Genomic DNA, 461,373 nt, shown 5'->3' with positions numbered 1-461,373 from the left:
TGTGGTGTATGGTACTGCTCCATCATTCTGGGGAGTAAATCTTGGTGTACGGTTTTCGGGAATGAGCGGCACACGTTACTCGATGATAGTAAATGGAAATGTGAACGGCGACTTTGTGGCTACCAACGACCTGGCTTATGTTTTTGATCCGAACAGTGCCAGCACGTCGACAACACTCAAACAGGGCATTCAGGCATTGCTCGACAACCCGAGCGTAGAAGGTAGCTTCAAGGATTACATACGCAACAGCATTGGCAAAGTGGCCAAAAGAAACGGAGGAGTAAACGGTTTCTACGGTACAATAGATCTTCGTTTATCTAAGAAAATCAAAACATTTAAATCGCAAAGTCTTGAAATTTCAGCCGATATATTTAACTTTGCCAACCTGCTAAACAAAAGCTGGGGTGTAAATCACGCACTTGGCACACAGGCTATTTATGTGGTAAAAGGGTTCGATGCTACGAAAAAAGAATTTGTTTATGCTGTAAATCCAAGCGCAGGCGTTTCTCCATTAAGCGGTAATCCCTATCAAATACAAATCGGATTGCGTTATGCGTTCTAAATGATTGAGAATTATAAAATAAATTATCGTATGAAAAAGATTATATCCATTACAGCCGTTTTGCTCCTGGTTTCCTTTGCTATGGTGGCTAAAACGCAAATCATTGCCCACAGGGGATACTGGAAAAAAGCCGGATCGGCACAAAACTCCGTTTCGTCATTGAAAAATGCTCAGGAGAATGCATTTTACGGTTCCGAGTTGGATGTTCATATAACTGTCGACAATGTGGTGGTAGTTTGCCATGATGACTCTATACAGCATCACGATATCAACACCTCTACCTACGCCGAACTGAAAGATCTGAAACTTGGCAACGGAGAAGTTATGCCTACACTGGAAGCCTATTTGAAGCAGGAAAGAAAGAATACGCAAACCAAACTTATCATCGAAATCAAATACAAAAAAGATGCTGAGCTGGAGAAAAAAACCGCTAAATCGGTTGTGGATTTGGTGAAGAAATTCGGAATGGAGAAAGATGTGGAATACATATCGTTCAGTATGAATATCTGCAAAGAGTTGCTACTGCTTACCCATAATTCACCTGTAGCCTATCTGGCATACAAAGACTTGGTATTTTCGCCAAAAGAGCTCAAAGAAATAGGCGTTTCCGGCTTAGATTATCACTATGCATTGCTTTTTCAAAAGCCCGAATGGATTGCCGAAGCCAAAGCATTGGGACTTACTACCAATGCCTGGACAGTGAACAACGCGGCAGATATGCAAAAGCTGATAGATCTTGATATCGACTTTATTACCACCGATGAACCTGTAAAAGCTACCGAAGTGGCGAACAAATAATCATTCAGGTATTGCAACCGGCAAACATAGCGGGGCGGATAATGTATCCGCCCCGCTGCTTTATCTGAAACAAGCTCCGATTATTTATCTTACAGTTATCACTTTCCACATTTTTAGTTTTATATTTGCATAATAAAATAAAACCGCTAAATCAGAGCAGAAAACAATGAAAACAGCCCTGTTATTAATAGATATACAAAACGATTATTTTGAAGGTGGAACCATGACCTTAGTAAATGCTGACCACGCAAGTGAAAATGCAAAGTTACTACTGAAAAATTTCAGAAACAAAAATTTGCACATCATTCATATTCAACACATCGCCACTAAACCCGGAGCTACTTTCTTTTTGCCTGAAACTGTTGGAGCCGAAATACACAAAAATATACAGCCTGAGAGTAACGAAAAAGTAATTATAAAACATTTCCCCAATAGTTTCCGGGAAACGGAGTTGTTGAGCTACCTGAATGCTAACGAAATTTCCGACTTGGTGATAGCAGGTATGATGACGCATATGTGTATCGATGCTACAACACGTGCTGCTAAAGACCTGGGCTATACTTGCACGCTGGTTGGCGATGCCTGTGCCACCCGAAACCTGGAGATACACGGTGAAAAAGTGCAGGCAGCCGATGTGCATAATGCTTTTCTGGCAGCTTTAAACACTACGTATGCAAGTATAGTGACCACTCACGACTATCTGACACAAAATCAAATTTAAATCTAATCTATATGGCAAAAATCAAATCCTTTTTTCTACTGCTGACGTTGCTGCTCCTGACTAACAGCACACAGGCAAAAACAGTGAAATTCAACAATCCTAACATCAGTTACGAAGGCAGAATTCTGTATCGTCCCGATGCAGCCGTACTGTCTTGGTCAGGTACCTCGGTTACTATCAAATTTAAAGGTACCAAAATATCTGCCGAGATACAGGACCTGGACACAGCCAACTACTACAATGTGATAGTCGATAACAAAGTAAGTTTCAAGTTGCACACCGAAACCGCTAAGAAGAAATACCTTCTTGCTTCCGGATTATCGAACGGAAATCATACCGTTCAGTTGTTCAAGCGTACCGAATGGGACAAAGGGAAAACACTATTCTTTGGTTTTGAAACTCCCGATGGCACGAAGTTGCTTCCTCCGGCTGCTCCTAAGAAAAGAAAAATTGAATTCTTCGGTAATTCCATCACCTGTGGTTATGCCATTGAAGACTACACCGGAAAAGATTCGGGCACAGGATATTACGAAAATAATTACCTGACTTATGCTGCACTTACGGCCAGACATTTCAATGCGCAATATCATTGCACTTCCAAAAGCGGAATAGGCATCATGGTTAGCTGGTTTCCACTTATCATGCCTGAAATGTACAACCGCACCGATGCTACCGACTCAACTTCGACCTGGGATTTCTCCCGATATACTCCCGATGTGGTGGTGATTAATCTGTTTCAGAATGATTCATGGATTGTAAAGCAGCACAATAATCCTGAATTTAAAAGAAGATTCGGAACAACCGAGCCCGGAGAAGATTATATAGTAGCCGCTTACAAAAATTTTGTGGCTACCATACGCAGCAAATACCCCAAAGCCTCCATCATTTGTGCATTGGGCAGCATGGATGCTACCCGCGAAGGTTCTCCCTGGCCGGGATATGTTCAAAAAGCTACCGCACAATTAAACGACCCGAAACTATACACTTGTTTTTTCAAATTTAAAAACGCGAACGGACATCCCAACGTAGCCGAACAAAAAACGATGGCCGATACACTGATTAGCTTTATCGATAAAAATATTAAGTGGTAAGTGTACCAGACCATTTGCCTTTTATAAATAAGCCCTTTAACCGAAAACGATTAAAGGGCTTATTCTTTTTCTTGCTGCTTACAGATTAACCGGGACAATCAGTTTAAAACTAAAGTTTCGGCCCATATTATAAACCCCTACCCTACCGGTAGTATAGTTTTCAGCCTCGTACTTCAGTCGGCTCAGGTGACTCTGATAAGCCACATCGGCCAGATTTGTACCGCTTATGTAAATAGTACACAACGTACGTTTATTCCAAACAATGTCGGTACCAATGCCGGCATTCAGCAGGGTATAAGCATCGGTAGGAGTTTCCGTTCCGTAAGCCGAATAAACATGGTTCTGTTTAAAATCATGTTCCATACCAAACGACACATAGGTGTTTTTCAACGATTTGAATGTATGGTTCAGGTCAACACGGATGTCCGAAGTCCATCTGGGAGCAGGTGTAAACGGCAGATAACGTGTAGAATCGGTTTGATTCTTCAACTCCGAATACACATACGAGAAACTATTTTCGAAATGCAACCAATCCAACGGATGTGGATGAATATCCAGATAAGCCTCGCCACCAAACAGCAATGCATTGCCCGAATCAAACTTATAAGTAGAGAAACCGCTTTGAATAGAGTCTCCACCATTCACACTATTGATTTTGTGCGAATAAATGTAGTTCCGGATGTTGTTGGCAAACAGATTGACCTTAGCCGTTACATGCTCGGTGTTGTAACCCAACTCGTAATCCAGCTGAAGGCTGTGCTCCGATTTTAAACCTGAATTTCCAATTTCATAACGTACCGTTCCATCGTGTACTCCGTTGGCAGCAAGCTCACCAATGCTTGGTGCGCGGAAACCCTGAGAGATATTCAATTTGGTAATCCAGTTGTCGCTCAGCTGTAAAGTAGCTCCTAAACTTCCGCTTACACCATTAAAGTCTTTCGAAAAAGCGAAGAAGCGCTGCGTAGCTGTAGGATCGGAAGCTGTTGTTTTAGCATCGTTGGCATCCAGATAAAGAGACTTTCCGGTTTCAGACCGATTGTCGAAACGTAGTCCGCCGCTGATATCCAACTTACCTATTGTTTTTTTAGCCACTGCAAATGCTCCTACGTCAAACAAGCCATACTCCGGCACCAGGAACTCGGTTCCTTTGTTCAACGAGCGTTGGCCCATACCACTTACCCCAAACGAGAAACTGTAGCCATTCAGGTCGGCCGACTGGTAATGCACATCATAGTTCAGGGTGTGAAGCTGGAAGTACAAGCCATAATTATTGGGAGTAAGCACATCGGCAAATTCCTGTCTGCGATTTTGTTGGTATCCCAAAGTAGCTTTCAGACTTCCGTCGCCCAGCAAGATATTGTTATTCCACACGGCTTTGTAATGATAAACCTGCTGAAAAGGCATCTGATGACTATAGGTAGTAAGATCATTATGTGTTGCTATCGCACTACCTACCGTACCGTCAGGCAGTACAATATCTTTCACGAATTTGCCCGAAAGACTATCCCTGTTACCTTCCACAATGCCCGGAGTAAGATGATACATGCTAAGCGTCAGGTGAGAATATCCCCACCAGTTACTTATCCCCACTAAAGCCGAAGCTGCATTTTCTTTAAAACCGGAATCGTACACATAACCGTCGTACTTGTTCTGATAAGCATGTGCCTCTTTACCGCTGTAGCGCAAATCCCATACAAAGGTCTTTTTATGTCCTGCGTAGTCCAGCGAGTAAGCCATCAGCCCGTTGTTAGTCTGATAATTTGCACTGGCATTAAGCTGCACTTTACCCTGAGGTAATATGGGTGCAGAGAAAAAGCTGACCACCCCTGCCATAGCATCGGAGCCATAGAGTAAACTGGCCGGTCCCTTCAATATCTCAGCCCGGTTCACCTGATTTTCATCAATCTCAATTCCGTGCTCGTCGCCCCATTGCTGACCTTCCTGACGCACTCCGTCATTCACCACTACTACCCGGTTATAACCCAAACCACGAATCACCGGCTTGGAAATACCACCTCCGGTTGTAATTTGCGACACACCCGGCTGCGAACTCAGCGCATCGATAAGATTGGTGGATGGATGTTGTTGCAAATCTGCCAATGAGACAATGCTCACTGGCGTTGGCGTTTTAGTTAGTTGCGATGTAATTGCTTGTCCCGTAACAGTCACTTCACTTATTTCCGTAATCGACTCCTGCATTACAAAATCCTTTCGGGTAGTTGATGCCAAATCTATATTCTCCAGTATCATTTTGTAGCCCAGCGAACTGATCTGAATTAAAACGGTTCGTCCGGGTAGATTATTTATTTGGTAGTTTCCGTTATTATCGGTTACAGCTCCGGTTTTCAGTTCCTGGAAGTAAATGTTGGCTCCTATTATCGGTTCGCCGTTCTTATCGGTTATTTTTCCTTGTAGGCTTGTTTGTCCCATAGCAGTCACTTCAGCGTAACTGCCTAAGGCCACAACAAGCGAGATGAAAAGTAAATATATTTTTTTCATTTTTGTTGTATATAATAAAGTAGATGAATAATGAGTGTTTCGTTAGCATCAGGCATATGCAACAATCGTAAGCTCTGAAATCAACAGTAGAACCGATGATACCATACAGCGATTATCAAATCGACAGCACGAAATAATGCAACGAAGCAGCGCAATAAGAAGGTAATTCCTATCGCTAAAAAAGAAATGCTATGTATTAAAGTGTGGGAGGTCCCCGTAGGAGGAAATGATGTGAGCTTTGCTGAATAATCCGCTCGATGGTTCGGGGAGTAATTTCAACCGCAAAAGTAACATCAGCTTTAGGCACGTAAACCTGAGCCTGAGGTATAAAAAAGCAAAATTCAAAATTACAGATTGCACAATCATGCTGTGGTGCGCTTACGGCTCCTGATTCGGTATGCACTTCCAGTGTCTCTGCCCGATCGTGGCTCACCAGCAATATGTGCAGCGGCTTTACCAGCAAAGAACCCAGCAGTACTGCTGAGAACAGCAGCGCCACAAGTGCATTGATTTTATGTCGAAAGGGGGTAAACATAATTCTGTAATTGAAGTGCAAAACTACAAAGAATAAAGCGAAAGTAGTTTTACAAAACTGTGAAATTAAACGATAAATGTATAACAGGCATCAAACAACCGATAACAAGGATTTGTTCTCGATCATCGGTTATAATACAGTTTTTACATTAGCGGAGAAAAAACAAAGGGCAGTATATTAAGGTGCAACCATGTGGAAAACAATCAGCATCAGCATGAAAAGCATCATGTAAACATTAATGCTCACAAATGATTTTCTGAAGTTTAGCTCAGCCACATTTCCAAATGAAAGACGGGTAAAAATGGCAATGAATGATAAATTCAGCGCGAAAATAATCAGGAAAAACGGTAAGGAGATATTGACAAGAAACAAAGGTACAATGATCGATGAAAATGAAGTAGCTACCACCCAGGCAAAAATAATCATCTTTAAATTACCTGAGTTCACGGCTTGATTAATCGTTTTAAATCCGGCCTCTTCGTATTCCTTTCCGTATTTTATCATCAATAGCCAAAAATGAGGTATTTGCCAGATAAACAAAAAAAAAGCAATAAAAATAATGGTAGGTTGAAGTACATAACCGCCTGCCGCTGCCCAACCCATAAAGGCTGGAATGGCTCCAACCAACGAACCGGGCACAACAGCGAAAGATGATACCCGCTTAAGATAAGTATAGATAAGATTATACCATACGAGATTCAGTAAGCCCAAGCCGGCTGTTATCGCACCAAAGTTATAGTACAAAACAAACAGACCAGCTAAACAGAACGCAACCGAAACTACCACTGCATTAGCCAGCGATATTTTGCCCGTAGGTATGGGACGATTCATCGTCCTTGGCATTTTGGCATCGTACTTACTTTCCTGACATTCATTCAGCGCACTCGACCCTCCGGCAAGCAAGAAAACTCCCAGTACCAACGTTATTATTTGAAGATCGAAGTGACCTGTGTAAACAACATAACCTGTAATAGCAGTAAAAGTAACCGCTATTGAAACCTTGTATTTAATCAGCGCCAGTATTATCTGTAAGTAATTTTTCATCATTTCAACGTTTTCAGATATTCATTTACAAGTTGAATATCTTTATCACTAATAACTCCCTTATACGCTTTCATTACACCTTGAGGAAAACCTGTAACAACATCTTTATTTGGTTCTACAATCGATGTTTTAATATACACACTGTCGGCAGTAACTTTGTGAGATGCACCATTCGTTGTTACTTCAACTGTTGAACCATAGAGCCCTTTAAACGTAGGACCTACAGATTTTGTTCCATCGATTGAATGGCAGGCGATACAACCATTCTTTTCCAATACTGTATGTCCCAGATTTGTATCCGCTTTCTTAACCGGCAGCGCAGCTAACCATTTATTATAATCGGCTTCACTTACAACTCGTATTATAGAATGCATATACGAGTGATTCACTCCACAATAAACAGTACAGTAAATATCAAAGTCACCCTGCTCACCTGCTGTGAACCACGAGTAATTCTTTTTCTGAGGCACCATGTCTTCTTTAATCCTGAATCCCGGAACAGAGAAACCATGCAAAACGTCTTTAGAACCTAAATTCACTTTTACCGACTTGTTTATTGGAACTACTAACGTGTCTGATGATTTATTGCCCGGATATATAAATTCATATTTCCACATAGAACCGATTGCAGTTACCTGTATTGCATCTTTTGGAGCCTGACGCATAGGTATAAAACCTTCCCAGCCAATATAAAACATATAAAGAACCAAAAGCATAGGAATAGTAATCCAGGTAATTTCCAACAATGAATTATCCTTTATTTGAACAGCCGGTTTGCCTTTCTTTTTATTATATTTCACAACGAAATAAATCATTGTAGCTGTGAGCGTAACAAGGAAAAAGACTGATATCCCTGTAATAATAAGGAATGCTGAATCTACTCCGTGAACAAAATTTGATGCGTTACTGAACATATGTTTTAATTTTTCAATTTACCTATTCTGAATATCTAATCAACTAATTTTTAATTAACCGATTATCTGTACGCATAATCGATAAATGTTATGAGTACAATTACTGCAAAAAGCACGAAGACCATACCTACCAAAATTCGCAGTAACAAACTTTCGTATTTCAAATGCATAAAGTTAGATAGCACTAAAAAGCCTTTTAATCCGGCAATCAATAATGCAACAGTAACTGTAAATGGTCCCAAGTGAAAAGCTGTTACACTTATAGTCAGAAAAGTAAGAAACATAAGTACTAACAAAACCTTTGCTAATACTCTATACTCGGTTGTATGTGTGGTATTATTCGCCATAATAATTTAAACTCTGGTATTAATAATTTCTGGTTCTTATATCTTGATTCTAAAACTTTTATCTCTACTATTATGTAATCAAATACATTAGCGGGAAAAGGAAAATCCAGATTAAATCAACAAGGTGCCAGTAAAGTGCTCCATTTTCAAGCAAAACATAATCCTTACTGTTGATATTTTTGCTTTTTACTTTGAAATAACAGACTACTAAAAGAGTCATTCCTATGATAATATGCAAAGCATGAAGCCCGGTCATAAAAAAGTAGAGACTGAAATAAAGTAAATGCCCCCTATCCAAAAATGGCATCAAAGTAGAACCCGGATATAAACCATGTTCGATTTTATGACCCCATTCAAAATATTTATTGACCAAAAATGCCAGTGCACAAAACAATGTTATTCCTATAAACACAAGAGCACGCTTTGGATCATTCTTTTGAGTGGCTGTCAGTGCCATGGCAATCGTCATACTACTAAAAAGCAGCACTATGGTATTGATTGCACCGATTGTAACACTTAATTCCAAACTGCTTTGGTGAAAAGCTGTTGGATATTCGGCTCTAAAAATGGAATAAACCAGAAATAAACCTCCAAACAATAATAGTTCAGTAAAAATAAAGAGCCACATTCCCAGTTTGGAAGCCTCGTCGTCTCTATGCTCTTCGATATGTATTGCCTTTTCGCTCATATGTTTTTCAATTGACCCCTAGCCCCTAAAGAGGAACTAGGTTAGTTTTATCTCCTATAAGATATTTAAAAGAGATTAATTATAAAATATTTATTTCAAATAAAGCACCCAAATCCCAAATCAAAAAAGAATTATGAAGACGAACTTCCATAATTCCCCTTCAGGGGTTAGGAGTCTTATTTGTAATCGTATGGATTTTTCTTGATTTCCGGTTCCTCATCAAAGTTCTCCAGCGATGGAGGCGACGGAATCTGCCACTCCAGTGTACTACCCTTCCATGGATTTGCGGGTGCAGGAGCACCTTTGCGCACTCCCTGTACCAATGTGTAAACCATCAATATCAGTCCTGATACCAGAATAAAACCACCTATTGATGACACAATCTGCATTGGTTGAAACTGTGGAGGATAATCAAAATATCTTCTTGGCATACCCTGAATTCCGATAATAAACTGCGGGAAGTACAATAAATTGAAACCTACAAAATTGATTCCCCAGGCTATATACGCCATTTTGAAATTATACATCCTTCCATACATTTTGGGTAACCAGTAATGAATGGCTGCGAAAAATGCAAAACCCATTCCTCCGAAAATTATATAATGGAAATGCGCCACCACAAAAGATGTATCATGTACTTGAACATTAGTAGCTACGGAGCCCAACAAAAGACCTGTGGTTCCACCAATGATAAAAAGGAAAATAAACGATATAGCATATAAAAACGGGGGTTTCACATCAATCGATCCTTTGTACATGGTCGATATCCAGTTAAACACTTTGATAGCACTTGGAACCGCAACAATAAATGTCAGCAAAGAAAAGAACCAGCGTGCCTGTTCGCTCATACCGGAAGTGTACATGTGATGACCCCACACAAGGAATCCAACTCCGGCAATGGCTAAACTTGAAATAGCTACGGCTTTATAACCATAAATTTGTCGTTGACAGAAAGTCGGAATGATTTCTGTAATTACTCCCATAGCCGGAAGTATCATTACATAAACCGCAGGGTGAGAATAAATCCAGAATAAGTGCTGGAATAACAGTGGATCACCGCCCAGGTTCGGATCAAAGAAACCTATCCCAAATAAACGTTCTGCAATCAACATTAAAAGTGTAATACCAATAATAGGCGTAGCCAGCAACTGTATCCAGGCTGTGGCATACAGTGCCCAAGGAAACAATGGCATATTAAAGAACTTCATACCCGGCGCCCGCATCTGATGAATGGTCACAATAAAATTTAAACCGGTCAGAATAGACGAGAAACCCAGCACAAAAGCGGCTGCAGTAGCCATTATTACATTGGTTCCCGTAGTCGAGCTATAAGGAGCATAAAAAGTCCATCCAGTATCAGGAGGTCCATCTTTCAACAATTGTGAAGCAACCGCCATAATACTTCCGGCTATAAAAATCCACCATGAGAAGCGATTCAGTTTAGGAAAAGCTACATCCTTTGCACCAATCATAATGGGCAAAAAGAAGTTTCCAAATACTGCTGACAGTCCCGGAATTACGACCATAAATATCATCAGAATTCCGTGAAGCGTAAAAACACCATTGTATGTCTGCGGTTTCATCACTGTCTCCCCCGGAGCTAACATCTCTAATTTCATCATCAACCCGAGAAATGCACCAATAAAAAAGAAAGCCATTATTGCATACATGTATAAAAGCCCGATTCGCTTGTGATCAGTGGCAAAAATCCATGCAAAAATTCCTTTATATTTACCTTTATGGTCGAGATAACTTACATATTCAGTTGTTACTGTTTCATTAGTCATATATATCTAATTTTTATTTTTCTTTTTTGGTCTGAGTAAAAACACAACAACAAACACCAACAAGAAGAATACAATAATGATTCCGGCTATTTTGGTTACATCGAGCGCAAATCGTTGACTTGTCTGATCATAACTATAACACAGCAATAGTATTTTTTGTATAGTGGGTCGTGCCTGCTCTTTGTTGGCCTCAATTATAGCCATTTTAAAATCAATCGGCATAAACGTAATGCCGTATAAGTAGCGGGTAATGTGACCCGTAGGACTTACAGCTATAATAGCCGATGGGTGTACAAAATCTAACCCTACTGCTTTGGTTTTGAAACCTGTAGCATCCGTAATTTTAAAAATCGAGGCACTGTCAGTCGTCAAAAAAATCCAACCATCGCCCTTACCGCTCGAATATTTGTCGACAAATCTTTTCTTCTTCTCTTTAGCCTTTTCGGGGGTATCTCTATAATTAAAACTAATGGTTATTACCTGATAGTCTTTACCTAAAGTCAGATCCGTTTTCCGAATCACATCGCCCACACCTTCCAATAGCGGACTGCAAAGCCCCGGGCAGTCAAAGTATACGAAAGACAAAATGGTTGGTTTAGTTATTAATTGTCGGAGCGTAACCGTTTGAAATTTATCATTGACGAATTTTAAATCGAGCGGAATTTGCTTACCCAAATGTTCAATAACTCCCACCTCGGGAGATTGATCAATCTGAGCAAATATGTGTCCCGTTGTTAACGAGAAAAGGGCAAAAGCCAGAACTAGTATTTTCCTCATTGTTTTATTCTTTAATACTATCATCTGATTTAAACACATCCGCAAAAACACCTATCATAATAGCACTTCCCATTAAAGCCACATCTTTTAAAAGTTCAATTAAAGAAATTTGCCAGTCAGGTTTAAACAAACCCGGAATATGAATTGTAACTATAAAAAGAAACAGAAATCCTGCTAATCCGAAAGAAACTATTCTCAGATTTTTGTTGAGTATTATCAAAATACAACCCAGTATAAGCAATGCTCCGGTTAACAAAACACTGAAAGCACCGCCCGGAATAAATGAAGACATCATTCCGATAAAAACATCAGTCATTAAAAAATGGTTTAAACCCATAACCCCGAAAGGCAAGGCGAATAATAATCGCCCGATAAATGCAAGCTTTTTCATGATATTTTAATTTTTAGTTTCACCTATTTTCTTTAGTTTCCTCAAATTAGTCAAAAGATAAAGCAGCACTAGACCAAACACAAGAATTCCTGAGCTATACAACACGATTATCCACACAGGTGCTTTCACCAACACATTCCAGATAGCTCTCTTCTGGGTTAAACCCGGTTTGTCTGTCGGAACTCCGATATTAAATTTTTTCTGATATTCTATTTCACCATAATTATCATCATTTACTTTCACTACTAGTTCTACATTCCCTTGTTTGTCACCGGGTAAATCTTTAGGGAAGGCAAATTCGGCAACACCGTCAACACTCGTTCTTTGCGTTTTATCAATCTGCAAGCGACCAAAATAACGGGTGGCAAACAGCACGATTTCAGCGTCTTTGATTGATACAATTCCTGTTTTTTCATTTGCCTTTACATCAACGTGTATTTTGTTGGTTTTGGCATCGTACTTCATATCGATTTTTACCAGTTTGCTCTTATTCGGATCAAACTTAGAAAGAACCTGAACATAGTTTTTATTGGAACTTCTTATAAACGAAATGACTCTCCATCTTTCATCTTCCGACAAAACATTCTTAAACGAAGGCATTATCATTCTTCCTGTTGTAAGAATATAAAACAACTCACCATCAGTCAACTCCTGAGTCTTAGCTGAAGATAAATCAGGTGGCACTGGATTTAATGATTTCAAACTATTTCCTTTACCTAGATTTCCATGACACGATAAACAGTTCTTGTTGTAAAGAGCTTCTCCGGTCTGCGCAGAAGCAGCATCGAATTTGATGTAACTGTTTCGGGCTTTTTTATCTGCCGGCACATTCCAGTTATTCTCGGCTATGATGTTGGCACAAAGCAAAAAATTGATTACTAAAACTATAGCAACTTTTAAATTGATATTTATTCTAAACATAATTCGTTTTTATTTGTGTTCTTCGAGTTGTTCAATAGTTTCGTGAACAGGAATTATTGGAATTACTTTCGACAAAACAGTAATTATAATCAGGACTAATATAAAAGGCGCAATAGTAACCAAAACCTCAATTAAAGTAGGTGTATAGACTTTAAAGTCAAGCGGAACATTTTGAATTGGCAGGTATGGGTGCTCCTGAGTAGGAACAACGATTATATATCGTTTAAACCAGGCTCCTAAGAGAACCAGCACCGAAATAACCATCAGAGGCAACGGTTTCCTCATTTTTTTGAATAACATTAATATAATCGGTATTACCAATCCGCCAATTTGTACAAGCCAGAACATAACAGCATGATGACCTGTAAATAGTGCCTGAATATGCATAGCATCAAATTTCTTCATCTTGTATCCCGGTACCATGTATTCATTCAAATTAAAATACAGATAAATTAATGAAACCAACACCAGGAGTTTGCCCATTTTGTCAAAATGTTTCTCAGTAATATAATCATGTAATTTATAATTATTGCTATAAAAGTACATGGCTATAATCACGGCTGCACTACCGGCAACAAAGGCTCCGGTAACAAAATAAGGTCCGAATATGGTTGAGTCCCAACCAACTCTGGATGTGCTTGCAAACAACCACGAAGTAACGGTATGAATAGCAAGAGCTACCGGAATGATAAATATGGCTATGACGCGGGTAGACTGCTTAATTATCTTCTGTTGCTCGGGAGATCCGCTCCAGTTGAGCGAAAGTAACTTATAAAGGTTACGGGCAAAAGGTGGAAGATTGTCTAATTTATCATAACATATTTTCAAATCAGGAATCAACGGAATGTACAGAAACAAAGTACTAATCAATACGTAAATTGTAACCACCGTAACGTCCCACAAAATTGGAGACTGAATACGACCGTGAATAAAAACGTTTAACAATCTTTCTGGTCGTCCCATATCCATTACAATAACCAGTCCGGCCACTGCTGCAAAAGCTAAAGCAATAATCTCAGCGATACGTGCTAAAGGAGCAGCCCATTTCTGACCGGAAAGACCTAGAACAGCACTCATTAGCATACCAACTAAACTCGTGGCTACAAAAAACACGAAATTCGAGATATACATTCCCCATGACACATAATCACGCAATCCGGTTACAACTAATCCATCCTTCAGCTGCAAAACGTATGCACCAAGACACACCACCAACGAAATGCCCAAAAAACCAAACCAGATCATAAAGCTCTTGTTTAGCCTTATTGACCGCAGTAAATCGGTTGTAATCTTATCTATCTTTAATTGATCTGACATAAGTATTTAGTTACAAGTATAGAATAATTTGAGTTTTAGTTCACTTATTGCAAAATCAGCTATTTTCCAAATGCTCGGCAGCCTCCAGTTTATCTTTTTCCTGGAAAGGATATTCTTTTCCTTTGGCCGGCAAGTAATAGACGCGGGGATGAGTTCCCAGTTCAGGCATCAAAGTGTATCCACCGTTATCTTCCAGCAATTTTTTGAATCGGACGGTTTCCTTTGTTGTACCGTTAGTAACTGTGTCTTCATTTTCGTCACCAAAATAATATACACCGTTCGGACAAGCCGAAACACAATAAGGAAGCTTTCCTTCACGTAAACGGTCGGCACTAAACAGACATTTGCTGACAGTACCTTTACGCTGTGGCACATTCAATTCTACATTGTAGGGCTGACCCTCATCTTCTAATGATTTTATTGGTTCAGCCCAGTTGAAAATACGGGCACTATACGGACAAGCAGCTATACAAAAGCGACAGCCTATGCATCTTTCGTTGTCAATAAGCACAATTCCATCTTGTCTTTTAAATGTGGCATCAACAGGACATACCGCAACACAAGGTGGGTTGTCGCAATGCTGACAAGGTTTGGGCATATAATAAGCAGGAGTTTCTTTGGTTTCCTGCATTTTCAATACGTTTATGTGATGCTGATCCGGGTTAAGGTGATGTGCGTTATTGCAGGCAGCCATACATTTTCTTGCATTCCGGCATTTCGACAAATCGATAACCATAACGAAACGGCGTCCGGCCAGCCCATCTCTTCCCTGTTTTTGAAGATAAGTAAGATTCTGAAGTTGTGATTTTACGACCTTGGTAGTATCGCTTTTTTCAATCTCCAGAAGTTCGTTCTCAGCGGTGAGAACTCTCATTCTATCACTTGCTTTTTTCTTTTTATCGTAATTAACACCGGCAAATATTGCAGAACCACCAAGCAATGTACCGACTCCAACAATTCCTAAATCCTGTAAGAATTCCCTTCTTGATTTCTTTCTGGGCTTTTCTTCTTTTTCACTCATAGATATTCGATATTAGATATTCATAAATATTGACCAGTTTGTTAATACACAAACTTTAAAGGACAAAGTCAAAATGAAAGAATTTATTTTTAAAGCATTATTAAATAACACAAAAAAGTCTTTATAAATTTTGTTATTCGCAGCAAATATATAATAAAGATTTTATTATGCAAACATTAATAAGAATTATTCTGGTATAAATTTAAAATAGATACAAATTTGAATTACATGTCGCAAAAAAAGACACAACCGTAAACTATTTTTCAGGCAGAACAATATTCTGAGTCAATATTTAAAGACTGTATAGTGTGACAGTCCGTGATAAATATTTTAAAGTATGAACATCAAAACATATAATTTTGTTTGATAAAAAAGAAAAAATAAATAGTAAGAAATGAGTGCCTATGCCCGTTTACAAACAATAATGCTGAATTATAATAAATTAGCCAGGACACATTACAAAACAGACCAAAACACTTTGTATTATGAATAAATCATAATTCAAAACAGACGCAATACAACTCAATTCATTTATTTACAGTACATAAATCCACGACAACAGTTTAATCTACGTATAGAAGAAAGTGACGTATTTCTTGCAATATCAATAAAAATAACTAATTTCGCACCCTGAAATAATTTAAAGTGCTCTACTTTTATGGCCAAAAATAAAAAGCCACTTCCCATCTTTGAAAAAATAACGATCACAGACATTGCCGCCGAAGGCAAAGCAATAGCCAAAGTAAATGATGTTGTGATTTTTGTACCTTTTGTTGTCCCCGGTGATGTTGTTAATCTACAGGTCACTCGCAAAAAAAGCCATTTTATGGAAGCACGCGCTATCCATTTTCATACTTTATCCGACAAACGTACCAACGCTGTTTGCGAGCATTATGGAATATGTGGCGGCTGCAAATGGCAGATATTACCTTATCAGGAACAAATAAACTATAAGCAAAAACAAGTTGTAGATAATCTTACCCGAATTGGGAAAATTGATTTACCTCCAGTGTCACCTATTTTAGGCTCTGCAAAAACAGAATTTTATCGTAACAAACTGGAATTCACTTTCTCGAACAAACGCTGGCGTACCAACGAAGAAATTGCGGAAGGCAAAATTTTCGACACCATGAATGCTGTTGGATTTCATATTCCCGGACAGTTTGATAAAGTACTGGACATCAATAAATGCTGGTTGCAAACCGAAGATTCAAACGAAATCAGAAATGAAGTTCGCCGATACGCCCTTGAGCACGAGCTCACTTTCTTTGACCTGCGTAGTCAGGAAGGATTTTTGCGCACATTGATGGTTCGTACTACATCCACTGGTGAGCTAATGATTATCATGGTGTTTTTCCACGAAGACAAGGAAGCCCAGAATGCACTTCTGCAACACATTGCAGACAAATTTCCACAGATAACTTCTTTGCTCTATATTATAAATTCCAAAGCCAACGATACAATTACTGATCAGGAAATACATATATTCAAAGGGAATGAATGTATTTACGAAGAAATGGAAGGATTGAAGTTTAAAATCGGTCCAAAATCATTTTACCAAACAAACTCAGATCAGGCTTATGAATTATACAAAATAACTCGTAATTTTGCTCAGCTTACCGGAAATGAGTTGGTCTATGATCTTTACACTGGTACCGGAACCATTGCAAATTTCATTTCTCATCAGGCAAAACAAGTCATTGGCATTGAATACGTTCCTGAAGCTATAGAAGATGCCTTTGTAAATTCTGAAATAAATAAGATAAGCAATACGCTTTTTTATGCTGGCGACATGAAAGACATTTTAAATGCAGCTTTCATTGAAGAACACGGTAAACCGGATGTTATCATTACCGATCCGCCTCGGGCAGGGATGCATGAAGATGTAATTAATGCCATCCTTTTTGCAGCTCCTGAACGAATAGTTTATGTTAGCTGCAATCCTGCAACTCAGGCACGAGATTTGTCTTTACTGGATTGTCAGTACAAAGTAACAGCTATTCAACCTGTTGATATGTTTCCACATACGCACCATGTTGAAAATGTTGTATTATTAGAGCGCAAATAATACATTTACAGCTCACGGATTTACAGATTATTATAAATCAGATTTTTATTTATTTAAATTAAAATCATTTCGATATGCAAAAGCAAGTTTTCCAAACAAATTCATCAACTCGTTGGAAGAGTTTTATTTGGTTTGTACGCATCTTAGTTGTTTTCTTAATTGTAATTGTTGCCTCGGTGGGCATTTCGTTACTGCATAAGCGGAATTACGATTTAAAGGTATTGACTTATAATGCCAAAAAGCTCCCTGATCTAAATGAAGACAGATCAAAAGCTTATGTATCAAAGTCAGAACAAATTGCTTTTGCAAAACACTTAGACCGGTACAGAAAAAGACATAAGAGAATTTCCAAAAATAAATTACATGTAATACACACACCGGAAGCTGCAAAGTTTTTGCCTGTTCGTGCAGGATTTTATGTAAACTGGGATACGAACTCAAGTATCTCGTTGCACAAAAACATCAATCAGCTAAACATGGTTTTACCTGAATGGATTTTTCAGAAAGACTCTAAAGGAAATCTCGATGTCAGAATAAATAATGAAACTCTGGATTTTATTCAAAACCATAAGGTTGCAGTTGTACCAATGTTGAGTAACTTCTTCAACAAACGTTGGAATGGAGACAGCACTTATATTATGCTGAAAAATCCCCAGACTCGCAAAGTCTTAATTTCTCGTATTAAAAATTTATTAGACAAAAATGATTTTCAGGGAATTAATATTGACTTAGAAAGTCTGCCCAAAGGTGCTCACCCCTATCTTCTTCAGTTTTCAAAAGAACTTTCCACTACTCTTCATGCACAAGGCTATATTACAACTATTGATATCAATCCTACCGATGAAGGTGTTACTTACAAGGATATAGCGCAGTACTACGACTTTATCTTTTTAATGGCATATAACGAACATTCGCCCGATGATCCTCCCGGCAGTATATCTTCGTTAAATTTTGTTGAAAAATCGATTGACGCAGCAATGAGAGAAGTAGCTTCTGAAAAGGTTATTTTATGCGTGGCATCGTATGGTTTCGATTGGCAAAAAGGAGAACCCGGAGCCAGAATTACTTATCAGGGTTTGATTTCATTGGCTAAAGAACATAACGAACCTGTGTATTTTAACTTTGGTCAATCAGATCTGACACTCTATTATTCTGACGATAATGGTGCACAACATGAAGCACATTGTAATGATGCAGCTGGAACTTTCAATATTATACGAACAGCTCAGGATTATAATGCAGCAGGAGTTGCATTGTGGTTTTTGGGATCTGAAGATGAACGTATCTGGAACTTCTATTCACAAAATCTGGATGAAAATTATTTAAAATACAATCCGTTTAACTACAAAAAATCTGAACATATCAATTCGATTCTCGCTGTAAACTATGAAGGTAAAGGTGAAATTCTTGAAATGCTAAACGAACCGGATCATGGACACACAAAATTCGAATTCAATGATGCTGACCAACTGATTACTAATGAAAAATACCTATCGCTTCCGAGTTCGTATTTCATAAAACGATATGGCGCAAAATATCCTAAAAAAATTGCCCTGACCTTTGATGACGGACCGAACCCTGATTACACTCCGAAAATTTTAGATATACTAAAAGAAAAAAAATGCCCTGCTACTTTCTTTGTAATCGGGGCTAATATTCAAAACAATATTCCACTTTTACGAAGAGAATATAAAGAAGGGCATGAGATAGGGAATCATACATACACTCACCCCGACTTGGACCTCACTTCTGACAATCGGGAAAGAATAGAACTCCGCTCAACCAGGTTACTAATAGAAAGTATCCTCGGGCATTCTACACTTTTATTCCGCGCTCCTTCTTTAAATGATGCTGAGCCTACCAACCTAACTCAAATCAGAGGATTATCTACAGCTCATGATGAGGGCTTTATAAGTGTAACCTCATTCATTGATACCAACGACTGGGAAGAAGATGTGTCAGAAGATTCCATTATGGCAAGAGCCATAAGACGTATACATGATGGAAATATTATATTGATGCACGATGCTGGGGGTATCAGATCTGAAACTGTGGCAGCTTTACCGCATTTGATTGATTACTACAGAAAACATGGATATGAATTTGTAACAGTATCAGCGTTGATGGGCAAAACGCGCGACCAAGTAATGCCTGAGGTCAAAAGCCAATTTAAGTTTGCTGATAAACTGGATATGATTTTCTTTACTCTCACCTTTATCTGGGAACATTTTCTGGATGGTTTCTTCATCGTTGCTATAATTCTGATAGTATCAAGACTGCTATTAATAGGCTTATTGGCTATTATTCAGCGACAGAAAGAGAAGAAAAAAAAGTTTAAGTTTAAGGATTTCTCTCCGAAAGTCAGTATCATAGTACCTGCTTTCAACGAGGAAGTAAATGCGACAAGAACAGTCAATTACCTATTAAAATCAAATTATTCTGATTTTGAGGTAATATTTGTGGACGATGGTTCGAAAGACGATACATACAAAATTGTAAAAACGGCTTTTGAAAACAATCCTAAAGTAAGAGTACTGACCAAAACCAATGGCGGAAAAGCAGCTGCCTTGAACTTTGGAATCGAGCATGCTTCAGGTGAAGTACTGGTGTGCATAGATGCCGATACGATTTTGCCTGCTGATGCTATCGGTAAAATGATTCCGTTCTTTGAAGATCCTCAGGTGGGATCAGTGGCGGGTAATGTTAGGGTAGGAAATACCGTGAATATGCTTACTAACTGGCAATCGATAGAATACACAACAAGTCAGAATTTTGACCGCAGAGCTTACGATACGGTGAATGCTATATTAGTAGTTCCGGGGGCCATAGGAGCATTCAGAAAAACCGCTATGGAAAAAATTGAAGGGTTTACCACCGACACATTGGCAGAAGACTGCGATTTAACGTTGCGTATGTTACGTGCAGGATATAAAATCAGAAGCTGCAACGAAGCTTTGGCTCTGACCGAAGCGCCTGAAACCCTCAATATGTTTATGAAACAACGTTCGAGATGGACATTCGGGATGATGCAGAGTTTCTGGAAACACCGCGATTTATTATTTAGCTTCAGAAAAGCTAACATCGGATTAATGGCGCTTCCAAATCTGTTGATATTCAACTTCCTGATTCCGATATTATCTCCATTGGTGGATATTCTGTTTATCGCAGGATTGTTTACCCACGATGCAGAACAATATATATTCTTTTACCTGCTTTATTATCTTATCGATTGTATGATTTCGGCATTGGCTTACCATTACGATCATCAAAAGTTTACGATAAAAAAAGCGTTGTATTTATTTGTTCAACGATTTGTATATCGGCAGTTGCTGTTCATAGTACTTTTCAAGGCTTACAAAAAAGCCATAAAAGGCGAGTTAGTCAGTTGGGGTGTGCTGAAAAGAACGGGTAACGTATCTGAATAATTATAAAATCCTATTCACTATTAACGATGTTGATTGCGAATAGGATTTTTTCTTAACACACAGACCAACTATTGGAAACCAGCGAGATATAATTTCAAAAAACTAAAATTGCTTTAAAATCTTGCCAGTTGCGATATTTTTCCGTTATTTTACGTGATTTTCGAATAAGAATTTAATTTTTAATAAAATATGTCTGTATCAATCCTTGAAGTAAAATCAAAGAAAGAGTTAAAACAATTTATATGGTTCGGTATTAATTTATACAAAGATTGTGAGTTTGCAGCTCCGCCTCTAATGATGGATGATTTGTATAACTTGACGAAAGGGAAAAACCCTGCTTTAGATTTTTGCGATACAGCTTACTTTTTAGCATACAAGAATAATGAAATCGTGGGTAGAATTGCCGCGATAATAAATCCGGTAGGAAACAAAACATGGAATCAGAAACACGCGCGTTTCGGTTGGGTTGACTTTATTGATGATTTGGAAGTTTCGACAGCTCTTTTTGATGCTGCAGCAGCTTGGGCTAAGACCAAGGGTATGACTTCAATCCACGGTCCGCTTGGATTCACTGACTTTGATAAAGAGGGTACACTTATTGAGGGTTATGACAGACCCGGAACATTGGCGACCATATACAATTATCCATATTATCCTGTCCACATTGAGAAATACGGATTTGTGAAGGATATGGATTGGAATGAGTATCTTATAACAGTTCCGGATGTTTTTCCGGAGAAATATTTCAGAATAGCCGAAATCGTAAAGCAAAAATACAAATTAACGCCAAAGTATTTTAAAAGCAGAAAAGAAGTAGTCGCAAATTATGCAACAAAAATCTTCGATTTATTGAATCTGTGTTATAAAGATTTGTATGGCTTTACGAAGTTGAACGAAAAACAAATCGCATTTTACATTAAACTATATTTTAGCTTTTTCAGATTAGATACCATTTCGATCGTAGTGGATGAGAATGATGATGTAGTTGCGCTTGGAATTGCAATGCCAAGCTTCACCAAGGCCTTACAAAAAGCAAAAGGAAAACTTCTGCCATTCGGTTGGTATTACATGCTAAGTGCCTTAAATAAAAATGACATTGTTGATTTATATTTAATGGCTGTTCACCCCGATTATCAGAATAAAGGTGTAAACTCTATTATGTTTGCCGATATCATGCCGGCAAGTGCAAAAAATGGTTACAAGTTTGCCGAATCAAACCCCGAACTGGAGACCAATACAAAAATGTCTTCGCAATGGGGAAGTTTTGAGAACATAAACCACAAGAAACGAAGAGTTTACATTAAAAATATTTGATATAGCATAATGGTTGAGCAGTAATTTACACTACTGCTCAAACTTTTTCAACATATTCAAACCATATTTGTTTCAATTAAGATATGGTATAACTTTTCATTCAAATAGTAGGAATGACACGTAAATTTGATTTTTTAGTTATTGGCAGTGGTATCGCCGGAATAAGTTTCGCCCTTAAAGCTGCGCAGTATGGCAAAGTAGCATTGCTCTGTAAAACCACACTCAGCGAATCGAATACTTCATTTGCTCAGGGAGGTATTGCTTCGGTAACGTATGAGCCTGATACCTTTGCCAAACATATTGAAGACACACTTATCTCGGGTGACGGACATTGCAACTTAGCGGCTGTAGAAAAAGTAATTTACGAAGCTCCCGGTCAGATTGAAGAATTATTAAAGTGGGGAATCGATTTTGATAAAGATGAACAAGGCCTCTTTGACTTACATCGCGAAGGCGGGCATTCAGAACACAGAATACTTCATCACAAAGATAATACAGGTTACGAAATTCAGGAAAGTCTTATCCGACAAGTAAAAGCTCATCCGGAAATTGAAGTTTATGAGCATTACTTCGCTATTGAAATTCTCACCCAGCACCACTTAGGACAAATAGTTACGCATCACACACCCGACATTGAATGCTACGGTGCTTATGTACTAAATCAACAATCGAATAATATCCATACTTTTCTGTCCAAAGTTACTCTGCTTGCCACAGGCGGAATTGGGAGCGTTTATTCCACAACCACAAATCCTGAAATTGCCACCGGCGATGGCATAGCTATGGTTCATCGTGCACGTGGAATTATAAAAGACATGGAGTTCGTTCAGTTTCACCCAACTGCGCTATATCATCCGGGCGAAAGACCTACTTACCTTATAACTGAGGCCATAAGAGGTTACGGAGCTGTTTTGCGCACACAGGATGGTAAAGAGTTTATGCAAAAATACGATGAGCGTGGTTCGCTAGCTCCGCGTGACATTGTGGCCAGAGCAATAGATAACGAAATGAAAATTCGGGGGCATAATTTTGTATACCTGGATGTGACTCATAAGAATCCGGAAGAGACTAAAATGCATTTTCCAAATATCTACAAAAAGTGTTTGGAACTAGGCATCGATATTACCAAAGATTTTATACCTGTATCACCAACCCAACATTATTTGTGTGGTGGCATAGTTGTTGATTTAAATGGTTGTTCCTCTATAAACAGATTGTATGCCGCAGGCGAATGCTCCTGCACCGGACTGCATGGTGCAAACCGCCTGGCGTCAAATTCATTAATTGAAGCCATTGTTTATGCGGATGCTGCCGTAAAAGACGCGATTGCTAAAATCGACAACATAACCTGGAATGAGTCAATACCCGACTGGAATGATGAAGGCACTTCGCTACCCGAAGAAATGGTATTGATTACACAAAGCTTCCGGGAAGTAGAACAGATTATGAGCACGTATGTTGGCATTGTACGCTCAAATCTGCGCTTAAAACGAGCATTAAACAGACTAGAGATTTTATATCGAGAGACCGAACATTTATTTGATAAATCTGTGGTTTCAAGAGAAATATGCGAACTTAGAAATGTTATCAGTGTAGCCTATCTTATTATCAAGCAAGCTTTATTACGTAAAGAAAGCCGCGGTTTACATTATACGGTAGATTATCCTGAAAGAATGCGTCACGAACTTTAAATTTAAGTTTGAATTAATTCAACATGCTGATTAAAAGAATCATTTCCGCTTCATTGTTGATGATGTTTTTAGCAAATGCTTTTGCTCAAAACGCATCAAAAGGCGACGTGCATTCTAATAATCAAAATATGATAATAAGGATTGATGGAGCTCAAAACGTATGGGTGAAAGGTGAAGTGGATCCGGCAACTGGAAATAACGTACCTGCTACGGGAAACGAAAATGTAAGTTTTACAGGTACTTCAGATGGAATTTATATCACAATAATAAGCGGATCCAATAAAATTAAACTGCTTGCACTTACAGGACAATTGCTGTTAGAAGGCGAGTTAACCCAGGGGCGTTTTTTTATTCCTACGCGTAAAGGGATTTATTTTCTGAAAATCAACACGAAAAATTATAAAGTAATCTGTAAATAGTTTTTCGGGAAGTATAGCTGTAGAAATACAAACAACTAAATATTTATTTATATGATTAAGCATATTGTTTTTTTCGGATTAGCCGAAAATGCCGAAGGAAAGTCGAAAGCGGAGAATGCAAAGATTATCAAATCGGAACTGGAAAACCTCATTAATTTTATTCCTGAAATAAAAAAGATTGAAGTTGGAATAAACGACCCTAACGCTCCAAAAACAAATTATGATATAGCTTTGTATTCGGAATTTGATAGCCTGGAAACCCTGGACATCTATCAGGAACATCCGGAGCACAAGCGCGTTGCAGCCTATATCGGTAAAGTAAAAACAACCAGAGCTGCTGTAGATTACAACGTCTGATTTTTAGAGCAAAGATTGCTCTATAAAAATTATCAGATCAACAAAACCGATTAGATATTTAAAAATATTTAATCGGTTTTGTTGGCTATATTAAATAAAATATTTATTTTTACCGCGAATTAACAATGAATTATTAATCCTTTAAATCAAAAAATCATGTCTGTTAACAAAGTAATTTTGGTAGGGAATGTAGGAAAAGATCCTGAAGTTCGCTACCTGGAGAAAAATCTGGCTGTTGCAAATTTCACCTTAGCAACTACAGAAAGAGGCTACACAACTCAAAGTGGAATACAAGTGCCTGAACGCACAGAATGGCACAACATTGTTGCCTGGAGAGGGTTGGCCGAACTGTCTGAAAAGTACATCCGAAAAGGAAGCCAATTGTACATTGAAGGAAAAATACAAACCCGTTCGTGGGAAAAAGACGGTATTAAACGCTATACAACGGAGATTTTTGCTGATACTATCCAACTGTTAGGCAAGAAGCCTGAGAGTACTGAACCATTAAGTACTGTTGCAGCCCCTCCGGCTGATGCTATACAAGCACCTCCTCATGCCGAGGATGATCTTCCTTTTTAATATCAATTCATAAATATATATAAAAACACCTGCGACCATTCTGTTGATACAGAACATATAGCAGGTGTTTTTGTTTTCTCTAAACGAGCCTATCGAATAATTATCGATGCTTTTTTCAAATCTTTTGCATCGGAACTAGTTCCATAATACACTTCATACTCTCCGGGAGTAACCATCATTTTTCTTTGAGTCCAGTCATAAAACTCAAAAGCAGATGAAGTCAGATCAATCGAAATCTGGCTTGTTTTTCCGGGCTCAATATTTACTTTCTTGAATCCACGTAAAGTCTTCGCTGGACCGTCAACATCTTTTACTTTACGCACATAAACTTGTAATACTTCTGTTCCTGCCACTTTACCGGCGTTAGTAACCGGTACTGTGATTTTGAGTGTCTCATTGGCTTTTATAGAACTCTTATTAAGTTTAGCTGTTCCTAAAACAAATTTAGTATAACTAAGTCCGTATCCGAATGAAAACAAAGGCTTTTCTGTCATGTAGCGATACGTGCGCCCTTTCATGGAGTAATCTTCAAAATCAGGTAACTGTGCCACATTTTTATAAAACGTAACCGGAAGTCGACCTGAAGGATTATAGTTGCCCAACAGAACATTCGCTACTGCTGTACCACCGGCTTGTCCTGGATACCAAGCTTGTAAAATTGCTTCACACGACTGTGTTTCAGGAACAAGCCCCATAGCCGAACCAGAGAAGTTGACAAACACAACCTTTTTTCCTGCATCTTTCAAAGCCTGCAATAATCGGCGTTGAATAGCAGGTAGTTCGATATCGGTACGGTCGCCACCTTTGAATCCCGGAACGGTAACTCTCATCTCCTCACCTTCGAGCGAAGGTGCAATACCACCGGCAAACACAACAACATCAGCATCTTTAACCTTAGCAATACTTGCGCTTAAATCTAACGGCACAAGAGTTCCAAAATCAAAATTCAGATTCGCATCGGTATTGCCCTGCGAAAAAGCAATCTCTATTTCGTAAGATTTACCGGCTTCTGCTTTTAGCTGATACACATTGGTTGGAGTGTTAGCAGAAACATTACGATTTACAATCTCTCCGTTGATAGTCAAGCTGGTTCTTCCGCTTACCTGAAACTGGAATGTTACATCGCCAGACTTTGTTGGGCGAAATACGGTCTTATATTTTGCCGAAAAATCCCGGATATTTACACCAGCAGCAAAAGCAGTTGCTCCTGTAGTTGTCAATCGGAATGCATTTTTAAGCACATCAGTTGCTACAGGCTCACCCTCTGAGTTTCGATTGTTCCAGTACTGAGCCACAAATCCTTTCTTACCATCTATGCTGCACTCCTGAAAAAGACTGCTTACAGCTACATCCATTGTACGGTCGCAGCCCGGTTCATAAATAAGCTGAGCTCCCGGAAATGACTTACGCATTGCTTCGAGCAATGTAACTGTGTGTGCCGGGAAACCGTTATAATTTCCCCACTGCATTACAGAATCATTGGCATTCGGGCCCATTACTGCAATTTTCAGTTTCTTGCTGAGTGGTAATATATTGTTGTTATTCTGAAGCAACACAATGCTCTCTTCCGCCATTCGAAGAGCCAGGTTTTGATGTTTCTCACTATTCACTACAGAATAAGATATTGGCCATACCTGGTCGCTATTCATTTCACCCAACTCGAAACGAGCTTTTAATAGTCTTTTGAGTGAAACATCAATCCGTTTTTCTTCGATTAAACCGGCTTTCACAGCTTCCGGCAAATTTCGAAAATCGCTTCCACACTCTAAGTCCGTACCATTCAATACTGCATTGGCAGCTGCATGAGTGGCATCCGGTTGAGTGGCATGTGCGTTTGGTTTATAAAAATCAGAAATTGCCCAACAGTCAGACACTACCAAACCATCAAACTTCCAGTCGTTACGAAGAATTTGAGTCAATAACCGATTGCTACCACAGCAAGGCTCATCTTCGAACCGGTTGTAGGCACACATCACTTCCTTTACATCCGCTTTCTGAACTAATGCTTTAAAAGCAGGAAGATAAGTTTCCCACAAGTCGCGCGGATTAATATTTTCGGCATTGAACGAGTGTCGGTTCCACTCGGGACCGGAGTGAACAGCAAAATGTTTAGCACAAGCATGCAACTTATCATATTCGGCGTTATCGGGACCTTGCAGGCCTTTCACCACGGCCACTCCCATAAGACTGGTCAGATACGGATCTTCTCCATAAGTTTCCTGTCCGCGTCCCCAGCGTGGATCACGAAAAATATTCACGTTTGGTGTCCAGTATGTCAAACCCTGATAACGTTTCAAACCTCCCTGCTCACTAAATTTATTCGATTTGGCTCTCGCCTCGTCAGAAACAGCGGTAAATGCATCAAACAATAATCCGTTATTGAACGATGCGGCCATACCGATAGCCTGAGGAAACACCGTAGCCACCCCTGAGCGTCCAACCCCGTGCAAAGCCTCATTCCACCACTCATAGGCTTTTATGCCCAAACGAGGGATAGCAGGTGAATTATTCTGCATAAGGGCAGCTTTTTCTGCAAGCGTTAATCGGGCTAGTAAATCTGTAGCACGAACTTCAGCACTTAATTTTGGATTTTGATAAGGTAATTGTTGAGCCACAAGGCTCACAGTAAATAAAAAAGCTATAAATGTCAGTAATCCTTTTTTCATGTTTTTAGTTGATTTCTTTTATAATTGTTCCTTTTGTGATTCCATTCTCATTAAAAGTATCAATTGTAAAGAAATACTTTTGAAGTGCATTCAGATTTCTTATTGTCAATGATTCAACACCCAATACCTGATAGTTTTGGTATAATTTATCCTTCTGAGTTCCATAACGGATATTGTATCCTATTGCACGAGGCGATTTTGTCCACTTAAGATTCACCACACACTTATCTGTATTCGATCGACTTAATATCAAATCCTTTACCTGAGCAGGTGCTTCTCCCCCACCGTTACCAAAAACCCGCAATCCTGCCAAAGCAAAAGTGCCGTCGGCCATGTGATAGTTGGTCAGTCGCACATAACGCGCCTTCACGGGCATTTTCAATTCAATATAATCGTGGGGAACATCCGTTGTATTTTTGGTTTTATCCGCCAGCGGCTTCCATGTTGTGCCATCTGTAGAATATTCGAGCAGGTACTGATAATAAATGCCCGGTTTGCGACCCATGGTTTTGGTATTATTTTCTGCAAAATTGATCTGCACGGCATTGATCGTACTTAATTTTTGCAAGTCCATGGCAATCCACTCACCTTTATTACCTGTTTTGGCACTCCAGTAAGTTCTGATCTCCTCATCGGCAGCATACCGTGCCGGATGTCCCTGCAACTCGGAGGAAGCAGCAACCGGTTTGTTGTACGAAAGCAACATCCATTTCGGGAACAACTCTTCGGGACTACTGATCTTCTTATTGGGCACTTTATACGGGAAATCTCCAAACCCGGTATAAACGTACATAACACCATCGTTGTCGAAAAACGTCGGAAACAAGCCCAGACGGCGTTCGAACATGTGTTTCTGAGAAATAGTCATTGTAGACACATGCCAGTAATTTCCATATTTATCCTGAAAGGTACTGCTATGACCTGCACTTGCAATAAAACCTTCGGGCTTAGCTGACACAGGATTATGCGCAGCTAACTTGAATGGGCCAAGTGGTTTATCTGATTCATACAGTCCATCACAATAACTCTTGAACTGTGTTCCCGGAACTGAATATTGCAAATAGTACTTCCCGTCGTGTTTGGTCATCCACGAACCTTCCACCCACGGGCTCTCGTCCTTTTCATTGTAATCGCCAAAACGCTCCCATCCATGTTCCTTTTTATTACTATTGAACAAAGCAATTGGCTGACCGATGGGATTCAATGTTTTGGTATCAAGTTCAACGGCATAAATCGGATCCTTATCCGAACAGCCATAATAGAAATACAGGCGTCCGTCATCATCAACAAACAAATCGGGATCGGTCATTCCGATAGGGAAATGCGCATTGGCCACCGCCCATTTTCCTGATTTTGGATTAGCTGTTTTGTAAATTGTAATCGGAGCATTTCCGGACGCCATAAAATACAAAGTATCCTTCATCACCACCACGGTCGGAGCATAATCTTCCAGTGGAAGATCTTTGGTGGTAATTAAATCCCAATTGATTAAATCGGTAGAGTGAAAGTATCCTCCTGATTTTGATGCAAACAAATAATACTCATTTTTAAATGTAACCATGGTAGGATCTGCAGCCTCGCGTCGGGATGGAGCATCCAGACAAAACCGATAGCTCAAATTCAACGGATTTGCAATTGTCTTCTGCTTCACCTTCTCTTGCGAAAAAGAACTGAAAACACTTGCCATGCATGTGAATGCTATGAATGTAGTTCTTAGTTTAAACATTGTGCTTTTTTGATATTATTTGAATAATAGTTGAGCAAAATTATAGATATTATTTCTCCAAACAGGCCAGGTATGTCCGCCGGGATATTCGCTGTAGGTATATTTGATTTTCATGGCATCCAGTTTTCCACGCATCGTCTGGCAATTTTGCCATGCAATATCTTCTTTTCCTCCCTGAGAAATCCAGAGCTTTTTCAGGTTTGCATTCACTTTATCCACGTTGTTTTGCAAATATTCATATTGTCTGTTTGCCACATCGTTAAACATATTTTGAATCCAACCTGAGCTGAAAACGCCCAAATATGCAAACATGTCGGTATTAAACAATCCCATGTAAAGTGTTTGAAGACCGCCCATCGATAAGCCGGCAAGAGCACGCGATTGAGCATCGGTTTTTACTCTGTAATTTTTCTCAACAAAAGGAATAATACTTTGCTTCATCTCTTTTTCAAACAGTTTCAGACCTTCTTCGCCGAAATTACCTGCCGGAAGATTTCCATCGGGCATTATCACTATCATCGGAACAGCTTTCTTTTCAGCAATCAAGTTGTCTATAATCAAATCTGTTTTTCCCTGAGTTGCCCAACCACGCTGATCTTCGCCACCACCGTGCATAATGTAAAGCACCGGATATTTTTCGCTTGTATTTTGGTCGTATCCCGGAGGGGTATACATGTAAAAACTCCTCCACGAGTTAGTTACCTTTGAATAATAGTTTTTAATTCTTATATCGCCGTGAGGAACATTTCTAAACTCATAATAACTATCTCCTTTGAATGGAACCTCAATGCCACTGGCCATACGGCTCATCCCGTAGAAAGATTCACTGGACGGATCGGCAACCGAAACTCCATCAACAATTAAAGAATAGTAATGAAAACCTTCGCTCAACGAATCGGTAGTCACTTCCCAAACACCGTCTCCGGTTTTTACCATATCATACTTTTTGCCCAAATCGAGCTGCATTTTTGCTACTTCAGGAGCTTTGATACGAAATATCGCACGACCATCGGGCAGCATTTGAGGGTACTTAGCTGATCTTGCATTGCTTTCGGCAGGTCGTCCCACATTACTGATAGCTTTGAATGCTGACTTGTCGACAGGTTTGAATAACAACTGAGAGAACATATACAGACTGTTTTTCCACACTTTAAAATCGTGATAGCCATGATCAACATAGTAAATATGAGGAACATCATTGGCAACAAGATAATCATGCGTTCTTTTACTGTTAGTAATCAAACCATCTTTATCGCCACATGATATCCAGAGTAATTGTAATTTTTGCTTTGCCAGTTCAGGATTAGGAAGCAGCTCTTTGGGCATTTTGGTATTTGGTGCCGAAGAAAAGCCTCCAACCCAGGCAAATTTGTCGAGGTTTCCAAGGCCGAAATTCAACGATTGACCGCCACCCATAGACAAGCCTGCAACAGCTCTGTGTTCACTGTCTTTAATGACAGGATATTTTTTTTCGATGAACGGGATTAAATCTTTCAGCAAATCTTGCTCAAAAGTGGCAAATGCCGCAGCTTTACCATAAACATCGCCCACAGCACGGTCATCTTTCATTGCCCGTCCATTGGGCAACACAACTATCATAGGCTCCACTTTTTTATCTGCATACAGATTATCCAGAATAACCTGAGGCTGACCCTGGTTAAACCATTCCTTTTCGTCGCCACCAATTCCGTGCAACAGATAAAGAACCGGGTATTTTTTGTCTTTAGAGTATCCGGGAGGAGTGTAAATAAGCGCCTTGCGAACAGTTCCTACTGTTTTGGATTTGTAACTAATGGTATCAATTTTTCCATGCGCTATGCCTTCACGCACAATATCGAAACCAAGAGGTGCCGGTGCTACATTGTTTTGAGATTTAGCCATATTGCCGCACATAAGCAATACAACCATCAATGTGATTAGTTGTTTCATGATTTTATTTAGTTATTGATTATAATATTTCCAGCTCAGGACATTCAAAAGAAATCACTGTATAGACTCCTAAAAATATACTAGGTTCAAAGATAATCATAAAATTAATCTGTTGACTTTTAATAATAGACATTTTTTCGTTGTAACAGTATTTATACGATAAACTTACCTATGTTGATTGAATTTTAGAAATTGAAAGAATTATAGTTTAAAATTCGATTAACGTAGCGCAGATAAATTATCTTTGTTGTTCAGTTATATTTTATAACAGAAAAAACATGGATAATATGATGGACACTGCATCTTCAAAACTAAAAAAAGAAGCCGGGGCGTTTCTGCAATCAAGGTCAATCTTAGCCGGCGTTGATACACCGGAGTCTGAGAGTTTGCGACTTATACGGGAATTGCTGGCAAATCAGACTTTGTTGGAAAACGAGAACAAAAAGCTTCGGGTTTCGAAAGAATCAGTCATACAAGAATATGAAGTCTATCAAGATATTATCAACAATCAACCCGTTGGAATCTATCGTATTCAAGTGTTTCCCGTGAAAGACTGGGGCTACAATGCCTGGCACAGTTCCGACAACCCGCCCTATTTGATGAAACTGGCAAATGATCGGTTCTGCGAAATACTGGGAGTGACACGACAAGAGTTTGAAAACAATCCGTACCTTGTTGCCGACTTGATATACGCCGATGATAAAGCTGACTTTATCAAAAAGAATGAAGACGCAAATAGAACCAAGACTCCCTTCAATTGGCAAGGACGAATAGTGGTTCATCAGGAGATGAAGTGGGTACGCATGGAGTCACACCCGCGGGTACTTGCCAGTGGCCATGTTATCTGGACCGGCTTACTCCACGATATTACCGAACGGAAAAGAACAGAAGAAGCTTTGATTGCAACTCGATTAAAGCTCGACGATATTGTAGAGGCAGTGCATGTAGGAATTGTAGATATACATGTAGAGACAGGCGAATTGACTTACAATCAGGTATATCCCAAAATGGTTGGCTATACTCATGAAGAGTTGGGCAAAGTTTTAAAAGAATCTCCTATCCCCGGTTGGAGAGGCATAGTACACCCCGATGATGTAGATATTACCTTCGATGCATATACCCGATATGCAGAAAGCAACTTGCCTTATTACGAATACGAATGCCGGGTCAGGCATAAAGATGGTCACTGGGTGTGGATGCACCAACGAGCCAGTATTACCGAGAGATCTCCCGATGGCCGCCCGTTGATTATGTCGGGGATTCACACCGATATTTCGCACCGCAAACGCCTGGAACAGGAACTGAATGAACTGAATGAAGACCTTGAGAAGCGGATTGCCGAACGTACCCGGGAGCTGGAGGAACTCTATTCATCACTTCAACTTACCGAAGAAAAGTTTCGAACCATAGCCGACTTTACCTATGATTGGGAATATTGGAAAAGCCCGGAAAATGAAATTATCTACATGTCGCCATCGGTTGAAAAAATGACGGGCTATACAGTTCAGGAGTTTGTAGATAATCCCATACTATTAGATAATATTGTTTACGAAAACGATAGTGCCGTATGGCTAAACCATAAAAAGGACAGGCACAATCAAACATCAAATGATAATAGTTCGGAGATCAACTTCAGAATTAAACGTAAAGACGGGCAGATACGTTGGATTGGACATATATGCCGGGATATAATAGTAAACGGTAAATCTCTCGGGCTACGAGTATCGAACAGGGATATTACCGAAAAGGTGGAGGCGGAGAATAAATTGTTGCAGATAGCTATAGAAGTTGAGGAGCGGGAGCGGAATCGCTTTTCCAGCGAACTGCACGACGGACTGGGGCCACTACTCTCTATCATCAAATTATACTTCCAATGGCTATCGGAGACAAATGACGTTGAAAAAATGAAGATGATTACCCTGAAAGGAAATGAAAGTATTGAAAGCGCCATACAGTCTACCCGTGAACTGGCACATGGTCTAAGCTCGCAATTATTGATGAAGACTGGCTTTGTAAATGCCCTGCTGCATTTTACAGAGCGAATTAATGAGACACAAAAAATTAAAATCAATTTTACCTACAATAGTACCGATCGGTTTAGCTGGATTACAGAGGTGGCATTGTACCGAATTACTACCGAGCTGATTAAAAATACGCTGACCTATGCTCAGGCAACCGATATTGATATTCAATTTTATTTTGATAAAGCTAAAAATATTATTACTTTTGTGTATACCGATAATGGCATTGGGTTTGACTGGCTGGAGAAAGCCCAAAATGGAGCTGGATTAGGGCTAATGAATATTCAAAACCGGGTACAGCAGATGAGAGGTGAACTCAATATCGATTCAAGTTCGGGAGGTGGTATGAAAACCTATCTAAAACTGCCGTTAGTTGAGTATTCTGACGTGAATTTATTTAAAGAATAAGAGATACGTTGTAACTGTGCTGTAGTAGTTACGATAAACGTTAACCGTTGAAATATGGAGAAAATTATACTCGTCGATGATCATGCTTTGTTTCGGGAAGGAATGAAACTTCTCATTGAAACAGAAGGTATAGGTACAGTGGTGGCCGAAGCCGAAAATGGAAAAGAGTTTGTAGAATTACTTGACACACATACCCCCGATTTAGTCATTCTGGACATAGAGATGCCGGTTATGGGTGGGCTGGAAGCACTCAGTAGAGCAAAAAAAATTCAACCCGATATAAAAGTTCTGGTGCTCACCATGCTCAGCGAAAAAGCCAACTACTCCGATATGGTAAGCGCAGGAGCTATGGGATTTGTACTCAAGACTGCCGGTAAAAAAGATTTGGAGAAAGCCATGAAAACACTCATTGGAGGTGAATGCTATTTCTCTAACGAACTGCTGCGTCAGATCATTGTCAATATCACAACGCAGCAAAAAATTGCCCCCAAATCATTAGTCAAAATAGATCATGGAATTACGGATAATGAGATGGAAGTGCTCCGCTATCTTTGTCAGGGACTCACGGTTTCACAAATTGCTGAAAAGATTTTCAGGTCTGTAAAAGCAGTGGAAGCACGTCGGTCTTTATTACTCAAAAAAACAAATACTCCCGATACAATTAATCTTATACTGTATGCCATCAAATGTGGCTGGGTAGAGATTTGAATGCTGCCAGGTATTTATCAAACTTACTATTTAAATCGCTCTGTAATCGCCCCAATATTCTTGTTAAAGAATATTGGGGCGTTGCTGTTATACCCTATTTACCAGCCTTCGCACCCGCCAATTAGGGTTTACACTAATTTTATGAGGTTTTTTGCTTCGTTAACTGTAATTATTTTGACATATCTTTGCTATACATTTTAAATAGACATTTGTAGACAAAAAAGAAACCTAAAAATACTGTCGATAACTCCTCTCCCGCAAGCGTACGGTAAAGGAACAAAACAAGAAGCTAAACAAACTATTGTACTGTCCAATGACAGCATTCTCCCATTCGGTTGAATGATTAAACCAATTGGTTGGATCACTCTTCCATTCGGTTAGACAACCAAAGCGAATGGTTCTATCATTCCTCCATTCGGAGGAATAACAGAAGCGAATGGTTTTATTACACTTCCGTTCATTTGAATGACGAAAGAGAATGGTTCTGTTATGCATCCATTCGGTTGGGCGATGGAAGAGAATGGTTCCATCACGCATCCATTCGGTTGAATGACAAAAGAGAATGGCATTTTCATCTGCTACCCGTATGGGAGCAAGTGTTTAATCATCTTACTCACATATAATACCGCTACTTATTTAAATAAGAATCAAATACATAGAATATTTAGCTCCCTAATATCTGAATTATTTATTGTTTAATTTTAAATTTTGTAAATTATGAGTAAAGAGACGTATGGTATGCCGACAGGTCTATCTGCCTGCTATGATTTTCAGAAAAATGCAATTAATTTGTGTGCTAACCATGCTTCCGCGTGGGGTATCCCTCAAGACAAGATCAATACCATTATGGTACTTAGCACCGATTATGAATCAAAGTACAGTGTTGCTAACAACCGAAGCACGCAAAGCCCTGCAGCAACTGCTGCCCGCGAAGCTTCGTGGACTCCGCTAAAAGAAGCGTTGATTGACTTGTTCAACCATCACCTGCTGAATAACGATGCTATTACTCTTGAGGACAAAGAAGCATTAAACATTCACCTCACAGGAGGTGGTGGAAGTAGTGTAGCACCTGCGCCTACCACCACTCCTATTGTTTCGCTCACTGCCGAGGAAATTTCGGTTCTGCACGTAGTTTATGCCGATTCGGCTTCGCCCGCCTCGCATTCTAAGCCTGCCAGTGTAGCTTTTTGTGAAGTGGTATGCAAAATAAGTGAACTGCCGGTATCACCATCCGATTGTACCGAGCGCTATAACATATCGCGGTCGCACGAGAGTATCGTATTTACGCCCGATCAACGAGGCAAAACACTGTATGGATTTGCCCGTTGGGTAAACCGAAATGGAAAACAAGGACCATGGAGCGGTCTGTTTTCAGCAATTATACCTTGATTTATCAATTGTTTTCAGAAATGGCGGCAAAGTAGCGTTTGCTTTGCCGCTATAATTTTCTCAACCCTTATCAGCATCAATAATTCATCGTACATTAAATTATACATCTTATTCAGTAGCCTTTATGACTATTCCAAAAGAAATCCCAACAAAACCTACCACAGCCGGATCGGCTATAAAACTAGTACAAGATAATATAACTGACTGCTTTTACATTGAAGGCATAGAAGATATAGCCTTATTAATAGTCAGTGACCTACACTGCAAGGTGCTTATAAATAAAATGATAACCAATCGGGAGCTTGTATCAACAAGTTCATTATACAAAGGCACCTACATAGCAAAGTTGATTACTGATACCGGTATGGTAGAAAAGAAATTGGTAAAAGCATGACGGCAGAACTCAGAGTTGACAGTTAATTACCACGAATATAAAATACAAAAAACAATTACATATGAGAAAAACTTTTACCCTTTTATTTATCTTCTTAATAACCCTCCAAGTAGCCGTTAAAGCTCAGGATCGAATTTATTGGGGTATTACTAGCCAGAACATTAGTTCTGCTAAGTTAGATGGCACTGATGTCAAACGATCAGTAACACTTTCTGGTCAAATTTTCGATATGGAAACCGATTTCTATAAAGGCATATTGTATTATGGTGACGGATCAATTGTAAAAAAAACAAATACAGACGGCACCAACCTGCAAAAACTATATGAAGGTTCAAAGACTATCGGAGGGCTGGCTCTTGATTTAATAAATAATAAATTGTACTTCTCCGAATATGGAAGTGGTAATGTTATTATAAGGCGTTGTAATTTGGATGGAACAGGTATGGAGGTTATTGTAACCTCACCTAATTCAAATTTTTACACCTACAATCTGACTATCTCTACAACGCTACAAAAACTCTATTGGACTGAGTCCAAGTCATCTACTGCTAATAGTATTATTCTGCGTTGCAACCTCGATGGAACGAATGTTGAAACACTTATGACCACAACTAGTTTTATTCCCGGGTTAACCATTGACGAAAAAAGTCAAAGACTATATCTGGCTTATTGGAGTGAAAGCAAGGTAATGACTACTGACATGACTTGTTCTACAACGCCTACATTGGTTTTTGCTAATTCCAACAAGACGTTTCAGATGGCTGTAAGTAATGTGGATGAGAAACTCTATTTTGCCGAAATGGGCACAAAAAAAATCCGTAAATGCAATTTGGATGGTAGTTCGCCACAAGATATTGTTAGTGGTCTTTCAGGGCAACCAATGGCTTTATCCATACCAACCGTTCCTCCGGCACCTACCATCAATGCCAACGAAACATATACTTTTGAACTAAACGATTTCATTTTCTCCAGTGTAGATAAGAATTTATTGGCAAAGATCAAAATAACTACATTAACCAGCAAAGGAACCCTGTATTTGGATGCTAATAACAATAATATTGTTGATGCAGGCGAGGCAGTTGTCTTGAATCAGGAAATCGCGAAGGCCGATCTTGTAGCAGGCACATTGAAATTCAATCCGGCAGCAAATGAATATGGCTCACCGTATACCACTTTTACTTTCATATGGTTTAATGGTACCAGTTATACCACATTAGATCTCTTGCAGTATATTTATGTGCTGAGTATAGCACCTACAGTAACTACACAGGCTGTAAGTGATATAGGATCAACTACGGCCACCGGTAATGGAAATATCACTGATTTGGGAGTGCCGTTCCCCACATCCTATGGAGTTTGTTGGAATACAACAGGTACACCCACCACATCCGATAGTAAAGTGGATAAAGGGTCTATTTCTACAACCGGGGCATTTACTGCAGCTATAACCGGTTTAACGGCCAATACTACTTACAAAGTAAGAGCTTATGCTACGAATGAAGTCGGGACAAGTTATGGAACGGAAGTGAGTTTTACTACAGCAGCATCACCAACCGTTACCGCCATTTCACCCTCATCAGGCTCAACAGTAGGAGGAACAACGGTTACTATTACCGGAACCAACTTAATAGGTGTTACAGCTGTTAAGTTTGGCAGTACAAATGCCACCAGCTTTTCAGTTAATTCGACCACTCAGATAACAGCAGTTTCACCATCAGGCACTGCAGGAGCTGTAGATATTACGGTTACAACCCAGAGTGGTACGAGTACAATTAGTATTAACGATAAATTTACCTACTTTGGTGCACCTACGTTTACCAGTACACCAGTCACAACGGTTAATTACAACCAAGACTACAATTATAATGCAAATACAACAATTGAAGGAGGTATCGAAGCTACTATAACTGCTCCAACACTACCTGCTTGGTTATCAATAAATGGACAACAAGGCAATGGTACACCAAAATTAATTGGGAATATTCCGGCAGGAGTTCTAATCACCGGAGCGGCGGAAGACAACAACGGAAACATCTACGCAATAACATATTACGATGACGATAACACCACTTTAAATACAATATACAAAATTACCCCTGATGGCACAACCACAGTATGGAAATCCGGTTTAATTTCAGGTGCGGTTTACGAATTGCATATTGCGAATGGATATATTTATATTCCTCGATACATGTCAACCGTTAATTCTATAACCCGAGTTCCTTTGAATAATCCTGATGCTGTTGAAGAGAACTTCGCCTCATTAACACATGGTGCACTTGCTTTGACAGATCATGGCGGTTGGATATATGCCTCTGATTATAGTTCAAGAGAAATCGTCCGAGTAAATGAAACAACAAAAGCCAGCGAGATTATTTTAACCTCTGCAAATGGAATTCCATCAAGTGGAGTTTTTGGATTAGATTTTGACCAAAATGAAAATTTATTCATTGCCACCTATCAAAATAGAAGCATATTAAAATACAACACATCCACATCTACGCTAAGTACAGTACTCTCAGGTTTGCCAACTGATCCAACATCGATAAAAGTAGATAAGCAAGGAAATTACTATGTAGCATTAGAAAGCGGCGGTCTGAGAAAATACAAACCCGATTTTTCTTCTTATGAATCTGTATCACTAAATGCAAATGATGATGTCTGGGGGCTCTCTATGAGCAAAACAGGTGCAATTACATATTCACAATTAGGTTCTAATAATATATACAGTATAAAAAATGGCCTTATTTTACAAGGCACACCTGCCAAATCGGATGTAGGATCACACAATGTGGTTCTCCGTGCAACCAATGATGCCGGATACACCGATCAAACATTCACCATTAATGTTGTAGATAATGTGGCTCCGGTTGTAACAGCTTACAGCCCCGTTACAAATTCAACAGATATATCGTTGCAGCCAACGCTTAGCTTAACTTTCGACGAAGAAGTGAGTTTAGGCTCTACGGGAATTTTAAGTATTTACAATGGTGCATCACTGGTAAAATCGTACGATTTATCCATGACTGCCGATAGAGCATTATTTACATTATCAGCTGATAAAAAAACGGTTAGCGTAACACTTACCGAGAATCTTCCTGTCAATACTTTATTAAATGTTGGATTGAGTGCCGGATTTGTAAAGGACAAATACGACAACAATTTTGCCGGATTTACTGCTGCTTCAAACACATGGCAGTTTACAACTATTAATAAGGTCGCGCAAACAATCACTTATCCGGCAATAGATACAAAAACTTACGGCGATGCCGACTTTATACTGGGTAATGCAACTACTGATAAAGGATTGACCATAACTTTTACGGCCGCGGATCCAACCGTGGTTAGTATTACCGGCAATCAAGCAACTATTCTCAAAGCCGGTAACACAAAAATTACTGCTACACAAACGGGTGATAATGTTACTTTTGCAGCAACACAAGTAGAACAGATTTTATCGGTAAAGAGGGCATTATTGACGGTTAAAGCTGACAATAAATCAAAGGTTTATGATGGTCAAGTAGCTGACAATTTCACAGTAGCATATACTGGTTTTGTGAAGGACGAAACTGCCACAGCACTTATTGGCACCTTATCATTCACAGGAACTGCTGTAACAGCTATAACAGCAGGATTAGATTATATAATAACTCCGAGTGGTTACTCTTCAGATAATTATACGATCACATATGAAAATGGCAAGTTAGATATTTCTAAACGACCGATTACAATTACAGCCGACGCGAAATCGAAAACATACGGTGACGCTGATCCAGCATTGACTGCGCAAATCAGCTCGGGAACAATCGTAACGGGTGATGTGGCAAGTGGGTCATTGGTACGGACAACAGGAGAAACAGCAGCGGACTACGCGATTGATTTGGGAACTTACACCTACGGCTCTAATTATACAGAAACCTTTGTTCCTGCCAACCTAACGATTGGCAAACGAGCTATTACCCTAACCGCCGTAGCCGATACCAAAACCTACGATGGTACAACTGTTTCTACAGCTATTCCTACAGTAGGAACTTTGGCTACAGGCGATGCGATAAATGTAGCTCCTACGCAAACATTCGATAATGCTGCGGTTGGAACAACACATGTGCTGACAGCTTCGGGACTTACCATTAAAAATGGTAACACGGACGTAACGAGTAATTATGATATCAGCTATGTGCCTGCCAACGGTAATATCACGGCAAAAGCACTGACAATGTCGGATCCTACAGTAACGCTTAGCAAAGTGTACGATGGAAACACGGTTGCAGCAGTAACTGCAGGTACCTTATCGGGTGTGGTGACAACTGACGAAGGAAATGTGACTGTTACAGCTGTGGGGAATTATGATAATGCCACTATTGGAACCAATAAAATGATAACGGTGGTGTACACCTTAGGCGGCAGTGCAGCCGGTAATTATAGTGCACCTGCAAATTACCTGGGCACGGGAGCTGAGATTCTTTCCGGCAACATTACATTAGAGCCGCTATCGAATCCAACTCCTAACCCTGATCCCAACAGCACAGGATTAATTTTATCCTATAACGTTGTGGCTGGAGGACCAACCCAATATCAGATCACTTTCGAGGCATCTGCATTGGCAGTGGGTATTCAGAATGTAAGTTACACGGCTTTAGTTACAACGGGTACAGATGGAAGCATATCTATTACAGTACCGAAAGGAACAAAACCAGGAAAGTACAAAGGAACATTGCACATGCGAAATGATTTCGGTGTAGAAAGTCCTGCTTATGACTTTGTATTGACTGTCAATATCCCGACAGAATATATCGCTGTAAAATACAACCGGGTGCTGGTTTTGGATAACAGCACCAGAATATTCAGTGCTTACCAATGGTTCAAAGACGGTGTAGCTATCGAAGGCGCCACTAAGCAGTTCTACCGCGATCCGAAAGGATTGGTTGGAACTTATACGGTGCAGGCAACTGACATTAATGGTGAAATACTTTATTCATACCCTAAAGTATTGAATATTCCTTTAGCTCTTAAGGTGACTGCTTATCCTACTATGGTAAGACCAAGTCAAACCTGCACAGTGGAAATTACAGACGAAGCTATGGAGTTGGATATGGCAGGTGCTGAACTATCTGTATATTCCGCAAAAGGCATTCGTGTGTACCATTCTACGAAGGTAGAAAATCTGAATACAATTAAACTTCCGACAATGGATGGAGTGTACTCAGGATGTCTAACTACAGCCGATGGGCAATCATTTTCATTCAAAGTCATAGTGACAAACTAGCGATAAACTTTGCAGTAGCTCTTTTGGCTACCGCAAAGCTTATTCATTACCAAAAACAACATTAATTTGTAAAAGAAAATATAAATGAAAAGACATATTACAATAGTGCTGATTCTTCTTTTTTGCAGTATGCTGCAAGCTCAGGAAAAACAACAGTATCTGCATCTGACAGTAGGTGGCGGGTTGCATAATCTCTCGTACAACCTGCAAAACGGGACGCAAAGTGGCAAATTCGGAAAAACGATAAATGCAGGATACAGTTACTTCTTTACTCAGCACTGGGGGATACAGTCCGGACTCGGGCTGCAGTGGTTCAACGCCCATTCAACAATTAACTTTTTATCGGCAACGCCTCAGGTTGACATCGATGGAGAAAACTTCGAATTCCGCGTTAATTACAACAACTGGCAGGAAAAACAGCAAGCCTTATTTCTGGATATCCCCTTGACGCTTCAGTACCGACATGCATTGAGTAACAAAATAAGTCTTCAGGGATCGGCCGGTGGCAAGATATCTATTCCCATTAGCAGCAGCTATACAACCACCGGCGGTAGCATAACCACCACCGGTTATTACTCCCGATTAAACGCGGAACTAAGCAACTTACCTGAGTTTGGATTTACAACTACTACGGACAGTTATAATAACAAGTTATCATTGCGTCCATCATATATGGCTATAGCCGATCTGGGAGGACTTTATTCCTTGTCGCCCAAAATTGACTTGTACGTGGGAGCTTACATTAACTATGGGCTGAACAATGCATTGAAAAAAGACACGAAAGAAATTTATCAACTTGATGCTGTGTACAATGGAGTATTGGCAAGTACTCAAACGACCAAAGTAACCCCCATGTCTCTAGGTGTCAAAGTCGGAATCTATTTCCGGTTAGCGAAAACCCGCGAGATAAAAATTGCAGTTGAACTTCCGGTAATCACTCAACCAGCAGAACCTGCTCAAAAAACAGATACGGTGATTGTCTCTCAAAAAATAGATACTGTTAGCAAAATAGTCGTAGAACAACCAGTCATCAAAGACCCTACTCCTATTGAAAAAGAAAAGAGAACAGAACAGCCATTAGATACAGTATCTACGATCACGATCAATTTTACTCAGAATTCGGACAAAACAATACATGAAGAAGCCGATAAACTAAAAGAACTGACTGATATGCTGAAAGCAAACCCGAACCAGTGCCTACAGATCACCGGTCATACCTGTAATTGGGGAACGCGTAAAAACAATCTTCGGATTGGATTAAGAAGAGCGAATAGTGTAAAATCTAAACTCATCAAGCAAGGAGCACCTGCAAAGAAAATATTCACAGAAAGCAAAGGTGAAGCAGAACCTCTTGTTCCAAACACTTCAGAAGTAAATCGCAAAAAGAACAGAAGAGTAGAAATCAAAGTGGTGAAGTGTAAATAAAAAAGAGTCAATCGGTAAAATTGGACTATATCCAACTTTACCGATTGACCCTTGATCCCCTGTATTTGGAATTTGCATGACAACTGCACGACAGAAAAAGAAAACACCCTAACAATCATATGATTATTAGGGTGTTTGCGGTACGGACGGGACTCGAACCCGCGACCTCCGCCGTGACAGGGCGGCATTCTAACCAACTGAACTACCGAACCAGGTTTTATTGTCAGGCATTGTTCTCAAATGCGGTGCAAAGATACGGCAATTTTTCATTCTGGCAATAGCTCTGATAAAAATAATTCAATTTAATTTCAAAAAAAATCTTCTAAAAACCTTTTGCAGTCGTATTATAATGAAATTCAGATGGCAATGACAATACTTTATAAATACAATTTGAAGATATAAATATAGGTCTCCGATTAAAATGTTATCTTTGCATTCAGTTTATTGAAAAATTGAAATTGAATGAAACAAAATGGAAATACGGCAGTGTTATTAATGCACTGTCCTGACAAACCGGGTATTTTAGCTGTAGTTACTGAATTTATTAACCAACACAAAGGCAATATTCTATATTTAGACCAATACGTGAACCGCGAAGAAAAGGTTTTTTTCATGCGCGTAGAGTGGGACTTAACCCTATTTCAAATTCCAAAGGATAAAATTGAAGAGTATTTCGAGACTCTTATTGCTGTTCGCTATAGCATGAGCTTCCGTCTTTACTTTGCCGACACAAAACCAAGAATGGCTATTTTCGTTTCTAAAATGTCACATTGCCTCTACGACCTGCTGGCACGCTATGCAGCGGGCGAATGGGAAGTTGAAATTCCGCTTATCATAAGCAATCATCCCGACATGGAAAGTGTGGCTAACCGCTTCGGAATTGAATATCATGTTATTCCTGTTACTAAAGAAAACAAGGCCGAACAAGAAGCCAAACAACTGGAACTACTAAAAAAACACGGTATAACATTCTGCGTACTGGCAAGATATATGCAGGTCCTATCTGCTGATTTTATCGATCACTACCCAAACAGGATTATAAATATCCATCACTCTTTTTTACCTGCTTTTGCCGGTGCAAAGCCCTATCATGCTGCTCATGAGCGTGGCGTAAAAGTAATTGGTGCCACCAGTCACTATGTTACCAGCGACTTAGATGCCGGTCCGATTATAGAACAAGATGTAACTCATATTTCGCACAAAGACACGGTAGAAGAACTAATTAAAAAAGGACGTGATTTAGAAAAAATCGTACTATCCCATGCTGTAGAGAAACACATCGACAGAAAAATTCTGGCGTACAAGAACAGAACAATTGTGTTTCAGTAAATAACAAAACTTTTATTTATTACTTTAGTTTTATACTATCAGATGAACGTAACCAGATTATTTGATCTGCTGGATAATTATATTGAAAATTATCCGGATCAGGATGCAGCTTTGGTGTGCAAACGCGAAGGTGCTTGGAAAAAATTCAGCATCTGTGAATATGTGGAACTAACCAATGACCTAAGTTATGGCATGCTGGCATTAGGCATTCAGCCGGGCGACAAAATAGGGATTGTTAGCAGCAACCGCCCCGAGTGGAACATGCTTGATTTTGCGGCGATGCAAATCGGAGCAGTTTCTATTCCTATTTATCCCACTATCAGCCAGAATGATTACAGCCACATACTTAATCATGCCGAGATGAAAATGATTTTCATCGAAGGGAAAGAGCTTAGAACCAAGCTTAAACCCATCCTTCCTGAAATCAAGACACTAAAAGAAATATTTACGTTCTCTGATGAAAACAGCGAGTATAAATACCTCGACCAGCTTATAACGCTAGGCAAAGAAAATCGCCAGCCAGACAAACTTATACAGCTCAAAGCTTCAATAAAACCCGATGATTTAGCAACTATCATCTATACTTCAGGCACTACCGGAAGTCAAAAAGGTGTAATGCTTTCTCACCAAAACATAGTAAGCCAATTAAAAAGTCTTGAATCGATTCCTGCTAAGTGGAGCAACAAAGCATTGAGCTTCCTCCCACTCTGTCATGCATACGAGCGTATGTTGGTGTATCTTTATCAATACCTCGGCATGTCTGTGTATTATGCCGAGAGCCTTGGTACAATTGCAGAAAACATCAAGGAAATAAATCCAACGATGATGTCGTGCGTACCACGGTTGCTTGAAAAGATATACGATAAACTTTATCTATCAGGAAAAAAGCTGCCTTTTTTCAGCAAAATAATCTATTATTGGGCTTTTAATTTGGCTACCAAATTCCAATTAGAAGAAATGGGGTGGTATTATAATATCAAATATAAACTGGCCGAAAAACTGATTTATTCCAAATGGAGAGCTGCTATAGGTGGCAATTTCGACATAGTTGTATCGGGAGGATCGGCTATTCAACCTCATATTGCTTCATTTTTCTCTGCCATAGGAATGCCTGTTTTCGAGGGTTATGGGTTAAGCGAAACTTCACCCGTAATAGCTGTTAGTCAACGTGGCGAAAATGGTCGTAAATTTGGGACAGTGGGCTTACCGCTCCAGGGAGTTGAAGTCAAATTAGCCGAACGCGATGAAATAATCTGTCGTGGTCACAATGTCATGCTAGGCTATTACAAGGACCCAGCTCTCACCGCTCAGGCAATTGATAACGATGGTTGGTTCCACACCGGCGACACGGGCAAATTCACACCCGAAGGTCAGCTGATAATTACCGGTCGTTTAAAAAGCATTTTCAAAACCTCGTTTGGCAAATATGTAAATCCGCAGGCAATAGAGTCAAGATTCACCGAATCGGCATTTATCGAAAACATGATTGTATTGGGTGAAAACAAAAAATTTGCAGCGGCATTACTATCGCCCGATTTTATCTATTTAAAATCGTGGTGTAATAAACATAAAATCAAATACAGTACCAATGCTGAAATGATAGAGCATCCTGCAATTGTAAAACGTTATCAGGAAGAGATAAAGCACTACAATCAGTTCTTTGGTGATTTCGAACAAATTAAGCGTTACAAACTAGTGCCCGACGAATGGACCACTGCCGATGGTTTTCTTTCGCCCACTTTAAAAATCAAACGAAATGTCATCGAGTCGCATTATGCAGACGCCATTGAAAAGCTTTTCTCATAACCTGTCTTCTACTTGCAGCAGCAGGCGCATGCGGTGCCAACCGATAGAATAACAGCCACTCTTCCACTTGGCAAAGCCAAGAAATACCCGTATCTTTGCAGCGTGAAACGACGATACTTCATATATTTCTCCTACAAAGGCACCGCTTACCATGGCTGGCAAATGCAGCCCAATGGAATTTCAGTTCAGGAAGTACTGACACGAGCTTTGTGCACCATTTTACGCACCAATCTTGAAATTGTAGGTGCAGGCAGAACCGATGCCGGCGTGCACGCCAAACTTATGGTTGCTCACTTTGATTTTGAGACTGCTTTACCTTCTGAATTTGATCTGGTAGCCAAATTAAACAGTTTTCTGCCCGGTGATATTTCTATTTATAAAATTGCTGAAGTTAAGCCTGACGCCCATGCACGTTTCGATGCTATTTCCCGTCGATATGAATACCATATCTTCACCAATAAAAATGTTTTCAAAAATGAACTCGCCGTACGAGAAAGCGACAAGCTCGATTTTGAAGCGATGAATCTGGCAGCTAAAACCCTTACGAAATTTAAAGATTTTACCAGCTTCAGCAAACTTCACACTGACGTAAAAACGAACAATTGCCAAATTCATCATGCCGAATGGACGCAACAGGGCGATGAATGGGTTTTCACTATTGAAGCCGACCGCTTTTTACGAAATATGGTTCGTGCGATTGTTGGCACACTATTCGAAGTGGGGCGACGAAAAATGAATACTGACGAATTCGCAACAGTTATTGCAGCTAAAAACCGTTGTAAAGCAGGCGTTTCTGTTCCTGCTCACGGGCTATACTTGGTCGATATTAAATATCCTGACCATATCTTTATAAATTAACTCGTGCCTTTTGAACTATGAATTATTAATTCCCTTTTATTAGTTTTTTATGTGGTTATTTCTTGCATTTATTTCGGCTATTTTACTGGGCTCATACGAAGTTTTCAAAAAAGTTTCTTTAAAAGAAAACGCTGTTATTCCGGTAATTTTAGTCTCAATACTTTTTTCTTGCGCAGTTCTTACTCCTTTTTTGTTTATATCTGAATTTTTTCCGGATCTACTCAAGGACTCTGTTTTTTTTGTGCCTCGTGTTGACTTTCATGCACATCTGTTATTCGTACTGAAAGCAGCCATCGTACTTACATCCTGGCTATTTGCATATTTCGCATTAAAACACTTGCCACTTTCACTAGCTTCGCCTATTAAAGCCACGCAGCCGGTATGGACTGTGATAGGAGCCACCTTGTTGCTGGGAGAGAAACTCAACGGGTATCAGACTGCCGGAGTTGGCGTCACCCTGATTTCTTTTTTCTTATTCTCGGTTGTAGGAAAAAAGGAGGGTATATCGCTGAAAACAAATAAATGGTTTTGGTTTATCGTAATGGCAACCCTCACTGGAGCGCTCAGCGGATTGTACGACAAATACCTCATGAACAGATACGATGTTATGTCCGTTCAGGTTTACTACACGTACTACCAGGCTATCATTATGGGAATAATAACCCTGTTTCTGTGGGCCCCCACGCGAGAGAAAACAACTCCTTTCAAATTTAAATGGTCAATCGCCTTCATTGCTTTTTTTCTGGTAACAGCTGATTTTATATATTTCTACGCCTTAACTCTGCCACACTCTATGATTTCGGTAGTTTCTACTATAAGACGTTCGGGCGTAATCGTACCTTTTTTATACGGCGCCATTGTTTTACGTGATAAAAATATAAAACTCAAAATAGTAGATCTGATTGGAGTATTAATCGGGATGTTCCTTTTGTATTTAGGATCAAAATAACAGGCAAGATAAACAATTAATTTTCAATCAGATATTTAAATTATTCACAAGCAAGAGCTGTTTCAATTATCCATTAAAATAAAATTACAGGAAAATGTTTGATAATTAGATAGAAATTAGTACTTTTGCAAGCCCAAACAACAAGAAGAAAAATATAATTAAAACATACAGATATGAAAAGCGGAATCCATCCAGAAAATTATCGTCCGGTAGCATTTAAAGATATGTCAAACGGCGACACATTTATTTCACGTTCAACCGTAAACACAAAAGAAACTATCGACATTGATGGTGTAACTTATCCTGTGGTTAAAATGGAAATTTCTAGTTCATCACACCCTTTCTATACAGGTAAATCTAAACTTGTAGATACAGCAGGACGTGTTGATAAGTTTATGACTCGTTACGCAAAACGCGGAGAAAAGAAATAAGCACAATAAACGCATAATAAAAAAGCCCCGAACAAATTTGTTCGGGGCTTTTTATTATCAATTTCGAACCCAGACTCGTCCACTAAGCTTAAACAAAATAGGACTATTATTCATAAAAGGCGATATCAATTTCCGATCAGCCTCACTAAAGAAATCCAGCGTGTTATTTGTTGCCTGAATCATCTGCCCTTGATTTGTAAAAGTCAGCGATACGAAACCGATATCCAGATTATTCTTTATCCACTGTACATCTACCTGATCTTTTGGTAGCGCGCTTTCATTCACCCAGTCAATAGCCTTAGGCATTGTAAACTGAAGAGGTATAGCATTCCAGGCTGTATCGTAAAACTCTACGCTTGAGAGGCAAACCGGCGCACATACAGTACGTATAATACTAATTACTTTCACATTATTTTCTAGCGACAAAAGCTTCATCTCGAATGTTGAAGATGAAGAGTTTCGAACAACAATTCTTTTGCCAAGAGAGTCTAAACTCACCAGATAAGCCTGATTCCCGAATCTATTTACAACGCTGTCGCTCTGCTTTGCTTTGTGGTATCCAACCAGCTCCAAGCGGTTTTGCCTGCTTAAAGTAGGATTAAGAATATCCGGCATATCCACATAACAATCCTCTATAGTTTGAGAAAATGAACTCTGAGCTATCATTAAACAGATAAATATCAATAAACTATTTATTCGGAGAAACTGCTTTTTCATCTTTATTACTTTTTTTATTTCCTACAAAGAAATGCCAATAGTAGCTAAAAAGTTCATTCATGCTATTAAAGTCTTCCTTGTACATAAATCCAACTCCTTGTGTTTGTGTCGCTTTACTTAGCGTATACCGATCGACCGTATGATTATAGGCTTTGAATCGTAATTTTCCGGATTCCGTCAACAGCCATTGTAAATCGACATCACCTATAAATCTATTCGTATTATTGATCAGATTATCATTTCTATATCCCAAATTTCCATTGATTATCAATCTATTGTTCGGCTGATAAAATATCTGAGCCTGAATATCGCTGGTAGCAGCATCGTTCACCTGATAATCAAAACCAAGAGACAGATTATTACTTTTGAAAGTCTGCGAAATCCAGTTATTGAGCTGAGCACTAGCTGTTGATGTCAAAAGCGAAAGTCCCTGATTGGTTCCTAAGTTAGTTGCCAGACTTGCATTGCTTAGATAATCGGTAGTATAAAACTTATTGAAAACCAACAAATAAAGAATTTGACGATTCATCATTTCGTCCGTGTTAATTATATTCCTCACACGCTGTTTCACCCCTTCATCACTCTGAGGCAATTCTATATCAAAGTTTATAGTAGGCTTCATAATATCATCCGAAAGTTTCAGAACACAATTGACAGGAATACTTGTTCGGGTAGTTGTAGTCGACAAAGTTTCATCCAAGTCTTTGAGTGAAGCAGTCAAGGAGTATAGCGCACGAATTTTTCCTTTGGCATTATACGGACTGCCCGTCCATGACAACGTACTTCCCTGATCAATTTTAAACTCTTTACGAATCAGATTTTTAAACACAAATAAATAATCCCCATTATTTATAGAGTAAGTTCCATAAAGTTTCATATCCGAAAACGTATCAAAACTAATTTGCAAATTCCCGCTTCCGGTACCCCTGATTCTGTCTCCTGCTTTTGGATCGATAATCAATTCCATTTCGGCATCAGGAGTAACTTCAATTTGTAAATTTACCTTCACATTCATCTCTCCGGACGAAGCTGAAGATTTACGAACCGTGTTAGTATCTTTTCTGGCATTGATTATATTCTTATTCACGAAATGAATGAAACTGTTGTCCGAAGTTTTGGAAGCCCCACCCATCTGAATATAACATTTCGTATGGGGTTGAGATACCGCTTTCTCCACGTCAATATTAGCCACTTTATCATCACCATAAACATGTACGGTACCGCTGGCATATGCTTTCCCAAAAAAATAGTCATTATCTTCAGCCGTGGTATTCAAAGCCATAATATTTTTTCCAATAATTCTGGCATCATATTTCATGTGTTGAAAAAAGCCGTTGTGCATTATAGTAGCATTCAAACTAGCCTGATTCTTATCCTGATCGTATAATTTTACGTTTCTAAGTTCAATTGAGTTCTTTCTCATATGAACCGAGTCATTCAAGAAATAGGTAGTCTTAAGCATTTTCATTGTTACCTGTCCTTTATCCAAAAATGCATCGCCCTCAAAACACAAACCGTGCTTAAGTGGTCCGAACATCCTGATTTTACCGGTAGCCAGCCCTTTTACATCATGCACCACACTTTCAAAATAAGGCGACAAGAATTCAATACTAAACTTACGTGCATCATACAGTACACTTATCGTATCGGCTTTGGGATTATACAAGCAAGATGCAACTACCACAGTATCTTTCTTATCATTTACAAAAGTTCCCTTTGCCAGAAGATGACTGTTCAATTTATCCCAGTTCGAATTAATCTGCCCATCTCCTACTAAAACCTGATTTAGTTTTAGTGCCTGCACCCCGAGATCTGCCTCAAAAATAGGCTGTTGAAGGACGCTCAGCAGTGTTGCTCGCCCGGTAACCTTACCACTTATTCTGAAGCCTCTCAACTTGAGAAGCCCCATCACGAAGTCCAGATCCAACTGATTCATAGACAAGCTTAAACTGTCATTCTGATTTTTTGAAGCTACACCGTTGATATGAATAAATTGCTTGTTGTTATTATCAAATACAAAATTGTGGACACTTATGGTACTGTCAGCTTTGAAATTAATCTTACAGGGATGAATATTCCAAACCGAATCGGAAATTATCACCTGTGTTGGTAAAACAGCCAGGTCGGCAACAGTTCTTCCATTAATATTGGAGAATCGTGTTATTGATTTAATTTCGCCCGCATTGGTTACTTGTTGGGCATTTTGCCATCCCAATTGTGCTTTAAGCGAATCCTGAACAGCAGATGCTTTTAAGAAAATATTCATCAAACCATCTTTTTCGTGCATCTGAGCTCTCGAAGTAAACTGCAATTCTTTGGATGGATTGTCAACATGCAAGGCTATATTTTCTATTTCGCGCTTGCTGGATGACAGTTTAGGGAAATTAGCGGAAATATCAATCAGATTTGATTTTTCATCAATAAAACCTTTGATTGTTGAGAGTCCTTTTAGCGTATAAGACAAATCCAGCACATCGGATATTTCAGCCGTATTTGCTAACTGAAGGTCAATATCAATGTGATTTTGAAATTTTTGCGCAGGCTCCTTTACACTGGTTGACAACGATGGAAGATATTTACGGACTATTTTATTAATCGACTGTCCTACGGTACTATATTTAAAATTACCGCTAAATGAACCATTCACGTAATCGGAAGTAATTCCAAAGTGCGTAAAATCATTTTCGATACGCGAAACAAACTTAATATTGCTGACATTAAGCACTTTATTTTGATTTTTAAACTGAATACTATCAAATTGGATGAATCCATTGATATTATCCAGAGAATTACCAACAATATTTGTTTTACCATTAAAAGAAAGAATCGCTCCGGGGTACTTATCAGTTATATTCAGCGCATTTACATTCAACTTCTTCATTCTTAAATCGAAATCACAGACCGGCAACTTCTGAGTCAAATCAATTTTCCCCGTAAAGTGCGCATCTATATTCTGATCTTGTAAATCTACAACTCCATCATAGCCCTTCCCATCATACTTTCCATTTAGCTGAATATCGCGGTATGTATAATTATTAATTTTCAACTCTGAAACTTTTGCCTTGATTGTTCCCTGAAACTGTGTATTTTCCTTTTTACTTCCTACAGTATTTATATTAAACGACACATTGCCCAATTGCTTACTGGACAACAATCTACCCAACTGAAAATTTTCTGTTTTAATTGTTCCGTTGTAAGTCAAATCTCTCAGGTCATTAGCCAGTTTCAGTAAAATATCGGTAGAGATATTACCAACATTGGTACTCAAATTTCCATAAAGTACCAGGTTATTCAGGAACCCGGACACATTTCCTTTATAACGGATAAGCCCAAGTTGAGCTGCTTCTTTCGGAAGTAAGAACGGACTCTGAGTCAGCTCAGAAATAAAATCCTGCACGTCTCCCTTTTCACAACGTAATTCCTTGATCTGACCATAAATAAACGCTTCGCTCAGGCTAGGCAGCCCATTTATGTCTAAATCGGCATCCAATAAGAAATTGTTTCCGTAGCGAATTTGCATATTCTGAAATCTCAAGCTCGACAACCTTCCTGTAATCAAACCTTTGAGCGAAGCTTTTCCTTTTACATTCTTGAAATCAGGCACAAACGCGCTCAAATCAGAAAGTGCTACGGTAGATAGACGAATAGGCGCATTCCATTTCACCTTATTATTAAAGTGATGCAAATCAGACGAACTGTTATACTTGAGTTTAATATCTTCTAACCGAATGTTCGAGTTGGGCAATCTAAGCTCTACAGAGGGGATATTGATTGTGCTTGCTGAAACTAAAATACTTGTTTTAAAATTTGTCAGCGTCAAGCCGGATTGTTCGCGGGCACTCAAGCTTCGGATGTGCGCATCCATAGAGTCTTTTTTATAAATATTCAATGCTATATCTGCATTGATATCCTTTATTTTCAATCGGTTTGCATTGAATACCCCCGCATGCATTTTTTTATATTCCTTATAATTGGAATAATTGAACCTGGAGTTTTTTATCTTGAAGCGACTGATTCGATATTCTATCTGTGTAGAATCTTTGCTGGGAGGAGTCTTAAAGGCTTTAATTACAAAGTCGAGATTGGAGTGACCATTCTTGTCAATCACAAGATTACCAAAGAATTGATTCAACTCAATGGAGGTAAAAATAATTTTCCCCTGAAAAAATTTCCAGAATTTAAAATGAGCATCAGCTCTTTCAACAAACAGCAAGGTATCTTTTTGCTGATCCTCAACATATAAATCATGGATAGCGATATCATTAAAAAGCCTGTACTCTATCTTCCCAATGGTGACTTTAGTGTGAAGTTTGCTCGACAGTTCAGATACAATTACTTTAGACACAAGCCTCTGTATCGAACCAGTTTGAACCTGCATCAACAATAGCACGAGAAATAAAATTATTCCATCGATGCCTAAACCTAATATTTTAGCTCTTTTTTTTATACCTTTGAACTTTGTTTCGCAAAAGTAAATAATAATTCGTGAATAACGCAAGGAAACGGTTTCAACAAACCAAATAAAAAAGATTGAATAGCAATTGTTGTGCCAACAGGCAGTAGACAAAAAATGAAAAGCTGTTCATCAATATACCATACAAATAAGAAAATGAATTCAACAATTATATTAGGCATTGAATCATCCTGCGATGACACTTCAGCAGCTGTCATTCGCGATGGAGTAATGCTTTCAAACGTGATTGCAAGCCAGGCAGTTCACACCAGTTTTGGTGGCGTAGTTCCCGAGCTGGCATCCCGGGCTCATCAACTCAACATTATCCCTGTTGTACACGAGGCTCTTAAACGTGCCGGAATTGAAAAATCGGAGTTGAGTGCCATTGCTTTTACCCGTGGACCGGGACTGTTGGGGTCGCTACTGGTCGGAACATCATTTGCCAAAGGATTTGCTCAGGCACTGAACCTTCCGCTTGTCGATGTCAATCACTTGCAAGCCCATGTGCTTGCTCATTATATCAGTGAGGGTAAACCCGATGAACGACGTCCTGAATTTCCGTTTTTATGCTTACTGGTTTCAGGTGGCAACTCCCAAATTGTATTGGTAAAAGCCTACAACGACATGGAAGTAATTGGACAAACCATAGACGACGCAGCCGGCGAAGCATTTGATAAATGTGCAAAAGTCATGGGATTACCCTATCCCGGCGGACCACACATTGACCGTCTGGCAAAAGAGGGAAATCCAAAAGCTTTCACGTTCAACAAACCTCAGATTCCGGGATATAACTACAGTTTCAGCGGGCTAAAAACATCCTTTTTATATCTGCTCAGAGATAAAATAAAAGAGAATCCAAACTTTGTGGAAGAAAACCTGAACGATCTTTGTGCGTCGCTTCAGGCAACTGTGGTAGATATTTTGATGAATAAACTCCGAAAAGCTGCCAGCGAATTAAACATCCGACAAGTGGCTGTAGCTGGAGGAGTATCTGCCAATTCAGCTCTGCGTCAGGCCTTTCTGGACTTTGGAGTAAAACACAACTGGGAAGTGTACATTCCACCATTTGCATTTACGACCGACAATGCAGCCATGATTGCCATTACCGGTTACTTCAAATATCAACACAATGATTTTTGTTCGATAGAAGAAGTGCCTTTTGCACGCGTTTCCGACAAATTCTGATATTGTCATCAAAAAAATTAGTTTCAAAAGCTTATGAAATTACAACCCATCAAACTTCCTGAAAAATTAGAACCCTTTCGAGGTGTTATTTTTTTTGCAGTTATTCTGATGGTGGCTAATTTTTTCTGGAAATACAATATACTGGGCGACGAAGCAGCAAATTTGAATTCATCGGTAACATTCTGGGGTTGGGATATTTCCGCCCCTTTCACCTACGCTGCCCGCAATGTGGCTCATGCATGTGAATTTGCACTAAATACAATCGGTTGGGATGTAAAACTAAAACCCGATAATTCAATCAGTCATCCGAATGGACGCTCGGTACTCATAATATGGGCTTGCACGGGGCTAAAACAAGCGTATATTTTTTTCTGTATAATCGCTTTTTACCGTGGCCCATGGAAGAAAAAACTATGGTATATACCGCTGGGTTTATGCGTTGTCTATCTGTTTAATATATTCAGGATTTCATTCATCATTGCTGCTATTAAGAATCATCCCGACTGGTTTGCTTTTCTACACGAATATGCCTTTAAATATATTTTCTACGGAATAATTTTCCTAATGTGGGTATTCTGGGAAGAAAAAATTGCTCCAAGAAAAGAAAGCGATAAATCCAAGACGGAATCTACCAACAATTAATACACTTTGCTTTTTTCTCCCCTGAGCACCCGTAAGCCACTCATTGCAAGCGCTTCCATTTCATCTTCGCCCGGATAAACAACAACCTTCGCCATAGCTGAAATCATATCTTTAATATAATCCACCACAAATTTACTTCGAGCTATACCGCCTGTAAGAATAACTGCGTCCACATTTCCCGATAAAACAGCCAACATAGAACCTATTTCTTTCCCCACATTATATGCCATAGCTTGCAAAATCAAATCTGCATTTTCATCACCAGCTTTAATCTTTAGCTCTATTTTTTGCACATCGCTCAATCCCAAATGAGCCATTAATCCACCATTTCCGACAAGCATCTTTTTAATTTGAGCTTGCGTATATTTCCCTTCGAAACACATATCTACTAACCTGCCTGCATCTATTGTTCCTGCACGTTCGGGCGAAAACGGACCATATCCGTCCAATCCCTGATTGGTATCGATTACTTTTCCATAAGAATGCGCAGCCACTGAAATTCCACCACCCAAATGCGCAATTACCAGTTTCAGATTTTCATACGACATGCCTGTAGCCGCAGCATATTTTCGGGCAATAGCTTTATGGTTTAAAGCGTGAAACATTGATATGCGAGGTATTTCGGGCAATCCACTTACTCTGGCCACATCCTGCAATTCGTCTACAACGACAGGATCAGCAATAAAAGCCTGACAATTAGGTATATTTTCGGCTATTTCAAAAGCAATAACCCCTCCCAAATTGCTGGCATGCTCCGCAGAATGCGAAGCTTTCAGGTCGGACAACAGTTTATCATTCACCGCATAAACCCCCGACTCCAACGGCCTCACCATACCACCGCGCCCGACAACAGCCGACAAATCGGATAAATCTATACCATCGTTTTTCAAATAATCGAGCATCAATGTTTTGCGAAACTCATATTGATCGAACAGGGTTTTAAACGGTTTTAAGTCCTGAACCGAATGCCGGATTGTATGGAGACATACTAATGTTTCATCTTCGTAAACAGCAAACTTTGTCGATGTTGAGCCTGGATTGACTGATAGAATTTTATACATGCTTGTATTATTATGCAGTTTTTAATTAAGTGACAAAGATAGCTTTTAGGCAGAAAAAACTGCTATAGTAGATTCATTTAATTTTTGTTTTGCCGTTGAATTCGAAACATACTGTACAAATTACTATCATACAAGCAATTATTTTTTGTATTAAATCTTTGTATTATAAAGAATTATTTTGTACTTTTGCAATCGAAATAGGATACGGAGGAGGGGACAACAGTCCCCTCGTTTGTTAGTATAACATGACTATGATTTTAAAAACAACTATAAATCAGATAGTTGAAAACTATCTTGATAACACAGACTATTATCTCGTAGATGTAAAAGTCACTCAGGATAACAGAATTTCTGTAGAAATAGACTCTTTTGATGGTGTTTCGCTTGAGTTTTGTGCTGAGCTAAATCGTCATATTGAATCTCAATTTGACAGGGAAGTAGAGGATTTTGAACTGGAAGTTAGTTCGGCAGGACTCACTGAGCCATTCAAGGTTTTAAAACAATACGAAAAAAACATCGGCAACGAGGTCGAAACATTGACAAAAGGCGGAAAAAAACTTTCGGGTGTTTTGAAAGAAGTACATGAGGATAATTTCGTACTGGAAATCGAAAAAACAGAAAAACCTGAAGGAGCCAAGCGTAAAACTACAATCATTGAGGATGTAACGTTCTCTTATGAAGATATTAAATACACAAAATATATTATTAGATTCAAATAAGCCATGAGCAAAAAAGAAACTATTAGCTTAATTGATACTTTTTCGGAGTTCAAAGAGCTAAAAAGCATCGACAGAAGTACATTAATCAGTGTAATGGAAGAGTCATTCCGTAATGTGATTTCGAAATTGTTTGGTACCGACGAAAATTATGATGTGATTATCAACCCCGACAAGGGCGACTTTGAAATCTATCGTAATCGTACTGTGGTGGCTGATGAAGATTTGACAGATCCTAACCTCCAGATATCTTTGACTGAGGCAAAGAAAATTGATGAGGATTATGAAATAGACGAAGACGTAACGGATACGGTTGACTTTCTTAGCTTCGGACGCCGCGCCATTCTGACTCTTCGTCAGACTTTGTCGTCAAAAATACTTGAACTGCAAAAAGACAACGTTTTCAGCAAGTACAGTGAAAAGGTCGGTCAGATTGTTAGTGCCGAGCTGTATCAAATCTGGAAAAAAGAAATGTTGCTGATAGACGATGAAGGCAACGAACTATATTTGCCAAAAACAGAGCAAATCCCAACGGATTTCTACCGTAAAGGTGATACAGTGCGTGCAGTAGTAGCCATGGTTGAAAACAAGAATAATAACCCTAAAATTATCTTGTCACGTATATCACCGGTGTTTTTGGAGAGACTTTTTGAACTGGAAGTTCCTGAAATTCATGAAGGCCTAATCACAATTAAAAAAATTGCCCGTATTCCCGGCGAGCGTGCTAAAGTGGCCGTTGAATCATACGACGACCGCATTGATCCGGTTGGAGCTTGTGTAGGCGTAAAAGGTTCTCGTATCCACGGCATTGTTCGTGAGTTGCGTAACGAAAATATAGATGTAATAAACTACACCAATAATGTAAATCTATTTATTTCACGTGCATTGAGTCCTGCGAAGATATCTTCAATCAGACTGAATGAAGCAGAGAAAAAAGCTGAAATTTACCTGAAACCCGAAGAAGTTTCGCAAGCTATCGGAAAAGGTGGATTGAATATCAAGCTGGCCGGAATGCTTTCAGGCTATACCCTTGATGTATTCCGCGAAATGGACGAAGATACAGAAAGCGAAGATATTTACCTGGATGAATTCAGCGATGAAATTGATCAATGGGTTATTGACGCACTTAAGGCAATAGGATGCGATACTGCAAAAAGTGTGTTGGCAATATCTCGTCAGGATCTGGTTCGTCGCACCGACCTTGAAGAAGAAACCATCGACGAAGTTCTGGCTATTTTAGCAGCAGAATTTGAAGATGAAGAAGAAGCCTAAGAAAACCATAGTATGTTTAGCGATAGCAAAATATCAGCTAAAATTCAGAACGGATGATATATCCGAAGACTAAAAAAACAGAAAACTGAAAATAGAATATGTCCATAAGATTAAGTAAAGCCTGTAAAGATTTGAACGTTGGAATGACCACTGCCGTTGAATTTTTGGCGAAAAAAGGTCATAAAATCGTCGTCGACCCTAATTTGAAATTATCCGATGACTTACACCTTTTGTTAGCGAAAGAATTTAATAAAGATATGGCTCTGAAAATAGAATCGGAGCGCTTGAGTCAGGAGCGCCAGCTCAAAGAGAAGGCTGCAACTGTTTCCATAGAAGGTTATAACCAACCAAAACCTGCTGAAAAATCTGCAGAAACTATTCATATTTCAATTCCAGAAGAACAGTTACCGCATTTCAAATCCGTTGGACATATAGATTTGAATGCAAAAAGCAAACATCCGGAAACGAAACCTGAAGTACCAACACAAGCACCGGTTGCAGAAAAGTCTATAGTGGTTGAGAAACCCGTAGCAGAAGAAAAAATTATTGAAAAAGCTGAGGTTATCAAACCTGTAGAAGTACAAGAAATCAAGGCTGCCGAAGCTCCGGTTACTGAAAAGAAGGAAGAAATTGTAACACCGCCGGTACAGAAAGCAGAACCTGAAGTTACGGTAGAACCTAAAACAGCTCCGGTAGTAACTTTGGTTGAAGAAAAAGAAGAACCGAAAGTAGCTGAAAAAGAAGAAAAAGTAATTTCCGAACCTAAAATAGAACTTATTAAACCGATTAAAAAGTTCAAATTAAAAGAAGAAACTGAGCCTGCCGAAGTAAACACTCCGGCGAAAGATAACAACGACAATGATGAGGATGAAATATTCTCATTGACTCGCCCCACTATCGATGTTGCTCCTGTGGTTATCGGAACCATTGATTTGGATCTGCTGAATCAAAGCACCCGTCCAAAACCTAAAACAAAAGAACAGAAACGCAAAGAGCGTGAAGACAAAAATAAACTAGACGGCAAAAAACCATTTATCGCAGGCGAGAAGAAAATCCTGCGTACGGCTGCCGAGGTTGCTGCTGATCCTGCATCGGCACATCCGAAGAAAAAACGTGAACGCTTCTCCAACCAGAAAGTTGACATTACCAAGGTACCTCAGGCAAATGGAGCTACACAAGGCTTTGCTCACCCGAAAAAGGTGACTCCGGGAACTACCGGTGGTGGCGGAGGTGCAGCTAAACCGACACCAAATAGAGATCGTTTGAAAAAATCGATTAAAACCGTTGTCAACGAAGAAGATGTACAGAAACAAATAAAAGAAACCTTAGCCCGTCTTTCGGGTGCCAACAAAAAAGGCAAAGGGTCAAAATACCGTCGTGATAAACGTGATATCAACAGTGCACGTCAACAAGAGCAGGCACAACGTGAGCGTGACGAAGAAAGCGTAATTAAACTGACCGAATTCGTAACGGCTAGCGAACTGGCTGTAATGATGGACGTTTCGGTTAATCAGGTTATTGCAACCTGTATGAACATTGGTTTGATGGTTTCTATCAACCAGCGTTTGGATGCTGAGACAATTAATATTGTGGCTGAAGAATTCGGCTTTACAACAGAATATGTAAGTGCCGACGTAATTGAAGCTATTGGAGAGGAAGAAGCAGATAACGAAGAAGATTTGTTGCCACGCGCTCCAATTGTGACTGTAATGGGACACGTTGACCACGGTAAAACATCCTTGCTCGACCACATTCGGAAAACAAATGTGATTGCCGGTGAAGCCGGTGGTATAACTCAGCACATCGGAGCATACAATGTGAAGTTGGAAAACGGTCAACGAATCACTTTCCTTGATACTCCGGGTCACGAAGCATTTACGGCTATGCGTGCCCGTGGTGCGAAAGTAACTGATATCGCTATTATCATAGTAGCTGCCGACGATAACGTCATGCCTCAAACCATTGAAGCGATTAACCACGCAGCAGCAGCCAATGTGCCTATGATTTTTGCAATCAACAAGGTAGATAAACCGGGTGCAAATCCTGAAAAAATAAAGGAAACGCTGGCTCAAATGAATTATTTGGTTGAAGACTGGGGTGGTAAATACCAATCGCAGGATATATCAGCCAAAAAAGGCGATGGAGTGGCCGAGTTGCTTGAAAAAGTATTGCTCGAAGCCGAACTGCTTGAGCTGAAAGCCAACCCGGGCAAGCGTGCTATTGGTTCGGTGATAGAATCGACACTGGACAAAGGACGTGGATATGTTTCAACCATCCTGATTCAGAACGGAACATTGCATCAGGGAGATGTGGTATTGGCAGGAACTAACTTTGGTAGAATAAAGGCTATGTTCAACGAACGTAACCAACGCATAAAAGAAGTACTACCGGGAGAACCGGCTTTGATACTCGGATTAAACGGAGCACCTCAGGCGGGTGATAACTTCAACGTGATGAACTCTGAACACGAGGCGCGCGAGATTGCCAATAAACGTGAGCAACTCCAACGCGAACAAAGCCTGCGTACCAAGAAACACTTTACGCTCGACGAACTGGGTCGCCGTATAGCACTTGGCGATTTCAAGGAATTGAATATCATTGTGAAAGGTGACGTGGATGGTTCGGTAGAAGCTTTATCGGATGCACTGATTAACCTGTCAACAGAAAATATTCAGGTAAATGTAATACACAAAGCGGTGGGTGCCATTTCCGATTCGGATATTTTGCTGGCAGCTGCTTCTAATGCTATCATTTGCGGTTTCCAGGTTCGCCCTACTACTTCGGCTCGTAAAATTGCTGAAAAAGAAGAAATCGATATCCGACTTTATTCTATCATCTACGACGCGATTGAAGAAATCAAATCGGCTATGGAAGGTATGCTTTCGCCCGAAATCAAGGAAGAAATCACCGCCACGGTTGAAATTCGCGAAGTATTTAAAATCACCAAAGTGGGTACAGTGGCCGGATGTTTGGTTCGCGAAGGTAAGATTAAACGTTCTAACAAAATTCGTATCATCCGCGATGGTATCGTAGTCTATACCGGTGAGCTTGACTCGCTCAAACGTTTTAAAGACGACGTGAAAGAAGTAGGTACAAACTACGAATGTGGTTTGAATATCAAAAACTACAACGACATTCAGGTGGGCGATATAGTAGAAAGCTACGAAGAAACGGAAGTGAGAAAAACACTGTAACAGTTAGCAGTGATCAGTTAGCAGTGATCAGTGATCAATTAATAGTAAACACGAATTATATTATAAAAAATGCCGGACTCATTACGAGTTCGGCATTTTTTGTTTTATCAATCGCAATTAAGACCTCGAAGACCTATTAAGATTACTCTTCCAATTTGTCCAACAGCAGTTTCACCCCTTTCTCTACATCCTGCGTTTCTTCAAGTGCTTTGATAAAAGCACTACCAATAATGGCTCCTGAAGAATAGCGGTTCACCATATCGCGGGTTGATTTATTGGAGATTCCAAAGCCAATCAGGCGCGGATTTTTCAGGTTCATCGAGTTGATGCGGTTAAAGTAATCTACCTTCGTGTCGAACGAATTTTGCGTCCCTGTAACGGCTGCCGACGAAACCATATAGATAAATCCGTTGGTATGACTGTCGATTTCACGGATACGTTCTTCCGAAGTTTCGGGCGTAATAAGGAAAATAAATTCCAATCCATAGCGCTCGGCAATGGCTTTGTATTGGTTGATGTAGTCGACCATGGGCAGATCGGGAATGATCATACCGTCCACTCCTACTCTGGCACATTCGGCACAAAACGTCTCAAAACCAAACTGCATAATGGGATTCAGATAGCCCATCATGATTAATGGAATATGAATGTCTGCCCGAACGGATGTGAGTTGGTCGAAAAGCTTGCGGATGCTCATACCGTTTCGTAGAGCTTGCTGACTGCTGTTTTGTATCACAATTCCGTCGGCCAACGGATCGGAAAATGGCACTCCGATTTCCACCAAATCCACACCATTTGCCTGAAGGCATTTTAGTGTTGGCAGGGTGTCCTCCAGCTTTGGAAAACCGGCAGTAAAATATACCGAAAGGATGTTTTCCTTCTTTTGTTCGAATAATTGATTGATTCTGTTCATGATTTCTATTTTGACAACGGACGACAGACACCGGTCTCCAGTCCTATATATTTTATTTACAATTAATATCAGCGAAGCTAATATCGCGAAGCAACTATCATTTTCCTATCTCTTTCAAAAAACTCTTTAGTAAATCAATATCTTTAAGTCCCGGTTCCACCTCAAACTTACTATTCAGGTCAATTCCGGTGAACTTTGGATGATTGATGGCACGTATGGCATCCGCGTCATCGGCAGAAATTCCACCACTCAGCAAAAAAGCCGTTTCACCTTTATAGCTCTCCAACATTCTCCAGTCGAACTTCACACCCGAGCCTCCATACTCTTTGGTTTTCGTATCAAACAAAAAAAAGTCGCAGGTACCTTCGTATCTGTCTGTTGCATCAAAATCAGATACCTCAGCCACCGGGAATGCTTTAAATACAAGCAAACCTGCCATTTTTAAGGTATAACAAATATCTTCAGACTCTGTGCCGTGCAATTGTACTCCGTTGAGCGCGTATTTTTTTATCGCAGTCAGCATATCATCCAACGACGCATTTACAAAAACACCTATTTTCAAAATTCGCCTGGGCAATGCCTTTAATGCCTCCATATCCAACGGTTCAGCATAGCGTGGTGACTTGGGGTAAAAAATGAAACCCATAAAATCGGGCTTCAACTCCGCAATTGCATATATATTTTCAGGGATTTTCATCCCGCAGATTTTGATTTTCATGTTCAATCAATTGTTAGAGACGCAAGGCCTTGCGTCTCTACTGTAAATTTTCAATAAAATTCGCTAGCGCTGCCGCAGGATCTTCTTCCTTCATAAAATTTTCACCCATCAGGAAACCTTTGTAACCTACCTTTCGCAATTCCTTAACGGTCTCCCCCTTAGAGATGCCGCTTTCGCTCACTTTCACTAACTGATCTGGAATCAATGCTGCCAAATTGAACGAAGTCTGAATGTTTTGTTCAAAAGTTTTCAGGTTACGGTTGTTGACACCCAACAAATCCACGTAGTCGTTGGCATGACCGAGTTCTTCGGCATTATGTACTTCAAGCAATACTTCCAACCCGAGTTCATGTGCTTTGCGGGCAAGCTCAAGCGTTTGTTGCACAGTGAGCGCGGCGGCAATCAGCAGCACCACATCAGCCCCCATGGCTTTGGCTTCGTAAAGCTGATATTCGTCAATCACAAAATCCTTACGCAACACCGGACAAGCTATAAACTGACGGGCAGCCATCAAATCCATTGGCGTACCGCCAAAATACTCTTCATCCGTAAGAATAGAAATACCTGAGGCTCCGGCTGCACTATAACCCGAAGTTACATCCACCACGTCCGCATCTTCGTGTATCCAACCGAGTGACGGCGATTTACGTTTAAACTCAGAAATAATTCCCGATTCCGAGTTCAGCAAACTTTGCTTCAACGACAAGCATTTACGGGAAAAAACAGGAGACTTTTCTAAAGCCGAAACAGGTGTTGAGAGATTACGAGCCGCCACTTCAACTTTTTTACTTGCTATTATTTTATCTAAGATATTACTACCCCTAACCCCTAAAGGGGAATTAGAGTTACTATTATCTTGTATGTTTTTGTCATTATTCATTTTGAATATCAAAAGAATCAGTTGTAATGTTTTTTATTCCCCTTTAGGGGTTAGGGGTCTTATTTATATATCTCCACAAATTTTTCAAACGCTTTTTTGGCATATCCACCAGCAAGCGATTCGGTGGCTTCAGCAATGCATTGCTCCATTGGTTTTATCGGATTGCGTGTCTGAATTGCCAGTGCCGAGTTGATAATTACAGCATTGCGTTGGGCTTCGGTAGCGTTGTTATCCAGCACATTGATAAATATCTGTGCGGCATCGTCAACTGTTTCGCCTCCTGAGAGTTCTTCTTGTTTTAAACGTTTGAAACCAAGTTGTTCCGGTGTATAAACAAACTCACCGGCATTGGTCATAATCTTACAGGTATCTGTCAGCGAGATTTCATCGTATCCATCCAAACTATGAACGACAGAATATTGCACTCCCAGATTTTGATAAATATAATTGTAAAGACGCATCATTTTCAAACTATATACGCCCAAACATTGATACTGAGGACGCACCGGACTGATAAGTGGTCCCAGCACATTGAAGAAAGTGCGTACACCCAGATTTTTACGTACAGGCGCTACGTTTTTCATAGCAGGATTACAAAACGGTGCATGTAAATAAGCAAATCCCGATTGGTCGAGCGAGCGTTTTATCACATCGATATCCGTCGTAAATTTGGCGCCATAATACTCGAGTACATTCGATGCCCCACTGACCGAGGTAGCACCATAATTGCCGTGTTTGGCCACTTTATAGCCTGCTCCCGCCACTGCAAAACAGCTGCAAGTGGAGATATTGAACGTATTTTTTCCATCACCGCCTGTACCAACAATATCGAGTGCATCGAATTCCGACAAATCCATCGGAATAGCAAGCTCCAACAAGGCATTACGGAAGCCAATCAATTCATCGAGTTCAATACTGCGCATCAAATATACAGATATAAATGCGGCTATTTGAGCATCATTATACTTTCCGGCAGCTATGTTGGTCATCACTTCTGCTGCTTCCTCGCGAGTCAGCGACTGGTGATTAAATAATTGATTAAGTATTTGTTTCATATATTCAGCAGTAAGAGGTAAGCAGTAAGAGGCAAGCACTTGCTGAGAACCTTATATAATGTTTTTTATTCTATTAAACCAATCAACCAGTCAACTAATCAACCGATTAACTAATTAACTAATTAACTAATTAACCAATTGACTAAGCTTCCAACCAATTCTTCAGCATTTTCTCCCCGTCAGGAGTTAATACCGATTCCGGATGAAACTGAACGCCACGTACATCGTAGATTTTGTGTGCCAATGCCATAATCATACCTTCTTCATCCACAGCTGTAATGGTCAGGCATTCCGGCAAGGTAGATTTCTCAGCAGCCCAGGAATGATAACGCCCCACTTCCAGCTTTTTATCCAACCCGTTGAAAAGAACATCTTCTGCCACTACATCTACCATAGAACTTATCCCGTGGTGAACATCGGTAAGGTTTATCAATGTACCGCCAAAAGCTTCAGCAATGGCCTGCTCTCCCAGGCATACGCCCAAAATGGGTTTAGACGGAGCATACGTCCGTATAACATCCAACAAAATGCCCGATTCGGACGGCACACCGGGACCCGGCGACAGGATAATTTTATCGAAACGTGCAATTTCTTCTAATGCTATCTGGTCGTTGCGATGCACTTCCACATCGGTATATCCCAATTTTTTGACTGCATGCACCAGGTTGTAGGTAAACGAGTCGTAATTATCGAAAACTAATATCTTCATAAATTTGTCTATTGTCTACAGTCAAAGGTCAAAAGTCCTTCAATCATAGTATATTTTTATTCTAAGTATTACAAAGCTAGTAACAATTAATATCGGCGAAGCCTTATATCGTCCAAAGGACAAATATCGCCGAAGGCAAATATTATCTTCCTGAAGCAACATCCACCGCCTTTTTGAGCGCCGCCAGTTTATTATTTACCTCCTGCAATTCACTTTCTTCATCAGACTTGGCAACGATACCGGCACCGGCCTGATAATAAAGCGTATTATTTTTACTTACAAATGATCGTATGGTAATGGCCTGATTCATGCTGCCATCGAAACCGATATAACCAAGACAACCGCCATAAGGACCTCGGTCGTGGGGCTCAATGCTATCAATAAGTTGCATGGCTTTTATTTTCGGAGCTCCCGAAAGCGTTCCGGCCGGAAATGTGTCGGCAAAAAGTTTAATAACTTTAGTGTCAGGTTTTAGCTGTCCGCTAACGCTTGACACCAAATGTAATACGTGCGAATAATACTGCACTTCGCGGAACACCTCAACCTCCACATGATCAGTATTGCGGCTCAAATCATTGCGTGCCAAATCGACCAACATCACATGCTCCGCATTTTCTTTTTTATCGGTGCTGAGTTTCTCTGCAAGTTCGGCATCCTTTTCGTCATTACCCGTGCGGCGGAATGTTCCGGCAATAGGTTTGATGAAAGCTTTCTGCTTTTTGGCATCCACCACCAGGTGAGCTTCGGGCGACGAACCGAAAATTCGGAAATCGCCAAAATTGAAGTAAAACAAATAGGGTGACGGATTCACCGAGCGCAAGGTACGATAAAGCATAAAATCGTCCCCTTTGTATTGCTGATAAAAACGGCGCGAAAGCACAATCTGGAAAACATTTCCTTTGAAGCATTCCTCTTTGCCACGAGCTACCATTTTCTTATAATCCTCATTTGAAATATCACATTTTTCCACACCGACAGCCTCAAAGTCATAGGTTGCTATGTTATTATTTCCAAGAATTTCTTCTATCTCAGCAATTTTTGAGGTTTCACCTTCGAGCAAATTCTCAATAATGGTCAATTCATTATTAAAATGATTCACAGCAATAATGTATTTAAACAATACATAATGCAAGCCCGGCATGCTTCCCGGGACAGTTTCGCGGGCTGTAAGCTTTACATCTTCAAAGTACTGCACCGACTCATAAGACGAGTATCCGAATAAACCATTTATTCCCACAGGATTATCATTTTTTACCAGCTCAACCGATTTCAGAAATGCATCGAAACGCTCAGCCACCGTCAATTTTCCGGTTACCGGTGTTTCAAGCTTAGTTCCGTCGGGATATTCCTCTTTAATCACAAAATGATTGACCGAAATTCCACCAATCGGACAAAAGCCGATATACGAGTAACTGTTTTCAACACCGTGATAATCGGAACTTTCCAACAACACAGAGTTAGTATATAAATCGCGTATCTTGAGGTAAATTCCCACCGGCGTCTGTAAATCGGCCAGCATCTTTTTTGAATGAACGAATAGTTTCATATAATTATGTCTTAAGTCTCCGGTCTCCGGTCTGCAGTCATTAAAGTCCAAAGACAGTTGACTGGCAACAGGCGACCAATGACAATTATTTAAAATGCTTCACATAAGTATCCATATCCTTGTCACCACGACCAGAAACTGTGAGAACCACAATATCATCGGGTTTAAAAGTTGCTTTTTCTTTTTTCAAGAGTGCCAGCGCGTGCGCCGATTCTATAGCCGGAATAATTCCTTCCAGTCGGGTGAGTTCGAAAGCAGCATCCAGTGCTTCGTCGTCATTTATTGCCAACACTTTTGTTCGGCCCGACTTTGCAAAAAACGCATGTGCAGGACCGATTCCCGGATAATCCAATCCTGCTGAAATGGAATAGGGTTCTATAATTTGTCCATCTTCATCCTGAATCAACAATGTTTTGGCTCCATGGATAATACCTGTTGTTCCCAACGAAATGGTTGCAGCCGTTTCGCCGGTATCAACACCTAAACCTCCTGCTTCTGCTGATACAATTTTCACGCGGTCATCATTCAGATAATGATAATAAGTTCCCATAGCGTTGCTACCTCCGCCTACGCAGGCCATCAGGTAATCAGGATAATCACGCCCAATTTGTTCCTGCAGTTGCCATTTAATTTCCTCGCTGATCACTGATTGGAAGAAACCCACCATATCCGGATAAGGGTGCGCACCCACCGTGGAACCTACAATATAAAAAGAATCAGGATTGGAGCACCAATAGCGAAAAGCTTCGTTGGTAGCATCTTTCAGCGTCATATTGCCACTTGTAACCGGTTCGACAGTGGCGCCCAACATGCGCATCTTCTGCACATTCAGAAACTGGCGTTCCACATCGGTTTTACCCATAAATACAATACATTCCAACCCCATCAACGCACAAGCAGTCGCTGTGGCCACACCGTGCTGCCCGGCACCTGTTTCTGCAATAATACGGGTTTTCCCCATCCGTTTGGCAAGCAGAATTTGTCCCAACGCATTGTTTATTTTATGTGCTCCTGTGTGATTCAGGTCTTCACGCTTCAGGTAAACTTTTGTTCCATATTCCGCCGACAGTCTACTGGCAAAATACAATGGCGAGGGGCGTCCCACGTAGTTTTTCAACAATTCGTAATATTCTGCTTTAAATCCGGCATCATCTTTTATAGCATAGAAGGCTTCCTTCAGTCGTTCAAAAGAACCATGCAAAATTTCGGGGATATATGCTCCGCCAAATTCACCGTAGTATCCGTTTTCGTCAATGCCTCCAGCTCCTAAAGGGGAGTTGGAATTAGTTTCGTTTTGCATATCTTTCTCTTTATTCATACTAGTTGTTTTAAATAAACAGTTGTAATTTAGTTCCCCTTCAGGGACTAGGGGTAAAATAAAAAAAAGGCTTATCGTGAGTTCCGACAAGCCTTTTTGTAATATCTTTTTGTTTTGACAATATACACAGGTGTTACCTCTCACGATTAGCTGATTCGTAAGTGCCACCACCAAAATTTATTTACTGTCAAAATTGAGTTCATTTCCTTTTTGTTTGTTTTGAGAGTGCAAAGATTGCAAATTAATTCTATTTACGCAAGAAAAATATCATTTTTTCTTATTCATTATTTTTATTGCCGTCTTATTCTAATCTGAATTGCATTTTCCAATGGTTCCTCGCTAAAGAAAATCATATAGCCACCACCTCCTGCACCACTTATTTTCCAACCCAGTACGCGACTTTTATATGATTCTATCTGCGACAAGATATCTTCTGAAATCATATTTGGAAACATGGTAATCTGAGCATCGAAACTTTGAGTCATGGCTTTCCCTACAGCCACAGCATCTTTTGCCAGCAATGCATCCCAACAGGCTTTAGTTGCATCACTTAGCTCTTGCACATTTTGCGGAGTTATATGCGTATCAGCCAATACATCATAGTCTTTGTGACGCGGATATAGCGGAATCATCCACAAACGCTGCTCAATCCAATCGAGGATATCATCATCCAGAACGCTTTGAATTTTTGATGGCCAAAAATCTCCTTCGTAATAAAGGTTGTTTAAACCTGGTACAGTAATTCCCAACGAATCCTGAGATCCGCTCACATACTTTGTTCCCGGAGGATTTTCGAAGCAGAATAACATCCGTGCTAGCTTTTCTTTATCGCCTTCAGGCACATCCGACTGCCAAAGTTCAATAGCTTTCTTTCGGCTACTGGTTGACATCCCGCTCCGATCATTAAACTCATAATCAGGCTCTATACAGATTGTCAGAACCGAACCTCCAGCATGTTTGCTCACATAAGGCTGATCTAACCAACCTCCGGCTAAATCTATTCTGTAAGGAATGTTGCACTCCTGACGTAAAGCAGTCGTAGAGCGGGGAGGCAAATTACCATGAGGGATACGTTTACTTACCACATACTCAATTCCCAATTCATTACAAAGATTTTCTTTGGCCAATGTATGTCCATCGGCATTTACAAAAAATATATCAGGACGCAAGTGTTTTATTTCTTCCAAAAAATCAAGCAGACCACTACCTCTATTAATCCAGGCATCTTTCACTGTTTTCAGCGATTTTACCATATAAAGCCTCTCGGCATCGGAATTTATGGTTTTTCTCGCTTTCAATTCAAAAATAGTCTTATCGGAGCCTATGCCAACATACAAGTCTCCTAATTGAGCTGCCTCTTCAAAAAAAGCAACGTGACCACTGTGAAGCATATCATAACAACCACTCACAAAAACCTTTTTCGCCATAACTAATATAGGGGTATTAAATTTATGATTTTTAGAATATAAAACTCTATTGACTGAGTAAAACGATTAAAGTTTACGCCGTAAAGTTACGAATAATCATTTCCCCACAAATAGAAAGATTGTGATAATTCTACAAATTTATGATTTAAATATTCACGAATACAATTTACAAAAAACTATTCTTTTTAATTATACCCGACCCGAAGTATGAATCATTAGTAACCGAAAGACCAACTATAGTATATAAAATCAGAGATAATTCAGTAAAACTGAATGATTTTGACATTCAATTCATTATTATTCGTTCTTTATATTTAATTTGCTTCATACGTTTTCTTTATTCAGTTTTTTTTCCGAAATTTGCGGACTTAAAAATACCAAACAATAGCTAGTAATTTTAAGACAAAACAAACGTGAAAGAAACAAAGTACATTTTTGTAACCGGTGGTGTTACTTCCTCATTAGGCAAAGGAATTATTGCAGCTTCGCTCGCTAAACTACTACAAGCCAGAGGCTTCAAGGTAACCAATCAGAAATTAGATCCTTACATCAATGTTGATCCGGGAACGCTTAACCCCTACGAACACGGCGAATGCTATGTAACTGTAGACGGACACGAGGCCGATCTGGATTTAGGTCATTACGAACGTTTTACGAACGTAGAAACACATCGTGCCAACAATATCACTACAGGTCGGATTTATCAGAACGTAATTAACAAAGAACGCCGTGGCGATTATTTGGGAAAAACAGTTCAGATTATCCCTCACATTACCGACGAAATTAAACGAAACATAAAACTGCTTGGCAACAAAGGCGACTTTGATTTTGTCATCACCGAAATAGGTGGAACAGTTGGAGATATTGAATCGCTACCGTATATAGAAAGTGTACGTCAGTTACGTTGGGAATTAGGCAAAAACTGCCTGATCGTTCATCTTACCTATGTACCTTATTTGGCTGCCGCTAAAGAATTAAAGACAAAACCCACACAACACTCTGTAAAGGCTCTGCAGGAACAAGGTGTTCAGGCAGACGTACTGGTTTTGCGTACCGAGCACAATATCTCCATGGACATACGCAAAAAAGTTGCGCTGTTCTGTAACGTAGAACCCAGTGCTGTTATGCAATCTATTGATGTTCCAACTATTTACCGCGTTCCGCTTAACATGCAGGAAGAAAAGTTGGATGAGGTTGTTCTTACCAAAATGGGCTTTGATTTGGATAAAACGCCAAAAGCCGACATGGAAAAATGGACTGCTTTTGTGGAAAAACTGGAAAATGCGAAGGAAGAAGTTCATATTGCCATTGTTGGAAAATACGTACAATTACCTGATTCATACAAGTCTATCATAGAATCATTGATTCATGCCAGCGCATACAACTGTAAAAAATTAAAACTTGAACTAATTCTTTCTGACAAGTTAAACGACGAAAACGTAGAAAAGAAGCTTGGCAAAAAGGATGGGGTCATTGTAGCTCCCGGATTTGGCCAACGCGGCATGGAAGGCAAATTTGCAGCATTGAAATATACACGCGAGCACAATATCCCAACACTGGGTATCTGTATGGGAATGCAAACAATGTCTATTGAGTTTGCCCGCAACATACTGGGTTACGCCGATGCCAATAGCACCGAAATTGATCCGGATACCACGCACAAAGTGGTGGACATAATGGAAGAACAAAAAAACATCCTGGATCTGGGTGGAAGTATGCGTTTAGGAGCTTTCAAATGCAAACTTAAAAAAGGATCGAAAGTACGAGACATTTACAACAAAGAAAACATAAACGAACGGCATCGTCATCGTTACGAATTCAACAATGCTTACAAAGAGGATTTTGAAAAAGCAGGAATGATTTGCAGCGGTTTAAACGAAGAATCGGATTTGGTTGAAATCATCGAATTACAATCACACAAATGGTATGTCGGGGTTCAATTCCACCCTGAGTACAGTAGTACGGTTGTTAATCCACATCCGCTTTTCATAAGCTTTATGAAAGCTGCCATTGAAAAATAAAACAGAAAGAAAATATTATTCATCCCTTTTAATCAATATTTAAATAGGAATTAATTATAATTTATGGATAAAAATACGATTTTTGGATTTGTGCTTATTGCAGTGATTGTCCTTGGATATATGCAAATTACCAAGCCAAGTGAGAAAGAAATTGCAGCTCAAAAACGCTACAACGATTCAATAGCACTGGTTCAACAAAGCAAAGCTCACGTTGCCGTAAAAACGATCAGCGAAACAGTTTCTGATTCGGTTGCCGCAAATGACACGACAAACAATTCAGGTGCTTTTGGCGATTTTAGTGTGGCTTCTAAAGGCGAAGAGAAATTTTACACACTAGAAAATGAGCTGGTAAAAATTACGTTGGGCAGCAAAGGTGGTAGAATTTACTCTGTGCAGCTAAAAAAATACTCAAAACGCGACTCTTTGAATAATGCTCATCCGTTGATTCTGTTCAAAGAAAAAGATAGCAACCTGGGCTTTACCTTTGTGACTAACAACAACAGAGTTATCAATAGTTCTAACCTCTATTTTGAACCGGTTTCGGGCATTACGAAGGATGCAAAAGGAAATCAAACGCTTATTTTACGCCTGAAAACCACAGGTCAGGCTTACATTGATTTTGCCTATACTTTACCGGCAAACGACTACATGCTAGGCTTTGGAATAAAAGCCAAGGACATGAATACGATAATGCCGACCGGAACCAACTCATTGGACATGGCATGGACTTCAAAAATTCCTCAACAAGAAAAAGGACGTAAATTTGAGGATCGCTATTCTTCTATTGAATATAAATATGTGGCCGATGATGTAGAAAAACTGAGTGAGAGCAAGAACGATGAGAAAAAGTTAACTAATAAGGTTAAGTGGATTGCATTTAAAGACCAGTTCTTTAGCAGCATTTTGATTGCTAATGAAGCTTTAAACTCAACGACTTTGAAAAGTACTCTCGAGGGTGAAAATTCAGGCTATCTGAAAACCTATGATGCCAATATGTCGGTAGCTTTTGATCCTACAGGCAAAGTACCTACTACCTTCCGTTGGTATTTTGGCCCAAATCATTACAAAACCCTTACTGCATACGACAAAGACGCCAAAGACGGTCATGAACTTACATTGAATAAACTGATTCCACTTGGTTGGGGTATTTTTGGTTGGGTGAACCGATTTGCCATTATCCCAATGTTCAACTTCTTCAACAAATTCATTAGCAATTTTGGGTTGATTATTTTATTATTGACCCTTGTTATCAAGCTGGTTTTATTCCCGCTGACATACAAATCGTACATGTCTAGCGCCAAAATGCGCGTATTGAAGCCTGAAATTGACGAAATCAATGCCCGTATTCCTGCAGATAAACCTGCAGAGCGTCAGAAAGCAACCATGGAGTTGTATGGCAAAGTAGGAGTCAGCCCTATGAGTGGTTGTATACCTTCATTACTACAAATGCCAATATTGTTTGCGATGTTCAGCTTCTTTCCGGCAGCTATAGAACTTCGTCAGCAAAGCTTTTTGTGGGCTACCGACTTATCTGCTTACGATTCAATCATGACATTGCCATTTACCGTTCCGTTTGGTTTTGGAAATCACGTAAGCTTATTCTGTTTACTGATGACAGCTACAAACATTGTCTACACCAAGCTCAATATGGCTAATCAGTCTACTACCGATCAACCGGGAGGCGCTGTAATGAAATGGATGATGTATCTGATGCCTGTTATGTTCTTATTTATATTTAATAATTACGCATCTGGTTTGAGCTACTACTATTTCATAGCTACATTAATTTCAATTATTCAAACCTACGTTATTCGCGGATTTGTAGATGAAAAGAAAATCCTAGCTCAGCTTCATGCTAAGCGCGCCAGCAACAGCAAGAAACCTGCTAAAAAAGGCGGATTCATGGAGCGATTAGAAAAAATGCAACGGGAACAACAAAAAGCCGTTCAGAAACGCAAGTAATCAACTTCAAATAATTTTTAAAAGCGCAATATGCAAATTTCCATTTTGCTTTTGCGCTTTTTTAAATGAACTTATTATTGGTAAATGCAATATGAAAAAAATTAATGTACTGATACTGCTTCTTGCCGCACTAAACCTGCTAAGTTCGTGCAGCAACAACAATCGTTTTAAGATTGATACTGACAAAAACAGGGTAACTGTAAAGATACATCGTTTTGACAAAGATCTCCTCACCCTTGACACTACAAACTTAAAAGCGGGAGTAAAGAAATTATATTCGAAATACCCTGATTTTTTACCCGAATTTGTTTATAACGTACTTGACACTACTGCTGCAGATACAAATGCTGTTAGTCATGAGTTTTATAAATTTCTGACAGATAAAACATTCACTCAGGTAAACAAAAAAACACTGCAAACCTTCGATGATGTATCGGACATAGAAAAGAAAATTTCGGACGCATTCACCTATATTCATTTTTATTTTCCCGAAGTAAAACTCCCCGAAATATATTTCTACGTATCCGGATTTAACCGGGCAATAATGATGAACGATAAATTTATTGCCGTTGGTACAGATTTATACCTTGGAAGCGATTATCCTGCCTACAAAGATTATACATATGAATACATGCTGTTCAATATGCGTCGGGAATGTGTAGCTACCGATTTAGTATCCGCAACCCTGTTCAGGATGTTTGTTATGGACAGTTCCGAATACCGTTTGCTGGATAACATGCTTTTCAGAGGCAAGGTAATGTATTTGCTCTCTGTTTTTATGCCTGATGAAAAGCCGCAAGATATTATGGGGTATAGTGAAGAACAATGGAAGTGGACTAAAAAATACGAAAAAGAGATATGGGCTACCGTAATAGACCAAAAGCACTTATTTTCTACAGACCTGCAACTTATACGTAAATACATGAACGATGCTCCTTTTACGGCTCCGGTATCGCAAGAATCGCCAGGAAGATTAGGTACATGGCTTGGTTGGCAAATAGTAGAAAGCTATATGAATAAAAATCCTAAAGTAAGTCTTACGGATCTAATGAAAGACAGTAACTATCAGAAAATGCTCGAAGAATCGGGATACAGACCATAAAAAAAGACCTGCTCGTAAAAAACGAGCAGGTCTTTTTTATTTGTAGTGTAATTAATTAACTGGGCTAATTGCTTCTGATGGACAAACATCTGCGCAAGTTCCACAATCAGTGCAAACATCTGCATCAATTACATAAATATCACCTTCTGAAATTGCTTCAACTGGACATTCGCTGATACATGATCCGCAAGCAATACAATCTTCTGAAATAACGTAAGCCATTTTCTTATAAATTTATTTTGTTAGTACTAATTAGTTATGCAAAAGTAGAAATTTTTCTATACCTAAAAAAGTTTTTAATATATTTTTTTGTATCGAATCGGACATTTCGAACAATTCGAATCTCAATATATTCAATTCAGGATTAATATACGCCCTATTTATAAGGGTTCTATGAGTTGTCTGAACCAATCAGGCCATGTCTTTTAACTGTTTATTTTTAAAGCAATTACATGTTATAAGCTAGTATTTCAATAATACCCAAATTTCGATGTTACATTTCTATTAAATTACAATGAATGTATTATTTCTATAAATAGTTTTAGTACATTTGCACTACTTTAAAATTGGAAAAATAATTTTAAAAATTGTATTCAAGAGAAACAAATAATAAACTAAATAACAAGCAATTAAATTTTAATTCACACAAAACTTCTTTGTTATGAACAATTCTTTTTTCAGCAAATTCACGCCCAAAGAGACTAAATTTTTCCCTATTCTGACTGAAATGGCGGATGTAATTTTAGTTGCTTCCGATTTAATTATCGAATGCGTTCAAAACAACAATCATGAATTAGCCATTGAATACTACAAAAAAATTAAAGAACAGGAGAAAAAAGGTGATAAGCTATCTGCAAAGGTATTTGACGAATTAAATTCTACGTTCATTACTCCATTCGACCGCGAAGATATTCATCATTTAGCAGATAAGATTGATGACGTTACTGACTATATAAATAGCTGTGCAAAGAAAATTGTACTTTACAACCCTAAACAAATTCCGGCTAAAGCAGTAGAGATAGCCAAGCTTATCCGAGAAGATGCTATCGCAATACAAAAAGCTGTAAATGAGCTTGATGTTCTTAAAAAGAACTCCAACAAAATCAAAGAATATTGTCTTGAATTAAAGGTAATAGAAAATAAAGCTGATGATGTTTATGAAAACTTCCTGATTGATTTATTTGAAAATCAAAAAGATGCAGTAGAGATCATCAAAATGAAAGAAATTATGAGCGAACTTGAAAAAGCTACTGATGCTGCAGAGCATGTTGGTAAAATTATCAAAACAATTATTGTTAAGTACGCATAATAACTTCAAAAAGACAAAATGACGCTATTAATAACTATTATCGTACTGGCTTTAGTTTTTGATTATATCAATGGATTCCATGATGCTGCGAATTCCATTGCAACTATTGTATCAACAAAAGTACTAACTCCGTTTAGGGCAGTTTTATGGGCAGCATTCTTCAATTTTGTGGCATTCTTCATTGCTAAATATTTTAGCGGTTTTGGTATTGCCAATACAGTATCAAAAGCTGTAATAGAGCAATATATCACATTGCCTGTTATATTTTCAGGTATAGTTGCTGCCATTATCTGGAATCTGGCAACCTGGTGGTTAGGAATTCCTTCATCTTCATCTCACACGCTTATCGGAGGATTTGCCGGTTCAGCTATTATGAGTACCATGATTGCCAATGGATACACTACAAGCGGCTTCGAATCAATTAAATATGAAGTTATTATAAAAATTGCTTCGTTTATTGTTCTCGCACCTCTTATCGGTATGATTATTTCATCATTGATTACCATTCTCATTTTGTACATATTCAGAAGAGTTAATCCTCACAAAGCCAATCAATGGTTTAAAAAGCTACAGTTAGTTTCGTCTGGTTTATTTAGTATCGGTCACGGACTTAATGACTCGCAAAAAGTAATGGGAATAATTGCTGCGGCTCTTTATGCGGCTTATCACAAGAACGGTATTGATATGGGTATTCACGACATAAAAAACATACCGGACTGGGTTGCCTTTTCTTGTTTTGCGGCAATTTCTCTTGGAACAATGTCTGGAGGTTGGAGAATTATAAAAACTATGGGTTCAAGAATCACGAAGGTAACACCGTTGGAAGGTGTAGCTGCAGAAACAGCAGGAGCTTTAACACTTTACCTTACTGAAATTTTGAAGATTCCGGTAAGTACGACCCACACAATTACAGGTTCTATCATTGGAGTTGGAGCCGTAAAACGCCTTTCGGCAGTTCGTTGGGGAGTTACTCGAAGCCTGCTTATAGCATGGTTACTGACTATTCCGGTAAGTGCAACTCTGGCTGCTCTGATATATTTCTTACTCGGAACCATTGTTTAAAAAAAATTACGCAATTATAGTAAAAGAGGGTTGTTTCAGGCATTGAAACAACCCTCTTTATTTGGCTACAATCCGACTAATTTTTAGGAATATACATATTTTGTATTTACTTAAGCCCAAATTCGAGCAATAATGCTTATTTTTGCGCGTTTACTGTTACAATAATGGCAAAAATCCGTATGCAACCCAAGATATATAAGAGTATTACTTTACTTGTTTTTTTAATATTCTGCTTAAGCCAGCCTATTCGTTCGCAACAAAACCTGCCATATGCTGACGATAAGCTTCTTCATTTTGGATTTTCTCTGGGCGTAAATACTATGGATTTTGGGGTAAAGACTTCATCCGACTCCGTGGGAGCTCGCGTTTCTACTTTAAGTCCCGGATTTTCAGTCGGTATTATAAGCAATTTGAGGTTAAGCAGATATTTTAATTTCCGGTTCACTCCTACCTTGCATTTTGGACAACGTCAGTTGAATTATTTTCCCAAGCTAAAAGCAGATTCCGTACTTATAACATCCATTCCTATTAGTTTACCGGTTTACATCAAATATAGCGCAGAAAGAAAAGGAAACTTTCGTCCTTATCTGATAGCTGGAGGTGGAATGTCAATTGATTTAGCCACAAATAAGGAAAATCCGGTATTGTTGAGACCAGTAAACTTATTTGCTGAATTCGGTGTGGGATGCGACATTTATTTTTTGTTTTTTAAACTTGCTCCGGAACTAAAATACTCCATCGGTTTTAATGACATCTTTGTGCCATTGAACGAACGTGAGAGCGGCCAAGTTCCAACCAGCAAACAACGTTTCTCCGACTCATTGAGTAAGCTAACTTCAAAGATGTTCACACTCACTTTTAATTTTGAGTAAGTCATTCCACAAAAAAAGCAATCAAATAAATGATTGCTTTTTTGATTATAAACTTTCGATTTCTTTAATCGTCTTTTCCATGGCTCCCTGCCAGTCGGCAAATAGCTTTTTGAAATAAGCTTTCACCAATTTGGGATTATCTTTACCATCCGGCCGGTTAACCCGTAAAATAAACTCTCTGTTGAGAATCATAATATTTTCCACTAAACTATTAACCTTTTGTTCATCAATCTCTTTAGACATTAGACACCTAAAATAGATATCGGTTATTAATTCGGAAGAAACAAATTTAATTGTAGTTTTTAGTTTTCTACGACTTGCCATACTGTTTATTTTAATTTTTGCTATCACAAATATAAGCTATTATATTAATAAAGTCATCTTTTAGTGTAAATTTGCAGCGAAATAATTTATCTTTTCTACAATTTATTCAAAAAACTCCCGAAACTTGCATGGCATACATTTTTCAAAAAATAAGTTCACGCCTATCCGTCTTTCTGTCAATACTAATTGCCATAATGCTTTTGTCATGCAAAGACGACATGTATTCAACAAACTCCAAGGATATTTTGAGTTTTTCTGCCGATACTGTAAGCTTTGACACTGTATTTACAAGCGTGGGAAGCACCACGGCTAGAATAATGATTTACAACCGCAACAATGCTGCACTAAGAATAAGCTATATAGAAGTTGCCGGAGGTAAGAATTCGGCTTTCAGAATAAACGTGGATGGATCCTTGAATGCAAACAATAAATTTGAGGATGTTGAAATCAGAGCCAAAGACAGCATGTATGTTTTTGTGGCAGTAACTGTTAATCCAACAGATTCTAATTCGCCAGTATTTATTAATGACTCTTTAATTTTTCAGACCAACGGTGTAACTCAAAAAATAAAACTGCAGGCCTACGGACAAAGCATAAAGATATTGCGCAACCTGCATATCGCAAACGACTCAACATTAACCTCAGAAAAACCTTTTCTTGTTTATGGCAATCTGACGGTTGACTCGACTAAAACACTTACATTAAACTCCGGTTGCAAGATTTACTTTCATAACAATGCGAATATGAAAGTGTATGGCAACCTGATAGCACAAGGCACAGCAGAACAACCTATTGCTCTGAGAGGTGACAGACTAGATAATATCAATTTCAATGTTCCGGTCCCGTATAATAACGTTGCCGGACAATGGGGTGGCATTTATTTACTGGGTGGTGGAAAATACGTGCTAAATCACGTAAATATGAATAGCGGGTACGTGGGTATTAATTTCTTGAATAAAAATATGAGTAACCTGCCAAGTCTGGAAATACATAATTGCAAAATACAAAATTTTCTCGCAGATGGGCTGTTTGTTCAAAACGGAGATGTGACAGTCATAAATACTGAAATTTCAAATGCCGGAAGTCATGCTGTGTATTTGAACGGTGGCAAGCATACTTTCATTCACTGCACGATAGCCAACTATTTCAATAGCAGCAGTGTCCAACCTGTATCGCGCGATAAAAATCCCGCTGTACTTATTTCGGGGATTAATGACATGGCACCCATGCAATCTTTCTTCCAAAACTGCATAATTAGTGGCGATGCTGACAATGAATTTACATTGGCTGTACCATCAGTAAGTGACTATACGGGTTTATTTTCAGGCTGTTATATTCTGGCAAAAGATTCATTAAGTTCAAAACAATTCTCGCATATCCGTTGGTCAAAAAAAGACGATGTCATTTTTAAAAGCACAAGATATAACTACATTAAAAACACAAATTTCGATTTCCGTCCGGATTCAATTTCTGTTGCCCGCAAAATAGGAACAAGCATTAATCCGGACATTGTTGCGACATATCGACTGGATGTTGATTTGAACGGTAATATCAGACCTGCACAGACTCCTGATGCAGGTGCTTATCAATGGAAATCTGTCAAATGATTAATCACAACTATTCATATTAAGCTTTAAAATCTCAATAAATAATAATGCTGGCGCTATGAAAAAGAATGTATTGACTGTCTTCTGTTTATTTATAGCACTGATAATTAATGCTCAAACGGCAGAAAAAGAAAAACAGAATTTCAAAATCATGTGTTACAATGTCGAAAACTTTTTCGACTGCGTAGATGACTCAACGACTAACGACAACGAATTCCTGCCTACAGGCATACGAGCCTGGAACTACACAAAATATCAAAAGAAACAAGCCAATATAGCCCGTGTAATCACAGCCATAGGCGGTTGGGAAGCCCCTGCACTGGTAGGAATGTGCGAAGTGGAAAGCCGGAAATGTCTGATAGATTTAACACGCTATTCCGGATTGAAAAATCTGAGATATAAATTCATTCATCACGAATCACCCGACCCAAGAGGCATTGACGTAGCACTTTTGTTCCAGCCCAGTCAGTTCAAGCCATTTCACGATCAGGCAATTAAAATACGTTACCCCGATGCTCCAGCAAACAGAACCCGCGACATTCTTTTCGTATCAGGTGTTATCCCAACTGGTGATACATTACATGTTTTTGTATGTCATTTTCCTTCCAGACTGGGTGGCGAAATGGAATCCGATGACAAAAGACTATTTGTGGCATCCGTCGTCAGAGCCAAAGCAGACAGTATATTTGCAGCCAGCCCAAAACCGAACATTGTCATCATGGGAGACTTTAATGATTTCCCAACGAACTCAAGTCTTTTGGAAGTATTGAAAGCAAAACCGATTGTTGATTCTGTTTCAACTCAGAGCCTGTATAATCTGATGTATAAATTACACACCGAAGGCAAGGGTTCAAACAAACATTCCGGTGATTGGGGAGCACTGGATCAAATGATTGTTTCGGGCAATTTATTGAAATCTTCAAATTCAATTTACACTAAGCAAAGTGATGCCCACTTCTTTGATGCAGACTTTTTATTGGAAAATGATAATACCTTTCTGGGGAAACAACCTTTCAGAACTTATGCAGGAATGAAATATCAAGGTGGATTTTCCGACCATTTACCCATCTATACAGATTTCTGGTACTGAACAAACCCGTTGGCTCAAATAAAATAAAAATCCGCAATCAAATTATATGAATGCGGATTTTTGTTATTGGTATATGAGACTAAACGTGCGTAACAAAAAGAGGCGTATCAGAATGTAGCACCATTTGGTAAGCCAAACTTGGATTGAACAAGCGCGAAAATAAATTTCGGCGACGAGAATTAAATGCCAGCACGTCAATATGATGAGTTTCAATATAATTATTCAACAAATCAGGCGAATCGGTAGCATTAAGTAAGTCATAATTAGCAACCAACTGCGGATAATGCGTTGAAAAGTATGATTTTATTCCGGCCAACATCACTTCGCTCCAAGCCTCTTTTTTATCGGAAGCATGAATAAAGTACATTTCCATTTTATCAGAGGCAAAAAGCGATATCGCACGGTCAATAGCTATCAAATCCTTTTGATCAAAATTAGTCAGGAAAGCTATTCGCTTAATATCATCCAGCGACTGCATAGGCATCAGAACCGGCACAGCAAACACAGGAGAAACGCAGGCTTCCATCACTTCGGCTGTGACACTTCCGATCAGCTCGTTCGACACTTTTTTCCCATGAGTACCCATTACTACCAAAGCAGGTTTATGTTTTTTGCAGTATTCTAGAATCAGATCCTCAGGAACACCTTCTTTCATTTCGAAGCTAAACGGTATATTGGGCAATTCACCTTTCGAGATTCTTGCATGTATAGACTTAGTCATTGTTTCAATCTCGGCATTGGCGGTGCTGACAATTCTGCGCAACAATTCACTGTCGCTTATACTATAGGTGCTTAAATCATGGTTTGACGAAATAGTAAAAGTAGGACTGAAATAAACATATAAAAACACAACTTCGGTAGCCAGTATATCGGCAAAATGAAATCCAAAATCGGCAGCTTTTGCCACCTGGTCGTTGAAGTCAATCGGAACCAGAACCTTTTGAATAGCTAATGGACTTACTACAGGCTCACGCTCCCATGCATTTTCCATCTCTTCTACAATTTTCAAAGCACGCGGCAAATCACTTTCTTTGATACGAACACGTACCCCTACCGACAATTCCGGATTTTCCAGATTCAGGTTATGAATTACGGTTTCAATTCCGTTTTCCTCCAAAACCGTTTTAATCATTTGCGCTCGTTGAAAAGTGCGAATGGCCAGAGTAACTAATCTATCTTCCATAATAATCTAAATTTGACCGTTTTAAAAAAACAAACCAATATCTTACTTGTAAATTATTCTATTTCTAAAGAACGTCGTAAAGATAGCGAATCTTAACTAAGACTTCGTTTCTTTTTAAATAAATTTTAAGCGAAACGGAAAAAATGAGCTATATTTGTATCCAAAATAACTTTTATCCCAAAAATATGAATCCAAAATTAAAAAAAGGGCTTACTATTGGAACACTTATAGCCATTCTGGTGTTCGCAATTTGGATCTACATCAAATTTTATTTTGTATTTGGCGAGGGAGTTAAAGCCGGTGAACTGAATTATTTTGTTCGGAAAGGCTATATTTTCAAAACCTACGAAGGTAAAATGATACAAGCCGGATTCAGGGCACAAACAGCAGGAACGGTTCAATCGTATGAATTCCCATTTTCGGTGGAAGATAAAACAGTGGCCGATTCGCTAATGAGATGCAGCGGTAAAAATGTTGAGCTTCATTATAAAGAGTATTTAGGAACACTACCCTGGAGAGGAGTTAATACTTTTGTGGTAGATAAAATCGTATCTGTAAAAAACAAATAATTGGCTAATTTAGTGGGAACGGACGTTTTATATTCAATTTATGGGGGCATAACCATTCATCCTCTAACTGTTTCTGCCGCAATTTCATTAATTGTCAGCATACTGTTGCTGTGTTTTTCGGCGATTATTTCGGCATCAGAGGTAGCATTTTTTTCGCTGGATCCGAAAACGCTGAACGAGCTGGAAGAAAGTGAGAGTAAAGCCGATCGGAACATTCTCCGTTTGCTGAAAACGCCTCAACGCCTGCTGGCAACCATGCTTATCGGCAATAATTTTCTGAATGTCGCAGTTATCTTCCTGCTTACCTACTTTACCAATACGATTTTAAATTTCGACAGCGCTCCGCTGTTGGGTTTTATTTTCCAGACTATCATCATTACATTCGCCATTCTGCTTTTTGCCGAAATAATACCGAAAGTATACGCCACCCAATTTGCGCAAAAAACAGCTGTTTATACCGTTCCATACCTATCGGCAATTGAAAAATTGTTCGGGGTTTTTGTAAGTTTTCTGGTCAATTCCACTTCGTTCGTAAACAACAGGCTGGCCAAACACAATCATTCAAACATCTCAATGGATGAGCTATCTCACGCATTGGAGCTAACATCAAACAACAAAGATGAAGACACCGAAATTCTGGAAGGAATTATCAAATTCGGGAATATTCAGGTTGTGGACATTATGACTTCGCGTGTGGATATGGTGATAGTGGACATAAAAACCAACTACAAGAAATTACTCGAAATCAAAATAGAGTCCGGTTACTCCCGCATTCCGGTGTATGCAGGCACGCGCGACAACATAAAAGGACTGCTCTACAGCAAAGATTTATTACCACACCTGGACAAACCTGCTAATTTTAGGTGGCAGACGCTCATTCGTCCGGCCTATTACGTCCCCGAAACAAAGAAAATCGATGATTTGTTAAATGAATTTCAGACAAACAAAGTGCACTTAGCCATTGTTGTGGACGAATATGGCGGAACTTCGGGATTGGTTACGCTGGAGGACATACTGGAAGAAATAGTTGGAGATATAAGTGATGAATACGATAACGAAGAAGTATTGTTCACCAAAATTGACAACCATACTTTTATTTTCGAAGCCAAAATACTTCTAAACGACTTTTTCAAGATAGCCGAAATAGAAGAAGATGACTTTGTAAAGGTAACTGAGGAAGTTGAGACGCTGGCCGGGCTAATCCTAGAATTAAAAGGTGACATACCAACCAAGAATGAAAGAATAGACTATGGCAGGTATGTGTTCGAAATAGTGGCGGCCGATAATCGCAGGATAAAAAAGGTAAAACTATACATTAAAGATGATTTCAAAAACTCTGATATGGGGTAACTTGATGATTCCAACACAGAAATAAACAAACAATAAATGAAAATTTTGCGATATTTAAACATCTGTCTGATTACATTAATCGTAGGTATTTTAAGTTCATGTGGTGAGGCTTCTATTCCTCGTCCGTACGGTTACTTCCGGGTAGAACTGCCCAAGCACGCTTACAGAAAACTTGACACGCTTGATCTTCCTTACAAATTTGATTTACCGCTGAACGCAAAAATAGTTGAACGCAAAGTAAATGGAGACAAGTACTGGATTGACATAGTATACCCAAAACTGAATGCCAGCATTTTCTGTAGTTACAAGTCGGTCAACAATAATCTGATAAACCTGCTGGAAGACACCCGCAAAATTGTTTACAAACACAGCGTAAAAGCAGATGGTATTGGCGAAAAAGCTTTCGAGAGCGCAAATAAAAACGTGCATGGTATTCTGTACGACTTACAGGGCAATACTGCGTCAGCTGTTCAGTTTATCCTGACCGACAGTACAAAGCATTTTTTCAGAGCCGCATTGTATTTCAACAATGTTCCTAACAAGGATTCTATCGCCCCAATGTCAAAATACGTACGCGAAGATATTGTTCGAATAATGGAAAGTTTCGAATGGAAAAAGTAATGCAATCGATATAACACAAAACCAAATTGTATATGCCGAAAAGTTATTCTATTTTGACCGAAGATATCCGATTATTGGTTTGGGACCTGACCGAAAGCATTGATGAGCTCAAAAAACAATTGGTATTATTCAACGAACGAGAATTAAAAAACATAGTGTCCGAAAAACGCAAGCGAGAGTTTTTGGGGGTTCGGGTGGCAATGAAAAAATTATTGGGCAAAGAAGTCAGCATTGAACATGACAGCGACGGGAAGCCATACTTATCGGACAATTGCTATCAGATAAGTATTTCGCACAGCAAAAACTGGATAGCAGTGATAGCACATCCCACGTGCTCTATCGGCGTGGATATTGAATGTCCAAGCGATAAAATTCAGAAAATCTACACCCGCTTTTTAAGTCCGGGTGAGCAAAAAGACTTGTCGGGAGGACGGGATATTAGCCAACTGCAATTGGCATGGTCGGTGAAAGAGGCACTGTACAAGATTATCGGAAAAGAAGCTGTGGATTTTGCCAATCAGTTGCGCATTTTCCCTTTCGAGACTAAGCCTTCAGGCAAAATTATGGCGCAACATGTACCGACAAAGAAGCTTTATCAATTACATTTTATTCAAAATTCAGCTTACACACTGGCTTATTGTGTGGATTAAAAAAAATTGCAAATGAAAAACGTATATAAATCGATCTTACTCAACAGAGAGGCAAACCGCAAAATGCTGGCTGTACTGCTGGATCCCGACAAATGTCGCGGAAGTGTACTGGCCGGTACCATAGCAGCACTCAAATCAAATACACCCGATTTGGTTTTTGTGGGAGGAAGTCATACTGTTACGTCAGTCGATTCATTGATTGAATTACTAAAAGAAGAAGTAAACACTAAAATAGTTCTGTTTCCCGGAAATGCATCACAGTTCAGCACCAAAGCCAATGCATTGCTTTACCTTTCCCTCTTATCAGGCAGAAATGCCGAATTTTTAATCGGACAGCACATAACATCGTCGGTAGCCATAAAAAAAACGGGAATAGAAGTTATCCCAACCGGATATTTACTGATTGACGGAGGAAAACCAAGTTCGGTGGAATATATCAGCAACACGCGCACCATACCCCGCGATAAAAATGAAATAGCATTGTCTACGGCTGTTGCAGCCGAGTTGCTGGGAATGCGACTGGTTTATCTGGAAGCCGGAAGTGGTGCCGACACTCCTGTAGCGCCCGAGATGATTCACTGTGTAAGTGCAGGATTATCGCTACCACTGATTGTTGGAGGTGGAATAAAAACTACGGAACAATTGACAGCAGCCTACGATGCCGGAGCAGATATAGTTGTAGTGGGCAATGCTTTCGAGAGCAATCCAAATCTGATAGAAGAATTTGTAAAATGCACCCGAAATTACGAAGCCGGCTCAGAATTGTCGGCTACTGAATAAACCTATTTTGAAGGATTAGTTGATACCCTGTCGAAGAAAGGACTTTTTGACGAACAACTAATCGGAATTCCGTAAATAGAACTACAACCGGGCATCAAATCCAGTTCCTGCGCCACTCTTCCTACAGAAAACATCACGCGCGAATCTACTCTGTGATCGGCTGCAACCGAACAAGCCGACCCAATGGCAATACCAACATCGACGGTGTTGATAGCACACGGAACATCTGCAAATTCATTTTTAGCAGCACAAGTTTCAAATCCACAATACCCGCAATTGAGACTGTGAGTTTTCTGTTTGGTTCCTATTAGTACAATGGCTTCGGAATGTAGAATATTCTCAGCATCGCGCAATATAAACTTCAGACCGGTTTTTTCGCTGTACTTCAGCATTTCTTTGGAGAGCAATTCGATAGTTTCTCCGGTAGCCAGTAGCACTTCAATAATATCAAAACCCTTGCCTTTAGGCGCAGTTCGGGCAGCAGTCATCATTTCGTTAGCCACCAGAAGCAAACGTTCTGTGCGTGTATCTCTTTCGTCAATTAGCATATCACTTTTGTATATCGATTATTTCATAAGTTCAGCTATCTTGTGCTGGAGTACCCCGTGCAACAAGGTGTTTGAAGCCACTATTTCTTTATCAAACAAATAATTCTTTCCTCCCAAAAAATCGGTTACCGTTCCACCCGCTTCCATCAATATCAAAGCTCCGGCTGCCACATCCCACGATTTCAGATCATATTCCCAGAAAGCATCAAACCGCCCACAGGCTACATACGACAAATCTACCGCTGCAGAACCCATTCGGCGCATTCCACGTGCCTCCACTATCGCCCATTTCAATACGGCGATATATTCATCCAGCAAACCAAAATTGGAGTATGGAAAACCGGTAGCCAACAATGCATCATTCATAGCATTGCGGTCCGAAACATGAATCGGTTCACCATTCAAAAAAGCTCCACCGCCTTTCCACGCATAAAAACACTCATCTCGTCCTACTTCATACACAACTCCCAGTACCAGTTCATCGCCATCCAACAGCCCGATACTAACTGCATAAACCGGAACGCCCTGTACAAAATTGGTAGTTCCATCGAGCGGGTCAATCACCCAGTTAAAACGCTCACCCCGTTTCTTTGTCGTACCTTCTTCGGCAATAAAACCCGACTCCGGTAAAACTGCCTGCAAAGCCCTGACAATTCGTTTCTCCGACTCCTTATCTACGTAACTCACCAAATCGTGCAACCCCTTACTTTCAATTTTTGATGCATCAAAATTCACCCGTTCTTCCGATAAATATTTTCCGGTAGAACGGGCTACTTCGCACGTAAAATCGCAAAGTTCCTTATATGTTGGTATCATAAAATATGCTTTTGATTAATGATTGCAAAGTTAGAGTTTTCAATTATCACCACCAAGTAAATATACCGTTTATTATAGTTGTCAATGGAATAATAAGATGTACTTCCGCGGTTGTTGAGATGGCTTATACGATTGTCGAGACGGTTTCGCGGTTGTAAAGATGACTTATACGGTTGTTGAGATGCCTTCGCGGTTGTTGAGATAGCTTATACGACTGTCGAGATGATTTCGCGGTTGTCGAGATGGCTTATACGATTGTAAAGTTGATTTCGCGGTTGTAAAGTTGGCTTATACGATTGTAAAGTTGATTCCGCGGTTGTTGAGTTGGCTCATACGACTGTCGAGATGCTTTCGCGGTTGTCGAGATAGCTTATACGATTGTCGAGACGGTTTCGCGGTTGTTGAGATGGCTTATACGGTTGTAAAGTTGATTCCGCGGTTGTAAAGATGACTTATACGTTTGTCGAGACGACTTCGCGGTTGTTGAGATGACTCAACGCTATCAGCGGCTCTATGCCGCTTGTAGCGTAAATCTTTGAGCCTTTCTGCTTTTCAACCGGCAAGCGTCTAAAGCCGCTGTCCGGCGCGGTATCAGATTATACGTTTGTTGAGTTGAATTTGTGAAAGCAAACAGCAGCTACATGCCGCTTGCAGCATAGATAAGAATGTTTCTTAACCGACAAAAGCCGCTGTCCGATACTAGCGAAATAAGCGATTATTCAATCATAAAAAATCTTCATCAAGCTTATCCCGTAAAATTTTATAAGTCAATCCGTAGATCTGATCTATTTCTAATCGGAAAATATCTAATGCCAATTGTTTATTTACCAAGGTGCCGTTTCTTATACCTATATAATCTGGAAAAGATGAGAATTCCCAATCCTCTATTTTTTCAACCAATTCCGACAATATTGGATTTTGATGCACGTACATAAAACAGTTTAATGCATAGTCATCTTTGGCATCATTCAAAATTTTTGCTTTTGTATTATGTGCAAAAAGATTACCCCGCCTCCCTTGTTGTTTATTTAGAGCTTGTGTATATGAACTCAGCATCGTACCTATTGCCTGAGGTAGCAACTGCATATCTTCTCTTTTCTTTTTATCTGAAAATTTGACTCCCTCAGCTTTTACAGTAAGAATTAAATGGAAGTGATTTGGCATTAAACAATATGCCAAGACATCGGCAAAAGGCAAAAGATGGTCTCGTATTTTCTGAATAAAGAAAATATAGTTTCCCCGATTATAAAACAACGTTTCATTACTTCGGTTGTAAACGTGATATGTACATTCTTCCTGGAAATACATATTTTACTTCTTTAGCATTCAGCAGGCACTAGCAATCAGCAGCTCTATGCTGCTTGTTGCGTTAACAAAGAACCAAAACTTTCAATACACGACAATTGCCACTTTACACACCATCCGACAAGCGGCATATAGCCGCTGCTCGGTATTATAACTGCCATTTGCGACTAGTTTTGAGATGCTTGAAAGCGAACAGCCGTTTCTTTTACGGCTTGTCGCGTTATCAAACAATACGAAATGAATCTATTAATCATCCGGCAAGCGACAAAAGCCGCTGCCCGGAATTTATTTCTTCAAAGCTTCAATTCCTTCTTTCAATGAAGCAATTTTACTTTCAGCATCCGCTTTTTTCTTGCGTTCGGCTTCTACCACTTCCGGTTTGGCGTTTGCCACAAAGCGTTCGTTGCCAAGTTTTTTCATTACCGATTCAATAAATCCTTCGAAGTATTTGATCTCAGCTTCCATTTTGGCGATTTCTTCTTCGGCATTAATCAGGCTACCCATAGGGATAGAAAATTCGGTTGTACCAACAAGAAATGAAATAGAACCGGCTGCTTTGTCGGTCACATTCTCAATTGTTTCCAGATTACCCAATTTAGCCACCACAGCGTTGAACTGAGTGAGACTGTCACTTTCAGAGACGGCCTCACTAGGTATTATCTGCAAGCTCAAGCTTTCTTTATTCGGAATGTTTTTCTGCAAACGCACAGTACGGATTCCAGCAATAATTTCTTTAGCATATTCAAACTCAGCAATCAGTTTTTCGTCAACTTCCGCAGCTTTTGGTTGCAATGCCACCATGATGCTTTCGCCGTCTTTACGGTCTTCAAGCGCTTGCCAAAGTTCCTCGGTGATAAATGGCATAAACGGATGCAATACTTTCAACAACGAATCGAAGAAACCAAGCGTAGCTTCATAGGTGGTACGGTCGATTGGCTTTTGGTAAGCCGGTTTTGCCATTTCCAAATACCATGACGAGAATTCATCCCAGAACAGCTTGTAAACTGCCATCAAAGCTTCCGATAAACGATATTTCGAGAATAAATCTTCAATTTCGAGTAATGTTTTGTTCAATTGCGCTTCGAACCATTTTACCGCCATGCGAGCCGATTCTGGTTGCTCGATATCGGCTACTTCCCAACCTTTTACTAAGCGGAAAGCATTCCAGATTTTATTATTGAAGTTACGGCCTTGTTCGCAAAGGCTGTCGTCATAAGGCAAATCGTTTCCGGCAGGCGAAGTCAGCAACATACCCAGACGTACCGCATCTGCACCATATTGCGCAATCAAATCCAACGGATCGGGCGAGTTACCGAGCGATTTCGACATCTTACGACCCAATTTATCGCGAACGATACCGGTCAGATAAACATTTTTGAACGGCATTTCGCCGCGGTATTCGTATCCGGCAATAATCATACGAGCCACCCAGAAGAACAAAATTTCAGGAGCAGTCACCAAATCATTGGTTGGATAGTAGTATTTTATTTCCTCATTCTCGGGATTGTTAATGCCATCGAAAACTGAGATAGGCCATAACCACGATGAGAACCAGGTATCCAAACAATCTTCGTCCTGACGCAAGTCATCAATGGATAATGGATAGTTGACAATGGCCAATGCCTTTTGGTATGCTTCTTCTTTTGATAAAGCCACAACAAATCCGCCTTGTGGTAAGAAATAAGCAGGTATGCGATGTCCCCACCAAAGCTGACGCGAAATACACCAGTCTTTCACGTTTTCCATCCAGTGACGATAGGTATTTTTGAATTTGGCAGGATACAACTGAATATCGTCGCTCATTACAGCATTTAGAGCTGGTTTTGCCAACTCTTCCATTTTCATAAACCATTGCATCGAAAGCTTTGGTTCAATAACCGCATCGGTACGTTCAGAGAATCCAACTTTGTTGGTGTATGGCTCTACTTTTTCTAGTAAGCCCGCCGCTTCGAGGTCTTTTTCTATTTGTTTGCGAACATCAAAACGATCGAGTCCTGCATATTGCGCACCGTTTTCGTTCAAAGTTCCGTTATCATTGAAAATATCGATAGATGGCAGATTGTATTTTTCGCCCAACATGTAGTCGTTCACGTCGTGCGCCGGAGTTACTTTCAGGCAACCTGTTCCAAATTCAATATCCACATAATCGTCTTCAATTACCGGAATTACACGGTTAATCAACGGAACAATTACCTTTTTACCCTTCAAATGTGCATTTTTAGGGTCGTTCGGGTTGATACACATAGCAGTATCGCCCATGATAGTTTCGGGGCGAGTGGTAGCCACAACAGCATACCCATCTTCGCCTTCAATTTTATAGCGCAGATAAAACAGTTTACCTTGTTGCTCTTTGAAAATTACTTCTTCGTCCGACAGTGCTGTCAACGCTTTTGGATCCCAGTTTACCATGCGTACGCCGCGATAAATAAGGCCTTTTTCGTATAAATCGGCAAACACTTTCAATACACTTTCCGAGCGTGGCTCATCCATGGTGAACGCTGTTCGATCCCAATCGCACGAAGCACCCAATTTTTTCAACTGCTCCAGAATAATTCCACCGTGTTTGTGTGTCCAGTCCCAAGCATGACTCAAGAATTCTTCGCGGGTCAGGTCGGTTTTCTTGATTCCTTCGGCAGCAAGTTTACCTACCACTTTGGCTTCGGTAGCAATAGAAGCGTGGTCCGTTCCCGGAACCCAACAAGCATTTTTGCCCTGCATACGCGCCCGACGAACCAACACATCCTGAATGGTATTGTTGAGCATGTGCCCCATGTGCAACACACCGGTTACATTTGGCGGAGGAATAACAATGGTGTAAGGTTCACGACCATCAGGTTTTGAACTAAAAAAGCCATTGTCCAGCCAATATTGATACCATTTTGATTCGATGTCAGTGGGATTGTATTTACTTGCGAGTTCCATTTTATATTTTTTGATTTACGAATTTACGATTTACGATTGCATTGAAAGTTACAATCTATTCTTTCTCAGAGCTATAAAAACTCTTGGTTCTGAATTTTTCAAGACTGCAAAGATAAAAAAAAATGAGGGTATTAGAAAATAAAAATATTTATCTTTGTGGTCAAATTATTAAGAACAAAAAACATGAAGAAAATTATCAACACAGTAAATGCTCCGGCCGCCATTGGCCCATACAGTCAGGCAGTTGAAGCAAACGGAACTTTGTATATTTCAGGACAATTACCTATAAATCCAGCAGTAGGAAAAATTGAGGCAACTGATATTACTGCACAAACCGAACAGGCTTTTGCCTATATCAATGCAATTCTGACTGAGGCAGGATATACGTTTGCTGATGTAGTGAAGTCGACAGTTTTCCTGTCGGACATTGCCGATTTTGCAGGTATGAACGAAGTGTACAAGAAATACTACCAAACAGAATGCCCCGCTCGTTCGGCATTTGCAGTGAAGGCTTTGCCACTGGGTGCTTTGGTAGAGATTGAAACGATAGCGGTGAAATAAAAATACAACTTTTCCAAAGTTTAAAACTTCGGAAAAGTTGTATTCAATCAAAACCGCATTCCGCGCAACAATTCTCCTATTTCCATGCGTTTTTTGCCCGGCGCCTGAACCGATTTTAATTGAATAAATCCGTCAGTCAAAGCAATCTTAGCAGATTTCTTTCCGTCGGTTACAATAGTACCTACCGCCAAGTCGTGCTTTTCAAATTCTTTTTCCGTTTCATAAACTTTCAGCACAACGGTTTCAGCTTGTCCCGGAAACTGAAGTTCCACCCACGCTGCCGGATAAGGCGACAGTCCACGAACAAAATTATAAACCCGCTCCACACCCCACAATAAATCTATCTGACAAGTTTCTTTGAAAATTTTAGGAGCTGCTTTTAGCTCTACGCCCGAATGAATAAATTGAGCCTGATCAACCGCATCAATTTTGCCTTCGATAAGCATATCCACCGTTTTCTTCACCAGCTTCGCTCCCATTTCCATCAGCTTATCGTGCACAATGCCCGCATTATCGGTTTCGGCAATGGCAATTTTCTCTTGTTGGATAATCTTACCCGTATCAATTTCGTGGGTAAGGAAAAAAGTCGTTGCACCGGTTTCTTTATCACCATTAATGATAGCCCAATTGATGGGTGCAGCACCGCGATATTGCGGAAGCAGCGAAGCATGCAAGTTGAATGTTCCGTATTTTGGCATATCCCAAACCACCTCAGGCAACATGCGGAATGCCACCACAATTTGCAGATCGGCTTGCAAACTGCGTAATTCTTCCAAAAAAGCTTCGTCTCTTAATTTCTCGGGTTGCAGCAATCGCAGGTTTTGCTCCAACGCGTATTGTTTTACCGCCGAATACTGAACTTTGTGTCCACGTCCGGCAGGTTTATCGGGCATGGTAATCACCCCAACAACATCATATTTATTCTCAACCAATATTTTCAGGCTCGCCACCGCAAAATCCGGTGTGCCCATAAAAACTATTCTCATTCTAAAAAATTATTTGTTTCGAGTTAGTTACTTCGTGTTATTTCAATGACAACTAATAACGTCCGAAGGACTAATATCCAATAATATCGCCGAAGGCAACTTTCAATTAATTTCTCTTATCCACTCCCCACATCAACTTATTTTTCAATGTATCGAAAAAAGTATGATTCAATTGCTTAATGACTTTAATTGTATAATCCGCCTTGGTAATCTTTAGTTTAGTGGAAAGATCCAACACCATTGAACGCCCATCCAACGCCACCAGATAACACTGACTACGACTACTGACTTCCAGCTCAAACGTCCATGTATCGGGAACTATCAGCGGCCTAACATTCAAACTATGTGAAGCAATGGGCGACAAAATGAAATTCCCAGCTTCAGGAACTACCAATGGACCGCCCACGCTCATCGAATAGGCCGTCGAACCTGTTGGAGTAGACACCAGCAAACCATCGGCATGGTAAGTGTGAACCTTCTCGCCATTTACACTGGCCGTAATACTCATCATAGACGAGCTGTCCTGCTTTAAAACCGAAACCTCATTCAACGCATACGGATAGTCAAAAGCTGTACCATCCGAGGTTTCAACAGCAAGCAACGTTCTGTCCTGTATGCTGTATTTTTTTGCCAGAACAGCATCCAGCGCCGGCACAATTTCCTCCGTCGACACATCGGCCAAAAAACCCAAACGTCCGGTGTTAATGCCTAAAATGGGGATTTGCTTTCGACCGATTCTGGCAGCAGTATTCAGAAATGTACCATCACCTCCAATACTCAATGCTATATCAGCTTCGAAATTATCATCCAGAATAATTTCAGTACGCGTCATGTCACAAGCGCCATGCTCACTCACAAATTCATACAATTCCTTATTGAGCAAAAGCACAACATCCTTACTTTCAAAATACTCAAACAAAATCTGAACATGCGACAGCAACACACTCCGATAGATATTTCCAAAAAGGGCTATTCTCATAATGTCATGAAATTAATACATTTCAAAAGTCGGTTGAAAATATGTTTAACACCATTTACCCTTCCGCTTCTAAAAGTTTAAAAATAAATGAAAGATAACTGTAAACAGACAAGCTTCCGTTTTTTTAATTATTTTTGTAGCAGAAATAGCTTCTGATATCAAAAGCTATGCAAAGGAACTAAATGAAAATGACACATGCAAGTGTTTTTTAATAATGACATGGTAGATATAAAAATACCACGTAAAGCAATAGACTAAAAAGAACTATGACAAAACTAAGCGTTAATATCAATAAAGTAGCTACCATTCGAAATGCCAGAGGCGGAAATGTTCCTAATGTATGCCAGGTGGCCTTAGACTGTGAGAAATTTGGAGCCGAAGGAATTACAGTTCATCCCCGCCCCGACGAAAGACACATACGATATGCCGATGTATGGGATTTGAAGCCGCTGCTAAAAACCGAATTCAACATAGAAGGCTATCCATCGCCCGACTTTATAAAGCTTGTCAAATCCGTAAAACCACATCAGGTTACATTAGTACCTGATCCGCCAGAAGCCATCACCTCAAGTGCCGGTTGGGATACAATCACCCATCTGGAATTTCTGAAAGAAGTGGTTGCCGATTTTCAAAGCGTAGGAATAAGAGTTTCGATATTTATTGACACTGACCTGAAGAATATTGAGTTCGCGGCTAAAACCGGAACTGACCGTGTAGAGTTATATACCGAACCCTACGCCACTGATTACCCAAAAGATCGGGAGAAAGCTATAGCCCCATTTGTAGCTGCAGCTAAACTTGCCAAAGGACTGGGGCTTGGACTCAACGCAGGACATGATTTAAGTCTTGAAAATCTGGCCTACATGCATAAATTTATCCCCTGGATAGACGAAGTCTCAATTGGGCATGCTCTTATTGCGGATGCTTTATATTTTGGACTTGAAGACACAATAAAGCGTTACAAAAAGCAGTTAGAGTAAAAACAGCTGATAAAACGGTACGAAATTTGCGATTTCAATCCGAAAAAATGGAGCATTTAAACATCTACTAAAAATGACATATACGTTTAGCAAGTCACAGTCTTTTAATCAGACGAATACAAACCATCTGAGAAAGTCAAATATTTACGCTTTAATCGGATCTTCTTTGTCTTGCCTGATAATATTTCTGATATTGTGGTTTGCCGTTTTGCCATCGCTCACCCAAAAACCTGTAGAAGAAGGTCTTATGGTTGCTTTTGGCGATAGCGACGATGGAGGTGGCTCAGGAGAAATGTCGGCAGGAAGTGCCACACCCTTCAAGCCGATGGTGGAACGCACCCAACCTCAACAAGTCAGGCAAGCCACTACTACTTCAAAAGCAGTGGACGAAAAGTTTATGACCCAACAAAACAACTCTGTTGCCATTGCCGAACAAAACGAGAAGAAACGCATTAAAAAAGAACAGGAAGAGCAGGAATTACAACAGCAACAATTAAACAAACGGATAGCCGAGCAAAAAAGAAAAGAACAGGAAGCTATCAACAAGGCCAGTTCGGTAAACGGTTTGTTCGGTAACGGAAATGGAAGCAAAAGCGGTACCGGCTCCGGAAATGGAACAGGAAAAGGCATTGGTAACGGTTCCGGCAACGGAATACAGGGAAATCCGGCCGGTAGAGGAACTTCGGGCGTAGGCTCAAGTTTCAGACTCGGAAACCGCTCTTATGCAGGAAACCCTGCTAAACCTAATTATCCGAAAGACATCGAAGGAAAAATAACTGTCAATATCAGAGTCGATGAAAACGGCGTGGTAACCGGAACTTCCATCGGTTCGCCTACTACTATTTCTGACGCAGAAATGCGCAGAGAAGCCATGTCCGCCGCCAACAAAACAAAATTTACCCAAGGCAAAGGTATTGAGACAGGAACTATCACTTACAACTATAAATTAGAATAAAACACAATGAAAGCTTATATATTCCTCGCTGATGGTTTTGAAGAAATTGAAGCCATTGCCCCTATCGACATATTCAGACGTGCCAAAATAGAAGTTGCGACTGTTTCTATCTCCGAAAACAGAATAGTACAAGGTGCGCATGGAATCCCCGTCATAGCCGATTTTCTGTTTACACAAACAGATTTTTCAGACAATGATATATTGTACCTTCCCGGCGGAATGCCCGGAACAAAAAATCTGGATGCTCACACAGGTCTGAAGAAACTAATTAACAGACAAATTGCTGACAACAAAAATCTCGCTGCTATTTGTGCTGCTCCGTCTATATTAGGCAAAATGGGACTTCTTGAAGGAAAAGAAGCTACATGTTACCCCGGGTTTGAAGATCAACTGCACGGTGCAATATTATCTAAGAATAAAATTGTAAAGTCAGGAAATATACATTCAGCCAAAGGAGCAGGCGTCGCAGTGCAATTTGCGTTGAAACTGGTTGAAGAATTAAAAGGTCGGGAGGAAGCTCAGAAACTGGCCGATTCTATCTGTCTGTAAAAAGAAACGAACCTTCATCATCTTAGTCTTTAAAACAAAAAAAAGGAACACGTTTCCATATTCCTTTTCAACAAGACAATGCTTTAATCTTAGTTTACTGCAGCTGTCAATTCAGCTCCCGCTTTAAATTTAGCAACTTTTTTTGCAGCAATTTTGATTGGTTGCTTTGTAGCTGGGTTGATGCCCGAGCGAGCCGAACGTTCAGATACTGAGAAAGTACCGAAACCAACTAAACTAACTTTATCGCCTGCAACAAGGGCGTCAGATACACTTTTAACTACTGCGTCAAGAGCTTTTTTTGCGTCAGCTTTACTTAGACCTGCTTCAGCAGCGATGGCATTGATTAATTCTGCTTTGTTCATAAGATTTTGATTTTTTTTATTAGAAACTATAAACATAAATTTTTGATTCTGCAAATGTAGTGGTTTGGAAATAATAAACAAGCGTATAATTTAAAAAAAATCACTTTATTTTACATCTTTTCCAAAAATATGTTAGAAAACATATTTTTGGAGTATTTTTCACTACTTTTGTGTAGCAGAATGCAGGTAGTAAGGCAGTTTGGCATGTTTCATCCGACTGCTTTATGAATTAATTTTGAACTTTTATTTAGTTCCTGTTTATTCCAACAGAAAGACTCGAAACATATTCTAAAAAACACTCTCATTATTTCATTAAAAATGAACAATTACAGGTCATCTTTTCTAAGCTCTATACCACCGGTTGTAAAAAATTTAATTGCTATAAATTTAATATTATGGCTTGCAAGTGTACTAACCCCGGGTTTACTAAGCCGTTTTGGAGCAGGCACCGAATTATCAGACATCCTGGGAATGCACTATTGGGCATCCTCAAAATTTAATCCGGCACAATTAATCACCTACATGTTCATGCATGGTGGCTTTGAACACCTCTTCTTTAATATGTTTGCTCTATACATGTTTGGTGGCATTCTTGAACGATTATGGGGTCCTAAACGTTTTCTGTTTTATTATTTAGTCACAGGCGTTGGAGCTGCTATTATTCAACAGGCTTTCTGGTCTATCGAATATCATTCAGTCATTAAAGCTCTGGACGATGCAATATCAGCAAACTCTGGACAAGTTCTACTTAACAGTTCAAGCAGTATAGGTCAATATTTCAGGTTAGAGAATATATCTTCGTTTGATGCTCCGGCCTTAATTGAGATGAAACGGTTGTTTTTAAACATGCCTATCACCGTCGGTGCCTCGGGAGCAGTATTTGGGTTACTTTTGGCATTTGGTTGGTTATTTCCTAATCAGGAACTTTACGTTATGTTTATTCCGATTCCGATAAAAGCAAAATACTTCGTATTCTTTTATGGAATTATTGAATTATTCATGGGTGTTGCACAATTTTCAGGTGATAGCATAGCCCATTTTGCTCATTTGGGTGGAATGCTTTTTGGCGCTATTCTGATAATGTACTGGAAAAAGAAAAGACTTTTTTAAGCTCATCAAGAAAATGGATGCTTTCGAAAAACTCAAGCTTACTTTCCGTCAGGGAAATTCGCTTATAAAACTCATTTACATCAATGTCGGCATATTTATAATTATAAATGTGCTAGACATATTACTCAAACTATTCAAAATTTCTCCAGAAATAAACTTCGCGGATTATTTCAAAGTACCTTCTAATGTAAGTTTGCTCTTAACTCAGTTTTGGTCAGTTTTTTCTTACATGTTTTTACATGAGAGTCTTTCACATATTTTTTTCAATATGTTCTCCCTCTTCTGGTTTGGCAGAATTTTCTTATTGTATTTTTCTGAAAAACAATTAGTAGGACTTTATGTAATTGGGGGTTTGGTTGCTGCCCTGACCTATGTTTCTGCATTCAATTTAATTCCTTATTATGCGCCTCTTGTCAGTCAGAGTCTGTTACTGGGAGCTTCCGGATCTATCATGGCTATCATTGTTGCGACAGCATTCCAATCGCCTAACATGGAATTACAACTTCTTTTTATCGGTAATGTAAAATTGAAATACATTGCCGCCGTGGCCGTTTTAACCAGTTTCTTTGGTTTAACATCGAACAACTCGGGAGGTCAATTAGCACATCTTGGCGGAGCTTTGGCGGGTTATATATTTGTTGTATCTTTGCATCAAGGTACAGATTTGAGCAAAGGAGTCAGTAGAATACTGGATGTATTTTCAAACCTGTTTCGCCCTAAAAAACTGAAAGTTAAGACAAATCCTAACTATCGGAAAGCAAAGATGACTGATGCAGAGTTTAATGCAAATAAAGCCCGAAAAATGGCGGAAATTGACAAAATTCTGGACAAGATTAAAACTTCGGGATACGAAAGTTTATCGACGGAAGAAAAAAAACGTTTATTTGAACAGGGGAACAAAAACTAGTTCATAATTTAGAAGTTATGAATATCGAATTAATTGAAAATCATGTTTGGAAGGATTTTAGTAAAATGGGTAATGATAGCCTCAAATATATTTGCAGCTACTCTTATGCTCGTTATTTTAATTGGTTCGGTACTGAGTCCTGCTAAATTTGTTTTACCCGCTTATTGCACGCTTGCTTTTCCGGCTATTATCGTTGCGAATATCGGATTTGTTGTATTTTGGCTTTTAGCCCGCAAGTGGCTATTTTTGTTATCTCTAAGTCTTTTAATTTTTTCAGCATCCGAAATCAATAATACTTACCCTGTACATCTGGGAAATATCAATCAACAATCTGAAACTACTTCTGGAACATTTAAATTACTGTCATACAACACTAAAATGTGTGGAGATTTAAAGAAACACACTGCAGAAAATCACAACAAGGTCATTCAGTATGCAATAGATTCGAATGCAGATATAATTTGTTTACAAGAGTTCACAGTGAGTGGCAGCAATGAATATCTCACCATGGAAGATATAAATAAAGCTTTTGCGAAATATCCATACAAGCATATTCAATTCAGGCAGAAAAACAGTAAAGAGAATGGAGTAGCCACCTTCTCTAAATTTCCAATTGTCAGCAAACAAAAAATCAATTATCCGTCAGCATACAATAATTCAATTCTTTCGGATATAAATATCAACGGCAAAATTGTTCGGGTTATCAATAATCATCTGGAATCTAACAGATTGACTGAATACGATAAAGCAATGCCCGCTAAACTCAAAAATAACTGGGACACAAATAAGTTAACACGGGTAACGAGGCATTTTACGAATAAACTTGGATCTGCTTTCAAAATAAGGGCAGTTCAGGCAGATACAGTGGCTGGGGTAATTGCCAATTCACCATACAAGGTTATCGTTTGTGGTGATTTCAACGACGTTCCGTCTTCCTATACTTACACCAAAGTTAAAGGCTCTTTGAAAGATGCCTTTGCCGAGACAGGAACAGGACTAGGGTGGACTTTCAACGAAAGATATTATCATTTCCGAATTGATTATGTCTTTTTTGACCCAACTGCATATTCAATAATTGATTATAAAACGGACAAAGTGAACTACTCCGATCATTACCCGGTTTTGTGTCAGATTAAAATCAACAACAATTAAAACATATAACACATCTAAAAAAACAGATCATTATGAATGTACCAGCAAATTTAAAGTATACAAAAGAGCATGAATGGATTCGTTTAGAAGGTACCACTGCTTTTGTAGGAATTACTGATTATGCCCAAAGTGAATTAGGCGAAATTGTTTTTGTCGAAGTTGAAACTGTAGGTGAAACACTTGCAGAGGGAGACGTTTTCGGAACAGTTGAAGCCGTTAAAACCGTTTCGGATTTATACTTGCCAATCGATGGCAAAATTTTGGAATTCAATGAAGGCTTGGAAGACAAACCTGAGTTGGTTAACGAAGATCCGTATGGTGAAGGTTGGATGATAAAAATCGAAGTTTCTGATGCCGCACAGGCTGAATCACTCCTTTCTGCATCTGAATACGAAGCATTAATTGGAGCCTAAATAACCCATTAAACTGTTTTGTTAGTTGCTGTATGGCAACTAACAAAACTGCAAACGTTACAAAGTTTATCCGAAATTATAAAATCACATGAAACCGAAAGTTAGTATAATCATGGGTAGCACTTCAGATTTACCCGTTATGGAAAAAGCTGCTGCACTGCTTAACGAATTTGAGATTCCATTCGAAATAAATGCACTATCAGCTCATAGAACTCCGCGCGAAGTGGAGAAATTTGCTACAAATGCCTGCGAAAATGGAATACAAGTTATAATTGCAGCCGCCGGTATGGCAGCGCACCTTCCGGGTGTTATTGCTTCTATGACAACTGTCCCTGTAATCGGTGTTCCAATTAACGCAAGTCTTGATGGCATGGATGCTTTATTAGCCATAGTACAAATGCCTCCGGGTATTCCTGTTGCAACTGTTGGAATAAACGGAGCTTTGAATGCGGGAATCTTGGCAGTACAAATGTTGGCTGTAGGTGATGCTGAGCTGCAAAAGAAACTGAGCAAGTACAAAGACAATCTGAAACAAAAAATTGTTGAAGCAAACGAGCAACTCTCTCAGGTAAAATACAAATTCAAAACGAATTAATTCGAAAAACGCACCCAAACTGATTTTTAATACATAACCGGAAAATTCACAGCATGAAAAAAACACTTGCCATCATCCTTGTTTTAGCAGGATTATATTCTTGTAAACAACATAATAAATTTCATATCAGTGGAAAAATAGCTGATGCAAAAGGAGAAATGTTGTATTTCGAGCACAGTGGTTTAATGAAAACGACAGTCATTGATTCAACTAAACTAGGCACTAATGGTGAATTTAGTTTTAAGTCAACACGTCCTGCATATCCGGATTTTTATCGCTTAAGACTAAGTAACGATAAAATTATCACATTTGCTGTAGACTCATGTGAGGACATAAGTATCGAAGCAAAATCTGCGAGATTTGCTACCGACTACAAGTTAACCGGTTCCGAGACCTCTTTACAGATACAGAAGCTCCGTCAATCGGTCATGGATATTCAGGAAAAAGCAAACCTGTTGGCTACCATTAGTCCTGAAAAGCAAAATGCTGAAATAGAAAAAATCGAACAGCAAATTGAAGCCCATAAAAAGATAGCAGAAGCTCTAATCCTCAAGAACCCTCGTTCGTTAGCGGCGTATTTTGCTCTTTATCAAAAAGTAAACAACTCGTTCTTGTTTTCTCCTTACATAAAATCCGACAAGGCATATTATGCTGCCGTAGCTACTTCATTCAACTCATTTATGCCGGATTATGACAGGAGTAAAAATATCTACAGCTTGGTTTTGGATGCTATTAAAACAGAAAGGACTCAAAGGGGAAAAGAAGCATGGAAAGAAGTTTTAGCAAAACATTCAACCGGCTACATAGACATTGCATTGCCTGACAAGAATAATGTAGTACGCAAACTTTCTCAGTTAGAGGGCAAAGTTATTTTAATTGACTTCTCTACACATGAGGTTTCCGAAAGTGTCGATTACACTTTTGCTCTTCGTGAATTGTATAATAAATACCACAATCGGGGTTTTGAAATTTACCAAATATCGTTGGATCAAAACAAATCGCTGTGGAAACAATCTGTCGCAAATATACCTTGGGTATGCGTTCGCGATGAGGATGGACCTAATACAAGAGTTATATCTTCGTACAATGTATCAATCGTCCCAACTACATTTTTAATGAATAGAAAAGGGATAATTATCGGAAGGGATTTCAGTTTAGAAGATTTAAAGAGCGAGATAGAGAAGTCACTCTAACCGAATTAACCGTAATCAATTCAAGCCATGAGCTTTATTAAGCAGACAGCGTTATCTATTGGTTTTGATGCTTGTGGAATAGCTAAGGCAGAAAGGCTTGATGAAGATGCCATGTTTCTAAGAAGCTGGCTTGACGAAGGTAAAAACGGTGATATGCATTACCTTGAGCGCAACTTTGAGAAGCGTGTTGATCCTAGAGAACTTGTCCCGGGTTGCAAGTCAATTGTGGTCGTATTGATGAATTATTTTCCTCAGGAAAAACAAAACCCTCAAGCACCTAAAATTGCCAAGTATGCATACTCTGAAACAGATTATCATCTGATAATTAAGTCCAAACTTAAACTGTTTGAACAAAAAATCATTGACTTTTATGGGGTAGATTGCATCTCAACCGGCAATCAGCATATTTTTGTTGATTCGGCACCGGTACTGGAACGCCGTTGGGCTGAACGCGCCGGACTTGGTTGGATAGGCAAACACACTCAACTAATACATCCCGGATTGGGTTCCTATGTCTTTATCGGATTAATAATGCTCAATATAGAGCTTGAGTATGACACACCAATAAAAAATCGCTGCGGCTCCTGTACACGTTGTATGGATACCTGCCCTACACAGGCTTTAAAAAACTCTACAATCGACGCCAACCGATGCATTTCTTACCTTACCATCGAAAGCAAAAATGAAATACCTGAAGTATTTCATGATAAACTTTCATCGTGCTCATACGGATGTGATATATGTGCCGACATTTGTCCCTGGAATAAAAAGTGGGCTAAACCCAACGAACACGTCGAACTTAGCCCAAACAAAAAGATGCTTCAGTGGGATTATGAAACTTGGTTGAATCTCTCTGAAGCCAATTTCAACGAAACATTTCGTAATTCTGCTATGAAACGTGCCGGATTTCAAAAATTAAAACAATCCGTAAAAATTGTCGCAGCCATCGAAAATAAGAAACAGCAATAGTTTTACTTACAGCATTACTTTAGTCACCTGACTTCCAACCTTCACTAACAAAACACCGTGTGCAGAAACAGCAATTTTATTTACTCCGTCCGACGTCAGTTTCTGCAGAATTTTCTGACCCATCGAATTATAAATCTGAAGGACATCATTTTCATTAGCAGTAAAAACTATCTGTCCATCAACTACTGACACATTAAGTGGTTTCAACACTTCATCTAGCTCAGTATTTACCTCGGCCACTCCATTTATTACTCTGCTCACATCCATAGCTCCACTGCTACTTATCAACAAAGTAGCTGTATGATTTCCTACAGCCTTGGGCTGGTAAGTTATAGTCAATATTGTATTTGCAATAGACTTATCAGAGGCTAAAGGAAGTGAATAATGAGAGAGTGTGAACTGATTTGCATCAGCTCCGGTTAGTGCCAGGCTTAAATCCTGATTTAAATTTACGGCACTTACGTTTAGCGTCTGAACATTTGATTTACCTACAACAGCATTCATCGCGATGTTAGACATGTCCATAATCCTCATCACAGGTATCGGAGTTATACTTCCTGAACAAATAACCGATTGAGTTGAGGCATCTATCGAAGACACTGCTATTGCTTCGCTATAGGTATTTAATGCCAAGCCGGCTTTGAGCCTTACATAAACAGTGGTGCTACTTACTGCACCATCTGTCGGCGTTAAAACAATCGGATTTGTTGCTTGAAACTGACTTCCGGAAGATGTCGATATTTCATAATTCGCAGAAGGAGTTACAGAAATATTATGAGTAAATTTAGTACCACTAATTACAAAGCTTTGCTCAGAAGATGGACCTTTATCAAAAATATACGTAAAACTATTCAAGGATTTTGGCGAAACAGACAACAATGAACCTGCCGATAGATTGATAGCCCCTATGTAAATATTCCCATTTGTTTTGGTATTATAAACCCATTTTACATAACGGGTTGTTGGTAGTAGACCTGTAAATGTTTCAGTAATAATAGCACCACTTGTCAGCGCGGTTCCGGTTGTAGAATTATAGGCTTGAACCGTGGTGTAAGTAACTCCGTCGGCAGATTCCTGCAGCAGAAATTCACCAGGAAATCGAGCAGCAGCAGTTGCCTGAATCCACTTAATCTTAAACGATAGGACACCCGGAGTTCCCGAAAAATTTAAAATCACCGAACTGCCGGTACTTCCAAGTCTCATTTTGGGTGATGATGTAGCATCGGCAGCTAGACTAGTAGCTGTTAATCCTGGAATTGTTACTCCAGGATTTCCGCCATCATAACTAAATGGTAAACTTGCTTGTGCATAAGCTAAAGAAGTTCCGAACACAAAGAATGAAAAAATACAGAAACATTTTAGTGAGTAGAGTTTTTTCATATGCTAGCAATAATTTATTGAAATACATGGGGGACAATTCCTATTTCGCTTCACTTTGATATTCTAAAATATCCGACGGTTGACAATCAAGCACCTTGCATATAGATTCGAGCGTACTAAAGCGAATTGCCTTAGCTTTACCCGTCTTTAATATCGACAAATTAGCTGGGGTAATATCCACTTTCTCCGATAACTCATTTAAAGATATCTTTCTACGAGCCATCATTACATCCAAATTTACTATTATCGGCATAATTTCTTGTTAATACTAAATTATTCTACGTTTTTCTCTGATTAAAAAATATACAAACCAAACTCAATCAGATAGTCATATCCTGCTCTTCCTTAATTTCAATACTAATTCTCAATATTTCATTCATTATCAGAATCACAACTCCCATTATTATCGGATAAAATTCAACTACATTAGCATACGAAAAATTATAATTACTCAAGTCTATCATTAATTCCGCCAACAGAATATTTACAATTTTTAATAATGAGTCAAATAGGCCTATAGTCAACAATATAAGTCCTATTCTATTTATTCTTTTTAAGTTACGCCTATCAAAAACCTCAGATTTTTGTAATGATCTCAATATTTTCACAAGCAGAAATGGAACCCAAATACCCAGAGTAAGAACTATCAAGGTAAGAACAGAAATAAAAGACTTGAGAATAAGCCATGTAGTTGTTTTATCAGGTAAAGATTTAGTCATTATTGTAACATTATGCGGACGAATCAACACTCCTTCTTTGGTATTCAGATTAATTTCAGATTCATCAAAGTAAGCATAATCTTTCGGAGTAACATCGATCAAAAGATAATTGTCAATCTGTTCTTTGTGTTCAAATTGGTATTTTGCAGCAGTATAACCGGTTTTTACTCCTTCCCAGAAAGGCAAAACAACACTCTGATAAAGGCTGGCAAAAAAAACAGCCAACAAGACAATACATAAAAATTTAATCCGTTTCATTTCTTCCCGAGTAAAGGTTCAAAAAAAATTATAGACAAAGATATGACATATTTATTTGAATATCAAAATTAATTTGTTGTTTTTCGATAAACAAACTCCAATAAATACAGAATAACTACAGCAAAAAACAATTATGTAAGAATAAATCCCAAAAAAGAACATCCAATGGTAATTGTGTCATACATGTAACAACAATATAATTAGTTGGAAAAAGAAAGTCAGATAAGTTCCATTTTTAGAAAATAGATCACATAACTTATTGAAAAGAAGAAATAAATAATTACTTTTGCAAGCTTTTTCATCAATGTGAGCAAATCTAAGTAAGTTACATTGACAAATAAAGCCCAATCCAACTTATTTACATACTCTTAATAATTTACATCACAAAAGAGAAAATGAAAAATAAATACATTGATCTTATTGAGCAAAGTTTTGAATTTCCAAATGAAGAATTCAATATTGTTGAAAACGAATTGGAATGGTGCGGAGTACCACTAATGGACATTATCAAACAGTATGGAACTCCCTTGCGTATATCGTATCTCCCTAAAATAGCGCAAAATATACAAAAAGCCAGAAGAATGTTCAACGTAGCAATGGCTAAGGTTGACTACAATGGCGACTACAATTATTGCTATTGCACTAAGAGTTCTCACTTCTCATTTGTAATGGAAGAGGTCTTAAAGCATGGTGTACACCTAGAAACATCATCTGCATTCGACATAAATATAATGGAATCATTATACGAACAGGACTTACTTAAAACAGACACTTTTGTGATATGTAATGGATTTAAACGACCTCAATACGTTGAAAACATTCAAAACCTTATGCGTCTTGGATTCACAAATGTCATCCCTATACTTGACAATAAATTTGAATTGGACCTATTCCTAAAAGACTTTGATATCAAATTCAATGTAGGTATTCGAATTGCAGCCGAAGAAGAACCTAAGTTTGACTTCTATACATCACGACTTGGTATTCGTTACAACGATATTATTCCATACTACACTAAGCACATTGCCAACAATCCGCAGGTTGAACTTAAGATGCTTCACTTCTTTATTAACACCGGAGTAAAGGACACTGCATATTATTGGAACGAATTAAACAAAGCCGTAAACCTATATTGTGAGCTTAAAAAGAAATGTCCTCAGTTAGACAGCTTAAATATTGGTGGGGGATTCCCAATTCAAACACATCTGGATATGGTTTACGATTACGAATATATGGCAGAGGAGATTGTAGCTCAGATCAAAACTATTTGTACGCAAAACGGAGTTCCTGAACCTCATATCTTTACTGAGTTTGGATCATACACTGTAGGTGAAAGTGGTGCTATGCTATATTCTATTGTCAACCAGAAAAAACAAAACGACAGGGAGCTATGGAATATGATCGATAGCTCTTTTATGACTACCCTTCCAGACACCTGGGCTATAAACCAGCGATATGTGTTTTTAGCGATAAACAACTGGGATTCGGAGTATGAGCGTGTAAACCTCGGGGGACTAACCTGTGATAGCGAAGATTTCTATAACGCAGAAGTCCATTCTAATGCAGTCTTTCTTCCAAAAATGCACGAGGACAGAGAACAATATATCGGCTTCTTTCATACAGGCGCTTATCAGGAATCTCTGAGCGGATTTGGTGGTATTCAACACTGCCTCATTCCTGCTCCTAAGCTGGTCATTATTGACCAGGATGAAGATGGCGAATACTTTACGAAATTATTTGCTAAAGAACAGAGCTACAAGTCAATGCTAAAAATTCTGGGATACTAATCAATAAAAAAACTCACTCCAAAATAAGGAGTGAGTTTTTTATAACTACTAGTTGTATTGTCATTCGCCCTCTTCAAAATATGTCGTACTCGTACTTAATTTGTTGATAAGTGGGTTAGCATACATCTCAAGCAACTTCTTCATCAAGAAATTCTCATCTTTATCCGCTAGGTCTATTTTGGCAATTTGCAAAGACAAATACTTCTCAAAATTAAGCTTATCGATAGTGGAATATTCACTTGAAAAATGCTTTGTATTTTTCAATAAATCGTAAGCTATTTTATTATTGGCAAAGACAGTATAGTTTGAATGTATCCGTTTGTCAATCAGTTCAGCAACAAGAGATATCTGCTCATTCCTATTATTAGATTCCAAAGCAATCATATTTAGGTCTTTTTCAATATCTCCCGTAATTTCATAAACCACCTTACCTTTGTACCCCATAACACCAGTCTGCATATTGATCAGATCATCCTTTGGGTCTTTTTTATAGCATGATTCATCACGTTTCTGCTGCATTTCTTTTGCTTTCAAAAAGTCGCACGGGTCATATTCATATGAAATACTTATAGGGCAAATATTCAATCTGCTTAAATTTTCTATAAAGCTACCATCTCCATTCATATTGAACATTTTCAATAAACTTTCCTGAGTTCTGTCATTTGCATCCTTCGCTCTACCTTCGCGTTGAGCTATCCATATCGACTGATTCTTATCAATAATTGTATGAGCTATATACGCAGATAGTCTTTGTGAACTTTCTAAAATCTGTCTGGCACTTAGCCCTCTTTTTACTATAAAACTCTTATTAACACGTACCAAATCTTCAATCCACGGATAAATCAATAAATTATCACCGATGGCAATCTCTACAGTATCCATATTCTTTTCGATAAATTTACCACACAAGAATGCAGAATCAAGAATAATATCCCTGTGGTTAGAAATATAAAGATAAGATTTAGTAGTATCTATTTTATTTATACCGTTCAAATCAATCCCTTTAGTCATATTAGCCTCCAAGTACTGCAGAAAAGGATAAACCATTTCCTTTTGAAAAGCATAATTGGATTCATAGATCAATAAGCGTTGCTTAATCAATTCCTTAGGCAAAAGCGGGTAAATCGTACTCAACACTTTCATGAATTGTTTTTCTTCAATTAAGCGTTCCAATACAACATGCACTTCTTCGTTGTTATAACAACGAATCTCTTCAAAATTAAATTCCATAATTTTCTTTGATTATACGAATTGATATTTTCAATTAAGCCCTATCAACTGGCTAAAACAACAAACTCAAATAAATAAATATAACCGGTGCAGCCAAAAGCATGCTATCAAATCTGTCCAGCAATCCGCCGTGCCCGGGTATTAAATCGCCTGAATCTTTCACTCCCACCGTGCGCTTCTGCAAGGATTCTATCAAATCTCCAAAAGTTCCGAAAACAACGATTATTTCAGAGAAAATGAGCCAGTGAACGAGTTGGATTTCCGGAATGAGCAACGAAAACACATATCCTGAAAGCAGCGCAAATAATCCTCCTCCAATGAAGCCTTCCCACGATTTTTTTGGGGAAATTCGCTCAAAAAGCCGATGTTTTCCAATAGTTACGCCGGTGAGATATGCACCTGTATCATTCACCCAAATAGTTACAAAAACGGACAACAGAACAAGCGGCTGCCAATCATTAATAAAAAGAATAAAATTGAGAAGCGAGAACGGCAAAGCGATAAAAATCTGACCAAGAATAAAATAAGCCCAATTATGTATCGGATTAGTTTGCTTTCTGTACAATTCCAATATCAAAACAAAGACAACGTAAATGCCATAAATTGAGAATGAAGAATATCGCCAAATACAGGAAGCATATACAAATGAAGATGCAAATAACAAGATTCCGCCAACGAAGGCTGCAATTAAATTTACACTTACACCCTGTTGCTTATTCGTCAACAGGTGGAACTCACGTACGGCCCAACCACATATCAAAGCAAAAAACACAGCAAAAGAGTATTTACTGATTAAAATAGAACCAACAATCAACGTCACAAATAAAAAGCCGCTCAAAGTTCGTTTTACAAAATTATTCATACGTATTACAAGGAATTAAAAATACTTTCTGTTTTATTGTTAGTTTGTTTTGAGCAGTTTCATAATCTCATCAAGCTTAGGAGAAAGAATAATCTCGGTTCTTCTGTTACTTGCTCTACCTTCCGGCGTAGCATTTGATGCTCTTGGCGAGAATTCTCCTTTTCCTGAGGCAGTCAACCGGGTTGGAGCAATCCGATATTCATTTGTCAGAATTCGAACAATAGAAATAGCTCTGGCAACACTTAGATCCCAGTTATCCTGATATAGCGCAGTTTTGATAGGGATATTATCTGTGTGCCCTTCGACCAATATATCAATTTCGGCATTCTTATTGAGAACATCTGCCAGAACCTTTATTGCATCAATTCCTTTTGATTCGATAGCAGCACTTCCCGATTTAAACAGCAGCTTATCTGACATAGAAACATAAACTTTTCCATTTTTTATTTCTACAGAAAGCTCATCGGATTTAAATCCTAGAAGGGCATCGCGCAAAACGTTGTTCAATCTTTTGGTAATTGAATCCTGCCGAGCCACTACTTTTTTCAGATCATTTAAAGCATTTTCTCTTTCTTGCAGTAGCTTTTCTTTCGCAGCAAGTTCAGCAGATTTTTGCTTCAAAGAATTGCTGAATTGTTGATTTTGAGAAAGATTTTTATCCATTAATTCCCCATTCTGTTTCTCCAGTTTAACAATGCTAGCTTTTAAATTTGAAGTATCTCTCTTCAACCCGAGGATTTCACTTTCACGCGAAGATAAAGTAGTGCAAAGAGAGTCACGCTCTTTTACAACAGCAAGGACTGATTTTGGGAGAAACAATTTCTTAGCTGGTTTCGGATCTCCACACTTATAAATAGGGCTACAAGATATCATGCCCATCGAAATTGCGATTATTGCAATAACTAATCTGAAGTATTTTTTCATAAGAGTACTTTTAATAATAGTTACAAAGATAACAAAACTTTGTTCTTTGTATTGAAAAACGACTATTTCTTTTAGCATACAAAACAACGAATATAAAAATGTAGCATTTAAGTTCTGAGTCAATTACCGTAGTTATTTCCCAGACAAAAATAAACCGCCCTAAAAGAGCGGTTTATTATGATTTCAGCATGGAGAATGAAAATTTATTCAGCTACTTGATCAGCATTTTCTTCAGAAGTTTTCTCGGTCAATTCAGGAGTTTCAGGATTAGTATCTTCTAATGAATCTACATTTCCATTCTGAGCCATCAACTCGTCATTTCTCGAAGTCCAAGGGCGTTTTCCAAATATTTTCTCTAAGTCTTCAGCAAAAATAACCTCTTTTTCTATCAACAGTTCTGCCAGTTTATTATGACCTTCAGCATTATCCAACAATATCTTCTTTGCACGTTCGTATTCTACTGCTACAATATTCTTAGCTTCGGAGTCTATCAATTCTGCCGTCTTTTCGCTATATGGTTTTGTAAAACCATAATCCGAGTTACCCGTTGAATCATAATAGCTCATATTAGCAAGCTTATCACTCATCCCGAAATAAGCCACCATCGAATAGGCGCGCTTAGTTACACGCTCCAAATCATTTATAGCGCCTGTCGACATTTGATGTAAAAACACTTCTTCAGCAGCACGACCACCCAATGTAGAGCACATCTCATCCAGCATGTGTTCGCGGTTTGTCAACTGACGTTCTTCAGGCAAATACCATGCAGCGCCCAAGGCTTCACCACGAGGCACTATAGTTACTTTTACCAACGGATTGGCATGTTCAGTCATCCAACTGATAGTAGCATGGCCAGCCTCGTGATAAGCAATTGATTTCTTCTCTGCATTCGTTGTAATCTTAGTTTTCTTTTCCAGTCCGCCAACGATACGGTCAACTGCATCAAGAAAATCCTGTTTCTCTACAAATGACTTATTCTTACGAGCAGCAATCAAAGCAGCTTCGTTACAAACATTAGCTATATCAGCACCCGAGAATCCCGGAGTTTGACGAGAAAGGAAGTTTACATCTACAGTTTCATTAATTTTTATCGGACGAAGATGAACATTGAAGATTTGTTTACGCTCGTGAACATCCGGCAAATCAACATGAATCTGACGATCAAAACGTCCGGCACGAAGAAGAGCCTTATCAAGAATGTCTGCACGGTTAGTTGCAGCCAGAATAATAACACCGCTGTTTGAACCGAAACCATCCATCTCTGTAAGCAACTGATTCAATGTATTTTCACGTTCATCATTACTTCCCATATTCGGGTTTTTTCCGCGGGCACGTCCCACAGCATCAATTTCGTCAATAAATATAATACATGGAGCTTTTTCTTTAGCCTGACGGAATAAATCACGAACACGAGAAGCTCCCACACCCACAAACATTTCAACAAAATCTGATCCCGACATTGAAAAGAAAGGTACATCCGCCTCACCAGCCACAGCTTTAGCCAATAAAGTTTTACCGGTTCCCGGAGGGCCTACCAGCAAAGCTCCTTTCGGAATTTTTCCGCCAAGCTCTGTATATTTTAATGGATTTTTCAAAAACGAGACTATTTCCTCTATTTCTTGTTTTGCCTCAGCCAGCCCTGCAACGTCTTTGAAAGTTACTTTATTGGTTGTGTCACCTTTGTCAAAAAGCTGAGCTTTCGACTTTCCTACATTAAAGATACCACCAGAGCCACCACCCATTTGACCTGACATACGTCGATTAATGAACATAAAGAAAAACACAAGTAATAATATCGGCAAAATACTATAAAGGAATAAGTTGACATAATCACGGCTATCTTTATAAGTCACATCGACACTTACACCCGATTTTTCTTTAGCAATTCTTACCATAGTGGCAAATTCTTCAGCAGGACCAGTCACCGTAAGCAGGCGATCTTTTGAATAAGTCTCGTAGTCCTTACCGTAAACCAATTTCAGCATCTGAGTATCTTTTCTCTTCAAGGAGTCTTTCAGAGCAGTGGCATTAAATGCAAAAGATTTATAACCAGCACCGAATGTTCTTTTCAGAAAATTTGTATCTACGGCTACTTTAGTATAATCAATTAATTGTGCTTCTACTTCATTTTTCGAACTATACACATCAATCTTTTTTACCATACCCGCTTTTACATATCCTTCGAAAGTGGACATGCTGATGTTTTGTGGAGGAGTATTTCCTTTAATAAAATACGATCCCACAAGCAGTAATATTATTGTTCCATAAATCCACGAAAAGCTGAATTTGGGGAATTTGTTCGTCGGTTTTATTGGCTTTTGATTCGGAGCTTTATTTTCCATTATTTTATTCTGTTTTCTTGTTATTTAGTTATAGATAAAACAAAAAACTTGTACATTGGTTTTGATTAAATTCAATAAAATTTAAACATTAAAGAACATCCTCCAATTTTTTCAAATCAGCATCTGACCATAAATGCTCAATATCATAGAATGCTCTGGTAGGACGTTGAAAAACATGAACTATAATTTGTCCGTAATCCATTGCAATCCACTCACTATTCTCGAATCCATCTATAGCAAAGGGCTTTACATTTATCTGTTCACGCACCCAGTCTTTTATTGAATGAGCTATTGCATTGACTTGAGTATTCGAATCACCTTCACATATTACAAAATAACAGCAGGGTGCTTCCTGCAGTTTTGTGAGATTAACTATTACTATATTTTTTCCTTTGCGTTCTTGTATTCCTTCAACAATCTTATTTACAATTTGTTCGTTTTCAATCATTCTGTTATCAAATTACTATATTTACGAAAATGGTTACAAATATACGGTTAAATGCCCGAAAATGAAAATGTTGTTGAGTTGATTATCTTATAATGTTCATTAAATGTATCAAAAAATCCACATTAAATTATAACTGATACATTTTATCCGATTTGAACATAGATAAAACAAAAAAAATCCGATGCAATTTTTTGCATCGGATTTCTTCATATTTAATTGCTGTCGAACTTACTTCAATATAGAAAGGAAAGTTTCGTCAGTAGCAAATTTAGAAAACTCAATATCTTTAGCAGCTTTCAATGCATAAGAGCTATCAAGTTTCACAGCATTTTTAAGATTGCTATAAACTGCATCACGATCGTTAGTGCGGGCACCAATTACAGCACCTAAGTAAGCTGTAGTTGCATTTGGTTTAGCCACAGCAGACAACGTATTACGAGCAGCACTATAATCAGCATTCAATATCTGTAACAAAGCAGCATTATTTGAAGCTACTGATCCATAATATGTTTTAGCTTTTGCATAGTCACCCTTGATAGTATAGATAGTACCCAAGCCCTGGCTGATGTTACCAGAAGTTCCGGCTGCTTTACCAAATGATTCTTCAGCAGCAGTCAAATCACCTTTAGCTAAAGAAGTAAGAGCAGAGTTATAATTTACATCAGCTGATTTAGAATCAAGTGCTAATGCTTTTGCAAAGTAACGAGAAGCATCTTCAACATTACCTTGTTGATATTTAACTACACCCAAATTATTGAAACCGCGAGCATCTGTAGGATAAACTTCAGTCACTTTTTGATAAATAGCAGCTTTTGCAGCTAAGTCGTTAGTAAGAGTTGCTGCATAAAGCAATTCATCTACAGAAAGTTTTGAAGGATCTTCAGAAGCCAATTTAGTAATTTCAGCATCAGATTTACCTGTTACATCTACAGTCAAATTCAAACGAGAACGACGTAATTTAGGAAGAATTTCTTCTGCAATAGATTTAAATGCAACTGAAAGGTTTTTAATTTCACGTTCGCGTTGTTCAGGATCTGTGTACATTGTCAAAACGCGTAAAATTACCTGTTTGTCCTGAATGTTAGATTTTTCCAACAATGCTTGGAAACCAGCCCAGTCTTCAGCTGTGAATTTAGAGTCAATTTTCACGCTGGCTTTCAACTTCTTCAATTCTTTGTTCAAGAATTCAGCAGTAACAGCTTCACGTTTTTCAGCAAGATTAGTATTCAATTTCATGCCACCATCAGGAGAAGCATAACCAGAGATTTCAAAAGCAGATACTTTTTGGTTTTGAGAATCGGAAACTTCTTTAATTTTTTTAGTCAACGCAACTACATCTGCAGAACTGGTTTCAGTCTTACGAAGTTTTGATTGTTGAATCAAGAACATAATGTCTGCTTCCTGCATTTGTTGAATAACACGTTGGAATTTGTCGGCAATAATCACCGGAGTTAATTCAGATGCTTTTGTAGAAACTAATTGAGAAGTAGCAACAACTCCGTCTGCAACTTTTACACTTGGAATTTGATAGGTTTTCTTCTTTGTAACCACATTAAATTCAAGATACAGTTCAGATTTAGCCATTTCTGGAACATAATTGAAAGAAGCTTTCAAAGTATAAGTTCCACCTAATTTGTAAGAAATAGTTTGATTATTTCCAACAACTTTTTCACCTTGAAAAGTAACCGGTGTTCCTTTAACTTCCTTGCCTTCGAATTTCAAGACTGGAGTTACAGTAACTGTTGCTTTTTTTGTAAAATACTTAACTGGAAAAGTTCCGGTAACTGTAGCATCAACTTTACCACCTTTTACCTCAAGCGGGTTAGGATTACATTTAAACAAGCTAGGATCTAAAGCGGTCATGTCTTTAGTACATGAGCTAAAGAATAACGCAAGCACCATCGAAACCGCGAAAAATAATTGCTTTCTCATAAATTTGAATTTTTGTTGTAAGTTATTTAATTTCTATTTTAGACATTTTGGCTACAAATATACAATCTTTCAGCGGAATTGCATTACTTTGCAGGGTATTTTGACATTTTTTGTTAAGCAGGACACGTATTATTAATAAGAAGCTCCAAAATTATTGAAAATCAAACATTTTTTGAATAACAAAGTATAATTATAATGTTTCAAACTGCAAATAAAGTAAAAAGATTTTCAAATCTTTTCAGATATTTATCAGCTGACAAAATTATTAATTGGGTAAAATTACAAATTTCATATCGTTTGTCATTCTTTGGATGGCAACGATTACGAAACCTGTCACCCAGTTTCATTTCGGTTGAGGCTTCAAACTACTGTAACCTTCACTGTCCGGAATGCCCAGTTGGAATTCAGAAAAAGCAAAAGTCGGATAAAACCACCTTTGATATTGATCTTTACAAAAAACTGGTAGATGAGCTAAAACCTACTCTCCAACACATAATTCTCTATTTTCAGGGAGAACCTTTCCTGCATCGTCAACTTAACGAGTTAATAAACTACGCACATGAAGCACGAATTTATACGAGCACATCAACGAATGCTCAATTTATAAACGAAGAAACAGCTAAAAAAATTGTCCTGTCAGGTTTGGATAAACTTATTATTTCGTTGGATGGGGTTACACAAGAAGCATACCAAAGTTACCGTGTTGGCGGAGATTTACAAAAAACACTTCGTGGAATTGAAGAACTTGTAAAATGGAAAAAGCTTTTGAAGTCGGCAACTCCTTTGTTGGAAATTCAATTTTTGGTATTAAAAACTAATGAACATCAAATTAAAGAGGTAAAAAAACTAGGCAAAAAACTAGGAGTAGACAGAGTAAGGCTCAAAAGTGCACAATTATATGATTTTGAGAATGGTAACACTTTAATGACAAGCAAAAACAAACACTCCCGCTATAAAAAAAACAAGGTTGGAAAATACGAAATAAAAGGCAATCAACCCAATCGCTGCTGGAGGCTCTGGAACGGAGCAGTAGTCAACACAAAAGGGGATATTTTGCCTTGCTGTTTTGATAAAGAATCTGAATATTCATTCGGTAACATCCGCACAGCTGAATCATTTCATAGTTGTTGGCATAATGAAAAAGCTTCCGATTTCAGAGGAAAAATCCTCCAAAACCGAAAGCAATTCGAAATATGCAGAAACTGTACATCGTAACAGACAACTGCATCACGACGAAGTACAGACTTATTTAGCAAACAATTGTTTCCATTCCTCTTCTTTAAAGCCAACTAAAACAGTATTTTCAACAAGCAAGATCGGACGTTTTACCATCATTCCATTACCGGAAAGTATATCAATAAGTTCATCTTCTGATAAAGTCTTCACTTTATCTTTCATATTGAACTCTTTATAAAGCAATCCACTCGTATTAAAGAATTTAGCAACAGGCAATTCACTCTTTGCAATCCAAGATTTCAATTCATCCTTATTAGGGTTTTCTTCTTTGATGGGGCGATAAACATACTCAATTTCGTTTGTTTTCAACCACTTTTCGGCTTTCTGACAAGTCCCACACTTAGGATAACAAAGTACTATAGGTTTCATAATCATTTATTGAAAATGGCTTTAAACAAATCATTCCCGTTCACGTATATCATCAACGCAAGCAATAAAAACATACCTGTGGTTTGAGCATATTCAAGAAATTTATCACTTGGCTTCTTACCCGTAATCATCTCATAAATAAGATACAGAACATATCCCCCATCCAGACCCGGTATAGGCAAGAAGTTCATAAATGCCAGTATGATTGATAAAAATGCAGTCATTTGCCAGAATATCTGCCAATCCCACATTTTTGGGAACAACTTTCCGATAGAACCAAATCCACCTAATTGTTTTGAACCTTCTTTTGTAAACACTAGCTTGAATTGCTTTATATAGCTCTTCAATGTTTCAACACCGAAAGTTATACCAGCAGGTATCGATGCGAGAAAACCGTATTCTGTTCGTTTAGTCTGAATATCAGCAAATTTCTGCTGTACAGAAACTCCGAGTTTACCATCTTCTGTTAATTGAACATTTGAGCTCATTAAGCGACCTTTCCGAACGTAATTGATATCAACATGAGTATTGCGCGACGTTTCCATCTCACTAACTATATCCTGATAAATAGACAATTGCTTTCCATTAATTCCAACAATACTGTCACCTGATTGCAGACCGCCTTTTTGAGCTGGCGAACCTTTTACCACTTCATCAATCACAAAAGGAAATCGAACAGCCACGAAATCAACTTCCTGAGCCTTTAAAACTTTTTGAGAAAAATCAGCAGGTAATTGTAAATCAATCAACTTATCGCCTCTAGAAACTACTATATTCTGCTTTCCATCTACCAGCAATTTTTCTACAACATCGGCACGTTGCTCAACGGGTTCACCATCTACAGTTACAATTTTGTCTCCGTTTTTAAATCCATTGTCAAGCATTATTTGAGAAAACTGTAATCCGTATTTAGCATTCTTAAGTGGTAGATATTCACGTCCCCAAGTAAACAAAACTGCCGAATAAATAACCATTGCCAGCACAAAATTCACTAATACTCCACCTACAATAATGGGTAGACGTTGCCATACAGAACGTGAACGATATTCCCAAGGCTGTGGTTCCGAAGCCATTTGGGTAATGTCCTTGGTTTCGTCCACCATTCCGGCTATTGAGCAGTACCCTCCAAGAGGAAGCCAACCAATACCCCATTCTGTATTATCGGGATATTTACGCCAGTCACCTTCAGGTAATTCAGATTGTGGAATCTGCTCCATCACCGGTTTTCCCTTTGCGTTGAGAACAGGTTCTCCGTAAGCATTTACCTTCGGACGCTCATTAGCCGGAACATTCTTCGCGAAAAACTTGTACGACCATTTGCCATTAATTTTCTTTGCGCGAATCAACGAAAAATTGGGGTTGAAAAACATATAAAACTTTTCAACGCGAACTTTAAACAAACGCGCAAAAGCGAAGTGTCCAAATTCATGTAAAACTACTAAAATCGAGAGACTGAGGATTAGCTGTAAAGCCCTGATTAGAAATGATTCCATAAATTTTTTTATAATTGTTTAGTGCGTCGTTGATTGCAGAATCTTCGACAAATTTCAATTCAATTTTATTAGTATATAATAATTTTTCCTGTATTACTTTTTTACAATTTTTCCATCAAAAAAAGATATTCGTGATGCTTATCAATCGCACTTACCCATTCGTTAGTGGATCGCATATTACTCATCACATTTTTCTTATAATCAATGGCTTTGACATCAATAAGTTTTCCAAACTCAGAAATAATATCCAACAATTGTTGTTTTGTGGCTCTTCCTCCTGAGCTATACGATAACAGTAAATAATGTGTTTTTGTTTCACTTATGAGCTTTCGCAAAGCTTCCATTGCCAAAAAGCCACCCGATTCATTCTTTCTAAACTCTTCAAAAACCGAACCAACCTGATTATCACGCGAATCCTCTCTTCTGGATGCTTTACCAAACAGCTGAGGCTTATCGTGTTGAATTATGGTTGTCCACAAATGATAGTACGCCGCATACCTCACCCGGCTGGGAGGCATTTTTTCGTTATTCGAACCATACGGCGGATCAAAATACACTAAATCATACTCATGATCAGCAACTGTATTAAAAACATCATCCCGAATTACCTTATTTTGTCCACTTAACAAGAATCGGTTAGGCAATTGCATTTTCAAATCGTTATAAGATCGCGCAGACCAATCGGATAAATACGCCACATAATGCCCCATCGTATTGTCCACTTTATCAAGTGCATAAATCAAGCTGGTAAGCAATACGCACTTATCTTCCCACGCCAGATTCATTTTTTCAATTTCCTCTCTTATAGCATCCAGTTTGCGCGTATTCTTTATCTGAAACGGTTTTTTGCTATCGCTTGTTGCTCCACCATAATGCTCGGTAAACCATCCATCGTAACCCTTTATATTATTGAGATAGTCAATACGTTCCTGATAGAAAGCATTTGACTGAGCTGAAACGAGATAACACGTAGCAAACACTTCAGACCAAGCAGAAATATCGTTTGCAGTGGTTGAATACCCTAATTTAGCAAAGGCCTGCGAAACCCGGGTTGATCCACTGAAACCATCCAAAACAGTTTCAACATTATCAAGTTCATCCACCATTTCGAAAATATAGGGCAAAAGTTTAAGCTTAGAACCCGCGTATTTTATACCTTCGGTTTTGGGGATTTCCATATTATACAGACATTACTTAATCAACTCTTTGGTGAGTATTCTCACCAAAGCATCAGTCTTCACATAATCATCGTAAGTTGGTTTAGCAATAAATTCGGCTTTAGCCATTGCATTTTCAATGATATCACTCATCTGTAGAAAACCAATTCTATCTTTTAAAAATTCGGCCACCACAATTTCATTTGCCGCATTAAGAATGCACGGCATATTTCCGCCCTTATCCATAGCATAATAAGCAAATGCCAGATTTCTAAATCTTTCCAAATCCGGTTGCTCAAAAGTAAACTGCGAGCACAAATCAAAATTGAATCGTGGAAAATTCGTTTTCAACCTCTCCGGATAGGTAAATGCATATTGAATCGGCAACTTCATATCCGGCATGCCAAGTTGTGCTTTAATTGAACCATCGGCAAACTGAACCATCGAATGAATAATAGACTGAGGATGAACCACCACCTGAATCTGCTCCGGTGTAACTCCAAATAACCACTTGGCTTCAATGATTTCAAAGCCTTTATTCATCATACTGGCAGAATCTATCGTTATTTTGGCGCCCATATCCCAGTTGGGATGCTTTAAAGCCTGAGCACTGGTTACAGTTTCTAACTCATGAATGGATTTCGTTCTGAATGGACCACCCGAAGCTGTAAGAATTAATTTCTCTACCGGATTATTTCCTTCACCTGCAAGACATTGGAAGATCGCCGAATGTTCGGAATCAACCGGAATAATGGCAGAATTATTCTCCAGAGCCAGTTCACAAATCAATTCACCCGCAACCACAAGCGTTTCCTTATTGGCCAATGCTATTTTCTTACCGGCCTTTATCGCATTAATAGTCGGTTTAAGCCCCGAATAACCAACCATGGCTGTAAGAACTATATCAACCGGCTGCATTTCAGCCACCTGAGCTATAGACTCTATACCTGCAAATACTTTAATGGGCAGATCGGACAATTCTTTTTTAAGCTTCTGATAATGAATTTCATTACCAATAGCCACCATTTCCGGTTGGAATTTTCGCGCCTGCTCAATCAGCAAATCAACATTATTATTGGCTGTAATGGCATAAATTTCGAATAAATCATCATTGTGCGCAAGAACTTCCAATGCCTGAGTCCCAATAGAGCCTGTTGAACCTAATATAGCTATTTGTTTTTTCTGAATTTCTGACATAGTGTACGTATTAAAAGATAATCACCTCTTCGGGATCAACGGGTTTACCAAGCTTCCACAATTCAAAATAAAACTGCTGTCCGGTTTTCTTTCCCGTTGCATCGCCGGTTATGGCAATGCATTCACCCGCTTTTACTTCATCTCCCACTTTTTTCATCAATCTGGTATTGTTTTTATAAATCGACAAGTAATTATTATCGTGCATTACCTGAATAACCCAACCAAAATCGAATGTAAAAGCTGCATATACAACCGTTCCGCCCAACACACTCAATACACTCTCATTAGGCGAAGTAATCAGATAGATTCCATATTGCTTCTCGGACATATTAAACGATGAAGATATAACGCCCCGTGTCGGTCTGAAAAAAACGAAAGAATTCTCTGTCGGTTTAGTATCAATGCTTGCCAGATTGTATTTTTCTTCTTGCTCAAATTTTTCAACAAACTCTTTTTCCTTTTTAGATTTTTGCAACAGGATTTTAGCACGTTCCTTTAGCGCAATGGAATCTAATGATGCAATAGAATCGGGGCTCATTTTACCCGTGATTATCCCCTTTACAATATCCAAATAACCTTCCTGCAATTCGACCTGTTGTACCAACGAATCAGCACGCATTGACTCACGAATAATACTGGATCTGTTACCAGAATCGCCATAACCGGGCAAATAGCGGCTAATGGGGGTGGCAAATATAAGAATGGTAAGAATGATAAACGTCAACACTATAAATGTAGACCCAAACATGAACACGCTGAAACGAGAGAGACGCACATGCCACGATTCTTCAAGCGTATTTTCATTCAGGATAGAAACACGATATTTAAATCGCATTTTCTGAATAAATGGTTTGAGTTTGTTTATTTTCTTTTTCATTAAAAAATCAATTCTGAACAAAAAAAGCTTACAAAAGTAGCGAAATTCAAAACATAAACAAAATATAGCATTAACATTCCTTTAAATCTAATCTGAAATATGAGTTGTTTATACATTATCCACCTATTTTATATTTCTTTATTCCTGATTTTTATTACTTTTGCAACAATAATTAACACGATTAAACATTGATAGAATGACTCGGATAGGCGTACTTTCGGACACGCACGGAATGCTGGATGACAGAATACTGGAACATTTTGCGAACTGTGATGAAGTGTGGCATTGCGGTGATTGGGGATCGTTGGAGGTTGCCAATAAACTTCAAAATTTCAAACCACTGAGAGGCGTTTGGGGAAATATCGACAGTTATGAGATCAGATCAATGTTTCCTCAACACAATCGTTTTATGTGCGAGGATGTAAAGGTCTGGCTAACTCATATTGGCGGATATCCGGGAAAGTATGATGCGCTTGTACGTCCTGCCATTTTCCAACAACCACCCAAACTTTTTGTGTGCGGACATTCTCACATTTTAAAGGTAAAATACGACAAGACACTCGATTTGCTGCACATAAACCCCGGTGCTGCTGGAAAATATGGTTTTCATAAAGTACAAACCCTGATCAGGTTTGAAATAGATGGTGATAAAATACAAAATCTGGAAGTAATAGAACTGAAAGTAAAAGACGTGAAATAAAAAAATCCTCTGCCAGAAATTGACAGAGGATTTTTTATGTATAAGTAATGGAATCTTATTTCACTCCATGCATCATTTTCTTCAAACGCGGAGTAAGTCCCATCAAAACAACAGCAGCTATTCCGGTTAATACCACAAATACCATAAAGAATTCGTACAAATTATGAATTTCAAATCCGGCAAATGTTGGATTGACTGCACTAATATGATTTGCTTCCAAAAGTTTCAGTTGAGAAGCTGTAGGTGTAATTGTTTTATCTAACACAGCCTGAAGATTTATCCCCAACTCTTTTGCTTTCAGAAATTTATCACCCGTAGCCGGTATAATAGACCCTAAAGTTCCTGCTAAAGCATATCCTGCGGCATTCGACAGGAAGAAAACTCCGAAGAGTAATGACGAAAATCTTTTAGGCGATAGTTTTCCTACAAGAGACAAGCCGATTGGCGACAAACAAAGTTCTCCAAAAGTTTGGATTAAGTACAAAAGGATTAACCACTGAATACCTAATAGTCCGCTGTTTCCAAGATTTTTCACATTATTGGCAATAATCAAATAGCTCAAAGCTATTAATCCTAATCCGATAGCCTGTTTTGCAGGAGAGATAGGCTCTTTACCAGCAGCCCTAAGTTTATCCCAAAGAATACTGAACGGAATAGCAAAAGTGAAAACAAATAAACCATTAAAAATCTGAACCATGGAAGGTGGCATATTCCAACCAAAAAAGTTCCTGTCAGTTTGATTATCAGCAATAAAAGTAAGCGAAGATCCGGCTTGCTCAAATGCAGCCCAAAAGAAAATAATAAAGAAGGCCACAATGTATATTACAAATATTCTGTCTCTTTCTATTTTTGTCAACGAGCTGTCGGAAACAATTAATCCTGCCAGCGTAATACCACTTGCGTAAATAACAGGATAAATGATTGTTTTAATGAAGTTGTCGCCACCCAGTAAATATCTAATGGCAAAAAATAATCCGATAAAAGCGAATACAGCTATAACCAAAGATTTTTTAGAAAAATTAGCTTTTTGAGCCTCGCCTTCATCAAAATAAGACGCATCGTTTTTAGATGGCAGACCACCAAGTGGTTTACCCTCGGGAGTAACGATATAACGATTTTTCAGAAAATAGAAAAGAACCGCTCCGATTACCATAGCTGTAGAAGCCGCAAGAAATCCCCATTTGAAGGCATGTATGTCTCTTATTCCTCCTGCATCTTTCACGTCTCCTACCAAAGGACAAATTAACTGACCCAAAAATGCGCCCAGGTTAATTCCCATATAAAAAATGGTAAAAGCTGTATCCAGCTTGCTTTTTTCTTCTTTTGGATACAAACTTCCAACCAAACTGGATATATTAGGTTTGAAAAAACCGTTACCCAAAATAATGGTACCCAGCGCAACCCACATCAGAGTGGTAGCTAAAGATAAGTTAGAGCCAAAAATACTTGCACTCAAAAACAACAGCATCTGACCTGTAGCCATTGTTAGCCCACCAATAATGATACAGTTTCTGTTTCCAAAATAGCGATCAGAAATAAAACCGCCTAACATCGGTGTCAGATAGCATAATCCTAAAAAACCTCCATAGATAATTGAAGCATCCGCTTCTTTCATCATCAATGAGTTAATTAAGAACAGTGTTAATATGGCTCGCATTCCATAGAAATTGAAACGTTCCCACATTTCGGTTCCAAAAAGGAGATAAAGGCCTTTCGGGTGTCCTTGCTTAATTTCGTTTGTTGACATGAACTAATTATTTATATTTTTTTTGTGAGCTACAAAAAAATGAACGCTGAAAAGTCGGCGTTCATCATTTTTGTTACTCAATGTTCGTATTGACGTCGCAAAAGTAATCATTTTGTATGAAAATACAGATTAATGACAACCAAAAATTACATTATTATAAAATATATTTACAGGAATAACATTTCATTCCCTTATCTAATCTTCCTTAGTTGTCTTATTTCGCTTAATTGTCTGATAGATTTCGAAACCAAAAAAGATAACAGCTAAAAGAATCCAACCAGTCCAATTATGAACAGAAAAATCCCATTCGTCTGTTCTATAATACCTTAAAATGATATTTACTGTCTCGGCAAGTATAAATATCACTATAAATTGTAATACACGTTTTAAGTAATTATTCATAACATTCAAATATAAAAGTTAGCGGTGTTTTATTAGTTCTATAGTTACCCTTTCCACTTTTCCTCCCAGCGGTGGATTCAGTTTCGAAAGCTTAATTTCAAGTGTTTTGATCTGTTGGAACCGTTGAAAAACGGCGTCCAGAATTCTTTGTCCAACATGCTCTATCAGTTTCGACGGTGTTTCCATCTGAGCTTTCACCTCATCGTAAACCAACTGATAGTTGAGCGTATGTTCAAGATCATCTGTCAATCCGGGCTGAGTAGTATCCAATTCCATGCTCAAACTGACAATAAAAGTATTGCCCAAACGCTGTTCGAAATCCAGACAGCCGTGAAAGGCATGGAACTCCATGTTCTCCAACGTAATTTTACTCATACATTTTTGGTTTTTTCAGCCATTTCATCATTTGCCGAAATATCACTTAAATAATTTCGCTATCAAACTGTCCGTTACTTAGCAGCGTTCGAATTTTATCTCCCGATTTTATCTGATTGATAGAAGTGACTCGCTTTCCATTCAGCGTGGTGATAGTATATCCGTGTTTCAGCAGAAAAACAGGCGAATGCGTTTCTATGTTTTTGTCTAGCAAAGATAGTTTATTGTTTTGTTTCAGCAATTGCATCCTGACAGATGATTTCAAACGATTTTTCTGACCATCGAGCAAGTGCTTCTTCTTCAACACCCAGCTTCGCAAAGTTTGTTTTATTTGTAATTGAGTCTGGATTATAAATCGTGATTCCGTTTCAATATTATTTCTGACCAGAAATCCGATATCCGACACCACGCTATTTACATAGTCATCAGCAGTATGCATTTTCGAAATCAAGAATTCAGCGACAGCCGTAGGCGTTTTCAGACTGGTATGTGCCACCATATCCAAAATTGACACATCGCGTTGATGGCCGATACCAGCAATAATGGGTAACGGAAACTGGGCACAGTTCAACGCCAGTTCGTACGAATCAAAACAAGCCAAATCGGTAGTGGCACCGCCACCACGGATAATGATTACAGCATCAAACATTTCAAGATTGTCGTAAATTTTTTCAAGCGCAGCTATAATCGTTGCTTCTGCCTGATCGCCTTGCATGACGGCCGGAAACAATTTAATATAAAAAGTAAAATGAGCCGGATTATTCTTCAACTGATCGCAAAAATCGCCATAACCGGCAGCAGTAGCTGACGAAATTATAGCCAACCGCTGAGGTACCTGCGACAAAGGCAATTGCTTATTCATATCCACAATCCCATCACTCTCCAGTTGGCGTATAATCTTCAGTCGTCGAGCCGCCATCTCGCCAATAGTGAATGTAGGATCAATATCCCGCACATTCAGGCTAAACCCATAAACTCCGTGAAATTCAACCGTCACAGCTACCAAAACATTTATACCCGACCTCAGCACCTGCCCTGTACTGCTTTCGAAATAAGGTTTCAGCATACGATACGTTGAGGCCCATATTGTAGTTTTAATTTTTGCAAGCAATGCATCGGATTCACTATCCTTTTCTATCAACTCCAGATAACAATGCCCTCCCGGGTTTTCGCGCAACTCGCTTATTTCAGCCCGTATCCATTGGGGTGTATCAAAATTCAGGCGAATGGTTTGCTGAATCTGAGCAGCTAGTTCAGAAAGGGTTATTGAGGTCATCAAAGTAGTTGTTTTTCAATTATCTGATTAATATTTTCCGTGTTTCGGTTTTGCCATTCCAAGATATGCAAACAGCATATATACCCGTTCTAAATGTAGTTGTATCAATATAAGTGGTAGTAGAGGTTATACCCCGCGCTGCGATAGAACCTCCCATAACATTAAAAACACATACCGAAGCATTGGATATACTTTCATTACCAATATACCGGACACTTAATCTTTTAGATGAAGAATTATATATCAATATAAATTCACTCTTATCGGTTTTCAGAGATTTATCAAAAGTAATCAAATTTTGCTCCGCTTTTTCAAAATCCGGAATTCCATAGCCTTGCTGAGCAGTAGGCGAACTATACAAACCGGCACTTCTAAAGACAGCATTCAGCAGAATATCCATATCCAAATTAGCTTCCAATGATTTGTAGCGTTGCAACAAGCAAGCCATCATTCCGGCCAAGACCGGCGATGCAAAAGAAGTTCCATTGCCATAAATAGGCACACCGGCTGTATTTACAACTGCCGACGAAGTTCCCATAGCACAAACCTCCGGCTTAACCCGACCATCTGAACTGGGTCCGTAAGAAGAAAAAGCACTGGAGATACCTTTGGAAGTAACTGCCCCGACTGTAACAATACCATCGGCATCAGCGGGAGAACCTATATAATGCCAGCTTTGGTTGCCTTCGTTACCGGCACTTGATACAACCAGCATCCCTTTTTTGCTTGCGAGATTGGCCGCACGACTGGCTCGCGAAACTTTTCCATTCATATCTCCATAAGTAAAATTCATTTTTGGATCGTCGAAAGTGGAATACCCAAGCGATGAATTTACCAAATCGACCCCCACGCTATCGGCAAATTCAATTCCCGATGTCCAAAAATCCGTTTCAACTTTATATTCCGTCGGAGCATATTCTGTTCGTATCAACCAATATGAAGCATCGGGTGCAGTTCCAAGAAATTGTCCGGGCACATTAGCAGCCATAGTAGCCAGCACCATAGCCCCGTGCGAATCCTCATTAAAGATATTCGATACTGGATTAATTATGTCTTTAATACCCAGCAACCTATTTTGCAATCGCAAACTATCAAAAAACGGATTTTTATCTACATTAGTAAATCCTGCATCAAGAACGGCAATGTGAATATCCTTTCCCCGATAGCCGGCATTGTGAAGACTATTCCCCTTTAACTGCTCTATTTGAGTTGATGCAATACCATAATCGAAAGCCTGCGCTTCAGATTTAGTCTTTTGTGGAGCCAACGCGGCTCCAACCAGCCGACCCGTATATTCCACAAACCTGACAAAAGGCAACTTTCTTACACTATTCATTAATACTGAATCGGAGACCATGACAGTGACTCCGTTCATCCATTTACTTACGTTATGAATCCGGGCACCAGTCTCAGCAATTTGTTTCAGGTACAACGGACTGACAGGTAAATCGGTAGAATCACACGCTAAACCAAAAGTAGCCCTTCGACTGATAGCCCGCTCGGACAAATATTCTGTTGGCTGTAAAAGCGAATAGGACGAATGGCTTTTATCCGAAAGCTGAACATAGAAATAATAGCTGGTCTGTGCATAAGAGCTGGACAAGCAAACCAACAACGTCAAGACTAAAACAGCTATATATTTCACCGAAAACACTGAATTATTCATGCATTCAATAATTAATTAGTACAAAAATACGACTTTTTATTTTAGTGCCCGTTATTCAACAAATATTTAAAAAATATTAAAAGATTGCTGTGAGAGAATAATTATTACGAAACATTCGTAGATTTGCGAAGTCTTCGTAATAACCAATCTAAGTTTAGCTTATAAAAAATCAAAAACAATCCATTATGCGAAAAATTCCGACTTTAGTTTTATTCGTTTTAATTGTTGCAAGTATAACAGCTCAAAATAGTTTTGAGAAAACCGCGCTCTCTCAGGCTAAAGAAATGGCAAATTATTCCAATAGTCATGATTTCAAGAAGTATGTTGATTACCTTTTACCATTTAATTATGGAAATAACTCAAATAACAAGGAAAAGTTGTCCGAGATGTTTAAACGCAGCAGCGAAAGTGATACAGCCACAATCAGAGTTGTGAAAACGGTAAAATCAATAATAAACAAAGATCAATATCAGATTCTGATATTATGTAGAGAGCGAAATCGTGATCATTACATATTTGGAATATCAAACGATAAAGGCAAAAATTGGCTTTTTACCCAGCCTCAGCAAACTAAGATGAACTTTAATGCTTTGCAAGAAATGATACCTACTATAAGCACATCATTTTCTCCTCTAGTTGATCCTAAATTTGGCAAAAGGATAAATTATATAAAGGGAGAAAAAATTGCTCCATTTAAATTTACGGACATTAACGGTAAAATTTTATCTTCAGACTCACTGAAAGGTAAAGTGATTGTGCTCAATTTCTGGAGTATGTCTTGCGGACCATGTATAAAGGAAATACCTGATTTAAATGAATTGGTAGCAAAGATGAAAAGTAAAGAAGTTGTTTTTATTGCACCTGCTGTTTATACTTCGAAAGATGATATTGTCAAGTATCTTTTACCTAAGCATCCTTTTAGTTATCAGATAGTATGTATTGAAAATGACGATGATTATAATGTCAATTCATTCCCTACTCATGTGATAATTGACCAAAATATGAATATCGTCTATAAATATGATGCTTATAGTAAGGAAAATACAAAGAAAATGGAAGAAATATTAATGGGTTTATTGAAATAAAAATGTAAAAAATAATATATGGAAAAGCTAACTAACCAAGAAGAAGAAATGATGCTGATAATATTTCAGCAAGGCAAAGGTTTTATTAAAGACTTTATCCAGAAAATGGATGAGCCTACGCCGCCTTACACCACCGTTGCCTCTATTGTAAAAAACCTTGAACGCAAAGGTTATTTGAAAAGCACGCGTTACGGAAATACCTACGAGTATAGTCCGGTGATGGAAGAAAGCGAGTACAAATCAAAATTCATGTCGGGGGTAGTGCAAAACTACTTCGAGAATTCGTACAAGGAAATGGTCAGTTTCTTTGTTGAGAAGCAAAAAATATCCGCAGAAGAATTACAAGAAATCATTAAACTCATCGAAAAGAAATGAACGACGCACTCATGTATTTTCTAAAGGTAAACGTTGCGATAGCACTGTTTTACCTGTTTTTCCGATTGGCATTTTACAACGATACTTTTTGGAAAACACGACGATTTTATCTTATTTTCAGCATCCTGTTGTCAGTAGTCTACCCGTTTATTTCATTTACCGGATGGCTTGAGAAGCAAGAACCCATGCAGACGATTGTACTAGACTATGTACAATTACAAGAAGTTGCCTTAACACCGCAACCAACATCAATTCTGACCGTTGAAAATATTTTACTGGCTGTGTATGCATTAGTTTCGGCTGTTTTGTTGGTAAAAATGCTGGTGCAGTTGATTTCTATTCTTCGCTGGAAATGGAAAGGTGACAAACAACTACTTCAAGGGATTGAAATAATATCCGTGAAGGAAAACATCACTCCATTTTCCTTTTTCAACATGATTTTCATAAATCCAACCTTGCACAACGAACATGATACCAAGCAGATACTTACTCACGAACTGACACATGCACGACAAATGCATAGTGTAGACGTTATGGTTAGTGAATTAACAACAATTGTTTGCTGGATAAATCCGGCAGCATGGTTGCTTAAACGTGAGATCCGACATAATCTGGAATTTCTGGCCGATAGTAAAGTCGTTGAATCTGGCTTTGATTCTAAAGATTATCAATATCATTTATTGGAATTATCCTATCAAACTCCCGAGATAAAACTCGGAAATAAATTTAATGTAGCTCCCCTTAAAAAACGTATTACCATGATGAATCAACAAAAAACTAACAAAGCGGGCATATTGAAATACTCGCTTATCGTTCCACTGGCATTGGCTTTAATTCTTTCAAGCAATGCACAATCCATCGTTAATTCCACTAAAAAAGCATTGTCTGCTGCTAAGAGCGTAGTTGTGAATAACAAGAAAGAAACTCAAAAACCAGTTACAGTAATCACTCCAAACGAACAACCGGTTAAACAAGAGCTTACTGCAGCAATTCAGAATACAAACCCAACAACCCAACAGTCCGATGATAAGAAGATTTACACTGTTGTTGAAAGTATGCCTCAGTTTCCCGGTGGAGAAAAAGCTTTATTAAAATATATCAGTCAGCATGTACAATATCCTGCTGATGCTCATAAAAATGGAGTTCAAGGAAGTGTTGTTGTTCGATTTACAGTTAATGAGTCAGGGAAGGTAGAAAATGCTGTAATTGTGAGAGGACTTTACCCCAGCATTGATGCCGAAGGATTAAAAGTAGTGAGTTCTTTACCCGACTTTATTCCGGGTGAACAAAATGGGAAAAAAGTGGCTGTTTATTATTCTCTTCCTCTTCAGTTTGCTATAGATGGTGGTATTCCATCGATAGCCGGTACATTGAATGGTGCTGCTTTTAAAAGCAGTGTAGTAACATCTCAAACTATAAAATATGATGGAGAAGCTCCTTTGTTTGTTGTTGACGGCAAGGAAGTAACCGAATCGGATTTTAAAGCGATTAAGCCTGAAAATATCCAATCGATAAATACGCTAAAAAAAGAAGAAGCTATAAAAGTGTACGGCGATAAAGGTAAAAATAGTGTGGTTTTAATTACAATGAAGAAATAAACCCGGTACATGCCGTGTTGATACCGCTTTAAGTGGTTTGCCGGATTTGAAACAACATTTTGTCCTTATCACAACACCTGAAGTATTTACAATTTAATTCAAAGGATAATGAACGACGCACTCATGTATTTTCTTAAGGTAAACGTTGCGATAGCACTGTTTTACCTGTTTTTCCGATTGGCATTTTATAATGACACCTTCTGGAAAACACGACGGTTTTATCTTATTTTCAGCATCTTGTTATCATTGGTTTATCCTTTCATTTCATTGACCGATTGGCTGGAAAAACAAGAACCAATGCAGGCCATAGTAGTAAGTTACGCGCAACTACAGGAAATGACAATCACTCCGCAACCTGTTTCGAGATTAACCGCGGAAAATGTTTTGTTGTCCATCTATGCGTTGGTATCTGCTGTTCTGCTTGTAAAAATGCTGGTACAGTTGGGCTCCATTCTTAAGTGGAAATGGAAAGGAGAAAAACAAGAACTTCAGGGAGTTGAGATAATATCGGTAAAGGAATCAATCACTCCATTCTCGTTTTTCAATATGATTTTTATAAACCCGGCTTTGCACAACGAGCATGACACCACGCAGATACTGACCCACGAGCTGACTCACGCCCGACAAATGCACAGCATAGATGTGCTTGTGAGCGAACTAATAACAATTGCTTGTTGGGTGAATCCGGCAGCCTGGCTGCTGAAGCGCGAAATTCGCCAGAATCTGGAATTTTTGGCCGATAATTCGGTGTTGGAATCCGGCTTCGACAGCAAAAAGTATCAATATCATTTATTAGAATTATCGTATCAAACACCCGACGTAAAACTCGGAAATAAATTTAATGTATCACCCCTTAAAAAACGTATTATGATGATGAATCAACAAAAAACCAGCAAAGCGGGCATTCTGAAATACTCGCTTATCGTTCCACTGGCATTGGCTTTAATCCTATCGAGCAATGCACAAACTATCGTAAATTCGGCAAAAAAAGCTGTCACCGCAACAAAAAATGCAGTTACAGGCACTAAAAGTATAGTAGCCGATGAAACAAATGTAGTAGCAGACACCAAAAATGAAAGTCAGGGACCATTACTAGCCTTAGTTCAAGATGTAAAGCAAACTGACAACTCTAAAGTTTATACTGTGGTTCAAAAAATGCCCCAATTCCCGGGCGGAGATGTAGCATTAAGTAAATTTGTCAGCAAGAATATAAAATATCCAAAAACATCTTTCTCTAATGGAGTCCATGGAAAAGTTATACTTCGGTTTGTTGTTTCGGAAACCGGTAAGGTTAGAGACGCAGAAGTTGTTCGTTCGCTTGATGCTGACTGTGACAAGGAAGCACTCAGAGTTGTAAGCGCATTGCCTGACTTTACACCCGCTGAACAAAATCATAAAAAGGTAGCAGTGTGGTATACCCTACCTATAACATTTAAAATTGATAACGAAGCAGCGGACAACAGCAGAGTGTACACCGTAGTAGAAAAGATGCCTCAGTTTCCCGGCGGAGATGAAGAATTACTAAAATACATTTCCAACAACCTAAACTATCCTGCCGAAGCAATTAAAACCGGTACCCAAGGGAAAGTTATTGTTCAATTCATTGTAAGTGAAACAGGGAAAGTTAGTAATGCGAAAATAGTGAGGACTGTTCCCGTAAACAATAAGAAGTTGGATGAAGTAGTTGTAGTTGGATATGGTAACTCAGCTAATGTAAAACCACAAACTCCGGAGACTAACATGACTTTGTTAGCTCAAGAAGCAGCCAGAGTAGTAAGCACCTTACCTGATTTTATTCCCGGCGAACAGAACAGCAAGAAAGTTGCCGTGTATTACACCATGCCAATTACATTTAAGTTGAATTAAGTTGAAAAAAATCAGTTTAATATTTGTGATTAAGTAAGTAGTAAAGTCTCTCAGTGCAGTCAAAATCTGTGCTGAGAGACTTTTGTAAAAAATCAATTCTTTTGAATTAAAAACAGCAATACCAGTTTATGAAAAAACTTCTTACAGCCATTTTACTCTGTTCTGTGTTGGTGCTTCAAGCTCAAAGCAATGCTATACAAAACGCCTTGAAAGTTCATGATTACGAACAGGCCATCAAGTTGATTTCGAAAGAAAAGAAATCGCCCGAAATGGATTTACTGAAGGCTAAATGTTTTAAAAACATTGCACGCTACGATGATGCTATTGCTCTGCTCGAAGAGATTGTAAAGAACGAGCATGAGAATAATATTGCTTCCATAAACGAACTGGCCGATTGCTACCAACAAGTGGGTAATTTCCGGAAAGCAAAGTTATATTATTACATGGCATTGCAGCAAACACCTGATAGCCGATATGCACAACTGAACTACCTCAACATTACGTACAAACTAAAAGAACTGAATCAAACCATAAAGTTGGCTCATTCCATTTTCCAAAAAGATACTGTGCCGGTATTGTTGCCGGTGCTTGGCGACTGTTTTACTCAGCTGGGGAAAACCGATTCTGCTATCTACTATTACCGCAAAGCAATGTTTCATAATCCGGCTGATTATAACAGCCTGAGCAAATTATCAAAACTATACATTCAGACAGAAAAATTTGATGATTTGGTAAGCTCAACGGACCGATTTATTCTTTCCGACTCGTCGAATCAGGTTATAAATCAATACAACGGAATAGGACTTTGCATGAGTAAAAAACACGAGAAAGCCATTTATCGTTTAAAAAGTCTCACCCAGCAAGGCGACAGCTCATTTCTGACAAATTACTATTTGGGTGCCTCGTATTACGCTGTGGAGGATTATATCGAGGCATATAATTATTTAAGCAGTGCTTATAAGAGTGATTCGAGCAACATACGCCTGCATTACTACCTGGGTGAATCGGCTATTATGAGCGGGCATCGGCTCAGAGGAATTCAGATATTGACCGAAGGGCTGAACTTGCTTATACCAAAAGACGCTGAACTTTTCAATTATTACTACTGTATTTCGAAAGGATACAGCAGTATGAACAGACCGCTTGACGAAATAAAATACTTAAAACTAAGCTATGATCATAAACCGGACAATAAGCTCATATATAACATTGCGGCCATTTACGATTATCAGATTAAGGATCCTGAAGAAGCCCTGAATTATTACAATCGGTTTATGGCTACCCAGCCGAAGACAAAAACCACTCCGGCTATTACAAACGGAACACTTAATCTTACATACTATGGTGCTGTGGAAAACAGAATAAAAGATCTGAAAGAAATCATCGAGACAAAGAAAAACAAACATTAGTTATAAGAACTGAATTTATGATAAGCAGGACTGAATCCACTTCAATCCTGCTTATCTTATTATGGTTAAACTAAAAATTATTTATACATTTGCCTCCGGTTTTGGAATATGACCTTCCGTGCCACAAACACACAGACTCAAATACATAAAAAAATCAGTATGTTTCAATCACAAAAAACTCACTCTGCATTTATTAAAGTTAGCTTCATTCTATTCTTTACTGTAGCTTTTGCCAGCTACACTAAAGCATATACAGCTCAGAACCTGCAACCTGCAAAAGATTCTGTCTACACCTTTGCCGAAAAAATGCCCGAATTTCCCGGTGGAGAAAAAGGACTTGTCACTTTTCTGAATCAGCATATCGTTTATCCGACCGAAGCGCTCAAAAAAAATGAACATGGCAAAGTACACATTCAATTTGTGGTAAGCAAAACAGGTAAGGTAGAAAATCCGAAAGTGATAAAAGGCGTATCGACCGACCTGGACAATGAAGCGCTGCGGGTTATTTCATCATTACCCGAATGGACTCCGGGAGAACAAAACGGACAAAAAGTAGCTGTTCAACGCATTATTCCCATCAACTTTCAGGCACCGGCGAATGAACCTGTCGGTTGGCAGCCTACTGAGAAATCCTTATTCTTGATTGACGATGTCAAAATGCCTATCGGCTTTAATCCTGTTATACTGAACCCCGAAAAACTGGCATCAGTAAAGCTCCTCAGTCCGGTTCCGGAAGAAGAAAAGTCAAAACTTATATCGAAATACGGAAAAGATGCGGCTGAAGGTGTGGTGTTGATCACCACCAAAAAGTCAGAAATAGAATTTGCGATAGCAGATACAGCAAGCCTGAGAAAAAATCCCAACTGTAAAGAAACAATCACTTTCCCTCTGTTTCCGGGAGGCGAAACCAAACTGCTGAGCTACATTGCCGACAGCATTCAATACCCTTTTGCTGCCAAACAATTAAAAACTCAGGGAAAAGTCTTTGTGCGGATTACGGTAGATAAAACCGGCAAAGTAACCAACCCGATTTTGGCAAGGCGCTCCGACTATTTCCTTGAAAAGGAAGCTCTCCGCGTAGTCAGCACATTGCCCGATTGGACTCCGGGAACGCTCTGTGGAGAAAAGACGGACACTTACGTTCTTGTGCCCGTGGCATTCAAACTCGATGAGCCAAAGCAGAAAAAAGAATGGGTTAAGAATGACAAAACTATCATTCTGCAGGATGGAATCAGACTTCCATCGAGTTTTGATCTTTCGTGGCTAAGTTATACCAACCTTACCATGTATAAAACCTTAGAACCAACTACAAAAGAAGTTATCAAACAACTAAAAAAAGAATATGGCAAGGATGCTGAAAACGGTGTGATATTAATCGGAACACGGATAGAAGAAGAAAAAACAGCTAAATAAGCCATTGCTCACACACAATATTGCGTTGCATATACGAGAGGCACTTCCGCTAAGGGTGAAAGTGCCTCTCGTATGTTATCGGCAATTTCTCCACGCGAAGAAATTGCGGTTCATACATTATTGGCAATTTCGCTCAAAGGAGAAATTGCGAACCAGCTATTAACCGCAATATTATCGTTGAGAAATATTGCGAACAAACAATCATTGGCAATTTCGCAGCACAGCGAAATTGCGTATAAACTATTAACAGCAATAATCAGAAAGAAAAATGGGTAATCAAACCTATTTTCTTTCCTTCGGAAGTTTGGTGAGAGTATGAGTTGAATCTTGTACTCCACTTTTGTATGGAAACTTATTCGTATTTTTGTTATCTCAATAAAAGTGGAGGTCTACAGTGGGAGTGCGACTTCAAGTTGCGCCCCTACTAACCAAAAAAAACTATGCAACAATACCTGGACATACTGAAACAATACTGGGGCTACGATGACTTCAGACCTTTGCAGGGCGATATTATCCGCAGCATTGTGTCCGGTAAAGATACGCTTGGACTTATGCCCACCGGTGGTGGTAAGTCATTGACTTTTCAGGTGCCCACGCTGGCCATGAAAGGTATCTGCGTGGTAGTAACTCCGCTTATTGCCCTTATGAAAGATCAGGTGGAAAATCTGAAGAAACGTGGAATCACGGCCGCCGCCATATATTCCGGCATGTCGCACAACGACATATTGATGACACTCGACAATGCCGTATTTGAGGCTTATAAGTTCCTGTATGTTTCGCCCGAACGGTTGGCTACTCCAATTTTCATGGAAAAAATAAAGCAAGCCACCGTATGCATGATAGCCGTAGATGAATCTCATTGTATCTCGCAGTGGGGATATGATTTTCGTCCCTCCTACCTCCGCATTGCCGACATTAGGGAACTGCTGCCCGATGTCCCGGTGCTGGCGCTAACCGCCACTGCCACCCCTGAAGTGGTGGACGACATTCAGCGTCAGTTGCATTTTCGCGAACCCAATGTGTTCCAAAAAAGCTTCCATCGGTCTAATCTGGCTTATGTGGTGCGCACTACCGAAAACAAAGATGAACATCTGCTAAAGATACTCAACAGCGTGCCCGGCACTTCGGTAGTCTATGTACGCAACAGAAAAAGGACCAAAGAAATTTCCGATTTTCTGAACCTGAATGGAATTTCAGCAGAGAACTTTCATGCCGGACTGAAAAACGAAACGAAAGACGCCAAACAATCCCGTTGGAAATCCGGCGAAACGCGGGTTATCGTTTCTACCAACGCTTTCGGTATGGGAATAGACAAGGCCGAAGTGCGTACCGTGGTGCATATGGATTTACCCGATTCGCTCGAAGCATACTTTCAGGAAGCCGGACGTGCCGGACGCGACGAGAAAAAAGCCTATGCCGTGTTGCTCTACAACAATGGCGATGCCGTAAAAATGCGCAAACGTGTATCGGACAGCTTCCCCGGCAAAGAGATGGTGCTTAAAGTATATGAAGCCTTGGGCAATTACCTTGAAATGGGCGTAGGTTCGGGGTTGGACAGAGTTTTCGCATTCGACATAGGCGATTTCTGTACGAAATTTAAACTGCCGATACTGATTACCTATAATTGCCTGAAAATTCTTCAACAGGCAGGCTATCTGGAACTCACCGACGAACAAGACAGTTCGGCGAGGGTTCTTTTTATCGTGGGAAAAGACGATTTATACAACCAGAAACAAACTCCCGAGCAAGAAAAACTGATACATATTCTGTTGCGCTCCTACACCGGCTTGTTTACCGATATGGCCTCCATCAACGAAGAAACCATTGCCAAACGACTGGAATGGACACGCGAAAAAGTGTATGAGGAACTGGTGGGATTGGCCAAAGAACGTGTCATCCAATTCATCCCCCGCAAAAAAACGCCTTACCTTACCTTCGTAAGAGAACGCGAAGCCACCGAACGTGTGATTCTGGGCAAAGAAGCCTATGATGACCGACGTGAACGATACATCGCGCGGGTAAAAAGTGTGTTGGACTATGCCAAAGAAGAAAATATTTGTCGCAGTCAGGTGCTCCTCTCCTATTTTGGCGAAAAAGAAACAAAACCCTGCGGTAAATGCGACATCTGTCAAAAGAAAAAAGAAACGCTGATTACCGAAGAAGATTTTGAAACTATCCGACAGCATATCGAACAGGCATTATCCGCAGAAGAATTAAGTGTCAATGTGTTGCTAAAGAAAGTCCCGTTCAAAGAGTTGAAAGTGCTACAAGTAATCCGTTTCCTGAAAGACAACGGACAACTGAAAGAAAATGAATTGATGAAATTGAGCCTGGTAAAATAAAACTTACGCTCCTTACGACATTCTTCCTTTGTAATCTTCGTATCCGAATTCGCGCACCAGCTTAAACTCATTTCCCTTTGTCCAGATACCGATAGAAGGATGCGAAACCCCATTAAACATGGTGGTTTTTACCATCGTATAGTGAATCATGTCTTCGAAAATGATTCGGTCGCCAATTTTCAACTCATGGTCGAACGACCAATCGCCATAGAAGTCACCCGACAAGCAACTGTTTCCACCCATTCGATAGGTCGGTTTGCCCGGAATAGCATCCGTCGCTCCAACAATAGCCGGTTTATACGGCATTTCGAGGCAATCGGGCATGTGGCACGCAAAAGACACATCGAGCATAGCTGTCTTGATACCTTTATTTTCGACAATGTCCACCACGCTCGAAACCAACACACCGGTTCGCCAGGCAAAGGCACTTCCGGGCTCCAGGATGAGTTGCAAATGCGGATATTTTGCCTTGAAAGCTTGCAACAACGAGATCAAGTGCTCGACATCGTAACCTTCTTTGGTCATCAGGTGTCCGCCACCCATGTTCAGCCAGTTGATTTGCGGGAAAAATTTGCCAAACTTTTCTTCCACCACTGCCAATGTTCTTTCCATGTCAAACGAAGTTGATTCGCACAAGGTATGAAAGTGCAGTCCCTCTACTCCTTCAGGAAGTTTATCACCCAGCAAATCGGCTACCACACCCAGTCGCGAACCCGGTGCACAGGGATTGTACAAGTCCGTCTCCACATCCGAGAATTCAGGGTTAATGCGCAATCCGCACGATATATTTTCGAACTGAGTTTGCGGGTAAAAACGCTCAAATTGCTGCAAGGAATTGAACGTGATATGACTACTGCAACGCATGATTTCCGGAAACTCTCTGTCAGTATACGCCGGTCCGTAAGTATGCGCCTTGCTGCCCATTTCCTCGTAAGCTAAGCGTGCTTCAGCCAACGAACTGGCCGTGGAATACGGAATATATTCGCGTACGATAGGGAAAGTACTCCACATGGCAAAAGCCTTGAATGCGAGAATTATTTCCACACCGGCTCGTTCTTTTACCGATTTTATTAATGCCAGATTGTTGCGAAAAGTTGCTTCGTCGAGGACGTAGCATGGGGAAGGTATATTTTGGTAATTCATAATTGACAATGCATAATTTATAATGGTTGCAAAGATAATGATTTTAGGCAGGTGAGACGCATGGCAATATTAAACACGTAGAGACGCACGGCCGTGCGTCTCTACGAAAAATATAAATTGGTATTTTACAATTCCAAATCAATGTTATGCAATTCCACCCATGGCAAACCGTGAATGTTCAATTGTTCCATAAACGGATCGGGATTGAATTCTTCTACGTTGTATACGCCCGCCTTGCGCCATTCGCCTTTGAAGAACATCATGGCACCAATCATGGCAGGAACTCCGGTGGTGTAGCTTACGCCCTGCGCGCCGGTTTCTTTGTAAGCCGCTTCGTGGCTGCAATTATTGTACACATAGTAGGTCACTTCCTTGCCATCTTTTATTCCTTTAATGCGGCAACCGATGGATGTCCAACCGGTATAGTTCTCGCCCAAATCACCCGGATTTGGAAGTACGGCTTTCAGAAACTGGATAGGAACAATTTTTTGTCCGTTGTATTCCACTTCGTCGATGCGAGCCATACCGATATTTTGAATAACCCGCAAGTGTGTCAGATATTCCTGTCCGAAAGTCATCCAGAAACGGGCACGCTTGATAGTAGGATAGTTTTTCACCAGCGATTCCAGTTCTTCGTGATAGATAACATAAGATTCTTTTGGTCCTATTTCAGGATAATTCAACGACTTATGAATTTCGTGTGGTTCAGTTTCGATCCACTCTCCGTTTTCCCAATATTTTCCGCGTTGAGAAACCTCGCGAATATTGATTTCCGGGTTAAAGTTGGTGGCAAAAGCTTTATGGTGATCACCGGCATTACAATCTACGATATCCAGATAATGAATTTCGTCGAAATGATGTTTAGCGGCATAAGCAGTATAAATGCTCGTTACTCCCGGGTCGAAACCGCAACCAAGAATAGCAGTAAGACCGGCTTTTTCAAATTTGTCCTTGTACGCCCACTGCCAGCTGTATTCAAAATGCGCTTCGTCTTTCGGCTCATAATTAGCTGTATCCAGATAATTCACTCCGGCTTCCAGACAAGCATCCATAATGGTCAAATCCTGATACGGAAGAGCCACGTTGATAAGCAACTCGGGTTTATAAGCGTTGAGCAAAGTTACAAGTTCCGGAACATTATCAGCATCTACCTGAGCTGTTTTCACTTCTACACCAAAACGTTTCTTCACGTCTTCGGCAATTGCATCGCATTTAGATTTGGTGCGACTGGCCAACATGATTTCAGTAAACACATCCGGATTTTGAGCCACTTTGTTTACCACAACAGTTCCCACGCCTCCGGCGCCGATAATCAATACTTTTCCCATTTTTTGTTGAATGATAAAGTTTAAATTTTGAATAATTATACGTTGAGTGCAAAAATAGTTGATTTTTTGCTATTTAATGACATTAGCTATGAAATTTCAGTGAAGATAAACTGTAGGGTCAAAGCCCTCGAGTCCTTCTTTACGTTCCGTGCAGGTTCCACAGGTTCCGCAGTGAGTTTCAAGACCATTATAACAAGAGTAAGTATCTTCGAACGGCACACCTATTTCTTTTCCTATCAAAGCAATTTCACGCTTTGTGAGATTAGTGTAAGGCGCCAGAATCTCACAATGATTATACGTTCCCAGGCTTATAGCTTTATTCATTGTTTGAATAAATTCCTCCCTACAATCGGGGTAAATGGCATGATCGCCAGCATGATTAGAAATCATCAGTTTATCACAACCAATACTTTCGGCAATACCCGCAGCAATGCTCAGCATAATACCGTTTCGGAATGGCACTACGGTTTTAATCATATTCTGATCTTCGTAATGACCGTTCGGAATATCGCCTCCGGATTGCAATAAATCGGATACAAATCCCATTTTGTTCATATCCAGTTCTATTACATGATGTTCTATGCCAAGTCGTTTACAATTGCGTGCTGCATATTCCATTTCGCGTAAATTATGTTTCGACCCGTAATTAAAGGTCAAAGCACGACGAATGCGGTCGGCATGTTCGTAAAGAGCCACCGAGCTATCCATTCCTCCTGAATATAAAATTACTATATCTTTCATTTCTTTATTTTTTTGGAGCACAAAAGTACTCAAAACGCAGCAATTTTTCGCTAACGCAGTGACTTTTTGTTAGTACGGCTATAAATGATGGTTTTTTTGTATTTTTGTAGCTGAAAAAAAACATGTTTCTCCAGATAATTAATGAATTCACAAAAAACTAAAGTATTGCCTGCTGAATGGGCAGAACAACAATTTGTCCAGCTTACGTGGCCTCATGCCGAAACAGATTGGGCTGACATGCTCGACGAAGTAAATGAATGCTTCGTCAATATTGCCCGCGAGATAATAAAACACGAAAACCTGTTGATTGTTTGCATTGACTCTGATGAAGTGGAATGCCACTTCACAGAAGACGAGCTCGAAAAAATAACTTTCGCCGAAATGCCGACAAACGACACCTGGGCACGCGATCATGGTGGAATAACCGTACTAGAAGATGGAAAACCCGTTATCTACGATTTCACGTTCAATGGCTGGGGTATGAAATTCGCGGCTAATCATGACAATCTGATTACGCGAAAACTATATACTGCAGGAATCTTTGGAGAAGCACGTCATCGTAACTGCTTTGACTTTGTGCTGGAAGGTGGCAGTATAGAATCGGATGGAGAGGGAACTATTTTAACTACAGCCGAATGCTTACTTTCCGATAACAGAAATAATCTATCCGAAGAAGATATAGAAGCCAGACTCAAAGATTATTTCGGACTCAAACAGGTTCTTTGGTTGAATCATGGATATTTAGCCGGAGATGATACAGACAGCCACGTAGACACGCTGGCTCGCCTCTGCGACAAAAGCACCATTGCTTATGTAAAATGTGATGATACAGAGGATGAACACTTTGAGGAATTGAGAAAAATGAAAAAAGAACTTCGCAAATTCAAAACCTCTGACGACAGATATTTCAGGCTTATTCCGCTCCCGATGGCCGATGAAGTTTACGAAGATGGAGAACGACTTCCGGCAACCTATGCCAACTTCCTGATCATAAACGGAGCAGTTTTAGTGCCGACTTACAACTCACCAAAAGATGAAATTGCAAAAGAACAGCTGCAAAAAGCCTTTCCGGACAGAGAAATCGTAGGGATTGATTGCAGAGCATTAATTAAACAACATGGGTCACTGCATTGCGTAACGATGCAATATCCGAGCGGTAAGGAGTAAGTGGTAAGTATTTAGTAGACAAGTTAACCGGTAGACGAGTAAACAGTCAATTATTCTGGCACTAAAAGTAACTATAAATAACGCGCAGCAAATATCACGAACGAAGTGAGCAAATATCACGAAGTAAATATCGAAAAACATGAAAATAGGTCTTATTCAACAATCCAACACAGCCAGCCGTTCAGAGAATATTGCTAAGCTGGAAAAAAATATACGTACCTGCGCATCACAGGGAGCTGAGCTTATCGTTTTGCAGGAATTGCACAATGGATTGTATTTCTGCCAGACGGAAGATCCTGTAGTATTTGAACAGGCAGAAACAATTCCCGGACCTTCAACCGTATCGTTTGGTAAACTGGCAAAAGAACTTGGTGTAGTGATTGTGCTTTCATTATTCGAGAAACGCGCTGCAGGACTGCATCATAATACAGCCGTAGTCATTGAGAAAGATGGAACCATAGCCGGCAAATACCGCAAAATGCATATTCCCGACGATCCGGCTTATTACGAAAAGTTTTATTTTACTCCCGGTGACCTTGGCTTTGAACCTGTTCAAACTTCAGTTGGGAAATTAGGCGTACTCGTTTGTTGGGATCAGTGGTATCCTGAGGCTGCAAGACTTATGGCTTTGGCAGGAGCTGAGGTATTGATTTACCCAACTGCTATTGGTTGGGAAAGCACGGATAACGATGACGAAAAACAACGTCAAACCGACGCATGGATAATTTCACAGCGGGCGCATGCTGTTGCTAACGGACTTCACGTTATTTCTTGCAATCGTACCGGTTACGAACCCGACCCCTCAGGTGTTACTAACGGCATTCAATTCTGGGGAAACAGTTTTGTAGCCGGTCCGCAGGGTGAAATCATTACCCAAGCGGCAAACGATAAAGACGAAAATTTAATTGTAGAAATAGATTTATCGCGTACCGAAACCGTTCGTCGCATGTGGCCGTTTTTCCGAGACAGAAGAATTGATGCTTTTGGCGATTTGACCAAAAGATGGAGAGAAGAATAAAACGGACAATCCAAAATAAACGTCAAAAAATGGCATTTATTTCAATAAAGTAGACCTATCAGTGAACGACTTAAGTTTTTGTAAGCTAAAAAAAGAAGGCCTTAATACAACTGTTCTGGCAATGCTATGTAACACACAGTACTGCCAGAACTAATCAGTAAATTTGCTTATAATCCTTATTTAATCATCGACCTTTAACATTCAGATAACTCTTCAGAGCTTCAACATATTCTTCAAAAGCATTCACACCTTTTTGGGTTATCTTGCAAACCGTCCGCGTTCTTTTCCCCAAAAAGCCTTTGTTTATTTCAATATAGCCCGCCTCACTGAGTTTTTCAATCTGGACACTGATATTTCCGGCTGTTGCACCTGTCTTTTCACGAATATACACAAAGTCGGCTTCTTCCACCGATATAAGTATAGACATAATACCCAGCCGAAGTTCGGAATGAAGCAACGGATTGAGTTCCTTAAACATGTCTTTTCCTCCCTTGATAATTCAGTATGTGTCCAGGAATAACCATCATGATTAAACAAATAAATCCAAAAACAAGGATTTGCTCATATCCTTTCATTAAAAAAGGCACTGCACAACTTAGCATTCCGATAAAACCACTTATAATTACTGGTTTAAATTTAATGGTGAGACCTGTAATAGCAGTTCCAATTCCCAATAACAAAAGCATAACAGAAAGTATGGGGAAACGAACAAAAGACGCACCTATACTGGTTAGAAACGCTGCAATACCAATCACCATCCAAATATTTCCGATTGTGCGTTCAATAAAATTCATAGCATGTCCGGCATGTTTGGTTTTGTCTTTTTTTGAAACAGCCATCCCGATGTAACCAATTACCGGAGTAAGAAACCAAAGATAATTGTAATGATAATCACCGGTGGCTTTGATAAAATAATAAACAGCAAGTGATATAACAAAAGTGGTATAACCCCAAATAAGAAATGATATTCCGTTTCCGTCTTCTAACTTCCGACGAGAGCTTGTGATCATTTGAGAAATTAGTTCTAAACTTGCTTTCTCGGTTAAGTTTTTTTCTTCCATAATGAAATTGTATTTAAATTATTTTTGTTTGACGAATTAAATTCTCTGCAAATATAAATCGGTTTATTTTATAAACCAAACAATATTGTAAATACAATTAAACAATTAAGAATAATTAAATATTTGGGTATTAAAATCAGTAATCCACCTTTACCTAACCTCAGAATCTAGCTTTTCAACACAAATTCATTTTCATACTTATATTTAAAAACAAGAGGATGCCCTTTTGGGATATCCTCTTGTTTTTATAGCAGCATAAATCTTATTCAGCTTTTTCACTCATCTTCATCATACCCATCATTTGGTTGATTGTTTTAGTCATGCCATCGGTAGAGCCATCCAGGAAGATAACATTACCCTTGCCTGTTTCACCAAAGTGTTTGATAGCTTCCGTCCACATACTGAAAAGCAGAAATGAAGCATCCAAATCGGCATCGGTCATTTCCTTTGCAGCCTGTGCCATACCTTTGGCCACTTCTTCGCGGAACAATGCAATACCTTGTCCACGTTGTTGAGCAGCTTCTTTTTCAGCCAGAGCAGAAATTTTAATCGCATTTCCTTCTGCTTCGGCTGCTTTAGTTTTGGTAATTAGCAAAGCTTGTCCTTCGTTTTCGGCAGCAGCTTTCAAGTTGTTCGAAGCTACCACGCGCGACATGGATTTAATAATTTCCTCGTCAAAGGTTATATCGTTCAACTGAATATCAATCATATGATATCCCCATTGCTCCAGCGTATCATCAAGGTGTTTCTTTACTTCCTGAATAATTTCAGTACGAAGACTCAAAATTTCAGCTTGTTTTTTAGTCGCCACAAAACTACGAATGGTACCTTCGATGGTACGAATCAAAGCTTGCATAAAGTTGCGGTCATCCACAAACTTAAAGGCTACATTTTTAATAGTTTCTTCGGACTGATTAAAAACAGCGTACAGCAACATGGCTTTAAAATACACATTCGCCTGATCTTGCGTTACCGCCTGAAATTCAAGCTCCACAGAACGGTTTTGAATAGAAATACGCTTATAAACCATTTCGATAAGCGGAATTTTGAAATTCAAACCCGGAGGCATTATACGACGATATTTACCAAATACCGTGATAACAGCCACGCTACCCTGATTAACAGTAACAAAACCGGCTGCAATGATTACCAGAACTACCGCTCCGATAATAAAATAAGGAATTGATTCCATTTGATTTAAATGTTTAAATAGTTGGTATTATAATTCTTTGAAAAAATTGCTCAAAAATTATTGAAATTCTCACCCGACAAATATACATATTATATTGATACAATTAACGGTTTTATCAAAATTAGATTAACTTTATACAGAATAAAAAACTGAACTTACAAAACAACAAAGCAAAAGCAGCCTTCAGAATCTAAATCTGATAGCTGCTTCTGTTACTTTTTCTATACAACTGATAGCGTTTACCGCTAACACTCCATTTTACAACCTTACATTAAAACCTGTATTAAAGTAAATGCCCGGCATTGGATATCCATAGTTTATTTCATACTTCTGATTCAATAGATTATTTCCTGCAACAAACAATTCAAGAGACTTTGTAGGCTTAGCCGATAGGCGTGCATTCAGCAAATTGTAATTAAGCGTCTTAGTGGTTAACTGGGTCGGAGTGGAGACAATGAATGTATACAACTTTTCAATATATTGCGACGATACGTTCAGCGTCCAAATTTTATAAGTATAATTTACATTGATATTAACTTGCTGGCGTGGTGCTGCCAGTACCGGTTTCTCCAGATTCAGATAACTGTAATTTACATTGAGATATAGATTTTGAGAAAGGAAATATTTTGTAGAAAATTCAAGCCCTTTGTTGGTAAAAGCCCCAAGATTTTTACGAGTCATTACAGGCGGTACGCCCGGAGTAACTTCAATAAGATTCGTCCCTTTAATCAAATAAGCCGTAAAATCGAACTGAAGGCGATTTTCTAAAGCCGATTGCAACCAGCTAACTTCGTAGTTCATCATGCGCTCCGGTTTTAATTCGGGATTTGGAGCATACAGGTACATTTCCATAACAGTAGGACTTCTGAAACCTTTTGAAACGGAAGTCTTAATGGTTGTATGCAAAGACGGATTGTAAGTCAATCCGGCAAAAGGAACAAGTTCAGTTCCGTATTTTGAATTATGTTCCAGACGTAAGCCCGCACTCAGGCTGACATTATCGAGCAAAGCCTGCTGAGCATACGCATAAACCGCCGACTCGTTTACGGTTATCAACGAGTCTTTAACGGCCGTTTGGTTTACCTTTCCACCATATTGCTTAATATCCGTACCAACGGTTATATTGCTACCTGTAAAGAGCCTAAGCGTTTGATAAAACATCAGTCCACTGTTATTGTCGGTAGAATGAAAACCGTTCGACAAATCGTGAGTCCCGAAATTGTGATATAATTTAAACGCCCCTTCCAGCTTATCGTGTTTGTTTTCGAGTGCAACTGACGCTTTGCCACGGGTAATATCGATATTGAACGGAACCGGAGCGGCATAGACAGATCCGTTATCATTTCCATTAAACTTTGCAATGCTGAAATCGGCAGTCAGATCAAAATGTTTGCTTAGTTCATAGCCCACTTTCGTATAACCGTTGGTGATATTAAAGTCGGTATTGGCACGAATTCCATCAGTCTGGTCGTGATTTACCGACGCAAAAACGCTTAGCTGATCTTTTTTATACCCGATTGTTCCATAGTATTTTTGAGTATTAAACGAACCGTAGGCAGCACCCAAATTGATTTTCAATCCTTCTTCCCGCTGCTTTTTGGTGATAATATTAATTGCACCTCCCATGGCATTAGATCCATACAGAATGGAAGCCGGACCGCGAATAACTTCCACCTTTTCCACATCCGAAGCCACATAGGCATCGGCAAGCGGATGCCCAAAAATGCCCTGGTACTGAGGATGACCATCTATCAGCATCAATATCTCCGTGTTGGGAGAGCCACTCACACCACGCATGCTGATAGCACCCGAACCGCCAGTAGAAACTCCAAAACCAAGCACATTGCGCTCGGTGACAAAAATTCCCGGAACGTATGTGTTTAGCGCGGGCAATATATTAATCTGACCGCTATTTTCAATGTCCTTACGGGAAACCTGCGATACAGACAGCGGAACCAGCTTTCGGGATATTTCTATTTTCGAACCGGTAACTACTATATCCTCGAGCCTCACGCTATCTTTGATTGGCGACTGTGAATAAGAAAATTGAAAACAAAGAAGCAACGAAGCAAGCGCAAGGAGAATTTTCTTACCGTTTGGGATACGCATAAACATGTTATTTGTGATTTTATATTAGGAAGATATTTTCCTGCAAAAATACCCAAATATTGTTACCGTACAACATACAAATAAGTGCCAAAAATCAACAAAACGACGCAAATGTAGTTTTATACAGTTTTTACGATTTATTTTTGTCATTTTAATGCAAATCAGTAATAAATTTGTAGATTATTATTACAAAATGATTTGGATTGAGCCGCATTTTTTGTAATTTTGTGTCCTTAATAAAAAAAATCTATCAAAATGAATAAAATTATCAGTAAGGAGTATTTCTCTGCCAACGTTATTAAGTTTGAGGTGGAAGCTCCGTTAATTGCCAAGTCGCGTAAAGCCGGCCACTTTGTTATGGTAAAAGTGGGTTTAAAAGGCGAACGCATTCCATTAACCATAGCAGATGCAGACTTACAAAAAGGGACAATAACCCTGGTTGTGCAACGAATGGGTGTTTCGTCTACTAAACTATGCGCACTGGAAGAAGGCGAATATATTACTGATATGGTAGGTCCGCTGGGTAAAGCTACTCACATTGAAAACTTCGGAACAGTGATTTGTGCTTGTGGTGGTGTAGGTACAGCACCCATGATGCCTATCGTGGCTGCATTGAAAGCAGCCGGCAACAAGGTCATTACCGTGTTGGCAGCCCGTACTAAAGACCTGATTATTTTGGAAGAACAAATGCGCGTTAACTCCGATGAAGTTATCATCATGACCGACGACGGATCATACGGAACCAAAGGATTGGTTACAAACGGTATTGAGTCGGTGATAAATCGCGAAAAAGTAGATTTATGCGTAACTATCGGTCCGGCTATCATGATGAAATTTGTGAGCATGCTGACAAAAAAATACGAAGTGCCGACTCTCGCTTCGCTGAACACCATTATGGTGGACGGAACCGGAATGTGTGGTGCATGCCGCGTAAGTATAGGTGGAAAAACAAAATTCGTTTGTGTAGATGGCCCTGAATTCGATGCACATCAGGTAGACTTCGATGAAATGTTGATGCGTTTGGGTGGATACAGAGATATTGAACGCGAAGAAATGGAAGCTTACAGTAAACATTGATCAGTGCTTGCACGACTAAAAAATCACTTTTACTTTTCTCCAAAAACACCAAGATAAAAACAAACAACTAACAACAATAAACAGTGATACGTCAACAGCCAACAACCAACAGTAATGATCGTTTACTGTTCATTGATAACTGATAACTGTTACTGCTAACTGACTAATCATTATGGAATCAAACGAAGAAAGAGCTCAACAATGGCGTGCCGATTTGCGCAGCGCCATGAAACCTAAAGAGCGCACCGACATACCTCGTGTTCACATGCCTGAACTTGACCCGGAATACCGCAGTCATAACCGCGTTGAGGAGGTAAACTTAGGACTTAGTGCCGAACAGGCCATGCAGGAAGCCAAACGCTGCCTCGACTGTGCAAACCCCAGCTGTATGCAAGGCTGTCCGGTGGGAATTGACATCCCACGTTTTGTGAAAAATATTGAACGCGGCGATTTCCAGGAAGCAGCCCGCGTACTGAAAGAAACCTCTGCCCTACCCGCCGTATGCGGACGTGTTTGCCCTCAGGAAAAACAATGTGAAGGTCAGTGTATCCATTTAAAAATGAAAAAAGAATCGGTTGCTATCGGACATCTTGAACGATTTGCCGCCGACTACGAACGCGAAAGCGGAAATATCTCTGTACCTAAAGTAGCAGAACCAAACAACATCAAAATTGCTGCCGTAGGATCGGGTCCTGCCGGACTGGCTTTTGCCGGCGACATGGCCAAACTGGGTTACGAAGTAGTGGTTTTTGAAGCATTGCACGAAATCGGCGGTGTGTTGAAATACGGTATCCCTGAATTTCGTTTACCTAACGACATCGTAGATGTCGAAATTCAAAACCTGCAAGCCATGGGTGTTCATTTCGTGACTAACTGCGTGGTTGGAAAAACGATTACGATCAAAGACCTGGAAGACGACGGTTTCAAAGGTATTTTTGTAGCCAGTGGTGCCGGACTGCCTCGCTTTATGAATATCAAGGGCGAAAATTTCGTTGGCGTCATGTCGTCGAACGAATACCTTACCCGCGTCAACCTGATGGATGCCGCCAACCCGGATTCGGACACTCCGGTATTTAAAGGTAAGAAAGTAGCCGTTATCGGTGGTGGAAACACAGCCATGGACTCGGTTCGTACAGCCCGCCGCCTGGGAGCTGAGCGTGCCATGATTGTTTACCGTCGGTCTGAAGAAGAAATGCCTGCCCGTCTGGAAGAAGTAAAACATGCCAAAGAAGAAGGAATTGACTTCCTGACACTGCATAACCCGATTGAATATATCGGCAACGAACAAGGTCGCGTAACACACATGCGACTTCAGGTAATGGAACTGGGCGAACCTGACGCTTCGGGCCGTCGGTCTCCTATAGAAATTCCGGGTAAAACCGAGTTGATCGAAGTGGATGAAGTGGTAGTAAGTGTGGGTGTTTCGCCAAATCCACTTATTCCACAGTCGGTAAAAGGACTGGAAGTATCCAAATGGGGAACCGTGGTAGTAAACAATGACACTATGCAATCGGCAGTGCCTATCATTTTCGCCGGAGGCGACATTGTGCGTGGTGGTGCTACCGTTATTCTTGCCATGGGCGATGGTCGTAAGGCTGCCGCAGCTATGGACACATGGATTAAAAACAGTTGACAGTGATCAGTAACCAGTGATCAGTGATCAGTGATCAGTGATCAGTAATCAGTGATCAGTAATAATATAAATGCGCTTTCCGGGATTCGGGAAGCGCATTTTTTATACTCACAAAGAGAATGGTTATGTATTAATCCTATAAGAAATAATTAGACAAAATGTCAGTTTTTACAGCAACCAACCGTTTCCGTATTAAAACCGCACAGAAACGCCATAAAAAACATTAATTTAAGACAATATGACATAATATTTTAGCTGGTATGAATATTGAAATTCACGTTGTGTACAACAACAGTGTTGTATATAATTTAAAATAATAAATTTATGGGTAAAAACCAGCACATTGTCCCCGTTGGAGAAAAATGGGGAATCAAAGGAGAAGGGAACGAACAATACACACGTATTGTTTCTACTCAAAGAGAAGCTATTGAAATTGGACGCGGAATTGCACAAAATCAGCATTCAGAGTTATTAATCCACGGGGAAGATGGTCGAATTAGAGACAAAAGGAGCTTTGGAAATGACCCATGTCCTCCACGCGACAAAAGATAGATAATGAGGAATGCGATTAAAAACTAAAAACAAGACCTCAAATCTGTACTAGTTTGAAAAAACACAAAGCCTCATTTTAAACAAGAGAAGTGAGACTTTGTGTTATCTAGAAATACATCAAAACATTACTAATATCTATCCTATTCAACCTATTTCGCAGTGGGAGTGTCCGAAGCTTTTTTCGCACCTTTTTGCTGAGCCAGGGTATTTTTTAGCCCTTCTATTTTGGAGTTCAAACGATCAACAAAATCAGTATAACCTGCTTCACTGTTTAAAGTTATTGTTGCATTAATTCTATCTACAATGGCATTATAAAGCGGGTCAACCACCATGCGCGCGTCGTGTACGTTTACCTTCGGACGGGCTACCCCTTCCTTTTCACGACTATCGGCATGAGCCGTACATGCTACATTGATTTCCTGTATCTTATTTGTCCAGTCTCTGGCACCTATTATTGAAACCGCATTGGCATACTCGGGTTTCTGAAGTTCGTTACTGAGGTTTGTAAAATCAGTCATTTTTTCAGCTCTTGTTTTGTGCTGAATGTCGGAATACTTATTCAGTAAGCGTTCCAGCAATTTAGCTGCATCAACTACATTCTGGTCGAAATGGTTCAAGCCATTATCAACCAAATTATGAAAAGCTCCGTAATATTTTTCGCGCAGCACGAAAAGCTCATTAATTTTTTCGGTAAACATACTGCCTCGTTCTGCTTCTTCGGCAACGATTTCAACATCCACAGCCTTTTGCAAATCCTGCAAGTAGGGCTGTGCCAACTGTGACACAGACGGATTTTCAAACACTAAGCGAATAAAGTCATTCATTAAAAACAAATGTTGCGAGCTTCTGTATCGAGTAAGCGGCGCAGAGATAATTCTAACCATAGATACACGTGATTTAAATTGTGATTATTATTAATTAAAGAAATCCATAATCAAAGAAAATCTATCTATCAACTTCCAAATTCAACAAACACATATTGAAATTTCGGATACACAAACGGTTCGGCAGGCAATGTATCCCTACAATGACATAATTCTATTAACAATGGCATCAATGTTGCCCTACAGCGACATGATCTCATTAACAATAGCCCCACTGTAGGCCTACAGTGATATGATTCCGTTAACAATGGCCTCAATGTAGCCCTACAGCGGCATAATTTCATTAACGATGGCATCAATGTAGCCCTACAGTGATATGATTTCATTAACAATGGTGCCAATGTAGCCCTACAGCGTAATCTCCACAAACCATCTCCAATCTTTCCCTATCAGCGAATAACATTTTTTTGAAAAAATTCGTAGTTCGCACGCATGCGAACTACGAAAACACAATAAAAAAAACGGGAAATAGTGAACAAGAAAAAACGTTTCGACTTTACACACCAAGTAAATTTGCTTTTAAAACAAGTTACATACACTTCATCCTCAACACAGTGCCGCAAATATACAAACTTAATTTTAACCCACAAATATTTTCAGTACAAATCTCAAGAAAAAATTCAACTTAATTATCAAAAGTCCGAATAAAAGGGCTTAAGTCAAATTATGTATCTTTTTTATAACCAAAAATATAGCTTAATTAAAAGTGATTAAGTATATTTGTGGCGTTAAAGAGAAATAGGGGTTGTTAGATTTATATGAATATCCGGCTTTTCGCCTAAAACATATAAATTACCTGTAATATATCGGTGCGCTGCACCTCAGGATTCAACAATCATTACGTTTCTACAAATAGCTCGGGACGCTGTCCCTTTGAGTTAACCCAATAAGGTGCGGAGCACCAAAATCTTTGTAGAATAAAGTAGAAGAGAAAAAAAAGGTGCAAAGCACCGAAATATAGTTGCCTTAAATCATGCATTGACAACAAAACAGATATTCATTTAATTCAAATACCTCAAATAATAACTAACAAAGAAAAAATCATGGATTTCAAAGACCAAATCAAACAACTTGGTGAAAGAGTAGTGAGACTCAAAGACCAAATTCAAACCGAAGAAGCAACTAAAAATGCTTTTATTATGCCCTTTATCCAAGCTCTTGGATATGATGTATTCAATCCTCTTGAAGTTGTTCCAGAGTTTACGGCTGATCTGGGAATAAAAAAAGGGGAAAAAGTTGACTATGCAATTATGAAAGAAGGTCAACCAATAATATTAATTGAATGTAAATGGTGGGGAGAAAACTTAGATGTTCATAATTCCCAATTATTTAGATACTTTCATACAACAAAATCAAAGTTTGGTCTACTAACCAATGGGATTCAATTCAGATTTTACACCGATCTAATGGAAGCAAATAAAATGGATGAGAAACCATTTTTAGAATTTGATTTCACTAACATGAAAGAGCAAGTCGTTTTTGAGTTGAAAAAGTTCCATAAATCATATTTCGACTTGAATAGTATCGTAAGTTCAGCAAGTGAACTAAAGTACTCTAATGAAATAAAGAGGATATTGACAAACGAAATAAGCGAACCAACGCCAAACTTCGTCAAGTTTTTTGTCAGTCAGGTATATGCCGGAAAAGCTACTGAAAAAGTAATGACACAATTTACCGAAATTGTAAAACGGTCATTAAACCAATTTATTAGCGATATTATAAGTGACAGGCTTAAATCGGCTTTAGAAAAAGAAAATGTCAAAGACGCTGAACAAGTAAAATTAGTTGAAGAACAAGCAAAGGAAGAAGATAATAAAATTATAACCACGGATGAAGAAATGGAAGGATTCTATATCGTCAAATCAATACTTCGGACAAAAATTGATGGTAATAGAATTTTCTTTAGAGACTTCCAAAACTTTTTCAGTGTTTTATTAGATGACACAATCAGACAAACAGTTTGTAGACTTTGGTTTAACGATGAGAAAAAATATATCGGGTTTATCGACGAGAATAAGAAAGATATGAAGTTTGAAATAACCAGACTAGATGACATTTATAATTATTCAGAGCAAATAATTAAAGCTGCTGAAAGACTAATAAAAGGAGATAAATCGAAAAACGAAAAACAGCTAACTAAGGATCTCAACTAATGTAAATCATCAACAATAGACTGCGATTCCCAAAAACAATGCGCCTTCTGAATTATCAGGAGGCGCATTTGTTTTTGGGAAGGCTGCGAAATGTTTTATCTTAGTCGGGGCACGACTCCAACTCGTACCCCGACTAGAATAATTCAACACAAATTCTATAATACCATGTATTTCATTTTCTCTTTTTGCGGAGAGTGTATCGGTCATGCAGAATAGTTTAAGTACTTTTGCAGCATGAAAGCCGACGCCTAACTTTCAAAGGACAGTCCGGCCAAAAAGGTATTGAAGACATTGAATTTGAATAAAGAAGAATGAAAAAGATTTTGATTTTATTATCCGTGGTTTGTTGCTCGTTGAGTGCACTGGCTTTCGGGTTAGAGCCGATAGATGTAGCCGAAAACACGGTAAAAGTGAGCGCGCAAAGCGAAGAGGTATTTTACTACGGATTTGAAGCGGGCGACGATTTGGTTTTCACGTTCAACAAGGTAAGCGGACCGGCGCTGGAAGAATTGCAAATCATCGAACTGCCATCGTCAACCAAATTTATGGACTACAAGGTAAAGAAGATTAAAGCCAAAACACTCCATATTTCGCGGACAGGCATTTATAGGTTCCGGTTGACCAACCCAGCGAATGCCGTAAGCATCTGCAAAATCAAGATTCAGCGCATCCCATCGGTCATGGGCAGGCAAGATTTTAATACGTCAGTATACTGGCGCACAGTGCAAGACACGACCTATGTGCCGAGTGCAGAAAAAACACTGATTAGAAAAGATACTGTAGCTCAAACATTGATGGAGCGCACCACAAAGATTCCGGTTAAAAGTTATATTTACGGCACTTCGGGCAGGGAGCTTATTGATTTCAGTCTGCCCAAAGGCACAGTGTCGTGGAGTTATTATATCGGGGTAGGCACCAAGGGTCAAAAAGCCTTCAGCACTGCCAAAAGCGGTTTTCTGAATTCAGCCGCCGCTGTTGCTTCAACCATTTCGGGCTACGGAAGTATGGCAGCATTGGCATTGTATGGCGTCAACACGTTTACTGCCATTCAGGGCGAAGACAATGTCAAGTTCTGGTTTATCGGCGATGAATCCAATGCAAACACATTCAGACTGGGAAAAGCTTTCAGAGGTTTCAAACAGGGCGATGTATTGAACGATGCCGCTCAGATGAAAAGACCCCTGGATGGCAAAATTTACCTGGGCTTACAAAACGACAACCTGCTGCAACCGATAAACGTCACCGTGTCGGTAACAGCCATCGTGGTAACCGAGCAAAACGCTGTGCGAAACAACAAATTCATGAAAATAACGCCACGCGAAGAAGCGTATTTGAAGAATTGAGCGTAGGGACCGGTTCCTACACCATTATGCACCAAGAGCACGTAAGGCATAGAACACCAGAAAAGCAGGCCACACCAACGCTTTCAGTATACCCACTACTCCTACCCAAAACGTGGTGGCTTTGAGCAAAAAGAAAACCGCAGCCCCAATAAATCCTAAACCATACACTGCGCCATTGGAAGAAGAGACTGCGTGGTAATGATGCTTGCTCTTACATTTGAAATCTTGTTCGTTGTCCATAATTGTGTTTTTAAAATGATTATCACCCCTAATCCCCTAAAGGGGACTTTGGCATGATACAAAATCAAAAGGATTCTATAATCCCGAGCCGCATCAGCCCCCTTCAGGGGGTTGGGGGTTCCTTAAAACGAAAATGCTGCGCCCACCATCACATTGGCTCCCTGTACATCGTAGCCATAGTAATCCTGATAATGCTTATTCAGCAGATTATTTATTTTGGCAAAAGCAGTAAACCAATTCAGATAATTATACGAAACACCGAGGTTCAAATCCACTTTATCCTTCATAGGTATATACACCGTACTATTCAGCATTCTGTCGGTTATCTCGCCTAATTTGGCAAAGCGCGAGCCTTCATAAAACAGGTTGGCCGTTAGGGAAAACTCATTATTTACCCGGTAACTGGCATTTAGTTGTGCTTCGTATTTAGGCATATACGAGGCATATTGCCCACCATACGTCAAATCCCAAACATTGTAAGCCCATTTCAATTCTACATTCGCTTTGCTTTGCAAGTCATAACTAGCACGAAGACCTAATTTTGTATGCGAAGCATTGCTATAAAACACATCAAATCGGTTACTGTAAACCGTTTTATCAGACGGCGACATGGGCGTGAATGAACCGTATAAGACGTATATTTTATTCACATAGAAATACTGATCTATAAGTCGTTTATGATCAACATAAGCATCCAACAAAAGGTTATAAAGTGGTTTCAGTTTTATTCCTGCAAATAAATCGACGTTAATCTCCGTGTCGTGAGGCCGCAAGTCGGAATAAATGTAGGGATTTTCGGTCAGTATTTTATTCAGAGTGTTCACTTCGTACTTACCACCCACTCCTCCATACAGGGAGAGTAGTTTCGGAATGGCTTTCCATTCGGCATTAATATCGAAAGAAGGATAAACATATATTTTTCTATACTGAAACAACAGACTTGACTTAAAACCCAACCGCAATGCATATTCGGGACGATCAATAAGGTAGTAAGGATTCAGTGTCATTACCGAATGCGATTGCAGAGAATCAGGATCCGGGATGTTGGCCTTAGTATACATCATGTTGTACAATTCGAAATCCACACCCAGACGATTTTGTCCACTAGGCAAGCTAAACCCGGCTACCGTATGCGCCAATTTCTCACTAATTCCGTGGGCGGAATTAAGAGATTGGTATTGCACTTCGGCCTGATAGATCAAATCCGTAGACATAGGCAATGACCGAACTCCCACCTTTGCATTGAAACGCCAGAATGTATTGTCTGCCGAATTATTTGACAGCGTATTCGTCGGAAAGAAAGTTAGATCTCCATAATTATCTTTTTCGACATAAGCGGACGGACTGCCGTATTTCGAAATCAGCTTATTCAGGCTCACGAGTGAATCAGCACCATTGAAATAGTCGCCATAGTACTTCAAATACTCACGACCGCCACCAAGACCGGCATAAAGATTAAACGTTGAAAACAGCTTATCAAACGACAAGGCCGTTTTGGTAGCCGTATGCCGACGCTTCGACTCAAAAGTACCCAGATGATTTACCGAAAAGTCCAACCGCAGGTCCGATTGATTAATAACAGGATAAGCAAAATCCAAAAGGGTATTCTTAAAACTGCCGATACCTACACGGGCATAGCCTTGTTTATTTATGTCTTTTTTGTTAGCCAACTCAGCAGCCGAAAGTTTATGTATATTAAAACCGGCATCGAGCGGTAAATTGAAATCACTGAATTTCGCTGTTGCTTTTTCCACAGTCGGCTCCAGCACTTTGGGCACAGAGTTTATTTTTCCGGCATCCTGAATCACGGGACGATATTCACGTTCCACCGATACATTGCGGTTAATAATCGTATCCTGAGCATGTAATGAAACGCCCGAACCCAGCATAAACAAAAGGCCGGCAGCTATATATTTTGAGGTTTTCATAAGAAATGTTGAATCGTTGAATTGATAACTGTTTACTGATGATTGATAACTGTCAATTGATAATCGTGCTCTTTTCGCGTTCGCTTATGGCAGTCAACCGATCGGTAATCATGGTTTGTATTTCATCTGCCGGTTTATAGTTTTTCTGCAAACTCAGCAGGTATTGTTTTGCCTGAAAATCATTATTCTGTTTGATATATACATCGGCCAACAATACAAAACTACGTGCCAGCCAGAACTGATGCGGTGTATTCTTTTTGGCAAAATCCATCACTTCATTTTCTGATTCCGCTAGCTTTCCTTGTCGGTAATACAAGTCTGCCAACAGGTATTTAGCTTCAGCACCATTGGCGGTACGGGTTTCAGCCGCCAGCGATTTCAAATCGGCAGCAGCATCCACATCTTTCTTCAATGCCAGATAAGCCTTTGCCCGATTGTATAGAGCTTCCGATTTCAGTTCTGCCGACGAACGGGAGTCGGACATTATTTCATTTACAATATTCACCGTAGTCTGATAATCGTTGAGGAAATAACTGCATCGCAAAATACCTAAGCGAGCCACATTCTTCTTCTCGGTACTTTGCGCCACAGTTTGCAATTGCTTGAAATAGTCTAATGCTGCACTGTAATCTTTCTGATCGTAAGTGATACCCGCACATCGGATAATCGCTTCTTCCATAAATTCGTTTCCTTCTATTTTCAGCACTGCCTGATACGCTTTCAGGGCATTGGCTTTGTCATCCGCTCTATCATAGCTGTCCGCCAGATAATATTGAGCAATAGTGCAATACTTCCCACCGGGGCAGAATCCGGTCAGATAAGCCTGTAAACCGATAATGGCTTTATCGTAACTGCCATTCATATATTGTTTTTCGGCAGCCAGATATGAAATAGAATCTTCTACAGCTGCATTTACCGATTTTACCACATGCCCTAACGACTTGGTATAATTGAGATAAGACGACACGTCATTGGCTTCGATATAAAGCGTTTGTAAACTCTCAAGAGCAGTATTTGCCTCATCGGTTCCGGGATATTTGGCAATCACATTTTTATACGCAGGAATAGCCCGGTCGTTTTGTTTTTCGTTATAATAAACCATTCCTATCTCAAGCGCTGCTTTACGAGCCATCTCACTTGTTGGCTGAGCCGCCAGCAATCGTTGATAAGTAGCTATAGCCTTTTCATTATTATCCATCATCAGGTAAGCACGCCCCATTTCGTACATGGCATCATCGGTATATTCCGACTTCGGATACTGGGTAATCAAACTTTCGAGCTTAGTTATTTTGCTAGAATAATTTTTCTGCAATCCGGCAACGTATGCCGATTGGAACATAGCATAATCGGCTGTATTCGGACTGGCTGCAACTGCTTTGCTGTAAAATAGTTGTGCTTTGGATAAGTTTCGGGCATAGAAATAACAATCGCCGATTCGGTTCAATGCATCAGAGAGCGTAACGGCACCTGAATTGGTTTCGGCTTCGGTATATTTCAAAAACCAGTTAAGGGCTTCGGGGTAATTTTTCTGTGCAAAATAAGCGTACGCCAGCAAATAATTAGCCGCTACACGATTGGCACTCGACTTCGAATTGCTATTATTGAAGAATGCTTTTAAATCGCGAATAGCCAAATCAGGTTTATCGGTGCGGTAATAACTTTCTGCTCGCCAGTAAAGACATTCAGCCGAATACTTTCCTGTCGTTGAACTCCTCAGCGAAAGAGAGAAATACTCTATAGCTTTACCCAAGCTATTCTGTGTAAAAGCTTCGGTTCCTAATTGATACAACAAATATTGTTTTGTTTCGAGCAGCTTACTGTTAGGCGTTTTTATTTTCAAAATTGACTGATAAGCAGCGTCATAATTCTTGGTGGTCATATAAACGGACGACAGATAATCATAAGCCTCATCGGTATATTTCGAGTTGGGAAATTCAGTCAGAAATTGCTCGAAAGCCGAAATTGATTCTCCAAATGCAGAAGTGCTTTCGTAGGATGTAAGTGCATAATTAAACATCGCTTCTTCACGCACCGTTTTATTGAAACTGGTTCGCAAAGCAGCTTCGTAAGCCAACCGGGCGTTGGTATAATCTTTCAGTTTAATGTACGAATTGCCCAAGTGCAGGTAAGCATTTTCTGTCATTTCGTCTTTATCAGTCGTGACTTTTGATAAGTATCGAACAGCATTAGTATAATCTTTTGTCTGGAAATACGACATTCCAAGCAGATACATATCGTTTCGTAACACTTGTGGGAAAAGCTTTTCGTAATTTTTCAGGTGCTCAATAGCCTTGACATAGTCACGTTTGCGGTAAGCTATTTCACCGGCAATGCGGTATATTTCTGCATTATTCTTGTTATCTGGATTATCTCTTAGTATTCGCTCTGCCCTATCGTTCAATTGATCGTAATCCTTTTGAGCATAATAAATCTGCACAATGTAATATGAAACTATGTTTCTATAAGCCGGATTGTCCTCCAACGCAAGGAAGTCAGGCAAAGCATCTTTGTAGCTACCCAGACAGTATAAAGTATAGGCGTAATAATACTTTGAGGACAAATTGTAACGCGTATCCATTTCTTTCAGGTTCTTGAAAATGGACAAGGCCTGCACATAGTTTGATGTCTGAAGGCATGCGTACCCTTTGGCAAATAAAAATTCGACCGTTTCATTTTCGCCCAAATGATTTTCGTCTACTTTATTAAAATACTCCAAGGCCTGCTTATATTTCTTTTTGTTGGACTCCAACAGCCCAAGCATATTATTCACAGCATCGTAAAATGGCGTGTATGGGTACAGTTCCAAATGGTTTTTCAGCAAAACATCCGCATTTTCTTGACCCAGTTCATAGGCATTTGCAGCCATATAATAATCTGCTTCCACTTTTTGTCCCATTTTGCTGGCATCTACCGATTGCATAAACTCTTCGAAGCAACGATATGAGGCTGCAAACTTTCGCTCAAGAAATAGCTCTTTACCCTGAGTAAACTGATTATCGGAATTTGTAAATATCTGCGTATGTTGCGCCCAACCGCCAACAGAAATCAGATTTATCAGTAAACTTAAAACAATTATTTTCTTCATAAAAATATCATAATTTATTTATCCCCTAATCCTATTAAAAAGGACTTGTTGCTTCCGTCTCTCTTATTTTACATTCTGAACATATTTCGCAACCAGTCAAACTAATCCAATTCCCCTTTAGGGGCTTGGGGGTTTTTATTTATAAACATACCCACTGCCTTTTTTATTGATTCCAAACCAAAAAGTTCGGGGTTAACTTCGTCCATCGGCACAAAAAAACAGTCCGCAACATCGTCCGAAGGTTGTAGATTGGATATATCCTCCAACTTACAGGCAAAAAACATATCCAACGTAGGAATCTGTAATCCGCTGTACTCATATTTATTCGGAAGCGAAAACAGGTACTTCGCTTCAACAACCTGAGCACGAAGTTCCTCTTCAATCTCGCGACACATAGCTTCTTCGGCCGTTTCATTATCATCCACAAAACCTCCCGGCAAATCCCAGGTACCTTTTGCCGGATTTTTCCCACGCACACAAACCAAAAGCTCACCCTGACTGTTTACAATAAAAGCCGCAACAGCAGCAGAAGCATTCATATAAAAAACAAAACCACAGGATTCGCATCGTTTTGACTTTTCATTATTTTGAATAAATCTGACCGAACCACAAGCCGGACAATGTGTGAATAATACAGAAAAATGCATAAGAAAAATTTTGGTTGTGTATTGACACAAAGATACTAATAATTAATTTGAAAGTTGAAAGACCGCCAGGATTAAACCGACAACCTATCGCTGAAATAAAAGACAAATCGGACTTTCAGATATTAAAGTTGACCTTTTGTACAATCAAATATCATTCCTAAAACGTAAAAAAACGAATGTTGGTATATTAAAATTCTGTTTAATGTATTAGTGCTGTTAATAACTTTTCCCTAATTGGTTTATATAATTACATTTAATATACTACTTTTGTACAAAATTGAAAGATATGGGTCGCAAATTATCTTTTTCCGTGGATGATGAATCCAATGACATAGTTAAACGATACGAACAATTTCTGTCAGGTACAGCTACCGGCTATTTCGATGTTGAAGAGCTGGAAAGCATCGTTGAGTATTATCTGCGTCACGGTAGAACCAAAGACTGTGCTAAAGCACTGAAACTGGGACTTCAGTTACATCCCAACAACAACACTTTAAAAACAAAGCGTGCTAAGATTTATTTGGCTACCGGAGATGACAAAAAAGCTTTTCGGTTATTAGACTCATTGACTGAAACGACTGATTACGAGGTCATTCTCCTTAAAATAGAGGTTCTCACCAAACTTGGCCGAATGAAAGAAGCCCGTGAGTTGAGCGACAATCTGGTGGCTAACGAAACGGACGATTTGGATAATGTTTGTCTTGATATAGCTTACATTTATTTAAGCCAAACCGAGTACAGCCTGGCACTCAGCCTGCTCGAAAAAGGCGACCTTTTCAACCCAAACAACGTAGAATTACTCTATGAATTGGCGTTTTGTTACGAGCAAAATGAGAACTTCGAGAATGCCATTGCCGTAAATATCCGAATCATCGACATTGACCCATTCGCAGGCGAAGCATGGTTTAACCTCGGGCAACTTTATTTTGCCACGCAGGACTTCACCAAAGCACTCGATGCTTACGAATATGCTTTGGCCATCGACGAAAAAGACTCACTTACCTGTATTCAAAAAGCGCATGTTCAGTTCCAGTTGGATATGTTTGAAGAAGCGCTTGAAACCTATCAGGAGTATCGCAAAATGTCTTCGTACGGACAATGGCAAACAGACATTTTCATTGCAGAATGCTATGAAAAAATGGAGAAATACGAAGAATCCATTTCGTACTACAAACAATCACTGGAGGCGCACCCCGATAATTACGACGCGCTGACCGGCATTGCCATCTGCTTATTGGAGCAGGAAAAATATGCTGAAAGTATGCCATACATCAACCGGGCACTTGAAATAAACCCCGAAGCCGCCGATGCATGGGTTTATCTGGCCGAAGCCAACATTGGAATAGACGACGTTGACAATGGCCTGTTGGCTTATCTTAAGTCTATTGCTATTGACGACGACCAACCGGACACATTGATGGCTATTGCTAATATCTACCTTGAAAAGACTGAGTTCGAGCTGGCTATTAAGTTTTATCTCGCTGCTAAAGGACTGGATGACAACATGGAATTTATCAATTTATTCATAGCTGTATCCTATTATAAAGTTGGTAACATGCCTAAAGCAATAGCTTATCTGAGAGTGGCTATTTTAGAAAACGACACTGCAGCTGCGTTATTCCTGGAGTTATGCCCCGAAGCCACTAATGCAAATTTATTAGAAGAATAACAAGAACACACCCCATGATTAAAAAATTTCTATTCGCTTTATTATTTATTTTTTCATTCTCCGCATTAAAAGCAGCTCCTACTGAAAGTATTCAATCTGCGACTGACACACTTTCAGTCATTCAACACATTGAAGAATGGTATAAAAACAATACCAACTATTATACCGTAACAGCACTCATGGCTTGCGAAAGTTCGGTTTTACCCGTTCCATCGGAAATGGTTATACCACCTGCCGTTTATATAGCCATGGATCCCGACAGCAACTTAAATATCTGGTTGATAATCTTCTTTGGAACAATAGGAGCTTTAATTGGGGCATCTTTCAACTACCTAATGGCTAAATGGCTAGGGCGCTTAGTGATATACAAATTCGCTGACAGCAAAATAGGTAAATCATTTCTGCTGAGTAGCGAGAAAATAATGAAAGCAGAAACCTATTTCAACGACCACGGCAAAACCTCAACCTTTGTAGGTCGTTTTATCCCCGTCATCCGCCATTTAATTTCAATCCCTGCCGGCTTGGCCAAAATGAATTACCTGAGCTTTGCGCTCTACACAGTATTAGGAGCCGGATTGTGGAACTGCATACTGGCTCTATTGGGCTATTTGGCGCATGGACAGCAAGATTTAATAAACAAATACAGCCATCAGTTATCGTATGTATTTATAGCAGCGGGAGTAATTCTTGCCGGTTGGCTGATTTTGAAAACCGTTAGAAGAAAAAAGAAATAATCAAATGAAACACTTCGGTTTAATTGGTTTTCCTTTAGGACATTCATTTTCAAAGAAGTTTTTCACCGAGAAATTCAAGCAGGAAAACATTGATGCTCAATACGATTTATACGAGCTTACCAACTTGCTTGAATTCGAAAATCTACTGACCGAAACTGAGCTTTACGGCCTGAATGTAACTATTCCATACAAAGAAAAAGTTATTCAATACCTTGACGAGCTGGACGAAACTGCAGCAGAGATTGGTGCCGTTAATGTCATTAAATTCATCAGGGGAGATGGAAATCTGAAATTAAAGGGCTACAATTCGGATGCCATTGGGTTCGAAAACTCACTAGCCCCTTTACTAAAACCATATCATCAAAAAGCCCTCATTTTGGGTACTGGAGGAGCATCCAAAGCGATAGACTACACGCTACGCAAATTAGGTATCATTACCACTTTTGTTTCGCGCACAGCAAAACCAGGCTCATTGACTTACGACCAATTAAACGAAGACATTCTGAATGAAAATCTGGTAATAATCAATGCATCACCGGTTGGGACATTTCCTCATGCTGACGAATGTCCAAATATCCCGTATCAATTCCTGACCGACAAACATCTTCTTTTTGATGCAGTTTATAACCCTACAGAAACATTATTTCTCAAAAAAGGAAAAGAACAAAAAGCGCAGACACTAAACGGAGAAGGAATGCTTACAGGACAGGCAATAGCAGCGTGGAAAATCTGGAATGAATGATTAGGAAATATAATCAACCGACAAAAAATGAAATACCTAAAGCAGTTTGAGGGCATTCCTATTTTCGGACTCAAAAATCATAAGTTTCAACGGGGTGCCGCCATCACCATCCCGGGTATTGGCATTTTCGTAGGAGAAAAACACGCCGAAAACATCGATTTGCTAAGGCATGAGTATGGTCATATTTTACAAAGAAAGCAAAAAGGATTTTTATTCTTTTGGCTCAGAATTGCCCCTGCAAGTTTGAAGAGTGCTATGCAAACCGGCAGAGACAAAAGCAAAGTACACATGCACACCTGGACCGAGTGGAGCGCCAATAAATTATCGTTTGAATACTTTAATCGACCAACAGACTGGAACTTTACAGACTATCCCATAACTCCGCACAATCAAGCATCCTCACAGGCAGTGAAACAACAGAAGTAAACCGAATCTTATTTCTTTCCCGCTACTTCTTTAAACAAACCCTCGCAGGCATCCTCCAGAAGATTAATAACATTTTCAAATCCCTGATCACCCCCGTAATACGGGTCAGGAACGTGCGTAGCCTCCAAAGATTGACAAAAATCCGTCATGCGAAAAATCTTTGCATCTTCGTCTAAGGTCATGGCCTGCTTTTTCAATCCGGCAATATTCTGATCATCCATGCCTACAATCATATCAAACCGATCAAAATCAGCCCGCGAAAACGGACGGGACCGTTGAGTAAGCGAATAACCACGTTTCCCTGCATGATAGCGCATACGACTATCGGGCAATTCGCCCTGATGATATCCTAGCAGCCCGGCAGAATCTACAGAAAATCTGTCGGAAGCATGTTCTCGTTCGAGTATTTTCAGGAATATAGCTTCAGCCATTGGCGAGCGACAGATATTGCCCAAGCAAACAAAAAGAATTGAAACTGGAGTCATAAGGAAATCACAGGTATAAAAAAATCACGAGTTACAAGAATCATATTTGGGGATTTCTAAAACATTCCCAGATATACAACCTGTAACTCGCAAAAATGGAATAATAAATTATATCGATAAGATAGAAAGCACGCCCAACAGCGTTTCATCAACCGGTTTATCGTCTTTAATGGCTTTGGTAAAAGGTACGTGAACAATCTCATCGTTCACAATTCCGATCATGATACTCCGTTGCTCGTCAAGCAGGGCATCGATAGCAGCCACACCCATTCTACTGGCAATAATACGGTCATGTGCAGTTGGTGAACCACCACGTTGAATGTGTCCCAAAATAGTAACACGTACGTCGTACTCCGGATGCTCTTTGTGCATCAGTTCCGCCAGTGCATTTGCACCTCCGGTGATTTCACTTTCGGCTACAATTACAATACTACTATTTTTTGATTTACGGAATCCGTTCTTAATCAGTTCCTCCAATTGATCTTCCTGCGTTTCGCGTTCTGGAATGATTGCTGCTTCAGCTCCCGAAGCCAGCGCACTGTTTAGCGCCAGAAAACCAGCATCACGCCCCATTACCTCAATGAAAAACAAGCGTTCGTGCGAAGTAGCCGTATCACGGATTTTGTCCACAGCTTCAATAATAGTATTTAATGCTGTATCGTAACCAATCGTTGAGTCGGTGCCGTACAAATCATTATCAATTGTTCCGGGAAGTCCCACAATAGGAACATTATATTCCTGGGCAAAAATACGGGCACCGGTAAAAGTTCCATCACCACCAATCACTACCAGAGCATCAATTTCAGCTGCTTTCATATTTTCATAGGCAGTTTTTCTACCCTCAGGAGTGCGAAATTCCGCACAACGGGCACTCTTTAAAATCGTACCTCCCTGTTGAATAATATTACTTACATTTTGCGTTTGAAACTCTGTAATTTCATTAGTTATCAACCCCTTATAACCTCTGTAAATAGCTTTTACACGGATGCCATTAAATATAGCAGCTCTCGTTACCGAGCGAATTGCAGCATTCATTCCGGGAGAATCTCCACCCGATGTCAATACTCCAATACATTTAATTTCGTATTTCATCTTTTTGCCTTAAAAAATATATTTATAAAATTGGTTCTATATTCGTTCCAAACTCAACGACATTTCCTTTAATTTATCGGCTACTTCCTCCATCAACCAACGGGGTGTTGACGTAGCTCCACATATTCCAATCTGTTTTGTCAGATCAAGATCCAGCCCGGTTACTTCATTTGCTTCGGTAACAAGGTAAGTATTAGGATTAATTTTCTTACTGTGCTGATACAAAACCTTTCCGTTTGAGCTCTTTTTTCCGCTTACGAAAATGACTATATCATTTTGACTTGCAAAGGTAGTAATATTTGGAATTCTGTTTGCAACTTGTCGGCAAATTGTATCGAAAAATTCAAAATTGTCATTATTTTGAACTTTTTTTGATAAAGTTATTACTAATTCATTAAAACCTTCGAGAGACTTAGTGGTTTGTGAAAAAAGCTGAATTTTTTTATTAAAGTCTAATTTATCCAAATCTGCTTCACTCTCAATCACAATGGCCTTTTCATCTGTCTGACCAACAAGGCCATTCACTTCGGCATGGCCTTTTTCGCCGTATATCACTATTTGAGTATCGGGCGACGGAGCATTCTGATAAGCTTTCTTAATACGATTTTGAAGTTTCAAAACCACAGGACACGATGCGTCAATTAGCGTCAGATTGTTTTCCTTTGCTATATCATAAGTTTTGGGTGGTTCACCGTGCGCTCTGAGCAACACTTTAGCATCATGCAGTAAGGCAAACTGCTCATGATCTATCGTTATCAGCCCCATCTTGGTGAGTCGTTCTACTTCTTGTCCGTTATGAACTATATCACCCAAACAATATAATGTCTCACCTTTTGCTAATTCTTCTTCAGCTTTTGTTATAGCTTTTACAACTCCGAAACAAAACCCTGATTTTTTATCAATTTCTATATTCAACATATTGTTTTCTTTTAAGTTAGTTACTTTACACCTACACTGGTTTTAATCAAATAAACCGTTCACAAATCACTCAACGATGTAATTCAGCAAGTTCAATTTGAAAAACCAAGCAGTAGTTCAGTCTAACGTTTTTTCGGCAAACAAAGTTCGTAAAATTTCCGTTTGCTCGGAGCGGCTCAGCGCCGAGTTATCAATAACGATTGCATCATCAGCTTTCCTCAGCGGACTTTCTGCTCTGGTCTGGTCTCTTTCATCGCGTTCTTTTACATTAGCCAGCACTTCCTCAAAATCCACTTTTTCTCCTTTTGCAGCCATTTCATCAAGCCTGCGTTGAGCACGTATTTCGGGCGAGGCTGTCAGAAAAATCTTCAACTCGGCCTGAGGAAAAACAACTGTACCAATATCCCGTCCATCCATTACGATTCCTTTCTCAACACCCATTAACTGCTGCTGACGAACCAGTTCCCTCCGCACAAAACCCAAGGTGCTCACCCGGCTGGCTCCGTTAGCCACTTCAAGAGTTCTTATCTCATTTTCTACATTTTGCCCGTTCAGGTATGTATCCGCTTTACCTTCGGCATTCGGTTTAAACTCAATCCGAATAGAATGTATGTGTTTTTCGAGCTCTTCGGCATTAATTTCAGAATCTGTCATCCAGCCATTTTGAATACAATACAGCGAAACCGCTCTGTACATTGCTCCCGTATCGACGTAAATATAACCCGCTTCGCGCGCTAACTCTTTAGCCATAGTACTTTTACCACAAGAAGAAAAGCCATCAATGGCTACAACAATTTTTTTCATAATCTAAATTCATTCAACGATGTACTAATGGAAAACTGGTATGAGTAATTTCCAACCTGGAACGGAGTCATGCCGAATCCCACATGAAATTTATATAGCTTTACACCGCCCCCAAACGAGAAACCTGACATGCTCTTGAAGCCTGTCATGTTTAATTCTTGCTGACGACGATGATTATATCCGACGGATAAATAGAAGTTCTTACTTGGAACAAACTCAGCAGCAAAAATAGCATGCCGAAAAGCCATATCCACAAAACCGGCTTGCTTTGTACTCACTTCAGCAGGAGCCTGAAGGTCAGTGCCCGGCTGATTTGTAGACTGATAGTTTAAATTCCAGTGTTGTAAATTATGCAATGTCATCGAAAAACGAAGCGGAGCATGTGCCAGTTTCTTGGACATACCCAATTCGATATTAAACGGCAACGGTTCCAAATGCTGCCCATCAGTGTCCGAGTAATATCCTTTTAATTGCGTACCGATATTTCTCAGCACAAAACCAGCCGAAAAAAGATTGGCCGAATCATTATAGCTCACACCCGCATCCATAGCCAAACCATAGCTTGTATAAGTTTCGTAAGCAGAATAAATTGGTTTCAAAGTGGCACCTACTATAATCTGATGCGTTATAGGCCTGGCATACATTATGTTTAATGCAAAATCTTTCGCCGTAAAAGTTTGTCCGGTAAGCACATTCAAATCAGTTGCTTCCTGAAATGTACCATAGTCAACATATTGTATACCAACAGCAAAATAATGTTTTCCGCCAAAATTTTTACCATAAACAGCCGATCCGAATTTTATATCAGCCAGATAATTAGCCATATTCAGACTGATTACATTGTTCGTTTCAACTGACAACAAAGCCGGATTTTGAAAAGAAAAATTTATATCATTATCACGCAACGACACATTACTACTTCCCAAAGCCGCCAAACGAGATGAAACCGGCAAATCCAAAAACCGATAAACCCCGTATCCCGCTTGTGAAAACGCAGCAAATGCGAACATTACAAACAACGAAAATATGAAGATTCTTTTCAACATGAATCATAATTTACTGTAATACAGAGCAAAATAAAGCACAACCAATATTGTTTCTGTATTTTCAAAAAAACACCCAAAGATACTCTATTTTTGCATATCGGAAGTCTGAACTCAGAATTTATGCCGACTCAATCGTAAAATTTGCGCCGACATCTCTATTTCAGTTCCGTAGAATTTATCGTTTTACGCATTCGCAGAACTATTATTTATTTTTTGGATGCCATAAAATGCAGTTTTGAAAAATAAATAGTACATTTGCTTGTTTAAAAAACAAGAGCAACAGCAAGATTAACAACCTGATTATCTTTTGGTTTTCACAGGAATTTTAAGACCAATCGAATAGAATAATCCGGAAGGCATCATAGTACAACATGAAAGTCATTGTATGCTGCTATTCAAAACCTGAACCCATACAAATTGTTCAAAACAAAGCCGTTTGTAGAGTAATAAAACTAAATAAATGAAGACAGAGATATACGAAGAAAAAGCCGTTCTGGTAGGCGTAATTACTCAATTGCAAAGCGAGGAAAAGGCAAAAGAATACTTAAACGAATTGGCTTTTCTGGCCGAGACAGCCGGAGCTTCGCCCGAAAAACTTTATTTCCAGCGACTTGACTACCCGAATCCTAAAACATACGTTGGACCCGGAAAATTAATTGAGATTAAAGCATTTGTCGACGAAAACGAAATAGGAGTAGTCATTTTTGATGATGAACTATCGCCTAAGCAACTTCGGAACATTGAAGCTGAACTAAAAGTGCTGATTCTGGACCGAACAAGTTTGATTCTGGATATTTTTGCTAAACGCGCTCAAACAGCCAGTGCTAAAACTCAGGTAGAACTGGCCCAATTGCAATACACATTGCCACGTTTAACGCGTTTGTGGACTCACCTCGAACGCCAACAAGGGGGTATCGGTATGCGTGGACCCGGTGAGACTCAGATTGAAACCGACCGCCGTATTATTCTGACCAAGATTTCGTTGCTAAAGCAAAATCTGAAAGATATTGACAAGCAAATGAGTACACAGCGTAAAAACCGCGGTAAAATGGTGAGAGTGGCGCTGGTTGGATACACCAACGTAGGCAAATCAACACTAATGAACCTGATTAGCAAATCAGAAATCTTTGCCGAAAACAAACTCTTCGCAACGCTGGACACTACCGTAAGAAAGGTCATTATCGACAATCTGCCTTTCTTGCTGTCCGACACTGTCGGTTTTATCCGCAAGTTACCGCATCATCTGGTTCAGTCGTTTAAATCTACCCTGGATGAAGTGCGTGAAGCTGATTTATTGCTTCATGTGGTGGACGTTTCGCACCCTAACTTTGAAGAGCAGTTGGAAGTGGTAAATCAGACGCTGAAGGAAATTGACCCGTTGGAGAAACCCATGATTTTGATTTTTAACAAGATCGATGCATTTACCTATACACCAAAAGATGAGGATGATCTGGCTCCGATAAAAAGAGAAAATCTGAGCCTCGAAGAACTAAAGAAAACCTGGATGGGGAAAATGCACGACAACTGTATCTTTATCTCAGCCCGCGAAAAGCAAAACATTGATAGCTTAAAGGCATTAATGTATGAAAAAATCAAAGCTATACATGTAGAACGTTATCCATACAACGACTTTCTGTTTCAAGACTATACAGAAATCGAACCGGAAAACGAATAACCAAAACCAATTTTCAGCAACTTATTGATTCATGACAAAATATCGTCCGCTTTTAGATAAAGAAATAGCTACTCTAACCGTTTATGGCTGCTCGGCCGAAAACTGGAAAGAGGTGCAAGTGACAGAAGAATTCTCGCCTTCGTATTTTTACAATGTCCATTTCTCCGGTACAGTTTTTTTAGGGAACTATACTGAGGTTTTTGAATTGGCTGGAGGCATAAAAAAACATGCCGGAATATACAACTGCCATCTGCATAACTGCACGATAGGTAACAATGTCTTCATTGACAAGATTAATAATTATATCGCCAATTACGAAATTGGTGATGGTACCTACATTGAAAACGTAAATTTAATTCTTACTGAAGGCGAATCTTCTTTTGGGAACGGAATAAAAATACCGGTTATGATTGAAGCCGGCGGACGCGAAATTCCAGTTTTCGATCAACTATCAGCTCCACTTGCTTATATGATGGCCTTTTATCGCCATGATAAAGAAGCCGTCAACAACTTAGAGCATCAAATTTCAGATTACGCCAACTCACAAAAATCCGACAAAGGTCGCATCGGGAAGAATGTCCGTATTATGAACAGTGATGTTATACGAAATGTGCGCATCGACGATTTTGCTACTATTGAAGGCACTTTGCGACTGGAAAACGGAACAATAAGCAGCAACAAACAAGCACCTGTTTATATAGGACAAGGCGTTCAGTGTAAAAATTTTATTATCTGTTCCGGAACAAATATAACTGAATCGGCTCTTATTTCGAATTGTTTTGTAGGACAGGCCTGCATAATCGACAAACAATTTTCGGCGATCGATTCTGTATTTTTTGCCAATTGTCAGGGATTGCATGGTGAAGCAGTTTCAATATTTGCCGGTCCGTACACCGTTACACATCACAAATCGACTTTGATGCTCACTGCTTTATATTCGTTTATGAATGCCGGCAGCGGCACCAATTTCAGCAACCACATGTACAAACTCGGCCCTGTTCATCAGGGAATTACAGAACGAGGAGTAAAAACTTCGAGTGGTTCTTACATCATGTGGCCAGCAAAAATCGGAGCTTTTACCGTAGTATTGGGGCGTCATAAAGGCAATCCTGATATCTCAGAATTACCATTTTCATATTTATTGGAAAACGAAGGAGAAAGCAATCTTCTGCCTGCGATAAACCTGCACAGCGCCGGAACAAAGCGCGATGTACAAAAATGGCAAAAACGAGATATCCGCACCGACGAAATAAAACTTGATCCGATAAATTTTGATTTTCTTTCTCCTTACACCTTGTCAAAAGCACTGAAAGGAATTAACATTCTGAACGGATTATTAGAAAACATGGAAGCCGGAGCCTCTTTCGTCTGGTATCAAAACTGCAAAATCAAACGTTCATCCATCAAAAAAGGTATAGAACTGTACGAAATGGCTATCAATCAGTTTATAGGTGATAAGATAATTGAAAAGCTCAGTCAGTTGGAAATCTTTTCGAAAGATAATCTACACAAACTATTGTCAACGAAAACTGATACAGGAATCGGTGAGTGGTCGGATATGGCGGGATTGATAGCACCTAAGTCGGAAATAAACCGACTGCTCAAAGACATTTCCGATAAAAAGCTTTCGCTCGATGAAATCCAAAACAGAATAAATGAATTGCATGCAAACTATGCCGCGTATTCATTTGTTTGGGTAAAAAGTATACTGGAAAAACAGGTTGGAAAACCAATCCATGAAAAAGAAGTAATTATTTCCAGCATTGAAAATTGGAAAAAAGCAGTACAAACCTTTGAAGATATGATACTTCGCGACGCAAAAAAGGAGTTCAACAGTATCTCTAAAACAGGATTTGGGCTTGATGGAGACGACTCTGACAAACAACTCGATTTTGAAAATGTTCGGGGAAATTTTGAAGAGAATGCCTTTGTTATAGAAACCACTAATAGATTAAAAACAGATATAGAATTGGCGAATAAAATACTTGCCAAATTAAACAATTAACATTACACAATCATGAATAATTTCAATTTTTATAGTCCTACACATTTCGTTTTCGGAAAGAACAGAGAATCAGAAACCGGTAAATACGTAAAACGATTCGGAGGCAGCAAGGTTTTAATCCATTTTGGAGGAGGTTCTGTAATTAAAAGCGGTTTGCTTGATCGGGTAAAAGAATCATTAACAAAAGAAAATATCAGTTTTACCGAATTAGGAGGTGTTGTTCCGAATCCTCGTAGTGGATTAGTTTACGAAGGTGTTGAAATCTGTAAACGCGAAAAAATCGACTTTATACTGGCAGTTGGAGGTGGAAGTGCTATTGACTCGGCAAAAGCCATTGCCATCGGTGCTTTGTACGACGGTGATTTCTGGGACTTCTACACCGGAAAACGTGTTGAAAACGCATTACCGGTCGCTACTATTCTTACAATATCCGCTGCCGGAAGCGAAGGATCCACCGGCTCAGTGATTACACACGAAGACGGCATGCTGAAACGAGCCGCAAACAGTGATGCACTGCGCCCGGTATTTTCGGTATTGAATCCCGAATTAACCTGCTCGCTACCACCATTCCAAACCGCTTGCGGAGCTACCGACATGATGGCACACGTATTGGAAAGATACTTTACTAACACAAAGGATGTTGAAATAACGGATAGACTTTGCGAAGCCGTGTTGCTAACCGTAATAAAAGAAACCCCAAAAGCACTGGCTAATCCGAATGATTACGAAGCCAGAGCCAATATTATGTGGGCAGGTACGGTAGCTCACAACGATATTTGTGGTGTGGGACGTGAACAGGACTGGTCAACTCATCAAATTGAGCACGAACTTTCAGGCCTGTACGATGTGGCGCACGGAGCAGGACTGGCTGTAATGTTTCCTGCCTGGATGAAATATGTAATGAAGCACGATGTAATGCGTTTCGCTCAGTTTGCCGTGCGGGTTTGGGGTTGCCAAATGGATTTCCAAAACCCGGAAAACACCGCAAAAGAAGGAATCCTGAAGTTTGAACAGTTCTTAACTTCTATCGGAATGCCTATCAGATTCTCAGAACTCGGCGCTAAAGCAGAGGACATTCCTACGTTGGCAAAAACAATGGGACTGGGCACAGGCACATTAGGCAGTTTCGTAAAACTAACTACCGAAGATGTAACTAAAATTTACGAGCTTGCCGTGTAAAACAGCATTGTACTACCAGCTTTCGAAGAAAATATCATTAAATCATTTATGGAGTTAAAGAAATTACACATTACACCAAACACAATAGACCTTAAAATAAAACTTCCTGCATCCAAAAGCATAAGTAATCGTGCGCTCATTTTAAATGCGTTATCCTACAGTCCGTATGACATTCAGAATCTTTCGGACTGTGATGATACACGTGTTACTATCAAAGCACTGGATTCGAACGACCGGAGTTTTGACATTGGTGCTGCCGGAACTGCCATGCGATTTCTGACCGCTTTTCTGGCAAAAACAGTTGGAGAATGGGTTATTACAGGCAGTGAACGTATGAAGCAACGCCCTATAAAGTTATTGGTAGATGCGCTCAACAGCCTTGGTGCTCGTATTGAATACATTGAAAATGAAGGATATCCTCCGCTACGAATTTTAGGAAGTGCTTTGACTGGTGGTGAAATACGGCTGAATGGTGGCGTTAGCAGTCAGTACATTTCTGCTCTAATGATGATTGCACCCTACATGCAAAACGGATTGAAAATTATACTGGAGGGAAATGTCATTTCTGTTCCTTACATCCGCATGACAATGCAAATGATGAAAGAATTTGGTGTTGATGTTTTATTTGAAAACAATACTATTGACGTAAAACCGCAGGTTTATAGCCCAATTCAGTATAAAGTTGAATCCGATTGGTCTGCAGCATCTTATTGGTTTGAAGTACTATCCATAGCCGGCAAAGGCAGAATTATGTTGGAAGGACTTTATCAGAACAGCTATCAGGGCGACAGCAAAGTAGCAGAACTCTTCGAACAGTTAGGCGTAAAAGCAGAATATAAACCCGAAGGCGTATTGCTGACTCCAAACGGAAATTATGTATCAAAATTTGAATACGATTTTGTAGATCAACCTGATTTGGCACAAACTTTCGCTGTAACTTGCTGTCTGAAAGGCATCGCATTTCATTTCAAAGGCGTACAGAGCCTCAAGATTAAAGAAACCAATCGCATAGCAGCACTGATTAATGAGCTGGCGAAACTTGGATTCATACTTTTTGAACCCGCCGAAGGAGAATTGGCCTGGAGCGGAGAACGGTGTAAACAGGAAGAAGATATCAGAATTGCCACTTACGAAGATCATCGCATGGCCATGGCTTTTGCCCCGGCAGCTTTGGTAATGCCTGTTTCTATTGAAGAACCGCAGGTGGTAAGCAAATCTTACCCAAGCTTTTGGAACGACATTGAAAAACTACTGGCTTAGCCTTTATGTTTAAACTGGAACATATAACCAAGCAGTTTTCAGACCAGTATGTTCTGCAGGATTTTTCGTTTGAAATCCTGCAGGGCGAAAAAATAATTGTATCAGGTCGCTCAGGCATTGGCAAAACCACCTTGTTTCGTTTGTTATTAGGATTTGAACAACCTGACAACGGCAACTTATTCTTCGAAGATCAACTATTGACTGAGACCAACATTTGGGATCTTCGTCGCCGCGTGGCTTATGTGAGTCAGGACTTAAACATCGGACGAGGTAATTTGCAAGCATTTTTCAACGAGACATTATCGCTTAAAGCCAATATCAATCACAAAACCGATTCGTTAAGCAGACTAACTGAACTGATGGCTTATTTTGAACTCCCGGACTCCTTGTTACTGAAAAATATTGAAGAATTATCCGGCGGAGAAAAACAACGGGTAGCCATCATCAATGCTTTACTCCTGAAAAGAGATATTTTTCTTCTGGATGAAATTACCTCGGCACTGGACAAATCTTTAAAAATAAAGGTTTTGGATTACTTCCTGCTTAATCCTGATTTTACAGTGCTTTTGATATCGCACGACAATTATGTGCCAGAGAATGCCCAAACAAGAATTTTAAAACTAGACTGATTATGCATGGAGCTCAGAATCTTTCGGAATTTTCGATGCTGATGTGCGGTCTTTTACTGCTCATTCCGCTATTGGGCATTTGGTACTTAAAACTGGGCATGGTAAAGAGCATGCTCATTTCCACCATCCGAATGATAGTACAATTGGTTCTTGTAGGTTTTTTTCTGGAATTTGTATTTCAGCTAAATAACTGGCTGTTGAACTCAGTGTGGTTTCTAACCATGATAACTGTAGCCGTATTATCCGTAATCAAAAACTCAAATTTACGGTTAAAGCATTTTCTCTTTCCTGTGTTATTCTCATTTATACTTGCCAATTTCTTTGTTGTCCTCTATTTCAACTATTTCATTGTCAACCTGAATTTTATTCTGGACGCCAAATACATGATTGCTATAGGCGGTATGATTTTGGGTAATTCTTTACGCGCCAATATAGTTGGGCTGGGTGATTTTTACAAGTCCATCTGTAAAGATGAGCAACTGTATTTCTACAAGCTATCATTAGGCGCAACCCGTTTTGAAGCATTGCGCAGCTTTGCAAAGAAAAGCTTTACAGCAGCTATGAGTCCTACAATTGCTTCTATGGCCACAATGGGAATCGTATCGCTACCGGGAATGATGACCGGTCAGATACTCGGTGGTTCAGTTCCATTAATTGCTATTAAGTACCAGATTGCCATCATGATAGCAATTCTTGCATCAACCATTATAAGTATTTCGCTGAGTATTATTTTTACCGTCGGAAAGTCGTTTAATAAGTATGGTGTATTATTGAAGTCCGTTATTGCCGACAAATAACTATTTAGTCAGACTATCCAGCACTTTATACACAATGGGACACGTGTAAGCATTTTTAACGGATAGGTTAAAAATCTGATAAAAACGTTTACGATCTGTGTGCGGATATTCTCGGCAAGCTTTAGGTCGGGACTCATATATTGAACAATAATTATCAGCTCCCAAAAAAGGACATGGCATTGACTGAAAGACCATATCACCATCCTCATCTATTCGTAGATATTTAGCAATAACATCAGTCGTTTTTAGTCGCAAAACCTTAGCCATACGCTCCAAATCCTTGTCGATTATGCGGGGACCCAGTGATCGACAGCAGTTTGCACAAGCCAGACAATCAGTCTGTTCTGAAATTTTATCATGCAGTGCATGCACCTGCACATCCATGCCCTCAAGCTTCTTCTTATTTTTTACTAAAAATCGCTTCCAATCGGGTTCAGATTTAGCCGCCAACGCAGGCAATAATTTGTAATCAATTTGTTTATTCACGGGTAAAATTATTGTGTTTTTTTAGCTTACAAATGTATTGATTTAAACATTAGGACACAAAAGAAAAACTTGTTTCAACAAAAAAAAATCGTATCTTTGCAGCCGTTTTTATTTACAAACACATAAATTTATGAGTCAACTAAGTGATGTGTTGGGACAGTATGATGCACCCCAGCAAGCAAAAGCGATGGGTGTATATCCTTATTTTCGTCCCATCGAATCCGATCAGGATACAGTGGTAACAATTGATGGCAAACCGGTTCTTATGTTTGGATCAAACAGTTACCTTGGATTAACAAATCATCCTCGTCTCAAAGAAGGAGCTATCAAAGCCGTTGAAAAATACGGAACAGGTTGTGCCGGATCTCGTTTTTTAAACGGAACATTGGACATTCATATTGAACTAGAAGAACGTTTAGCTAAATTAGTTCACAAAGAAGCCGCTTTGATTTATGCTACCGGTTTTACAGTCAATTCAGGCGTAGTACCATGCATTACAGGACGTGAAGATTATCTGATTTTTGATGAGTTTGATCATGCTTCTATTATCGAAGGAAAACGCTTATCATTTTCTAAACAACTAAAATATCGTCACAACGATATGGATGCTTTAGAAAAACTACTACAAAAATGCGAACCGGACAAACTTAAACTTATTGTAGTTGACGGAGTTTTCAGCATGGAAGGCGATGTAGCGAAACTACCTGAAATTGTTGAACTTTCCAAAAAATACAATGCATCGATCTATGTTGATGAAGCGCACTCATTGGGTGTTTTCGGAAAAACCGGTGCCGGCATCTGCGAACACTTCGGAGCTTCGAAAGATGTTGATTTAATCATGGGTACATTCAGTAAATCGTTGGGAACCATTGGTGGATTCGTTGCATCTGACAACAACATTATCAATTATTTGAAACATAATTCGCGCACATTGATCTTTAGTGCATCTATTACTCCAGCCTCAACCGGTTGTGTATTGGCAGCTTTAGATGTTATGGCGGAAGAAACATGGCGTAAAGATGCATTATGGGCAAACACAGCTCGTGCAAAAGAAGGATTTTTGAAAGCAGGGTTCGAAATCGGACCTACCGAAACTCCTATTATTCCTCTTTATGTGCGTGATAACACTAACACATTTAAACTGACACGTATGTTGATGGACGATGGAGTTTTTGTTAACCCCGTAGTTTCGCCTGCAGTGCGTTCAGAAGATTCGTTAATTCGATATTCTCTGATGGCAACTCACACATTCGATCAAATTGACGAATCCATTGAGAAAATATCAAGAGATGCCCGCACATTGGGGATTATTGAATAATTATAGATCGAATTCGCAGAAAAGAATTTGAGCACAAAACAACAGATAAAGGTAACTTTATTTTGAAAAACACAAGAATAGAACGAGTCTGTGAATCAGACTAGTTCTATTCTTCGTTTAAACAACAAAAGATATTACGGCTCTACAAAGGGCTAAAACAGGTAAGTTTAGTTAATTTTTTTTGTATAACTTTATATTGAGCCAAAACTCAAAGACACCTGCTAAGGGAATCGCGAGGGCTTAACTTTAATTATGATCACCGTATCAAATCTAGCCATTCAATTTGGCAAACGAGTTTTATTTTCCGACGTAAATTTAAAGTTTACTGCCGGAAACTGTTATGGAATTATTGGCGCTAACGGCGCCGGAAAATCAACGCTTATCAGAATGCTGAGCGGCGACCTCGACCCTACCCGAGGCAATATTCAATTTGGCGCAGGCGAACGTTTATCCGTATTAAAACAGAACCACTTTGAGTTCGACGAATTTACCGTGCTCGAAACGGTTATGATGGGACATACCGAATTGTGGAAAGTAAAAGAAGAAAAAGATGCAATCTACCTGAAAGAAGACTTTTCAGACGCCGATGGCATCAGAGCTTCGGAACTGGAAGACAAGTTCTCGGAAATGAACGGTTGGAACGCCGAGAGTGAAGCAGCATCGTTACTTAGCGGACTCGGTATAAAAGAAGATTTGCACTACCAGCTAATGAAAGAACTCAGCGGTATGGAAAAAGTGCGCGTGCTTTTAGCCAGAGCGCTTTTTGGAAAGCCTGACAACTTGCTTCTCGATGAGCCAACCAATGACCTGGACGTAGACACCGTGATGTGGCTGGAAAACTATTTGGCCAACTATGAAAACACTGTATTGGTAGTTTCGCACGACCGTCACTTCCTCGATGCCGTAAGTACGCACACCGTTGATATTGATTTTGGAAAAGTACAGCTTTTCTCCGGAAACTATTCGTTCTGGTACGAATCAAGCCAGCTGGCTCTGCGTCAGCAACAAAACCAGAACAAGAAAGCTGACGAAAAACGTAAAGAACTTGAAGAATTTATTCGCCGTTTTAGTGCCAACGTGGCTAAATCTAAACAGGCGACCAGCCGTAAGAAAATGCTTGAAAAACTGAACGTGGAAGAAATTCAACCTTCAACCCGCAAGTATCCCGGTATCATTTTCACTCCGGACCGCGACCCGGGCAACATGGTACTGGAAATTGCCGGACTAAGCAAAACAGCCGAAGATGGCACAGTGCTTTTCAAAGACGTAAATTTCAACGTAGAGAAAAACGATAAAATCATTTTCTTATCGCGCGACCCGCGTGCCATGACGGCTTTCTTTGAAATTATCAACGATCACGACAAAGACCATCAAGGAACTTACAACTGGGGAATAACCATTACGCATGCATATTTACCACTTGACAATTCAGAGTTCTTCAATACGGATTTAAATCTGGTGGAATGGCTCGGCCAATTCTCAACTGACACTACCGAATCATTTATTCGGGGTTATCTGGGCAAGATGCTGTTTGCCGGAGAAGAAATCTTTAAAAAAGCCAGTGTACTTTCGGGAGGAGAAAAAATGCGTTGTATGATTTCGCGCATGATGCTTCGCAATGCCAATGTGATGATTCTGGATTCGCCGGCCAACCACCTCGATTTGGAATCCATTCAGGCATTTAATAACACCCTGGTCAACTTCAAAGGAAATGTACTTATGGCTTCGCATGACCGTGAATTTATCCAAACCGTTTGTAATCGTATCATTGAGCTTACTCCTAATGGTATTATTGACAAACAAATGGATTATGATGATTATGTGACTTCGGAAGACATTAAGGCTATACGTGAACGCATGTATAAATAAAACCAGATGCACGATATATGAAAAGCTGTCAGCCAAAGCGCGACAGCTTTTTTTGTTTTTAGCTGTTGAATAAGTCATCTCGACAATCGTATAAGTCATCTTTACAACCGCGAAACCATCTCGACAATCGTATAAGTCATCTCGACAACCGCGAAACCATCTCGACAAACGTATAAGCCATCTCAACAACCGCGAAACCATCTCGACAATCGTATAAGCCATCTCGACAACCGCGAAACCATCTCGACAAACGTATAAGTCATCTCAACAACCGCGAAACCATCTCGACAAATGTATAAGCCATCTTTACAACCGCGAAACCATCTCGACAAACGTATAAGTCATCTCGACAACCGCGAAACCATCTCGACAAACGTATAAGCCATCTCAACAACCGCGAAAGCATCTCGACAACCGTATAAGTCATCTCGACAACCGCGAAACCATCTAAAAGGATTGACAATTTGACTACCCAACTCGCTCATATTGAAAAACAGCGCTTTAAAATACAAAATTATTTCTTACATTTGTGCTGCATTAATATACAAGATTTTGCAGCCTCCTACCTTATATCTTTTCGCACGTTTCTTTTATCAATAACATATACAATTATTATTTTCATGAAAAAACTATTTATTGTACTGCTCACGCTCTGCACATTTGTTGGGGTTAAAGCCGACGAAGGCATGTGGATGCTACCTTTAATCCAAAAACTGAACATTCAAAAAATGAATGGCATGGGTTTAACGCTTACAGCTGAAGATATTTACAGCGATCAGCAGGTAAGCCTGAAAGATGCAGTTGTGGTTTTCGGAAATGGTTGCACAGGTGTAATGGTTTCTAATCAGGGACTTGTATTTACCAATCACCACTGCGGCTTTGACGCCATTCAACAACACAGCTCTGTAGATCATAATTATCTGAAAGATGGATTTACTGCCGAAAAACTAACCGACGAAATTCCTACTCCGGGTCTTTCTGTGAAGTTCTTAGTAAAAATTCAGGATGTCACTGAGCGAATAATATCTCAACTTCCCGACACTTTGCTTGGGCATAAACGCACGGAAAAACAGGATTCGTTGATAAGAGTGATAGAAAAAGAAACAGAAAAAGGAACCAATTATTCTGCTCGTGTAAAACCGTTTTATTCCGGCAACGAATACTACCTGTTTGTTTATGAGGAATTCACCGATGTCCGGTTTGCCTACGCCCCTCCTACTTCGATAGGTAAATTTGGCGGCGACACCGACAACTGGATGTGGCCTCGTCACACAGGCGACTTTTCTGTATTTCGTGTTTACTGCTCGCCCGATGGTAAGCCCGCTAAATACTCTAAAGACAATGTACCATATTCTCCTAAGCGATTTGCGTCTATTTCAAACCAAGGCTATCAACCGGGAGATTACGCTATGATCATGGGAAACCCGGGAACAACAAGCCGCTACCTGTCATCCTGGGGAATCAACAACAGAATGAATTCTACTAATCAGGCACGTATTGATGTACGCGGAGCAAAGCAAGATGTATGGCATTCGTTTATGCGCGTAGATGAAGCCATTAATATTGCTTATGCCAGTAAGTTTGCCCGCAGCTCCAATTACTGGAAAAACAGTATCGGTATGAATAAAGCCGTTACCAAATTAGGCATTATCAACGAGAAAAAAGCAGAGGAAAAAGCTTTTGCCGCGTGGGTTAAACAATCGCCCGAACGAGAAGCCAAGTATAAGAATGTACTGAGAACTCTTGAAGATGGATATACAAAAAACTATCCTTACAACAGAGCGCTGAACTACCTCAATGAATCACTCTTGAACGGTGTAGAAATGCCACGTATTGCAACTCAGGTAGAGAGAATAATAAGCAAAAATCTTGGTGAAAAAGAGCTACAAACCCAAATTGAAGCAATTTACAAAGATTATTATCCTACAGTAGATCAGGCTACATTAGTGGCCATGTTGAATGTTTATAAAAAATCGGTTGATGCTGATGCATTACCTGAATTTTACAACACAATTCAAAAGAAATACAAGGGTGATTATACAAAATTTGCCGAATATTTGTTCGGCAAATCTGATTTTACTTCGTTAGATAAAATCACTAAAGCCATTAAAAATAAAAAGGTTGACTTTTCAAAAGATCCTGCCATCATTTTCTCGCAGGAAGTTAGAAAAACGTTGGAGTCTATCCGAAGCCAGGAGTTCAACAAGAACTCAGAACGAATTAAGGATGCAGAACGCTTATACGAGAGCGGCATTAAAGCCATGTCGGCTGAAACAGGTAAACCTATGTATCCTGATGCCAACTCAACCATGCGTCTGACATTTGGTAAAGTAGGCGGTTACAATCCTGCTGACGCTGTAACTTATAAATACTACACTACCACCAAAGGAATCTTGGAAAAAGAAGTTCCCGGAGACGAAGAGTTTGATGTATCGCCAAAATTAAAAACAGCCATTCTTGAGAAAAACTATGGAGCTTATATCGACAAGAAAACCGGCGAAATGCACGTGGCATTCCTCAGCAACAATGACATCACCGGCGGCAATTCTGGAAGTCCGATTTTCAATGCCAAAGGAGAATTACTCGGTTTGGCTTTTGATGGAAACTGGGAAGCCATGAGCGGCGATATAGTGTTCGAACCAGACCTGCAAAGAACAATCAACGTGGATGTTCGCTATATTCTTTTTGTTATGGACAAAATTGGTGGAGCACAACGTTTGATTAATGAATTAAGCATAAAGTAACAACCCATTTTCAGAATATGGAAAGGCACTCGCAAATAATGTGAGTGCCTTTTTTCTTGAATATTATTGCAAAACCGACTCAATAATATTGCAAATCAGTTAATAATTCGATTTTTTCAAAATCGTGTTGTAAAACATGTTTTTACCTATCGATAATTACCTAACAAGTGTTTTCTTTACACTTGTTTGTAAAAGAATGTTACTTTTCAAACGAAATAAATATACACATTTGGATATTAGTGATTTGCAACTTGATGTTTTTCCTTATTTAATACTGAATGAATTCTACATTTTATCAAAATAAAGACACATTTCTTGTAGCTGTCGACTGTATAATTATGGGCTTTCGGGACAATGAACTACAAATTCTTATTGCCCGCCGTCGAATGGAGCCGCTAAAAGGAGGATGGTCGCTGATGGGAGGGTTCGTAAACGCGACTGAGAGTATAAATGAAGCAGCCAAAAGGGTGGTTGAAGAATACACCGGCATTGATAATATCTTCATGGAACAAGTAGGAGCCTATGGCGAGCTCAACCGTGATTTGGCCGACCGCGTTATCTCCATTGCTTATTTTGCTTTAGTTGATATGGATTTGTTTGATTCGTCGCTTATCGAAAAGCACAATACCCGCTGGGTCAGAATTACTCAATTGCCGGAACTTATTTTCGACCATAAAAAAATGGTAGATAATACAATCAATATCCTTCAGCGAAAAGCAGCCATTAAGCCAATTGGCTTCAACCTGCTGGGCGATCAATTTACCTTGCCAACGTTGCAGAGTTTGTACGAATCGATTTATCAGGAACGCATCGACAAACGTAATTTCAGAAAGAAATTATTAACAATGGATATTTTGGAAAAAATGGAAGAGAAAGATAAAAGCTCATCCAAAAGAGGAGCTTTCTATTATCGATTCAACAAAGAGAAATACGATCAGCTAATAGAGCAGGGATTGCATTTCTCGTTGTAACAAAGCTATAAGAATTGTCTGTTTAATTCACATATATTACTTTATAAATTATTCAAAAACTTATGTTAGAGCAATTAAAAGAAGAAGTTTTCAAAGCAAATCTTGACTTGGTAAAACATGGATTGGTAATATTTACCTGGGGAAATGTAAGCGGTATCGACCGTGAAACAGGGTTAGTAGTTATTAAACCTTCAGGCGTATCATACGATACTATGACTGCCGACGATATGGTAGTGGTAGACTTATTCGGCAAAGTGGTGGAAGGAAAACTAAAACCATCTTCGGACACTCCTACCCACGTGGCTCTTTACAGAGCTTTTCCCAATATCGGCGGAGTTGTTCACACACATTCAACGTATGCTACTTCGTGGGCTCAGGCAGGTAAAGATATTCCAAACATTGGAACTACTCACTCAGACTATTTTAGCGCTGCGATACCATGTACCCGTGGACTTACGCAACAAGAAGTAGAGGGTGAATATGAAGCCGAAACCGGCAAAGTGATTATTACCCGTTTCTATGGATTGAATCCTGATTATATTCCTGGAGTCATTGTAAAAAATCATGGACCGTTCTCTTGGGGCAAAGACGCACACGATGCTGTACATAATGCCGCAGTGATGGAGCAAGTTGCCAAAATGGCTTACATCTCTTTCAATATCAATCCGGAGCTGACAATGGATAAGCATCTGGTAAAAAAACACTTTTACCGCAAACACGGACCCGGAGCGTATTACGGACAATAATGTTTTACCTATAAAAATCTGAAAAACAAAACACATATTACTCGCAAATGAAAAAAATATTCTTAGTCGCATCTTTATTGTCAGCAATGACAATCTCTGCTCAAACAGGAGCTTCTAAAATTACGATCCATGCCGATCAGGGCAAAACGCAAATTAGTAAAGAAATTTACGGCCAGTTCTCAGAACATTTGGGTAGCTGTATTTATGGAGGTATTTGGGTTGGCGAAAATTCGCCCATTCCGAATATCAAAGGTTATAGAACCGATGTTTTTAATGCAATTAAGGAGCTTAAAGTACCTGTATTGCGTTGGCCGGGCGGTTGTTTTGCCGATGAATACCACTGGATGGATGGAGTTGGTCCTCGTGAAAAACGTCCAACCATATCGAACAACAACTGGGGTGGTGTAATCGAAGACAATAGTTTCGGAACGAATGAGTTTTTCAATCTGTGCGAAATGCTTGATTGCGAACCTTATTTGAGTGGTAACGTTGGTAGTGGAACCGTTGAGGAATTGGCTAAATGGGTTGAGTATATTACCTCTGCAGGAAATAGTCCAATGGCTAATTTACGTCGTCAAAACGGACGTGAAAAACCATGGAAACTGAAATACTTAGGTGTTGGTAACGAAAGCTGGGGTTGTGGAGGAAATATGACTGCACAATTCTATTCGGACGTTTACAAAAGATATTCTACTTATTGTCGTGAATATGACGGTAATAAACTGTTCAAAATTGCCAGTGGTGCCAGCGATGTAGATTATAACTGGACAGAAACACTGATGAAGAATATCGGCAATAAAATGGAAGGCATTTCATTGCATTATTACACTTGTAAAGGCTGGGAAGGAAGCAAAGGCTCTGCTACTAAATTTGACAAGAACGATTATTTGTGGACCATAAGCAAGACTCTTGAGATTGATGATATGATTAAAAAACATATTGCTATCATGGATAAATATGATCCGAAAAACAAAGTTGCGTTAATGGTAGATGAATGGGGAACATGGTGGGATCAAGAGCCCGGAAATCATACAGCCCTTTATCAACAAAATACGTTGCGTGATGCTTTTGTAGCAGCATTAAATTTGAATATTTTCAACAAATATGCAGAGCGTGTAAAAATGACAAACATTGCGCAAGTAGTGAATGTATTGCAAGCAATGATTCTTACCGAAGGACCAAAAATGGTGCTTACACCGACGTATCATGTTTTCAACATGTACAAAGTTCATATGGGCGCTACATACTTACCACTTGAGGTTACAAGTGATTCGTTGACATATAACAAAACAAAATTCCCGATTGTAAATGCATCAGCATCCAAAGATTCAAAAGGGTTGATTCATATAACGCTGACAAATGTTGATTTGGACAAAGATCAAAAAGTGACAATAGATCTTCCTAATGTAAAAATCACAAAGGTTGAAGGTAAGATTTTGACGGCTAAAACGATTGATTCGCACAATACATTTGAAAATCCGAACGTAGTGGTTCCGGCAGTTTTCAAAGACGCTAAAATAACAAAAACAGGTTTGACGGTGAATGTACCGGCAAAATCAATAATATCGCTTGAATTATAAATAAAAACTAAATAACAAATAATAAAATTAGACTATCATGGCATTCGAAAATTTAGAAGTATGGTTCGTAACAGGAGCTCAGCTGCTGTACGGTGGTGATGCAGTTGTAAAAGTAGACGCACACTCAAACGAAATGGTTGCAGGATTAAACGCCTCAGGCAATCTACCTGTAAAAGTAGTATATAAAGGAACAGCTAATTCTTCTTCTGAAATATCAGAAATTATGCGTGCTGCCAACGGTGATACAAAATGTATCGGTTTGATAACATGGATGCATACTTTCTCTCCTGCTAAAATGTGGATTCATGGCTTGATGGATTACAAAAAACCATTATTGCACCTTCACACTCAATTTAATGAAGTAATTCCATGGTCGGAAATTGACATGGACTTCATGAACCTTAATCAATCGGCTCACGGTGACCGTGAATTTGGTCATATCACAAGTCGTCTTCGCAAACCTCGTAAAATCGTTGTAGGTTACTGGAAAGATAAGTCTACTCACGATAAAATTGCAACTTGGATGCGCGTTGCTGCAGCTCATAACGATGCTCAGGACTTGTTGATTATCCGTTTTGGTGATAACATGAACAATGTAGCCGTAACCGATGGAGATAAAGTGGAAGCTGAAATCCGTTTGGGTTACCACGTTGATAACGCTCCGATTGCTAAGCTTGTGCCTTACGTAGAAGCTGTAACCGAAGCTGAAATTGACGCATTGGTTGCTGAATACGAAAAACAGTATGACTTTGCTGATGACTGCAAAAAAGGGACTGATAAATACGATGTTGTTCGTAAAGCAGCTGCTCAGGAAATCGGTTTACGTCGTTTCTTGCAAGACAAAGGTGCTAAAGGTTTCACCACCAGCTTTAATGAGTTGGAAGGCATGAGCCAGTTGATGGGCTTTGCATCACAACGTCTGATGGCAGAAGGTTACGGATTCGGTGCAGAAGGCGACTGGAAAACAGCTGCTCTTTGCCGTACCATGTGGGTTATGGCTCAGGGTCTACCAGGCGGATCTTCATTCCTCGAAGATTATGTATTGAACTTTGATGGAGCTAACAGCTCTATTCTTCAGGCTCACATGTTGGAAATCAGCCCGGAAATCACCGCTAACAAGCCACGTGTTGAAGTACATTTCTTAGGTATTGGCGATGCTGGTGTTTGTGCTCGTCTCATCTTCCAGGCTCACGAAGGCGAAGGAGTTGCAGCTACAATCATTGACATGGGTAACCGTTTCCGTATGATTGTGAACGAAGTGAAAGTTATCAAACCGCAACCACTTCCAAAATTACCTGTAGCTTGTGCATTGTGGATTCCACAACCTAACCTTGAAGTTGGTGCCGGTGCATGGATTACTGCAGGAGGAACACACCACTCAAGCTTCTCGTTTGCTGTTACCACCGAAATGTTGGAAGACTATGCAGAAATTCTGGATGTTGAATTATTGGTTATCGATAAGGACACTACCATCCGCACTTTCAAACAAGACATTCGCAATAACGAAGTTTATTACATGTTGAATAAAGCACTTAGATAAATAATCAGGAGTAAGGAGTAAGAGGTAAGCCGCAAGTACTTACCTCTTACCTCTTGCCTCTTACTTACTTAAAAAAATATGAAATACGTTATAGGTTTAGATTATGGAAGCGATTCTTGTCGCGCAGTAGTAGTAAACGCTGCCACAGGTGAGGAAATGGCTTCAGCAGTAAAATATTATCCACGTTGGATGGAAGGAAAATATTGTGTTCCAACAGCAAATCAATATCGTCAGCACCCGCTTGATTATATTGAAGGATTGGAATATACCGTAAAAACTGCCTTATCAAAATGCCCTGCCGGAACTGCCGAAAAAGTAGTTGGTATTGCATTTGACACCACCGGAAGTACTCCAGTATTTACCGACAAAAACGGTACACCACTTTCATTACTACCTGAATTTGCAGAAAATCCAAATGCAATGTTCGTATTGTGGAAAGATCATACCGCCATTAAAGAAGCCCAGGAAATTAATGACTTAGCTTCAAAATGGGATATTGACTATACTTCTTACGAAGGAGGTATCTATTCATCCGAATGGTTTTGGGCAAAAGCATTGCACGTACTTCGTGTTGACGAAAAAGTACGTAATGCCGCATATTCTATCGTTGAACACTGCGATTGGTTGCCGGGCTTGATTACCGACAAAACCGATCCATCTGTTATTTGCCGCAGCCGTTGTGCTTCCGGTCACAAAGCTATGTGGTTGGAAAAATGGGGTGGCTTACCTTCAGAACAATTCCTGACTACACTTGATCCATTATTGGCCGGCTATCGTCAACGTCTGTATACTGACACATGTCCAAGCGATAAAAAAGTAGGAAACTTAACAGAAGAATGGGCAGCTCGTTTAGGCTTAACAACCAATGTTGCTGTTGCTGTAGGTGCATTCGATTGCCACATGGGTGCAGTAGGTGCCGAAGTTAAACCGGGTGCTTTGGTACGCGTTATCGGAACTTCTACCTGCGACATTATGGTTTCCAGTTACGAAGAAATGGGTCATAAACTTATTCCGGGTATTTGCGGACAAGTTGATGGATCAGTTATCCCCGGCATGATTGGACTGGAAGCCGGACAATCGGCCTTCGGTGATGTATATGCCTGGTTCAAAAACGTTTTAGCATGGCCAATTGAAAACATACTTTCTAAGAGTACGTTAATTGATGCTGAAACCAAGAAAAAACTTATTGAAGAATCGATAGATCAAATCATTCCTGCACTTTCTGTTGAAGCTGCTAAGGTGCCTGTTTCCGAATCAACTGTTTTGGCTACCGACTGGATGAATGGACGTCGTACTCCTGACGCTAACCAACTGGTAAAAGGAACTATCACCGGATTAAATCTGGGAAGCTCAGCTCCTCTTATTTTCCGTGCTTTGGTTGAAGCAACAGCTTACGGATCAAAAGCTATCGTTGATCGCTTTATCGAAAATGGTGTTGAAATCAAAGAAATCATCGGTATCGGTGGTATCGCATTGAAATCTCCTTTCGTAATGCAAACACTGGCCGATGTACTGAATATGCCTATTAAAGTTGCCAGAGCCGAACAGGCTTGTGCTTTCGGAACATCGATGTTTGCTGCTGTAGTAGCAGGCGTTTATGACAAAGTGGAAGATGCTCAAAAAGCTATGGGTATGGGATTTGCTTCTGAATATTTCCCGAACAAAGAAAATGTAGAACTGTACAAAGAGTTATACAAAAACTACATCAAACTTGGTCAGTTTACTGAAAAAGAACTATTTTCTTAAATCAATAATAATAAAAAATCATGAATTGGAGTTCACATGAATTTATTTGGCTCGACTGGCTGATACTAGCCGTTGGGATTTTGGGCGTAGCCTGGGCAGTATGGCGCTCGGTACAAAAAGACAAGCGTTTGCAACAAGGAGCAAACAGCGAAGATTACCTGTTCGGTAAAGGCGAACCATGGTATATCATTGGTGCGGCTATCTTTGCAGCAAACATTGGTTCAGAACACCTTGTAGGTCTTGCCGGAACCGGTGCAAAATCGGGTGTAGGTATGGCTCACTGGGAAATGCAGGGTTGGATGATTCTTATCCTGGGTTGGTTATTTGTGCCATTCTACCAACACATGAATATGAAGTTGGGAAAAATCATTACCATGCCCGATTTTCTTAAAAACCGTTACACACCCCGCACAGGTTCTTGGTTGTCAATCATTACACTGATTGCATACGTATTGACCAAAGTGAGTGTAACAGCATTTACCGGAGGTATCTTTATGGAAAGTCTGCTTGGCTTACCTTTCTGGTACGGAGCTATCGGTCTGATCGTGCTAACAGGTATATTTACAGTATTTGGAGGTATGAAAGGTGTAATGACACTGTCGGCTATCCAAACGCCTATTCTTATCATTGGTTCATTCCTGGTACTTTTCTTAGGATTATCAGCCTTGGGCGATGGTAATGTTGCTCACGGATGGACTGCTATGATGGATCACGCCAGAGCAATGAGCATCGGAGCAGACGGACATGCTTATGGTACAAACCACATGTTCCACCTCGAAACAGGTGACCCATTGTATGACGATTATCCCGGTTTCTGGGTATTTATCGGAGCTTCCATTATCGGTTTCTGGTATTGGGCTACCGACCAACATATCGTTCAACGTGTATTGGGACAAACAAAAGGTGAAGCTAATGATGTGGTAATGAAACGTGCCCGTAGAGGTACTATCGCTGCAGGTTACTTCAAAATTCTTCCTGTATTTATGTTCCTTATTCCGGGTATGGTTGCCGCAGCATTGGCAGCACGTCCGGGCAGTGGTTTCTCATTAGACAATCCGGATACTGCATTTGGTTCTATGGTTAAGTTTGTATTGCCTGCCGGTGTAAAAGGTATTGTAACCATCGGTTTCGTATCGGCACTGGTTGCTTCGTTGGCGGCATTCTTCAACTCTTGTGCTACACTGTTCACCGAAGACTTTTACAAACCAATGTTTAAGGATAAGAGTGAAGCCAGATATGTTTTTGTAGGTCGTGCTGCAACAGTTGTAGTAGTAGTACTTGGAATTATCTGGATTCCGGTAATGATGAGCCTGGGTAGTCTGTATTCATACCTGCAAGGTATTCAGTCACTGTTGGCTCCAGCCATGGTAGCTGTATTCGTAATGGGTATATTCTCTAAAAAGATTACACCTAAAGCTGGTGAAGCCGGTTTGATTATCGGATTCCTGATTGGTATGGCTCGCTTGTTGACCAACGTATTCACCAATACAGGTAAAGACGTGATGACAGGCACATTCTGGGAATCAACCAGATGGTTCTGGCATACTAACTGGCTGATCTTTGAAATCTGGTTGCTTGTTTTCATCATGGTAATGATGGTGCTTGTTTCTTTCGTTACTGCGAAACCTTCAGCTCAACAGGTTGATGCAATTAGTTTTAAAGGCGATTACAAAGCACTTATAAAAAACAGTTGGAATAAGTGGGATGTTATTGCTTCACTAGGTGTAGTAGCTATTTGTGCTGCATTCTACTGGTATTTCTGGTAATCAGCATTTATTCAACATAAAATAGTTCTTCCAAACACGGTTTTTCCAAGTTAGAAATACTGTTGTTTGGAAGACTTATATATTGAAAACACAACCAATACAATCTATCAAACACGCTATATAGTACTTTGAATTTTAGTAATTTAATTTGCAAAATCATGAAAAATATATTTTTATCATTTATTGTTGTAGCTCTTTTTATAACAAGTTGCTCAAGCAACAAAAAAGCTGCTCAGGTTTTTCCTCAAAGTAATTTCGACACCATCGTTGATGGCAAGAAAGTGAGTGTATACACATTGAAAAACGCCAACGGCGTAACCGCTCAAATCACTAATTACGGTGCTCGTCTTGTAAGTTTATGGGTGCCTGATAACAAAGGCGAATTCAAAGATGTAGTATGGGGATTCGAAACTATTAAAGGATATCTTACTGCAAAAGATTTGTTTGCCGGTCCTATCGTAGGTCGTTACGGAAACAGAATCGGTAAAGGTCAGTTTTCTCTCGACGGAAAAGCTTACCAGCTAACATTAAATGATCATGGCAATCAACTTCATGGTGGAGCAAAAGGATTTTTCACCAAAGTGTGGGATGCTCGTCCGTTTAAAAACGATAAAGGCGAAGATGCTGTAGAAATGACCTACTTATCTCCTGCAGGCGAAGAAGGTTATCCCGGCAACCTGACTATCAAAGTTACCTACACCATTACCGCCAAAAACGAATTAGCCATAAACTATTCGGCTACTACAGATTCGGCTACAGTACTGAACCCAACTTCACATGCATATTTTAATTTGCACGGTACTACCGCACAATCTACCAATTCGCATATCCTTACCATTTATGCCGATAAATATACCCCGACAGATTCGTTGTTGATCCCAACAGGCGAAGTTGCCGACCTGACCAATACTCCGCTTGATTTCAGAAAACCAACCGTTATCGGTGAACGTATCAAAACTGACTTCGTAGCATTGAAATACGGTAAAGGTTATGACCACAACTTTGTGCTGAATAAAAAAGCAGGCGAAGTGACTCTGGCTGCCGAAGTATACGAACCTGCAACAGGTATTGTGATGAAAGTAAGCACAAACCAACCTGCACTTCAGTTCTACAGTGGTAACTTTATGGATGGTGTAGATACCGGAAAACGTGGTGACAAACACAACTACCGTTGTGGAATAGCACTGGAAACTCAAAACTATCCAGATGCTCCAAACCATGCCAATTTCCCAACTTCGGTACTAAAACCGGGTGAAACTTACAAACAAGTGGCTATTTACGCATTTGAGGTAAAGAAATAAATCCGTGAAGCTACAGGCTTAAAAGTCATTATCCGACTTATACGGCAACAAAAAATCCGTCAGACTTACGAATTAGTCTGACGGATTTTTTATACCTGCCTATACCTTGGCTTCCGACACAATGAGCAGATAATCCGCTTCGTCGGCATCCGTGGGTGAAAATGCGATGGAATTAACAAAGAAATCTTCGTTGTCACTCAGGTCAATCGGCCAGCCGGGATATTTATTGCCATCCTGATCGTACACCCATGCAAATACGATATTATAATCGGTAGGATCTTTGCTTTTGGATACGCCTGCCACCACAAATGTACCATCGGTATAAAGTGCCGTAGCCATTACCACCGGACTGCCTACCGTTATATCTTCGGGCACAGCGGCTCTACCCTGCATGATATCTGTCCAGTATTGTTTTCCGTCCTCGGGAAGTAGCAGAGTAGCTGTATATTTATAATTCGATTCATTCATATTATTCTGTCTGATTTAATGCTTTATTAGTAATATTCTGTACGTGTAATAACACGGGTCAGATGACTTCACCTGACCCGTGTACATATTTATTTCTCCGTTATCACGGCTTTATTCCCTTATACGTTACAGCAGCATCGCGTACCGATCCCGAAGCTTCGTAATGTGCGGTTTTGCCTGCGTCCTTCTTATAGATGAAGTACTGACCGGCTTTTACATTGTTGCTACCGACTTTGACCTCTATGTTCAGTCTAACATAGTCTCCTTCTTCAATACCGGTAGCTTTGCTAATGTCATAGTCACCTGTAAACCAAACTGTCACTGATTGACCTCTGTCCGACCTATGCCACGAGAGTTCTCTGGGCTTTCTAAAATCAATTCTCATCCAGAATGCATAACCAATGCCGGTTTTTGCATAACACGAGAACGTTGAAATTTCCTGGTCTACGAACACAGGTTCCGCAAATAGTTCATTTGTCATTATATTAATCTTTAGGGTTACCTACTCATAACGCTTTTCGGTTTTCGCGATGGCATTTTGCACGTTGTTGCCACTAACGTCCGGCTATAGCTTCATTCCATGTTGCGCACCATGTCAGTCCGTACAGCTGTTTTTTGTTTTAAGGTTTAATGTAATTAATCAGCCCGATAAGAGCAATTATTAGTAATTCCAAATTTGAAGCTGACGATTCAATCGAACAACCTCTTTTAAAATACCACCAGGAAAATCACTATATTGTTGAAATTACCAGTATAATCCTACCCAACCTTGAACATAATAAGTCCGAATCCAAATCATATTAAACTCGGCGTTACTAATTGTTATTGATTTATTACTATAACCATTAGAGTTCGCATACTCTTCTCCATTATATCTTCCATCTATAAGAGTTGCTGCAACGCTACCATTATTAGTATTAATCAATTGCATATTATAACCCCAATAATCTCCAATAATTCCAGGCCAACTATAAGCGGTTACTTGCATAGAAACACTACTACCTATTCCATAGTAGCCCAAAGAATGAGCCTCATTTCTCATATTATCATTGGGGTTAGAGAATCCAAAATCCCAACCTATATCTCCAGCATAACTCTTACCTACAAATGCAAAAATGCATAAAAAGACGATTATAAATATTTTTTTCATAACATATAAATTTAAAAATTAGTAAATTATTTAGATTTTCCCGGTGGTTCTATTTCTGTTTAATTACTGCTTTCCCCTTTTCAGTCAGATAGTCATCTATCTTGTCTGTTTTTATTTTATAGCTGAGCTTGAGCTTGCTGATTTGCTGTTCGAGGATTTGATTACTTAATATCTCCGGTAACTTAGCTGCTATCTCGCTCTTCACCTCTTCGTATGGAATAATAATGAGGTCGCTTTTTGATTTGAGATAAATAACCCAATATCCATTATTCATTTGAATCGGCATTGAAACTTGAGTGGGCATAAGCCGGATAATTGCTGATTTGATATTTGCGGATAAAGTTTTATCACTTATTTTTAATGTTGCTGGGGTTGGTTCAGGTATCTTTATGCTTTTTGCCCGATCCTGTATTTCCTGGGGTACGGGTTTTTGCGTATAGCGCACTGCAATAGGAGGCATGCTGTTTCCGGCTGTCTGACTATCTTTAAATTTATAAATTAGCACTTCGCAAGATCCGAATGTCTTGAATTTGTCTATATTTTGGTTATAAAATTTCCGACTTTCGGCTTCTGTGACCACCACTTTAGGTATAACATTAGTTTCCTTGTAGTGCTGCGTATAAATTTTAAACTGTCGGTTTCGTTTGAATGTAAGAAATTCGGGGTCGTTGAGCATGCCTATCTTCAATGCTTCACTGTACAAGTAAATATCTAATATATTGCTTTCCAACATCCCTTTTATGCCCGACAATTGAGTCAGCGAACCAAAAAAGAGCGGTTCATTTTCTACAAATCCTATAAAATCGGCGATGGTGAATGCCTTGGTTTTGCCATCCAATGAATAGTTCATAAGCACCTTGCTCCTATCCACATAATTCCATTTTCTGGCTTTCATATCGCATACAGAAAGCATATAATTTATTGTTTCGTCCGACATGACAGGTTTGGCTTTTTGCAGAACCTCTTTCTTACGTTCGTTGTCATATTTCTGTGCGAGCTTATGTTCCAGTATCTTTTGAAGATTCGGTTTCAGGGTATTATATGGAACTTTAAATGTATTTCGGCTTTCGACCATACGATATATAAAATAGCCTTCGGGCGTTTGCACGGGTCCCCATACATCACCTTTTTTGCACTGAATTAGCTTATCATAATCAAGTCCGGGAAGATTGAAAGGATATCGTTGATAAGTACTGCTGGAATAAACTCCGGATTTAGAACCAATTCTAGATTTTATTGAATTAAAGTCAGACGACGATAGGCCAGCTGAATGCGACGAGCAGTATTTGTCAAGGAGTCCCTTGTCAGGAAAAAGAATAAACTCAATATTATATTCTAACTTTTGTTTTTCGTAAGCCTCACGCAATTGAGTTTCGCTCACAACCAAAGCCTGTTTATATTTCTTATTCCACATATATCCATCCTGAACTGCGGCATAAAACCTGATGGCATAGTCTAATCTTGTCTTTAGCGATGCTATTGTATCGTATTTATTCTCCAGAGCATAGGCATTGATATACCCTTCATCAATTATTTTTTTCTTGAGATCGGCATCGGTAAGTTTATATCTTTCGTTGTTTTCGTTGCGCATGTATTCATAATCGGCAACTGTAACTTTATAGTCACCTATTTGCAGCAAGGTATCATTGCTACCGTATCCGGTGCAACTTTCAATAAGAAGAATAAATCCTAAAAGGGAAATCAGGAAAATGGAATGAAAAAGTGATTTTCCAACAAAACACTGCGGTTCAGATGTATATCTCATATTAATAAATATCAGGTGGTTAGTATCCGTGGATTAGTATCCGGGAATGAATCATATCTTTTAAATTACCCGGACATTTTATTGTCCGGGCATTACAATCAACAATTATAAATTATTCAAAAACATGGATATCATTATTACCACCAGCCAAATATAACAGAGCAATAACCATTAGGCATTGCAACATATACAGCTACATCTCCCAAAGTACCGGAAGATGAATACCCTACTTCTAAATCATGTCCAACATACGAAAAAAGGGTTGTGTTATTTGTCAAATCATAGAGAATCACCTGACCGTTACTATTATCAACCCAATCTAAGTGAGCTGCAATAGAGTAATTACAGGTCTCATTAACAGAAATTTCCTGATAAATTGGGTTAGCATTATCAAAATAAAAATAACCGGAAGCATAGCTGCTTGATATAGCAGCAAATAAAATAAAACTTAATACTAATAATTTTTTCATTTTTCTTGTTTTTTGATTATTATAAAAACTACGTCTGTAAAAGATTTGATCATTTATAATTGTGATTGTATTTTCTTGTTCTTTTGTATAGGAGTTAAGACTCCCTATTGCAGTCGCACAATTGCATCGTATAAAATCCATTCAAAACCTTATTGCTGCACACCACGCGATATAATAGTGCAGAAACAGAGGATTGATTATTCAGCGAATTCATTTCCTTTGTCCACAAAAGAGCTTAGCGACCACAACAACTCCCGAAGAACCACGCCCCCATTAAAGGCTGCTACATAATTTTGTACAGACGATACGTCATCATCAAAATGTCCAAATCGATCTGTCACCGGCGAAATAAAAATGATGGGAGCATCAGTACTTATTTTCACTACTCCGTGAGTTGTTTCTATCGTGTCGGGATCTTTCCCCACCACTGCTTTGAATTCTGTTCGGGCAGCCTCATCTACTTGCGTGTACATGGTATAATCGGTTACATTGATGGAACTAACTACCGATATAACATCGGAAGCTAAGCATACAAATGGATCGGCTGGGGAATGAGGAGGTATCAGGAAATCCGCAGTGACTATCGCATTAAACGTTTCGTCAATTAATGCAAACAGATCAGCATTTACATTTGACGGCATCAATTGATTAATTTGCTGTGGCTGCAGATTACTCGCCGGATTGCCGGGGCAACCATTATAAAGAAAAGAATTTGCGCCTATAAGCACTGAACCATTCATTGATTTATCATAAGGACAATTGGCTGTACTTACACTCACTACCAGGTCCGGATTATCAACCAATGCAGTAGGCAAAACCCGAAACTTTTCTTCCGAACTCGAAGGATTTTTGGTTGGATCCATTAAATCCTCGATGCACCAAACTGATACGTTCAAACAGGTACTTGCATTAAACAACTGAAAGCGTGCTCGCACAGAAGCTCTGTTATCTGCATTAGCATCCTTCAGATTTTTGGGACTATTGAATACCAACGGAAAGGGCAATAAATGAGATACAAGCGGAGCTTTAGCCGTAAGTGCCTGATTGGTCATGGCGTTCAGCAAGGGTTCAGTTTCCCAACTCTTGTTTACAATAACAGTTATGTTTTTTGATTTAGACATAATGATCCTCCTGGTTTGAGAAAGTTTATATTTATCGTAATAATTTCTATACTACTTATGTATTATTTAAAATTCCAGACAATATAGATGATGTAATTCACGCGGGAGCAGAGGAGATAGTTCTAGTCATATTTTATCAAACTTAGATTATCAAAGCCAGATCTTTACTCCCCCGTGATGTGAACAAGTACCCCGCCGACTTTGGCTAAAACTATAAGTTCCATCCCAACACAGGGCTGTGGCACCTGCAGGAACAGACTGATAATGAGTTGGAGACTGAACCCTTTCACCTGCTGAATTGATATAATACTTTGTGCGTTGCTGATGCTTTACAATGCTGTGTTTAGTTTGTGCAGGCTGTGTGTATGATAGGTATTTTGAGCTTACATACCCTTCCTTACCTTCATACGATACGAGTATCCATGCACAGTCACATTCTTTAGCTACATTTACAACTGTACCTCGTGGCAGAACAGCTATGACATTTGATGACGCATTAGCATCTTCGCGTAAATTGAGTCTAACGGTTGTATATCTGACGCTATTTTGTGCAATAGCAGAAAAAACTATCAGAAGGTTGACAAAAAGGAGTAATTTTTTTTTCATATTGGGAATTAATTAAGCTGTTGATTATCTCCAAGTGAGAATTATACCACGAGCTCTCGCCCGTGGTTAATTAGTTTCAATCCCTGAGGGACCAGCATTCTGTCTACCTAAAATTGGTATGACTACATTTGGGGCATGGAGGTAAAATATCTGAATCATCGTCTAGCGTCACTGACTGACCGCAGTTAGTACAATAATAAGTTCCTCTCCCTGGTTTTTGACCTGTGGTTGGCATGTTATTAATGATCAAATTAATAAATATCCTTCAACCTAAGACATGAAGGATTGTCTTTAATGCAAAAATATTCTTTACTCATAAATAGCCCTATCTTGCGCAGGTACCCCCAAAACTTGATGTTCCATTTTGGAATATCAAATCAAATTCTTCGTTCGTGAGCTGAAACATAAAATCATCCGGAAATCTATCCGCGTTTCGTTTCACAGCTTTATTTAAATTGCCGGCGGTAACTTCATACATGGCCGCAAGGTTATTTGTCTAGAATAATTTTTCAAACCCCGTATTTCATAAATTTTATTCTGTATGATTTGTAATTCCATAATAATCTGTTTTCTTTTTCCCTTGCTGCCGCACGAATTACATCGTGCGGCAATACATTCAAAACCTTATTTCTTCACACCCACGCGATACAATCGCGCGGGAGCGGAGGAACTTTTGATCCGGCTCAACAAAACATATCTCAGCTCACAACATCTTTATCTTCTACTATTTTTTTGTCAACTTTCAATAAGAGTTCTGTCAAATTACCATGATCATCAGCTGTCAGCCAGATTTTCTTCGTATTCGTAAATGTCGAAACTTTATCGTTAACAATAATTCTTATAAAATCGATTAACCAACCTGGTTTGTCCCCTTTTTTATCCGCAACAACTATGATGTGAGTCAATTCTCCTACATTATCTTCATCCTTAAAGAATGTATCAATCTGATTTTTTTCAAAATTATCTGAAGAGTTATCAAGTTTAAAGCTTTTTGTTTCTCTTTTTTCTGTTGCTCCTTTTCCTTTTACCTCTCCAAATATCTGTATATAAACATTGTCATCGGTACCAGCATTTTTTACGTTTGCTGTTTTTACTTCAATCTTGTACTGACATTTTGTTCTTGCTAATAATTGCTCATCATTGATTTTTGATTCCATTTGTTGTTGTTTTAAATTTGCATTAATAGTGCGTAATTATTTATTGTTTTGGACTTTGTGTTTTAGCCCTTGATGCCGTTAGATCGCAACGCGTGGCAACCCATTCAAAACCTTATTTCTTCACACCTAGGCGATACAATCGAGCGGGAGCGGAGGAGATTAGTACTCTGTATTTTTCAATATAGAAAGCAAGAACTTTCAATCTAGTAAGACAAAGTTTTAAATTTTCAGCAAAAAACTAACTCAAACATATATACAAGGAAGAACTGAATTTCAATTTTAGTTTTAATTTTGTATTGTATTTATTCTTACTCATGCAGATAAAACAGCTGCTGTTATAGCGGCTAATGCGGCTATAATAGCAGCAATCATGGTAACTATATTCTTTATCTGAGTATTTTTAGTCGTCTCTTCTAAAGCAGCCCTATCAACAACAAAGTTTAAAAGAGTAGTAAGATACTCTGGAGGTAAATTTTCTTGAACTGTATCATCGTTATCTTGGTTTATATCTTCATTAACCCATCTCAAGGCATATCTCAAATGTAATGTATAATAATGTTCTCCAGAAGTATGACTTATGACTTGAGATTTTCGGAAGATAGCCTTGTATTCATTAAGTATTCTCAAAACATTGCTTTTATCAAGTGAAAGCCTTTGAGCCAAGCGAGATGGACGCATACTTTTATACTTAGTCATTGACAAATAAGAAACTAATGCTATTAGTTCGTCTAAATCTTTTGAATATTTCTTGCCCATAAGTAATTATTGAAACCTTTAGTTGTTATGCTATCTTCAGTTTTACTTTTTTCATTGATTCTTAGTTCGTAATTCAGATTAAGAAACTTGTCTTATATTGATAGAAAATAGGACTAGCGGGGACAAGTCCAATATAATTTATCACTTTTATCAACGTTATTACTCCAATTTAAAGGTTGTAAGTTATTTAAATCATCAGACCCGCCATATGCAACTGGAGTTATATGATCTATTTCCCAACCATAATCTGAACTTCTATTTCCATGTTCAGAGTATTTCATAACCTTACCACATTTATCACTCCTCCAAACCTCTGAAGGATAACCAGGAATAATTGCTCCTTTATTCCATACTACCTTTTTAGTTGCTTCTGACCAGCTATTACCATTTCGATCTGTATTATGTCTTCTTACCATATCTCAAAAATTTAATAGTTTATTTCATATTTTTAGCTCGTATGACATGCTCTACAGCAATAATAACATCCGTTGGACTGTTGATAAGTTTTCTTTGCTTCTTTCACTGCATCAGTGCATGAATCAAAATAACCTAGAGCCAATTTATTTTCGGCTGCTGGTAAATAACTACAAGTACTTTTGTGCACTTCATGATCTCCATTGGATTGTTCTTTTGTGTTCACATAATAATAGTCCATAATAATTAGATTTTAAAGTTTATTTGTAATAAGTAAAATATCATCTCTCTTCTCCCCCTACCTCTTATGAGCCGCCCTGCAGCAATAATAGCAACCGTTGGCTTGTGGATAAATATTTTTGGCAAATGCTACAGCGTCGGTACAGGTGCGGAATATGCCCAGGTACTTTCTGTTTTCGAGTGTATGGAAGTAGAGACATTTGGCACTGTGTACCTCGTGGTCGCCGTTGGGTTGTGCATCTATATTTACGTAAAAGTTTTCCATAACAGAATGATTGCCCATTGGCTGCAATCAGAGAACAAAACCTCCGACCTTCGTCAGAGGTTTTGCATTTTTAAGTGATCTTATTTAGTTTTTGTGGTTTTATCGTCTTTCTTGGGAGAATTTCTTTTGCTGTTCACGGCAGCTTTCACGGCTTCGATCAGCTCCAGTTGCATAGGTTTCCAGTTGGCATCTATCTGAGCCATTATATCCACATAATCGAGGTAGCTGCGCAGGGCATCTTCCAGGTTCCGACGGAGCGATGTGGACGACTCCATGGCGCGCAAGGCTGCATTGGCCGTAGTCTGTTCGTTTGTCAGACTTTTAAGCACCTGGTATGCTTCTTTCAGCAATGCGTATACTTCCTGCAGATTCAGACGAGCTATGCGTCCCTGATTTTCGCGTTTATCAAGGTCAGCTATCAGCGCATCGGCATGTATCAGTTCGTCGCCATAGCTCATGTGATACAGGTCGAGCCCGTGAGTATCGAAAACGGCATACAGATCTACCGCATCCTGATGCGCCGCCAATCCGTCGATATCAATAAAAGAAGTAAGTAAATCGCGCATGCGCAGAAAACGGTTGTCGAACACTCCATCGGCTTGACGTACCAGTTTCCCGTGTCCGCTGTAAGTATTCTTATCCAGCACTTCCACATATACGTTTTTTACGGTATTTACCCGCTCCAACAGAGGATTGCCGCTTGCAAACCCGTATGGAGCCGAAATTTCGCTGACGCGTACGCCCAACTGACCGAGCGTATCTACATTCAAAGCAGTAAGATGTCTTTTCATAATTTGTTATATTCAATTTAAAGTTAGTTCTTTCAATCGTTGAGATAAATAGTTACGAGTTACAAGTTACGAGTTACAAGTCTTATTTTCTGAATGTTATTTCAGGATAAAATATCAGTGAATATTTTATTGCTTAGATAACCTATTTAACATGTAAGCTTGCGGGCTCCTCCCCACCTTGCCCACAACTGCGGTTAAGCTTGCGGGGACAGCGCCACTTTGCCTGCAATGGTGGTTAAGCTTGCGGGCTCCTCGCCGCCTTTCCTGCAACTGCGATTGAACTTGCGCGGGCTGCGCCACTTATCCCGCAGCTGCGATTAAGCTTGCGAGCGCTGCGCCACTATTCCTGCAATCGTGGTTAAGCTTGCGTGGGCTGCGCCGCCTTTCGTTCAGTCGGAATCGGACTCCCGCAGTCACCGGCAAAGCTGCTTTATGCCCGGCAGCAATTATTTTTGGTTCTCGGGCTTTCACTAGTTTCTAAGTGACCCTGCTCTATTGTAATTCTCTCGCTTATTTTTTCAAAATATCCGGCAAACGAGGTTTAGCGCTTGCCGGATTTGGAAGAAGATATTGTTCACTATACTACTTCTCTTAAACAACAGAAAAAATGCAAAACATAACTTTTTTTCTATACCCAAACCCATGTTGATGTTCCATCCGCATTTGGTATGAGTACCCATATCTCTTTCATCATTTGTCTACCTTGGAGCAAGTCCGTTTGAAGGTAATTTCCCGTAGCTTCTGTAATCTTTTTCATATATTTTGTATTTAAAGATGAATGAAGCCACAATATTATACCATTTATTTTCAGGTAGTTATAATTTTTTTATCATTTTTTTCTAATTAAGTTCTAATTTTTCGTACTTTTGGAGTTAATAATTCTCAATAAAACGGAGAAGAGACTTTTGAACCTGTATTATCCCTAAAATCGAATATGAAAACCCGTGTAATTATGTATCTGTCCTTGCTTGGAATAGGTCTTATCCTGTCTATGCAGGCCTATCTTGTTTACACCAACTACAAGCAAGCACGCAGCTACCTCACACACGAGTCGGACGCGGTGATTGATGAGGCTTTTCGTACCGAACTCAACCAACGGAACACGTTTTACAAGCACCAATCCGGCGAAGACACACTCAAAACGCCTCCCCCACGCACGAAGCAGAACTCAACGCAATACACCATGAGCGAAGCAAAGGCGTATAAAGACAACCTAACATTACTTACAACATTGATTTTAAACCGATTTGTAAGTAATACAGTACCCATGAACCTACACAAGCTGGACAGCATAACTGGCGCCATACTGAAGGCAAAAAATATCGAGTCGAAATATGTAGTGAGGATAATAGATTGTAAAACGGGGAAGGTAAAAGAACACTCCGCACAACAGCCGGCGCTATCGGTATTTCAGATTCCGTCGCAGATACAGGACATAGATTTGGACAAAAAGATAAGCTTGCAGTTGGTACTGATCAATCCTTTTGCCATCATTTTCAAGCGCATGGGGATTCTGTTGGCCAGCTCGGTACTGGTAGCGCTGTTTTGTTTCTATGGGCTCTGGTTTCTGTTCCGCTCGCAGGCACGCCAAAAAATGCTGATGAAAGTGAAGAACGACTTTTTCGGACACACCGCTCACGAGCTCAAGCGCCCCGTGGCTCAACTGCATTTGGCGCTGGAAGCCCTGTCCAGACCGGGGATTGATGAAAACAAAGCCAAGAAGGAACGCTATCTGGCTATTTCGAAAGAAGCGACCAAAGATATGTCGGAGAAAATTACCATGATCATGACCCTGTCCATGGCCGAAGAAGGAGTTTTCAAGCTGAATTATTCTGACTTCAATCTGGTGGAAGAAGTCCGGAAACTGAAAGAACAATTCTCTGCCATCACCGAGAAAGACATCAGCATAGAAATAGAAAACACGGACGCCGATATACAGATTAAGGCCGATAAAGACCACCTGCGGCAATGCATTGCCAACCTGATTGACAATGCCATTAAATATTCGGGTGTGTCGGTGAATATATTGATTCGTATCAACCGAATGAAAGATTTGCTCAGGCTCTCGGTACAGGATAACGGCATAGGGATCAATCCCGAAAAACTATCGAGCGTGTTTGAAAAATATACCCGGCTCAACACCGCATCCGGATCGCCTTCGGGTTTTGGAATAGGACTCAGCTACGTGAAAACCGTAGTAGAAAAACACGCCGGACACATAGAAGTGCAAAGCGAACCCGGCAAAGGGAGCGAATTTATCCTAAGCCTTCCGGTATAAGCCCTGCGGGGGATTTACTTCGTTGATATTTGCCCTTCGGGCGTTATTAAACTTCGTTGATATTAGCTGCGCGATATTTGCCCTTCGGGCGTTATTTGCTTCTCGATAGTAAATAATAACGTGAGCGTAGCGAACAAATATCACGAGCGAAGCAAGTTAATATCGTGAGCGTAGCGAATTAATATCACGAGCAAAGCGAGTAAATATCACGAGCGTAGCGAGTAAATATCGCGAACAACGTGAGCTAATATCATGAGCGTAGCGAGTAAATATCGTGAGCAAAGCGAACAAATAACAGTAAAAAGAAATGAAGACAAAAGTACTCTTGGTTGAAGATGATGCGAATTTGGCCTTTATGCTGACCGATGGGTTGGAAGCGGAAGGATTTGAAGTACAGCATGTGGATGAAGGCGAGAAAGTGTTGCAAACAATGACACGCTTTTGTCCATGCATCATACTGCTGGATGTAAACCTGAAAGGCGTAATGAATGGATTCGAAACAGGAGCTAAAATACGGCAAACGGCTCAGTTACCCATCATATTTATCACCTCGCGCACTCAGGCAGAAGACCTGCAGACCGGCTTTCAGTTGGGCAACGTAGATTATCTGAAAAAACCCTTCGGTATGCGCGAGTTGGTGCTACGCATTAATGAGCTACTGCAGCGCAACGAACGCAAAACCATTTGTGACGAAGTAAGCCGTATTGGTAACTACCTGTTTTCCGCCAGCGAACAAAGCCTGCAACTGGAGACCGAAAAGATCCACTTACCGAAAAATGAATGCGCTGTACTAAACATGCTGTTCAAAAATCGGGGCAGAGTACTCTCCAAAAAAGAGATTCTGGAAACGGTGTGGAACGAACCCGATTTAAAAAGCAAAGAGCCATCGCTTAATAATATCCTGTTTTCACTTCGCTCCAAACTCAGCAACGACAGCGCTATTTCGATTGAAACAATCCCAAAAGTAGGTTGGAAACTAACCATCAGGTAAGCACTACTCCTGCATCATTTCACTTTCGGCAAGTAAAAGCACAAAAAAAGCACCTACACATTGTATCGTGTAAGTGCTTGATTTACATTTGTGGGCCCAACTGGGCTTGAACCAGTGACCCCCTGATTATGAGTCAGGTGCTACTAACCAACTGAGCTATAGGCCCCACTTTTGCAGATATTTTTGTATCTTTGCAAAGCGAATGCAAAAGTAATAAATTTTGCTATACTGCAAAAATTCTAAGCCACTTTTTTAGTCATAAATGAAACATTTCAACAACATTACCACTCTTATATTCGACCTTGGGGGCGTACTTGTAGACCTGGACATCGATCGATGTATAATGAATCTCAAACAATTAGGCCTGAAAAATTTTGAACAACTCATGGGTAATTTCGGCCAAAAAGGTTTTTTTCTGGAGTTTGAAAAAGGCCGGTTATCCAAAGAAGAATTCCGCGATGAGATAAGAAAACTAAGCACTCAGACCCTTTCCGACGAACAAATAGATGCAGCATGGAGCTCTTTTTTGGGCGAAATTCCCATTGAAAAGCTGAAAATGCTGGCCGAACTGAAAGATAAATTCCGACTTTTACTGCTTAGCAACACCAATCCCATACACGTTGAAGGTACGGTACCTGCCGAATTTGCCAAAATCGGGAAAAAAGTTTCAGATATTTTCGACAAGTGTTATTTGTCTTACGAAATGGGAATGGCCAAGCCCAATGCTGATATCTTTGAAGCATTGCTGTCGGACGCGGGAGTTCAGGCTGAAGAATGCCTTTTTCTGGACGATGGACCGAAAAACATTGAACAAGCCGGTCAACTGGGTATACAAACCTATCTGGTAGACCCGCGTGAAGATTTGAGCTTTCTTTTAAAGCCCGAAACCTGGCGTTGCTCCCTGAACTAAATCCGAACGGTTTACGAATCCCTGTAGAAAAAACAATACCCTGTGACAAAATAGTAAATGTAGTATGGACATCATATATTCTTCAGATAAAATTTCTTTGCCTCCCTGTATAGCCACCGTTGGTTTTTTTGATGGAGTGCATGCCGGGCACCGGTTTCTTATAAATGAGCTGAAGGAGAGAGCCAGTGCCGAGAAGCTGAAAAGTGTGGTAGTCACCTTTGCCACTCATCCGCATAAAGTGCTGAATGATGATTTCACACCGGAATTATTAAGCACCTTAGCCGAAAAACTGCAGCTGCTTGAAAGCACCGGAATTGACTACTGCATTGTGCTGAATTTTACGAAAGAAATGGCTGCCTTGTCGGCTTTTGATTTTCTGAAGCTAGTGTTGTCCGGGCAGTATAATGTTCGTTCGTTGCTTGTGGGACACGATCACAGGTTCGGCCATAACCGACAAGATGGATTTCCGGAATACAAAGCATACGGCGAAAAACTCGGCATGAAAGTTACACAGGCTAAGCGCTTCTCCACCTCCGAGATACAGCATATCAGTTCGTCGCAAATTCGCCTGGCACTGCATCGGGGAGAGATTGGGGCGGCCAATGATATACTGACGTACAACTACAGCTTTACCGGAAAGGTCACTAACGGATTCAAAATCGGACGTAAAATCGGATTCCCAACAGCCAACCTGGTACCGGAAAACAGCGAAAAACTTATACCGCCATTCGGTGTGTACGCAGTTCTTGTGTACTGGCAAAATGAGGTTTACAAAGGCATGATGAATATCGGCACCCGACCTACGTTGAACAACGGATATCACACGAGCCTGGAAGTACATATCATCGATTTCGACGAAGATATTTACAATCAGCTCATCCGTATTGAATTTATTCAGAAAATCAGGGATGAGAAAAAGTTTAACGGCGTGGACGAATTGATAGAACAACTAGGAAAAGATAAGCAATTTGTCATTGATACGAATTTAAATACAAAAAATGAATAAATAATTGAGAATTATTCACTGTTAAATACTTAATTAATTATCTTTGTCACAAAATTAATGTATCACACTAAGTCAATGGCCAAATGAAGAAAATTTTATTAACTCTAACAATGGGGATACTCCTTATGGGATGTGCAAAAAATGACAATCCGTTTTTCGAAACGTATAAAAATAAATACGGTGCTCCGCCTTTTGATAAAATCAAGAACGAGCATTATATGCCTGCTTTCAAAGAAGGCATTAAAAAACATCAGGCAGAAATTGACTCCATCGCCGAAAGCAAAGATGCACCTACTTTCGACAATACAATAGCCGCAATGGACTTCAGCGGTGAGTTGCTTAAAAAAGTATCTTCAGTATTTTTCAACCTTTATTCCAGCAATACGAATAAAGAGATGGACAAAATAGCCAACGAAATTTCGCCAATCCTCTCTGAGCACAACGACAATATATACCTCAACGAGAAATTGTTCGCAAGGGTAAAAACACTATACGATAACCGCAGCAAGCTGGGGCTCACAGCCGAGCAAAACCGTTTGCTGGAAAAATATCATCGCAACTTTATTCGCAGCGGAGCAGCACTGAACCCCGACCAGAAAGCTAAGCTACGCGAAATAAATAAAGAACTGGGATTGGCTGAAATTGCCTTTGGTCAAAACGTGCTGGAAGAAACAAATAGTTACCAAAAGGTGGTAGACAATGAGGATGATTTGGCCGGACTACCCGAAAGCGTACGTCAGGCAGCAGCCGAAGCCGCTAAAGAAGCCAAGAAAGAAGGAAAATGGATTTTCACCACGCAGAAAGCCAGTTTTATCCCGGTGCTTCAATACAGCGAGAACCGCGAGCTACGCAAAGAATTATTGATGGCTTACTCGACCAGAGCCAACCACAACAATGCCAAAGACAACAAAGCCGTTATCAACAAAATAATGAAGCTTCGTACTCAAAAAGCACAGCTTCTGGGATTTGCCAACTCAGCAGAATTCATACTGGACGATACCATGGCTAAAACTCCAAAAACTGTGTATGACTTCCTCGCTACGGTATGGACTCCGGCACTGGCTAAAGCCAAGGAAGAAGCTGCCGAACTTCAGAAACTAATGGATGCCGAAGGAAAGGGAGAAAAGCTGGAAGCGTGGGACTGGTGGTATTACTCGGAAAAACTGAGAAAAGCCAAATATAATCTGGATGAAGAATCTCTTAAACCATACTTCAAGTTAGAAAATGTACGTCAGGGCGTATTCGACTTAGCTTCTAAGCTCTACGGACTTAAGTTCAAAAAACTGAAGAACATGCCTGTTTATCATCCCGATGTTGAAGTTTTCGAGGTGGATAATGCCGATGGTTCGCTCGTTGGCATACTGTATACCGACTATTTTCCACGTGCGGGTAAACGCGCAGGTGCATGGATGAATAACATTACCGAACAATATGTGAAAGACGGCGTGGATCACCGCCCGATTATCTGCAACATAGGTAATTTTACGAAACCTACTGCCGATAAGCCATCATTGCTCAATATGGATGAAGTGGAAACACTTTTCCACGAATTCGGTCATGCACTACATGGATTGCTTACAAAATGTACTTACCCTTCCATGTCAGGAACCAATGTATCTCGTGACTTTGTAGAATTGCCTTCACAGGTAATGGAAAACTGGTGTTGGGAACCTGAAGTGATGAAAACTTACGCCCGTCATTATAAAACCAATGAGATAATGCCCAAAGCATTGATGGATAAAATTCAAAAAGCAGGCACATTCAATCAGGGTTTTGTGAATACAGAGTTACTGGCCGCATCACTTCTGGACATGGATTATCACATGATTAAAGACACCACCAATTTTGATGTTGACGCGTTTGAAAAGGCATCGTTGGCGCGGATGGGTATGATTCCTGAAATTATCGTACGTTATCGCAGTTCGTATTTTAATCACATCTTTGGAGGAGGCTACTCTGCCGGATATTACAGCTACACATGGGCTGCCGTATTGGATGCCGACGCATTTCAGGCATTCAAGGAAACAGGAGATATCTACAACCCAAAAGTGGCAACAGCATTCAGAAAAAAACTTCTGGAAAAAGGAGACTCGGAAGATCCAATGAAACTTTATCGCGATTTCAGAGGTGCAAATCCAAATCCGGATGCATTATTGAAAAAGAGAGGACTGAAATAGCTCCTGTAAACAAATTCTAAAGTCAATTGCGGGTATAACAGAAATAAAACGTACCCGCAATTGACTATTTTAAACAACAAAGAATCAATGAGAGTAACTTTAAAGAGTGTAACTGTACCAAGTATTCCATTGGCCGCTTTATTAGTTATCGCGTGCAGTGGTTTATGGTTCTCGTCTTATTGGGGAGCACGTTTAGCGCTGTTTCCAAATCAGACTACAGAGATTGTCAACCATCTGCAAAAGATTATAGTTCCGAATACGCTTCTGTCAGAGATAATCAGTTTTTTCTTAACTCTACTGAATGCTTTTTTGCTGGCTCAAATCAATAATAAGTTCACTATCATTCGTACCCGAACGTTTTTGCCGATTCTGGTATTCATGACATTAATGGGAACCTGGAATGAGACTCACCTTGCAAACGGCTCGCACATATCGCTAACACTTTTTATTCTTAGCTTATTCTCTTTCTTTAGCATGTCCCGCAACAGAAATTCGTCTGAACAAGCTTTTATGGGTAGTTTCCTCATTAGTATCAGCAGCATTCTTATCAATCCGCTTATCTTCCTTATACCGGTTTGTTGGATTGGGTTCGGTATGTTTCAGAGTTTGTCTTTAAAAACTTTTCTGGCTTCACTGATGGGAGGTTTAACTCCCTGGATTCTTTATCTGGCTCTTAATTTCATCATCAATCCGCACTTCAATGTTTTACAGGCATTAATTCTAAATCCAAACTTCGTCCTTGATATTTCAACATATTCATTGCCCGATTTGGTTTATTTTGCACTGATGTCGATAATTATAATTATGGGCATTGTTGGTTTATATTCAACAGCTCACAGCGACGCTATCGATACACGCAATAAATTAAACTTTCTCGTTTTTCTGCTTATTTCGTTGTGTGTGATATGCTTTATTTTCATTAACCAGTTTGTATCTTTTCTGCCAATTATTGCATTGGTTTACGCCCTGTTATTTTCTCATCCACTCACACTGAAACAGAATAATTTCCACAGCATCCTTTTTATTGTTTTTTGCGTTATAAATCTAGTTTACGCTGTTTCAAAATACATTCTGACCTAAGATGACAGGATTAATGGAACTCGGCTATATAGGCCTCTTTATTGCTTCATTTCTTGCGGCAACTGTTGTACCTTTTAGTTCGGAAGTTATTTTCTCGGCTATGGTTTTTGGAGGGCTTGATGCGTGGACCTGCGTGTGGGTAGCAACGTTGGGCAATTGGTTAGGAGGTATGACCAGTTACCACGTCGGTTTGCTGGGAAAAGTGGAGTGGATTGAAAAATACTTCCACATTAAGAAAGAAAAAATAGAGACATTTACCGTCAGAATACAAAAATATGGCGACTGGATTGCATTTTTCTCCTTTGTACCTTTTATCGGCGATGTAATTGCAGTAGCAACAGGCTTTTTCCGTTGTAAGTGGTGGAAAGTAGCCATTTCAATGCTGATAGGAAAGTTTGCCCGATACCTGGCATGGATGTATTTCAACGGGCTATTTATGTAATTATCGGGGTAAGTAATTCATAAAGTCAATACATATGGAAACTAAATTAAAAATCAGATTACTGCTTACCGGTTTATTTTTCATCCTGAGTTATCCGGTGTGTGGTCAAAACAAGTATAAGGTAATAGATAAAACCGTACGTATCGGCATGCATCAAGCCCATAACCGGAAAATTGATGTTGTCATTGTACACTCCGTATATAATGCTTCTGAGGGCGATAAATACGATATTGATTTAGTTCTCAAACAGTTTTCGCGTTACCATGTAAGTTCGCACTACGTCATTGGCCGTAAAGGTGATATTTATCAACTGGTAAGTGAAAAAGATATTTCATATCATGCAGGAAGAAGTAGCCTACCGGATGGACGAACGGGAGTAAACTCCTGCTCAATAGGCATTGAATTAATTACAACAAACGACAGCATTGATTCACCTACGGAGAAGCAAATTCAAGCTTTGACTGCGTTGGTGAAAGACATAAAAAGCCGTTACAAAATAAAATATGTACTTCGCCACAGCGACATAGCTCCCGGACGCAAAACCGATCCATGGAATATGAACTGGGAGGCGTTTCTGAGAAGATTGGAAGAATAACAAAAAGCGGGTAAATCAGATTTGTTGATTTACCCGCTTTCTTTTCTATTTCGAATACCGATTAGATGGTCATTAAATAGCTTTTGAACGATTCGAAGTCTTTGGACATTGGCAGACTTTTCTTCTCTCCTTTCATAAATTCCTGTAGTTTTTGTGGAATTTCGACTTTCTCTCCGATAATTCCTTCAACTGTTTCGAGGAATTTAGCCGGGTGCGCCGTTTCAAGGAATACTCCGGTTTCATCAGCAGCCAAGCCTACCTGCAATGCACGGTAACCTACGGCTCCATGCGGATCGAGCAAGTAGCCTGTTTGTTGTTTGCAGGCTTTCAGGGTTTCGGCAATTTGCTCATCGTTGTAGCTCACGCCACTTATCTCCGCTGTGATAGCCTCGTGCGAAGCACCGTACAAATCCAGCACACGGGCAAAGTTACTTGGGTCACCCACATCCATAGCATTGGCAATGGTTGAAACCGACGGGCGCGGAGTATAAACTCCGGTTTGAAGATATTGCAAGAAAATATCGTTACGGTTATTGGCCGCTATAAAACGTTTAATCGGCAATCCCATACGTTTACCAAACAATCCGGCCGTGATATTACCAAAATTACCACTTGGTACACACATAACTACATTATCGGCCTTGCCCATCTTTTTCAATTGAGCGTAAGCATAGAAATAATAAAAGGATTGTGGCAGAAAACGCGCCACGTTGATCGAATTAGCCGAAGTTAACTTCAGTTTGGCATTCAGTTCCTCGTCCATGAAAGCAGATTTTACCAACGCCTGACAATCGTCGAAAGTTCCGTCCACTTCCAATGCCGTAATATTCTGACCCAACGTGGTAAACTGACACTCCTGAATAGGGCTCACCAAGCCTTTTGGGTAAAGCACATATACATGAATACCTTCCACGCCCAGAAAGCCGTTAGCCACCGCACTTCCCGTATCGCCGGAAGTAGCAACCAGTACCTTCACATTTTTCTGACCCTGTTTTTGAATGAAATATCCCAACAAGCGCGACATAAACCGTCCACCCACATCTTTGAATGCCAGAGTTGGTCCATGATACAATTCCAGACTGTAAATATTATCGTTTACCGGAACTACCGGAACATCAAAGTTCAGCGTTTCATACACTATCTTCTTCAGCGCTTCGGCTTCCACATCTGCACCGAAAAAGGCATCGGCTACGGTGTAAGCTATTTCCTGAAACGACAAAGTCTCAATACTGTCGAAAAACGATTGAGGCAAACGTTTAATCGAGTCAGGCATAAACAAACCTTTATCTTCTGCTAAACCCTTTACAACGGCATCCTGTAAACTAACGCCACTTATTTTCTTGTTTGTACTGTAATATTTCATTGAGATGACACTATTTAATAAGTTCTTGCATAAACTCTCTACCTTTCAGCAATCCATAGCTTCCATTTTCGGCTGCGAATTCATCGTAAACCATCACATCGTCCGCCTTTTCACCGGGACGGTAAATAATGAACGGAACAGGAGAATTAGTATGCGTTTTATACACACAAGGTGTAGGATGATCGGGCAAAATAGCTATAGTAACCGGTTCGTCCCAGGTGGATACTTCGTCCAAAATCGGTTTCACGACGCGGTTATCCAGATATTCTATCGTTTTAATTTTCAACTCTATATCGCCTTCGTGACCGGCTTCATCGCTGGCTTCGATATGCAAATACACAAAGTCATCAGTACGAAGAGCTTCTATCGCAGCTTGCGCTTTCCCCTCATAATTTGTATTATAGAGCCCTGTAGCTCCTTCTACATGAATCACCTTCAAACCCGCATAAACACCTATACCACGAATCAGATCAACAGCCGAAATTACCGAACCGCTTGTAAGGTTGTAAGTTTCTAGCAGGGTTTTCATTTCTGGTTTGTAGCCCGGAGACCAGGGCCAAATGCTGTTAGCTTTATCCTTGCCTGCCGCTGCACGTTTCAGGTTTACCGGATGGTTTTCCAGCAATTCCTGCGAGCGCAAAATCAGGTTATTCAGCAAATCAGCAGTTTCCTGAGCCTCGGGTGTTTCTGCTTTAATCATTACATCGGCAAAAGGCGTTCCCGGAACATCGTGTGGTGCTGTACAATTTAGTTGTTTAATTCCGCCTTTTATCTTCAACAAATGACGGTACGAAACACCGGGGAAAAAATTGATAATGTCGCTGCCAAGTTCTTTTTGCAAAAAAAGAATCAGTTCGGTGGCTTCTTCATTGCTTATGTGCCCGGCCGAGTGATTCTTTATCTTTTTATCTTCAATGCAAATAATATTGCAACGCATGGCCATTTCGCCATCGTCTATGGACACACCCATACTTGCAGCTTCCAACGATCCGCGCCCTTCGAACACTTTAGCTACATCGTAACCAAGCACACTCATATTGGCTATTTCACTTCCGGGCGCATAACCTTCGGGGATAGTATCCAATAATCCGCTCCGCCCAAGTGCAGCTAGTTTGTCTATATTAGGTTTGTTTGCAGCCTGCAAGCAGGTTTTATTTCCAAGCGAAGCAATGGGTTCGTCCGCCATGCCGTCGCCAAGTATTATTAAGTACTTCATATTATTACCCCTAACCCCTAAAGGGGAATTAGGTTACTTTTTTTATTATTGTTTTTCTGCTAAAGCAAATTTTCAAAAACAGACCAACATATTCCCTTTTAGAGGTTAGAGGTCTATTCCAAAAAATCTTTATAATTAGGCAAGGCATCTTCAAACTTCTTCACCGTTTCGGTCAAAGTGAGATAGCTTTCTCCACCCGCTGCATTTAGGTGCCCGCCACCATTAAACAAATCGGCAGACACTTTGTTGGCCGGGAAAGTTCCTTGCGACCGCAGCGAAATCTTAATCTTGTCAGTATCTTCACGCATAAAAACAGAGAAATCGACTCCTGCTATTGAAAGAGGAATATTAACAAAGCCTTCCGCATCACCATTCACATAATTAAACTTACTCATTTCCTGCTGGCTCAGCGTAATCAAAGCCGCACGATATTCAGGGTAAATTTTCATCTTCTCATACAGACAGAGTCCCATTAAACGCAGTCTATCAGCAGAGTAAGTATTAAACACTTTACGATAGATAGCATCCTTATCTACTCCGATCTTAATTAGTTCAGCAATAATTATATAAATTTCCTGACCATTGGAATTATACGTAAATGCACCCGTATCGGTCATCATCCCTGTATAAATACATTCAGCACAAGCCAGATTAATCATCGAAAAATCACCCAAGCGACAGATTAATCTGAAAATCAATTCACTGGTAGAAGATATTTCCGGATAGGAAATGGTGATATTTGCAAAATTATCAGGATGTAAATGGTGATCGACCAGTATTTTGGGTGCAGAGGCATTAACAATAACATCAGCCATTTTAGCCATACGACTTGCCTGATTGAAATCCAACGCAAAAATCAATTCTGCTTCAGCTATCAGTTTATCCGATTGTTCTTTGTTATTTTCGTAATCAAGCACACATTCCGATCCGGGCATCCACGAGAGGAAGTTGGGGAAAGGTGTAGGCACAATCACAACAGGCTCTTTTTCAATAGTCATCAGATAATGCCACAAAGCGAGTGTTGAACCCATAGCATCGCCATCCGGACCAACATGAGCAACAATCACAATTTTATCAACACTATCAATGGCCTTCTTTGCCTTTGTTATCAGGTCTTCTGCTATAATTTTAGAAATCATTTATCAGGTTTTAAATTGGTTACAAAAGTAGCAAAAAAATACGATTTTGAGAGTTTTTCAATTCTGTCAAAGTTAATCTTTAATATCCAGCACATAAGCACCTTGCTCTCGTACCGAGTAAAATCCGATACGTCGGGCTGAGCAGGCATGTTTAATATCTTCAGTATACCATTTTGAAATGCTTTTATCCACTATAATTTTTCGGGATTGAATGCATTCCAGAATTTGCCCGATCTTGGGTTTGAGGTGATTACCTATAATCAGATAATCGAGTTTGATAGGCTCAATTGTAGTTTTTCTTTTCAGAAAATCTGTTGTTAGGATCAAAATCCTTGAGCCTTCAAAGTATGCAAATCCATCGGCAAACCATTTCTCTTTCTTTATATAACAAGGTTTCTTCAACTTTTGATTTTGCCAGAAAGTTTTTGCAATTCGTTCTACCTCAACAGTATCAGCAGAATACACATAATTTTTGTCACGATTTATGAAGCTTACATGAGTTCCTTTTTGTCCTGCATATACTATCAATCGTTTGGATGTTAGCGTATGATAATTTGTCTCCAAATTGAATACACACGCAACCAACAAAGCAGTCAGACCGACTACCAATGGAGTAAATTTTCTATTGAGATAATAGCCTGAAAAGCAGAAAATAGCCAGAAACAATACAATTGTTTGCCTTACATCCAGTGAAATATGCCATACCGAGTAAGGCAAATTTTCAATCCATACAATAAAATGATTGAGTAACCACAGGGACCACTTCAACAACAACCCCACAAAATCTGACAGATACGCAATGGAAGACACCATAAAAAGAAATATTGCCAAATAAATAACCAAACTGGAAAGGGGAATAGCAATAAAGTTAGTCAATAAAAAATAAGAGGGAAATTGTTGAAAATAATACAGCGTAAATGGTGTAGTTCCAAGCTGAGCTGCTATCGATACTGAAAAAATCTCCCACACCATGCGGGTAATTTTATTCGTAGGCTGGTATAGTTTATCGACAATCGGTTGAAAGAAAATGATGCTCAACACCGCAGCATAACTCAACTGAAAACCAACATCGTACAGGAAGAAAGGGTTATACAGCAGCATGAGGAACATCGACATAAAAATTGTGTTGTAAATCTGCGATTTACGCCCGGTGCAATTTGCTAAGGCCACAAAGGAGAACATGAGTGCAGCTCTGATAACCGCCGCCGATAAGCCGGAGAGAAAAGCATAAATCCACAAAAACAGAATAATAAGAATGGCTTTCAACACTTTTTTTCGCTGCGATTTATCCAGAAAACCAAGCAAAAAAGCAATAATAATGTACACCACACCCACATGCATACCACTCACCGAAAGAATATGCATTGCTCCGGTAGCACTATAACTGGCTCTCAAATCCGGATTTAAATCATCGGTATAGCCAAGCGTCAAAGCAGCAAGCACTGCAAACTCATCTCCCTGAATATTGAATTTTCTATACACATCCAGCAAGTAATTTCTACATTTATCCGCCTCTCTCCTGACAGAGAAATCAGTACTTCTATCGGTCATCTGCCAGGTTCCGGACGGAATATAGCACGTCGCTCCTACCCCCTGGCGCTTCAGATAAGCTGCATAATCAAACCCATCGGGATTTAATGCCTTTTCCGGCTCTGTAAACTCAGCTCCCACCAGCAAACGATCACCGAATAGCAATCTGGAGGCTGCATCATCTTTTTGCAAATAAAGAATAGCCTGACCCTGAGCGGGCTTCCAGTCTTTATCTAAATACTGAAGAACTTCTACCTTGCAAAGATAGGATTTAGCCTTTTCGATGGGCGCCGAGATAAGTTCTACGCGGTAAACACCCTTTTGGTGGAGATGGTCAAAGGCAGTACTCTTCTCACGTATGCCACTTAAGGCATAAGCCATCGACAGCATCAATAAAAAAATTCCGCAGCCGAAAAGCCAACGGAATTGAAATTGTTGTTTGGGAATACGAATAACAAAGGATATCAGAATAAGCAAAGCCGACAAAACGAACATAGCATACAAACTCCATTGAGCTAACTCCACAAACTGGTATAAAATAATACCAAGAATAAAGGGTAGCAACAATCTGAAAAAAGGAGTTCGTTGCAGAAAGTTCATAGGCTAAGTATTCAGCATATTATGTATTGTCTTCAGGGGATCAGGGGCACCAAAAACCGCACTACCGGCAACCAGCACATTTACACCACTTTCGAAAAGTATAGAAGCATTATCTTCATTTACACCACCGTCTACTTCTATCAGACAATGAGCTTTCTTGCGCTCGATAATTTCTTTCAATTCAGCTATTCGGTCATAACTGTTATCCATAAATTTCTGACCTCCATAACCTGCAAAAACGGTCATCAAAAGCACTAAATCTACTTTATCAACAAATGGTTCGAGTACGCTGACAGGTACATCCGGATTGATGGTGATACCAACCTTGATACCTTCCGCTCTGATCAGCTCTATCACCGACAATGGATTTTCGACGGTTTCGTAGTGAAAAGTGAGTATATCAGCACCTGCTTTTGCAAAACGTGAGATATATTTCTCCGGATTCACAATCATTAAATGCACATCAAGAGGTTTGGTACTGTGTTTCTTCACAGCCTCCAACACCGGAAAGCCAAAAGAAATATTAGGAACAAAACTTCCATCCATTATATCTATATGCAACCATTGAGCTTCGCTGCCGTTAATCATTTCGCAAGCAGCTTGCAAATTGCCAAAATCAGCAGCCAAAATGGATGGAGAAATTATTTTAGTCATGAGAGTTGAGTGGTTTTCGTCTAAGAAACAAAGAGGTTTCTTTATTGTGCAAATATACTAAAAAAAAGACTTCCAAAAAATTGGAAGCCTTTTTTTTAATTCAAATACCATTCAACTGACTGATTTTCTGTTATCTGCTGAACTCTGTAAGAAGAAGCGAATTGCAGAATATTTTGTAGTGTTGCAGAGCTTGGCTGCAATTGTTGACGATTTTCAAACTTTTTTTTACCTGAATTTTTATCAGTTTTTTTTGATTGAGTAGAAATTTTTATCATAGGCCTTTTATACATTTTAGTAATATATCTAAAACGCAGCCCGATTCAAAATAGTATATATTTGAATAAATATTTTTTCTTTTTTTCAATCAATCACGCACACAATCATCCGCAACAACGACTACACCGTTGATTTAAAAACAATTAGCTAAATAATTATTTTATTTCAAGATAAACATCATTTTCGGCAGCAATTCTTCGCATATTGAGCAGAGCGTAGCGCATACGACCCAGAGCAGTATTAATACTCACATCGGTCCTTTCAGCTATTTCCTTGAAACTCAGATCTTCGAAAAAACGCATACGAATTACCTTTTGCTGTGAATGTGGCAGCAAGTCGATGAGATGAACAACATCAGCCAACACCTGCTCATTCGACATGGTATCTTCTACACTTTTTTCTATCATCGTAGAATTATTCACAATATCATAATCTACCGCATCGGCAGAAAATGTATTTTCATTCTTTTCGCGACGGAAATGGTCGATAATCAGGTTATGAGCGATACGATTTACCCAAGCCAGAAACTTTCCTGACTCGATATAACGACCCTGTTGAATGGTAGCAATAGCTTTAATAAAAGTGTCTTGAAAAATATCTTCGGTGAGTTCCCGATTGCGAACTATCAAATAAATGTAGGTGTACACTTTTGATTTATACCGCAACAATAAAATTTCAAACGCCTGATTATTACCAATCTCATACAATTTAACCAATTCATCATCGGTTAGTTGATTCAGATTTTTCATTACTTCTTTTTTATAGTTTAAAAGTAATTGTCGGCAATAGGCGTATAATTTTTAGGGGTTAATAGATATGTTTAGACTGCAAATATAGCGATAGTATTCAAAAATACAAATTTTTCCGCAAAAATTTATCAAAAAAAATAGCAATCAAAGGCAATAAACTGGAAATAACGTATATTTTACTCTACCCAAAGCACCAAACCTTTCAGATATTCTCCTTCAGGATGATAGATATTGATTGGATGATCGGCAGGCTGAGATAGCTGGTGTAAAATCCGTACATTGCGTTTACTTTCGGCTGCTGCACTGAACACGGCAAGCCGGAACTGTTCTTTTGAAACCACCTGCGAACACGAAAAAGTAAACAGAATTCCACCCGGTTTAATTTGCTCAAAAGCTTTTGCATTTAGGCGTTTATAACCTTTCAAAGCATTGCGTAGAGCTTCCCTATGCTTCGCAAAAGCCGGCGGATCAAGAATTATTAAGTCGTATTTCTGATCGAGTGTATGAAGGTTATTCAGGTACTTAAAGGCATCTTCGGCAAAGGATGCGTGTCGCGGATCGTTAGGATAGTTAGCTTCAACATTTTTATCCGTCAGATCAATGGCTTTTGCCGAGCTATCGACAGAGTGAACCAATTTAGCATTGCCCCGCAAGGCATACACAGAGAATCCTCCCGTATAGCAAAACATATTCAGAACCGATTTACCCGCCGAATAACGCTCAAGCAACGAGCGATTTTCACGTTGGTCAACAAAGAAACCTGTTTTCTGACCGCGCAGCCAGTCCACATGAAACTTCAATCCGTTTTCAAGGGCTGTCAGTTGAGCTGTTTCGGCTCCTATCAGGTATCCATCCTCCGGTTCAATAGCTGCCTTGAATGGCAAAGTCGTTTCCGATTTATAGTACACATTCTTTACTTCGGGCACATTGGCCACAATGGCTTTTGCCAACACTTCCCGAATCTCGTGCATACCGATAGAATGCGCCTGCATCACAGCAGTTTCATCATATACGTCAACAATCAATCCGGGCAATGAATCGCCCTCTCCATGCACCAGTCGGTAAGTATTATTATTGCCCGGAGCTACTAAACCCAGCGATTTGCGCATAGCATAAGCCCACTGTATTTTTCTGCTCCAAAAATCGTCTGTAACCGGAACATTATCAAATGATACCACCCTCACTGCAATGCTGCCAATCTGATAATGACCGATAGCCAGAAAGTTACGATTACTATCCAGCACTTCTACCAAATCACCTTCTGTCGGCTTTCCCTCGATGCGATGTATAGCCCCGGAAAAAACCCAGGGATGAAAACGTTGTAAACTTTCTTCTTTCTTTGGTTTGAGTTGTATGATAATCATGTGTTTAGTTACGAGTTTTTTGTTACGAGTCACGAGCAGATTCGTTGGTAATTAATTTAAATCGAAGTATCTTCTTGATTGGCAGCCGCTTCTCTGCTGGCCATTTGTTGTTCTCTGAGTTCGCGCTGTTCGAGCGCATGCTGTTGTAATATTTTATCGATCTGTTTTTTTGTCAGTTTTTTCTCGCTCATCAACTGTAAATATATTTGTAGGCTGGCCCAGGCATCGGTAGCAGCATAACGTTGTTGCTGCTCTGTCAATTCAGGATTCTCCCAATTTGTCAGACGCTGCGATTTAGATATTTTTTTTCCGAAGAGAATGGCGTATATTTTCTGCAAGCCTAGCTCCAGTATCCCATAGCTTTGCACTATAGTCTGTATATCAACGCAGTTAGCAGGTTTGAAAGCGTGATGCTTATTCAGTCCATTTAAATCATCTCTAAGCGAAAGTCCGATTTTCTTTATATTTTCATCGGACAGAAATTCGGCCAAAGCAGCCGGAAAGTCTATTTTATTTAATCTGAAGAGGAAGCAATGATCCAATGTCGAAATCTGAACCAACGAAACCTTATGATATGTTCCGCGCGTAAATGATGGTTTTGTCTCCGTATCAATCCCGACAACCTTGCTCTTTCGAAGCTCTGCAATGGCCGGCTGTATTTTCGACAAATCATCGACCAGTGTTATCTTTCCTTCAAAAAGAACAACCGGCATCAGATTTACCTCATCTTTAGTTATTTTGGTTCTAAACATAGACATTTAATTACAATAAATTTGTCAACTCCTCGTCGTCGTCATGTTGAAAATTCAGGAAAGAATTCCGGTCTAGAGCTTGTTTCGCGGTAGAAACATCTTCATCATCCAGTCCAAAACCATCGCTGTAACGAAGTGCATGCAAAGCCCGAAGCGCATTCAACAGTTTCTGCCCCCAATGCTCGCCAAAAGCTTCGATACAAGCCACCAGCGCATCGTTCATAATATCCACATCGGCCAATTGATAACTGGCTGCAAAGTCTTTTAGTTCCTGGTATATGTCCGCCAGATTTTCAGAAATAAAAGCGGCAATAGGCGTATCGCTTATAGCCATATCCGGATGGAAAACCTCAAGGTATGAGTCATCCGCCCCAAGCAATTGCTCAATTTGCTCACGAACAAACAAATAATCCTCTTCGGAAACAAATTTCTCTGTAGGATCATCAAAAACCGGAGCCGGAGCCTCCACCAATGATGCATTGAGGTATAGAAGCGGTAATATTTTAACCGCTTTTTGAATGAAATCCGTTTGTGAGAATTCGGCTGCATGTTCCAGAAACAAACAGGTTTCGGCAGCTACAGTTACAAATTCAATAACGCTTTTGCTGTAAACCACATGATCTGGTAATTGGTCTAAATCCATTGAAATGAAATTATTTAATAAACAGTTGCAAAAGTAAGAAAAAATATCCACTTTCTCTTATAAAATCACCCTGTCTGACCGACAACTTCCAATAATAATCCATAAGAGAGATGAATAATTATTTTCCGAAAAGTCTCCTGAAATCAGAACAAAGCATAGTTAGAAATGTTATCTTTGTAAGCAGAAAAACACAACACAAACTACTCTGTAAACCTTTTAAAAAGAAGCCCTATGGAAGACAAACTTGTAACACTAAAAAATTACGAAACTATGGTTGACGCCATGTTCGATCAGGAGTTACTGAGAGAAAACAATATCGAAAGTTCGATATACAATGAAGATACAGTAGAGCTATTGCCTATGTTTGGCGAAATTAATGATGGACTGAGAATCGTTGTTTTACAAAATGATCTGGAAGAAGCCACCAAAATACTGGAGGATTACAAAAATGCCATTGACGAATGAGTTTATCAGGACTTCAATAATTCAGTGATTTTTCGGTTTAATACCGGATGTACCAAATCAGGTGCAATCTCTGATAACGGAATAAGTACAAAATCCCGGTCGGCAATAAGCGGATGCGGGATTTTTAATGCCGGGCTGTCAATAATCAAATTGTCATAAAACAAAATATCTATATCCATCAAACGGTCGAGATATTCACCCATTGATTTAGTTTCGCGCCCCAAACTACGTTCTATCTGCTGCGTTTTGCTTAGCACATCAAAAGGGCTTAAGCTGGTTTGCACCAACACTACCGCATTCAGAAAATTATTATCCGATGTAAATCCCCACGGTTCGGACACATAAAATGCAGATTGACAAAGCACCTCTCCTACTTCGCCAGACAAAGCCACGATTGCCTCATTGAGGTTGCACTCCTTATTTCCCAGATTTGTACCAAGCCCTAAATATACCAATGCCATAATGTGAAGTTTGAGGCAAAGATAAGTCTTTTTAGTTAGTTGGCTTCGCCGTTATTTGCTTACTGCGTTATATAAGTTCCAATAATGCAGTAAGCAAATTACAATAAATAACGGCAAAGCCGAATAATGCACAGCAACTTTCTGCCAAAAACTGCCCTTTTGTCAGCTAAAAAATTCAATCCGTCCGCTGATATTTCCGTTTTACTGTCAAAATATGATTGTCTGAGTATAAATTTCCGTTGGCATATCATTTGTAAACTTTGAAACCGTACAACAAAAACATATCAGAAACAACTGAAAAAATAAATAATTAAAACATTATGGGAAAAATTATTGGAATTGACTTAGGAACCACAAACTCGTGCGTTTCTGTAATGGAAGGTAACGAACCAATCGTTATTGCCAACAGCGAAGGCAAACGTACTACTCCTTCTGTCGTTGGATTTATTGATGGTGGCGAACGCAAAGTAGGTGATCCTGCTAAACGTCAAGCCATTACCAACCCAACTAAAACTGTATTTTCTATCAAACGTTTCATGGGTGAAACCTATGACCGCTTAACTAAAGAGATTGAACGCGTACCATTTAAGGTAGCTAAAGGAGATAACAACACTGCCCGTGTGGATATTGACGGTCGTCTGTATTCACCACAAGAAATCTCAGCTATCATTCTTCAAAAGATGAAAAAAACAGCTGAAGATTATCTGGGAACCGAAGTAACCGATGCAGTTATCACTGTTCCTGCATACTTCAACGATGCTCAACGTCAGGCAACAAAAGAAGCCGGCGAAATTGCAGGTTTGAATGTTCGTCGTATCGTTAACGAACCAACTGCTGCTGCTTTGGCTTATGGTTTGGATAAAACCAACAAAGACATGAAAATCGTGGTCTTCGACTGCGGTGGTGGTACGCATGACGTATCGGTACTTGAACTTGGCGATGGCGTATTTGAAGTAAAATCGACCGATGGTGATACTCACTTAGGTGGTGATGACTTCGACCACCGTATCATCGACTGGTTGGTACAGGAATTCAAAAACGAAAACAGCGGTATCGATTTGAGCAAAGACCCTATGGCTTTGCAACGTTTGAAAGAAGCAGCAGAAAAAGCAAAAATCGAATTATCGAATACAACTTCTTCTGAAATCAATTTGCCTTATATCATGCCTGTTGATGGTGTGCCACGTCACTTGGTACGCACATTGACCCGTGCTAAATTTGAACAATTGGTTGACGATTTGATTCAACGCACTATTGAGCCATGTAAGACAGCTTTGAAAAATGCAGGATTATCTATAAGCGATATCGACGAAGTGATTCTCGTGGGTGGATCTACACGTATCCCTGCTATTCAGGTAGCAGTTGAGAAATTCTTTGGAAAAGCTCCTTCGAAAGGTGTTAATCCTGACGAAGTAGTAGCCGTGGGAGCTGCTATACAAGGTGGTGTGTTGACAGGTGAAGTTACCGATGTATTGCTACTTGATGTTACTCCGCTTTCATTAGGTATCGAAACTATGGGAGGTGTTATGACTCGTCTGATCGAATCTAACACAACTATCCCGACTAAAAAATCTGAAACGTTTACGACCGCAGCCGACAACCAACCTTCTGTAGAAATTCACATTCTACAAGGAGAACGTCCAATGGCTAATCAAAATAAATCAATCGGTCGTTTCCACCTGGATGGTATTATGCCTGCCCGTCGTGGAGAACCTCAGATTGAAGTTACTTTTGACATTGACGCTAACGGTATATTGCATGTTTCGGCTAAAGATAAAGCTACCGGAAAACAACAAAGTATCCGTATCGAAGCTTCTTCTGGTTTGAGCGACGCAGAAATCAAACGTATGAAAGACGAAGCCGCAGCCAATGCCGAAGCCGATGCTAAGGAAAAAGAAAAAATCGATAAGCTGAACCATGCTGATTCATTGATTTTCCAAACAGAAAAACAATTGAGTGAGTTTGGAGATAAATTGCCTGCCGACAAGAAAGGTCCAATTGAAGCTGCATTAGCAAAACTGAAAGAAGCTCACAAAGCTCAGGATGTAGCTGCTATTGACGAAGCTACAAACGAAGTAAACGCTGCATTCCAGGCTGCAAGTCAGGAAATGTACAATGCTCAAAATGCTCAGGAAGGTCAGGCACAACCTAACGCCGGTGGACAACAAGCTCAAGGTGGAAGTCAACAAGGTGATGTTACGGATGTTGATTTTGAAGAAGTAAAATAAAAGACCCCTAAATTCCCTAAAGGGGACTTAATAGAAACCGCCCAATCTGAGATTTTCAGGTTGGGCGATTTTTTTGATAATAAATTAAGTTGAGGAACTGAGAAACGATACTCTACATGGACAAAGTGCAATGAGATTTAAAATAGCGTGATAAATCAGAAAGTCAATGGATTATTCATCTTATTTCTGATTTTTCTGCTTATATTTGCATTATCATTAACTTTAAAAGAAAATCATGAAGAAATTGTTTTTATTAGCGCTTGCTTCTGCCTTTGTATTTAGTACCGGCAAAGCAGCAAATCCTGTTCTGACCATCGAAGGCGGACAGGTTCAGGGCGTAAACGCCGAGATTAAAGGAGTGACTGTTTTTCGCGGGATTCCGTACGCAGCACCTCCCATCAAAAACCTTCGTTGGAAAGCTCCTCAACCGGTTATTCCATGGCAAGGTATTAAACTTGCTGATAAATTCGGACACCCCGGTTATCAGGCTGTTCACTATCCAGGTGGTTATACCACTGAGTGGGGTTATGGCGATGAATCTCCTTACAGCGAAGACTGTCTTTACTTAAACGTATGGACAAAAGCTCCGGGAGAAGTTAGCAAAAAACTGCCTGTTGCACTGTGGATTCATGGTGGCGGTTACCGCGAAGGTTGGGGTTCCGAACCTGAATTTGACGGACAAGAATGGGGAAACAAAGACGTAGTGCTTGTTTCTATCAACTATCGTCTTGGTGTTTTCGGATTTTTGACTCATCCTGAACTTTCGAAAGAAAGTCCAAACCATGTTTCTGGAAACTATGGTATCCTCGACCAAATTGAATCACTCAAATGGATTAAGAAAAATATCGCACAATTTGGTGGCGATCCTGATAATGTGACCATCTTCGGACAAAGCGCTGGCGCTGGTAGTGTAAAAACACTTTGCGAATCTCCACTTGCCAGAGGTTTGTTCAAAAAAGCTGTTATTATGAGTGGTGGCGGTATTACTGTTGCTCCACCTGCAGGTACTCCAACCGGTGCTCCAGCCGGCGGCATGGGCATGGGCGGATTTGGTGGTCCTGTGACTCTTGAACAATCTGAGCTTCAGACAAAAGAAATTATGGATTGGGCAGGACTTACAACGCTTGAAAAAATGCGTGCTGCTTCTACCGAAACCGTTTATACCGTTGGAAGTTTGTACGGTGCTGCTACCGGAAAACGTACCCGTATGACAGGCTCTCCTATCGTGGATGGTTATGTTTCACTTCAGAGTTTCGACGCAGCCGCTATAGAAAATAAGCTGCCACAAATTCCATACATGATTGGTTACACCCTAAATGACATGGGCAGCATGGCTCCGGGTATTGCCGAATTCTGTCTGAACCGCGAAAAAGTGGGTGGCAAAGCATATGCTTATGAGTTTGCACGTCCGCTTCCTACTGATGGCAGAGGTGACGTACTCAAAGGAGCATTCCACTCTTCCGATTTGTGGTATGTATTCAAATCACTTAAACATGGTTGGAGACCGTGGGCTCAAGGCGATTGGGCGCTTTCGGAAGTTATGTTGACTGCTTGGTCGAACTTTGTCAAATACGGAGATCCAAACGGGAAAGCCCCTGCAAAATGGACTCCATACACCAAAGAAAATCCTAAATTCATGTTATTCAAACTCGATGCGAGCGATAAAGAAAACTCAGCAATGGGCGAACCTATCAAACCATAAATCGAATTAATCCCATAACTACAGAGGCTGTTTCAAAATGATACAGCCTCTTTTTTTGTCTTTTGAGCAACATTCAGCTCATAAAATAAGCCGCTCATTACTCAAAACGCAGGATTCAATCATAAACAGATTGCTGCAAATGAAGTTTATTATATCTTTGTAAGCTAACAACCAACATAATAGTATGGATAACACCAACAACAGAAAAACAGGTTCCGGCAAGCTTAAACAGCAAATACTTTCTTTGTTTAAAACTACAGCTTTTGTCCGAAATTCTAATCTAGAATTGGTAAAAAACAAAAGCACTGAAAGCGACAAAGATAATTTAGCCCTTGAAATCAAAGAACTTAAAAAGCTTCGATTGGTATTTGAACAAACGCCGGGTGCCATATTCATTCTTGACACAAATTTCTGCTTTGAATATGTTAATCCTGGCTACGAAAAATTATCCGGATTTTCGAAAGCCGAATTAATTGGTAAATCTGTTACCGAGATCTTTTCCCAGACTGATTATACCGAGCCGCGCGAGGAAATTGTAAAAAGCATGATAGCCGGCGAGAAATGGGAAGGCGAAATGCAAACCTACAAAAAAGATGGCTCTACCTACTGGGCTACCACCGTATCATCACCTTTTAAAGATGACAACGGAAATCTGGAAGGTTATATCATCATTCAGCAGGATGTTTCCGACAGAAAAAAATAGAGTCTGACCTTCGCGAAAGTGAAGGAAAATACAAAACGCTGGTGGAAAATTCACATGATGGGATCATGATTATTCGCAATTTCAAAGTGCTGTACGCTAACGATACGATTTGCAATATGATGGGTTACTGCCTCACAGAGCATCAAGGCGATATAGTACACCCCGATGACAGATATAAAATAGTTGCTATCAATGAGCTACGAAGAAGCGGTGACACATCCACGATACACGAAACATTGAGACTAATTGCACACAATGGAGAAATAAAAGAATGTGAGGCTACTTCTACCATGATACCGTTCGAAGGTGACTGGGCTGCATTCTATACCATTCACGATGTTACCGAACACAACCGTTTTGAACAGGAGCTAAAAAAAAGCGAGCAAAAATATCGCGAACTAACGGAGATGCTCCCCATTGGAGTATATGAGCTGGATTTGGGAGGACATATAAAATATATCAATCACGCTGGAAAAAAACTGTTTAATTTTGATGCAAGATTAGATACAAATCCGTCGGCTATGTCATTTTTTTCTAACTCCGACAGTATTTTAGTAAGAGAAAATCTCAAGCTTGAAATTGAACGACTAAAGAGCATGGATTTTATTGCCGAGCAGGAACCGGTAGCTATTCCGGTAGAATACACTGCAAAATGCGAAGATGGATCTGAATTTCCGGTACTCATATACCTTAACTATATTTACGGAAATAATAAAGTAATTGGATTCAGGGGAATCATCATTGACATTTCTGAACGTAAAACAATGGAGAATGCCTTGCGTGAAAGTGAGGAGAAGTATAAAACCTTAGTAGAAAATTCGCAGGATGGAATTCTGATTATCCGCGAGAATAAAATACTTTTCGCCAACAACACGATAGGTAAAATGCTGGATTTCTCTGTTAAAGAGCTACACGCTACATCCCCAATTGAAATAATACATCCACAGGATCATTATAAAGCCAAATACATAGGGGACGAACGACGGTTTAAAAACAATGTCACCATCAATGAATCTATCCGGCTGGTAGGAAAATCGGGAAAAGTGAGTGAATGCGAGATTACAGCATCCATCATCGATTTTCAGGGAGATAAAGCCGGTTTTTTCTCCATACAGGATACTACAGAGAATAAACGCATACAAAATGAGCTGTACAGAAGCGAATTAAGATATCACGAATTGGCCGAAATGCTGCCACTAGCCGTTTACGAACTGGATGTGAACGGAATACCTACCTATATGAACCAGACAGGACTGAAACTGATAGGGCTGGAAAAACCCGATTTCGACTGTCGACCCGCTTTCTCTTATTTTAAACCGGCTGATCGAGAAGTAATGATATCAAAACTCTCGGAAGAGTCAAGACGCACCAAAGAACATAATGGGAAGCTGGAACCCATTGTATCTCCGCCTGTAGAATATACTATTTGCCGCCCCGATGGAACAGAGATTCCGGTAATTATCTACGGAACAACCATTATTGAAAACGGAACAGTTACCGGCTCAAGAGGTATTTTCGTTGATATATCCGAACGGAAAGCGTTGGAAATTACCTTGCGCGAAAGCGAAGAGAAATACAAAGCACTAATAGAAAACTCGCAGGATGGAATTATTATCGTTGTTGACAATGATATATTATTTGCAAATAACACCTTTTGCAACATGCTGGGATATACCTTAGAAGAACTTTATACATTAGAAGCGGTAAAACTGATTGCCAACGAAGATGTAGAAAAAGCCAAAAGAGTGAACCAACTTCGGAAGAGCGGCAACAAAGAAACGCTTAATGACCTGTTCAAATTCAGAACGAAAAAAGGGACAGAAATTGACGCTGATGTTTACTCTTCAGTATTGGAGCTCAATGGACAAACAGTAAGTTATATTACAGTACATGATTTGACCCAGACAAGACTCATGCAGAAACAGCTTGAAGAAAGCGAAGAAAAATACCGCACATTGATAGAGAATGCTACAGATGGAATTGTTATTGTACAAGATGGCTTTCTGAAATTTGCCAATCAGACCATGTGCGACATCATGAGATATTCGCTCGACGAACTTAAAGAAAAGCCCTTTCTGAAATATATCGACAACAAAGATCATGAAATACTTGCTGAATTTCACAACCGACGCATGAAAGGCGAACAGTTCAGCAACATTCTCAGAAGCAAATTTATTCGGAAAGATAAAAAAATGATAACCGTCGAGCTTAATGCCCGCACTTCCAACTACAATGGTTCTCCGGCCGGTTTTATAGTGATACGCGATATTACAGAGCGATTGAAAATTGAACACGAGTTACAACACGCCAAAACAGAACTCGAAAAGCTGAACAGCCAGCTGGAAAAACGGGTAAAAGAAAGCTCAAAACGCCTTACGGAAGCCCGCACCCAATTAATTAACCTCCAAAAAGAAAACCTGCAATCGCAATACGACGTACTTAAGCAGCAGGTTAATCCACACTTTCTGTTCAACAGCCTCAACGTGCTGACTTCACTTATCAAACTGGAACCCGATCTGGCCGAAAAATTCTCGGAACAACTATCGAAAGTATATCGCTATGTGCTTGAAAACAAGGACAACGAACTGGTTGATTTACAGACTGAGCTAAACTTCCTTGATGCTTACATTTTCTTGCTGAATATTCGATTTATTGATAAACTCAGAGTAAACATCAATATCTCGGAAGAACGTCGGAACGACCGTATTATTCCGCTTGCCATGCAACTTCTGATTGAAAATGCGATCAAGCACAATACCATGTCAAAAGCAGAACCGCTGATCATAGACATATTTATTGACTTTGACAATAATCTGAACATTATCAACAACTTGCAAGAAAGACCATCGCAACTGGTATCGACAGGTGTTGGGCTAAAAAATATAGAAAACAGATACAAACTACTGAATAATACCATACCCACATTTGCTAAAACCGATAAACACTTTGTGGCAAAAGTCCCGCTGGTTTGTGAATAAATAAGACAGATAACAAAGAGTAAAACACACAAAATGAAGATAGTAATTATTGAAGATGAAGAGTTTGCAGCCCGCAGACTCAAGAATATGATAAATGAATATGATTCAACGATAGAGGTGGTTGCCAAACTGGAGTCGGTAAAAGAGTCAATAGATTGGTTTAAAAACAACGAGCACCCTGACCTTATATTTTTGGACATTCATCTGGAAGATGATTTAAGTTTCGCTATTTTTCAGGAAGTTCCCATAAGTTGTGCTATCGTTTTCACTACTGCAACCGACGAACTCGCCACCCGAGCATTTCAGCTTAAGGGAATTGACTTCATGCTCAAGCCAATTACGCAAGCTGACTTAGTGAATATGATTGAGAAATACAGAAATAAACCCACAAACGAGAAACCTGTCGATGCTCATATTTTCAACGAAATAACTAATGCTACCCATCTATGAGAACAATTATTATTGAAGATGAGGAGTTTGCAGCACGCAGACTCGAAAACCTGCTCTACGCATGTGACAGCAACATACAGGTAGTGGCTAAACTACAATCGGTCAAAGAATCTGTAATATGGCTTACTCAAAATGAACACCCCGATTTGATTTTTCTCGACATCCAACTTGAGGACGACCTGAGTTTTGCCATATTCGAGCAAGTAGAAGTTAAGTCTAAAATTATCTTTACCACTGCTTTTGATGAATATGCTATCAAAGCTTTTAAACTCAACAGCATCGATTATCTGCTAAAACCCATCAATCAGGATGAGTTGTGCAAAGCGGTAGAGAAATATCTCAACTGGAACAAAGAGGGAAATATGATTATTAACCCGATTGATCTTCGCAAAATACTGTCGGACAACAAACCCGCCTTCCGCGAACGGTTTATGGTGACTGTTGGTGACAAGCTAAAATCCATCAGTGTGTCCGATATCGCTTACTTTTTTTCCACATCGGGTATTACGTTTGTGGTAATGCAGTCCAAAAGCCAGTATTCTGTAGATTACAGTCTGGATAACTTGCGCGAAATGCTCAACCCAAAAGAATTTTTCCGCATCAACCGGCAATATTTTGTGGGATTAAAAGCAATAGATAAAGTCGTTCTATACCCCAAAAGCAGATTGAAAGTAGTATTAAACCCTCCGGCAGATACAGATTTGTTTGTCAGTATAGAAAAAGTGCCTGAATTTAAACAATGGATGGACGGAGAATGAACAGACTGCTCAATAAATCGTTTTAATCCCAGGTATTCAAATTACAGCCAAAACATCTTCAATTACCACTGCATTGTGACAAAAAATTGAGATTATTTAAAACTGAATATTAGTCATTCATCCATCAATTTACAATGTTCAACAGAAAAAGCTTGAATTTTTATTCAAGTTAATGTAACTTTGTTGCCTAAATTAAAGAAAGAGTATGAAAATTTAAAATGTGTAAGTATTATGTTTAGAAAAAAGAATCTCCTGAGTTTGTTTATCGTATTGGCATTGAGCAGCTACACTGCTGCAGCCCCAAAAGCGGATGACGTCACCGCCTTTGTAAAAGACAGTCAATCCAAACAACCTATTGAATTTGCATCGGTAGAACTACTTAACGCTAAAGACAGTTTGCTGACAGGATGTATAACAGATTCAAAAGGTTTTTTTCAAATCACTGCACCGAACCGAGCCACCAAGCTACGCATACATTTCGTCGGCTACAAAACTCTTGAAACCCCGATTAATAATTCCGAATTAGGAACACTGTTTTTGGAAGAGGATTCAAAGCTCTTAAATGAAGTCACAGTAAAAGGAAGTGCACGTACCAACAAAGTAGACCGCGACATTTACAATATAACCAAAGAACTGCGCTCGGGAACCGTGAGTTCGCAGGAATTATTGGGGAAACTTAACGGAGTAAATTACAACCGATACGATAAATCAATCAGTGTAAACGGAAGTACCAAAATTCTTATTCTGATAGATGGTATAGAAAAAGATCAGGATATGGCTAAAAATCTTCCCTCAGACCGAATTGAGCGGATTGAGGTAATAAAAGATCCGGTAGGAAAATACGCCACAGACGGTTACACTGCTGTAATTAATATAGTGCTGAAAAAAGACTACTCGGGTATAGACGCCTTTGTGACCAACACCAGCGTTTTTGATATAGTGGGAAGCAACGGAGACGACGTTTTAACGCAGGATGCAGGAAATATGAATATCACCTACACCTATAAGAAACTTAACGTATATACCTCGGGTAGAATATATGGTTCGAACTTTAATGTGCCCACCGAACTTGTGAAACGCTACGGAAACATTACCACCGCAACTGAACCTCTTGACTTAAATAATCCAAACGCAACTTCAAGGTCCAGAAACGGCAAAATAACCTTTGGTGCGGATTATGCACTTTCGAAGAAACACTCACTCTCAGCGGAAATAAGATATTCCGGCGACAAAGACAAAAGTTCGGCAGAATACAATTTAATCAATTCTTTGGGTTCCGTTGTGACAAGCAATAGTTATTCGCTAACAAATTCTGATTCACACACCACCAACTGGCAGGGAGTCCTTACTTACAAAGGCAAATTCGATGACAAAAACTCGATAGATGCCGATTTACGCTATAATTATTCCAGTGGATACAATCAGAATTACTTCCAGCAAGATAAGTTTTCGAGCAACAGCAATATAGACTTGAGCGGAAATTATGCCAGATTGAATGTAAATTACAACCACCAGTTTTCTCCCGAATTGAACATGGATCTTGGTTATGGGAATGTTTACAACCAAAACACCAACAAACTGAATTCAAGTTCGTTTACTCAAAACGAGTACAGAAACCGTGTATCGTTGTACCTGAATTACAAACCCATACAACAGATTAGCCTTAAAGCTGGTGCTATAGTAGAAAACTATACTCAGAAAAACAGCACTAGCGATGTAAACCGAACAGCAATTATGCCTTATGCCAACATCCAATATGCGCCAAGTCAGAAGTTTAATATCGTAGCAAAATATCATGTCGGTGCCGGATACCCCGATATTAATCAATTAAGTCCATTCAGAACTGCTCAGGACTCGCTTATGTGGTCCATTGGTAATCCTGCTTTGCGCACCAACATAAGTCACTCATTATCAATGGATATTAATGTACTAAACTTTATAACACTTACGCCTTACTATAATTTCAATCATTCGAGCTTAGCTTCGTATGTAAGTATCGATCCGACCAACAGTGCCCTTTACTTAACTCAGAATGTAAATGCCGATAAATACGAACAATACGGTGCTTCACTAAACTTTACCATACCGTTTGGGAAAACCATTTTCTGGCAAAACAGACTGGACTGGAACAAAAGTCGCATGGCTTACCTCGATGATAGTTATAACACTAACAACTTCACAGCCAATTCTACACTGGTTTATGTTATGCAAAAAACCGGTTTAGTTACTGGAGTAGTATATCAGAAAATGTTGCGCCACGAGGTTTCGATACAAGGATATGGTTCATCTGGCAACAACCTTTTATTGGCATTTTTACAAAAGTCATTCCTCAAAGAAAAGCTTAATGCCTCATTAATGTATATATTCCCAGTCAATTTTATGTCATATGACCAGTCCTCACTGACTCAGGCAAAGTCATATTATCAGTATTCTAATGTGAATTTGAATCTTATCAAAAATCTTGTATTTTTTGAAATAAGCTATCGATTCAATGCCGGTAGACAGGTAAAGAAGAAACAATCTGACGACAGCGATGAAATCACCAGATCGAAGAAGGGTGGTATAGGATTATAAAACAAAACGATTAGCCCCAAACAAAACCAGCCCAACTTAATTGATATTAAGTTGGGCTGGATCATTTTATAAAGAATTTCTGGTAGTCTTACTGAACGCCACCTCCAAGCGCTTTGTAAAGACTCACACTCTGAGTTAACTGATCAAGCTTATCATTTACCTTACTGAGCTGCGCTGACAACAAGTTTTGTTGTGCCGAAAGCACTTCGGTATAGTTTGCCTCACCGGCTTTGAGCAATTCCTGTGTGTAATCAACCGATTTCACAAGCGACTCTACTTGCTTATCTCTCCACTCGTTTTTACTTACCGACGATTTGTAGCTGAACAAAATATCAGATACTTCTTGTCCGGCTACTAACAGCGTATTCGAAAACGTAAGCAATGCTTCATCCTGTTGGGCTTTTGATATTTTCAAATTGCCCTTCAACTGTCCTTTCGCAAAAATAGGTTGAGTCAGCCCTGCAACAATCTCAGCAGCCAAATTCGCCGGACTGAAAAAATTGGTCACACCACCAGCAGCAAATCCTACCGAAAGTGTATTGATGCTAAACGTAGGATAAAAAGCAGCTTTAGCAGCATCGGTGAGCGCATAAGCCGATTGCAATGAAAGTTCTGCCTGTTTCACATCCGGACGGTTAGCCAGTGTCCGAACAGAGATATTACCATTCATTCTAGACGGAATAATCTGATCGTTGATATAGTTCCTATCCACCGCACCGGGTGCACGACCGATAAGTACGCAAATGGCATTTTCCTGTTGACGAATTTTGCTTTCCAAATCAAAAACCGAAAGCTGAGTACTGTAAAGCAAAGCCTTGCTTTGTTCTACACCGGCAGCTGTTATCTGACCTGCATCTTTCAACGCTTGCAAGGTTTCGGTGCTTTTTTGCAAGAGCACAATGGTTTCTTTCGTAGTCCGCAGTTGTTCATCAAATGCCATTAAACTATAATAGCTCTTAGCAATAGATGAAATCAGCGTTGTCTGAATGAGCTTTTTGTATTCAAGCGTATTCAGGTAAGCAGCATATTTCGATTTGGTCTGACTATTGAGTTTTCCCCATAAATCAGCTTCCCAACTGGCAGTAATCCCCAGCGAATTTATATTAGAAGAATATCCGAATACATCGGTACCTCTTTTCCCCGAACTAAGTCGGGTATAATCAACTCGGCCGGCAGCACCTACCGAAGGCAGAAAAGCTGATTTAGACATATATAAACCAGCTTCGGCTTGCTGAATGCGGGTCAGAGCTACTTTCATATTGTAGCCGTTTTTCAGACCCTCACCAATGAGTGTCTGAAGTTTGGCATCCGGAAAATAACTCTTCCATGGAATAGTAGCCAGAGAAGTAGTGTCCGCGCTATTCTCAACAGCATCACGCACCAGATTCTTCGTATCGGGCTGAGGCACTTTAGCAAGTTCCTTATAGTTCCGACACGAAACGAAACCAACGGCAATTATCATCACCATCAAAATCCGTATACTTATTTTTTTATGTTGTATATACATATCAATATTTTTGTGATTATGTTTATTTTTCGTGATGTTCGTCTATCGTTACAATTTTCGTTTTACTGAAATGCTCGTGCAAATTCTGGAAAATGATAAACAGTGATGGAATAACTAATATTCCGAATACAGTACCGAATAACATACCTCCAATAGCACTGATACCAATCGATTTATTACCTACCGCACCGGCACCTGTAGCAAGTGCCAACGGAAGTAATCCGAAGATAAAGGCCAGCGAAGTCATCAAAATCGGACGTAAACGAGCCGTAGCTCCTTCAACAGCAGCTTTCACAATACTCATTCCCTGATGACGACGTTGCAATGCATATTCCACAATCAAAATAGCATTCTTTGCCAGCAAACCGATAAGCATAATGAGTGAGATTTGTACGTAGATATTATTCACAATACCACTACCGCCCATCAACGACACAAAGACGAACACAAACACACCTGCCAAACCGATAGGCAATGAAAGTAATACCGCCAGTGGAAGAATGTAACTTTCGTACAACGCCGCCAGCAATAGATACACAAAGATGATACACAACCCAAAAATCAAAATAGTTTGATTGCTGCTATTCGCTTCTTCGCGGGTCATTCCACTAAAATCATAACCATATCCTTCCGGCAAATTAATTTCTTTCAAGGCTTTCAACACATCTCCGGAAGTATATCCTTTTACATAATTCGGAATAACAGTAACATCCATTGACGAGAACAGATTGAAACGCGTTAACGCTTGAGGACCGGTTACATCTTTCACGGTGATAAATTCACTGATTGGTGTCATTACTCCGTTCGAAGTTTTCACAGCCAATCCGTTCAAATCATCCAACTTAGAACGATACTGCGGTGCAGCTTGTACCACCACGCGGTATTGCTTACCATACGAGTTGAAATTGGAAACATACATACTTCCCACATAAGCTTGTAAGGCAGACATAACATCATTCAACGTAAGTCCGGCATCCTTAATCTTAGCTATATTAGCTTCAATTTGCTTTTGAGGGAAACGGGGGTCGAAGCTATTCATAATCATCATTACTTCCGGACGTTTGCGCAATTCGTTCAAAAATTCGGTGGTTACACCATAGAATTTATCCACGCTACCGCCGGTTTTGTCCTGCATTTTCAATTCTACACCACTGCTCATACCAAATCCCTGAAGAGTTGGTGTTCCGAAAAACATAAATGTGGCATCTTTGATAGAATCGGTTCGCTGTTTAAGTAATGCAGTCACATCACCCGTCGAAATATCACGGTCATTCCAAGGATCCATCTTTATAAGCACAGAAGCGTATGAACTTCCCATACCACTCGTAAAGCTAAGTCCGGTAAGACTGATTGTATTATGTACGTGTGGAATAGATTCAGCTATTTTCGTCACTCTGGCAGTCACTTGAGCAGTACGCTCGAGCGAAGAACCCGGCGAAAGACTAATCATACCCATCACATTTCCACTATCTTCACTTGGTACAAATCCGTTTGGCACAATTTTCATTGTGATTCCCAAAATAGCCGTAAACACTACAATAATAGTAACCGTAATCCAGCGATGGTTTTTCTTTCCTAAAAACTCAAGTGTCTTTTTGTACCTAGCCGTTAAAGCTGCAAATCCGACATTGAAATAATAATAAAACCGACGAATCAAACTTTTATCATGTAGATCGGGGTTATGTTCAGTCTTTAAAAAGATAGCACAAAGAGCAGGACTGAGCGTTAACGCATTCACGGCCGAAATGAGAATGGCAATAGACAGCGTCAATCCAAATTGCTTGAAGAACACACCACTTGTACCACCAATAAAACTTACGGGGATAAATACGGCAGCCATAACCAGGGTAATAGAAACAATGGCCGGGGCAATTTCACCCATAGCAGCTATTGCAGCTTCTTTTGCATCTGTCATACCAGCGTCCATTTTAGCATGGACAGCCTCCACCACTACAATGGCATCATCCACCACAATACCGATAGCCAGCACCAAAGCAAACAGCGTAAGCAAATTGATGGAGAAGCCAAACAGGAGTAAGAAAAAGAATGTACCAATAATTGCTACCGGCACAGCAATAGCCGGGATAAGCGTAGCTCTGAAATTTTGCAAAAACAAAAATACAACGATAAATACCAGAATAAATGCTTCCAGCAAAGTATGCAGAACCTTCTCGATAGAAGCATTCAAAAACTCGCTTGCATCCATTTGATACTCGTAACTGATACCTTTAGGAAGTTTTTTCCCGGCATCCTCCATCACTTTTTTCACGTCCTTGATAATATCCTGCGCATTAGATCCCGCAGTCTGATTAATCGCCATAACAACTGCTTCAGCACCGTTATTGCGAGTAAAGATGGAATAACTTGCCGAGCCCAACTCCAACGTTGCAACATCCTTCAGACGTAAAACCTGAGAGTTTTTCGAGCGAATGATAATATTGCCAAATTCTTCCGTATTTTTCAACCTTCCGGTATATTTCAGAGCGTATTGAAACGACTGATTGCTGTTAGCTCCCAACTCGCCGGGGGCTGCCTCAATATTCTGATCCTGCAACGCTGCATTCACCTCACTCGGAGTGATATTATACGATTTCATTACGTCCGGTTTCAACCACACACGCATGGTGTAATCTTTTGCACCATACACACTTGCATCGCCCACCCCCATCACACGTTTAATTTGTGGTAGGATGTTGATGTTCACGTAATTCTGCATGAATTTATCATCATAATCCGGATTTTTTGATTTTAGCATAATCATCAAAACCGTACTACTTTGTTGCTTCTGAACCGTCACACCGTTTCTGGTCACTTCCGATGGAAGCAAAGCGGCTGCCTGTGAAACACGGTTTTGCACATTTACTGCAGCCATATCCGGATTAGTCCCTTGTTTGAAAAAGACATTAATGGAAGCAGTACCACCATTGGCGGCTGAAGACGTCATATACGTCATCCCCTCTACCCCATTTATTTGCTCTTCCAGCGGCACAATCACACTTTTCAGTACTGCGTCAGCATTTGCACCACTGTAGTTGGTAGACACCCTAACCGTAGGGGGAGCAATATTAGGGTATTGTTCTATCGGCAATGAGAAAATTCCGATAATCCCCAACACCACGAAAAGAACGGAAATAACCGTTGATAAAACGGGTCTTTCTATAAAAGTTTTTAGCATTTTCTTCTATTTGATTTGAGTAAGTAATAATAAATAATTACTGATATGTTATTCTGAAATAACATTCAGAGAATAAGACTTGCAACCTGCCTACCGCAGGCAGGCTCGTAACTACCTAATCTACTTTTGTTCTTTAATTTTCTGACCGTTCGTCAAAGTAGCAATACCATCAGTAACAATCTTGTCACCTAAAGATAAACCTTCAGTAACAACATAAGCCTGACCATCAGGAGTTGTTTTTACACGAACAACTTTCTGAACCACCGAATCTCCCTGAAATTTGTAAACAAGCACTTTGTCCTGCTGAGCAAAAGTTGCCTTCTGAGGAATAACAATTGCACTTTTATGTTCGGATGGAATTATAACTTTGGCACTGGAACCGCTTCGCAATAATCCATGTTTATTTGGAAACGAAGCTCTAAAGTTTACAGCTCCCGATGTTGCATCCACTACACCCGAAATAGTTTCGATCCGTCCGGTTTCTTCATATTGGGTTCCATCAGACAACATCAACCTGATTGCTGGCATATTTTTAATTTTTTCTGCTTGCGTATTTCCTTTGAATTCTTTTAGGAGTTCCAACAGATCTTTTTCATTTACAGAGAAATAAGCAACAACTTTCGATATGTTAGAAACTGTTGTCAAAACAGTAGCATTAGTCACTAAACTTCCCTGACGATATGACAATGTACCCACAACACCATCTACAGGACTGGTAACAGTTGCCCAATTTAAGGTAGCTTTAGCCTGATCAAGAGTTGCTTTGGCAGAAGCCAGTGTATTTTGGTAAGCTGATAATTTCACATCGCTCATAATTCCTTTTTCAGCCAGTGGACGAATACGCTCAACATCCAGTTTAGCAGTATTGTAGCTGGCTTTAGCATTTTCAACCATCTGAACGGAAGAAGGAGAATTAATTTTAAACAAAGGCTGACCTTTTCTAACCACTGCACCTTCATCTACAAAGATTTTATCGATATATCCTTCCACACGGGCTTTTATGTCGATGTCCTGTTCGCCTTTCAAAACGGCAGGATAAACTGCATGGAGTTCTACATCACTGGCAGAAATAACTGCAACAGGATAAGCTTTCACCTGTGCTGCAGCGTTGGTTTGAGCTTGTTTGTTTTTACATGAAGTAAAAAACAAAAGGAGTAATGCACCCCCAAATAAAAATTTTCTCATTTTCATACATTTAATATTTTAATACACACTTTTCTTATTTATTTTCAACACTTTTATTCTCATTATTCTTTTACACAAGTGAATAATTTATCCGATTCAATCTTCAAATGATCCAGTACTTTGTAAAAAGTCATCATATCATCGATGGATAATCCTCCCTGAAGCTCATCATTCAACTTCATCTCAGTTTTGCGAAAGTCATCAAGAAGCTTCACTCCTTTAGCGGTAATGTGTAATTTATTCTTTCTTCTGTCATTCTGATCTACTACTCTGCAGATAAGGTCTTTCTTCTGCAAAATATCTATCATCCTTAATGTAGAGGACTTATCTTTTCCCATTTTTTCGGCAATATCTCTTAGGATTACTTCATCTTTTTCCTCATTTATCGCAAAAAGTAACCCAAATTGACTCATCGTGAGTTTAATACCTGTTTCTTCGTTCACTCTGATTTCCAACACTCGAAACATTGCCTTCAGCATTCTAACCACGACCATGCCTAAAGGTATATTTGTAGTTTCCATATTCAGTTATTAATATTTTTTGCAAAGGTATATGCAATAATTGACACATGCAACCAACTCCAACGGTTTAACGTTTTAGATTTCTGATTAATTTAATCGTATACATATCTGAATAAACCTTTTAGACGTAAAAAAGTTTTTAAAGAGATTATCATTTTCAAAAACATGCAGTTCAATATAACCGGATAAGGATATTACAACATTGTTCCGTTATTACATTTATTAACCATTTCATCATACTACATTGGTCATTCATCGGGAAAAACTGCCAATTCGACGATTTTTTGTTTATTAATAGTTGATAGTGTATTACTTTTGCGTCAGATTTCAAAAACAACCATTTTGTTAACTGTTGTTTTTTTAAAGTAAAAACCCATCACCAACGTCTTTATTTGAAGAAGACATTGCAAATCAAAAAATTTCTTCAAGGTGTAAAAAGATTTATATGAAAAAAAGATTGTTATTACTAATGCTCTCGGGTATTTTGTTGTTAGGACAGAATCATCTGTCAGCCCAAAAAACTGTAACGCTGGATGAGTGTATCAGGTTGTCGTTAAAGAATAATTTGCAAATGGTGAATGGAGAAATTGACATCAAATCGGTCAATTCCCGTATTAAAGAAGCTAAAAGCGGTCTCTTGCCTTCTGTAGATATTACAGGACAGTATCAATATTACCTGTCGATGCCCAAAATGCTTGTACCGGCAGAATTTTTCGGAGGAAAAGCCGGAGAATATGCCGAGGTTGCTTTCGGCTCTGAGCAAACCAGCAGTGCTTCGCTGCAGGTAACTCAGGTGCTATACAACCAAAAAGTCTTTATCGGGCTTAAAGCAGCCAAAACAGCTAAAAACATGACAGAACTTCAGGTAAGTAAAACCAAAGAAGATCTGATTTACAATGTATCTGCGGTGTATTATAACCTTCAGGTTGTACAGGAAAACCTGAATATGATAGACACCAACATTGTAAGACTTGAAAAACTTTTAAATACAAGTAAAATACTTCAGGCAAACGAAATTATAAGCCGTACCAACCTGAAACGGTTACAAATCAATTACGACAATCTGAAAAACGAACGTAATAACTTGCAGCTTGTTGGAGCTAAAGCATATAATCTACTCAAATATCTGTTAGGTGTTCAGCTATCCGAGCCGATAGTAGTTGCAGCTTTCGAACCGGTGGAAGCATCTGAAGCTATGAGTAAAGGAAATGTTGAAAACCGTACGGATGTAAAACTGGTGCGTGAACAGATTAGTCTGGCCGAACTAGACAAGAAAGCTGCTATTGCCGACTATTACCCAACACTGGCGGGTGTATTCAACTATGGTGTTACAGGTAACTACAACAAAGTATCTCCGTTTAAATCTATCAACGATAACTGGATCAAAAGCAGCTATATTGCTCTGCAACTAAAAATTCCGGTTTTTAGTGGCTTAAGTCGGTACAATCAGGTAAAACAAAAGAATTTTGCGGTACAGAAAGCTCAAAACAATTATGAATTGCTAAGGCAATCGGCGGAAAAAGAAATGTCGGATGCAGTGAATAATCTGATGAGTAGCAATAACTCGTTTGATAATGCAAAACGTAGTTTGGAGTTAGCTCAGGATGTATTTAAGAGTTCGGATACCGAATATCGTAACGGATTGATTTCACTCTCGGACATTCTCCAAATTCAGAATGAACTAACCACCGCCCGTAATAATTACAGCACAGCGCTGATAAACCTACGTTTGGCAGAGATTGAACTAAAAAAAGCGAATGGTTCTCTCAGCAAATCTTACTAATCAGCACATTATTTTCAGAGAAAAAAAGTCAATATAAACTTCTATAAAGGAATATTATTCAGATGAGAAACAAAATTATAGCAGCACTTATCGCCTTAGTTGTGATTAGTGCAATAGGATACCAACTGGCCGGAAATGCAAAAGTAGCCAAAAGTAAAGCTTTCATACCTGATTTAAACAAATCGGTGGTGGTGCAGTCGAAAACTATTGAGAAAGCTGCATTCGACTATTCATTCAGTTATTCAGGAACATTTGCCCCAAACCGTGAAATTCAACTAACTCCACAGGGTGCGGGTGAAGTAAAAGGGGTATTTTTTACGGAGGGTCAACAAGTCGGAGCTGGCAAAGTACTTCTTCAGGTAGATGATGCTTTGCTTCAGTCGCAGTTGATTGCAGCCAAAGCCAGCTATGAGAATTCAAAAACGAACTATGAACGCTTTAAGAATTCATCGTCGAGCGAAGGTGTGACAAAAATGCAACTTGATGCCAGCTATTTACAAATGAAAAGTGCTGAATCGCAATTGCGCCAGCTTGAAATTTCTATCGGAAAATGTAAACTTATTGCGCCTTTTTCCGGCACTATCACACAGCGTAATGTAGAAATTGGTTCTGTTGTAGGCATGTCGCCTGTAGGACGACTAACCGATGTATCATCGCTTAAACTGGAAGTAAACGTACCTGAATCGGATATCGCTTATTTTTCTACCGGACATGAAGTGAGTATTACCACAGAAATGTATCCGGGTGAAGTGTATCACGGAAAGATAGAATACGTATCAACCCGGGGTGATGAGTCACACAATTATGTAGTAAAAATAAGGGTACCAAACCGAGCCAAGAATCCACTCAAAGCCGGTATGTATGGCAATGTATCGTTAGAAAAGAACCTGAGTGTATCTGCACTTTCAATTCCTCGTACGGCTCTGCTTGGTTCTGCAAAGAAACCACAGGTTTATGTAGTGGAAAACGGTCGTGCTATGTTACGTGAGATAGTCATTGGCCGAAGCAACGGTTCACAAATTGAAGTCTTAAACGGAATACGGGAAGGCGAAAAAGTAATTACCGGAGGACAGATTAACCTCGTAGACAGCTGCAAGGTAGAGCTTAGCAAGTAAAGATACTAAGTCCGGCAACTTATATGGCTGAACTAAGAATATTAAACTCTCGTGGAGAATAATAAACTTAGCCCAATACCTTTGTTGCAATCTTAATATCCTGATAACCTAATCAACTTAAACATTAAAGAACAAAACAATGACAGTTACCGAAATAGCCATCAAGCGTCCTTCGCTGATTATCGTAATTTTTACGGCACTTATACTCGGAGGTTTGTTTTCTTACGAACAACTGAGCTATGAGCTTATGCCTCCTTTCTCGATACCAACACTCATTGTGTCTACTCCCTACCCCGGAGCATCGCCTACCGATGTAAACCAAACAGTATCGAAAAAAATAGAAGATGCTGTCACCGGTTTGTCTGAGCTGAGTACAATTTCATCGCAATCTTACGAAGGTATGTCCGTCGTAATTGTAGAATTTGAATCGGGAGCAGATATGGGTAAAAAGCAACAAGAAGCCCAGCGCATTCTGAATAACATAATGTCCAACTTCCCAAAAGAAGTAAAAACACCGGTCGTATCTAAAGTAAGTCAGAGCGATTCTCCCATACTTAGGCTAACAGCGGTATCGAAAATGGGCGATCGGGATTTTTACGATCTGATTGATAAGGAAGTTATACCACAGTTAAAGCAAATTGACGGTATAAGCAATGTGTGGTTGACCGGTGGTATCGAACGCGAAATAAAAGTGAACGTTGACAAAAACAAACTTACTTCGTACGGAATATCGCTGGCTCAGATTACCCAGGTAGTAAACTCGTCCAACCTCGATTTTCCGACAGGTAAAGTAAAAGACAACAGCGACCAAATCACTGTAAGACTTGGCGGAAAATTCAGCTCAGTAGAGCAATTGAGCGAATTAGTGGTCGCAACACATGCAGGAGTTAATATCCGCCTGAAAGATGTGGCCGAAGTAATCGATGGAGTAAAAGAACAGGCAGCAATATGTCGTTTCAACGGACTAGAAGGTATCGGAATTACCATTACAAAACAATCGGATGCAAATGCGGTAAAAATATGCCAGACAGTAAAAGAAAAAATAGCGTTGGTAGCCGAACAGCATAAAAAAGAAGGCGTTATATTCAAAGTTGCGGAAGACAGTTCTGAGTTAACGCTTGAGGCTGTAGATGCTGTATCACACGATCTTGTTTTAGCAATTATCCTTGTGGCTCTGGTTATTTTGCTCTTCCTGCACAGCCTTCGCGACTCGTTAATAGTATTAATCGCAATACCTACATCGCTCATATCTACATTTGTGGCAATGTACTTCTTCGGGTATTCATTAAACCTTATGACGCTGCTGGCAATGTCACTGGTTATCGGGATATTGGTTGACGACTCCATTGTAGTACTTGAGAATATACACCGCCACTTCTCGATGGGTAAAAGCAAACGACAAGCTGCCCTCGATGGACGTAATGAAATTGGATTCTCGGCACTTGCTATCACCATGGTGGATGTTGTGGTATTTTTGCCAATCGCATTGGTGGACTCGATTATTGGTGATATTTTACGTCAATTCTCTGTTACCATTGTAGTATCCACATTGATGAGTCTTTTCGTAAGTTTCACACTTACTCCGTTCCTCTATTCCCGTTTTGGAAAGAAAGTTCAGCTGGTTCGTGAAAACTGGTTACACAGACCGTTATACTGGTTCGACACCTTCATTAACAAGACTATCAGTTTCTACGTAAACAAGCTCCGTTGGGTTCTGAATCACAAATGGATTAGTGGTGGAATCGTATCACTCTTGTTTATTCTCACAGCCTATACTATGAGTCTGGGTATTTTGGGTCAGGAAATGGTGGCCAACGGTGATGGTGGAAAATTTGCCATCAAACTGGAATATGATAAAGGAGTGACTCTTGCTCAAAACAATTTACGAACTCGTGAGATAGAGAATTTTATCATGACTCAACCCAATGTTGAAGATATATTGGTCAATGTAGGCGGAGCCAGCGATAACTTTATAACCGAGCTGGCTCAAATCAGTAGTGAGAACAAATCGGTACTTACCGTAAAACTCGTTGACAGAAAAAAACGAACTGCAAGCTCGGAAGAAGTAATGTTGTCCGTTCGGAAAAAGCTCGAACAAAAATTTCCCGGGGTGAAAATTACAAGCGGTGTGATAGGTATGATGCAAGGCGATGTAGAGCCAATCATGCTGGTTCTGAACAGTGAAGATCACGACGCAATGATGCACACCGCTGAAAAGCTAAAAACAATAATTGATAAACTTCCGGGCGCTTACGATGCTACAATTACGGTAAAAGAAGGAAATCCAGAATTAAATATCAGCATTGACCGTGAGAAAATGGCATCGCTTGGTTTATCGATGGGAGAAGTAGGAGCCGCGCTGCAAAATGCTTTTACCGGAAATACCGATGCTAAATATCGCGACGGATTGAATGAATATGACATCGATATCAGGTTGGATGAATTCGATCGACACGACATGAACGACGTATCAGGATTTACTTTTGTCAACTCAAAAGGAGAAAAAATCACCCTGTCCCAATTTGCGACTATAAAACAAAGTAATGGACCAAGTATGGTGGAAAGAACTAACCGCCGGACATCTGTTACCGTAAAAAGTAATGTGCTTGGAATAACCTCAGGTATTTTGGCTCAGCAAATTGACGAAGAAATTGCAAAAGCTAATTTTCCGAAGTCGGTAACCATAAAATGGAGCGGCGACGTTGAACAGCAAACCAAATCCTTTATTTCGCTGGGATTGGCTTTACTGGCAGCTATTATCTTAGTATATCTGGTAATGGTAGCGCTCTATAACAGTTTCCTTCAGCCGTTTATTGTATTTTTCTCCGTACCGGTGGCATTGATCGGAGCACTCTTAGCGCTCAATCTCACCATGGGTTCTATGAGTATATTTACAATGTTGGGACTAATTATGCTGCTGGGATTGGTGTCTAAAAATGGTATTCTGCTCGTGGATTTTACCAATCACTTGAAAGAAAAAGGAATGCCCACATACGACGCCTTACTTGAAGCCGGTCGTGAGCGTTTACGCCCAATTTTAATGACCACTATTTCTATGGTATTCGGCATGTTACCTATTGCATTAGCCACGGGTGCCGGTGCCGAATGGAAAAAAGGATTGGCCGTGGTACTTATCGGTGGGTTAACTTCATCGCTTATTCTAACAGTGTTTGTAGTGCCAATGGCCTATCTGGTGGTAGAAAAAGTTCAAAACAGGTTTACCCGCAAAAAGAATATAGAGATAGAAGAATAATTTATTGATAATTGAAGAGCCGTTTTCGGGATAAAACTCCGGAAACGGCTCTTTTTGTATAAAGCAATGTGTATTTTAATCAAAGATTAAAAACTATCTTTTCACTACATAATCACTCCACAAACTATCTACCTGATAATCTGCCACAACTAGCGTAGATTGCTGATAAGAAAAATGGCTTGTCAAAGTAGTTATTTCCTGACGGAGCATAGAAACTGCATTATCAATCAAATCCGATCTAAAACCAGCGTCTCCCATTTTAAGAACTAAATCCATCGAAACTATTCGACTCATAACCCGTCCCAGTTCAACCAGTTTACGCTGTGGCATTTGTATATCTATTTCAAAGCTTAGCAACTCTTTAAGGTAATTAGCAGCATTCTCTGTCAATCTATGTCCCTGAAGGTACAAGTACAATCCTGTTTCTTTCGCATTTTTCATCAATTTCACCAATGTTTCGCCTATCTGAGCATACAAAATATCGTTGGAGCCTTCAAATATCTGGAACGGACGGCTATCCACCGTGCCTCGACCGGCAATGTGATTCAGTTTGTATCCTTTTGCTCCGACTAATGTGAGCAAAGTTTGTGAAGAATCCTGCATCATATCTGTGGTAACGGTTTTAATGATATTAGCCTCCAAACCCAGCGGAGTCAAATCGTTTTCGATGCCCGCTACTCCCGAACTATGTTTACAAAAAGCCGAAACTACCGTAAAATTGGCTTGCAGACGGGCTAAATGTTGCTGTACCTGATCATACGAAAACAAACTTTTTCCACCAATCATTCTGGCCTGACAATGAGTTATAGCCTCGTCGAGCATTCTTTTTACGAATCCCATTCCCATTCCGGGGAAATGCAATCTACTTCGGTGCAGTAAATCCAACATGAGCTGAACTCCGGTGGTTTGCGGTATAAGTTTCTGCACTTTGGGTATTTTTACATCCACGTTATTTCGCCCGTAAGGAATCTGATAAAGACCCAGATTTTCAAAATACTCTTCCACCACAATTTTTTGCTCAGGTTGCGTATTGTCACAAACAAAAAAATCAATATCCCGCTGAAGTCCTCCCTGTTCGGTTTGTTTTCTGGCTGAAAGCAACCAATAATCGGCTTGTCCGGTCAATCCTGCCCAATGCTTTGTGCCTTTCAGATGAAAATGATCGGTATCTTCTTTGTACGATGTTTGCATATTTAAGGCATCGCTCCCAAATCCCAATTCGGTAATCATAAGCCCACCCATATTCTGTTTTTGTAGAAAGCGGCCGAAAACTTCGGGTTTAGCGCAGTCCTGGCCATATTTGGCAAAAGGTTGAAGAAAAAGTGCACTATTGATTCCTAAAGTAAGAGACAAAGCCAGCGATTCGTACGAAGCAGTCGACAGAAGTTCAAGACTTTCATGGACTTTACCTCCACGACCGCCGTACTCTGTAGGGATAGCAACCGATAAAGGATTGCAGTCCATTATTTTACTCAATACTTCTGTTGGAATACCACGGGTTATACCCATTTTATCTATATCATTCTCGTCGTGAAAGACCTTTTTCAGAGTATCTTTAAAATGTTGAATGAATAACTCGAATGGCTGAACTGCCTCTCCCTTTTCAACGAGAGAGTCTGATTTACTTGAAGTTGTGATTTGAGATTGTTGCATAATTTGTAATTGAATTTATTTCATTTTTGTAATGTGCAGAGCATGCACTTGCTTAAAACAAGTAAAACCTTCAAATGTTTTGATTTACAATAAATTATCTCCCTATTTTCAGTATATTAGCGTTTTAGCCCAAAACTCAAAGCGTACAGGTCATATAAAATATATGTTTCACTCCTCTTAAAAAATCGACACATCTTCCATCTGCCATTCGAAAAATCGATAATTATACCGGAATATGCCATACTACGTTCCACATTGTCTATCTTTGTATCCAAACAAAATCTCACAATTCACCAATCCTATGCCTGAGCAAAAAAAAGAACACCCCGCCGAAAAGGTCGTACTACATCCCCGAAACAAACACAGAGAAAGATATGATTTTGATAAACTGATTGTTGCCTGTCCTGAACTGGCGAAATACGTTAAGCTCAATCAATACAACGACCAATCCATTGATTTTGCCAACCCCAAAGCCATCAAGTGGCTGAACAAGGCATTGCTCAAGCACTTTTATGGTATCGATTATTGGGATATTCCTACGGGTTATTTGTGTCCTCCCATACCCGGACGGGCAGATTACATCCATCATGCCGCCGATTTGTTGGCTGCCAGCAACGACGGACATATTCCTACCGGATCAAAAATAAAATGTATGGATATTGGTGTGGGCGCCAGTTGCGTATTTCCCATTATTGGGGTTAAAGAGTATGGTTGGACATTCATTGGTTCGGATACAGACGTGAAGGCATTGGACTCTGCCAATAAAATAATAAATTACAATCATTTTCTGCTAAAGAGTGTTGACCTGCGACTTCAGGAAAACCCGAAGGATATTTTCCACGGAATAATGGAGCGCAACGAGCCCGTTGACATAACCATTTGCAATCCGCCTTTTCATGCATCGGCCGAAGAAGCGCAGGAAGGCACGCTAAGAAAACTAAGCAGCCTAAACCACAAGAAAATCACAACACCCGTACTGAACTTTGGAGGCCAGAGTAATGAGTTGTGGTGTGAAGGTGGTGAAGGAAGATTTGTGCGCGATATGATTCGTCAAAGCAAACAATTTGGTTCAAATTGTTTTTGGTTCACAACACAAATCTCCAAACAATCGCACCTGCCCGGAATTTACGAAGCGCTGAAACATGCTGGCGCGTTGGAGGTGAAAACCATTTCAATGACCCAGGGAACGAAAGTAAGCAGAATAGTGGCTTGGACATTTTTGAAAAAAGATCAACAAAACGGTTGGAGAAGCACTAGGTGGAATGCATTTTGATTTAGACTAGAATAAATTATTTATTTCAATTCCTTCAATCCTTTTTTTGTATCAATCATCCCTTTTATAAATTCAATCTCATTGCAAAACTCTTTATAAGTCATCTCTTTGATATAGATAGCACCGTACGAACGTTTTAGCAATGGCAATTTGCTATCGTAAAAGAAATCACGTCCAAAAAGCGTCGTCAATTGGTGATGTTGCTCCACCCAAATGCGTTGTGCTAAGTCGCTGAATGGACCTTCATATTCGTAGCTCGGGAAAGAAGCCGATTTCTGACTTACAAAACAATTGTTGAACATACTGCTGAGCACTGCAAACGAATTCAGTGAAACAGGAACAATCATGCTCACATCGCTGATATGGAATTTCGACCAGATATTCCGATATCCCCAGATTTTCAAATCAGTGACGTGATATTTCTCTACATATTTTTCCAAAGCGTTAGAGATGGCTATCAGCGTTTTGAAATGTGTATCCGGACCACTACCTTCGGGATCCAGAGCCAATGACACAATGTTAGGACGAACCTTTTCGAGCAAATCTAAAATAGGTTTTACATCGCGCTCCGGATCAGGATATTCCACAAAAATATCGCCGGTGTAAAATTGCAATCCAAGGTGTGACACATGATCCAGTCCGATACCAAAATGCTCCCAAACCAGCTCTGCTTCAAACTCACGCGTCCAGCCTTTAATGACTTGCGCAATTTCCGTTTCTTTGGTTCCCGGATCGATGGTTGAAAGATGTTGAATGGTTTCATTGAGCGTAGGCAAAAGCTCTTTCAGGCTTTTTACATGCAACAAACGAACCAAATGGCGAGCCAACCGGCAAGCAATGTAAACACTTTGTTCTTCGCTGTTTTTATTGGCAATCGCATTCAATGTTCCTGTGATATCGTCCCAAAAACCATCCTGCTCAAAAAGGTGTTTGCTATCGATGTATTTTTCAATTCTACCACTTATAATCAAATTCCTCAGCGCTATCAGATTACTATTGATATATTCGTTAGTAACTGATGTGAAGCCACTGGTGCAATACACAAAATGATTATCGTTGTGTTCAGACCGTACCAAATGGTGTAATAAAGGGAAATAAGCCAACTCAATATCATCATGATGAGGAGCTGTGTGTAATATCTTGCTTTGTATAGGCGGATTAAGACCTTTTTTGAGCTTTTCTACAATGCGTTTATGAGTGGCTTGTGCCAGTGAAGCTAACGATTCGCCACTCACTTGCTGCGCCAAAAGCAAATACTGATTGGTGGTTTTAAAATTCTCGGAAGTCATTTCCTGCAACGAAACATTTTCTTCCAAAGCTCCGTCAATAATCAATTTATCGAGTGTTTTCGTATCCTGAACGGGTTGCTCAAGAATCGCGATTCTTTTGCGTTCATGGAGTTTTATAGCGGCTCCTTTCGTCAGAAAAAACCGTGAGTTTTCCAGCTTCTGAAGTGCACTCCCCGGGTATTCCAACGAAGGTTGCGACTCGATAGCCGAGGCTATTAGCTGGGATTTTGACTCGCCGGCAGCAATAATAATGGCCACCACATTAGGATTGTGCGTGATGGTATTCAACCCAATGGTAATAACCGCTTTTTTACGTACCGATTCAATACCGCCAAGGTCGACAGCCGCAGCAGCCTGTGTCTCGTAATTAATATTGGTTAGCCGCGTATGCGAATGATGGCTCGAACCTTTTACATCAAACGCGATGTGTCCATCAGGACCAATGCCACCCAAAAAGAATCCAATCCCACCCATTTTACGAATCTTCTCCTCATAGTTTTCGCAGAATTGGTCAAAGTACTTAATGGTTTTCTTTTGCAATGCCGCTCTTTCGCTAGCCGGATGGTTGATACGCAAACTCAGGTCAATGACTCCTTCGGGGAAAATTTCAGCAATATTCTTACAGCCATCCAGATAGGCCTGATCGGCTTCGGGAATATTGAAAGTATCAATGAAAAGTGCCTTTTTTTCATCAAATCCAAATCCTTCAATATAAAAACGCTTCACAAAGTAATTAAACGAGCGTTCGTGCAACGGATCGAGTGGGAAAAACTCGTCAATCATCACAAAATAAAGCGACTTAAAATCAGGCTTCAATGTTGCATCCAATCCGACTTTATGAAGCAATCCGGCCTTCATCTCTGCATCCCAGTTTTCGAGGTAGTACTTCATCCATTTGATGAAGAATTCCGGTGTTTTTCCAGTAGGAAGTGCCACTACTCCACCCGGATTGAGCGCTACCCATTCCAAAAACCTAAGGGCGGTAATTTGACCCAGATTAATATAATTATCAACCACAACTACCTTGATTTTCTCATCCGTTTTTTTTATATCCGGATTACTGAATTGTTTTTCGAAGTAAGCTTCTACTTTGCTTTCAGTGATATATTTTTTTGTTTCCATTGTAACCATTTTTTCAAATTGAAATTGAAATCAAAAAACTAGTTCAAAGATATGCATAAATTAATAATTCGAACGCTTTAATTACCGTTAAAAGAAAAAGTGAGTAGTAAATTTTAGAAATAAATAGTATCTGACCTATTTTGCATATATTTGTACTAACTAACAACTCTGGCAATGAAAATCTTCAGTACTTCGCAGATCAAGCAGCTCGATCAATACACTATAGAACATGAACCCATTAGCTCTATAGACTTGATGGAGCGCGCTACTGACAAGCTTTTTCATCAATTTATCGGTCGCTACTCTCAGTTGCAACCTGTATGCATTATAGCCGGACAAGGCAATAACGGTGGAGATGCATTGGCGCTCGGTAGAAAATTATTGCATGCAGGATACACCGCATCGGTAGTTTTAATCAACCCGACGACTTTATCGCCCGATTGTGAAACTAACAAGCAACGCCTGCTTGACGAATTCCCTACAGCGCTTAACATACTTCAGCAACAATTCGTAGCTCCAGCGATTTCAGACGACACCGTAATAATTGATGGACTTTTTGGCTCCGGCCTTAGCAGACCGCTCACAGGTATTTTTGCGGAAACTGTTCACTGGATTAATCAAACAGGTTGTGAAGTGGTAGCCATAGACATTCCATCGGGCTTGCAAGGCGAGGAAAATTCGACGGACAATAAACTCCCAATCGTAAAAGCCACCATCACTTACACCTTGCAGTTTCCTAAATTGGCTTTTCTTTTGCCTGAAAATGCAGATTTTGTTGGCAAATGGGAGATTATAGATATTGGGATTCATCCAAAAGCGATAGAGCAAACGACAAGTGATTATTCTTATCTCGTGGAAGAAGACATAAGAAATCAAATTAAAAAACGATCAAAATTTTCGCACAAAGGTTCGTTCGGTCATGCACTGATTATAGCCGGCAATAACGGAATGGCAGGAGCATCGGTACTGACAGCAAAAGCCGCCCTCAGAAGCGGTGCCGGGTTGGTTACCGTTTTCGGACCGGAATGCAACCGAATCATTGTTCAAACAGCTATTCCTGAAGCAATTTTCAAAACAACACTAACAGCAACAGTTAACTACAACGCCATTGCGATAGGCCCGGGAATAGGAACACAAGCTGAAAGTGCCGAAATTTTAAAAGATATTCTTTCGCAAATAAATAAGTCATGCATTCTGGATGCCGATGCTTTAAATATTATCAGTCAGCAAAATGACTTACTGAAGTTGGTGCCTGAGGGCTCTATCATAACTCCACATCCAAAGGAATTTGACAGACTGTTCGGAATCAGCGATTCAACCTGCCAACGGATATCAAAAGCGCAGGAAAACGCAAAGAAATATAAGATATACATAATACTCAAAGGCGCTCATTCATTAATAGCAACACCTTCCGGGCGGTTGATTTTCAACAGTACAGGAAATCCGGGAATGTCAACAGCCGGATCGGGTGATGTTTTGACAGGGATATTAGCCGGATTGCTGGCTCAGGGATATTCGACAGAAGAGACTGCTACGACAAGCGTATTTCTTCATGGTCGAGCGGGTGATATCGCTTTGGAACGCGAATCGGAAGAGTCACTTATCGCAAGCGATATTATCGGCTGTTTAGGAAAAGCGTATAAATCACTAAAAGAGTGATTTATACGAATCATACATTTTCATCATACAACAAATCATACATGCACGGAAGCAAATTTTACTTTTTTTTGTCCTTGTTTTTTCTATACTTCTTACACCCTGTAGCAGGCCAACATTTTACCATAAGCGGCTACATCAGAGATGCAAAGACAGGAGAAGATATAATCGGTGCCAATGTGACGATCAAAGAATTGCCGGGAAATGGCTCATCGACAAACACCTATGGGTATTATTCTATCACCTTGCCTGCCGGTCGTTATCAAATTTCAACTCAATACGTAGGCTATACACCTCAAAACAAAGACATTAACCTTGATAAATCTCAAAAAGTCGACTTCCAACTTACAGAGCAGATCAACGAGTTGAGCGAAGTAGTGGTGTCATCGCAACGGAAAAATGAGAATGTCACAAGGCTTGAGATGGGCACACAAAAACTTGATACTAAAGACTTAAAAACTATTCCCGTTCTGTTTGGAGAAAAGGATGTTTTAAAAACCATTCAATTACTTCCCGGTATAAAATCTGCGGGCGAAGGAAGCAGCGGATTCAATGTTCGGGGAGGTTCAAGCGATCAGAATCTGATATTGCTTGACGAAGCAACCGTATATAACGCTTCTCACCTAATGGGCTTTTTCTCCGTTTTCAACTCCGATGCCATAAAAGACATCGCTGTTTACAAGGGCAATGAACCGGCTCAGTACGGAGGTCGCTTGTCTTCAGTACTGGATATCAAGATGAATGATGGCAACGACAAGAAATTCGGTGTTAGTGGTGGCATTGGATTAATTTCATCCCGATTAACCGTGGAAGGACCCATAGTGAAAGACAAAGGTTCATTTATCATCTCTGCACGGCGAACTTATGCCGATTTATTTCTGGCTCTATCGAAAGACACAACCATAAACAATTCAAGTTTGTATTTCTACGATTTTAATGCCAAAGCCAATTATCGTATTGATGACAAAAACAGAATTTTCCTCTCCGGATATTTCGGAAAAGACGTGTTAGGGTTGAACAACAGGTATGGTCTGAACTGGGGCAACAGCACCGGTACATTCCGATTAAATCACTTATTCTCGGACAGATTATTTTCCAATACATCCTTGATATTCAGCAATTACAATTTTAAAATCAATATCAACAGAGGAGTGCAAATGCACATCATCTCAAGAATTCAGGATTATAGTTTAAAACAGGATTTTCAACTTTTCTCAGGCACCAACAGTACCATAAAATTTGGGCTAAACTCAATTATCCATAACATCATACCCGGCATCATTACTGCCAGCAGCAGTGTAAACATGAAAAGTCTGACAAATAAGCATGCCTGGGAAAACGCGCTCTACTTTACGCATCAATACAAGTTTTCGGATAATTTTAGTGTGGAATACGGATCGCGTTTGAGCTCATTCAGCCTGCTTGGTCCGGGTACATTTTATACCTACGACAAAGATGGAATTGCGACTGATACGGCCACTTACAAAAAAGGTCAGTACATTTCGTCCTACGTTTATATTGAGCCAAGGGTGATGCTGAATTATGTAATCAACCCGCAAAGTTCGATAAAAGCATCGTATGCACGCAATGTCCAGAATCTGCATTTGCTTTCAAACTCCACAGCCGGCGATCCAACAGATCTGTGGATGCCAAGTACAAACAATGTAAAACCCGAAATAGCAGACCAGTTTTCGATTGGATATTATCGCAATTTCAATGATAATCAGTATGAGTTTTTTAGCGAGATTTATTTCAAAAGCCTTAAAAATCAAATTGATTACAAAAACGGAGCCGAACTAAACTTCAATGAAAATGCCGAATCGCAGTTGCTGTACGGAATAGGCAGAGCATACGGTTGGGAATGTTTTCTAAAAAAGAAATACGGAAGGTTCAACGGATGGATTAGTTACACGCTGTCCCGAACAGAACGAAAGTTTGATCAAATCAATAACGGACAATATTACCCTGCCCGACAAGACCGAACGCACGACGTGTCTATCGTCGGTATTTATGAACTAAACAAACACTGGACATTTTCGGCCACCTGGGTTTACAATACCGGCAATGCAGTGACCTTTCCGACTGGGAAATATCAGATCGATGGGAAAACAATGTTTTATTACTCCAACCGCAACGCCAACAGAATGCCCGCTTACCACCGCTTGGATTTAGGTGCTACGTGGGTGGTAAAAAAAACGAAGAACTTTGAATCCAGCTGGACTTTTTCGGTTTACAACGCTTACAGTCGCGATAATGCTTACATGATTACGTTCCGCGATAATGAAGTGGATCCGAGCAAGACCGAAGCAGTTCAAACTACTCTATTTAAAATCATTCCTTCTTTTTCATACAACTTTAAATTTTAAAAAGATGAGAATATTCAAAAAAACTGTTTTGGTAATGTTGGTAATAAGCTCATTATCATCCTGCGAAAAGATTATTGATCTGAATTTAGATAACGCCAACGGTGGAATAGTCATCGTCGGAAATGTGTTTGATCGCGCCGGTGCAACAGAAGTAAAAATTTCAAGAACCGTTGATTTTACGGAGCCAAATGCTTTCCCACCGGTCAGAAGTGCTAAAGTTAAGATTGAGGATAATATCGGACGCTCGGTAACGCTGACTGAAACTAAACCCGGTTCATATACAACCTCTTCAATAAGGGGAGTACCCGGAATTGCTTACACGCTAACGGTAGAAATAGATGGGCAAACCTATACAGCTACTTCTAAAATGCCGAGTCCCGTAACTATCGACGCGATATTCATAAAAAAAAGAGACTTCAGTAATGAAAAAGAGATTTCGCTCAATTTTAAAGACCCCGAGGACACGGATAATTACTATCGGATAATAGAATACATCAACAACACATTAAAGCCCGGCATTAATATCGGAAATGACAAACTGTATCAGGGCGAAATGATAAATTATTCACTTGGTTCTAGTGCGCTCGACGATAATACTCCTTTAAAAACAGGTGATAAAGTCAGAGTCCAACTTCAAAGCATAGATAAAGACGTCTTTGAATACTTCAGAACTTCGCGCGGAAATGACGGTCGATCTGCCTCTCCTGCCAATCCTGTTTCGAACATAAGTAATGGTGCGCTGGGATATTTTAGTGCATGCTCGGTACGCGAAGCAATGATTACCATCCCCTGATTTTTTCAGTCCTACAGCCCGACAGCGTTGATACATTACATGAGTATCAGCGCTGTTTCTATTTAACAACCCGCGTTAAATAATTGAAATATTTTATTTTTTCACCCAAATGTAACTGCTATTTAAAGAAAAAGCTTTTACTTTGCAAGCGATTAATAGAGCTATTAAATAAAATAATTAAATATGGATATTAAACAAGAACAATCAATGGAACAAACTATTCTGGAAGTGGCCGAAAGACTATTTCTTGAAAAAGGGTTTGCGTTGACTTCTACAACCGAAATTGCCAAAGAAGCCGGCTGTAACCAGGCATTGGTTCATTACTATTTCAGAACAAAAGATAACTTGTTCAACACCATTTTTGAGCAAAAATTCCGAATGCTTTTCGAGCATCTATACGCTTCGCAGAGCCTTGAAGACATTCCGTTTTCGGAGAAAGTGAGACATGCAGTTGAGTCGCATTTTGACATGCTGACAAAGAATCCAAAGTTGCCTCTGTTGGTAGCCACTGAATTATCGCGCCTTCCCGAAAACCTGCAAAATCTGCGAAACAAATTACGAACCGTTCCTTTTGAGTTGTATACAAAACTAAACAACGAGCTTCAGAAAGAAATAGCAGCAGGACGTGCCCGCAACATTGAACTTATGGATATCATTATCACAATGGTTACGCTAAATGCTGGACTTTTTATGATGTTGCCCATAGCCAGCTGCATCATGCAACTGGACGATGAACAAGTGAAAGCACTATTGGCACACAGACGGAATGAAAATGTGCAAGTAATTTTAAACTATATTAAACCCTAAGGTTATTTTGATATGAAACAATTGATTTTATACAGCATGGTGCTAATCTGTTTACCTCTGTCGGTTTTCGGGCAACGAATAAATCTGGACGACTGCCAAACCAAAGCCAGAGCAAACTACCCACTGGTAAAACAGTATAGTCTGATAGAGCAAACTGCACAATACAACATCAGCAATGCCAACAAAGGATACCTGCCGCAACTGACACTTTCGGCCAAAGGCACATACCAGTCGCAAGTTACAAAACTGCCTATTACGATCCCGAATATGACGATTCCCGAACTGAGTAAAGACCAGTATCAGGCCGTCGTAGAAGCCAATCAGGTGATATGGGATGGTGGAAATATTTCAGCACAAAAGAAAATAACCAATGCCAATACCGAGGTTGAGAAGAAGAAGCTCGAAGTAGATTTATACACGCTGAATGACCGGGTAAATCAGCTGTACTTTGGCATTTTATTGTTGAATGAACAGCTCCGACAGAATGACATTTTGCAAAACGAGCTACAAACAAACTACAACCGCATAGCCAGCTACAAACAAAATGGAATAGCCAACCAGTCGGATTTGGACGCGCTAAAGGTAGAGCAAATCAATGCCCAACAACGGAAAACGGAACTAGAAAGTACCCGAAAATCATATTTCATCATGTTATCGGCACTGACGGGCACAAGCATTGATGAAAAATCTGAATTATCAAAGCCCGAAATGAATCTTACCTCTCTGACAGAAACCACCAATCATCGACCGGAACTCGGATTGTTCGCTGCTCAGAATAAGCTGTTCGAGAGTCAGAAAGAGCTACTAAATGCAGGAAACCGTCCGAAAGTAAGCGCATTTATTCAGGGAGGTTACGGCAGACCCGGAATGAACATGCTCACCAACGCATTTTCGGAGTTTTACATCGGCGGCATTCGTTTGTCGTGGAATCTGAGTGGTTTTTATACCCAGAAAAACAACGTCAACAAACTAGAAACCAGCAAAAAATCGAATGACATACAAAAAGAGACTTTCCTATTTAATGCAGATTTGAAAACCAAGCAGCAACAAACCGAAATAGAAAAGTTACAATCTACTCTTAGTAGCGACGATGAAATTATCCGGCTTCGTGAGAATATAAAGAAATCCGCTTCTGTAAAAGTAGACAATGGGACACTTACAGTTACCGATCTGATTCGCGAAATAAATGCTGAAGACCAGGCAAAACAACTAAAATCGCTACACGAAATTCAGCTGATAATGAGTGTGTATCAACTTAAAAATAATATCAACAATTAAATACCCGAAGGGAATTTTAAATACTGACAATATGAAAACAAATTCTATTTCAACATTTACGAAAAGTAAAATCTTATTAGGATTATCCATAATTTCATCGTTGCTGATTTCGTGTGGAAAATCAAAAGGCGATGCCGATGCATTTGGAACTTTCGAAGCCACCGAAGTAATAGTTTCGGCCGAAGCGTCAGGTAAAATTTTGTCGTTCAACATAGAAGAAGGTCAAGCGCTGATAGCCAACCAAGTCATAGGAACCATCGACAGCACACAACTTTATCTGCGCAAGCAACAGATTATCAGCAGTAAAAAAGCATTATTGAGTCGTCGCCCGGATATCAAAAAGCAAATTGCCGCTATCGAACAGCAGATTGCCACAGCCAAAACCGAACATAAAAGATTTGAAAATCTGGTAAAGGCAAACGCTGCCAACCAAAAGCAACTGGACGATATTAACGCACAAATAGCCTTGCTCGAAAAGCAACTGGACGCACAAAAAACTACTTTAGTTACCGGAAATCAAGGTATCAACGACGATAGCGAAGGCATTTCGTTGCAAGTATCTCAACTGGATGACCAACTGAAAAAATGCAACATTACAAGTCCTATAGATGGAACCGTATTGGTAAAATATGCCGAAATGGGTGAAGTAGCGGCACCCGGCAAAGCACTTTTCAAAATAGCGGATACCAACAATATGATACTCCGTGCCTATGTTACAGCCGACCAGTTGACTAAATTGAAAATCGGTCAACAAGTGAAGGTCATGACTGATTTTGGAAAAGACGACACCAAAGAATACACCGGCACATTGGCCTGGATTTCAAGCAAATCGGAATTCACACCCAAAACCATTCAAACCCGCGACGAACGCGCCAACCTGGTTTATGCCGTAAAAATAAACGTCAAGAATAATGGTTTGTTGAAAATCGGGATGTACGGAGAAGTATCGTTTTAGTTGAAAGTTGATAATTATTTCTAAGGTTTTTCCTAATATTCAATCTAATGGACAAGCAAAATATTCAGTCTGAACCGGCTATCAGTTGTAAATCTGTCAGCAAAAAATACGATACTATCGAAGCTCTCAAAGGGATAGATTTCACAGTGGAAAGAGGTGAGATTTTTGGTATTATCGGGCCTGATGGAGCCGGGAAAACCACACTTTTCCGAATACTCACAACCCTGATTTTAGCCGATAGCGGAACTGCCTCTGTTGATGGATTTGACGTAGTAAAGGATTACAAAGAAATTCGGAAACGGGTGGGTTATATGCCCGGCAAATTCTCACTCTATCAGGATATGACTGTGGAAGAAAACCTGAACTTTTTTGCAACAGTTTTCAATACCACAATAGAAGAAAACTACGAGCTGGTTAAGGATATTTACCAACAGATTGAACCCTTCAAAAACCGTAGAGCAGGAAAACTTTCCGGTGGAATGAAGCAAAAACTGGCGTTAAGCTGTGCGTTGATTCACAAGCCAAGTGTACTTTTTCTGGATGAACCTACAACGGGAGTTGATCCCGTTTCGCGAAAAGAGTTTTGGGGAATGCTCAAGAACCTGAAAGCGCAAGGCATAACCATTCTGGTTTCCACCCCTTACATGGACGAAGCCAGTCTGTGCGACCGGATAGCACTGATCCAAAACGGGCAATTCCTAAAAATCGACACACCCCGGAATATCGTCAATCAATATGAAAACAAGCTGTGGGCGGTTCAAAGCGACAACATGCACAAGTTATTGAACGATTTAAGAACCAATGACCTTACGAGTAATTGTTTCGCTTTTGGAGACAAACACCATGTTTCAGTGAGCAGCGAACAGTTATCAATAAACAGTTTGAAAGAAACATTGGATAAGCTAGGCCATACAAATATTGAAATCAAAGAAATAGAGCCGACCATTGAAGACTGTTTTATGCAACTATCCCAGAAATAAGAGCTAAGAAAATGGAAAAAATAATTCAACATAATTCCAACAAAGTAATTATAGCCGAAAATCTCACCAAGAAATTTGGTAATTTCAAAGCAGTGGATAATATCTCGTTTGAAGTGGAGCGAGGTGAAATCTTTGGATTTTTGGGAGCCAATGGTGCCGGAAAAACCACTGCTATGCGTATGCTTAGCGGACTTAGTATCCCCACCGGCGGAAAAGGTTTGGTGGCAGGTTACGACATTGGTACACAAACCGAGCTGGTAAAGAAAAATATCGGTTACATGAGCCAGAAATTTTCTCTGTACGATGACCTCAAAGTGTGGGAAAATATCGAACTTTTCGGTGGAATATATGGAATGAAAGACAACGAGATCAAAGAAAAAACTGATAAATTAATGCAGGTTCTGGATTTCGAAAGTGAGCGAGACAAACTGGTAGGCTCTTTACCGCTAGGATTCAAACAGAAGCTAGCTTTTTCGGTTTCCATCTTTCATAATCCGCAGGTAGTGTTTTTGGATGAACCAACCGGAGGTGTGGACCCGATTACGCGCCGTCAGTTTTGGGAGTTGATTTACGATGCCACTTCGCGCGGAATAACCGTTTTCGTCACGACACATTATATGGACGAAGCCGAATATTGCAACCGGGTTTCTATCATGGTGGATGGGAAAATAGAAGCACTGGATTCGCCCAAAAATCTAAAAAAACAGTTTAATGCCACCAGCATGGATGAAGTTTTCCAACAATTGGCACGGAAAGCGAAAAGAGTTGACAGTTGATAGTGGATAGTTAACAGCGAAACAAATATATGGAAGAAAAAACAGTTAAATATAAATCTTATGCTTTTGCACTAAGAATTATCAAAGCTTATAAGTTTTTAAGCTCTGAGCAACGAGAATTTGTCCTCTCCAAACAACTATTGAGAAGTGGAACTGCCGTTGGTGCTTTAATCAGAGAAGCTGAACACGCAGAATCAAAAGCCGATTTTATTCATAAAATGAGTATTGCCTTGAAAGAAGCAAACGAGGCTGAATATTGGTTGATGCTTTTGCATGATAGTGAATTTATCGACAACAAATCTTTCTCTTCCATTACCAGTGATTGTCAGGAATTAATCAAGATGTTAGTAAGCATAATCAAGTCATCCAAAGAAAACAACAAAAAGGATTAACTATCAATTTTCAACTATCAACTAAGTACATGAAGCAGCTATTATCATTTATTCGAAAAGAATTTTACCATATTCTCCGCGACAAAACCACCATTATGATTTTGCTCCTGATGCCTATCATTCAAATCATCTTATTTGGATTTGCACTGACAACAGAGGTAAAAGACACACAGGTGGCGGTTTTAGCTCCTACTAACGACGAAGCCAGTAGCCGTATTATCGACAAGTTGAACGCCAGTGCTTACTTCGATGTGGTAGCGAGAATTCACAACACTGATGAGATTCAACCTGTTTTCAGGGATGCAAAAGCCAAACTGGTGGTTGTTTTCGAAGATCATTTTGGAGATAAACTCCGTCATAACGGCACGGCGCATATTCAGCTTTTGGCCGACGCCACCGACCCTAATGCAGCAACATCATTTACATTTTACGCCAGCAATATCATCAACTCGTACCAACAGGAATTGATGGGCGAAACCAAAAATCCCTATCAAATTACGCCAGAGGTAAAGATGCTTTTCAATCCTCAAATGAAAAGTTCATTTAATTTTGTTCCGGGCGTTTTAGGTATGATTATGCTGTTGATATGTGCCATGATGACCTCCATCGCTATTGTTCGTGAAAAAGAAATGGGGACAATGGAGATTCTGTTGGTATCGCCCATGAAGCCTATCTACATCATCCTGTCCAAAATTACGCCATATTTTGTGCTTTCGTGCGTGAATTTTGCCACCATCATGCTGCTTTCGGTCTTTGTTTTGGGCGTGCCTATTGCGGGGAGTTTTATGAGTTTAGTCGCCGTGTCGCTACTGTATATTTTTGTTTCGTTATCGTTCGGGCTACTGGTTTCAACCATTACCAATTCGCAACAAGCTGCCATGTTGGTATCCGGAATGGGACTAATGATTCCCGTTATGCTGCTTTCGGGTATGATGTTCCCGATAGAAAATATGCCGCTCCCGCTCCAGTGGTTTTCGAATATCGTTCCGGCCAAGTGGTACATCAGAGCTGTAAAAGCCATTATGATTGAAGGTTTAGGTATTACTTCCGTACTCAAAGAAGTAGGAGTGCTTTGCCTCATGGGTATCGTTTTGGTCACCATTAGTCTAAAGAAATTTAAAGTGAGGTTGGAGTAGCAGAAACCCCTAACCCCTAAAGGGGAACTAGGTTAGTTTCGTCTCTTATGTATTTATATTTATAAAATGGTTTAAATCAAACAGTACTAATTCAATCCCCCTTTAGGGGTTAGGGGTCACATTATTATGATAAAATATCTTCTTAGAAAAGAGTTCAAACAAATACTTCGGAATGGGTTTCTTCCGAAGATGATTTTTATATTTCCACTCAATGTGTTGCTCATTTTTCCGTGGGCAGCCAGTTACGAAATAAAAAATCTGAATTTGAGCGTGATTGACAACGATCACAGCACGTATTCACAACAGCTTACGCAGAAAATAATTTCATCCAATTATTTCAAACTTACCGACGTGTCGCCAAATTACAGCCAGGCGCTAAAAAGCATTGAAAAAGGAGAGTCTGATATTATTCTTGAGATTCCGCCTCATTTTGAAAAAGACATAGTGAATCGTCAGGGGGGCAAGGTTATGATTTCGGCCAACGCGGTAAATGGTATGAAAGGCAGTATCGGCATAACGTATCTTTCGAGCATTATAGGTGATTATAACGGACAAGTGATTCAGGAATTAATGCCGACAAACGCAGGGACAAACTCCACTCCCACTATTCAGCTTGATGCACAGTATCGTTTCAATCCGCATCTCAATTACCGGGTATTCATGGTTCCTGCACTGATGGTTATGATTCTGACCTTGCTGTGTGGTTTCTTACCAGCTGTATCCATTGTTACTGAAAAAGAGCGGGGAACCATGGAACAAATTAATGTAAGTCCGGTTTCAAAATCTATGTTCATACTCGCTAAATTGATTCCATTCTGGATTATCGGGTTCATCGTTATCAGTATAGGTTTCCTTGTAGCTTGGGCGGTTTACGGGCTGATTCCGGCGGGTTATTTTGCGTCTATTTATTTATTTGCGGCCATTTACATTCTGGCTATTTCCGGTCTCGGGTTAGTTGTTTCAAACTATGCTGCGACCTTGCAACAAGCCATGTTCATCATCTTTTTCTTCATGATGCTGTTTATCATGCTCAGTGGTCTGTACACACCTATCGACAGTATGCCGGAGTGGGCTAAATGGATAGCTGCCTTTAATCCGCTGAAGCATTTTATGATTGTGATGCGATCAATTTATTTAAAGGGAAGTAACCCGTTACAACTGATGAATCAATTGTTGGCACTGGTAGGGTTTGCCATATTCTTCAACACCTGGGCGGTATTGAGCTATCATAAGAAAAACTAAATTTCAGTTAGCACGAACACCATATGAAAACTATGCTCCTCAATAGAAAGAAACCAAGCACTGCACACATTCAATTGAGCATTGATGCCTGTACTGCCTGTTGGAAATGCGTGGAAGCTTGCCCGAATGAAGTACTGGACAAATCTTTCTTATACATTGCCGACACGTTGATAGACATGCATGCTTTTGTTTACGATGCAAATAAGTGTGCCGGTTGTTTAAGATGCGTACAAGCCTGTAAGTTCGATGCCATTAGCGCCGTCCGGTAGCATTATTGGTTATAAGTTTCAAGCACTTTTTTCACCGAACCATGAAGTAGCAACAAGTTACGTGCCTGCTCGTATGCTATGTGCAGTTCTTCCACAATCATTCTTGCTCCGCGGTCAATAAGCTTGGCATTGCTGAGTTGCATATTCACCATTTTATTGCCTTTCACGCGACCAAGTTTTATCATCGTAACCGTTGAAATCATATTGAGCACAAGCTTTTCTGCCGTGCCGGATTTAAGTCTCGTACTTCCGGTTACAAATTCCGGCCCTACAATCACCTCTATGCGAATATCAGCTTCGTGGGCAATGGGTGAATCGGGATTGCAGGCAATGGATGCCGTCAGTACGCCATTAGTTTTCGCATTTCTCAACGCACCGATTACGTAAGGCGTAGTTCCAGAAGCAGCTATGCCGATTACCGTATCGGTTATATTTATTTGATAGCCTTGCAGTTCTTCCCAGGCTTTAGCCAAGTCATCCTCGGCATTTTCCACCGGATTGCGCAAGGCCTTTTCGCCACCCGCAATCAGTCCTATAACCATATGCGGAGGCATTCCAAAAGTAGGTGGAATCTCCGAAGCATCCAACACCCCCAACCGTCCGCTGGTACCTGCTCCCACATAAAAAATACGTCCGCCACGCTTCATTCGCCCCACGATTTTCTCCACCAATTCCTCTATCTGAGGGATTGCTTTTTGAACTGCCAATGCCACTTTCTGATCCTCTTCATTCATTTCTGAGAGCAGTTGACCAACCCATTTCTTATCGAGATCGGTATGAAGAGAAGGTTGTTCGGTTATTTTTTGAAATGTCATAAGACTTGTGTACTAATTTGCTAATGTTTTTTTGCATTTTTCAACTGTCAATTGTCAACTTTCAACTTTCAATTGTTATGATATTTCACTAACCCTTCCATCGGACTTTGTACAATTTCCGACACCACAATGCCTCGCTCGGATGCAACTATTTCCAGCGTATCGCGGAAATAATGGGCTATTGAGCCGACAAATCCAACTTGTACGTCTTCCAATGGATATTGCATCACATTGCGAATAAAGAAAGCATCAAAACTATCGTATACCAGATTAAAAATAGCGGGTTCTTCAATATGTTCTAAGATAAATGGAGTGAATTTAGCCAAAAAGCGATTGGGGAAAGGCTTTTTGTATATGTTGTCCATGATAACCGCGGGCGTCAGTTCGTATTCGTCCAGTAGTTTCTCGGTAATCCATTCGGGCATTTGATTTTTCAGGCAATCGGCTATAAAGAGTTTCCCAAGTACAGCCCCGCTGCCTTCGTCGCCCAAAATAAAACCAAGCGGCGAAACGTTTTGCCGAATTTCTTTGCCATCATAAAAACAGGAATTAGAACCGGTTCCAAGAATGCAGGCAATGCCTTTTTGACGTTGGAACAATGCCCGCGCAGCACCCAGCAAATCGCTCTGAATTTCGACAATTGCATTTCCCAAAAAACGAACCAGCCCCCGACTAACCAATATCTTTTTTTCAGGAAAAGAGCAACCCGCTCCATAGAAATAAATATGTTCAATAGCCTCACAATCCAGATTTTGAATAAGTTGTGATTCAAGCAAAGCAATGATTTCCATGTCCGTCTGGTAAAACGGATTAATCCCATCGGTAAAAATATCTTGTTGAATTGCACCCTGTTCCACTACACACCAATGCGTTTTTGTAGAACCGCTATCGGCAATCAATATGCTCCCTGAATCCCCGAAAGGCGACTTTGAAGTCTGTTCTTTTTTACTCATTTTATTTAATTATTCTATTCCAAACACAAAGATAATTTATATTTTCTACGCTTAAAAAGAGTATTAGTTTGTACGGCCCCAACATTTGGATGACTTTAATTATATTTATTGTTTGAATTTATGAAGCTCTTCTTTATATGATTTAACGAGATCATCGATTGCTGCTTCTTCGGCTTTTTTTAAGGCTTCTTCTTCCAGTTTAATGGCATTATTCTTTTTGCCAGTTGCAAATAGCAAATGGGCATAAGTATTCATAATTTCAGATGATTTGGGTTGAAGTGTATAGGCTCTTTTTGCCCACTCACAGGCTTTATCAAGTATCGTCTTATCCTTTATTTTACTGCTGTTTTGATAAATTTTCCAAGCTTGCGAACCAATATAATTACTGTCATCACATTGGTCTTCAAGATAGGGAGACGCAATGCTAATTAGATTCTTCCAGTCAGCTTGGTTATCTATGTTTTTATTCCTAACACACTCCCAGTATGCAGCTGCGATAGCAATGAAATTTTTTGCCTTATCAAAAATCACAGGATCGATACTTCTTAAAGAATCAAAACCAGCGATGTCCATTTCGTAAGTATATAAAAACAACCCATATAAAATCCTCCTCTCAACAGCCTCTTTTCCATATTTTTCTGTAAATTTTAATCTATTCTTTAGAAAGAATTGAAACGATTCTGACTTGGGGTCTTTAATGTACAAATTAAATAAATCCCAGCCATCTTGAGAAATTTTCTCTTCATCTGATAATATTTTAAAGCATTCCTCTACCAGCGATTCACTTTTTTTATAGTTGTAATTCTGAACAAAAAATCTTTTTACAGTTCTAATGCTTCTATCTCCATCTTCTATTTTCTTAGCGTTAACCTCAAAATTATTAGCATTATCCAGAGCCGCTTTACCCATTTCGAGGAAAATCGGTGCTTCTAAATATGCTTTGGCTTTTAATTTCAACTTCCCATTGGGATCAAAAAACAAATAGGTAGGAAAAGCCGTAATTCCATATTTTTCAACAATAAATTTATTATCAGGTTTCTCCAAATCAAGTTTCAGATTTATAAAATTTCGATTATAATAATCCCCAACCTGCTTTTGTGAAAACACATCGAACACCATTAATTTGCATGGACCACACCAAGTGGTATAGCAGTCAACAAAAACGTATTTATTTTCATCTTTTGCTTTTGATAAAGCATCAGCTAAAGTCAGTTCGTGATTAAATTTTATGCCTTCATATTGAGCCGACACTGAAAACTTAAACATTATCAGAAGTAAAAAAAGAATTGATTTTTTCATAACACGAATTTTTAAATTGATTAAAATAAAAATGATTATCCATGCTTAATAAAGTAAATCCAAACAATAAGAAAACTGCTCAACGCTATTTAAAGTCTTACAAAGTTCTTTGTTATCGGACTTTAAATTTAGGCAAAGATATAATATAATTTTAAGTTAGTTGTAATTTAATGTAGAGAAAAATGAAAATTTAGTCGTATTTTTGACAACCCAAATAGCATAATAATAAAATCTCCATAAATGAACAATCAACCGACAAATTCCACTAACGCAAAAGCCCCCTTCAGGGGGTTGGGGGTAGTCAATTGCTTCCTTGCCTGCAATAATACTGCGGAAACGCTCAAAACCGTAGAACAGCTTAAACAATCCTCACTCATTCAAACGATTTATCTGCTGGTGAAAAGTGGAAACAACATACAACTCAAAGATTGCCATACGATAGAAATCGACTCATTGCAAAGCTCGGAAACTATACGGAAAATTGCAGCTAAGGCCGACACTGCTTATTCGCTCATTTACACCAAAGACACTACCCTTGAACTGGGTCAGTTTGCCGTTGAACGATTTTACCACATAGCTTCCGACACACAGGCAGGATTGGTTTATTCGGATTATTACGAGATAAAAGACGGCGTTCGCTCCAACCTTCCGGTCATCGACTATCAGGAAGGCAGCTTGCGCGACGATTTTAATTTCGGTTCGGTGCTGTTTTACGATTCCGAGTATTTGGAAAAGGCCGCGGCTGAAACCTCCGTTAACTATCAATTTGCAGGGTTATACAACCTTCGCCTGAAAGTATCGCAACAAGCCGAATTGGTTCATATCAACGAATATCTGTACTCGGAAGTGGAGAACGACACACGCAAGAGTGGCGAAAAACAGTTTGATTACGTAGATCCGAAGAACCGCGCCGTACAACTGGAAATGGAAGTCGCCTGCACCGACCATCTAAGAAAGATTGGCGCTTATCTGGCTCCGCAATTCAAAACAATCTCTTTCGACGAAAGTAATTTTCCGGTAGAAGCTTCGATAATTATTCCTATCCGCAATCGGGTAAAAACCGTGGAAGATGCCATCAAATCGGTATTGATGCAGAAAACGACCTTCGACTTCAACCTGATTATTATTGATAATTTTTCGACGGATGGAACATCAGAATTGATTGAGAAATATGCTAAAACGGACAGTCGCGTTATTCATCTGACTCCGAACCGCAACGACCTGGGCATTGGCGGTTGCTGGAACGAGGGAGTGCATTCCGCTTACTGTGGAAAATTTGCCGTGCAGCTGGACAGCGACGATGTTTATCAGACTGAAAATACCCTGCAAACCGTAGTCGATGCTTTTTACGAACAAAACTGCGCCATGGTGATAGGGTCGTACACAATGACCAACTTTGCTATGGAAACTATCGCACCCGGACTGATTGATCACAAAGAATGGACACCCGAAAACGGACGAAACAATGCTTTACGCATTAATGGACTAGGCGCACCACGCGCTTTTTATACACCCGTGTTGCGCGACATAAAAGTGCCTAACACCAGCTACGGCGAAGATTATGCGCTTGGGCTGCGCATCAGTCGCGAGTACCAGATTGGACGAATTTATGATTCGCTTTACCTCTGCCGACGCTGGGACGAAAACTCCGACGCTTCGCTGGATGTAGTAAAAATGAACGGACACAACTTATACAAGGACAAAATACGGACGGTGGAATTGAAGGCGAGGAAGTCGTAGAAGTAAGGAGCAAGAAGTAAGAGGCAAGCAATTTGTCAAAAGAACTAGTAAATGAAAAATATCAACAACCAAATAAAATCACTTTTCACTGAGCAGGTTTCCAACTGGGAACTTGCTCGTACCAATTTCGAAGGGCTAAAAACCGTGCGCACCAAATCATTCTCGTTTGATGATTTTGAGGTAAAGGTACAGTTTAATCCGGCACGTATTGTGTCGTCCGGCGCTAAGGTGGATGCCAAGACCATTGCCGAACGGAAGTGCTTTTTGTGTGCTGCCAATCGTCCGGCAGAACAAAAGTCGGTTGAGTTTGGTGATTACGAAATTCTGGTCAACCCCTTCCCTATTTTCCCCGAGCATTTCACCGTACCGCGCAGAGAGCATGTGCCGCAACGAATAAAGCCCTACTTTACCGATATGCTTCGGCTGGCGCAGGCATTGGACGACTATCTTGTTTTTTACAACGGTCCGCAATGCGGCGCTTCCGCCCCCGATCACATGCATTTTCAGGCCGGAACGAAAGATTTTCTGCCGTTGGTAAACGACTATAAGCGGCTGAAAGATACGCACACCCAACTGTTGGTCGAGTCGGAAACTTTTCAGCTTTTCAGCTTCAACGACTACCTGCGCACCGTTTATTGCATTGAGTCCACCGATATTGAAAGTGCCGAAGATTCATTCGAAAAGTTATATGCTCATTACTCAACTGATGAAAATGAGGAACCCATGATGAATATCGTTTGTACCTTCGAGACAGACAAATGGTATACTTTCGTGCTTCCCCGCAAAGCTTTCCGCCCCTGGCAATACACTGCCGAAGGTGACCAGCAGTTACTCGTCAGCCCCGCCACCGTGGAGATGTGCGGCATTTTTATTACGCCTGTAGAAAGCCATTTTGAACGGATAGCAAAAGAGGATGTAGAAAGTATATTGGAACAGGTCAGTTTCGAATAATGCCTTACAATAAGATTATTTTCATCGTTACATAGTAGTAATTTACCTCAACAAAATAACTATTTACTTCTTTATAGTAATTAGTTACTACTATAAAGATATAATTCAATTCAAATTAGTGATTAATTACCACTTTAAAGACATTAATTAATTCTACAAAGCAGTAAATAAACTCTATATAGTAAGTAAATACTTCAACGAAGTAATAAATTATCACTATAAAGAAATAATTAATCACTTTGTTGAAGTAAAAAAACACTTTTTTGAATTGCTTTATTTAAAAAATATCATTATCTTCACCGCCTTAAATCAGGTAAATATGAGCAACTCCAGAGATAATAACTACGTAAGTGCTAAAACAATGCCCCACAATGGGAAACTTCTTGCTGATTTTATTCAAAACAACAAGATTAACCGCGCTGAACTTGCACGTCAACTAAACAAAGCGAATACCAGTGTGTATCAATATGCAGAAAGCCCATCCCTGCAAATGCATGTTCTGTGGAAAGTCAGTCTGGCCCTGAATCACAATTTTGTAGCTGAACTGGGAGCTTCATTACCGGTAGACTATGTTACCCCTAAAGAACAGGAACTCCAGGATCAAATCAAAGTTCTACAAGAACAAATTGAAGGATTAAAAAAAGAAATTGAACACCAACAAATAGAAATTGGCGTTTATAAAAACATTGTGGGGAAATAACTATGAGCAACACCGAACCCACCATACACGTTGGCATTCTTACCAGCGCGACTATAGAATTTGTGCTGAACGGAGAGTTTATTACTCCCGGCGGAAAAACCTACACGGGGAAACAAAAAGCCAGCTACAAGAAAGCTAAAATTGCTTTCAGTGGCGAATTGGTTAACGAAATTATACTGGAGCCAGCCAATGAAAACTGCTCATTTGATTTGATTAATGTGGTTATCGGCATCAATTTTCATTGGGAGCGAAAGGAAAATCAACGATTCAAAGGCGCGTTAAAGTTGATTGTCGACAATGAAAAATTGACAGCAATTAATCATATCGGGGTTGAAAATTACCTCACCAGCGTAATCTCCAGCGAAATGAGCGCCACCGCCTCCGACGAACTTTTGAAAGCGCATGCGGTGATTTCGCGCAGCTGGTTGTTGAATCCCATAGTTGAGACGCATGAGGTAAAGACGCACGGCCGTGCGTCTCAACCCCTAATAGATATAGGTCACGAACCACATAACACAAAAAACGATGCTGTCGATGTAAAGACGCACGGCCGTGCGTCTCTACCAAAAAACAAATATATCAAATGGTACGAACGCGACGCACACACCCGTTTCGATGTATGCGCCGACGATCATTGTCAGCGCTATCAGGGCATTACGCGCGCCTCTACTGCTGCCGTCGAAAAGGCTATCGAAGCCACCCGGGGCGAGGTATTGATGTACGAAGGTCAAATTTGCGATGCGCGTTTTTCCAAATCCTGTGGTGGTATTTCCGAAGCTTTTGAAAACTGCTGGGCACCGGTGCGTCATCCGTATCTGACACCTGTGGTTGACAACGGCGATGCGCCGACAGGCTTCAATCTGGATCTGACCGACAACCTGAATGCCGAACACTGGATTCGTAACTCGCCGGCAGCTTACTGCAACACGTCCGACAAGAAAATACTGGCACAGGTTCTCAACAATTATGATCAGGAAACTACCGACTTCTATCGCTGGAAAGTAGAATACTCGCAAGCCGAACTTTCGGAAATGCTTTTCCGTCGTTCGGGTATTGACTTTGGGCAAATAGTCGATTTAATTCCGGTGAAGCGGGGTGAGTCGGGACGCATTATCGAGCTACAAATAGTAGGAACAAAGGAAACCATCGTTGTTGGCAAGGAGCTGGAAATCCGCAAATGGCTCTCCAATTCGCATCTTTACAGTTCGGCTTTTGTGGTGGACACATCGGATGTGGTCGGCGATATACCGCAACGCTTCACCCTCACCGGTGCCGGCTGGGGACACGGTGTGGGTCTCTGCCAGATAGGTGCCGCCGTAATGGGCGAAAACGGCTTTCAGTACGATGATATTTTGTTGCATTATTTCAGAGGAGCGGAGTTGAAGAGGATATACTCTTAATGACCCCTAACCCCTAAAGGGGGAGAGAAAAATGTTACTATCGATTATTTATTATGAATCAACAAGAAAATATAGAAAACAATACACAAGACGAAACTAACTCAGTTCCCCTTCAGGGATAAGGGTTAAATTCTCCTTTAGAAATTATGGATCATAACATGTTTTATGGTGCTTTGCCTATTCATTTTGAATTAGCAAAGCAGCTACGCAATCATCAAACAGAAGCAGAAACATTCCTATGGAATCATTTGAGTTCCATTGAAGGTGTTCGTTTCAAAAGACAGCATCCAATTCTTTATTTTATTGCAGATTTTTATTGTCATAAAGCAAAACTGATTGTTGAAGTAGATGGTGGATATCACACCATTTCTGAACAATATTTATACGACAAGAACAGAGACAATGAACTTACCGAATTAGGTTTAAAAGTAATTCGATTCACAAATGAACAAGTGTTGTTTGAAATTGAAAAAACTTTGAAAGAAATCGAACACGAAGTAAAAAAAAGAATATCCCTACCTTTTAATGGGGAATAAAAATATTAGAACCACTCATTATGAATCAACAAGATAGTATAGAAAACAAAGGTAATTCCAATTCCCCTTCAGGGGCTAGGGGTCGCTCCCCCTGGTCATGGATACCAACGCTTTATTTTGCGGAGGGAATCCCCTATGTTGTAGCCATGACTGTGGCAGTTATCATGTATAAACGACTGGGCATTTCAAATACAGACATAGCCCTTTACACCAGTTGGTTGTACCTACCCTGGGTTATCAAGCCCTTTTGGAGTCCGTTTGTTGACATTATCAAAACCAAACGTTGGTGGATAGTCAGCATGCAATTGCTTATCGGAGCCGGATTGGCGGGAGTGGCTTTTCTTATTCCCATGCCGTTTTTCTTTCAGGCTACGCTAGCGGTATTGTGGCTGATAGCCTTTAGTTCCGCCACTCACGACATTGCCGCCGATGGCTTCTACATGCTGGCATTGGACAGTTCCGAACAATCCTTTTTCGTAGGCATTCGCAGTACGTTCTACCGACTGGCTATGATTACCGGACAAGGGTTATTGATTATTGTGGCCGGAGGCCTAGAAACATTCACCGGATTGGAACCCATGCAGTTTACAGTTCAGTCCTCAAACACCAAACAAAATGAGATAACTCTGTCACCTCAGCATCACGCAATACAGAAGTCAGACAAGATGACCTTCGTTGCTTTTCCTGCAAATTTGACGCTTAACACCAACAACATTACAGCAGATTCGCTATCAAAAATCAAGAATTTTGCTTTAGAACAAAACAGGGCAAACGGCTTTATAGCCCCTGAAAAAACTGCAGCAGAGCAAAAAAACAATCACCCATCGTGGTGGACGCAAAACGTATCAACACCATTGGGACATTTTATCAAAACACATTTTGGAGAAAAAAGAATAGATGCAGCCGGAACTGACGGAAAAGTTGGCAATGCGGGACTGATAGCTGTACAACTGACTCAAAAACCTGAATCAGGCAAAACAGTGGTTCTAAACTCCAGTCTGGCCAAAGGAGATAAAAACATATCAATAATTTCGGGCGAACGTATTGTTTTTACAGAAGCAAACTGGAACAAACCTGCATATATGGTTGTAGGGTTGGACTATAAGCTAAAGGATGAGGTAACTGGTAATTTTAAAGGAATTTCAGGAAACATAAAACTGGCATGGAGCATCACCTTCTTTATCCTCGCCGGATTATTTATTCTTCTTTTCATTTATCATCGGTTTATTCTGCCCCGCCCTACATCCGATCATTCGCTGGTGGCTAATTCACCGAAAGATGTTTTCAGAGAATTCGGTCGCACTTTCGCTACGTTCTTCAAGAAACCGGGCGTTGGTCTGGCTTTGGTATTTATGCTTCTTTACCGCCTTGGCGAGGCCATGCTCGTAAAAATGGCATCGCCTTTCCTGCTCGACGCACGAGAAGTAGGTGGACTAGGACTTACTACCGGACAGGTTGGTCTCGTATACGGAACAGTTGGCGTCATAGCACTAACGCTGGGTGGAATCATAGGAGGATTTGCAGCTTCGCGCAAGGGATTGAAATACTGGATATGGCCTATGGCTTTAAGCATCACCCTACCTCATTTGGCATTTCTTTACCTATCGTGGTTTACTCCGGAAAGTCTAGTCCTGATCAACATATCGGTTGCTCTGGAGCAATTTGGTTACGGATTTGGGTTCACGGCCTATATGTTGTACATGATTTATTTTGCCGACGGCGAACATAAAACAGCCCATTACGCCATTTGCACCGGGTTTATGGCCATGGGCATGATGCTCCCGGGCATGATAGCCGGCTGGCTGCAAGATATGCTTGGCTATAATCATTTCTTTATTTGGGTAATGATATGTGCGATACCGACGCTGGCTATTATTCCATTTTTGAAGATAGATAAAGAGTTTGGGAAGAAGAAAACCCCTAACCCCTAAAGGGGAATTTTGGAGAACGCAAATTTCGCAAATCAACGCGAATTTTTATTTACCTTTGTATCCTAAAATTACAAAATAACTTTTACTTGTTGACTTGTTCTTGTAACTTGTAACTCGTAACTCGTAACTACAAAATGAAAATACTAGTTCTTGGTGCCGGAAAAATGGGCACATTCCTTACCGATGTTTTGTGCATCAATCACGAAGTGGCACTTTTTGATACAGACCCGAAGCGTTTGCGTTTTGTGTTCAACACCCTGCGCATGACCGAATACGAAGAAATCTGGGCGTTTGAGCCGGAGTTGGTTATCAACTGCGTTACGCTGAAATACACCATCGATGCTTTTGAAAAAGTATTACCCTATCTGCCTAAGAACTGTATTATTTCGGATATTGCCTCTGTAAAAACAGGCATTCAGGCTTATTACGAAGGAACCGGAATGCGCTATGTATCCACTCACCCCATGTTCGGTCCTACCTTTGCCACGCTCGATAACCTGAGCACGCAAAGTGCCATCATTATTTCCGAATCCGACCACATGGGAAAGGCTTTTTTCAAAGATTTGTACGGATCGCTGAAGCTCCGGATTTTTGAATACAGCTTTGACGAGCACGATGAGACCATCGCTTACTCGCTATCTATTCCGTTTGCTTCTACGCTGGTTTTTGCATCGGTAATGGTGCCTCAGGAAGCTCCCGGAACTACTTTTAAGCGCCACATGGATATAGCCAAAGGGTTGTTGAGCGAAGATGATTACCTGCTAACCGAAATTCTGTTTAACCCTTACACACACAATCAGGTGGAAAAAATACGTGCCGAATTGAAAACATTATTGGAAATAATTGACGATAAAGATACAGAGCGTATGCAGGATTTCCTGAAAATGGTGAGGAAGAATATTGAATAAGAAAAAAAGAACCCCCAAACCCCTAAAGGGGCTTAAAACTAAGTACCTTAAGGTATAAAGGTTCTCTTGTTACAAAAAATCAACACTATCTTAGCTCCCCTTTAGGGGCTGGGGTTATTTATATAATTAAATTATGGAAACAAAAGAACAAGTATTAGAAGCAATGAAAAAAGCCGGAACTCCTTTAAATGCCGGTAAAATAGTAGAACTTACAGGGCTTGACCGCAAAGAAGTAGATAAAGCCATGAAAGCTTTAAAAACTGAAGGCGCTATCGTTTCTCCAAAAATGTGCTACTGGCAACCTAAGTAATCATCAAAAATTATAAAAGGAAGAGCGTCGTTTTGCAAGATTTGCGAAACGACGCTCTTCCTTTTTTTCTACCTATCTATCGACACAATTGACCTATCTGTCGAAAACAATAGTTTGATAAAACATGGTAATATAATTTTGCCACCGAATCAACACATTACGACAGATGAAAATACAAATTTTCCTTATCAGTTTCATGGTAATGATTTTTACCAACCTGGCAGCGCAAGAAAAACCGGCGAAATGGGACTTGACAAATTGCATTGATTATGCTCTAAAAAACAACATTCAAGTTCAGAAAAGTAAAATCTCACTGGAGCAAAGTGCGGTGTCAACTAAACAAGCTAAAGCTCAACTTTTCCCAAATCTATCCGCGTCGGTGAATCAGAATTTCTCAAACAGTCCGTTTCTGGTAGGTGAAGGAACGGCCAATTCGTACACCGGATCTTACGGAATAAATAGCTCATTGTTATTATTTGATGGAGGAAAAACAGAGAAAAACATTCGTGTGCAAAAATTACTCGAAGAAGTGAGCAAATACAATGTTCTCTATTCGCAAAAAAACATTCAGTTTTCGATTTTGCAATCATATCTGCAAATACTGTATGCTGCTGAGTCCGTAAACATTGATAGTGCAACCGTTGAAGTTTCCAAATATCAATTTGAGCGAGGAAAAAATCTATTAAAAGCTGGAAGTATTTCCAAAGTAGATTTGGCAAAACTGGAATCGCAATTCAGCTCAGACAAATACCTTTTGGTAACAGCAAAAAATGCACTCGAGACTCAGAAATTAAACTTGAAACAATTGCTGGAGTTGACGGTAAAAGATGAACTCAACATTACCATTCCTTCGCTCAATGACATTGACATCTTGAAACCACTACCCAGCTTACAAAGCATTTACGAAAATTCGTTGAGCATAATGCCGCAACTCAAAAGCTCCAAACTTAATATTCAGGTGGCAGAGTTAGAAACCGAAAAAGCTAAAGCCGGTTATCTGCCAAAAGTAAGCTTAAATGCAAGTGTGGGAACAGGCAATAACAATCTGTCGTCGTACAATTTCAGCAAGCAATTACAAGACCGTTTTAACGAGGGTATCGGCCTTACGGTAAGTATTCCCATATTTACAAACCGAAGCACTAAATCAGCCATTGAAACGAGTAAGCTAAACGAAAAAACATCCCAGTTGAACCTGCTAGATGCTGAGAAAAGTCTACTCACTTCTGTAGAATCCTCTTATCAGGATGCAATATCAGCCCAAAGCCAGTATGTTTCTGCCACAGAGAAAGTAAAAGCGTTGCAGACCAGCTACGACTTGATAGAGCAGCAATTTAACCTTGGGTTAAAAAGTACACTGGATTTATTGACAGAAAAAAACAATTTACTGGCAGCCAAACAAAGTCTGATTCAAGCTAAATATTTAAGTATAATGAACGTGCAAATGCTAAATTTATATCAGGATTTACCTTTGGAAATTAAATAAAACACAGAATATGAAAACGAAAAAAATCATCATTATCTCAGTGGCAAGCATAATAGTGCTGGCAATTGGATTAAGCTTTTTCAAAAAAAAGACGCCCAAAGATGCTTACAGAGTAGAAACAACAAAATTGTCGCTTAATAAAATTACGACAACTGTAACTGCCACCGGCACCATCGATCCTATTACCGAAATTGCAGTAGGTACGCAAGTTTCAGGCATTATTTCCAAAATTTATGTAGATTATAACTCTCCTGTAAAAAAAGGACAAATATTGGCCGAACTCGACAAAACCAACTTGCAGGCGGATTATAATTCTCAGCAGTTGAATCTGAATTCCAGCAAAACTCAATACGAATTTCAGCAAACGAATTTCAAACGTTCCAAGGAATTGCACGACAAAAATATGATTAGCGACATTGATTATGAAACAGCCAAATACAATTATGAATTGGCTGAATCGACTTATAAGCTGAATCAGTCTAACTTGCGGAAATCTCAAACAAACCTGAATTATGCCACTATCCATTCACCTATTGATGGCGTTATTTTGTCGCGTGCAGTAGAAGAAGGACAAACTGTAGCAGCATCATTCAGTACTCCAACGCTGTTTACTATTGCCAAAGACTTAACAAAAATGCAGGTAGTGGCAAATGTAGATGAAGCCGACATAGGCAATATCAAAAACGGCCAACGTGTTTCTTTCTTGGTCGATGCATATCCAAATGATCAATTTGAAGGTGAAGTAACACAAGTTCGCTTAAAATCAACTGTTACATCAAATGTTGTAACTTATCAGGTTATTGTAAATGCACCAAACGAAAATCTGAAACTTAAACCGGGGTTAACGGCTAACATTACCATTTACACGGTTGAAAAGAACAATGTTCAGACTTTACCCAATAAGGTATTTAGTTTTAAACCTGATGCAGAAACATTAAAGAAAAATGAATTGACAGTTTCAGAAAATAAGGGATTGGCATTAAAACTAAAAGAGAACGAACGAATGATTTGGGTACAGGATGGCAAAACCGTACGAAACAAAATCGTAGTAATAGGTGATGCTGATGCAACTAATACCGAAATTGTATCAGGTCTGACCGATAGCGAGATGGTGGTTCTAGAACAAAAATCACTTGCCGATGAAATATTAAACGGTTCAGCCGAAAAGAGTCCATTTATGCCAAGCATGAGAGGAAAAAACGGACAAGGCGGAGGTAAAAAATAAATATCATGAGCAAATCCATAATACGATTAGAAAACATCAAGCGTAACTTTCAGGTTGGCGACGAAACTGTACATGCTTTGCGTGGAGTTTCGTTCACCATCTACGAAGGAGAGTTTGTGAGCATCATGGGCACCAGCGGTTCAGGAAAATCGACTATGCTAAACCTGCTTGGATGTTTGGATACACCTACGGCTGGAGAATATTATCTGGACGATGTAGCTGTTAGCAGCATGAATAAAAACGAAAGGTCGACTATGCGTAACCGAAAAATAGGTTTTGTATTCCAATCATATAATCTGTTGGCTAAAACTACTGCCGTGGAAAATGTGGAATTACCGCTGCAATACAACCCTGAATACACAAGCAAAGAACGTCGTGATAAGGCAATAAAGGCTCTTGATGCAGTTGGATTGAGCGACCGCTTACATCACAAATCCAACCAAATGTCAGGAGGACAAATGCAACGTGTAGCCATTGCCCGGGCTTTGGTAAACGACCCTGTATTAATATTAGCCGATGAAGCTACCGGGAATCTGGACACCCGAACAGCATTCGAAATTATGGTATTATTTCAGGAGTTGCACAAAAAAGGACGAACCATCATTTTCGTAACTCACAACCCGGAGCTGGCAGCATTTACAAGTCGTAATATCGTGCTGCGCGATGGAAAAGTGATTAAAGATAGTGCGAACGAACATATTGAATCAGCAAAGAAAATGCTGGATAGTCTGCCAAAACAAGACGATTAGTTTAATTCTCAAACTCTATATAATTTATAAAAACATAAAACGAGAGCAAATCAACCCTCTATAAATTATATAGGATTGAGATGATATCAAAACATCTCTATATAATTTATATGGACATGAAATGAGGTAAAATCAACTCTGTATAATTTATAGAGACCTGCGATGAGATAAAAACAAGCTTCTATAAATTAATCTAACATTCCAGATTAATAATTCCACTATAAATTGAGAGTACAAATAAAATACAAGAAACCATGAATATAGGAAACCTGATAAAAATATCGCTTCGGGCACTCAGCAACAACAAAATGAGAGCCTTCCTTACCATGCTGGGGATTATTATTGGTGTGGCTTCAGTCATAACTATGCTAGCCATTGGTCAAGGTTCAAAGATGAGCATACAGGCTCAAATTTCTGAAATGGGATCGAACATGATAATGATTCAGCCCGGAGCAGGAATGATGGGCGGCGTACGCCAGAGCAGTAGCGATATGCAGTCGCTTAAGTTGGAAGATTACAACTCTCTGCGCGATAAAACCACTTATGTAGCTGCCTGTTCACCTTCGGTTAGCAGCAATGGACAGTTTATTTATGGCGGTAATAATTATCCTGCCTCAATTTCGGGAGTTACACCCGAATATTTGGAAATTAGAAAATTAAGCGTTGATCAGGGTAATGTGTTTTCACGCCAACAAGTGGCAGCAGCAGCTAAGGTTTGCCTTGTGGGAAAAACAATAACCAAAAACCTCTTCCCTAACGGAGAGAATCCTATAGGTAAAGTTATCAGATTTAACAAAATGCCATTCACTATTATTGGAACTATAAAAGAAAAAGGTTATAATTCCATGGGAATGGATCAGGACAACATTGTGCTGGCACCCTATACTACTGTTCAAAAACGGATATTAGCTATAACCTACATTCAAAGTATGTATACTTCAGCACTTTCTGAAAGCGTTACCGATAAAGCTATTGATGAGATTGAAACTATTTTACGGGCAAATCATAAGCTCAAAGCAACTGACGAGGATGACTTTAATGTTCGATCTCAAAAAGAACTTAGTTCTATGCTCACATCAACAACCGATATTTTGACTATTCTGTTAGCCTGTATAGCCGGCATTTCGCTGTTAGTAGGAGGAATCGGAATTATGAATATTATGTACGTTTCGGTTACTGAACGAACTCGTGAAATAGGCCTGCGTATGGCGATTGGTGCTAAAGGAAGAGATATTCTTGCTCAATTCATGATTGAAGCCATCATTATCAGTTTTACCGGTGGAATTATAGGTATATTAATCGGTATGGGTGTATCCTTTCTGGTTAAACTAGCCATTTCATGGCCTATTTCGATACAGCCTTATTCTGTAATTCTGTCCTTTGTGGTTTGTACCATAATTGGGGTTTTCTTTGGATGGTATCCCGCTAAGAAAGCATCTATGATGGATCCGATTGAGGCGTTACGGTATGAATAATGGGAGAATATTAAACTTGAGAATCAGCACTTGTAAGAAGTAACTATTTTCTATCTTTGTAAATCAAAAATTCAGTATGACAAAACAAGCACCAAAGAAAATTATAGTTCAATTCCTCATACATTTCACTGCATGGGGAATGGTTTTCGGTTTGCCATTTCTGATTTTTTGGAAATCTAATGATTCGGATATTCTACAAAAACTATTGTATAATTTCGTTGTCATTTTATCCTTGGTTTCGGTTTTCTATGTTAACTACTTTGTGTTGATTGAGTATTTCCTTTTCCGTCAAAAAGTGGGCAAATATATCTTCTATAATTTTCTATTGATACTCTTTATTGTTACAATAGTGCATTTTTGGAAAGAACCATATCCTGCGATTAGCCCAAGATTTAAAGAACCTCCACCAACTTTATTACCCCGAGAAGTATTGTCAATCATTGTAGATTCATTTAGCATGGTACTTACCATAGGATTAAGTATTGCCGTAAAAATGACAGGGAAGTGGTATAAGACAGAAGCTGAGCGACAGGAAGAAAAGAAAGAACGTACCGAAGCTGAACTGAAAAATCTAAGACAACAACTCAATCCGCATTTTTTGTTCAATACATTGAACAATATCTATGCACTTATTGCCATTAGTCCCGACAAAGCACAAAAGTCGACACTCGAACTCAGCAAGTTGCTCAGGTATGTGCTCTACGAAAATAATGGTAACTTCGTGTCACTGGAGCATGAGCTGAATTTCATTCATAATTATGTTGAATTGATGCGAATTCGTCTCAACTCCGATGTAGACATGAAAATAAATATCGATGTAACGGAAAAGAACAAAACAGTTGCGCCACTCCTATTTATAACGCTTATTGAAAATGCGTTTAAACATGGTATAAGCTCATCGCAACCATCGTTTATAGACATCAATATTCATCAAAGTACAGATAAACAGTTGAGCTGTGTTATAAAAAACAGCTATTTCCCAAAAGATGATTCCGATCAAAGCGGATCAGGTATTGGATTAGAAAATTTACGTCGCAGATTGGAAATTCTTTATCCACACAAACATATTTTACAGACCAAAGAAGAAAATAATATTTTTGTTGCCGAACTTATCATTCCACTTAATCCAACCAATGCATTATGACACTAAGCTGCTTTATTATCGATGATGAACCGTTGGCACTCGGGTTGCTTGAGAATTATGTAAGTAAAACACCTTTCTTGAAACTTACAGGCAAATTTTCTTCAGCTATATCTGCCAGTTCAGCTGTAAGCGATACCCCGCCGGATGTTATCTTTCTCGATATTCAAATGGCCGAACTCAACGGGATGGAATTTGCCCGGCTGGTTCCTGAAAAATCAAAAATCATTTTCACCACCGCATTCCAACAATATGCAATAGAAGGATACAAAGTGAATGCTCTCGACTATCTTTTAAAACCATTCAGTTACTCCGATTTTCTGCTCGCAGCAAACAAAGCACTACAATGGCAGCAAACTTTGGAAAAAGCACTAAATCAGCCTGACTGCATATATGTAAAATCAGATTATAAACTGATTCAAATCCAACTAAGTAAAATTTTATATATAGAGGGATTGAAAGATTATCTCAAGATTTATATAGAGGATCAGGCACTACCCATTGTGTCTCACATTACCATGAAAACAATGGAAGAGATGCTCCCCGGTCAACTGTTTATGAGAGTTCATCGATCCTTTATAGTTCACAAGGAAAAAATAAAAATTGTGGAAAACAACCGAATTATTTTTGGAAAAGTTTACATTCCGGTCTCCGACTCCTATAAAGAATCGTTTCAGAGTTTTCTGGAAAAACGAATGCTGGTGTAAGTATTTACCTAAGAAGTTAATGCACAGAAAGAGGTTTATCTTTTTCGCCCATAAAAAAAGCAATCAATACCACGTCTTCGTTTCCATTGTTTACGCCATTGTGAAGCGTATTGATAACTTCCGAAAATGAAGAATTTACGGGAAACTGCAAGGTTTTCTTATTCTCAACTTCTACAGTTAACGTTCCCTGAAGTACATAGGCGAAAACAGGGAAAAAATGTTTGTGCCAGCCTGTTGATTTACCCGGTGGCAAAGTTACTTTCACAATGGATACTTCGTCCTTGGCAAAAGAGGGGTAAACTATTTTTTGTCCAATAGAGGTGGTATCGGTCTTCAAAATAGTTTCCAGAACAACTCCTTTGTTATATTGCGCTGTGGCAATCAGACCAATGCAACTAAAGACAATGATAAAGCTAATTCTTTTCATAAACAGATGGTTGTATTATTCCAGATCAATATGCTCGGCTACTATCTTCTCATTCAGAAAAACAGAAGCAGAGGAAGAAAATTTCTCGACCGATTCTGTTGAGAAATATCGAATAGAAGCATTTTTTGTGCAGCGGCTTTCCATTTCCGTATGTCGTTGCAGATAATCAGCTAAACTTTTAGCAACAATCTCTCCTTGTGACACCACGCTAATTTCTTTGGGCAACAAAGATTTAATTTTGTCTTCCAATAATGGATAATGTGTGCACCCGAGCATGATTGTGTCAATTTTTGGATCGGCAGCAAGCAAATGCTCGACATTTTTCCGAACAAAATAATCAGCACCTTCAGACTTATGTTCATTGTTTTCGATCAGCGGAACCCACATTGGACAAGCTTCGGAAGTAACTACAATATCATCGTGTAATTTGTGAATTTCCAGTGGATATGAATTAGACTGAACCGTTCCGGAAGTTGCCAGCAGTCCGATATGTTTGCTTCTGGTCATTGCGCCTACAGCCTCCACCGTTGGGCGAATAACTCCCAACACCCTACGATTAGCATCCAACAAAGGTAAGTCACGTTGCTGTATTGAACGCAAAGCCTTTGCCGAAGCTGTATTGCAGGCCAAAACCACCAACTGGCAGCCCATTTCGAACAACTTGGTTACACATTCCAGTGTGAATTTATACACCACATCAAAAGAACGTGTACCGTAAGGAGTTCGGGCATTATCACCCAAATAGATATAATCGTATTCAGGCAGTTCGGTTCGGATTTTCTCCAAAATAGTCAACCCACCATATCCCGAATCAAAAATACCGATCGGTCCCGGAGCTTCAGGTAATTTCTGCTTTTCTTTCATTGCTTTATATCGTATTCTGCTTTTTGGTCGTTAGTTTGTATTGATTTTTTGCACTTAGTTCGGGGTTCTTATCCATCAAAATTTTTCTTCCCTGATTAAGAGGTTGAATCCAACCATCGTCACCAATCCGCATAACGTTAACCATTTCGGGAAAATCAACCCTTGTCAGATTTTGAATAATAGAAATGGCTCTTTTCTTTTCGTCGTATCGCGGCGGTTGATATTTCTTTTGATGGGTGGGAATAATCTGAGCTTTCAAAAATTCACCTTTCCTGTTGGTATAAATATGAAAAAGCGGCGCTATTCCACACTGTCCGGCCACGCTGACTCTGCTATAAGTGCAGAAGTTACCCATACTGTAAGTAATAAATCTTCTTTTGTACAATTCCACCGAACGCGTTACATGCGGCCCGTGACCGAGCAGTACATCAGCACCTGCATCAATCATTTTATGGGCAAATTCATACACATTACCTCTGTCTTCACCAATATAAAATTCTCTTTTTCGGGTCACATTTTGCCCTTCGACACCTTCGACGCCAGCATGGAATGAAACTATTACCACATCCGAAATTGAATCCAGGTAATGTACAAGTTTCACAGCACGTTTCATATCTTTGATATTCACCGTTCCGGCATTAGGCGCAAAAGCACAAAATCCATATCGAACACCACCCCGCGTAAAAGTATCAACCGGACACTCCAGCAGACCTGCAAACCGGATGCCCTGACTGCGCAAACTACGGCGTGTAGATCTTCGCCCAATATAACCAAAGTCATTCAAATGATTATTTGCCAGACTCATCACATTGAAACCGGCATTTTTCAAGCTCTTTGAATACGAAGTCGGCATAGCAAAAAAATAGCATCTACCTTCGGTGTTACATTCTTTTACCTGCGACAAATCATCCGTTAGCGTTCCTTCCAGGTTTCCGAATACAACATCGCCGCTTTTCAAAAACTGACTCAAAGGTTTGAAAAGATACTGACTGTTAAATTTAGGCAAGAAAGTACTATCAGGATACGACGTACCCATCATAATGTCACCTACAGCCACAATCTTCACCGTATCCTTCATCTGAGCTGTTACATTCATCCACACAAAGAAACTGTATGCAATTATCAACCGTTCTCTCATCACCGTCTATTAATCAAATGTTTGACCGGCATTGTTGCTCATTTGAACCATTCGGTCGTATTCAGCAGGCGACAAGTCCAGGAAGTAATAGTTTTGCGGATTCATGACTTGCCCTTTAAAATGAACTTCGTAATGTAAGTGCGGCCCCGTAGATTTTCCGGTACTTCCCACCAGTCCAATTACATCGCCGCGTTTCACTTTTTGTCCTACACGTACTTTTATAGCACTCATGTGACCGTACAAAGTTACATAGCCGTATCCATGATTTACCTGCACGCAGTTTCCATATCCCTGCTCCCAACCGGCACTTTGCACCGTTCCATTTCCCGTCACAAATATGTTGGTGCCTACAGGAGCCGTAAAATCCATTCCTGCATGAAAACGTCTGCTATGGTAAACCGGATCGATACGCCAGCCATATCCTGAAGCCATCCGGGTAAGATTTTTATTCAAAACAGGTTGAATAGCCGGTAAATTTTCCAGCATAGTTTCCTTATTTTTGGCCAAAAGGATTAAATCATCGTACGATTTGGACTGAATATAAAGTTCTTTTCTCAGCTCGTTGAGTTTTTTTGTTGTTGAAACTACTATTTCAGAATTGGTCATATCCAACAATTGTTCATAGTATTCCGTATTGGCCGAAGTACCTCTTCGTACCGAGAGAGGAATTGGGTCTGCCTGAAAAACCACCCTGTACAAATTATCATCACGTTGTTGCAAATCCGACATAACATACTGAACCTCTTCCAACTGACGTTCGAGCACCTTATATTGAGCTTCCATGTGAGCTTTATCCTGACTAAGTTGCTTTTCCTGAGGAGATTTAATGGTAGAAACAAAAATAAAGAAAAATATAAGCCCCAAAAAAACTCCCGAAAGAGCATGAATCATTAACTGTTTAAGCCAATGAGCAATCGTATGTTCAATTTGTTCGTAGCTTAATGTTTCGGGATTAAAATGGAATTTTTTCTTAGCCATAAAAATTATTTTTGTCTCAGGCAACAAATTGGAATACCCAAGCCTAAAATTGGAGAAAAATGAAAGTCAATCAGCCGTTTTACAAAGAAAATCAACAAGTCATCACAATATTTATATCATCATTTGCTGCAAAAATAATAAATTTGAGCTACTTTTGTGGTCTTTATTTGATATTATTAACCTAGAAGACAGAAAGGTCGAAAGTCAAGAGTCAAACGTCGAAAGTAAAAACTGGATAAATCCGAACTTTAGAACTATGATAGAAGACATTAGACCATTGACTTTAGACATTAGACATAAAAAATGACTTCACAAGAAATTCGTCAATCTTTTCTCGATTTTTTTGCATCGAAAGGGCACAAAATTGTTCCGTCGGCACCCATGGTAATCAAAGATGATCCTACCCTGATGTTCACCAACGCCGGAATGAACCAATTCAAAAACATTATTCTGGGTAATGATCCCATCAAATATTCGCGGGTTGCAGACTCGCAAAAATGCCTTCGCGTAAGCGGCAAGCACAACGATTTGGAAGAAGTAGGGCATGATACCTATCACCACACCATGTTCGAAATGTTGGGCAACTGGTCGTTTGGCGATTATTTCAAAAAAGAAGCTATTGAATGGGCCTGGGAGTATCTGACAGAAGTACTTAAATTGGACAAAGACCGCCTTTACGTAACCGTTTTCGAAGGCTACGCCCCCGAAGGATTGGAGCGTGACGACGAAGCCGCTGCCATCTGGGCTCAGTTTTTGCCAGAACATCGTATTATCAACGGAAACAAAAAAGATAATTTTTGGGAAATGGGCGACACAGGCCCTTGTGGCCCTTGCTCCGAAATACATATCGATATCCGCGACAACGATGAGCGCGCTAAAATTGACGGACTGACACTCGTAAACGGAAGTCACCCACAAGTAATTGAGATTTGGAACAACGTGTTCATGCAATACAACCGCAAAGCCGACGGCTCGCTCGAAGGACTTCCTGCCAAGGTAATCGATACCGGCATGGGCTTCGAACGTTTGTGTATGGCTATGCAGGGCGTACAATCGAACTACGACACCGATGTTTTCACGCCTATCATTGCCGAAATTGGCCGCGTGTGTGGTGCCGAATATGGCAAAGACGAAAAAGTGGATATCGCCATGCGCGTTATTGCCGATCATATCCGTACCATCGCGTTTTCTATTACCGACGGCCAATTGCCTTCGAACGCCAAAGCCGGTTATGTAATCCGTCGTATCTTGCGCCGTGCAGTTCGTTACGGTTATACTTTCCTCGGTCAACGTCATGCTTTCATGTACAAACTGATTACCGTGTTGAGCGAAAACATGGGCAAAGCATATCCGGAACTGCTTTCGCAAAAAACGCTGATTGAAAAAGTAATCAAAGAAGAAGAGGAATCGTTCCTGCGCACACTGGAAACCGGTATTAAATTGCTCGACAAGGTAATGGCCGACTCGAAAGCTGCTGCTAAAACTGAAATTGAAGGCAAAGTCGCCTTTACTTTATACGACACATTCGGATTCCCATTGGATTTGACAGAATTGATATTACGTGAAAATAACTTCACAGTAAATATCGACGAGTTCAACTCCGAAATGCAAAAACAAAAAGAACGTGCCCGCAATGCTGCCGCTACCGAAACAGGCGACTGGGTAACCGTTCGCGAAGGTGACAGCGAATTTGTAGGATATGACTTCAACGAAGCTGATACAGAAATTCTGCGTTATCGCAAAGTAAAACAGAAAAATCAGGAGTATTACCAGATCGTTCTCTCAAAAACGCCTTTCTATGCCGAAATGGGTGGTCAGGTTGGTGACTGCGGTACATTGAAATCGGATCATGGCAGTATTGATATTATCGATACCAAAAAAGAAAATAACCTGGCGGTACACATTGCCAATAAGCTGCCGGAAGATGTAACCGAAACATTTACAGCTACCATCGATATTGAGAAACGGAAAGCTACGGAATGCAATCACTCTGCCACACACTTGCTGCACGAGGCATTGCGCGAAGTACTGGGTACACATGTAGAACAAAAAGGTTCGTTTGTAAGCCCCGATGCATTACGTTTCGACTTCTCGCACTTCCAAAAACTAACAAAAGAAGAAATTCGTGCGGTAGAAGCTATTGCCAATCGTAAGATTCGCGAAAACTATCCATTGCAGGAACGTCGCGAAACACCGATAGCTGAAGCACAGGCTATGGGTGCTATGGCACTTTTTGGTGAAAAATACGGTGAAACAGTTCGTGTTATTCAGTTTGGAAGCTCAGTGGAACTCTGTGGAGGAACACACGTAAGTGCCACCGGAAATATCGGATTGGTACGTGTAGTGGCCGAAAGCTCTATCGCAGCCGGTATCCGACGTATCGAAGCTATTACGGGAAAAGCTGTAGAAGAATTGTTAGACAAACAACAGGAAACTATTGGCGAAGCCAAAGAACTACTGAACAATGCGCCTGATGTGATTTCAGCCATTCGCCGGTTGAGCGAAGAAAGTGCCGATCTGAAAAAACAGGTAGAAGCATTTGTTCATGAAAAAATCATGAGCCTGCGCGATAAATTACTGGCTGAAGCAACAATTGTAAAAGGCTTTAAAGTGATTCAATACGAAGGAAGTCTTACTGCCGATCAGACCAAGACGCTGGCATTCCAGATACGAAATGTGCAAGCAGAAAAACTATTTTTTGTAGCCGGATGCGTGGCCGATGGCAAACCATCGCTGACCGTATTACTGAGCGACGACCTTGTTGCCGGCGGACTGAATGCTACCAACATTGCCCGCGAAGCTGCCAAAGAAATTCAGGGCGGCGGCGGCGGACAACCTTTCTTTGCTTCGGCAGGAGGTAAAAATCTGGCAGGCATTCAAAAAGCAATTGCAAAAGCACTGGAAGCACTATAATCTTTAGGACAAAGAAGGATTTTTAATCTCTCTAAATTACATAATTACAGCAGACGAAGCAACTAGATGTTGCTCCGTCTGTTTCATTTAATCTTACACCCGTTAACTCAATAAATGAGAAAAAAACGAAAGAATATCAACTTTAGCTCGAATTAACTTTTTTATTACAAACAGTATCAATATCTTGCTGTCTCAATTCCCGGATTCATATTCCTTAGAATTAATCTCATTTACAAAGCACTAGAAACACATGCCAAAACGCCTAATTTCAATAATTTTCATCATAACATTCTCACTTCTTGCTGTATCTGCCAAAAGGACACATAAAACCCACAAGAAGCATAAGACAATTCACAGAGTTCAGCGAGTGCAACAACCCACCATTACGCTCAACGACATAAACCCGCTGGAAAACGTTTGGGGAATAGACGTTTCGCATTATCAAAGCGACATTGACTGGGAAATGCTCGGAAAACAAAAACCGAACTTCATGTTTATCAAAGCTTCCGAAGGCATTAATAATCAAGACACAAAATACCTGACAAACTATTCGGAAGCCAGAAAACGTAGAATTTTGGTTGGATCATACCACTTCTTTTCTTTCAAAAGTGGAGGAAAGGAGCAGGCAAATAACTTTTTGTCGGTAGCGCAACACAAAGACAGCGATTTATTGCCGGTTTTGGATGTTGAATTCAGAAAAAAAATGCCTAAAAAGGATTTTGTAGTCACCGAACTGACGAATTTCATCAACACTATCTACGAAAAGCTTGGTCATTATCCGATTGTATATTGCAACTACAGGTTCTATAAGCTTTATTTGCAGGAAAATCTAAATGAGAAATGTAAACTGTGGATTGTAAACTATCAAGAAAAACCAACCTGTGACTGGGCATTCTGGCAAACTACAGATCATCTCAAACTCGAAGGTATCCGTGGATATGTTGATCTGAATATGTTTAATGGACCTATAGCAAGTCTGCACGAAATGCTGTACCGCACAACCAATAACAAGCTTAAGTTTTAGCCAATAGCAAAAGAGGAGCTCCATTGAATGAAGCTCCTCTTTATGTTATGAAAACGTTTTAATTAAAACCTGAAACGTGCACTCAAACAAATTCCGTCATAAATTCCGGACACGCTGGGCATAATATAAATTCCAGGACGATAATCCAATGATAATTGCAATGGGATATTGAAATTATACTCAATACCTACCTGACCTAAAACACCGATTCCCACACTACGGTTAGTATCATTAAAATTGTAGGAGCCAAGTCCTCCACCTACACCGGCATACCAGTTAAAACCATCGGACAATTCGGACAAATCCCAAACCCATTGGTACACTCCGCTAAGCCCAAAACCATAATGATTAACTCCTAAATCAACTTCTAACCTGTTTGCATTACTCAGTGGATGTTGATACGAGATTTCACCTCCGTAACCAGAAAAACCACCAAACCGAACCCCAATGGCTTTTCCGCTTACCTGTGCGCTAAGAGCGCCGATCATACTTACTGTCAACACGAATGTGAGAATAAATTTTTTCATACTTTCCAAAATTACTCGTTAACTTTTTGATAATTATTTTTGTTTCAACTCTATTCATATAAACAAAAAGAGAAATCTCTAAAATTGAGGTTTCACTTTTTGAATAACTTTTATTTACAAACGATATCTAAGGCCTAAGCAAATTCCATCTCCAATAAATGCATTCTCGCTACCATAAATACCTGTAAGTTGAAATGCAGGTCTGTAATCTAACGACAAAGTCAAAGGAATTCTGAAATTGTATTCAATACCGATCTGTCCTAAAAGTGCAAGAGGATAATAAGATTTATTCGAATTAGAGTAAACACCCAACTGACCACCTACGCCTGCATACCAATTAAAACCAGGAGATAATGATGACAAATCCCAAACCCATTGATGTACACCTGAAAAAGAGAAATTGGTACCGTAACTATAATCACGAATACCTAACCCTAACTCTAAGCGGGTGGATTTAGTTAAACCTGTTTGGAAAGATAACTCTGTTGGGTAACCCAATCTGAGTCCTAGTGTTTGTCCATTTGTTTGACCAAATGAAGTGCCTACGGTACTCATCACTAATGCTAGCGCAAAAAACATTTTTTTCATACTTATTATTTATTTAATTATTATCAAAACACGACATTAATCATGCCAGTCTCCATTTACTTTTATTAGTTCCACCAATTTATTAACGGCATCATCTTCGGGTATATTGCGTTCAAGGCATTCTTTTTTCTTGTAAAGACTAACTTTTCCACGCCCCGCACCTACGTAACCATAGTCTGCATCAGCCATTTCACCCGGTCCATTTACCACACATCCCATGATTCCGATTTTCAATCCTTTCAGATGCGAAGTTTGAGCTTTGACCCGGGCTATTACGTGTTGTAGCTTAAACATGGTACGTCCGCAACCCGGGCAAGAAATAAACTCGGTTTTGGTAACGCGCACCCGCGAAGCCTGTAAAATACCAAAGGCAACTGAGTTGACAGCTTCAACAGAAATCGCACCGGTATTTTCGAGTAAAATACCATCGCCAAATCCATCAATAAACAACACACCTAAATCGGCTGCTGATTTAATCTGAAGATATTGCAAGGTTTCCTCGGTATAATTTCGGCATAGAACCACAGGAACAGTGCATGCTGCATTTAGCAAAGTATGAAAAAATGCCCGCTGTTCACCTACGCCATTTGTATGCTGGGTTTGAAGCAAAATCACAATATCGCGCTTTTCAGTAATCAGACCTATAACTTTAGGAGTAAGATCTCCAAAAGTAAGTTTGAGGAATTTTATATCGGCAGTGTCTTTTTTTAATTCTTCAATAGTTTCGGGCGAATAAATCGAGTATTGGTCTCCATTGGCACTTACTACTTTACCCTCTGACAAGATATAATCCGGCACAGTAACAAAATCACCTTTAGCCGGAGCTATTACCACCGGCACATTATCACCACCGATATTTCCAACAGCATGAGTTTTTCTTCTGCTGTATTCAAAACGCGAATGCAAAACATGCTCGGTAGCCACTATGGGTTGTTGCTTACCTCTACCTGCCACGTACGAAACCAATAATCGTCCTACAGGAATTTCAGCTTCAGGCTCTTCGCTCAGCGAAACACGAATCGTATCTCCGATACCATCGGCCAGTAAACCGCCAATACCAACCGCCGATTTAATACGACCGTCTTCTCCATCGCCGGCCTCGGTCACACCCAAATGCAACGGGAAATGAAGTCCTTCTTTCTCCATCCTATCAACAAGCAATCGGACAGTGTGCACCATCATGACGGTGTTCGATGTTTTCATTGAAATCACAACATTACTAAAGTTCTCCTCGTTGCATATCTTCAGGAATTCCATACAAGACTCCACCATTCCAAGCGAAGTATCTCCGTATTTGTTCATCATTCTCTCGCTCAACGAACCGTGATTTACTCCTATACGAATGGCTGTATTGTTCGCTTTGCAGATATTCAGAAAAGGAATAAATCTGGCACGTATCTTCTGATATTCAAGCTCAAATTCCTCAGCAGTATAATCTGAAGTATCACCAATCTTGATACTTCCTACATAATTACCCGGATTAATACGAACTTTCTCTACATTAGTTGCAGCCACATCAGCCGCATTGGCATTAAAATGTATATCTGCCACCAAAGGCACTTCGCAACCCTTATCACGGAGAGCTTCGTGAATTTTGCCAATACTCTCCGCTTCACGAACGCCTTGAGTTGTGAAACGAACCATCTCACCACCGGCTTCTACTATTCTCAAACATTGCGCTACCGAATTTTCAACATCGTTGGTGTCGGTATTAGCCATAGATTGTACACGCACAGGCTGATTTCCACCTAACAAAAGTTTTCCTATCTGAATCGTGTCCGACGGACGACGACTATAATTAAATTGATCGATTTTCCACATCATCTATGTTTATAAGGTTCGCCCATAGCGAACAGATTTGTAATTTATAAAGTGAAAAGTTTATGAGTACAAAATTACTCTTTTTGCAGATAGAAACGCATACAGATTCAAAAAGTTGAAAAATTGAGTTGAAAATGTCCGGATGTTCAATTTTCAAACACACTTTTAGCTAAAAAGCAGTACCTTTGCAAGCGATTTAAAAATTCTACGAGAATGAATATTTCTTTCCAACCCAAACTATTCAGCACATTAAGGAATTACTCAAAGGAACAATTCTATGCTGATTTAATGGCCGGCGTCATTGTCGGTATAGTGGCACTGCCACTGGCTATTGCTTTCGGAATAGCATCGGGAGTTACCCCTGAAAAAGGTCTATTTACAGCTATAATTGCCGGATTCATTATCTCTTTCTTTGGCGGCAGTAAAGTGCAAATTGGCGGCCCTACCGGAGCTTTTATCGTTATTGTTTACGGCATTGTTCAGCAGTTTGGTGTCGCCGGATTAGCTATTGCCACTATGATAGCCGGGGTTATGTTGGTGCTCATGGGAATATTCAGATTAGGAACCGTAATAAAATTTATTCCATATCCCGTGGTAGTAGGTTTCACCAGCGGTATTGCTCTTACTATTTTTGCCACACAAATAAAAGATCTTTTTGGCTTGCATATAGACAAAGTGCCGGGAGACTTTATTGGCAAATGGATTACCTACTCGCACCATTTCGACAGTATTAACTTTTGGGCACTGGGAGTAGGAATAATCTCTATCGTCATTATCGCTATCACTCCCAGATTTTCAAAAAAAATACCGGGTTCACTTATCGCCATAGTGCTGATGACTTTGATTGTGTATTTTTTGAAAAACAAATTTGGCATTACAGGGATAGAAACCATTGGCGACCGTTTCACGATAGACCCATCACTTCCAAGACCTGCTGCACCTAAAATAGATTTTGCAGCTATCCAGACTTTACTTCCCACAGCATTTACCATAGCCATGCTTGGAGCCATTGAATCGTTGCTATCCGCCACAGTTGCCGATGGTGTAATTGGCGATAAACATCATTCAAACACCGAGCTGATAGCTCAGGGAATTGCCAATATCGTAAGTCCTATCTTTGGCGGAATTCCGGCTACCGGAGCTATAGCACGAACTATGACAAACATCAACAACGGCGGAAGAACCCCAGTAGCAGGCATTATTCATGCTGTTGTCCTGGCTCTGATACTATTATTTTTGGGTGGACTCACCAAGCATATCCCTATGTCCTGTCTGGCTGGTGTATTAGTGATTGTAGCTTATAATATGAGCGAATGGCGCACTTTCAAAGGATTATTGAAGAACACCAAATCTGAAATACTGGTATTAATCACAACTTTCAGTTTGACCGTGATTTTTGATTTGACTATAGCCATCGAAATCGGTTTGCTCATGGCAGCAGTTTTATTCATTCGCCGTATTTCAGAGACTTCATCCATATCCATTTTTAAAGAAAAAGTGCATGAAGCTGATTTTATAGAAGGCAGTACCGACACCGAAAAACTAACATTGCCCAAAGGTGTGGAAGTTTACGAAATTGAAGGTCCATTCTTTTTTGGAGTAGCCAATAAATTTGAAGAAACAATGAAAACCATTGGCGACCGCCCGAAAGTTCAGATTATCAGAATGCGAAAAGTTCCGTTTATGGACTCAACCGGAGCTCATAATCTGCAAAGTTTAATAAAATCGGCACAAAAAGATAAGATTCATGTTTTGTTATCTGGTGTAAACGAAAATGTGCATGCCGTGTTGATAAAAAACAACATAGAAAAACTGTTAGGCTCTGAAAATATATGCAGTAATATCAATGCTGCATTGATGCGCGCCGATGAAATTGTAAAAAATAATAAAATTTGAACTACCTGAATAATACGCAGCAGAACCAACTTATTAAAAAAGATTGTAAATTATTTTCCTAATTCAAAGCAAAAGCGTATTTTTGTATAGATTTTTTTGAAAAATGACTAACCGTTACGAAGAACTTATACACGCATTTGAAATAAAACTGCGAAAATTGATTTCGGAGTACAAGTCATTGCAAATTCAAAATACCCAACTGAAAGCAGATTTAGACCGAAAACAAACCGATTTAATGATTGCTCATCAGGAAGTTTTAGAACTTCGAAAAAATTACGACCATTTAAAAATGGCAAGAAACTTGGGTGTATCTGAAAATGAGAAGACAGAATCCAAGCAAAAAATAGCCAAAATGGTGCGGGAAATTGATAAATGTTTAGCTCTTTTAGATGAATAGAGCTTATGAAAGACGATATTTTTTTAATAAATGTGCAAGTAGGTGGTTTAAGACTACCTCTACGTATTGCTCGTAAAGACGAGGAATTGTACCGTAAAGCTGAAAAATTACTGGTAAAATACCTTGCTGAATATCAGCAAAAATTCAGCCAAAGACCGACAGAAGAAATTCTCATTTTAGTTGCGTATCAATTAGCTGTTTTGGTATCAAAGCAAGAATTTGCAGATGACATAGTTCCTTTAGCCGAAAAGATTCAAGCTCTTGATAAAGAGTTAGAAGCACTACTATCGAAAGAGTAAACCGTTTTTTTAAACACACTTTACCGCATTACGTTGTTTAGGGATAATTTCAAAATCATTGATATTATTCAGATTCAATGTCAATGCGTTTTTTGTATCCGTAAACTAAATCAACTAATTAATAAAACTAACTACAAATAAATTACTTACATTAAACTTTCAAAATGGAAAACATAATAATCGGATTGATTGCTTTAATTGCCGGAGCCGGCGGGACATTTGTCCTGTTTCGCTTTATCAATAAACGAGCAATTCAGGAAGCAGCAGCAGAGGCTGAACTGCTCAAGAAAAATAAACTTATAGAAGCTAAAGAAAAATTCATAGCGCTAAAAGTAGAACACGAACAGCAAGTTCAGGAGCGAAATGCCAAAATTCAGGCTGTAGAAGTAAGACTTCAACAAAAAGAAATGCAACTGAACCAAAAGCAAGGCGATGTTCAACGGAAAATAAATGAAGTTGAAGCTCAAAAAGAACACTTTGAGTTACAACTTGGAACTATAGAAAACAAGAAAAAAGAGCTGGAACACCTTCAACACCAAGCACAAGCTGAACTTGAAGCTATCTCCGGTTTATCTGCCGATCAAGCCAAAGAACGATTGATTGAGGCATTGAAAGAAGAAGCTAAAACCGAAGCCATGTCGTATGTAAACGACATCATGGAAGAAGCTAAAATGACAGCCAACAAAGAAGCTAAGAAAATCATTGTTCAAAGTATTCAGCGCGTAGCTACCGAAACGGCTATAGAAAACTCGGTTACCGTATTCCACATTGAATCTGATGAAATAAAAGGACGCATTATTGGTCGTGAAGGACGTAACATCCGCGCCTTGGAAGCTGCCACAGGTGTTGAAATCATTGTTGATGATACCCCCGAAGCTATTGTACTTTCTGCCTTTGATCCTGTTCGTCGCGAGATTGCACGATTATCACTTCACCAGTTAGTAACCGATGGACGCATTCACCCTGCCCGTATCGAAGAAGTAGTAAACAAAGTGCGTAAGCAGGTGGAAGAAGAAATAGTGGAGATAGGAAAACGTACTACTATCGATCTGGGAATCCACGGGTTGCACCCTGAATTGATTCGTATGGTTGGTAAAATGAAATACCGCTCATCGTACGGACAGAATTTACTGCAACATGCTCGTGAAACAGCCAATCTTTGTGCCACTATGGCTTCTGAACTAGGCTTAAATCCTAAAAAGGCTAAAAGAGCAGGACTTTTACACGATATTGGTAAAGTGCCGGATGATGAACCGGAATTGCCACACGCAATACTTGGTATGCGCTTGTGTGAAAAATACAAAGAAAAACCGGACATTTGTAACGCAGTAGGTGCGCACCACGACGAAGTGGAAATGGAAACGCTTATTGCACCGATAGTTCAGGTGTGTGATGCTATCTCAGGAGCGCGTCCGGGAGCACGTCGAGAAATCGTAGAAGCCTATATCAAACGTCTGAATGATTTGGAAAATCTGGCATTGTCTTATCCTGGCGTTTTGAAAACCTATGCTATTCAGGCAGGTCGCGAATTGCGCGTGATTGTGGGTGCTGACAAGATTGACGATAAAGAAACCGAATTATTGTCGTTCGACATAGCAAAGAAAATACAAGACGAAATGACTTATCCGGGTCAGGTAAAAATCACGGTGATCCGTGAAACCCGTGCAGTAAGTTACGCAAAATAGTTTCAAGTCGCTCGCTATTAATTTAGAATCCGTAAAACAGTATACAATCTGTTTTGCGGATTTTTATTTAAGCAGGCATTTATCAATATCATTCAAAATATAATGCAAAACACCATACTAAAACTATCCGACGAACTACCACTAACCTGTTCGCGTGCTGGAAATTGCTGCCATGGTAATAAGGTATTGCTCAATCCATGGGAGCTAGCTTGTCTGGCCTACGAAAAGAAAATCAGTGCCAGCGAATTCAGAAACTCTTATACTGAATGGTGTGGCGTACGGTTGTTGTTTAATGGTGCAGTGGGATATAACGGAAAACAGGCTTGTGCCCAGTATGCAGAGGGAACAGGCTGTAGCATTCATATTGCCCGTCCTCTTGCATGTCGTCTTTTCCCGTTGGGACGACAAATTCAAAACGGCGAAACAGTTTATATGCATCAGGGTGGAACGTTTCCTTGTTTGGAAGGATGCAATGAGGTGTTGAATTTACCCTATTGCAGTGTAACTGAATATCTGGTTGGACAACAAACAGAAAGATGGGAAGTGGCTCAGAATACTTATCTGGAGTTAGTGCAACAATTGGCCGATATCGCTTTTGAGTTGCTGTTGGATAGTGGCTTGGCAGCATCAGGCGATAAAAAGACTTTACAACAATGGCGAGTTATGGCGAATGAAACGCCTGAACAATTAGCCGAAAGAATGGGAGAAAAGTGGCTCGATTTATTGACTATCCCCAATTTACAACCCGACATTCTGCGGCCACAACTCTTTTGTGAGCAACATATTATATTGCTTCAGGAAGAGTTGCAAGCCACATTCGGGAATGCTCAAACCATGAAGGAACTTCAGGAAGCTGCGATACAGGTCATGGCACTTGCTTTACTATTGGCTATTGCCGTGGGTGCAGAACCGCGTTCACTGATAAGCCACTGGATAGATATTGCCAAAAGCAATGGAGCACAGGAATAATCAGCTATTTAAAAAATTGGTTATGAGCCTGTATGGGTTTAATGACTGGCTTAGCATTGCTCCAATTAAAGATAATTACACTTTAAATGCGGATAAATCGCTAAAAATGTAGTACTTTTGCACAGAAGTTGTGCATACAACTTATAATCTAAAATTGTATTGTATGAAAACCGGGGCTGTTTGGTTTTGACAGCAGGTAGAACTGATATGTAAGCATGTCGAGCTTTGAGAAAACAGCTCGTAAATCCAGGGTCTCAAAATTATAACTGGCGAAAATAACTACGCTCTTGCTGCTTAATCGAATCATAGTAGATAAGCTTAATTCAGGTACAAGGTACCAGAACGAGACATTTCCCCAAGGCCGTCGCTCCGAGGCTAAAGATATGGAAATGCAGCTAAATCGGGGATAGTCACGCTTAGCCTTGGAGGCGTGATGAAACAAAAAGGATAAGGCGCGGGTTGGTGGCTTCGGTCTTGCCCACGCACGAAAACCTAAGCGAAGATAAACATGTAGAAAGCTTATTATTTCCTTGTTTGGACGAGGGTTCGACTCCCTCCAGCTCCACCAAATAAAAAAAATCATTCATAAAGATGAAACCCTGCAAAGTTTTACTTTGCAGGGTTTTTTCATCATATAATTTCGCAAACCATTCTCCAGACATATAACATAAATGATTATTATAAAGCCAATTACATCCAGCTTGCTAATGTAAGTAAAATGTATATGACTGACATTCCTTATTACTGCGAAAACGTATTCCTAAAATCACATCTCTCAGTTTTCCTATACTTCCCGCACAAAATATGATACTACAGGGATATCAATTACCCTCAAAATCCGCCTATGTGTGAATCTTGCAACTCTTGGCAATAATTATGTAACGCATTCGTTTTTTTAAAACCTCACCTTTGTACACAGAAATTAATCAATATTTAAAGCAAAAATAAAATGAAACAATTAAAATTATTTGCCTTTGGAGTTTTGTTGATGTTTGTTGGCTCAACTCAAGCCCAATTATCTGTCAACTTGCATATTGGCACACCACCGGCATGGGGCCCAGCCGGATATAATGATGTTCGCTATTATTATTTACCTGATGTAGAGGCCTATTATGATGTTCGGTCGTCTATGTTTATCTACATATCGGGCAATAGATGGGTTCATAGATCTCATTTACCGGGTCGCTACCGAAATTACGATTTGTATGGAGGATACAAAGTAGTTATGAACGACTATCGCGGCAACTCACCTTATTCTCATTTCAGGGAACATCGGATGAAATACGCTCGTGGCTACCGTGGAAATCCACAACGGAATATTGGTATACGAAACAATGGTCATGAAAGACATAATGACTTTCAACCAGACAGATACGATGGCAGAAGAAATGAACACAGCCGGATGAAAGAAAATAATCAGGAACGGGGAAACGACAAAGGTCGCGGACATGGGAATGAAAAAAAACAAGAACGTGGTAATGACAAGAGAGATGGTCATGATAACGGAAATCGTAAATAAAAATCATAGAGAACGAACAATTAATACACATAGAAATGAAAACAATAACTCTTATTATCGCATTGGTTCTACTTACTGTAGCAACTAATCTATCAGCTCAACGTCGTACTTCATATTCGGATGAATATGGTCACGCATTAAACATCGGGTTGGGTATTGGCGGTTACTCCGGATATTACGGCTATTATGGGCATACATTACCGGTTTTTGATATCAATTACGAATTTGGAGTTGCTAAGAATTTCACATTAGCTCCATTCATAACCGTCTATTCTTACTCGGACGACAATTACAGAGCATTAGTTACACCGGTTGGTTTGAAGGGTACGCTCTACTTAGATCAGTTGTTACATGCCGGAAGAAACTGGGATTTCTATACAGCAGGATCACTGGGAGTATCCATTGTGAACACAAGCTGGGATGCTAATTATAAGGGTGACAGAGCATATTATCATTCTGTTGATCCTTTGTATCTTGACCTTCATTTAGGAGCAGAATATCATTTCAATAAAAACATTGGTGCATTTCTGGATTTATCAACCGGGATTTCAACCATTGGTATAGCGATACATTAAAACAGGAAACTGTGAACGATAAATAAACCATAATATGAATAAAAATTAAAAACAAAAACAATGAAAAATCTATCAAAAGTAATGTTCTTAACGATGGTATTAGTACTGTCGTCATGCGCCAATGTCTCTAAATTTCCAGTTTCGAGTGTAACACCCGCTGCGAATATAGAAGTAAAAAAACAACATGACCGAAACGGAAATACAATTCTGACAATAGAAGCAAAGAATTTAGCTTCTGCCGAAAGACTAAGTCCACCCAGAAAAATGTATGTTGCCTGGATTGTATTAGAAAACAATGAAACAAGAAACATCGGACAGTTGAAAAACAAAAATGCTAAAGTAGCAGAAATTAAAACATTAACTCCGTTTAAGTTTACAGAAATCTTTATCACAGCCGAAGATCAGGCTGATGTACTGTATCCTGCCGGTGAAGAAATATCACGCATAAAGTTTTAGAATTAAACAATAAAAACAAAACAAAATGAAAAAGAATCTTTTTACAATATTAGCATGCATTTTCATGGCTAATACAATGAATGCTCAGGATACAAATTCGAGCGATCAAATACACATTGGGTTAAAAGCCGGTGGTAATTACTCAAACATATATGACACAAAAGGCGAGAAATACAATGCCGATGGCAAAATAGGCCTTGCAACAGGTGTCTTCCTTAGTATCCCAATCGGTACATACCTGGGTATTCAACCTGAAGTATTGTTTTCGCAAAAAGGATTTACAGCAACAAGTAGTGTGTTGGGCGCTGATGTTAAGTTGACACGTACCACAAACTATATCGATGTTCCGATATTTTTGGCCATTAAACCAAGCGAAATGATAACCATTCTTGTGGGACCACAGTACTCGTACCTGATCAAACAAAATGACAAGCTCACCAATCCGATTACAAACATTGAAGTTAATCAGGATTTTGACACAGATAATGTTCGTAAGAATACCTTGTGTCTGGTAGGCGGATTAGATTTTAATCTCAATAATTTAGTGCTGGGAGCCAGAATTGGGATGGATATGTACAACAACAATGGAGATGGAACTTCAACAACTCCACGTTACAAAAACGTTTGGGCTCAAGCTACCGTTGGTTTCAGATTATAACCAATCTTTATCGATAATACATTTAGTATAATTCGATAACTAATTCTATAACCCTTCTCTAGTCGTCAGACACAGAGAAGGGTTATTTTTTTGCTTCCCAACGAGCTGACTTCAGGTGTGAATTATGTAAGCATTACCAATAATAGTGTAACTTCAGAAAGGTCTGAAAGGCATACATTTGTACTATTCAAACAAGCTATAAATCAATATAAAATTAAAACATTATGAGTACAGGAAAAGTAGTATTAGGCGTAATTGCCGGCGCAGCCACCGGAGCTTTATTAGGAATCTTATTTGCCCCTGCAAAAGGTGCAGTAACACGTAGGTCAATTCTCCGTAAAGGTGAACGCGAAGTGGATGCATTGAAAGACAAATTCAGTGATTTTGTTGACAGCATCACCGAACGATTCGAGAAAGTGAAAGATGATGTTACTGATTTGATTGACGACGTAGAGTCAAAAGTTGAAGAGGTAGAGAAAGAGCAGAAAGCTTCAAAAAAGTGATTCTGAAATCTGTTCAAAGGAGTCTGCTCCAAAAAAATAATTTACACCAGAATTAGCCTGCCTTAGGTTCTTTTGGAGCAGACTTCAATGATATCATCCCTTTTTACAGAGTAATCAAAAAACCGCCTTCTAAAAAGAAAACCATAATTATGGAAGACAACACAAAAATGATAGAATCATTGCTCGGAAAAATTACAGACTACGGTAAAACAAGCTATGAACTGACAAAATTGCGGGTAATAGATAAGACCACTGATGGTCTTTCATCATTTCTACCCAATACGGTAATAGCTGCTATTCTTTGCTCCTTTCTTTTGTTTGCGAATTTAGGGTTAGCTCTCTGGCTCGGAAAAATCTTGGGTGAGCTCTTCTACGGATTCTTTATTGTAGCAGCTTTTTATGCATTGATAGCTTTTGTCATGCATCTTTTTATGCGCAAGTGGCTAAAGAGAATTTTATACGATTACATGATAAAACAAGTATTAAAAAAATAATCCACATGGAAAATATAACCTGTGCAGCCGAACTTAAAATTGCGATTATTGAACTGGAATTCCAGCAAAACATTCAGGGTAAACTGCTGCAAGAAGACTTCTTTATAGCATACGAAAATCTGAAACCCGCAAACTTGATAAAGAATACGTTGAGTGAAATAACCTCATCGCCTTACCTGATTGACAATATGCTGAGTGCATTAACAGGATTACTAAGCGGTTATGTTTCAAAAAAAATTGCAATAGGCACGTCGCACAATCTGTTCCGAAAAATAATGGGTACAGTGCTTCAGTTTGGAGTTACAAACATTGTGGCACAGAATCCGGACGCACTAAAAGCACTGGGTAATTTTGTCATTCAGCATCTATTTAAAAAAAATGAAGATAAAACAGAAAACCTGTGATAACAAGCAAATCCATATTACCATTCTACGCTAAAGCCGGCATTTTCTTTGTCGGCCTTTCTGCCCTGTTGGCCATTTTATACATAGCACAGGGCATTATTGTTCCACTGGTGTTTGCCTTCATCATAGCTATTCTACTGCATCCTGTGGTGAAATTTCTTGTCAGTATCCGGATAAACAGGATCATGGCTATCATTATCACACTCCTGCTAATGGCTCTGATTATAGTAGCATTTATAGCACTTATCTACAAGGAGGCTGTAAGCTTCAGTGATTCATGGCCTTTGCTGGTTAAGAAGTTCACAGCCATTCTGGACGATACTATACAGTACACTTCGCAATATTTCAATATCAGACCGGCACTCATTCATACCTGGATTACAAAAACTCAGCATGAGCTTGTTACAATAAACAGTACTTTAATTGGCCAGACCCTTGTCACTGTAGGCAGTAGTGTAGCCACTATGCTCTTGGTTCCTGTTTACATCTTTGTGATTCTGTATTATCAACCGCTACTGATAGAGTTTGTCCATCGCCTTTTCGACGAAGCACATCAAAATCAGGTGCGTTCCATCACTACCAAAACCAAATCGGTTATTCAGCATTATCTGCTGGGATTGATTATCGAAGCAATTATTGTAGGAATTCTCAATACTGTCGGCCTTCTGCTGCTTGGAATTCAATATGCCATTTTGCTTGGAGTGCTGGGGGCTTTGCTTAATCTTATTCCATACATAGGAGGAATTATTGCCGTTGGATTATTTATGATGGTGGCACTGGTAACCAAAGAATCGTCGTGGTTTGCTCTTTATGTTTTTGGAGTTCACACCTTTATACAGATAATTGACAATGACTATATTGTCCCAAAAATAGTGGCTTCGAAAGTAAAAATAAATGCCTTATTCTCCATAGTGGTGGTACTGGTAGGCAACGCACTTTGGGGAGTTCCCGGAATGTTTCTCTCGTTACCACTTTTGGCTATTGTAAAAGTCATTTTCGATCATATAGAATCCACAAAACCCTGGGGATATCTATTGGGCGATACTATGCCTGCTCTAAAAAAACTCAAAAGCATGCATTGACACACTAAAAAACTCAAACAATTACTCACGGTAAAATAAATAATCATGATAGAAGTAAAAAAAGAAGGGATATTATTATCCCAATCTGAATTAGAATTTGAAAATGAAGGTATTTTAAATCCTGCAGTAATTCGCGATGGAGATAGTGTTCATATATTTTACCGTGCTGTTCAACTCTGGAATCAGTCCACAATTGGTTATTGCCGGTTAGACGGACCACTTAATATAGCCGAAAGATGCGATAAACCCATTATTTTCCCGGAATTTGATTATGAGTCGCAAGGTGTTGAAGATCCACGTATCGTAAAGATTGATGATACGTATTATATGTCCTACACCGGATACGACGGGGTGAATGCGCGTGGTGCGCTGGCTACTTCGAAAGATTTAGTGACTTTTACAAAACAAGGTCTGATAGTTCCTCCCATCTCCTACGCTCATTTTGTATATCTGGTAGAATCGGCCGGAAAGGTAAATGAGAATTATTATCACAACCACAAATTTTACTATCAGGAATCCGATCCGGATGAAAAAATTCTGCTGTGGGATAAAAACGTTGTATTCTTTCCCCGACGGATTAATGGAAATCTTGTATTTCTGCATCGCATCAGACCCGGTATCCAAATAGTATCCGTAAAAGAAATCAAGGATCTGACTCCTGAATTCTGGCAAGATTACTTTCTCAATTTTCAAAGCCATATCGTGATGGATCCTATCCATCAACACGAATCAAACTACATTGGCAGCGGGTGTCCACCCATCGAAACCGAACACGGCTGGGTGCTGATATATCATGGTGTGGAAGAAACAGATAACGGACTGGTGTATTCAGCCTGCGCTGCTTTGCTGGATTTAAATAATCCATCCATGGAGCTGGCCAGACTACCCGAGGTACTATTTAAACCAGAACATGAATGGGAACTGCTGGGTGCAGTGAATAACGTGTGCTTTCCTACGGGAGCTGCTTTGTTTGGAAATACTTTATTCATTTACTATGGGGCAGCCGATTCATATATTGCCTGTGCATCTTTGAAATTGACCGATCTGGTGAATGAATTGCTTGCCAACATGAAGAATACTGAAGAAAGTAGCATTGTCGACAAAAAAGATAAATCGCCAGGCGCACACAAGCTAAAGAAAACAACTAAAAAACCGAAAAAATGAAAAATGAAAATATTCCCGAAAAGATAGACCGACTTATCAGTCAGGAAGCTATATTTAGCAATAACAGCACTACGCTGTCCGCCAATACCATACGAAAAAGTATACACCATTCTCATACAGACAAAACGATTGATAAGGCCGAAATTCTATTCATAACATCATATCCGCCCCGCGAATGCGGAATTGCCACTTACTCGCAAGACCTGATTACGGCGCTCAATAACAAATTCAACAACTCGTTGTCAATTAAAATCTGCGCGCTGGAGAATGGCAAAACCAGTTACAATTATCCTGACGAAGTCAAATACCGGTTGGATACATCGCAGGTGACTTCGTACCTTAATCTGGCCGAAGAAATCAATGAAGATGATCGCATCCAGCTCGTTCTTATTCAGCACGAGTTTGGTTTTTACAAAGATCAGGAACAAGCTTTTCTGCAATTGTTATATGAAATATCCAAGCCAATTGTGGTTGTATTTCACACGGTACTCCCCCAGCCCGATGCACGTTTAAAGCTAGAAGTAAAAAACATTGTAGCCGCCTGTAAATCAATCGTTGTTATGACCAAAACGTCGGCAGCCATCCTGATGGATGATTATGGAATATCTACAAGAAAAATAAATATTATAGCTCACGGTACTCACCTGGTGCCTCACCTGAGCGAGAAGTTTTTAAAGGAGAAATACGATTTAGTCGGGCGCAAAGTGCTGACTACATTCGGGCTGCTTAGTTCCGGAAAAAGTATTGAAACGACTCTGAATGCATTGCCAGCCATAATAAAACAATGTCCGGAAGTTATTTTTCTGATCATAGGGAAAACACATCCTGAAGTGGTAAAAAATGATGGAGAAGTCTACCGGGAAAGCCTGATAGAAAAAGTAAAAACTCTCGGGATAAAAAATCATGTCAAATTTATAAACAAGTACCTGGATTTACCCACGCTGCTTGAATACCTACAGCTTACCGATATTTACCTGTTTACTACCAATGACCCGAATCAGGCTGTCAGTGGTACCTTTGCGTATGCCATGAGTTGTGGCTGCCCCATTATCTCTACTCCTATACCGCACGCCAAAGAATTTTTGGGAAAAGATACAGGTATCATTTTCGATTTCAAAAATTCCGTTCAGCTGGCCAAAGGTGTCAATCTTTTGCTAAACGACTATTCGCTGCGTAAAAACATTATTACCAACACATTGCAAAAAATTGTATCAACCGCCTGGGAAAATTCGGCTGTAGCGCATGCCATGTTATTCCAATATATGTCGGGTAATAGAATCCAACTTCAGTATAATTTGCCCGAAATTAATCTGAACCATTTCCAGGCCATGACAACCGAATTCGGAATGATCCAGTTTTCGAAGATTAATCAACCAAATTTAAAATCGGGCTATACACTCGATGATAATGCCCGCGCATTAGTTGCTACGTGTATGTATTTTAAAACCTCAGGAGATAAAGACAGCATCACTGAAATCCGAAAATACCTGGCTTTCATCAAGTTTTGTCAACAACCGACCGGTAATTTTCTGAACTACGTCGATCAGCAAAAGAAATTCACCGGTCAGAACAATGATGTCAACTTAGACGACTCCAACGGACGAGCTGTTTGGGCTTTAGGCTATGTGGTATCGTTGAAAGACATTCTGCCTACATCTGTTATTGCCAATGCCGTTAGTATTTTTGAGTTGGCTATGGAACATTTGGCAACCATAAAATCTCCGCGAGCCATGTCCTTTGCCATGAAAGGCATTTTCTACTTTCATAAAGGCAAAAAATCTAACGACTACCTCAACATAGTACATGTTTACGCCAACCGACTGCTTGAGATGTATAAGTATGAATCAAATATTATATGGGAATGGTTCGAGGGCTATATGACCTACGCCAACAGTATTTTACCTGAAGCAATGCTGTATGCATGGCTTATGACAGGCGAGAATATTTACAAAGACATAGCCCGGAGTTCTTTCAATTTCTTGCTTTCGCTGATTTTCAATAAAAACGGAATAGAAGTAATTTCGAATAAAGGTTGGCTGCAAAAAGGGCAGGAAGCCGGACAATTCGGAGAACAACCCATTGATGTGGCCTATACCATCATGACCCTGAGTAAATTTTACGATGTATTTATGGACGAAGAATACCACAAAAAAATGGATATCGCTTTTAACTGGTTTCTGGGCGATAACCGTCTGCATCAGATTATCTATAACCCTTGTACTGGCGGGTGTTATGACGGATTGGAAGAAACTCACGTAAACCTGAATCAGGGTGCAGAGTCCACTGTAAGCTATTTGATGGCACGCTTAACCGTAGAGAAATATAAAAATGAAGAGTAAAAACAGAAAGTCAATCGCACTCATCGTTGCACATCCGGACGATGAGACGCTTTGGGCAGGAGGTACAATACTTGAATAACGATGCGTAACACACATTTATGAAAGTAGAACATCAAGCAAATAAAAGCATCTGAAAACTTACTTTAGGTTTTGCATTATATAAAAGTTATGGTTCAGCTATAATTCTTTATATTATCTTTATAATAAAGCTTATATCTTTGTATTATTGAAAATGGACTAAAAACGCTCAATGATATGGACTCAAAGCTAACTATTCTGATAATAGATGACGAAATCCAGATAAGGAGACTTCTCGAAATAAATCTTTCTGCCAACGGTTATCGGGCTGTTGAAGCCGAAACGGGGAAAGACGGCTGTTTGTTAGCGGCTTCTGTAAATCCGGCTCTGATTATTCTGGATTTGGGATTACCCGATATGGATGGATTGGAAGTGTTGAAAAAACTGCGCGATTGGTACACAGGTCCCATCATTATTCTTTCTGCCCGCAATTCCGAAGAGGACATTGTATGGGCATTGGACAACGGGGCTAACGACTATCTGACCAAACCATTTCGTACCCGTGAGTTGCTGGCAAGGATACGTGTGGCTACACATCAAGTTATTCGTCAACAGGATGCAGCCATGGTATTTGATAACCTGACCATTGATCTTAGTAAACACGTGGCCACTAAAAATGGTGAAATCATTAAACTAACTACCACAGAGTTTTCGTTGTTGGCATTGATGGCCAAAAATGAAGGAAGAGTGCTCACTCACGTGTATATTCTCCAGGAAATCTGGGGTTATGGCTATACCGAACAAACCCAATACCTACGGGTTTTTGTTGCACAATTACGTAAAAAAATAGAAGACGATCCCACTAAGCCTAAATTACTGATTACCGAATCGGGCATTGGATACAGGTTTAGTGGAATATAAATAGTCCGTAACCCCACAGAGGAAGTTACGGACTATAACAAACATGAGTTGAGAAGTAAACTCATAGTAGGGAAAGGTTATTTCTTTTCCTTTTTAGGTATTTTCAGCGTGAAAACAGCACCGCCATTTACTCCATTAGCAGCAGATACAGATCCATTGTGTGCTTCCACAAATCCTTTTACGATAGACAAACCAAGTCCGGTGCCTCCGGCCTTGGCATCTTTTCCCCGATAGAATTTATCAAAAACCGATGACAATTCATCTTCAGGAAATCCATGTCCACGATCGGTTACTTTGATAAACAAATTATCATCGGCAAGTTCGATTTTTAGTTCAATAGCGCTTCCTTTAGGAGAATGCTGCGTGGCGTTCAGAACAAGGTTGTGCAGTACTTGTTCTATTAATCCGAAATCCACATAAATCAATGGAAGATCGTCGGGGATATCAATTTTAAACGTAAACGATTCAAGTTCATTCTGAAGCGATTCTGAAACCGAGTTCACTAAATCGTGAGCGTCGCACCAATCGGGGTGCGGCGTAATACGTCCTGATTCCAACCGAGACATATTCAATAAATTTTCCACCAATCGATTCAAGCGAATAGAAGCTGTATTGATTTCGGAATAAAGTTCCTGTTGAATTTGCTCCGGAAGTTGCTGTTCCAGCAAAGTCTCCGACGAGCCCATAATGGCTGCAATCGGGATGCGAAGTTCGTGCGAAATGGAATTAAACAGTGTCTTATACAGCTTTTCCGATTCGCTGATCATATAGGTTTTGCGGGTGGCATTGCGCAACAGCTCCCGTTCGTACTTACCAATAATTTGCGAGAGTGACGATTCCCAAAACTGTTCTTCACCGTGCGTGAATACTTTGGTTTGCTTTACCACGATTACACCCAACGTGCTGTTACTGCCGATCAACGGATAATAAGTAAATTCGTTGGAAGGAAGCGTACTGGTGAGATTTCCGGCTTTCATGGAGTTTTTCTCTACCCAATGAATGATACTCATTTCGCTTTCGGTCAATTGAATGGTAGAATTCTCTTTCGGCATCACCTCCAGTTGATTCACATCATTTTTGACGACAATGCTGCATTCCAGTTTGAAATAACGGTTGATAAAATCGTAAGCAATCTTAATCACCTCGTCGAAGCCCGAAACTGAGTTTAAATCCTTGGTAAGTTGATAAAGGGCATGGGTACGTTCTTCGCGCACACGTATCTTTTTTTCCTGACGACGAACACGCGAAGTTAATGTGCCATTGACCAGTGCCACAATGAAAAACATAACCAACAACAGAATATCAAGCGGCTTTTGAATAAGAAATGTAAATTGAGGCGGAATAAAGAAATAATCCCAGATTAATGCGCTGGCAGTGGCGGCAAACAACACCGGACCGGTGCCATAAAACAAAGCCAGCAATGAAACCATAAACAGCAAAATAACCGACACCACCTGATAGCCTACAATATCTCTGACTAAGTAACTCAACACCGAAGTCAGGGCCACAATCAGCGAAACGGTGAGGTACTGACGACTGCGTGACGTAAAGGTTGGAATGGTTGATTTTATATTGATTTTGTCTTCCACCGGAGTATCGGAGCCGAGAATATACACATCAATATTACCGCTGTATTTTATCAGTCGGTTCACAAAATTACCGAGCTTCAGTAGCGATTTCAGACTACTAAACCGCGATTTCCCAACGATAATATGCGTAATGTTTTCTTTTTGAGCATAGTTTATAATGGCTTTTACCAGGTCGTCATTAGTGACAATGCGCACTTTGAATCCCAGTTCCTTGGCCAGTTCAATGTTGGCATCCAGCTGCTCGTGGTCGCGTGGGGTTAATCGTTGACTAGTTTCTACATAAAGTGCTTCCACATTGGCACCCATGGTGTATGCCAGATTTTTGGCCCATTTCAGTAACCCTTGCGAAGATGGACTGACGCCAATAGCCACCAGAAAATGCAAACCCGATTTCCACGGACCACGAATGCGCTTGTCCTGCATGTAATCGTGCAACTGATTATCGACACGATCGGCAACAATGCGCAACGACATTTCGCGCAGGGCGGTAATATTTCCTTTGCGGAAGAAGTTATTGACGGCTTCTTTCGAGCGTTCGGGGGTATACACTTTTCCATCCGAAAGTCGTTGAAGCAGTTCGTCGGGCGTAATGTCAACAAGTTCAATATCATCCGAAGTTTCAAAAATAAAGTCCGGCAAAGTTTCGCGGATGATAACACCGGTGATTTGTGCCACCGTGTCGGTGCGACTTTCCAAATGCTGCACATTAAGTGTAGTGAAAACATTAATGCCATTTTCCAACAACTCCTGCACATCCTGATAGCGTTTATTGTGGCGGCTCCCGGGTGCATTGGTATGTGCCAATTCATCCACCAACACAATCTGGGGATGACGAGCTATAATAGCGTCTAAATCCATCTCCTCAACGGAAGTGGATTTATACTCAATGGCTTTGCGGGGGATGATCTCAAAACCATGCACCAATGCTTCTGTCTCTTTCCGCTTATGCGTTTCCACATAACCAATGACAATGTCATTTCCTTTCTTTTTCTCAACGTGTGCCGCCTGAAGCATGGTGTAAGTTTTCCCCACACCGGCACACATGCCAAAGAAAATCTTCAGCTTTCCCCGTTTGTTTTTTTCTTCTTCTTTGGCCAATGCTGCCAGAAGCTCGTCGGGATTTGGTCTGTCAATTTCGAAATCGTTCATTTTAATCAAGATTAAGAGTAACCACTAAGTCACAGAGAACACAGAGAAACACTAACGAATCATTTTTTCTGTTTCTTTCAAAGTGCTATGCGTCTTGTAACTCGTAACTATCTACTTGTAACTATTGAAGCTTGTCTAAAGCAATATTCAGTAATAATACATTCACCCTACTTTCACCCAAACAGCCCAATTGTGGTGCTTCGGTCATTTCTGCAACAAGTGCTTTCAGTCTTTGCTTTTGAGTATTGTTAAAATACCTGGCCTTTGCAATACGATTAATTTGCAGCAGAGCAGCCTCCGGCGAAATATGCGGATCAAGACCGCTTGCCGAAGCGAAAAGCATTTCGGACGGAACTTCTACATCTTTATCCAATTGATTGAATGCTATAAATTTATTTTTCCGTTCAACAAACTGATCTTTTAGTTTTTTAGCTGTCAGACCATAGTTACTACCACCCGAAGGTAATGGATTATTTCCAATTGCCGATGGACGAGACGTAAAATAAATTGTGCTGTCGGATTGTTGTCCGATAAGTTCACTTCCGATTATTTTGTTGCCTTTTAAAATCAGGCTACCATTAGCTTGATGTGGAAAAACTACCTGCGCGATTCCCGTAACTAAAAGCGGGTATACAATTCCGGTAAGAATGGTAAATACCAGAAATATTTTTAAAGCGATACCAAATGTTTTCATAGAACCCCTAACCCCTAAAGGGGAATTAAGAGTCTCATTACTTCTATTATCAGAAGTTTCCAATGAATTTTTTATCTGTTTCATATCTGTATTTTTTTAATCAGTTGTAATTAAGTTCCCCTTTAGGGGTTAGGGGTCTTATAAATTTATCAATAAATCAATAATTTTAATCCCGATAAACGGTGCCACCAAACCGCCGAATCCATAAATCAGCAGGTTTTTTGTCAGTGCTCTATTGGCTGATATTGGTTTATACGTTACTCCTTTCAGTGCCAATGGAATGAGTGCGATGATAATAAGTGCATTGAAAATGATAGCACTTAGAATCGCGCTTTCGGGCGAACCAAGTCGCATGATGTTTAGTGCTGACAGAGGTCCTTGTCCGTTGCTTCCGGCATACAGTGCAATAGAAATGGCCGGTATAATGGCGAAGTACTTGGCCACATCATTGGCAATACTGAAGGTGGTCAGCGCACCACGGGTCATAAGCAGCTGTTTACCTACTTCCACCACTTCAATCAGTTTGGTAGGATTACTATCCAAATCCACCATGTTACCGGCTTCGCGGGCAGCTTGTGTTCCTGAGTTCATAGCGATACCAACATCAGCTTGTGCCAAAGCAGGCGCATCGTTGGTTCCATCACCAATCATTCCCACCAAGTGTCCTTTTTCCTGTTCTTCGCGGATACGGCGCAGTTTATCTTCGGGTTTTGCTTCGGCCATAAAATCATCCACACCGGCTTCGGCAGCAATGGCAGCAGCGGTCAGCGAGTTATCGCCGGTAATCATCACGGTGCGGATTCCCATTTGACGAAGTTCAGCAAACCGCTGTTTGATTCCCCCTTTTACAATATCTTTCAGGTGAATTACCCCCAATACTTTATTGTCTTCGGCCACCACCAAGGGTGTTGCTCCCTGACGTGCCAAATCGGATACTATATCAATTACTTTTTGAGAATACACACCATTATTTGCCTCTACAAAAGCCTGAATGGCCTGCGACGATCCTTTGCGAATCTGATGTACTTTTCCTTCGGGTGTTTTCAAATCCACCCCACTCATACGCGACTGTGCCGTAAAAGGAATAAAGGTTGCATGCAAATGGGTAATGTCACGTCCACGGATATTGAATTTTTCCTTAGCCAATACCACAATCGAACGTCCTTCGGGCGTTTCGTCGGAAAGAGACGAGAGTTGAGCTGCATCGGCAAGTTCTTCCACGGTTACATTTTCGGCCGGAACAAAGTTGGTTGCCATACGGTTTCCGAGTGTAATGGTTCCTGTTTTGTCGAGTAAAAGCACATCCACATCACCTGCTGCTTCAATGGCACGACCGCTGGTAGCTATAACGTTTCGTTGAATCAACCGATCCATTCCGCTGATACCGATAGCACTCAACAATCCGCCAATGGTGGTTGGGATAAGACAAACCAGCAGGGCAATCAATACCGGAATAGACAAGTTGTGTGACTGCGGAATTCCCGAAGCATTTAGACTGTATCCGAAAAATGCCGGAAGCGTAACTACTGCCAAAAGGAAGATAATGGATAAGCCCGAAAGCAAAATCGTCAGGGCTATTTCGTTTGGTGTTTTCTGACGTTTGGCACCTTCCACCAAGGCAATCATGCGGTCTATAAAAGTATCGCCTGCATCGGCTGAAATACGAATCAGAATGCGGTCACTCAAAACTTTGGTTCCACCGGTTACGGCTGAGCGGTCGCCACCGCTTTCGCGAATTACCGGTGCCGACTCGCCCGTTATGGCTGACTCATCGACACTGGCAATTCCCTCAATTACTTCTCCATCCGAAGGAATTACATCATTCACTTCGCAAACCACAATGTCACCTTTGCGTAAATCGGGAGCTAACACTTCGGTTTCTTTGTCACCAACCATTTTACGGGCAACGGTTTGCGTGCGGTTTTTACGCAGACTTTCAGCTTGTGCTTTTCCACGTCCTTCGGCTATTGCTTCTGAAAAATTGGCAAAAAGCACCGTAAACCAGAGCCAAATGGCAATTTGTAAATTGAAAGACGAATATCCTCCCTGAAAAATTCCCAGAAAAACAATGATAGTTGTTAGTACTGCTCCGATACCAACTATAAATATAACCGGATTTTTTATCAAAACAGCAGGACTTAATTTTATTACGCTGTCTTTCGCAGCCCTCGCAAGTAGCTTTTTATTGAAGATACTTTTATTTGATTTTGTTGTCATAATGCTAATTATTTTCTGTCCCTGTTAAGGATAGAGGAGTTTAAAAAGTAATTCCGTTATTCATTAATAAATGTTCTACTATCGGACCTAATGATAAGGCCGGGAAATAAGTCAACCCTCCGACAATAATGATTACGCCGATTAGTAAAGAAACAAACAGCCAGTTATCCGTTTGGAAAGTTCCTGTTGACACGGGGGTAATTTTCTTTTTTGCCATATTTCCTGCAATAGCCAGTATCGGGATAATTACTCCAAATCGCCCAATCAGCATTCCTATTCCCAAAAGCAGGTTATAGAAAACTGTATTGGCATTGAGCCCGGCAAAAGCACTACCGTTGTTTCCGGCTGCTGAACTGAAAGCGTACAGAATTTCGGAAAATCCGTGCGGTCCGGCATTGTTCAGGCTGGATAAGCCCAAGGTACTTACCGCCGCCCATGCCGTGAATAGCAAAATAACAAAAGAGGTTGCCAGATTGGCTATGATTGCCATGGTCACTTCAAATGCTTCCACTTTTTTACCAAGGTATTCAGGCGAACGACCTACCATTAATCCTGCAATAAATACCGTGAGAATAATGAACACAACCATACCGTAGATACCAGCTCCCACTCCTCCGAAGACAATTTCGCCAAGCATGATATTAATCATGGCAACCATTCCTGCCAATGGCGATAGACTGTCGTGCATAGCGTTTACAGATCCATTGGAAGCTGCCGATGTGGAGGTTGACCATAGTACGCTGTTAGTTATTCCAAACCGGGTTTCCTTCCCTTCCATCAATGCTGAATGACCGAAAATAGGATTGGCTGAATACTCACCATACAAGGATATCGCTAAACCACCAAGTAATAAAATCATCATTACAATGAAAATTGTCCAACCCTGACGTTTAGAACCAACCATTTTACCATAGGTGAAAGTCAATCCGGCAGGAATCAACAGAATAGCAAGCATTTCAAGCAGATTGCTTAATGGAGTTGGGTTTTCGAATGGGTGAGCACTGTTGGCATTAAAGAAACCACCGCCGTTTGTCCCGAGTTGTTTAATCGCTTCCTGTGAAGCTACCGGACCCATTGGGATTACTTGTTGTGCGCCTTGTAATGTGTGAGCAGTTTGATAGGTTTCAAAGTTTTGGATAACTCCTTGTCCCACCAGAAAAACAGCAAATATTATTGAAAGTGGTAAAAGCACATACAAGGTAGAACGGGTTAAATCCACCCAGAAATTGCCCAGCTTGTCAGTTGTTCTGCGCGAAAGCCCTTTGGTTAGAGCCAGTAAAACGGCTATTCCGGTGGCTGCACTCACAAAGTTTTGAACGGTAAGCGCCAGCATTTGCACTAAATAGCTCAGTGTGGTTTCACCGCCGTAGCCTTGCCAGTTGGTGTTGGTCATAAAACTAACGGCTGTGTTGAAGGCCGAATGCCACGACACATTGGGTAAATTTGCCGGATTTAATGGAAGATAGGCCTGCGTGAGTTGAAGCAGGAATACAAACAGAAATCCGATGAAGTTGAACAGCAACAACCCAAATGTATAAGTCTTCCAGTTTGTTTCTTCGGTAGCATCAACACCGACAAGTTTATATGTCAATCGTTCGAGCCAACCAAGCGGAGCCGACATTAGATGCTTTTCGCCGGTAAAAACTTTGTACATGTAATTTCCAAGCACAGGCGTTAAGCCTATCAGTAGCCCGAGAAAAATGATAATCTGTAAAAAATCGTACGTTGTAAACATATTATTTTGTTATTATGAGAATGATCCGTTGTTAGAATTTCTCCGGTTTAATCAATGAATAAATCAAATAACCAAGTATAACCACGGCTATTATTGCTCCGATAATATAGCCTGTTGTGCTGCTTGTTTCAGTAGCTGTAACCATTAAAAGTTTTGTTTCCATCTCAGTAGTTGTTTAAATGTAAAATTGATGAATAATATCATCGTCATTATCCTTACTTTCTTTAATTGTTATATATGCATCCGATTCGTCGTCGTATAACATTTTGTCGTAAAATTCACCATAGCCGCTAATGCGAGCAAATAACCATCCGGCTGCAAAGGAGAGAATCACCCCTCCGGCTAATTCAAGAAAACTAATTATTGCGTCCATTCTGTTTGTTGATTTAAAACCGCTTAAAATATTGTTGTTTAAGCTCCCTGTTTATCCGATGCAAAAATACAATGGAAGGTATAAGCATAAAATCAAAAATGCAGGGTGAGATATAAGGATTTTATAAAGAAAAAAATACGGCTCATTTACAAATAGTTACGAGTTGCGAGTTACAAGAAAACAGTAAACGAGTAGACAAGTAAACATGTAGACAGAGGATTGGTTACCAAAAACCAGTTGACAAATAAACAAATTTCCAATCAATAAAATTTCAGGATGAATGAATATAGCGACAGCTTAGTATATCCAGGAGGACAGAAGTGTCAGTTTGCAAATGAAAAAGCCTGCTATAGCAGACTTTCATCATAAAACATTGATAATAAAAGACTTGACAATTAGCCGACAGAGCTACATAGTATATTTTCATTTCTTCAAGCCACCTTGAAGGTTCTTCAAGCCACATTTTCAATTCGTCAAGCTACCTTGAAGGTTCTTCAAGCTACATTTTCAATTCGTCAAGCCACCTCGAAGAAACGTCAAGCTACATTTTCAATCCGTCAAGCCACCTTGAAGAAACGTCAAGCTACATTTTCATTTTGTCAAGCTACCTCGAAGAAACGTCAAGCCACTATGTAGGTTTGAAAATGTACTATGTAGATTCAAAAATGTACTATGTAGCGCTGAAAATACACTAGTACATCCTATCCTTGCGTAGTGTAACAGCAGCTATGTACCCGCACGAAACATCTATCCACTACAGTAACAGAGCTATACGTCTTCATAACTTTAAAACATACTAAAATCTAAGATAAATAAGCATTTTTAATTGAAATTTCAAAATAAACATAATTACACTTGCGTAAGTTAATTATAGTTTGTATTTTTGGGAGGGCTAAAAAAATAAAATGTAACCTCTAAAGTGGAAATACGTAGAACTCAGTTCCGCATATCCGGCTATATGGAGATATATGTGGAACTCAGGTATACATATATTTGTGTTGTGTGTTATTAAGACCGACTCCTAGTATTTACAAAACCTACAAAGATGATTAAGTTCGAAAATCATATAATATTTGATGACATAGAATCTTGGCCAAGTGCAATGCTAGACCTAATTAGAGAAAATGAAGATTCACTGAAAGGATTTTTAGAAGAAGAACATCGTATTGGTAAATTGGCCAGAGAAGATGTCGAGCTAAGGTATAACAGACCTGAAAATATTTATCGTGAAAAGTGGGACGAAATAATCAGTGAAATTGAAACTTTACTAAAACAACATTCAATAATCGGAATTCATTGTTCTAAACTTTTAGATTGGGAAATTAAAGACATTGAAAACAATGGATTAAAACCATTAGATAGAGACTTTGCAAATAGGAGAATTGAGAAGGCTGTAAAAGAAGGAGCTCTATCAAAGGTATTAAGTGACAAATTGATTGATAAAAAAGAATTTAGCGAATCAAATAGAAAAGGATACGTTTGGGTTTTTCATTGTTTAGAGACGTTAACTTTTGAGAGTGGGCTTAATAGACTTTTGGGGTTGTGGGGCGGTGAATCATTATATGCCTACATAAAAGACAATCAGGAATTAAAAACTATTGGAACTCCTTGTATAGTATTTACTTCTATAAAAATAAGTGAACTTGACATATACCCAGAATTAAGCAAAAGAATGACTGCGTTCTATTTCGACGATAATTATTTCCCACATGACACAGACTCAATTATTAAGACTGATTTAAATGTCTTAAAAGTTGTCAAACGTGATGAAAAAATATTTGAAGAATTAACAGGAATTGAAAATTGGGACAATGAAAGATACTAAATAACAACACACAACAATGTGTATAGTGCATAAGGGTTTCAGAGGTTTTCGAGCCGTGTCTCCCGCATCAATTTTGGGTGGTGATTTGACAGGTTTGAAGCCCGCAATCCCTTACGACACCATACACTTAACGTTACCAAACATTTAAAAAAAAACTGACTGCATATGATAATTAAACGAATAACTGCAAAAAACTATCGGACACTTGAAAATATTGAGGTTGAATTCAAAGGGTTTTATACCGCCATTAGTGGAAGAAATAATGCTGGTAAATCTAATATTATTAGAGCTATTCGAGGAATTCTTAATCAAGGAATAAGATTCCGATTTACTGGTAATTCAATTATGGGTATTGACGCTTTTGATTGGAAAGATGAGATTACAAGTTGGAAAAAAGAAACAAAAGAAGATGTTATTGTTGATTTGACTCTTGAAATAGATAAAAATAGCGATTCAGCAATTTATAAGTTTCTCACGGACTTAATTTTTAAGGATGCTGCAAATATTGACATTTCGGATAAAGAAAATCTTCAAATTAAGCTTACAAAAACATTTAAAAATGAAACAAAGTTTATTGTACTTTTTGGAAATAATGAAGTAAAAGAAGATTATCAAAAGCAAGAAGTATTGAAACGTTTACGAGGAACTCAATGTTTGATTTTCCATAATTCAACAAGAAATGAGAGTTTTAATCCGTTTGGTGATAGTATCGATAAGGTGACAAATTTTATTGGAACCGCTGAATTAGAAGCAATAAATAAGAAGAAGGAAGAATTGGTGAAAATTGTACAGAAATCACTTAAACATCATCAAGACGAGCTTACCAACCTTTTGGGTAATTTAGAGGAAAAATATGAAGTAAGTTTATCAACTCAAGGCCTGAATTTTGAAAGAGAAACAATCGATATATCTCTAAAAGAAAAAGACGCTGACGTTTCATTGGATGATTGGGGAAGTGGAACTAAAAACAGAACACTTATTTTTCTCAATCTTCTAAATGCTAAACGCGCACAAAACTCTTCGGCTGAATCAGATAGGATAACACCTATCGTAATAATTGAAGAACCTGAATGCTTCTTGCATCCACAAGCTCAAGCTGAATTTGGTCGAATATTACAAGACTTGGCTACAAAGCTTCAAATTCAAGTAATAACAACAACTCATAGTCCTTATTTATTGAGCTTTAAAGAACCTGCAGCAAATATTCTTATTGACAGAGATACAAAACCGAAATGTAAAGATTCAAGTTCTTATGTTGTAAAAACGGATAGTGAATACTGGTATGAACCTTTTGCATTTGCATTGGGAATAAATCAATCTGACTTTGGTCCAATGAAAGATGTGATTTTTAGTGGGAATGCAAAAATACTACTAGTTGAAGGTATTATCGACAAGGAATATATGAATTATCTTCAAGAAAGTATTCATGGTGAAAATGCATTAAGGAATGATATCGAAATATTTGCTTACGATGGAGCAGATAATCTAAAAAACAATATTTTGATGAATTTCATAAAAAGCAAATTCAAAAATGTAGTAGTGACTGTTGATTTAGACAGATTTGAAAGTATAAAGAGCTCAGTAATTGCAATTGGATTTAAGGAAAATCTTGACCTATTCCCAATTGGGAAAAAAGAGGTAGGCAAAGAATCAATCGAAGGACTAATACCTACAATTGTATGTACAAATGTTTATGGGCGAGAGGCTGAAACTGTTCGAAGAGCAACAATGGGTAATGGTAAACCTCAAAAATCTGCTAAAAACGAATTGAAGAAAAAATTGCTTGATGAATTTAAAACATTGGCTATAAGTGATGAATTGCACAAGGACTTTTATGTGTTAACAAAAAAAATCAATAAAGCATTCAAATAAAAACGTTTGGTAACAAAAACTATATGTCAATTGGGGCTTCGGTGCGGACAACAAAGTTCGCAGCCCGCAACAACGGCATCGGGGTTCGACAGGAAAGCAACCCGCAATCCCCAACTGCATATAGTTCCGTCCGTTATGCCCCATTCTAAAAAAAATAAAAACATGTGCATATTTAAGAACAGAAAAACCAAAATGGAGACAATATCAATACTATTAGCAGCTGGCTTTTCAGCCCCTAAAGGTTACCCTGTAGGTAATACGCTTAACGAAAGTCTTACAAAACTAGACACAAGTGAAATTTCATTCTCACCTGATGGAAGATTGACAGTTTCAATAGATGGAAAGAAACCTGATTTTGGATATAAAACAAGCTATGAAGTAGAATTTGAATTTTGTCTTGAACTAATCAAACATTATAATAAGAAAAAGGGAAACTTTGACTATGAGGAATTCTATGATTATTTATTAGAAGAGGCTGTTAATGACAAAGAAGCTGAGAGTTTAGCTACTGGATACATAAAAGACAAAGACTATTCCCAAATCATATTTGCACTAAGAAATATCTATAACCAATTAGTTGCGCATTTTCTTAAGGACGGAATAGGTGCAAACTGGTATGACAATGAACCATATCAAATTGGAAATACATATACAGGTTATACTGGATTTTTGAAATACTTAAAGCACATTGGAGAAACAAAAATAGTAAATATCCATACTTTAAATCATGATTTATTCTTTGAATCGTTAAATAAAACAGATTTTTTATCTGGTGAGCTTTGTGATGGTTTTGAAGAATTAGGTTCTCAATACTATGGAACTTTATCTACAGATAATCGCTCTTATAATTGCCGACTACAACATTATACAGGGAATTATTCAAAAAAATACAGGCTTTTTAAACTTCATGGAAGTCTCGACTATTGTGTCTATTATAGAAACGAAGGAATATCTTTAGTTGCTGAAAACTATATTAAATCAAGATATGGTATTGGCGTTTCAAATATTCTAAAAGAAGTAAAGGATAAGAACGGAATACTTTCTTATGAAAGATGTTTTGTGAATTACCACGCCGATTTTTTGACAGGAACAACTTCAAAAATAAAACGATACGAAGAACCATTATTATACAATAAATTATTTGACATTTTTAAAGCCAATTTGAAAAATGCCGACAAATTAATAATTGTAGGTTATGGTGCAAAAGACTCTGAAGTAAACAAGATGATTGTCGATAATTTTGATTTCAAAAATAAAAAAACATTCATTGTAGACCCTTATGCTGGCGACACAGTTGAAAAATTCGCGAAAGAAATTAACGCCAAAATTATCAAAAAACAATTAGAATCTTTAGCGCTGACAGATTTTGATTGACAGAAAAAGAAAAAAGAATGAAAGCAGAACACACGCTCAGTCGTTATGCCTATTCTGAAAAAAGAAGAGAACAAGACAAGTGTGCTTTAAACTAAAAAAAATTATCAACAATAACAATTTAAAACGATTCTAGAATTATGGAAGGTAAATCAAAGATGAATTTTGATATAATCTCATTGGTTATAGGAGTTCTCACATCAGTTTCAATTTTTATTGCCCAAGGTCCTTATACTGAAACTTGGAAGTATCTAATTCCAATAACACCATTATTTTTTGTTATTCTTGTTATTTCGTTAAAGCAACTCGTATTAAGCATCTATAATTCTAAATCAAAGTTTAATCATATAAAAGATGAGTTAGATTTTATCACTTCAACAAAAACACATGCTTCTCTTTTCGTTAGAATTGAGAATCAAGAAGGAGATTTACATGTAACAAAGAATCAATTAATAGAATTATTTAAAGAGAATATAATTAAATCAACATCTGAAGTAATGTTTTCAGAACATAAATTAGAACAATTACCTTCGACACTTAAAACAACAAACAAATCAACAAATAATGCCATTGTTACACTAAAGAACACACTGTTGACTGAAGAAACAATTAATAATACAGATGTTATTCGGCATGAATGGAAATATGAGATTAATCCTCCATTGACAAAAAAAGGGGATATTGTTGAATACACTTATGAATATGAAATGCCAAATGAAATCAAAGATGCCTTTACAAATCAAGGTGACTTCTTAATTTTGGAACAAGGAAATTTTACTCAAGACATTAGTTTAACAGTCATTGCACCCAAGAAATATAAATTTGTAATTATACGGTCTTATATTGAAGATTATATTGGCAAAAAAACTGACATTTTAGAAAAAGAATGTATACCTAAACTGAGTAAAAATAATAGCATTTTAGAATGGAACACTTCTTATAAAAAGTTCTCAAGATATGTATGTCATTATCAATTATGTTCCAACTAAAAACGTCATAAAAATTCGTGGCTATGAAGTAAAAACGACATTAGATAACAAAAATAAAGAACGAGGGCATAACACACGCTCTTAGGTTTGCACTGAAATTAGAATTTTGAAAGTCGAGGTTGATTTCTATACTTTTGTTGTAAAAAAGCAAGGAATTAACCGGCTGAAAGGGTAAACTAGTAACACACGTGAATATAATTCACCATAGGTATAAGACCCTGTTAAGCGTAGCGTATAATGTTTGGCGTAGGGAAATCGTCTGAACTAGGATTTAGCTAATGAATCATATAAAAACTGAACACTCTGAAATCTGATACATCCTTTTATCTGATACAATCGTGGTTCAGACAGTAACAGTCAGTTTCAACAAAGTACAACACGAGGGTGTCTCAAAAGAAAAAAAGAACGCAAATTACGCAAATAGACGCAAGACAAAGATTACTTATATAGTGATATCTATAAAAAAATAACATTTGCGTAAATTTGTGCCATTTGCGTAATTTGTGTTCAAAAAAAACTCTTATTGGACAGCCTCGTGTTTTTTTACTCTACTACAGTACATATTTATACAAGTTAGTATACAAAAAAGGGCGATGTCCAAAAATTAATTTAATCACACTTTCAAAGTATTGAAAAACAGAGAATTAAAAATACCGGATGTCCAAAATAAATTTACTGAAAATTTGGAAGGAATTATGTAAATAATTATGTTTGCATTAGAAATTAACCGAATGTAAAACCCGTCTGAAAGTTTACGAAGACATAGAGCTAACCCGCTATGCAAGAAAGAATAAAGAACTACCTGAACCGACCGTTCCCGTTGTTTTTATCGTACCGACAAGGGAGAATCTATTTTATTGTACTGATCATCCTCTTTGCAATTTTCCTGAATGTGTTTCAGCCTTTTGGTCTTACCAACTGGCATGCCTTTCACAAGAGTTTGTTCCTGAACGCCTACAGTCTGATTTATATTGGAAGCTACGCCGCAGTGTATATTGTTTATTCCTCGTTGCGCCCGGCTTATTTTCGTCGCGAAAGCTGGACTATCCTCAGAGAACTGCATATCCTGAGCATTTACATTCCCCTGTCAGCTTTCAGCAGTTGGATTCTCACCGATATATATGTAGAAGAAATAGATTTTAGCCTCGGTTCCTTTGTTTCCTTACAGTGTTATAATTGCGTTATAAGTATTGGTACCGTTCTGGGCTTTGGCTATTTTGTTTCCACGAAGCTAAAACCAGACAAACAACTAAGTCCGGCTACAGTTGGGGCTTCGGGAAGTGTGACAAACTACAAAAATACGTCGGAGCTAACCGAACATCTGACACACCTGCCCCCTACTCCACCCGAAACCACCGGATACATTACGATTAAAAGAGAACAGATCGATGTAAGCACCATACTCTTTGCCGAATCACGACGTAACACATTACACGTTTACAGACTTCAGCGTGGAAAAGTAAGGGAGCTAAAAAAGATTATGACGCTGAAAGCCTTTGCAGAACTTGTGAGCGGATATCCGTATATGAAACGTTGCAATATTTCATATATAGTCAATATAAACCAAATAGAAATGTGGAGCGGCACATTGTCCAAAATGATACTCTACCTAAAAGATTGCAATCACCACGTTCCGGTCTCGGATACATACACCCCCTGTTTTAAAGACATAGTAGATGAACGAAGAACAGAGATCAGTAAACAGTGAACAGTGATCAGTTATCAGTGAACAGTAAGTAGTTGATAGTTGATAGTTGATAGTTTATAATTCGTTACTTACTCCTTACCTCTTACTCCTTACCTCTTACTCCTCACTCCTTACCTCTTACCCCTTACCTCTTTCTACTTACTACTTACTCTTTCTCCTTACTCCTTTCTCCTCACTCCTTACCTCTTACCCCTTACCTCTTACCCCTTACCTCTTTCTACTTACTACTTACTCTTTCTCCTTACTCCTTACCTCTCACTCCTTACCCCTTACCTCTTACCCCTCACTCCTTACCTCTCACCTCTTACTCCTCACCTCTTACCCCTCACTCCTCCCTGTTCACTGTTCACTGATAACTGCTCACTGACAACTGTTCCGTCCTTATTTTACCGAAAAGTGTCCCGAAAATCGGGAAAGTGTCCTTAGCTCAGTATGAAGCAGAAAATTCAGATAGTATCTTTGAGCCGTCGATAAGAGACTACATGATTTTCAATTATATAACCAAAAAGAAATGAGTATGGGCGCAACAACAAGAATCCCCCGCAGTATTAATGAATTCGGCACTTATATTGGTTCCACCAATATTTATTTCAGCAGTGGAACTCCGGTAACCAATGGCGAAAGACTTGGAATTACACCTGAAGAAATAACACAATGGAAAGGATTTGAAACAGAATTCTCTCCATTGCTTTTGATGTACAACGATGCAACCAATAGCCGTACACGGGCTATTCGGAACAATCTGATTGAGATTATTGATAAAACAATTGCGTACGATCAGACCAATCATATTTTAGACCGTATTGCAGCATCTCCCAACGCTACAGTGTACGACTGGGGTGCCTTTAATATCAATGGCGGTGTATCACCTAAAACTACCCGCACCAGATCTATTACAGTGATCAAGGAACCGGTTTCAGTAACTTTCCAACAACTGGGTGGAGCCATTATAGCCATAAAATGTTACAGTACTTCCGGCGCACGGGCAGCTATATATGGCGAAGCTGACAGTGTGCAATATCTTTTTAAAACAGGTACCGTTCCTCCCACATCGACCAATGAAGACGGATTAAGATCAGGTCTTTCTACAAAAGGATCGTTTAATCTGGAATTGAATCCTGAATTTAAAGGAAAGTATCTTTATATTTTCTTCCGTTGGTACAGTACCAAGCATCCCGAATTGTCAGGACCCTGGAGTGAATTACAAACTACTATGATTGTGTAGAAGACGAAAGACAAAAGAACCATTCTTGTCTTGGAAAAAGGGAACTAATAACAAAATAATGCAATTATCGGTTAAACGGTAATTGCATTCGTTTGTTTGTGTGCTTAGGGTTTAACCTGAAACATTAAAATTACCTGAGAACAATAAATATGTCGGTGCGCTGCACCTCGGAATTCAACATTCATTACATTTCTACAAATATCTCGGGACGCTGTCCCTTTGAGTTTTGCCAACTATAATGACTACTTACCACTTACTACTTACTACTTACTGATCACTGATCACTGATCACTGTTCACTGTTCACTGATCACTGTTCACTGATCACTGTTCACTGTTCACTGCTCACTGTAACCTGTGAATCATGTAACTTATTTTCAAAGTTGTGTAACTACCTGAGCCTGCCTACCGCTTACCTTTGTTTCCTAAAGCTAAGTACTTTAGCTGCTCCGAAAATCCTTTTCAACAACTGCAATAATCTTTTCTCTCCAAATTTTGTTATTGTTTGTAAGTATGCAATAATATTGAATCATCCGCTGTCTGAAAACAAGATTCGAATAAACAAACATGTATGCTAAGCTTGTCGAAGCATATAACTACATATAAATTCAAAACAAATTACATTTATGGAAGAGTATAAATTATTTGAACCTACGAAGTTAGGTAACCTGGAGTTGAAAAACAAAATAGTGATGGCACCCATGACCCGAAGTCGTGCTATAGGCAATGTCCCCAACGATTTGATGGCGGAGTATTATGCTCAACGGGCAAGTGCCGGATTAATTATTACCGAGGGAACATCTCCTTCGCCCAATGGATTGGGTTATTCGCGCATCCCCGGCTGTTTCAGTAAAGAACAGGTGGAAGGATGGCAGAAAACCACTGAAGCTGTTCACAAAGCCGGTGGAAAGATATTTATCCAGCTTATGCATACCGGAAGAATAAGTCATTCGCTCAACTTACCCGAAGGCGCTCAGATAATAGCACCTTCAGCTGTAAAGCCTGCCGGACAGATTTGGACTGATACGGAACAGATGCAGGACTTCCCTATTCCAAAACAAATGGATGATAATGATTTATTGCTTACACTCACTGAATTTGTTGCTTCATCCAGTCATGCTATCGAAGCAGGTTTTGATGGAGTGGAGCTTCATGCTGCCAATGGATATTTACTTGAACAGTTTTTGTCTCCGGTAAGCAATACCCGAACAGATAAATACGGTGGAAGTATTGAAAACCGCTGTAGGTTTGTGCTCGAAGTAGCTGCTGCCGTAGTAGAAGCTATCGGAAAAGAAAAAACAGGCATTCGTCTTTCGCCTTACGGCGTTGCCAGTGATATGCCGCATTACCCTGAGATAGAAGAAACTTATACTTACCTGGCAGAAGAGCTCAATAAACTGGGACTTGTCTATCTGCATCTGGTGGATCATTCGGCTATGGGAGCGCCCGAAGTACCGTCGGAAATAAAAGGTATTATCCGTACCCGATTCAAAAATACACTGATACTCTCGGGAGGATACGACAAAAAACGGGCTGAAGCTGATATTGAAAGTGGCAGAGCCGATCTGATTGCTATTGGTCGTCCGTTTATCAATAATCCTGATTTGGTGGCAAGACTTAAAAACGATTGTCCTTTATCCCAAACCCTGATAATGGATTTGTTTTATACACCGGGCGAAAAAGGTTATACCGATTATCCTGAATATAAATCGTAAAAATAAAAACGTGACACGACACTATATTCTGTCGTGTTACGTTTAAATATATAAAAGCCAGAAGAGATGATAACTTCCGGAAAAATTCTTGGAGTTCTCCTGGCTTTATCCTGCATTAGCAGTATAGCATATACCGCAGTTATATTAATAAACCTGCCCGGTAATACCCACTCTGCCATTAAAATAGTAATTCACTATATACTGGGCTTAGTCCTGTATAGCACCGGAGTAAGTCTGAGAAGAAAAAGTTATAATGAGTCGGGGCTTTGCCTCCGGTAACCTTATGCTGAAAAACCAACATTTTGATACATGAATAAAGCGCTTCCTGTTTTAAAGAAAATGCTGAAAGTCATCCTCTGGATGGCCGGCGTGCTTGTGCTCCTATTCGTGATTTTGGCACTTATTATACAGATTCCGGCAGTTCAGAATAAAATCGTTCATTCAGCCACCAGTTTTGTAAGCGACAAAACCCACACCCGCGTTGAAATAAAAAATGTAAGTATCTCTTTCCCAAAATCGGTGGTTGTAGAAGGACTCTATCTGGAAGACCTGAAAAAAGACACGCTCATTTATGCAGGAAAGATAAAAGCCAATGTTTCTCTTTACAATCTGCTGTTTAGCAAGATTAATATCAACTCAATAACGATAGAAAATCTGAACCTAAATGCTTACAATACCAATACAGACTCAGTCTTCAATTACAATTTTCTGATAACCGCTTTTGCCGATTCCACCATACGTCAGGAAAATAAACCGGCAACATCTTCCAAGAGCACATTCAACATCGACAAAGTAAACCTGAAAGATATCAGGCTCAGATACGACGATGCATACAGTGGAATGCGCGTATCGGCTTCACTCGGAAAACTCAGACTAAAAGTTGATAAACTGGACATACCCGGTGCTGCATACGGAATAAATGAACTGTTGGTGGAGAAACTACGGGTCAAAGTAGGACTGACGCAATCTAAAAAAACATCCACCCAGAAATCGGAAGGCATCTTACCCCAAATTAAAGCTTCGGGCATACGGATAAACAATTCAAGCTTTACACTGGAAGATGCTGTGAACGGACAATCTGTTTATGCCGATATCCGTCAGTTTGAATTAAAAGCCGGCTCGGTGGACTTACAAAAAGAACTGATATATTCGGATAGAATAAGTTTGTCGGGGAGTAACATTCATTACTTCACTACCGATAAAAATACCGCAACACAAGACGCAACACCCAACACAACAGAACCAGGCACTCCCTCCGACTGGAAAGTAAGCGTGAAACAACTTAATCTGGAGAATAATTCGCTGGCGTACGATATCAGAAATAAACCTTACCTGAAAAATACATTTGATGCTTCGCACCTGCATTATAAGCATGTCAAACTGGTAGCGAAAGACCTATATTACTCCACTACTCAGACCAAGGTAAGAATTGAAAAATTCAGCGCTATGGATCAAAACAATTTCCGTATCAATCATTTCGAGACGGATTTCAGCATGAATCCTCATGCCATAGCAGTCAAAAAGCTTAAAGCCAATACAGCAGGTTCTTCCGTAACAGGCGATGTTAGTCTGAAATTTTCTTCATTGCAAGCATTGAAAACCTCATTCCCAATGTTGATGTTGGATGTCAATCTGAAAAAACTTATTCTCAAAAATTCTGATATACTGTATTTCAGTCCGCAACTTGGTACACAAGCTTTCTTTCAAAACAAGAATACCATAACCACCGCCTCCGGCAGAATACACGGAAGGGTCAACAACCTGAACGGAAAAAATATCGAAATTGAAACCGGTGTGAGTACCCTGCTGGAAACCGATTTTAGCATACGTGGATTGCCCGACGCCCGAAATGCATATTATGCTTTTCCCAATCTGAAACTGACTTCAGGGAGACAAGACATCCTGATGATGGCAGGTAAAGCTATTCCATCCACCCTGAGCCTTCCCGAAGAAATGGTTTTAATACTGAACTTTGAAGGAAAGCTAAAAGCGTTTCAGGCAGGGTTGGGGCTGAGCAGTAGTTTTGGTAATATCAGTATGCTTGCCACATTGGAGACTAATGAAAATTTCAGCGGGAGTGTAGATATCAGTGATTTTGATATGGGGAGTCTATTGAAAAACAAAACCATGTACGGTCCGGTAACAATGACCGCTCACGTGGATGGACACGGACTGAAAGCTGAAACGATGACCGCACAAATCAAAGCCAATGTATCGGAAATTTACCTGAATGAGTATTTGTACCATAATCTGCATGTTGATGGAACAGCTCGCGGGCGTGAATTTGCCGGAAAGGTAAACCTCAACGATAAGAATGCTGTGTTGGATTTTGACGGACTGGTTAACCTGACACCCAATCAGGAAAAATATAAGTTTCATCTGAACGTGCAGGGAGCAGACCTTCAAAAGCTCAATTTCAGCAAAAAAGATATGCGCATAGGACTGGATGCTACGGCCGACTTAACGGGAAATACTATAAATAATCTGAATGGGAAAGCAGGAATAAGCAACCTTATTATGACACAAAACGGAAAGAAATACTCGCTCGATTCTGTTTCAATGACATCGGTCAATACCCCTGAGCAAAGTGAGTTTAATCTGAAAAGTGCTTTGCTTGATTTCAGGTATCAGGGAGCTGTTGCACTAACGGCTCTTCCTGCTCAGTTGACGCGCTTTGTAAATCATTATTTCCCTTTAAGCGACGTCAAAACGGAAAGCAAGGACACGAAACCTTCCGATTTTAAATTTCAAATGCAGCTTTATAATCATCCTATTCTGTCGGAAGTACTTGTACCTGATATGAAAGAGTTCGAACCCGGGTTGATTACCGGTAGTTTTGATAGTAAAAAGAACAGTCTGAACCTCAATGCTTCGATAAAACGAATGCTGTATGGTTCGACGGAGGTAAATAATCTGGTACTGGATGTGAACTCCGATTCTACCGCATTGAATTATCGTCTGTCAGGTACGGGCATTGCCAACTCTCAGATCAACTTTGCCAACCTGCTGTTTGAAGGACAACTGGCCAATAATAGGTTGTCGGCCAATTTATCTTCGATAGATCAGAATAAAATCAAAAAGTTGGCCATTAAATCGCAACTGACCAGAGATAAAGCCAACTACAAACTGTCTATCGATTCCACGGGATTTTATCTGATGAATAATCGCTGGAAGATTGCCCCCGATAATTTCGTGGAATTTGGCAAGCAGGGTTTCAGAGCACATAATCTGTTTATGAACAATGACCGGAGTCAGCTGAATATAGCCTCGGTGCACGATAAGTTTGACGACGATTTGAATATCGGTATCAAAAATTTTAAACTGGAGGATATTTCCGGTATAGTGGAAAAAGACAGTAGCCTGATCAAAGGGAATGTGGACGGAAACGTGCTGCTGAAAAGGGTGAATAAATCTTATGGAATTATTGCCGACGCTAACATCACTGATCTTTTCGTCAGGAATGTTCTTATTGGCAACCTGGCACTCAAAGGCGAAAATCCCAGCACACAACGATTTGACATTAAAGCCAATCTGTCGGGCAAAGACAATAACCTGACTGCTAACGGTTACTTTTTACCGAATGCCGGAAACAATTCGCTCAATATCAAAGCTGACATTCAATCACTTTCGATGAAAACGCTGGAAGCTTTCTCCATGGGACAGATAAAACAGGCATCGGGAACGTTGAGCGGTAATTTCCTGATAGCCGGTAATACTGCTGCGCCGGACATTACCGGACAGTTGACATTCAATAATGCATTTTTAAATCCGTCTTACTTTAATAACCGCTATGAGCTGAAACACGAAACTCTCCGCCTGGAAAAAGATGGAATCTATTTCGATAAATTTACCCTGGCAGATGTCAATCAACACAAAGCGGTGATTGACGGGAACATTAAGATGAAGCGTTTTACCGATTATGTTTTTGGTCTGCAAGTCAATACCAGAGACTTTTTGTTATTCAACACCACGGTTCAGGATAATAAAGAATTTTACGGACGCATGGTTATTGACAGTAAGATAGACTTAAGCGGAACCATGAATTTACCGGTAGTGAATGCCAGCGTAAAAATGAAAAAAGGCTCTAACTTTACCTTTGCCGTTCCCGAAGACAAAGTCACCACCGATAAAGGCGAGGATGTAGTGGAATTCAACACCAAACAAAATCTCAATTCGATATTATACCATACCGATAAAAAAGTCATTAAAAAATCCGGTTTCACGGGATTTGATCTTTCCTCCATTCTGCAAGTAGACAAAGAAGCTACACTACGGTTGTTGATGGATCCTACTTCGTCCGATTCGCTGGTAGTAAGAGGCGATGCTGCTTTGAGCTTTGCTATGGACAAGAGCGGAAAAATGAGTCTGACCGGAGCTTATAATCTGGATAACGGAAGTTATCTGATTTCGATAGAATCGGTTATTAAACGAAAGTTCAATATCATTTCGGGCAGTACCATTGTGTGGAATGGCGATCCGCTGGATGCCGATATCAATATAAATGCCGGTTATACCGTTCGGGCAGCTCCGTATGATTTGGTAGCCGATCAGATGGTGGGGCTAAGTGCTGCTGATCAGGGAGGATACAAACAAATGTATGCGTTTACGGTATTGCTTAAACTGCGTGGTCCGATATTAAAACCTGAAATCAGCTTTGAGATACAACTTCGTCCGGAAGATAAAGGAATTATGAGCGGCGCGGTAAATCAGAAACTGATTATGCTCAATGATGATCCGTCAGCATTAAACAAACAGGTATTTGCGTTGTTGGTACTTGGCAGATTTGTACAGGAAAATCCGCTGCAAACAGAGATAGATCCTACTTCTACGCTGGTGCGTTCTACCATAGGCAATCTGTTATCTGCACAATTAAATCAGTTGAGTTCAAAAATAATACCCGGCATGTCGTTGAATTTTGATGTTCAATCTTACAATGACTATCAATCGGGACAGGCGCAGGGCAGAACGCAAGTAGAGATTGGATTAAAAAAAGAACTTTTCAATCAACGTCTCACGGTTCAGGTTGGCGGCACAGTGGATGTGGAAGGCGAAAAAGCCAAACAGAATTCGACAAGCGAAATTACCAGCGATGTCAACATAGAATATAAACTCACCAAAGATGGGCGTTATCGGTTTAAGGGATTCAGACATAACTTATACGATGGGGCTATTGAGGGACAAATCGTTGAAACGGGTGGTGGTGTGATTTACGTGCGCGATTTCAATAAATGGAAAGAGTTTTTCAGAGCGCCCAAAAAGAGAACTAAAAAGACCCCTAACCCCTAAAGGGAAATAAAAGCAATGAATAAGAACAACATATCAGACAAAAGTAACTCAGTTCCCCTTCGGGGGTTAGGGGTTTTCTCAAATCCTCCTTTAGGAATCAGGGGGTCTTTTTTCATGCTCCTGATTAGTATGTTTCTTTTTTCATGCAGCAGCACACGGCATTTACCCGAAGGAGCCCGACTCTATAAAGGTGCGCAGCTCAAACTTGTATCAACAGAGAAAGTAAACTCTAAAAGCATTAAAACAGCAGCACTGGCTACTATCCGTCCAAAACCTAACAGCAGCTTTTTTGGTATGCATCCGCAATTGTGGCTTTATCAGTCTGTCGGCGAAAATCCCAAAAGTAAATTTAAAAAGTGGTTGAAGAAGAACGGAGAAGCTCCGGTACTCATGACCAACACCAATCCCGGAGTTACTGCCGCTGCCATTGATGCCAAACTGTTTAATATGGGCATTTTCAACAGTCATACGGAATTCAAAATCATTGAAAAAAAGCGTACTGCCAGCATTATTTATACAACACACATTCACGCACCTTATAAAATTAATGAGGTAACTTACAATATTGCGGATGACAGCCTGAGTCGCTTAATTCTGTCGGACAAGAATAATGCACTGATCAATTCCGGACAGGATTATAGCCTGGACAGACTGAAAGCAGAACGCATCCGCATAGACGCGATGTTGAAAAACAGGGGTTACTTTTACTTTAATCCCGATTACCTGTTGTTCAAAGCCGATACTTCGAATATAAATCAAACCATATCGTTTAGAGTGACATTAAAAGACAGTATTCCGGATAATGCCATGAAAGCTTACCGGATACGGAATGTATTTGTTGATCAGAATTACTCCCTGCGCGATGCTGTACGGGATAGTACAAAAGACACGCTGATGATTCGCCATACTATTTTCAGGGGCAAGCCATCGGATATGAATATTCACCCCGAAGTAATTCTGCGATCGGTTTATTTGCGTAAAAACGAAGTCTACTCACGCGAGAATCATAACATTACCCTGAACCGGCTTATGTCGATGGGCAACTTTAAATTTGTGCAGGTGAAGTTTTCCGAGAGTGATACTACGGCTTCGGGTTATTTTGATGCGAATATATTACTCACTCCCATGCCTGTCCATAATTTTCAGGCGGAACTGGATTTGGTAAGTAAGTCTAACAATTATCTCGGTCCGCGTATGAATCTGAGTCTGGCAAACCGCAACGCTTTCAAAGGTGCAGAGTTATTAAAGCTAACCGCAGCCGGATCGTTCGAGGCGCAATTAAGTGGCGAAAACAAAAACGCGTTTTCCTATGCGTTCAATCCGCAGGTGGAACTTACGTTTCCTAAATTTCTGGTTCCATTCAAGATTACACCCTCAAATAGTGTCTATATCCCGAAAACAAATTTCGCACTCTCCTATAATTTTCTGAAAAGGGTAGGCTACTTTAATATGAATACGCTTCAGTTTACGTATGGTTTTAAGTGGAAAAATAGTTTCAGGGTAGAGCATGAATTCAACCCCGTGAATATAAGTTACACATCGGTTACCAATAAGTCTGGTGCCTTTACGGCTTTATTGGATAGCAATAGTTTTCTGAAAAAGAGCTACGAAGAACAGTTTATTGTGGGTGCCAATTATGCATTTACGTACAACGAACAGTCTGTACAGGGAAAGCGGCTACAGTATTATTTCCACTTCTTTGCCGAGACAGCAGGAAATGTGTTTTCGCTGGCCGAATTCATTGCCGGACAGAAACCAACAGCCAATAACCCGTCTAAAATAATAGGTTCGGTATATTCGCAATATGCCAAATTCAGTGTCGATAACCGCGTATACCTCAATTTCAGCAAAAATGAGAAACTCGTTTTTCGTCTCTTTGCCGGAGTGGCCGATGCGTATGGCAATTCATCGGTTTTACCTTACAACAAACAGTTCTTTAGCGGTGGTCCCAACAGCATCCGTGCATTCCGGATTAATTCACTCGGACCCGGAACCTATCTTCAGACGACCAATACCAATGATTTTCTTCAGTTGGGCGGGGATATAAAGTTGGAAATGAATAGCGAGTATCGCTTTGGCATTTATAAGTTTCTGAAAGGAGCTTTGTTTGTTGATGCCGGCAATGTGTGGTTACAGAAGTCTAACTCTTCCGGACAGGGTACTCCGTTTGCTTTCTCCACTTTTATGAATGAACTGGCAGTAGGCGCAGGTTTTGGTTTGCGAGCCGATGTTTCGTTTTTCGTTCTCCGTTTTGATTTAGCCATGCCTTTACGGAAACCCTGGCTGACAGATCACCGTTGGGTAATCAACGAAATAAACGTTGGAAGCGGAGCCTGGAGAAGCAATAACCTGATATTGAATATCGCCATCGGATATCCGTTTTAATGATTATCTGATATCAGAAAACAAAACTGCCGGAATGCACTTAAGCAATGCGCATATTATTGTCTGAATCAAAATTCTTGGCAAGCCGAGTGCACAGAATTATAGATTCTGATTAAAGGCAACATGCCCTCGTTCGTTTCTTTTCAATTCATTTCCGTTTAATGGTATAAAATTCCGAACCATTAATTCCATATCCTAAATCTTTTTGAGGAAAATAAGTCATTCCAAGATATAAAGAATCTATTAGTTCTGATTTATTCCAACTTATTCCACCGTTAGAAGTTTTGTATACAATACTACCTTTGAAAGTTGGAAAATCTCCTCCAGCATATTCACAGATAATATTAAAATTGAATCCTTCAGTTTCATTATAAAAATGGAATGTTCCAAAGGTTGAAAATGGGAAATTTGCTGATTTCCAGTTCAAACCTCCATCAGAAGTTTTGTAAATACTTGTACCTCCAACAATAAATCCAATGTTCTCATTATAAAAGTAAATATCCTGCACATTGTTTGAGACAAGAATGGGTGTATTTATAGTTTGCCAACTATCACCATAATCTTTACTTTTAAATATTTTTTGGTTGTCTCCAGCAATATATAAAATGTTGTCCACACATTCAATTTTACTCGTTGAAGAAAAAATCGCTAAGTCTTTAAATTTCCATGTATTTCCACCATCAGAGGTTGTTGCTAAGTAACAATTTCTGGCATTTGGAATATCAGGTGTCTCAATAATTGCGACACCTTTAGTTTCATTGAAAAATTTTAAAGAAAAAATGTTTGTGTAGTCCTTAAAAAACAGTTTAGTCCATGTTTCTCCTCCATTTGAGGTTTTCAATACTACACTTCCTTTTCCACAATCTTCATCAAGACATCCACTCATTGCTCCTCCTGATGCAAATCCCACATTTTTATTAATGAAAAAGACAGAATACAGATGCAATGTTGTACCCGAATTTTGTTTCGTCCATAATTTTCCTGCATTTATCGTTTTATAAATACTCCCATTAAATCCAACTATAAATCCGATTTCTGAATCAACAAAAAACATGTCTCGCGCAATTATATCTAAACTATAATTTGTCTTTGAAATTTCCCAACCACTTAGAACAGTTTTTAAGTCGCTGTATTCAACAGTATTCTTTTCGCATGCAATAAAGAATATAACGAATAGCAGTATTAAAGTCTTTGTCATATACTTTGTCTTTATATATTAGATGCAATTTGTTGCTGTTTCGTTTCAACGAATGGGCAATAACGACCTTGCTTCCGTTTTAATGATTATCAGATGCCGAATTGGATATAATGTCTGGTCTTAAAATGCGGGAATAATTCTGCTGAAATGTACGTCAGCCAATGAAAGAGTGCGTGAGGCGCTTTTATTTTTTTTCTCTCTTCGAAACAATATCAACAAGAACATATCTAACTGAGTATGGGTCTGCCTTAGTTATTTTTTTTGCGTTTAATACATACTCGTAGCCTTTTGTAAAATCAAAACCCTCAATCTTAGTCAAAGCCATCCAATTGTCAGTACCGTTTTCTCTTACACGTAAAGCATCATAAATCTTTGGCGCTTCACCTCCCGCCACTTTTTCGTATTCGCCCGGATACTTCGGAGTAAACTTAACGGTCTGAGAGGCCACAAAAAGTACGATATTTTGTTCGCTGTCTTGCGTTATAACTTTCTTCTTAGAGAGAAGCTTAATAAACACATATTTGACAGAAGAAACGTCTTGAGGTGGGTTTTGCATCCATATTTTTTTTACTTTTAAAGTATATTCATAACCTCTTTCATAGTTGAAATCGAAACCTTCTGTAATAATATCTGTCAACAAATGCTTTCTATTTTCATCGTTGTCTGAAAATTGAATTGGTTGTGTCACCACATCACTTAGTATACTTGCACCATATCCTGTTTCCGGATATATGGTCATTTCAACGGTTTTCTCACGGTTTACTTCTTCATTGGTACAACTTCCCAAAGACGTACTTAAAATAATAATTCCTACGAATAAATTTAGCTTTCTCATTCCGGTATTGTCTATTTTGGTTTATTCAGAAAGTCAAAACGACTTCTATTTATCAATAGACGATAAATCCGTGCTAAACGTTGCATATTTAGAGTGTAATTATGAGTAAACACCGAGGCTATAAGCAGGTTATTCTGTTTTCTCTACATTTGTCCGTTCTATCTCTTTAAGCGGGTTTTATAGATTCTGATTAAAGGCAAGTATATGTCGGTGCGCTGCACCTCCTTTATTTCTGTTCTTCTTTATTCTACTAAGGTTTCGGTGCGCTGCACCTTATTGGACGAACTCTAAGGGACAGCGTCCCGTGCTATTTGTAGAAACCTAATTATTGTTGAGTCATGAGGTGCAGCGCACCGATATATTTTTTTGTTCTCGGGTAAATATGCCCACATTCGGCATAGAATTCAGATTACGTCGCATTAGAAACAATACTCTGACTTGTAAATCTAATTAAATTCTTTTCAATATGGAAAGCAGAAGCTTTCCTTCTAACACGACAAAGCGAAGACACTTTGCCGAACTACGCTACGTTCAACAAGGAATAGGCCGGTAAAATAATACCTGTTGCTATAATAACTAACAGAAGTTTGTTTTTTTTCTTCAGTTTTATTGTTGTTTTAAATTGGGAATAAAATTACTGTAATAACGCCGGAAGGTTTCATATATTTTTATTCTGTCCTCTTTTCCATTGGTGCTATATTAAGTAAGAAAATACTGTATGGTGGTATCTGATCTTCTAATTAAAATTAATGATTATCTTTGTTTCTCCAAAAATAATTATATTTGAAGGATTCAATCATAAAATGCAAGATAAAGAATCTGTTTATTTTGCTAAAATGCACAACAAATATACATATAACAATTTAATAGACCATGTTAAAGAAACTCCTTTTGTCCGCCGCGTTTATTGGCTCTTTAGTTCAGGCTCAACAAACATATAAATCACCATTAACTTCCGCCATTAAAGAATCTGATTTAAAAAAAGATTTGTATGCAATGGCTGACAACCACTTTCGGGGTCGTGAAGCCGGAACTTTGGATGAATTGAAAGCGGCTGTATGGCTTGCTGACGAAGCTAAAAAGGCAGGCATGCAACCCGCGGGTGATGATGGCACTTTTTTCCAGTTTTTTGATTTAATTCGCCATCGACCATCGGATAGAAGTACCATAAGTATAAACGGAAGAGGATTGGCTTTGTGGTCGGATGTGCTCATTGCACAACCGAACGAAGCAATTGTAGATGCTCCTATCGTATTTATTGATAAAGGCAGAGCGGAAGATTTGGAAAAAGCAGACCTTAAAGGAAAAGCAGTAGCCATTATGGCTTCCAACGAAGGTTTGAATCTCAATATGTCATTACCCGAACGACGTTATCCGGTTTTTGTCCGCAATAAATTTTATGAGAAGCTGACAGCTAAAGGAGCAGTAGCTATTATTTTTATAGCAGATAAATTAGGTGAAGAGTCCTGGCCGGCAGTAGTTCCTCAAATGACAAGAGGTCTTTATGATATTGCAGGAGGAATTAATGAAAAAATATCTCCTAAAGCTCCGGTTATATGGGTTCATGAAAAAGAACTTGATGCATTGAAAAAAGCAGGCAGTAGATTGACAACGAATATTATAACCGAAACATTCTGTTATCCTTCGGTCAATGTGATTGGAAAAATTGCCGGTACTGATCCTGAACTGAAAAAAGAACACGTGCTTATCAGTGGTCATCACGACCATGAAGGTATCCGACAAAAATACGGTGAGGATTCAATTTATAACGGAGCTGACGATAATGCAAGTGTTTGCGTTGCTATGCTTGCTATGGCTCGTGCTTATAAGATACAACCTGCTAAACGCTCCCTGTTGTTCGTTTTTCATGGTTCTGAAGAACGGGGTTTGCTCGGTTCAAAATATCATGCTGCTCATCCTGTTGTTGATAAGTCTTCTATCATTGCTGTTCTCAACGGAGATATGATAGGCCGAAACGATGTAAATGAAGCAACCATATTAGGGGCTAATGATCCGCATAAAAATTCGGATGATTTGGTAAAGATAACGCTGAGAGCTAATGAAGAAGGTCCGAAGTTTAGGTTGAATAAGGACTGGGATAAACCGGAACATGTGGAGTACTTCTATTTTCGAAGTGATCATCTGCCTTACGCAAAAACAGGAATTCCTGCCATCTTTTTTACCAGCATGCTTCACAATCAATATCACACGCCCATGGATAAATCGGAAAACATCAACTACTTAAAATTAAAGAAGATGACCGACTGGATATATCGTACCAGCTGGATTTTGGCGAATGAGAAAAAAAGACCTGCTTTAGTCACAAATTTCAAGTTAGAAAGATAAAAAGACTGCGTCAGAAATTCGTACTTTCCCCACGTTCGGCGTAGTCTCCAGACTACGTCGTATTAGAAACAAGGCTCTGACTTATAAATCCAATTAAATTCTTTTCAATATGGAAAGCAGGAGCTTTCCTTCTAACACGACAAAGCGAAGACACTTTGCCGAAGTACGTTAAGCTCAACAAGACCATAAGCAGCTCATTCTATTTTCTCTACATTTGTCCGTCCTATCTCTTTAGGCAGGTTTTATAGATTCTGATTAAAGGCAATTATATGTCGGTGCGCTGCACCTATTTTATTTCTGTTCTTCTTTATTCTACTAAGGTTTCGGTGCTCCGCACCTTATTGGACGAACTCTAAGGAACAGCGTTCCAAGATATTTGTAGAAACCTAATTATTGTTGAGTCATGAGGTGCAGCGCACCGATATATTTTTTTGTTTTCGGGTAGCAGACTCGTGTTAGTCTGTTGGCTGTATTTATTTTTATTCAAGTCTTGATTCGGGAATGTATCCCCATCGCACAAGTTCCTGTTTGTCATCAATTCTCTTTATTCCTCCATCATAAATCAAACAAAATTGATTTGCAACGTCCAAAACATTCCGATAGTCATGGTCGGTCAATATGATTCCTTTAAATTCAGACGTTTTCAGAATTAGTTTCTTTATTTCTCCAACCAAAATTGGTGAGACTCCATTAAACGGTTCATCGAGTAATATGAATTTACAAGCCGTATTCAACAATAATTTGATTTCAAGGTATCTTAATTCTCCACCGGATAAATGTGCTATTTTACTTGCATCCAGTTTTTGCAATATCGGGTCTTCCATAAAATCTTGTACTTGATTTTTATCCAAATACAATTTTACTGCCTTTTCTATACTCATATGTTTGGGCAGAAATGAATCCTGAGGAAGATAACATATTTCATTTACGGTCTTATAAGGTTGATCATAAACCACTCCATCAATTCTGATAAATTTTCTGTCAGCTTGTAAAGTTCCAAAAAGGATCTTCATTAGTGTCGATTTGCCCGTCCCGTTTCGTCCGAGCATGCCAATAATATCACCTGTTTGACATTTCAGATAAATGTCAGTCAGGACATCGTGCATATAGAATGATTTGACAACGCTGTCAATTTCAAGCAAGTTTGGCATAATGTAAAATGGCTATTAGTAAGTAACCTGTCAGGACATAAGTAGACAAAGTAGTAATAAAAAGACTCAACTTTGAAATTCCCCGATTATAATAGAAATAATATTCATTTTTCCTTGACATCTCTTTGTATAACAGACACAATAACGGACCACCAAACATACAACAGCGAATGTATACGATATAAAATGGTGGAGGCTCAGGCAATGTCATTAATGTAAAGTGTACAATAAAAGCAAGTAATACCGAGCTAGACAGATTTAAAACTAAGGTACTTTTAAAATACTCCCAATGTAGCGTGAGTTTTAGCATGATTCTTCCTTTTTTTCATTTACTACTATTGACCTCTCCTCGCATTACATATTGTTGTCAGAATCAGGATTCTTGGCAAGCCAAGCGGCAAAGCCGAGCGTACAGAATTATAGAATATCCAGAATTAAAGATTCTGATTAAAGATCAGTTTATATTGTAAGCTTATTACGTCAACGTTTATCTGTAACTCTGTTTGTCGTAGCGTAAATAATACTGCTTCCTACCACGACAAGCCGAAGACACTTTGCCGAACTACGTTGCGCCCAACACCCTTGCCTGCTAATGGCAGGAGCAAAACTACCTGAATACATATCACATCAGTCAGCCAATGAACATAACCATATGTTATATGTTAGACGTCATTTATAGATTTGATTCTTTTTAATTTTCAAAACCTTGATATTAAACCAATGCTAAGTCTATATCCGCTCCAATTTGCGAATCTTTTTTTCTCATAAATTACAAATTCATTTTTTATTTTTTGATAATATAATGGAGAGCTTATACTTAGTGCTCCGCCGGCATTTACTTCAATCCCTATGTGCTGGTTAAACATATATGCAGCATAAAGCATTGGCTCAATATATAAGCCTATTGAATTAAATGTGTAGCTATCATTAATAAGTGCATCGTAACCATATAATTGTAAATTATCTTTCATTTTTACAAATGAATAGAGAAAGGAGGTATTTAGGACATACCCTATCTCAAGAGGACGTTTAAATAACTGATAATTTGCAAATGCTTTGCGAGTGTAAGCTCCAATATTAAAAGCTTTACAATTGATATCCGAAGCATAATACCCTGAGTAATCAGATAAAGATGATCTGGAACCGGTTGACATTAATCCTCCTGTTAAACCCAAATAACTATTATTAATTAAGCGTCCAAATCTTATTGAATAATTAAAATAAGAAGGAAATGAAGTAGTTCTCAGTATGGGTATTTCACTTTTGCTAATGATGGTGCTTTGAAGATCCTTAAGATTTGACATTAAGTAACTTCCGAAACCGGATTCAATCGACAATTCATAAGTATTACTATCCTGATTTGAATAAGAGTTTCTATTTGTTTGAGCAAACAATAAAAATGGTAATATCATAATGATACTAAAGATAACTTTTTTCATAATTATTTCAAATAAGGAGTCATATCCGTTTTAGTGCCACCCATAAAAAATTGTTTTCTGTACAATCGCCCATCATATCCATAGTATGGATTTCCACCTAACGTAAATCGAAATATTTCTTTCATAGTTCCCAGATCAATAAAGTGATAATAGCTCGAAGAACTTACTAATAATATATTACTGTAGCTATCAACATTCATTATATTAAAGTCACCCATTCCATTAAGTACAAGTTGCTTCTTTAATTGAAAGTCCGGACATGAACGCACCTCAATCTTATCCTTTGCGGTGACAATCAATTCACTTTTATTGAGTCGATTAGCTAATACAGAATACGCATTTGAACGGGGTGTAGAAAATACAATTGTTGCATGTTGATGATCGCTCACATCATAGATATATAAGTTTTTTTCACCACATATAGCTGCATAATGCCCGTCGGCAGTGAGGCTTGTGATTGTCATAGGAATAGTGATTGTACTAGCATTATCTAAATTTGGCATAAATGTAAATCTTTGCCAAGTTGGATCCGAACCAATATTGTACATTGTGAATTCCCTGTAATTATTAAAACACACGAAACAACCGTTGTCGGTCATTTGAACGTAATATAAGGATACTGTTTCAGGTCTGGACTCCAATGTGATTTGTCGAATATCTGTCAGATTCTCATCAAAAACATGCAGTACATTATTTAAAATCCCTACAAAATGAGTTCCAGCATTATTCCCCACTAATAAATACTCCACCCCAAATCCATCTACTTTTCTATCATAAGGCGGTAGCGAGTAATCACTCCATATTAGTCCAGGATATTTAGGAATTGCTTTAGACAATACAAACTTGTCTTTTACATTTGAATAAGCCCAATTATAATCAGCTTTTACACCCTGTACATATGTTGTCCATATATATGCACGATATGAAGAAGAGGAAGTATAATTAGCTGGATAAGTCGACAAATTGTAGTTAATATCCACTCCAGGTAAAGCCAAATCTTTAAACGAGTTACCAAATCCTGCATATTTGTTCGATAACTTGTAATATCGTTTTATAGGGCTTGGAGTCCAAGTTACCAAACAACTATCAAACCTAATCGGAGTTATAATAAATTCTGGATATGGATAATTGATATTCGTGCCAAACTCTATTTGTTCATTACTATTTACTGACACATTTAATTCATAATTCTGATATCCACCACAATAATCATTGTCGGAATAAAAAAGTGTATCTCCCGAAACCCTTGTAACAGTCAGTTTAGTTGAATACCCTTTATACACGACACCTATCGTTGATGGGGCTTCCTTAGGTTTAATCCAGAAAACCTGAGCTATACTATCGGCGGTAATGTTATTTTGAAAATGATAATCAAAGGTCTTTAAATTTAAATATCTGACTTTCCATGTTCTACTTCCCAAATAGTTTTCAGCTTTCAGTCTATCTGCAATACTTCCAGATCCAGTACAAGCATAAAAATCAATTGTCAAATCAAACCAGTTTTCATTCTTAATATCTGGGTTGATTGTAAAACTTCCCGTAGATTGTTCGAAAGGTTGGTTCACATTCAAGTATTTCAGTACACCGGCATTAAACCTCAAACCGTAGGTATTGACGTTAAAGTTAAAGTTAGTGGGGCCAAATATTACTATTGAATCTTTGGTTGATGACAAGGTAATATCTAATTGATGATAAGTGTTCGGCTTTTTTATATCTACTTCCGACATAAAGCTGGTATCGTAGATGCACGACTGAAGACAACTTATTAACAAGATAGTTAATATCATTCCTTTTTTTGTTCTCATTATTATTTACTTCTTCTCTGATTGCAAAATTTATCTTTATATTTTTATTGTGCTTATATCGTTCTGAAAATACTATAAAAACTATTTTAATCTTACAGATATATTTAGGAATTGTTTACTTGCACCGAACTATCGTAATCATGGGCACTTCTTGATTTTAATTAAAATTCCATGCCAAAGATAAAAACTTTATTTCACATTAACCAGTATTTATTCTATTAATTTGAATAGAGTCAATTTTTGGCTAAAGATAGCCTATCAATGAATTATCTTTTCTGACACAGTTTATTGAATAGACCCGCTGTGCAGAAAACCCTAAAGGGCGGGGACTCCAATAGTATACACTGTTGCTCTAATAGTGTATACTGTTACTCCAACAGTGTACACTGATACTCTATTAGTATATACTTTTACTTTAATAGTATACACTGTTACTCTAGTAGTGCATACTGTTACTCCAATAGTGTATACTATTACTCTAATAGTACGCACTGTTACTCTAATAGTGTATACTGTTACTCCAACAGTGTACACTGATACTCCATTAGTATATACTTTTACTCTAACAGTATACACTGTTACTCTAATAGTACGCACTGTTATTCCAATAGTGCATACTTTTATTTCAATAGTTATTACTGTAGGTAACGCTAAGTGCATGATCGAAATTAGTTTATCTGAGAATGTAACATGAAACTGTGCAGAAAACTGTGCAAGCCAAACAACGGATTGATGACTGTTCACTGATAACTGTTCACTGATAACTGTTCACTGATAACTGTTCACTGATAACTGCTCACTGAAATGTGTGAATTATGTAACTTATTTTCAAAGTTTTGTAATAGATTAGAATTAAACTAACGTACCTTTACCAAAATATCTTTTAAAACAATTTATCTTGAAGTTATATATCAAATATATGGTGAGTACCCGCTGTAAAATGGCGGTGAAAGAGGAACTGAAAAAACTGGGACTGCACTTCATTGTAGTAGAACTGGGCGAAGTGGAGGTGATGGAAAACATTACCGTAGACCAACGCGAAAAACTGAAAACAGGCTTACTGGATGCCGGACTGGAGCTGATGGACGACAAACGGGCTGTTCTCATTGAAAAAATAAAAAATATAATCGTGGAAATGGTGCATTACGCGGATGAGCCTATCAAGGTCAATTTTTCCGACTACCTCAGCGATAAACTAAAACACGATTACACATACCTGGCTAATTTGTTCTCGGAAGTACAGGGAAGTACTATCGAGCATTTTATCATTGATCATAAGATAGAACGCATCAAAGAACTGATCATTTACGACGAACTTAACATTACGGAAATAGCCTGGAAGATGAACTACAGCAGTGTAGCGCACCTTTCCAATCAGTTTAAAAAGGTCACCGGACTTTCACCTTCGCACTTTAAACAACTCAAAGTAAAACGACGAAATCAGATAGAGGATATTTGACAGTGAACAGTGAGCAGTGAGCAGTGAGCAGTTATCAGTGAACAGTTATCGGTTATCGGTTACAGATATAAATAAAATATGCAAAGAACAAACAAACATGAATCTCAATATGCCAGCAGCTTAATAGAAGCAAGCCTGGATCCGCTTATAACCATCGATATTGATGGAAAAATAACGGATATGAACCAGGCAAAAGTTACTATTACGGGGGTTGACCGCGATAAACTTATCGGCAGCAATTTCTTCGATTATTTCACAGAACCGAATAAAGCAAAAGCTGTCTATAAGAGGGTGTTTGCCAAAGGTTCTGTGAAAGACTGCCCACTGACATTCTGCAGTGTCGACAAAAAACTGACCGATGTACTTTTCAATGGCTCTGTTTACACGGATGCGGAAGGAAACGTATTGGGAGCGCTATTGGTGGCAAGAGACGTAGAGGAGCAAAAATGGGCTATAGAGCTGCGTAATGCCAACAAAGAACTGGTGATTGCCAACAAAGAACTGTTATTTCTAAATAACGAAAAGGAAAAGCGTGCGGCAGAATTAATTCTGGCCAACAAAGAACTGGTATTTCAGAACAAAGAAAAAGAAAAACGTGCTGCCGAGTTAATTATAGCCGACAAAGAATTAGCCTATCAGGCAGGCGAGAAAATGAAACGTGCCGCCGAACTGAAAATTGCCGATAAAGAATTGGTATTTCAGACCGGAGAAAAGGAAAAGCGCGCCGCCGAATTAATTATCGCCGACAAAGAACTCGTATTTCAGACCGAAGAAAAAGAAAAACGCGAAACTGCCGCCAAAGAGCTTGAAGCTTTCAGCTATTCGCTGAAACTGGCCTCGCAATACTCACGAAGCCTAATCGAAGCCAGTCGCGACCCGTTGTTTACCATCAACCTGGAAGGAAAAATTACCGATTTAAACAACGCTTCGGTAAAAATTACGGGCATGAGCAGGGAAGAGATAATCGGAACCGATTTTTTCGATTATTTCACTGAACCGGATAAAGCCAAAGAAGTGTATAAAGACGTTTTTGCCAATGGTTTTGTCACTGATTTTCCACTCACTATACGCGATGGAAAACTGACCGATGTTTTATTCAACGGTTCGGTGTATAAAGATGATAGAGGAAATGTACAGGGCGTGGTGGTAGTAGCGCGCGATATCACCGATCAGAAAAAAATAGAAACACAGTTGAACGAAGCCATCGTGTTTGCCGAAATGGCCACCGAAATAGCCGAGATAGCTAAAACCAAAGCCGAGAGCTCTACCCAGATAGCCGAAACGGCTGTGAAAGCCAAACAACAGTTTCTGTCCAACATGAGTCACGAGATTCGTACCCCCATGAATGCCATCGTTGGTTTCACAAAGGTATTGCTGAAATCTGAACTCACAGCTAAGCAAAAGGAATACTTGTCTGCCATAAAAATGAGCGGCGATGCGTTGATTGTACTGATTAACGATATACTCGACCTGGCCAAAGTAGATGCAGGTAAAATGGTATTTGAAAAAATTCCGTTTAAAATGGAACTATCCATTTCGGCTATGCTCCATTTGTTTGAAACTAAAATTCTGGAAAAGAATCTGAAACTGGTGGTTGATTACGATAAAACAATTCCGGACGTATTGGTTGGCGATCCTGTTCGTTTGCACCAGATCATTCTGAACCTGATGAGCAATGCCGTAAAATTCACAGGAAAAGGTAAAATATATGTGAGCGTACGCTTACTGTCCAATAACGATGACAGTGCCAGCGTTCAATTTTCTATCAAAGACACCGGAATTGGTATTTCGGAAGAAAAAATCGGTAAAATTTTTGAAAATTTCCAACAGGCTTCCAGTGGTACCTCCCGTTTGTACGGCGGCACCGGGCTGGGACTTGCCATTGTTAAGCAATTGGTAGAATCGCAGGGCGGATCCATACACGTAACGAGTGAAATCAACGAAGGCTCAACTTTCAGTTTTACGCTGAATTTTCAGAGAACAAGCCAACAAGCTACAGAAGAAATCATTGCTGAAGAACCCGACGATGAAATTAAAGACTTGAAGGTGTTAGTGGTGGAAGATATACCACTCAATCAACTTTTAATGAAAACGCTGTTGGATGATTTTGGTTTTGAACGTGATATTGCCGACAATGGACGAATAGCCATTGAGAAAATGAAAAACAAAAACTACGACATAATTCTGATGGACTTGCAGATGCCCGAAATGAACGGCTTCGAAGCTACGGATTATATCCGAAATACAATGCATTCGGATATTCCAATTATTGCTCTGACGGCCGATGTTACTACGGTAGATCTGGATAAATGCAAGTACGTGGGGATGAACGATTATATAGCTAAACCGGTAGATGAGCGGATACTCTATTCTAAAATAATAGGATTGGTTAAGAAAACCGTGGTAATCGAAACTCTGGAAAAAGAAGTGGAAGAAGTAGTGAGCAATCTGAAAATAATACGATGTATCGATTTGAGGTACCTCAATACCCGAACCAAATCAAATCCCACATTGATGATGGAAATGATTTCGCTGTATCTGGAACAAACACCGCCGCTTATCAGCGCCATGAAAAAAAGTCTGGAAGAAAAAGACTGGAACAGCCTGCATTTAGCAGTGCACAAAATGATTCCATCCTTTTCCATTATGGGTATCAATGCCGATTTTGAGAATATGGCACGAAAAATACAGGATTACGCCATTGCCGAGCAACAAGCCGACGGCATACAAGAGTTGGTGATGAAGCTTGGAGATATTTGCAGTCAGGCCTGTAAAGAATTGGAAGAAGAATATAATATGATAAAAAGTAAAAACTGATGAAAAGCGAAAAAATTAAACTTTTTCTGGTCGATGATGATGCCCTTTTCTTAAGATCGTTGGAGATTGACTTTTTGCAACGAGCCGATTTCAGTATCGAAACCTATGTAACAGGTGAACTTTGTCTGGAAAACCTGTCGCACAATCCGGATATTATTGTGCTCGACTATTTCTTTGACAGCATCGATAAAACCGCCATGAACGGCATCGAGACACTCGATAGAATAAAAGCGATCAATCCGGATATTCCGGTAATCATGCTGTCGCAGCAGGATAAAATAGATGTTGCCATCGAATGTATGCACCATAGTGCTTTCGATTATGTGGTAAAAAGCGAGACTGCCTTTATGCGTTTGCAGAAAATCATTACCAATATTTTTAAATACCAAAAGCTGGAAAAGGAACTGAGCTGGTATATGGACCGAATGTAGGTTAGTTGATAATTGATAGTTGATAATTGATAGTTCTATTGATTTATAAAATAAGCACAAGCACTTTATGATTTGGAGCGTTGTCCACTTAATTGTGTGGCAACGCTTTTTTATATTCCAAAACTACCACCCTACAGAACGAATCTGAGACTCATCTGAGGAGTAATTTTTCCAATCTAAAATGAAATTATACCAATCTAAATTAATATTTTGAGAATCTGAGAAGCAATTTACCCAATCTAAAATGAAATAAAAGCAATCTGAGACAATATTTTTCCATCTGAGGAGCAATATAAGTCATCTAAATTGAAATAAAACGAATCTGAGAAGCAATAGAACCAAACTAAAACAAATTAAAAGTAATCTGAGACAATATTTTATCCATCTGAGAAGCAATTTACCCAATCTAAAATGAAATAATACCAATCTGAGACAATATTTTACCCATCTGAGAAGCAATAGAACCCAACTAAAACAAAATAAAAGCAATCTGAGGAGCAATATATCCAATCTAAAATGAAATTATACCAATCTGAGGAGCAAAAAAAGTCAGCTGCGGAGTAAATATTCTCATCTGAGCAGCGATTAAAACCGTCTAAAGTCCTAGAAAACAACCCTTCTTTCCCTCCTTGTTGCCTTTTAAAAGGAATTTGTTGCCTTCCCAATATTCAAAATCTGTTCACTGATAACTGATCACTGTTCACTGATCACTGTTCACTGTTCACTGATAATGTGTGAATGTTGCAAGTCTTATCCTGAATTGTGTAAGATTCAGCCTGTACGCATCCCCTACCTTTGTCATTAAGTAAAACGAAGTCGTAATACCACATCCGATTTTTGTTGAATGCACCCGTAAAATCCCGAAAGAAATCAATTATAAAAAACAAAAACAATGAAGAAGAAACTTTTTCTAAGCTTATTGCTTACAACTGTTGCCGTTGGTTACAGTGCTGCTCAGGACGTGAATACAACTGTTCCTGCACAAGTGTCGGTAGTCAAAAACTCTACGATGTGCGAATTTACACCCGTATCACACTGGTCGTTCGGAATCAAAGGTGGTACCAACTATTTCCGTGTAGCCCCCGGAGCTCTTACCCGCGGTGATCAATTTCATCTGATTCTCGGCGGAAACCTTGAATACAGTATTAATCCGCTTATCGGACTGGGTGTGGAATACATGTACAATCCGTACGGACACGATTATCAGCTTAATGCAACCCAAACAGGAAATCTGGAAGGTCGTACGCACGATGTGTTGATGTATGCTTCCATTAATCTGATGAACTTATTAGTTCCAAACAGAACTGCTTTCTGGAGTAAAATGAACATCTATGGCGATGCCGGTGTAGGGCTGGGTTTCTATCAGTTCAAACTAACAGATGCCACCGGCAATGTGATTGTTGACTCACGGGATTTAGGCGATGGCGTACCCGAAACACCTATGGCTAAACTGGGTTTAAATCTGGAATACAACATAAGCAGAACCATCGCTTTAGGTGGTGAAGTTCAATATCGTTATTACGACAGAACAAACTTAGGAGGTTATACCATGTCAAAAGGAAATAGTGATGCATTAACGGCTACTATTGGTCTGAAATTTAAATTCGGAGCTACCGGAAGCAAACAACATGCACGCAACATAAGCATGTGTGAATACTATCCTCAACCAGCTCCGGTAATCATCGAAAAGATTGTGAAAGATAATACCATCGAAACAATCAACCGACTAAATGCTCTCGAAGCTAAAAACGACTCGCTCAATGCAAAAATAAAAAAAATGAACGATGATTTAGATTCTATTTCCAACAGTAGAAGCAATGAACCGGGCGTGCTAAAATCATCTTTTCAAAATATTGAATTTGAATTTGGTTCTGATAAGCTTACCACAAATTCGTATGCTACTTTAGATCAAATCGCTTTAACGTTGAAAGACAAATCGGCCAAAGTACGATTGAGCGTAGCCGGTTATACCGACTATATCGGAACCGAAGAATACAATCAAATCTTGTCGGTAAAACGTGCTAATTCGGTTAGAATCTATTTATTGAACAAAGGCGTTCCAGCTTCAAGTGTTACTATCACCGGTTATGGCGAGAAAGATCCTGTAGCAAACAATAATACAGATAAAGGTCGTCAGGCAAATCGTAGGGTAGAATTTCAAATTTCGAAATAGAACATAGCTTTTTATTAATATGTTCCTGGTAATTGAAAAGTTCAACTATTTATTAATCCTTTAAATTCATTTATTATGCCACTATTAACGATATTATTAGTCATTATTATTGTCGGTGTTCTTCTATGGGCAGTCAATACGTACATCCCCATGGATCACAAAATTAAAAACATCTTCAATATCGTAGTTGTAGTTATTACTGTTATATGGCTTCTTAAGGTTTTCGGGCTTTTTAGCTATCTGACCAATGTTCATGTATAAAAATAATTACAAACCGGAACATATTAATATTCAACTCTAAAAAACAAATATTATGTCACAACTAAACATATTTATATCAGTCAGTGCGTTTATCATTATCCTATGGGCTATCAATACACTTATGCCTATAAGCAGCTACGCCCGAAGAATCATAAGTGTAGTAGTTGTGATTGTAGCCATTATATCGTTTTTGAAATATAACGATATAATATTCCGGTAAAGTTGCAAAATGCTATTATAACCAATAACCCTAAACCTGAAGTTAGCGTTATCGTTCGGTTTTCCCGAATGGTAGCGCTTTCTATTATAATGACACTCCCAATAAAAGTACAAACAGCCGCAGGCAATGTGTGAATGTTGTAACTCTTTCGGCAAATTGTGTAAGAGAAACCGCCGCAAAACTGCCCACCTTTGTACAGCGGAAATTCATCCGACAAATAAAACAAACTATCATGAATACTACCGAAATAAAAGGAAACTGGGACGAACAAAAAGGAAAACTTAAACAGAAATTTGCGGCACTCACCGACAACGATGTAATGTTCTCCGAAGGAAAAAAAGAAGAAATGCTCGGGCGCCTGCAAATAAAACTAGGCAAAACGAAAGATGAACTTCACAAAATCATATCGGCACTCTGATACTCCTGCAATAAATGAAAAAAGTCATTCTGCTTGTCGGTCTCTTATTCGCTTCAGGAGAATTTTTCCCCTGTAGCGGACACGCACCCAACCCGGCGGAAATAGGCATTACAGGAGCTGTAAATCTATCAAGTCTTTATACCACCGGCGCATTGAAATCGGATATCATACCCGGTTATTTCGCCGGTTTGTTTGCCAAAATACCGGTGAGTACCATTTTTGCTTTCCGCCCGGAATTACTCCTTAGCAGCAAAGGATCGACCATTACCTACAACAATTTGCAAGCAGATGGTTCTGTCAATTTCAACCTGACCTATGTGGAAATACCCTTGCTCTGTGTAATAAATATCGGTAAACAGTTGAATATACAAGCCGGACCGTATGTTGCTTGCTTAATTGACAGCAAGGTCACCAACAAAGCAAATGTAAACCTGTTCGATTTTGAGCAGAACATGAACAAAGACAATTTCAACCGGATTGATGCCGGAATTTCGGTGGGTACAGGTGTTGACATCAACACAATAACAATGGGTATGCGATACAACCTGGGACTAACCAGAATTGGAAAAACGAGAACTTCGCCAGCAGGCAACTACACAATTCCCAATTCCCTCAACGGAGTCATTAGTTTTTATTTGTCCATCTCCGTTTTGTAACAAACGGGCATACCGATTTAGAAAACACACTTTCAATAAAAAACGACAACAAACACTTAAACATTATTCATTATGAGCAATCTACTTTATACAATAGCATTAATACTCATTATCCTCTGGGCTATCGGCTTCTTTGCATTCAGCTTGGGCGGAATTATTCACATACTACTCGTCATCGCCATCATTTCGATACTTTTCCGATTGATACGGGGAAAATAGAGAAGAGACCGATATTCATTTCCGAATTCTCAATATCAAATTTTTATAGTGCTTCATCAACTACCATAGTAATTGATGAAGCACTCCTGTTTTCAACACATTAAAAAATTCCTCAGTTCCAATGGATTTAATTGGAATCTAAAGCTATACAAATTAATAAAGCTGCATTAGGTAAGTAAAATTCGGTTCGACACCCTTTTAAATATTCTCAACAAAACAATAAACATCAAAAAACGAAAACAAACAGATTGAATACAGCTATATTTCGCAAGAAAAATCAATTCCGTTTTCATACAATTGACTATGTTTGCATACGCAAAACCGAACAAATGAATATTCAACAACAAAGCAGAACGGAATACATTTCACGTATCAATCGGGTGATGGAATACATCGACAACCATTATTACGAACAGGTTAATCTTGACAGGTTAGCACAAATCGCCCATTTCTCTCCTTTTCATTTTCATCGCATATTCTGTGCGCTGACCGGCGAAACACCTGCCGATTTTTGCCTGCGGATTCGGATAGAAAAAGCAGCTCAACAACTGAAAGATGCTCCTCGCAAAAGTATTTCGGATATTGTATTCGACTGCGGATTCAGCAGCATGGCTCTGTTTGCGCGTACGTTCCGAAAGCATTTTGGCATGAGTGCCACCGCTTACCGAAAAATAGAACAACCGATTATAGTAAAAGACGGTATTTATTATAGCAAGAATGGTCAACCGCTCAGCAAGAAAAATCAAATCTATGTGCCTCTAAACAACGAACTTTGCTCCGTAAATTTAAAACAAATGGTTATTATGGAAACAAATGTTATTGTAAAAGAATTGCCTGATATGCAGGCTATTTATTGTAGGCACACTGGTGCATTTAATGAGATTCACCTTGCGTATACCAAACTAATGCAATTTGCCGGGCCACGCGGATTGATAGGCAAAGACTCGCACACGGCAACCGTTTATCACGACGATCCGTCGGTGACAGAAATAGGAAAAGTACGCCAGAGCGCCTGTCTGGTGGTAGATAAAGAGGTGGCTGTAGAAGGAGAAATTGCTAAACTAACTATCAAAGGCGGACGATATGCCGTTGGTCATTTCGAGATTGACGTAACCGAATTTGAAAATGCATGGAACACCATGTGTGTGTGGATGACCGAAAGCGGCTACGAACCCGGCGAAGGAAATCCGTATGAGTATTATTATGCCGACCCTGAAAATCATCCCGAGCATAAATTTGTGCTGGACATTTGTATACCGGTAAAAAGTATGTAACACCCATCCCTAGAGGGGAAAATGATTATAATATCATATTCCCCTCTAGGGATTCTTATTTATTATGTATGAAACACGATTGGAAAAAATCAGAAAAACAGTTTTATGCTCCAAAAGGTGAACCTGAAAAGATAAGCATTCCGGCAATGAATTTTTTCAGTATTCGGGGTGAAGGAAATCCGAACAGCCCTGAATTTGGAGAGTATATCAGCGTTTTATATGCGCTGTCGTATGGCGTAAAAATGTCCCCCAGACAAGGCCTTGCTCCCGATGGATATTTTGAATACAGTATATATCCGCTCGAAGGTGTATGGGATTTGAAAGAGGAAGCCCGCGCAAAATCAATGGAAATACTGGACAAAGATGCACTGGTTTTCAACCTAATGATTCGTCAGCCAGAATTTGTCACACCCGAGTTCGCAGCAGAAGTCATTGAACGCGTTGCTAAAAAGAAACCGCATCCTCTGTTCTCGAACGTAAATTTTGAAACCATTACCGAAGGCAATTGTGTGCAAATGCTTCATACAGGAAGTTTCGACGATGAGCCTGCGAGCTTTGCCCGCATGGAAGCTTATGCCGAAGCCAACGGATTGAACCGAAAAAGTAAAATACATCGGGAAATTTACCTGAAAGATGCCCGAAAGACAGCCCCGGAAAAATTAAAAACAATCCTTCGGTTTACAGTCGTTGACCATTAAATAATTGCTTCTACAATTTATCGAAAACCTCTTTGGCAAATACTTCCAGGCTAGGATCCCTGGCTCCCATAAGCAGTAAAACCGTTTGCGCTTCGAGATGCGGTTTTATGGCTTCTGTCAGGTTGTTTCTGTTTTCTACAAAAAAAGCATTTTTGCCAAGCTTTTTCAGGTCTTCTATCAGGTCATTAGCCGAAATATCTTTCACAGCCGAACCACCTGCATAAAAGATTTCGCTCATCCATATTTCGTCCTGAGGGCGTAAAACGGCAGCAATATCGTGTACAAAATCATCGCGCAAAAAACGGGTAGGTTTATAACCATGCGGCTGAAACCATGCGATTAACTTCGGCGCTACCGGCTGACAGGCCGCAATAGAAGCAGCACATTTAGCCGGATTATGCGCGTAGTCGTCAATTAGCAACACACCATGCTTTTCGCCGATAATCTGGTGGCGGCGATAAATTCCTTCGTATTGTGTCAACGCTTCGGCAGCCGTATCAAAGCTCACTCCCAAGCGGTGTACTACCGCCAGTGCCGCCAACGCGTTCTCCATATTATGCGCTCCCACGGTGTTCATCTTTATTGTAGTGCCATTGATACTAAACTGAATATGCAAGCCATTCTGCACAAAGTCCGTACCCGTGTAACCTGCACCTTCGCTCGCTGCTGTTGCAAAATCATTGGCCGCTGCTACTGAAAGTTTCGCAGCAAGTTTATTGGATCGGTTGGTGATAAAAATCTCTTTCGTATTATCGCGGAAAGTCCCAAAAATCTCCATCAGCTCATCAATCTCCTGATGATCTTTATCAATATTAAGCAGCAAACCTATTTCGGGGTGATATTGCACGATAGAGCCATCACTCTCGTCGGCTTCTATCACCAGCCATTCGCCTTTGCCCACTTTGGCATTTCCTATTTTTCCTTCGCGGATAATGCTGGTCAGCCCGGCACCGCTTATGATACTAGGTTCCAGTCCAGCATATTGCATGATATCAAAAATCATAGCAGAAGTAGTGCTCTTTCCCGAAGTACCTCCTACCGCTATCGTTTTCTTGCTTTCAGCTATCAGTGCCAGCACTTCCGAACGCCGCAGAATGGGAATGTTTAGCTCCTTGGCCTTTTGCACTTCAAAAACGGTATCCTCTATGGCGGTAGACGCTACCACCAAATCGGTTTGGGCGGTAATGCCGCTTCCATCCTGCAAAAAACACAGAATGCCCTCTGCTTCCAGTTTCTCACGGGTTTCGTTATAGGTATCAGGTAAAAAATAGCGATCGCTACCACTTACATTTTTGCCTACACCCCGTAGATATTGAGCAATGGCACTCATACCGGTACCGGCTACACCGATAAAGAATATGTTATTGAATTGATTGATATTCATAAAGCTATGTAAAGATATTGTTTTCTTAATATGACATTCAAAAGTAATTAAAAAATGGGGTTTACACAAAACAATCCCGAACTGCATTTATATTTTTGGTTGTAGTGATAGATTTTGTGAATTAGCGTATAGAATTATTATTCCGCCAGAAACTTCGGTGAAATAATAATTCTCATTATTTTTGTGCTATCAAACAGAAAGTCAATAATGTAAACTCAATCAATATGGAATCAAAATGGCAAAAAATGGCGATATCGGCTCAACGGGCTGAAATTACCGAGTATCATATCTATACGCAACTCGCAGACAGAGCAACAGATAAAAATAATGCCGAAGTGCTCCGAAGAATAGGCAATGAAGAGAAAAAACATTCCGAATACTGGAGATCGAAAACAGGCGTTGACATACAGCCCGATGGTTGGAAAATATTCAAGACTGTGACAATGGCGCGTTTCCTAGGATTGTCGTTCGTACTAAAACTGATGGAAAAAAAAGAGGGAACAGGATCAAAAACATACGACGATCTGGCTGTAGATTTTCCGGAAACCAAACAAATATCGGAAGATGAAAAAAGGCACGAAAAAGAACTACTCAATATGCTCGACGAAGAAGGGCTAAAGTATGTAGGGTCCATAGTGTTGGGATTAAACGATGCATTGGTTGAACTTACAGGAGCACTGGCCGGGTTTACATTGGCACTTAGCGATACCAGAGTCATATCACTCGTAGGTTTGGTAACAGGTATTTCGGCGGCTCTTTCTATGGCTTCGTCAGATTATTTATCATCTAAAGCCGAAGGAGACGAAAAAGCAAAAAAGTCGGCTGTTTACACAGGTGTAGCTTACTTTTTTACCGTAATTCTGTTGATACTTCCGTTTTTGCTTCTAACCAGTCCATTTATTGCATTGATAATCACGCTTGCAACGGCTGTATTAATTATTTTCTGTTTTAATTATTATATCTCAGTGGCCAAAGATTTAAATTTCAAGGCTCGTTTTTTCGAAATGACTTTTATAAGTTTAGGTGTAGCGACTTTCTCTTTTCTTGTTGGATATGGACTCAAATTAATGCTTGGTGTGAATATTTGATGGAGTAACATGTTAGCTTATTGTTAAGCTATTATAAATTTAAAAATGGCACCTATTATTTAGTCCTCCCAATGGATTGTAATGCAGAAGTACATCTCAGAAATAAGAAAGACTCTAGCAGAACAAAAATGAATGGTGCTTAACAACAAAGGTTCTTATTGTATGATAAGAACCTTTGTTATGTAAAAGAACACATTATTTGCCTCATTAAAGACCCAATTTATTTAATATAGATTAATTTCATACAACAAACATTAATTAATGCTACCAAAGTGGTAGCATGCGAAATTATGATATAAATTTGCATCACAAACCTGAAGCAAATGAGAATTAACACAAAAATACGGTATGGTTTACGAACAATGATAGAAATTGCCAGCTCCACTGATGCCAATGGTATGCTCCAAAAAGATATTGCCAAAAACCAAAACATATCATTGAAATATCTTGACCCTATTATTTCATCGCTAAAACTAAAAGGGCTAATAGTCAATAGTAAAGGAAGGGGTAGCGGCTACAGATTAACACGCGAACCCAAAGATATTACAATGCTTGATATCTACACAGCATTCGAACAAATAATAGTTATTGAATGCATAAATAATCTGGGATATTGCGACAGATCCATGCACGATTGTAAAGGGCGCAATTACTGGAACGAATTTAAAAACGAGTTTGCTGAAATGTTGCGAAGCAAAAATCTTGAGCAAATTATAGAAGAAACTCATTATGAATGCAATGGAGTAATTGCTGAAGTTGTAAACTGAATTATTAATTGACTTGTTCTAAACTTGTCAATTATTTTTTCTAGTTAAATGCTACCAATATTATAGCATTAATATGATACGAAAAATGCGAATACATACGGCACACAACAAAAAAATGAAATAAAATTTTTATATCGTAATACTATAAATGCTATAGGATATATAACTTAAAAACAATAATCAACCACATGTTAAAAACAAAACTGACAAAATTTCATATGTTGCTAATGGTTAGCGGCATATTGGCTGGTTTCACTGGTGCAGCGAAAGCTCAAACACTGAAGATAAACCCTCAGAGTTCCACCATGACTATTTCAGGAACCACAAACGTGCATAACTTTCAAAGCAAGGTGACCCAAATGTCGGGTGAACTTGTGATTAGCGGTAAAAAAGTCCAATCGTTGAAGGTGGATATACCTGTAAAATCTATTAAGAGCAACGAAAAGTTGATGGACTCAAAAACCTATGAAGCTTTTAATGCAGAAAAAAATCCAACAATCACATTCCAACTAACCGATGCAGTAATTCAAAAAGCAACTGCTGAAGATATTGATGTGGCTGTAACAGGTAATCTGACAATGGCCGGGGTTACTAAAAAAATAACTTTTAATACTACCGGTAAGGCTCTTAAACCCGGGACTTTCCAATTTACCGGAAGCGTAGGAATCAAAATGACTGATTATAAAATGAAACCGCCAACCGCTATGCTCGGCATTATGAAAGTGGGCGATGCTATAACATTGAAATTTAGCATTGTGATGGTAGGTGATCCAGAAGTAAATGCATTGCTAACAAAATAAACGACAATACATAAGAAATTATCACTTTACAAACAGCTAAAATTAAAGACAATGAAAAGAACAATCCTCACAGTGGCAACAGCTCTATTAGTTAGCAGTACAATGTTTGCGCAATTAAGAGCTACGGATCAGACCGGCATAAACGTATTTGAAACTCCTAAAACTGACACTCAGTTTACAGGCAAAAAAGTGGAATTCGGCGCTTCAATTGCAATGCCTTATATTGCTTTGAAAAACTCAAACGACGTTACAAATCAGGATCCTACAAAAAACACAGAAGCATTATTTAAAAATTCTCCAAATTTTGCTCTTTCAATGGCAAATTTGTACATCAACAGTTATTTGGCGGATGGTATCACCTTGCAAGTAACAATGTACCTTGCATCAAAACACCACAATGAAACATGGGTAAAAGGTGGTTATGTTCAATTCGATAAGATTCCATTCATCAAAATGGATTTGTTGGACAATATTATGAAATTCACTTCAATCAAAGTTGGTCAAATGGACGTCAACTATGGAGATGCTCACTTCCGCCGTTCTGATGGTGGAAATGCAATCTACAATCCATTTATGGAAAACTATATCATGGACGAATTTGCTACAGAAATTGGTGCTGAAGCAGATGTTAACTATAAAGGTTTAATCGGAGTAGCCGGTATAACCAATGGTAATTTGAATCCAAGTCTGGCATATATTGATACTACACAAATTGCCACTAAATATTCTAACGGACATCACAACCCTTCATTCCTTTTGAAATTGGGTTTTGATAAACAAGTAAACAAAAAATTCCGCGCCCGTTTAACCGGTTCGGTTTATACAACAGCAGGTTCTTTATCAAACACATTGTTTGGTGGTGACCGTACAGGTTCAAACTACTCTGCAATTATGTACAATGCAGCTCCGGGAACAGGAACCGCTTTTAACGGACGTTTTAATCCAAGTTTAACCGATAAGCTGACAACATTTATGGGTAACTTGTTCTTGAAATATAATTTATCAGATGAGCTTTCAGTGGAGTCATTCACTACTCTTGAGTCAGCAAAAGGACGCAAACCATCCGAAAAACTAGAACGCAAAGCCAATCAATTTGCTACCGACCTTGTGTTACGTTTTGGTAAAGCCGAAAATTTCTTCGTAGGTGCTCGTTACAACACAGTTTCTGCTGACGTAGCTGCAGCAGCTGGTGCAGCTAATTCTACTACAACTCTTATGGCAGTTCCTGCTTACAACGTAGACATAAACCGCTTAGCAATCAGTGGCGGTTGGTATGTTACTAAAAACATTATGGCGAAAGTTGAATATGCTAACCAAAAATTTAAAAACGTTCCTAACGTAAACTACATTTTGAATGGTTATGAGTTTCACGGGTTGAGCGCTGAAGCTGTAATCTCTTTCTAAAAACCCAGTTTGAATTTTCCTAAGCCAGCCAGGAGTTATCCCGGCTGGCTTAACTCCATTTTAAAAATTAAACGATTATATGAAAAGGCATATCGGTATAATTGGGTTTATCCTTTTTTTAAGTCAACCACTGCTGGCTCAATCCCTCGTGTCAGTGGATTTACAAAAAAGTAGCTCAGTGACGATTACCGGATCAACGAATATTGTCTCGTTCAAGCTTCTTTTTCCGGGAGATATGCTTCCTAAAAAGAATTTTCTCATTACCGCCACACAAAATCAAAACAGAATACTTTTAAGCCAAACTCAAATGTCGATTGCAGTAAAAGACTTTACTTCAAACAATAAAATGGCTTTGAGAGATTTTTTGAAACTTATTAAGCACAAATCTTATCCGTATATTCAGGTTCAACTCAATTATATTGATTTAAACCAAAATGCCGAGAAATCAAAATTAACCAAAGGAAATGCTTATGCAAACATTACCATTACCGGCATTACTAAGCAGTATTGCTTTCCAATTTCGGCTGACAGCGATGGAGAGAATTATTTCCTAAATGGTCGTAAAAACATAAGTATCCGTGACTTCGGACTGGTTCCTCCCGTTGAAATGATGGGCTTAATAAAGGTGAGCGAATGGATTGATCTGGATTTTCATATTGTATGCAAAATAGGTTTAAACAAAGCTAACCAAGCTGAATTATGTACCCCAAATCAATTGAAAGATTTGGCAAATTACACAGCTCGCTAAGAAATCATTAAAACAGAACTAAAAGAGCCTTCCCAATAAGGAAAGCTCTTTTTTGCATCTTGCTTCCAAGCTTTGCGATTGATAAATTAAGACTAATTCGATGAAAACTAAAGCTCAAATCCTGAAAACAAGTTAACAACACAGCGCTCGTCAGTTAAAAACAGATAATATATACAGTAAGTTGCTCTTCAAATAATGCAGTTACCATTAAAAAAATCTATCTTTGTCATCACAAAAAATTACGCATTTTTTTATCTCCAATAACATGAAATCTGCATTAAAATCAATCTTTATTATCGCCTTACTTGCTGTAGTTTGCACTACCAGTGCTCAGACTACATACCGCTTAGAAATAGGGTACAACAATCCGAAGCGTTATTTTACTTCTGGAATAAGTTCTCTACAAGATTTCAAGGGGCAAGGACTGTCTACCTACTTTAAAGGCGTGAAGCTTGGAGGAACTGCTGAGTTTAAACTAAAACATAATTTCAGCCTGTTGACCGGAGTACTTTATAACTACGTATATTCTGATAATCTTCAGGGCTATCCAAGTTCTACTAACGTACGATACATTACCAACGGACACTCTTTAGATATTCCTGCTCGCGCTATATATACGCTTCCGTTATCTAAAACACTGAAAGTATTCGGATTTGCAGGACCTAATATCAACATAGGAATGTTCCAGACGATGAAAGCTACTTCTACAGTAAGCCTCATTCCTTCTGCTAATTATGATTTATACAAAGATGACATATTGAACCGGGTGAATCTTCAAATCGGAGTGGGTGGCGGTATCCAGTGGAAAAAATATCAAATCAAAGCCACTTATGATTTTGGATTGAATAACCTTTACAAAGCAGGTGCTGGCAACTTACACCAAAAAGGCTGGTATATCTCTGTAGCTTATGACTTTTAAATTATAACAATATTGCAGGAAATGACTAAACCCGCTATGAAAGGATTTAGTCATTTTTTTTGAAACAGGCAGGTAACTTATCGGATAATGATTATTTTTGTAACAATTTTGGCAATAAATTGAACTACCGTATGCAACTTTACCAAACATATCTCCAACATCCTATAATTTGTACAGATAGTCGTGTTTGCCCATCAGGTTCACTTTTTTTTGCGCTGAAAGGAGATAATTTTGACGCCAATGCTTTTGCACTTTCTGCTTTAAAAAACGGATGTTCGTATGCAGTGGTAGATGAAGCTGAATATGCCATCGACGAACGTTTTATTTTGGTTGAAAACGTTTTGGAAAGCCTGCAAGAACTTGCTACATATCACCGCAGACAGCTGGGAACAAAAGTTATCGGGATTACCGGTACGAATGGCAAAACCACAACAAAAGAATTAATTGCTGCTGTTCTTAAAGAGAAATACAACATTCTTTTCACTCAGGGCAATCTGAATAATCACATAGGAGTTCCGCTCACATTGCTTCAACTGAAGCCCGAACACGAGATTGCTGTTATTGAAATGGGCGCTAACCACCCTGAGGAAATTAAAGCACTGGCAGAAATTGCAGAACCCGATTACGGTATTATTACCAATGTCGGTATGGCTCATCTGGAAGGATTCGGTTCTTTCGAAGGCGTAAAAAAAACCAAACGTGAGCTTTACGAATACATTTACAAGGCAGGCAAAGCTATATTTATCAACAAAAATAATGAACATCTGCTTAAAATGGCCGTTGATTCAGGATTTGTTGTAAACAACGAAAATGTCATCAGCTACAGTCTGGATAAAAACTCAAGCTCTAGAATAAAAGCAGTAGTTACCGATTGCTCACCTTTTCTTGAAATGAAATGCTTTATCGGCAAAAACGATAGTTTCGACATCAGCACTAAACTCATTGGTGCGTACAATGCTGAAAATGTTTTGGCTGCTGTTACCATAGGAGAATACTTCGGGCTAAATAAAGAAGAGTTGACTGCAGGACTGGAAAAGTACAACCCGCAGAACAACCGTTCACAATTAACTATTACAGAAAACAATAAACTGATCATAGATACATATAATGCCAACCCTACCAGCATGAAAGCTGCAATTTTAAACTTTGCACAAATGAATGTTGAAGGCAAAACGCTCATATTAGGAGACATGCTGGAACTTGGCGAACAAAGTAGTGCAGAACATCAGGGCATTATTGATTTATTGAAACAAAATAAGCTGGCAGACGTTTTGTTGGTAGGAAATAATTTTCGGAGTACAAATAACCCTTATACGTGCTTCGACGAAGTTACTGAATTAATAAACTATATCAAAAATAAACCTATTTGCAACAAATATGTGTTGATAAAAGGTTCGCGGGGCATCAAACTGGAAAAAGTTGTACCATTGCTTTAGACATTACAATCAAAAATTATGGATTCAATTAAAAAGAAAAATTTTACAATTATCACGATTGCGGCGGTAATAGTTGCAATCTTAGGGATTGCCGTAATCTATTTCGTTCGTAAGGCCAATCAGAAAGATGCCGAAATGGCAGAGATTGTTGAACAAATGAACTTTGAAAAACAACAGGTTGAGAAAGAGTACTCTAACCTCAATCAGGAATTTTCAGGCTACACATCAAATATCAAAAACGACTCTCTGGTAAAATTACTGGATAATCAAAAAACAAAAGTTCAACAGTTATTGGATGAATTACGCGTCACCAAGTCTACTAATGCGCGTCGTATTGCTCAGTTGAAACAGGAACTGGCCACAGTGCGCATGGTAATGATTCAATATGTAAATCAGATTGATTCGCTGAACAGCGCGAACAAAATGCTCCGCAATGAAAATGTAGAAGTTCATAAAAAATATCAGGCTGCAACGGAAACTGTTCAACAGTTATCCAAAGATAAAGAATCACTCAATCAGGTTGTAAGCAGAGCTTCTATCATGGAAGTTACCAATTTCAGTATGACACCGCTTAACAGTAAAGGGAAAAAAACCGGTTGGTTCACGCAAACGGCCAATTTGCAATTCAGCTACACTGTATCCAAAAATGTTACGGCTCAGCCGGGTGACAAAACAATATACTTAAGAATTACGCGCCCTGATGGCGACGTTCTGACTAAGAGCCCGAACAATGTCTTTAGTTTTGAAAATAAAGAAATAGCATATTCGGCTACAAAGAATTTTGAATTTACAGGCGATGCAAAGAATGATGTTATATTTTGGAAAATAGGAGAGATACTACCTAAAGGCATGTATAGAGCTGAATTCTTCATAGACGGAAATCGTGTTGGAAGCTTCTCATTTAAGTTCGAGAAATAAAGCAAGCATTCGAATGATTCGCCTTTAATAAGCAATATAAAAATATCACAAATCTACAAAAAATATGAAACGTATTTCTATCGGCTTCTTACTTACTTTTATGCTTCTAGTCATCTTATCGGCTTGTAAAAATGACGAATGGGTCGATTGGAAAATATCAAACGACCAATGGCTAACAAAATTTGTTGAAGCTCACAAGAAAGATTCCAACTTTTACACCACCAGTAGCGGATTGAGTTACCAAATCATCAACAAAGGTTGGGAGGGAAATCGTCACCCCAATATAAGTGATTATGTGGTAGTTCAGTACAAAGGATCGATAATTAATGGATCTGTTTTCGAAAAAGTAGGTGGTGGAGATAGTACTGCAACTATTAGATTGGCTAGCACTGTGCCGGGTTGGCAGGAAGGTTTACCGAAAATACACAACGGAGGTCGTATAAAATTATATATACCTAGTGCACTTGGTTATGGAACAAACTCCAGTAACCCAAGCATTCCGCCCAATTCAGTTTTAATTTTTGACATTACTTTGGTAGATTCATACTAATAAACATTTCTCTTTAGAGAAATAGTTCAATTTAAAATCTTATGAAAAAGCTACTTGTTATCTTTCTGTGTACTCTTTCCGGATTATCTTTTGCAACAGATTATACCGTCCAGAGCATTCCCAATCCTAAAGTTACCGACAAGCACGCCTTTGTAAGTAATCCAGATGGAATATTAAAAAGCGAAACAGTTCAACAGGTTAATGCCTATTTGGACGCACTACAATCCGAAACTGGAGCCGAGGTTACGATTGTAGCTGTAAATTCTATAGGTAGCAATGAAATAAAACCCTTCGCCACAGACCTGTTTAAGGCTTGGGGAGTAGGTCAGACAAAACGCGATAATGGTTTGCTTGTTTTATTTGTTATGGATCAACGAAAAATCACCTTTGAGACTGGCTACGGTCTGGAAGGTATTCTGCCTGATGCTATTTGTCTGCGTATACAAGCCCAATCGATAACTCCCGAATTTAAAAAAGGCAATTATGATGCTGGAATATTGGCCGGCGTAGAACGTATTGGGAGTATCATCCGCAAAGAGCCGATACCCGAAGCACCTAAAGAAGAACCGATAGCATGGAACGAGATATTACCGATAGCAATCGGAGTATATTTAGTCATAGCACTACTGACTTGGATATTAATCGGAAATGCCATTGCTAAAGTAAGAAACAATCCAAAACTCCCCAGCAATATTGCCCGATACAAGGCTATAAAAACGCAAAAATCAGGTATCATTAGTATGATTTCCATCATCGTACCTGTTGTTGGATTTATCGGCATCTTGTTGCTTTCAACGCATCCGATATTGATTCTGTTACTTATCCCCATACCATTAACAACCATTCCGGCAAATATCTACGGACGATTAATGATGATTAAGATTCGCAGAGCGCCAATTCCGTGTAACGTATGTGATGGACAAATGCATATTCTATCTGAAAAGCAAGAAGATGCACACCTTAAACTGGCACAGCAATTTGAAGAGAAACTACATGCTATCGATTACGATGTTTTTGTCTGTGATAAATGTGCCAATGAAGCTATTTTCTCGCTGGATAAACCCAGTGCTTATTCAGAATGCCCTAAATGTGGTACAAAAGCTTTTATTTTGTCCGATAAACGAACAATTGTAGCTCCAACTTATATTAGCAGCGGAACAGAAAGAACCACTTACCGTTGTAAGTTTTGCGGTTACGAAGAAAATGATAATCATAACATTCCAAGGTTAAGCCGTACCGATGGAGCCATAGTAGGAGGTGCCATTGCAGGTGGTCTCTTTAGTGGACGCGGAGGTTTTGGTGGAGGAGACTTCGGAGGTGGTGGCGGAGGAAGTTTTGGCGGAGGTATGTCAGGTGGTGGTGGAGCCACAAGCGGTTGGTAGTATTCGAAATTCAATCTAAAAATCTTATATAATTTCTTTTTTTGTTTCCATTCAAATCAAACAAATAAAAATTTACAACAATGAAAAAAAGTTCAATCATTTTAATAGCAATAGCTGCAGTTTTAATACTCGCTATTTTCAGTGGCATTTCTACTTACAATAAACTAGTTACCGAAAGAGAAAAAGTCAATAGCCAATGGGCAAACGTTGAAAGTCAATACCAACGCCGGTCTGATTTAATTCCAAACCTGGTGGCAACTGTAAAAGGATATGCTACTCACGAAAGTTCTACATTGGAAGGAGTTATAGCCGCTCGAGCTAAAGCAACTCAGGTAACCGTTGATGCCAAAACATTAACCCCGGAGAAATTACAACAATATCAGGCTGCTCAGGGAGAATTAACTTCTGCATTGGGTAAACTAATCATGATAAAAGAAAGCTATCCTGAATTAAAAGCTAATCAGAATTTCCTCGAGCTGCAAGCACAGCTGGAAGGAACTGAAAACCGCATTTCGGTGGAAAGAAGCAGATACAATGAAATTGCTCAAAACTATACAACTATCATCCAACGATTCCCAGCTGTGATATTTGCGAATATGTTTGGCTTTGAAAAGAAACCATACTTCGAAGCAGAAAAAGGAAGCGAGAAAGCTCCTTCAGTAAAGTTCTAAAATCAGCGACTCGATGTCCAAAAATAATTATGAACCGGCTGTAGATCGCTACTTAAATTCAGTAGGCTACGAATATTGCGGGAAAAGCGGACTGAAGTTGCCGCGGATTTCACTCGGGTTGTGGCACAACTTTGGTGACGTGGATGATGCTGCTGAAGCTCAAAAAATGATTCAGTTTGCATTCGATCACGGCATCACTCATTTCGATTTAGCAAATAACTATGGCACTCCTTATGGTAGCGCTGAGAGGAATTTCGGTAGAATTCTGAAAGATCAGTTATCCGCCTACAGGGATGAGATGATTATCAGCACCAAGGCCGGACACGAGATGTGGCCGGGACCGTATGGTGACTGGGGTTCAAGAAAGTATTTGATTGCCAGCCTAAATCAAAGCTTGCAAAGGCTACAACTTGACTACGTGGATATATTCTATTCGCACAGATACGACCCGAATACTCCCTTGGAAGAAACCATGGGAGCCTTGTCCGACGTGGTGAAGCAAGGCAAAGCACTTTACGTGGGTATATCAAAATATCCAACCGATAAAGCTCGTGAAGCTTATAGAATTTTGCGTGAGAACGGTACGCCTTGTCTTATTAATCAGGATAAATACAATATTTTTACCCGACATATTGAAGATAATGTGTTGCCTTTAGCTCAAGAAAATGGTGTTGGTGTTATTGCATTTTCACCCTTATCCCAAGGCATGCTAAGTGATAAATACCTTCAGGGCATTCCGGAGAATTCACGGGCAGCACACAGTTATGGATTCTTACAAAAGCAACAGTTGACACCTGAGGTTATAGAAAAGATAAAACAGCTGAATGAAATTGCTGCTTCGCGCGGGCAATCGCTGGCTCAAATGGCGCTAGCATGGTGTTTCCACAAACCGGAAATAACATCTGTCATTGTAGGTACCAGCTCGGTAAAACAACTGCAAGACAATATAGATTCGCTCAGAAATACTTCATTTACCGACGATGAATTATGGAGAATAGGCGAACTCGGTTGAAAATCATAAAGGGCGAAATATGTTTCGTCCTTTTCACATGAAAAACGCTTCCAGAATGAAATTAATCTCGAAATTCCAACTCTTCTTGTTGTGCGTTACACTTTCCTTCGGAAGTTGTAGTGATCATGTTCAGTCGTCTATACCCGACTTTCCGGTTAGCTTGCAATTAAATTTGACTTCAACTTATCCAACATTCAGAAATTCGTACAACAAGAGCCTTACTTTCATAAAAGGAGTTTCTGTTACTGACAGAGTTGGTTTCGGGGGCATTTTGGTCTATTCCGGATTTGACGGAACGTACTATGCTTTTGACATGGCTTGTCCTTACGAGATAAAATCAACAGTCAGAGTCTATCCCAATGATATTGGTCAAGCTGTATGTGAGAAGTGCGGGTCGGTTTTTGACATAGGTTATGGCATTGGCAATCCGTCGGCAGGTCCAGCCAAAGAAGCACTCAAGAGATATAAAATTTCATTATCCGGCGATATCCTCTATATTCTTCACTGATTTGGTTTATTTTCAAGCACTATTTCCATTGTTTTGACTTTAGCAACAACGATGATACAGCCACAGCTACAATGTAAAAGGGATACACTATTGATAGCAGAAACGCATTGAGCCAAACACGTTTTAGCTGAAAAAAAGCACTCACTGAATATAAAAATTGTGAATCGACCACGTATTTGACAACAAAAATACTTATAAGCAACATCAAATACTTGTAATCAAAGGCCGATAGTACAAACAGCACCAATTCAACCAGACTGATAGAAAAAATCACGCAAGCAGTAAAAATTAGTTGCCAATCGCTATAAGCAGGCGCTTTAGAAGTCCATCTCCTTCGTTGTCTGAATAAATCGCCTAATGTATCAGCTGCCCCGGCAAAGGCAAATGCATGTTCCGATTTCAAAAACTTAATTATTCCCTTCTGCTGTTTTACTTTTTCCAACAGAAAAATATCATCACCCGATTGTTCTTCTTCGTGTAAATCGTCCTTGTGGCGCATCCATACATCTTTTGAAAAAGCAAGATTGGCTCCGTTGCATAAAATCGGCATCCTGGCTCCTGTTGCACCAGCTCCTGATGCTACTAAACTTACAAACTCCAGTTGCTGAATATCAAAGAAAACAGAATCATTGCCTACAAGTCTTACCGGAAGAATCAACAAATCACATTTATGACGGCTTTGAAAAGCAGCTATAGCCTCAAGCCAGCGCTCCGGGTGAACGCAATCAGCATCTGTTGTAACAATGAAATCTCCCTTTGACTCCATGATACCTTCGCGAAGAGCATTCTTTTTCCCAAAACCTCTGGCATCGATTAGTCTGATAGTTGAAAAATCCACCTGAGCTTCTAAAACAGCATCGCGTGTAGCATCTAGCGAGTGATCATTCACCAGTATCAGTTCGAAATGCAGATACGTTTGATTTATCAGGCTGGAAATTAATCTCTTGATATTGTCCTCTTCATTTCTACAAGGCACAATCACAGAAATAAAAATATCCGAGGTTTTATTCTCCAACAAGTCCGGCTTCTCCAACATCCTCCAACCGATGCTAAAAACGATGATTAGAAGAGCGTAAAAAAGAGTAATTAACGCTGAAAAAGCTACAATCCACCATATATAGAGTTCTGGCATAGAATGAATTTCGCGTATTTAAAATAAATAATTAAGTCCGAGATAGAATCCTTTTTCTCCATCCTGTTTGTCGAAGGCTTTACCGAAATCGGCAGATATCACAAAGTTTTCATTCCAACCGATCTTTAATCCCAGCCCGGCAGCCGAGTGAAATTGTCCTGATGCATAATCTTTAAAGTAAGTATTTCTATCTGCAAGAGAAAGATTTGTCAGGTTCATATCAACCGGTTTAAGAATGAGACCTGTATCAAAAAATAGATTAGTACCAAGGTAGAAACTTTGCTTCATAAATTCGAAGTGCAAGAATTTATATCGCAATTCAAAATTACCAAATCCGACATTGTCTCCGATTACACGATTACGCAAGATTCCACGAATAGATGTTTTGCCACCCAGACCCTGATTGGTTGCAGCAGTTAAGTAACTGGTAATAAGCAAAGGCTGAGCATAATATGGAACATGGTTATTACCTAATGACATTTGATAATCAAGCCTGTATGCAAACAATAAATCTTTGGCCAACGTAAAGTACTGTCTGTGAATAATAGCCAGTTTTGTATGCGGAAAAGTTCCATTGACAAACTTAGGAGCCGTTTGAATCACAGCCTCTGTAAATATACCTTTAGTTGGGCAAGCCAACTGGTCACGGGAATCGTATTTTAAACCCGCTTTAAAGTAGTTGATACTTCCACCCAAAGCTTCTTCTGCATTGATCAAACCCCAATTCTTATATTTCTCATACAAAGTCTCTCCTGTTTTATCAATATTCAGCTTCCGGTTATTGATAGTATCCACAGCAAAGTGATAGAAAGAATAACCCGCTATCCAACCGAACTTTGACTCACCAAAATAACCCTGGAAATCGGCTTTGGCCCGAAACATATTTTTCTCATTTTTATAAAACAAGCGATTAGAACTTGTCACCAAGGATGGATTATAAACACTCTGAAATCCATTGAACCCGTAAAAATCAGACATCTGGTCAGTTACGTAACTAATATCAAATGTGGTTCGAACCTTCGGGATTAATTTTTCAGAATCGTACCTTACCCGTGCTATGGTAGTACCTTTGGTATAAGTAGATAATTCAAGATAAAGGGAATGATCATAGTTCGGAAATCGGGCTGCATTTCCGTAGAGGTAAAAATTAATCAATGCACCATACTGAAATCCTAAGTCAGAATCGTACGATATGGCAGGCAAAGCACCAAAAGTTAATCCGCTTTTTTCGTTCGTCTCCGAAAAAACTGACAGCCCTGACATGAAGAAACAAAATATGAGTACAATCTTTCTCATCCTACAAATTTTAGTATTCACGTCAAAGATATAAAAAAACAGATACAAAAATAAGCATGCTTAAATTAAGCATGCTTATTCGTATAGTAAATGAATCAAATAATTAGTTATTGCTACAGTTCTCGCATATACCAAAATAAGAAACTTCGACCGAGTCTATCTTAAACTTGGTTTGAGGTATTTGAAATAAAGACTGATCAAGATTAAAGATATCATGTACCTTACCACAGCTTCGACACAATAAATGAGCATGAGCAGAAATATCCACATCGTAGCGCGCATTTTTTTCATCGATAGCTAAAGCACGTACTGCTCCACGCTCAACAAATAAGTCGAGAGTATTATAAACAGTCGTCTTTGATAAAGTTGGCATTGTAGGACTCAAGGCCGAATATATTTCGTCGATTGTAGGGTGTATGCGGTTTTTCAACAAAAAATCCATCACAGCAGACCGCTGTACAGAAGGCTTTATGGAGAACTGACGTAAATAATTATGAGTTTGCAACATGGCTATTCCTTTTTTGTATATTTTCTTTATTTGTTACGATTACAAAGATAGATGTTTTTTCGCATATTTCTATAATATTTTATGTTGATTATCATTAAAGAAATTATTCCGTATTACTATTTAACCGAATTGGCTCTAAAGGAATATACGAATAGCAACACAATCAATCAACAATACTAAAATAGCCCGCTTTTAAGTAGCTCCTTATGCATACACAACAAAAAAACAATTGCAGATTCATCCCAAGATGATCTGCAATTGACATTCTTAAAGTATAGTTGAACAAAACTACTTTTACCTGCCGATACGATTTCCGCCACCGCCTCCACCAAAGTTACCGCCCCTAAAGCCGCCTCTGGTTCCACCTCCATTCGCCGGGCTAAAGCTATCTGGATTCGAAGGGTCAGCATTATCGTTCATTCCACCCATTCGGGATCGATTACCTGCACCTCTTCTGTTTCCTGCATTATTAAACCGATAGGTAAAAGTTGCCATATAATAGCTTGTCAGAGCTGTATATTGTGTATCTGTCACTGAATTTGTAGTTACACTACGGCTCATATTCAACCGTTGGTGCAAAATATCATTTAGTTGCAAACGAATCAATCCAGCATTATTGCGCAAAAATGATTTGCTCAACTGAGCATTCCAGAGTACTTCATTCTGATTATATCCTGCGCTATATCCACGGTTGGCTGTATAGGTGACATCTGATGATAATGAAACTGACCACGGGAAAGTAAGCTGAGTATTGTAAGAAACATGATATGTTGTGGATTGTCTGGGGCTAAGTCCGGTCATTGTATAATTGGATGAGCTATAGCGAACCTGTCCCCGAAATTGCCCGTAAAACCAGTTATTTTTATAACTTATTGATAAATTAGGCGAAAGAGTAGCTGTGTGAGTCACATTACGCTCGCTCTGCTTATTGAGCAGTGTAAACCCAACCTGATTACTGTAACCAGCTCCTGTTCGCAAATTCAGATTAAATCGCATTTTTTTATCGAGCGGTTGGGTAAATAAAATATCAGCCTGACTACTCCATGTTCCATTCTCATTTACAGGGTGTGTGTATTGTACTCCTGTACCTCTTTCGTAAGTAGTATAATTAATTATCGAATTCTGCTCAAATTTATGAGTCAATGTTGCACTGAAAGAAGATTGAGTTGTTCTCTTATTACTGTTATATTCCAGCGAAATGTTATGATCAAACGAAGGTAACAAATCCGGATTACCACTACGAATATTAAGTGGATTGGTAACGTCTTCCGATGGGTCAAGCTGAGTTATCGACGGTTGATTGGTTCTACCGTTATAACGCATACGTAAAAACTGTCTCAAAGTTTTGTCGTTATTAAAACGATAAGTGAATTCGAATTGTGGAGCATAGTTCACGGTTTTCCGCGGAGTCGGTTTATTATAGATTGAATCTTGTCCCTGACCGAACCAATCTTTTATATACCCTACATTGTCTGTATAACTTGGAGATATAGAAACACCTATATTGTATGAATATTTAGGCTGAACAACTCTCAGATTTGCACGAATATTTTGACTTACCGAATGTACGGACGAACTACGGCTGTAGTTGGCATTTAAATCAACATATTCTTCTGTTATCGGGTCAAAATCATAGGTTTCTCTTTCATTGACAGTATTATTAAACTGTACATTATATAATAAATCGATAAAATAATTCTTTGCAATAGGCTCTACGTAGGTGATTCTCATACCATACGAGTTACGATTTGCAGTATTGGCATTTTGCTGGTTATAAACTGTGCTTTTGTCGGGTGAAAGATAAAATTTATTGGTGGAGTTATTAGTCCCCACGCCATCACTCTCACTCATATTTAATGTACCACTAAAGCTAAGACGCCTTCCTTTGGCAGACAACTTGCGCGATACATCCAATTGTAAGCCCAGGTTAGTTCCCTTAGGATGAAGCGTACTGGAAGATTTACTTTCGTTTACAGCTGTAGAGTCAGCATCGCCGGCCATTGATTTTTGATAAGAATCACTGCTGCTTGATGATTTATTAAATGAAATTGTCGGAGTAAAGATAATCGTTGTCAATGAATCCATCTGATATTCCATTTTCCCACCAATGCTGAAGTTATTACTGATAGAGCGAGAAGTAGAATTACTTCGGCGGTATGACACACTATCGGTAAAAATATTTTCTCTGAAACTATTACTTTTGGTATAAGTATCACCGTAGTTATACGATATATTAGCTCCTATCTTAAGTTTCTTATTAACTTCTTTTGCCATATTGAAGCCGATTAGGGATGAACTGGTAATTCCGTTTCCACCACTGGTACTTCCGCCTCCGCCAGAATTACCACCTCCGCCACCACCGGCTCCTCCACGACCGCTCATCACGTTATTCCCTCTGTCTGTTGAGGCTCTTTCGTTGATATTATTGGTGTTTCCGATTAATGAATATTGTTCGGTATCGGTAAATCGATTCAACATACCACTGGCAACATATCGGGAATCTTCATTGTTCTTGTTGTCAATAATCTGACCTATACCTGCATTAATATTCCCCATCCAGCCCTTCATCATACCTTTTTTAATGGTTAGATTAATAATGGTTTCCGGTTCATCGTCATCAACTCCGGTAAGAATAGCCATATCGGATTTTTTATCTATCACCTGCACTTTATCAACCATATCAGCTGTGAGGTTCTTAGTTGCCATTTTGGGGTCATTTCCGAAGAAATCTTTACCATTCACCCGCACTTTAGTTATCTGTTTACCGGCTGCTGTGGTAATTTTTCCGTCAGCATCCACTTCCATTCCGGGCAATCGTTTTATAAGGTCTTCTACCACAGCTCCATCAGGAGTTTTGAATGCAGCGGCATTATACTCCATTGTATCTTCTTTTATAACCAGTTCCGGCATCTTACCGTTTACGGTAACTTCATCCAGTTTTTTGTTCGCCTCACCGAGCTTGATAGTACCCAGATTGAGTGTAGTTCTTCTAAACTGCTGCTCTTTTATTTCTACACGCTTAGAATTATAGCCGGTAAAAGAAAATATCAAATAATAATTTCCCGTTTTTACATTTTTCAGCTCAATTAGACCATTCTGGTTAGTAGTTCCGCCCTGAATTAATTGATTTGTCTTTGCGTTAAACAGCCTCACAGAGCTAAACTCTATCAACTGATTATCAACAGAATCAGCTACGACAGCTCTAATTGTAACCGAAGCAACTCTGTTTGCGGTAGAACTCTGAGCATTTCCGCTAGTACGCTGCCCAAAGAGGGCAAAAGTAACGCAACTCAAGATAAAAAAGGTGTAAATTTTCTTATTCATTTTCATTAAATTCAAAGTACATATTGTATTGACTATTGAATTAGAAGATAGTTTAAGTTATTGAACCAATCGAGAGTTTGGTTTTTAAACAATACACCTAGCATTTTATGGGCATAAAACAGATTGATAAGCGATTATCAACTTTTGTTTTTTTTTCTGAAAGATACTCATGAGCAAAAAAAAGTCGCAATAAGATCTTATTGCGACTTTTTAATAATAAAAGTATAGTTGTTTTTAATTACAATACGTTGATTTCTTTCAACACATCGTTAGTAGCACGTACTGCAGCAGCGCTCTTTTCGAACAATGCTTTTTCTTCAGCATTCAGTTTGTAATCAACAATTTCTTCAACACCGTTTTTACCAATTAATACTGGTACACCAATGCAAATATCTTTTTGTCCGTATTCTCCTTCAAGGTAAACACAGCAAGGGATAACTTTTTTCTGATCGTGAATGATAGATTCAACCAGGTAAGCAGCAGCAGCTCCCGGAGCATACCATGCAGAAGTTCCAAGAAGACCGGTCAAAGTAGCTCCACCAACCATAGTATCAGCAACAACTTTAGCCAATGTTTCAGCATCAAGAATATCAGCTACCGGACGACCTTTGTAAGAAGCAAAACGAGTCAACGGAATCATAGTAGTATCACCGTGACCACCGATTACCAAACCTTCAACTTCAGTTGGGTTAGCATTCAATGCTTTGCTCAAATAGCATTTGAAACGTGAGCTATCCAATGTACCACCCATACCGATAACTTTGTTTTTAGGAAGACCTAATGATTTAAATGCCAAATAAGTCATTGTATCCATTGGGTTACTAACCACAACAATGATAGCGTTTGGAGAGTATTTCAGGATATTACCTGCTACGCTTTTAACGATACCTGCATTTACACCAATCAACTCTTCGCGAGTCATACCCGGTTTACGTGGAATACCTGAAGTGATAACTACAACATCTGAATTTGCTGTTTGAGCATAATCATTGGTGCAACCAACAATTTTAGAATCGAAGCCTAACAAAGCGGCAGTTTGAAGCATATCCAACGCTTTTCCTTCTGATACGCCTTCTTTCACATCAAGCATTACAACTTCGTCAGCTACTTCATTGAATGCAAGTACATTTGCACATGTGGCACCTACATTACCGGCACCTACTACGGTTACTTTTGACATAATAATTTTATTTTTTAATTGTTCTTTCTTGTTATAAGTATACTGACGCAAAGATACAATTATATATTCAATTAGAGAAAAATTTCTTTAATTTTTTGACAAATAAAAGTACCTATTTTCATTTCAAAATGCTTGGGAACAAATTGCTCAAAATTCTAAGTTTATTTGTATCTTTGTGGTCGAAAAAAAGGGCTATTCTTGAAGCTCTTAGGTTATCTGACAAAGAATTAAAGACAAACGTCAGGAATAATCAGCAGAAACACATGATAATGCACGGTCGTTTATTTCCGACACAAATTATCAGGCCAGTAAGTATCAAACATTCATAAATAATAAGAATATGCAAACAATTGACAAATTTAATTTTGCCGGTAAAAAGGCAATAGTTCGTGTGGACTTTAATGTTCCTTTGAATAAAGAAACCGGTGCCGTTACCGACGATACCCGTATTCGCGGAGCATTGCCTACAATTAAAAAGATTTTAGCTGATGGCGGTTCTGTAATTTTGATGTCTCACATGGGTCGTCCGAAACAAAACCCGGATCCTAAGTTTTCGTTGAAACAAATTATTTCTGCAGTTGAAGATCGCGTAGGACAAAAGATACAATTTGCTGAAGACTGTGCCAATGCTGATGCACAAGCTGCTGCATTGAAAGCCGGCGAAATCTTATTGCTCGAAAACCTTCGTTTTTATGAAGAAGAAGAAGGCAAACCACGTGGCGAATTTGCTACCGACGAAGAAAAGAAAGAAGCTAAAAAAGCATTGAAAGCTAAACAAAAAGAATTTGCTAAGAAATTGGCAGGCTACGCCGATGTTTATGTAAACGATGCATTCGGAACTGCTCACCGTGCTCACGGTTCTACCGCTGTTATTGCCGAATACTTCTCTACTGAAAATAAAATGTTCGGATTCCTTATCAACAGCGAGTTGATTGCTATGGATAAAGTATTGAAAGAAGCTCAGGCTCCTTTTACAGCTATCATGGGTGGTGCTAAGGTATCTGATAAGATTTTGATTATCGAAAACCTGCTTGACCGCGTTCAGAACCTGATTATCGGTGGTGGTATGACTTATACTTTTATCAAAGCTCAGGGTGGCGAAATTGGTAACTCACTTTGCGAAGTGGACAAACTTGATTTGGCTCTTGAAATTTTGAACAAAGCAAAAGCAAAAGGCGTAAATGTATACATCCCTACTGATGCTGTAAACGCTGATAAATTTGCTGCTGATGCTGAAACCTGCATTTCGAAAACAAACGAAACTCCTGCCGGATGGATGGGATTGGATATTGCTGACGAAACCATTGCTACTTTCAGCGAAGTAATTGCAAACTCTAAAACTGTTCTTTGGAATGGTCCAATGGGTGTATTTGAAATGGAAAAATTCGCTAAAGGAACTACTGCTATTGCTCACGCTGTGGCAACTGCAACTTCAAAAGGTGCATTCTCGTTGATCGGTGGTGGTGACTCGGTAGCAGCTATCAACAAGAACAACCTGGCTGATAAAGTAAGCTACGTTTCTACCGGTGGTGGTGCTATGCTTGAATACATGGAAGGTAAAGTTCTTCCGGGTATCGAAGCTATCCGTGGATTTTAATCAGGCTCTACACAGACAGAAATAAAAGACATCGGAGTGTAGCCTTTAAAGTTACACTCCGATTTGTTTTTAAGTCCGGCTTTAAATTTCAACTATGATTTCGGATAATCTCAACAATAAATCAGGCCATCAACAATCGCTGTCATCCGTTTTTCAATGGATGCCTACCTGTGCTTTGATTATTGACAGCAATGGGATGATTCTGGAAGTAAACCAACAAGCCATCAGGTTTTTCAAAGCCGCCACCAAAGAAGATTTCATTTTTGATAAACAAAATATCAGAAACATGTTTATCGACTCGCAGCGCACGATGGATATGATAAAAACCATCAGCCGGAATACCGACCTGATAAGCCGCGAGATATTGCTCCGACGATTCGACAAAACGATAAGCAGTGTAGATATGACTGCAGGCGCTCTACCCGACAACCCGGGGCTGATACTGATTCAGTTCACCGAGTCGCATGCACAGAGCCAGGCCGTGCTGGATCAACTGTCGCAAGCATACAAGCGCGAGGCACAACGCCTGAGACCTTACCTGAACAAACCCGGAAAGAATTTGCTCGACGAAATTATTCTCAACGATATGCTGGAAGAAATTCTCGCCAACAAATTTATACGCCCCGCCAAGCCCGAGGTAGTCAGCGAAGAAAGACTGGATTTACTCACCAACATGTTTCCCGGATTTTCGAACATGGAATTGCTCCTGTGCGGCTACTTATCGCTCAAAATGACTATCGACGATATTTCCAACCTGACGGGCAAAACCCCCAACAGCCTCCGGGTTTCTTTTCACCGCATACTGAAAAAAACCACTTTTGCCAACGGCAAAGAGTTTATACGCAAGCTAGAGTCATTAAAACACGTGCAGAAATAAGCAGTCGGGAACATTACTCCTCCCAGATACTCTGCAAGGTATAACTTCCACCCGGCACCACACAAAAATCGCCCAATGCCATACGCAGGTTTCGTTCCAGCGAGTTGATAAGAGTCACATCCTCTGCATCCAGCTGCAGATTCAGCGCAGCATAATTATCAGCAATACGTGTTGCATTCACCGACTTCGGTATAACCGCAGTTCCACGTCCCATACCCCATGCCAACAATACCTGAGCCGGTGTAGCATGATGTTTTTCGGCCACAGCGAGCACCACTTTTTCGTGCGTAAGTCCTACCTCGCTATGCACCAGCTTGCTGGTACCCAACGGAGAATAAGCCGTCACCACGATCCCTTTTGCCTGACAGTAAGCAAGCAGTTCGGTCTGTTGCAGGTAAGGGTGCAGTTCTATCTGGTTGACTTCGGGCACAATCTCTGCTTTGGCTATCAGCTGGTTTAGCTTAGGGATATTAAAGTTCGACACACCGATATGGCGGCTTAGTCCGTTCTTTTTCACTCCCTCAAGCGCTTTCCAGGTAACGGATAGCGGCATTTCGTCCAGCGACCACACCTCCGAAGCCTGTTTCACATGAACACATCCGGTTTTAAAAGCCACCGGCCAGTGCATCAGGTACAAGTCAAGGTAATCCAGTTGCAGGTCTGCCAGTGTTTTGCGTATAGCCACCTCTACCCGCTCCGGCGCATGGTCGCTGTTCCAGAGCTTGGAAGTAATAAAAAGCTCTTCCCTTTTCACCAACCCGAGCCTGAAAGCCTCCTGCAGTGCCAGTCCTATTTCCTTTTCATTGCCATACATCGACGCACAATCAATATGCCGGTAGCCCGTGCGGATAGCTTCGAGTATAGCATTGTATGCATCATTATTTTTCGACAGCCAGGTACCCAGACCTAGGACAGGCAACCGGTCGCCATTCTGAAACGTAAGATTTGTCATATCACCTTTATTATTTATTAGACATTATATAATGTTACGAACATAAGAGTTTATTGCAAAGACTATTTATTGCCACGAAGTGGCTAAATTTGAATAACCCCCGGTAAGTGAAGCGCAACCGGGGGATGAAAATCAAAACACAACTCCAGCCCCGAAGTGGGCTGAATATCACTATAAAAAATGTCATTGAACCCCTTCAGGGCTCCAACAGTTTCTATGATTCTCATCCGCCGGTTTTACCGGCGGTTATTCACATTGATTCCCTTCAGGAATCTAAAATTAAATAATATGCCTCATTAGTCATAAATCAAAGCATTAGAAGTTCAAAGAATCAAACTTATATAATCTCTAGTGTATTACTAAGTTTGCTAAACGCAAAGATAGAAATGAATGTTCGGAAACACTAAGTTTTAGGTTTTTTTGTAGAGAATTAAAGTGTGTAATGCAAATACACCGACTTGCTCTTTGGCACTTTATAAACCGCTGCCATCGCCGACCAACAGGCAGCTTCAAGGCTTAACGGCAGGCATCTTTCAGGCAGTAATCATCACACAAACAGCAGCCTAACGGATATAACATATTGAAAAGATTATAATTTTATACTTACATCCTATTGGAAATTAAATTAAAACTCTGTATATTTGTCGCACTGTTTTGTTAATCAATAATTTCAGTTCCGACAGACTAAACCATCGGAAGCGAAAAACAGAAAACAGAAACTGACTAGGAAACTTTTATCAATACACTATGGTTTACAATTACCACTTTCAGAAGCATTCGTGTATTCACAGCAGCTTAGAGCGCATAGCTGCACATTTCGCTTTTGCTCAGGGTGCAAGCCGTGTTATTGATTTAATCGGTGTTTGAAAACAACACTAACCAATGACCCGTTGCACTTGACCTGTCAAAACCTATTGGCAAGTCGAGCAAAATAAATAAAAACTTTAATCGAAAAAAAATCATGAATGTAAAGTATGTATTAGCATTGAAGGGGAATCCAGGAAACCCCGATGCACCCAAAAAGTATTATGCCCAAACAAAAAGTGTAGGGGATATAACACTAAAACAAATTAGCCGCGAAATAGCCGAAAACTCTTCGACCGTGAGCGACACCGATGTACTGGCCGTATTGAACGACCTGACAAAAATTCTGAACCGACACTTGAAAAATGGTGAGATTGTACGCTTTGGCGATTTCGGTACATTTCAGATAAACATCAAGAGCGAAGGTGCCGAAAGTGAAGAAAAATTTACAACGGCTATGATAACAGACACCAAGGTAACTTACCGACCGGGCAGCGATGTACGGGAAATGTTGAACAATATCAAGTTCGAAAAACTATAAGATAGTCGAACCGGACAACCCTAAAACCGGGAGCAAAATACGAGAATGCAACGGGTCGTATGGCGCTTTCGGTTTTCTATTTTACAAGAAGTATCACTCGTTACCGACGAGAATAAAAACAGTCTCCTACCATTTTAAAAATGCTTTCCGAGCGTTTTAAAATTACTCTCCGAAGAACCGAGCAACTACTCTCCGATGAGTTTGAAAAAAGATTGGAATGGGAAAAACGCTAAGAACACTACTAAAAAACTAAATCATCTCTACACCTTGCATATATAATAAAAACATCATATACTTATGAAAACATCTGCAAACAACATTTATTTCAATGGAATCAATTCTTTTAAAAAGATTTTCGACTCCAAGGGAGCTATTGCACCAATAGCAGAAAAGTCATGTCGCAACTTCGACATCAAAGCACAAAACGATGTAAACAAAGAACAACGTATTCATTATTTTGCCGTTGGGCATACATTTAAACAACTGGATACCGAGAATCTGTTTGAATACGTCCTCGATGAAAATTTACGAGCAAAAAGACCAACACGTTTTATAAGCCTACAACAGTTTGATAAAGAATTTATAGAAAATATTAAACGTTTAATATCGGACATCCGCAATATCAATAGTCACTATATCCATCGTTTCGACCCTTTAAAGATTGATGCTGTTCCCACCAACATAATCGATTTTCTGAAAGAGAGCTTTGAGCTGGCTGTAATACAAATCTACCTGAAAGAAAAAGGAATAAACTATCTTCAATTTAGTGAGAACCCACATGCCGATCAAAAACTGGTTGCGTTTCTGCACGACAAGTTTTTGCCTCTGGACGAAAAGAAGACTTCAATGCTTCAGAATGAAACCCCTCAATTAAAAGAATACAAGGAATACCGAAAGTATTTTAAAACATTATCGAAACAAGCTGCTATAGACCAACTTCTGTTTGCAGAAAAAGAGACCGACTATATCTGGAATCTATTTGATAGTCATCCGGTACTCACTATAAGTGCTGGTAAATACCTATCTTTTTATTCATGCTTGTTTTTGCTTTCCATGTTTTTATACAAGAGCGAAGCAAACCAGCTTATATCCAAGATAAAAGGGTTTAAAAAGAATACAACCGAAGAGGAGAAAAGTAAGCGGGAGATATTTACTTTTTTCTCCAAAAGATTCAACAGCATGGATATTGATAGCGAAGAAAATCAACTGGTAAAGTTCAGGGATTTGATATTATATCTGAATCATTATCCGGTGGCATGGAATAAAGACCTTGAACTGGATTCGTCGAACCCTGCCATGACCGACAAGCTCAAGAGTAAAATTATTGAACTGGAAATAAATCGTTCATTTCCTTTATACGAAGGAAATGAGCGGTTCGCCACATTTGCCAAATATCAGATTTGGGGTAAGAAGCATCTGGGCAAGTCCATCGAAAAAGAATATATAAATGCAAGCTTTACCGACGAAGAAATAACTGCTTATACGTACGAAACAGACACCTGCCCCGAGTTGAAAGATGCTCATAAAAAATTGGCTGACTTAAAAGCCGCAAAGGGGCTATTCGGGAAGAGAAAGGAGAAAAACGAAAGTGATATTAAAAAAACGGAAACGAGCATTAGGGAATTACAACATGAGCCAAATCCGATAAAAGACAAGTTGATTCAGCGTATTGAAAAGAACCTGCTCACCGTTTCTTATGGACGAAACCAGGATCGGTTTATGGACTTTTCAGCGCGCTTTTTGGCTGAAATCAATTACTTCGGGCAAGATGCCTCGTTTAAAATGTATCATTTTTACGCTACCGATGAGCAAAACAGCGAACTTGAAAAATATGAACTACCCAAAGATAAAAAGAAATACGACAGCCTGAAATTTCATCAAGGGAAGCTTGTCCACTTTATCAGCTATAAAGAACATCTTAAACGTTACGAATCGTGGGATGACGCTTTTGTTATCGAGAATAATGCCATTCAGCTTAAACTTTCGTTTGATGGAGTTGAAAACACAGTTACCATTCAGCGGGCATTATTGATTTATTTGTTGGAAGATGCACTCAGAAACATTCAAAACAATACGGCTGAAAATGCAGGAAAACAACTATTACAAGAATATTACTCGCACAACAAAGCCGACCTCAGCGCATTCAAACAAATTCTGACACAACAAGACAGCATTGAGCCACAACAAAAAACAGAATTTAAAAAGCTTCTACCCAGAAGACTATTAAATAATTATTCACCAGCAATAAATCATTTACAAACCCCACATTCATCACTACCTCTCATACTTGAAAAGGCTTTACTGGCAGAAAAACGATACTGCTCACTGGTAGTGAAAGCAAAAGCTGAAGGCAATTACGATGATTTCATAAAGCGGAACAAAGGCAAACAATTTAAGCTCCAGTTTATACGAAAAGCCTGGAATTTGATGTATTTTAGAAACAGCTATTTGCAGAACGTACAGGCAGCAGGGCACCACAAAAGCTTTCACATTGAGCGCGATGAGTTCAATGATTTCTCGCGATATATGTTTGCCTTCGAAGAGCTAAGTCAATACAAATACTACTTAAACGAGATGTTTGAAAAGAAAGGATTCTTTGAGAATAATGAGTTTAAGATACTGTTCCAAAGCGGAACTTCGTTGGAAAACCTATACGAAAAAACTAAACAAAAGTTTGAAATATGGCTCGCAAGTAATACCGCAAAGACGAATAAGCCTGACAACTATCACCTGAATAACTATGAACAACAGTTCAGCAACCAACTGTTTTTCATCAACCTTTCGCATTTCATCAATTATTTGAAATCAACAGGCAAACTACAAACTGATGCTAACGGGCAAATAATATACGAGGCTTTAAACAACGTTCAATACCTTATTCCGGAGTATTACTATACCGACAAACCAGAGCGCAGCGAATCTAAAAGCGGAAATAAGCTTTACAATAAATTAAAAGCCACCAAACTGGAAGATGCATTGCTTTACGAAATGGCTATGTGCTATCTGAAAGCAGACAAACAGATTGCCGACAAAGCAAAACACCCCATCACCAAACTGCTAACAAGCGATGTGGAGTTTAATATCACCAACAAAGAAGGAATCCAGCTCTATCATTTATTGGTGCCATTTAAAAAAATCGATGCCTTTATCGGCTTAAAAATGCACAAAGAACAACAAGACAAAAAACACCCAACTAGTTTTCTTGCCAATATTGTCAACTACCTGGAATTGGTAAAGAATGACAAAGACATCAGAAAAACCTATGAAGCCTTTAGTACGAATCCTGTGAAGAGGACATTAACCTACGACGATCTGGCGAAGATAGACGGTCACTTGATTTCCAAATCTATCAAGTTCACCAATGTAACATTGGAGTTGGAACGCTATTTTATTTTTAAAGAATCATTAATCGTCAAAAAGGGCAACAATATTGATTTCAAGTATATCAAAGGCTTAAGAAATTATTACAACAATGAAAAGAAAAAGAACGAAGGAATCAGAAATAAGGCATTCCATTTCGGTATCCCCGATTCGAAGAGTTATGACCAACTGATACGTGATGCTGAAGTTATGTTTATAGCCAACGAGGTGAAACCGACTCATGCCACAAAATATACCGATCTGAACAAACAATTACACACCGTATGCGATAAATTGATGGAGACAGTTCACAACGATTATTTTAGCAAAGAAGGTGATGGAAAAAAGAAACGTGAAGCTGCCGGGCAAAAGTATTTTGAAAATATAATCTCTGCTAAGTAAAGACTATTTTGAATCAACCCACTAATACCCTTCATTTAAATGGTAGACATGACTCATAATAACTTCCGTAAATGCAAGAACCTGTTGTAAGTGCCATTCGTTTGAAAGGCAGAAACAACGAAAACTATTTGAACAAAACAAACTTCGCAGTTGTAAGTGCCATTCGTTTGAAAGGTAAAAACAACTTGTTTTAAACTGATGTAAAAGTACAAAATGTTGTAAGTGCCCTTCATTTGAAAGGTAGAAACAACTCAAAATTAGTTCTTTATTTTCAATTAATAGTTGTAAGTGCCCTTCGTTTGAAAGGTAAAACAACTTCATAAGCTGTAATAAAATAAGTAGCATGGTTATAAGTGCCCTTCATTTGAAAGGTAGAAACAACCATTTCAATATGTTTTAATTTTTTCAATGTTGTAAGTGCCCTTCGTTTGAAAGGTAAAAACAACTAGTAGATGATCTTCTTAGGGAAAATCAAAGTTGTAAGTGCCATTCGTTTGAAAGGTAAAAACAACCTATCTCTGTTGCTATTGGTGCGGCTTTTTGTTGTAAGTGCCCTTCATTTGAAAGGTAGAAACAACAGTTGGTCTACTCGTTATATTTTCCATATAGTTGTAAGTGCCATTCGTTTGAAAGGTAGAAACAACTAAAGTTTGAATCTTAGATTCCGCACAAATATGTTTTGGAATGAGCACATATCGCAAAGGAAAGGTCTATCCAAGGTCTCGCGATTTAGAATCGCAAATATAAAAAACGCAGTTAGAAACCGCGAGACCCGACTTGATAGAATGCAAAACGTCTTTGTCCTTCCATACATGTTTCTTAAATGAATAATGGCGAAGAATTATACTGTAATATAAAATCATTATCTTTGCCACAACAAATTAGAATTAAAACAAAATGAACCGTCCGGAGATTGTTAGTCAGTTGCGTGAAATTATACGCAGAGAAGCACCCAATGCCAAAGTTATACTTTATGGCTCGGAAGCTCGTGGCGATGCCCGTCCTGACAGCGATATTGATTTATTGATTCTGCTGGATAAAGAGAAAGTAACATTGGAAGACGAACAAAAAATAACATATCCTATTTATTTGTTGGAACTCAATACAGGAGTGCTGATAAGCCCGATGGTAATAGCCAAAAACAAATGGGAAAACCGACCTTTTAAAACCCCTTTTTATTTAAACATCGTGAATGAAGGAGTGGAGATATGAAAGACAGTTTTGATGAAGAAAGTATAACAGGATTAGTCACATACAGAATACAGAGAGCGAAAGAAACCATGTTCGAGGCAAAATTATTGCTTGATCAGGATTGTTTTAACGCCTCTATTAACCGTTTATACTATGCCTGCTATTATGCTGTAATTGCTCTTTTAGTAAAGAATGGCATTTCGGCTCAAACCCACGGTGGAGCAAAACAAATGCTGGGTTTGCACTTTGTTGTGACAGGTAAATTATCGCCTAAAGTTAGTAGCTTTTATTCAACTCTTTTCGAAAAAAGACATAGCAGTGATTATGACGATTTTGCATTTAGCGACAGAGAGACTGTTGAAAAACTCTATCCTCAGGCTCTTGAGTTTATTGAAACCATAGAGAAATTAATTCAGTCGAAATAAAAACCCACGACCCCCTGCTCCCAAAGCAGGTGTGCTAAAAATAAAAAGACAGGGCATTAACCGATATCGATTAATGCCCTGTTTTTATATAAAAGTAATTTCCTTACGCCAATTTAGCCAATGCTTCTTTGATCCAGCCAAAAGCTTTTACCAGGTTTTCGTCCGAAGTAGCGTATGACATACGAATGCAGTTAGGTGCACCAAAAGCGTCGCCACCTACACAAGCCACATGGCCTTCTTCAAGCAGGTACATAGCCAGGTCGCCCGATTTCTCAATAACACGTCCGTTGTACGATTTGCCAAAGAACGAGCTGCAATCGGGGAAGATATAGAATGCTCCCTGAGGATCGTTGGTTTTCAAGCCCGGAATCTGACGAGCCAAATCCACCACAAGTTTCTTACGACGCTCGAAAGCTACGCGCATGGTTTCCACACAAGTCTGGTCGCCGGTGTAAGCCGCTTCGGCAGCTTTCTGGGTGATAGAGCAAGGTCCTGAAGTGTATTGACCTTGCAGGGTGTTGCAGGCAGCAGCTATCCATTTAGGAGCAGCTATCCAGCCCAAGCGCCATCCGGTCATGGCATAACCTTTCGACACACCGTTGATAATCACCACGCGGTCGCGTACGTTATCGAACTGAGCAATACTTTCGTGGCTGCCCAAGTAGTTGATATGTTCGTAAATTTCGTCCGAAAGGATAATGATATTAGGGTACTTAGCCAATACATCGGCCAGCCCTTTTAATTCTTCTTTGCTGTAAACACTTCCGGTAGGATTGGAAGGCGAGCATAGAATGATTGCTTTAGTTTTAGGAGTGATAGCAGCTTCGAGTTGTGCAGGGGTAATTTTAAAGTCCTGTTCAATACCTGCGTACACTTCCACGGTAGTACCATCGGCAATTTTCACCATCTCCGGGTAACTTACCCAGTAAGGTGCCGGAACGATAACTTCGTCGCCCTTGCTGATGATAGCCATAATCACGTTACATACCGATTGTTTGGCTCCATTAGAACATACAATTTCCTCGGGTTTATACTCTAAGCCGTTTTCAGCTTTTAATTTAGCACAAATGGCATTACGCAAAGCAGGGTATCCGGGTACAGGCGAATAAAACGAAAAGTTATTATCCACAGCCTGTTTGGCTGCCTGTTTTATGTGGTCAGGGGTGTTGAAGTCTGGTTCTCCAACGCTGAGGTTAATCACATCGAATCCCTGAGCTTTCAGCTCATTACTTTTTTGAGACATGGCAAGCGTTTCTGAAGGAGAAAGTGCCGCCAGACGTTCTGATACTGGAAACATAAATTGTATTGTTTTTTATTATTATTTCGGTGCAAAAGTAATCAAAAAAAATCAATTTTGCGGGTTATTATAATCAATTGAAACTAAATTGAGACATACTAAATGTCCTGCGAATCGAATCTGGAAGCCAGAATCTGACGGGCACTCTGATAGCCCAATTCAAAAATCTCGCGTCCTTTATCCACGCTGAAAGTTTCGTAATTTCCCATATCCAGAGGCTCTATCAGCAAATCGCACAGCTCTTTGTCGTGCAATATATTGGCTTTGAACATGAAATGGTACGAACGCAGCGCTATATTGATAATACTGGTCTTATAATCGTCGGCCACCATGGGGCTGGCATTTATCCCTATCACTTTCTCACAGTCGGTGCGAATGGTCGAAACCGGGAAATTTCTCAGCACTCCACCATCAACATAATTTACCCCGTTTATGACCTTAGGATTAAAAAGCACCGGCACACTGCACGAAGCCACAATAGGTGCTATAAGTTTTCCTTCGGTAAAAACGGTGCTTACTCCTTTATCCAGGTTAGTGGCCACAACCCGCAACGGGATGTTCAGCTCCTCGAATGTCTTAGCACGTAATGTTTCGGCGAGGAAATGCTCAAAAATATCGATCTTAAAAAATCCCCCTTTCGGAATACGAAGCTTAGTCATATCCCTCAGTCGCATATCTTCGAACAATACTGCAATTTCGTCCGGTGTGTATCCGTCGGCATACAATGCCCCGACTACAGATCCCGAACTCACTCCGGAAATAATGTCAGGTTTAATACCTTGTTCTTCGAGCGCCTTGAGCACTCCGGCATGGCATAGTCCCTTGATGCCGCCTCCACTAAGCGCAATCCCTATACGATAAGGCTTGCTGTCGAAAAGTCGAGAAAGATTCATAATGTTTAACGAGTTGATTAGTTAATATGCAAAGATATTTAAACAATAAACAAATCGAGCAACGAACCACCTCCGGACTCCGAGTAAATTAAACCGAATACTTGGAGAATTTGTTCATTACACGCTCGTAATATGTTTTGGAAACCGGAATATCAGGCGTGTTCATTGCGTCCAGTTCAAGGTAAATACCATCTTTGGTTTTGCGCAGCACCTTCACTTTATCCAGGTTGACAATATACGAGCGATGACAACGTACAAGCGGTCTGTCTGTGGTCATGTTTTCTTCCATCCACTTGAGCGAATTCCGAATAAGAAAATGAGACAGTTTGGATTTATTTAAATAATGGATGGTAGCATAATTATCGGCCGAATCGACATACAAGAGATTCTCCAAAGCGATAGAAATCTTCAGTTCGCCTTTTTCGTCCAGAAAAGCAATCAGATTCTTTTTATGCACTTCTACAGGTTGCTCTTCTTGCGACAGTTTCTCCAGCATATGATTTTTTTCGCGCCACGAGAAGTACAACCACAAGATGGCGTACGGCAGCAACAAGATAAGACTTGCATGAAAAGCCGAGTCATTGAATATCTCGACAAAATCGCGCCCTGCATTTTCTTCGGGAATAAACTTGGTGAACAAGGCATAGAACATCGACATGGACAATATCTCTGCCAACACCCACAGCCCGTATTGCCAATAATTGATGGCATTTTTCCGGATATAGGCCAACATGATAAGCCTGCTGATAACCACTACCAACATGCCCACCAACACGATTAAACTGGCAAACACAAAAAACTTCAGATCAGAAATCTTATACCAGTCGCGCGAGCCGAAGGGTTTGAAAATATTGATGAACAAGAGAGCAAAAGCCGCAGTAAACAATATCAATCGTATGACATTGTTCTTCTCTGTCAGATAAGCAGGAATCTTGGAGTTCATTGTCTTGTGTGGGGTTCAAAAAATACACGGGCAAAGGTATAGTATTCTACCCAAACAAACAAACCACATTTTCGCACGGTATTATTTTTTCACCCCGCTATTGTTTATTTTGCCCCATATTCATCGCTTTTGTCCCTTGCGAAGTATAAACTCCCCACATAGTTGTCCGTAGACCACATATAGAGTTCCTTTGCATCGACAAAATTATGCAATATATGAACTACTCTCAACGGCAAATCGAACTCAGTGCTCAATTTCAATTGGGAATTGACACCCACCTAAGCGAATCGAATATCGACATCCGCTTCTGTTCATTTACAAGCAATAAATTCGGGTCATTGATTGATCCTGAATTAATCAGTACAGAGGACAAACATATTCGTGAAAATATGTCGTTCTCCTATCCGGTATTTATGCGCAAAGGCTCTGCTCCGGCCAACAAAGCAATATTGCTTTTGCACGGACTGAATGAGCGCAACTGGAGTAAGTACCTTACCTGGGCAGAGTATCTCTGCACGACAACAGGGAAACCGGTGATACTATTCCCCATAGCTTTTCACATGAACCGGTCACCACTGAGCTGGTCGAACCCGCGCGCACTGACAACCCTGATGGAGATGCGACGAAGAAACAACGGAATGGATCGTTCACTTAGCTTTGCTAATGTTGCGCTTAGTGAAAGAATCAGCGAAAACCCTAAACGTTTCTACAGTTCTGGTCGTCAGAGCATCAACGATCTGGCTCAGCTATTCACCGAGATAAAACAAGGCAAACATCCCTTCTTTAGCGAAAACACACAGGTTGACATTTTCTCATACTCGATAGGTTCATTTCTATCGCAAATCACCATCATGACAAATCCTGACGGGTTATTTTCCGATTCAAAACTCTTTATGTTTTGCGGTGGAGGTATTTTCAGTTCTATGTTTGGCGAATCGCGAAGCATTATGGACAAGTCGGCTTTTGCTCGCTTACTTCAGTATTATATGAATGACTTTTCGTCAACAGTCAAACCGGCTTCTTTGTCCGACAGAATCTACGAATCGTTTTTCAGTATGATTTCGCCCGACAAAAACAAAGCTGAAAGAGAAGATTTCTTTAAGCAACTGGGAGACAGAATTGAAGGAATATCGCTCGAAAAGGACAGGGTAATACCTTATCGCGGAGTGGTGGAAGCAATGGGTAACGAAAATGCCAGTTCCAGAATAAGCCTGCTCGATTTCTCTTTTCCTTATTCGCACGAAAACCCGTTTCCGATAGTGAACAGTTCCATTTCCTCCGAGATTAACGCTTCGTTTAATCAGGTATTCGGGCGTGCTGCGCAGTTTCTGGCATAAAGCATCTGGTATCAGAACCAACCATAAAACCTTGATATTCCATTGTTGATATCTTTTTCAACGATTGACACTTCGATATTTTTTTTTGAATTATATTTGCAAACGTAACCATTCCTATCGGAAACACTTGCATTTTAATTTGAAAAATTATGGATTATTTTCTTATCGTTGTTGCAGGACTATTTCTTATCGGCGGATTAATCGGCTGTCTGGTACCCAAAATGCCCGGCACTCCGCTCTGTTATCTGGGAATAATGATACTCAATTTCAGCTCTATTGCCGAATACTCCGTTCACTTTTTTATTCGCTGGGGATTAGTAATAATTGCCGTTCAGGGATTAAATTACTTCATCCCACATTGGGGTAAGAGACAGTTTGGAGGCAGCAGAAGAGGCGTTTGGGGAAGTCTGATTGGGATGCTGGCAGGCATTTATTTCGGTCCCTGGGGCATTGTCACCGGAGCAATTCTCGGCGCTCTGATTGGTGAACTCATTGCAGGCAAGGAAAGCAACCGGGCTATTCACGAAGCCATAAGCTCATTCTCCTTTTTTATTCTTGGCACCATTTCTCAGCTCATTGTAGCAGGTATCTTAATCGATCATTATCTGTTCAATTTATTGACTATAATCTAAATAAAAGAAGCCCTGAAGATGAAACATCTTCAGGGCTTCCTGTTATTGATCGTACTCATCAAACAAGCTCAACAAGCTCTTCCAGCGATGCCAGACTTTGCTCGCCTGTCTTCATATTTTTCAACATCACTTTGTTTTCCTTCATTTCCGTTTCGCCTACGATGGCTACAAACGGAATTCGCTTATTGTCAGCATAGCTCATTTGCTTTTTCATTTTAGCCGGTTCGGGATAAATCTCGGCATTGACTCCTTTGTTTCGCAATGCACTCAACCACGGCAAACAATACATAAGTTCCTTTTCGCCAAAGCTGACAAAAAGAATCCTAGTTTGCTCCTGCGACGTTTCAGGGTATAAGTTCAACTGATTGAGCACATCGTAGATGCGGTCGGCGCCAAACGAGATACCCACACCCGAAACGCCTTCCATACCGAACACGCCCGTCAGGTTATCGTAACGTCCACCACCGGTAATGCTGCCCATCTCTACATCCAACGCTTTTACTTCAAATATTGCTCCGGTGTAGTAGTTCAGTCCGCGTGCCAAAGTCAAGTCCAGCTCAATAGTCGTTTGCACTTTCATGGCTTCGCAAAGTCCGAAAATAGTTTCAAGTTCCGACACACCTTTCAAACCCACTTCCGAATCGGCCAACACTGTTTTCAACTGGTTTAGCTTTTCGGCATTGGTTCCGCTCAGCTTCAAAATAGGTTGCAACTTGGCAATAGCTTCATCAGAAATCCCTTTTGACGCAATTTCCTCGTTTACTTTTTCCAATCCGATTTTATCCATCTTATCGATGGCTACGGTTATATCGGTAATCTTTTCGGCTTCGCCAATAATTTCGGCAATCCCGGAAAGAATTTTGCGGTTGTTTATTTTTATCACCACATTGATTTTCAGGCGACGATACACTTCGTCTACTATCTGGATCAGCTCCAGTTCATTGAGCAACGAATCGCTTCCCACCACATCCACATCGCACTGATAAAACTCACGGTAACGACCTTTCTGCGGACGGTCGGCACGCCATACCGGTTGAATCTGATAACGCTTGAAAGGAAAAGAAATCTCATTCTGATGCTGCACCACAAAACGGGCAAAAGGCACCGTCAAATCATAACGCAAGCCTTTCTCTGAAATTTTATTGGTGAGTTTAATGCTGTTTCTGCCAAGCAATTCATCATCGGCAAGGCCATTCATATAATCACCAGAATTCAAAATCTTGAAAAGTAACTTATCACCTTCTTCGCCATATTTTCCCATCAAAGTAGACAGGTTTTCCATGGCAGGAGTTTCTATTTGCTGAAAACCATACAGACGAAATACATCCTTGATGGTATTAAATATATAATTACGATTTGCCATTTCCTGCGGCGTAAAATCGCGGGTTCCCTTGGGGATAGAAGGTTTCTGCATAATATTTTAATGTGATAATGTGCTTATTTCGTTATTGTTTCAATTGTTTTAATATCATTTCCGTTGCTCCGGTATTGCTCTTTACATATTCTCCGGCTATTTTTCCGGCGCTGCTATCTTTCAACAGCAAATCAAATTGTGCTTCGAGAGTCACATAATTCGAAATAGAAAAAGCACCTCCAATGGCAATCAATTCTCGCGCCTCTCTGAATTTTTGGTAATTTGTACCGAACACAACCGGAATTCCATACACAGCAGCCTCCAAAGTATTGTGAATTCCTACCCCGAAACCGCCACCAATGTAAGCTACATGTCCGTAGCGGTATACAGAAGACAAAATTCCGATAATGTCTATAACCAGACAATTTGTTGCTTTTACGTTATCTGCATTTGCATCAGAATACCGCACAAATTTACCATCAAGTAATTTAGAGATTTCAGTAATATGCGAAGCGTGAACTTCGTGAGGTGCTATTATCAGTTTCACATCGGGATGTAACCGCAGGTATTGCACCAGCAATTCCTCATCCTTTGGCCAGGTACTACCTGCAATTATTACCTTTTCAGCACCTTTTACAAACTCTTCTATCAGCGGAAGTTGCTTTGCCTGCCGGTATAAATCGTAGACGCGGTCGAAACGGGTATCGCCGGCCACCGCAACATTATTGATTCCATGTGCTTGCAATAACTCCTTCGAAAACTTGTCCTGAACAAAGATATGTTGAAATGTCAGCAGTAATTTTTTATACCACTTGCCATAATTTTTAAAGAATACTTGTTCCGGACGAAAAATAGCGGAAATACTAATTACCGGAATATTCTCAGCTTGCAGCGCCAACAAATAATTTGGCCAAAATTCATATTTAACAAAAATGGCTTTCGATGGCTTTACCAGATTCACAAAACGCCATGCATTTCCGGGCACATCCAATGGCAAATACGAAACAATATCAGCTACAGCATAATTTTTCCGAACTTCATAACCCGAAGGAGAAAAAAATGTAAGTAATATCTTCGTTTCCGGCTTATCTCTTTTTAACTGCTCCATAACCGGACGACCCTGCTCAAACTCTCCCAGCGATGCAGCATGAAACCACACGTAGCGTGCATTGGGCTCAATCTGCGTTTTTAATTGTGCAAAAGCCTGCTGCTGTCCTTTTCTAAGCATACGGGCTTTTTTATTAAAGAGCGAAGCCAGAAAAATGAAAGCACCATAAAAATAAATACCTATATTGTAAATCAAGCCCATACAAAATCTGATTTTAAACTCCCCGGAAAATCGGGGTCAGTCATTAAAAAGAAAAGGCATTTCAAAATAATTTGAAACGCCTTTAAGTGGTTTAAAAACCAGAATTACTTTCTGATACCCAACTCTTTGATAATTGCACGGTAACGATTGATATCGTTATCTTTCAAATAATTGAGAAGACGACGACGTTTACCTACCAAAATTACAAGAGCGCGTTCTGTACTATAATCTTTTTTATTTGACTTTAAGTGACCTGTCAAATGGTTAATACGGTATGAAAACAATGCTATCTGACCTTCAGTTGAGCCAGTATCAGTGTTAGACTTTCCGTGCTTAGCGAAGATTTCTTTTTTAATCTCAGAAGTTAAATACATGATAATTTATTCAAAATAAATGTTTTAAAATACAAACTTAGCAATGCACACATCACAAAACTACATGTTTGATTTTGAGCTTGCAAAGATATACTTTTAATTCTGAATGACAAAGTATCAACCCATTTTTCTTGAAAAAACATCTCGTAATGAGCCATCTGCCCATTTCATTGACTTTTTCTCAAAATACAAATAAAAAGCCGACGTTACACCCACCCCAACTATAGATCCGACTAACAGATCCAACACAAAATGCTGGGATAAGTAAACTCTGGAAAAACCGACTAGTACGGCTAAGAAAAAATAAAGCAATTGCAACCATGATTTATGGGTAAAGAAAGCCAGCACAAGGAAAAATGCAAATGCAGCAGCCGTATGACCTGAAGGAAAACTATTGTGAGAATATAAATGAGCGCCTGCTATTTTGTGTAACTCAATTTTAGGATAATGCTCAGCAAAATATTTCACAGGACGTGGCTCGTCCCAAAGACGCTTCAAGACTTGCACTACCAAACCCACAGACAATTGTGTTATCAACAATATTAAAGCTATTCGATACCGATAAAAAAGAAGTACAGCCACGAAGAAAAAAGGAACATTACCGCCAACTTCGGTATAATATTTAAAGAAAATATCACCGGCTTCGGTATTATGAGAAGCCATCCACAAATGTAAGGTGGCCTTATCATTGAAAACCACAAGCGCCGTAACAACCAATACAAATATTATGTAAGGAATATAAAATGCAGAATACTTTTTGAAATGCTTCATAAGTAAGCAATTATCAATTTAATAACAAAAACGACCAGAACGACTGCAAATATAGAACAATTTACAGCAATTATTCTATTTCGGCCTATCCGATTTTGGTTCCTCTCAAAATTTCCCTTTTCCCCGGAGGTCCCGCTAAACGCTCCACGGTAAATCCGGCAGCCTGCATAGCCCTGCGAACAATGCCTTTAGCGCAGTATGTAGTAAGAACCGCACCGGGATTACAGTATTTCAAAAGCATTTCAAACCGTTCCTGAGTCCACATTTCAGGTTGTTTTTCGGGTGAAAAGGCATCGAAAAACACCACATCAAATTTATCTACGGGTATATATTGAGTAAAATCAGTTTCTATTTTTTCTAAACTAAAGAATGGAGTAACTTGTACTTTTTTATTCCAGGTCGAAATATGCATTAATTCAAAACTGCACCTTTTCTCGGGGAAAAGTTCTTCGGGATAATTCAGTAGTAAGGCTTTTTCTGTCTCCACAGGGTATTTTTCAAGCGAAACATATTGAATTTGTTTGCTACTCCTCTCCGCCTCTATCATAGTCAGAAAAGCATTCAACCCTGTACCAAAACCAACTTCCAAAACATTGATTTCGGACTTTTCACATTGCTTTAAACCTGCTTCGATAAAAATATGCCTCGATTCCTGTATTGCACCGTGTGAAGAATGGTAGCATTCATCAATTTCGGGCACATATAAAGTATTTGAACCATCTTCTGTAATTAATAATTCAGAATTCATAATGCATAATTATTACTCTGCAAAAGTAGCAAAAAAACAAAACAGCCGCTATTTCTAACGAAACAACGGCTGATAATTATGAATTATGCACTATTAATTATACATTATCCTAGTAGTTTGTTTTCTCAACTTCGAAATAAGCCTGAGGATGAGCACAAGTTGGACAAGCTTTTGGAGCTTCTTTACCTACATGAACATGTCCACATTCGCGACATTGCCAAACGGTTTCTTCTTCGCGAGAAAAAACAGTGCCAGCTTCAACACGTGCCTGAAGTGTACGATAGCGTTTCTCGTGCTGAGCTTCAACAGCTGCAATTTTACGCCATGTAGCAGCAATATTCGCAAAACCTTCAGCTTCCGCTACATCAGCAAAATGAGGGTATAATTCTGTCCATTCTTCATTTTCGCCATTAGCCGCTTCTTTTAGATTTTCGGCAGTAGTTGAAATAATACCCGCAGGATAAGATGCTGTGATTTCTACAGCACCACCTTCCAGATAACTGAAGAATTTCTTTGCATGTTGTTTTTCCTGATCTGCTGTTTCCAGAAAAATAGCGGCTATTTGTTCAAAGCCTTCTGTTTTTGCAACCTTTGCAAAGTAAGTGTAACGCATACGAGCCTGACTTTCACCGGCAAACGATTTCAATAAATTCTTTTCTGTTTCTGTTCCTTTAATACTTTTCATTGTTGTGGAAATTAAATAATTAATATAATTCTATTCAAACCTATTTTAGCATTTTACGATTTTCGACATCTTGAAGAACTTTCATCTGTTGAATGGCAATTCTATTCAATTTCAACAATCTTTCTTTCTGTGACTGACCTTCATTTATAAAAACTGCATTCAAATTTTCCATATTCGACAAGCAAATTAGTTCGTTAATGGTTGCATAATCGCGAATATTCCCCTTAAAATTTGGATTTGAATCCCTCCATTGTTTTGCAGTCAAACCGAACAAAGCAACATTCAACACATCAGCCTCATTGGCATAAACTATAGAAATCTGTTGTTGGGTTAATTCTATCGGAATTAGGTTTTGTTGTATTGCATCTGTGTGGATGCGATAGTTTATTTTAGCCAGCTCGCGTTTCGCAGACCAACCGAGCTGCAGTTGCTCTTGTTCCTTTAGTCTTTGAAATTCTTTAAGCAGATAAAGTTTAAATTCTGTACTTACCCACGATGAAAACTCAAACGCAATATCTTTATGTGCGAAAGTTCCACCTTTACTGCCACTTCGGCTAATTATACCAATAGCATTTGTTTGTTCAATCCATCTTGATGGACTCATTGTAAATGCATTTGTTCCGGCTTCCATCATAAAGGAGTCGAATTCGACCCCTTTGAACTCAGGATTATTTAATTTTTCCCACAAACCCAAGAACAATAAGGTATTTTTACTTCTCAGCCAATTTTTGACAACGTCTTTAGGTTCAAGCGGATTCTTGATTCGGGCAATATCAGTAATGCAAATATAATCAGCATTATTAACCTGAACAACAGTTACAGTAGTGTCTTTTACGCTTATTTTGACCATTTTATTTATAAAAATATCAGTTCTCAAAATTAATAAATTTCGTTTAACCAGACAACAAAACATACTTTTATTTTGAGAATTGATTCATCCTTTTAAATCTGTATCTTTGTATCCGCAAAAAATATCAATTTATGATCAGTTACCTTCAAGTAGAAAATCTTACAAAATCGTTTGGCGACAATCTGCTTTTCGAAAATATATCCTTCGGCATCGCCGACAATCAACGCGTGGCACTAATTGCCAAAAACGGTACGGGAAAAACAACCCTGCTTAATATCCTGGCCGGAAATGAAGACTATCAGGGAGGAACCATTTCATTCAAACGCGATTTGCGAATAGGTTATCTGGATCAGAATCCTGATTTTCCGAAGGAATTATCGGTAATTGATGCTTGTCTGCGCTCTGACAACGAAGCTGTACGCACCATTGCTGCGTATGAACACTGCATGATGTCCGAAAAACAGGAGGGACTCGATGAAATTTTATCGCAAATGGATTTGCACAAGGCTTGGGACTACGAAACACGGATTAAACAAATTCTAGGAAAATTAAAAATCACCAACTTTGAGCAGATGATTGGCGAACTTTCGGGAGGTCAACTGAAACGGGTTGCGTTAGCAAATGTCCTGATTGCCGAACCTGACTTGCTGATACTTGACGAACCTACCAATCACCTCGATCTGGAAATGGTGGAATGGCTCGAAGATTTTCTGAAACGCTCCAGCATGGCGCTGCTTATGGTTACGCACGACCGCTACTTCCTCGACCGCGTGTGCACGCACATTATGGAAATCGACCATCAGGGCTTGTTCCAATACAGTGGCAATTACTCATATTACCTTGAAAAAAGACAGGAACGAATTGAAAACTGGAATGCGGAGAGCGACAGAACGGTGAACTTATACAAAAAGGAACTGGAATGGATGCGGCGTCAGCCACAAGCGCGCGCTCACAAAGCTAAATCGCGCCAGGAGAGTTTTTACGAAATAGAAGAACGTGCCAAACAACGGCGGAATAACGACAACGTAAAACTGGACGTAAAGGCAAGTTATCTGGGATCAAAAATCTTCGAGGCCAAATACATCACAAAAGCCTATGGTGATTTGAAGATATTGGACAATTTTTATTACAACTTTGCCCGCTACGAAAAAATGGGAATCGTTGGTAAAAACGGAACCGGAAAATCTACATTCCTGAAAATGCTGTTGGGAGAAGTAAAACCTGACAGTGGTAGTTTTGATGTAGGCGAAACAGTGGTGTTTGGCTATTACAGTCAGGACGGACTGGCATTCGACGAACAAATGAAAGTGATTGATGTGGTACAGGACATTGCCGAAGAAGTAAATCTGGGCAATGGAAAGAAAATGTCAGCTTCGCAGTTTCTTCAACATTTCCTTTTCACACCTGAAACGCAATACAACTACGTATACAAACTCAGCGGTGGTGAGCGTAGACGCTTGCATCTTTGCACGGTACTGATGCGTAATCCTAACTTTCTGGTACTCGATGAGCCCACGAATGACCTGGATATTATGACACTGAACGTACTGGAAGAATACCTGCAATCGTTCAAAGGCTGTGTAATCGTGGTTAGTCACGACCGCTACTTTATGGACAAAGTAGTAGACCATTTACTTGTTTTCAAAGGCAATGCCGAGCTGAAAGATTTTCCGGGTAATTATACTGACTACCGCGAGTGGAATGAGTTGATGGAGGAGCAGGAAAAAGAGGAGAAGAAAAAACAAGACTCCAAAGCCAAAAGCCAAAACAACAGTCAGAAGTCGGTAGTTACTAGTCAGAAGTCGGAGGAAAAACGAAAACTAAGCTTCAAAGAGAAACAAGAATTTGAAGCTTTGGAAAAAGAAATACCGCAACTGGAAGCAGAAAAAGCAGAGATTGAAAAACAGCTGGCTTCGGGAACTTTGTCTAGCGACGAGATTATCGAAGCCTCAAAGCGCTTTGGTGAACTGGGAGATATTATTGATGAAAAAACCATGCGCTGGCTTGAACTTAGCGAGATTTAAACACAGCTATTACTTTTAATACTGATCATTAATACCGCCTCGTCTACTTCATAAGCCCTGTTGTACTCAATAAATCAATGAATATATTTTGTCTGTAAAAGATAATCTTATATATTTGCATCATCTTAAAAGTCATCGCACATATAATCCTCTGATTTTCCCTTTATCGGGTAATCTTTTCAGTCCTGACTCATTCAGATCAGGACAATAATCATTTTTAGAATTTTCTCACCATATATACATCTTTGAAATTCCTATTTCAAAAGTTGTATAACATCACATACTATTTATATGAACGATAAAGAATTATTATTACAAGCATTTAAAGCCAATCAGGGCAAAATGGACGAAATAACACTTGGTGAACAGCTTGGGCTTTCAGAAACGGAAACTCAACGAATAATCAGTCAATTGCTTTCCGAACACAAAATAGAGTTTGAACAATTCGGACTCTGCAATTACAAAACAAAATAACAACCAATATAAAAATACTAAGAAATGAACATTCAAGATTGTATTAAATTTACCAACGAAAATCCGATATGCTATCTGGCAACGACTGAAAACGACCAACCACGGGTACGAGCTCTAGGATTCTGGTTTGCAGACGAAACGGGTTTTTATTTTCAGACATCCTCGGTAAAAGAATTTCCAAATCAGTTATTGCTTAACCCCAAAACTGAAGCATGCTTTTATCATCACGAAGGTATGATAGGAACTATGTTACGCATTGCAGGCAGTGTTGAATTTTGCCACGATAGAGAATTAAATGAAAAAGCCGTAAATGATCGTCCTTTTCTAAAAAACTTCGGGATTACAGCAGACAGTCCAAAGTTAGTTATATTCAGGATTGCGCACGGTGAAGCCAGCTTTTGGACAATGGAAAACAATCTCAAACCCAAAGAATATATTGAGTTTTGAGACTTTATGAAACACTTATAACAGACCTGATGCAAAGCTACAGTCACGCGTTTTAGTAAAATCTACCATAAACAGGGTATATAAAATACCCCATCATTGCGATTGTATTGAATATGTAATGCCTGTATCTTTGCATCATAAAATTAAACAAACCCATTAAAAATTACTGTTATGTCAAAAGTAGCAAAAAGTCTTACCGAGCTAATTGGAAACACTCCATTAGTACAACTTTCTAATTACAGTGCAAACAAAGGGCTTCAGGCCACTGTTATTGCCAAACTCGAATCATTCAACCCAGCCGGTTGCGTAAAAGAACGTATCGCATTATCAATGATTGAGGATGCTGAAAAAGCCGGAATTTTGAAAACAGGAACAGAAATTATTGAACCAACCAGCGGAAACACCGGAATTGGGCTGGCTATGGTAGCAGCTATTAAGGGCTATAAACTTACGCTTACCATGCCTGAAACCATGAGCGTGGAACGAAGAAATTTACTAAAAGCTTTTGGAGCTAATTTAGTATTGACTCCCGGAGCCACCGGCATGAAAGGCGCTATCGCCCGTGCATTGGAACTTCACGAAGAAAATCCGAATTCATATATTCCACAGCAATTTGAAAATGCTTCAAATCCTGCTGTACATAAACTCACTACCGGTCCTGAAGTGTGGAACGACACCGATGGCAAAGTAGATATTTTCGTAGCTGGTGTTGGTACCGGTGGAACAGTAAGCGGAGTAGGCGCATATTTGAAAGAAAAAAATCCAAACATAAAAATCGTAGCTGTAGAACCTGCCGATTCTCCTGTACTTTCGGGCGGAGCACCGGGTCCTCACAAAATTCAAGGTATTGGAGCCGGATTTGTTCCCAAAAACTTCGATGCAAGTGTAGTAGATGAAATCATTCAGGTAAGCAACGATAATGCAATCCTAACATCTCGTCAGTTGGCAAAACAAGAAGGATTGCTCGTAGGTATTTCTTCCGGAGCTGCCGCTTATGCCGCAACACAACTGGCACTACGCCCTGAAAACAAAGGAAAAGTTATTGTAGCTTTACTTCCTGACACCGGCGAACGCTACCTTTCTACATTGCTTTATGCATTTGAAGAATATCCTCTTTAATTAAGGAGTAAGAGGCAAGAGGTAAGGTGCAAGTAAATGCCTTACCTTACCTCATTTTTCCTTTAATTTAGAAATAAATAAGAGGAAAAGGCAATTGATTTACTTTTCACTCTTATCGTTAATAAAAATAAAACTCATATATTCATACTGTTTGAAATTAAGACAGCTCATCGAATTTCGATGCCTAACTCTTACTTTCTTACCTCTTACCCTTAAAACTTATGTCAGAATATAAATTTGAAACGCTGCAGGTACATGCAGGACAGGTCGTAGACGGAACTACAAAAGCGCGTGCAGTACCTATTTACCAAACAAGTTCATACGTTTTCGACGATGCTGCCGACGGTGCAGATCTTTTCGCACTACGCAAATTCGGAAATATCTATACCCGCTTACAAAACCCAACTACAGACGTTTTTGAAAAACGAATTGCCGCCCTCGAAGGTGGAGTATCTGCTTTGGCAACTTCTTCGGGTCAATCGGCTCAGTTCATCGCTCTGAACAACATTGTTGAAGCCGGCGATAATTTTGTTTCAACTTCGCACTTGTATGGAGGAACTTACAATCAATTTAAAAATCAATTTAAACGCTTGGGTGTAGATGTTCGCTTTACTCCAAACGATGAACCAAAAGAGTTTGAAAAACTGATTAACGATAAAACCAAAGCACTTTATCTGGAAACTATCGGCAATCCCGATTTGAACATTCCTGATTTCGAAGCTATAGCCGCAGTTGCAGACAAACACGGTATTCCGTTGATTGTTGACAATACATTTGGTGCCGGTGGTGCTATCTTCCGTCCGTTGGAGCATGGAGCTACTATCGTAGTAGAATCAGCCACAAAATGGATTGGCGGTCATGGAACATCACTGGGAGGCGTAATCGTGGATAGTGGTAAGTTCAACTGGGGTAACGGGAAATTTCCAGCATTCACCGAACCTTCTGACAGCTATCACGGATTAGTATTCTGGGATGTATTTGGTTTCGATGGTCCTTTTGGAAATATTGCGTTCAACATTCGGGCACGTGTGGAAGGACTTCGCGACTGGGGAAACACCATTAGTCCGTTCAACTCTTTCTTGCTTTTACAAGGATTGGAAACACTTTCTTTACGAGTAGAACGTCATGTGGAAAACGCATTGGAACTGGCAACATGGTTAGAGAAACATCCGCAGGTAGAATATGTAAACTATCCTGGGTTGAAGAGCAGCCCGTATCATGCTTTAGCGAATAAATATCTGAAACGTGGTTTTGGTGGTGTGCTTTCGTTCAAACTGAAAGGTGATGCTGAAAAAGCGGATAGCCTGATAAACAACCTGAAGCTGATTAGCCATTTGGCCAACGTGGGTGATGCTAAATCCTTGATTATTCACCCTGCTGCTACTACTCACGAACAACTTTCGCCCGAAGATAAAATTTCGGCGGGAGTTTTTCCCGGATTACTCCGCATTTCGGTAGGAATTGAAAATATAGCTGACATTAAAGCAGATCTCGAACAAGCATTTGCTGCAATAAAGTAAAGTTTTGTATTAATTAGTCGTTTGATGAAAAGATGCACTCCGATGATTGGGGTGCATTTTTTTATTTCGTCAGTTGGAGCTAGTTTAAAAATAAATGTCAAATATACAATTGACAAAATATTTTTAGTGGAATAAAATTCAGGCTATTCGTTTGTCAAAAAACATTTACTTTATCAACAAAAAACATAGAAATCTGTTTAATGAATCAATAATGACCCGGGAAACTCTGATTAATAGCCTCCGAACAAAACACTTCATTATAATTTTAAATGTATGCACGGACATCTAAAGCCTACATTATAAAACCATTACATATTTTCTATAATTATCCTGAAATTAGTTTGATTATTAGGCAGAATGAGTTTACCTTTACATTGAAATTTATCTGGGTCATAAATATACTTATTTAAATATGCATTTATTAGTTGTTGGCATTAATTATAAAACTGCAGATGTAAGCGTCCGTGAGAAACTTCACTTTTCAGATGAAGTAAAACCAGAAGCTTATAATCTTCTAAAAACATATAAATCAATCAAAGGAAGCGTGATTTTATCAACCTGTAACAGGGTAGAAATTTACACTGCTGTAAATGATGTTGAAAAAGGATATATCGAAAATCTTGATTTTATAAATCGTTTTCACCAACTTTCTTTGGAGGACATTCAACCTGTCATATATCAAAAAAACTGTCAGGATGCCGTTTTGCATTTATTCAAGGTAACTTCCAGTCTCGACTCGATGGTGCTTGGCGAATACCAGATTCAGGGGCAGGTGCGCGATGCCTACTTTGCAGCGCAGGATCAACATGCGACCAATGGCTTGCTCAACAAAGTTTTCCAGACGGCTATTCAGATAGGCAAAAAAGTCCGTTCCGAAACTAAAATCGGTGATGGGTCTGTTTCGGTGGCTACGCTGGCTGTAGATGTGATCAAACAAATTTTTGAAAACAAAAAAGGGCTGAACATCCTGATGCTGGGCGCCGGTAAAATGTCGAACCTCACTGCCAGCTACCTGCAGGAGCAGTTTGGCGAATGCAGCATTACTTTTGCCAACCGATCAGGGGCAGCTAACATTGCTGAACGACTGAATGCCCGAACCATTGAGTACAAGCAGCGTTTTGAGGCCATCCCCGAGAATGATGTGATTATAGCTTCCACCAGTGCGCCTAACTATATCATGTGTCGTCACGAAATCAGCATGATGGCCGAACAGCTGAAAGGTAAAACGCGTATTTTTATCGATTTATCTATTCCACGAAATATTGATCCTGAAATCAATAAAGAGGATAATTGCTTTGTGTATTCAATTGATGATATCAATAAAATGATCGACTCAAATCTGGATAAACGCAGTCAGGAAATTACTAAAGCAGAACAAATTATTCAGGATATTTCTGAAGATTATTTCGAATGGTATTCCAAGCAGTTTATCATGCCGGTGATGGCTGAGATTAAAAAAGGGTTGGTGGTATTGAAAGAGAGTACGCTTGACCTGTACGAGCCATTTACCAATAAACTGGAAGAAAAAGACCGTGAGGAACTCAGTAATTTGATGGACTCGTATTCCAATCGCATAATTCGGGTAATCATGTCTAATTTGCGCAAGGCCAGTACCCGTGAGGAAATGATTTCCATTACTAAAACATTAAAAGATTCATTCACCATAGATCTTCCGGAACATGAGTAAGAAATTCGTTGTAGCCACACGCCCCAGCCTGTTGGCTTACACGCAAACACAGCAAACCGTAGATTTGCTTCGGGTCAAAAATCCGGATTGTGAATTCGAAATAGTAAAAATATCCACTCACGGTGACACAGTGACCGACAAACCACTGACTGCTTTTGGCGGTACAGGAGTGTTCGTAAAAGAACTGGAAAATGCGCTCTACGAAGGTAAAGCGCATTTTGCCATTCATAGTTTGAAGGATGTTCCGAGCATTCAGCCGGAAGGTTTGGTGCTGGCAGCATTCCCTACAAGGCAGGATCCACGCGATTTGTTGCTCACCCGTGGTGGTGTCAGCGTGGCTGATTTGCCCTCGCCCTGCGTGATTGGAACGGGCAGTCCGCGACGCATGGTTCAGGTAGCTAAACTGAAAGAACAAATCACTTTTGCCGATTTGCGGGGAAATATCGACACCCGACTGAAAAAACTAGAAGACGGTCAGTACGATGCTATTGTGTTGGCGGCAGCCGGCCTGAAACGTTTGGGAAAAGAAATTGCAGAATCGGCTTATATGCCAACCGATGTGTGCTTACCGGCCATTGGACAAGGAGCTATCGCCATCGAATGCCGTGCTGATGATGCAGAAACCATCGCCATGCTAAAATCGATCAACGATGCAGCTACCGAAACGGCCATTGTTGCCGAACGTAGCTATATGAAAACTATCGGTGGCGGCTGTAAATTTCCGCTGGGAGCTTATGCTACCGTCGAAAGCGACGAAGTAAACCTGCACGTAATGCTGGGCAATCATCACACCGGACAGATTATCCGTATGCATGAAACCAGCACAGTAGCTGATGCCGAAAAGCTGGGTCAAAAACTGGGTGAAGCCATCATTGCCGAAGCTGAAAAGCAGGGAATAGAGATTTTGAGGTAAATTAAAGCATGAACACATTAAGCGGAAAAACAATCATCTCTACGCGACCGGAAGTTGAAAATGACAGGATCAAAAGCCTCTTGCAGGCCAAAGGGGCGCGTGTGCTTGATTTTCCGATGATTAGTACGGAATGTGTTCTACTTTCGGATGAAATAAAAACCGTGCTGAGTGATATACAATCCTATAACTGGATAGTATTTACCAGCAAAAACGGGGTTATTTGCTTTTGTGAGCTTTTGCAGCAATTGGGCATTGATCCTCAAAGGCTAGCGGATAAAAAGTTTGCGGTGATTGGTAAAGCTACAGGCGAAGCCATGCAAAGCAGCATTGGTACTCCGGCACTTATTTCGCGTGGACGAACGGCCGAAGATTTATTGCAGGAATTTCAGCAACAGATTACGTCTACAGATAAGGTCTTGTTAGCGCTGGCTGCTCTGGCAGATGATAAATTGGAGCAAGGATTGACACCGCTTTGCGATGTTACCCGCATCGACGTATATCAAACTTATGATGTGGATTATGATACGCATCCCGCACTGGATTGTATCTCGAAGAATGAATACGACCTGATCCTTTTCACCAGTCCGTCTGGCTACCGGAATTTTCACCGGATAACTGAAAAATTAGAAATAAACGAACTCAAAGCTGCCTGCATTGGTACTACTACCGAAGCTGAAATGCGAAGGTTGGGAGCTTCACCGCTACTGGTGTCACCTCAATCGGATGCGGACAGTTTTGCAAATGAAATAGAAAGATATATAGCCTCCCCTGGCCCCTCCACAGGAGGGGAAGCGACGGAGTCAAAAAAATAATCATTAAAAAGTGCCTATCCAATAATTCCGGTATCTTTAAGTCCCTCCCTTGTGGGGAGTGATTTAGGGAGAGGCTTGAATTTAGGGGGCTTCAACTTAATAATATGGCATTCCCAGTAACACGTCTCCGTCGCTTACGCCGCAATCCAATTTTGCGCGGCATGATAGCAGAAACCACACTGAGTGTGGACGATTTAATTATGCCCCTTTTCGTTTGTCCGGGCACAAAAGTAAAAAATCCAATCAACTCCATGCCGGGCAATTATCAGCTTTCGGTGGATTTGTTGGTGGAAGAATGTGCTGTGATTCTCGCAACAGGTGTAAAATCGGTATTGCTTTTTGGCATTCCAGAACACAAAGATGAACACGGACACGTAGCTTGCGAACACAACGGCATTGTGCAACAAGCCATTCACGCTATCAAAGCGCGTTTTGGTAACGAACTGTTGATTGTGGCAGATGTTTGTAACTGCGAATATACCACGCACGGACACTGCGGAACCATTGTGGATGGCGATGTGGACAACGATCTGACGCTTGAAACGTTGGCGGCACAGTCGCTTTCATTGGCACAAGCAGGTGCTGATGTGATTGCACCAAGCGATATGATGGACGGACGCGTAAAGAAAATCCGCGAAATTCTCGACAACAATGGCTTTGCTCAAACACCGATTATGGCTTATTCGGCCAAATATGCATCGGGCTTTTACGGGCCATTTCGCGAAGCTGCTGAATCTACTCCTAAATTCGGCGATCGTCGTAGCTACCAGATGAATCCCGCCAACTCCGACGAAGCTATGCGTGAAATCGCCCTCGACATTGAAGAAGGGGCTGATATGGTGATGGTGAAACCGGCTTTGAGTTATCTGGACATAATTCGTCGCTGCAAAGACACCTTCAATATGCCCATTGTGGCCTATAGCGTGAGTGGCGAGTTTTCGATGATTAAAGCCGCTGCTGCTAATGGTTGGATTGACGAGGAACGCATCATGATGGAAGTAGCACTTTCCATCAAACGTGCCGGAGCCGACATTATCATCACATATTATGCAAAAGAAATTGCTAAGGTATTAAGTACCCCCCGCCCCTAAAGGGGAGCAAATTACTTTCGTCTATTTAAAACCGTGAAATATGGATATTCAAAATATACAAGACAATACAAATTCCAATTCCCCTTTAGGGGCTAGGGGTCATCAAAATAGCAAAACAGCCTTTAAACAGGCTTGCGAAGTAATTCCGGGCGGTGTCAACTCACCTGTTCGTGCATTTAAAAGTGTTGGTGGTCAGCCGGTGTTGATCAAAAAAGCCAGCGGTTCGCGCATCACCGACATCGACGACAACGAGTACATCGATTTTATTGGTTCATGGGGTCCCATGATTCTCGGTCATGCTTATCCACCGATCGTGGAAGCCATTCAGCAAGCTGCTGTTTTGGGCACAAGCTACGGTGCACCCACTTTGCTTGAAACCGAAATGGCCGAACTGATTGTAAGCATGATGCCATCGGTAGAAATGGTACGCATGGTGAACTCGGGCACAGAAGCCACGATGAGCGCTATTCGTTTGGCGCGCGGTGTGACCGGAAGAAGTAAAATTCTGAAATTTGCAGGCTGCTACCACGGGCACGGCGATAGCTTCTTGATTAAAGCCGGATCCGGTGCATTGACCCTGGGATTGCCCGATAGCCCCGGAGTGACCGAAAGCACGGCACGCGATACCCTGACAGCCAACTACAACGATTTGGAATCGGTAGAAAAACTTTTTGCACAGTACGCGAACGAAATAGCCGCTGTAATTGTTGAACCTGTCGCTGCCAACATGGGCGTGGTACTTCCGAAAAATGGTTTTCTGGAAGGCTTGCGTAAACTGACTGAAGACAACGGTGCTTTATTGATTTTTGATGAAGTGATTACTGGCTTCCGACTCGCTCCGGGTGGTGCTCAGGAGTATTTCGGGGTAATGCCCGATATTACGACCATGGGTAAAATCATCGGCGGTGGGCTTCCGGTAGGTGCTTATGGTGGCAAAAAAGAAATTATGTTACAGCTGGCACCTGCAGGACCGATTTATCAGGCGGGAACTTTGTCGGGAAATCCGTTGGCTATGGCTGCCGGCATCGTCATGCTGAAAACGCTGAAAGAAAATTCGGATATTTACAGCAAACTGGCGCGTCATGCCGAAATGCTGGAAAATGGGTTGAAAGAAGGACTGGATAAAGCAGGTATCAAAGGCGTCGTGAATCGCGTAGGATCGCTGCTGACACTGTTTTTTACCGAGAACGATAGTGTGGAATCATTCGAAGACGTGATGACATCCGACAAAGATCGCTATGCAAAATTCTTCCGGTTGTCGCTCGAAGCAGGCATTTACATGGCTCCGTCGCAGTTCGAAGCTGTATTCATCTCGAATGCACACACCGATGAAGATATTTTAGCTACCATTGCAGCCGCACAAGAAGCAATGAAACAATTATAAAACAGACTCAATTATCCATGTCAAACACAATATTTACAGATACACTCAAAGGAATTAAACGCGAACGACCACCCGTGTGGTTTATGCGTCAGGCCGGGCGCGTTTTGCCCTCGTACCTCAAACTCCGTGAACAGTATAGCTTCCGCGAGCTGATGCTGAATCCTGAATTGACCGCTGAAGTTACACTGTTGCCTGTAAACGATCTGGGAGTGGATGCAGCCATTCTTTTCTCGGACATTCTCGTTATTCCCGAAGCCTTGGGAATGGATCTGAAATTCACCGAAAAAGGGCCGATTTTCGACTCTCCATTACAGGATGCAGTGAATCAATACAGCAGTTTACAGCCCGATGTAACCAAGCTGGAGCATATATACAAAGCGTTGGATGTCATCCGTGAGCGCAAGCCTGCCGATGTTGGATTGATTGGATTTTGTGGGGCACCATTTACCACTTTCTGCTACATGGTGGAAGGCAACAGTGCTAATCACACCTTCTCGAAAGCCATTAAACTTTTTTATAACAACCCGGATATTTCTGCTAAAATTCTGGAAATCATTACTGATTTATCCATTCATTACGCAGTGGAGCAAACCAAACACGGCATTGATGTGTTTCAGTTATTCGAAACGCATGCTGGGCTGATTCCATCCGATTTATACATGGAGCGAATTATGCCGCACGTGAGCCGAATCACCAATGCTGTGCGTGCCAATAATGTGCCGGTCATCTTTTTCCCGAAAGGATTAGGCCTTGGATTGGCTCAGGTAAATTTTGATGTGGCCGACTTTGTGGGTATCGATTGGCAATATTCGTTACCAGAAGCGCGCGCCATTGTGGACAAAAAAGTTGGCGTTCAGGGCAACCTGGATCCACGTATACTATCCATCGACGACCGAACCATGCTGAAAAAAGAGTTGGCAAAATTTAAAGCCTTTGGCAAAGATAATTACAACTGGATTTTCAATACAGGTCATGGTTTTTCGCCCGACAACAAAGTAGACAATGTGAAGTTTGTCATTGATTGGGTAAAATCCACCGATTGGGGAAGATGATATCAGTGAACAATTGACAGTTACAGTTATCAGTTCAAATATATATGAACTAGTTGAGAAACTGAAAACAAGAATAAAGTAGATAATGAAAGTAACACCCGAATTTCTCAATAAATACAATAAAACCGGACCTCGCTACACCAGCTATCCGCCGGCAACCAGCTTTTCACAAAGCTTTACATCGGCTGATTATGTTCCGGCTGTGATCCAGTCGAACAGCGAGCAGCCCGAGAGTATTTCCATCTACGTACACATTCCGTTTTGTCCGCAACTGTGCTTTTTCTGCGGTTGTAACACCTCGGCTTTCGAGAGCGCTGCCAAAGTGCGTCGCTACATCGATTGTGTGCTGAAGGAGATTGACACCGTGGCGCAACATATCGACAAGAAGCGTAAAGTGAGTCAGGTTCACTGGGGCGGTGGTACGCCCAACTCCATCAATTTCGATTATATTCAGGAAATTATGGAGAAAATCGCTTCGCATTTTGAGTATACCAAAAATGCCGAAATCGCTATCGAATGTAGTCCCGCTTACCTGACGATGGAAGATATCGACCGTCTGGCAGCTATTGGATTCAATCGTGTGAGCATGGGTATTCAGGATTTTCACCCGGAAGTGTTGAAGGCCATTAACCGCCGTGAACCTAAATTTCCTATTGAACAGGTGATGGAACGTCTGCGTCAGAATAATTTCAAGGGGATCAACCTCGATTTGGTGTACGGACTTCCGCTGCAAACGCTCGAAAGTTTCAAAGAAAATATAGAAAAAGCCATTTCATTGTCGCCAGACCGCATTGTGACATTTTCGTATGCACACGTGCCCTGGGTGAATCAGAATCAGACCAAAATGGACGAAAGCACCATGGCTGGTCCCGATTTGAAACTGCAAATGCTGTTGGCCGGTTTCAAGATGATGACTAATGCCGGTTACGAATCGATTGGAATGGATCACTTTGCCAAACCTACCGACGAACTGGCCATTGCGAAGCATAACAAAAAACTGCACCGCAACTTTCAGGGATATTGTACCCGTGAAACAACCGGTCAGGTGTATGCTTTCGGCACCTCGGGCATATCACAATTGTGGGGTAGTTATGCTCAAAATACCAAAAATCTTAATCAGTACATGGATGAGATTGAATCTACCGGACTTGCCATTGATCGTGGTTACAGCATGACGAAAGAGGAAATTATCATCCGCGAAGTGATTAATCAGGTGATGTGTAACGGATATCTCAATTTCACAGAAATTGCCGAACATTTGAAATCAACACCAGAAGAAATTGCGGCTGTTACCAAATATGATCCAGCTATGCTTCAACCATTTATCGAAGATGGATTGGTAGACATTGTAGATGGAAACATACATGTAAGTGCCGATGGTATGTTTGTGGTGCGCAACATCGCAATGTTGTTCGACCCTAATCTGGCTACCACCACATACAAATTCTCAAAAACCGTTTAAAAACTTTTCCCATTAAGGGATAGAGGTTGAATTATGAAAGGTGTATTATTAATTAATATGGGCTCTCCCTTATCACGCAAAGAGATGAGGGAGTTTCTTTTCAATATGTTTACCGATAAGGCAATTTTGCCTTTTCCGAAACTTCCGCGAACGATGTTGGCGCTGATGATTAGCACGCTTCGTAGTCCGGGTTCCTGGAAAAAATATGAACTTATCGGAGGCTCCAAACTGATGCAATCCATGCAGTTGATCAACGATCAGTTGTCGGCAGAGTTGGGCTCGGATTATGTGGTTACTTCGGCTTATTCCTACAGTCGCCCTTCTATTCGTCAGGGCATTGAAACGCTTCGTGCGAAAGGCATTACGGATATAAAAGTGATCACCATGTACCCGCATTCAGCCTTTTCCACCACCGGAAGCGTGCAAACCGACTTGAAAAGCGTGCAGCAACGTTATCCGGAACTGACTATTCAGGAGCTGGGAACTTATGGCGAAGACGAGCATTTTATTGCTTATTGGGTAGATATTATTCAAAAAGCAATCGATAAAAACGGCTACAAAAAACCGACATTGGTGTTCAGCGCACACTCCATACCGCAATACAATGTGGATGATGGTGACACTTATGTGGAAGAAATCAAAACTTCGGCTCGATTGATTTCCGAAAAACTGGGCGTGGCACATCGGGTGGCTTTTCAGTCGAAAATCGGTCGCATCAAATGGGTCGATCCGGATACAAAAGACTGCCTGAAAGCGATGAAAGCAGAAGGTATTGACGAAATTATGCTTGTTCCCATCAGCTTTACCAACGAGAATCTGGAAACAGCCTACGATCAGGGATGCGAAATTGTTCCGTATGGCAAAAATGAGCTGGGATTTCAGTATATTTGCAGGGTAGAAATACCAGCATCACACCCTGAGCTGATCGCTATACTTAAGAATTTACTCGCGAAAGCATGACACAAACAACACCTCAAACCACCGATGTGGTAATAATTGGCGCCGGATTAACCGGCCTGACTACTGCTTATTACCTGCAAAAGAATCAGAAAGAATTCCTTGTTTTCGAGAAACAAACACGCATTGGTGGCGTAATCCACTCCACCCGTGAAAACGGTTTCTTGTACGAAAATGGTCCGAATACAGGTGTGGTAGGCAATACCGCTGTGGTGGAACTTTTCGAAGAACTGGAGCAAGCCGGAAAATGCAAACCCGAGCTGGCAGGCAAAAACGTGAATAAGCGTTTTATCCTGAAAAATGCCAAATGGGAATGTATGCCACTCGGTCCGAAAGATGCTATCACAACCCCACTCTTTTCGCTTTGGGATAAATTCCGCATTCTGGGTGAGCCCTTTCGTGCTAAAGGAAAGAATCCGAACGAAAGTCTGGCTTCTTTTGTGAAACGGCGTATGGGGCAGAGCTTCCTCGATTATGCCATCGATCCGTTTATTGGTGGCGTGTATGCCGGCGATCCCAATTACTTGACTACGCGTTTTGCTGTGCCAAAAATATACAATCTGGAGCAAAACTATGGTAGCTTGATAGGTGGTTCGATGAAGAAACCCATGAAGGAAAAGAAAACCGAACTGGAAAAACGTGTAAACCGGAAGACTTTTTCGATGGAAGGTGGGTTGGGAAATATGACTACAGCGCTTTACGAATCGGCAGGAAAAGATAAATTCGTGTTGGGAGCCAACAATATTCAGGTGCAACCAACCAATGGAGGCTTTCAGGTAAGCTACGAAAATGGTGCAGGTGAGTCCCTTGTGATTCATGCAAAAAAAGTAATATCCACTACCGGAGCATTTGTTCTTGAAGAGACTATGCCGTTTATAGAAAAGGATTTGCTGAGAAAAATCGATTCATTGATTTACACCAAAGTTATTGAAGTGGCACTGGGCTTTAATCGTTGGGAAGGCATTAAACTGGATGGATTCGGCGGACTAATTCCTTCGAAAGAAAAACGTGATATTCTGGGCGTGTTGTATATGTCTTCGTTGTTCGAAGGCAGAGCGCCTGAGCTAGGCGCTTTACTTTCGGTATTTTTGGGTGGTGTTCGTCGTCAGGATTTGATGTTGCTCAACGATGAAGGCGTTCGACAGATTGTTGAAAAAGAATTTAAAGCGCTGATGGGTGTAAATCGTTTTAATCCCGATTTTATCAAAATCATACGCCATAACCATGCCATTCCGCAATATGGTCCGGATAGTGCTGAACGTTTTGCTGCGGTAGAGGAACTCGAAAAGATGTACCCGGGACTACAAATTGGCGGTAACCTCCGCGGTGGTATCGGTATGGCCGACCGCATCAAACAAGGCAAAGAGCTGGCGCAAACCGCGCTTTAGTCTTACAGCAATTCCAAGGTCTGAGCAAGTCCGGTGCGCGACGAAATCACTTCACCAATTACGATAATAATGGGTGTTGGATAGACAGTTTCGCTGCCAGCAAGTTCCTCAAGTGTGCTCAAAAATTCAGTTTGATCGGGCAAAGACACATTGTGCACCAATGCCACCGGAGTTTTCGGATTGCGGCCTTCTGCAATGGCTTTAGCAGCAATTTTATGAATGGTAGAGCCGGCCATAAAACATACCAGCGTGTCGGTATTGGGCAAATGGACATCGGAAGTATGACCAGTAATGAAAGCCACCGATCTGGCAATGCCCCGCAACGTTAATGGTATTTGAGTGAGTGATGCAACAGCAATACCGGTAGAAATTCCGGGGATGACCGACACCTGCACGCCACCCTTTTTAAGGAACTCCACTTCCTCACCTCCGTGAGCAAAGATCATAGAGTCACCACCTTTCAGACGCACCACTTCATTGCCTTCAAGCGCCGAATTCAGAATCAGTTGATTAATTTCCTCCTGCTCGTGACTGTGGCAATGCTTGCGTTTACCAACGTACACTTTTTGCCCATTGTATTTACCCAAAAAATCCTGATCAATCAAGTCGTCGTGAAAAATCACATCTGCTTTTGACAACGCCTTTTCTCCTGCAATAGTCAGTAAATCAGGATCACCGGGACCAAAACCAACCAGTGTCACCTTACCGTATTTAATCTGATTTTCAAGTGTATTTATATTCGTAATATTGCTTTTTAATTCATTTTCCATAATAATTCATTTTTACTTTCCAGAGTTGCTATGCAGACTCTTAAAAACAATTGCAAAGTAATTCAAATAAACATAGCCGTACAATCGCAGCATCATGGCATTTTTATACCATAAACGAGGTAGTCGGTTACAAGTCTGTTTATCTCAATATCGCTTAAAAAACCGTTTTATTTAAATTGATTTGTTGTACTTTATTTTTCGTCATTCATCAGTCTACAAAGAAACTCATCGACCAACGGATTCAACTCACTACTAATAAGTTGTTCTTTTAATTTCATATCGTTTCCGGCCCGTTCAATAATCGATATCCGACACTGTTTCAACCTTTCTATACCATCGCCCAATTCCGGATGAAGTGTGTCTTCGAAGAACTCTTTTAGTTTCCGGCTTAAATACGGAACTTCGCCTGAAGTGCCAAAAGCCAGCGTCAAAGGTGGACGACTGACCAATGCCGGTACATGAAAGTTGCTTCCTTCGGGATCTGTCACATCATTGACCAATAAATGAGCTACGCTGGCTTCGAGCCTGATAGCAGCGTTTGTCTCCTTATCATTGGTTGCTGCTATTATCAACTGAAAGCCTTTCGTGTCATTCGTTTCGAACTTTCGCCTTACCCAGATCAGATTATTCATTTCAATGAGCAAAAGCAGTTCAGCATTAACTTTAGGAGCAATAATCTGTGGCAAAGCACCCGCATTTAGCAGTCCTTTTACTTTGCGTAAAGCAACGGTTCCGCCACCAACCACAAGGCAGCGGAAGTCTTTCAACTGAAGAAAAACGGGATATGAATTCATTTTTTAGTTACGAGGGATTAGTTACAAGTTACGAGAATAAAGCAGAAAAGTCTTGTAACTATTCTCTTGTAACTCGTAACTAAGAATCTATTTTTCAATACCTACACGGGCTGGAATTCCTTTGTCGAAAGGATGTTTTATACATTTCATCTCGGTCACCAGATCGGCTCGCTCCATCAACCAATCAGGTGCATTACGACCGGTCATCACTATTTCCATCGTGTCCGGTTTAGCGTCAATCAGCTCCAGTACTTCTTCTTTTGTTACAAAGCCCTGCACGATGATGTGGTTGAATTCATCCAAAATTAGCATATCATATTCGGCTGCTTTTACCAACTCACAGATAAGAAAGAAACCTTCACGAATGGTTGCTTTTAGTTCCACCAATTCCGCTTCATTCATATCCCAGGTAAATTTAGGAGACGTGTCAATGCGTTTTACAAAGAAGTTCTCGAGCGTTTGCGCCAGCATCACTTCACCGGTAGCGCGGGTTTTCATAAACTGCACCACGCCTACTTTGAACCCTCTGCCGTGAGCTCTGAACGCCATCCCGAAAGCGGCTGTCGTCTTGCCTTTCCCGTCGCCGGTATATACTTGTAATAATCCGTTTTTCATTGTTTCATCATTTTAAATTGTTTTGATTCTGTCCATTAATAAATCATAATCCGAATACACTTCGGGATAGTTGATAGCCGGACGTTGGATAATAATCACTTCTGCATTCACCTGATTGGCAGCCTCTATTTTCTCTTGCAAACCACCTTCCACACCACTTTCTTTTGTTATCAAAAAGCGAATATCGAATTCTTTGAGGAAAGCCAGATTCAATGCTACAGAACCAACGCCACACATCGCTATGACATTAACGGGTTTTAGTCCGGCTTGTTCACAAAGTGCAACACTATCGGAAGTAGACAACACCCGTGCAAAGAGCCGCTCTGCTCCCAGCGGAATAAACTTAGCTACAAACTTGGACCCCGTGGTGAGCAATATGTTTCCCGGTTTCTCTTCCAGGTATGCAACCGCCTGCTCGTAGCCATCCACATAGGTGGCGTTTTCGAAGCGGGTATTCGCCCGTTCGAAACGCAGATAAGGCACTTCCGTATTTTTTGCCGCCTGCATGGCACCGGCAGATACCTCGGCCGCAAAGGGGTGACTGGCATCTACTACCAGTCTTACTCCGTGAGTCTGAATTAAGTGCTCCATTTCTTCGCGGCTCAGTTTGCCCTGCACCACTTCAATACCCGGAAATTCGGAGAGCTGCCGACCATAATCGGTAGTGACCGAAACCAGTACCCGATGACCCTCTGAAGCTAAGTGTTCGCAAATTTCCTTGGCATTGCTCGTGCCGCCTACTACCCAAATCATGTTTTTCAAATTTTATAGCCGCGTGGTGTAATCATTTTCCCATTGCTATAGTAGGTCTGCGAATTGCCAATGATCAGTGTTGTAGTCATATCGATGGTGTGTTCCAGCATTTCGGACAGCGTGGTATGCGTTACAGCCGCCTCATCGCGCATGGCATTCCGCACAATGGCCACCGGTGTTTGCGGGCTACGATGCCGTAGTACGATATCCACAAATATACGAATTTGCTCTACGCGTTCTTTGCTTTTGGGGTTGTACACACAGATAACAAAATCGCCTTCGGCCGCTTTTTCGGTACGTTTTTCTATTATCTCCCAAGGGGTCATCAGATCACTCAGACTCACTACTGCAAAGTCGTTCATCAGTGGAGCTCCTGCCAGCGAAGCCGAAGACAGGGCAGAAGTAATACCCGGTACAATTTCCACTTCAATGCCGTTTTGGGCTTTGTCTACCATTTCGAGCACCACGCCGGCCATGCCGTACACACCCGAGTCGCCGCTACTGATCAGACACACATTCTTACCACTTTCGGCAATTTCCAACACCATAGCACACCGTTCCACTTCGCGACGCATGCCCGACGAAACGATTTCTTTACCTTCAATCAGTTTTTCGATCAGTGCAATATAGGTTTTGTAGCCTACCACCACATCGCATTCTTTCAATACCTCAATGGCTCTCAGGCTCAGATATTCTTCGAAACCGGGACCAGTTCCTACTACAAAGATTTTTCCCTTCATGTTTTTATGTATACGATAATTATTATTGATCAATTTTAATCACATAGTACACAATAGTTTTTAATTGAATAAATAAGACTAAGACCACATAGTATTATCCCGAATATCGGGATAATCTAGTACTCGGCAATAGTATCGTCAGATACTATTACTATGTCAACTAAGTCTTTTCTTCATTATTTCTATGTGTGCTATTGTGTTTAAATATTATGTGCCGGAAAACTTCTATGTTTCACACGGCCGATTCGAAAATGGCGACCGTTATTCCTTCTTTTGATTTTTTTCTACTGATAAATTCTCCCGCTCTTCCTCCGGCAATAAATGCAGCCGGTTCGCAAACCCCCGATACACCTACCTGTGATTTTACAAAGGCTGAGGATGTAAAATTCTGTTCAATCTTTTCTATTTCTGCAGTTTCTACAAATACTACCGGCACTCCAAAATGAGCCGCAGCTGCAAGAATACCTTGCTCGTCGTGCTTGATGTCGATGGAGGCTAGTTGCCGGATGCTTTGCAGGTGAACAGCGTGTTCATCTAGTTGCTGCCGGATAAAGTCGACGATGTTTTCGCCCGCCACGCCACGCCTGCACCCTATTCCCACAGTGATATTTTGTGGAATAAGTTGTGCAAAAGGCACTTTCTCCACTAAATCCGTACGACTACTAACCACTACCAATCCATCGGCTTCAGCTTCATCACAAGGATAATAACAAGGTAAGTTCAGCAAACTATCATTGCGCCAGCCTACCTTCTGCCCGTTCACCGTCATGGCGGTGAGTATTTTTGCATCGTGCATGGACTGAATGATAAGTTGATGTTTTTGGGCAATCATATCCACCGAAGGCATGCCCTGCACATCCGAAGCCGTAGTGATGACCGCCGTGGCACCGATTGTTACGGCTATCTCACTGGCCACGGCATTGGCGCCACCTAAATGTCCGGAAAGCAAACTTATTGCAAATTGGCCTTTTTCATCGAGCACTACCACGGCCGGATCGACCGTTTTATCCACCAGATGCCGGGCAATACTGCGCACTACAATACCCGTAGCCATAATATACACCAGGGTTTTATGTCGGTCGAAAAGCTGAGCCGTAAACGTGCTTAAGTCGGGTTCAATGGGGGTACATTCCTCATCGTGCCATTTAGCTAATGTGTAAATCACCGAATCCGGGAATTGTACTTTTAGCTTTTTGGCCAATGCCAGACCCTGCTGCGTGATGGCAATTATTCCCCACATGGTGTTTTCCCCTGTCGGTATTCATGTGTAAATCCGGCATCGTAGAGCTTAGAATTGTTGTATTCCGTACCCAAAAAATCACCTACCAGAATCATGGCTGTTTTTCGGATGCCGGCTTCCTTTACTTTCAGGACAATGTCGTTGAGCATTCCGCGCACCACACGTTGATCGGTCCAGGTGGCTTTTTCGACAACAGCTATGGGCGTTGAACCGCTATAATGTTTCGTCAACTTCTCCACTAGTTTCTCCATCATGTGTACCGACAGGAAAATGGCCATCGACGTTTTGTGCGAAGCCAACAGCTCTATCTGCTCCAGTTCGGGCACCGGTGTACGGCCTTCGAAACGGGTACAAATGACGGTTTGCGAAATTTCGGGCACAGTAAATTCCTTACACAATACCGATGCAGCAGCAGTAAACGAGCTTACGCCCGGGATTACTTCGTATCCGATTTGCAACTTGTCCAGTTCTTCTATCTGCTCACGGATAGAACCGTAAATAGAAGGGTCGCCTGTATGCACGCGAGCCACCGACAGTCCCTGCGCGCAGGCATTTTTCATTACCTCAATGATTTCGGGCAAATCCATTTCGGCACTGTTGTAAATTACAGCTTCCTTCCCACAATTAGCCAATACCTGCGGATTGACCAGCGAGCCGGCATAAATAATCACATCAGCCCCGCCAATGGCTTTGTGCCCTTTGAGCGTAATCAGCTCCGGATCGCCGGGACCTGCACCGATAAAATAAACTTTTGATTCCATTATTCTGTTTTTGATACTATTACTGTTGTAAAATAAGGTATATCCCCCTTCAAGTCCTCCTGGTTGTACGAAACCGTTTGGGTTTCTTTTCCGGCATTGGTCACCATCACCATTTTCCGATAGGACTGTCTTTGCAAAGCATCGAACAGTTGCCCGCCATAGGCCGACACCTTCATGCACACAATGGTTTGAACCGATTGCAGTTTTTCCCACACTTCGGGGTTAAACTCCGAAATGACCGCCATGCTCTCGTCACCCTTCACCAACGGTTCATTCAGCAAATTGCTGATGGCCGAAAATGAATAGATGCCCGGGATGGACACAATGTCGATACCCTGATCTTTCATATTGTCAAGCAAATAGATATAAGTGCTGTACAACATCGGATCGCCCAGGGTAAGAAATGCCACGTTCAATCCGGCATCAATCTTTTCGATAATGCGCAGGGCATTGTCGCGACGAATCTTGGCCTTGGCCTCCGCATCCCTGATCATGGGGAAAGTAAGGGTAAGCACTTCCACTCCTGCTTTGAGGTAAGGGCGTGCAATATCGTGCGCCACACTACCGGCTTCCCGTTTACTCTCAGGGACAGCCAGTACATCGATGTTAGCCAGTACCCTGACAGCCTTCAACGTCAGCAGTTCGGGATCACCCGGTCCCACTCCTATGCCATAAAATTTTCCTTTCATATCTATTTTTTATAATCGTGTTGTAGAAATAATAAATATAGGCGATTGTGGTCGGAACATTTCGGCATTACCCAACTTTTCAATGCGGTTAATGCTCACCTGAATTATTTCCGGGGTACTGAATTCCTGCTCGTTGAAGACTTGTCGGCATTCAATCAGGGTATTCAACGTTACCGCATTAATCACTACCCGTGAGCCTGTTTGACAGTTACGCTCTACCCAATCAATTATTTCTTTCAGATTGCCGCCCGAACCGCCAATGAATATCTTATTCACGCCCGACAGGTTCGCTAACGCTTCGGGTGCTTTGCCTTCGATGGCCTTTATATTCGGCGTTTCGAACTTCAGTGCATTTAGCCTTATCAGGTCCAATGCCTTTGCTTTTTGCTCCACGGCATACACCGTGCTTTCGGGGAGCAAGCGCGCCATCTCAATACTTACCGAACCGGTACCGGCTCCCACATCGAGCAGGCAATCGCCCACCGTGAGCTGAAGTTTCGATATAGATAAAATGCGGATTTCCTCTTTGGTCATGGGCACATCGCCGCGGATAAATTCGCTATCGGGAATGCCCGCAGTAAGTTGTTTTGGCTGTTTATTCATTTTTATTATTTTAAAAATTACATGTTGATAAATAATGTAGCATTCAATTTTTTCAAAGACTACACTATCTAACATCCCCTTTAGGGGCTTGGGGCGGAAAATACATTTTAAAACCGCCCCTAATTAGCTACGCTGACCGTTGGTTCCCCTGAAGGGGACTTAAAATTACTTCCGTATCGTATAACATTTCTCTTAAGAGTACTATATTATTTAATCTCCACTACTTATTACGTCTTTATATTCCTAGTCTTTATCACTGGCATTTTCATTGACTATAATTACCGAGCAAAGTCCGAAATCATGCTGTTGTTCTTTCAAGTCATTGGCAGTGCCAAAAAGGATTTGTTCATCGGGATACGATAAGCGATTACCAACATACATCTCACATTCACCCAATCCGGTTTCGGATAAATGCGTGGCAATTTGTTTCCACGAATTCAGGCTATCCGTCAGTAGAAAAGTCTTTCGGTTCGATTTGACTTTCATCACATAATCCACCGTCATACCATGCAAACTACCTATCCATGCATCGTGATAGGTCATGGCAAGCTTAGCAAAAAAGTATTGGTAACTGCTAATGCCCGGAACAACATTCAACTCATTGGCTGCGAAATGGCGCAAGAGCGTTGTGAGTAAACTATGGAAACCAGTATCGCCCGACACTAAAACGGTCATAGCAGTATGCTCTGACGTTTTTAATGTTTCAATGATCTGTTCTATATTATTGCGCAGTACCCACGTTTCTTTATCGCTCACATTGAATATCTCCAAATGACGACTTCCACCTACTACCAACGTGCTTTCAGCCACCAACCGAAATACTTCCGGCACAATGAGCTCCCGATTACCCGGTCCGATGCCGCAGACATTGATCTTTTTAGCGTTATGTTGTTGATATGACATGTTTTTTTAGTTACAAGTTGATAGTTACATGTTACAAGGTATTTATCCGACAATCCCGTCAAAACGGGTTGTTCGTTTTTCATCACTTCAGAGACGAAAGTATTTCACATCCCCTTTAGGGGCTTGGGGTCATTACCTTTCATCCACTCTTCTGCTCCAACCGTTTTTCCAAGCAGCCCTTTGTCTTGCGAGAAGACTATAACTTCAATCGCAGCTTTGTGGCGGATATGTTCCTCGCAGCGGCGCTGAATGACTGTGCTCAGATAATCAAAAAATCCCGGAGCGGTAATATAGTCAATGGCTTCCTCCGAAGTATTGCTTTTCATGATCTGCGAAAATGCCGCAGCATCGCCACAGTACTGCATATAGTGTGCTGCCATTATTTCGTTGCGGCCATCGGCCACACTGCTGTGCGTGTGAAATATTCCGCCGGCTACTTTTACCAATTTGCCAATATGCCCCACCAGTAGTACCCTGGTCATTCCGTTGCGCACCGCTTCGTGCAGCATATACCCAATAAAGTTACTGGTGGTCACGACACAGTCCTGCGCCTGCGGAATATGCGTGGCAATAAATGTTTGTCCGTAGTTGCCCGGTGTAAGCACGATGCCGGTACAGCCTTTTTCTTTGAGCATAGATACTTCCAGTGCCAATGATTCTTTAAATGCCTCGTCGGACATGGGCACCACAATACCCGAAGTACCCAGGATGGAAATGCCTCCCACTATGCCCAGTCGTTCGTTGAATGTTTTCTTTGCTATTTCCACTCCCTCCGGAATGGATAGCTGGATGCTTATTCCCCTTTCGTCCATCACCGACTGCACAGCTTCGGTAATCATGCGCATGGGTGTGGGGTTGATGGCCCAACTGCCCACCTGTACCTGCAAACCTTTTTTGGTGACGCGCCCGATGCCTGTACCTCCTTCGATAATCAAGCGGTTTTCGGTGTTGAACGAGGCCCGTGCATACACTTTGATGCCGTTGGTCACATCGGGATCGTCGCCCGAATCTTTGATCACCGCACAGGACACTACCTCCTCACCGCGTTCAACATCGCAGATACTCAAGGTGAGCATTACACCCGCTGGCGTAGAGAGCTGCACTTCGGTGAGCTCCTGTCCCGACACCAACATGGTAGCCGCAGCCCGGGCAGCCGCAGCGGCACATGAGCCGGTAGTGTAACCGTATCGGTAGGTTTTTCCATTTATGTAACGGGTAGCAGATAACATCTTTTTTATCGTTGGGTATAAAGTAGTGCATTGAGTATGGCTACAGCCACCGTACTTCCGCCCTTACGTCCGTTGGTGACAATGTAAGGCACGCCGGTTTTCTTGATAAACTCTTTCGATTCACTGGCTCCCACAAAACCCACCGGCACACCAATAACCAGTGCCGGACGTACTTTGCCTTCCTGAATCAGTTCGCCCAACCGCACCAGTGCAGTGGGTGCATTGCCGATAACAAAAATCCGGGTGTCGGGATCTTCTACCGCCTTTTCAATGCCCAGAATAGATCGGGTGAGCCCTTTTTCTTTCGACTGAGCAGATACTTCGGCATCGTCCACATACGTATACAACTCGCAATTCAGTTTTTTCAACATCGGTTTACTTACTCCGGCTATGATCATGCGTGTATCGCTGTAAATTTTGCAACCCGCAACGAGGGCAGCCACCGCCGAGGATACGGCACCGGACTGTATTTCGGTAATGCGTGCATAATCAAAATCGGCAGTTGTGTGTACCACCCGCTTCACAATGGGAGCCAACTCCGGCGACAGGTTTAAATGCCCTAACTCTTCGGTAATGATCTCGAAACTCCGGGTTTCAATATCCGCCGGATTCAGTATTATATAGTTTTTTGCATCCATAAGTCAATTATTTGGTGATAAAACAAGGGTTCGGACCAGAAATGGAAGTGCGCATAACCGCCCAGCACATTTTTATATTTCAAGCCACAGGTCCAGTTTTTATTTTTTTCGGGTTTAGTGAGCTGATAACTCATTGTATAATTCGGTTCTTCCGCCGCCGGAATAATGCGTGAACGGTGAAACTCGTGTGCGCGGGTCACAGATTCATTGTAACTCACGTTGCAATATCCAAAGCGTTGCAAGCGTGCAGTCATCTGCACCTTGCAGTTGAATGCTCCCACCATCGGATTAAAATGACCTTCCGCATCTTCAATTCCCTCTGTCAGATACATCAATCCGCCACATTCGGCAAAAATGGGTAATCCCCACACAGCAGCCGTTTTCATTTCCTGCAGCATGCTTTTATTTTCGGATAACTCCCTGGCAAATACTTCGGGATAACCGCCACCTATATAAATTGCATCAATATCAGGCGGTAAACATGCATCGTTCAGCGGACTAAAATAGACCAACTCTGCACCGTTTTCTTCCAGCAGCTCCAGATTATCCTGATAATAGAACTGAAAAGCCTTATCGCGAGCCACAGCTATTCGCAATGAACTCAGGTCCCGTTTCCAGGGTTCTGCTACCTCTAAGTTTGTGCTCGGTAGCCTATCTTGTGCCGCAAGTTTCTCCAAAAGTTCCACATCGATTGTCTCTCTCAAAATAGCAGTTAGCTTTTCAATCTTCTCATCCAATCCCGCTACTTCACCGGCTTGTACCAATCCCAGATGACGACTTTCGAGCGAGATGTCACTGTTCGTCGGCAGATAACCCACGCAAGGCACGCCCGTATGTGTTTCGATATACTTTTTCAGAAAAGCATAACTATCTGCGTTGGGCACATGATTCAGTATCACTCCCGCCACATTCACCTGCGGGTCAAAATGCTTAAAGCCACTGACAATAGCCGCCACGCTTTGGTACATACTTTTGCAACTCACCACCAACAGCACAGGCAGCGCAAGCAACTTACTTAATTCGGCAGCACTTCCGGTGGCTTCGTCGCCCATACCGTCGTACAAACCCATTACCCCCTCCACCACCGCAAAATCTTTCTTTTCGGTATGTTTGGCATAAAGATGTTTTATCACCTCCTGCCTCATTAAAAATGTGTCGAGGTTGTAAGACGGTGTGCCCGTTACCTTCCGGTGAAAAGCCGGATCGATAAAATCGGGACCCGTTTTGAATGGAGCAATCTTGTGCCCCCGTTCGGCCAATAAGCTCATCAAGCCTATGGTGACGGTGGTTTTTCCGCATCCGCTGTTTGTTCCTGCTATTACTATTCCTTTCATGCGCGGGTATTTATGTATTGTATCAGTTCATCCATGGTTTTCGGACTCTTTGCATCGCTGTTCAGGGCTTTAAACACCTGCAATATAAAAGGAAGCTCCAGCTGACTTTGTTTCAAGAGTTCCTCGTTGGCAAATACTTCGTTGGGCGTTCCCTCTCCGACCACACGGCCCTTGTGCAGCACGACCATCCTACCTGCCCACTGATAGGCAAAGTTCATATCGTGGGTGGAAATGATAATGGTCTTGCCGGCTTTATGTAGTTTTTCGAGCAATACAATAATCTCTGCCGCATGAGCCGGATCGAGCCCCGCAGTGGGTTCGTCGAAAATGATAATCCGCGGATTCATTGCCAGTACCGAGGCAATGGCCACCCGCTTTTTCTGTCCGTAGCTCAGCAAATGAGGCGGGCGATCTTTCAAACTCTCAATGTCGAGTGCTGCCAGAGTACTGTCAACAAGCTGACGCACTTCATCGCGCGACAACTCCATATTCAGCGGACCGAAAGCCACTTCTTCGTACACACTGGCCGAGAACAGCTGACTGTCCGGTTCCTGAAATACGATACCCACCTGCTGACGCAATGCCAGAAGTTCACGCTTGCTGTATCCTGTTTTTTTTCCATCAAAAAAGTAGTCGCCCTTTCGCGGTTTCAATATACCATTCAGCAACAGAAACAGGGTGGATTTTCCCGCCCCATTGGCTCCTGCCACCACCAGTTTCTCGCCTTCCGACACCGAAAAACAAATATCGTCAATAGCTGCTGTGCTATCGGGATAATGGTAGCTGATGTTTTTCAGTTCAATCATATTTCAGTTACGAGTTACGAGGGTTTAGTTACAAGTTAATAATTGAGTTCGGAATAAGCCCGGATTCATTTTTCAAATTATATAAGTAATGGAACGAATATATTGTATCATTTTAATTTTCAAAGACGATACTATTCAACATCCCCTTTAGGGGCTTGGGGCGGAAAATACATTTTAAAACCGCCCCTAATTATCTCCCTTCGGTCGCTGACAGTTGGTTCCACTGAAGGGAACTTAAATCATCCCGAACTCAGACTAATGAGATTGCCCTTTGCCCAATCAAAAAAAAGATTCCCAGCAGCGCAGCAAATAGTATTACCGATACCCGTATAAATTTCTTGTTCGTCTCCCATTCAGCGGGCAAGCTGTATATTCTTCCGGTATATCCGCGCGATTCCATGCTGTGAAACAATTGTTCGGCACGTACTCCGGCCAGTATAAATGCACTTCCGCCCAGTTGTGCTGTCGACCGAAGACTTGTTTTCAGGTTGCGATGCCCCATCCGGCTTTTTTGCGCTATATAAATGCGCTGCGCTGTGTCCGACAGGATAAAGATATTGCGGTAAACAAGCACCATCAGGTCCAGTACCACTTCCGGCACGTTGAGTTTGCGCAATACATATATCATATCCGAGATGCTTGTATTCAGTACCAATGCATATAAAACCGCGATGCCCGAAAAGCTTCGGAATAAAATGAACAGACCCTGTTGCAGACCCGCTTCACCGACTCCAAAAGTGATTGCACCTGTGTTCAGACTGAATAGCGGATGCACCGGATTGAGTTCCAACACCACCGATAAACTCCCCAACAGCACAAAACCGGCCGGGATAGCCATCAGACGCAACAAGCGCCACAACGATATGCGAACCGTGAACACCGTAATAGTCAAAAACACCAACAGTTCAATACCCAGAAACAGTACCGAATGACTGCTTAAGCCCAACACAGTATACAGCACAAACCATCCCAGTTTATACCCGGGATGTACCTTACGTATCCGACTTTGTATAGGATAGCAATCGAAATAATGCACCGTCAAGCCTTTTTATTTTGTTGCTTTCCTCTGGAATAGCCAATATAATAACCCAAAACAGAAGCACCAATAGCAGCCTGCAAGGCAAAAAATGTAGAGACAATCTCCGGACTGTCGAACAATTTCACACCTTCAAACCAGGGCTTGTAGTTTTTGTCAATACCCTGCACCATCGAAACGGCTTTGTCATCCGTGCCTGCAAACTCAGCGTGTTGGAACATTACCAAAGGTAGACTCACCAAAGCCACAATCACGATAACCATCCATCCATATTTACGAATTGTCTTCATTTACTCCGGTTGTTTTGATACATGCAGAGCTGTCAGCTCTTCCGCATTGTGCGACTGAATAAAATTAAACACCATCACCGAGATGAATCCTTCCACCACCGAGAGTGGCAGTTGTGTTATTCCAAAAACGCTAATGAACTTGATAAACGAAACCAGGATAGATCCGTTAGCTCCCGGAAATGCCACAGCCAGTTGAAAAGCCGTCACGCAATACGTAAACAGACTTCCCAAAGCAGTAGCCAGAAAAACGGTTACCGATCGGTTTACTTTCAGTTTTGTGAATAGCCTATATATGCCCCACGACAAAAATGGTCCGCAAATTCCCATAGAACATACGTTGGCTCCTAGTGTGGTAATGCCTCCGTGTGCAAGCAGCAAAGCCTGAAACAGCAGTACCACCAGTCCAAGCACCGACATGGTAGCCGGTCCGAAAAGAATAGCTCCCAGTCCGGTGCCCGTCATGTGCGAACAGCTACCGGTTACGGAAGGTAATTTTAGTGCCGACAACAAAAAGGTAAATCCTCCCGCCACGCCCAGCAATATCTTGATCTTACTATTCAGTACTACTTGTTTTTTTATGGAACGGATGCCCCAAATGATAAAAGGAATATCAACAATGTACCAAAGCAGACACCATTGCGGAGGCAAAAAGCCCTCGGCAATGTGCATGGCATACACCGATTGAGGCACGAGAAGCATTATCAGCAACCCTGCAACAGCTATTTTTCGAATCGGTTTGTTCATTTGGACTCTACTTCTTCAATCCGTTTAATCAGAATATCACGCAAAAGCGGCTCGAAGCCAATGGGGCGACCAAACTTAAAGTTCAGATGAGGATAGAGGGCTTTTTGTTCTTCTAAAATTTTGGGAATGTCCAGTTTAATATGATTTCCCATAAATAGGAAATAAGGAATGACTGCAATATCGGTAACTTCACTTTCTGATAACTCTTTCACAACGGTAGGAATATCCGGCTGAGAAAGTTCCATAAACGCACCTTTTACCTCAGTGGAGGTATAACGACTACTTACCAGTTCTACTACCTGATGAAATTCAGCAACGGCATCTTTCGACCGACTACCATGACTCACAATGAGTACAGCTTTTTTAGTTTCCATGTTTTCAATATATATAGGCACTGCTTGTGTCGAAAAACGGACACAAAAAATGCGGAGATAAAAAAATCATTTTTCCCGATGAAGCAGCCACGTAAAATAAAAGGATGAAAACAGAGGAGTATCTTGAACTAGAGTCCTGCATCTTCGCTTTTTTTCCCGAAAGCTACGAATTATATTTGGAGGCAGGTCTTCTGGCTTGTCCTGTCTTAGCGGCCTTCCCATCCCCGTGGGGGACAGTGGCTAGAGTGTTGCTAAAACGTCTTTGTGGACTTACAGCTACGGGAATAGCTCCTGAATTAAACAGGATTCCCTTTTAATCCCATGTTTCGAATGTATCGAAACGGGAACCAACAAATTTTGTATTGCAAAAGTAGAACAATAATTTGATAGAATCAGCAAACATCTATCAACATTTTGGAGCAAAAAAATATCTAATATCTTATTGCTCTAAGAATATGTGGTTTAGAAAATAAATATTAACTCTTGGTTAGATAGAGCGCAAGGCAATCATAATATTATCAGAAAAGACAAGTAAAAAACAAACTTATCATTACTCATCCGAGCTTTTTCAAAATTTCCAATCCTTGCTGCCATTCGCCATAGCCCGACAAACTATTAATATGTCCGGCTTCGCCAATGTTTATGAATTCACTACCCCAGTTTCGGGCATAGTATTCTGCCCTTTCTATTTTCATCCAGGGGTCGTTTGTACTGGCTACCAAAGTTGTACGAAATGGTATTCGCTGCGTCGGAGTTTCTCTCACAAGGCGGTCGTCCACCTTTTCACGAATCACGTCTACATCAGGTGGAGCTACCAACAAAGCCGCTTTCACGCGCCGATTGTAACGTTTTACCCATTCGGCAACAGTAAGGCAACCTAAACTGTGTGCCACCAATACCACCGATTCGGGGTCATAACCGGCTATAGCTTTGTCAATATTATCAGCCCATTCCTCTATGTCTGGGTTATCCCAGTCACGTTGTTGAATTCTGTGAAAGTTTGGTTGAGTACTCTCAATCCATGTTTGCCAGTGGTCGGCTCCTGATCCCTGGTAGCCGGGTATGATGAAATAGTGTGTCATATTCTTAATAAAAACTGAGGGTTTAGATGTCCTCTTTGGACGATACAAAATTCCTACTTTTTTGGAATAAATACAATCGCACGCTTATGGTAAATTTATACCGTATTTGTGGTATATACACTCGCCAATGGATATTATAATTTCCCTGAAAGCAAGTTTAGAAAAATTGAAGAATAAAAAAAAGGGAAGCATCATCACGACGCTTCCCTTCAACCAATTTACACAATCTTTTTCGTTAACTATAAAATCTGTAAATCTTATTTATTTGGACTCATCCATTTATTTGTTTTGTCACAGGTTATGTTCAGTGTTTGGTTGCCTGCCTGCATTCTGAAGTCGCCTTGTTCCAGAATCCATTTACCATCTGCCCCTACAAAAGCCAAATCACTTGCTTTGATGGTCAATGCCACCGTTTGAGTTTCTCCGGGACGAAGTTCAATCTTCTTAAATGCTCTTAGACGACGGTTTTCAGGAGTCAGCGATGCCACCATATCACGACTGAACAGCATAACCACTTCCTTACCGGTAATTTTACCAGTATTGGTCACATCAATGCTAAAGGTCAGTTCATCGCCTGCATTGAAATTCGGCTTTGAACATTTGAACTTATCGTATTTGAATGTGGTATAACTTTGTCCGTAACCGAAAGGCCATTGAACAGAAATAACCGCATCATAATCGTAGGCTCCTTCCATCTTATCCGTTTCCTCACTTACACGATAGTCGTAAGTAGTCAGTTCAGCCTGATGGCGGGGATAAGTATAGGGCATTTTAGCCGAAGGATTCGCATCGCCTGCAAGAATATTGGCAAGAGCATCGGCACCATAGTTACCCGGAAGCAGAATGTTGATTATCGCATTGGCCAAAGGTTCAATGTCGTTGATAATACGCGGACGACCTCCATTCAGGATAAGAACAACCGGCTTTCCGGTAGCAGCAAGTGCTTTTACAAGATTACTCTGATTGGCAGATATCGCCAAATCGGACAAGTTACCCGGTGTTTCGCAATAGGAATTCTCGCCAATACAAGCTATGATCACATCCACATTTTTGGCTGCATTGACTGCCTTCTCTATTTCCGGAGTATTTTCTTCGAAATAACTACCCTCGGACACATACGTCACTCCTTGCTCAAGCACCACATTCTCCTTGCCGAATTTATTGCTTACAGCCTCAAAAATGGTATTGTAGGCTCCGGCAAACCGATCGGCAAGATGTCCCTGCCAGGTATAGCTCCAACCTCCGTTCAAACAACGCATAGAGTTGGAATTAGGGCCGGTAACCAGAATCTTCATTCCCTTTTTCAGGGGAAGCATCGCATCTTTGTTTTTCAGCAGCACTTCCGACTCTTCAGCAGCCTTCACAGCCAATTCAGCCGATTTCTTACTTGCAAATTCAGGATAATCGGATAAAGAAGTATTGGGTTTATCGAAAAGACCCAGGCGATATTTCAGTCGGAGAACACGGCTCGCAGCATCGTCAATACGACTCATCGGTACTTTTCCTTCTACTACAAGTTCTTTGAGCAGCGTACAGAAATTCAGATCGTATGGTTCCATAGCCATGTCAATTCCGGCATTGATAGCAATTTGTATGGCTTCCTTTTTGTTTGCCGCCACATGCTCACGGGTGTACAAATTATTGATGTCGGCCCAGTCAGTTATTAACATACCATCCCAAGCCAGATCTTTTTTCAACCATTGCGTAAGCAACTCGTAGCTGGAGTGTACGGGAATTCCGTTGATGCTTCCACTATTTACCATCACGGTAAGTGCACCAGCCTCTACACATGCCTTAAAAGGCGCAAAGCACTTTTCCCTGAGTTCCGACACCGGAATATAGGCAGGAGTTCTGTCTTTACCGGTACGCGACATGCTGTAGCCCATATAATGCTTTACCGATGTTGCTATTCTGTCAGCCGGAATATGGTTGGGATCGTCTCCCTGAAATCCACGTACGGCATTGCTCCCCATGACGGCATTGACAAGGCAATCTTCACCATAGTTTTCCCAAACGCGGGACCAGCGTGGATCCCGTGCCATATCAACAGTTGGTGAATACGTCCAGGGACAATTGGCAGCACGAGTTTCGTAAGCGGTCACTTTCGCTGCATCGTATGTAAGCTGAGGATTGAACGAGGCCCCCAGATTTATATTCTGTGGAAACAGAGTGCCTTCGAGCGTGTAGGTTGTACCGTGATTTTGGTCAAGCCCATAGATACATGGTATCCCTATTTCCTTCATAGACATATCCTGTATCATACCGATCAGCTCCTGCCATTTCGCACGTGTTTGCGCAACAGGGCCAGGTGCATTCAGTATCGATCCTACCTTGTATTTGGCAATGGCGTTATGAAGTTTCTCCTTATCAAGGACGAACACACCATTTTTCATATCCCCCAATACATCGATAGAAAGCTCGGTCATCTGACCTATTTTTTCATCCAAAGTCATGCTGCTTAGTTTTTTTTCCACAGCAGCTTCTATTTTTGATTTTTTCGGATTAGCAGCAAACACCACCTGTCCGAGACAGGCGATGCTTGCAGTAATTCCCATAATAAATGTTTTGTTTAAGCGCATTATCAGTTTATTATTTTACAGTTACAAGATCAACGAAGTAGCCATGACCGACAATAAGGAATCCACTTTGATCTTTAATCGCATCAAGAACTGCTTGTGTAAGGGTAACATTCAACACACCATCAGCAGAAACATCAACTTTAGCTGTTCCGGGTAAATCATTCCACCATCCGGAAGTAGTGCGTATCTGATGGTATGTTGCCGTAGGTTCAATCGAATAGTGTATAGACATCACAGCACCGGGCTTAATTGATGTAAAAACACTCGAACCAATAAGGTTGAAAGTTTTGTTCGGATTACCATCAGGCAAGTCCCATGATACGTAATGATGTCCGCTCCAAAGCGTTTGTTCTGATGATATTACAATCTTAGTATTGTTTGCAACCACTTTATTTGCAAAGAAAGTCACTTCTTTACCATCGGCCATTTTACCTGTCAAGGTGTATTCTCCGTCATTGAGTGAAGGGCAGGTGAACTCTAACCGACCGGCAGTTTTTACAGCAAAAGTAGATACGGCTGTACCGCCAAAATCAAGCGATGCCACTTTGTCGAGGTTAATACCTGTCATAACGCAGTTAGCATTAGCTGTAGCCCGATCGGCTCCGGTTGTAACCAATGCTGCTGAACTTACAGTAACCACATCGCCTCCATATTCCACATTGTCAGTACCAATAAGTACAACCCGTTGTTTGCCTTCAGGAACCCCGGCAGGAACAGTGTATGAAATATATGCACCTCCGTTATCCGACACAACAGTCATGTTGGTGACAGCGATGTTACCTACTTTAAGGCCTTTTACCTGATCAAGATTTTTTCCATACAGCACAGCCTGGGCACCCGGAGCTATGAATCCCTCAAAACTGACTTTTGTAGTCGCTGGATCAGCGTCCAAAGGATTGACACGTACAATTCCTTCGCGAGAAGTGGTTTTTCCGGCAGTAGTGGTTACTACTACTTTCATATCATATACCCCGGCAAGCAAAGGCATGTCTATTTTTTTACCCGATGCTACTTTGGTTCCATCAAGATACCAATCCACCGATACAAAATCGGAAGGTGTGACGGTTAATTCCATTGTAAAATTGGCATCCCTGTTGATAGTTGCCACTGTAGGCAACTCTCCGCTAACACGATCGGGAAAGGTCGGTGCAAGAATATGCGGTTCGTCGTCTTGACCCGCTACCGAAAACGGCTGTTCGTCGTTGCAAGAGCTGAGCATGACACTCATGGAAAACAACGCTATTAATGTTCGATATATAAGTTTCATATAATATGCTTTAATTGATGACTATTAATTCACATCCCACCAAAGAGGTGTGTTCCAACTATTCTCTCCTCCCATACGGCTCAGAGCTTCTTCGTAACTTTGCTTGTTGTAAGAAGATTCGAGAACCGGATAAGAAAGGCGAACCGGAATATCTGCACCGCCTGTAAGGAACTGTGCAAAATCATATTCCGCAGGAGATTTCAGACGTGGATAGCCTGAACGGCGCACATTGGCCCAACTTTCAGCAGGATTGGTAAAGTGAAGTATCCATGCCTGTGTATTGATCGCAGCTTTTTTCTGCTCGTTGGTATGACCAATGCCATTATTGGTGATATATGTAGTAAACTCAGCATCCGTAATTTTGTCGCAACCGTAGTTGTCAGACAGGAAATTCATTGATGCACGTACACCTTTGGCATAAAGATCATCAACTGCTCCACTTACATTCCATCCTTTCAAAGCAGCTTCAGCCAGCAGGAAGTTGATTTCAGCATAAGTTATAACAACACCCGGGTTATTACTTTTCAGGAAATTGTTGGCCAATTTAGGCTCTGTTTCTCTGGCCACACTTGACTGTACGGAAGGATTAGTCAATGCTATTTGCTTCAGTATATCACTTTCGTAACCGGTAGGCCATGGTTCCCATGAAAATGCTCCCGGATCACGTGGATTCATAGTGACACCTTTCGCCAGTACTTCTTCCGTAAGATCGATACGATTGTTTGTACTTGTAGAACTCATCAATCCGTCATAATAGAAACGTGCGATACGGTAGGTACGTGGGTCGCCAGAATTCTTCATCTGGTTGAAAAATGTAGAACACAGATAGCTTGGGTTGTTGGCCGGGTCATTACCGAAAAGCAGTTTTGACAATGCATTGCCACGATAATCAGTATACGTCTCTTGTCCGAAGCTGAAAGGCACATCCATGTATTTAATCAGTGCATCATCCGAAGCGCTGGCGAGTATTCCTCCGGCATCTGATAGTGCGTCTTCAAATTCCTGTTTCGCTTTTTCAGGTGCTACATCAGAAATACGCATTGCATAGCGAAGACGAAGTGAGTTAGCAAATTTTTTCCACTTGGTAACATCGCCTTTGTATATCACATCGCCCGAAATTTTATCTCCGGACTGATTAAGTGCTGTACCAGCTTCTTTCAACTCTTTGAAAAACCAAGTGTAAATCTCTTCCTGAGTATCATAACGCGGATTGAATTTTCCATCAATATATCCCAAGCCTGCTTCGCTACAAGGAGCATCTCCGTAAACATCTGTAATCAACGAGATCATGTAAACACGGTATATGCGTAATGCAGCATTAATATTTGACAAAGCAGCATTTTCTTTGCTTCGGTATACACCATCTGTCAGGTTTTTAATTGCTTTAGGATAGAAAGATGTCCACATACGGCTCATTTCATTGTTGTCGATAGTGTGGCGACCACCATAATTGGTTGTATTCCAACAACCCATCAATTGTTGTGCGAAAGCATAATGGTAATTTCGGTACATTTCCACCATTCCAAGATCACCGTAGGTCTGCAATTCGGCTGTTGTCAGCTGTGCATTAGGATCGATGCTGTTTGCCTTTGAGGGGTCGGTATTTAAGTTCTCCATATAGCTGTCGCTACAGGAACTGACCGTAACAGCGAATATTGTCAGCAATAACAATATATTTGTTCGTATATTAGTTTTCATTATTTTTCAGATGATTAGAATTTAACATAAAGGTTAAAACCATAGCTTTTACGCGACGGTAACGAACCATATTCAAGTCCCATACCGGTCGTGTTATTGTAGTTAGAATCAGGATCGATATTAGGAATATTTTTCCATACGATGAACGGATTGCGCGCTACAAAAGAGAGTGACATATCCTGAACAACCTTGCCTAACCATTTTTTAGGGAACTGGTAACTCAGGGTGATTTCACGGCATTTCACGTAAGAGTTGTCATAAATGAACATCGCCGGAGCATTGCGGCTCACACTCATCCAATAAGTTTCAGGATTGATTTTGATGTCATTTGGACGATAGGTTCCGTCTCCATTATCGATTACACCCGGAGAAACAAAACCTCCGGTTGGAGTCCACGAAGCTGAACCTTTAGCGATTCCGGCTGCCTGACGTTCTTCTTCCGATTTGTACCATGCCTCACGACCGTCTAATGTAGCCAAGCTTTTTCCAGATTCATAAGCCGCACGTTGAGACATAGAATAAAGATCAGCTCCAACTTTTACATCAAACAATGCTGTCAAACTAATATTTTTATATTTGAATGTTGTATTGAGACCTCCTGTCCAATCCCATGAAGCATTACCCAGTACATGGTTGCTTTTGTCATACATCGGCAGACCGGTGGCAGGGTCGATAAGAATATTTCCATCGGCATTGCGTTTGAAATCGGGACCAATGATTGAACCGAAATTTTCACCTACCTTAGCAGCAACCTGCACATCAAGCCACGATGCTTTTTCAAGTTCAAACATATCCATGTTATCGGTGAGTTTCCTTACTTTGTTATTGTTTTTTGAGAAGTTGAAATTCAAATCCCAAGAAAAATCACCTACCTGCACCGGACGTGTGTTAAGTGCTATCTCAATACCCTGGTTCTGTATTTCACCGGCATTAATCAAACGATAAGGATAGCCTGTTGCCCAGGTTGACGCCATACCCATAATCTGATTTCTCGAAATCTGATTGTAATACGTAAAGTCGAGACCCATGCGTTGTTTAAAGAATTTTGTCTCAAAACCGATTTCAAACGAATTGGTTTTGGTTGGTTTAAGGTCTTTGTTAGGAATAACCTCGTTGTCAATGTATCCAATAGTATAACCCGGATATGTAAACTTAGACTTAGAGTATACAAGCCCTAGTTTGTAAGGGTCTGTATCTGATCCAACCTGTGCCCACGACATTCTCATTTTTCCATAAGGCAATATATCGTTGCGTTTTATCAGTTCGGAAAACACAAAACTACCTGATACCGAAGGATAAACATAAGTATTGTTGTTTACAGGAAGCGTCGATGATTTATCGCCACGAATTGTAGCATCCAGATAAACAAGGTTACGCCATCCTAAATTCACAGCTCCAAAAACGGAGTTAATTTGTTTGCGGTAACTGCTTTCCTGAAGGCTGGTTTCGTTAAAGCTCATTAAAGCTACCACATCGCGTATCTGCATATCCTGTGCAGTGATTATGGTTGTTTGTTTATCAATCTTGTAAAAGTTACCTCCCACAGTACCTGTGAAGTCGAAATCTTTCCAACGATTGTTATAGGTGGCAATCAATTCAAAATTGTACATTTTGTTTTGGAACTTATTGTTCTGAAGATAACCAGCTTCGTATCCGGGTGTAGTCGGTGCTTTGAAATCCTGGAAGTTGAACCAATTAAGTTCGGCACCACCGGTACCTTTTATTTTGAGATGTGATCCGATGTTCCATACGGCAGAACCATGGAGGCGGAACAAGTCTTTCTTCGATTCGTTTGAGTTTTTGTAAACATCCCAATAAGGATTCACATTGTATGGATCCATTCCGTTCCAGTTGGAATATTCACCATTTTTATCCTGATAGGTACTTAGCCAAGCCTGATCGTAAGTGTTTGCAAGAGTCATAAGATTCTTACCAATGTTTGACTTACTGTCACCCAATGCCGGACGGTTTTGTACATTTTCATGCGTGTAGTTGGCCGAGAAGTCAAGATCCACCTTCTTTAATGTAGTGTTTGCTCTAAGATTAAAGATGTTACGACCCATGTTTGTTTTTGGAACTATATCTTTATTCCGCAAGTCTGTAAGTGTGAAACGCAATCCTGTATTTCCCGCATTAGACGATACCGTGACGGTGTTGTTTGCAGTCAGACCGGTTCGGAAGAATCCCGAAGTATTGTCCGGTATTATGAGATACGGATGCTGAGTACCGTCAAAATATCGTAACATATTGCCGCCATCCGCTTTTGGACCCCAGCTTTTGTTCGTATTTGACACGGCATCAATACTGTAACTACCATTGCTTCCCATTCCATAAGTCTGCTGAATGTTATTCCATTTAGACAATTGGTTATCAACAGTAAGCGTTCCGTTATATTCAACCGAATAGCGTTCGTTCCGGGCTTTTTTGGTGGTAATAAGAATTACACCATGACTTGCGCGGCTACCATAGAGCGCTGAAGCGGCGGGACCTTTTAGCACCGACATGCTTTCAATGTCATCAGGGTTGATTGATGAAATACCATCACCGAGGTCGTAGCCACCACTAGTTCCTGCCGAACCAAAATTTGAGTTATCCAACGGTACTCCGTCTATTACATAAAGCGGTTGGTTGTTACCTGTCATTTCTGTTGCACCACGAAGAATTACGCGGGTTGATCCGGAAGCACCACCTGCTGTTTGACTAACCACAAGACCGGCTACCCGACCAGCAAGCGAATTGATCACGTTTGTTTCTTTCGCTTTTTCGAATACTCCGCCTTTCACTTCCTCTAAACCATAGCCTAAAGCTTTGCGGTCGCGTTTAATGCCTAATGCAGTAACTACAACCTCATTCAGAACTCTGTTATCCTGTTCCAATTTCACTGAAATCGATTCAGACAACACTTTTACCTCGGCACTCTTGTACCCTAAGTACTTAATCACTAAGGTTCCACCGGCTTTTACATTCAGTGTAAACCTGCCGTCGACATCCGTAGTGGTGCCATTGGAGGTACCTTTTTCCATAACAGAAGCACCTATTACCGGGCCTCCTTCGTCCTTTACAGTTCCCGCCACTTTTTTTAGCGAGACACCGTTCTGTGTAGTAGCCTGTTGGGCAAACGCTACAACTGGCGTAGCCATTGTTGCGATACCTAAAAGCAATGCTCCACACAACACTGTTCTTGAAATTACTTTTTCTTTCATGTGTATTATGATTATTTAGTCTCAGTTATTTTTATCCAGTCAACATACATGGCTGCTTTTTCACCATCCTTAAGCGCAGTTATTCCCGTCATATCGGTTATACCGGTGTATGCACCACCAACTGCAAGATTTAGTAAAATGAAAAAATTGCCATGAAAATAGGGGTTATCCTTTATATCAAATGTATTAAAGGGAATGCTGTCAATAGACACTGCAATTTTATTCTCGTCCCAAACCATTGTATATAGATGGTAATTGCCGTCCTGCAGATTCGCAGTAGCATTAGACGTAAAATATTTCTGTTCGTGATTTTTGACATCAGGCCCGAAATGAAGAGCCGTATTGACACGTTGCGATGCATTTCCGGATTGCATTCCTTCCGCATCTCCCATTTCCATAATGTCTATTTCACCACAGGCAGGCCATTCTTTGTTATTGTCGCCCATCAACCACAATGCAGGCCAAAGTCCGTTGGCTGTTTTAGGCAGTTTAATACTTGCTTCAAGTTTTCCATATTTGAAACTTTTCTTAGCTTTTGTATTTACTCTGCCCGACATAATTAGGCCATTTTTACGTTCGGCTGTTAGTATCAGTACTGTTTTGTCGCCGTCTTTCCCAACAGTTACATGAGAAGGATCGTAGGATTGCAACTCCTGATTGGTCCATCCGGCAGCATGGGTTTCTTTATTCCAAAATGAGGTATTGAAAGTTTTGAATTCATCCTGAAATACGACGATTTCATTCGATGTTAGCAGGGGTGGAGATACATCGGGTTCATCTCTATTCGACGAACAGGCTGTACACGTTCCCCACGCGAGGGTGATAAGGAGTGTTGTGAATTTGTTCATTTGCTTACCAAAATAGCTTTAAAGTTAAACACAGTTGTAAAGCTTCTGCCAAAGTGAATCCGGCAGACTTGGCGCAAAAATAGTAAGCTCACACTTCTTATCGGGTTTGATTGCCGACATTTAGAGTTTGATTACTGACATATTTAGTAAACAACTGAATATCAAAGGATGTAGAATGGAGGTTTCTTTTAGATTTACGAAAAAACCTGTAGATTCGAAGAGTTTTTTATTGGGTGAACTATCCTTTTTCGATAAATTTGCTGGGCTGTACCCCAAAATGTTTTTTGAAAATGGTACTAAAATATTTAGCGTTTATAAAACCGGTTGCTTCAGCTACGTCTGTTACTGACATTCCTTGACGCAACAAGTCGGCTGCCCGCTCAAGACAAAGGATCCTGATGAATTCCTGCGGTGCTTTTCCTGTTAGCGACTTCAGCCGGCCATATAAGAGAGTTCGGCTCATTGCCATTTCGCGGCAGAGTATGTCAATGCTAAAGTCTGTGTTGCTCATATTACCCACTACAATTTCAGTGATTCTTTCCATAAATTCGCGGTCGCTTGTCGATAATTCCGGCTCTATTCTTTTTTCATCCGCATGGTCTACCTCATTAGCCGTCTTTTCGGAGGTTACCTTTACTACGGCTTGTTTGAGTAAATAACTGCGCAAGCGATTCCGGTTTTCAATGGCTCCCCGTACTTTTAGTTTTAGAATCTCTGTGCTGAACGGTTTGGCAATATAATCGTCAGCACCCTTTTGAAGCCCGGTTACGATGGAATCATGACCGGTTTTGGCGGTCAGAAGTATCACCGGAATGCCGGCTGTCTCAGGATTATTTTTTACCGCTCTGCAAAAATCGTCTCCCTGCGTTCCGGGCATCATCACATCGGAGATAATCAAATCCGGATATTCCTCCGACAAGTAGGACAACGCATCATCCGCCGTAGGCATTAAAATGACATTATACTCCGGTGAAAAGGTTTTTCCAAGATATTGACGCAAATCGTCATTATCTTCCACAATAAGTACAGTTACATCTTTATTGTGATCCGACTCGATGACGTTATCTGATAATGGGTAATTGTCGTCATCAGACAAACTGTTGACGGGAGTTTGTCTTGACGAATTTATTGCTTCGTCGTAAACCCGTTTAAAGCTGACTGTAAAAGTGGTACCTTCTCCTTCTACCGACTTGAATTCTATAGTGCCATGAAGCATTTTCACAATGCGTTTTACCTGTATCAACCCAAATCCGGTACCAATTTCTTGTGTATCCACTGCGTTTTGAGCCCTGAACACTTTAGAAAAAGTATGTTTATGGTCGCTCTGAGGAATTCCTATACCGCTGTCAATTATTTCTGCGGTGACCTTATTTTTGGTTGCACTTAGTACTACACTGATCTGTCCACCGGCATTGGTGTACTTACATGCATTTGATATCAGATTATCAAATATCATCTCAAGCAGATGATTGTCGCCGAGCATATTTGCAGGGAAGTCGGGCAAGGTCAGTGATAATTGTATGTTCTTTTTGTCGCACGCATTCTGGAAACTGCTGATTTCTTCTTGCAATATATCCCTTAAATCAACTGTATTAAGTTTTAATGAATGATTACCTGAATCGATTTTTTCAAATTCCAGCAGCTGCGTAGTGATAGTATTAAGTTTGCGGATGTTTTGTCGGGCTACATCGAGCAAATAAGCAGCATTTGAAGAAAGCTGTTCATCTTTGCGGATATCATCAAGCGGTGCCATGACCAGTGTGACCGGGGTACGAATGTCGTGAGCTGTATTGACAAAGAATCGTATTTTGTCCTCATTGTGTAGTTTTTGGAGCTGATACCATTTATAGCGAAAAATAAAGTAACCCGCCATACCGACAAGCAAAACATAAACAATCCATGCCCACCATGAACTCCACCAGGGATGTGAAACGACAATTTCCACTTTCTTCTCGTTGATTAGTTTGCCGTCGCATTTACGTACGCTGCATATTCGTAGCAGGTATTTGCCGGGAGTTACATTTTTATAGGTGGCAGTACCGGCTACGGATACTTCGCTCCATCCATTGTCATAGCCTTCCAATATGTATCGATAAGCTATGTCTTCCTGATAACGCAGGTTTATGGATTCAAAATTAACGGTAAAAGTATTTTGCTTATAGGCAAGGGTAATGTGCCCGTCTTCCAGTCCCTCATGAATCGAAAGCATTAATTTATCTTTTTTCGATTCACTTATTCCGTCGATTGTAAATCCGGTAATCCGTAAAGGGGCAGAGTAATCTATCAAATTGATCTCGGAGGGCGAAAACCGTACGGCTCCCGATATTCCCCCGAATATAAAATCGCCGGATTTCAACCGGATCGCTGCTGACTTGTTATATTCTTTTTCTACGCCTTTGAGATAGTTTAGTGATAACACGACAGAATCATTGATAACAGCAACTCCGTTACCGGTGCTTACCCACAGGCGTCCCTTCGAATCAACCTGAAGGCTGTATATGTCATTCGAAGGCAATCCATCGGACGTTTTGTAACTGCGTAATATCTTCCTTGTTTTGATGTTATAAAGATTCAGTCCACCTCCTTCTGTGCCTAGCCACACAGTCCCGTTGGTATTGAATAGCATCGGTATGATATAAGCACTTACGTTGTTGCGTATCTGTTCCTGCGAAGAGGCGTAACGCTCCGCCGTGTGTTTGTTCTTGTCAATAATATAAAAGCCGTCCACCGTAGCCGCAGCAATCCGGTAATCGTCAATTACCGTAACCGAAAGCACAAGATTGACAGGATATCGCTGTTTCAGTTTTCCACTTCCATCAAGATTCATTAGTTCCCCGTCCAATGCTCCCACCCAATAATCGCCGGAGCGATCTTTTTTTATGGAGAAGATATAATTGGACGTCAGGCTGCCCGACTGTTTGTTCAGTAGTTTCACCACTTTCCCGTTCTTGTCCAGGATAAGAATTCCCTCGCCATAAGTACCCAGCAACATATTACCGTTTTCGGAAGAACACAAGGTTACACCCACATATTTGTTCAGGGTGTGAATCCATCGTCCCGACTTCAGTAATATGCTAACGCCCCGATCAGTGGCATACCAAATGTCACCATTTACGTTTTCGGCTATGGCGTTTACATTATCATTCGCCAATGAATTAAGGTTGCCCCTCTCATGAGTTATAAGCCGTGAGGGAGAATCTGTAAGTCCAATGAGCGATACTCCACCGGTGTAGCTACCGGCCCACAGGTTGCCTTGCCGGTCTTTAAGCATGGCGTATATTCCGTTACCATGGAGACTAAAGCCATTATTGTCTTCGGAGTTAATAAGCAGTTCTACTTTATTGTTACGAAGATCTACCGTGTAAATTCCACTACCATCTATACCTATCGCCATCGTATTGGCATTTAGTTTTAATATAGACCGTATCGGATTCGTAAAAATATCAATCTCGGAATGGATGTGCGATACCTTTTGCGTGGACATATCCATTAGACGCAGCCCGTCATTGAATGTCCCGATCAGCAGTTTTGCCGTTTCTTTGTCGTAGAATAAAGTCTGAATATTCGTATTTTTAAATGCTGGGTGCATAGATATCTTCCGCCCATTTTTCAACACACCAAGACCTGAGCTTGTACCAATAAACCAGGTATTGCCCACTTCGACCATATCATTCACCACAACACCTGTCATAGCCGGCTTTATGCTTCCGGACTTATCTTTAATATACAATCCCTTTGTAAGTCCGAATAGCTCTTTTCCATCGCTGCTTCTGACATATTTGTTGAGCATTATGCTCTCGTGAACGAAGTCTCCAAGCTTCAGTTCCTGATCGAAGCGGTCATAGATAGGCGAGTATTTATAAATTCGTCCGATATTGTCATAGGCCCAAATATCTCCGTGATTGTCCTGAAACAAACGGATTGTTCTTCCGGCCATATCTCCGAAATAGAAATCACCGGTAAGTGTATAATTCTTTATCGTATGGCCATTGTAACGATCAACACCGGCTTTTGTGCTTATCCATACAGCACCGTAGCGATCTTCAATAATAGTAAATACCCTATGATTGCTCAGCCCATCGGAATGAGTCAGATATCTCACATCGGTTATTGGCAATGAAGAGGCATACCCAATCGGGCTAATTAAAAATACCAGTAAAGCGAGTATATATTGAATATTTCGGGACATTGTTTACGTGTTTATTCTACGATGCGATGGATATTAAACGTGAATTCCGGATAATATTGAAAATAATACGGAGGTAAATGAAAGTGCATGTCTTTATTCTTTAATTCTTTGCTCTAAATTTACTATGTGCCTGACAACAAAATTACCAAAATATTTTGAATTTATGGGCTCTCGGGTTTTATAATATTATTAACTGATGACCCATACCTATCATCAACCTTTCTATGAATGAATTTGAAGATGAATGCAGCAAAGTGATTTCGTGGAAATTTTAAACTCAGCATAATTTCTCTTATTGCAATAGCTCATAAGAATACTAAATCTATTACATAGATGCCGCAATTGCTTTTATGGATAAAACAGTTTATTTGAGGTAGGTAATCAACGACAAGAAGAAAGGTTTTGATATAAAAATAGCACATTCACCAATCAGCGAAGAGTCCAAACCCGAAACTACACTAAAATGGTGATGTGCTATATGCTGAAATCGATGATTTAGATACGGATAGTACCATTATCAATCAGTTCTTTAATCTGATTCCGTATATCCACGGATTTGTAAACATCCCGAGCATTGGATCCTACCGATATGGTGACATGACCGGCTTTATGAATAGCCGGCGACACAAAATCGCATAACAAAGGAGCGTCACAAACGCTCGTCAGGATTCCAAGCTCTTCCGAATCGGCTTTTATACGGGCATTCAGATCATGATCGCCGGTACAAACGTACACCAGAAAGAAACCCTCCAAATCGCTTTTTTTATACTCCTTTTGAATAAAAGTATAAGGCAATTTCAGAATTTCATCGGTAAACTCGGGAGCAATGACCGTCACATTGGTCACAAAGCGAGCCATTATAGTTCCTTTGTGCGTTGCCACTTTTCCACCCCCAATAAGCAGTATTTTCTTATTGGTTACATTGATGGAAATGGGTAGAAATTTTAGGTCTTCGCGTCGACCCCCAGCCCCTAAAGGGGAGTTGACCCCTAACCCCTGAAAGGGAATAGAGTTACTTTCGTCCTGTATATTTTTATTCATATCCTGTTGTAATTTAGTTCCCCTTCAGGGGCTAGGGGTCATTTCTAATCATGAAAATTAGTGCCATGCGTGGTGGCTTTTACGTAACCCTTTCGGATTACAAAATCGCCAAAATGTTCAGCGGCTTCCTTGCTTTGGGCGTAATCTGCCAAAATCGGTGTCAAAGCTTCCACTATTTGTTCTTCGGACAACATTTCCTTGTAAAGCTTGTTGAGTCTTTCGCCCGTAAAGCTAGCTCCAAGGTACAAATTATATCTTCCCGGAGCTTTTCCCACCAAACCTATTTCGGCCAGAAATGGACGACCGCAACCGTTTGAACAACCCGTCATACGAATACTGATGGGTGTTTTCAAAAGTCCGTTCGCTTCCAGAATTTTATCTATCTTATCAACCAGCGTTGGCAAATAGCGCTCTGCTTCCGCAAAGGCCAGTCCGCACAACGGCAAAGCTGCACAGGCTATGGAATTTTGACGAAGCGAAGATAACTTATCTGCGTTGATAACCTTGTATTTTTTCAGAATAGCTTCAATTTTAGGTTTCTTAGTTTCCGAAACCTGAGCAATAACTACATTCTGATTACCGGTAAGAATAAAAGTTCCTTCGTGAATTTTCGCTATTTCGCGTATAGCTGTTTTGGGGTGATAGCCATTCTTATCGACCAGTTTACCACCTTCAACAAACACGCCGTAATGCCACAGTCCGTCCTCACTTTTTGTCCAGCCGTATTTATCACCCAAAGTTTCGAACTTATAGGGTTTAACTGGTTCAAACTTTATTCCTTTAATACGTTCAATTTCGGCACGGAAAAAATCAAGCCCAAGTCGGTCGATGGTATATTTCAAGCGGGCATTTTTCCGTTCTGACCGATTTCCGTGGTCACGCTGAAAAATAAGAACAGCTTCGGCTACGTCCACTATCTTTTCCTTTGGGAAAAATCCGACCACATCGGCTACACGCGGATAAGTGGCGTTATTCCCAAAAGTGAAAGCCATTCCGCCTCCTACCGTGAGATTGTATCCCACGAGTTTTCCTTTTTCAACAATGGCTATAAATCCCAAATCGTTCGACAAAACATCGGTGTCATTCCGTGGTGGAATAGCAATAGCTGTTTTGAACTTACGGGGAAGATAGGTTTTGCCATACAGCGGTTCGAAATCTTTCTCGCCTCCGCCCACCAACTCACCATCCAACCAAATTTCGTGATAAGCACTGGTTTGAGGGGTGAGATGCGCTGAAATACGCTTTGCATCCTCTGCCACTTCGCCATGCACCGCCGACTCAAACGGATTGGCAGAACTCATTACATTGCGGTTTACATCGCCGCAAGCTGCAATCGTATCGAGCAAAGACTGATTAATCTCCTTTATCGTAGTTTTCAAATTGCGTTTTAGCACACCATGAAACTGAAATGCCTGACGGGTAGTCAATTTCAAGGCTTTGTCTGCATATTTGTCGGCAAGACCATCCAGCGCCAACCACTGCTGAGCAGTAGTAACTCCACCCGGAACACGCACACGGATAAGAAAACTGTAAAGCGGCTCCAGTTTCTGGCGCTTACGCTCGTCATCCAAATCCCTGTCTTGCTGCTGATACGTTCCATGGAATTTAATCAGCAACTGGTCATCCGCCTTTATTGATCCTGTCAACGGATCTTTCAGGCTTTCCTGAATAGTTCCGCGCAGGTAATTGCTGTTCTCCTTGAGAGTTTCAAAAGAAGATAGCCCTGTTCCTTGAGGGGGAACTGAGTTACTCTCTTTTTGTATATTTTTATCTTTACTCATTTTATAAAACTTTACTAATCAGTACTAATTTAGTTCCCCTTCAGGGGCTAGGGGTTCTAATACACATCCAGTTGCAATCGTCTTTCTTTTTCCAGGTTGGCAACATATTCCTGCGCATTTTCTTTGGTCATAACACCCTCTTTTTCCACAATTTTCACCAAAGTATCCTGTACGTGTCGCGCCATATTTTTCATATCGCCACAGATGTAGAAATTTGAGCCTTCTTCAAGCCATTGGTAAACTTCTTTGGCATTCTCCAGAAGCCTGTCCTGCACGTATACTTTCTTATCTCCATCGCGCGAAAAGGCAACATCCATTTTGGTCAAAGCGCCTGATTTTAAGAAACCTTGCCATTCTGTTTGGTACAAGAATTCAGTTTCGAAATTCCGGTTGCCGAAGAAAAGCCAGCTTTTACCCGGTTTCTCTGCCAACTCCCGATGCTGAACAAAAGCTCTGTATGGAGCTATTCCCGTACCTGCACCTACCATAATGATAGGGGTTTCATCGTTTTCAGGAAGTCTGAAACCCGGATTACGTTCAATAAAAATGGGTACTTTTTCATCTTCTACCTCCACCTCCGAAAGGTAAGTGGAACAAGTTCCATACTTTTCGCGACCTGCATTTTCATAATTTACCACCCCAACGGTCAAATGTAATTCTCCAGGATATGCCTTAGGACTGGAAGCTATTGAATAATACCGCGGTTGTAGCGGACGTAGTATCTTTATCAGATTCTCAGCCGTAATTTCACTCGGATAATCCTGCAAAAGATCAACGATATCCCGACCATCGAGATATTCTTTAAATTTATCAGTATCTTCGGAAAGCTTTTTTAATTTCTTATTGGGGTATGTTTCCAAATAACGACCCACTACATCGGTCGTTATTTTAGATAGTTCAACATTCCTATGAAGTGCCGTTTCCAGTTTCTTCTCCACTCCGTTGAATATCACAAAATCACCGGCATTAAGTCCCGTAACTGCCAGAACATCGCCAACCAATTCGGCCGAATTAAGCGGATATACTCCAGCAGCATCGCCCGGTTCATAGTCCAGCCCCGGAGCATTTTCGGTGCTTAACTCTATATGCAGCGTTTGTCTTTTAGAACCTTTTCCATGAAGCGATATTTTTTCATACACCGGTGCCATGAATGGATTCTTTTTGGTGTGTGCCTCCGGCTTTTTTTCAGCCACGGATACTTTGACCGGGATATCCAGTCTGAATTGAGGTTTTGCTTTAGCAGTAGCCTTACCATCGCCAAAAGCAGGCAGTGTTGCTTTCAACCAGTTTTCGGCTGCTTCTTCAAAATCCACGTCACAGGCTATACGTGGTACCAATCGTTTAGCTCCGAGTTTTTCCAACTGTTCGTCAAAATCTTTTCCTGTTTTACAAAACTGGAAGTAACTGGAATCACCCAATGCTAGAACCGCAAACGTAGTATTTTCAAGTTTAGGAGCACGCTTGCTGTATATGAATTCGTGTAATTCGCGTGCTGCAAAAGGGGGAACACCTTCACCATGTGTAGAAACTATCACCAACAGATTTTTTTCCGACTGTAAATCCCTGACTTTGTAATCGGCCATGCTTTTGATCGTTGCATTCAAACCTTGTTCGGTTGCCATTTTCAAAGCCTTTTTGGCCAGACCTTCGCCGTTTCCGGTGCGAGATCCGTATAATATGGTCAATGTATTCTGTATATTCGTTTCAGCAACAGGTTCTTGTATTTCAGGAGACTCTGAAGAAACACCGCTTGCTGAAAATCCGGCCAGGTAGCCCGACACCCATGCCAATTGCTCTTTGCTAAGCGAGTTGGTCAGGCGTGTAAAAAGTTCAATCTGATCATCCGATAACGGAGAAGTATTTATATTCATCATTTATTTTTAAAATGTTTAACTGCGGAACCAACAGTCATCTTTTATGCAATCCACATTCTTTTTGTTCCGGATTTTCCCACCACCAACGACCGGCACGTATATCCTCGCCGGGCTCTATGGCTCTTGTACATGGCTGACAACCAATGCTTGGAAAACCTTTATCGTGTAGTTTATTGTAAGGTACTGAATTTTTTTTGATATAATCCCAGACTTCCTGTTCGGTAAAATTAATCAATGGATTCAGTTTAATCAATCCGTTATTTTCGTCCCACTCTAGCAATTGAACATCCTGCCGGGTTACCGATTGCTCACGTCGCAGTCCGCAAATCCAAACATCAAGTCCTTCGAAAGCCCGTTTAAGTGGTTGTAATTTGCGAACATTGCAACATAGTTTCCGCTGATCTATTCCGGCATAGAACAAGTTTACGCCCTCAGCTTTTACCATTTTCTCCACCTCTTTATAATCGGGAAAAAGAACTTCCAGTTTGATATTGTAACGCATATTTGTTTTGTCAATCAAACTATAGGTTTCAGGAAAAAGTCGTCCGGTATCGAGCGTAAAAATTCGGGCATCTTTGTCTATCTTCACTATCAAATCCGTCAACACCTGATCTTCAATACTCAGGCTGGATGAAAGTGCAATTTTCCCTTTGTACTCGCTCAGGAAAAACGACAAAACATCTTCGGGAGATTTTCCCTGAAATTGTTGGTTGAGTTCTTCTATATTCATAATATTAATTTCATTGATATTTGCCTTAGGCGATATTACTTTCAGTGATATTAACTTCGTTTTATTCAAATCATATCGTCCGAAGGACAACTATCTATAAATATTAGCGAAGCTTATATCAACGTATTATATAGTAAACGTTTCATCCTCAAGATCATCTACTATCATTCCTGCGCCAACCGTTTCAAAAGTGTTTTCATCAATCAGCACAAGACTGCCGGTAATGCGGTTTTCGCTGTAAGAATCATATTTCAACGGTTTCAGCGTTTTGATAGAGATATGCGCAATATCATTCATTCTCACAGTCTTATCATCCAGAATATTTTCCAGCGTGTTGATATTTACTTTGTAATGAACTTCCTTAATAATGGCGCGGGTCTCTTCGGTAGCATGACGGATAATGTATTTTCCACCTTCGTTCAGCGGTTTATGGTTAAGCCAGCAAATACGTATTGAGACATTGGCACTAACCGTTGGCTTTGCTTCTGAGTTTTTTACAATAATATCACCCCTGCTGATATCAACATTATCTTCCAGCCGTATAGTAACAGATTGAGGTGTAAACGCTTCATTCAGCGATTTTGTTCCCTCGTCTATCGCCACAATTTTCGACTGTGTCTTCGATGGTAAAACTGTAATTTCATCGCCAACCTTAAAACTTCCACCGGCAATTCTACCGGCATAACCTCTATAATCGTGAAAATCATCGCTGTGCGGACGAATCACGTATTGCACCGGAAAACGTGCAGGTAAGTTAGTTTCGTCTTTACGAACCGGCAACGTCTCGAGCAGATGAAGTAAAGTTTCGCCTTTGTACCAGGGTGTTTTATCCGAAGCATCCACCACATTGTCACCATCACGGGCTGAAATAGGAATGAAAATCACATTTTTCAGTTTTAATATTTGGGCAATATCTTCGTATTCTTTTTTGATGGTATTGAATACTTCTTCGGAGAAATCAACCAAATCCATTTTATTGACAGCCACCACCACATTCGGTATTTGCAACAACGATGCCACATACGAGTGTCGTTTACTTTGCTCGATAATACCATTGCGGGCATCAATCAGAATAATCGCCACATCAGCCGTAGAAGCACCGGTAACCATGTTTCGGGTATATTCGATGTGTCCCGGAGTGTCGGCTATGATAAACTTGCGCTTGGGAGTGGCAAAATAGCGATAAGCCACATCGATGGTAATGCCCTGCTCTCGCTCAGCACGAAGTCCATCGGTAAGCAAAGCCAGATTCACCTCATCGCCTCCACCCAGTCGTTTACTGGCATCTTTTACCGCCTGAAGCTGATCTTCGAAAATGGACTTACTGTCGTAAAGCAATCGCCCGATAAGGGTACTTTTCCCGTCGTCAACACTTCCGGCAGTACTAAACCGCAGCAGTTCCATATCCAGATAGCCAGAAAGCCTCCCCCCAGCCCCCTCCGATAGAGGGGGAGTTTGGGTAGTGCCTGTTTGTATTTTTTTAATTGATTCTGACATGTTTATTTTAATTATATATTATACAATAGTAATTCTTTGAAGTCCCCCAATGGGGGATTTAGGGGGCAATCATCAAAAGTACCCTGCTTTTTTCCTGTCTTCCATAGCAGCTTCAGAGCGCTTGTCATCGGATCGGCCTCCACGCTCGGTAATGCGCGAGCTGGCTATTTCATCTATAATGTCTTCCAGCGAATTGGCAGACGAAAGCGTCAGACCGGTACAGGTAATATCACCAATGGTACGACAACGGACTTTCTTCACCTCCACTACTTCAGTCGGTTTACGCGGAATGGCATCCAACGCGGCATAAATCACTCCATCGCGCTCAAATACTTCACGTTCGTGAGTGTAGTAAAGCGATGGCAACGGAATATTTTCCTGCAATATGTATTGCCAAACATCCATTTCCGTCCAGTTACTGATAGGAAATACGCGAAAATGCTCGCCCAGCTGTTTCTTTCCATTAAAGATATTCCACAATTCCGGACGCTGATTCTTGGGATCCCACTGACCGAATTCATCGCGGTGTGAGAAGAAACGTTCTTTGGCACGGGCTTTTTCTTCATCGCGGCGTGCTCCGCCAAGCGCTGCATCAAATTTATATTTCTCCAGTGTGTCCAGTAAAGTCACTGTCTGAAGTTTATTTCGGCTGGCGGTATATCCTTTTTCTTCCACTACCCTGCCCTGCGCTATCGATTCTTCTACCGAGCCGACTATCAGCTGTGCACCGAGCAATTTTACCAACTCATCGCGATAAGTTATCGTCTCTTCGAAATTGTGACCTGTATCAATGTGTACGAATGGAAAAGGGATAGCAGCCGGATAAAATGCTTTGTAAGCCAGATAAGCCATCACAATGGAATCTTTACCACCGGAGAACAGAAGTGCCGGTTTCTCGAATTGTGCCGCCACTTCGCGCAATATAAAAATTGACTCTGACTCCAGCTCCTTTAGATGCGTAAGTTTATAGTTGCTCATTATTGTAGAATTTTTAATTTAATGGATATGAATAAAAAGTAAGACCTGTTCCATCTTTTTATGTTCGCAAAATTACGCTATACACAAAGCCTCCACCATACCGTTCAAGGGGTATTTTTATACCACATTTAGGGTAGATAATTCGTTAAACAGCAACAGCTTTGTATTTTTATTCTCAATAAACGCATAAAAAGAAAAGTCCCCGCTATTTTCCAGTTCAGAAAATAGCAGGGATAGCTTATGTGTTGATTCTAAAAGGAGTTACTTTTGAATAGTATCGGCTTTCACAACCTGTTGGATAATAACCACCTTATCGGTGTGTATCTCCTGTGTGTGCTCGTCAGAATGTTTATCGGTAGTGCAAGTCGAATTACAATACTCATTCTGGCAGAGCTTATGGCCCCGGTTGAAATGGTCGGCACCCAGACTCAACCAGAGAGCGCCAAATGTGATTGCCGCAATTCCTAAGCTTATCGAAAATCTTGATTTCCTGTGCATCTTATTTTTTTATAAAATTAATTATTTGGTTGTTTTTTTGATTTGCAGCATTTATTATGCGCACGTGCTGAGCAGCATCCATAATGTCCGTGATGAACAGTTGAGTAATACGCGCCACCCATATTGGCTTTGAACTCAGTATATTCTTCTTCGCTCATTTGACGTATTTTGTCTGCCAGATAAAACATTTTCCGGTGCCCCCGATAATGTCCGTGGCAACCCATACCACAATGCAATAAATGAACAATGAAGCAAAAAAGGATAACCCCGATAAGAAGTTTTGGAACAAAAAACGCAATTGCCCCAATAAGGATACCAATCAATACCGTTCTTAAAATTGATCTCGTCATGTTGTTTTAAATTATAAATTTTGTTTGTAAGTTGTCTTTACTTTATATGACGAGCAAATGACTATTTTACTTTAAATACCTTGCCGTTCTGCAATAAAAAAAGTCCATCGTTATCGGATGGACTTTCGTGTCTGTTTTGTTCAGGGATTAGGAGTTTTGCAACAACGCTGCTTCCACTGGTTTTTGAATTGCTCTCTTTCTTCCTCGTTCATATCCATGAGCTTTTCTTTAAATTTTCCAACGAATTGCGCATGACGATGTGCATGATGATCGTGATGATGCCCGCGGAAATGAAACCCTCCGAACAAAATACGGCTTAGCACAAATAATCCCATGGCCTGCCAGTAAGACAGCACAGTGACGCTGCTACAGATCGATGGCACTACAGCGTTCCAAAGCAACATTACAATGCCACTTACAGCAAATAGACCAATTACCATCAAAGGGAATGTAAAGTAAAAACGTTTTCTGCAATAACTTCGTCCGGTTGTTTCCATAATTATTCTGTTTTTATATTTTTTGCTGCTATCATTATGAGTTCAGTTCTTCATAAAGATAATTCAGCTTGTTTCGTAAATGTTTTACTGCATAGCCTTTTCGGCTGATAATGGTTTTCAGGTTTTCACCTTTCTGATCAGCAATTTGCTGCAAGGTCATATCTTCCATCTCATTAAGCAGAAATACTTCTCTCTGATTCGGGGGTAATTCATCCAAGGCTACCTGAAACTCTTTCCAGAAAATCTCTTTAAAAAATGCCAGTTCGGCATTATTACTATCATCCAGCAACAGGATTTCTTTGAAGTTGAACTCTCCTTCGTCGTTTTCATAAACGTATTCTTCCAGTGCCAGATTCGTTTTCTTACGGGATCTATCCGTTATCTTGTTTCGTGCTACCTGATACAACCATGCACTCACATTGTCCAGGTCGTCAATATCAGTCAGATTACTCAGCTGATACCAAACATCCTGCAATATATCTTCTGCATCCTCTGTATTACTTACTCTCCCACGCACAAAGCCAAACAATCTCTGTCGAAACTGTTTTATTATATTGGTGATGGAAATAGCTTTTTGCTCACTCATCGATATATTGGCTGATGTCTCCATAATATGGGAGACGAATGAATGTTGCCTTTACTTTAAATACCCTCGAAAATTTGAGAATAAACTTACAAAAAAAATCTGGCACCGCCATAATTGCGATGCCAGACTTACACTGTAGATAATTATTTGCTAAACTGCTCAACCTATTTTATACTTCAAACTTTGCCAACCTCCGCCATTGTACACGTTGGTAAAGCCATTTGAAGTCAGAATGCCTTTTGCCGAAGCGCTTCTCATTCCCGAAGCACAGCAGGTGATTATAACTTTATTTTTGTCTTTCAGCTTGTTCAAATTTCCTGAAAGCTGATCTACAGGAATATTGATTGATCCTTTAATGTGTCCACCGGCATATTCGCCTTTGCTTCGAACATCCAGTATCACTGCTCCCTGACTTACCAGTTCTGCAAAATCAGCTTTAGGCCCGAAGCCGAGTAATTTTTTTATTGTTGCTAACATTTTTATACTGCTTTAGATTTATAATAGTTTACGTTTAACCACGAACCTCCATCAACGCACTCAATACCTTGCGATGATAAAAAATTGGTTGCCACAGCACTTCTTCCGCCGCTTGCACAACATATTACCAAGGGCGTTTTGAGGCTTTTTATTTCGCCCAATCGTTGTTGAATTTCCTGCAAGGGGATATTGACTGATTCATTTACATTTCCACCCATGAACTCTTCGCGGGTACGCACATCCACTATTGTGCCTGCTTTTTCGTTGATAGCTTTTTCTAATTCCATATTGTAGTTTGTTTTGTTTGATATTTTTAATGATTATCCGTTTTCCTACCTGTAACGAATCTATTCTCTTATAACAAAAAATATATCGGTGCTCTGCACCTCACACCTCAATGACTATTGTGTTTCTACAAATATCTCGGGACGCTGTCCCTTTGAGTGTGATCAAATCAGGTGCAGAGCACCAAAATCTTTGTAGAGAATAATCGAAATAAATAAAAGAGGTGCAGAGCACCGACATATATTTTATTTTAAATTATAAGTAGGTACAAAACGGCTATTTATCTATTTTTAAATAAGATTCATCTCTGTATTACAGGTGTTCCACAGTTGGTAACCACCCGAAAGATTGATAGTATCCGCGTATCCGTTCTGCATCAGGATGCGTTGAGCCAGATAGCCCCGCAAACCTCCCAAGCAATAGATGTAAATCTTTTTATCTTTAGGGATTTCGTCCAGTCTGCTTCTCAGTTCGTCCACCGGAATATTGATAGCGTCCAGTATCTTTCCCGCATTGTATTCGTTCTTGGTTCTTACATCAATCAGCACATCATCCGGCGTAATTTTATCGAACTTGTTCCAATAGAAAACCACAGATCTTTTCAGCAAAATATTTTCAGCCGCAAATGCCGCCATATTTACCGGATCCTTTGCCGAAGAGAATGGAGGGGCATACGCATGTTCAAATTCAGTAAGTTCGTCAATGGTTCCATTGCGTTTTATGACCGACGACAAAATATCCAACCGCTTATCCACACCATCGTAACCCACAATCTGTGCGCTCAGCAATCTGCCATCCCCGGGAGTAAAAGCGATTTGAATGGTCATTTGTTTAGCTCCGGGATAATATCCTGCATGCGAACCACTGGTTATGGTCGAAACCTGATGCTTAATACCGGAAAGCTGCAAGTGCTTGGAAGCCGTTCCGGCAGTTGCTACCGTCATATCAAAAACCTTGACAATGGCTGTATTAATGGAACCGTTATATTTTTTGTGATGTCCGAAAACCAGGTTGTCGGCACAAATCCGTCCTTGTTTGTTGGCAGGTCCCGCAAGGTAAGTCACCATCGATTTATTCGTAATCGGATTCGTAAACTCTATGGCATCGCCTACGGCATAAATGTCCGGATCGGAAGTTTGCATATATTCATTCACGTAGATTCCTCTTGCTTCACCAATTTTCAGACCCGCTTCAGCAGCCAGTTTAGTGTCAGGTTTTACGCCTATGGACAGAATTACCACATCGGCATCCAGTTCCTGACCATTGTTCAACATCACTTTTTGCCCATTTTCGGTTTGTTCGAATCCGCTTACGGCCGTATTCAACTGAAGTTTCACTCCTTTGGAACGAATATGCTGTTGCAGAATGGCAGCAATCGGGAAATCAACCGGTGTAAGCACCTGACCTGCCATTTCAACGATAGTAACATCCATGCCTAGCGAGTGTAGATTCTCCGCCATTTCCAGTCCAATGAATCCGGCACCAATCACAACGGCTTTTTTGACCTGCTCTTGTTGCACGTATGCTTTTATATAATCCGTATCGGCTACATTTCTCAGGGTGAAAATGCCTTTGCCACCAATGCCCGGAAGTGGCGGACGAATGGGCTCGGCACCCGGAGACAATACCAATTTATCGTAAGTTTCTTCGTACACTTCGCCGGTAGTCTGGTTACGTGCCGAGATAGTTTTCGCAGTTCTGTTTATGGAAATTACTTCCGTTTGTGTTCGAACATCTATATTGAATCGCTTATTGAACGAAGCTGCGGTTTGAACAAACAATGCATTCCTGTTGGTAATAACGTTTCCGATATAATAGGGCAATCCACAGTTGGCATACGAAATATATTCTCCTTTTTCAAAGATTACTATCTCAGCCAGTTCGTCGTTTCGTCTAAGTCTTGCAGCTGCACTTGCTCCGCCGGCCACTGCACCAATAATTACATATTTCATGTCTTTATTTGTTTTTATGTTGTTTCACGCTGCAAAGATAAACAATGTATTTTAAATTACAATAGTATCACTAATAAATTATTTTGTTATCACTAAAATATTTTATTATCTTTGCATCATATTTCTCACTCAACAATAGAAATAGTCTGACAACATGATATTTAAAGAAGACATACCGCTGGAATTGGCGAAAGAATTTTTTGAAGATAGCGAAAAAACGCTGAAATTCATTGCCGATGTAAAATGGAAGGAAGGATTTGTGTGCCGCAAGTGCGGTCATACCAACTACTGCGAAGGGAAAACACCTTCGTCTCGTCGCTGTACCCGATGCAAAAAAGAGGAATCGGCAACGGCTAACACCTTGTTTCATAACATAAAATTTCCCATCAACAAGGCATTCTACATTGCCTACAACGTGTGTGTACTCGGAAACGATTTTTCGTCGTACAATTATTCCGACCAACTGGGGCTAAACCAAATGACCTGTTGGAAATTCCGCAAGCGCATTACCGACTGTATCGTAAAACATGGTGCAGATAAGAAAAAAGTTGCCATCAAGACTATTTTATTGTCGGAATATTGATATAGGATTTCGTTCTTCGTACCATTGATTTCCTTTGAAAAATAGAACCCCGGCTGAATTTCTGAGAGATTCGGCCGGGGTTGTTTAATTAGAACTGATAGTCCTAAAAACCTTCATATTAAAAGCAGTATTCAAGCCCAAGTGAAACAGCCATTGAGTTTCCTCGAATTGTTGTAAGTTCGTCGCTTGTCGGATGATATTTTTTTCCCGAAGCGAATGTGTATTGTACGTCACTGTATTTTAATCCGGTATGAATTTTCAGTCGTTTTCCAACCATAGTTTCGAAGAAAAGAATAATATGATATCCAAGCGCATCGTTGTAGGTCCATTCATCCTTGATACCATTCAGCAGTTTCTCCGTATCAGAACTAAGTACAGGGTTGAAGTGATAGTCCAAGCCAGCTCCAATCTTAATATTTTGTTTGTGTTTAAAAATCGGTATTCTCAGATATGGAGTTGTAGATATGATTCCGGTATTAAAGTCAACCGAACCATTTGTTATTTGCGGGGTTAATGAACTGAATAGATCTTGTAACTCAACTGACCAACCGAAGTTATCGCTAAACTCGTGGCTGTAACCGATGCCGATAATGCCATTACCACCAAAATTAAGCTTTGCTTCAGTACCTGTAGTTGTACTTAGCATACCCACGTTGTTGAAACCCCAAACAGGTTCGAGAACAATCCCTATAGCATTTTGATAACCCATGTTAGATGCTTCAGTTTTTCGGGTCACGAATTTCTTGACATATCTCATTTCCTTTACAGCTGTGACACTGTCCACTGCTGCTATGGCTAATGGCTTGTTAGGTAAGCTCAGGTTCCTGTAAACTTTAAAGTAGTAGTTGTTACCTTTCGCGCATTTTACAGTCAGTGTAGCGGGACTTTCATCATTCACCCTAAGCCTGAAACTACCTTCGGGCATATAAAACTCGTCAGTAGAATAATTCTTTAAACTCGTTGTCAGGTTGTCATCTACATAAATTTTATATTCTTCCACTGCTTTGGTGGTAACATCTTCATTTCGATAAACTACTATTTTTGCGTATTTAGTTTGAGCATTCATCCCTGCTAAACTTATCATACCGACACAGATTAAATACAATTTCTTTAAGTGCATAATTTTTTATTAATATGTTTGTTATTTTTGGTCTGAATTGAAAATCGGCGTAGCCAAAGCCTTTTATATCCTAGCCCAATGGTAAAGCCACAACGTGGCGACGCCTTGGTATAATTTATCAAATACAAATTTTGCGCTCCGAAGGGGTAGCATAAAATACAACTCCTCTTGTGCATAATCATAGCCCTTCAGGCGGTTGGAACGGCGGTTGAGATTAAATGGCATAACTATGCATTTATCTAATCATAAATATTTGTTGTCTTTGTAAGATATAAAACTTTTAAATAAAAATTATGCCCTTCTTCTGTAAATAAATAATTATGGACAATGAAATCTTGACCTAGCATTTTTACATTTTTTTGATTGTCATATATTATTTTAAAATCAAACAGTAGCCTTGTTATGTTCAATAATTCTTCACTGCCGGAATCAAAACCTTTGAAGAAAATTGACCCATTGTTTGAAAGAAAATCTAAAAGATTTGTATCTGAATCGTTATAAACTACTTTTTCATTTTTTAGCATTTCTGCCAACTGTTCATATTCTAGTCCAAAATATAAAGCCTTGTTTTGCGAAGGTAATGATTGCAATTTCTCTCTCAATTCAGAATTTTCATTCGTAAGCTTTGCAATTTCTTCAGCTAATAAAGCTGTATTTATATTATTATCTCCACGAATCCAGCCAATAAGTTCTTTGCGATAAATAAAATCCGATAATGTCTTGAAAATTGCCAATTGAATATCTTTTTTATCATTCCAAAATTCGACCATATTGGATGTCACAATTGCTTTGAATTTATCAAGCTCTTTTTGATTTTGTTGTTCAATTGCTTCGACACCCATAATCTTCACTTTACTTTGAAGAGCTTCTGGGGTAATCACAATAGAGAATAGCGGCTTCTTTTGTTCAAGTGCATATTCAAATTCTAAATGTGTATAACTTTTACCGGACTTAGGTTCAATACTTCCATATCTTCCGCCCAAGATCAATAGATAAATATCCGATTCATCAATCCATCTTTTGATTACCGTCATTTGCGATTCGTCTCCGGCTGAGAATAGCTCCATACCTGCCGGTATATGTCCGGCCGATAAAATAGCCTCTACAGCTGCTTGCCTTTCCTCTTTTAAATCGGTGTAAGTTGACGATACAAAGATTTGAAATTTCTTGTCTTTCATGTTTTCTTATTTTTAAACCCCATCCCGCCTCTCTACCAGCCAGCGGGATGGGGTAATAGAGTTTATTTAGTTTCCGAAGCAGTGATGTCGTCTTTCTTCTTCTGAGCAGCAATAATACCCTTGCGTTGCGCAATAGTAGCGTTGTATTGGTCGATGCGGTTGTTGATTTTGGTTACAAAACCGATGTAGTTAGCATCTCCTTCGATGGTGATAAAAGCATTGATACGGTCGAAAATGGCTTTGCAGGCATCATCGGTTTCCAAGCGTGCAGCTCTCATTTTCAGGGCAGGTTTCAAGTCGTCTTCGTTGTTACGATTTTTTACCATTTCCAGGTAGGCGTTCTCTTTTGCTTCAATCTCCATCACCCAGTCGGTCAGACCGAGTGTGTTGATGTCTGCCATGTTCGCTTTTAGGGCGTTGAGATAGCTTTCTTCTGCAGTAGTTTGTTTCTCTTTCGACAGATCCGGCAGGTTTTTAAATCTTTCGTTGATAATGCTGATGTTGTAGGCTGCTTGCGCCATTACAGGGTTGAAATGGTTCAACATACCTTTTACTACTCTGAAAAATCCCCGAACAGGTACATCGCGAGCCTCATCGGCAGCATTAACACGGACAGTGAAAGTGTTTTTCAGAACCAAATCGAGTACTGATTTTTCCACAGCCAGTTTCAATTTAAAATCGGCCGATTGCGTTTCCACATGCAACGTTGCGGCTCCTGCCTCGCTAATGTAATCGTCTACATAGGTTAGAAAACCTGCGTGTTCTTCATTTTGAAGCTCTACGTAATGAATTTTTTTGATAAACATTGAAGTAATAAATTTGAAGTTAATAATATGGTTTAAAAAATATCTTATAGCGATAAAACGATAAGAGTCGATTTAAAATGCTTTCTCAACCCTGAGCAAGAAGCTCATGAGTCCCCGAAGCGTTTGCTCGCATTGAGCAAGAGGCTCAAGACTTGCGGAACTGTTTGCTCAGCCTGAGCAAAAGGCTTCAAGACCGGCCGAACCGTCTGCTCATATTGAGCAAGGCGCTTATGAACTCCCGAGGTAGTTGCTCACGTTGAGCAAGGATGCTACATTGCTGCAAGCCTATTTATCAAGACCGCGAACGCTTTTCGTGGCCGTATCAATCAAAGTGTCAGTGCATATCAGCTTTTTCATACTTAAAATTAACGCGTCAAAGATAAAACTTTTTGATTTAAAGTAAAAGCCTTAGATTAAAAAAATTAATAAAAGTTTTCAACAGGGTTAAAGTTACCTTTCGGTTAAGCAGACAAAAAAAATCCCCTGCTGAAATCTACATTTCAACAGGGAAAGTCTATAAGAGTAAAGAACCGGAAAACTTACTGCACGCCTTTTTTGAAGGCTGCCAGTCCGCTGTCCAGGTATTTGGTGAACGATACCGGATCATAATCGGCACCCTGAGGTTGAACCAACAGGTTTCCTTTGTTATCAAGCAAAACGTAAAACGGTTGCGAATTGGCATTAAAGCGCGAAGCCTGCAAGTCGCTCCATTTATTACCAATGGTATTGATTTTTTTACCGCTGTACTTCGATACGGTTTGTTCGGCCGCAGCCAAATCGGTTTTATCATCCACATAAAGCTGAATCACCACATAGTCGTTGGTCAAGCGCGAAAGCACTTCTTTATCCGGCCAAACAGAAGCTTCCATCTTGCGACAGTTTACACAGGCATGCCCTGTAAAGTCGATAAACATCGGCTTATTTACCTTTTTGGCATAAGCCAATCCTTCATCGTAATCGAAGAAAACATCCAGTCCAAGCGGAGCGTGGAAAATTTCGGAGTATTTATGATTGCCTGAATTGTGAGCAGCTGCCGGAGCACTACCAGCCGACATAACAAAGTCCTGAGTGCTCATAGGAGGCAAGAATGCCGAAATGGATTTAAGCGGTGCACCCCACAGTCCGGGAATCATATACATGGTAAACGACAACGTAATAATGGCCAGTACCAATCGGGGTGTAGACACATGTTTTACATCACTGTCGTTCGGCAATTTGAGTTTTCCCAACAAATAGAATCCCATAAGAGCCGAAATTACAATCCACAACGACAAGAATATCTCGCGATCGAACCAGTTCCAGTGATAAGCCAGATCTACATTCGACAGGAATTTGAAGGCGAAAGCCAGTTCCAAAAATCCTAATACTACCTTCACACTATTCAACCATCCACCGGATTTTGGCATAGCCTTCATCCAAGCCGGGAACATGGCAAACAGTACAAACGGAATAGCCAACGCAATGGCAAAGCCCAACATACCGATAGCCGGTCCGAGTAGTTGACCACTCGTAGCTGCCTGTACTAACAGAGTTCCTACAATAGGGCCGGTGCACGAGAACGAAACCAGAGCCAGCGTTCCGGCCATGAAAAACAATCCTCCCAAGCCATTTTTATCAGACTTGCTATCCATCTTATTGACCCACGACGAAGGCAATACCAGTTCGAAAGCACCCAGAAATGATAGGGCAAAAGCAACCAGCAAAAGGAAGAAGAAGAAATTAAAAATACCGTTGGTTGAAAGGACATTCAAGGCATCGGCACCAAAAATAACGGTAATGAGTAGCCCCAGCACCACATAGATTACCACAATGGACAAACCGTAAATCAGCGCATTGATTACTCCCTTACGTTTGGTCACTTCTTTCTTGGTAAAATAACTAACCGTCATAGGTACCATTGGGAATATACAAGGCATTAGAAATGCAGCAAAACCACCTAGCACACCTAGTATAAAAATTGTCCACAAGGATTGTTGACCGGAAGGGTTTGAAGCAGATGCAAGAGGTTCTGTTTTAACCACAGCTGCAGATGAATCTTTTGCTACAGTTGCCGCAGGAGCGACGGCTGTTTTAGCTGTATCGGCAGCAGTGGGAGCAGCCGGAGCAGCGGCAACCTCTACTTTTGCACCTTTCAGATCAAAAGAAAAGTCGATGTCTTCGGGAGGCAAACACTGACTGTCGTCGCACACCATAAAGGTTAGCGTACCGGTAATTTTGGTAGCAGGCACTTTCAGTTTTACCTTCTGCGTAAAAGTAACTTTCTTCTCGAAAAAAGCCACATCCATTCCGAATACTTTTTCAAAAATTTTATGCGGTTTTGGCGATTCACTCGCCTTACCCACCAACACATAATCGGGCGATGGTTTAAACTTAAACGACGTCGGAACCGGACCTCCTTCGCCAATGAACTGCGAATATAAGTGCCAGTTATTATCAACACTAGCAGACAGAACC

396 protein-coding genes, 2 tRNA genes, 1 other RNA gene, 1 pseudogene and 1 riboswitch (2 of these 401 only partly in view) are annotated in these 461,373 nt (G+C 39.9%); of the genes and pseudogenes, 212 read left to right on the top strand and 188 right to left on the bottom strand.

The features are described 5' to 3' along the window. The 4 genes from PALPR_RS14640 to PALPR_RS14625 all read left to right on the top strand — a co-directional run. A protein-coding gene (locus tag PALPR_RS14640) for a TonB-dependent receptor (RefSeq protein ID WP_013446440.1) crosses the window boundary here: on the top strand, positions 1 to 562 show its 3' end. Its footprint begins 2,615 nt before the window's first position; the window shows 562 of its 3,177 coding nt (coding positions 2,616-3,177); the start codon falls outside the window, past its left edge; the stop codon is at positions 560 to 562. Positions 563 to 592: 30 nt separating this feature from the next. Beyond that, the gene (locus tag PALPR_RS14635) at positions 593 to 1,360 is read left to right on the top strand and encodes a glycerophosphodiester phosphodiesterase (RefSeq protein ID WP_013446439.1); all 768 of its coding nucleotides are present in this window, start codon (positions 593 to 595) and stop codon (positions 1,358 to 1,360) included. A gap of 166 nt (positions 1,361 to 1,526) precedes the next feature. Beyond that, positions 1,527 to 2,081 carry a cysteine hydrolase family protein gene (locus tag PALPR_RS14630; RefSeq protein WP_013446438.1) on the top strand — a complete coding sequence of 185 codons (555 nt, stop codon included), beginning with the start codon at positions 1,527 to 1,529 and terminating at the stop codon, positions 2,079 to 2,081. An 11-nt stretch (positions 2,082 to 2,092) separates the two neighbouring features. After that, on the top strand, positions 2,093 to 3,172 hold the full coding sequence (locus PALPR_RS14625; RefSeq protein WP_013446437.1) for an SGNH/GDSL hydrolase family protein: 1,080 nt from the start codon (positions 2,093 to 2,095) through the stop codon (positions 3,170 to 3,172). Between the two features lie 78 nt (positions 3,173 to 3,250). On the opposite strand, the gene PALPR_RS14620 is transcribed toward PALPR_RS14625, so the two are convergent. The 12 genes from PALPR_RS14620 to PALPR_RS14565 form a co-directional block, all read right to left on the bottom strand. Further along, positions 3,251 to 5,671 carry a TonB-dependent receptor gene (locus PALPR_RS14620; protein ID WP_013446436.1) on the bottom strand — a complete coding sequence of 807 codons (2,421 nt, stop codon included), beginning with the start codon at positions 5,669 to 5,671 and terminating at the stop codon, positions 3,251 to 3,253. Between the two features lie 196 nt (positions 5,672 to 5,867). After that, positions 5,868 to 6,206, bottom strand: coding sequence for a hypothetical protein (locus PALPR_RS14615; RefSeq protein WP_013446435.1), 339 nt, complete (start codon positions 6,204 to 6,206; stop codon positions 5,868 to 5,870). Between the two features lie 177 nt (positions 6,207 to 6,383). Then, positions 6,384 to 7,253 (bottom strand): protoheme IX farnesyltransferase, encoded by an 870-nt coding sequence (locus PALPR_RS14610; protein ID WP_013446434.1) that lies wholly within the window; start codon positions 7,251 to 7,253, stop codon positions 6,384 to 6,386. Further along, positions 7,250 to 8,164, bottom strand: coding sequence for a cytochrome c oxidase subunit II (gene coxB, locus PALPR_RS14605; protein WP_013446433.1), 915 nt, complete (start codon positions 8,162 to 8,164; stop codon positions 7,250 to 7,252). Before coxB ends, PALPR_RS14610 begins: the two co-directional genes overlap by 4 nt. Before the next feature lie 62 nt (positions 8,165 to 8,226). Continuing rightward, entirely contained in the window at positions 8,227 to 8,511 is a 285-nt protein-coding gene (locus tag PALPR_RS14600) for a cytochrome C oxidase subunit IV family protein (protein ID WP_013446432.1), read from the bottom strand. A gap of 70 nt (positions 8,512 to 8,581) precedes the next feature. After that, positions 8,582 to 9,199: a cytochrome c oxidase subunit 3 family protein gene (locus tag PALPR_RS14595; RefSeq protein ID WP_013446431.1), complete on the bottom strand. Its 618-nt coding sequence runs from the start codon at positions 9,197 to 9,199 to the stop codon at positions 8,582 to 8,584. Positions 9,200 to 9,375: 176 nt separating this feature from the next. Further along, on the bottom strand, positions 9,376 to 10,986 hold the full coding sequence (locus PALPR_RS14590) for a cytochrome c oxidase subunit I (RefSeq protein ID WP_013446430.1): 1,611 nt from the start codon (positions 10,984 to 10,986) through the stop codon (positions 9,376 to 9,378). Between the two features lie 6 nt (positions 10,987 to 10,992). Continuing rightward, positions 10,993 to 11,763, bottom strand: coding sequence for an SCO family protein (locus PALPR_RS14585; protein WP_013446429.1), 771 nt, complete (start codon positions 11,761 to 11,763; stop codon positions 10,993 to 10,995). Positions 11,764 to 11,767: 4 nt separating this feature from the next. Beyond that, entirely contained in the window at positions 11,768 to 12,154 is a 387-nt protein-coding gene (locus PALPR_RS14580; RefSeq protein WP_013446428.1) for a DoxX family membrane protein, read from the bottom strand. Between the two features lie 6 nt (positions 12,155 to 12,160). Further along, complete coding sequence (locus PALPR_RS15590) at positions 12,161 to 13,075, bottom strand: c-type cytochrome (RefSeq protein ID WP_013446427.1); 915 nt, start codon at positions 13,073 to 13,075, stop codon at positions 12,161 to 12,163. A 9-nt stretch (positions 13,076 to 13,084) separates the two neighbouring features. Continuing rightward, entirely contained in the window at positions 13,085 to 14,392 is a 1,308-nt protein-coding gene (gene nrfD, locus PALPR_RS14570; RefSeq protein ID WP_013446426.1) for an NrfD/PsrC family molybdoenzyme membrane anchor subunit, read from the bottom strand. A 55-nt stretch (positions 14,393 to 14,447) separates the two neighbouring features. Continuing rightward, positions 14,448 to 15,413, bottom strand: coding sequence for a 4Fe-4S dicluster domain-containing protein (locus tag PALPR_RS14565; protein ID WP_013446425.1), 966 nt, complete (start codon positions 15,411 to 15,413; stop codon positions 14,448 to 14,450). Between the two features lie 658 nt (positions 15,414 to 16,071). On the opposite strand from PALPR_RS14565, the gene rlmD reads away from it, so the two are divergent. The 7 genes from rlmD to PALPR_RS14530 all read left to right on the top strand — a co-directional run bounded on the left by rlmD (position 16,072) and on the right by PALPR_RS14530 (position 25,266). After that, complete coding sequence (gene rlmD / locus PALPR_RS14560; protein ID WP_013446423.1) at positions 16,072 to 17,481, top strand: 23S rRNA (uracil(1939)-C(5))-methyltransferase RlmD; 1,410 nt, start codon at positions 16,072 to 16,074, stop codon at positions 17,479 to 17,481. A gap of 74 nt (positions 17,482 to 17,555) precedes the next feature. Beyond that, the gene (locus PALPR_RS14555) at positions 17,556 to 20,906 is read left to right on the top strand and encodes a trifunctional glycoside hydrolase family 18/polysaccharide deacetylase/glycosyltransferase family 2 protein (RefSeq protein ID WP_013446422.1); all 3,351 of its coding nucleotides are present in this window, start codon (positions 17,556 to 17,558) and stop codon (positions 20,904 to 20,906) included. Between the two features lie 189 nt (positions 20,907 to 21,095). Next, positions 21,096 to 22,220, top strand: coding sequence for a hypothetical protein (locus PALPR_RS14550; RefSeq protein ID WP_013446421.1), 1,125 nt, complete (start codon positions 21,096 to 21,098; stop codon positions 22,218 to 22,220). A gap of 113 nt (positions 22,221 to 22,333) precedes the next feature. Further along, positions 22,334 to 23,911: an L-aspartate oxidase gene (gene nadB / locus PALPR_RS14545; protein ID WP_013446420.1), complete on the top strand. Its 1,578-nt coding sequence runs from the start codon at positions 22,334 to 22,336 to the stop codon at positions 23,909 to 23,911. A gap of 23 nt (positions 23,912 to 23,934) precedes the next feature. After that, positions 23,935 to 24,330, top strand: coding sequence for a hypothetical protein (locus tag PALPR_RS14540; protein ID WP_013446419.1), 396 nt, complete (start codon positions 23,935 to 23,937; stop codon positions 24,328 to 24,330). 51 nt (positions 24,331 to 24,381) lie between these two features. Further along, the gene (locus PALPR_RS14535; RefSeq protein WP_013446418.1) at positions 24,382 to 24,687 is read left to right on the top strand and encodes a Dabb family protein; all 306 of its coding nucleotides are present in this window, start codon (positions 24,382 to 24,384) and stop codon (positions 24,685 to 24,687) included. Positions 24,688 to 24,843: 156 nt separating this feature from the next. Next, a complete protein-coding gene (locus PALPR_RS14530) occupies positions 24,844 to 25,266 on the top strand; it encodes a single-stranded DNA-binding protein (RefSeq protein ID WP_013446417.1) in 423 nt (140 codons plus the stop codon). Positions 25,267 to 25,355: 89 nt separating this feature from the next. Here PALPR_RS14530 and xyl3A read toward each other — a convergent pair whose 3' ends face one another. The 3 genes from xyl3A to PALPR_RS14515 are packed head-to-tail and all read right to left on the bottom strand — an operon-like array spanning position 25,356 to position 31,587. Further along, complete coding sequence (gene xyl3A, locus PALPR_RS14525) at positions 25,356 to 27,932, bottom strand: xylan 1,4-beta-xylosidase (protein WP_013446416.1); 2,577 nt, start codon at positions 27,930 to 27,932, stop codon at positions 25,356 to 25,358. A gap of 4 nt (positions 27,933 to 27,936) precedes the next feature. After that, the gene (locus PALPR_RS14520) at positions 27,937 to 29,658 is read right to left on the bottom strand and encodes a family 43 glycosylhydrolase (RefSeq protein WP_013446415.1); all 1,722 of its coding nucleotides are present in this window, start codon (positions 29,656 to 29,658) and stop codon (positions 27,937 to 27,939) included. Between the two features lie 15 nt (positions 29,659 to 29,673). After that, positions 29,674 to 31,587 carry an alpha/beta hydrolase-fold protein gene (locus PALPR_RS14515; RefSeq protein WP_013446414.1) on the bottom strand — a complete coding sequence of 638 codons (1,914 nt, stop codon included), beginning with the start codon at positions 31,585 to 31,587 and terminating at the stop codon, positions 29,674 to 29,676. 287 nt (positions 31,588 to 31,874) lie between these two features. Here PALPR_RS14515 and PALPR_RS14510 point away from each other — a divergent pair, with 287 nt between their 5' ends. Both PALPR_RS14510 and PALPR_RS14505 read left to right on the top strand, forming a co-directional pair. Beyond that, on the top strand, positions 31,875 to 34,016 hold the full coding sequence (locus PALPR_RS14510; RefSeq protein WP_013446413.1) for a sensor histidine kinase: 2,142 nt from the start codon (positions 31,875 to 31,877) through the stop codon (positions 34,014 to 34,016). Positions 34,017 to 34,070: 54 nt separating this feature from the next. Next, positions 34,071 to 34,724, top strand: a complete 654-nt coding sequence (locus PALPR_RS14505) for a response regulator transcription factor (RefSeq protein WP_013446412.1) — start codon at positions 34,071 to 34,073, stop codon at positions 34,722 to 34,724. A gap of 377 nt (positions 34,725 to 35,101) precedes the next feature. On the opposite strand, the gene PALPR_RS15855 is transcribed toward PALPR_RS14505, so the two are convergent. After that, positions 35,102 to 35,299: a hypothetical protein gene (locus PALPR_RS15855; RefSeq protein WP_148226490.1), complete on the bottom strand. Its 198-nt coding sequence runs from the start codon at positions 35,297 to 35,299 to the stop codon at positions 35,102 to 35,104. Positions 35,300 to 35,441: 142 nt separating this feature from the next. Here PALPR_RS15855 and PALPR_RS14500 point away from each other — a divergent pair, with 142 nt between their 5' ends. From PALPR_RS14500 to PALPR_RS15585, 4 genes are all read left to right on the top strand, one after another. Next, a complete protein-coding gene (locus tag PALPR_RS14500) occupies positions 35,442 to 36,113 on the top strand; it encodes a hypothetical protein (RefSeq protein WP_013446411.1) in 672 nt (223 codons plus the stop codon). 124 nt (positions 36,114 to 36,237) lie between these two features. Then, complete coding sequence (locus PALPR_RS14495) at positions 36,238 to 36,507, top strand: T9SS type A sorting domain-containing protein (protein WP_013446410.1); 270 nt, start codon at positions 36,238 to 36,240, stop codon at positions 36,505 to 36,507. 61 nt (positions 36,508 to 36,568) lie between these two features. Continuing rightward, positions 36,569 to 41,773, top strand: a complete 5,205-nt coding sequence (locus tag PALPR_RS14490; RefSeq protein WP_013446409.1) for an MBG domain-containing protein — start codon at positions 36,569 to 36,571, stop codon at positions 41,771 to 41,773. An 84-nt stretch (positions 41,774 to 41,857) separates the two neighbouring features. Beyond that, on the top strand, positions 41,858 to 43,198 hold the full coding sequence (locus tag PALPR_RS15585; RefSeq protein WP_013446408.1) for an OmpA family protein: 1,341 nt from the start codon (positions 41,858 to 41,860) through the stop codon (positions 43,196 to 43,198). Between the two features lie 138 nt (positions 43,199 to 43,336). Here PALPR_RS15585 and PALPR_RS14480 read toward each other — a convergent pair. Continuing rightward, positions 43,337 to 43,410: transfer RNA gene (locus tag PALPR_RS14480), tRNA-Asp, on the bottom strand. Between the two features lie 250 nt (positions 43,411 to 43,660). On the opposite strand from PALPR_RS14480, the gene purU reads away from it, so the two are divergent. The 5 genes from purU to PALPR_RS14455 all read left to right on the top strand — a co-directional run bounded on the left by purU (position 43,661) and on the right by PALPR_RS14455 (position 48,571). Beyond that, positions 43,661 to 44,527, top strand: a complete 867-nt coding sequence (gene purU / locus PALPR_RS14475; protein WP_013446407.1) for a formyltetrahydrofolate deformylase — start codon at positions 43,661 to 43,663, stop codon at positions 44,525 to 44,527. 42 nt (positions 44,528 to 44,569) lie between these two features. Beyond that, a complete protein-coding gene (locus PALPR_RS14470; RefSeq protein WP_013446406.1) occupies positions 44,570 to 46,333 on the top strand; it encodes an AMP-dependent synthetase/ligase in 1,764 nt (587 codons plus the stop codon). A 102-nt stretch (positions 46,334 to 46,435) separates the two neighbouring features. After that, the gene (truA, locus tag PALPR_RS14465) at positions 46,436 to 47,191 is read left to right on the top strand and encodes a tRNA pseudouridine(38-40) synthase TruA (protein ID WP_013446405.1); all 756 of its coding nucleotides are present in this window, start codon (positions 46,436 to 46,438) and stop codon (positions 47,189 to 47,191) included. Between the two features lie 49 nt (positions 47,192 to 47,240). Then, positions 47,241 to 48,140, top strand: a complete 900-nt coding sequence (locus tag PALPR_RS14460; protein WP_013446404.1) for a DMT family transporter — start codon at positions 47,241 to 47,243, stop codon at positions 48,138 to 48,140. Positions 48,141 to 48,313: 173 nt separating this feature from the next. Continuing rightward, the gene (locus PALPR_RS14455) at positions 48,314 to 48,571 is read left to right on the top strand and encodes a type B 50S ribosomal protein L31 (RefSeq protein ID WP_013446403.1); all 258 of its coding nucleotides are present in this window, start codon (positions 48,314 to 48,316) and stop codon (positions 48,569 to 48,571) included. A 57-nt stretch (positions 48,572 to 48,628) separates the two neighbouring features. Here PALPR_RS14455 and PALPR_RS14450 read toward each other — a convergent pair whose 3' ends face one another. Beyond that, positions 48,629 to 49,288 carry a DUF3256 family protein gene (locus PALPR_RS14450; RefSeq protein ID WP_013446402.1) on the bottom strand — a complete coding sequence of 220 codons (660 nt, stop codon included), beginning with the start codon at positions 49,286 to 49,288 and terminating at the stop codon, positions 48,629 to 48,631. Then, positions 49,260 to 53,786, bottom strand: coding sequence for a DUF748 domain-containing protein (locus tag PALPR_RS14445; RefSeq protein ID WP_148226489.1), 4,527 nt, complete (start codon positions 53,784 to 53,786; stop codon positions 49,260 to 49,262). Before PALPR_RS14445 ends, PALPR_RS14450 begins: the two co-directional genes overlap by 29 nt. A 111-nt stretch (positions 53,787 to 53,897) precedes the next feature. On the opposite strand from PALPR_RS14445, the gene tsaD reads away from it, so the two are divergent. Both tsaD and PALPR_RS14435 read left to right on the top strand, forming a co-directional pair. Further along, positions 53,898 to 54,926 carry a tRNA (adenosine(37)-N6)-threonylcarbamoyltransferase complex transferase subunit TsaD gene (gene tsaD / locus PALPR_RS14440; protein ID WP_013446400.1) on the top strand — a complete coding sequence of 343 codons (1,029 nt, stop codon included), beginning with the start codon at positions 53,898 to 53,900 and terminating at the stop codon, positions 54,924 to 54,926. A gap of 33 nt (positions 54,927 to 54,959) precedes the next feature. After that, complete coding sequence (locus PALPR_RS14435) at positions 54,960 to 55,568, top strand: exosortase/archaeosortase family protein (RefSeq protein WP_013446399.1); 609 nt, start codon at positions 54,960 to 54,962, stop codon at positions 55,566 to 55,568. Here PALPR_RS14435 and buk read toward each other — a convergent pair. Continuing rightward, the gene (gene buk, locus PALPR_RS14430; protein ID WP_013446398.1) at positions 55,565 to 56,629 is read right to left on the bottom strand and encodes a butyrate kinase; all 1,065 of its coding nucleotides are present in this window, start codon (positions 56,627 to 56,629) and stop codon (positions 55,565 to 55,567) included. The genes PALPR_RS14435 and buk overlap by 4 nt on opposite strands. A gap of 251 nt (positions 56,630 to 56,880) precedes the next feature. Here buk and rimP point away from each other — a divergent pair, with 251 nt between their 5' ends. The 3 genes from rimP to infB all read left to right on the top strand — a co-directional run bounded on the left by rimP (position 56,881) and on the right by infB (position 61,811). After that, positions 56,881 to 57,348, top strand: coding sequence for a ribosome assembly cofactor RimP (gene rimP / locus PALPR_RS14425; protein ID WP_013446397.1), 468 nt, complete (start codon positions 56,881 to 56,883; stop codon positions 57,346 to 57,348). Between the two features lie 3 nt (positions 57,349 to 57,351). After that, positions 57,352 to 58,617 (top strand): transcription termination factor NusA, encoded by a 1,266-nt coding sequence (gene nusA / locus PALPR_RS14420; protein ID WP_013446396.1) that lies wholly within the window; start codon positions 57,352 to 57,354, stop codon positions 58,615 to 58,617. 98 nt (positions 58,618 to 58,715) lie between these two features. Continuing rightward, positions 58,716 to 61,811 carry a translation initiation factor IF-2 gene (gene infB / locus PALPR_RS14415; RefSeq protein WP_013446395.1) on the top strand — a complete coding sequence of 1,032 codons (3,096 nt, stop codon included), beginning with the start codon at positions 58,716 to 58,718 and terminating at the stop codon, positions 61,809 to 61,811. A 142-nt stretch (positions 61,812 to 61,953) separates the two neighbouring features. Here the strand turns inward: infB and trpA are convergent, their stop codons facing one another. The 8 genes from trpA to PALPR_RS14375 form a co-directional block, all read right to left on the bottom strand. Next, on the bottom strand, positions 61,954 to 62,724 hold the full coding sequence (gene trpA, locus PALPR_RS14410; protein WP_013446394.1) for a tryptophan synthase subunit alpha: 771 nt from the start codon (positions 62,722 to 62,724) through the stop codon (positions 61,954 to 61,956). A 97-nt stretch (positions 62,725 to 62,821) separates the two neighbouring features. Then, on the bottom strand, positions 62,822 to 63,442 hold the full coding sequence (locus PALPR_RS14405) for a phosphoribosylanthranilate isomerase (protein ID WP_013446393.1): 621 nt from the start codon (positions 63,440 to 63,442) through the stop codon (positions 62,822 to 62,824). 37 nt (positions 63,443 to 63,479) lie between these two features. Next, positions 63,480 to 64,322 (bottom strand): indole-3-glycerol phosphate synthase TrpC, encoded by an 843-nt coding sequence (gene trpC, locus PALPR_RS14400; protein WP_013446392.1) that lies wholly within the window; start codon positions 64,320 to 64,322, stop codon positions 63,480 to 63,482. Positions 64,323 to 64,381: 59 nt separating this feature from the next. Continuing rightward, the gene (gene trpD, locus PALPR_RS14395; protein ID WP_041620449.1) at positions 64,382 to 65,377 is read right to left on the bottom strand and encodes an anthranilate phosphoribosyltransferase; all 996 of its coding nucleotides are present in this window, start codon (positions 65,375 to 65,377) and stop codon (positions 64,382 to 64,384) included. Between the two features lie 142 nt (positions 65,378 to 65,519). Next, positions 65,520 to 66,086 carry an anthranilate synthase component II gene (locus PALPR_RS14390; RefSeq protein ID WP_013446390.1) on the bottom strand — a complete coding sequence of 189 codons (567 nt, stop codon included), beginning with the start codon at positions 66,084 to 66,086 and terminating at the stop codon, positions 65,520 to 65,522. A gap of 142 nt (positions 66,087 to 66,228) precedes the next feature. After that, entirely contained in the window at positions 66,229 to 67,632 is a 1,404-nt protein-coding gene (locus PALPR_RS14385; RefSeq protein WP_013446389.1) for an anthranilate synthase component I family protein, read from the bottom strand. A gap of 85 nt (positions 67,633 to 67,717) precedes the next feature. After that, positions 67,718 to 68,932, bottom strand: coding sequence for a tryptophan synthase subunit beta (gene trpB / locus PALPR_RS14380; protein WP_049777071.1), 1,215 nt, complete (start codon positions 68,930 to 68,932; stop codon positions 67,718 to 67,720). A gap of 308 nt (positions 68,933 to 69,240) precedes the next feature. Then, entirely contained in the window at positions 69,241 to 70,377 is a 1,137-nt protein-coding gene (locus PALPR_RS14375) for an adenylyltransferase/cytidyltransferase family protein (RefSeq protein ID WP_013446387.1), read from the bottom strand. A 413-nt stretch (positions 70,378 to 70,790) separates the two neighbouring features. Between PALPR_RS14375 and PALPR_RS14370 the strand changes: the two genes are divergently transcribed. From PALPR_RS14370 to gldB, 3 genes are all read left to right on the top strand, one after another. Continuing rightward, entirely contained in the window at positions 70,791 to 72,398 is a 1,608-nt protein-coding gene (locus tag PALPR_RS14370) for a CTP synthase (protein ID WP_013446385.1), read from the top strand. Between the two features lie 63 nt (positions 72,399 to 72,461). Further along, the gene (gene yidC / locus PALPR_RS14365; protein WP_013446384.1) at positions 72,462 to 74,360 is read left to right on the top strand and encodes a membrane protein insertase YidC; all 1,899 of its coding nucleotides are present in this window, start codon (positions 72,462 to 72,464) and stop codon (positions 74,358 to 74,360) included. 91 nt (positions 74,361 to 74,451) lie between these two features. Beyond that, on the top strand, positions 74,452 to 75,462 hold the full coding sequence (gene gldB, locus PALPR_RS14360) for a gliding motility lipoprotein GldB (RefSeq protein WP_013446383.1): 1,011 nt from the start codon (positions 74,452 to 74,454) through the stop codon (positions 75,460 to 75,462). A 51-nt stretch (positions 75,463 to 75,513) separates the two neighbouring features. Here the strand turns inward: gldB and PALPR_RS14355 are convergent, their stop codons facing one another. Next, entirely contained in the window at positions 75,514 to 75,684 is a 171-nt protein-coding gene (locus PALPR_RS14355; protein ID WP_013446382.1) for a DUF362 domain-containing protein, read from the bottom strand. A 439-nt stretch (positions 75,685 to 76,123) separates the two neighbouring features. Here PALPR_RS14355 and PALPR_RS14350 point away from each other — a divergent pair, with 439 nt between their 5' ends. From PALPR_RS14350 to porT, 3 genes are all read left to right on the top strand, one after another. After that, entirely contained in the window at positions 76,124 to 76,771 is a 648-nt protein-coding gene (locus PALPR_RS14350) for a DUF47 domain-containing protein (RefSeq protein WP_013446381.1), read from the top strand. Positions 76,772 to 76,789: 18 nt separating this feature from the next. Beyond that, positions 76,790 to 77,833 carry an inorganic phosphate transporter gene (locus PALPR_RS14345; RefSeq protein WP_013446380.1) on the top strand — a complete coding sequence of 348 codons (1,044 nt, stop codon included), beginning with the start codon at positions 76,790 to 76,792 and terminating at the stop codon, positions 77,831 to 77,833. Positions 77,834 to 77,997: 164 nt separating this feature from the next. Beyond that, positions 77,998 to 78,705, top strand: a complete 708-nt coding sequence (gene porT / locus PALPR_RS14340) for a type IX secretion/gliding motility protein PorT/SprT (RefSeq protein WP_049777049.1) — start codon at positions 77,998 to 78,000, stop codon at positions 78,703 to 78,705. A 45-nt stretch (positions 78,706 to 78,750) separates the two neighbouring features. On the opposite strand, the gene PALPR_RS14335 is transcribed toward porT, so the two are convergent. After that, complete coding sequence (locus PALPR_RS14335; protein WP_013446378.1) at positions 78,751 to 79,029, bottom strand: hypothetical protein; 279 nt, start codon at positions 79,027 to 79,029, stop codon at positions 78,751 to 78,753. Between the two features lie 128 nt (positions 79,030 to 79,157). Here PALPR_RS14335 and PALPR_RS15580 point away from each other — a divergent pair, with 128 nt between their 5' ends. Both PALPR_RS15580 and PALPR_RS14325 read left to right on the top strand, forming a co-directional pair. Beyond that, entirely contained in the window at positions 79,158 to 80,636 is a 1,479-nt protein-coding gene (locus PALPR_RS15580; RefSeq protein ID WP_013446377.1) for a hypothetical protein, read from the top strand. A 58-nt stretch (positions 80,637 to 80,694) separates the two neighbouring features. Beyond that, the gene (locus tag PALPR_RS14325) at positions 80,695 to 81,726 is read left to right on the top strand and encodes an endonuclease/exonuclease/phosphatase family protein (protein WP_013446376.1); all 1,032 of its coding nucleotides are present in this window, start codon (positions 80,695 to 80,697) and stop codon (positions 81,724 to 81,726) included. 79 nt (positions 81,727 to 81,805) lie between these two features. On the opposite strand, the gene PALPR_RS14320 is transcribed toward PALPR_RS14325, so the two are convergent. Next, a complete protein-coding gene (locus PALPR_RS14320; RefSeq protein WP_013446375.1) occupies positions 81,806 to 82,909 on the bottom strand; it encodes a universal stress protein in 1,104 nt (367 codons plus the stop codon). A gap of 185 nt (positions 82,910 to 83,094) precedes the next feature. Here PALPR_RS14320 and PALPR_RS14315 point away from each other — a divergent pair, with 185 nt between their 5' ends. Genes PALPR_RS14315 through PALPR_RS14295 form a run of 5 tightly spaced genes read left to right on the top strand, consistent with a single transcriptional unit; the run spans position 83,095 to position 86,879 of the window. Further along, complete coding sequence (locus PALPR_RS14315; protein ID WP_041621009.1) at positions 83,095 to 83,478, top strand: hypothetical protein; 384 nt, start codon at positions 83,095 to 83,097, stop codon at positions 83,476 to 83,478. Beyond that, positions 83,479 to 84,828 carry a gliding motility-associated protein GldE gene (gene gldE / locus PALPR_RS14310; protein ID WP_419185417.1) on the top strand — a complete coding sequence of 450 codons (1,350 nt, stop codon included), beginning with the start codon at positions 83,479 to 83,481 and terminating at the stop codon, positions 84,826 to 84,828. Positions 84,829 to 84,864: 36 nt separating this feature from the next. Beyond that, entirely contained in the window at positions 84,865 to 85,449 is a 585-nt protein-coding gene (gene gldD / locus PALPR_RS14305; RefSeq protein ID WP_013446372.1) for a gliding motility lipoprotein GldD, read from the top strand. Between the two features lie 32 nt (positions 85,450 to 85,481). After that, positions 85,482 to 86,099 carry a 4'-phosphopantetheinyl transferase family protein gene (locus tag PALPR_RS14300; RefSeq protein WP_013446371.1) on the top strand — a complete coding sequence of 206 codons (618 nt, stop codon included), beginning with the start codon at positions 85,482 to 85,484 and terminating at the stop codon, positions 86,097 to 86,099. Positions 86,100 to 86,111: 12 nt separating this feature from the next. Continuing rightward, on the top strand, positions 86,112 to 86,879 hold the full coding sequence (locus tag PALPR_RS14295; protein WP_013446370.1) for a phosphoglycerol geranylgeranyltransferase: 768 nt from the start codon (positions 86,112 to 86,114) through the stop codon (positions 86,877 to 86,879). A 2-nt stretch (positions 86,880 to 86,881) separates the two neighbouring features. Here PALPR_RS14295 and PALPR_RS14290 read toward each other — a convergent pair whose 3' ends face one another. The 4 genes from PALPR_RS14290 to PALPR_RS14275 form a co-directional block, all read right to left on the bottom strand. Continuing rightward, positions 86,882 to 87,427 carry a ferredoxin domain-containing protein gene (locus tag PALPR_RS14290; protein ID WP_013446369.1) on the bottom strand — a complete coding sequence of 182 codons (546 nt, stop codon included), beginning with the start codon at positions 87,425 to 87,427 and terminating at the stop codon, positions 86,882 to 86,884. A gap of 18 nt (positions 87,428 to 87,445) precedes the next feature. Beyond that, a complete protein-coding gene (locus PALPR_RS14285; protein WP_013446368.1) occupies positions 87,446 to 88,243 on the bottom strand; it encodes an inositol monophosphatase family protein in 798 nt (265 codons plus the stop codon). Positions 88,244 to 88,966: 723 nt separating this feature from the next. Continuing rightward, complete coding sequence (locus tag PALPR_RS14280) at positions 88,967 to 89,440, bottom strand: transposase (protein ID WP_148226488.1); 474 nt, start codon at positions 89,438 to 89,440, stop codon at positions 88,967 to 88,969. Positions 89,441 to 89,833: 393 nt separating this feature from the next. Next, positions 89,834 to 92,470 carry a valine--tRNA ligase gene (locus PALPR_RS14275; protein WP_013446366.1) on the bottom strand — a complete coding sequence of 879 codons (2,637 nt, stop codon included), beginning with the start codon at positions 92,468 to 92,470 and terminating at the stop codon, positions 89,834 to 89,836. A gap of 183 nt (positions 92,471 to 92,653) precedes the next feature. Between PALPR_RS14275 and PALPR_RS14270 the strand changes: the two genes are divergently transcribed. Next, entirely contained in the window at positions 92,654 to 93,031 is a 378-nt protein-coding gene (locus PALPR_RS14270) for a RidA family protein (protein ID WP_013446365.1), read from the top strand. A gap of 47 nt (positions 93,032 to 93,078) precedes the next feature. Here PALPR_RS14270 and fmt read toward each other — a convergent pair whose 3' ends face one another. Together fmt and PALPR_RS14260 are read right to left on the bottom strand one after the other, a co-directional pair. After that, positions 93,079 to 94,017: a methionyl-tRNA formyltransferase gene (fmt, locus tag PALPR_RS14265; RefSeq protein WP_013446364.1), complete on the bottom strand. Its 939-nt coding sequence runs from the start codon at positions 94,015 to 94,017 to the stop codon at positions 93,079 to 93,081. 106 nt (positions 94,018 to 94,123) lie between these two features. Next, a complete protein-coding gene (locus PALPR_RS14260) occupies positions 94,124 to 94,996 on the bottom strand; it encodes an NAD kinase (RefSeq protein WP_013446363.1) in 873 nt (290 codons plus the stop codon). Positions 94,997 to 95,262: 266 nt separating this feature from the next. Between PALPR_RS14260 and PALPR_RS14255 the strand changes: the two genes are divergently transcribed. From PALPR_RS14255 to PALPR_RS14245, 3 genes are all read left to right on the top strand, one after another. Next, positions 95,263 to 95,976, top strand: coding sequence for a pyridoxine 5'-phosphate synthase (locus tag PALPR_RS14255; protein WP_013446362.1), 714 nt, complete (start codon positions 95,263 to 95,265; stop codon positions 95,974 to 95,976). A gap of 73 nt (positions 95,977 to 96,049) precedes the next feature. Next, on the top strand, positions 96,050 to 96,931 hold the full coding sequence (locus PALPR_RS14250; protein WP_013446361.1) for an energy transducer TonB family protein: 882 nt from the start codon (positions 96,050 to 96,052) through the stop codon (positions 96,929 to 96,931). A 6-nt stretch (positions 96,932 to 96,937) separates the two neighbouring features. Next, a complete protein-coding gene (locus PALPR_RS14245) occupies positions 96,938 to 97,480 on the top strand; it encodes a DJ-1 family glyoxalase III (protein ID WP_013446360.1) in 543 nt (180 codons plus the stop codon). 89 nt (positions 97,481 to 97,569) lie between these two features. On the opposite strand, the gene PALPR_RS14240 is transcribed toward PALPR_RS14245, so the two are convergent. Beyond that, positions 97,570 to 97,878 (bottom strand): HU family DNA-binding protein, encoded by a 309-nt coding sequence (locus PALPR_RS14240; RefSeq protein WP_473225131.1) that lies wholly within the window; start codon positions 97,876 to 97,878, stop codon positions 97,570 to 97,572. A gap of 282 nt (positions 97,879 to 98,160) precedes the next feature. On the opposite strand from PALPR_RS14240, the gene PALPR_RS14235 reads away from it, so the two are divergent. From PALPR_RS14235 to queG, 7 genes are all read left to right on the top strand, one after another. Beyond that, on the top strand, positions 98,161 to 98,952 hold the full coding sequence (locus tag PALPR_RS14235; RefSeq protein ID WP_013446358.1) for a rhomboid family intramembrane serine protease: 792 nt from the start codon (positions 98,161 to 98,163) through the stop codon (positions 98,950 to 98,952). A 13-nt stretch (positions 98,953 to 98,965) separates the two neighbouring features. Next, on the top strand, positions 98,966 to 99,859 hold the full coding sequence (locus PALPR_RS14230) for a rhomboid family protein (protein WP_013446357.1): 894 nt from the start codon (positions 98,966 to 98,968) through the stop codon (positions 99,857 to 99,859). Positions 99,860 to 99,901: 42 nt separating this feature from the next. After that, positions 99,902 to 101,011: an endonuclease/exonuclease/phosphatase family protein gene (locus PALPR_RS14225; protein WP_013446356.1), complete on the top strand. Its 1,110-nt coding sequence runs from the start codon at positions 99,902 to 99,904 to the stop codon at positions 101,009 to 101,011. A 32-nt stretch (positions 101,012 to 101,043) separates the two neighbouring features. Further along, positions 101,044 to 101,424, top strand: coding sequence for a glycine cleavage system protein GcvH (gene gcvH / locus PALPR_RS14220; protein ID WP_013446355.1), 381 nt, complete (start codon positions 101,044 to 101,046; stop codon positions 101,422 to 101,424). An 88-nt stretch (positions 101,425 to 101,512) separates the two neighbouring features. After that, a complete protein-coding gene (purE, locus tag PALPR_RS14215; protein WP_013446354.1) occupies positions 101,513 to 102,019 on the top strand; it encodes a 5-(carboxyamino)imidazole ribonucleotide mutase in 507 nt (168 codons plus the stop codon). 53 nt (positions 102,020 to 102,072) lie between these two features. After that, on the top strand, positions 102,073 to 103,212 hold the full coding sequence (locus PALPR_RS14210) for a thioredoxin-like domain-containing protein (protein WP_013446353.1): 1,140 nt from the start codon (positions 102,073 to 102,075) through the stop codon (positions 103,210 to 103,212). A 27-nt stretch (positions 103,213 to 103,239) separates the two neighbouring features. After that, positions 103,240 to 104,181, top strand: a complete 942-nt coding sequence (queG, locus tag PALPR_RS14205; protein ID WP_013446352.1) for a tRNA epoxyqueuosine(34) reductase QueG — start codon at positions 103,240 to 103,242, stop codon at positions 104,179 to 104,181. Between the two features lie 6 nt (positions 104,182 to 104,187). Here the strand turns inward: queG and PALPR_RS14200 are convergent, their stop codons facing one another. The 3 genes from PALPR_RS14200 to PALPR_RS14190 all read right to left on the bottom strand — a co-directional run bounded on the left by PALPR_RS14200 (position 104,188) and on the right by PALPR_RS14190 (position 106,538). Further along, positions 104,188 to 105,561 (bottom strand): hypothetical protein, encoded by a 1,374-nt coding sequence (locus PALPR_RS14200; protein ID WP_013446351.1) that lies wholly within the window; start codon positions 105,559 to 105,561, stop codon positions 104,188 to 104,190. 40 nt (positions 105,562 to 105,601) lie between these two features. Next, complete coding sequence (locus PALPR_RS14195) at positions 105,602 to 105,814, bottom strand: helix-turn-helix domain-containing protein (RefSeq protein ID WP_013446350.1); 213 nt, start codon at positions 105,812 to 105,814, stop codon at positions 105,602 to 105,604. A gap of 67 nt (positions 105,815 to 105,881) precedes the next feature. Further along, a complete protein-coding gene (locus PALPR_RS14190) occupies positions 105,882 to 106,538 on the bottom strand; it encodes a DUF2975 domain-containing protein (protein WP_013446349.1) in 657 nt (218 codons plus the stop codon). Between the two features lie 395 nt (positions 106,539 to 106,933). Here PALPR_RS14190 and PALPR_RS14185 point away from each other — a divergent pair, with 395 nt between their 5' ends. Next, positions 106,934 to 108,325, top strand: coding sequence for a type III PLP-dependent enzyme domain-containing protein (locus tag PALPR_RS14185; protein ID WP_013446348.1), 1,392 nt, complete (start codon positions 106,934 to 106,936; stop codon positions 108,323 to 108,325). A 60-nt stretch (positions 108,326 to 108,385) separates the two neighbouring features. Here the strand turns inward: PALPR_RS14185 and PALPR_RS14180 are convergent, their stop codons facing one another. The 6 genes from PALPR_RS14180 to PALPR_RS14155 all read right to left on the bottom strand — a co-directional run bounded on the left by PALPR_RS14180 (position 108,386) and on the right by PALPR_RS14155 (position 116,063). Continuing rightward, a complete protein-coding gene (locus tag PALPR_RS14180) occupies positions 108,386 to 109,555 on the bottom strand; it encodes a 1-acyl-sn-glycerol-3-phosphate acyltransferase (RefSeq protein ID WP_013446347.1) in 1,170 nt (389 codons plus the stop codon). 52 nt (positions 109,556 to 109,607) lie between these two features. Next, positions 109,608 to 110,417 carry a phosphatidate cytidylyltransferase gene (locus PALPR_RS14175; protein ID WP_013446346.1) on the bottom strand — a complete coding sequence of 270 codons (810 nt, stop codon included), beginning with the start codon at positions 110,415 to 110,417 and terminating at the stop codon, positions 109,608 to 109,610. Positions 110,418 to 110,456: 39 nt separating this feature from the next. After that, a complete protein-coding gene (locus PALPR_RS14170; protein WP_013446345.1) occupies positions 110,457 to 111,341 on the bottom strand; it encodes an OmpA family protein in 885 nt (294 codons plus the stop codon). A 203-nt stretch (positions 111,342 to 111,544) separates the two neighbouring features. Then, positions 111,545 to 113,683: an ATP-dependent zinc metalloprotease FtsH gene (gene ftsH / locus PALPR_RS14165; RefSeq protein WP_013446344.1), complete on the bottom strand. Its 2,139-nt coding sequence runs from the start codon at positions 113,681 to 113,683 to the stop codon at positions 111,545 to 111,547. Between the two features lie 88 nt (positions 113,684 to 113,771). Next, the gene (gene rsfS / locus PALPR_RS14160; RefSeq protein WP_013446343.1) at positions 113,772 to 114,131 is read right to left on the bottom strand and encodes a ribosome silencing factor; all 360 of its coding nucleotides are present in this window, start codon (positions 114,129 to 114,131) and stop codon (positions 113,772 to 113,774) included. Positions 114,132 to 114,359: 228 nt separating this feature from the next. Further along, the gene (locus PALPR_RS14155; RefSeq protein ID WP_013446342.1) at positions 114,360 to 116,063 is read right to left on the bottom strand and encodes a tetratricopeptide repeat protein; all 1,704 of its coding nucleotides are present in this window, start codon (positions 116,061 to 116,063) and stop codon (positions 114,360 to 114,362) included. A gap of 195 nt (positions 116,064 to 116,258) precedes the next feature. On the opposite strand from PALPR_RS14155, the gene PALPR_RS14150 reads away from it, so the two are divergent. Further along, a complete protein-coding gene (locus PALPR_RS14150; protein WP_013446341.1) occupies positions 116,259 to 117,278 on the top strand; it encodes a radical SAM/SPASM domain-containing protein in 1,020 nt (339 codons plus the stop codon). A 30-nt stretch (positions 117,279 to 117,308) separates the two neighbouring features. Here PALPR_RS14150 and PALPR_RS14145 read toward each other — a convergent pair whose 3' ends face one another. The 5 genes from PALPR_RS14145 to PALPR_RS14125 all read right to left on the bottom strand — a co-directional run bounded on the left by PALPR_RS14145 (position 117,309) and on the right by PALPR_RS14125 (position 122,392). Continuing rightward, positions 117,309 to 117,668, bottom strand: a complete 360-nt coding sequence (locus PALPR_RS14145) for an arsenate reductase family protein (RefSeq protein ID WP_013446340.1) — start codon at positions 117,666 to 117,668, stop codon at positions 117,309 to 117,311. Between the two features lie 2 nt (positions 117,669 to 117,670). Further along, the gene (rseP, locus tag PALPR_RS14140) at positions 117,671 to 119,161 is read right to left on the bottom strand and encodes an RIP metalloprotease RseP (protein ID WP_013446339.1); all 1,491 of its coding nucleotides are present in this window, start codon (positions 119,159 to 119,161) and stop codon (positions 117,671 to 117,673) included. A gap of 101 nt (positions 119,162 to 119,262) precedes the next feature. Then, a complete protein-coding gene (locus PALPR_RS14135; RefSeq protein ID WP_013446338.1) occupies positions 119,263 to 120,339 on the bottom strand; it encodes a DNA adenine methylase in 1,077 nt (358 codons plus the stop codon). A 12-nt stretch (positions 120,340 to 120,351) separates the two neighbouring features. Then, entirely contained in the window at positions 120,352 to 121,515 is a 1,164-nt protein-coding gene (locus PALPR_RS14130; protein WP_013446337.1) for a 1-deoxy-D-xylulose-5-phosphate reductoisomerase, read from the bottom strand. A gap of 10 nt (positions 121,516 to 121,525) precedes the next feature. Continuing rightward, positions 121,526 to 122,392, bottom strand: coding sequence for a murein hydrolase activator EnvC family protein (locus PALPR_RS14125; RefSeq protein WP_013446336.1), 867 nt, complete (start codon positions 122,390 to 122,392; stop codon positions 121,526 to 121,528). A gap of 196 nt (positions 122,393 to 122,588) precedes the next feature. On the opposite strand from PALPR_RS14125, the gene PALPR_RS14120 reads away from it, so the two are divergent. After that, the gene (locus tag PALPR_RS14120; protein WP_013446334.1) at positions 122,589 to 123,092 is read left to right on the top strand and encodes a metallophosphoesterase family protein; all 504 of its coding nucleotides are present in this window, start codon (positions 122,589 to 122,591) and stop codon (positions 123,090 to 123,092) included. Positions 123,093 to 123,147: 55 nt separating this feature from the next. Here the strand turns inward: PALPR_RS14120 and PALPR_RS14115 are convergent, their stop codons facing one another. The 4 genes from PALPR_RS14115 to PALPR_RS14095 form a co-directional block, all read right to left on the bottom strand. After that, a complete protein-coding gene (locus tag PALPR_RS14115) occupies positions 123,148 to 124,839 on the bottom strand; it encodes a peptide MFS transporter (protein ID WP_013446333.1) in 1,692 nt (563 codons plus the stop codon). Between the two features lie 420 nt (positions 124,840 to 125,259). Continuing rightward, positions 125,260 to 125,616, bottom strand: coding sequence for a dihydroneopterin aldolase (gene folB / locus PALPR_RS14105; protein ID WP_013446331.1), 357 nt, complete (start codon positions 125,614 to 125,616; stop codon positions 125,260 to 125,262). Positions 125,617 to 125,662: 46 nt separating this feature from the next. Further along, positions 125,663 to 126,892 (bottom strand): exodeoxyribonuclease VII large subunit, encoded by a 1,230-nt coding sequence (xseA, locus tag PALPR_RS14100; protein WP_013446330.1) that lies wholly within the window; start codon positions 126,890 to 126,892, stop codon positions 125,663 to 125,665. Between the two features lie 19 nt (positions 126,893 to 126,911). Then, a complete protein-coding gene (locus PALPR_RS14095; protein WP_013446329.1) occupies positions 126,912 to 128,558 on the bottom strand; it encodes a S8 family serine peptidase in 1,647 nt (548 codons plus the stop codon). A gap of 185 nt (positions 128,559 to 128,743) precedes the next feature. On the opposite strand from PALPR_RS14095, the gene PALPR_RS14090 reads away from it, so the two are divergent. From PALPR_RS14090 to PALPR_RS14055, 8 genes are all read left to right on the top strand, one after another. Next, on the top strand, positions 128,744 to 129,643 hold the full coding sequence (locus PALPR_RS14090; protein ID WP_013446328.1) for a TlpA family protein disulfide reductase: 900 nt from the start codon (positions 128,744 to 128,746) through the stop codon (positions 129,641 to 129,643). An 18-nt stretch (positions 129,644 to 129,661) separates the two neighbouring features. Then, positions 129,662 to 130,018 (top strand): BlaI/MecI/CopY family transcriptional regulator, encoded by a 357-nt coding sequence (locus tag PALPR_RS14085; protein ID WP_013446327.1) that lies wholly within the window; start codon positions 129,662 to 129,664, stop codon positions 130,016 to 130,018. After that, on the top strand, positions 130,015 to 131,616 hold the full coding sequence (locus PALPR_RS14080; protein WP_013446326.1) for a M56 family metallopeptidase: 1,602 nt from the start codon (positions 130,015 to 130,017) through the stop codon (positions 131,614 to 131,616). Before PALPR_RS14085 ends, PALPR_RS14080 begins: the two co-directional genes overlap by 4 nt. Positions 131,617 to 131,724: 108 nt before the next feature. Further along, the gene (locus PALPR_RS14075) at positions 131,725 to 133,482 is read left to right on the top strand and encodes a M56 family metallopeptidase (RefSeq protein ID WP_013446325.1); all 1,758 of its coding nucleotides are present in this window, start codon (positions 131,725 to 131,727) and stop codon (positions 133,480 to 133,482) included. 128 nt (positions 133,483 to 133,610) lie between these two features. Further along, complete coding sequence (locus PALPR_RS14070) at positions 133,611 to 134,891, top strand: tetratricopeptide repeat protein (protein ID WP_013446324.1); 1,281 nt, start codon at positions 133,611 to 133,613, stop codon at positions 134,889 to 134,891. A 159-nt stretch (positions 134,892 to 135,050) separates the two neighbouring features. Further along, positions 135,051 to 136,304, top strand: a complete 1,254-nt coding sequence (locus tag PALPR_RS15575) for an energy transducer TonB (RefSeq protein ID WP_013446323.1) — start codon at positions 135,051 to 135,053, stop codon at positions 136,302 to 136,304. Positions 136,305 to 136,376: 72 nt separating this feature from the next. Beyond that, positions 136,377 to 136,580 carry a hypothetical protein gene (locus PALPR_RS14060; RefSeq protein ID WP_041620445.1) on the top strand — a complete coding sequence of 68 codons (204 nt, stop codon included), beginning with the start codon at positions 136,377 to 136,379 and terminating at the stop codon, positions 136,578 to 136,580. A 164-nt stretch (positions 136,581 to 136,744) separates the two neighbouring features. Next, positions 136,745 to 138,646: a RecQ family ATP-dependent DNA helicase gene (locus PALPR_RS14055; RefSeq protein ID WP_013446322.1), complete on the top strand. Its 1,902-nt coding sequence runs from the start codon at positions 136,745 to 136,747 to the stop codon at positions 138,644 to 138,646. A 12-nt stretch (positions 138,647 to 138,658) separates the two neighbouring features. Here PALPR_RS14055 and nspC read toward each other — a convergent pair whose 3' ends face one another. The 3 genes from nspC to queC all read right to left on the bottom strand — a co-directional run bounded on the left by nspC (position 138,659) and on the right by queC (position 141,858). Next, the gene (gene nspC, locus PALPR_RS14050) at positions 138,659 to 139,789 is read right to left on the bottom strand and encodes a carboxynorspermidine decarboxylase (protein ID WP_013446321.1); all 1,131 of its coding nucleotides are present in this window, start codon (positions 139,787 to 139,789) and stop codon (positions 138,659 to 138,661) included. Positions 139,790 to 139,914: 125 nt separating this feature from the next. Next, entirely contained in the window at positions 139,915 to 141,117 is a 1,203-nt protein-coding gene (locus PALPR_RS14045) for a saccharopine dehydrogenase family protein (protein WP_013446320.1), read from the bottom strand. Positions 141,118 to 141,213: 96 nt separating this feature from the next. Then, positions 141,214 to 141,858: a 7-cyano-7-deazaguanine synthase QueC gene (gene queC / locus PALPR_RS14040; protein WP_013446319.1), complete on the bottom strand. Its 645-nt coding sequence runs from the start codon at positions 141,856 to 141,858 to the stop codon at positions 141,214 to 141,216. Between the two features lie 141 nt (positions 141,859 to 141,999). Here queC and PALPR_RS14035 point away from each other — a divergent pair, with 141 nt between their 5' ends. Continuing rightward, a complete protein-coding gene (locus tag PALPR_RS14035) occupies positions 142,000 to 143,025 on the top strand; it encodes an agmatine deiminase family protein (protein WP_013446318.1) in 1,026 nt (341 codons plus the stop codon). A gap of 139 nt (positions 143,026 to 143,164) precedes the next feature. After that, entirely contained in the window at positions 143,165 to 144,043 is an 879-nt protein-coding gene (locus PALPR_RS14030) for a carbon-nitrogen hydrolase (RefSeq protein ID WP_013446317.1), read from the top strand. Positions 144,044 to 144,227: 184 nt separating this feature from the next. Here the strand turns inward: PALPR_RS14030 and PALPR_RS14025 are convergent, their stop codons facing one another. The 4 genes from PALPR_RS14025 to PALPR_RS14010 all read right to left on the bottom strand — a co-directional run bounded on the left by PALPR_RS14025 (position 144,228) and on the right by PALPR_RS14010 (position 148,405). Continuing rightward, positions 144,228 to 144,521, bottom strand: a complete 294-nt coding sequence (locus tag PALPR_RS14025) for a winged helix-turn-helix domain-containing protein (protein ID WP_013446316.1) — start codon at positions 144,519 to 144,521, stop codon at positions 144,228 to 144,230. Beyond that, positions 144,514 to 145,104, bottom strand: a complete 591-nt coding sequence (locus PALPR_RS14020; protein WP_013446315.1) for a hypothetical protein — start codon at positions 145,102 to 145,104, stop codon at positions 144,514 to 144,516. The genes PALPR_RS14025 and PALPR_RS14020 overlap by 8 nt, the downstream gene beginning before the upstream one ends. A gap of 262 nt (positions 145,105 to 145,366) precedes the next feature. Beyond that, on the bottom strand, positions 145,367 to 146,296 hold the full coding sequence (locus PALPR_RS14015; RefSeq protein WP_013446314.1) for an SPFH domain-containing protein: 930 nt from the start codon (positions 146,294 to 146,296) through the stop codon (positions 145,367 to 145,369). A 258-nt stretch (positions 146,297 to 146,554) separates the two neighbouring features. Continuing rightward, positions 146,555 to 148,405, bottom strand: a complete 1,851-nt coding sequence (locus PALPR_RS14010; RefSeq protein WP_041620444.1) for a TonB-dependent receptor plug domain-containing protein — start codon at positions 148,403 to 148,405, stop codon at positions 146,555 to 146,557. 255 nt (positions 148,406 to 148,660) lie between these two features. Between PALPR_RS14010 and PALPR_RS14005 the strand changes: the two genes are divergently transcribed. From PALPR_RS14005 to PALPR_RS13995, 3 genes are all read left to right on the top strand, one after another. After that, entirely contained in the window at positions 148,661 to 149,482 is an 822-nt protein-coding gene (locus PALPR_RS14005) for a sulfide/dihydroorotate dehydrogenase-like FAD/NAD-binding protein (protein WP_013446312.1), read from the top strand. A 172-nt stretch (positions 149,483 to 149,654) separates the two neighbouring features. Continuing rightward, positions 149,655 to 151,115, top strand: a complete 1,461-nt coding sequence (gene gltA / locus PALPR_RS14000) for an NADPH-dependent glutamate synthase (RefSeq protein ID WP_013446311.1) — start codon at positions 149,655 to 149,657, stop codon at positions 151,113 to 151,115. Between the two features lie 324 nt (positions 151,116 to 151,439). Beyond that, positions 151,440 to 151,667: a DUF2188 domain-containing protein gene (locus tag PALPR_RS13995; RefSeq protein ID WP_013446310.1), complete on the top strand. Its 228-nt coding sequence runs from the start codon at positions 151,440 to 151,442 to the stop codon at positions 151,665 to 151,667. Positions 151,668 to 151,816: 149 nt separating this feature from the next. On the opposite strand, the gene PALPR_RS13990 is transcribed toward PALPR_RS13995, so the two are convergent. Continuing rightward, a complete protein-coding gene (locus tag PALPR_RS13990) occupies positions 151,817 to 152,551 on the bottom strand; it encodes a DUF6261 family protein (protein ID WP_013446309.1) in 735 nt (244 codons plus the stop codon). A 1,043-nt stretch (positions 152,552 to 153,594) separates the two neighbouring features. Between PALPR_RS13990 and PALPR_RS13985 the strand changes: the two genes are divergently transcribed. Together PALPR_RS13985 and PALPR_RS13975 are read left to right on the top strand one after the other, a co-directional pair. Then, a complete protein-coding gene (locus tag PALPR_RS13985) occupies positions 153,595 to 154,704 on the top strand; it encodes a type I restriction endonuclease (protein WP_013446308.1) in 1,110 nt (369 codons plus the stop codon). Positions 154,705 to 155,015: 311 nt separating this feature from the next. Further along, a complete protein-coding gene (locus PALPR_RS13975; RefSeq protein ID WP_013446306.1) occupies positions 155,016 to 156,047 on the top strand; it encodes a hypothetical protein in 1,032 nt (343 codons plus the stop codon). A gap of 24 nt (positions 156,048 to 156,071) precedes the next feature. Here PALPR_RS13975 and PALPR_RS13970 read toward each other — a convergent pair whose 3' ends face one another. The 4 genes from PALPR_RS13970 to PALPR_RS13955 form a co-directional block, all read right to left on the bottom strand. Next, entirely contained in the window at positions 156,072 to 156,287 is a 216-nt protein-coding gene (locus tag PALPR_RS13970; RefSeq protein ID WP_013446305.1) for a hypothetical protein, read from the bottom strand. Positions 156,288 to 156,409: 122 nt separating this feature from the next. Further along, the gene (locus PALPR_RS13965; protein WP_013446304.1) at positions 156,410 to 158,215 is read right to left on the bottom strand and encodes a porin family protein; all 1,806 of its coding nucleotides are present in this window, start codon (positions 158,213 to 158,215) and stop codon (positions 156,410 to 156,412) included. 52 nt (positions 158,216 to 158,267) lie between these two features. Then, the gene (locus tag PALPR_RS13960; protein ID WP_013446303.1) at positions 158,268 to 161,300 is read right to left on the bottom strand and encodes a tetratricopeptide repeat protein; all 3,033 of its coding nucleotides are present in this window, start codon (positions 161,298 to 161,300) and stop codon (positions 158,268 to 158,270) included. Positions 161,301 to 161,401: 101 nt separating this feature from the next. Then, positions 161,402 to 161,947, bottom strand: a complete 546-nt coding sequence (locus tag PALPR_RS13955) for an NUDIX hydrolase (protein WP_013446302.1) — start codon at positions 161,945 to 161,947, stop codon at positions 161,402 to 161,404. A 286-nt stretch (positions 161,948 to 162,233) separates the two neighbouring features. Between PALPR_RS13955 and PALPR_RS13950 the strand changes: the two genes are divergently transcribed. The 4 genes from PALPR_RS13950 to PALPR_RS13935 are packed head-to-tail and all read left to right on the top strand — an operon-like array spanning position 162,234 to position 165,518. Further along, positions 162,234 to 163,616 (top strand): tetratricopeptide repeat protein, encoded by a 1,383-nt coding sequence (locus PALPR_RS13950; protein ID WP_013446301.1) that lies wholly within the window; start codon positions 162,234 to 162,236, stop codon positions 163,614 to 163,616. A gap of 14 nt (positions 163,617 to 163,630) precedes the next feature. Next, complete coding sequence (locus tag PALPR_RS13945; protein WP_013446300.1) at positions 163,631 to 164,350, top strand: DedA family protein; 720 nt, start codon at positions 163,631 to 163,633, stop codon at positions 164,348 to 164,350. Positions 164,351 to 164,354: 4 nt separating this feature from the next. Beyond that, positions 164,355 to 165,092 (top strand): shikimate dehydrogenase family protein, encoded by a 738-nt coding sequence (locus PALPR_RS13940; RefSeq protein ID WP_013446299.1) that lies wholly within the window; start codon positions 164,355 to 164,357, stop codon positions 165,090 to 165,092. A gap of 27 nt (positions 165,093 to 165,119) precedes the next feature. Further along, positions 165,120 to 165,518, top strand: a complete 399-nt coding sequence (locus PALPR_RS13935) for a hypothetical protein (RefSeq protein WP_013446298.1) — start codon at positions 165,120 to 165,122, stop codon at positions 165,516 to 165,518. Between the two features lie 8 nt (positions 165,519 to 165,526). On the opposite strand, the gene PALPR_RS13930 is transcribed toward PALPR_RS13935, so the two are convergent. From PALPR_RS13930 to porQ, 5 genes are all read right to left on the bottom strand, one after another. Continuing rightward, complete coding sequence (locus PALPR_RS13930; RefSeq protein WP_013446297.1) at positions 165,527 to 166,003, bottom strand: low molecular weight protein-tyrosine-phosphatase; 477 nt, start codon at positions 166,001 to 166,003, stop codon at positions 165,527 to 165,529. A gap of 108 nt (positions 166,004 to 166,111) precedes the next feature. Next, positions 166,112 to 167,095 (bottom strand): 6-phosphofructokinase, encoded by a 984-nt coding sequence (gene pfkA, locus PALPR_RS13925; protein WP_013446296.1) that lies wholly within the window; start codon positions 167,093 to 167,095, stop codon positions 166,112 to 166,114. A gap of 36 nt (positions 167,096 to 167,131) precedes the next feature. After that, a complete protein-coding gene (locus PALPR_RS13920) occupies positions 167,132 to 168,013 on the bottom strand; it encodes a 4-hydroxy-3-methylbut-2-enyl diphosphate reductase (RefSeq protein ID WP_013446295.1) in 882 nt (293 codons plus the stop codon). 117 nt (positions 168,014 to 168,130) lie between these two features. Then, on the bottom strand, positions 168,131 to 168,817 hold the full coding sequence (cmk, locus tag PALPR_RS13915) for a (d)CMP kinase (protein ID WP_013446294.1): 687 nt from the start codon (positions 168,815 to 168,817) through the stop codon (positions 168,131 to 168,133). Then, positions 168,814 to 169,863 carry a type IX secretion system protein PorQ gene (porQ, locus tag PALPR_RS13910; RefSeq protein WP_013446293.1) on the bottom strand — a complete coding sequence of 350 codons (1,050 nt, stop codon included), beginning with the start codon at positions 169,861 to 169,863 and terminating at the stop codon, positions 168,814 to 168,816. Before porQ ends, cmk begins: the two co-directional genes overlap by 4 nt. Before the next feature lie 460 nt (positions 169,864 to 170,323). Here porQ and hflX point away from each other — a divergent pair, with 460 nt between their 5' ends. Genes hflX through PALPR_RS13880 form a run of 6 tightly spaced genes read left to right on the top strand, consistent with a single transcriptional unit; the run spans position 170,324 to position 177,408 of the window. Further along, complete coding sequence (hflX, locus tag PALPR_RS13905) at positions 170,324 to 171,538, top strand: GTPase HflX (RefSeq protein WP_013446292.1); 1,215 nt, start codon at positions 170,324 to 170,326, stop codon at positions 171,536 to 171,538. Between the two features lie 31 nt (positions 171,539 to 171,569). Continuing rightward, positions 171,570 to 173,543, top strand: a complete 1,974-nt coding sequence (locus PALPR_RS13900) for a DUF4954 family protein (RefSeq protein WP_013446291.1) — start codon at positions 171,570 to 171,572, stop codon at positions 173,541 to 173,543. A gap of 12 nt (positions 173,544 to 173,555) precedes the next feature. Beyond that, complete coding sequence (locus tag PALPR_RS13895; protein ID WP_013446290.1) at positions 173,556 to 174,722, top strand: iron-containing alcohol dehydrogenase; 1,167 nt, start codon at positions 173,556 to 173,558, stop codon at positions 174,720 to 174,722. A gap of 48 nt (positions 174,723 to 174,770) precedes the next feature. Continuing rightward, positions 174,771 to 175,982, top strand: a complete 1,212-nt coding sequence (locus PALPR_RS13890; RefSeq protein ID WP_013446289.1) for a 3-phosphoshikimate 1-carboxyvinyltransferase — start codon at positions 174,771 to 174,773, stop codon at positions 175,980 to 175,982. 5 nt (positions 175,983 to 175,987) lie between these two features. Next, entirely contained in the window at positions 175,988 to 176,611 is a 624-nt protein-coding gene (locus PALPR_RS13885; RefSeq protein ID WP_013446288.1) for an ABC transporter ATP-binding protein, read from the top strand. 2 nt (positions 176,612 to 176,613) lie between these two features. Beyond that, entirely contained in the window at positions 176,614 to 177,408 is a 795-nt protein-coding gene (locus PALPR_RS13880) for an ABC transporter permease (protein ID WP_013446287.1), read from the top strand. On the opposite strand, the gene PALPR_RS13875 is transcribed toward PALPR_RS13880, so the two are convergent. Further along, a complete protein-coding gene (locus PALPR_RS13875; protein WP_013446286.1) occupies positions 177,409 to 177,894 on the bottom strand; it encodes a YkgJ family cysteine cluster protein in 486 nt (161 codons plus the stop codon). A 130-nt stretch (positions 177,895 to 178,024) separates the two neighbouring features. On the opposite strand from PALPR_RS13875, the gene spt reads away from it, so the two are divergent. The 10 genes from spt (at position 178,025) to PALPR_RS13825 (ending at position 193,475) form a co-directional block, all read left to right on the top strand. Continuing rightward, positions 178,025 to 179,212 carry a serine palmitoyltransferase gene (gene spt, locus PALPR_RS13870; RefSeq protein ID WP_013446285.1) on the top strand — a complete coding sequence of 396 codons (1,188 nt, stop codon included), beginning with the start codon at positions 178,025 to 178,027 and terminating at the stop codon, positions 179,210 to 179,212. A gap of 252 nt (positions 179,213 to 179,464) precedes the next feature. Beyond that, positions 179,465 to 181,081, top strand: a complete 1,617-nt coding sequence (locus PALPR_RS13865; RefSeq protein ID WP_013446284.1) for an ABC-F family ATP-binding cassette domain-containing protein — start codon at positions 179,465 to 179,467, stop codon at positions 181,079 to 181,081. 620 nt (positions 181,082 to 181,701) lie between these two features. Continuing rightward, entirely contained in the window at positions 181,702 to 183,825 is a 2,124-nt protein-coding gene (locus PALPR_RS13860) for a S46 family peptidase (RefSeq protein ID WP_013446282.1), read from the top strand. A gap of 278 nt (positions 183,826 to 184,103) precedes the next feature. Next, positions 184,104 to 184,796 carry an NUDIX hydrolase gene (locus PALPR_RS13855; protein WP_013446280.1) on the top strand — a complete coding sequence of 231 codons (693 nt, stop codon included), beginning with the start codon at positions 184,104 to 184,106 and terminating at the stop codon, positions 184,794 to 184,796. 62 nt (positions 184,797 to 184,858) lie between these two features. After that, complete coding sequence (locus tag PALPR_RS13850; RefSeq protein WP_013446279.1) at positions 184,859 to 185,542, top strand: L-ribulose-5-phosphate 4-epimerase; 684 nt, start codon at positions 184,859 to 184,861, stop codon at positions 185,540 to 185,542. A 47-nt stretch (positions 185,543 to 185,589) separates the two neighbouring features. Then, positions 185,590 to 187,122, top strand: a complete 1,533-nt coding sequence (locus tag PALPR_RS13845) for an alpha-N-arabinofuranosidase (RefSeq protein WP_013446278.1) — start codon at positions 185,590 to 185,592, stop codon at positions 187,120 to 187,122. A gap of 37 nt (positions 187,123 to 187,159) precedes the next feature. Further along, a complete protein-coding gene (gene araA, locus PALPR_RS13840) occupies positions 187,160 to 188,662 on the top strand; it encodes an L-arabinose isomerase (protein ID WP_013446277.1) in 1,503 nt (500 codons plus the stop codon). Between the two features lie 78 nt (positions 188,663 to 188,740). Beyond that, complete coding sequence (locus tag PALPR_RS13835; protein ID WP_013446276.1) at positions 188,741 to 190,408, top strand: ribulokinase; 1,668 nt, start codon at positions 188,741 to 188,743, stop codon at positions 190,406 to 190,408. A 20-nt stretch (positions 190,409 to 190,428) separates the two neighbouring features. Continuing rightward, the gene (locus PALPR_RS13830) at positions 190,429 to 192,174 is read left to right on the top strand and encodes a sodium:solute symporter (protein WP_013446275.1); all 1,746 of its coding nucleotides are present in this window, start codon (positions 190,429 to 190,431) and stop codon (positions 192,172 to 192,174) included. A gap of 158 nt (positions 192,175 to 192,332) precedes the next feature. Continuing rightward, positions 192,333 to 193,475: an aldose epimerase family protein gene (locus PALPR_RS13825; RefSeq protein ID WP_013446274.1), complete on the top strand. Its 1,143-nt coding sequence runs from the start codon at positions 192,333 to 192,335 to the stop codon at positions 193,473 to 193,475. Between the two features lie 99 nt (positions 193,476 to 193,574). Here PALPR_RS13825 and PALPR_RS13820 read toward each other — a convergent pair whose 3' ends face one another. From PALPR_RS13820 to PALPR_RS15960, 16 genes are all read right to left on the bottom strand, one after another. Next, positions 193,575 to 193,943, bottom strand: coding sequence for a hypothetical protein (locus PALPR_RS13820; protein WP_013446273.1), 369 nt, complete (start codon positions 193,941 to 193,943; stop codon positions 193,575 to 193,577). Between the two features lie 103 nt (positions 193,944 to 194,046). Then, positions 194,047 to 194,424, bottom strand: a complete 378-nt coding sequence (locus PALPR_RS13815; RefSeq protein ID WP_013446272.1) for a hypothetical protein — start codon at positions 194,422 to 194,424, stop codon at positions 194,047 to 194,049. Between the two features lie 264 nt (positions 194,425 to 194,688). Next, positions 194,689 to 195,093, bottom strand: a complete 405-nt coding sequence (locus tag PALPR_RS13810; protein ID WP_013446271.1) for a hypothetical protein — start codon at positions 195,091 to 195,093, stop codon at positions 194,689 to 194,691. A 49-nt stretch (positions 195,094 to 195,142) separates the two neighbouring features. Then, positions 195,143 to 196,858 carry a peptidylprolyl isomerase gene (locus PALPR_RS13805; protein WP_013446270.1) on the bottom strand — a complete coding sequence of 572 codons (1,716 nt, stop codon included), beginning with the start codon at positions 196,856 to 196,858 and terminating at the stop codon, positions 195,143 to 195,145. A gap of 137 nt (positions 196,859 to 196,995) precedes the next feature. After that, complete coding sequence (locus PALPR_RS13800) at positions 196,996 to 197,328, bottom strand: hypothetical protein (RefSeq protein ID WP_013446269.1); 333 nt, start codon at positions 197,326 to 197,328, stop codon at positions 196,996 to 196,998. A gap of 197 nt (positions 197,329 to 197,525) precedes the next feature. Then, positions 197,526 to 198,449, bottom strand: coding sequence for a hypothetical protein (locus tag PALPR_RS13795; protein ID WP_013446268.1), 924 nt, complete (start codon positions 198,447 to 198,449; stop codon positions 197,526 to 197,528). Between the two features lie 150 nt (positions 198,450 to 198,599). Next, positions 198,600 to 199,055: a DUF3761 domain-containing protein gene (locus PALPR_RS13790; protein ID WP_013446267.1), complete on the bottom strand. Its 456-nt coding sequence runs from the start codon at positions 199,053 to 199,055 to the stop codon at positions 198,600 to 198,602. Positions 199,056 to 199,158: 103 nt separating this feature from the next. Beyond that, positions 199,159 to 199,290 carry a zinc ribbon-containing protein gene (locus PALPR_RS16205; protein WP_013446266.1) on the bottom strand — a complete coding sequence of 44 codons (132 nt, stop codon included), beginning with the start codon at positions 199,288 to 199,290 and terminating at the stop codon, positions 199,159 to 199,161. Positions 199,291 to 199,380: 90 nt separating this feature from the next. After that, complete coding sequence (locus tag PALPR_RS16200) at positions 199,381 to 199,533, bottom strand: ORF6N domain-containing protein (protein WP_083807209.1); 153 nt, start codon at positions 199,531 to 199,533, stop codon at positions 199,381 to 199,383. Between the two features lie 220 nt (positions 199,534 to 199,753). Further along, positions 199,754 to 200,212 (bottom strand): PLAT/LH2 domain-containing protein, encoded by a 459-nt coding sequence (locus PALPR_RS13780; protein WP_013446265.1) that lies wholly within the window; start codon positions 200,210 to 200,212, stop codon positions 199,754 to 199,756. 312 nt (positions 200,213 to 200,524) lie between these two features. Next, positions 200,525 to 200,968 carry a hypothetical protein gene (locus tag PALPR_RS13775; protein WP_013446264.1) on the bottom strand — a complete coding sequence of 148 codons (444 nt, stop codon included), beginning with the start codon at positions 200,966 to 200,968 and terminating at the stop codon, positions 200,525 to 200,527. A gap of 113 nt (positions 200,969 to 201,081) precedes the next feature. Then, positions 201,082 to 201,384 (bottom strand): HNH endonuclease signature motif containing protein, encoded by a 303-nt coding sequence (locus PALPR_RS13770; protein ID WP_013446263.1) that lies wholly within the window; start codon positions 201,382 to 201,384, stop codon positions 201,082 to 201,084. A 32-nt stretch (positions 201,385 to 201,416) separates the two neighbouring features. Continuing rightward, positions 201,417 to 201,623: a hypothetical protein gene (locus PALPR_RS13765; RefSeq protein ID WP_013446262.1), complete on the bottom strand. Its 207-nt coding sequence runs from the start codon at positions 201,621 to 201,623 to the stop codon at positions 201,417 to 201,419. A 57-nt stretch (positions 201,624 to 201,680) separates the two neighbouring features. Continuing rightward, entirely contained in the window at positions 201,681 to 201,887 is a 207-nt protein-coding gene (locus tag PALPR_RS15725) for a hypothetical protein (protein ID WP_013446261.1), read from the bottom strand. A gap of 80 nt (positions 201,888 to 201,967) precedes the next feature. Then, positions 201,968 to 202,678: a DUF6261 family protein gene (locus PALPR_RS13755; RefSeq protein WP_013446260.1), complete on the bottom strand. Its 711-nt coding sequence runs from the start codon at positions 202,676 to 202,678 to the stop codon at positions 201,968 to 201,970. A gap of 300 nt (positions 202,679 to 202,978) precedes the next feature. After that, a complete protein-coding gene (locus PALPR_RS15960) occupies positions 202,979 to 203,149 on the bottom strand; it encodes a hypothetical protein (protein WP_171805048.1) in 171 nt (56 codons plus the stop codon). 463 nt (positions 203,150 to 203,612) lie between these two features. On the opposite strand from PALPR_RS15960, the gene PALPR_RS13750 reads away from it, so the two are divergent. After that, on the top strand, positions 203,613 to 204,956 hold the full coding sequence (locus PALPR_RS13750; RefSeq protein WP_013446258.1) for a sensor histidine kinase: 1,344 nt from the start codon (positions 203,613 to 203,615) through the stop codon (positions 204,954 to 204,956). A gap of 307 nt (positions 204,957 to 205,263) precedes the next feature. After that, entirely contained in the window at positions 205,264 to 205,947 is a 684-nt protein-coding gene (locus tag PALPR_RS13745) for a response regulator transcription factor (protein ID WP_013446257.1), read from the top strand. 91 nt (positions 205,948 to 206,038) lie between these two features. Here the strand turns inward: PALPR_RS13745 and PALPR_RS13740 are convergent. Next, positions 206,039 to 206,113, bottom strand: a tRNA-Ile gene (locus PALPR_RS13740). A gap of 96 nt (positions 206,114 to 206,209) precedes the next feature. Here PALPR_RS13740 and PALPR_RS13735 point away from each other — a divergent pair. From PALPR_RS13735 to PALPR_RS15570, 6 genes are all read left to right on the top strand, one after another. After that, the gene (locus tag PALPR_RS13735; protein WP_013446256.1) at positions 206,210 to 206,857 is read left to right on the top strand and encodes an HAD family hydrolase; all 648 of its coding nucleotides are present in this window, start codon (positions 206,210 to 206,212) and stop codon (positions 206,855 to 206,857) included. A 64-nt stretch (positions 206,858 to 206,921) separates the two neighbouring features. Further along, positions 206,922 to 207,863, top strand: coding sequence for a bifunctional riboflavin kinase/FAD synthetase (locus PALPR_RS13730; RefSeq protein ID WP_013446255.1), 942 nt, complete (start codon positions 206,922 to 206,924; stop codon positions 207,861 to 207,863). 83 nt (positions 207,864 to 207,946) lie between these two features. Beyond that, positions 207,947 to 210,040 (top strand): M3 family metallopeptidase, encoded by a 2,094-nt coding sequence (locus PALPR_RS13725; protein ID WP_013446254.1) that lies wholly within the window; start codon positions 207,947 to 207,949, stop codon positions 210,038 to 210,040. A gap of 87 nt (positions 210,041 to 210,127) precedes the next feature. Next, positions 210,128 to 211,120: a hypothetical protein gene (locus tag PALPR_RS13720; RefSeq protein WP_041620433.1), complete on the top strand. Its 993-nt coding sequence runs from the start codon at positions 210,128 to 210,130 to the stop codon at positions 211,118 to 211,120. A gap of 1 nt (position 211,121) precedes the next feature. Continuing rightward, positions 211,122 to 211,562 (top strand): YqaA family protein, encoded by a 441-nt coding sequence (locus PALPR_RS13715; protein WP_041620427.1) that lies wholly within the window; start codon positions 211,122 to 211,124, stop codon positions 211,560 to 211,562. A 34-nt stretch (positions 211,563 to 211,596) separates the two neighbouring features. Then, positions 211,597 to 212,157 carry an N-acetylmuramoyl-L-alanine amidase gene (locus tag PALPR_RS15570; RefSeq protein WP_013446251.1) on the top strand — a complete coding sequence of 187 codons (561 nt, stop codon included), beginning with the start codon at positions 211,597 to 211,599 and terminating at the stop codon, positions 212,155 to 212,157. 61 nt (positions 212,158 to 212,218) lie between these two features. Here the strand turns inward: PALPR_RS15570 and thrC are convergent, their stop codons facing one another. The 10 genes from thrC to PALPR_RS13660 form a co-directional block, all read right to left on the bottom strand. Beyond that, the gene (gene thrC, locus PALPR_RS13705; protein ID WP_013446250.1) at positions 212,219 to 213,520 is read right to left on the bottom strand and encodes a threonine synthase; all 1,302 of its coding nucleotides are present in this window, start codon (positions 213,518 to 213,520) and stop codon (positions 212,219 to 212,221) included. Positions 213,521 to 213,530: 10 nt separating this feature from the next. Then, positions 213,531 to 214,736, bottom strand: a complete 1,206-nt coding sequence (locus tag PALPR_RS13700) for a cofactor-independent phosphoglycerate mutase (protein WP_013446249.1) — start codon at positions 214,734 to 214,736, stop codon at positions 213,531 to 213,533. A 113-nt stretch (positions 214,737 to 214,849) separates the two neighbouring features. Further along, on the bottom strand, positions 214,850 to 215,875 hold the full coding sequence (locus PALPR_RS13695) for a DHH family phosphoesterase (RefSeq protein WP_013446248.1): 1,026 nt from the start codon (positions 215,873 to 215,875) through the stop codon (positions 214,850 to 214,852). Positions 215,876 to 215,947: 72 nt separating this feature from the next. Continuing rightward, positions 215,948 to 218,005: a ComEC/Rec2 family competence protein gene (locus PALPR_RS13690; RefSeq protein WP_013446247.1), complete on the bottom strand. Its 2,058-nt coding sequence runs from the start codon at positions 218,003 to 218,005 to the stop codon at positions 215,948 to 215,950. A gap of 3 nt (positions 218,006 to 218,008) precedes the next feature. Then, a complete protein-coding gene (rpe, locus tag PALPR_RS13685) occupies positions 218,009 to 218,659 on the bottom strand; it encodes a ribulose-phosphate 3-epimerase (protein WP_013446246.1) in 651 nt (216 codons plus the stop codon). Between the two features lie 95 nt (positions 218,660 to 218,754). Further along, a complete protein-coding gene (locus PALPR_RS13680; RefSeq protein ID WP_013446245.1) occupies positions 218,755 to 218,934 on the bottom strand; it encodes a hypothetical protein in 180 nt (59 codons plus the stop codon). A gap of 156 nt (positions 218,935 to 219,090) precedes the next feature. Then, positions 219,091 to 219,684, bottom strand: coding sequence for an RNA polymerase sigma factor (locus PALPR_RS13675; RefSeq protein WP_013446244.1), 594 nt, complete (start codon positions 219,682 to 219,684; stop codon positions 219,091 to 219,093). Between the two features lie 176 nt (positions 219,685 to 219,860). Further along, positions 219,861 to 221,048: a class I SAM-dependent rRNA methyltransferase gene (locus PALPR_RS13670; protein WP_013446243.1), complete on the bottom strand. Its 1,188-nt coding sequence runs from the start codon at positions 221,046 to 221,048 to the stop codon at positions 219,861 to 219,863. Between the two features lie 56 nt (positions 221,049 to 221,104). After that, entirely contained in the window at positions 221,105 to 221,800 is a 696-nt protein-coding gene (locus PALPR_RS13665) for a 3'-5' exonuclease (protein WP_013446242.1), read from the bottom strand. 10 nt (positions 221,801 to 221,810) lie between these two features. Continuing rightward, the gene (locus tag PALPR_RS13660) at positions 221,811 to 222,443 is read right to left on the bottom strand and encodes a DUF5063 domain-containing protein (RefSeq protein ID WP_013446241.1); all 633 of its coding nucleotides are present in this window, start codon (positions 222,441 to 222,443) and stop codon (positions 221,811 to 221,813) included. Between the two features lie 231 nt (positions 222,444 to 222,674). Here PALPR_RS13660 and PALPR_RS13655 point away from each other — a divergent pair, with 231 nt between their 5' ends. Beyond that, positions 222,675 to 222,908, top strand: coding sequence for a putative signal transducing protein (locus PALPR_RS13655; protein WP_013446240.1), 234 nt, complete (start codon positions 222,675 to 222,677; stop codon positions 222,906 to 222,908). A 5-nt stretch (positions 222,909 to 222,913) separates the two neighbouring features. On the opposite strand, the gene folK is transcribed toward PALPR_RS13655, so the two are convergent. After that, the gene (gene folK, locus PALPR_RS13650) at positions 222,914 to 223,369 is read right to left on the bottom strand and encodes a 2-amino-4-hydroxy-6-hydroxymethyldihydropteridine diphosphokinase (RefSeq protein WP_013446239.1); all 456 of its coding nucleotides are present in this window, start codon (positions 223,367 to 223,369) and stop codon (positions 222,914 to 222,916) included. Between the two features lie 320 nt (positions 223,370 to 223,689). On the opposite strand from folK, the gene dnaK reads away from it, so the two are divergent. The 7 genes from dnaK (at position 223,690) to PALPR_RS13615 (ending at position 234,762) form a co-directional block, all read left to right on the top strand. Then, entirely contained in the window at positions 223,690 to 225,597 is a 1,908-nt protein-coding gene (gene dnaK, locus PALPR_RS13645) for a molecular chaperone DnaK (RefSeq protein WP_013446238.1), read from the top strand. A 235-nt stretch (positions 225,598 to 225,832) separates the two neighbouring features. Further along, positions 225,833 to 227,299: a carboxylesterase/lipase family protein gene (locus PALPR_RS13640; protein ID WP_013446237.1), complete on the top strand. Its 1,467-nt coding sequence runs from the start codon at positions 225,833 to 225,835 to the stop codon at positions 227,297 to 227,299. Between the two features lie 184 nt (positions 227,300 to 227,483). Next, a complete protein-coding gene (locus tag PALPR_RS13635; protein ID WP_013446236.1) occupies positions 227,484 to 228,002 on the top strand; it encodes a PAS domain-containing protein in 519 nt (172 codons plus the stop codon). After that, the gene (locus PALPR_RS15565) at positions 227,999 to 230,980 is read left to right on the top strand and encodes a PAS domain S-box protein (RefSeq protein ID WP_272867153.1); all 2,982 of its coding nucleotides are present in this window, start codon (positions 227,999 to 228,001) and stop codon (positions 230,978 to 230,980) included. The genes PALPR_RS13635 and PALPR_RS15565 overlap by 4 nt, the downstream gene beginning before the upstream one ends. A gap of 33 nt (positions 230,981 to 231,013) precedes the next feature. Beyond that, on the top strand, positions 231,014 to 231,430 hold the full coding sequence (locus tag PALPR_RS13625) for a LytR/AlgR family response regulator transcription factor (protein WP_013446234.1): 417 nt from the start codon (positions 231,014 to 231,016) through the stop codon (positions 231,428 to 231,430). After that, the gene (locus tag PALPR_RS13620; protein ID WP_013446233.1) at positions 231,427 to 232,188 is read left to right on the top strand and encodes a LytR/AlgR family response regulator transcription factor; all 762 of its coding nucleotides are present in this window, start codon (positions 231,427 to 231,429) and stop codon (positions 232,186 to 232,188) included. Before PALPR_RS13625 ends, PALPR_RS13620 begins: the two co-directional genes overlap by 4 nt. A 231-nt stretch (positions 232,189 to 232,419) precedes the next feature. Beyond that, positions 232,420 to 234,762, top strand: a complete 2,343-nt coding sequence (locus PALPR_RS13615; RefSeq protein WP_013446232.1) for a TonB-dependent receptor — start codon at positions 232,420 to 232,422, stop codon at positions 234,760 to 234,762. Positions 234,763 to 234,850: 88 nt separating this feature from the next. Here PALPR_RS13615 and PALPR_RS13610 read toward each other — a convergent pair whose 3' ends face one another. From PALPR_RS13610 to PALPR_RS15560, 4 genes are all read right to left on the bottom strand, one after another. Next, positions 234,851 to 236,269: an efflux transporter outer membrane subunit gene (locus tag PALPR_RS13610; RefSeq protein ID WP_013446231.1), complete on the bottom strand. Its 1,419-nt coding sequence runs from the start codon at positions 236,267 to 236,269 to the stop codon at positions 234,851 to 234,853. Positions 236,270 to 236,291: 22 nt separating this feature from the next. Beyond that, positions 236,292 to 239,444 (bottom strand): efflux RND transporter permease subunit, encoded by a 3,153-nt coding sequence (locus PALPR_RS13605; RefSeq protein WP_013446230.1) that lies wholly within the window; start codon positions 239,442 to 239,444, stop codon positions 236,292 to 236,294. A 120-nt stretch (positions 239,445 to 239,564) separates the two neighbouring features. Then, positions 239,565 to 240,629 carry an efflux RND transporter periplasmic adaptor subunit gene (locus PALPR_RS13600; protein WP_245544417.1) on the bottom strand — a complete coding sequence of 355 codons (1,065 nt, stop codon included), beginning with the start codon at positions 240,627 to 240,629 and terminating at the stop codon, positions 239,565 to 239,567. Positions 240,630 to 240,691: 62 nt separating this feature from the next. Continuing rightward, positions 240,692 to 241,150, bottom strand: a complete 459-nt coding sequence (locus PALPR_RS15560) for a MarR family winged helix-turn-helix transcriptional regulator (protein WP_013446228.1) — start codon at positions 241,148 to 241,150, stop codon at positions 240,692 to 240,694. A 445-nt stretch (positions 241,151 to 241,595) separates the two neighbouring features. Here PALPR_RS15560 and PALPR_RS13590 point away from each other — a divergent pair, with 445 nt between their 5' ends. From PALPR_RS13590 to PALPR_RS13580, 3 genes are all read left to right on the top strand, one after another. Further along, positions 241,596 to 242,933: a TolC family protein gene (locus tag PALPR_RS13590; protein ID WP_013446227.1), complete on the top strand. Its 1,338-nt coding sequence runs from the start codon at positions 241,596 to 241,598 to the stop codon at positions 242,931 to 242,933. Positions 242,934 to 242,995: 62 nt separating this feature from the next. After that, on the top strand, positions 242,996 to 244,048 hold the full coding sequence (locus PALPR_RS13585) for an efflux RND transporter periplasmic adaptor subunit (RefSeq protein ID WP_013446226.1): 1,053 nt from the start codon (positions 242,996 to 242,998) through the stop codon (positions 244,046 to 244,048). A 139-nt stretch (positions 244,049 to 244,187) separates the two neighbouring features. Further along, the gene (locus PALPR_RS13580) at positions 244,188 to 247,301 is read left to right on the top strand and encodes an efflux RND transporter permease subunit (protein ID WP_013446225.1); all 3,114 of its coding nucleotides are present in this window, start codon (positions 244,188 to 244,190) and stop codon (positions 247,299 to 247,301) included. A 93-nt stretch (positions 247,302 to 247,394) separates the two neighbouring features. Here PALPR_RS13580 and PALPR_RS13575 read toward each other — a convergent pair whose 3' ends face one another. After that, the gene (locus PALPR_RS13575) at positions 247,395 to 248,954 is read right to left on the bottom strand and encodes an acyl-CoA dehydrogenase family protein (protein ID WP_013446224.1); all 1,560 of its coding nucleotides are present in this window, start codon (positions 248,952 to 248,954) and stop codon (positions 247,395 to 247,397) included. Positions 248,955 to 249,255: 301 nt separating this feature from the next. Between PALPR_RS13575 and rlmF the strand changes: the two genes are divergently transcribed. Further along, positions 249,256 to 250,227 carry a 23S rRNA (adenine(1618)-N(6))-methyltransferase RlmF gene (rlmF, locus tag PALPR_RS13570; RefSeq protein WP_049777047.1) on the top strand — a complete coding sequence of 324 codons (972 nt, stop codon included), beginning with the start codon at positions 249,256 to 249,258 and terminating at the stop codon, positions 250,225 to 250,227. Between the two features lie 20 nt (positions 250,228 to 250,247). Here the strand turns inward: rlmF and PALPR_RS13565 are convergent, their stop codons facing one another. After that, positions 250,248 to 252,638: a PIG-L family deacetylase gene (locus PALPR_RS13565; RefSeq protein ID WP_013446222.1), complete on the bottom strand. Its 2,391-nt coding sequence runs from the start codon at positions 252,636 to 252,638 to the stop codon at positions 250,248 to 250,250. Between the two features lie 174 nt (positions 252,639 to 252,812). Between PALPR_RS13565 and PALPR_RS13560 the strand changes: the two genes are divergently transcribed. The 12 genes from PALPR_RS13560 (at position 252,813) to PALPR_RS13505 (ending at position 265,288) form a co-directional block, all read left to right on the top strand. Next, entirely contained in the window at positions 252,813 to 254,297 is a 1,485-nt protein-coding gene (locus PALPR_RS13560; RefSeq protein ID WP_013446221.1) for a bifunctional ADP-dependent NAD(P)H-hydrate dehydratase/NAD(P)H-hydrate epimerase, read from the top strand. A gap of 41 nt (positions 254,298 to 254,338) precedes the next feature. Further along, positions 254,339 to 256,660 carry a TonB-dependent receptor gene (locus PALPR_RS13555; RefSeq protein WP_013446220.1) on the top strand — a complete coding sequence of 774 codons (2,322 nt, stop codon included), beginning with the start codon at positions 254,339 to 254,341 and terminating at the stop codon, positions 256,658 to 256,660. Between the two features lie 4 nt (positions 256,661 to 256,664). Continuing rightward, positions 256,665 to 257,453 (top strand): DUF4249 domain-containing protein, encoded by a 789-nt coding sequence (locus tag PALPR_RS13550; protein ID WP_013446219.1) that lies wholly within the window; start codon positions 256,665 to 256,667, stop codon positions 257,451 to 257,453. Between the two features lie 183 nt (positions 257,454 to 257,636). Beyond that, positions 257,637 to 258,260: a TetR/AcrR family transcriptional regulator gene (locus PALPR_RS13545; protein WP_013446218.1), complete on the top strand. Its 624-nt coding sequence runs from the start codon at positions 257,637 to 257,639 to the stop codon at positions 258,258 to 258,260. Positions 258,261 to 258,272: 12 nt separating this feature from the next. Continuing rightward, a complete protein-coding gene (locus tag PALPR_RS13540; RefSeq protein WP_013446217.1) occupies positions 258,273 to 259,538 on the top strand; it encodes a TolC family protein in 1,266 nt (421 codons plus the stop codon). A 31-nt stretch (positions 259,539 to 259,569) separates the two neighbouring features. Beyond that, positions 259,570 to 260,493 carry an HlyD family secretion protein gene (locus tag PALPR_RS13535; RefSeq protein WP_013446216.1) on the top strand — a complete coding sequence of 308 codons (924 nt, stop codon included), beginning with the start codon at positions 259,570 to 259,572 and terminating at the stop codon, positions 260,491 to 260,493. A gap of 47 nt (positions 260,494 to 260,540) precedes the next feature. Next, entirely contained in the window at positions 260,541 to 261,473 is a 933-nt protein-coding gene (locus PALPR_RS13530; RefSeq protein WP_013446215.1) for an ABC transporter ATP-binding protein, read from the top strand. A gap of 11 nt (positions 261,474 to 261,484) precedes the next feature. After that, positions 261,485 to 262,249 carry an ABC transporter ATP-binding protein gene (locus PALPR_RS13525; protein WP_013446214.1) on the top strand — a complete coding sequence of 255 codons (765 nt, stop codon included), beginning with the start codon at positions 261,485 to 261,487 and terminating at the stop codon, positions 262,247 to 262,249. A 29-nt stretch (positions 262,250 to 262,278) separates the two neighbouring features. Beyond that, positions 262,279 to 262,641, top strand: coding sequence for a four helix bundle protein (locus PALPR_RS13520; protein ID WP_013446213.1), 363 nt, complete (start codon positions 262,279 to 262,281; stop codon positions 262,639 to 262,641). Between the two features lie 29 nt (positions 262,642 to 262,670). Then, the gene (locus tag PALPR_RS13515; protein ID WP_013446212.1) at positions 262,671 to 263,777 is read left to right on the top strand and encodes an ABC transporter permease; all 1,107 of its coding nucleotides are present in this window, start codon (positions 262,671 to 262,673) and stop codon (positions 263,775 to 263,777) included. 126 nt (positions 263,778 to 263,903) lie between these two features. Further along, positions 263,904 to 265,019, top strand: coding sequence for an ABC transporter permease (locus tag PALPR_RS13510; protein WP_013446211.1), 1,116 nt, complete (start codon positions 263,904 to 263,906; stop codon positions 265,017 to 265,019). A 23-nt stretch (positions 265,020 to 265,042) separates the two neighbouring features. Next, positions 265,043 to 265,288 (top strand): DUF362 domain-containing protein, encoded by a 246-nt coding sequence (locus PALPR_RS13505; protein ID WP_013446210.1) that lies wholly within the window; start codon positions 265,043 to 265,045, stop codon positions 265,286 to 265,288. A gap of 2 nt (positions 265,289 to 265,290) precedes the next feature. Here PALPR_RS13505 and murQ read toward each other — a convergent pair whose 3' ends face one another. From murQ to PALPR_RS13490, 3 genes are all read right to left on the bottom strand, one after another. Next, positions 265,291 to 266,103 (bottom strand): N-acetylmuramic acid 6-phosphate etherase, encoded by an 813-nt coding sequence (gene murQ, locus PALPR_RS13500; protein ID WP_013446209.1) that lies wholly within the window; start codon positions 266,101 to 266,103, stop codon positions 265,291 to 265,293. A gap of 68 nt (positions 266,104 to 266,171) precedes the next feature. Beyond that, complete coding sequence (locus PALPR_RS13495) at positions 266,172 to 267,056, bottom strand: ATPase (RefSeq protein WP_013446208.1); 885 nt, start codon at positions 267,054 to 267,056, stop codon at positions 266,172 to 266,174. A 105-nt stretch (positions 267,057 to 267,161) separates the two neighbouring features. Beyond that, positions 267,162 to 268,355 (bottom strand): thioredoxin family protein, encoded by a 1,194-nt coding sequence (locus tag PALPR_RS13490; RefSeq protein WP_013446207.1) that lies wholly within the window; start codon positions 268,353 to 268,355, stop codon positions 267,162 to 267,164. Positions 268,356 to 268,595: 240 nt separating this feature from the next. Here PALPR_RS13490 and PALPR_RS13485 point away from each other — a divergent pair, with 240 nt between their 5' ends. The 14 genes and pseudogenes from PALPR_RS13485 (at position 268,596) to PALPR_RS13420 (ending at position 283,611) form a co-directional block, all read left to right on the top strand. Next, positions 268,596 to 270,095 (top strand): glycosyltransferase family 2 protein, encoded by a 1,500-nt coding sequence (locus PALPR_RS13485; protein WP_013446205.1) that lies wholly within the window; start codon positions 268,596 to 268,598, stop codon positions 270,093 to 270,095. Between the two features lie 60 nt (positions 270,096 to 270,155). Continuing rightward, positions 270,156 to 271,046: a DUF4922 domain-containing protein gene (locus PALPR_RS13480; protein ID WP_041620983.1), complete on the top strand. Its 891-nt coding sequence runs from the start codon at positions 270,156 to 270,158 to the stop codon at positions 271,044 to 271,046. Positions 271,047 to 271,365: 319 nt separating this feature from the next. After that, positions 271,366 to 271,746, top strand: a complete 381-nt coding sequence (locus PALPR_RS13475; protein ID WP_013446203.1) for a DUF5320 domain-containing protein — start codon at positions 271,366 to 271,368, stop codon at positions 271,744 to 271,746. Between the two features lie 2 nt (positions 271,747 to 271,748). Next, a complete protein-coding gene (locus PALPR_RS13470; protein ID WP_013446202.1) occupies positions 271,749 to 273,146 on the top strand; it encodes a SpoIID/LytB domain-containing protein in 1,398 nt (465 codons plus the stop codon). Positions 273,147 to 273,292: 146 nt separating this feature from the next. Beyond that, positions 273,293 to 273,682, top strand: coding sequence for an endonuclease domain-containing protein (locus PALPR_RS13465; RefSeq protein ID WP_041620425.1), 390 nt, complete (start codon positions 273,293 to 273,295; stop codon positions 273,680 to 273,682). 20 nt (positions 273,683 to 273,702) lie between these two features. Then, a pseudogene (locus PALPR_RS16125) lies at positions 273,703 to 274,275 on the top strand (MFS transporter); the annotation flags it as partial. Between the two features lie 1,472 nt (positions 274,276 to 275,747). After that, on the top strand, positions 275,748 to 276,521 hold the full coding sequence (locus PALPR_RS13455; protein ID WP_013446199.1) for a prephenate dehydrogenase: 774 nt from the start codon (positions 275,748 to 275,750) through the stop codon (positions 276,519 to 276,521). A gap of 133 nt (positions 276,522 to 276,654) precedes the next feature. Then, positions 276,655 to 276,831, top strand: a complete 177-nt coding sequence (locus PALPR_RS13450; protein ID WP_013446198.1) for a transcriptional regulator — start codon at positions 276,655 to 276,657, stop codon at positions 276,829 to 276,831. A gap of 166 nt (positions 276,832 to 276,997) precedes the next feature. After that, positions 276,998 to 278,314 (top strand): TolC family protein, encoded by a 1,317-nt coding sequence (locus PALPR_RS13445; protein WP_041620424.1) that lies wholly within the window; start codon positions 276,998 to 277,000, stop codon positions 278,312 to 278,314. A 10-nt stretch (positions 278,315 to 278,324) separates the two neighbouring features. After that, positions 278,325 to 279,539, top strand: a complete 1,215-nt coding sequence (locus PALPR_RS13440) for an efflux RND transporter periplasmic adaptor subunit (RefSeq protein ID WP_013446196.1) — start codon at positions 278,325 to 278,327, stop codon at positions 279,537 to 279,539. A 5-nt stretch (positions 279,540 to 279,544) separates the two neighbouring features. Next, positions 279,545 to 280,288, top strand: coding sequence for an ABC transporter ATP-binding protein (locus PALPR_RS13435; protein ID WP_013446195.1), 744 nt, complete (start codon positions 279,545 to 279,547; stop codon positions 280,286 to 280,288). 254 nt (positions 280,289 to 280,542) lie between these two features. Next, positions 280,543 to 281,763 (top strand): ABC transporter permease, encoded by a 1,221-nt coding sequence (locus tag PALPR_RS13430; protein WP_013446194.1) that lies wholly within the window; start codon positions 280,543 to 280,545, stop codon positions 281,761 to 281,763. Between the two features lie 76 nt (positions 281,764 to 281,839). After that, positions 281,840 to 282,907: a sensor histidine kinase gene (locus PALPR_RS13425; protein WP_013446193.1), complete on the top strand. Its 1,068-nt coding sequence runs from the start codon at positions 281,840 to 281,842 to the stop codon at positions 282,905 to 282,907. Further along, the gene (locus PALPR_RS13420) at positions 282,904 to 283,611 is read left to right on the top strand and encodes a LytR/AlgR family response regulator transcription factor (protein ID WP_013446192.1); all 708 of its coding nucleotides are present in this window, start codon (positions 282,904 to 282,906) and stop codon (positions 283,609 to 283,611) included. The genes PALPR_RS13425 and PALPR_RS13420 overlap by 4 nt, the downstream gene beginning before the upstream one ends. A 16-nt stretch (positions 283,612 to 283,627) precedes the next feature. On the opposite strand, the gene PALPR_RS13415 is transcribed toward PALPR_RS13420, so the two are convergent. The 4 genes from PALPR_RS13415 to PALPR_RS13400 are packed head-to-tail and all read right to left on the bottom strand — an operon-like array spanning position 283,628 to position 287,018. Beyond that, a complete protein-coding gene (locus PALPR_RS13415) occupies positions 283,628 to 284,038 on the bottom strand; it encodes a cupin domain-containing protein (RefSeq protein WP_013446191.1) in 411 nt (136 codons plus the stop codon). Between the two features lie 15 nt (positions 284,039 to 284,053). Further along, positions 284,054 to 284,902 (bottom strand): glutamate racemase, encoded by an 849-nt coding sequence (gene murI, locus PALPR_RS13410; protein ID WP_013446190.1) that lies wholly within the window; start codon positions 284,900 to 284,902, stop codon positions 284,054 to 284,056. A gap of 4 nt (positions 284,903 to 284,906) precedes the next feature. Beyond that, positions 284,907 to 286,040: a CapA family protein gene (locus PALPR_RS13405; RefSeq protein ID WP_013446189.1), complete on the bottom strand. Its 1,134-nt coding sequence runs from the start codon at positions 286,038 to 286,040 to the stop codon at positions 284,907 to 284,909. Between the two features lie 9 nt (positions 286,041 to 286,049). After that, complete coding sequence (locus PALPR_RS13400) at positions 286,050 to 287,018, bottom strand: M23 family metallopeptidase (protein WP_013446188.1); 969 nt, start codon at positions 287,016 to 287,018, stop codon at positions 286,050 to 286,052. A 303-nt stretch (positions 287,019 to 287,321) separates the two neighbouring features. Between PALPR_RS13400 and alaS the strand changes: the two genes are divergently transcribed. Together alaS and PALPR_RS13385 are read left to right on the top strand one after the other, a co-directional pair. Continuing rightward, on the top strand, positions 287,322 to 289,931 hold the full coding sequence (gene alaS, locus PALPR_RS13390; protein ID WP_013446187.1) for an alanine--tRNA ligase: 2,610 nt from the start codon (positions 287,322 to 287,324) through the stop codon (positions 289,929 to 289,931). A gap of 250 nt (positions 289,932 to 290,181) precedes the next feature. Further along, on the top strand, positions 290,182 to 290,955 hold the full coding sequence (locus PALPR_RS13385; protein WP_013446186.1) for a glycoside hydrolase family 25 protein: 774 nt from the start codon (positions 290,182 to 290,184) through the stop codon (positions 290,953 to 290,955). A gap of 62 nt (positions 290,956 to 291,017) precedes the next feature. Here PALPR_RS13385 and PALPR_RS13380 read toward each other — a convergent pair whose 3' ends face one another. The 3 genes from PALPR_RS13380 to ispG form a co-directional block, all read right to left on the bottom strand. Further along, positions 291,018 to 291,482, bottom strand: coding sequence for a hypothetical protein (locus PALPR_RS13380; protein ID WP_013446185.1), 465 nt, complete (start codon positions 291,480 to 291,482; stop codon positions 291,018 to 291,020). A gap of 114 nt (positions 291,483 to 291,596) precedes the next feature. Then, a complete protein-coding gene (locus tag PALPR_RS13375) occupies positions 291,597 to 292,061 on the bottom strand; it encodes a hypothetical protein (protein ID WP_148226485.1) in 465 nt (154 codons plus the stop codon). A gap of 45 nt (positions 292,062 to 292,106) precedes the next feature. After that, a complete protein-coding gene (gene ispG, locus PALPR_RS13370; protein ID WP_041620979.1) occupies positions 292,107 to 293,882 on the bottom strand; it encodes a (E)-4-hydroxy-3-methylbut-2-enyl-diphosphate synthase in 1,776 nt (591 codons plus the stop codon). Between the two features lie 222 nt (positions 293,883 to 294,104). On the opposite strand from ispG, the gene PALPR_RS13365 reads away from it, so the two are divergent. From PALPR_RS13365 to PALPR_RS13285, 17 genes are all read left to right on the top strand, one after another. Then, positions 294,105 to 295,787 (top strand): SulP family inorganic anion transporter, encoded by a 1,683-nt coding sequence (locus tag PALPR_RS13365; protein WP_013446182.1) that lies wholly within the window; start codon positions 294,105 to 294,107, stop codon positions 295,785 to 295,787. Between the two features lie 103 nt (positions 295,788 to 295,890). Next, complete coding sequence (locus PALPR_RS13360; RefSeq protein ID WP_013446181.1) at positions 295,891 to 296,184, top strand: hypothetical protein; 294 nt, start codon at positions 295,891 to 295,893, stop codon at positions 296,182 to 296,184. A gap of 5 nt (positions 296,185 to 296,189) precedes the next feature. After that, complete coding sequence (locus tag PALPR_RS13355; RefSeq protein WP_013446180.1) at positions 296,190 to 296,483, top strand: cell division protein ZapA; 294 nt, start codon at positions 296,190 to 296,192, stop codon at positions 296,481 to 296,483. Positions 296,484 to 296,647: 164 nt separating this feature from the next. Then, positions 296,648 to 298,168 carry a ribonuclease Y gene (gene rny, locus PALPR_RS13350; RefSeq protein ID WP_013446179.1) on the top strand — a complete coding sequence of 507 codons (1,521 nt, stop codon included), beginning with the start codon at positions 296,648 to 296,650 and terminating at the stop codon, positions 298,166 to 298,168. Positions 298,169 to 298,270: 102 nt separating this feature from the next. Continuing rightward, positions 298,271 to 299,137: a YkgJ family cysteine cluster protein gene (locus tag PALPR_RS13345; RefSeq protein WP_013446178.1), complete on the top strand. Its 867-nt coding sequence runs from the start codon at positions 298,271 to 298,273 to the stop codon at positions 299,135 to 299,137. A 172-nt stretch (positions 299,138 to 299,309) separates the two neighbouring features. Continuing rightward, positions 299,310 to 299,705: a transfer-messenger RNA gene (gene ssrA, locus PALPR_RS15720) on the top strand. Positions 299,706 to 300,086: 381 nt separating this feature from the next. Then, entirely contained in the window at positions 300,087 to 300,656 is a 570-nt protein-coding gene (locus tag PALPR_RS13335) for a hypothetical protein (protein ID WP_013446177.1), read from the top strand. A 35-nt stretch (positions 300,657 to 300,691) separates the two neighbouring features. Next, positions 300,692 to 301,231, top strand: coding sequence for a hypothetical protein (locus tag PALPR_RS13330; protein ID WP_013446176.1), 540 nt, complete (start codon positions 300,692 to 300,694; stop codon positions 301,229 to 301,231). Between the two features lie 60 nt (positions 301,232 to 301,291). After that, complete coding sequence (locus PALPR_RS13325) at positions 301,292 to 301,687, top strand: hypothetical protein (RefSeq protein WP_013446175.1); 396 nt, start codon at positions 301,292 to 301,294, stop codon at positions 301,685 to 301,687. 25 nt (positions 301,688 to 301,712) lie between these two features. Then, positions 301,713 to 302,345 carry a porin family protein gene (locus tag PALPR_RS13320; protein WP_013446174.1) on the top strand — a complete coding sequence of 211 codons (633 nt, stop codon included), beginning with the start codon at positions 301,713 to 301,715 and terminating at the stop codon, positions 302,343 to 302,345. A 224-nt stretch (positions 302,346 to 302,569) separates the two neighbouring features. Next, on the top strand, positions 302,570 to 302,848 hold the full coding sequence (locus PALPR_RS13315; protein WP_013446173.1) for a YtxH domain-containing protein: 279 nt from the start codon (positions 302,570 to 302,572) through the stop codon (positions 302,846 to 302,848). A 149-nt stretch (positions 302,849 to 302,997) separates the two neighbouring features. Beyond that, positions 302,998 to 303,342, top strand: a complete 345-nt coding sequence (locus PALPR_RS13310; protein WP_013446172.1) for a hypothetical protein — start codon at positions 302,998 to 303,000, stop codon at positions 303,340 to 303,342. Between the two features lie 5 nt (positions 303,343 to 303,347). Then, positions 303,348 to 303,746, top strand: coding sequence for a hypothetical protein (locus tag PALPR_RS13305; protein WP_013446171.1), 399 nt, complete (start codon positions 303,348 to 303,350; stop codon positions 303,744 to 303,746). After that, complete coding sequence (locus PALPR_RS13300) at positions 303,743 to 304,828, top strand: AI-2E family transporter (protein ID WP_013446170.1); 1,086 nt, start codon at positions 303,743 to 303,745, stop codon at positions 304,826 to 304,828. Before PALPR_RS13305 ends, PALPR_RS13300 begins: the two co-directional genes overlap by 4 nt. A gap of 45 nt (positions 304,829 to 304,873) precedes the next feature. Then, positions 304,874 to 305,992, top strand: a complete 1,119-nt coding sequence (locus tag PALPR_RS13295) for a glycoside hydrolase family 130 protein (RefSeq protein WP_013446169.1) — start codon at positions 304,874 to 304,876, stop codon at positions 305,990 to 305,992. After that, positions 305,989 to 308,331, top strand: coding sequence for a glycosyltransferase (locus PALPR_RS13290; protein WP_013446168.1), 2,343 nt, complete (start codon positions 305,989 to 305,991; stop codon positions 308,329 to 308,331). The genes PALPR_RS13295 and PALPR_RS13290 overlap by 4 nt, the downstream gene beginning before the upstream one ends. Before the next feature lie 255 nt (positions 308,332 to 308,586). Next, positions 308,587 to 309,270: a response regulator gene (locus tag PALPR_RS13285; RefSeq protein WP_013446167.1), complete on the top strand. Its 684-nt coding sequence runs from the start codon at positions 308,587 to 308,589 to the stop codon at positions 309,268 to 309,270. A 77-nt stretch (positions 309,271 to 309,347) separates the two neighbouring features. On the opposite strand, the gene PALPR_RS13280 is transcribed toward PALPR_RS13285, so the two are convergent. The 6 genes from PALPR_RS13280 to PALPR_RS13260 form a co-directional block, all read right to left on the bottom strand. Continuing rightward, a complete protein-coding gene (locus PALPR_RS13280; RefSeq protein WP_013446166.1) occupies positions 309,348 to 312,008 on the bottom strand; it encodes a sensor histidine kinase in 2,661 nt (886 codons plus the stop codon). A 121-nt stretch (positions 312,009 to 312,129) separates the two neighbouring features. Continuing rightward, positions 312,130 to 312,786, bottom strand: coding sequence for a potassium-transporting ATPase subunit KdpC (gene kdpC / locus PALPR_RS13275; RefSeq protein WP_013446165.1), 657 nt, complete (start codon positions 312,784 to 312,786; stop codon positions 312,130 to 312,132). Between the two features lie 54 nt (positions 312,787 to 312,840). Continuing rightward, on the bottom strand, positions 312,841 to 314,919 hold the full coding sequence (gene kdpB, locus PALPR_RS13270; RefSeq protein ID WP_013446164.1) for a potassium-transporting ATPase subunit KdpB: 2,079 nt from the start codon (positions 314,917 to 314,919) through the stop codon (positions 312,841 to 312,843). A gap of 40 nt (positions 314,920 to 314,959) precedes the next feature. Continuing rightward, positions 314,960 to 316,654, bottom strand: a complete 1,695-nt coding sequence (kdpA, locus tag PALPR_RS13265) for a potassium-transporting ATPase subunit KdpA (RefSeq protein ID WP_013446163.1) — start codon at positions 316,652 to 316,654, stop codon at positions 314,960 to 314,962. Positions 316,655 to 316,685: 31 nt separating this feature from the next. Further along, complete coding sequence (kdpF, locus tag PALPR_RS15715) at positions 316,686 to 316,817, bottom strand: K(+)-transporting ATPase subunit F (RefSeq protein ID WP_013446162.1); 132 nt, start codon at positions 316,815 to 316,817, stop codon at positions 316,686 to 316,688. A gap of 12 nt (positions 316,818 to 316,829) precedes the next feature. Beyond that, entirely contained in the window at positions 316,830 to 317,027 is a 198-nt protein-coding gene (locus PALPR_RS13260) for a hypothetical protein (RefSeq protein ID WP_013446161.1), read from the bottom strand. A 1,045-nt stretch (positions 317,028 to 318,072) separates the two neighbouring features. On the opposite strand from PALPR_RS13260, the gene PALPR_RS13255 reads away from it, so the two are divergent. The 9 genes from PALPR_RS13255 (at position 318,073) to tamL (ending at position 335,402) form a co-directional block, all read left to right on the top strand. Next, entirely contained in the window at positions 318,073 to 318,852 is a 780-nt protein-coding gene (locus PALPR_RS13255) for a hypothetical protein (protein WP_013446160.1), read from the top strand. A gap of 165 nt (positions 318,853 to 319,017) precedes the next feature. Continuing rightward, positions 319,018 to 320,724: an ATP-dependent nuclease gene (locus PALPR_RS13250; protein WP_013446158.1), complete on the top strand. Its 1,707-nt coding sequence runs from the start codon at positions 319,018 to 319,020 to the stop codon at positions 320,722 to 320,724. 192 nt (positions 320,725 to 320,916) lie between these two features. Continuing rightward, positions 320,917 to 322,098 carry an SIR2 family protein gene (locus PALPR_RS13245; RefSeq protein ID WP_171805047.1) on the top strand — a complete coding sequence of 394 codons (1,182 nt, stop codon included), beginning with the start codon at positions 320,917 to 320,919 and terminating at the stop codon, positions 322,096 to 322,098. A 137-nt stretch (positions 322,099 to 322,235) separates the two neighbouring features. Continuing rightward, positions 322,236 to 323,084 (top strand): hypothetical protein, encoded by an 849-nt coding sequence (locus tag PALPR_RS13240; RefSeq protein ID WP_013446156.1) that lies wholly within the window; start codon positions 322,236 to 322,238, stop codon positions 323,082 to 323,084. Positions 323,085 to 323,862: 778 nt separating this feature from the next. Beyond that, positions 323,863 to 324,792 (top strand): LytTR family transcriptional regulator DNA-binding domain-containing protein, encoded by a 930-nt coding sequence (locus PALPR_RS13235; RefSeq protein ID WP_013446154.1) that lies wholly within the window; start codon positions 323,863 to 323,865, stop codon positions 324,790 to 324,792. A gap of 517 nt (positions 324,793 to 325,309) precedes the next feature. Continuing rightward, positions 325,310 to 326,017: a hypothetical protein gene (locus tag PALPR_RS13230; RefSeq protein ID WP_013446153.1), complete on the top strand. Its 708-nt coding sequence runs from the start codon at positions 325,310 to 325,312 to the stop codon at positions 326,015 to 326,017. A gap of 625 nt (positions 326,018 to 326,642) precedes the next feature. Continuing rightward, positions 326,643 to 327,731, top strand: coding sequence for an alkene reductase (locus tag PALPR_RS13225; protein ID WP_013446152.1), 1,089 nt, complete (start codon positions 326,643 to 326,645; stop codon positions 327,729 to 327,731). 309 nt (positions 327,732 to 328,040) lie between these two features. Next, positions 328,041 to 333,017, top strand: coding sequence for a translocation/assembly module TamB domain-containing protein (locus PALPR_RS13220; RefSeq protein ID WP_013446150.1), 4,977 nt, complete (start codon positions 328,041 to 328,043; stop codon positions 333,015 to 333,017). A gap of 15 nt (positions 333,018 to 333,032) precedes the next feature. After that, on the top strand, positions 333,033 to 335,402 hold the full coding sequence (gene tamL, locus PALPR_RS13215; RefSeq protein WP_013446149.1) for a translocation and assembly module lipoprotein TamL: 2,370 nt from the start codon (positions 333,033 to 333,035) through the stop codon (positions 335,400 to 335,402). A gap of 148 nt (positions 335,403 to 335,550) precedes the next feature. Here tamL and PALPR_RS13210 read toward each other — a convergent pair whose 3' ends face one another. Together PALPR_RS13210 and PALPR_RS13205 are read right to left on the bottom strand one after the other, a co-directional pair. After that, the gene (locus PALPR_RS13210; protein WP_013446148.1) at positions 335,551 to 336,600 is read right to left on the bottom strand and encodes a WD40/YVTN/BNR-like repeat-containing protein; all 1,050 of its coding nucleotides are present in this window, start codon (positions 336,598 to 336,600) and stop codon (positions 335,551 to 335,553) included. A 184-nt stretch (positions 336,601 to 336,784) separates the two neighbouring features. Then, entirely contained in the window at positions 336,785 to 337,435 is a 651-nt protein-coding gene (locus PALPR_RS13205; protein ID WP_013446147.1) for a DUF4377 domain-containing protein, read from the bottom strand. Between the two features lie 873 nt (positions 337,436 to 338,308). Here PALPR_RS13205 and PALPR_RS13200 point away from each other — a divergent pair. Beyond that, the gene (locus tag PALPR_RS13200) at positions 338,309 to 339,781 is read left to right on the top strand and encodes a M28 family metallopeptidase (protein WP_041620420.1); all 1,473 of its coding nucleotides are present in this window, start codon (positions 338,309 to 338,311) and stop codon (positions 339,779 to 339,781) included. A gap of 479 nt (positions 339,782 to 340,260) precedes the next feature. Here the strand turns inward: PALPR_RS13200 and PALPR_RS13195 are convergent, their stop codons facing one another. From PALPR_RS13195 to PALPR_RS13185, 3 genes are all read right to left on the bottom strand, one after another. After that, on the bottom strand, positions 340,261 to 340,932 hold the full coding sequence (locus PALPR_RS13195) for an ATP-binding cassette domain-containing protein (RefSeq protein WP_013446145.1): 672 nt from the start codon (positions 340,930 to 340,932) through the stop codon (positions 340,261 to 340,263). A 698-nt stretch (positions 340,933 to 341,630) separates the two neighbouring features. Further along, on the bottom strand, positions 341,631 to 342,371 hold the full coding sequence (locus PALPR_RS13190) for a hypothetical protein (RefSeq protein ID WP_013446143.1): 741 nt from the start codon (positions 342,369 to 342,371) through the stop codon (positions 341,631 to 341,633). A gap of 2 nt (positions 342,372 to 342,373) precedes the next feature. Beyond that, positions 342,374 to 344,176 (bottom strand): hypothetical protein, encoded by a 1,803-nt coding sequence (locus tag PALPR_RS13185; protein WP_013446142.1) that lies wholly within the window; start codon positions 344,174 to 344,176, stop codon positions 342,374 to 342,376. A gap of 898 nt (positions 344,177 to 345,074) precedes the next feature. Between PALPR_RS13185 and PALPR_RS13180 the strand changes: the two genes are divergently transcribed. The 11 genes from PALPR_RS13180 to PALPR_RS13140 all read left to right on the top strand — a co-directional run bounded on the left by PALPR_RS13180 (position 345,075) and on the right by PALPR_RS13140 (position 354,802). Continuing rightward, complete coding sequence (locus tag PALPR_RS13180; RefSeq protein WP_013446140.1) at positions 345,075 to 345,635, top strand: helix-turn-helix domain-containing protein; 561 nt, start codon at positions 345,075 to 345,077, stop codon at positions 345,633 to 345,635. Positions 345,636 to 345,713: 78 nt separating this feature from the next. Continuing rightward, complete coding sequence (locus tag PALPR_RS15555) at positions 345,714 to 348,452, top strand: ATP-binding protein (RefSeq protein ID WP_013446139.1); 2,739 nt, start codon at positions 345,714 to 345,716, stop codon at positions 348,450 to 348,452. After that, on the top strand, positions 348,452 to 348,883 hold the full coding sequence (locus PALPR_RS13170; RefSeq protein WP_013446138.1) for a response regulator: 432 nt from the start codon (positions 348,452 to 348,454) through the stop codon (positions 348,881 to 348,883). The genes PALPR_RS15555 and PALPR_RS13170 overlap by 1 nt, the downstream gene beginning before the upstream one ends. Positions 348,884 to 349,775: 892 nt before the next feature. Next, positions 349,776 to 351,056, top strand: a complete 1,281-nt coding sequence (locus PALPR_RS15550) for an OmpA family protein (RefSeq protein ID WP_013446137.1) — start codon at positions 349,776 to 349,778, stop codon at positions 351,054 to 351,056. Positions 351,057 to 351,131: 75 nt separating this feature from the next. Further along, entirely contained in the window at positions 351,132 to 351,317 is a 186-nt protein-coding gene (locus PALPR_RS13160; RefSeq protein ID WP_013446136.1) for a Thivi_2564 family membrane protein, read from the top strand. 52 nt (positions 351,318 to 351,369) lie between these two features. Continuing rightward, positions 351,370 to 351,537, top strand: a complete 168-nt coding sequence (locus tag PALPR_RS15955) for a Thivi_2564 family membrane protein (protein WP_171805046.1) — start codon at positions 351,370 to 351,372, stop codon at positions 351,535 to 351,537. Positions 351,538 to 351,769: 232 nt separating this feature from the next. Next, positions 351,770 to 351,955, top strand: coding sequence for a CsbD family protein (locus PALPR_RS13155; RefSeq protein WP_013446135.1), 186 nt, complete (start codon positions 351,770 to 351,772; stop codon positions 351,953 to 351,955). A gap of 14 nt (positions 351,956 to 351,969) precedes the next feature. Next, positions 351,970 to 352,611: a porin family protein gene (locus PALPR_RS13150; RefSeq protein ID WP_013446134.1), complete on the top strand. Its 642-nt coding sequence runs from the start codon at positions 351,970 to 351,972 to the stop codon at positions 352,609 to 352,611. A gap of 72 nt (positions 352,612 to 352,683) precedes the next feature. Further along, complete coding sequence (locus tag PALPR_RS15845) at positions 352,684 to 352,830, top strand: lmo0937 family membrane protein (protein WP_013446133.1); 147 nt, start codon at positions 352,684 to 352,686, stop codon at positions 352,828 to 352,830. A gap of 329 nt (positions 352,831 to 353,159) precedes the next feature. Further along, positions 353,160 to 354,104, top strand: a complete 945-nt coding sequence (locus PALPR_RS13145) for an AraC family transcriptional regulator (protein ID WP_013446132.1) — start codon at positions 353,160 to 353,162, stop codon at positions 354,102 to 354,104. Positions 354,105 to 354,172: 68 nt separating this feature from the next. Further along, the gene (locus PALPR_RS13140) at positions 354,173 to 354,802 is read left to right on the top strand and encodes a GyrI-like domain-containing protein (RefSeq protein WP_013446131.1); all 630 of its coding nucleotides are present in this window, start codon (positions 354,173 to 354,175) and stop codon (positions 354,800 to 354,802) included. 10 nt (positions 354,803 to 354,812) lie between these two features. On the opposite strand, the gene PALPR_RS13135 is transcribed toward PALPR_RS13140, so the two are convergent. Then, positions 354,813 to 356,186, bottom strand: coding sequence for a UDP-N-acetylmuramate--L-alanine ligase (locus PALPR_RS13135; protein ID WP_041620418.1), 1,374 nt, complete (start codon positions 356,184 to 356,186; stop codon positions 354,813 to 354,815). A 224-nt stretch (positions 356,187 to 356,410) separates the two neighbouring features. On the opposite strand from PALPR_RS13135, the gene PALPR_RS13130 reads away from it, so the two are divergent. The 13 genes from PALPR_RS13130 to PALPR_RS15545 all read left to right on the top strand — a co-directional run bounded on the left by PALPR_RS13130 (position 356,411) and on the right by PALPR_RS15545 (position 368,389). Continuing rightward, positions 356,411 to 357,274 (top strand): VIT1/CCC1 transporter family protein, encoded by an 864-nt coding sequence (locus PALPR_RS13130; RefSeq protein ID WP_013446129.1) that lies wholly within the window; start codon positions 356,411 to 356,413, stop codon positions 357,272 to 357,274. A 323-nt stretch (positions 357,275 to 357,597) separates the two neighbouring features. Continuing rightward, entirely contained in the window at positions 357,598 to 358,041 is a 444-nt protein-coding gene (locus tag PALPR_RS13125) for an RrF2 family transcriptional regulator (RefSeq protein ID WP_013446128.1), read from the top strand. Positions 358,042 to 358,229: 188 nt separating this feature from the next. Further along, a complete protein-coding gene (locus tag PALPR_RS13120) occupies positions 358,230 to 358,841 on the top strand; it encodes a YceI family protein (protein ID WP_013446127.1) in 612 nt (203 codons plus the stop codon). 51 nt (positions 358,842 to 358,892) lie between these two features. Then, positions 358,893 to 360,245, top strand: a complete 1,353-nt coding sequence (locus PALPR_RS13115) for a hypothetical protein (RefSeq protein ID WP_013446126.1) — start codon at positions 358,893 to 358,895, stop codon at positions 360,243 to 360,245. Positions 360,246 to 360,324: 79 nt separating this feature from the next. Next, positions 360,325 to 360,993, top strand: a complete 669-nt coding sequence (locus PALPR_RS13110) for a YceI family protein (protein ID WP_013446125.1) — start codon at positions 360,325 to 360,327, stop codon at positions 360,991 to 360,993. A 265-nt stretch (positions 360,994 to 361,258) separates the two neighbouring features. Continuing rightward, positions 361,259 to 361,912: an outer membrane beta-barrel protein gene (locus tag PALPR_RS13105; RefSeq protein WP_013446124.1), complete on the top strand. Its 654-nt coding sequence runs from the start codon at positions 361,259 to 361,261 to the stop codon at positions 361,910 to 361,912. A gap of 131 nt (positions 361,913 to 362,043) precedes the next feature. Next, the gene (locus PALPR_RS13100) at positions 362,044 to 363,348 is read left to right on the top strand and encodes a UDP-N-acetylmuramoyl-tripeptide--D-alanyl-D-alanine ligase (protein WP_013446123.1); all 1,305 of its coding nucleotides are present in this window, start codon (positions 362,044 to 362,046) and stop codon (positions 363,346 to 363,348) included. 18 nt (positions 363,349 to 363,366) lie between these two features. Next, the gene (locus tag PALPR_RS13095) at positions 363,367 to 364,266 is read left to right on the top strand and encodes a coiled-coil domain-containing protein (protein ID WP_013446122.1); all 900 of its coding nucleotides are present in this window, start codon (positions 363,367 to 363,369) and stop codon (positions 364,264 to 364,266) included. 64 nt (positions 364,267 to 364,330) lie between these two features. Next, entirely contained in the window at positions 364,331 to 364,816 is a 486-nt protein-coding gene (locus PALPR_RS13090; protein WP_013446121.1) for an FKBP-type peptidyl-prolyl cis-trans isomerase, read from the top strand. A gap of 41 nt (positions 364,817 to 364,857) precedes the next feature. Then, positions 364,858 to 366,198: a TPM domain-containing protein gene (locus tag PALPR_RS13085; protein ID WP_013446120.1), complete on the top strand. Its 1,341-nt coding sequence runs from the start codon at positions 364,858 to 364,860 to the stop codon at positions 366,196 to 366,198. 80 nt (positions 366,199 to 366,278) lie between these two features. Further along, the gene (locus PALPR_RS13080; protein WP_013446119.1) at positions 366,279 to 366,869 is read left to right on the top strand and encodes a LemA family protein; all 591 of its coding nucleotides are present in this window, start codon (positions 366,279 to 366,281) and stop codon (positions 366,867 to 366,869) included. 13 nt (positions 366,870 to 366,882) lie between these two features. Beyond that, positions 366,883 to 367,881 (top strand): aldo/keto reductase, encoded by a 999-nt coding sequence (locus PALPR_RS13075; RefSeq protein WP_013446118.1) that lies wholly within the window; start codon positions 366,883 to 366,885, stop codon positions 367,879 to 367,881. Positions 367,882 to 367,936: 55 nt separating this feature from the next. Continuing rightward, the gene (locus tag PALPR_RS15545; RefSeq protein ID WP_049777045.1) at positions 367,937 to 368,389 is read left to right on the top strand and encodes a Rieske (2Fe-2S) protein; all 453 of its coding nucleotides are present in this window, start codon (positions 367,937 to 367,939) and stop codon (positions 368,387 to 368,389) included. A 19-nt stretch (positions 368,390 to 368,408) separates the two neighbouring features. Here PALPR_RS15545 and PALPR_RS13065 read toward each other — a convergent pair whose 3' ends face one another. The 5 genes from PALPR_RS13065 to mdh form a co-directional block, all read right to left on the bottom strand. Beyond that, positions 368,409 to 369,521: a glycosyltransferase gene (locus PALPR_RS13065; RefSeq protein WP_013446116.1), complete on the bottom strand. Its 1,113-nt coding sequence runs from the start codon at positions 369,519 to 369,521 to the stop codon at positions 368,409 to 368,411. 18 nt (positions 369,522 to 369,539) lie between these two features. Continuing rightward, on the bottom strand, positions 369,540 to 370,817 hold the full coding sequence (omp85, locus tag PALPR_RS13060; protein ID WP_083807206.1) for an Omp85 family outer membrane protein: 1,278 nt from the start codon (positions 370,815 to 370,817) through the stop codon (positions 369,540 to 369,542). A 103-nt stretch (positions 370,818 to 370,920) separates the two neighbouring features. Further along, positions 370,921 to 371,325 (bottom strand): Fur family transcriptional regulator, encoded by a 405-nt coding sequence (locus tag PALPR_RS13055; protein WP_013446114.1) that lies wholly within the window; start codon positions 371,323 to 371,325, stop codon positions 370,921 to 370,923. A 294-nt stretch (positions 371,326 to 371,619) separates the two neighbouring features. Next, the gene (locus tag PALPR_RS13050) at positions 371,620 to 374,649 is read right to left on the bottom strand and encodes an outer membrane beta-barrel protein (protein WP_013446113.1); all 3,030 of its coding nucleotides are present in this window, start codon (positions 374,647 to 374,649) and stop codon (positions 371,620 to 371,622) included. 238 nt (positions 374,650 to 374,887) lie between these two features. Next, positions 374,888 to 375,829, bottom strand: coding sequence for a malate dehydrogenase (gene mdh, locus PALPR_RS13045; RefSeq protein ID WP_013446112.1), 942 nt, complete (start codon positions 375,827 to 375,829; stop codon positions 374,888 to 374,890). A 340-nt stretch (positions 375,830 to 376,169) separates the two neighbouring features. Between mdh and PALPR_RS13035 the strand changes: the two genes are divergently transcribed. Continuing rightward, the gene (locus PALPR_RS13035; RefSeq protein ID WP_013446111.1) at positions 376,170 to 377,426 is read left to right on the top strand and encodes a phosphoglycerate kinase; all 1,257 of its coding nucleotides are present in this window, start codon (positions 376,170 to 376,172) and stop codon (positions 377,424 to 377,426) included. A 94-nt stretch (positions 377,427 to 377,520) separates the two neighbouring features. Continuing rightward, positions 377,521 to 378,303 (top strand): nitrogen regulation protein NR(II), encoded by a 783-nt coding sequence (locus PALPR_RS13030; RefSeq protein ID WP_013446110.1) that lies wholly within the window; start codon positions 377,521 to 377,523, stop codon positions 378,301 to 378,303. A gap of 13 nt (positions 378,304 to 378,316) precedes the next feature. Here PALPR_RS13030 and PALPR_RS13025 read toward each other — a convergent pair whose 3' ends face one another. Beyond that, positions 378,317 to 379,255 (bottom strand): aldo/keto reductase, encoded by a 939-nt coding sequence (locus tag PALPR_RS13025; RefSeq protein WP_013446109.1) that lies wholly within the window; start codon positions 379,253 to 379,255, stop codon positions 378,317 to 378,319. Positions 379,256 to 380,216: 961 nt separating this feature from the next. Here PALPR_RS13025 and PALPR_RS13020 point away from each other — a divergent pair. The 5 genes from PALPR_RS13020 to PALPR_RS13000 all read left to right on the top strand — a co-directional run bounded on the left by PALPR_RS13020 (position 380,217) and on the right by PALPR_RS13000 (position 385,978). Further along, positions 380,217 to 380,600: an HU family DNA-binding protein gene (locus PALPR_RS13020; RefSeq protein ID WP_013446108.1), complete on the top strand. Its 384-nt coding sequence runs from the start codon at positions 380,217 to 380,219 to the stop codon at positions 380,598 to 380,600. Between the two features lie 297 nt (positions 380,601 to 380,897). Further along, a complete protein-coding gene (locus PALPR_RS13015) occupies positions 380,898 to 384,362 on the top strand; it encodes a hypothetical protein (protein ID WP_013446107.1) in 3,465 nt (1,154 codons plus the stop codon). 71 nt (positions 384,363 to 384,433) lie between these two features. Beyond that, positions 384,434 to 384,556, top strand: coding sequence for a hypothetical protein (locus PALPR_RS16115; RefSeq protein WP_272867137.1), 123 nt, complete (start codon positions 384,434 to 384,436; stop codon positions 384,554 to 384,556). Between the two features lie 703 nt (positions 384,557 to 385,259). Next, positions 385,260 to 385,574, top strand: coding sequence for a nucleotidyltransferase domain-containing protein (locus PALPR_RS13005; RefSeq protein ID WP_013446106.1), 315 nt, complete (start codon positions 385,260 to 385,262; stop codon positions 385,572 to 385,574). Next, positions 385,571 to 385,978: a HEPN domain-containing protein gene (locus tag PALPR_RS13000; protein WP_013446105.1), complete on the top strand. Its 408-nt coding sequence runs from the start codon at positions 385,571 to 385,573 to the stop codon at positions 385,976 to 385,978. Before PALPR_RS13005 ends, PALPR_RS13000 begins: the two co-directional genes overlap by 4 nt. A 103-nt stretch (positions 385,979 to 386,081) precedes the next feature. On the opposite strand, the gene PALPR_RS12995 is transcribed toward PALPR_RS13000, so the two are convergent. The 3 genes from PALPR_RS12995 to PALPR_RS12985 all read right to left on the bottom strand — a co-directional run bounded on the left by PALPR_RS12995 (position 386,082) and on the right by PALPR_RS12985 (position 389,111). Beyond that, positions 386,082 to 387,275: a pyridoxal phosphate-dependent aminotransferase gene (locus tag PALPR_RS12995; RefSeq protein WP_013446104.1), complete on the bottom strand. Its 1,194-nt coding sequence runs from the start codon at positions 387,273 to 387,275 to the stop codon at positions 386,082 to 386,084. A 98-nt stretch (positions 387,276 to 387,373) separates the two neighbouring features. Continuing rightward, a complete protein-coding gene (locus PALPR_RS12990) occupies positions 387,374 to 388,168 on the bottom strand; it encodes a patatin-like phospholipase family protein (protein ID WP_013446103.1) in 795 nt (264 codons plus the stop codon). A gap of 88 nt (positions 388,169 to 388,256) precedes the next feature. After that, positions 388,257 to 389,111, bottom strand: a complete 855-nt coding sequence (locus PALPR_RS12985; RefSeq protein ID WP_013446102.1) for a LytTR family DNA-binding domain-containing protein — start codon at positions 389,109 to 389,111, stop codon at positions 388,257 to 388,259. A gap of 215 nt (positions 389,112 to 389,326) precedes the next feature. On the opposite strand from PALPR_RS12985, the gene PALPR_RS12980 reads away from it, so the two are divergent. Beyond that, complete coding sequence (locus PALPR_RS12980) at positions 389,327 to 390,448, top strand: DUF6051 family protein (protein ID WP_013446101.1); 1,122 nt, start codon at positions 389,327 to 389,329, stop codon at positions 390,446 to 390,448. 149 nt (positions 390,449 to 390,597) lie between these two features. Then, positions 390,598 to 391,080, top strand: a complete 483-nt coding sequence (locus PALPR_RS12975) for a DUF456 domain-containing protein (RefSeq protein WP_013446099.1) — start codon at positions 390,598 to 390,600, stop codon at positions 391,078 to 391,080. A 58-nt stretch (positions 391,081 to 391,138) separates the two neighbouring features. Here the strand turns inward: PALPR_RS12975 and hisS are convergent, their stop codons facing one another. The 7 genes from hisS to PALPR_RS12940 all read right to left on the bottom strand — a co-directional run bounded on the left by hisS (position 391,139) and on the right by PALPR_RS12940 (position 397,171). Then, positions 391,139 to 392,494: a histidine--tRNA ligase gene (gene hisS / locus PALPR_RS12970; protein WP_013446098.1), complete on the bottom strand. Its 1,356-nt coding sequence runs from the start codon at positions 392,492 to 392,494 to the stop codon at positions 391,139 to 391,141. A gap of 31 nt (positions 392,495 to 392,525) precedes the next feature. Next, positions 392,526 to 393,743 carry a 3-deoxy-D-manno-octulosonic acid transferase gene (locus tag PALPR_RS12965; RefSeq protein ID WP_013446097.1) on the bottom strand — a complete coding sequence of 406 codons (1,218 nt, stop codon included), beginning with the start codon at positions 393,741 to 393,743 and terminating at the stop codon, positions 392,526 to 392,528. Between the two features lie 104 nt (positions 393,744 to 393,847). Further along, positions 393,848 to 394,117: a 30S ribosomal protein S15 gene (rpsO, locus tag PALPR_RS12960; protein ID WP_013446096.1), complete on the bottom strand. Its 270-nt coding sequence runs from the start codon at positions 394,115 to 394,117 to the stop codon at positions 393,848 to 393,850. A gap of 117 nt (positions 394,118 to 394,234) precedes the next feature. After that, positions 394,235 to 394,888 (bottom strand): phosphatase PAP2 family protein, encoded by a 654-nt coding sequence (locus tag PALPR_RS12955; RefSeq protein ID WP_013446095.1) that lies wholly within the window; start codon positions 394,886 to 394,888, stop codon positions 394,235 to 394,237. 85 nt (positions 394,889 to 394,973) lie between these two features. Continuing rightward, complete coding sequence (gene mnmC2, locus PALPR_RS12950) at positions 394,974 to 395,636, bottom strand: tRNA (5-methylaminomethyl-2-thiouridine)(34)-methyltransferase MnmC2 (protein WP_013446094.1); 663 nt, start codon at positions 395,634 to 395,636, stop codon at positions 394,974 to 394,976. A gap of 109 nt (positions 395,637 to 395,745) precedes the next feature. Next, positions 395,746 to 396,321 carry a rubrerythrin gene (rbr, locus tag PALPR_RS12945; RefSeq protein WP_013446093.1) on the bottom strand — a complete coding sequence of 192 codons (576 nt, stop codon included), beginning with the start codon at positions 396,319 to 396,321 and terminating at the stop codon, positions 395,746 to 395,748. Positions 396,322 to 396,361: 40 nt separating this feature from the next. Beyond that, a complete protein-coding gene (locus tag PALPR_RS12940) occupies positions 396,362 to 397,171 on the bottom strand; it encodes a KilA-N domain-containing protein (RefSeq protein WP_041620964.1) in 810 nt (269 codons plus the stop codon). Positions 397,172 to 397,302: 131 nt separating this feature from the next. Here PALPR_RS12940 and PALPR_RS12935 point away from each other — a divergent pair, with 131 nt between their 5' ends. From PALPR_RS12935 to hemG, 14 genes are all read left to right on the top strand, one after another. Then, positions 397,303 to 399,195, top strand: coding sequence for an ABC-F family ATP-binding cassette domain-containing protein (locus PALPR_RS12935; protein ID WP_013446091.1), 1,893 nt, complete (start codon positions 397,303 to 397,305; stop codon positions 399,193 to 399,195). A 291-nt stretch (positions 399,196 to 399,486) separates the two neighbouring features. Beyond that, a complete protein-coding gene (locus tag PALPR_RS12930; protein ID WP_013446090.1) occupies positions 399,487 to 399,669 on the top strand; it encodes a hypothetical protein in 183 nt (60 codons plus the stop codon). Positions 399,670 to 399,693: 24 nt separating this feature from the next. After that, the gene (locus PALPR_RS12925) at positions 399,694 to 400,116 is read left to right on the top strand and encodes a pyridoxamine 5'-phosphate oxidase family protein (protein WP_013446089.1); all 423 of its coding nucleotides are present in this window, start codon (positions 399,694 to 399,696) and stop codon (positions 400,114 to 400,116) included. Between the two features lie 171 nt (positions 400,117 to 400,287). Beyond that, complete coding sequence (gene cysK / locus PALPR_RS12920) at positions 400,288 to 401,235, top strand: cysteine synthase A (RefSeq protein ID WP_013446088.1); 948 nt, start codon at positions 400,288 to 400,290, stop codon at positions 401,233 to 401,235. Between the two features lie 221 nt (positions 401,236 to 401,456). Beyond that, complete coding sequence (locus tag PALPR_RS12915) at positions 401,457 to 402,755, top strand: O-acetylhomoserine aminocarboxypropyltransferase/cysteine synthase family protein (RefSeq protein WP_013446087.1); 1,299 nt, start codon at positions 401,457 to 401,459, stop codon at positions 402,753 to 402,755. A gap of 412 nt (positions 402,756 to 403,167) precedes the next feature. Next, positions 403,168 to 404,442 (top strand): glutamyl-tRNA reductase, encoded by a 1,275-nt coding sequence (hemA, locus tag PALPR_RS12910; RefSeq protein ID WP_013446086.1) that lies wholly within the window; start codon positions 403,168 to 403,170, stop codon positions 404,440 to 404,442. Beyond that, on the top strand, positions 404,435 to 405,355 hold the full coding sequence (gene hemC, locus PALPR_RS12905) for a hydroxymethylbilane synthase (protein ID WP_013446085.1): 921 nt from the start codon (positions 404,435 to 404,437) through the stop codon (positions 405,353 to 405,355). Before hemA ends, hemC begins: the two co-directional genes overlap by 8 nt. Positions 405,356 to 405,363: 8 nt before the next feature. Further along, on the top strand, positions 405,364 to 406,167 hold the full coding sequence (locus tag PALPR_RS12900) for a uroporphyrinogen-III synthase (RefSeq protein ID WP_013446084.1): 804 nt from the start codon (positions 405,364 to 405,366) through the stop codon (positions 406,165 to 406,167). Positions 406,168 to 406,271: 104 nt separating this feature from the next. Continuing rightward, entirely contained in the window at positions 406,272 to 407,258 is a 987-nt protein-coding gene (hemB, locus tag PALPR_RS12895; RefSeq protein ID WP_013446083.1) for a porphobilinogen synthase, read from the top strand. Positions 407,259 to 407,298: 40 nt separating this feature from the next. Continuing rightward, the gene (hemL, locus tag PALPR_RS12890; protein WP_013446082.1) at positions 407,299 to 408,642 is read left to right on the top strand and encodes a glutamate-1-semialdehyde 2,1-aminomutase; all 1,344 of its coding nucleotides are present in this window, start codon (positions 407,299 to 407,301) and stop codon (positions 408,640 to 408,642) included. 17 nt (positions 408,643 to 408,659) lie between these two features. Continuing rightward, positions 408,660 to 409,694, top strand: a complete 1,035-nt coding sequence (gene hemE / locus PALPR_RS12885) for a uroporphyrinogen decarboxylase (RefSeq protein ID WP_013446081.1) — start codon at positions 408,660 to 408,662, stop codon at positions 409,692 to 409,694. Positions 409,695 to 409,779: 85 nt separating this feature from the next. Continuing rightward, positions 409,780 to 411,156 (top strand): oxygen-independent coproporphyrinogen III oxidase, encoded by a 1,377-nt coding sequence (gene hemN, locus PALPR_RS12880; protein ID WP_013446080.1) that lies wholly within the window; start codon positions 409,780 to 409,782, stop codon positions 411,154 to 411,156. 33 nt (positions 411,157 to 411,189) lie between these two features. Next, positions 411,190 to 412,116 (top strand): ferrochelatase, encoded by a 927-nt coding sequence (gene hemH, locus PALPR_RS12875; protein ID WP_013446079.1) that lies wholly within the window; start codon positions 411,190 to 411,192, stop codon positions 412,114 to 412,116. Beyond that, entirely contained in the window at positions 412,113 to 413,501 is a 1,389-nt protein-coding gene (gene hemG, locus PALPR_RS12870; RefSeq protein ID WP_013446078.1) for a protoporphyrinogen oxidase, read from the top strand. The genes hemH and hemG overlap by 4 nt, the downstream gene beginning before the upstream one ends. A 2-nt stretch (positions 413,502 to 413,503) precedes the next feature. Here the strand turns inward: hemG and cobA are convergent, their stop codons facing one another. The 38 genes from cobA to PALPR_RS12680 form a co-directional block, all read right to left on the bottom strand. Next, positions 413,504 to 414,271, bottom strand: coding sequence for a uroporphyrinogen-III C-methyltransferase (gene cobA / locus PALPR_RS12865; protein ID WP_013446077.1), 768 nt, complete (start codon positions 414,269 to 414,271; stop codon positions 413,504 to 413,506). 191 nt (positions 414,272 to 414,462) lie between these two features. After that, positions 414,463 to 415,065: a precorrin-2 dehydrogenase/sirohydrochlorin ferrochelatase family protein gene (locus PALPR_RS12860; RefSeq protein ID WP_013446076.1), complete on the bottom strand. Its 603-nt coding sequence runs from the start codon at positions 415,063 to 415,065 to the stop codon at positions 414,463 to 414,465. Between the two features lie 87 nt (positions 415,066 to 415,152). Further along, a complete protein-coding gene (locus tag PALPR_RS12855) occupies positions 415,153 to 415,680 on the bottom strand; it encodes a cob(I)yrinic acid a,c-diamide adenosyltransferase (RefSeq protein ID WP_013446075.1) in 528 nt (175 codons plus the stop codon). A 12-nt stretch (positions 415,681 to 415,692) separates the two neighbouring features. Further along, entirely contained in the window at positions 415,693 to 416,433 is a 741-nt protein-coding gene (cobK, locus tag PALPR_RS12850) for a precorrin-6A reductase (RefSeq protein ID WP_013446074.1), read from the bottom strand. Positions 416,434 to 416,438: 5 nt separating this feature from the next. Beyond that, positions 416,439 to 417,173: a precorrin-3B C(17)-methyltransferase gene (gene cobJ, locus PALPR_RS12845; protein ID WP_013446073.1), complete on the bottom strand. Its 735-nt coding sequence runs from the start codon at positions 417,171 to 417,173 to the stop codon at positions 416,439 to 416,441. Positions 417,174 to 417,405: 232 nt separating this feature from the next. Next, complete coding sequence (gene cbiG, locus PALPR_RS12840; RefSeq protein WP_013446072.1) at positions 417,406 to 418,413, bottom strand: cobalt-precorrin 5A hydrolase; 1,008 nt, start codon at positions 418,411 to 418,413, stop codon at positions 417,406 to 417,408. After that, positions 418,401 to 419,174, bottom strand: a complete 774-nt coding sequence (gene cobM, locus PALPR_RS12835) for a precorrin-4 C(11)-methyltransferase (protein ID WP_013446071.1) — start codon at positions 419,172 to 419,174, stop codon at positions 418,401 to 418,403. Before cobM ends, cbiG begins: the two co-directional genes overlap by 13 nt. Then, the gene (cobI, locus tag PALPR_RS12830) at positions 419,174 to 419,863 is read right to left on the bottom strand and encodes a precorrin-2 C(20)-methyltransferase (RefSeq protein ID WP_013446070.1); all 690 of its coding nucleotides are present in this window, start codon (positions 419,861 to 419,863) and stop codon (positions 419,174 to 419,176) included. The genes cobM and cobI overlap by 1 nt, the downstream gene beginning before the upstream one ends. A gap of 9 nt (positions 419,864 to 419,872) precedes the next feature. Continuing rightward, positions 419,873 to 420,466, bottom strand: coding sequence for a precorrin-6Y C5,15-methyltransferase (decarboxylating) subunit CbiT (gene cbiT / locus PALPR_RS12825; protein WP_013446069.1), 594 nt, complete (start codon positions 420,464 to 420,466; stop codon positions 419,873 to 419,875). Positions 420,467 to 420,709: 243 nt separating this feature from the next. Continuing rightward, positions 420,710 to 421,369 (bottom strand): precorrin-6y C5,15-methyltransferase (decarboxylating) subunit CbiE, encoded by a 660-nt coding sequence (cbiE, locus tag PALPR_RS12820; RefSeq protein ID WP_013446068.1) that lies wholly within the window; start codon positions 421,367 to 421,369, stop codon positions 420,710 to 420,712. Between the two features lie 104 nt (positions 421,370 to 421,473). Further along, complete coding sequence (gene cbiD / locus PALPR_RS12815; protein WP_013446067.1) at positions 421,474 to 422,598, bottom strand: cobalt-precorrin-5B (C(1))-methyltransferase CbiD; 1,125 nt, start codon at positions 422,596 to 422,598, stop codon at positions 421,474 to 421,476. Positions 422,599 to 422,603: 5 nt separating this feature from the next. Further along, a complete protein-coding gene (locus PALPR_RS12810) occupies positions 422,604 to 423,236 on the bottom strand; it encodes a precorrin-8X methylmutase (protein ID WP_013446066.1) in 633 nt (210 codons plus the stop codon). Continuing rightward, on the bottom strand, positions 423,215 to 424,570 hold the full coding sequence (locus tag PALPR_RS12805; protein ID WP_013446065.1) for a cobyrinic acid a,c-diamide synthase CobB: 1,356 nt from the start codon (positions 424,568 to 424,570) through the stop codon (positions 423,215 to 423,217). Before PALPR_RS12805 ends, PALPR_RS12810 begins: the two co-directional genes overlap by 22 nt. After that, complete coding sequence (locus PALPR_RS12800) at positions 424,567 to 425,376, bottom strand: energy-coupling factor ABC transporter ATP-binding protein (RefSeq protein WP_013446064.1); 810 nt, start codon at positions 425,374 to 425,376, stop codon at positions 424,567 to 424,569. Before PALPR_RS12800 ends, PALPR_RS12805 begins: the two co-directional genes overlap by 4 nt. Before the next feature lie 250 nt (positions 425,377 to 425,626). After that, the gene (gene cbiQ / locus PALPR_RS12795; RefSeq protein WP_013446063.1) at positions 425,627 to 426,412 is read right to left on the bottom strand and encodes a cobalt ECF transporter T component CbiQ; all 786 of its coding nucleotides are present in this window, start codon (positions 426,410 to 426,412) and stop codon (positions 425,627 to 425,629) included. 2 nt (positions 426,413 to 426,414) lie between these two features. Beyond that, positions 426,415 to 426,702 (bottom strand): energy-coupling factor ABC transporter substrate-binding protein, encoded by a 288-nt coding sequence (locus PALPR_RS12790; RefSeq protein WP_013446062.1) that lies wholly within the window; start codon positions 426,700 to 426,702, stop codon positions 426,415 to 426,417. Continuing rightward, entirely contained in the window at positions 426,703 to 427,446 is a 744-nt protein-coding gene (locus tag PALPR_RS12785; RefSeq protein ID WP_013446061.1) for an energy-coupling factor ABC transporter permease, read from the bottom strand. Further along, positions 427,443 to 427,820, bottom strand: coding sequence for a sirohydrochlorin chelatase (locus PALPR_RS12780; protein ID WP_013446060.1), 378 nt, complete (start codon positions 427,818 to 427,820; stop codon positions 427,443 to 427,445). Before PALPR_RS12780 ends, PALPR_RS12785 begins: the two co-directional genes overlap by 4 nt. A gap of 164 nt (positions 427,821 to 427,984) precedes the next feature. Beyond that, a riboswitch (cobalamin riboswitch) is annotated at positions 427,985 to 428,187 on the bottom strand. 187 nt (positions 428,188 to 428,374) lie between these two features. After that, positions 428,375 to 428,902: an RBBP9/YdeN family alpha/beta hydrolase gene (locus tag PALPR_RS12770; protein ID WP_013446059.1), complete on the bottom strand. Its 528-nt coding sequence runs from the start codon at positions 428,900 to 428,902 to the stop codon at positions 428,375 to 428,377. A 257-nt stretch (positions 428,903 to 429,159) separates the two neighbouring features. Then, positions 429,160 to 431,481: a glycoside hydrolase family 3 N-terminal domain-containing protein gene (locus PALPR_RS12765; RefSeq protein WP_013446058.1), complete on the bottom strand. Its 2,322-nt coding sequence runs from the start codon at positions 431,479 to 431,481 to the stop codon at positions 429,160 to 429,162. Positions 431,482 to 431,491: 10 nt separating this feature from the next. Next, positions 431,492 to 432,748, bottom strand: a complete 1,257-nt coding sequence (locus tag PALPR_RS12760) for a hypothetical protein (protein ID WP_013446057.1) — start codon at positions 432,746 to 432,748, stop codon at positions 431,492 to 431,494. Positions 432,749 to 432,772: 24 nt separating this feature from the next. Continuing rightward, positions 432,773 to 434,446: a SusD/RagB family nutrient-binding outer membrane lipoprotein gene (locus PALPR_RS12755; protein WP_013446056.1), complete on the bottom strand. Its 1,674-nt coding sequence runs from the start codon at positions 434,444 to 434,446 to the stop codon at positions 432,773 to 432,775. Positions 434,447 to 434,460: 14 nt separating this feature from the next. After that, positions 434,461 to 437,649 (bottom strand): SusC/RagA family TonB-linked outer membrane protein, encoded by a 3,189-nt coding sequence (locus PALPR_RS12750; protein ID WP_013446055.1) that lies wholly within the window; start codon positions 437,647 to 437,649, stop codon positions 434,461 to 434,463. 11 nt (positions 437,650 to 437,660) lie between these two features. Continuing rightward, the gene (locus tag PALPR_RS12745) at positions 437,661 to 438,497 is read right to left on the bottom strand and encodes a glycoside hydrolase family 16 protein (RefSeq protein ID WP_013446054.1); all 837 of its coding nucleotides are present in this window, start codon (positions 438,495 to 438,497) and stop codon (positions 437,661 to 437,663) included. Between the two features lie 238 nt (positions 438,498 to 438,735). After that, positions 438,736 to 442,686, bottom strand: coding sequence for a hybrid sensor histidine kinase/response regulator transcription factor (locus PALPR_RS12740; RefSeq protein WP_013446053.1), 3,951 nt, complete (start codon positions 442,684 to 442,686; stop codon positions 438,736 to 438,738). 495 nt (positions 442,687 to 443,181) lie between these two features. Beyond that, entirely contained in the window at positions 443,182 to 443,727 is a 546-nt protein-coding gene (locus PALPR_RS12735) for a precorrin-2 dehydrogenase/sirohydrochlorin ferrochelatase family protein (protein WP_013446052.1), read from the bottom strand. Between the two features lie 44 nt (positions 443,728 to 443,771). Then, positions 443,772 to 445,508, bottom strand: coding sequence for an assimilatory sulfite reductase (NADPH) hemoprotein subunit (gene cysI / locus PALPR_RS12730; RefSeq protein ID WP_013446051.1), 1,737 nt, complete (start codon positions 445,506 to 445,508; stop codon positions 443,772 to 443,774). Between the two features lie 56 nt (positions 445,509 to 445,564). Then, a complete protein-coding gene (locus PALPR_RS12725) occupies positions 445,565 to 447,382 on the bottom strand; it encodes an assimilatory sulfite reductase (NADPH) flavoprotein subunit (protein WP_041620409.1) in 1,818 nt (605 codons plus the stop codon). A gap of 34 nt (positions 447,383 to 447,416) precedes the next feature. After that, positions 447,417 to 448,112, bottom strand: coding sequence for a phosphoadenylyl-sulfate reductase (locus tag PALPR_RS12720; protein WP_013446049.1), 696 nt, complete (start codon positions 448,110 to 448,112; stop codon positions 447,417 to 447,419). A gap of 126 nt (positions 448,113 to 448,238) precedes the next feature. Next, positions 448,239 to 449,609 (bottom strand): sulfate adenylyltransferase subunit 1, encoded by a 1,371-nt coding sequence (locus PALPR_RS12715; protein ID WP_013446048.1) that lies wholly within the window; start codon positions 449,607 to 449,609, stop codon positions 448,239 to 448,241. Between the two features lie 72 nt (positions 449,610 to 449,681). Next, positions 449,682 to 450,590, bottom strand: coding sequence for a sulfate adenylyltransferase subunit CysD (cysD, locus tag PALPR_RS12710; RefSeq protein WP_216086334.1), 909 nt, complete (start codon positions 450,588 to 450,590; stop codon positions 449,682 to 449,684). Between the two features lie 258 nt (positions 450,591 to 450,848). Next, on the bottom strand, positions 450,849 to 451,085 hold the full coding sequence (locus PALPR_RS12705; protein WP_013446046.1) for a hypothetical protein: 237 nt from the start codon (positions 451,083 to 451,085) through the stop codon (positions 450,849 to 450,851). Positions 451,086 to 451,102: 17 nt separating this feature from the next. Beyond that, a complete protein-coding gene (locus PALPR_RS15840) occupies positions 451,103 to 451,435 on the bottom strand; it encodes a hypothetical protein (protein WP_013446045.1) in 333 nt (110 codons plus the stop codon). Between the two features lie 140 nt (positions 451,436 to 451,575). Continuing rightward, positions 451,576 to 451,932 carry a hypothetical protein gene (locus PALPR_RS12700; protein WP_013446044.1) on the bottom strand — a complete coding sequence of 119 codons (357 nt, stop codon included), beginning with the start codon at positions 451,930 to 451,932 and terminating at the stop codon, positions 451,576 to 451,578. Between the two features lie 34 nt (positions 451,933 to 451,966). Then, complete coding sequence (locus tag PALPR_RS12695; RefSeq protein WP_013446043.1) at positions 451,967 to 452,542, bottom strand: RNA polymerase sigma factor; 576 nt, start codon at positions 452,540 to 452,542, stop codon at positions 451,967 to 451,969. A 135-nt stretch (positions 452,543 to 452,677) separates the two neighbouring features. Next, complete coding sequence (locus tag PALPR_RS12690; RefSeq protein WP_013446042.1) at positions 452,678 to 452,995, bottom strand: rhodanese-like domain-containing protein; 318 nt, start codon at positions 452,993 to 452,995, stop codon at positions 452,678 to 452,680. 2 nt (positions 452,996 to 452,997) lie between these two features. After that, positions 452,998 to 453,282, bottom strand: a complete 285-nt coding sequence (locus tag PALPR_RS12685; RefSeq protein WP_013446041.1) for a rhodanese-like domain-containing protein — start codon at positions 453,280 to 453,282, stop codon at positions 452,998 to 453,000. A gap of 288 nt (positions 453,283 to 453,570) precedes the next feature. Continuing rightward, a complete protein-coding gene (locus tag PALPR_RS12680; protein WP_013446040.1) occupies positions 453,571 to 455,232 on the bottom strand; it encodes an FAD-dependent oxidoreductase in 1,662 nt (553 codons plus the stop codon). A gap of 154 nt (positions 455,233 to 455,386) precedes the next feature. On the opposite strand from PALPR_RS12680, the gene PALPR_RS12675 reads away from it, so the two are divergent. Beyond that, positions 455,387 to 455,815 (top strand): transposase, encoded by a 429-nt coding sequence (locus tag PALPR_RS12675; protein WP_013446039.1) that lies wholly within the window; start codon positions 455,387 to 455,389, stop codon positions 455,813 to 455,815. A gap of 118 nt (positions 455,816 to 455,933) precedes the next feature. On the opposite strand, the gene PALPR_RS12670 is transcribed toward PALPR_RS12675, so the two are convergent. The 4 genes from PALPR_RS12670 to PALPR_RS12655 form a co-directional block, all read right to left on the bottom strand. Then, the gene (locus PALPR_RS12670) at positions 455,934 to 456,899 is read right to left on the bottom strand and encodes a hypothetical protein (RefSeq protein WP_148226482.1); all 966 of its coding nucleotides are present in this window, start codon (positions 456,897 to 456,899) and stop codon (positions 455,934 to 455,936) included. A gap of 275 nt (positions 456,900 to 457,174) precedes the next feature. Further along, positions 457,175 to 458,113 carry a DUF4062 domain-containing protein gene (locus tag PALPR_RS15540; protein WP_013446036.1) on the bottom strand — a complete coding sequence of 313 codons (939 nt, stop codon included), beginning with the start codon at positions 458,111 to 458,113 and terminating at the stop codon, positions 457,175 to 457,177. A 62-nt stretch (positions 458,114 to 458,175) separates the two neighbouring features. Beyond that, on the bottom strand, positions 458,176 to 458,919 hold the full coding sequence (locus PALPR_RS12660) for a DUF6261 family protein (RefSeq protein ID WP_013446035.1): 744 nt from the start codon (positions 458,917 to 458,919) through the stop codon (positions 458,176 to 458,178). Positions 458,920 to 459,458: 539 nt separating this feature from the next. Further along, a protein-coding gene (locus tag PALPR_RS12655) for a protein-disulfide reductase DsbD family protein (RefSeq protein WP_013446034.1) crosses the window boundary here: on the bottom strand, positions 459,459 to 461,373 show its 3' portion. It continues 125 nt past the right edge of the window; 1,915 of the gene's 2,040 nt are visible here — the last part of the coding sequence; its start codon lies beyond the right edge, outside the window; the stop codon is at positions 459,459 to 459,461.

Source organism: Paludibacter propionicigenes WB4, from assembly GCF_000183135.1.
Lineage (GTDB): Bacteria > Bacteroidota > Bacteroidia > Bacteroidales > Paludibacteraceae > Paludibacter > Paludibacter propionicigenes.
Note: the sequence above shows the minus strand (reverse complement) of the source record. Positions and strands in the feature narration are given on the sequence as shown.

Coding starts and splice junctions, on each gene's coding strand:
- xseA (WP_013446330.1), bottom strand. CDS start 126,892: ATGACCTCAATAACCCTTTCTGAACTAGCTGCTCAGATTCAGCAAACC.
- PALPR_RS14010 (WP_041620444.1), bottom strand. CDS start 148,405: ATGCGTATCCCAAACGGTAAGAAAATTCTCCTTGCGCTTGCTTCGTTG.
- PALPR_RS13900 (WP_013446291.1), top strand. CDS start 171,570: ATGACAAAATATCGTCCGCTTTTAGATAAAGAAATAGCTACTCTAACC.
- PALPR_RS13490 (WP_013446207.1), bottom strand. CDS start 268,355: ATGAAAAAATCAATTCTTTTTTTACTTCTGATAATGTTTAAGTTTTCA.
- thrC (WP_013446250.1), bottom strand. CDS start 213,520: ATGAAATATTACAGTACAAACAAGAAAATAAGTGGCGTTAGTTTACAG.
- PALPR_RS13295 (WP_013446169.1), top strand. CDS start 304,874: ATGATAGAAGTAAAAAAAGAAGGGATATTATTATCCCAATCTGAATTA.
- PALPR_RS12790 (WP_013446062.1), bottom strand. CDS start 426,702: ATGAAGACAATTCGTAAATATGGATGGATGGTTATCGTGATTGTGGCT.
- PALPR_RS16115 (WP_272867137.1), top strand. CDS start 384,434: ATGCAAGAACCTGTTGTAAGTGCCATTCGTTTGAAAGGCAGAAACAAC.
- PALPR_RS14540 (WP_013446419.1), top strand. CDS start 23,935: ATGCTGATTAAAAGAATCATTTCCGCTTCATTGTTGATGATGTTTTTA.
- cbiT (WP_013446069.1), bottom strand. CDS start 420,466: ATGAATAAACAGCCAAAACAACTTACTGCGGGCATTCCCGATAGCGAA.
- PALPR_RS13135 (WP_041620418.1), bottom strand. CDS start 356,186: ATGAATATCAATCAATTCAATAACATATTCTTTATCGGTGTAGCCGGT.
- PALPR_RS14230 (WP_013446357.1), top strand. CDS start 98,966: ATGGATGCTTTCGAAAAACTCAAGCTTACTTTCCGTCAGGGAAATTCG.
- spt (WP_013446285.1), top strand. CDS start 178,025: ATGAGTCAACTAAGTGATGTGTTGGGACAGTATGATGCACCCCAGCAA.
- PALPR_RS13190 (WP_013446143.1), bottom strand. CDS start 342,371: ATGAAAAAAGTTATCTTTAGTATCATTATGATATTACCATTTTTATTG.
- PALPR_RS12805 (WP_013446065.1), bottom strand. CDS start 424,570: ATGAAAGGAATAGTAATAGCAGGAACAAACAGCGGATGCGGAAAAACC.
- PALPR_RS13365 (WP_013446182.1), top strand. CDS start 294,105: ATGAATATTTCTTTCCAACCCAAACTATTCAGCACATTAAGGAATTAC.
- hemN (WP_013446080.1), top strand. CDS start 409,780: ATGAAAGTAACACCCGAATTTCTCAATAAATACAATAAAACCGGACCT.
- PALPR_RS12660 (WP_013446035.1), bottom strand. CDS start 458,919: ATGTTTATCAAAAAAATTCATTACGTAGAGCTTCAAAATGAAGAACAC.
- PALPR_RS13695 (WP_013446248.1), bottom strand. CDS start 215,875: ATGATTTCTAAAATTATAGCAGAAGACCTGATAACAAAGGCAAAGAAG.
- PALPR_RS14045 (WP_013446320.1), bottom strand. CDS start 141,117: ATGGGAAAAGTATTGATTATCGGCGCCGGAGGCGTGGGAACTGTTGTG.
- kdpA (WP_013446163.1), bottom strand. CDS start 316,654: ATGTTTACAACGTACGATTTTTTACAGATTATCATTTTTCTCGGGCTA.
- rbr (WP_013446093.1), bottom strand. CDS start 396,321: ATGAAAAGTATTAAAGGAACAGAAACAGAAAAGAATTTATTGAAATCG.
- PALPR_RS13560 (WP_013446221.1), top strand. CDS start 252,813: ATGAAAATCTTCAGTACTTCGCAGATCAAGCAGCTCGATCAATACACT.
- PALPR_RS13815 (WP_013446272.1), bottom strand. CDS start 194,424: ATGACAAATGAACTATTTGCGGAACCTGTGTTCGTAGACCAGGAAATT.
- PALPR_RS13315 (WP_013446173.1), top strand. CDS start 302,570: ATGAGTACAGGAAAAGTAGTATTAGGCGTAATTGCCGGCGCAGCCACC.
- cbiE (WP_013446068.1), bottom strand. CDS start 421,369: ATGTCATATCAACAACATAACGCTAAAAAGATCAATGTCTGCGGCATC.
- rny (WP_013446179.1), top strand. CDS start 296,648: ATGGAAAACATAATAATCGGATTGATTGCTTTAATTGCCGGAGCCGGC.
- PALPR_RS13665 (WP_013446242.1), bottom strand. CDS start 221,800: ATGTTTAGAACCAAAATAACTAAAGATGAGGTAAATCTGATGCCGGTT.
- PALPR_RS15550 (WP_013446137.1), top strand. CDS start 349,776: ATGAAGAAGAAACTTTTTCTAAGCTTATTGCTTACAACTGTTGCCGTT.
- PALPR_RS12785 (WP_013446061.1), bottom strand. CDS start 427,446: ATGAACAAACCGATTCGAAAAATAGCTGTTGCAGGGTTGCTGATAATG.
- PALPR_RS13225 (WP_013446152.1), top strand. CDS start 326,643: ATGGAAGAGTATAAATTATTTGAACCTACGAAGTTAGGTAACCTGGAG.
- PALPR_RS13325 (WP_013446175.1), top strand. CDS start 301,292: ATGAAAAATCTATCAAAAGTAATGTTCTTAACGATGGTATTAGTACTG.
- hemG (WP_013446078.1), top strand. CDS start 412,113: ATGACACAAACAACACCTCAAACCACCGATGTGGTAATAATTGGCGCC.
- PALPR_RS13725 (WP_013446254.1), top strand. CDS start 207,947: ATGAAGAAAATTTTATTAACTCTAACAATGGGGATACTCCTTATGGGA.
- PALPR_RS13945 (WP_013446300.1), top strand. CDS start 163,631: ATGATTAAAAAATTTCTATTCGCTTTATTATTTATTTTTTCATTCTCC.
- cmk (WP_013446294.1), bottom strand. CDS start 168,817: ATGAAAAAAATTGTTGTAGCCATTGATGGCTTTTCTTCTTGTGGTAAA.
- hemL (WP_013446082.1), top strand. CDS start 407,299: ATGGATATTCAAAATATACAAGACAATACAAATTCCAATTCCCCTTTA.
- PALPR_RS12755 (WP_013446056.1), bottom strand. CDS start 434,446: ATGAAAACTAATATACGAACAAATATATTGTTATTGCTGACAATATTC.
- PALPR_RS13820 (WP_013446273.1), bottom strand. CDS start 193,943: ATGAATGAATCGAATTATAAATATACAGCTACTCTGCTACTTCCCGAG.
- PALPR_RS13580 (WP_013446225.1), top strand. CDS start 244,188: ATGACAGTTACCGAAATAGCCATCAAGCGTCCTTCGCTGATTATCGTA.
- PALPR_RS13145 (WP_013446132.1), top strand. CDS start 353,160: ATGAATATTCAACAACAAAGCAGAACGGAATACATTTCACGTATCAAT.
- PALPR_RS13355 (WP_013446180.1), top strand. CDS start 296,190: ATGAAAGACGATATTTTTTTAATAAATGTGCAAGTAGGTGGTTTAAGA.
- PALPR_RS13530 (WP_013446215.1), top strand. CDS start 260,541: ATGGACAAGCAAAATATTCAGTCTGAACCGGCTATCAGTTGTAAATCT.
- PALPR_RS13940 (WP_013446299.1), top strand. CDS start 164,355: ATGAAACACTTCGGTTTAATTGGTTTTCCTTTAGGACATTCATTTTCA.
- PALPR_RS13495 (WP_013446208.1), bottom strand. CDS start 267,056: ATGAGTAAAAAAGAACAGACTTCAAAGTCGCCTTTCGGGGATTCAGGG.
- PALPR_RS13960 (WP_013446303.1), bottom strand. CDS start 161,300: ATGAAGAAAATAATTGTTTTAAGTTTACTGATAAATCTGATTTCTGTT.
- cobI (WP_013446070.1), bottom strand. CDS start 419,863: ATGAAAGGAAAATTTTATGGCATAGGAGTGGGACCGGGTGATCCCGAA.
- PALPR_RS14585 (WP_013446429.1), bottom strand. CDS start 11,763: ATGAGGAAAATACTAGTTCTGGCTTTTGCCCTTTTCTCGTTAACAACG.
- PALPR_RS13610 (WP_013446231.1), bottom strand. CDS start 236,269: ATGTATATACAACATAAAAAAATAAGTATACGGATTTTGATGGTGATG.
- ftsH (WP_013446344.1), bottom strand. CDS start 113,683: ATGGAAAATAAAGCTCCGAATCAAAAGCCAATAAAACCGACGAACAAA.
- cbiD (WP_013446067.1), bottom strand. CDS start 422,598: ATGTTATCTGCTACCCGTTACATAAATGGAAAAACCTACCGATACGGT.
- nadB (WP_013446420.1), top strand. CDS start 22,334: ATGACACGTAAATTTGATTTTTTAGTTATTGGCAGTGGTATCGCCGGA.
- PALPR_RS13640 (WP_013446237.1), top strand. CDS start 225,833: ATGAAGAAATTGTTTTTATTAGCGCTTGCTTCTGCCTTTGTATTTAGT.
- rpe (WP_013446246.1), bottom strand. CDS start 218,659: ATGACTAAAATAATTTCTCCATCCATTTTGGCTGCTGATTTTGGCAAT.
- PALPR_RS13405 (WP_013446189.1), bottom strand. CDS start 286,040: ATGAGAGAACGGTTGATAATTGCATACAGTTTCTTTGTGTGGATGAAT.
- PALPR_RS13075 (WP_013446118.1), top strand. CDS start 366,883: ATGTCCAAAAATAATTATGAACCGGCTGTAGATCGCTACTTAAATTCA.
- PALPR_RS14095 (WP_013446329.1), bottom strand. CDS start 128,558: ATGAATAATTCAGTGTTTTCGGTGAAATATATAGCTGTTTTAGTCTTG.
- PALPR_RS14200 (WP_013446351.1), bottom strand. CDS start 105,561: ATGAAAAAACTCTACTCACTAAAATGTTTCTGTATTTTTTCATTCTTT.
- PALPR_RS13550 (WP_013446219.1), top strand. CDS start 256,665: ATGAGAATATTCAAAAAAACTGTTTTGGTAATGTTGGTAATAAGCTCA.
- PALPR_RS13825 (WP_013446274.1), top strand. CDS start 192,333: ATGAAAAATATATTTTTATCATTTATTGTTGTAGCTCTTTTTATAACA.
- PALPR_RS14035 (WP_013446318.1), top strand. CDS start 142,000: ATGAATTCACAAAAAACTAAAGTATTGCCTGCTGAATGGGCAGAACAA.
- PALPR_RS13995 (WP_013446310.1), top strand. CDS start 151,440: ATGGGTAAAAACCAGCACATTGTCCCCGTTGGAGAAAAATGGGGAATC.
- PALPR_RS14535 (WP_013446418.1), top strand. CDS start 24,382: ATGATTAAGCATATTGTTTTTTTCGGATTAGCCGAAAATGCCGAAGGA.
- PALPR_RS14295 (WP_013446370.1), top strand. CDS start 86,112: ATGAAAAACGTATATAAATCGATCTTACTCAACAGAGAGGCAAACCGC.
- PALPR_RS13235 (WP_013446154.1), top strand. CDS start 323,863: ATGCAAGAAAGAATAAAGAACTACCTGAACCGACCGTTCCCGTTGTTT.
- trpC (WP_013446392.1), bottom strand. CDS start 64,322: ATGAATAATGACAAAAACATACAAGATAATAGTAACTCTAATTCCCCT.
- PALPR_RS14135 (WP_013446338.1), bottom strand. CDS start 120,339: ATGGAAATCCCCAAAACCGAAGGTATAAAATACGCGGGTTCTAAGCTT.
- PALPR_RS13475 (WP_013446203.1), top strand. CDS start 271,366: ATGAGCAACTCCAGAGATAATAACTACGTAAGTGCTAAAACAATGCCC.
- PALPR_RS12975 (WP_013446099.1), top strand. CDS start 390,598: ATGGATTATTTTCTTATCGTTGTTGCAGGACTATTTCTTATCGGCGGA.
- PALPR_RS13250 (WP_013446158.1), top strand. CDS start 319,018: ATGATAATTAAACGAATAACTGCAAAAAACTATCGGACACTTGAAAAT.
- PALPR_RS14275 (WP_013446366.1), bottom strand. CDS start 92,470: ATGGAACTCGCAAGTAAATACAATCCCACTGACATCGAATCAAAATGG.
- PALPR_RS14625 (WP_013446437.1), top strand. CDS start 2,093: ATGGCAAAAATCAAATCCTTTTTTCTACTGCTGACGTTGCTGCTCCTG.
- PALPR_RS13615 (WP_013446232.1), top strand. CDS start 232,420: ATGTTTAGAAAAAAGAATCTCCTGAGTTTGTTTATCGTATTGGCATTG.
- PALPR_RS13195 (WP_013446145.1), bottom strand. CDS start 340,932: ATGCCAAACTTGCTTGAAATTGACAGCGTTGTCAAATCATTCTATATG.
- PALPR_RS13035 (WP_013446111.1), top strand. CDS start 376,170: ATGCAAACAATTGACAAATTTAATTTTGCCGGTAAAAAGGCAATAGTT.
- PALPR_RS14520 (WP_013446415.1), bottom strand. CDS start 29,658: ATGTTTAAACTAAGAACTACATTCATAGCATTCACATGCATGGCAAGT.
- PALPR_RS14030 (WP_013446317.1), top strand. CDS start 143,165: ATGAAAATAGGTCTTATTCAACAATCCAACACAGCCAGCCGTTCAGAG.
- PALPR_RS13065 (WP_013446116.1), bottom strand. CDS start 369,521: ATGCCAGAACTCTATATATGGTGGATTGTAGCTTTTTCAGCGTTAATT.
- PALPR_RS13545 (WP_013446218.1), top strand. CDS start 257,637: ATGGATATTAAACAAGAACAATCAATGGAACAAACTATTCTGGAAGTG.
- dnaK (WP_013446238.1), top strand. CDS start 223,690: ATGGGAAAAATTATTGGAATTGACTTAGGAACCACAAACTCGTGCGTT.
- PALPR_RS14550 (WP_013446421.1), top strand. CDS start 21,096: ATGTCTGTATCAATCCTTGAAGTAAAATCAAAGAAAGAGTTAAAACAA.
- trpB (WP_049777071.1), bottom strand. CDS start 68,932: ATGCAAAACGAAACTAATTCCAACTCCCCTTTAGGAGCTGGAGGCATT.
- PALPR_RS14260 (WP_013446363.1), bottom strand. CDS start 94,996: ATGAGAATAGCCCTTTTTGGAAATATCTATCGGAGTGTGTTGCTGTCG.
- cbiG (WP_013446072.1), bottom strand. CDS start 418,413: ATGTGGGGAATAATTGCCATCACGCAGCAGGGTCTGGCATTGGCCAAA.
- PALPR_RS12980 (WP_013446101.1), top strand. CDS start 389,327: ATGAACTACTCTCAACGGCAAATCGAACTCAGTGCTCAATTTCAATTG.
- PALPR_RS13770 (WP_013446263.1), bottom strand. CDS start 201,384: ATGGTAAGAAGACATAATACAGATCGAAATGGTAATAGCTGGTCAGAA.
- PALPR_RS12800 (WP_013446064.1), bottom strand. CDS start 425,376: ATGATTGAACTGAAAAACATCAGCTACCATTATCCCGATAGCACAGCA.
- mnmC2 (WP_013446094.1), bottom strand. CDS start 395,636: ATGAATTCTGAATTATTAATTACAGAAGATGGTTCAAATACTTTATAT.
- cobK (WP_013446074.1), bottom strand. CDS start 416,433: ATGATTTGGGTAGTAGGCGGCACGAGCAATGCCAAGGAAATTTGCGAA.
- PALPR_RS12995 (WP_013446104.1), bottom strand. CDS start 387,275: ATGTTTCCAGTATCAGAACGTCTGGCGGCACTTTCTCCTTCAGAAACG.
- PALPR_RS13240 (WP_013446156.1), top strand. CDS start 322,236: ATGGAAGGTAAATCAAAGATGAATTTTGATATAATCTCATTGGTTATA.
- PALPR_RS12720 (WP_013446049.1), bottom strand. CDS start 448,112: ATGAATATAGAAGAACTCAACCAACAATTTCAGGGAAAATCTCCCGAA.
- gldD (WP_013446372.1), top strand. CDS start 84,865: ATGAAAATTTTGCGATATTTAAACATCTGTCTGATTACATTAATCGTA.
- PALPR_RS13565 (WP_013446222.1), bottom strand. CDS start 252,638: ATGGAAACAAAAAAATATATCACTGAAAGCAAAGTAGAAGCTTACTTC.
- rsfS (WP_013446343.1), bottom strand. CDS start 114,131: ATGATTGAAAACGAACAAATTGTAAATAAGATTGTTGAAGGAATACAA.
- PALPR_RS13715 (WP_041620427.1), top strand. CDS start 211,122: ATGACAGGATTAATGGAACTCGGCTATATAGGCCTCTTTATTGCTTCA.
- PALPR_RS14385 (WP_013446389.1), bottom strand. CDS start 67,632: ATGAAACTATTCGTTCATTCAAAAAAGATGCTGGCCGATTTACAGACG.
- PALPR_RS13115 (WP_013446126.1), top strand. CDS start 358,893: ATGAAAAGAACAATCCTCACAGTGGCAACAGCTCTATTAGTTAGCAGT.
- PALPR_RS13345 (WP_013446178.1), top strand. CDS start 298,271: ATGCAAAACACCATACTAAAACTATCCGACGAACTACCACTAACCTGT.
- pfkA (WP_013446296.1), bottom strand. CDS start 167,095: ATGAAATACGAAATTAAATGTATTGGAGTATTGACATCGGGTGGAGAT.
- PALPR_RS13735 (WP_013446256.1), top strand. CDS start 206,210: ATGAAACATTTCAACAACATTACCACTCTTATATTCGACCTTGGGGGC.
- purE (WP_013446354.1), top strand. CDS start 101,513: ATGAAACCGAAAGTTAGTATAATCATGGGTAGCACTTCAGATTTACCC.
- PALPR_RS16205 (WP_013446266.1), bottom strand. CDS start 199,290: ATGCCAACCACAGGTCAAAAACCAGGGAGAGGAACTTATTATTGTACT.
- PALPR_RS13795 (WP_013446268.1), bottom strand. CDS start 198,449: ATGTCTAAATCAAAAAACATAACTGTTATTGTAAACAAGAGTTGGGAA.
- PALPR_RS14515 (WP_013446414.1), bottom strand. CDS start 31,587: ATGAAACAACTAATCACATTGATGGTTGTATTGCTTATGTGCGGCAAT.
- PALPR_RS15955 (WP_171805046.1), top strand. CDS start 351,370: ATGTCACAACTAAACATATTTATATCAGTCAGTGCGTTTATCATTATC.
- porT (WP_049777049.1), top strand. CDS start 77,998: ATGGCAAAAATCCGTATGCAACCCAAGATATATAAGAGTATTACTTTA.
- PALPR_RS15540 (WP_013446036.1), bottom strand. CDS start 458,113: ATGAAAGACAAGAAATTTCAAATCTTTGTATCGTCAACTTACACCGAT.
- PALPR_RS14595 (WP_013446431.1), bottom strand. CDS start 9,199: ATGAGCGAAAAGGCAATACATATCGAAGAGCATAGAGACGACGAGGCT.
- rpsO (WP_013446096.1), bottom strand. CDS start 394,117: ATGTATTTAACTTCTGAGATTAAAAAAGAAATCTTCGCTAAGCACGGA.
- hemE (WP_013446081.1), top strand. CDS start 408,660: ATGTCAAACACAATATTTACAGATACACTCAAAGGAATTAAACGCGAA.
- PALPR_RS12955 (WP_013446095.1), bottom strand. CDS start 394,888: ATGAAGCATTTCAAAAAGTATTCTGCATTTTATATTCCTTACATAATA.
- PALPR_RS13000 (WP_013446105.1), top strand. CDS start 385,571: ATGAAAGACAGTTTTGATGAAGAAAGTATAACAGGATTAGTCACATAC.
- PALPR_RS14450 (WP_013446402.1), bottom strand. CDS start 49,288: ATGAAAAAGCAGTTTCTCCGAATAAATAGTTTATTGATATTTATCTGT.
- alaS (WP_013446187.1), top strand. CDS start 287,322: ATGACTTCACAAGAAATTCGTCAATCTTTTCTCGATTTTTTTGCATCG.
- PALPR_RS15845 (WP_013446133.1), top strand. CDS start 352,684: ATGAGCAATCTACTTTATACAATAGCATTAATACTCATTATCCTCTGG.
- PALPR_RS13445 (WP_041620424.1), top strand. CDS start 276,998: ATGAAAATACAAATTTTCCTTATCAGTTTCATGGTAATGATTTTTACC.
- mdh (WP_013446112.1), bottom strand. CDS start 375,829: ATGTCAAAAGTAACCGTAGTAGGTGCCGGTAATGTAGGTGCCACATGT.
- PALPR_RS13720 (WP_041620433.1), top strand. CDS start 210,128: ATGAGAGTAACTTTAAAGAGTGTAACTGTACCAAGTATTCCATTGGCC.
- hisS (WP_013446098.1), bottom strand. CDS start 392,494: ATGCAGAAACCTTCTATCCCCAAGGGAACCCGCGATTTTACGCCGCAG.
- PALPR_RS12670 (WP_148226482.1), bottom strand. CDS start 456,899: ATGATAAGTTTAGCAGGGATGAATGCTCAAACTAAATACGCAAAAATA.
- PALPR_RS13985 (WP_013446308.1), top strand. CDS start 153,595: ATGGATTTCAAAGACCAAATCAAACAACTTGGTGAAAGAGTAGTGAGA.
- PALPR_RS14155 (WP_013446342.1), bottom strand. CDS start 116,063: ATGAGAAAGCAATTATTTTTCGCGGTTTCGATGGTGCTTGCGTTATTC.
- PALPR_RS12935 (WP_013446091.1), top strand. CDS start 397,303: ATGATCAGTTACCTTCAAGTAGAAAATCTTACAAAATCGTTTGGCGAC.
- PALPR_RS13200 (WP_041620420.1), top strand. CDS start 338,309: ATGTTAAAGAAACTCCTTTTGTCCGCCGCGTTTATTGGCTCTTTAGTT.
- PALPR_RS13085 (WP_013446120.1), top strand. CDS start 364,858: ATGAAAAAGCTACTTGTTATCTTTCTGTGTACTCTTTCCGGATTATCT.
- PALPR_RS13505 (WP_013446210.1), top strand. CDS start 265,043: ATGAAAACTATGCTCCTCAATAGAAAGAAACCAAGCACTGCACACATT.
- PALPR_RS13865 (WP_013446284.1), top strand. CDS start 179,465: ATGATCACCGTATCAAATCTAGCCATTCAATTTGGCAAACGAGTTTTA.
- PALPR_RS13620 (WP_013446233.1), top strand. CDS start 231,427: ATGAGAACAATTATTATTGAAGATGAGGAGTTTGCAGCACGCAGACTC.
- PALPR_RS13245 (WP_171805047.1), top strand. CDS start 320,917: ATGGAGACAATATCAATACTATTAGCAGCTGGCTTTTCAGCCCCTAAA.
- PALPR_RS14190 (WP_013446349.1), bottom strand. CDS start 106,538: ATGAAACGGATTAAATTTTTATGTATTGTCTTGTTGGCTGTTTTTTTT.
- PALPR_RS14170 (WP_013446345.1), bottom strand. CDS start 111,341: ATGAAAAAATACTTCAGATTAGTTATTGCAATAATCGCAATTTCGATG.
- PALPR_RS13450 (WP_013446198.1), top strand. CDS start 276,655: ATGGAAACAAAAGAACAAGTATTAGAAGCAATGAAAAAAGCCGGAACT.
- PALPR_RS13525 (WP_013446214.1), top strand. CDS start 261,485: ATGGAAAAAATAATTCAACATAATTCCAACAAAGTAATTATAGCCGAA.
- hemB (WP_013446083.1), top strand. CDS start 406,272: ATGGCATTCCCAGTAACACGTCTCCGTCGCTTACGCCGCAATCCAATT.
- PALPR_RS12715 (WP_013446048.1), bottom strand. CDS start 449,609: ATGTCAGAATCAATTAAAAAAATACAAACAGGCACTACCCAAACTCCC.
- PALPR_RS13955 (WP_013446302.1), bottom strand. CDS start 161,947: ATGCATTTTTCTGTATTATTCACACATTGTCCGGCTTGTGGTTCGGTC.
- PALPR_RS14390 (WP_013446390.1), bottom strand. CDS start 66,086: ATGAAGATATTAGTTTTCGATAATTACGACTCGTTTACCTACAACCTG.
- PALPR_RS12770 (WP_013446059.1), bottom strand. CDS start 428,902: ATGACACACTATTTCATCATACCCGGCTACCAGGGATCAGGAGCCGAC.
- xyl3A (WP_013446416.1), bottom strand. CDS start 27,932: ATGAAAAAAGGATTACTGACATTTATAGCTTTTTTATTTACTGTGAGC.
- PALPR_RS13380 (WP_013446185.1), bottom strand. CDS start 291,482: ATGAAAAAATTTATTCTCACATTCGTGTTGACAGTAAGTATGATCGGC.
- PALPR_RS14565 (WP_013446425.1), bottom strand. CDS start 15,413: ATGAGTGAAAAAGAAGAAAAGCCCAGAAAGAAATCAAGAAGGGAATTC.
- PALPR_RS12750 (WP_013446055.1), bottom strand. CDS start 437,649: ATGAAAGAAAAAGTAATTTCAAGAACAGTGTTGTGTGGAGCATTGCTT.
- PALPR_RS13605 (WP_013446230.1), bottom strand. CDS start 239,444: ATGCTAAAAACTTTTATAGAAAGACCCGTTTTATCAACGGTTATTTCC.
- PALPR_RS15570 (WP_013446251.1), top strand. CDS start 211,597: ATGGAAACTAAATTAAAAATCAGATTACTGCTTACCGGTTTATTTTTC.
- PALPR_RS13230 (WP_013446153.1), top strand. CDS start 325,310: ATGGGCGCAACAACAAGAATCCCCCGCAGTATTAATGAATTCGGCACT.
- PALPR_RS14630 (WP_013446438.1), top strand. CDS start 1,527: ATGAAAACAGCCCTGTTATTAATAGATATACAAAACGATTATTTTGAA.
- PALPR_RS13335 (WP_013446177.1), top strand. CDS start 300,087: ATGAAACAATTAAAATTATTTGCCTTTGGAGTTTTGTTGATGTTTGTT.
- PALPR_RS13600 (WP_245544417.1), bottom strand. CDS start 240,629: ATGAGAAAATTTTTATTTGGGGGTGCATTACTCCTTTTGTTTTTTACT.
- PALPR_RS14555 (WP_013446422.1), top strand. CDS start 17,556: ATGCAAAAGCAAGTTTTCCAAACAAATTCATCAACTCGTTGGAAGAGT.
- PALPR_RS12695 (WP_013446043.1), bottom strand. CDS start 452,542: ATGGAGACATCAGCCAATATATCGATGAGTGAGCAAAAAGCTATTTCC.
- PALPR_RS13385 (WP_013446186.1), top strand. CDS start 290,182: ATGCCAAAACGCCTAATTTCAATAATTTTCATCATAACATTCTCACTT.
- PALPR_RS15840 (WP_013446045.1), bottom strand. CDS start 451,435: ATGACGAGATCAATTTTAAGAACGGTATTGATTGGTATCCTTATTGGG.
- araA (WP_013446277.1), top strand. CDS start 187,160: ATGGCATTCGAAAATTTAGAAGTATGGTTCGTAACAGGAGCTCAGCTG.
- tsaD (WP_013446400.1), top strand. CDS start 53,898: ATGAATTCAACAATTATATTAGGCATTGAATCATCCTGCGATGACACT.
- PALPR_RS13520 (WP_013446213.1), top strand. CDS start 262,279: ATGGAAGAAAAAACAGTTAAATATAAATCTTATGCTTTTGCACTAAGA.
- PALPR_RS13510 (WP_013446211.1), top strand. CDS start 263,904: ATGATAAAATATCTTCTTAGAAAAGAGTTCAAACAAATACTTCGGAAT.
- PALPR_RS13535 (WP_013446216.1), top strand. CDS start 259,570: ATGAAAACAAATTCTATTTCAACATTTACGAAAAGTAAAATCTTATTA.
- murI (WP_013446190.1), bottom strand. CDS start 284,902: ATGAAAGAAAAGCAGAAATTACCTGAAGCTCCGGGACCGATCGGTATT.
- PALPR_RS13990 (WP_013446309.1), bottom strand. CDS start 152,551: ATGGTTAGAATTATCTCTGCGCCGCTTACTCGATACAGAAGCTCGCAA.
- PALPR_RS13975 (WP_013446306.1), top strand. CDS start 155,016: ATGAAAAAGATTTTGATTTTATTATCCGTGGTTTGTTGCTCGTTGAGT.
- PALPR_RS13255 (WP_013446160.1), top strand. CDS start 318,073: ATGATTAAGTTCGAAAATCATATAATATTTGATGACATAGAATCTTGG.
- PALPR_RS13220 (WP_013446150.1), top strand. CDS start 328,041: ATGAATAAAGCGCTTCCTGTTTTAAAGAAAATGCTGAAAGTCATCCTC.
- PALPR_RS14350 (WP_013446381.1), top strand. CDS start 76,124: ATGAACAATTCTTTTTTCAGCAAATTCACGCCCAAAGAGACTAAATTT.
- PALPR_RS13680 (WP_013446245.1), bottom strand. CDS start 218,934: ATGATAAAAATTTCTACTCAATCAAAAAAAACTGATAAAAATTCAGGT.
- PALPR_RS13765 (WP_013446262.1), bottom strand. CDS start 201,623: ATGGACTATTATTATGTGAACACAAAAGAACAATCCAATGGAGATCAT.
- porQ (WP_013446293.1), bottom strand. CDS start 169,863: ATGTTGAAAAGAATCTTCATATTTTCGTTGTTTGTAATGTTCGCATTT.
- PALPR_RS14580 (WP_013446428.1), bottom strand. CDS start 12,154: ATGAAAAAGCTTGCATTTATCGGGCGATTATTATTCGCCTTGCCTTTC.
- coxB (WP_013446433.1), bottom strand. CDS start 8,164: ATGTTCAGTAACGCATCAAATTTTGTTCACGGAGTAGATTCAGCATTC.
- PALPR_RS13150 (WP_013446134.1), top strand. CDS start 351,970: ATGAAAAAAGTCATTCTGCTTGTCGGTCTCTTATTCGCTTCAGGAGAA.
- murQ (WP_013446209.1), bottom strand. CDS start 266,103: ATGACATTTCAAAAAATAACCGAACAACCTTCTCTTCATACCGATCTC.
- PALPR_RS13895 (WP_013446290.1), top strand. CDS start 173,556: ATGAATAATTTCAATTTTTATAGTCCTACACATTTCGTTTTCGGAAAG.
- trpA (WP_013446394.1), bottom strand. CDS start 62,724: ATGAACAGAATCAATCAATTATTCGAACAAAAGAAGGAAAACATCCTT.
- PALPR_RS13185 (WP_013446142.1), bottom strand. CDS start 344,176: ATGAGAACAAAAAAAGGAATGATATTAACTATCTTGTTAATAAGTTGT.
- gldB (WP_013446383.1), top strand. CDS start 74,452: ATGAAAAAAATTAATGTACTGATACTGCTTCTTGCCGCACTAAACCTG.
- PALPR_RS13805 (WP_013446270.1), bottom strand. CDS start 196,858: ATGAGATATACATCTGAACCGCAGTGTTTTGTTGGAAAATCACTTTTT.
- PALPR_RS13750 (WP_013446258.1), top strand. CDS start 203,613: ATGAAAACCCGTGTAATTATGTATCTGTCCTTGCTTGGAATAGGTCTT.
- PALPR_RS15725 (WP_013446261.1), bottom strand. CDS start 201,887: ATGGAAAACTTTTACGTAAATATAGATGCACAACCCAACGGCGACCAC.
- gcvH (WP_013446355.1), top strand. CDS start 101,044: ATGAATGTACCAGCAAATTTAAAGTATACAAAAGAGCATGAATGGATT.
- queC (WP_013446319.1), bottom strand. CDS start 141,858: ATGAAAGATATAGTAATTTTATATTCAGGAGGAATGGATAGCTCGGTG.
- yidC (WP_013446384.1), top strand. CDS start 72,462: ATGGATAAAAATACGATTTTTGGATTTGTGCTTATTGCAGTGATTGTC.
- cobM (WP_013446071.1), bottom strand. CDS start 419,174: ATGGAATCAAAAGTTTATTTTATCGGTGCAGGTCCCGGCGATCCGGAG.
- PALPR_RS13400 (WP_013446188.1), bottom strand. CDS start 287,018: ATGGCTAAGAAAAAATTCCATTTTAATCCCGAAACATTAAGCTACGAA.
- PALPR_RS12705 (WP_013446046.1), bottom strand. CDS start 451,085: ATGCACAGGAAATCAAGATTTTCGATAAGCTTAGGAATTGCGGCAATC.
- PALPR_RS14055 (WP_013446322.1), top strand. CDS start 136,745: ATGCAACAATACCTGGACATACTGAAACAATACTGGGGCTACGATGAC.
- PALPR_RS14175 (WP_013446346.1), bottom strand. CDS start 110,417: ATGAATAATTTTGTAAAACGAACTTTGAGCGGCTTTTTATTTGTGACG.
- PALPR_RS12760 (WP_013446057.1), bottom strand. CDS start 432,748: ATGAAACTTATATATCGAACATTAATAGCGTTGTTTTCCATGAGTGTC.
- PALPR_RS13360 (WP_013446181.1), top strand. CDS start 295,891: ATGACTAACCGTTACGAAGAACTTATACACGCATTTGAAATAAAACTG.
- trpD (WP_041620449.1), bottom strand. CDS start 65,377: ATGAAACAAATACTTAATCAATTATTTAATCACCAGTCGCTGACTCGC.
- PALPR_RS13435 (WP_013446195.1), top strand. CDS start 279,545: ATGAGCAAATCCATAATACGATTAGAAAACATCAAGCGTAACTTTCAG.
- PALPR_RS13455 (WP_013446199.1), top strand. CDS start 275,748: ATGAAAATACTAGTTCTTGGTGCCGGAAAAATGGGCACATTCCTTACC.
- PALPR_RS14150 (WP_013446341.1), top strand. CDS start 116,259: ATGTTTCAAACTGCAAATAAAGTAAAAAGATTTTCAAATCTTTTCAGA.
- PALPR_RS13755 (WP_013446260.1), bottom strand. CDS start 202,678: ATGAAAAGACATCTTACTGCTTTGAATGTAGATACGCTCGGTCAGTTG.
- PALPR_RS14180 (WP_013446347.1), bottom strand. CDS start 109,555: ATGGAATTTAATTTTGAAGAGATTCGTTGTTATAACAACGAAGAAGTG.
- PALPR_RS13575 (WP_013446224.1), bottom strand. CDS start 248,954: ATGCAACAATCTCAAATCACAACTTCAAGTAAATCAGACTCTCTCGTT.
- PALPR_RS14025 (WP_013446316.1), bottom strand. CDS start 144,521: ATGTTTAAGGAACTCAATCCGTTGCTTCATTCCGAACTTCGGCTGGGT.
- PALPR_RS13415 (WP_013446191.1), bottom strand. CDS start 284,038: ATGAAAAGAATTAGCTTTATCATTGTCTTTAGTTGCATTGGTCTGATT.
- PALPR_RS13290 (WP_013446168.1), top strand. CDS start 305,989: ATGAAAAATGAAAATATTCCCGAAAAGATAGACCGACTTATCAGTCAG.
- PALPR_RS14240 (WP_473225131.1), bottom strand. CDS start 97,878: ATGTTTATAGTTTCTAATAAAAAAAATCAAAATCTTATGAACAAAGCA.
- PALPR_RS13965 (WP_013446304.1), bottom strand. CDS start 158,215: ATGAAAACCTCAAAATATATAGCTGCCGGCCTTTTGTTTATGCTGGGT.
- PALPR_RS13860 (WP_013446282.1), top strand. CDS start 181,702: ATGAAAAAACTATTTATTGTACTGCTCACGCTCTGCACATTTGTTGGG.
- PALPR_RS12675 (WP_013446039.1), top strand. CDS start 455,387: ATGATATTTAAAGAAGACATACCGCTGGAATTGGCGAAAGAATTTTTT.
- folK (WP_013446239.1), bottom strand. CDS start 223,369: ATGGCATTGGTATATTTAGGGCTTGGTACAAATCTGGGAAATAAGGAG.
- PALPR_RS15555 (WP_013446139.1), top strand. CDS start 345,714: ATGCAAAGAACAAACAAACATGAATCTCAATATGCCAGCAGCTTAATA.
- gltA (WP_013446311.1), top strand. CDS start 149,655: ATGGAATCAAACGAAGAAAGAGCTCAACAATGGCGTGCCGATTTGCGC.
- PALPR_RS13690 (WP_013446247.1), bottom strand. CDS start 218,005: ATGAACTTTCTGCAACGAACTCCTTTTTTCAGATTGTTGCTACCCTTT.
- PALPR_RS13130 (WP_013446129.1), top strand. CDS start 356,411: ATGGAATCAAAATGGCAAAAAATGGCGATATCGGCTCAACGGGCTGAA.
- nspC (WP_013446321.1), bottom strand. CDS start 139,789: ATGAATTACCAAAATATACCTTCCCCATGCTACGTCCTCGACGAAGCA.
- PALPR_RS13780 (WP_013446265.1), bottom strand. CDS start 200,212: ATGGAATCAAAAATCAATGATGAGCAATTATTAGCAAGAACAAAATGT.
- PALPR_RS12985 (WP_013446102.1), bottom strand. CDS start 389,111: ATGAACTCCAAGATTCCTGCTTATCTGACAGAGAAGAACAATGTCATA.
- PALPR_RS13775 (WP_013446264.1), bottom strand. CDS start 200,968: ATGGGCAAGAAATATTCAAAAGATTTAGACGAACTAATAGCATTAGTT.
- PALPR_RS14495 (WP_013446410.1), top strand. CDS start 36,238: ATGACTATTCCAAAAGAAATCCCAACAAAACCTACCACAGCCGGATCG.
- PALPR_RS13100 (WP_013446123.1), top strand. CDS start 362,044: ATGCAACTTTACCAAACATATCTCCAACATCCTATAATTTGTACAGAT.
- PALPR_RS13015 (WP_013446107.1), top strand. CDS start 380,898: ATGAAAACATCTGCAAACAACATTTATTTCAATGGAATCAATTCTTTT.
- PALPR_RS13205 (WP_013446147.1), bottom strand. CDS start 337,435: ATGAGAAAGCTAAATTTATTCGTAGGAATTATTATTTTAAGTACGTCT.
- PALPR_RS12925 (WP_013446089.1), top strand. CDS start 399,694: ATGAACATTCAAGATTGTATTAAATTTACCAACGAAAATCCGATATGC.
- kdpB (WP_013446164.1), bottom strand. CDS start 314,919: ATGACAACAAAATCAAATAAAAGTATCTTCAATAAAAAGCTACTTGCG.
- PALPR_RS13970 (WP_013446305.1), bottom strand. CDS start 156,287: ATGGACAACGAACAAGATTTCAAATGTAAGAGCAAGCATCATTACCAC.
- PALPR_RS14505 (WP_013446412.1), top strand. CDS start 34,071: ATGGAGAAAATTATACTCGTCGATGATCATGCTTTGTTTCGGGAAGGA.
- PALPR_RS14145 (WP_013446340.1), bottom strand. CDS start 117,668: ATGAAACCTATAGTACTTTGTTATCCTAAGTGTGGGACTTGTCAGAAA.
- PALPR_RS12965 (WP_013446097.1), bottom strand. CDS start 393,743: ATGGGCTTGATTTACAATATAGGTATTTATTTTTATGGTGCTTTCATT.
- PALPR_RS13810 (WP_013446271.1), bottom strand. CDS start 195,093: ATGAAAAAAATATTTATAATCGTCTTTTTATGCATTTTTGCATTTGTA.
- PALPR_RS14250 (WP_013446361.1), top strand. CDS start 96,050: ATGACATATACGTTTAGCAAGTCACAGTCTTTTAATCAGACGAATACA.
- PALPR_RS12900 (WP_013446084.1), top strand. CDS start 405,364: ATGAACACATTAAGCGGAAAAACAATCATCTCTACGCGACCGGAAGTT.
- PALPR_RS12940 (WP_041620964.1), bottom strand. CDS start 397,171: ATGGTCAAAATAAGCGTAAAAGACACTACTGTAACTGTTGTTCAGGTT.
- PALPR_RS13540 (WP_013446217.1), top strand. CDS start 258,273: ATGAAACAATTGATTTTATACAGCATGGTGCTAATCTGTTTACCTCTG.
- PALPR_RS14005 (WP_013446312.1), top strand. CDS start 148,661: ATGAATAAAATTATCAGTAAGGAGTATTTCTCTGCCAACGTTATTAAG.
- PALPR_RS14500 (WP_013446411.1), top strand. CDS start 35,442: ATGAGTAAAGAGACGTATGGTATGCCGACAGGTCTATCTGCCTGCTAT.
- PALPR_RS13090 (WP_013446121.1), top strand. CDS start 364,331: ATGAAACGTATTTCTATCGGCTTCTTACTTACTTTTATGCTTCTAGTC.
- PALPR_RS14210 (WP_013446353.1), top strand. CDS start 102,073: ATGAAAAAAACACTTGCCATCATCCTTGTTTTAGCAGGATTATATTCT.
- PALPR_RS13020 (WP_013446108.1), top strand. CDS start 380,217: ATGAATGTAAAGTATGTATTAGCATTGAAGGGGAATCCAGGAAACCCC.
- PALPR_RS12735 (WP_013446052.1), bottom strand. CDS start 443,727: ATGAATAAAAATATACAGGACGAAAGTAACTCTATTCCCTTTCAGGGG.
- PALPR_RS13470 (WP_013446202.1), top strand. CDS start 271,749: ATGAGCAACACCGAACCCACCATACACGTTGGCATTCTTACCAGCGCG.
- PALPR_RS13280 (WP_013446166.1), bottom strand. CDS start 312,008: ATGAACGATTTCGAAATTGACAGACCAAATCCCGACGAGCTTCTGGCA.
- PALPR_RS13260 (WP_013446161.1), bottom strand. CDS start 317,027: ATGGACGCAATAATTAGTTTTCTTGAATTAGCCGGAGGGGTGATTCTC.
- PALPR_RS13160 (WP_013446136.1), top strand. CDS start 351,132: ATGCCACTATTAACGATATTATTAGTCATTATTATTGTCGGTGTTCTT.
- cobA (WP_013446077.1), bottom strand. CDS start 414,271: ATGGAAAATGAATTAAAAAGCAATATTACGAATATAAATACACTTGAA.
- PALPR_RS13885 (WP_013446288.1), top strand. CDS start 175,988: ATGTTTAAACTGGAACATATAACCAAGCAGTTTTCAGACCAGTATGTT.
- hemC (WP_013446085.1), top strand. CDS start 404,435: ATGAGTAAGAAATTCGTTGTAGCCACACGCCCCAGCCTGTTGGCTTAC.
- PALPR_RS13110 (WP_013446125.1), top strand. CDS start 360,325: ATGAAAAGGCATATCGGTATAATTGGGTTTATCCTTTTTTTAAGTCAA.
- PALPR_RS13125 (WP_013446128.1), top strand. CDS start 357,598: ATGAGAATTAACACAAAAATACGGTATGGTTTACGAACAATGATAGAA.
- PALPR_RS13920 (WP_013446295.1), bottom strand. CDS start 168,013: ATGTTGAATATAGAAATTGATAAAAAATCAGGGTTTTGTTTCGGAGTT.
- PALPR_RS12930 (WP_013446090.1), top strand. CDS start 399,487: ATGAACGATAAAGAATTATTATTACAAGCATTTAAAGCCAATCAGGGC.
- PALPR_RS14490 (WP_013446409.1), top strand. CDS start 36,569: ATGAGAAAAACTTTTACCCTTTTATTTATCTTCTTAATAACCCTCCAA.
- PALPR_RS13800 (WP_013446269.1), bottom strand. CDS start 197,328: ATGAAAAAATTATTAGTATTAAGTTTTATTTTATTTGCTGCTATATCA.
- PALPR_RS14335 (WP_013446378.1), bottom strand. CDS start 79,029: ATGGCAAGTCGTAGAAAACTAAAAACTACAATTAAATTTGTTTCTTCC.
- PALPR_RS14125 (WP_013446336.1), bottom strand. CDS start 122,392: ATGAAAAAGAAAATAAACAAACTCAAACCATTTATTCAGAAAATGCGA.
- PALPR_RS14075 (WP_013446325.1), top strand. CDS start 131,725: ATGAACGACGCACTCATGTATTTTCTTAAGGTAAACGTTGCGATAGCA.
- PALPR_RS14620 (WP_013446436.1), bottom strand. CDS start 5,671: ATGAAAAAAATATATTTACTTTTCATCTCGCTTGTTGTGGCCTTAGGC.
- PALPR_RS13050 (WP_013446113.1), bottom strand. CDS start 374,649: ATGAATAAGAAAATTTACACCTTTTTTATCTTGAGTTGCGTTACTTTT.
- PALPR_RS14355 (WP_013446382.1), bottom strand. CDS start 75,684: ATGGCTTACGTTATTTCAGAAGATTGTATTGCTTGCGGATCATGTATC.
- PALPR_RS13935 (WP_013446298.1), top strand. CDS start 165,120: ATGAAATACCTAAAGCAGTTTGAGGGCATTCCTATTTTCGGACTCAAA.
- PALPR_RS14285 (WP_013446368.1), bottom strand. CDS start 88,243: ATGATACCAACATATAAGGAACTTTGCGATTTTACGTGCGAAGTAGCC.
- PALPR_RS12685 (WP_013446041.1), bottom strand. CDS start 453,282: ATGGAATTAGAAAAAGCTATCAACGAAAAAGCAGGCACAATAGTGGAT.
- PALPR_RS13105 (WP_013446124.1), top strand. CDS start 361,259: ATGAAATCTGCATTAAAATCAATCTTTATTATCGCCTTACTTGCTGTA.
- PALPR_RS14225 (WP_013446356.1), top strand. CDS start 99,902: ATGTTTGGAAGGATTTTAGTAAAATGGGTAATGATAGCCTCAAATATA.
- PALPR_RS14510 (WP_013446413.1), top strand. CDS start 31,875: ATGATGGACACTGCATCTTCAAAACTAAAAAAAGAAGCCGGGGCGTTT.
- PALPR_RS13465 (WP_041620425.1), top strand. CDS start 273,293: ATGGATCATAACATGTTTTATGGTGCTTTGCCTATTCATTTTGAATTA.
- PALPR_RS13670 (WP_013446243.1), bottom strand. CDS start 221,048: ATGATTATCATACAACTCAAACCAAAGAAAGAAGAAAGTTTACAACGT.
- cysI (WP_013446051.1), bottom strand. CDS start 445,508: ATGAGTAAAGATAAAAATATACAAAAAGAGAGTAACTCAGTTCCCCCT.
- PALPR_RS12725 (WP_041620409.1), bottom strand. CDS start 447,382: ATGATGAATATAAATACTTCTCCGTTATCGGATGATCAGATTGAACTT.
- infB (WP_013446395.1), top strand. CDS start 58,716: ATGTCCATAAGATTAAGTAAAGCCTGTAAAGATTTGAACGTTGGAATG.
- PALPR_RS14060 (WP_041620445.1), top strand. CDS start 136,377: ATGTTATCGGCAATTTCTCCACGCGAAGAAATTGCGGTTCATACATTA.
- kdpC (WP_013446165.1), bottom strand. CDS start 312,786: ATGAAACAGATAAAAAATTCATTGGAAACTTCTGATAATAGAAGTAAT.
- PALPR_RS13950 (WP_013446301.1), top strand. CDS start 162,234: ATGGGTCGCAAATTATCTTTTTCCGTGGATGATGAATCCAATGACATA.
- tamL (WP_013446149.1), top strand. CDS start 333,033: ATGAATAAGAACAACATATCAGACAAAAGTAACTCAGTTCCCCTTCGG.
- PALPR_RS14195 (WP_013446350.1), bottom strand. CDS start 105,814: ATGCCGATAATAGTAAATTTGGATGTAATGATGGCTCGTAGAAAGATA.
- PALPR_RS14610 (WP_013446434.1), bottom strand. CDS start 7,253: ATGATGAAAAATTACTTACAGATAATACTGGCGCTGATTAAATACAAG.
- PALPR_RS13140 (WP_013446131.1), top strand. CDS start 354,173: ATGAAACACGATTGGAAAAAATCAGAAAAACAGTTTTATGCTCCAAAA.
- PALPR_RS14115 (WP_013446333.1), bottom strand. CDS start 124,839: ATGTCAACAAACGAAATTAAGCAAGGACACCCGAAAGGCCTTTATCTC.
- PALPR_RS14530 (WP_013446417.1), top strand. CDS start 24,844: ATGTCTGTTAACAAAGTAATTTTGGTAGGGAATGTAGGAAAAGATCCT.
- PALPR_RS12765 (WP_013446058.1), bottom strand. CDS start 431,481: ATGCGCTTAAACAAAACATTTATTATGGGAATTACTGCAAGCATCGCC.
- PALPR_RS14320 (WP_013446375.1), bottom strand. CDS start 82,909: ATGGAAGATAGATTAGTTACTCTGGCCATTCGCACTTTTCAACGAGCG.
- PALPR_RS14635 (WP_013446439.1), top strand. CDS start 593: ATGAAAAAGATTATATCCATTACAGCCGTTTTGCTCCTGGTTTCCTTT.
- queG (WP_013446352.1), top strand. CDS start 103,240: ATGAGCTTTATTAAGCAGACAGCGTTATCTATTGGTTTTGATGCTTGT.
- PALPR_RS13285 (WP_013446167.1), top strand. CDS start 308,587: ATGGACTCAAAGCTAACTATTCTGATAATAGATGACGAAATCCAGATA.
- nrfD (WP_013446426.1), bottom strand. CDS start 14,392: ATGTCAGATCAATTAAAGATAGATAAGATTACAACCGATTTACTGCGG.
- PALPR_RS13030 (WP_013446110.1), top strand. CDS start 377,521: ATGATTTCGGATAATCTCAACAATAAATCAGGCCATCAACAATCGCTG.
- PALPR_RS13080 (WP_013446119.1), top strand. CDS start 366,279: ATGAAAAAAAGTTCAATCATTTTAATAGCAATAGCTGCAGTTTTAATA.
- PALPR_RS14185 (WP_013446348.1), top strand. CDS start 106,934: ATGAAAAATAAATACATTGATCTTATTGAGCAAAGTTTTGAATTTCCA.
- PALPR_RS13835 (WP_013446276.1), top strand. CDS start 188,741: ATGAAATACGTTATAGGTTTAGATTATGGAAGCGATTCTTGTCGCGCA.
- PALPR_RS15585 (WP_013446408.1), top strand. CDS start 41,858: ATGAAAAGACATATTACAATAGTGCTGATTCTTCTTTTTTGCAGTATG.
- PALPR_RS14290 (WP_013446369.1), bottom strand. CDS start 87,427: ATGCTAATTGACGAAAGAGATACACGCACAGAACGTTTGCTTCTGGTG.
- PALPR_RS13420 (WP_013446192.1), top strand. CDS start 282,904: ATGACACTAAGCTGCTTTATTATCGATGATGAACCGTTGGCACTCGGG.
- folB (WP_013446331.1), bottom strand. CDS start 125,616: ATGAGTAAAATTACGTTGGAGAACATGGAGTTCCATGCCTTTCACGGC.
- PALPR_RS13005 (WP_013446106.1), top strand. CDS start 385,260: ATGAACCGTCCGGAGATTGTTAGTCAGTTGCGTGAAATTATACGCAGA.
- hemA (WP_013446086.1), top strand. CDS start 403,168: ATGCATTTATTAGTTGTTGGCATTAATTATAAAACTGCAGATGTAAGC.
- PALPR_RS13515 (WP_013446212.1), top strand. CDS start 262,671: ATGAAGCAGCTATTATCATTTATTCGAAAAGAATTTTACCATATTCTC.
- cobJ (WP_013446073.1), bottom strand. CDS start 417,173: ATGAAGGGAAAAATCTTTGTAGTAGGAACTGGTCCCGGTTTCGAAGAA.
- cysK (WP_013446088.1), top strand. CDS start 400,288: ATGTCAAAAGTAGCAAAAAGTCTTACCGAGCTAATTGGAAACACTCCA.
- PALPR_RS12990 (WP_013446103.1), bottom strand. CDS start 388,168: ATGAATCTTTCTCGACTTTTCGACAGCAAGCCTTATCGTATAGGGATT.
- PALPR_RS13555 (WP_013446220.1), top strand. CDS start 254,339: ATGCACGGAAGCAAATTTTACTTTTTTTTGTCCTTGTTTTTTCTATAC.
- PALPR_RS14255 (WP_013446362.1), top strand. CDS start 95,263: ATGACAAAACTAAGCGTTAATATCAATAAAGTAGCTACCATTCGAAAT.
- PALPR_RS13440 (WP_013446196.1), top strand. CDS start 278,325: ATGAAAACGAAAAAAATCATCATTATCTCAGTGGCAAGCATAATAGTG.
- omp85 (WP_083807206.1), bottom strand. CDS start 370,817: ATGAGAAAGATTGTACTCATATTTTGTTTCTTCATGTCAGGGCTGTCA.
- PALPR_RS14020 (WP_013446315.1), bottom strand. CDS start 145,104: ATGGAAGAAAAAAACTTAACCGAGAAAGCAAGTTTAGAACTAATTTCT.
- PALPR_RS13790 (WP_013446267.1), bottom strand. CDS start 199,055: ATGAAAAAAAAATTACTCCTTTTTGTCAACCTTCTGATAGTTTTTTCT.
- PALPR_RS14435 (WP_013446399.1), top strand. CDS start 54,960: ATGAAATTACAACCCATCAAACTTCCTGAAAAATTAGAACCCTTTCGA.
- PALPR_RS13485 (WP_013446205.1), top strand. CDS start 268,596: ATGAACAATCAACCGACAAATTCCACTAACGCAAAAGCCCCCTTCAGG.
- PALPR_RS14470 (WP_013446406.1), top strand. CDS start 44,570: ATGAACGTAACCAGATTATTTGATCTGCTGGATAATTATATTGAAAAT.
- PALPR_RS15545 (WP_049777045.1), top strand. CDS start 367,937: ATGAAATTAATCTCGAAATTCCAACTCTTCTTGTTGTGCGTTACACTT.
- PALPR_RS12680 (WP_013446040.1), bottom strand. CDS start 455,232: ATGAAATATGTAATTATTGGTGCAGTGGCCGGCGGAGCAAGTGCAGCT.
- PALPR_RS13830 (WP_013446275.1), top strand. CDS start 190,429: ATGAATTGGAGTTCACATGAATTTATTTGGCTCGACTGGCTGATACTA.
- PALPR_RS13055 (WP_013446114.1), bottom strand. CDS start 371,325: ATGTTGCAAACTCATAATTATTTACGTCAGTTCTCCATAAAGCCTTCT.
- PALPR_RS14245 (WP_013446360.1), top strand. CDS start 96,938: ATGAAAGCTTATATATTCCTCGCTGATGGTTTTGAAGAAATTGAAGCC.
- PALPR_RS16200 (WP_083807209.1), bottom strand. CDS start 199,533: ATGTATGAAGTTACCGCCGGCAATTTAAATAAAGCTGTGAAACGAAAC.
- PALPR_RS13585 (WP_013446226.1), top strand. CDS start 242,996: ATGAGAAACAAAATTATAGCAGCACTTATCGCCTTAGTTGTGATTAGT.
- buk (WP_013446398.1), bottom strand. CDS start 56,629: ATGTATAAAATTCTATCAGTCAATCCAGGCTCAACATCGACAAAGTTT.
- PALPR_RS14085 (WP_013446327.1), top strand. CDS start 129,662: ATGGAAAAGCTAACTAACCAAGAAGAAGAAATGATGCTGATAATATTT.
- PALPR_RS13320 (WP_013446174.1), top strand. CDS start 301,713: ATGAAAAAGAATCTTTTTACAATATTAGCATGCATTTTCATGGCTAAT.
- PALPR_RS14070 (WP_013446324.1), top strand. CDS start 133,611: ATGAAAAAACTTCTTACAGCCATTTTACTCTGTTCTGTGTTGGTGCTT.
- rlmD (WP_013446423.1), top strand. CDS start 16,072: ATGGCCAAAAATAAAAAGCCACTTCCCATCTTTGAAAAAATAACGATC.
- PALPR_RS15560 (WP_013446228.1), bottom strand. CDS start 241,150: ATGGAAACTACAAATATACCTTTAGGCATGGTCGTGGTTAGAATGCTG.
- fmt (WP_013446364.1), bottom strand. CDS start 94,017: ATGAGAATAGTTTTTATGGGCACACCGGATTTTGCGGTGGCGAGCCTG.
- PALPR_RS14405 (WP_013446393.1), bottom strand. CDS start 63,442: ATGAAAATCAAAATCTGCGGGATGAAAATCCCTGAAAATATATATGCA.
- kdpF (WP_013446162.1), bottom strand. CDS start 316,817: ATGGAAACAAAACTTTTAATGGTTACAGCTACTGAAACAAGCAGCACA.
- PALPR_RS12855 (WP_013446075.1), bottom strand. CDS start 415,680: ATGAAAAACGGATTATTACAAGTATATACCGGCGACGGGAAAGGCAAG.
- PALPR_RS14080 (WP_013446326.1), top strand. CDS start 130,015: ATGAACGACGCACTCATGTATTTTCTAAAGGTAAACGTTGCGATAGCA.
- PALPR_RS13155 (WP_013446135.1), top strand. CDS start 351,770: ATGAATACTACCGAAATAAAAGGAAACTGGGACGAACAAAAAGGAAAA.
- PALPR_RS13330 (WP_013446176.1), top strand. CDS start 300,692: ATGAAAACAATAACTCTTATTATCGCATTGGTTCTACTTACTGTAGCA.
- PALPR_RS12745 (WP_013446054.1), bottom strand. CDS start 438,497: ATGAACAAATTCACAACACTCCTTATCACCCTCGCGTGGGGAACGTGT.
- PALPR_RS13210 (WP_013446148.1), bottom strand. CDS start 336,600: ATGACAAAGACTTTAATACTGCTATTCGTTATATTCTTTATTGCATGC.
- hemH (WP_013446079.1), top strand. CDS start 411,190: ATGAAAGGTGTATTATTAATTAATATGGGCTCTCCCTTATCACGCAAA.
- PALPR_RS14325 (WP_013446376.1), top strand. CDS start 80,695: ATGAAAAAGAATGTATTGACTGTCTTCTGTTTATTTATAGCACTGATA.
- PALPR_RS14300 (WP_013446371.1), top strand. CDS start 85,482: ATGCCGAAAAGTTATTCTATTTTGACCGAAGATATCCGATTATTGGTT.
- PALPR_RS14270 (WP_013446365.1), top strand. CDS start 92,654: ATGAAGAAAATTATCAACACAGTAAATGCTCCGGCCGCCATTGGCCCA.
- PALPR_RS14600 (WP_013446432.1), bottom strand. CDS start 8,511: ATGGCGAATAATACCACACATACAACCGAGTATAGAGTATTAGCAAAG.
- PALPR_RS13310 (WP_013446172.1), top strand. CDS start 302,998: ATGGAAGACAACACAAAAATGATAGAATCATTGCTCGGAAAAATTACA.
- PALPR_RS15575 (WP_013446323.1), top strand. CDS start 135,051: ATGTTTCAATCACAAAAAACTCACTCTGCATTTATTAAAGTTAGCTTC.
- hflX (WP_013446292.1), top strand. CDS start 170,324: ATGAAGACAGAGATATACGAAGAAAAAGCCGTTCTGGTAGGCGTAATT.
- PALPR_RS14460 (WP_013446404.1), top strand. CDS start 47,241: ATGTGGTTATTTCTTGCATTTATTTCGGCTATTTTACTGGGCTCATAC.
- rseP (WP_013446339.1), bottom strand. CDS start 119,161: ATGGAATCATTTCTAATCAGGGCTTTACAGCTAATCCTCAGTCTCTCG.
- PALPR_RS12915 (WP_013446087.1), top strand. CDS start 401,457: ATGTCAGAATATAAATTTGAAACGCTGCAGGTACATGCAGGACAGGTC.
- PALPR_RS12700 (WP_013446044.1), bottom strand. CDS start 451,932: ATGGAAACAACCGGACGAAGTTATTGCAGAAAACGTTTTTACTTTACA.
- PALPR_RS14615 (WP_013446435.1), bottom strand. CDS start 6,206: ATGTTTACCCCCTTTCGACATAAAATCAATGCACTTGTGGCGCTGCTG.
- PALPR_RS14345 (WP_013446380.1), top strand. CDS start 76,790: ATGACGCTATTAATAACTATTATCGTACTGGCTTTAGTTTTTGATTAT.
- PALPR_RS14015 (WP_013446314.1), bottom strand. CDS start 146,296: ATGGAATCAATTCCTTATTTTATTATCGGAGCGGTAGTTCTGGTAATC.
- purU (WP_013446407.1), top strand. CDS start 43,661: ATGAAACAAAATGGAAATACGGCAGTGTTATTAATGCACTGTCCTGAC.
- PALPR_RS12690 (WP_013446042.1), bottom strand. CDS start 452,995: ATGTTAGCAACAATAAAAAAATTACTCGGCTTCGGGCCTAAAGCTGAT.
- PALPR_RS13305 (WP_013446171.1), top strand. CDS start 303,348: ATGGAAAATATAACCTGTGCAGCCGAACTTAAAATTGCGATTATTGAA.
- PALPR_RS13425 (WP_013446193.1), top strand. CDS start 281,840: ATGACAAAACAAGCACCAAAGAAAATTATAGTTCAATTCCTCATACAT.
- PALPR_RS13660 (WP_013446241.1), bottom strand. CDS start 222,443: ATGGATTTAGACCAATTACCAGATCATGTGGTTTACAGCAAAAGCGTT.
- PALPR_RS13930 (WP_013446297.1), bottom strand. CDS start 166,003: ATGACTCCAGTTTCAATTCTTTTTGTTTGCTTGGGCAATATCTGTCGC.
- PALPR_RS14090 (WP_013446328.1), top strand. CDS start 128,744: ATGCGAAAAATTCCGACTTTAGTTTTATTCGTTTTAATTGTTGCAAGT.
- PALPR_RS13095 (WP_013446122.1), top strand. CDS start 363,367: ATGGATTCAATTAAAAAGAAAAATTTTACAATTATCACGATTGCGGCG.
- rlmF (WP_049777047.1), top strand. CDS start 249,256: ATGCCTGAGCAAAAAAAAGAACACCCCGCCGAAAAGGTCGTACTACAT.
- PALPR_RS13430 (WP_013446194.1), top strand. CDS start 280,543: ATGAATATAGGAAACCTGATAAAAATATCGCTTCGGGCACTCAGCAAC.
- PALPR_RS13655 (WP_013446240.1), top strand. CDS start 222,675: ATGGAAGACAAACTTGTAACACTAAAAAATTACGAAACTATGGTTGAC.
- PALPR_RS13730 (WP_013446255.1), top strand. CDS start 206,922: ATGGACATCATATATTCTTCAGATAAAATTTCTTTGCCTCCCTGTATA.
- PALPR_RS13700 (WP_013446249.1), bottom strand. CDS start 214,736: ATGAAGTACTTAATAATACTTGGCGACGGCATGGCGGACGAACCCATT.
- PALPR_RS13880 (WP_013446287.1), top strand. CDS start 176,614: ATGCATGGAGCTCAGAATCTTTCGGAATTTTCGATGCTGATGTGCGGT.
- rimP (WP_013446397.1), top strand. CDS start 56,881: ATGATTTTAAAAACAACTATAAATCAGATAGTTGAAAACTATCTTGAT.
- PALPR_RS13675 (WP_013446244.1), bottom strand. CDS start 219,684: ATGAAAAATCTGAATCAACTAACCGATGATGAATTGGTTAAATTGTAT.
- PALPR_RS13170 (WP_013446138.1), top strand. CDS start 348,452: ATGAAAAGCGAAAAAATTAAACTTTTTCTGGTCGATGATGATGCCCTT.
- PALPR_RS13850 (WP_013446279.1), top strand. CDS start 184,859: ATGTTAGAGCAATTAAAAGAAGAAGTTTTCAAAGCAAATCTTGACTTG.
- PALPR_RS13375 (WP_148226485.1), bottom strand. CDS start 292,061: ATGTTTTTTGCGCTAGCATTAGTGATGAGTACCGTAGGCACTTCATTT.
- PALPR_RS14315 (WP_041621009.1), top strand. CDS start 83,095: ATGAATCCAAAATTAAAAAAAGGGCTTACTATTGGAACACTTATAGCC.
- PALPR_RS15590 (WP_013446427.1), bottom strand. CDS start 13,075: ATGTTTAGAATAAATATCAATTTAAAAGTTGCTATAGTTTTAGTAATC.
- PALPR_RS15855 (WP_148226490.1), bottom strand. CDS start 35,299: ATGAAAATGCCATTCTCTTTTGTCATTCAACCGAATGGATGCGTGATG.
- PALPR_RS13120 (WP_013446127.1), top strand. CDS start 358,230: ATGTTAAAAACAAAACTGACAAAATTTCATATGTTGCTAATGGTTAGC.
- PALPR_RS14455 (WP_013446403.1), top strand. CDS start 48,314: ATGAAAAGCGGAATCCATCCAGAAAATTATCGTCCGGTAGCATTTAAA.
- PALPR_RS13590 (WP_013446227.1), top strand. CDS start 241,596: ATGAAAAAAAGATTGTTATTACTAATGCTCTCGGGTATTTTGTTGTTA.
- PALPR_RS14120 (WP_013446334.1), top strand. CDS start 122,589: ATGACTCGGATAGGCGTACTTTCGGACACGCACGGAATGCTGGATGAC.
- PALPR_RS13745 (WP_013446257.1), top strand. CDS start 205,264: ATGAAGACAAAAGTACTCTTGGTTGAAGATGATGCGAATTTGGCCTTT.
- PALPR_RS13890 (WP_013446289.1), top strand. CDS start 174,771: ATGGAGTTAAAGAAATTACACATTACACCAAACACAATAGACCTTAAA.
- PALPR_RS12810 (WP_013446066.1), bottom strand. CDS start 423,236: ATGGATGCAAAAAACTATATAATACTGAATCCGGCGGATATTGAAACC.
- PALPR_RS12740 (WP_013446053.1), bottom strand. CDS start 442,686: ATGTCCCGAAATATTCAATATATACTCGCTTTACTGGTATTTTTAATT.
- PALPR_RS13855 (WP_013446280.1), top strand. CDS start 184,104: ATGAATTCTACATTTTATCAAAATAAAGACACATTTCTTGTAGCTGTC.
- PALPR_RS14130 (WP_013446337.1), bottom strand. CDS start 121,515: ATGTCAGAAATTCAGAAAAAACAAATAGCTATATTAGGTTCAACAGGC.
- PALPR_RS12860 (WP_013446076.1), bottom strand. CDS start 415,065: ATGAATTCATATCCCGTTTTTCTTCAGTTGAAAGACTTCCGCTGCCTT.
- PALPR_RS12780 (WP_013446060.1), bottom strand. CDS start 427,820: ATGGAAACTAAAAAAGCTGTACTCATTGTGAGTCATGGTAGTCGGTCG.
- PALPR_RS13845 (WP_013446278.1), top strand. CDS start 185,590: ATGAAAAAAATATTCTTAGTCGCATCTTTATTGTCAGCAATGACAATC.
- PALPR_RS15580 (WP_013446377.1), top strand. CDS start 79,158: ATGGCATACATTTTTCAAAAAATAAGTTCACGCCTATCCGTCTTTCTG.
- PALPR_RS14590 (WP_013446430.1), bottom strand. CDS start 10,986: ATGACTAATGAAACAGTAACAACTGAATATGTAAGTTATCTCGACCAT.
- PALPR_RS14235 (WP_013446358.1), top strand. CDS start 98,161: ATGAACAATTACAGGTCATCTTTTCTAAGCTCTATACCACCGGTTGTA.
- PALPR_RS14375 (WP_013446387.1), bottom strand. CDS start 70,377: ATGGCGAAAAAGGTTTTTGTGAGTGGTTGTTATGATATGCTTCACAGT.
- nusA (WP_013446396.1), top strand. CDS start 57,352: ATGAGCAAAAAAGAAACTATTAGCTTAATTGATACTTTTTCGGAGTTC.
- PALPR_RS13635 (WP_013446236.1), top strand. CDS start 227,484: ATGGATAACACCAACAACAGAAAAACAGGTTCCGGCAAGCTTAAACAG.
- PALPR_RS13625 (WP_013446234.1), top strand. CDS start 231,014: ATGAAGATAGTAATTATTGAAGATGAAGAGTTTGCAGCCCGCAGACTC.
- PALPR_RS13025 (WP_013446109.1), bottom strand. CDS start 379,255: ATGACAAATCTTACGTTTCAGAATGGCGACCGGTTGCCTGTCCTAGGT.